This window comes from Serratia sp. PL7, from assembly GCF_945957435.1.
Map to the genome: position 1 here is coordinate 1 of NZ_CAMFLB010000004.1, position 457,622 is coordinate 457,622.

Here is a 457,622-nt window from a genome sequence, read left to right on the forward strand (position 1 = left end):
CATCAGCATCGAAGCTGAATAATTTTTCGAGCCTTACGAAATAGATGTAAGCCCCGCAATTCGTTGCGGGGCTTTTTACATTTATGGGTTGCCTGAGGGCAGGCCCGTCAGCGTTGACGAAGGTGATATGGATACGAAGCAGCAGGTCGGCGTTGGCATTTCTCTGGCGTTAACCACGGCGGTTTGCTGGGGCGCGTTGCCGATCGCGATGAAAGAAGTGTTGGTCGTGATGGAGCCGTTTACCGTTGTCTGGTATCGCTTTACCATGGCCGCCATCGGTTTGGGCGTGATCCTCGCGGTACGCGGCAAGCTGCCGCGGCTGACGATGTTCCGCCAGCCGCGTTGGCTGCTGCTGTTGGCGATCGCGACGGCGGGGCTGCTAGGCAACTTTGTGTTCTTCAGCTCCTCGCTGCAATACCTGAGCCCGACGGCGTCGCAGGTGATTGGCCAGCTGTCGCCGGTGGGCATGATGTTCGCCAGCGTGCTGATTTTAAAAGAACGTATGCGCATCACCCAGGTTATTGGCGCCCTGATGCTGATTTGCGGACTGATGCTGTTTTTCAACGTCAGTTTGATAGAGATCTTCACCCGGCTGACGGACTACACGCTGGGCGTTATGCTGGGCGTGTGCGCGGCGATGGTTTGGGTGAGCTACGGCGTGGCGCAGAAGGTGTTGCTGCGCCGACTGGCTTCGCCGCAGATCCTGGTTATGTTGTACACTTTATGTGCGATAGCGTTGTTCCCTCTGGCCAAACCCGAGGTGATTTTCCAGCTGAGCGGCTGGCAATTGGCGTGTCTGCTATTTTGTGGCGCCAACACGCTGATCGGCTACGGCGCGTTGGCAGAGGCGATGGCACGCTGGCAGGCGGCGCAGGTGAGCGCGTTGGTGACGCTGACCCCGCTGTTTACCCTGCTGTTTTCAGATTTATTGGCGCTGGCCTGGCCCCAGGCATTCGCTGCGCCGACGCTGAACGTCGTCGGCTATGTCGGTGCGTTTGTGGTTGTGGCGGGCGCCATGTTTTCCGCAATTGGTCACCGGTGGTGGCCGCGACGGGCAGAACCCCCCCTGGTTGCTCCTTTGAAGCAGCCCGGTGAATGATTTACGGAGACGGTAAATGAAGTTTGTAGATGAAGCAGCGATTCTGGTCGTTGCAGGCGACGGCGGCAACGGGTGCGTCAGCTTCCGCCGCGAAAAATATATCCCGAACGGTGGGCCTGACGGCGGTGACGGCGGTGACGGCGGCGACGTTTACCTGCTGGCGGATGAGAACCTCAACACCCTGATCGACTACCGCTTTGAGAAGTCTTTCCGCGCCGAGCGCGGCCAGAATGGCCAGAGCCGCGACTGTACCGGCAAACGCGGTAAAGACGTCATCATCAAGGTGCCGGTCGGCACGCGCGTGAAGGATCAGGGCACCGGCGAGATCCTCGGCGACATGACGCGTCACGAGCAGAAGCTGATGGTCGCCAAAGGCGGCTGGCACGGTCTGGGCAACACCCGTTTCAAATCTTCGGTCAACCGCGCGCCGCGTCAGAAGACGCTGGGTACCGCGGGCGAAGCGCGTGACCTGTTGCTGGAGCTGTTGCTGCTGGCCGATGTGGGCATGCTGGGGCTGCCGAACGCCGGTAAATCGACCTTCATCCGCGCGGTGTCTGCTGCCAAACCTAAGGTGGCCGATTATCCGTTTACCACGCTGGTACCGAGCCTGGGCGTGGTGCGCATGGACCACGAGCAGAGCTTTGTGGTTGCCGACATTCCGGGGTTGATCGAGGGGGCCTCCGAAGGGGCGGGCCTGGGTATTCGCTTCCTGAAACACCTGGAGCGTTGCCGCGTGCTGCTGCACCTGGTGGACATCGCGCCGATCGACGAAACCGATCCGGTGGAAAACGCCAAAGTGATCATCAACGAGTTGAACCAATACAGCGAAAATCTGGCGCAGAAGCCACGGTGGCTGGTGTTCAACAAAATTGATGTGATTGGTGAGGAAGAAGCCGCCGAACGCGCCAAAGCGATTGTGGAAGGCATGGGTTGGGAAGGGAAGTACTACATGATCTCCGCCGCCAACCGCGAAGGCGTCAACGCGCTGTGCTGGGACGTGATGAACTTCATCAACACTCAGCCGAAAGCGATGGCGATTGAAGAAAGCGCGCCGGAAAAAGTCGAATTCATGTGGGATGACTACCACCGCGAGCAAATCGCGGAGGTGGAAGCCGAAGCGGAAGATGACTGGGATGACGACTGGGACGAAGACGACGACGAAGGCGTCGAAATCATTTACCAGAAGTAATTCGGTGATAAAGGGCTCAGCAACACTGGGCCCTTGTTATTTGAGCGCCTTTTCCGGCAACCAGCACTGGGCGTTCAGGCCGCGCGCATCGCGGCGGTTTTCCAGCGTCAATCGCCCCTGGTGCAGTTGCGCGATGCGGATCACGATATTCAGGCCCAGTCCGCTGCCGCCGTAGCGTTGATCCATGCGGCGAAACGCCTGCGTCAGCTCCCCAACCATCTCTTCCTTGATACCCGGGCCATCGTCGATGACCTGCAGCAGATAGCCGCTGTCTTGCGGCGTTAATCGCACCTGTATCGCGCCGCCTTCCGGGCCGTAACGGTGGGCATTTTCGACCAGGTTGCGCAGCAGCAACCGCAGCAGCACCGGATCGCCGTTCACCGCGGCGACGGCCGGCAATTGCCAATCCAGCGTCTGTCCGCGTTGGGCGGTCATTTCGTCGAGTTCTTCGCGCAGCGGTTGGATCACATCGGCCACCCAATCGAAATGCTGATAATGGCCGCTGGCGAAGTCTTGCCCGGCGCGCGACAGCATCAGCAACTGCTCGACGGTGTGCATCAGTTGATCGATGCGGGCGATCAGCGCCTGGCTGCCCTGGACGCCCTGCTTTTCCATCAGTTCCAGGTGCAGGCGGATGCCGGCCAGCGGCGTGCGCAGCTCGTGGGCGGCGTCGGCAGTGAACAGGCGTTCCTGTTGAATGGTGTTATCCAGCCGTGAGAACAGCTGATTGAGTGCATTGGTGACCGCTACCATTTCCTGGCTGTCGCTGGTGATTGGCAGCGGCGTCAGGTTATCGGCAGAGCGCTTTTCCAGCCGCTGCTGCAATTGGTTTAGCGGGCGGATGATCCAGCTGATGGCCCAAAACGACGCCAGCAGCGTGACGACCATCATGATCAGCGAAGGCGCCAGCAGCGACGCGATGGCCTCGGCGATCTCGGTATCGACGCGCTCGGTACGCACTTTGGCGGACAGGGTTTCATCCACCAGGAAACTGATCTGCTCCTGGCTTTCGTGCCACAGCCAGAAGGCGCTGATGAGTTGCGTGACCAGCAGGATCAGCGCCAGCATCAGCAGCAGGCGGCGGCGCATGCTGATCATGACGAGGGTTCCAGGCGATAGCCGATGCCGCGCACGGTGCGGATGCGATCCTTGCCCAGTTTGCGGCGCAGGTTGTGGATGTGCACTTCCAGCGTGTTGGAACCCAGGTCGTCCTGCCAGGTGTAGAGATCCTGCTGCAGGAGTTCACGATTGACCGTCTGCCCGGCACGCATAATCAGGCGCGCCAGAATGGCAAACTCTTTCGGCGTAACCTCCACCGGCTGTTGCTGCAGGTAGACCTGCTGGCTGGAGAGGTTCAACTGCAGGTCATCCACCTGCATCAGATTGTCGCTGTGGCCCTGGTAGCGCCGCAGAAGGGCGCGCACGCGCGCCTGCAGCTCAACCAGCGCGAAGGGTTTGACCAGGTAGTCATCGGCGCCGGCATCCAGCCCGTCGACGCGATCCTCTAGGGCATCGCGGGCGGTCAGGATCAGCACCGGCAGATCGATCTGCTGGCGGCGCCATTGCCGCAGCAGTGTGGCGCCGTCCATGTCCGGCAGACCGAGATCCAGGATCACCATGCTGTATTGGCTGGTGATGAGCAGGCTGTTGGCCTCTGCCGCCGTGGTGGCGCAGTCGCAGACGTAACCTTCGCCGGTCAGCGCCAGTGCCAGCCCCTGTTGCAACAGTTCATCATCCTCAACGACCAGCAGCTTCATGACGATCCTCAGTTGTTTTGGTAAATGTCCCGATACAGGCGGCTTTCGAAGCGCACCAGCGGCGCGCGGCGCTGTTTCTGATCTTCTGGCGGCACGGCGTAGCCGGAGAGATACTGCACGAAGGCCATGCGCTGGCCGCTGGCGGTCGTGATGAAGCCCGCCAGGTTGTAGACGCCCTGCAGTGCACCGGTCTTGGCCGACACCTTGCCGTCGACGCCGGCTTCGTGCAGGCCGCCGCGGTAGCGCAGGGTGCCATCATAGCCGGACAGCGGCAGCATCGAGATGAAGTTCAGCTCGTTGTCGTGCTGAGCGATGTACTGCAGCGCCTGCATCATAGTCGCCGGCGCCAGCAGGTTGTGGCGCGACAGGCCGGAACCGTCGGCGATAATGGTATTGCCCAGATCGATGCCGGCCTTCTGGCGCAGCACCTGCCGCACGGCATCGGAGCCCGCTCGCCAGGTACCCGGTACGCCGAAGCGCTCGTGGCCGATGGTGCGGAAGACGGTATCGGCGATCATGTTGTCCGATTTCTTCAGCATGATCTTCAACAGATCGTGCAGCGGCGCCGACTGAGTTTGCGCGATCACCGTGCCGGTGATGCCGGGACGCGTCTGGCGTTTCAAGTACCCGTCGATCTGGATACCGGCCTGGGTCAGTTCGTCTTTCAGGATTGCGCCCGCATAGCTGGCGCCGTCCTGGATGGCGAAGGCCAGCGGCAGCGGTTCGCTGCGTTGCGTCAGGCAGCCGGTCAGGGTAAAGCGGTTCAGTTCGCCCGGCACCACGTCCAGCTCGCAGTACTGCGCGTCTGCTGAGCCGCGCGCCAGGGTGCGCACCTGGCTAAACATATTGACTGGATAATAGGAGGCGACGCGGATAAACGCCATGTCGCCCGGATTCGGCGCGCTGTACAGCGAGACCGAGAAACAATTGCGATCGACGATGGCGGCGGCCGGCGGCGCGCTGAAGCACTGCGTCAGATCGTTCCACGGCCAGCCGGGCGCCTTGTCATGGCTGGCGAAGACCGAGGTATCGACCAGCACGTCGCCGCTGATTTGGCGCACGCCCTGTTTCTTCAGGACGGCCACCATATTGCGCAGGCTCTGGCGCTTGAAGGTCGGATCGCCGCTGAAGCGGGCGATCAGGTTGCCGCGCAGCACGCCATCGCGGATATCGCCCTGGCTCTCCAGCGTGGTGGTGAAACGGTAATCGGGCCCGAGTTGCAGCAAGGCCGCCAGCGCGGTCAGCACTTTTTGGGTACTGGCCGGCAGCGCCATCTGCTGAGAGTGATAATCGATCGTCGGCGCGCCGGCACCGATTTTCTGAACGACCAGGGCAAGGTTGGCCCCATCAGGCAGATATTGTGTGTACTCTTCAACCGGGGCCGCATTCGCATTCAGAACAAATGCGCAAGCCAATGCACTGACAATTCGTGAAAAACGCATAATCTCGGGATAACAGCTGGATAACGTGCCGTCATACTACGGTGCAATCAGGGAAAAAGTAAACGATGACCCTCAAGGAACTCTAGGCTAAAATGCGTATCAAAATGCAAAACCAATCTTGGCTTGGGCCTCGTTCCGAGTCAGGTTTCTTTTGTTTGTCGCCTGGAGGCGGGTGGCGGTATGCCAACCGTGTTTTCATACGAATACGTCAGGATGACGGTTATTTGAACAGGAAAGATTTAGAGGTATTTATACGATGAACCAAATTCCGATGACCTTGTTTGGCGCTGAAAAACTGCGCGAAGAGCTCGAATATCTGAAAAGCGTGCGCCGCCCGAAAATCATTGCGGATATCGCTGACGCCCGTGAGCACGGCGATTTGAAAGAGAATGCCGAGTACCATGCCGCCCGTGAACAGCAGGGTTTCTGCGAAGGCCGCATTCAGGAAATCGAAGCCAAGCTGTCCAATGCTCAGGTGATCGATATCACCAAGATGCCGAACACCGGCCGGGTGATCTTCGGTGCCACCGTATCGGTGATGAATCTGGACAGTGAAGAAGAAGTGACTTACCGCATCGTTGGCGACGATGAGGCCGATTTCAAGAAAAATCTGATTTCGGTAAACTCGCCGATGGCGCGCGGCCTGATCGGCAAAGAGCAAGACGACGTGGTGGTGATCAAAACCCCCGGCGGCGACGTGGAATACGAGATCCTGAAGGTCGAGTATCTCTGATCGAGGCCGTTGGTCATTAATGCGCCAACGTTTTGTAAAGATAGGAAAAAGGCCGCAAGCGGCCTTTTATCTTCGTCAGGCGCATGGCACCTTTTCGTTAACCTGATGGTTATTAACGCGGTAGACTGATCTTGCGCTCTTTCGACGGGCGGTAAAGAATAAGCGTACTGCCGATAACTTGCACATTGCAGGCGCCCGTTTCACGCACGATAGCGTCGGCGATCAGGGTTTTGGTTTCGCGATCTTCAGCGGCGATTTTTACCTTGATCAGCTCATGATGCTCCAGAGCCTGTTCAATTTCAGCCAGCACCCCTTCGGTAAGACCGTTATTGCCCAGCATTACCACCGGTTTTAACGGATGCGCCAGGCCTTTCAGGTGCTGTTTTTGTTTATTATTCAGATTCATTGTCTTTTTTGCTTAAGTTGGGATTGAAAACGGTACATTCTACCGCCATCTCATGTATATCACCAAATCGGTCTTCACCGGTGTGAGTCTACGTGAGCAGCGACCCTGACATAAGACTCTTTTTATGATAGTTGGAAAACGAGATGGCTAATAAAAAGCGTTCGGCTAGCTCCAGTCGCTGGTTACAAGAACACTTTAGCGATAAATATGTGCAGCAGGCGCAGAAAAAGGGACTGCGTTCCCGTGCCTGGTTTAAACTTGATGAAATACAGCAGAGCGACAAACTGTTCAAACCGGGAATGACCGTGGTTGATCTGGGCGCCGCACCGGGCGGCTGGTCGCAGTATGTGGTCACCCAAATCGGCGGTACCGGGCGCATCATCGCCTGTGATATTTTGCCAATGGATCCTATCGTTGGCGTCGATTTCCTTCAGGGCGATTTTCGTGATGAACTGGTGCTGAAGGCGCTGTTGGAACGAGTAGGCGAGAGTAAGGTTCAGGTGGTCATGTCCGATATGGCCCCGAATATGAGTGGCACCCCGGCGGTCGATATTCCAAGGTCGATGTATCTGGTGGAGTTGGCGCTGGATATGTGTCGTGATGTCCTCGCACCAGGCGGAAGTTTCCTGGTGAAGGTGTTCCAGGGAGATGGCTTTGACGAGTACCTACGGGAAATTCGCTCCCTGTTTACGAAGGTTAAGATTCGTAAGCCAGACGCTTCCCGCGCCCGTTCGCGCGAAGTGTACATTGTAGCGACAGGGCGCAAACTGTAGTACCCTAACGCTGTTTGTTAACACAGTTGTAAGATGAGGTTAATCCCTTGAGTGACATGGCGAAAAACCTAATTCTCTGGTTAGTCATCGCGGTAGTGTTGATGTCTGTATTCCAGAGCTTTGGGCCCAGCGAGTCGAATGGCCGTAGGGTGGATTACTCTACCTTCATGTCCGAACTGACCCAGGACCAGGTTCGCGAAGCGCGAATCAACGGACGTGAAATTAACGTTACCAAGAAAGACAGTAACAAATACACGACCTACATCCCTGTCAACGATCCTAAGTTGCTGGATACGTTGTTAACGAAGAATGTGAAAGTTGTCGGCGAGCCGCCTGAAGAGCCGAGCCTGCTGGCTTCTATCTTTATCTCTTGGTTCCCGATGCTGTTGCTGATCGGGGTCTGGATCTTCTTTATGCGGCAAATGCAGGGCGGCGGCGGCAAGGGCGCGATGTCCTTCGGCAAGAGCAAGGCCCGCATGCTGACGGAAGACCAGATCAAGACCACTTTCGCCGATGTCGCCGGTTGTGACGAAGCGAAAGAAGAGGTGAGCGAACTGGTGGAATACCTGCGCGAACCGAGCCGTTTCCAGAAGCTGGGCGGCAAGATCCCGAAAGGCGTGCTGATGGTTGGCCCGCCGGGGACCGGTAAAACGTTGTTGGCGAAAGCGATCGCCGGCGAAGCGAAGGTACCGTTCTTCACCATTTCCGGTTCCGACTTCGTCGAAATGTTCGTCGGCGTGGGTGCATCCCGCGTGCGCGACATGTTCGAACAAGCGAAGAAAGCCGCGCCGTGCATCATCTTCATCGATGAAATCGACGCCGTCGGTCGCCAGCGTGGCGCCGGCCTGGGTGGCGGTCACGATGAGCGTGAGCAGACCCTGAACCAGATGCTGGTTGAGATGGACGGTTTCGAAGGCAACGAGGGCATCATCGTCATCGCGGCGACCAACCGTCCAGACGTGCTTGACCCTGCGCTGCTGCGCCCGGGCCGTTTCGACCGTCAGGTCGTGGTCGGGCTGCCGGATGTGCGTGGCCGTGAGCAGATCCTGAAGGTGCACATGCGCCGCGTGCCGTTGGCTGCCGACATCGACGCCTCCGTCATTGCGCGTGGTACGCCGGGCTTCTCCGGTGCCGACCTGGCCAACCTGGTCAACGAAGCGGCGCTGTTCGCCGCCCGCGGCAACAAGCGCGTGGTGTCGATGGTGGAGTTCGAAAAAGCCAAAGACAAGATCATGATGGGTGCGGAACGTCGCTCCATGGTGATGACCGAAGCGCAGAAAGAGTCGACCGCGTATCACGAAGCGGGCCACGCCATCATTGGCCGCCTGGTTCCTGAACACGATCCGGTACACAAGGTCACCATCATTCCTCGTGGTCGGGCGCTCGGTGTGACCTTCTTCCTGCCGGAAGGGGATGCGATCAGCGCCAGCCGTCAGAAGCTGGAGAGCCAAATCTCCACCCTGTACGGCGGTCGTCTGGCGGAAGAGATCATCTACGGGCCGGAAAAAGTCTCTACCGGTGCGTCGAACGACATTAAAGTGGCGACCTCCATTGCCCGCAACATGGTGACCCAATGGGGCTTCTCCGAGAAGCTGGGGCCGCTGCTGTATGCGGAAGAAGAGGGTGAAGTGTTCCTGGGCCGTTCCGTGGCCAAGGCGAAGCACATGTCGGATGAAACCGCGCGTATCATCGACCAGGAAGTGAAGTCGCTGATCGAACGTAACTACACGCGTGCTCGTTCGCTGTTGATGGAAAATATGGACATCCTGCATTCGATGAAGGATGCGCTGATGAAGTATGAAACTATCGATGCGCCGCAGATCGACGATCTGATGAACCGCAAAGACGTGCGTCCGCCGGCGGGCTGGGACGATGCGAACAAAGGCAACAGCTCCGACAACGGTGGCACTCCGAAAGCCCCGACGCCGGTAGATGAGCCGCGCACCCCAACGCCGGGCAACACCATGTCCGAACAGCTCGACAAGTAACAGCGGCTGTGTAATAACATCAAACCCCGGTACGCCGGGGTTTTTTTTTGCCCGGCGGGCAGTGAACCAGGCAACAGTAAGGTGGACCAACCATGCAGTTAACCGTGCGCGACATGACGCTCAACCTCTCCTATCCGCAGGTGATGGGTATCCTCAATGTGACGCCGGATTCGTTTTCCGACGGCGGCCGTCACAACACCCTGAACCAGGCGCTGCTCCACGCGCATGCGCTGATTTCGGCCGGTGCCACGATGATCGATATCGGCGGCGAATCGACAAGGCCGGGGGCAGCTGAGGTGAGTGAAGAGGAAGAATTGGAACGGGTCGTGCCGGTGGTGGAAGCGCTGGCGCAGCGCTTCGAAGTCTTCATCTCGGTCGATACCTCGAAAGCGGGCGTGATCCGCGAATCGGCGCATGCAGGCGCACATCTGATTAACGACATTCGTTCGCTGCAGGAGCCGGGTGCCCTGGCGGCGGCGGCGGAAAGCGGTCTGCCGGTCTGTCTGATGCATATGCAAGGGCAGCCGCGCACCATGCAGCAGGCGCCGCATTACGATGACCTGATTACCGATGTTCAGGCGTTTTTCGAGCATCATATTCAGCGCTGTAACGAGGCGGGGATAACAAATCAGAAATTGCTGCTCGACCCAGGCTTCGGTTTCGGTAAAAATTTGGCGCACAACTATCAGCTTCTGGCACGGTTGTCGGAGTTTCATCGTTTCGGTTTGCCGCTATTGGTCGGCATGTCGCGTAAATCGATGATTGGGCAACTGCTGAACGTGCCGCCGGATCAACGGGTTATCGGCAGCGTGGCCTGCGCGGTGATCGCGGCGATGCAGGGTGCGCAGATTGTCAGAGTGCATGACGTTAAAGAAACCGTCGAGGCGATGCGTGTCGTCGAGGCAACACTTTCAGCTAAGGGACAGTAGAGACATGAGCGAGCGCAAATATTTTGGCACCGACGGCATCCGTGGCAAGGTCGGGGACAGCCCCATCACGCCGGACTTCGTGCTGAAGCTGGGCTGGGCGGCCGGTAAAGTGCTGGCGCGTCACGGTTCCCGCAAGATCATCATCGGTAAGGATACGCGCATCTCCGGCTATATGCTGGAGTCCGCTCTGGAAGCTGGTCTGGCGGCCGCTGGATTGTCCGCCTCCTTCACCGGGCCGATGCCCACGCCGGCGGTGGCCTACCTGACGCGTACCTTCCGTGCCGAAGCGGGCATTGTCATTTCCGCTTCGCATAACCCGTTCTATGACAACGGTATCAAGTTCTTCTCAATCGACGGCGCCAAACTGCCGGACAACGTCGAAGAGGCAATTGAAGCCGAGATGGAAAAACCGCTGACCTGCGTGGAGTCCGCCGAGCTGGGTAAAGCCAGCCGTATCATCGACGCCGCTGGCCGTTACATCGAATTCTGCAAAGGTACCTTCCCGAGCGAGCTGAGCCTGAAGGGGCTGAAAATCGTGGTCGACTGCGCCAACGGGGCGACTTACCACATTGCGCCGAGCGTGCTGCGCGAGCTGGGCGCCACGGTGATCGCCATCGGTGTTGAGCCGGACGGTATGAATATCAACGAAAAATGCGGTGCTACCGACGTGCGTCAGCTGCAAGAGCGCGTGCTGCAGGAAAAAGCGCACGTTGGCCTGGCGTTTGACGGCGACGGCGACCGCGTGATGATGGTGGATCACCTCGGCAACAAGGTGGATGGCGATCAGATCCTGTACATCATCGCCCGCGAAGGCCTGCGTCAGGGGCAGCTGCGCGGCGGCGCGGTCGGGACCCTGATGAGTAATATGGGGCTGGAGCTGGCGCTGAAACAGCTGGGTATTCCGTTCGCTCGCGCCAAAGTGGGCGACCGTTACGTGCTGGAGAAACTGCAGGAACTGGGCTGGCGCATCGGTGCGGAAAACTCCGGCCATGTGATCCTGCTGGACAAAACCACCACCGGCGACGGCATCGTGGCCGGGCTGCAGGTGCTGACTGCCATGGTGCGCAACCACATGAGCCTGCATGACCTGTGCAGCGGCATGAAGCTGCTGCCGCAGATCCTGGTCAACGTCCGCTTCGCCGGCGAGCATAATCCGCTGGAATCTGAAGCGGTGCGTAAGGTCACCGAGCAGGTGGAAACCGAGTTGGCCGGCCGTGGCCGGGTGCTGCTGCGTAAATCGGGCACCGAGCCGCTGATCCGCGTGATGGTGGAAGGCGAGGACGAGCAGCAGGTGACCGCGCTGGCGCATCGCATCGCCGATGCGGTGAAATCAGCAGGTTAAAACAGACAGTTAGCCATCGGGCTTGGCATCGCTGAGCCCGAATAGATGATTGTTGGCGTTTTTTTCCGCAAACGCGCCGGCGGCAGCAAATTGCCCTTGCGTGGGTTGGCGGCTTTGGTTAGTATTCACACCCGCTTCAGTAGGCAGTTTGTAAAAACGCCTGCTTGATGAGTGTGAAGCATTTGGCATGCGGTGAGGCCGCAAGGATACGGGTACTACTATGTACGAAGCTCTTCTGGTAATTTTCCTGCTGATCTCAATCGGGCTGGTTGCTCTGATTATGCTACAGCAAGGTAAAGGCGCTGATATGGGAGCCTCTTTCGGAGCAGGTGCATCAGGCACATTGTTCGGTTCGAGTGGTTCCGGTAACTTTATGACCCGCATGACTGCTGTGCTGGCGACGCTGTTCTTCGTCATCAGCCTGATTCTGGGCAACCTCAGCAGCAACCAAAGCAAGAAAGGCAGCGAGTGGGAAAACCTGGGTCAGCCAGTGAAAACTGAGCAGACGACCGCGCCGGCAGCACCAGCTAAGCCGAGCAGCGACATCCCGCAGTAAGCCGCAAAAAGTTTGTAAACGGTGGTTGTGAACTCGAAGGAACAACGGCCGTTAGCAGTAAGAATCAGTACCGAGGTGGTGGAATTGGTAGACACGCTACCTTGAGGTGGTAGTGCCCTAACGGGCTTGTGGGTTCGAGTCCCATCCTCGGTACCAAATCCCAGAGATAACTTGCAATTTTGCGATTATCGGCGTAGTATTTGCCACGTTTTCGGACGCGGGGTGGAGCAGCCTGGTAGCTCGTCGGGCTCATAACCCGAAGGTCGTCGGTTCAAATCCGGCCCCCGCAACCACTTTCCTTTAAGTGTTTATTTTCAAATACACTTTTCGATTGAAACCCGCTTTTCTCGATCAACATTTGAAAATGACACTTGCTCGAAAGTTGTACCGAGGCCGCCTAGCGGCAAACAGGGTCCAGTTGCATAAAGCCCCGATTTTTCGGGGTTTTTTGTTATTTGGCAACAGAATCACTGGGCTATTTAGCCCTTTTTTTATGTCTTGGGGGTGGGCTTGTCCACATTAGAGCAACAGTTAACAGAGATGCTTTCGGCACCCGTAGAAGCGTTGGGCTTTGAGCTTGTAGGCATCGAATTCATTCGTGCGCGCCAATCGACGCTCCGCATCTATATTGATAGTGATAACGGCATCAATGTTGATGATTGCGCTGATGTCAGCCACCAGGTCAGCGCTGTATTGGACGTCGAAGATCCAATCACGGTCGCTTACAACTTGGAAGTCTCCTCTCCTGGCCTTGATCGCCCGATGTTCACCGCAGAACACTATACGCGTTACCTCGGTGAAGAAGTCAGCCTGGTCCTGCGCATGGCGGTACAGAACCGTCGCAAGTGGCAGGGTATTATCAAGTCTGTCGAAGGCGAGATGATCACGGTTACTGTGGAAGGGAAAGATGAAGTGTTCGCGCTGAGCAACATCCAGAAAGCGAACCTGGTACCCCACTTTTAAAGTTTGGAAGAGGCAACTAGGATGAACAAAGAGATTCTGGCTGTTGTTGAAGCAGTTTCCAATGAAAAATCCCTTCCGCGCGAGAAGATTTTCGAAGCGCTGGAAACTGCATTAGCCACCGCAACCAAGAAAAAATACGAGCAGGAAATCGACGTGCGCGTCAGCATTGACCGTAGAACCGGCGATTTCGACACCTTCCGCCGTTGGGTCGCCGTAGACGAAGTGACTCAGCCGACGCGTGAAATCACGCTGGAAGCCGCTCAGTTTGAAGATCCGAGCATCGAGCTCGGCGGCTACGTCGAAGATCAGATCGAATCCGTGACCTTTGACCGTATCACCACCCAAACCGCCAAGCAGGTTATCGTGCAGAAAGTACGTGAAGCCGAGCGTGCGATGGTGGTCGACGCTTTCCGTGAACACGAAGGTGAGATCGTCACCGGCGTGGTGAAGAAAGTGAACCGTGACAGCATCGCGCTGGATCTGGGCAACAACGCCGAAGCGGTGATTGGCCGTGAAGACATGCTGCCGCGCGAAAACTTCCGTCCGGGCGATCGCATTCGCGGCGTACTGTACGCCGTGCGTCCTGAAGCTCGCGGCGCGCAGCTGTTCGTCAGCCGTTCCAGCTCGGAAATGCTGAAAGAACTGTTCCGCATCGAAGTGCCGGAAATCGGTGAAGAAGTGATCGAAATTAAAGCGGCAGCCCGCGATCCAGGCTCTCGCGCGAAAATTGCAGTGAAAACCAACGACAAGCGCATCGACCCGGTCGGCGCCTGCGTAGGTATGCGCGGTGCGCGCGTTCAGGCCGTGTCGAGCGAGCTCGGCGGCGAACGCATCGACATCATCCTGTGGGATGATAACCCCGCGCAATTCGTCATCAACGCCATGGCGCCGGCCGACGTCGCGTCGATCGTGGTAGACGAAGATAACTGCACCATGGATATCGCCGTTGAAGCCAGCAACCTGGCACAGGCGATCGGCCGTAACGGCCAAAACGTGCGTTTGGCTTCCCAGCTGCTGAAACAACACCGCGGCGACGATCGTTGGGAACTGAACGTGATGACGGCGGACGACCTGCAGGCCAAGCACCAGGCCGAGGCTCATGCCGCTATTGATACCTTCACCAAGTATCTTGATATCGACGAAGATTTCGCCACCGTACTGGTTGAAGAAGGCTTCTCCACGCTGGAAGAGCTGGCCTACGTGCCGATCAAAGAGCTGTTGGAAATCGACGGTCTGGATGAAGATACGGTTGAAGCATTGCGCGAACGCGCCAAAGCTGCATTGACCACGCTGGCCCTGGCACAAGAAGAAAGCCTGGGCGACAACAAACCGGCCGACGATTTGCTCAACCTGCCGGGTCTTGAGCGCAGCATGGCCTTTAAACTGGCCGCGCGTGGGGTTTGTACGCTGGAAGATCTTGCCGAGCAGGGTGTTGACGATCTGGCTGATATTGAAGGGCTTAGCGATGAGCAAGCCGGTGAGCTGATCATGGCTGCACGCAATATCTGTTGGTTTGGCGACAACGCGTAATAACTGTAGCAGGAAGGAACAGCATGACGACAGATGTAACCGTAAAATCGCTGGCAGCAGAGATTCAGACTCCGGTTGATCGCCTGGTACAGCAGTTTGCTGATGCAGGGATCAACAAGTCCGAGTCGGACTCTGTTACCCAGCAAGAAAAAGAAACATTGCTGGCGCACCTGAACCGTGAACACGGCAGCGCGCCAGGTAAACTCACTTTGCAGCGCAAAACGCGCAGCACCTTGAATATCCCGAGCACCGGCGGTAAAAGTAAATCGGTGCAAATTGAGGTCCGCAAGAAACGCACTTATGTAAATCGCGATACGCAGGAAGCCCAGTTGGCTGAAGCGGCAGAGCAGGCACAGCGTGAAGCGGAAGAGCAGGCACGGCGCGAAGCGGAAGAGCTCGCAAAACGCGAAGCGGAAGCGAAGCGCGCAGCCGAAGAGCAAGCCAAACGTGAGGCCGCGGAGATTGCTAAGCGTAATTCAGCGGAAAAAGAAAAAGTGACCAATCAACATACCGACGAAATGACCAAGCCAGCTCAGGCGGAAAAAGCACGCCGTGAAGCCGAAGCCGCTGAACTGAAACGTAAAGCGGAAGAGGAAGTGCGCCGCAAGGTTGAAGAGGAAGCCAAGCGCGTGGCGGAAGAAGCCCGTCGCATGGCCGAAGAGAACGGCGAGAAGTGGGCCCAGGCCGACGCGGCAAGCGCTGCGGTTGAAAGTGCCGACTATCACGTGACCACCTCTCAGCATGCGCGTGCCGCAGAAGACGAAAACGACGCCAAAGTTGAAGGCGATCGTCGTAGCCGCACCCGCGGCGGCAAAGCGACCAAGCAGAAGAAAGGCAACAAGCTGTCCGAATCCAAAGCGGATCGCGAAGAAGCGCGTGCCGTTACCCGTGGCGGTAAAGGCAAACGCAAGCCTAGCGCTCTGCAGCAGGGCTTCAACAAGCCGGCGCAGGTGGTTAACCGTGACGTGGTGATCGGTGAAACCATCACCGTGGCCGAGCTGGCCAACAAGATGGCGGTAAAAGGTTCTCAGGTCATCAAAGTGATGATGAAGCTGGGCGCGATGGCCACCATCAACCAGGTTATCGACCAGGAAACCGCACAGCTGGTTGCCGAAGAGATGGGCCACAAAGTTATTCTGCGTCGTGAAAACGAGCTGGAAGAAGCGCTGATGAGCGACCGTGATACGGGCGCTGCGGCTGAGCCGCGCGCGCCGGTCGTGACCATCATGGGCCACGTTGACCACGGTAAAACCTCTCTGCTGGACTACATCCGCTCCACCAAAGTGGCGGCGGGCGAAGCCGGCGGCATTACCCAGCACATCGGTGCCTACCACGTAGAAACCGAGAACGGCATGATCACCTTCCTGGATACCCCGGGCCACGCCGCGTTTACCTCGATGCGTGCTCGTGGTGCTCAGGCGACTGACATCGTGGTTCTGGTGGTGGCGGCCGACGACGGCGTGATGCCACAGACCATCGAAGCTATCCAGCACGCGAAAGCGGCGCAGGTGCCGTTGGTGGTTGCGGTGAACAAAATCGACAAGCCGGAAGCCGATCCGGACCGCGTTAAGCAGGAACTGTCTCAGTACGGCGTTATGCCGGAAGAGTGGGGCGGCGAAGCGCAGTTCGTTCACGTGTCCGCGAAAGCCGGTACCGGTATCGACGAGCTGCTGCAGGCTATCCTGCTGCAGGCCGAAGTTCTGGAACTGAAAGCGGTACGCAGCGGCATGGCGAGCGGCGTAGTGATCGAGTCCTTCCTGGATAAAGGTCGTGGCCCAGTGGCTACCGTACTGGTTCAGGAAGGTACGCTGAACAAGGGCGACATCGTCCTGTGCGGCTTCGAATACGGCCGTGTGCGTGCGATGCGTGACGAGCTGGGCCGTGAAGTGACCTCTGCCGGTCCGTCTATCCCTGTGGAAATCCTGGGTCTGTCCAGCGTGCCTGCAGCGGGTGACGAAGCGACCGTGGTGCGCGACGAGAAGAAAGCGCGTGAAGTGGCGCTGTATCGTCAGGGCAAGTTCCGCGAAGTCAAACTGGCGCGTCAGCAGAAGTCCAAGCTGGAAAACATGTTCGCTAACATGACCGACGGCGAAGTGTCTGAGCTGAACATCGTACTGAAGTCCGATGTGCAGGGTTCTTGCGAAGCGATCAGCGACTCGCTGCTGAAACTCTCTACCGACGAAGTGAAGGTGAAGATTGTCGGCTCCGGCGTAGGTGGGATCACCGAAACCGACGCGACGCTGGCTGCGGCTTCCAACGCCATCATCCTGGGCTTCAACGTGCGTGCCGACGCTTCTGCGCGCCGCGTGATCGAAGCGGAAAGCCTGGATCTGCGTTACTACTCCGTGATCTATAACCTGATCGACGAAGTGAAGCAGGCGATGAGCGGTATGCTGGCGCCGGAATACAAGCAGCAGATCATCGGCCTGGCCGAAGTGCGCGACGTGTTCAAATCGCCTAAGTTCGGCGCTATCGCCGGCTGTATGGTTACCGAAGGGACCATCAAGCGTCACAACCCAATCCGCGTACTGCGCGACAACGTGGTTATCTATGAAGGCGAGCTGGAATCCCTGCGCCGCTTCAAAGATGACGTTAACGAAGTCCGTAACGGCATGGAATGTGGTATCGGCGTTAAGAACTATAACGACGTGCGCGTCGGCGACATGATCGAAGTGTTCGAAATCATTGAGATCCAACGCACCATCGCTTAACGATTGCACATCTGCTTATATCTGTTTACGGGGGGCCTTTGTGCCCCCCGATTTGTCTGGAGAATCCAAAATGGCAAAAGAATTCAGCCGCGGTCAACGCGTGGCGCAAGAGATGCAGAAAGAGATTGCGATCATTCTGCAGCGTGAAGTTAAAGATCCGCGCGTCGGCATGGCGACCGTTTCCGGCGTGGAAGTGTCCCGCGACCTGGCGTATGCCAAGGTTTACGTCACCTTCCTGAACGTATTGACCGAGAACCACGATCCGGATCTGGTCACCAACGGCATCAAAGCGTTGCAGGACGCTTCCGGCTATATCCGTACCCTGCTGGGCAAAGCGATGCGCCTGCGCGTGGTGCCGGAGCTGACCTTCGCTTACGACAACTCCCTGGTGGAAGGCATGCGCATGTCCAACCTGGTGACCAACGTGGTGAAGAACGACGCCGAGCGCCGTTCCGCCTCAGGCGATGACAAGGAGGATTAATGAGTCGCCCTCGTCGCCGCGGCCGTGACATCCACGGCGTGCTGTTGCTGGACAAGCCGCAGGGGTTGTCGTCCAACGATGCGCTGCAAAAAGTAAAACGCCTGTACAACGCCAACCGAGCGGGCCATACCGGCGCGCTCGATCCGTTGGCGACCGGCATGCTGCCTATTTGCCTGGGCGAAGCGACCAAGTTTTCGCAATACCTGCTCGATTCCGACAAGCGCTATCGGGTGATCGCCAAGCTGGGGCAGCGTACCGATACCTCCGACGCCGACGGCCAGATCGTGCAGGAGCGCCCGGTGAATTTCACCCAGGCGCAGCTCGACGCGGCGCTGGACACCTTCCGCGGCGACATCCAGCAGGTGCCGTCGATGTATTCGGCGTTGAAATACCAGGGCAAGAAACTCTACGAGTATGCGCGCCAGGGGATTGAAGTGCCGCGCGAAGCGCGCAGCATCACGGTGTACGAGCTGCAGTTTATCCGCTGGGAAGGGGATGAGCTGGAGCTGGAGATCCACTGCTCGAAAGGCACCTACATCCGCACCATCACCGACGATCTCGGCGAGCTGCTGGGCTGCGGCGCGCACGTGATCTATCTGCGCCGCCTGCAGGTGGCGACTTATCCGATTGCGCGCATGGTGACGCTGGAACAGCTGAACGCTTTGCTGGCGCAGGCGCAGGAACAAGAAATCGCGCCCGGCGAGCTGCTCGATCCGCTGCTGATGCCGATGGACAGCCCGGTTGAGAACTATCCGGAAGTGAATTTGCTGCCGGTGGTTGCGGGTTACGTCAAGCAGGGGCAACCGGTGCAAGTGGCCGGCGCGCCGGCTTCCGGCCTGGTGCGTATCACCGAGGGTGAAGAGCGAAAATTCATCGGCGTTGGCGACATCGCCGAAGATGGTCGCGTGGCGCCGCGCCGCCTGGTGGTCGAGCATTTCGACTGACGGCGGGGCACTGCGTCACCTTGCGATCGCACTGCGCTAAGAGTAGAATGGCGCAGCTTATGCATTGGGTTGCTGAATTAGAGATCGGCGCCTGTTTTTATTATCTATAATCTGGAGTATTACAATGTCTCTAAGTGTTGAAGCTAAAGCTCAAATCGTAGCTGATTTCGGTCGTGGTACTAACGACAGCGGTTCTACCGAAGTTCAGGTTGCCCTGCTGACTGCGCAGATCAACCATCTGCAAGGCCACTTCTCCGAGCACAAAAAAGATCACCACAGCCGTCGTGGTCTGCTGCGTATGGTTTCTCAGCGTCGTAAGCTGCTGGACTACCTGAAGCGTAAAGATGTAGCACGTTACACCAGCCTGATCGAGCGTCTGGGTCTGCGTCGCTAATCTAGCAAGTTTCAGTGGAAAGGGGCCTATTTTGGCCCCTTTCTTCTAGGAAGCATAAGCAAATCAGGTTAATGTATTACTGATGTTTCCAAACAGGTTCTTCCGTTACAGAGGTTCGCGCGGCTAATGAGAGGCTTTATCTCCTGCCTGAGATAAGGATTGTCATTAGTCGCGAGGATGTAGTGAGAAGGCAAATCGAGTCACAGGCGTGTCGAGTCGTCAATGCGATTGCGCGCCGCTAATCAAGGATATAATTTTGCTGACACCGATCATTCGCAAATTCCAGTATGGCCAGCATACCGTCACCATCGAAACCGGTATGATGGCTCGTCAGGCCACCGCCGCCGTTATGGTGAGCATGGATGACACCGCCGTATTCGTTACCGTCGTTGGCCAGAAAAAAGCCAAGCCGGGCCAGAGCTTCTTCCCGCTGACCGTTAACTACCAAGAGCGTACTTACGCCGCCGGCCGCATCCCGGGCAGCTTCTTCCGTCGCGAAGGCCGTCCGAGCGAAGGCGAGACCCTGACTTCCCGTCTGATCGACCGTCCGATCCGTCCACTGTTCCCGGACAGCTTCCTGAACGAAGTTCAGGTGATCGCGACCGTGGTTTCCGTTAACCCGCAGGTGAACCCGGACATCGTCGCGATGATCGGCGCCTCTGCCGCCCTGAGCCTGTCCGGTATTCCGTTCAACGGCCCAATCGGCGCAGCGCGCGTAGGTTACATCAACGATCAGTATGTGCTGAACCCGACAACTGACGAGCTGAAAGAAAGCCGTCTGGATTTGGTGGTTGCCGGTACTGCAGGCGCGGTGCTGATGGTTGAATCCGAAGCGGAAGTGCTGAGCGAAGATCAGATGCTGGGCGCCGTGGTGTTCGGCCACGACCAGCAGCAAGTGGTTATCGAAAACATCAACTCCCTGGTTGCCGAAGCCGGCAAGCCGAAGTGGGATTGGCAGGCCCCTGCGGTCAACGAAGCGCTGCACGCGCGCGTGGCTGAACTGGCCGAAGCTCGCCTGGGCGACGCTTACCACATCACCGAAAAACAAGAGCGTTACGCTCAGGTTGACGCGATCAAAGACAGCGTGGTTGAAACCCTGCTGGCGCAGGACGAAACGCTGGACGCCGGCGAAATCCAGGACATCCTGGGCAACGTCGAGAAGAACGTGGTGCGTAGCCGCGTACTGCGTGGCGAGCCGCGTATCGACGGCCGTGAAAAAGACATGATCCGTGGCCTGGACGTGCGCACCGGCGTACTGCCGCGCACCCACGGTTCCGCGCTGTTCACCCGTGGCGAAACTCAGGCGCTGGTTACCGCGACCCTGGGTACCGCGCGCGACGCACAGAACCTGGACGAGCTGATGGGCGAGAAGACCGACAGCTTCCTGTTCCACTACAACTTCCCTCCGTACTCCGTAGGCGAAACCGGCATGGTCGGTTCTCCTAAGCGTCGTGAAATCGGTCACGGTCGCCTGGCGAAACGCGGCGTATTGGCTATGATGCCTAAACCGGAAGATTTCCCGTACACGGTTCGCGTCGTGTCTGAAATCACCGAATCCAACGGTTCTTCTTCCATGGCTTCCGTGTGCGGCGCATCTCTGGCGCTGATGGACGCCGGTGTGCCAATCAAGGCTGCCGTTGCGGGTATCGCGATGGGCCTGGTGAAAGAAGCCGATAACTTTGTGGTTCTGTCCGACATTCTGGGTGACGAAGATCACCTGGGCGACATGGACTTCAAAGTGGCCGGTAGCCGCGACGGTATCACCGCGCTGCAGATGGACATCAAAATCGAAGGCATCACCCGCGAGATCATGCAGGTGGCTCTGAACCAGGCCAAGGGCGCGCGTCTGCACATCCTGGGCGTGATGGAACAGGCTATCAGCTCTCCACGCGGCGATATCTCCGAATTCGCACCGCGTATTCATACTATCCGCATCAACCCGGATAAAATCAAAGACGTGATCGGTAAGGGCGGTTCCGTTATTCGCGCACTGACCGAAGAGACTGGCACTACCATCGAAATTGAAGATGATGGTACAGTTAAAATCGCTGCGACCGACGGTGAGAAGGCGAAATTCGCTATCCGTCGTATCGAAGAGATCACGGCAGAGATCGAAGTGGGCCGTATCTACCAGGGTAAAGTGACCCGTATCGTTGATTTCGGCGCATTCGTCGCTATCGGCGGTGGTAAAGAAGGTCTGGTGCACATTTCTCAGATCGCCGACAAGCGCGTTGAGAAAGTGACCGACTATCTGCAGATGGGTCAGGAAGTGCCGGTTAAGGTACTGGAAGTTGACCGTCAGGGCCGCGTGCGTCTGAGCATCAAAGAAGCGATGGCGCCGGAAGCAGGTTCACCTGCGCCTGAAGCAGAATAACTGTATAGATAGTTTTACAGCTCCCCGCCATGGGGTTGGGAGCTGTTCGTATCGCGCGGGTAGGATACCCGCGTTTTAGCAAACGGAGGACAGGACGTTCATCCAATGTTTGTCTTCGGGAGTGGGAAATGAAGCCTTTCTTGCGCTGGTGTTACGTTGCGACAGCACTCATGCTGGCAGGATGCAGCAACCATGATTGGCGTAAAGACGAAGTTTTGGCAATCCCGTTGCAGCCTACGTTGCAGCAGGAAGTGATCCTGGCGCGCATGGAACAAATTCTTGCCAGCCGGGCACTGACGGATGACGAACGCGCACAGCTTTTATATGAGCGCGGTGTGCTGTATGATAGCCTCGGGTTACGTGCATTAGCGCGCAATGATTTCTCGCAGGCGCTGGCGATACGTCCCGACATGCCGGAAGTTTTCAACTACCTGGGCATTTACTTAACGCAGGCAGGCAATTTTGATGCTGCCTATGAAGCGTTTGATTCTGTACTAGAGCTTGATCCAACTTACAATTACGCGCGTTTAAACCGGGGCATCGCACTGTATTATGGCGGCCGCTTCCCGTTGGCGCAGGATGATCTGCAGGCGTTTTATCAAGACGACCCAAACGATCCCTTCCGTTCGTTATGGCTGTATCTGGTGGAGCGAGAAATCGATCCCAAGAAGGCCGAAGTAGCGCTTCAGCAGCGCTATGACAAATCGGACAGAGGGCAATGGGGATGGAATATTGTCGAATTCTACCTGGGCAAGATCAGCGAAAAAACGCTGATGGAACGCCTCAAGGCAGATGCAACGGATAACACTTCGCTCGCTGAGCATCTCAGTGAAACTGACTTCTATTTGGGTAAACACTACCTGAGTCTGGGGGACAAGGACACCGCTTCGGCGCTGTTCAAACTGACGGTGTCTAACAACGTTCACAACTTCGTTGAGCACCGCTATGCATTGTTGGAATTGGCGCTTTTGGGCCAAGAGCAAGACGACCTATCGGAATCGGACCAGCAATAGCTGACGAACACTTATCAGCCTGATGAACATTGGTTTTTAACCAAAGTTATCGCCTTAACGGGCGAGGGCTTTTTTGTTCGTTTTATAATCTAATTTGAGCCGGTTCACACTTTTCAATGAAAATGACTGAAAATTTTCTCGACGAGTTATGTAGACTGGCTGCCATTATTAATGAGGCACGTGTACATGACTACTGAGTTTGAAACCTCTTTTGCTGATCTGGGGCTGTCTGCTCCAATCATTTCCGCCCTGAACGATCTGGGCTATGAAAAACCATCTCCGATCCAGGCTGAGTGTATTCCTCACCTGTTGAACGGCCGCGACGTGCTGGGCATGGCACAGACCGGTAGTGGTAAAACCGCAGCGTTCTCGCTGCCGCTGCTGCACAACCTGCAGGCAGACCTGAAAGCACCTCAGATCCTGGTGCTGGCACCGACCCGCGAACTGGCGGTTCAGGTTGCCGAAGCGATGACCGATTTCTCCAAACACATGAACGGCGTCAACGTGGTAGCCCTGTACGGCGGCCAGCGTTACGACGTACAGCTGCGCGCTCTGCGCCAGGGCCCGCAAATCGTTGTGGGTACCCCAGGTCGTCTACTGGACCACCTGAAGCGCGGCACCCTGAACCTCTCTAACCTGAGCGGTCTGGTGCTGGATGAAGCCGACGAAATGCTGCGCATGGGCTTTATCGAAGACGTAGAAACCATCATGGCTGAGATCCCGGCTGAACATCAGACCGCGCTGTTCTCCGCCACCATGCCGGAAGCGATCCGTCGCATTACCCGCCGCTTCATGAAAGAGCCGCAGGAAGTGCGCATTCAGTCCAGCGTGACTACCCGTCCGGATATCAGCCAGAGCTACTGGTCGGTCTACGGCATGCGTAAAAACGAAGCGCTGGTGCGTTTCCTGGAAGCCGAAGACTTTGACGCGGCGATCATCTTCGTTCGTACCAAGAACGCGACCCTGGAAGTGGCCGAAGCGCTGGAGCGCAGCGGTTACAGCAGCGCCGCGCTGAACGGCGACATGAACCAGGCGCTGCGTGAGCAGACCCTGGAGCGCCTGAAAGACGGTCGTCTGGATATCCTGATCGCCACCGACGTTGCGGCCCGTGGCCTGGACGTTGAGCGCATCAGCCTGGTTGTCAACTATGACATCCCGATGGACTCCGAGTCTTACGTTCACCGTATCGGCCGTACCGGCCGTGCGGGTCGCGCCGGCCGTGCGCTGCTGTTCGTGGAAAACCGCGAACGCCGCCTGCTGCGCAACATCGAACGCACCATGAAGCTGACCATCCCTGAAGTGGAGCTGCCAAACGCAGAACTGCTGGGCGAGCGTCGTCTGGCCAAGTTCGCCGCGAAAGTTCAGCAGCAGCTGGAAAGCAGCGATCTGGATCTGTACCGCGCACTGTTGACCAAACTGCAGCCGGAAGAAGAGCTGGATATGGAAACCCTGGCCGCAGCGCTGCTGAAAATGGCTCAGGGCGAACGTCCGCTGATCCTGCCGCCGGATCCGGTCTTCAAGCCGCGTCAGCGCCGTGAGTTCAACGACCGTGACGATCGTCGCGGTGATCGTGGCGACCGTCGCGACAGCCGCGATAGCCGTGACGGCGACCGTCCGCGTCGCGAACGTCGTGACGTTGGCGAAATGCAGCTGTACCGTATCGAAGTGGGCCGTGACGATGGCGTTGAAGTCCGTCATATCGTTGGCGCTATCGCTAACGAAGGCGACATCAGCAGCCGTTACATCGGTAACATCAAGCTGTTCGCTTCCCACTCCACCATCGAGCTGCCAAAAGGCATGCCGGGCGAGATCCTGAATCACTTCACTCGCACTCGCATCCTGAACAAGCCGATGAACATGCAGCTGTTGGGCGATGCACAGCCGTTCGAACGTCGCGAGCGTCGTGACGGTGGCGAGCGTCGTGGCAACGGTAACGGCCGTCCGTTCAACGGTGAACGTCGCGAAGGCGGCCCACGTCGTTCCTTCGGAGAACGTCGCGAAGGCGGTAACGGCGGCGAGCGTCGTGGCGGTAACTACAACCGTGACGGCAAGCCGGCGCCACGCCGTGATGACAGCGCACCGGCAGCACCACGTCGTCGTTTCGGCGACGCGTAATCGCTGATTCACCGTTCGCGGTGAAGCACTCTGAAAAACCAGCCTGCGGGCTGGTTTTTTTATGCCTGAAAATTGCCGTCAAACGCCCCCGAATGGCGTATCATTCATAAGGTTTTTTCTTACGGATGATATGCACGGGAGATGCCATGAGTTGGCAGCAGTTCAAATCTCAATACCTGGTGCGCTTTTGGGCGCCGCTGCCGGCGGTGATCGCCGCCGGGATCCTTTCTACCTACTACTTCGGCATGACCGGCACTTTCTGGGCGGTGACCGGCGAATTCACGCGCTGGGGCGGCCATGTGCTGCAGTGGTTCGGCCTGCACCCTGAGCAGTGGGGCTATTTCAAGGTTATCGGCCTGCAGGGCACGCCGCTGGAGCGCATCGACGGGCGCATGATCATCGGCATGTTCGCCGGCTGCATCGCTGCTGCGCTGTGGGCCAACAACATCAAGCTGCGCCAGCCGCAGCACCGCATTCGCATCGTGCAGGCGCTGCTGGGCGGCATCATCGCTGGTTTCGGCGCGCGCCTGGCAATGGGCTGTAACCTGGCGGCCTTCTTCACCGGTATTCCGCAGTTCTCGCTGCACGCCTGGTTCTTCGCGCTGGCGACCGCCGCCGGCTCCTACTTCGGCGCCAAATTCACGCTGCTGCCGATGTTCCGCATCCCGGTCAAATTGCAAAAGGTTAAGGCTGCCGCGCCGCTGACGCAGAAACCTGAGCAGGCGCGCCGCCGCTTCCGGCTGGGCATGGCGGTCTTCGGCCTGGCGGTGGCCTGGTCGCTGTGGACGCTGTTCGATGCGCCGAAGCTCGGCATCGCCATGCTGTTCGGTATCGGCTTCGGTCTGCTGATCGAACGCGCGCAGATCTGCTTTACCTCGGCGTTCCGCGATCTGTGGATCACCGGCCGCACCCACATGGCGAAAGCCATTATCATCGGCATGGCGGTGAGCGCCATCGGCATCTTCAGCTACGTGCAGCTTGGCGTGGCGCCGAAGATCATGTGGGCCGGCCCGAATGCGGTGCTGGGCGGCTTGCTGTTCGGCTTCGGCATCGTGCTGGCCGGCGGTTGCGAGACCGGCTGGATGTACCGCGCGGTGGAAGGGCAGGTACACTACTGGTGGGTGGGGCTGGGCAACATCATCGGCGCTACGCTGCTGGCCTATTACTGGGACGATCTGGCACCGGCGCTGGCGACCGACTACGACAAGATCAACCTGCTCGACACCTTCGGCCCGGTCGGTGGCCTGCTGGTGACCTATCTGCTGCTGGCGCTGGCCTTCGCCGCCATGCTGTGGTGGGAGAAACGCTTTTTCCGCGCCCGGCCTGAGGCGCACGTGGTGAATTTGAGGAGCATGTCATGAAAGAGACGACGATAGTGCCGGACTACCGGCTGGACATGCTGGGCGAGCCTTGCCCGTACCCGGCAGTGGCGACGCTGGAGGCGATGCCGCAGCTGAAACCGGGGGAGATCCTGGAAGTGATCAGCGATTGCCCGCAGTCGATCAACAACATCCCGCTCGATGCGCGCAACCATGGCTATAAGGTGCTGGATATCCAGCAGGACGGGCCGACCATCCGCTACCTGATCCAGCGTTAACGCCGAGGCGGTGGGGTTCCCCACCGCCTTTTCGCTTTTTATCCCTTCACGATGTCGCCCTTCACGCCGGCAACAATCTCGAACGAACGCAGCCGTGCCTGGTGATCGAAAATCTGGCCGTTGACCATGATCTCGTCGGCATCGGTTTCACGCAGCAGCGTTTGCAGCCCGTGGCGCACCGTTTTTTCATCGCCGACGATCGACATCCGCAGCGCCTGTTCGACGCCGTATTGTTCACCGGCGGTCCACAGCGCGTGGATGTTATCCACTGGCGGCGGCAGCGGACCGGGAGAACCGCGGCGCAGATTGATGAACTGCTGCTGCATCGAGCTGAACAGGAAGCGTGCATCGCTGTCGCTCTCGGCGGCGATCACGTTGACGCATACCATGGCGTGCGGCTGCGCCAGCTGTTTGGACGGTTTGAAGTTCTCGCGGTACAGCTGCAGCGCCTGGAACAGCATATCCGGGGCGAAGTGCGAGGCGAAGGCGAACGGCAGGCCGAGCTGTGCCGCCAGCTGCGCGCTGTAGAGGCTGGAACCGAGCAGCCAGAGCGGCACGTGCAGTCCCTGGCCCGGCACCGCCTGCACCGGCTGGCCGGGCTGCGCATCGCAGAAATAGTTTTGCAGTTCCTGCACGTCGCGCGGGAAGGTATCCACGTCGCCGGACAGGTGGCGGCGCAGCGCCATCATGGTGCGCTGATCGGTGCCGGGCGCTCGGCCCAACCCCAAATCGATGCGCCCTGGGTAGAGCGACTCCAGCGTGCCGAACTGCTCGGCAATCACCAGCGGCGCATGGTTCGGCAGCATCACACCGCCGGAGCCGAGGCGAATGCTTTGGGTGCCGGCGGCCAGATAGCCCAGCAGCACTGAGGTGGCGGCGCTACCGATGCCGGTCATGTTGTGGTGCTCGGCCAGCCAGTAGCGCTGGTAGCCCCAGCGTTCGGCGTGCTGCGCCAAATCCAGCGAACAGTGGAAAGCGTCGCGTGCCTTGGCCCCTTGCGGGATTGGCGATAAATCCAGTACCGACAGCGGTACCGCAGTGTGTTCAGTCATGACATCGTCCATCAGAGAGTGGATCGCTTAAAGGGCGATTGCAGGAGTCTGCATACCAAAAAGCCGAAAAAAGATGCTTTTTAGTGTTAAAAGCATAATCCAATTTATAGTTATAAAAGAGGAGATATGTGCTTGTGATATCCTCATGAGAGCAATGGTGTTTTTTGGAGCAATTTGAGACATGGAAATGATGATCCCCGCCCGCCGCTTACCGTTCCGGGAGCTGACATAATGAAAAAAAAGACGCTGTTTACCCTGTTGCTGATGTTGGCGGCGATCGCATTGGCGATCCTGTTCCGCGCGCACAATCAGGATCTGTTGCTGCAGGGTGAAGTGGATGCCCCCGAAGTGATCGTCGCATCCAAGGCGAAAGGCCGGGTCGTTGAACGCCTGATCGAACGCGGCGACGACGTGAAAAGCGGCCAACTGATCATTCAACTCGATAGCCCCGAACTGATGGCGCAGCTGCGTTCCGCACAGGCGACGCGCGACGAGGCCAAGGCGCAGCTTGAGCTGTCGCTGCACGGCACCCGTGAAGAGAGCATCCGCAACCTGCGCGCCAACCTGGCGCAGGCCGAGGCGCAGTACCGCAATGCGCAAAACGACTACAACCGCAACCTGAGCGTGGCCGGCAAGGGCTATATCTCGAAGTCCGAGCTGGACGCTTCGCGCCGGTCGCGCGACACCGCCTTCCAGCAGGTACAGGCCGCCAAGGCCAATCTGGATGAAGGCATTAACGGCGACCGCGTCGAGCAGCGGCAGCAATATGCGGCGGCGCTGCGGGCGGCGGAAGAGAATCTGCTGCAGATCCAGGCGCAGAGCGACGATCTGCAGGTGAAAGCGCCGGTGGACGGCGAAGTGGGGCCGATCCCGGCCGAAGTGGGCGAATTGCTGAACGCCGGCAGCCCGCTGGTGACGTTGATCCGGGTGCCGGACGCCTACTTCGTGTTTAACCTGCGTGAAGACATCCTGGCCCACGTGCGCAAAGGCGACAAGGTCACGCTGCGGGTGCCGGCGCTGAAGGACAAAATGATCGACACCGAGGTGCGCTACATCGCGCCGCTGGGGGATTACGCCACCAAACGCGCCACCCGCGCCACCGGCGACTTCGACCTGAAAACCTTCGAAGTGCGCCTGTATCCGTCACAGCCGGTGGACGGCCTGCGTCCGGGGATGAGCACCTTATGGCAATGGAAAGAGTAAGGGCCGGCTGGCGCTGCTTCAGTCACGCGTTCGACAAAGAGTGTCGCGTCGCCTTTCGCAGCCCGGTGGTGCACTGGCTGAGCTGGATCTTTCCGCTGATCCTGTTTGCGCTGATCAGCAGCAACTTCTCCGAAGGCACGCTGCTCGATCTGCCGGTCTCGGTGGTGGACAGCGATCACAGCCCGCTGTCCAAATCGCTGACGCGGCGGCTGGACGCCGGTTCGCATGCCCACGTCGAGGCATATGGCGGCGGGCTGCCGGAGTCGCTGAGCCGCCTGCGCAGCGCGCAGGATTACGCGTTGCTGTATATCCCGCCGGACTTTGAGGCCAACGCGCTGTCAGGCAAACAGCCTAGCGTAGTGATGTACTACAATGCGTTGTTCTACGGCGCCGGGCTGTACTCCACCCAGGACTTTGGCGGCCTGATGAACGAAATCAACGCCAGCACCCGCAGCATCATCGCCACCGAGATGGGTAAAACGCTGCCGCCGTTGGCGGACGTGACGCTCTCCTACGGCAGCCTGTTCAACGCCAGCGGCAGCTATATCTATTACCAGCAGTTCGCCGCCACCATCCACCTGCTGCAGCTGTTCGCGGTGACCTGCATGATCTACGTGCTGGCGCGCAGCAAGTCGCTGCTGCAGGCCAAGCCGTTCAGCCTGGCGCTGCTCGGCAAGCTGGCACCGTACACGCTGTGTTTCACCACCCTGCTGATGGTGGAGATCGCGGCGCTGGTGGGTATCTTTGACGCCCGCGTCAGCGGCAATCCGCTGTTTATGCTGATGATCGGCCTGTTCTACGTGATGGCGGCGCAGAGCATCGGCCTGCTGCTGTACACCTTTACCGGCAGCACCATCACCGCCTACAGCCTGATTGGTATTTTGGTCAGTATCGCGATGACCTTCTCCGGCATGGCGGTGCCTGAGCTGTCGATGCCGCTGCCGGCGCGCATCATTTCCAACATCGAACCGCTGACCCACGCGCTGTACGCGATGTTCGACGTGTTCCTGCGGCAGGTGCACGCCAGCGCCATCTTCAGCGTGTGCGCGCTGCTGGCGGTCTATCCGCTGGTGGCCGCGCTGCTGGTGCGCAATCGCCTGCCGGCGCGGCTGGCAAAAGAGGGGAACGCCGGATGAAGCTCTATTGGCAAACCTTCGTTAAGGTGCTGCTCGGCATGCTGGAGCGGCCGGTGTGGCTGATGCTGATCCTGTCGCTGTGCATCATGAGCCTGGTGTACGCCAACCGCACGGTGTGGGATCTGCCGGTGGGGGTGGTCGATCAGGACCACAGCACCGCCAGCCGCCAGCTGATCCGCCAACTGGACGCCACCTCCAAGATCGCGATTGAAACCTACGACAGCCTGGAACAGGCACAGCGCGATCTCAGCTGGCGCAAGCTGTTTGCGGTGATCATCATGCCGGTGGATCTGGAGAAGAAGATCCTCAGCGGGCAGAACATCGTGGTGCCGGTGTACGGCGACGCCACCAACCGCCTGGCCAACGGCCAGATCCAACAGGACGTGGTGGCGGCCTATCAGCAGTTGCTGACGGAGTACAACAACGGGCTGCTGCTGCGCAGCGGTTTCAGCGAACGGCAGGCGCAGATACTGCTGACGCCGATACTGGGGCAAACGCTGGACGTGTTTAACCCCGGCATCAGCTTCGCGGCGATCATCTTCCCCGGCCTGTTGGTGATGCTGTTGCAGCACTCGCTGCTGATCGCCTGTATCCGCGTCAATATCGCCATGAAGAGCATGCCCGGCGGCAAAGCGCCGCTGGCGGCGCACCTCGGCGGGCTGACGGCGCTGCTGCCGATCTGGCTGTTCCTGTCGATCGTGCTGTTCGTGCTGTGGCCGTGGGTATTGGGCTATCGGCAGACGGCGAACATCGCCGAACTGCTGCTGCTGACCTTCCCGTTCCTGCTGGCGGTACTGGGGCTGGGCAAGCTGGTGACCGAGTGCCTGCGCAGCGTCGAGATGATCTACCTGACGCTGGCGTTCATCACGACGCCGGTCTTCTACCTGTCCGGCACCATCTGGCCGCTGCAGTCGATGCCGGCCTGGGTGCGCGCCATCTCGTACAGCATTCCCTCCACCTGGGGCACCAAGGCGATCGCCGGCGTCAACCAGATGGGGCTGTCGCTGAATGAAGTGTGGGGCGACGTGATGATGATGCTGGTGCTCGGCGTGGTCTACACCCTGCTGGGCTTCGGTGTCGGCTTCTTGCGCAACAGCGTGGCGCTGCGCGGGATGTTCAGGAAACGGCGGGCGAGTTGATTGAAAACTCCCCTCGGTGAGGAGGGGAGCGAGGATCACCCCACCAACTCCAACCCCGCCACGCGGCGCCAGTAGCCGTTGCAGTCGGCGTGGTTGGTCAAGGCCAGCGGCTGCTCGCCGCGCTCGTTGGCGCGGAAGGCATCGATCTGTGCCAGCGTCTCGGCGCCCTGCGGCGACAGTCGCACGATGTCCACCAGCCCCTGCATGCTTGGCAGCTCGTTGCCGAGGTTGTAGCAGTAACCGCTCATGGTCTGGATGCCGTTGAGTACGAACACCTGCTGCTGTTCCTGGGAGCGCATCATGCGGCCCTGCGGATACTTGATGCAGCAGGTTTCGCACTCGTCCTTGCCGCGGTTTTCCGAGCGGGCGGTGAAGCAGCGCGCCGAATAGGCCAGCGGCAGATGGCCGTAGCTCAGCACCTCCACCTCGAAGTCGTGGCGGAAGCCCAGCTCGTCGCACTGCGTCAGCAGATTGGCCAGCCAATCGCGTGACAGCTCGACCGGCATGCACCAGCGCATCATGCCCTGGCGGCGCAGCAGGCGCAGAGTATAGGCGTTGTAGCAGTTCAGCGCATGGCCGGCGACGAACGGCAGACCGCGTTCCGCCGCCATGTTCACTGCGCCCAGATCGTTAGCTTCAAACAGGAACTCGCCGTTCTCCACATAGCGTTTCAGCTCATTCAGTTCGGACGGCGCCTGCAGCAGCGCCAGCGTGGAGATCACCACCTGCTTGCCGCTGCGGGCGATGTCGCGCGCCAGCGCCAGCCAATCGCCGACCTTCATCTCGCGCCGCTTGGTGCAGACGCTCTCGCCGAGATAAATGATGTCGGCGTTACTCTCCGCCGCCTGCTGATAGAACGCCGCGATGTCGTTTTTTGGCCAGTAGTAGAGTACCGGCCCCAGTGCGTATTTCATGTTTCCTCCGGCTACTGCCATTTGCGGTGATAGGCGCCCAGCGTGGTCTGGGTGCCCTCGGACATCGCGCCCAGCGTCTCCATCCAGGCGGCGTCGGCGCGGTAGGCGGCCGGATCGGCCTGGCAACGGTCGATCGCCTGGCGCCAGACGCGCGCCACCTGGCTGACGTAAGCCGGGCTGCGCTGGCGGCCTTCGATCTTCACCGAGGCAATGTTGGCGGCCAGCAGCTCCGGCAGCAGCTCCAGCGTATTGAGGCTGGTGGGCTCTTCCAGCGCGTGGTAGCGCACGTCGTCCACCAGATAGCGGCCCTTGCACAGCGTCGGGTAACCGGCGTTTTCATGGTCCTGGTAGCGGTCGATCAGCACGTCGTTCAGGCGCGACTCCATGCCCTGCGGGGTTTGCTGCCAGCGCACGAAACGCGCCGGCGAACAGGCGCCGACGGTGTTCGGCGACTCGCCGGTCAGGTAGGAAGAGAGATAGCAGCGCCCCTCGGCCATGATGCACAGGCTGCCGAAGGCGAACACTTCCAGCGGCACCGGGCTGGTGCGCGCCAGCTGTTTCACCTGATGCATCGACAGCACGCGCGGCAGCACCACCCGGCCGACCTCGAAGTTGCGCTGGTAAAAACGGATCGCTTCCTCGTTGGTGGCGGAAGCCTGCACCGAAACGTGGCGTTCCAACAGCGGATAGCGCTGGGCGGCGTATTCCAGCATCGCCAGATCCGCCAGAATCAGGGCGTCGGCGCCCAATTGGGCCGCCATATCCACCGCGCGCTGCCAGCGGGCGTAGCCGTCGGGATGGGCGAAGGTGTTGATGGCGATATGCAGTTTGCGGCCGTGGCGATGCACGTAATCGACCGCTTCCTGCAGCTTTTTCTCGGTGAAGTTGAGGCCGGCGAAGTGGCGCGCGTTGGTATCGTCTTTCAGACCGATGTAAACGGCATCGGCGCCGTTATCCACCGCGGCCTTCAGGGCCGGCAGGTTGCCGGCGGGACAAAGCAGCTCCATAGATTTATCCTGGCTTAGCCGTGCGCCCGGCCGGGCGCACGCTGTCTTTAAAGGTTGCCGGTGGCGGTGTTCCGCCGGCAAATGCGAATCGGGGAGGTCATTTTAGGCAATGGGGCACACACAGGTTTTGATTTGAGGCAGCTTATGGCGTATTGATAAACATGGCGGTGAAATGCGCTATTTGTTGATATAGACCGCTGAAGCCGCGCGTCAGTGTGGCAAAATAGCGGTAGTCCGTATTGAAAGGAGTGGATGACCGTGTTGGAACAACTACGAGCACGCCTTGTGCGCCAGGGGCCGTCGCTGCTGCGCATCCCGCTGAAATTCACGCCGTTCGCTCTGCAGCGTCAGCTGCTGCAACAGGTGCTGAGCTGGCAATTCCGCCAGGCGTTGGCGGATGGGGATCTGGAGTTTCTCGAATCGCGTTGGTTGAAGATCGAAGTTCGCGATCTGGCGCTACAATGGTTTATGACGGTAGAAAACGACAAACTGGTGGTCAGCCAGCACGCCGAAGCGGACGTCAGCTTCAGCGGCGACGCCAACGATCTGATCCTGATCGCGGCGCGCAAGCAAGATCCGGATACGCTGTTCTTTCAGCGTCGGCTGCAGATTGAAGGGGATACCGAATTGGGCCTGTATGTGAAAAATTTGATGGACGCCATCGAGCTGGAAAGCATGCCTGCGCCGCTGCGCATGGGGCTGTTGCAGTTGGCTGATTTTGTCGAAAAAGGGTTGCAGGAGGGCACGGCGTCGGCTTCCCGTGTGGCGGTATCATGCTGATCCGCGTAGAGATCCCGGTAGACGCGGCGGGCATCGACACCTTGCTGCGCCGCGCCTTTGGCCGCGACGACGAAGCCGATCTGGTGCAGCAGCTGCGCGAAGACGGCCTGCTGACGCTGGGCGTGGTCGCCACTGACGACGAAGGCGGGGTAGTGGGTTACGCCGCGTTCAGCCCGGTAGACGTGGCCGGCGAAGACCGCCAATGGGTGGCGCTGGCGCCGCTGGCGGTAGACGAAAGCCTGCGCCGCCAGGGGCTGGCTGAAAAGCTGGTGTACGAAGGCCTGGATTCGCTGAACGAATTCAGCTACGCCGCGGTGGTGGTGCTGGGCGATCCGGCCTACTACGGCCGCTTCGGCTTTAAACCGGCCGCCACCTATGGCCTGAACTGCCGCTGGCCGGACACGGAAAGCGCGTTCCAGGTGTATCCGCTGGCGGAAGACGCCCTGAATGGCGTCAGCGGCGAAGTGGCTTTTTCGGCGCCGTTTAATCGCTTTTAACGACCGGCAATAGATACGCCAACGACAGCGGCGGGTGATTCACCAGCCGCTCTTTTTGTATTTTGCTCAGCTGTTTGACGCGGTATTCCAGCTTCAGCGCCGTTGAGCGATCCCCCACCTGGCAGTGAAACGCCAATGTCAGTTCCCCTTTACCGCGCAGCGCCTTGGCGCCTTTGCCGGCTTGGTGCTGTGCCAGTCGGCGCGCCACGTCGGTGGTGATGCCGGTATACAGCATGCCGCTCGGTAAACGCAGCATGTAGAGGTGCCAGGGAGTGGGGGTAGTGTCGGTCATCGTACGCCGTTTCGGTGGCCAGGGTCGGCGTATGATGGCATGTTCGCCATCACAATCCCATCCCCGGCCGCCGGAGCCTTACCGCTTTACCCCTTTTTTCCCGCCAGCTCGAAGCGCGGCGAGACGATACCGTACAGCGTCCAGCCGAGGAAGGTGGCGATAGCGCCCCACATCATCGCTTCTTCACCGGAGCTGTAGAGCGCGTAGAAGCTGTACAGCGCGCCGATGCCGGCGATGATATTGGCGATGCGCGCCTTGTTGTCCGGCACCTTCGCCACTTTCTGAATAATGACCAACGCCGCCATCGACAGGATGTACGGGATGATGTTGGTCACCACCGCCAGGTTCACCAGCACGTTGAACTGTTTGTTCAAGGACGGGCTGATGGTCATCAGGGACAAACCACTCTGGATGACGACGATGGTCAGCATGCCTTTAACCGGCGCGTCGGCCTTGCTCAGCTTGGAGAAAATTTTCGGGAAGAAGCCGCTGTCGGCGGAGGATTTGAACACCTGAGCGATGGTGAACTGCCAGCCGAGCAGCGAGCCGACGCAGGACATGACCATCAACGCCATGATGATCTTGCCGACCGTCGGGTTGAACATGTGGGAGAACGCCAGCCCGAACGGGGCGGTGGAGTTGGCCAGATCCATGTTCGGCACGATGCCGGCGATCACGTTGGTCGAAATGATATAGATCACCGCCGCGCTGAGGGTGCCGCCCAGTACGGCGATCGGCACGTTGCGCTCCGGGTTTTCCACCACGTCGGTGTTGGCGCAGGCGGATTCCAGCCCCAGGAACGCCCACAGGGTCATTGAGATCGAGGCGCCGATGGCTTCGAAGGTCGGCACCTGATGCGGGTTCCAGGCGGCGACGTAGGCGCTGCCGCTGAACCAGTACCAGCCGATGACCGAGATGCCCACCACCGGAATGATCACGCCCCAGACGGTGATGCCGCTGATTTTGCCGGTGATGCGCGCGCCGCCGAAGTTAGCGACGGTCGCCAGCCACAGCACGCCGATGGTGGCGATACAGATCCCGAGCGGGCTGAGCGTGGTGTCGAACAGCTCGGTGCCGTAGCCGACGGCGGAAATGGCGATGGCGATATTGGCGATCAGCAGCGAAACGCCGTAGGTGTAGTTCGCCATAAAGTTGCCTGATTTACCGAAGGCGTATTCGGCGTAGCCGCCCATGCCGCCGGATTTACGGCTGAACATGCCGCATTTGGCGAAGGCGTAGGCCAGCGCCATCGAGCCGACGGCGGTCACCAGCCAGGAAACGATCGAAATCGTGCCCACTTCGGCCAGCTTGGTCGGCAGCATAATTATGCCGGAACCCATCATATTCACGGCGGTCAGGATCGTTAATTGCACGACCCCCATTTTATTATTGGACTTACTCATGATCATTTTCTCTTTTAGGATGCGATCCGGGCGGCGGGAATCATCGCCGCCCCGTAAGGTGATTAATTTTTCATGACGTAGCCGTAAGCACGGTTCCAGCCGTCCTCATCCTGTTGGATATAAACGCCCTGTAATTCCGGCGCGAATCCTGGCAATAAATTGATGCCTTCTTCCAGTGCCAGGAAATAACGCTGCGCGGCGCCGCCCCAAATTTCACCGGGCACCACGCACAGCACGCCTGGTGGGTAAGGCAGGGCGCCTTCGGCGGCGATGCGGCCCTCGGCCTTGGCCAGCGACACCAATTCCACATTGCCGCGCACAAACTCGGTATTGGCGTCCTGCGGATTCATTACCACGCGCGGGAAATAACTTTTGCGGAACATCTCTTTTTGCAGTTCTTTAACGTCATAGCTGACGTAAAGATCGTGCATTTCCTGGCACAGCTGGCGGATGGTGTAGTTTTTGTAGCGCTGCTGGTGGTTTTTATAGACCGCAGGCAGCACCTCGCTGAGCAGGGAGTTTTGCTCGATGTGCTTCTCGAAGCGGGCGATCAGGGCCACCAGGTGCTGCATCTTGGCGATGTCTTCCGCCGGCGTCAGCAGGAACAGGATCGAGTTGAGATCGCATTTTTCCGGCACGATGCCGTTTTCGCGCAGGTAGTTGGCCAGAATGGTCGCCGGGATGCCGAACTCGCTGTAGCTGCCGGTCGCGGTATCGATACCCGGCGTAGTGAGCAGCAGTTTGCACGGATCGACGAAGTACTGCGACTCGGCATAGCCCTCAAAGGCGTGCCACTTCTCGCCGGGCACGAAGTTGAAGAAGCGCAGATCGTTGGCCATCGCCGCGGTGTCATAGGCCTGCCACGGCTTGCCGTCGATCTGATCCGGCACGAACGGTTTGATCATCGTGCAGGTATCTAGCAGCATTTTGCGCGCTTCGATGCCCACGCGCACACATTCTTGCCACAGGCGCTGGCCGCTCTTGCCCTCGTGCATCTTGGCGTTGACGTCCAGCGCGGCGAACAGCGGATAGAACGGGCTGGTGGAGGCGTGCAGCATAAAGGCGTTGTTGAAGCGCTTGTGGTTGCAGTAGCGGCTCTGCCCCTTGATATGCTTGTCTTTTTTGTGGATCTGCGAGGTTTGCGAGAAGCCGGCCTGCTGTTTGTGCACCGACTGGGTGACGATGATGCCGGGATCGTTCTCGTTCAGCTCCAGCAGCAGCGGCGAGCAGTCTTTCATCATCGGAATGAACTGCTCATAACCCACCCAAGCGGAGTCGAACAGGATGTAATCGCACAGGTGGCCAATCTTGTCGACCACCTGACGGGCGTTGTAGATGGTGCCGTCGTAGGTGCCGAGCTGGATGATCGCGAGGCGGAACGGGCGGGCTTCTTTGGCGCGTTCCGGCGCCACTTCGCGGATCTGCTGGCGCAGGTAGCGTTCGTCGAAGCAGTGCGCGTCGATGCCGCCGATAAAGCCGAACGGGTTGCGCGCGGTTTCCAGATAAACCGGCGTGGCGCCGGCCTGGATCAACGCGCCGTGGTGGTTGGATTTATGGTTGTTGCGGTCAAACAGCACCAGATCGCCGCGCGTCAGCAGGGCATTGGTCGCCACCTTGTTCGAGGCCGAGGTGCCGTTGAGCACGAAGTAGGTCTTGTCGGCGTTGAACACCTTGGCGGCGTGCTGCTGCGCGGCGCAAGGCGCGCCTTCGTGGATCAACAGATCGCCCAGTTTGACGTCGGCGTTGCACATGTCGGAGCGGAAAAGCGTTTCGCCGTAGAAGTCGAAGAACTGGCGGCCCGCTGGGTGTTTGCGGAAGAACTCGCCGCCCTGGTGGCCGGGGCAGGCGAAGGTGGCGTTGCCCATTTCCACATACTGCGTCAGCGTGTTGAAGAACGGCGGCAGCAGCTCGCTCTCATATTTGGCGGCGGCGGCCTCCAGCTGTTTGCCGTAGAACTGGGTATTCTTGCCGCACAGTTCAAACACACCGTGCAGCGCCGGCAAGACGGCGTTATCCAGCTCTTCTTCGCAGCAGACGGCGACGAACAGCGGAATGTTCAGGCCGTGTTCTTCGATGCGCGCCACCATGCCTTGCGTGACGTCGTCTACCGACAGCACAATGGCGGCGACGTCATTGAAATCACTGTGGTGCACATCGACGATGTCGCGTTCAGTTTCAAAGCAGCCGAGGGTGTGGGTGTTGGCGGCAATTTTTAATTTTTTCATTTTTCTCATTCTTCAGGCAAAGGCATTCCGCCAGCAAATAATTCCATTTGCCGTTAACGCCTTCACGAAAATAAAGGTGTGCGAGAACCCAGTGATGCCGAAAGGCATTAACTGTGTTCGCTGTTTTATTTAGCTTGGATGCGCTTGGCCGAAATTAAAAATGAATTGCGTGTCCTTCCCAGTTAGCGAGAAAGAGATATTATCACCGGCGTGCGGAGAATAAATAAAACGCAATGACACTCTTATCAACGGCGTAAGAGCGAGGGGGAGGGTTATCTGTAGTTGAAGAATGCGAAACTAAAGCAGCTGCGATGAGCCATCATCATAATATGGGTTGTGCGCCTGATGTGCGCCATTTTTCGGTTATTGTTTTCCATTTTCTAATCCACCTTGCTGAGTGAAAAGATGGCGCTATTTTAACGCAAGGCGGGCTAAAAATCGTGATGAAAGTCACATAAATGCCGGTGTTTATAAATAACTATTCATTGATTATGCAGTGAGTTGCATAAACTGCGGCCAGGCAGACAAATGAGCATGTAAATAAATTGCTAATCGGCGCCGGGCAGACGCGCTAAATTTGCGTGCCGTCAGGCTGGTAATAAAAGAACCGGTCAATTAACCGGTTGCCTAATGATCAAATAAATCCGGTTTGTTTTTTTTATGTTATAAATCTGCGCTAAGCTTAATTTAATAAAAATGCATTTATTGTGTTTTTATATTCAATTTTGTTTTTTGATGTTTATCGTTATTTGTGACTCGCTTCAACAACGCAGGGTAAGATGAAGTGAGTGAACCGGGAGGCGAGTAACCTTGAATACCCCAGAACAACGGCAGCAGATTGCGGATTTCATCGGCAAGCAACACGTCTTAACGCTGTGCGCCGGCGACGGCCTCGACATGTGGTGCGCCAACTGTTTTTACGTGTTCGACGCCGCGACGATGGCGCTGTGGCTGATGACCGAACCGCACACCCGCCACGGCGGGCTGATGCTGAACAACGGCCGGGTGGTCGGCACCATCGCGCCGAAACCGAAAAGCATCGCGCTGATCCGCGGCGTGCAGTACCGCGCCGAGGCGGTGCTGCTGAGCGGCGAAGAGGCCGAGGCGGCGCACGCGCGTTACTGCAAGCGCTTCCCGATCGCCAGGGCGATGAAGGCTTCGGTTTGGCGGCTGGACCTGCACGAGGTGAAGATGGCCGACAACACCCTCGGCTTCGGCAAGAAGCTGCATTGGGCGCGGTCTATACTTTAAGTCGACGTATTGATTACAACGGGAGATTGCATGGCGCGAGCACTGTTAGTCGGCGCAACCGGGCTGGTGGGGCGCGAGTTGCTGCAGTTGTTGCAAAGCGATCCGCAGATAACGGCCATCGTGGCGCCGACGCGCACGCCGCTGCCGCCGCACGGCAAGCTGACCAATCCGGTCGGCGACGCGCTGTTCGAGCTGCTGAGTAGCCTGCAGCAGCCGGTCGATCTGGTGTTCTGCTGCTTGGGCACTACCCGCCGGGCGGCGGGCAGCGCCGATGCCTTCCGCTACGTCGATTACCAACTGGTGGTGGAGAGCGCGCTGACCGGCCGCCGGTTGGGGGCGCAGCACTGTCTGGTGGTAAGCGCGCTGGGCGCCAACGCGGATTCCACCTTCCTGTATAACCGCACCAAAGGCGAGATGGAGCAGGCGCTGCGCGAACAGCACTGGCCGCGCCTGACGTTGGTGCGGCCTTCCATGCTGGTGGGGGATCGCCCCGCGCCGCGCCTGATGGAGCGCCTCACGCTGCCGCTGTTCAGGCTGCTGCCCGGCAAATGGCGCGCCGTCTCCGCCAAAGACGTGGCGCAAACGCTGCTGCAGCAGGCGTTCACGCCGGGCGAAGGGATCAGGGTGCTGGAGTCGGATCGGCTGCACTGCTACCGAGGCTGACGCTGAGGTGATCGAACGCCAGCTCCAGCCCGGCGGGCAGTTCGTTGTCCAGCAGCCATCGATCGAGATGATGGCTGATGTGCGTCAGCAGCGTGCGCTTGGGCTGCAGCAACTGCTGCGTCTCCTGCGCGCGGGTCAGGTCGTTGTGGTTGCGCGGCGCCTGCGGCTGAGGCGGCAGGCTGCAATCGAGCACCAGCAGATCCAGCGCCACGTTCTGCAGATAGTCGGCGGTGGCCGGCGGCAGGCCGACGGTGTCGGTCAGGTAGGCCAGCGCAGCGCCCGCCGCCTGGATCAGATAGCCGTGGGTCAGTTTGGAGTGCTGCAGCGGCAGCGGGGTGATGCGCATGCCGCCTAGCTCGACGGTGGCGAAGGGCGCTAACGGCGGCTGAAACGCCAGAATGCCGGGGTGTTTGAACAGGTCGTCGCAGCCCTGTTCATCCGGCGGGCCATACACCGGAATGAAATTTCCGCACCCCCAACGCAAAGGAAATAACCCCTGAACGTGATCCATGTGGTAATGTGTCAGTAAAAAACGTTGAATTTGCCCCGCCGAAAATCGCCGCTCCAAAGCCGGCAATCCCGCATCCAATAAGGTCGTTTCTCCCTGATAGTTAAGCATGGCGCTGCACGCGCGCCGCCGAAATGCCGGCTCGCGCCGCGCCCGTTGGCAGCTCAGGCAGTCGCAGCCGAACACCGGCACCTGCTGCGCGCCGCCGGTGCCGAGAAAGGTCAGTTGCATCGCTCCCCCCTCCGTTAAAGGTACTTCTGCGCAAAGCGGTTGATGTCGCGAAAATCCGCCAGCCGCGCCTGCAGCGTGGCGTGATCCCAGTGCCACCACTGGCTGCGTTCGATACGCTCGATCAGTGCATCGTCGAAGCGCATGCCGATCTTTTTGGCCGCCACGCCGGCGACGATGCTGTAAGGTTCCACGTCCTTGGTGACCACCGCCGCGCTGCCGATCACAGCGCCGTTGCCGACGCTGACGCCCGGCATCAGAATGGCGTTATGGCCGATCCACACGTCGTGGCCGACGGTGACGTGGTGCTCGCGCCGCCAGTCGAAGAACGCCGCGTCGTCTTCCCCCAGCCCGTATTCGGAAGCGCGGTAGGTGAAGTGATGCTGCGCGATGCGCTGGTAGGTCGGGTGGTTGCCGGGATTGATGCGCGCATAGGAGGCGATGGAGACGAACTTGCCGATAGTGGCGTAAAAGATCTGGTTGTGCCCGGCGGTGTAGGAGTAATCCCCCATCTCCACCTCTTCCAGGATCGCATCGTCGGCCAGGTGCACATACTGGCCGAGCCGGGTGCGGTTAAGGGTCACGTTGTCGCCGATTTTCGGCTGGGCAAAGTCGTTCATGGCGTCGCATCCTGAGCTTGTCGGGTAGGGGTGGGCAGCAGCGCCAGCAGCGCCGCCAGAGTGTCGTCGAGTGGACCGTCGTTGTGCAGCACCCGGCAGCCGGCGGGCAGACTCTGCTGATATTCCGCCGCCCGCGCCAGCCGCTGCTCGATCTGTTCGGCGCTTTCTCGCCCCCGATCCTGCAGGCGCCGGCGCAGGACCGCGGCGTTGACCTGCAGGCATACCGGCAGCAGCTGCGTACCATAGCGCTGCTGCGCCTGCGGCAGGTGGGCGCGCGAACCGTTGACCGCCACGTCGATCCCCTGCAGCAGCCAAAGATCCACTTCGATCCCGAACGCGTAGTGCTGCTGGTGGGCCTGCCAGTCGAGCGCGAACAGCCCCTTGGCGCGGCGGCGCAGAAATTCGGGTTCGCTCAGCGCGATGTGATTCTCGCAGCCGGCGTCCGCCGGCCGGGTGATGTAACGGTGCGCCACCAGCGGCGCGCGGTCGGCGTCGGCCCGCAGTGCAGCCAGTAGGCTGTCCTTGCCTGCGCCGGAAGGCCCCATCAGATAGATGAGCCGCGCCATCAGAACACCTGCCTGCCCTGGCGCCACACGTTCTGCACATAAACGTGCTCGCCGTGCGGCCGCGCCAGCACCAGATCCGCCCGCAGCCCTTCGGCGAGGGAGCCGCGATCCTGCAGATCCAGCGCCCGCGCCGGGTTGCGGGTGATCATGCGCACCGCCTGGGGCAGATCGTAGGCGTTGCGTTCGTCCGCTGCGAGGCGAAACGCCGCATCCAGCAGGCTGGCCGGGTAATAATCGGAAGAGAGAATGTCCAGCACCCCCAGCGCCGCCAGGTGGTGCGCCGCCACGTTGCCGGAGTGGGAACCGCCGCGCACGATGTTCGGCGCGCCCATCAGCACCTGCAGGCCCTGCTGGTGCGAGGCGCGGGCGGCCGCCTCGGTGGTGGGGAACTCGGCAATGGCGCTGCCCAGCGCGCAGGATTCGGCCACGTGCGCGGCGGTGGCGTCGTCATGGCTGGCCAGCGAGATGCGGCGTGCGCGGCAGTGGGCGGCGATCGCCTCGCGGTTCGGCGCGGCCCAGCGGGCGGACAGGGCGACCTGCTGCTCCTCGTACTCGCTCATCTGCTGGTCGTTGAGGTGGTATTTGCCCTGATAATATTCGCGGTATTTTTCGCGCGAGGCGAACTGGCGCTGGCCCGGCGAATGGTCCATCAGCGACACCAGCGACACACCCGGCTTGTCCATCAGCTGTTCGAACAGCGGCAGCGTGCTCTCGTGCGGCAGCTCGCAGCGCAGGTGCAGCCGGTGCTCGGCGCGGTTCACCCCGGCGCGCTGGCTGTGGATCACCGCGTCGATCATCTTCTGCAGGTTTTCCAGCCGGTGGCCGCCGTCGCGCACGTCGCCGATCGCCACCGCGTCCAGCACCGTGGTGATGCCGTTGGCCACCATCAGCGCGTCGTGGCTGCTCATCGCCGAATGGGCCGGCCAGTCGACGTTCGGGCGCGGGGTAAAGAACTTGTCCAGGTTGTCGGTATGCAGCTCGATCAGCCCCGGCAGCAGCCAGCCGCCGTCGCCGTCCAGCGCCTGCGGCAGCCGGCTCGGGCCGTCGGCGAAGCTGCGGATCACGCCGTCCTGCATCTCCAGCGAGCCTTGCACCACCTGGTCATCCAGCACCAGCTTAACGTTATTGACGATCATCAGAGGGCCTCCAGCGCCTGCGGCGCCTGCATGTCATAAAGCCGGTCGGCGACCTGTTGGCGGACGCCTTCATCGTGAAAAATGCCGACGATCGCCGCGCCGCGCGCCTTGGCGCGTTCGATAAGCTGCACCACCGCCGCGCTGTTGCGGCTGTCGAGCGAGGCGGTCGGTTCATCCAGCAACAGAATGGGGTAATCGATGATAAAGCCGCGCGCGATGTTTACCCGCTGCTGCTCGCCGCCGGAGAAGGTGGACGGCGCCAGCGGCCACAGGCGCTGCGGCACGTTGAGCGCGGCGAGCAGCGCTTCGGCGCGGTCGCGGCACTCGGCGCGCTCGACGCCCTGTTCCAGCAGCGGCTGCATCACCACCTCCAGCGCGCTGATGCGCGGGATCACCCGCAGGAACTGGCTGACCCAGCCCAGCGTATGGCGGCGCACCGCCAGAATTTGGCGCGCGTCGGCGCTGACCATGTCCAGCCAGTCGCCCTGGTGGTTGATCCAGATATGGCCGCTGTCCGGCAGGTAGTTGGCGTACAGCGAGCGCAGCAGGGTGGACTTGCCGCTGCCGGAGTGGCCGTGCAGCACCACGCATTCGCCGCCGTGGACCGTCAGGTTGGCGTCGTGCAGCACCGGCAGGCGGGTGCCGTACTGCTGGTGCAGCACAAAGGTTTTACTGAGATGTTCAACTCGGATTTGCATAGTCATCTGTTATCGCCTTGGGTTACGACAGCACCGAAGAAACCAGCAGCTGGGTGTAAGGATGGTGCGGATCGTCCAGTACTCGGTCGGTCAGGCCGCTCTCCACCACTTCGCCCTGTTTCATCACCAGCAGGCGGTGGGCCAGCAGCCGCGCCACGCCGAGATCGTGAGTGACGATCACCGCCGCCAGCTGCATCTCCACCACCAGATTGCGCAGCAGATCGAGCAGGCGCGCCTGCACCGACACGTCCAGCCCGCCGGTCGGCTCGTCCATAAACACCAGCTTGGGGTGGGTGACCAGGTTGCGGGCGATCTGCAGCCGCTGCTGCATGCCGCCGGAAAAGGTGGTCGGCAGATCGTCAAGGCGCGACAGCGGGATTTCGACGTCTTCCAGCCACTGGCCGGCCTGGCGGCGAATGTCGCCATAGTGGCGCTGGCCGATGGCCATCAGCCGCTCGCCGATGTTGCCGCCGGCGGATACCTGCGGCCGCAGCCCGTCGAGCGGGTGCTGGTGCACCACGCCCCAGTCGGTGCGCAGCAAGCGGCGGCGATCGCTCTCCGCCATGGCGTACAGATCGTGTTCCTGGCCCGCCTGCGGGCGGTAAAGGATCTGCCCGCGCTGCGGCGCCAGCCGCGCGGAGATCGACTTCAGCAGCGTGGTTTTGCCGGAGCCGGATTCGCCGACGATGCCCAGCACTTCACCGGGGTAGATGTCGAACGACACGTCGCTGAAGCCCTTGCCGGGGGCGTACAGGTGGGTGAGCCGGTTCACCGACAGCAGCGGGGTGGTGCTCAAAGGGGTGGAAGTCATCAGTGCTGCGCCTCTTGCGAAGATTGCGCCAGCTGCTGCCGGCAGTAGTCGGTGTCCGAACAGACGAACATGCGGTTGCCTTGATCGTCGAGCACCACCTCGTCCAGATAGCTGTGGCGCGAGCCGCACAGCGCGCAGGGTTCGTCCCACTGCTGCACGCTGAACGGATGGTCGTCGAAGTCCAGGCTCTCCACCTTGGTGAACGGCGGCAGGGCGTAGATGCGTTTCTCGCGCCCGGCGCCGAACAGCTGCAGCGCCGGCATCATGTGCATTTTCGGGTTGTCGAATTTCGGGATCGGTGACGGATCCATCACGTAGCGATCGTTGACCTTCACCGGGTAGGCGTAGGTGGTGGCGATATGGCCGTAGCGCGCGATGTCTTCATACAGCTTCACCTGCATCACGCCGTACTCCTCCAGCGCGTGCATCTTGCGGGTCTCGGTTTCGCGCGGTTCGATAAAGCGCAGCGGCTCCGGGATCGGCACCTGATAGATCAGGATCTGGTCTTCGCGCAGCGCCGTTTCCGGAATGCGGTGACGGGTTTGGATCAGCGTAGCCTCCGGCGTGCGTTCGGTGGTTTCCACCCCGGCGACGCGCTGGAAGAAGCGGCGGATCGACACCGCGTTGGTGGTGTCGTCGGCGCCCTGGTCGATCACCTTCAGCACGTCGGCGCGGCCGATAACGCTGGCGGTGAGCTGGATGCCGCCGGTGCCCCAGCCGTAGGGCATCGGCATCTCGCGGCCGCCGAACGGCACCTGATAGCCGGGGATCGCCACCGCCTTCAGGATGGCGCGGCGGATCATGCGCTTGGTCTGCTCGTCCAGATAGCCGAGGTTATAGCCGGTCAATACTTCACTCATCGCGGGCCTCCTGACGCTCGCTGTATTCCTGCCGCAGCCGCTTGAGCAGTTCCAATTCGGCCTGGAAGTCGACGTAGTGCGGCAGCTTGAGATGGGAGACGAAGCCGGCGGCCTCGACGTTGTCGGCGTGGGCCAGCACGAACTCTTCGTCCTGCGCCGGGCCGGCGACGCCTTCGCCGTAGTCGGGGCTTTGCAATGCGCGGTCCACCAACGCCATCGCCATCGCCTTACGTTCGGCGCGGCCGAATACCAGCCCGTAACCGCGGGTGAAGTGCGGCGGATGGTCCTTTGGATCGACGAAGCCGTTGACCATTTCGCACTCGGTCAGCAGGATTTCGCCGATATCGATGGCGAAACCGAGCTCTTCAGGCACGATCTCCACCGAAACGTGGCCGGTGCGGATCTCGCCGGCGAACGGGTGGTTGCGGCCGTAGCCGCGCTGGGTGGCGTAGCCGAGCGCCAGCAGAAAACCTTCGTCGCCGCGCACCAGCTGCTGCAGGCGCGCCGAGCGCGAACAGGGGTAAACCGGCGGGTTGCGGGTGATGTCGTCCGGCGCGCTGCCGTCGTCCTGTTCCTCCCGCGCCAGCTGCTGGCGACACAATAGATCGAACACGTGGCTGCAGTTGTCCGGCAGCGGTTCGTCGGCCTGCGGCGCGCGCGGCGCCTCGCCTTCCGCCAGCAGCGCGAAATCCAGCAGCCGGTGGGTGTAGTCGTAGGTCGGCCCCAGCACCTGGCCGCCGGGCAAGTCCTTGTAAACCGCCGAGATGCGCCGCTCCAGCCGCATATTTTCGCTGGCCAGCGGCTCGCTGACCGCCAGGCGCGGCAGGGTGGTGCGGTAGGCGCGCAGCAGGAAGATTGCCTCCACCAGATCGCCGCTGGCCTGTTTGATGGCCAGCGCCGCCAGCTCGCGATCGTAGATGCCGCCTTCGGTCATCACCCGATCCACCGCCAGCCCCAGCTGTTGTTCGATTTGTTCCGCGCCGATCGCCGGCAGCGCCTCGTCGCCGCGCCGCAGCTGTTCCTGCAGCTGATGGGCGGCCTCAATGGCTTTTTCGCCCCCTTTTACCGCTACGTACATCAGCACACCTCCACGCGGGTGGTCCGCGGGATCGCCAGCAGGCGATCGCCACAGGTCAGCAAGACATCCAGCCCCAGCGGGAAGCGCTGCGGGCGGTTGACCAGATAATCCAGCAGCGCCGGCGGCAGGCGCGGCGCAATCAGGCGTTGGCTCTCTATGCCGGGGCCGGTCAGGCGCAGCGCGGCGCCGTTCTCCAGCTCAGCAAGCTGCACCACCACCGTGGCGCCGCATTCCGGCGAGATTTCAGTGCCGTGCGGTAAGGCCTGCAGATCGGCGGCCTGCAGTTGTTCATCGAACAGGGCAAAACAGACCTCCTGCGCCGTGGCGGCCAGCGGCGCGCCGCTGTGAAAACGAATGTTTGTTAGCACTCGCTCACTTTTAAGCGCAGCACACAGCAGCAGCGGCGTTTCCTGATCGGCCAGCGTCAGCAGCGCGGCGGTGCTGGCGGCGTTCAGCGGCGCCCAGGCTGGGCCGTTTGGCAGCGTCACCCGGTGGCCCGGTTCGCTCAAGGCTTTAAGAATCAAACGGAAAGCGTGCTGCGATTGGTCTATCGGTTGCTCAAAACCGGTCAATAAACTCATGGCTTAATCCCCTCGCACCAGCGTGAAGAAGTCCACCCGGCTGGCGGCGATGGCCCGGGCGCGCAGCTGGCGCTGCTCGTGCTGCAGCGCGGCCAGCGGCGCGATCAGCTGTTGTTGCAGGCGTTCGCCGTGTTCCGGCTGTTGCAGCAGCGCATCGGCCAGCGCGCACAGCTCGGCGTGCGCCTTGTCGCGCCCGGCGATATAGCTGTAGCCGTAGCCGCCGTTGTCCAGCTGCACCACCGCGCGGGTGACCGTCATGTCTCCCAACACGAAGCGGCGGCCGGTGGCGCCCATGCGCCCCTGCAGCTGGGCCAGGCCGATCTCCGGCGCGCGGATGCTGCGGTAACCCGGGCTGAGGTTCAGCGCCTGCCAGTGGCTGCGCAGCTGCTCGGGCCGGCTGTGCGCCAGCACCGACATCCAGCGTTGTCTCGACTCTAAGGCTTGCATTCAGTGCTCCATCGTCAGTTCAATCATGTCGGCGCGGGCCAGGCTGACGGAGTATTCCGCCACGTCTTCGCCGCCGCTGCGGACGTTAAGGGTGCGCACGCACAGCAGCGGCGCGTGGGTGGCGATCTCTAGCAGCCGGCTCTCTTTGGCCTGCGCGCGGCGCGCGCTGATGCGCGTCTGGCGGCGGGTCAGCGGCTGCTGGAGGTGCTGTTCGATAAACTGGTGCAGCGAACCGCTGTGGAACTGCTGCAGCGCCGGCCACCAGTCCAGATCGGGCAGATAGTGGTCGATCACGCTCATCGGCACACCGTTGACCCGGCGCAGGGTGCGCAGGTGGATCACCATTTCGCCTTCTTCACGCGAGAGCGCGCTGGCGACATGCCCATTGCACGGGCGCAAGACAGCGAGTAAGCGCTCACTGGTGGGATGGCTGCCCTGCTCGAACAGGTTCTGGCTGAAGCGGGTATTGGCGTGCAGCGGGTAGTCGTAAGGCCGCATCAGCACCAGAATGCCGACGCCGTGGCGGCGCTGCAGCCAGCCGCGCTCTACCAGCTGATCCACCGCGCGGCGTAGGGTGTGGCGATTGACCTGATAACGCTCGGCCAGCTGCTGTTCCGAAGGCAGGTAGTCGCCGCAGCGGTATTGCGTGCGCAGCTCCTGTTCCAGCTGCGCGGCGATCTGCTGATAGCGCGTGGGGTAAGTGGTCGGATGTCTAGATAACTCCATCATAATAAAAACCTCGTCATACCGATGGCTGTGCGATGAAGGCGGAAGCGGTGCGTTTCATCGTGCGTCTACCCTGTGGTTTTCAAGTTGGCATCATGGTGCCGGGTGCAGATGACAATCGCGTTACGCGTCGGTGGCGAACAGATGAACTATTTAGGACAGCCCGGGCGTGCACGGGCGGCGACGGCGCGCTATGCTGGCGCCTCTGTTGACTGACTCTGGCCGCTACCATGCCGCAACCTCTGAACGCCCCTGAACCCGCCCCACGCGCCTGGCCGCTGTGGAAACCGATCCTGTTTCTGCTGGTGGTGGCCGTCGGCCTCTACTACGTCAAATGGCAGCCTTACTATGGCAAGGCCTTCGTGGCGGCGGACAGCCACTCGATCGGCAAATCGATCCTGGCCGACGGCGCCGCGAGCCCCTGGCTGGCGGCCTGGCAGTACGCGCTGGTCTACTTCACCGCGGTGTGGAAGGCGGCGCTGCTCGGGGTGTTGTTAGGTTCGCTGGTGCAGGTGCTGATCCCGCGCGACTGGCTGGCGCGCACGCTCGGCCACCGGCGTTTTTCCGGCACCGTGCTGGGGGCGCTGATCGCGCTGCCGGGCATGATGTGCACCTGCTGCGCCGCACCGGTTGCCGCCGGCATGCGCCGCCAGTCGGTATCCAGCGGCGCCGCGCTGGCCTTTTGGCTCGCCAACCCGGTATTGAACCCGGCGACGTTGGTGTTCATGGGGTTTGTGCTCGGTTGGCCATTCGCCGCCATCCGTCTGGTGGCGGGCGTGGTGATGGTGCTGGGCATCGCCTGGCTGGTGCAGCGCGTAACCGCCCAGGACCCGCAGCCCGCCGCGCCGCAGCCGCCGGTGATGACGGCGCAGAGCGACGAACGGCCGTTTCTCGCCCGCTGGGGCAAAGCGCTGTGGGCGCTGTTTTGGTCGACCATCCCGATCTACGTACTGGCGGTGCTGGCGCTGGGCGCTGCGCGGGTCTGGCTGTTCCCGCACGCCGACGGCGCCGTCGACAATAGCCTGCTGTGGATCATCGGCCTGGCGATCGTCGGCTGCCTGTTCGTTATCCCCACCGCGGCGGAGATCCCGATCGTGCAGACCATGATGCTAGCGGGCATGGGCGCAGGCCCGGCGCTGGCGCTGCTGATGACCCTGCCGGCGGTCAGCCTGCCTTCGCTGTTGATGCTCAACAAGGCCTTCTCCGCCCGGGCGCTGTGCCTGACGGCGGCGCTGGTGGTGCTGTGCGGCGTACTGACCGGCGTGGTGGGGATGGGGTTGGTGTAACGGATTTGTGACTCGGTGCTGTCTCAACGGAGGAGATGGAAATGGAACAGCGAAATAAACCTGAAATGGACGTAGAGGCGATGTTGTTGGAGCAAGCGCTGCGTGAAAGGGTGGATGCCGCCCTTGAACGCTTAAGAAACGGCACCGCGGTTTATCTCAGCCATTCGGAGGTAGAAAAACGAATGGCTTTATTCAAGAAGAAAATCCGGGGGCGTTATTGGCGAGAGTTTTGAGGAGGATTCGTTCAGGGTTGGGCTGGCAGCGTCTATAGATAGAACTGCCAGGCGGCTTTTAGCAGGGAGAATACGTGAGTTTTTCATTGGCGCACAAGTCACACTAGAGGTATCTTCTTAATAAGAAGAGGTGATAATTGACGGTTTATTTAGTGATATTCAGTTAGGTTTAAAAAGGAGTTTTTGTGGCATTATATAATATTTCCAACAAAATATTGACACCTTTAGAGAGAACCTCATTTTCTATTGAGGGATTGCAAGAACGTTATGATTTGCAAGCGGCAATTAAAAATAACATCACCATATTGGCACCCGATTGTCTTGTCATAGCCGAAGAATTTTCTGACTGGGAAGATAGTCGGAGAAGGATTGACATATTAGCTATTGATAAACAGGCAAACCTTGTAGTAATAGAATTAAAACGTGATGAGTTTGGTGCTCATATGGAACTCCAAGCATTAAGATATGCGGCGATGATATCTACTATGAGTTTTTCTAAAGCATGTGAGTATTATCAGGACTACCTTTCTAAAAATAATATTGATATTGATGCTAAAGAAAAAATACTAGACTTTGTTGAGCTTCCAGATACGGAGCTTGTCGACTTTGGTAAAGATATAAGAGTTATATTAGCATCGGCTGGATTTAGTAAGGAACTTACTACTACGGCGATTTGGTTAAGAGATAAAGGTGTTGATATTAGCTGCGTGAAAATTACACCTTATAATTTTAAAGGTGAGGTTCTAATTAATGCTGAACAGATAATACCGGTCCCCGAGCTGAACGAATACCAAGTTAGATTTAGAGAGAAGCGTATAGAGCAGATTGCCAACTCTAAAAAATCAGAAAAGGATTACTCAAGTTATAGATACAAAGGACTTGTCCTAAATAAAAGGAATCTTGCTTTGGAGATCTTTACTGATTGGATAGAGAAGAATAATCCTGCTAATTTCGATGAACTGAGGGAAAAATTATTTGGAGTCATAAAAAATCGTACGATAGCTTTAGCTGAATGTATTAGTGATGAGAGAAAGAATAGATACCATATGAATGACGATGATCTTATTGAGCTCGAGTCAGGTGAAATAATAGTCATATCCAATCAATGGGGTATAGGTAACATTGAACGAGTTTTGGATTTTTTCCGCAAAGATGGCTTTGTTGTCGAAAAAGTTGAGGTTGAACAGAAATAATAACTCTTTTATTTTTGTATAAAGCTCTGGGAGCTGTTCTACCCTACATTATTAACGCACCACAGTGTTAATAACGTCTGCTTTTGGCACAGATCCGCCTGTCAGATTGGCTCTGTGCCCTAGCTGCGCGAAGTCAAGCTAGAGCTAACACATGTTGAAATATGCACTATCAGCTCATCGCAACCTATGCACCAACTGGTTGCTGCTGCCGCGCCAGATCAGCGCCGGGTCTTTTAAATCCTGCACGAACTTGCCGTCGACCAGCACGTTGATCCTGTCCACCACCTGCATTTGCTGCGCGTCCAGCTCCGCCAGCCGGTAGCCGGTCCACAGCCAGATATCCTTGCCGGGGCACTCGGCGCGCACCCGTTTCACCAGCGTTAAGATGCTTGGCACGTTGGCCGGATGCAGCGGATCGCCGCCGGAGAGCGACAGCCCCTGGCGCGGCACGCGGGTATCGTTCAGATCGGCGATGATGCGGTCTTCCAGCGCTGGGGTAAACGGCTGGCCGGAGTTGAGCCGCCAGGTGCTTTTGTTGTAGCAGCCGGGGCACTGGTGCACGCAGCCGGCGACAAACAGCGTGCAGCGGGTGCCGGGGCCGTTGACGACGTCGATCGGGTAATACTGGTGATAATTCATGTGAGGCCTGCCCATCAGGCTATTTTACTGGCCATTTTGCCTCCGGGCAGTGCTCCCAATCCTCACGTACTGCGTGTACGCTGCGGTTGGTGCGCGCTGGCCGAAGGCAAACCGGCTGCGACAATCACGCCTGATGAACAGGCTTCTGCCTAGGTTGCACGGCGTTTCTCAGCCGAGCTGCCCGTTGCCGAGGTGTTTCACCCGGCGTTTTACCTCTTCCTGCTTGCCGGCGTTGAACGGCCGGGCATCGGGGCTGCCGAGATAGCCGCACACCCGGCGGGTGACCGAGACCTTGGCCGAGTCGTGATTGCCGCATTTCGGGCAGGTGAAGCCTTTGCTGGTGCAGGAGAATTCACCGGTGAAGCCGCATTCGTAGCACTCGTCGATCGGCGTGTTGGTGCCGTAGTAAGGCACCCGGGTGTAGCTGTAGTCCCACACGTCTTCCAGCGCCTTCAGGTTGTGCTGCAGGTTCGGGTATTCGCCGTAGCAGATGAAGCCGCCGCTGGCCAACGGCGGGTAGGGCGCTTCGAAGTCCAGCTTGTCGTACGGATTGACCTTCTTCTCCACGTCGAGGTGGAAGCTGTTGGTGTAATAGCCCTTGTCGGTGACGCCCGGCACTACGCCGAAATCGGCGGTGTCCAGCCGGCAGAAGCGATCGCACAGGTTCTCGCTCGGCGTGCTGTAGAGGCTGAAGCCGTAGCCGGTCTCGTCTTTCCAGGCGTCGACGGCGGCGCGCAGCCGCGTGACGATCGCCACCGCTTTGGCGCGCAGCGCCTCGTCGTCATACACGTGGTTTTTGCCGCCGAACAGCGCGTTGATGGTCTCGTGCAGGCCGATGTAGCCCAGCGAAATCGAGGCGCGGCCATTCTTGAAGATATCCGCGATGTTGTCGTCGGCCTTGAGCCGCACGCCGCAGGCGCCTTCCATGTACAAGATTGGTGCCACCCGCGCCTTGATGCCTTCCAGCCGGGCGATGCGCGTCATCAGGGCCTTTTTCGCCAGCTGCAGGCGCTGTTCCAGCAGCGCCCAGAAGCGCGACTCATCGCCCATCGCCTCCAGCGCGATGCGCGGCAGGTTGAGGCTGATGACGCCGATGTTGTTGCGGCCGTCGTGCACCAGTTCGCCGTCCTGCTCGTAGGTGCCGAGGAAGCTGCGGCAGCCCATCGGCGTTTTGAACGAGCCGGTGACTTTAACCACTTGATCGTAGTTGAGGATGTCCGGGTACATGCGCTTGCTGGCGCACTCCAGCGCCAGCTGCTTGATGTCGTAGTTCGGATCGCCGTACTGGTGGTTGAGGCCGTCGCGGATGGCGAACACCAGTTTGGGGAACACGGCGGTCTTGCGGTTTTTGCCCAGCCCGGCAATGCGGTTTTTCAGGATCGAGCGCTGGATCAGGCGCGACTCCCAGCTGGTGCCAAGGCCGAAGCCGAAGGTGACGAACGGCGTCTGGCCGTTGGCGGTGTGCAGGGTGTTGACCTCGTACTCCAGCGACTGGAAGGCGTCGTAACACTCTTTCTCGGTACGCGCCATGGCATAGCCTTTGGCGTCCGGGATCTGCCATTCTTCCGCCACCTGCAGGTGTTTGCGGAAGCTCTCGTCGACGAACGGCGCCAGAATTTCATCGATGCGGTTGATGGTGGTGCCGCCATAGATATGGCTGGCGACCTGGGCGATGATCTGCGCGGTCACGGCGGTGGCGGTGGAGATCGACTTCGGCGGCTCAATCTCGGCGTTGCCCATCTTGAAGCCGTTGGTCAGCATGCCTTTCAGATCGATCAGCATGCAGTTGAACATCGGGAAGAACGGCGAGTAGTCGAGATCGTGGTAGTGAATTTCGCCGCGTTCATGGGCCAGCACCACGTCGCGCGGCAGGATGTGCTGCTTGGCGTAGTGTTTGGCGACGATGCCCGCCAGCAGGTCGCGCTGGGTGGGGATCACCTTGCTGTCCTTGTTGGCGTTTTCGTTCAGCAGCGCGCGGTTGCTTTGTTCGACCAGGCCGCGAATTTCCTGATTCAGGCGGCCGCGCAGCTCGCGCGCCACGTCGCGATCGTGGCGGTATTCGATATAGGCGCGCGCCAGCTGTTTGTATTCACCGGCCATCAGCTGGTTTTCCACCGCCTGCTGGATCTCGTGGATATCGACGCGCGGCTGCAGCTCCATGCGCTGAGCGACCACGCGGGCGACGGTAGCGCAGTAGTCGGCATCGACCACGCCCACCGCCAGCGCGGCGCGCTCGATGGCCTGCGCGATGCGCGCTTCGTCAAAAGGTACCTGGCAACCGTCCCGCTTAATCACTACTGGTTTCACGTTGTACTCCTTGTTCCCCGAGGGAGCGTTCATACCCGCCTGGCATGGCGAGCAACCGTCAAATTTCGCTTATCCACAGGGCAAAGCCGCAGCGCGCAAGGGCTGTGGCGGCGTGTGGATGATTTTGTGGATAACTACTATATATAGGTGTTCGCAATTCTTAATGCACTATATATAGATATTGGCGCGATTCTTTTGATGTAGAACAAGGAAAACGGAAGAGCGTGTGCAAGCTGAACAGACGTCAATCGCCGGTTGGCCGATCGCGAAAATGTTCCAGCAGAAAATCGACCCAGACGCGCACCCGCGGCGGCAGATCCGCCGAAGCGTAATAGAGCCACAGCTGCACCGGGCGCGGCCAGCATTCCGCCAGCACCGGCCGCAGCGTGCCCTGCACGAAGTGTTTCTCGACGTACCAGTGCGCCAGGTTGACGATGCCGAGCCCGGCCAGCGCCGCATCCAGCAACATCTCCGGGCGGCTGACCACCAGCCGGCCGTTCAGATCCAGCGCCAGCGTTTCGCCCTGATGGCGCAGCTGCCATTTGACGTGGCGGCCGTTGGCCGGGTTGCGGTGCAGCAGGCAGTCGTGCCGCAGCAGATCGTGCGGCGTTTGCGGTTCACCGCGCCGCGCCAGATAGTCCGGCGACGCCGCCAGCACCATGTGCATCGGGTGGAGCGGGCGGGCCACCAGCCGGCTGTCGGGATCGACCCGGCTGCCGATGCCGACGTCGAAACCTTCGCCCACCAGATTCACCACCCGGGCATCCAGCGACAGATCGAGATCGATCTGCGGGTAGCGTGCCAGAAATTGCGGGATCAACGGCATCAGCATCTGGCGGCCGAAGCCGGGGATCATCGTGACGCGCACCACGCCGGCAGGCGCCTGCCGTTCGCCGCCGGCGCTTTCCAGCGTCGCCGCCAACGCCTGCCACAGCGGCGCTACCTGTGCCAGCAGCGCTTTGCCCTCGTCGGTCAGCAACACGTTGTGGGTGTTGCGCTGAAACAGCCGCAGCGCCAGCTTCTCTTCCAGCGCGCGGATGTTTTTGCTGACCGCCGCCGGCGTCACGCCCAGCTGGCGGGCGGCGGCGGAGAAATTTTGCGCCTGCGCGGCGGCGAGGAAGGCCGGCAACAGGCGATGCACGTCAAAGGGCAGCGACATAGTGGTTGATACTTTCGGTTGAAATTGAAGTGACCTCTAACAGCCTACACCCGAAGCGGCGGAAATGGAAAAATGCCCTCATCTTCTTATGACCGAGGAATCGTTATGCCACGCATTTTAGTGTTAACCGCCCACCGCACCCCCGACGAGTCGCGCATCAACAAAGCGCTGATCGAGGCCGTACGCACGCTGCCTAACGTGACCGTACATGAGCTGATCCGCGCGTACCCGGATTACCGCATCGACGTGGCGCGTGAACAGGAGTTGCTGCAGAGCCACGATGCGGTAGTGATGCTGTTCCCGTTTTACTGGTACAGCTCGCCGGCGATCCTCAGCGAATGGCAGGATGCGGTATTAACCTACGGTTTCGCCTACGGCAGCGAGGGCACTAAACTGCACGGCAAGCCGTTGCAGCTGGTGGTGAGCACCGGCGGCGACGCGCAGGCTTATACGGCGGAAGGGTACAACCGTTATCCGGTGCAGGATCTGCTGCTGCCGTTCCACGCCATGGCCAACCTGACCGGCATGGATTACCTGCCGCCGCATTTGGTGCAGGGCGTATTCGACATGAGCGACGAACGCCTGGCGCAAGAGGCCGCCGGCGTGGTGGCGCTGCTGGGGAAATGGTAGGGCGCAGCGCTCGCCGCGCCCTGCGGGGTTAGTCTTCGAGTAGCCACCACACCGCTTCGAACGGCCGCAGCGTCAGCGCCTGCGGCTGATCCGCCGAGTCGCTGTAGTTGCTCATCAGCGGGCGCCACTGCGCGGAGGCTTCCACGCCCTCCGCCGCCCAGGCCAGCGGTTCGCGGCTCAGGTTGGCCGCGACCAGCAGGCGCTGGCCGTTCCAGCTGCGCTGATAGCACCACAGCGCCGGGTGTTCCGGCGCCAGATCCTGATAGTCGCCGTGGGTCAGCAGCGGATACTGCTTGCGCAGGGTGATCAGCTGGCGATAGGCGTAAAACACCGAGTCGAGATCGGCCAGCGCCGCGTCGGCGTTGATCTGCGGGTAGTTCTCGGCGCAGCCGATCCATGGCGTGCCGGTGGTGAAACCGGCGTGCGGTGCGGCGCTCCACTGCATCGGCGTGCGGCCGTTGTCGCGCGATTTGTCGGCCAGGATCGCCAGCAGCTCGGCGTCGCTGCGGCCCTGGGCGCGCAGTTCGGCGTACATGTTCAGGCTTTCCACGTCGCGATACTGCTCGATGGCGCGGAAGCCGGGGTTGGTCATGCCGAGTTCTTCGCCCTGATAGATATAAGGCGTGCCCTGCATGCCGTGCAGCACCATCGCCAGCATTTTGGCGGCCGGCACCCGCAGTGCGCCTTCATCGCCGAAGCGCGACACGATGCGCGGCTGATCGTGGTTGCACCAGAACAGCGCGTTCCAGGCGCGGTTATGCATCCCTTGCTGCCAGTGGCGGAAGATCTGCTTCAGTTCCACGTAATCCGGCGCCGCCCGCGTCCATTTTTCACCGCCGGCGTAGTCCACCTTCAGGTGGTGGAAGTTGAAGGTCATCGACAGCTCTTCGCCGCTCTGCGCCGCGTAGCGCTGGCAATGCTCAAGCGTGGTGGAGGACATCTCGCCCACCGTCATCAGGCCGCGCGGCTGAAACACGTCGCGGCTCATCTCCTGCAGGAACTCGTGGATGCGCGGGCCGTCGGTGTAGAAGCGGCGGCCGTCGCCCTGGCTGTCGGACGGGAAGTCCTGCTGTTTGGACACCAGGTTGATCACGTCGAGGCGCAGGCCGTCGACGCCTTTGTCCGCCCAGAACTGACACACTTTCTTCAGCTCTTCGCGCACCGGCGGGTGTTCCCAGTTGAGATCCGCCTGCTCGGCGGCGAACAGGTGCAGGTAGTACTGGCCGCTGTCGGCGTGCCACTGCCAGGCGTTGCCGCCGAACTTGGAGCGCCAGTTGTTCGGCGGCGTTTCACCGTCGCCGTCGCGCCAGACGTAGAACTGACGATACGGGCTGTGGCGATCCTGCGCGGCCTTGAACCACGGGTGCTCGGTCGAGGTGTGGTTGAACACCATGTCCATCACGATGCGGATACCGCGCTGGTGGGCGGCGGCGATCAACTGCTCGAAGTCGGCCATCGTGCCGTAAGCCGGATCGATGGCGCAGTAGTCCGCCACGTCATAGCCGTTGTCCACCTGCGGCGATACGTAGACCGGCGTCAGCCAGATGGCGTCGACGCCCAGTTCCTGCAGATAGTCCAGCCGCCGGGTCACCCCGGCCAAATCGCCGTAGCCGTTGCCGGTGCTGTCCTGAAAACTCTTCGGATAAATTTGGTAGATGACGCCGTTCTGCCACCAGGGGGTTGGGTTGCTCATAGTTCAATACCTTTGAATCGTGACAACGAGCCCGCGTGAGCGGGCCCCTACATTCATCTTGCGTCAATCAAACCGGCAGCTCGCCGCGGGCGGCCTTGCGTTTGTAGACCATGATGGTCAGCACCAGCGGGATGACGATCGCCACCAGAATCGCCAGCGAGTAAATCAGCCAGAACTGCGGCTTGATAGACAGAATGCCCGGCAGGCCGCCGACGCCGATGCCGTTGGCCATCACGCCGTCCAGGCCGCAGATAAGGCCGGCGAAGGCGGAGCCGATCATCGCGCACAGCATCGGGAAGCGGTATTTGAGGTTGATGCCGTACATCGCCGGTTCGGTCACGCCGAGGTAGGCGGAGATCGCCGCCGGCACCGAGATTTCACGCTCGTTGGCCTTGCGGCTGATGATGATGATGCCGAGCACCGCCGAGGCCTGCGCGATGTTGGACAGCGCAATCAGCGGCCACACCGGGGTGCCGCCCATGCTCTGGATCATCTGCATGTCGATAGCCAGCGTGGTCTGGTGCACGCCGGTGATCACCAGCGGCGCATACAGGAAGCCGAACAGCGCGGCGCCCACCGGCGCGAAGCTGCCGGTCATCACCGCTTTCACCGCCCAGGCGACGCCGTCGCCGATCATGCGGCCGAATGGCCCGATCAGCGCGTGTGCCAGGAACACCGCCAGCAGCAGCGAGACCACCGGCACCACCACCAGATAGAGATAGTCGGGAACGATCTTTTTCAGCCGGGTTTCGATCCAGCCCAGCGCCATGCCCGCCAGGATCGACGGGATCACCTGCGCCTGATAGCCCACTTTCTGGATCACGAACCAGCCGAAGTTCCACACTTCCGGCGTTTGCTGGCCGAGCAGGTAGGAGTTCATCAGCTGCGGCGACACCAGGGTGACGCCCAGCACGATGCCGAGCACCGGGGTGCCGCCCATCTTTTTCACCGTCGACCAGCAGATGGCCACCGGCAGGAACATGAAGATCGCTTCACCGAGCAGCCACAGGAAGTCGTAAACGGTTTTCCACGCCGGGTGCATCTGCGCCAGCGTTTGGCCGTCGGACATCGGGATGTCGCCGATCACGTTGCGGAAGCCGAGGATCAGACCGCCGCTGATCAGCGCCGGCAGCAGTGGGAAGAAGATCTCGGCGAAGTGGGAGATGGTGCGCTCAGTCCAGGTCATGTTCTGGCGCGCGGCCACCTTGGCCTGCTCCTTGTCGGCCTCGTTGACGCCGGTGCTGGCGATCAGCGCCTGATAGTAGTCGCCGACGTCGGTGCCGATCACCACCTGGAACTGCCCGGCGTTGGTGAAGCAACCCTTGACCATCGGCAGCGCTTCGATCTCTTTCGGTTTCGCCTTGTTGGGATCGTTGAGGACGAAACGCAGCCGGGTAATGCAATGGCTGACGGTGGCGATGTTCTCGCGGCCGCCGACCAAAACAATCAGGCGATCAATATCCTGCTGTTTTACTTTGCTCATTATGGGATACCTGCAGAGGTGTTGACTGAGTAATGATCAAAGCTTAGCCACTCGGCTTTTTGAATGAAATGGGAACGTTCCCGGATTGGGGCGAGGATCACAAAATGACAAAAAATGGTCAACTTCTCATCAGGTCGTCAGGAAAGTTTGCTGGGCACCACCAGGCGGCGGATCCCCTGTTCGCCACTGAGCTGTGCCAACAGCTGCTGCGCCGCCAGCAGGCCGGCGCTGCCGTAGCCGAACTCCACCGACAGGGTGTCGGGGAACAGGAAGCTGAGCAGCGGGGTGTTGCCGATGGCGCATACCTGGATGGCGCGCGTCGGCTGTTGTTGCAGGTATTTGATTGCCCCCAGGGCGATGCTGTCGGAGGCGCAAATCAGCGCGCTGGTGTGCGCGTCAATCACTTCGGCGGCGTGCTGGAAACCGCTCTGGTAACTCAGCTCGCCCAGCGTGGCGCGCGGCGTGAGCGTGAGGCGTTCACAGGCGTCGAGATAGGCCTGATAGCGGCGCTGGCCGGTGGTGGCGTCGCTGAGCTGCACCCCCAGATAGCCGATATGCCGATGCCCTTGCTGATACAGGCGATCCATCAACAGGTTCACCGCGCCGGCATCGTCGTAGCAGACGGACGAGAAGCCGTCGTATTCGCGCACCATCACCACCATTTTTTCCTGCCACGGCTTGAGCATCGCCGCGGTCAGGCCGGTGAAGCCGAACAGGATCACGCCGTCGACGTTGCGCTGATGCAGTACGTGCAGATGCTCCTGCACCAGGCGGGTTTCGAACTGGCTCTCCATCACGATCGGATCGAAGCCTTGCTGATACAGCAGCGGCAGCATGGTGCGCACCGCCTGGTTTTCCGACGGCGAGTCGAGACGGGAAACGATGATGCCCACCACTTTGTCGCTTTGGCCGCGCATGGCGCGCGCCGACTTGGAGGGCGTAAACCCTTGCTGACGGATCACCGCTTCCACCCGTTCACGGGTTTGCGGGCTCACGCTGCCTTCATTGTTCAGCACGCGTGAGACGGTGGATTTACCTACGCCGCTCAGGCGTGCGATGTCCTTGATGGTCAGCCGGTTTTGCATGGTTTACTTTTCGTTGAAGTGGACAGGCGTAACATAACGGCCTGTAAAACAATGCCCGTCAGCATAGCTCATTTTCCGACGCGGATCTTGATGCAAAACGGGATTGTTGCACTGCGCTGAACGGCCGCTCCTGCCGCTCTGTTTTTCCCTTTACCGGAGGTGATCCCCCATATGGACCCCGACCCGACTGCTTTAGACACTCACTCGGTTCTCCGGTAAAACCTCTCCGCCTGGCGCTGCTGTTTTACCGGTGAAGTACATCACGGTAACCGGTAGCGCGCGCTTCGTCGTTCGCTCCTGCTGCTGAAAAAAAGAATAAGGATCTGCGTTGGCAGAGGCTTTTTGGCGCACCCGCCATCCGCCCGGCCGATGACGATCCCCGTTTACCCGCTGCCGTGAGGCACCGGGCGACGAGGTGCGAACCATGAAACTGAAAAAACTCCCCCGTCAGCTGCTGGGCCTGTTCGCCCGCGGCCTCCCGCGCCGTTTGGTGCGTCGCGACAGTCTGCTGGACGGCGTCGGCGGCGCTGCGCGCGACATGCCGGCCGGCCTGGCGCAGCAGCGGCTGGAATGCGCCGCCGCAGAAACGATGCAGCTCTTTGAGCGTTTTCACAGCCACCCGGAAGGCATCACCGCCCATGAGGCGGAACAGGTGCGCCAGCGCTGCGGTGAGAACGTCATCGACGATCAGCAGAAAGAGGCCTGGTGGCAACACCTCTGGCACTGCTACCGCAACCCGTTCAACCTGCTGCTGACCGCGCTCGGCATGATCTCTTACGCCACCGAGGATCTGACCGGCGCCTTGGTGATCGCGCTGATGGTGCTGATCTCCACACTGCTGAATTTCATCCAGGAGGCGCGATCCAACCGGGCGGCCGACGCGCTGAAGGCCATGGTGAGCAACACCGCCACGGTGATCCGCAGCGATGCGCTCACCGGCAGGAGCGAGCACGTGGAGCTGCCGATCGCGCAGCTGGTGCCGGGCGATATCATCAAACTGGCGGCCGGCGACATGATCCCGGCGGATCTGCGCGTGCTGTCGGCCAAGGATCTGTTCATCAGCCAGGCGGCGCTGACCGGCGAATCGCTGCCGGTGGAAAAATCCGCCGCACCGCAGTTGCCGGCGGCCGATCCACTCGACTGCCGAAATCTGTGCTTCATGGGCACCAACGTGGTCAGCGGCACCGCGCTGGCGATGGTGATCGGCACCGGCGGCGGCACCTATTTCGGCCAGCTGGCGCAGCGCGTCACCAGCCAGGATGAGCAGCCGAACGCCTTCCAGAGCGGCATTAGCAAGGTCAGCTGGCTGCTGATCCGTTTTATGCTGGTGATGACGCCGATCGTGCTGCTGATCAACGGCTACACCAAGGGCGACTGGTGGGAGGCGGCGCTGTTCGCGCTGTCGGTGGCGGTCGGGCTGACGCCGGAGATGCTGCCGATGATCGTCACCTCGACGCTGGCCAAAGGGGCGGTGAAGCTGTCGCGCCAGAAGGTGATCGTCAAACGTCTGGACGCCATCCAGAACTTCGGCGCGATGGACATTCTGTGCACCGACAAGACCGGCACCCTGACCCAGGACAAGATCGTGCTGGAGCGCCATACCGACGTGTTCGGCGCCAGCAGCGAGCGGGTGCTGCGCTACGCCTGGCTGAACAGCTTCTACCAGACCGGGCTGAAAAACCTACTCGACGTGGCGGTGCTGAGCTGCGCGGAGCAAAATCAGCAGCCGCAGGCGCTGCAAAACTACCGCAAGGTGGATGAGATCCCGTTCGACTTCGTGCGCCGCCGCATGTCGGTGGTGGTGGCCAAAGACAACGAGTATCACGAGTTGGTGTGCAAGGGCGCGCTGGAAGAGATGCTGGCGATTTGCAGCCACGTGCGCCACGAAGATGAGGTGATCCCGCTCAGCGAGGCGCTGCTGGCGAGGATCCGCCGCATCACCGACGATCTCAACCAGCAGGGGCTGCGGGTGGTGGCGGTGGCCAACAAGATCCTGCCGGCGCAAACCCATGAATACGGCGTGGCGGACGAGTCGGATCTGATCCTCGAAGGCTACGTCGCCTTCCTCGATCCGCCGAAGGAAAGCACCGCGCCGGCGCTGGCGGCGCTGAAACAGAACGGCGTCACGGTGAAGATCCTCACCGGCGACAACGAGCTGGTGGCCGCCAAAGTGTGCCGGGACGTCGGGCTCGAGGCCGATCATCTGCTGCGCGGCAGCGAGATCGAGCAGATGGACGACGAGCAGCTGGCGCAGGCGGCGGCGCGCACCACGGTGTTCGCCAAGCTGACGCCGCTGCACAAGGAGCGCATCGTCAAACTGCTGCGCCGCCAGGGGCACGTGGTGGGCTTTATGGGCGACGGCATCAATGACGCGCCGGCGCTGCGCGCGGCCGATATCGGCATCTCCGTTGATTCGGCGGTGGACATCGCCAAGGAAGCGGCGGACATCATCCTGCTGGAAAAAAGCCTGATGGTGCTGGAGCAGGGGGTGATCGAAGGGCGCCGCACCTTCGCCAACATGCTGAAATACATCAAGATGACCGCCAGCTCCAACTTCGGCAACGTGTTCAGCGTGCTGATCGCCAGCGCCTTCCTGCCGTTTCTGCCGATGCTGCCGCTGCACCTGTTGATTCAGAACCTGATGTACGACATCTCGCAGATCGCCATCCCGTTCGATAACGTCGACGACGATCAGATCACCCAGCCGCAGCGCTGGAACTCCGCCGATTTGGGGCGGTTTATGGTGTTCTTTGGGCCGATCAGTTCGATCTTCGACGTGCTGACCTTCAGCCTGATGTGGTGGGTATTCAAGGCCAACACGCCGGAAATGCAGACGCTGTTCCAGTCCGGCTGGTTCGTGGAAGGCCTGCTGTCACAGACGCTGATCGTGCACATGATCCGCACGCGCAAAATTCCGTTTATCCAGAGCCGCCCGTCCTGGCCGCTGTGCATCATGACGCTGGCGGTGATCGCCACCGGCATCGGCCTGGTGTTCTCGCCGCTGGCCGGCTTCCTGCAGCTGCAGGCGCTGCCGCTCGGTTACTTCCCGTGGCTGGTGCTGATCCTCGCCGGTTACATGGTGCTGACCCAATGCGTGAAAGGCTGGTTCGTGCGCCGCTACGGCTGGCAATAACCCGTTCGCCCCCTCCGGCCGGGAGGGGGCAACTGTGATCCCGTCCGCTTTTTCACCGCAACGGTTGGACATCTGTTCTGTGCTGAGTCTTTATCTACAGCGTTGGCTGTTTTTATTGATTTTTTTCCTCTGAGGAATTTCCGATGCACAGACCTTTCCGTTATACGCTACTGGCTTCATCGTTATGGTTTTCTTGCGGCGCGCTGGCGCAGCCGGCGGGTGATTTGCCGCTGATGCCCTGGCCGCAGCAGGTGGAAGTGACGCAACCGGCGGGCAAGCTGGTGCTGGATCGCCGCTTGTCTCTGACGCTGCAGGGCGATGATTTGGGCGACGCGCTGCCGCGCTGGCGCCAGCGCATCGAGTTACAGACCGGCTGGACGCTGGCGCCGAGGGAAGAAGCAAACGGCGCGGCGATCAAGGTGGTGATCAAGGACCGGGTGGCGGCGCAGCCGCTGCCGGGCAGCGATGAGAGCTACCGGCTGGCGGTCACGCCGCAGGGCGCCACGCTGACCGCCAACACTCGCTTTGGCGCGCTGCGCGGCATGGAGACCCTGCTGCAGCTGCTGCAGACCGACGGGCAAAACACCTTCCTGCCGCTGGTGGATATTCGCGATGTGCCGCGCTTCCCGTGGCGCGGCGTTTTGTTGGATTCGGCGCGCCATTTCCTGCCGCTGCCGGACATTTTGCGCCAGCTCGACGGCATGGCGGCGGCCAAGCTCAACGTATTCCACTGGCACCTGACCGACGATCAGGGCTGGCGCTTCGCCTCCGAGCATTACCCCAAATTGCAGCAGCAGGCCAGCGACGGCCTGTTTTACACCCGTGAGCAAATGCGGCAGGTGGTGGCTTACGCCACGGCGCGCGGCATTCGCGTGGTGCCGGAGATCGACATGCCGGGGCACGCCTCCAGCATCGCGGTGGCCTATCCCGATCTGATGAGCGCGCCGGGGCCGTATCGCATGGAGCGCGAGTGGGGCGTGCATAAGCCGACGCTCGATCCAACCCGCGACGAGGTGTATCAGTTTGTCGATGCGATCGTCGGCGAGCTGGCGGCGATCTTCCCCGATCCTTATCTGCACATCGGCGGCGACGAAGTGGACGCCAGCCAGTGGCGGGCATCGCCGTCGATTCAGGCGTTTATGCAGAAGAACGGGCTGGCGGATACCCATGCGCTGCAGGCCTACTTCAACCAGAAGCTGGAAAAGATCCTCGAGAAACACCAGCGGCAGATGGTCGGCTGGGATGAGATCTACCATCCGTCGCTGCCGCGCTCGATCGTCATTCAGTCCTGGCAGGGGCAAGACTCGCTGGGCGCCAGTGCGCAGGACGGCTATCAGGGCATCCTCTCCACCGGTTTCTACCTCGATCAGCCGCAAAGCACTGCCTATCACTACCGCAATGAAATTCTGCCGCAGCCGCTGGGGGTTGAGACGGCGGTGCAACCCGGCGAGCAGGCGCAAAGCTGGCGTTTCAGCATGCCGCGTCTGAAGGGTAGCGCGGTGGAGGGCAGCTTCACGCTGATCGAGGGCAAGCAGGGCTGGCGCGGCTTTATCGATTTCAACGGCAAGTCGCGCCGCGCGGTGCACGACATCGTCTGGCGCACGCCGCAGCAGGTGACGTTCCGCGTCGATACCTGGATGGGCGACACGCGGCCGGTGTTCACGCTGCAGCAGGACAAGCTCAGCGGCTATACGCTGGTCGGCAACGTGCGTTACCCCACCCAGGGCGAGAAACTGGCGGCGGCGCCGGCGGGCAAGATGCCGGTGGTGCCGGACGAGAAAGGGCAGGCCAATATTCTCGGCGGTGAAGCGGCGCTGTGGGCGGAAAACGTGCGCGCGCCGCTGATCGATCTCAAGCTGTGGCCGCGCGCCTTCGCGGTGGCGGAGCGGCTGTGGTCGGCGCAGGACGTTACCGACGAAAGCAACATGTACCGGCGGCTGGCGGCGATCGACGCCTGGTCGGTGGTGTCGGTCGGCCTGCAGCAGCATGCGGAAACGGCGCGCGAATTCACCCGGCTGAGCAACAGCGTGCAGATCGCGCCGCTACAGATCCTGGCCGAGGCGGTGGAACCGGCGCAGTATTACACCCGCCAGCACCTGAAGTTCCAGGCCGGCAACTATCACCAGTTCGAACCGCTGAACCGCTTTGCCGATGCGCTGCCGCCGGAGAGCGGCGCGGTGCGTGACATGCATGCCCAGGTCGCGGCTTTGCTGAAGGATAAGCGCGATAAGGCGGCGGCGCAGGCGCTGCGCGAACGGCTGCAGCGCTGGCAGGCGAACGGCGCGGCGCTGCAAACGGCGATCGCGGGCAACCGCACGCTGCGGGAGCTGGCGCCGGTGGCGCAGGACGTCGATGCCCTGGCCGCATTGGGGTTAACGCTGCTGGATCGCCATCAGCAGGACAAACCGCTGAGCCGGGCCGAGGCCGAACAAGCGCAGCGCCGGCTGGATGCGGCGGCGCAGACGCGCGACGAAGTGGTGATTGCCGCGGTGTACCCGCTGGAGGCGCTGCTGCGGGGGCTTAAAACGGAGTGAGGGTGACGGGGCTCGGCCAGTTGAGCCCCGGTTTTGTTACGCCTGTAGCGACAGCGGCGCATACCCGATGGCGTGCTGCAGGTAATTCAGCAGCAGCTGGCGGGTGAAGCGCGGCTCATCGATACCGCTGCCCTGCAGGAAGCGTTGCAGGTTGCTGCAGTCCCACCGATAGGTGTCTTGATAGAGCTCCACCGTCGATAGCTCGTCCACCATAGGATCCTTGAACAGGCTGAGCAGCGGGTACAGCGGCGCGTCGCTGTCGTTTTCCCATTGGGCCCGCCACTGTGCGAAGGGCAAGGGACGAAAACGATAACCGAACTCGCGCTCCAGCAGGCTGAAAAACTCACGCAGCGTCAGATTATTGTCACCTTGATGGATCAGGTTGAATTTCTGCCCCAGCGCCTGCGGATTGCGAGAGACGTGGGCGATGGCCCGGGTCATGTAATCCACCGTGGTCAACCCTTCGCGCATATCCCGTAAATCCGGCACCGTGCCGCTGCTGATGCAGGTTTTCACCAGCCGTCCCCACCATTGATAATCGGCGTTGACGCCGGTACGGCTGTGGCAGGTGGCGTAGCCCAGGCGGAAGGTCATCAGCGGCAGGCCTTGCGCCGCCGCCAAATCGGCAATTTTCTCCATCACCCATTTGCTGCGCACGTAGCCGATATCGCGGCTGACCGCCGGCAGGTTTTGGTCGATATCGTCGCTTTCCCGCATCACCCGCTTGCCGGTGTGCAGATGCCCCCAGCTGTATACGGAGATGGTCGACAGCAGCATCAGCGGCTTGGTGCGGCTATGCGCCGCGAAGCGAATGATTTCCCGCAGGCCCTGCACGTTGTCGCGCTTCATGTAGGCGTAAGGCTGGATAAAATTCACCGCGCTGGCCGAATGGTAAATCAGATCGATATCTCGGCTTAACGCCCTGTAGGCCGCCGGCGTCAGCGAAAAGTCGTGTTCCGCTACGTTGCCAGGCACGATATGAATGCGCGCGTGCTGGCTGGCGTTCAGCGCGATCCGGTAGCGCTGCAGCACCGCCTCCAGCCGCTGTCTCGGCGGCAGTTTGGCGCCGTCGCGCACCAGACAGTACAGCTCGGCGTCGGTGGTGCGCAGCAGATCGGCCAACAGATGCGCGCCGACGAAGCCGGTGGCGCCGGTCAGCAAAATGGCGCGCGGCGCGCTGATTTGCCGCGGATCGAACGTCGGATCGATGACGAGATCCGACGGCAAATAAACATCATCCTGCAAGGCACGCGCTTCGCCTTGCCGCTGTGTCGGTTGCCGGTCTCTGCGTTGTGCCAGTGCCAGTGCCTGCGCCAGGGCGCCCAGAGTGGGATATTCATAGATGTCGTGCACCGAAGTCTCGACGGCAAATGCCTCGGCCAGCGCCGCCATCAGTTTGGCCGCCAACAGCGAATGGCCGCCCAGCGAGAAAAAATCATCGTCGGCTGCGGGCTGTTCCACTTTCAGCAGCGAGCGCCAGAGATCGGCGACGACGCGCTGGTCGGCGGTCAGCGGCTGCGCAACGCCGACACTGACGCTGACCGGTTGGTAATGCGCCAACAGAGCCGCTTTGTCGATCTTGCCGTTGTTGTTCAGCGGCATGTGTTCCAGTAAACGATAATCGGCGGGCAGAAATGCGGTGGGCAGCGTTTCTTTCAGTTTCTGTCGGACGCGTGCGGTCACGTTTTCGCTGTCACTCTCCGCGATCAGAAACGCCACGATTTTCTTGCCCAGCGGATCGTCAGCCATTGCCACGGCGGCCACCGCTTTACGGACGCCCGCAACCTGCAGCATGGCGTTTTCGATTTCGCCCAGTTCAATGCGATTGCCGCGGATTTTGACCTGATCGTCGATACGGCCCAGATATTGAATGCGGCCATCCGCCAGCCAACGAGCCCGATCGCCGCTGCGGTACAGGCGCAATCCGGCGAAGTGAGGCGGGGTGATGAAGCGCTCGGCGGTCAACGCCGGATTGTTCAGGTAGCCACGGGCCAGACAGCGACCGCTGATATACAGCTCGCCGGGGCGATCGCCGATCACGGGCTGCAGTCGGTCATCGAGGATGAAGATTTCGGTATCGCCGATGGGCTGCCCAATGCTGGCGGGCGGGTTTTGCGTGGCGCAAGCCACCCGGTTGCAGGTGGCGAATATGGTGGCTTCCGTCGGGCCGTAGTAATCGATCAATGAATAATCGATGCCGCGCAGATCGACCGGATGAAGTTTCTCCCCTGAGCTGAACAAATACCGCAGCGCCAGATTGGCCGGTTGCGGCGCGCCGACCACTTCGGCAACCAGTACGGCGGGCAGGCTGGCGTGGGTAATGCCCTGTTCGGCAAAGTAGGCCAGCAGGACTTCCGGCTGCAGGCGAGCGTCTTCCGGGGGCAGATACAATGTGCCGCCGCTGGTCAGAGGCGACCAGATCTCCCATTGCGCGACGTCAAAACTCAAGCCGGCGATCAGCGTAGAACGACTTTCGGCATCCATGGCGAATTGCTTGTTATGCCAGAGAATTAAATTCAGCAGTGACTGATGTTCTATCAGCACACCTTTCGGTTTGCCGGTGGTGCCTGAAGTGAAAATGAGATAAACGATGGCATCGGGGGACGGAGAAATTAACGTTATATTCTCCTGCGAAGAAGTTGATATATTATCAATATAAATAATATCCCCGCTGAAGTTATTTTCCGAAAGCGCTATCGTCGCGTTGCTGGCGAGTATTAAAGGGGAACCGCTTTGCGTGACGATATCCTGTATTCTTTTTTCCGGGTAACGGGCGTCGATGGGAATATAGCCTGCGCCGGCTTTGACGATCGCCAACATACCGATCAGCATTTCCGGCGTGCGCAGCGTGACGAGCGGCACATAGCTGCCGGGCGCCACGCCCCGCCGTAGCAACAGCGCGCACAGTGCGCTGCTGGCTTCATCCAATTGACGGTAGGTCAGGTGTTTATTATCGCCGACGACGGCGGTTTTTTCCGGATAACGGGAAACTTGTTGGATAAAATAATCCAATACGCTAGGTGCCATGGTTATCTCCTGTCATTATTCACGAAGTGAACGAAATGAAACAGCAATGACCCGGCCGGGTGAAAAACAATTATAGGCGTATTTTTATTGAGGAATTGTAAATGTGAACGATATTACGCTATCGCTATAAATTAATTGGGTTAATAAAATGATTATCAATAAAAACGGCCAGTCTGCACTGGCCGTGATTCGCATGCGTGTCGATTAACGACGCACGGCGATGGCTTCGATTTCGATCTTCACGTCTTTCGGCAGACGCGCCACTTCTACGCAAGAGCGGGCCGGGAACGGCGCGCTGTGCTCGGTGAAGAAGGCTTCGTACGCGGCGTTGACGGTGGCGAAGTCGTTCAGGTCTTTCACGAATACGGTGGTTTTCACGATGTCGGCAACGATCAGGCCGGCGGCTTCGACGATCGCTTTAACGTTTTCCAGCGACTGGCGCGCCTGAGCGGCGACGTCGTCGGCGACGGCGCCGGTTTTCGGATCGACCGGGATCTGGCCGGAAGTGATGATCATGCTGCCCAGATCAACGCCCTGCACGTAAGGACCAATGGCTGCCGGGGCGAGTTCAGTGCTGATATTACGTGGCATGTTTTCTCCTGATAGACCCGTTGTCTTTCACGCCGCCGCGCGGTCGGCCGCAGCGTAAAATTCGGTGGGTAGCAACGTGGGTAGAGTAATTTTCAGAGGACCCATTATAGGGCGTCACCGGGAGAATGACAGCGCCATCTCCCGGCGCCCATGCCGGGCTTAGTCCGCCTGCAGTACCACCTGATGCTCGAACTCTTTTTCGCAGTAGCGGCATTTCAGGTGCACTTCGCCGCCGCGCGATTTGACGCTGAAGCTCGACGCCACCGGCTCGCTGCGGCTGATGCAGTTGCCGTTCGGGCAGGTCAGCACGCCGTCGATGTGGTCCGGCAGGCTGAGGGTCAGTTTGCGCACCACTTCATAGTTATCGATGCGGTTTACCGTGGCCTTCGGCGCGTACATCGCCAGCTGGTTGGCCTGCTGCTCGGTCAGGAAAGTGTTCTCGATCTTGATCAGATCCTTGCGGCCCAGTTCGTTGGAGGGCAGGTTCAGGCCGATGGTGATGCGCTGGTCGGTGGCGGTCAGCTTGAACAGCGTCAGCAGCTTGAAACCGATCTGCGCCGGAATGTGGTCGATCACCGTGCCGCATTTGATCGCTTCGACCTGCAGTTTGTTGTCGTGAGTCATGGCGGTTCCCCCTTAAAGAGCCAAATCTGCGTTGAGCACCAGCGCCAGCAGCGCCTGACGGGCGAAGATGCCGTTGCCCGCCTGCTGGAAGTAGTAAGCGTGCGGCGTTTTATCCACGTCGGTGGCGATCTCGTCGATGCGCGGCAGCGGGTGCAGCACCTTGAGGTTGGCGCGCGCGCCGGCCAGATCTGCGGCGCGCAGCACGAACTGCGCCTTCACGTTGGCGTACTCGGACGGATCGAGGCGCTCTTTCTGCACCCGGGTCATGTAGAGAATATCCAGCTCTGGCACCACTTCTTCAATGCTGCCGTGCAGGCTGTACTCGATGCCTTTCTCTTCCAGCATTTTCAGGATGTAGGCCGGCATTGCCAGCGCGTCCGGGGCGATGAAGTAGAAGCGGTTGCCTTCGAATTTGGCCAGCGCCTGGGTGAGCGAGTGCACGGTGCGGCCGTATTTCAGGTCGCCGACCATGGCGATGCTGAGATTGCTCAGGCGCCCCTGGGTTTCCTGGATGGTGAACAGATCCAGCAGGGTCTGGGTCGGGTGTTGGTTGGCGCCGTCGCCGGCGTTGAGCACCGGCACGTTGCCGGAGAACTCCGAGGCCATGCGCGCCGCGCCTTCCTGCGGATGGCGCATCACGATGGCGTCCACGTAGGTGCTGATCACCGAGATGGTGTCAGCCAGGGTTTCGCCTTTTTTGCCGAGCGAGGTGTTGCTGCCGTCGGCAAAACCGACCACCGAGGCGCCGAGGCGGTGCATCGAGGTTTCGAACGACAGGCGGGTACGGGTCGAGGCTTCAAAGAAGCAGCTGGCGATCACCTTGTGTTTCAACAGCTCCGGCTGCGGGTTGGCTTTCAGACCGGCGGCGGTGCGCAGCACCAGCTCCAGATCCTCGCGGCTGAGATCGTTAATAGAGATGATGTGTTTGTGATACAGCGGGTTGGCCATTTTTCACTCCTCCTCGACGCGTGCCCGTGGCGCGGGACTTTTTAAGGCAAAAAAAAGCCCCTCAATGAGGGGCTTGAAACGATCGGTTTAGCAACAGGAGAAACAACGGCAGCTGGCCGCCGATAGGCAGTCGGTTTTGTCGATTGTGGCTAACAAAACAAACGTCGTTTTTCATGCTTTCTCCTGGCAAATTGTGGCGCATTATACTCGCGCTTTTCGCCACTGCAAGCGCTAAAACGCCGTTTTTTGCCGCCCCGCAATCGATTGGCCGGCGATGGCTGCCCGCCGGCTATTTGCTGACGCGATCGTAGTAGACCATGTCGGCGTTCAGCCCCTGCTGGTAGCCTTTGACGTTGTCGCGCAGCACCACTTCGGTTTTGGCCTGATCGATAAACACGTACGGTGAACTGCGCTGCAGCTCCTGCTGCATGGCGGTGTACAACGCGCGCCGTTTGGCCGGATCGGCTTCGGCTAGCGCCGCCAGCGTCTGCTGGTTCAACTGCGGGATCTGCCAGCCGTTCAGCCCGGCCACCGTGCTGCTCTTGCCGTCGTTGTAGGCGAAGGCGCTGGCGTTGGAGTGGGCGTCGAAGTAATCCGGGATCCATAGGCGGATCGCCGCCTGATGCTGCCTGGCGCGCACGCGGGAGTAAACCTGGCTGCCCGCGGCCGGCAGCAGTTCGATCTTCACGCCGGCGGCGGCGAAGCTGCCCTGCAGCGCCTGCGCGATGGTGATGAACGGCGGCTTGTTCTCTACGTCCAGCGTAAAGGCGGCGTGGGTGATGCCCGCCTTGGCCAGGATCGCTTTCGCCTTGGCGGGATCGTAGCTGAACGGGTTGGTCTCCAGCGCGCCCGGCAGCCCGACCGGCAGGAAGCTCTGGTGCACGAAGTATTGGCCCTTCAGCAGATCCTGGGTGATGCCCTGATAATCCACCAGGTAGCGCGCCGCTTCCCAGAAGGCCGGGTTGTTCAGCAGCGGATTGGCGCCGTTGCCGGTGTTGAACACCAGGTAGTTTTGCTCGGCGGACGGGATCTCCAGCACCTTGACGCCCGGCTGGTTCTTCAGCGTGTCGGTCTGATCGGCGCCCAGTTCGCGGGCGATATCGGCGTCGCCCTGCTGGATCAGCAGGCGGCGGGTGGCCGGATCCGGCACGTTTTTAATAATGATGTTTTTCAGCTGCGGTTTGTCGCCCGGCGAGGTGGGGTTGGCATCCAGCACGATCGCCTGATGCGGCTGATAGACGCGCATCTTGAACGGGCCGCTGCCAGCGGAGTGCATTTTCAGCCAGGCGTTGCCGAAGTCGCCGTCTTTGACGTTGGCCAGCGCCGCCTTGCTGTCGACGATCGAGGCGATCGGCGTCGAGAGGATATTCAGCGCCACCGCCGGGCTGACGTCCGCCGTCCAGCGCAGCTGCACGGTATGGTCGTCGATCTTCTTCAGCTGCGCGTCGATGTTGTCCGGCTGCCAGCCGAGCACGTTGAGGATGAACGCCGGCGACTTGTTCATTTTCACCGCGCGGCTGTAAGAGAAGATCACGTCGTCAGCGGTCAGCGGATTGCCGGAGGCAAACGCCGCCTGCGGCCGCAGTTTCACCGTCAGCGTTTTAGCCGCCGCATCGCCCTGCCAGCTTTCCGCCAGCACCGGCGCCACCTTGGCTGGATCGTCGCGATCCGCCTGCACCAGCCGCTGATACAGGCTGGGCACCGTCTGGATGCTGGAGAGTTCGTTGGCTTCCGCCGGATCGAGGCTGACGATGTCATCCAGCGATTGCACCACTACCAGCGTATTCGGCGGCGTGGCGGCTAACGCGGCGGCGGGCAGGGCGGCGAGCAGGAACAGCGGCAAGAGTTTGGTTTTCATCGGTGTGTATCCCCTGAAGGCGCCGCAAGGCGGCGCTGAGAACGGTTTGTTATCGTTGGTTTTTATGGCGCGGGCGCCGTCGGCCTGTCACGGTAGAACCTTTGCCGGCGGCGGGCAAAGGTCAATCCGCTATTTGATATTCCAGGAATATATTAGCCGCCCTGGCCGGGGGTGCCAGGGCGGAGGGGGGGGCAATCAGAGGGTTTCGCTCAGCGTGGCGACCAGCACCGCCTTGATGGTATGCAGCCGGTTTTCCGCCTGATCGAACACCACGCTGTGCGCCGATTCGAACACCTCGTCGGTCACTTCCATGCCGCCGTGCAGGTCGTACTGCTGCGCCATCTGCTTGCCGAGCGTGGTTTGGTCGTCGTGGAAAGCCGGCAGGCAGTGCAGGAACTTCACGTTCGGGTTGCCGGTCAGCTTCAGCATCGCCATGTTGACCTGATACGGCCGCAGCAGCGCGATACGTTCCTGCCAGGTCTCTTTCGGTTCGCCCATCGACACCCACACGTCGGTGTAGAGGAAATCGGCGTCTTGCACCCCTTCGGCGATGTCTTCGGTCAGGGTGAGTTTCGCGCCGGTTTGCTGCGCCAGCGCCTGGCATTCGGCCACCAGCTCCGGCTGTGGCCAGCAGGCCTTCGGCGCCACCAGCCGCAGATCCATACCCGCCAGCGCGGCGGCTTCCAGCAGCGTGTTGCCCATGTTGTTGCGCGCGTCGCCGACGTACGCCAGCTTCACCTCGCTCAGCGCCTTGCCCGGTAGGTGTTCCTGCACGGTGAGCAGATCCGCCAGCAGCTGAGTGGGGTGGAACTCGTCGGTCAGGCCGTTCCACACCGGCACGCCGGCATGTTCCGCCAGGGTTTCCACCAGCGCCTGGCCGTAGCCGCGGTATTGAATACCGTCGTACAGGCGGCCCAGCACCCGGGCGGTGTCTTTCATCGACTCTTTATGGCCGATCTGGCTGCCGCTTGGGCCGAGATAGGTCACCTGCGCACCCTGATCGAATGCGGCAACTTCGAAAGAGCATCGCGTGCGGGTCGAGTCTTTTTCGAAGATGAGCGCAATGTTTTTGCCCTGCAGCCGGCGCTGTTCCTGCCCCTGCTTCTTGGCCTGTTTCAGATCGGCCGAAAGCCGCAGCAGCGCCTGCAGCTCGGCGGGGGTGAAATCCATTAACCTCAGAAAGTGACGTTGGTAGAACGCATTGCCGGTGCTCATAGTCCGATTCCTTGATCGCTCAATTGAATTAAAATTCACTTTATATGTATGAATATTCAATTTCAACCCCGACGAGCAAATCTTTCACGTTTATCGTGGAAGCAATGTCGGCGGTGTGTGAAAATAGAAGGAATGAAGGCCATTTGACTTGAGGATATAGGCATGGCAAACCGCGAATTGCTGGAAGAACAACGTGAAGAGACCCGCCTGATCATCGAAGAACTGCTGGAAGACGGCAGCGATCCGGACGCGCTCTACACCATCGAGCACCATCTGTCCGCCGAGAAATTTGAGGTTCTGGAGCAGGCCGCCGTTGAAGCCTTCAAGCTGGGCTACGAAGTGACCGACGCCGAAGAGCTGGAAGTGGAAGACGGTTCGATGGTGATGTGCTGCGACGTGATCAGCGAAGTCGGCCTGAACGCCGAGCTGATCGACGCTCAGGTAGAACAGCTGGTGGCGCTGGCGGAGCGCTGCGGCGTCAACTACGACGGCTGGGGCACCTACTTCGAAGATCCGAACGGTGAAGACGGTGAGGATGACGAAGACGGCGACTACATCGACGAAGACGACGACGGCAAACGCCACTGATTAACCCCGCTTATTCACATGGGCCGGTTCTCGCCGGCCCCTGATATCCCCGTCGTCTTTCAAGCTGCAGCGTTGTTGGCTGCACTCTCTCACCCCAGTCACTTACCTGAGTAAGCTCCTGGGGATGAGTGAGCTGGCCGCCTAGCTGCAACTTGAAATACATAGGGCAATGAAGCCGATGACATACCAATCCCTGTTAGCCCCGATTTTAAGCTTCCTGCACTGTGAAACTCCCGACGCCTGGATCGACGCCGCGCGCCGTCCGGAAAACCTGCAGCTGTTGCTGACCGACCACCTGGTGTGCGAGCTGAAGGCCGCGCAGACCGGCATGTGGCTGATCCGCCGCTATGTGGCGGACAAAGAGAGCGGCGACGCGCTGTTGGCGCTGCTGCGGCCCTACGAGGCGTTTCTGCACGAGGCGCAGGGCGCGCCGGACACGCTGTTCCGCCAGGGCCAGTTCACCCGCAAGATCCTGCCGAAAAACGGCTCGGCCTACGGCCAGGATCTGGCGGATCGCATGGTGCTGTTGATCAAGGAAGAGCTGCATCACTTCTCGCAGGTGCTGGAGATCATGCAGACGCGCGGGATCCCGTATCGCAAGATCACCGCCAGCCGCTACGCCAAGGGCATGATCCGCGAGATCCGCACTCACGATCCGGCGACGCTGATCGATAAACTGATCTGCGGCGCCTACATCGAAGCGCGATCCTGCGAACGCTTCGCCAAGCTGGCGCCACACCTGGATGACGAGCTGAACCGCTTTTACGTTTCGCTGCTGCGATCCGAAGCGCGGCATTACCAGGACTACCTGACATTGGCCGAGCAGATCGCCGGCGGCGACATCAGCGAACGGGTGGCGCATTTCGGCCGCCTCGAAGCTGAGCTGATCCTGTCGCCGGACAGCGAGCTGCGCTTCCACAGCGGCGTGCCCGCCGCCGCATGACGTTGAGGGGCGCCCCTACTGCGGCGCGCCCAGCAACAGATCCACCGCCTTTTCCGCCAGCATGATGGTCGGCGCATTGGTGTTGCCGCTGGTGAGCTGCGGCATCACCGAGCAGTCGATCACCCGCAGCTGTTCAAAACCGTGCACCCGCAGCTGCGGATCGGTCACCGCGTCCTGCGGCGACGGCCCCATGCGGCAGCTGCCCACCGGGTGATACACCGTCTTGCAGAAGTTGCGCACGAACTCTTCCAGCTGCGCTTCATCGCGCGTCCACTCCGGCTGCGGCATCAGCAGATCTTTGATCAGCGGCTTCAGCGCCGCGGTTTGCAGGAAGCCCAGGCCGAACTTCACCGCGCGCACGCTGCCGGCCAGATCGTCCGGGTGACCGAGGTAGTTGGCGTGCAGCCTGACCGGATCGCGCGGGTTGCTGCTGCGCAGCTGCACTTCGCCGCGCGCCTTCGGCTGCAGGTAGCCGACCTTGTGCGTGAAGCCGTGAATGTTCGGCAGCGGCTCGCCGGGCACGTCGTCCCAGCTGTCCAGCAGCGGCAGGAAGTGGATCTGCACGTCCGGCCGGCCGTCGCCCTGGCTGTCGGTGAAGGCGGCGCCTTCCAGCACGTTGGATGAGAGCACCCCGCTGCGAAACGCCAGCCACTGCGCGCCGTGGCTCAGCGCCTGCAGGCCGCGATCGGCGCCGAACAGGCTGATCGGCTCGCGGGTGCTGACGTTGATCGACATGTGCAGATGGTCGTGGAAGTTTTTGCCCACCGGCAGATCCGCCCGCACCTCGATGCCCAGCTGCTGCAGGTGGTCGCGCGGGCCGATGCCGGACAGCATCAGCAGCTTCGGCGAACCGACCGCGCCGGCGCTGACGATCACCTCTTTGGTGGCGAGTGCCGTCACTTCCGCGCCGCCGTTCTGGCTGTAAACCACGCCGGTGGCGACGTTGCCCTCGAAGGTCAGCCGGTGCGCCAGGGCGTTCAGTTTCACCACCAGCCGCCGTTCGTCGCGCACTGCCTTCAGGTAGGTGCGGGCGGTGCTGGCGCGCTCGCCGTTGCGGGTGGTGGTTTGGTAGAAACCGACGCCGTGCTGGCTGTCGCCGTTGAAGTCGTTGCGATAGGGCAGGTTCAACTCCTGGCCGGCGCGGATAAACGCCATGCTCAGCGGGTGGCGGTAGCGGTTCTCGCTGACCGGCAGCAGCCCGTCGGCGCCGTGGTAGTCGTCGGACAGGCTTTCATTGGCCTCGGCGCGTTTGAAGTAGGGCAGCACATCCCGGTAGCTCCAGCCGGCGCAGCCATAGCGTTCGGCCCAGTCGTCGTAGTCCTGCGGCTGGCCGCGCAGGTAGATCATGCCGTTGACCGAACTGCTGCCGCCCAGCACCTTGCCCTGCGCGATCTGCATGCGGCGGTTGTTGGCGTGCGGTTCCGGCTCCGTCTCGTAGGGCCAGCTTTTTTTGGCGATGATCTTGGCCACCCCGGCCGGCATCTTGATAAACAGGTTATTGTCGTCGCCGCCGGCTTCCAGCAGCAGCACCCGCGCCTGGGTGCGGCGGATCAGCTGCGCCGCCAGCACGCAGCCGGCGGAACCGGCGCCGACGATGATGTAATCAAAGGTATTTTCCGACATGACAGCTCTCCGTGCGCGATTGGGATACTGGCAGAGTAGCGCGGGGGGAAAAACGGTCAATTTGCGATCGTTAATTTATTAACGAACTTCACATTAAATTTACATCATGGTTTTTAACGTCAGTTTATCTGCTTGAAAAACGGCGTTATAGCGAGTTTTACTGATTGATTGCGATATTAATAAAATGGCGCAGCACGCTGCGCCATGATAGAGAGGCGGGGGACGATTACAGCGTTTTCAGCATGGTGACTTCGCAATCGACGTGGCCGGTGGCGCCCATCGCGTGGTCGATGTGTTCGAAGCCCAGGTGTTCGTACAGTGCGACGGCCTGCGTCAGGCTGGCGGTGGTCTCGAGGTAACAACAGCGGAAGCCGTGCTGGCGGGCGAAATCCAGCGCCTGCAGCGCCAGGCGTTTCGCCAACCCCTTGCCGCGCAACACCGGCAGGAAATACATCTTCTGCAATTCGCAAATATCGTCTGCGCCGCCCTGCAGCGGCGCGATGCCGCCGCCGCCGGCGACCTGGCCGTCCACCTCGATCACCCAGTAAGCGCTGCGCGGCAGGCTGTAGAGCTGATACAGGGCGTCCAGATTGGGATCGGAGACGGTATAGCCTTTATCCGCCGTCAGGCCGTGCTCGGCGGAGACTTCGCGAATGACGTGAGCAATGGCGGGATTGTCTTCCGCCGTGATGGGGCGCACCAGCAGGCGCGCCGGGGTTGCTGTTGTCATGTTTACACTCGCCATTGAAAGAGACCACGTTCGTTTTTCGTTTTTATCGCAGCACGAAACGCGCCGGGGATTATTTCCCGGCGGCGTCCCTGCAGCAGTAATATCTTGTAATAACATCTAACCCGGCTCGGATGCAACGGCGATAAAAAAACAGCGGGGAAGACCCCGCTGTTTTTCAGGCGTTGGCGTGAGCCGGTGGATTACAGCGCGGCGATGGTCGCCTGCTGTTCCTGCAGCTTCACTTTGCCTTCTTTGCAGGCCGCCAGACGATCGCGTTCTTTGGCAACCACCGCCTCCGGCGCGCGCGCCACGAAGCCTTCGTTCGCCAGCTTGCCTTCGATCGAAGCGATTTCCGCATCCAGTTTACCCATCTCTTTCGCCAGACGCGCGATCTCGGCGTCCTTGTCGATGAAGCCGGCCATCGGGATCAGCAGCTCGGCGCCGTCCACCAGCTTGGTGACGGAGACCGGGCCTTTCTCACCGGCTGGCAGCAGCGCGATGGATTCCAGGCGCGCCAGACGGGCGATAAAGCTTTGGTTCTCCTGCACGCGGCGCTGGGCGTCGGCGCTGCAGTTGCGCAGCAGCACGTCGAGCGCTTTGCTTGGCGCGATGTTCATCTCGGCGCGGATGTTGCGCACGGCGATGATGGTTTGCTTGATCCACTCCAGATCGTTCAGCGCCTGCTCGTCTTCCAGCGTGGCGTCGTAGGCCGGGAACGGCTGCAGCATGATGGTGTCTGCGGTCGTGCCGGTCAGCGGCTTCACGCGCTGCCAGATGGTTTCGGTGATGAACGGAATGATCGGGTGCGCCAGGCGCAGCAGCGCTTCCAGCACGGTGATCAGCGTGTGGCGGGTGCCGCGCTGTTCCGCTTCGCTGCCGTTGCTCACCACCGGCTTGGTCAGCTCCAGATACCAGTCGCAGAACTGGTTCCAGGTGAATTCGTACAGGATGTTGGCCGCCAGATCGAAGCGGTAGGTGTCCAGCGCTTCGCGGTAGGCTTTCACCGTGCGGTTGAATTCGGCCAGGATCCAGCGATCCGCCAGCGACAGTAACTTTTCGCCGCCGTTGAAGCCGCAGTCGTGCGCTTCGGTGTTCATCAGCACGAAGCGGCTGGCGTTCCACAGCTTGTTACAGAAGTTGCGGTAGCCTTCCAGGCGCTTCATGTCCCAGTTGATGTCGCGGCCGGTCGAGGCCAGCGCCGCCAGGGTGAAGCGCAGGGCGTCGGTGCCGTGCGGCTCGATGCCGTTCGGGAACTGCTTCTCGGTGCGCTTGCGGATTTTCTCCGCCAGCTGCGGCTGCATCATGTTGCCGGTGCGTTTTTCCAGCAGATCTTCCAGCGAGATGCCGTCGACCATGTCCAGCGGGTCGATCACGTTGCCTTTGGACTTGGACATCTTCTGGCCTTCGTCGTCACGGATCAGGCCGGTCATGTAGACGGTCTTGAACGGCACCTGCGGCTTGCCGTTTTCATCCTTGATGAAGTGCATGGTCAGCATGATCATGCGCGCGATCCAGAAGAAGATGATGTCGAAGCCGCTGACCATCACGCTGGTCGGGTGGAAGGTTTTCAGCGCCTCGGTCTGCTCCGGCCAGCCCAGGGTAGAGAAGGTCCACAGGCCGGACGAGAACCAGGTGTCCAGCACGTCTTCGTCCTGGGTCAGCACCACGTCGGCGCCCAGGTTGTTCTCGCTGCGCACTTCTTCTTCGCTGCGGCCCACGTAGACTTTGCCGTTCACGTCGTACCAGGCCGGGATGCGGTGGCCCCACCACAGCTGACGCGAGATGCACCAGTCTTGAATGTCGCGCATCCAGCTGAAGTACATGTTTTCGTACTGCTTCGGCACGAACTGAATGTCGCCCTGTTCGACCGCTTCCACCGCCACTTTGGCCAGCGGCGCGGTGCGCACGTACCATTGGTCGGTCAGCATCGGCTCGATCACCACGCCGCCGCGGTCGCCGTAAGGCACCGTCAGGTCGTGCGGCTTAACCTCGTCCAGCAGGCCCAACTGATCGAAGGCGGCCACCACCGCTTTACGCGCCGCGAAGCGCTCCAGGCCGCGGAACTCGGCCGGGATTTCGTTGCAGTAGTCGGTGCAGACTTCGCCCAGGGTGTTGAACACTTCCGCTTCCTGGCGGATGTCGCCGTCGAAGGTCAGAATGTTGATCATCGGCAGGCCGTGGCGTTTGCCGACTTCGTAGTCGTTGAAATCGTGCGCCGGGGTGATCTTCACGCAGCCGGTGCCTTTTTCCATATCGGCGTGTTCGTCGCCGACGATGCGGATGCGGCGGCCGACCAGCGGCAGAATGATCTCTTTGCCGATCAGGTCTTTATAGCGTGGATCTTCCGGGTTGACGGCCACGCCGGTATCGCCCAGCACGGTTTCCGGACGGGTGGTGGCGACCACCAGGTAGTCTTTGCCCTCGGCGGTTTTCGCGCCGTCGGCCAGCGGGTAGCGCAGGTGCCACATGGAACCTTTGGACTCGCGGTTTTCCACTTCCAGATCGGAGATGGCGGTGCGCAGCTTCGGATCCCAGTTCACCAGGCGCTTGCCGCGGTAGATCAGGTCTTCTTTGTGCAGACGGACAAACACTTCGCGCACCGCGTTCGACAGGCCTTCGTCCATGGTGAAGCGCTCGCGCTCCCAGTCCACGGAGTTGCCCAGACGGCGCATCTGGCGGGTGATGGTGCCGCCGGATTCCGCCTTCCACTGCCAGATTTTGTCGATGAACGCGTCACGGCCGTAGTCGTGGCGGGTTTTGCCTTCTTCCGCGGCGATCTTGCGCTCCACCACCATCTGGGTGGCGATGCCGGCGTGGTCGGTGCCCGCCTGCCACAGGGTGTTTTTACCCTGCATGCGCTGATAGCGAATCATGGTATCCATGATGGTCTGCTGGAACGCGTGGCCCATGTGCAGGCTGCCAGTGACGTTCGGCGGCGGGATCATGATGCAGAAGCTTTCCTGGCTGGTGTCGCCGTTCGGCTTGAAGTAACCCTGATTCTCCCAGTGATCGTACAGCTTCTGTTCGATCTGTTTTGGGTCGTATGCGGTGTCGAGCTGACTGTTTGTCTTTTCCATTCTTTATCGTATTCAGTGAGTTGGCGGCGTAGCCGTGGTCAAATGGAAGCCGACGCTGCGATAGGCCTTGTAACGGTCGCGCGCCAACTGTTTCAGAGTGTCTTCGTAAGGAACGAAGTCTACCACTTCATGGAAAGCGGTAGCAAAATCGGCAAACTGCGGCAGCAGGGCGATCAGCAGATCGCGCGGGGCATTGCCGCGCTTGCCGGGCCAGCACAGTTCCACCGGCGCGCCGTAGTGCGGCCCTTCGCCGGCCAGATTGTGCGGCACGAATTCATGCGGCTCGCGCTGCCACAGCGCTTCGTCCAGCCGCTGGGCCTGCTCCTGGCTCTCGCAGGCGATCAGCACCCGCTTGCCGGAACGGAAGCCGCTGGCGGCAACGGCGCAGGCCACGGCCTCATGGGCGCTGAGCGCGCCTGACGGTTCCGCGTTGTCGAGCAAATAAAACGTCGCCTGTTTCATTAAGGATCCACCGCTGCCGATAAAAAAATGTAGGGGCACAGCATGCTGTGCCCCTTGGGATTATACCTGAATTACCGCTCAGATTTAATCGTCGCCGTTCAGACCTGCACGGTTGAGCAGGAACTGCGACAGCAGCGCCACCGGGCGGCCGGTCGCGCCCTTGGCTTTACCGGAGCGCCAGGCGGTGCCGGCGATATCCAGGTGTGCCCAGGTGTACTTGCGGGTGAAGCGCGACAGGAAGCAGGCGGCGGTGATGGCGCCACCAGGGCGGCCACCGATGTTCGCCATGTCGGCGAAGTTGGAGTCCAACTGCTCGTAGTACTCGTCGGCCATCGGCAGGCGCCAGGCGCGGTCGCCGGCCTGCTCGGAAGCGCCCAGCAGCTCGTGCGCCAGCGGGTTGTGGTTCGACATCAGGCCGGTGATGTGGTGGCCCAAGGCGATCACGCAGGCGCCGGTCAGGGTGGCGATGTCGATCACCAGCTCCGGTTCGAAGCGCTCGACGTAGGTCAGGGTGTCGCACAGCACCAGGCGGCCTTCGGCGTCGGTGTTGAGCACCTCGACGGTCTGGCCGGACATGGTGGTCAGCACGTCGCCCGGACGATACGCCCGGCCGCCCGGCATGTTTTCACAGCCGGCCAGCACGCCGATCACGTTCAGCGGCAGGTTCAGCTCCGCCACCACGCGCATCACGCCGTACACGGTCGCCGCGCCGCACATGTCGTATTTCATCTCGTCCATGCCGTCGGCCGGTTTGATCGAGATGCCGCCGGAGTCGAAGGTCAGCCCTTTGCCTACCAGCACGATCGGCTTAGCGTCCGGATTTGGGTTGCCCTTATATTCCATCACCGACATCAATGATTCGTTCTGCGAACCAGCGCCGACCGCCAGATAGGCGTTCATGCCCAGCTCTTTCATCTGCTGTTCGCCGATGACGCGGGTGGTGATGTTGGTGCTGAAGGCGTCCGCCAACTGACGGGCCTGCGAGGCCAGGTAGCCGGCGTTACAGATGTTCGGCGGCATGTTGCCGAGATCTTTGGCCGCCTTGATGCCGGAAGCCACCGCCAGGCCGTGCTGGATAGCGCGCTCGCCGCTGGTGAGCTCACGGCGGGTCGGCACGTTGAACACCATTTTGCGCAGCGGACGACGCGGCTCCACCTTGTTGCTTTTCAGCTGATCGAAGGTGTAGAGCGTCTCTTTGGCGGTTTCCACCGCCTGACGCACTTTCCAGTAGGTGTTGCGGCCTTTCACGTGCAGTTCGGTCAGGAAGCAGACCGCTTCCATCGAGCCGGTGTCGTTGAGGGTATTGATGGTTTTCTGGATCACCTGCTTGTATTGGCGCTCATCGAGCTCGCGCTCTTTGCCGCAGCCGATCAGCAGGATGCGCTCGGAGAGAATGTTGGGCACATGGTGCAGTAGCAGCGTCTGCCCGACCTTGCCTTCCAGTTCGCCACGGCGCAGCAATGCGCTGATATAACCATCACTGATTTTGTCGAGTTGTTCTGCGATAGGGGACAGGCGGCGCGGTTCGAAAACGCCGACTACAATACAGGCACTGCGCTGTTTTTCCGGGCTACCGCTTTTTACACTGAACTCCATGCACTCTCCTGAATCTTAAAGACAAAGGCGGACGCTACGGCTAGAATAACCGACTCCGTAACGATCTCCTGCCATTTGAGTTAACGGATTATGTTAACCTGAACGGCATAAATTGCTCTGTTTTGGCGACTATAAGCAAGTTCCTATAGGACACCCAAACGGCTTGATGTTGTAATACTATTTTAGCTGTGAAGGTTGCCATATGATGAGAATAAATGGCGGATTAACGATGAAATTATCGATTTTCCTGCAAAAAGACAAGTTTTCACAGGCGTAATAAGCGTGATCATCATAAGATATCTGGTACGGGAAACGCTCAAGAGCCAAATCGCCATCCTGTTCATCCTGCTTCTGATCTTCTTTTGTCAGAACCTGGTCAGGGTGTTGGGCGACGCGGTGGACGGCAATATCCCGACAAACTTAGTACTCTCCCTGCTCGCGTTGGGCGTGCCGAAAATGGCGCAGCTCATCCTGCCTTTGAGCCTGTTTCTCGGCTTGCTGATGACGCTTGGGCGGTTGTATACCGAGAGCGAAATCACCGTTATGCACGCCTGCGGGCTGGGTAAACGCACCCTGATTATCGCCGCCATGATCCTGGCGCTGCTCACCTCTGCGATCGCGGCGGTGAACGTGTTTTGGGCCGGCCCCTGGGCCTCGCGCTATCAGGACGTGGTGGTGAACGAAGCCAAGGCCAACCCGAGCATCGCCGGGCTGGCGGAAGGGCAGTTCAAACCCTCGCAGGACGGCAACGCAGTGCTGTTTATCGGCAACGTGAAGGGCAGCACCTTCAACGACGTGTTCCTGGCGCAGCTGCGGCCGAACGGCAACCAACGCCCGTCGGTGGTGGTGGCCGAGCACGGCAACATCGTGCAGCAGAAAGACGGCTCGCAGGTGGTGACGCTCGACAAGGGTACCCGCTTTGAAGGCACCGCGCTGCTGCGCGACTTCCGCATTACCGACTTCACCGACTACAAGGCGGTGATTGGCCACCGCACCGTGGCGGCCGATAACACCGAATCCGAACAGATGTCGATGCAGACGCTGTGGGAATCCGACGATCCGGACGCGCGCGCCGAGCTGCACTGGCGCCTGACGCTGGTGGTCTCGGTGGCGCTGATGGCGCTGCTGGTGGTGCCGCTCAGCGTGGTGAACCCGCGCCAGGGCCGCGTGCTGAGCATGCTGCCGGCCATCCTGCTGTATCTGATCTTCTTCCTGCTGCAGACCTCGCTGCGCTCCAACGCCGGCAAGGGCAAGCTGGATCCGATGCTGTGGCTGTGGCTGGTTAACGGCGTTTACTTGGCGATCGCGCTGGCGCTGAACCTGTGGGATACCGTGCCGATGCGCAAGCTGCGCGCACGCCTGAGAGGAGCGGCCTGATGTTTGGCGTATTAGACCGGTATATCGGCAAAACGATTTTCAACACCATCATCATGACGCTGTTCATGCTGGTGTCGCTGTCCGGCATCATCAAGTTCGTCGATCAGCTGCGCAAGGTCGGCCAGGGCGAATACACCGCGCTGAGCGCCGGCATGTACACCCTGCTGAGCGTGCCGAAAGACATCGAGATCTTCTTCCCGATGGCGGCGCTGCTTGGCGCGCTGCTCGGCCTGGGCCAGCTGGCGACGCGCAGCGAACTGGTGGTGATGCAGGCTTCCGGCTTCACCCGCCTGCAGATCGCCGGCTCGGTGATGAAAACCGCCATTCCGCTGGTGCTGCTGACCATGGCGATCGGCGAGTGGGTGGCGCCGCAGGGCGAGCAGATGGCGCGCAACTACCGCGCCCAGCAGATGTACGGCGGCTCGCTGCTCTCCACCAAGAGCGGGCTGTGGGCGAAGGACGGCAACGACTTCATCTACATCGAGCGCGTCTCCGGCGACAAAGAACTCTCCGGCGTGAACATCTACCACTTCAACGATCAGCGTCGCCTGGAGACGGTGCGTTATGCCGCCACCGCCAGCTTCGAGAACGGCCTGTGGCAGCTTTCGCAGGTGGACACCTCGGATCTGACCAACCCGAAACAGGTGACCGGCACCCAGACGCTGACCGGCGAATGGAAAACCAATCTGACCCCGGACAAGCTGGGCGTGGTGGCGCTGGATCCGGATTCGCTCTCCATCAGCGGGCTGCACAACTACGTGAAGTACCTGAAGCAGAGCGGCCAGGAATCCAACCGTTATCAGCTCAACATGTGGAGCAAAATCTTCTCGCCGCTGTCGGTGGCGGTGATGATGCTGATGGCGCTGTCGTTCATCTTCGGCCCGCTGCGCAGCGTGCCGATGGGCATCCGCGTGGTGACCGGCATCAGCTTCGGCTTCCTGTTCTACGTGCTGGATCAGATCTTCGGCCCGCTGAGCATGGTCTACAGCATGCCGCCGGTGCTGGGTGCGCTGTTGCCGAGCATGCTGTTCCTGCTGATCAGCGTGTATATGCTGCTCAAACGCAAGTAGCGGGGCGATCGGTAGTGAAGAAAGGCGTGGCCGCGGGGCCACGCCTTTTTTGTTGTAAGCCTTAAACCACCTCCTAAGGAGGTGGTGATTGAACCTGTGAGGCTCTAGCCTGAAGGAAACCCATGCCGGAATATTCCAGCTTACTCACCACAAGTAAGAAGGAAATCACCAACATGGGTTTATACAGGAGTTCATCACATGTGTTCTGGCGTTGCAAATACCACCTGATTTGGACGCCGAAGTATCGATTTAAAATCCTCCGCGACAAGGTGGGCAAAGAGCTCTACCGAACAATTTATATCCTCTGCAACATGAAGGACTGTGAAGTTCTTGAGCTAAATATTCAGCCAGATCATGTGCATCTGGTCGTGATAGTCCCCCCGAAGCTATCGATTTCGACGTTGATGGGCGTCCTGAAAGGACGCAGTGCAATCCGGCTTTACAATCGTTTCCCACATATACGAAAGAAGTTGTGGGGCAATCATTTTTGGGCAAGGGGATACTTTGTCGATACGGTAGGAGTAAACGAAGAAATTATCAGGCGATACGTGAAGTATCAGGATAAGAAGGACCAAGAGATCGAACAGCAGATGGAGTTGTTGCAGGATTAACTCGAAAATTGCCCCCTTTTAGGGGGCGTCATGTAAAGCCACCTCCTCCGGAGGTGGTCTTTTACTGGGAGGATTAGCTGACGCTCAGCAGCGCGATGCCGGCATCCTGATAGGCCTGCGCATCTTCCGGCAGGCGATCCAGCACCAGGGTATCGATCTGTGCAGGGGAGGCGAACTGCGCCAGCGAGGTGTTGCTCAGCTTGGAGTGATCGCACACTACGATCACTTGATTGGCATGCTCCACCATCGCGCGCTTGGTTTCGGCCAGCATGATGTCGGCCACACAGGCGCCTTGTTTCAGCGACAATGCGTTGGCACCCATAAACGCCTTGTCGATGTTCAGCGTATCAAGCAGCGAACGGCCGTTGATGGCGACCGCGCAGTGATAACCCTTTTTGACGATGCCACCCAGCAGGATGATCTGGATCGATTCGACGTCTTCCAGACTCTTGGCGATCATGAAATCGTTGGTGACCACGGTCAGGTTGCGGCGCTGGCGCAGATGGCGGGCGATCTGCAGGGTGGTGGTGCCGGTATCCAATACGATGATGTCGCCGTCTTCCACCAGGCCGGCGGCCAATTGACCGATTTGCTCCTTGGCGCTGAGGTTCACCTCTTCACGCTGATCAGAGCCGACCTCGAAGCTGGCGCGGGTGCGCAGAATGGCGCCGCCGTGGGTGCGTGTCAGCATACCGGCGTCTTCCAGAATGCGCAGATCGGTGCGGATGGTGGCGCCGGAGACGTTAAAGCGCGAGCTCATTTCCCCCACGGAGAGCTTGCGCTTCTCCTTGAGAATGGCGAGGAGTTTTTCCTGGCGCTCTTCTGCGAACATGCTCACTCATTCACTCCTGACAGGCACAATGGACGTGCGGCTAATATACCCCGCGTATCGGCGGCAGGCAAAGCGCTTGCCGGCCACCGAGGGCAATATTCCACCGGGCATTATCCGTGCGAGATGTGAAGGTTACGGCGCGTCGATCCTTTTTGGTATAGTCTACCCAGCAGCGTATTGGGTAGCGGGGCAGGCAGTTAATGGAATATGAAGAGAATATCAGTCACATTATCAGCAAGCATCTGGAAGCGGCATTAGGCGATTTCGGCGAGCTTATCTGGGCCTACGTGGTGTTATCCAAGAAAGATATGTCATGTATCTTTGGCGTTACCAATTATCCCGGTGAATGGGTAAAGCAATATAAAGAACAAGGGCTACAATATACCGATCCGGTAGTCATTACGGCGCTCAATCGCCTGACGCCTTTTGCCTGGGATGAAAATCTGATGGCCGGTGCCGGCTTCCGCTTTTCTGAGTTGTTCGAGCAAGCACGCGAATTCGGCGTAGCCGACGGCTATACCTTCGTGTTGCATGATTTTAATAATAATCTGGTGACCCTTTCCTTTACCCTCGCTGCCGAGCGCAAGGCGGAAACCATGCAGATGCTGAATCAGCATAAAGGCGATATTTCGTTGCTGCTGGCATCGACCCATGAGATGTATTTGACGCTGACTTCACTGTCCGAAAAAAACACCGCGCGCCAAGAAAAAAACGCCCGTTTTACCGAGAGAGAAAACGAGATCCTCTATTGGGCCAGCGTAGGGAAAACCTACCAGGAAATGGGTATGATCCTGGGGATCAAAACCTGCACCATCAAGTTTCATATGGGGAACATTGTCAAAAAGCTGGGGGTGGCGAATGCCCGGCATGCTATCCGTTTAGGGATGGAACTTCAGCTGATTAAACCGGTGGGGTGATTAGAATGCAGGTTCGTCGCTCAACGGCCAGGCGTTTAGCATGTGCTCGTCTTGCGTATTCAACTTTTTGAATATTTTGTTTTTTAATGCCTCCTGGCTCTGACGATCAACGTGGCCCAACAGCAAATGAACGGGCTCGTTCTTTTCCGATATGCCTGTCTTCAGCAGCGTGACGTTCCAGCCGGAGCTTTTGATGATATGCAACATCGGATGGCTGGAGACGGCCAGTATGCCGTCATAGCCGTGTTGCCGCGCATAGTTGATCAGCGATAAGAACAGCGCCAGAGTCACAGGGAACCGGCGACCCAGCAGTGACTGGGTTCTTTCTTTATCGACGAAAAAGCGTGTGGATTCGATGAAATTCCCTTCTGGAATGACGATGTCATGAAAGAAAGAGGAAAATGCGCTGTTCAGCATATTCTTGTGTTTCATATCAATCATCCTGGTACCACAAACTATCATGTTGTCCTTTACGCCAAATATATAGTTTGTCTTATCATTATCAAACTCATCCAGCTCCTTGCCGTCTGAACAGTTCACGGCCCATTGCAGCCTGTCTTTAAAGACATTTTTCCTTAAAACATAAAGTTCTGCTGATTTTTCGGTGCTCATTGATGCGTAGTTGGTGCTGTAAATATTAAACATAATGTTACCTTTGAATAAATTAAGAGAAATAACTTTATCCAGTAACATCAGCGAAGTTTCACTACGAGCATGCCGGTGCGTGAGAATGATAAGGCTTTTTAAGCGATCGGCGCTAACCTTATTATGCCGTGCCGCGAGGCAGTTTCAGGGCAATGGCACAGTGAACACAGCAGGCCGGCGAAATTGAACGGCCTGGCCGATTAAAGACAGGAGAGGATTCCAGAATTGCTATCATGGGCTGCCCGGCCTTGTCTGCCATGGCGAAATATTAACTGGTGATTTTATAATGAATGGTGTCTTAATTATTTTAATAGTGAATTGGTGATATTTTCCTACTGAAGATTTGCCTATAAGGCATGACTTCGTCGTCCCGCAGAGGAATAAGCGTGAAAATGGCGGCCAGTGTGATTTTTACAGTATGTCCTCGGACCTGTACTCCTGCGTGACCAAGTCCGCTCTTAAAAAATATCTGATAGAGATCACATTATTGTAATGACAGGAACGGTGCTATTTCGTGATGGTTCTGCGGGTATGTTGGGCTGCTGGGTGAAATGAGCAATGTGTGGTGGTCTTGATAGAACGCCGTGGCGGCTGAGATACAGAGCGAAAAATAGTGCTAGCACCCGATTTCCGCTATGTGAAATAATAACCCAACTGAACTGATGAAGGTCTAGTAGGGTACTATACTTTAGTCTAACTAGCTTCTAACTCCCTAAGGCGATACACTTTTCTAGTCAATTTTTGATGAAAAAAACATAAAAAAAACCTGACCTCGTAGGGTCAGGCTGCCAAGATCGGCCAACACCAGGGAAAATTTTCTTACACCATCTTAAAGCTATCAACTCAGCAGAGGCAAGTGTTCTCTGCTGGTTTTTAGCTTTGGGTTGCTGTTTTGTTACGTATGCACGCTATTTTCTGTTGGTTCTAGATAAAATCCCATATCAAGAAATAACATCTCTCCCCTGACAACCCCGTTCCCATTGACTTATTCCAGTTATGACTGCCGTAGATGAAAAAATAGTGTTGTCGAAATGTTGTGCAAACATATTTTTTATTGGCTGAATTATTGTGATGCAATTATTTTCAGCATTGTTATCCCGGTTCGGGATTATTTGGCATCGTTTACATAGATCGGGGGAGTAACAAGCATAACCCGACAAGCGGCGAGCCAAGGTTATAAAGACGCGTGAGCTGACAAAAAAGCGAATGAGGCCCGATGGCTTATAACAGCCATCGGGCCTTGTGCTATGTGGGAAGAAACATTACAACGGTTGGCTGAACTCCACCCGCTCACCGTCCGGCCCGGCGATCATCAGATAGCGCACGCCGTTGGCGCCGCTGGGCTGCAGCGTCGGCCCTTCAATCACCGGATAGCCCAGATCCGCCAGCCAGCGTTGCGTGGCCGCCAGATCGGTGACCCGCAAAGCGATGTGGTCGATACCATAGGCGCTGGCGGGGCGAGTCAGCCCTTCGGCGGGTAGCTGGTATAACTCCAGCGTTAACTCACCCAACTGCAAAAACTGTACGGTGACGGGGCCGCTGAGCGCCAGCGTTTGCCGGGGTTCGAAACCGAGTGAACGATAGAAGCCGGCGGCTCGTTCGATATCGGCGCAGCGCAAACCGACGTGCATCAGCCCGTTAATTCGGTGTGCCATATCAAATCCCCTTGCGCGCGCAGTAGAAGCCATAGAAGGCGACGTAGGCGAAGCAGACCAGCGGCACCGCGAAGGCGATCTGCATATCGCCGCCGTTGAGATCGGAGATGATGCCCATGATTAACGGCACCACCGCACCGCCGATGATCGACATCACTACGATCGAACCGGCCACCTGAGTTTCTTCGCCCAGCCCTTTGATCGTCAGGCCAAAGTTGGTTGGCCAGCACAGCGCCATGCAAAAGTTGACGCCCATGATCGCCACCACCGCCAGCAGGCTTTGGATGTTGACGGCCAGCAGCAACAGCAGCACGCATACCGAACAAAACACGCCGAGCAGCCGCGCCGGGCTGAACTTTTTCATCAGCGCGGTGGTGACCACCTTGCCGGCCGAGTAACAGACCAGCGTGGCCAGCAGCCAGTAGGTGGCTGAATGCTCGGTTGCCCCCTGTTCAATCATCTGCACAAAACGAATGGTGAAACTCCACAGCCCTACCTGCGCGCCGACATACAGGAACTGCGACAGCACTCCCAACCGGAAGCGCGGCAGCGCCAGCAGGATCTTCAGCGATTGCATCAGCGGCTTGCCTGCTCCCTGGTGCGAGCGTTGGGTTTTACAGGCGGGGAATTTCACCGCCACGAAGATCAGTGCCAACACGATCAGCACGCTGCCGATGATCAGATAAGGTGTGACCACCTGCGACACCATCTGGGTGCGTGCCGCTTCGGCCGCCGCCGGTGGCATCTGCAGCAGCTCGGCATGGCTGGGATCGTTTTTGCCGAACACCAGCTGCTGGCCGATCAATACGCCAAAAATGATCCCCAGCGAGTTGAAGATCTGCGAGAAGTTGATGCGCTGGGTGGAGGTTTCCAGCGGCCCCAGCAGGCTGGAGTAAGTATTGGCGGAGGTTTCCAGGAACGACAGCCCGGTGGCGATCACCCCCAGGCAGGCCAGGAAGGCGCCGTAGGTCATGATCTGCGCTGCCGGGATAAACAGGAAACAGCCGAGCGCGTACAGGCACAGGCCGATCACGATCGCCACCTTGTACGAGTAGCGTTTGATCACCGCTGCGGCGGGCAGCGCCATCACGAAGTAGCCGAGGAAGAAGATCGACTGCACCAGTGCGGTTTGGGTATCCGACAGATCGAAGCCTTTTTTGAACTGGGCGATCAGAATATCGTTCAGGTTGCCGGCCATGCCCCACAGGGCGAACAGGCAGCAGACCAGCATCAGCTGCAGCCAGGGCGTGGCGGGCAGATAGGCGCTGCGGTCGATGCTTTCGGCCGCGGCGTGTTGCGCCACGTCGCCCTTATTAATCAGAGAGTCGCTCATTACGGTGTTCCTTCATCCGGAGAAAAAGAGAACGAGCTAATAACGTCAAGCTGCTCGTAGAGGGGCTGCGCCTGGCGGTAGAGCTGTTCGAACAGCTCGAAGCAGCGCAGGTAGTGCTCGTGCTGGCGTGGATCGGGAGTAAATTCGCGCTCGATGCTGACAGTGCGGCTCACCCCTTGGGCGAAACTGCTGAATAGCCCGACGCCGACCCCGGCGACGATCGCGCAGCCGGTGGTGCCGTTCTCCTGATTGCGCGTCTGCAGCAGCGGCAGGTTATAGACCGAGGCTTTGATCTGCAGCCACAGCGGGCTGCGCGCGCCGCCGCCGGAGGCGATCATTGCCTCCGGCTCCTGTGCGTGGCGCCTGAGCTGCTGCAGATTACGCAGGGAGGCCAGCGCTACGCCTTCCAGCACCGCGCGGTAGAGATGCGGCTGCCCATGCTTGCGCTGCAGGCCGAAGAACTGCGCGCGCGAGTTGGTGTGTTCCGCCAGCCGCTCGCCGGTCAGGTAGGGCAGGAACAGCAGCCCCTCGGCACCCGGCGGCACCTCGGCCGCCATATCGAGCATCTGTTGGTGGCTGAGTTGGCCGGCGCTTAGCGCCGAACGCGCCCAGCGCATGGCGTCGCCACCGGCATCGAGCAGGGTAAAGCCGCCCCAGGCCGAGTTGGCCAGGTGCAGGTTGTTGACGCTGGCAGAGAGCAGCGGGTGTTCCGAGACCACGGTGAGCAGCGTGGAGGTGCCGGTGCTGTCGGAGGCGATGCCAGCCTGATAGACGCCGGAACCGAGCAGGGTAGCGGCCATATCCGCCGTGCCCGCTACTACCGGCACGCCCGGCGGCAGACTGGTAACGCTTGCCGCTGCGGGCGTAATGTGGCCAATCACCTCGCTGGAGAGGTGGATGGCGGGCAGCTGATCGGCGCGCAGCCCGAACTGCCATAGCGCCTCTGGCGACCACTGCAGCGTGGCGCTGTCCATCAGGTAATAGCAGGAGGCTTCACTGTAGTCGGTGGCGCGTACGCCGCAGAGCCGGAAATTGACGTAATCCTTAGGCATCAACACCGTGGCGATGCGCTCCCACTGCGATGGGTGATGCTCACGCAGCCAGGCCAGCTTGAACGCCGGCCAGGCGGCGGTGGGGGGATTGTTCAACAGTTCGAGCCAGGGCTGCGGCGGCTGTTGGTGGCTAAAGCGCGCCACCTGCGGCTGCGCGCGTTTGTCGTTCCACAGCATGGCGCGATCGACGACCAGCTCGCCGTCGGCATCGAGCAAGACCGTGCCGTGCATCTGCCCGCAGGCGCCGACGGCGGCGATACGCGGCCAGTATTCGGCGTAGCGCGCGTACAGCTCCTGCGTACACTGGCAGACACTCTGCCACCACAGTGAAGGCGGTTGTTCCGACCAACCGGCCTGCTGCGTGATCTGTTCGTACTCACGCTGGGCGAAGCCAAGGATTTCCCCGGTGTTGGTGACCAGCCCGGCGCGGGTGCTGCCGGTGCCGATATCAAGGGTAAGAAGTAAATCTTTCATTGTTATCACTCCCGTGGCGGATGGTGCGGGCCACCCGCAGAAGCGTGCGCTGGGATCGCGCAAGATTAGTTATCGTTCAGCTCTGGGAACAGGCCTGGCTCCTGTTCGAGCTGCTCCAGCACGCGCTGGGTGGCCGCCGCGCTCATGCCAAAGCGGCGTACGCCCAGCCGATACAACGCGCGCACCGTGTCCAAATCGCGAATGCCGCCGGCCCCTTTGATCTGGATGCGGCCACGCAACTGATCGGCGATGATCGCCACTTTCTCTACCGTGGCGCCGGTCGGTGCCCAGCCGGTGGAGGTTTTCACCCAGACCATGCCGACTTCGACGGCGATATCGCACACCCGACGGATCTGCTGCTCGTTCAGATAGTGCGTCTCCAGAATGACTTTGGCCGGCACCGGTGCGGCGGCCTCGACTACTCGGCGCAGATCTTCACGCACGTAGCCGTAATCCCCCGACAGCACCTTACCGATGTTCACCACCATATCGACCTCGCGCGCGCCCTCGGCGATCAGCTGGCGCACCTCCTGCACCTTGAGATCGGTGGTCTGCCCACCGCCGGGAAAGCCGACCGGCCCGCCAATCATCACGTCCGCCTGGCCGTGCTCCGGCAGCAGGGTACTGAGGAAACGCGTCCAGCACGGCAGCACGTGCACCGAGATGATGCGATAGCGGCTGGCCAGCGCGGCGCAGTGGCGCACGTCTTCCTCGGTATTGGTGGCCTGCACCGCGCTCAGATCGATCAACCTGGCCATGCGTCTGGTTGTTTCATTCATTGCGTTTATCCTTCTTTTGTTTTCATTTGATTTTATTTATTCACCTTATTCTCTTTCATATGGCTTTAAAATCATCATTTGGTGAAATTGTGATCGGATCTGCGGTTTTGTGGTGAGGGGCGTGAAAGTGCGGGAGGAAGATGCGGTAAACGCCGCAATAAGAGGGTAAATGGGGATTGTGACGCTTTTTTCGACATTTAACTCATTGAATGCCTGATAACTCTTGCGCACCGATCGCGGGAAGGTATAATGCACCCGTTTTCCGCATACTACTTCAGTGCCGAAGTGGCGAAATCGGTAGACGCAGTTGATTCAAAATCAACCGTAGAGATACGTGCCGGTTCGAGTCCGGCCTTCGGCACCATTCCCCCTTCCGTAGTCGTCCGACGAAGTCCAAAAAATCCTTTAAAATCAATAATGGTAGCCTTTCTGGCGTCCGCCATTGTCCGAGACCGTCCGTTGAAATCCAGGGGGCACTGGGGGCATAATTGGGGGCATCTCCACTTCGATAGAAAATGTGCCCCCAAAATGAAGCTAAACGCCCGCCAGGTCGAGACTGCAAAGCCCAAAGAGAAAACCTACAAAATGGCCGATGGTGGCGGTTTGTATCTCGAGGTTACGACGAAAGGTTCTAAGTATTGGCGAATGAAGTACCGCCGCCCTAACGATAAGAAAGAGGATCGGCTTGCTTTCGGCGTTTGGCCGACAGTCAGTCTTGCTGAGGCTCGTAGTAAAAGAGACGAAGCCAAAAAGCTATTGGTACAAGGATTAGATCCAAAAGCAGAGGAAAGGGAAGCTCAGGCTGAAACAGAGGGCGCATATACGTTTGAGACCATTGCCCGAGAATGGCATGCCAACAACAAGCGCTGGAGTGAGGATCACCGAGCGAGAGTGCTTCGTTATTTGGAGCTGTATATTTTTCCTCGCATGGGGGCTGCTGATATTCGTGGACTCAAAACCAGCCATCTCTTAGCTCCGATTAAAGTTGTTGATGCTAGCGGCAAACATGATGTCGCACAGCGCTTACAGCAACGTGTGACGGCCATCATGCGTTACGCAGTTCAGAACGATTACATTGATTCTAATCCTGCCAGCGACATGGCAGGGGCATTAGCAACGACTAAAACCCGGCATTATCCTGCATTACCCCCGCATCGTTTCCCTGAGTTTCTCTCACGGCTTTCAGCCTATCGTGGCCGACGTATGACGCGTATCGCTGTAGAATTGTCCCTTCTAACCTTCGTCCGTTCTAGTGAGTTGCGTTTTGCTCGGTGGGATGAATTTGATTTTGGTAACGCTTGCTGGCGTATACCGGCACAGCGAGAAAAAATCAAAGGTGTGCGTTATTCACATCGTGGCATGAAAATGAAAGAGGAACATATTGTGCCTCTAAGTCGCCAAGTATTGGTCCTGCTAGATACTCTGAAGCAGTTAAGTGGTGATAATGAAAGACTTTTCCCCGGTGATCATGACCCGCAAAAAGTCATGAGCGAAAATACGGTGAATAATGCATTGCGTGCGATGGGATACGACACAAAAACGGAAGTTTGTGGTCATGGTTTTAGAACAATGGCGCGCGGTGCTTTAGGGGAGTCTGGTTTATGGAGCGACGATGCGATAGAACGTCAGCTAAGTCATTCTGAACGAAATAACGTGCGGGCTGCTTACATTCATACTTCTGTGCACTTAGATGAGCGTAGGCTGATGGTCCAATGGTGGGCTGATTATCTGGATGCAAATAAAGAAGCAGGTATAGCTCCATATGACTTTGCCCGTTTAAAAAATAAGGTTGCGTGATGACATTCGATCACCAAACTCAAATATTCCGCCAATAAATCGTTAAAACCCCCTGGCGCGCAATGCTACCCCCGCCTCGCCTGCGCGCTTTGTGTGTCGCTTTTCATGCACCTGCATGAGAGGCCGCAGGCCGCGCCACTGCTGGGGCGGCGGGGGATAAAACCTGCATTTATCCGCATGCAAAATCATGCACCCTATGCATGCACGCGCAATTTGACACCCGCTAGCCAGAAAAAAAGCCCATTTTTGATGACGGGGCGAGAGGGTATTGCGCCTGGCGTTACCGTGCGTCACTCAATGAGATGGCCGAGGGTGGTTTCTGATGCGGGGGGATGTACCGCGCGTTGACGATAATCACATCAGAACGTTTTTAGTTTTATTCATAACTCTTCATACTGTTCACCAAAATAAAAAAGTATAGATAAATCAGTAGGTAGTAGGATGAAGAGTGGCGACTGTATCCGTTCACCCGGTGTTCACGCCTGTTCACCGGCTCTCGCGCGGCCTTTTCCCTGGCGAGCCTCCGTTTGGCGGTTTTTCCCGATTAATCAACCGCCCATTCATCGCTCAGGCTTTTCGGCCGGTTTGCCAACAAAGGTCAATAAAGGCCAATATCGGCCAGCGTTGTCCACTTGATTGAAAAGTAAGCATAAAATCTGTTCCACCACACAACAACACCTTGTTGCCACCCCGGTAAAACTTCACATAATAGGGCGCTACCAAAGTTCACACCGTCCCGGCCAGCGTTGGCCGGACACAAAGAGGTAGCGTTTTATGTTGACCGTTTCCACCCCCATCCCATCCACCCCGTCGCCGGTGTTTCAAAATGGCTACACCCCGCGCGAGCGCTTTATTCGCTTGCCGGAAGTGCTCTACACCACCGGCCTGTCCCGCTCCACCGTGTACGAGATGATGAGCCGTAAGCAGTTCCCGGCCCAGGTCTCCCTCGGCGGTAAAAACGTCGCCTGGCTGGCCTCCGAGGTCGAGCAGTGGATGGATGAACGTATCGCCAACCGTCACCAGGGGGCCGTCGTATGATGCAGCTAACCTTTGGTCGCCAGCATTTCACCCTCGATGAGCGCGACGCGCTGTTTGTGGCGGAAGCTATCCTGTTGCAGCGTAAAGAGCCTGGCGTCGTCTTGCCGGAGCACCGCAGCGAAAAACACGGCGTTATTCGTCTGGCGAGTCGCCAGGCTGAGCCGCGCCTGTTCCGTGCCGGGCCGGTGCCGCTGACCTGCGCGGCGGCCGATACCCGCAACGACCAACTGACCGACTGTTGATCACTATGCGATCGATTGAACGTCCGGGGGCGTCTTACGGCTTGCCCCCACGTCCGGCCCTGCGCTATAGTCCTCCCGCTGTCGCAAAATCGGCAGCCGGGCGTAGGAACCCGTGTTTAATCTTGGCGACAAATGAACACGCGCCACGCGTGTTTTTTTATGTCACAGCCTTAGTGCGCTCATTTTTTGCGCGGTGGATGTTATGCTACCGCAGCAGTCAATCAATGGTGGCTCAGGCGGGGCAGCCTTCGGGCTGGCCGGTTTCCAAGGTTGCCGGTATTCCTACCCCCGTCTGGGCTACCACCATTGAGTGTAGGAACTCCGGTGGTAGCGGTAATTCGCTAACCTTGGAGGCTGCCGTTATGGCTACGACCCTCACCCCGACTCACCCTACATTCTGCTTTTTGTTTGCGGCCGTGCGCCGTTCTGCGCTGACCGCTTCACCGCGTATCATGCGCACAGTGGCGGATAGCGAACGCAACGCCCGCCGTCTGCTGGCCCGTGATTATGTGTTGTCCTTTGCCGGTCGTCTGCCGGTTAAGGCGGTGGCATGAACACCCTGGCCGACCGCTATTACCGCGACACCCATTACCCTATCCCGCATGCCGATTTTCTGCGTCTCCAGCATGCGCACGCCACCGGCGTGCTGTTCCTCGACCTGCTGGATACCCTCGACCTCGGCGGGCAGCGCCCCGATGCCGTGCAACAGGCGTCGTTTGCCTCGGTCATTGCCCTGCTGACCGACCAGCTCGGCCACGTCGTCAACACCTGTGAATCCCAAATCCTTGCCCGCATGGAGGCCAGCGCCGTATGAACACTGCATCCTGTTTACCGATTGACGTCCGCACCGCCGTTTTCCGCCGCGCCGTGGCGCAAGCCTATCTGGACACCTGCGCCTTTTACCGGGTGAGCCTCGGGTACACGCTGGACGAGCTGCAGATGACGATTGCCCTGCGTCTGGAAGGGCATTTTGTTCGTCAGTACGGCGCAGAGGATGGCATGGACATGGCGTGCACCCTGCTGAGTGACATGGTGCAGCCGGACATTCTGGTGGCCGCGCCGCGCCTGACCGCGCTGGGGCAAAAGATGATGGACGAGCTGTGCTGTGAGCGCCTGTCGGCATCGCAGAACGCCACCGTACACTGAGGAGAAGAGCATGAGCGCCCAGTTCGTTTCCCAGACCGTACGCACCGCCACCGGCTACTGGCCGGTGATACTCCCGGCCCTCGGCATCGCCTTGCAGCCGAACGGCAAGCCGCAGCCGTGCCCGACCTGCGGCGGCAAAGACCGCTTCCGCTTCGACAACCAGGACGGGCGCGGCACCTGGTTCTGCAATCAGTGCGGGGCCGGTGACGGCCTCAACCTGGTGGAGAAGGCCCTGTCACTGTCTGCCAGGGCCGCCGCTGAACAGGTGGCTGCCGTGATGGGGGATAATGCCAGCACTTTACCACCGGCCGCTAAGGCCGGTCATTCACCACAAGACAAGGCCGAGGCTCAGCGCAAGGCCGCGCGACAGGCACAGGCTCTGGTGGCTGCCGCTCAGTGCAAAAGCGGCAATGCCTACCTGAGCGCCAAAGGCTGGCCGGAGGCAGAAACCCTGACCCTGCACGGCCAGCCGCTGCGCGTCGGCGGTATCACCTTCCAGCCCGGCGACCTCTTGCTGCCACTGCATAACGCCGGAGGCGAGGTGGTCAACGTGCAGTTGATTAACGCCAGCGGTGATAAACGCATGTTGGCAGGCGGGCAGGTGAAAGCCGCCTGCCACACCCTCTGCGGCCCGGACAACGCGGTTATCTGGCTCACCGAAGGCTACGCCACCGGCCTTACCGTGCATCGCCTGACCGGTGAGACGGTGTGCGTGGCGCTCAGCGCCAACAACCTGACGGCCGTGGCGGAGCAGCTGCGCAGCCACTACCCGGATGTACGGCTGCTGCTGGCGGCCGATAATGACCGCAGCGGCACCGGGCAGACCCGCGCCGCCGAGGCGGCCGCACTCACCGGCGGCACTCCGGCGCTGCCGACAGACATCGGCGACTGGAACGATGTCTACTGTCAGCAGGGCGCTGAGTCCACGCGCGCCCAGCTCCAGGCGCTCAGCCAGCCGCCGCAGCCGAGCCCGTTCGACACGCTGAGCGATGCTGACCTCAAAGCCATGAGCGCCAGCGAGAAAGCCGAACTGCTGGCCGAGCATTACGGCAACACCCTGGCGGTGCCGCCGGTGGGGGAAGAGCTGTGCCGCTATACGCGCGGCGCCTGGCAGGTGCTGCCGCACCGACAGCTGAGCCGGGAGATTGCCGCGCTGTTCCAGAAGGTGCGCGCGCCGTTCTCCGCCGCCGGTATCAACAGCATTTTGGACACCCTCAAGCTGATGGTGCCGCAGATGGGCGACCCGGCCCGCCGGTTGATTGGTTTTCGTAACGGGGTATTCGATACCGTGAGCGGGCAGTTCAGCGCCCACCGGCAAGAACACTGGCTGCGCACCGTTAACAGCGTGGACTATACCCCGCCGCGTGCCGGGGAGAACCTGGCCGACCATGCGCCGCACTTCTGGCAGTGGCTGACACGGGCCGCCGGGGGCAATCACGACAAGCAGCAGCGCATCCTCGCGGCGCTCTTTATGGTACTGGCCAACCGCTACGACTGGCAGTTGTTCCTTGAAGTGACCGGCCCCGGCGGCAGCGGCAAGAGCGTGATGGCGGCCATCGCCCGGTTGCTCGCCGGGGCAGACAACACCACCTCCGCTACCATCGACAACCTGGAGTCGGCGCGCGAGCGAGCCAGCGTGGTCGGCTATTCACTGATACTCCTGCCCGACCAGGAGAAATGGAGCGGTGACGGGGCGGGTATCAAGGCCATCACCGGCGGCGATGCGGTCGCCATCGACCCGAAATACCGCGACGCCTACGCGGCGCACATCCCGGCGGTGATTTTGGCGGTCAACAACAACCCGATGCAGTTCAGCGACCGCAGCGGCGGCGTCTCCCGGCGGCGGGTGATTATTACCTTTCCGGAGACGATACCGCTCGCCGAGCGCGACCCGCAGCTGCTGGACAAAATCACCCGGGAGCTGGCGGTGATTGTGCGTCACCTGATGCAGCGCTTCGCCAACCCGAACGAGGCCCGCGCACTGCTTCAGGCGCAGCAGAGTTCGGACGAGGCGCTGACCATCAAGCGCCAGGCCGACCCGCTGGTTGATTTTTGCGGTTACCTGACGGTGCTGGGCACCCCGGAAGGGATGATGATAGGCAATGCCAACATCACCCCGCCGAACCCGCGCCGCTATCTGTATCACGCCTACCTGTCGTTTATGGCGGCACGGGGCTATCAGCACGTGATGAACCTGACGGCGTTTGGGCTGGCGGTGCCGCAGACGCTGAAGGAGTATGAGCATACGCTGCTCAAGCGCCGCACCAAGCTGGGGATCCAGACCAACCTGCGGCTGAATGATGACTGTGACGTCGACTGGCTGCCAAAATGCGAGGCGTAACAGGCACAAGGCAAGGCGACGATCGGCCGCGCCGATCAATGGCTGCGTATTGATCTGCCGAACCCATTGGACGGTCAATCATCGCGCCGCCTATAGTGGTGGCGAACAAGACAGTCCGCCACACAAGGGCATTCCTCCGGGCAGCGTCTGGCAGCCCCCCCTATAACGACAAGCGCTCACCCAACCGGCTTCGGCCGGTTTTTTCGTTTTGGCTTGAGGCTGGATATCTCACGGCGGGCGAAGGGGAAGGGGGCGTGCCGATATCGCCTCTGTGACACAGGGGTTTTCACGGATTTTTTTTGAAACAAAGGCACGTTTGGCAACTGACGGTCCCGTGATTCAGACTTATCCTTTCACGTTTGCTTTTTTTATAGTGGAAAATGTCGGTATTTTCTGAGGTTTATTATTTTTGTTTTATAATGAGGTGGTATGGGCCAGCGGAGGTATTTGACGCAGTCCGAAGTGGAGCGGCTGTTGCAACAGGCAAGGGAGGGTGAGAACGCCGAGCGGGATTATTGCCTGATTTACATGAGTTTTATCCACGGCTTTCGCGTCAGCGAGGCCTGCGGCGTGCGTCTGTCTGATTTGGACTTGCGGGGGCGCTGTCTGTATATCCGACGAATAAAAAACGGGTTTTCCACCAACCATCCGCTACTGAAGGACGAACTGCGGGTCATCAGGGCCTGGCTGGCGGTGCGGGCGTCTTTGCGCGGGGCAGACAGCGACTGGTTGTTCCTGTCGCGGCAGGGGAACCCGCTGACGCGACAGCGGGTGTACCAAATCATCAGTCAGTTGGGCAAGGCCGCCGGTATTTCCGTGGAGTCACACCCGCACATGTTGCGCCATGCCTGTGGATTTGCGTTGGCTGACCGGGGTATTGATACGCGGTTGATACAGGACTACCTGGGGCATAAGAACATTCGGCATACGGTACGGTATACGGCGAGCAATGCAGAACGGTTCGAAGGGGTATGGCATCGCGCAAAAAACAAGCGAAAGAGTGGTCAGTTAGGACCAAAGTGTAAAGTAGTATATGTAAATCGTTGAAAAAAACCACACCGCCCACCTAAAAAAGTTCAATATTTTTTACCTCCTCTTACTTTTCAATGACATCCATCCATCGCATTGGCTGGCGCCCGGTCCGTTAACGGGCCTGTTGACGCGCGCTGACGGTGACGCCCCCGAGGACGGAATGGCGGGTGCGCCGTGCGTTTTGCTGCCATTTTAGTCCCTTGTGTCAATAAAGTTATTCATTTCGATATTTTTCTCTATCAAACCCAATTCCCACCATCCCTTCTGTTGACTAGTCAAAATGGTCCTAATTGTAAAGTTCTTTGCGTGTTTTTCCAGCAAAGGGCGGGGCTGTCCATCGCTGTGCAATACGACCCCGCCTCGCGCCGGGTCGTGCGGTAGCCATGACGGCCCGCGGTAATGTGCTTGCCCGCCCTGCACCCGACAGGCGGTCAGGCGACGGAGTGGTGAATAAAAGGGAGGGGCACGCGCCGTCCTGAGCCAGGGGTTGGCCGCCGGGCGGTGCGCAAAACAGGGTTTTTCGCAAGCAGCGACAAAAAACGAGAGGGCTTGACCACAGGGAAGTCCTTTGAACAACACTTACATTCCATTGGTGAAAATAATGAAAAGCAAACCTACGGACGTCTCTTTGCGTCGGTGGCGAGCGCTGACCTGGATAAACATCGGTATCCAGGCCTGCTTCCCGCTGGCAGTGAGCTTTACCCCGACGATAGCGGCTGCGAGCAGCCTCCTGCAGAAGTCTGCGCCTGCGCAGACGCAGGCCTATACGCTGACGACGGGCGAAACGGTGGCGACGGTCGCCAAAAAATACAACATCAGTCAGGCGGAACTGCGCAAGCTCAATCAGTTCCGCAGTTTTGCGCACGGGTTTGACCACCTGAAGGCCGGCGACGAACTGGATGTGCCGGCGGCACCCCTCCAGGTCGGGAATGGCGCGGCGCCCGTTCGGCCGAACGGTGACGCACAGGCGGCGCGGGTGGCCGGTGTGGCATCGCAGGCCGGGAATTTCCTGGCCAACAACCCCAATGGGGAGGCGGTTGCGTCGATGGCGCGCGGCATGGCCATGGGCGAGGCCACGAAGGAGGTGCAGGCATGGATGAGTCAGTTCGGCACCGCGCGCGTGCAACTGGATGTCGACCAGCATTTCTCGATGAAAAACTCGCAGTTCGACCTGCTTATTCCGCTCTATGAACAGCAGGACTGGCTGGCCTTCACTCAGGGGAGTTTTCATCGCACGGACAGTCGCACGCAGGCCAACGTGGGCCTTGGGGTGCGCTGGTATAATGACGGCTGGATGCTGGGCGGCAACACCTTCCTTGATCATGACCTGTCTCGCGCGCATTCGCGGATGGGGGTGGGGGTGGAGTACTGGCGTGACTACCTGAAGTTGGGGGCCAACAGCTACATGCGCCTGACCAACTGGAAGGACTCACCTGACCTGGATGAAGGTACGTACGAAGAGCGACCGGCCAATGGCTGGGATATCCGCGCGCAGGCGTGGCTGCCGGCGCTGCCGCAGCTAGGCGGCAAGCTGGTGTACGAGCAGTATTACGGCGACGAAGTGGGGCTGTTCGGCAAAGACAAGCGCCAGAAAGACCCGCACGCCTTTACGCTGGGCCTTGAGTATACGCCTGTGCCACTGGTGTCGCTCAGCGCCGAGCAGCGCCAGGGCAAGGGGAGCGAGAACGATACCCGCTTTGGCGTGGAAATGCGCTATCAACTGGGCGTGCCGTGGCAGCAGCAGGTCAACCCGGATGCGGTGCAGGCGATGCGCAGCCTGGCAGGCAGCCGGCATGACCTGGTTGAGCGTAACAACAACATCATCCTGGAGTACCGCAAGAAAGAGGTTATCAGCCTGCGTACGGCACCGCTGGTCACCGGCTACGCCGGGGAGAAAAAATCTCTGGGCGTGACCGTCAACAGCAGCAACGGCGTGGACCGCATTGACTGGTCGGCGCCAGCATTGCTGGCCGCCGGCGGTAAAATCGTACAGGACGGCCCGCTGGCATACAGCGTGGTGTTGCCGGACTACCAGTTCACTCAGGGGGTGAACAACTACACCGTCAGCGGTGTGGCGGTAGACAAAAAGGGCAATCGCTCCGGTGCGAGCGAGACGCAGGTCAGCGTGCACACCCCGGATATCGATGAGAAGACCAGTACCTTTACGCCGCTCAACAGTACGCTGTCGGCGGACGGAAAGAGTACGCAGGTACTGACACTGAGCGTCAAGGATGCGAAAGGTAATGCGGTGGACCTGCCGCAGGCGGACATTCACATGACCGTCGGCACGCTGAAATCTGCCACGGTCTCGGCGGTGGACAAGACGGCTGCCGGCGTCTACACGGTGACAGTGACCGCCGGGACGGACAAAGAGACGGTTGTCCTGACGCCAACGGTGGGTGATGTGAAACTTGACCCGGCCCGGGTGGTTATCAGCGGCGTGGCACCGAGCTCGACCAACTCGACCATTGACATCAACAAGGGCAGCATCACGGCGAATGGCGTGGACAGCGCGACCATTACGTTCGAGGCGAAGGACAGCAACAACAACCCAATCACGGGCATTGCTGACGACATCACCTTCCAGGTGGTGGACAAGGATGGCAATCTGGCGCCGGCGGGGACCATTACCGTCTCGAAGGCAACGGAAATCACCCCGCCGGGCACGTACACGGCGACACTGACCGGTGAAAAGGCCGGGGAGTACACGGTGATACCGCAGTACGACGGCAGCGCAGTGGGCAACATGAACGATAAGATTGAGCTGAAGGCGGATGAGACGCCGGATGCCGGTCAGGGCAACTCGACGATAGCGGCGGCGCCGAAGAGCATTGCGGCGGACAACGCTGCGACGTCGACGCTGACGTTCACGGCGAAGGACAAAAAGGGCAACGTCATCACCGACCTGACTGCGGTAACGTTCGTGGTCAAGGACGCGAGCGGCAACGTGCCGACCAGCGGTATCACGGTGAGCACGACCACCAATGCGGGCAACGGCACCTACACGGCAACCCTGAGCGGGACGCTGGCGGGGACCTACACCGTCACGCCGTTCAACAACAGTGTCGCGGTGGGGACATTGTCTGACACGGTGACGCTGACGGCAGGGACCACCCCGAGTGGCACCAACTCGACCATCGGCATCAACAAGGACAGTATCACGGCGAATGGCGTGGACAGCGCGACCATTACGTTCGAGGCGAAGGACAGCAACAACAACCCAATCCCGGGCATTGCTGACGACATCACCTTCCAGGTGGTGGACAAGGATGGCAATCCGGCGCCGGCGGGGACCATTACCGTCTCGAAGGCAACGGAAATCACCCCGCCGGGCACGTACACGGCGACACTGACCGGTGAAAAGGCCGGGGAGTACACGGTGATACCGCAGTACAACAACAGTGCAGTGGGCGACATGAACGATAAGATTGAGCTGAAGGCGGACGAGACGCCGGACGCCGGTCAGGGCAACTCGACGATAGCGGCGGCGCCGAAGAGCATTGCGGCGGACAACGCTGCGACGTCGACGCTGACGTTCACGGCGAAGGACAAAAAGGGCAACGTCATCACCGACCTGACTGCGGTAACGTTCGTGGTCAAGGACGCGAGCGGCAACGTGCCGACCAGCGGTATCACGGTGAGCACGACCACCAATGCGGGCAACGGCACCTACACGGCAACCCTGAGCGGGACGCTGGCGGGGACCTACACCGTCACGCCGTTCAACAACAGTGTCGCGGTGGGGACATTGTCTGACACGGTGACGCTGACGGCAGGGACCACCCCGAGTGGCACCAACTCGACCATCGGCATCAACAAGGACAGTATCACGGCGAATGGCGTGGACAGCGCGACCATTACGTTCGAGGCGAAGGACAGCAACAACAACCCAATCCCGGGCATTGCTGACGACATCACCTTCCAGGTGGTGGACAAGGATGGCAATCCGGCGCCGGCGGGGACCATTACCGTCTCGAAGGCAACGGAAATCACCCCGCCGGGCACGTACACGGCGACACTGACCGGTGAAAAGGCCGGGGAGTACACGGTGATACCGCAGTACAACAACAGTGCAGTGGGCGACATGAACGATAAGATTGAGCTGAAGGCGGACGAGACGCCGGACGCCGGTCAGGGCAACTCGACGATAGCGGCGGCGCCGAAGAGCATTGCGGCGGACAACGCTGCGACGTCGACGCTGACGTTCACGGCGAAGGACAAAAAGGGCAACGTCATCACCGACCTGACTGCGGTAACGTTCGTGGTCAAGGACGCGAGCGGCAACGTGCCGACCAGCGGTATCACGGTGAGCACGACCACCAATGCGGGCAACGGCACCTACACGGCAACCCTGAGCGGGACGCTGGCGGGGGTCTACACCGTCACGCCGTTCAACAACAGTGTCGCGGTGGGGACATTGTCCGACACGGTGACGCTGACGGCAGGGACCACCCCGGACGCCACCAAGTCGACGTTCAGTGCCGACCCGAGCGCCATCATCCCGGACGGCCAGGACAGCACCACGCTGACCCTGCACCTCCAGGACAGTTACGGCAACGCCATCACCGGCCTGACCAACGTGACGTTCGCAGTCACGCCGGCAGGGACGGCCTCGCTGAGCACGACGACGGATGCGGGTAACGGCAACTACACGGCCACGATGACCAGTACGTCCGCGGGCAGCTATACGGTGGTGCCGCGTATCAACGGGACGCCGATAAGCGGCCTGAGTGATACCGTGACCGTGGCCACGGTGGCGACCGACGTCCAGGACATCCTGGTGAACAACTACACCTTCGCGAAGGACGCGGGGTTCCCGAAAACCGGGTTCACCGGCGCGAAGTTCACGGTGCAATTGAACGGTGGTCAGCCGGACGATTACACCTGGACCTCCAGCGCAGCCTGGGCAGAGGTTGGTCCCACTGGCGAGGTGACTTTCAAAACGAAAGGGAACAGCACCCCGGTCACCATCACGGCCACGTCGAAGGCGGATGCGAGCAAGGCATTTGCGTACACCTTCACATTGAACGACTGGTACATCAACAATGGGTCAACAACGATGAACTGGTCAGCAGCTAACACGTATTGCTCCAACCAGGGCGCCGCGTTGCCGGGCATCGCGCAACTTGGCGGCTCGCAAGGGATTAGTGGTCTGTACAACAGCCGCGGCGAGGTAGGCTCTCTGTGGAGTGAGTGGGGCAGTCTGAGCACGTACACAGGCTCGGGCTTCCCGAGCTACAACATCTCCCTCTGGGCGTCCGAGGCCTACAGTAGCGGTTACCACTACAGCGTCTTCCTGGGCACGGGCTACGTCGACCACGGCAGCGACAGCGGCAGCACCTACGTGGCGTGTCGGCAGGGTCTTTAATTTTTAGCTTTTAGATTTTAACCTTGGTTTTTTGGTTTTCCCTCGACCGACCCTTTGGGGTCGGTCGATCACGACAAAGGAGTCAGCATGAATATCGGAGAAAAATTGGCGCTCAGCGCGAGACAAGGTAAAATAACCTTATTAAGGGAGGGAATATCCTGCGCTGCTATGAAGAGTCACTCTATACGTTGGTTCATAGTGCATACCCCACATTGAATATCCTCAGTAGAACGTTTAAAAATTTAAATGGCCGTCGCGTATTGTACGGGGGATTTCCCGAATAACAGTTAAATAAAATGTTTCCCGATGCTGTTGAAGTAGCGTGGGGGCATGAATGCGACTGCCATGATATTGATAGGGATAAATATCGTGTTTGGTGGAATGAGGTTGCACATAAAATAACGGAACGGGATAGGGAACAGGGCAATGAAGGTGTGCAGATTTTACTTGATGGTGAATGCTGTCGTTTTTTGGCCTCTTGGCAGCCCGAGGCTTTCCCTGCTGCGGTTGATGCGGGATTTATTGCCGCAATAAAGAAAAAGGTGGGTGCGTAATTTATTAATGAATGAGTCATAGAGACGGGATTGAGCAGTGGTGCAGAGGGTGCATTAGGGTCTGTATCGCCAAGGCCTAACAGAAATATACCATGAAAGAAGACCGACCTACCCCACGGCCTCCCATCGGTGAGGGCGTTACAATGGGGCGAACTTCGAAAGAGGGTAAGCTGATATCAAGAGGGTGGGTAAGTGAGCGCCGGGAGTGAGTTAGGCTCGGGCTTCCCGAGCAACAACAACACCTGGACGTCCGAGGTCAACAGTAGCGGTAACCACTACAACGTCAACCTGACCACGGGCAACGTCAACAACAACAGCGACAGTAACAGCAACAACGTGGCGTGTCGGCAGGGTGTTCTTACCTTCCACACTGCTGCACAATCCAGTCTTGTTTACAGTATTTTTTTATGCGCACGGCACCATAGTTGGCATCAGCCGGAATAAGCCATGTTTTTAGCAAACCGGCATGTCGATGCCATATTTGCTTGCGAAGGCGCCAATGTTGCGTGTGTTGCATCATGCCAAGATAGCTATTAATGACGGACTGGATTTGAGTGAGCAGTGCATATGGCGGTGTGATGGGGACACCTTCATGATAAACCGCCCAATTTCGCGTGAAGGTTTCAGAATCTGTACGCGAATGCTTAGGGAGGCCCCCCGACAGTAACTGATTAAAGAAATCGAGTCGATAAATGAATCGGTGAACGTTACGATTTCTCATGTGGAGATGGTGGGGATAAACGCGATACCCTAAATAATCTGCGCCTTGACTGCACTTTTGAATGCTTTGTTTTGTAGGATGTAAAGTGAGATTCAATTCGTTTGTGCAGTATGACGCAATAAGCGTTCGCCATTGGGACATTGTTTTTGATGAGTGGCCGAGTAAAAACAAATCGTCCATATAACGAACATAGCCTTTAGCTTTAAGTGAGTGCTTGATGACATGGTCCAGGGGACTCAGCCATAAGTTGGCGAACATTTGACTTGCTGCAGACCCCAACGGGAGGCCTCTGTCACACCCTGCGCCGAGCAAGGTTTTGTGCGGGGGAATCGTACTGAGTAATTTCCTGTCGCCAGAAAGGGTCCACGTGCATTGCGCCACGGGGTGAAGAATACACCGTTCTAAAATAAAATTCAGTGTTTCATAGAGGGGGCTTTCTGATAGGTAGCGCTGCGTGATGGATTTACATTGGGCAAGTAATGGATTACGCGGTATCGAGTTAAAAAAATTCTGAATATCTAACTGAAGGTAATACTCGTGGTCAGGTTGACGCATGAATCGTTGAACTCTTTGCACGGCAGCCAGCGTACCTTTGCCTTTCCTGTTTGCGAATGTGTCATCAATGAGTATGCGCTCGACATAGGGATTGATGTGGTGCACAAGCCAGCATTGCACAAGTCTGTCACGAAATGAAGGGGCATAGATTTCTCTCAGTTTTGGATCTGTTACAGCGAAACGTGAATAAATGGAAGGTTCGTAACAGTGGGTGCTGATTTCTTGCGCCAACGCTCGGCATGTTTGGGATATTTTTTCTGTGTTTAGCGATTTATGTATGCTCTTTCCCATTTTTACGACGCACAGTAAAAGCTCATAGTTGATTTTTTGTGAGAGTGAGGACGTGAAAGCCATATTTAAGCATCCTAAGGTCTATGATGATTTATTGAGGTTTTATAAAGCATATTGGATTGTGCATAAGCATCTTCCTCGCTCGTTTAAAATAACGACGGGAGATGTCATATTGCAAACTATAACGACCTGTATAAAAGGCGTCATTACGGCTAACTATTTAGATAAGAACAATGCAGAGCAGCGGCTCTTGTCGGGCGATTCCCTGGGGCAAGTTCGAACGCAATTGGTTATTGCTCGTGGTTTGTTGACGGTAGGCTGGGATATGCGTTTCATTTCACACGGTTCATTTATGCAATTAACAAGTCAGTTGGATGGGATTGAAAAACAAGTCACACGATGGCAAGCCTGGTTTTTGCAGGTGTCATCCGTGGAATAGTAGCCCAATTATATTTAAGACAGGGGCCGCAATCCTCTAATTGGCCGCCCACTAATCGGTTGCTTTATTGCCGTTCGCAAGCATTTTACTTCTCATGTCAATAGGTTGCACACGTGTTTTTATTATTTTATTCACTGAAGGAAGTCAGTCCGCCATCGCGGGCGGTTATCAAGCAATATAAAGGAGTAAAACATGACGCAACAAGATAATACACGCCAAACTACGCCCCCCCTTCCCTCTTCCGACGATACGGCCAGCGCCGGCCGGCGTGTTGCGCCACGCCAATCCAATCACGAGAGCTACGTGCTGCCGGCGTGTCTCGACCACCTCCCGCCCATGCCGCTCTATCTGGCGGTGGCACACTTTGGGTTGGTGATGGGAAAACCCCTGTCACGGGAGATGATTTGCCAGGCTTTCCAGCTCGATACGCGCCGGGCATTGGAGATTATGCGTTATTTGCTCAACGGTGCGCCCCGGGTGACCTGCAAATGCCTGTCCCTGATGAAGGGTCAGGGCTATTGCCTGCGTATTTTGGCGATAGCCACACCGGAACAGTCTGTTGCTGAAACAACGTCCTCGCAAACGACAGTGCGGCTACGCGGGAGTACCGCAGAACGTGAACAGGCGCAGCAACGGTTGCGCCAGTGGTTTTTACGACGCCCCTTATCTTGAAAGAGGGGCCCGCGCAGGATAAAGGCGGACAGAGAAATGATGGAGGATGACGATGGGGATGTGGTCGTGGTTACTGTGGCTGAGCCTGAGCGTGCTGTTGCTGGGTGGCATGTTATTGCTGTCACCGAATGCGGTTGTTAAGCCGTGCCCGGCGAGGTTTATCCCTGGGATTTGGCGCTTTATACGCGGCGATATGGCCGTGGAGGGCACGGTACGCATAGGGTTAGGCCTGGGGGGCGCAGGGGGCTGGCTCTGTGCTGCTGGTCTACTGGCCTCTGACTGGACGCGCAGTTTGCTGGTTGTGGGGGCCGGGGCGCTGGTGCTGATTGCGTTGTTTAATGCCGGACGTAAGGGGGCACAGACCCTGATGGAGTTGGCCGTCTTGTCGGCGTTCCAGGGGGCTGGCTGGGTGGTGCTGGTGCTGATTGTGCTGCAGTTGTATGGGCTGTCGCCGCGGTAATAAGCATCAAGGCGCATCTGAAAAGGCCAAGGGGAGGGAAGGTTGTGAGGCTTGATAAGAACGGGTTGTACTGTCAAGGGACGATAACGGGCATTCGCGGGCCTCTTTCGCCCAATGGGCTGATTACCGTCGTCGATCCCTGTCCTTACGGGCGACTGGGACTGCAATCCCTTCTGACCCCGCCAACGACGGCCCGGGGAGCGGCTCCCGTTGACGCCTATGAACGGGTCGAAAGGGCGTTGGCGGCGATGAAAGAAAACAGGGGTAACCCGCGTGGCGCACCCGGCCCAAAACGTTGCCTGATTGTGCGGTTGTCGATATATCCGGCGCAGGCGTTACAACAACTGCTGCAATTGGATGACGAAGCACTGGCTCTCGCCGGGGTGGAACGCCTGATTGTGCTTTCCCCATTCGAAGTCAATAACGTAGTGCGCCAGGCCCTGATATGTTGCGGCATCCACTTACCGCTTCGGATCATCAGTGTGCGCAGCCCACTGGCGTTGTTACAGCGGATCGTGTGGTCAGAGGGGACATTGTTGCAGGCGGGGAAGGACGAAGGGTTGCCGCAGATGCCGGCGCTGTTGTTGTCGCCCTGTGAGCGCAGAGTGATGTCCAACACGTTGTTGGAAATACCCATCCCTCAGCAGGCATGGCAGCAACGCCGTAAGTCGAAAACGCTGTACGCGCAGCGGCATAGTGCGTTGTTAAAGTTCCGGGCCTCAGGGCTGGCGGCCTTGTTGCGCCGGTTCCGGCCGATATGTAGAGATAAATGTACACAAATAGGGGAAAAGGGATGAGAGAAAAACCACCGGTACGATATGCGCTGACCACGCCCCACCGAGACCCAATGTTATCGCCCGGGCTGAGCGTGGTGTTATTGCCGACGTGGGAGGGCAGTGATGATGTGCCGAAGGGAGAGCAGGGATGAGGAACGGTTCAGGGAAAGGCGCTTGCGACATGGACACGCCATTGCCGGTCATGCATGCCATGTCAACACCACGAGAACGTTCACGTGCGCTGCAGGAGCAGGCCGCAATTCTGGAGCGGGAAGGGGGGTTCGATGAGGCGGTACGCTACTGGCAGGCCAGCGGGGAGCTGGCGGTGACGGACGGTGAGCGTGACTGGTGCGAGGCGAGGGCGCTGTTTTGCCAAAAGCGCTGTCAGCAGGCGTAAGAGCGATAACGCATTATTTTCGGGGGAAAATGGCACGTATTCTGAGCGGCAATTTGGCGAGTGGCGCTTCGGTTGGGGCATATGCGACCGATGTGATGATGCAGCTGGAGAGGGGAGTGGGAGAATGCAAAGTGTGTGGAGCGGCAGGGCGTGGCGACGTCGATGCCGAAAATTGGGCGTGTTGAGTTGTCGATTCGTGTGGTTGAGCGTGGTCATCGTGAGCCTTGCGATATGGGCGCTGTTGCTGGGGTTCCTGGTATGGGTGATGTGAAGCCCCTTGTTATCTCTTCGACGCTGTTGATATTGGTTGTGTGACAACGGGGGGCTCGTTATTTGCAACTAAGGGGAATTTGCTGTTTTCCACGAGGTGGCTATTTTTGCGTTGAGACCCTCTTTATTAATGCAGGTTTATCTTGGATAGAACGCATATTTGAGCGTTGGATGGGGCAATGCTGGCCTTTATTAAAATAAGAAGGGTGCTTCGTTTTTTATGGGAAATATCTTGTTTGCATAACTGAGCGTCTTGGCTGAGGGCTGTTTGATATCTTGGTGTTGAGGCTTCTGCTTGCTATTTTTAATGTGATTGGTTGCTTTCTGCTATTTTCTTTTCTCATTTCATGGCGGACATTTATTGGTTTATTTCGGCTCGTCTGAATGGTTCAGGTCGGAATGGCCGGTCGACGTTGTACGGTGTGCGATGGGAAATAAACGTCGCGGGAGCGATTCTTATCGGTAATAGCCCGTGTGGTGTATTTGTTTTGCTCATGGCGCCTTGGTTGCTATCAAGGGAAGCACAATCGAAAGCGAGTCACTATTCGCCGCTCTTGGTGTGGCGCGTTCTTTCAGGGAAATAGTGATGTTAATACAACAAAACAAGTCAACCGTCACGGCGAACAGGGCAGGCTTGTTGAGCGTGCCTGGCGACTCGTCGTCGCCAGGCACCATCACCTGACAGTGGAAAGACAGCATCAGCGCCATGTGTTGTGGTGCGCTGTTACAACAGAAAGTTGAGCGTGGCTCAGGCTATATTCCGGCGTCATGAATGGCGACGCGTTTGAATAAAAAGGGAGGTCGCTCATGAGCAACGTCAGTATCGGCTTGGTCTGTGTCGCCTTGTGTGGACAGGCTTGCGTGGGCGCAGATCAATCCGTCCCATATCGGCGCGCAGAAAACGGGGAAGCCGTCTTCTGCGCTTAATAATGTCGCCGTTCGGCCAGTGACGCCGGTGGGAGTGGTGGGCTATGTCTTCGGCGTCGGGAATAACCCGGCGGCTTGCAGGAGGAAGATGGGGTATGGCAGCAGGGGTTAGCAAGGGGCATCACGGTACGGCCGGGCCTGAGCGTCAATCCACCTACGGCGAATATCATCTGCCAGCCGGGTTGCAGCTGGCCGCGACGGTCCCGCTGTATCAGGCGGTGGCGGTTTGGGGATGGCGATTGCGGCGGCCTTTTTGTCGCGAAGAGCTGGCGAAGGCATTTCATCTCGAGTTACGCCGCGCGGGGGATGTGATGTCTTACATCCGGCGTGCGCGCCCGGACCGTATCGCGAGTCGCCAGTTTTATTCCCGTGCATCCAGCGGCGGGCGCCTGCGTTATCTGCACATTATCGCAAAACCGCGGATAGAGGGGCTCCCGGTGTCGGAGACGCCGGTGCATCTGACACCTCAGGCTCCCCCCGACGGTGCAGATACGGCGCCGTTACCGGCATTGCGGCGTTGGTTTATCGGTGGCGCGAGAGGGAACTTGCCGTGATATCCGCAGTGATGTCCGCCTTGCCGGTTGCCTTGCGTTGTCCGCATTCCCCTTCAGGGCGAGCGGGCGGGCGGGCGCACTGGTGTCGGTTGCGCCGCCTCCCGCCAGGCGGGGGGCGGTGGTTGATGGGGGGCGGGGTGATGGCGCTGTGCCTGGTGGTCTGGTATCGGGCTGGCGGCCCGGATGCGTTGGGGGAGTGGATCTCCCGCATTGCGCATGCGGCGCTGGTGCTGGCACCCGCTATTCGGTGATGGCGTCTCATCAGGGGTATTGAGGCGGTGATACGGCGTGCTGGTACGGCCATTTGGCCGCCACGACAAAGGGGGGACATGATGGCACGGAAGGTGGAGGAAGAGGGCAAGAGGGGGCGGCGATGGCGGCCTGGCGTTCGCTGCACCTGGTGGGGCGTCGCGCTTGGGTGCCTCGCGGCATGGGGTCTGGTCGCGATGGTTATCCTGGCGGCCTTTTGGCGCCCCCGAGCCGCGGCCCGGCCACCGCCTCCCCGGGCCAACGGCGGTGCGGCGGCAGGTCATGAAACAACACACAACTAATGATGATGGAGAAACACTCGATGAAACACTGTGCACGTTACACCATGCTGGCAGCCCTGGTGTTGGGGGGGGCCCTGTCGCCGCTGAGTCAGGCGGCGATGGCCGATGGGGATACCTCGGTGAGCGTGGGGGCCGGCCTTGCCGTGGCACCGGCCTATCAGGGGGCCTCTCACTATGTGGCCTTGCCGTTGTATGACCTGGAAGGGCACGTAAAAACGGACAACTGGGGCGCGTTCACGCTGGGGGTTATCCGTGGCGCGCGCTGGGACCTGCCGGTCCCGTCGCCGTTTGGGGTGGCATTGCTGATGGATTATGACTATGGCCGCAAGGAGCGTATCCGCGGGCTCGGCAGTCACGATGACCATCTGCGCGGGATGAGCGACCTGGGCGGTTCGCCGGAGGTCGGTCTGGAGTTGAGCTACCTGATGAACCCGGTACGCGTTTACGTGAAGGGCATGAGCGCGACCCGCGAGCGCCATTACGGCGGTGAGGACCTGGGACGTACGGCGCACGTGGACTTTGGCGTGATGCGGGATTACGCGATAAATGACCAGGTGACGCTGGAGGGCAATGTGTTCGCGACCTGGGCCAACGGCGGGTACCAGCGGGGTTACTTCGGGGTGTCGCCGCAGCAGGCGGCTCGGACCCACTTTGCGGCCTACCGGCCGAAGGCGGGGATGAAGCAGTTCACCGCGAGACTGGCCCTGAATTACCAGTGGTCGCCGTCGTGGTCCTTCCAGGCCGGCGGCGAAGCGTACCGCTTGGCGGGGGATGCGGCCGACAGCCCGTTGGTGGACAAGGCGCTGGCGGGGATAGCCTTCATGAGCGCCAGCTATCGCTTTTAATGCCTGCGGCGGCGCCGTTTGTGTTCTCACGCCGCCGTGACGGCACCTTTTGCGGGCATCTGTCGAGGTAAAGGAGGGCTACAGAGTGCAATCTTCGCGTCAAGGGTACCAATATGCTTTTATGGCCGTTAACGGCTTTGCCTGCCTGCTTCATGGGGATATTTTCTTCACGGGGGGCATTGATATCGCGCACATCGGATCCTCATTGGCCTTGTTGGCGTTGTCAATGACACCGTATTTAATCACCCTGGCGTGTTTTGTGTCCATGCGCCACAACGCAGGGGCGATGATAGGGGCCTGGGGGGCACTGGCATTGGATGGTAAGACTTATTACGACGTGTTTATTGCTCCATCGACCTCGACAGCGGCCATTGGTTTGCTCATCACGCCGACAGTGAATATTCTTTTTGTGAGCGTCTGTTGCGTATTGAGCCGTCATTTGACCCGTGTGTTTCGAACCTGATATTGCCGTGGCCGCACGAGGGAAAAACGCCTGGAGTAAATAGCGGTATATTTGAAAAACAGTTGACAATAATCCTCTCCCGTTAGGAATGTTAATCTATCCTTCGTGGATGATGTGAAATGTGTATTCCTTTGTATCCCCCTTACTGCCTGGCTTTTTAGCTGGTCGCTCCTTTTGGGGCGACATTTTTTTATGACATCCTCGACGGTGAATGTTGTTTCTGACAAGAATACCAAACGGAGCGGGTGAGTGATTAAGGTAATGATAATCGGGTTGTTGTTATTTTTTGCTTTTTTTGTCGGTATTCATGCTTTTCCTTGGGAGGAGAATGCGGCCATGGGCGATAAATTGATTCAGCAGCGCCAATCCGTCGGCAGTGATGTATTTACTGCGGGTGACTATAAGCCTGGGCTTTTAAAACATATCGTGCTGTTTAAATATAAAAAAACCGTCACGCAAGCACAGCGAGATGCGGTGACGGGTCGGTTTTTATCGCTCAAGCGCTCAATACGGCCGGGGGCCGATACACCTTATATTCTCTCTATTGTTGAGGGTGTGCAAAACAGTGGGGAAGGGGTGGATGGCGGATTTGAACAGGGATTTATTGTGACGTTCAAGTCGGAAGGTGACCGCAATTATTACGTGGGCAAACCTCTGGTAGATACAGAGGGGGACTACGATGAGGCCCATGACGCGTTCAAGCAATTTGTGGCGCCCCTGCTCAGTGACGATAACGGCGTCCTGGTGTTTGATTTTTCACTGAGGTGATGACGTCGGTGATGTGAGAGCTTCATGGAGAAAACACGATGAACAGAATGATAACGGTCCATACTTCGCTTGATGATACTCCCTTTCTTTTTCAATCATTGACCGGCAAGGAAGCCCTGTCATCGCTGTACACCTTCCATGTCGACGTGCTTTGCGAAACCCAACCTGTCGACCCTAAGAAACTGCTGGGGCAAACCCTGACGGTGGAATGTCGCCAAACCCCTCAGTGCCCACCACGCTATTTGTCGGGCATCATGACGCGGGTTGAGGTCAAGGGGCGGGGCAGGAACGACCGCTATGACCGCTATACCCTTACCGTTAAACCCGCCTTGTGGTCTCTGGGGCAGGGACGGGATTATCGGATATGGCAAGAGAAAAGCGTGCCGGGCATCGTTACCACCCTCTTGCGTGAGCAGGATATTGCGTTTGAAAACCGCCTGAGCTGGGATTACCGGTGCTGGGAATACTGCGTGCAATATCAGGAAAGCGACCTCGATTTTATCAGCCGCCTGATGGAGCATGAGGGTATCTATTACTATTTCAGGCACGATAACGGGAAACACACGCTGGTGCTGGCTGATGCGCCCGAGCAGCACGAGGCGCTCAGGGGGTTTACCACCTTCCCGTGTGTTGACGAGACGGTGACGGATGCCTCCGAGTTGGGGATTGCACACTGGCGGGTGTCCGAGACGATGTCCGCGTCGCTGTATCTGACTGACGACTATGATTTTCGCCGGCCGCGTGCCAGCCTGCTGCAGGCGAGACAAAATCCTGCCTCTGGCGGCCAGCAGGATGCGGTCGTGTTTGACTGGCCGGGGCGGTATACCCGGCATGACGACGGGGCATTTTACAGCCGAATTCGCCAGCAGGAACTCGCCTGCATGCAAGCGCAGATGTCGGGGGAAACCCCGTCGCTGGGCATGGCGCCAGGACATGCCTTTACCCTGACGCGGGCGGCGCGCCCGGAAGATAACCGGACCTATATCGTCAGCGGCGCGGAGTACTTTTTCAGTGAGGCCGGTTATTACAGTCAGGATGACGAAGCGGCGACACCGGTGCATCGCACGGCCTTTACCGCTCACCCGGCGGCCCTGCACTGGCGCCCTGCCCGGCAAACGGCCTGGCCCCGGACATACGGGCCGCAGACGGCGGAGGTGGTGGGGCCGCAGGGGCAGACCATCTGGACCGATGAATACGGGCGCGTCAAGCTCAGGTTCCGCTGGGACCGCCATCACGCCCCCGGCAATGACGAGGCTGCCTGCTGGGTGCGCGTGTCCAGCGCCTGGGCCGGATGGGGCTATGGCAGTCTCCAGGTACCCCGTGTCGGGGAAGAGGTTATCGTCGACTTTATCAACGGTGACCCGGACCGTCCCATCGTCACCGGCCGCGTGTATAACCAGGACAGCATGCCGCCGTGGGATTTGCCGGCGGATGCGACCAAAATGGGCTTCATGACGCGTTCTGCGGGCGGAACACCCGAGAACGGCAGCTTTTTGGTGTTTGACGATGCACCGGGGCGCGAGACGTTTGACATGCACGCCGAACGTGACATGAGCATGAGCACTGAACGTGACCTGACAGTGAATATCGAGGGGGCACGGACCACGCGGGTGAAGGGTGAAGACAGTTACACGTTCGATGAGCGCCAGCGCGTGCGTATCGCCAGGGGGCGGCAGGTTGATATCGCGGCGGGCGGTGATAACCGCGAGGTCACGGGGGACAGTACGACCACGGTGCACGGCAAGCAGACCGTTATCATTGACGGTGAGCTGGTTGAGGAATACCGGGACGGGCAAACAACCACCGTCACCACCGGTGGCCAGACGCTGAAGATACACGCCGGTGGCCAAACGATAATCATCAGCGAGGGGGGCCGGTCCATTGACATCGTCGGGGATGCAAAAAAAAAGATAACCGGCAACGAGCGCGAGGACACGACGGGGGAATGGACGAAGTCGGTGGCAGGTACCATTAACATCCTGTCCGATGCGGATGTGAACATCAAAAGCGCCACGAAAATCACCCTGGATGCGCCCAATCAAAAGGCCACTACCGGCAAAGGGCACAGCGAAAGCTTTACCGGTCACTCTTTCAGCATGACGGGTGCCTCGGAAAGCGTTACCGGCAGCTCGGTCAGTTTTACCGGCTCATCTGTAAGCTTTACGGCGTCGAGTGTTTCGATGGGCATGTTCTCCATCAGTAACACGCCGTTTAAATTATCAAAACATGATAACCATCTTGAATTTGTCAGCGGTAATAAAACGCTTACCAGCACTCTTCTCTCTCTCAAGAGCGATTACAGTGCGTTTGTGAGCGCCCTGACGACGATTGCGTGAAGGGGAATGGTGTGGGTATGGTCAATGTCGCGCTTTGGTCAAATGTGGTCCTTACCCTGGTGTTAATGTTGCTGGTCATGATGGGAATATGGAATACCTGCCGTGCGGGCCGAGAAAATCAGGCCATTATGAAACATGGCAAGGAGGCCCGGGCGCTGATTGTGAATGCTACGCCGCATAAGAGACAGGTTATTGTGGGAAAGGTGTCGATGCAATTACAGCTTGCTTTTTCGGTCAAGGGTGAAGGGTATCACGTATTAAAGGATGTTATCGTTTCACCCTATTATATGGATGCGCTCAGGATTGGAAATCGAGTAGTTATTCGGTATCGGGAAGGGTATCCGAGAAGCATTGTTATTATGCAATATGTTGATAACTGAGCGTGATGGGCGCGTCTTTTTCGTGCTGAGTTTACCGTGTTTTAGCCTTGTTAACTGCAAGGTTTTATAAGATAAGTTTATGATATGCAATGTATTGTTTGCATGGGGTTTGTGATGCCTGTCTGGATTATGTGATATTTTGTAAAAAAGTATTTAAAATAAAATCATCCCTGTTACCTTCACTGGTCGGACCGCTATAAGACTAATCCTAAACGGCGAGGCAGTGATGAAACGCAAATATTTAACCGGGGATGAAATAAACAGTTTACTGAAAACCATTACCAGAGATATGGTTTCTGTTCGTGATTATTGTATGGTCAGCATGGCATTTCTGCACGGTCTCAGGGTCAGTGAGCTGACGGCATTGCGACTCACGGATTACGACCCCCTATCCAGGAAGATTTACATCGCCCGACTCAAGGGCGGGATGAGTACCAGTCATCCCTTGTTGCCGGAGGAGAATGCGGCGCTGCAGGTCTGGCTTGCCGAACGGCAGGGGCTTGCGGGACAACATCAGCCCTGGTTATTTTTGTCCCAGCGCGGGACGCGATTGTCACGACAACGGTTTTACCAGCTACTGCGGCGTTATGGCGAACGCGCGGGTTTGCCGCTGTCGCTGCATCCGCATATGTTGCGCCATGCCTGTGGATATAACCTTGCGGAGCGGGGGAACGATACGCGGTTGATACAGGATTATCTTGGGCACCGCAATATTCGTCATACCGTGCTTTATACGGCGGCGAATGCCATGCGGTTTAATCATGTTTGGCTCAAAGACGCAAATTTGCCGCTGATGTCGCCGTTGCAGGACGTGTTGCCTGTCGGCCTGTTGTGCAACGGTATTTGACGGTGACCTGGACACTGCGGCAACGAACCCGTCTGCCGAGGATTTGGTGGTTTTGTGACCGGCATGCAGTGATGTCTGGCCTGGACAGCACGCCTGTCGCCCGCAGAGCGACAGGCGTGTTCAGGGAGGCCGGCGCCATGAATTTCTCTTGCCTGCGACGGGCGCGTCGACACGTCACGCACTTTGTCGCAGACATCTTTTCTGCTGTTCTGTGTCGGCACTGACGCTGCGGTCAGGGGTGACGTTCATTTGTTGTTTCATGTCGGGAAGTAGACGCTCGGCCCTCTGTCCCCGGCGCGACGCGTGGGTGAGTCTCATGCTCGCTGGCGGTGTTGTGGCTTACCGGCTGACCAGCGTGATGACGCTTGAAGACACGGGTTATCCGCTGACGGTCATGAACGACCCGGCAAGCACGCTTGCCAGCCTGGCACCGACGGAACGTCGGCAAGACACGACCACAGAGGCAGTAGGGCGGGATGCTGCGCCGTCTGCCTTGCCATTACACCGACGTCGATAACGCCCCTGCTGATGAGAGCCTTGTATGAGACGACATGTTACCCTTTTTCCTCCCATCCTGGTCTGGATACTGACAAGCCTGGTGGCCAGGCCAGTGCTTGCCGCCTGGCCGGACGGGGCGTGTACCGCCCATCAACTGGAGGCGCAGTTTGTGGACCGGCAGGGTGGGCCCGCGGAGGTGTTGTTGGTACTGCGTAATCTGGGGGCGCAAGCCTGCCAGATGAACGTGTTGCCGCCCCTGACGTTCTATGGCGGGGACGGCGAGCAGCGTCTTGTCGGGGCGCAATACCCCGACCATCCGTCCGTGGCGTGGGTCACGCTGGCGCCGGGCGAGGCGGTCGCTGCGCCATTGGCCTGGGAAGAGAGAGACATTGAGCATGCGCACAACTGCATCACACCGTTGATGGCGGCGTTGAATTTACCCGGCGGGGCATTGCGATTGCTGTTTGGCCGTCAGATGTGTGCGACAGGGGGCTCACTTGTCGAGCTGACCCAGTGGCCATTGACGTCGTGGCCTGCGCAGGGGGTGTCGGAGACGCCTTGAGAGACCGCATTGCGCTGACAACGCGACAAGGTTGATTTTTTTTGACACGGAAGAGAGACGAAACGATGAACGTTTACGTGCAACGGGGTTTGATGGCCGGGGCGCTGATGCTGGTTGCTCTGGGGACGCATGCCGCGACGAAGTCGTTGCACTCACCCGCGAAGGGCGTGGTATGCGATGCGTATTTTTGTGCGAATGCGCAGGGGGTATCAACAGCGCTGACGGCCCGCTATCTGGGCAAGAAGAAAGGTGCGCAACTGGACGCGCAGGGGGCGTTTGACCGCACGGCGTTTACGTTTGCGAACGGGATATACTGTGACACGAAAGAAAAGGTGTGTCGCAAGGACCGCTACTTTGGTGCTGACGGCAAGCCATCGGGGGCCATTGATGTGGTGACGACCGGGCAACTCTTTGACGGATGAAGATTGAGCCGCCGCGGGCCGTTTTTACCGACGCTTGCGGCGGCCCCGAACGGGGTGAGGCTCACGGATGGGCCGAATAACTGCTTGCAGCCAACACAGAGGCAGTGTCGGGGATGGGGGCGGATGTCAAAACGTGTCATGCTGCGCTCTGCACTGCGCGGTGAAGGGCTGTGTAGGGTCGGGTGGAGAGTGTTAATTGGTTAAGTTATTGAATATGAATAATAAATTAAGAGGGTGAAGAGGGTGCACAGTTTTACGGTAAATCTTTTTTGGTGGGAAGTCGGAGGCAGCTGAGAATGAGGGAGGCCACTGTATTGAGTGTCATTGTCTGATATCGCATAGTTTTAATTGGGGGCACAAATGGGGGCATTTAATTATGATGTATTTGTTATTCTTTTATATTTCAATGTGTTGGGTCGTAATGAGAGTCCGGCCTTCGCACCATTAAGTACCGCGTGAACAAGAAGCCACCGAAAGGTGGTTTTTTTGTGCCTGGAATCTGCCTGCCGCAATTACCTACCCACTTTACACTGTATTGACGTATTTCCATTTCAGTAAAAACCGGATCTTCCTGATGTTTTACTAATATCTATCTATTTGATATTAATAATTAAAATTTCGTTTTGTTGGGATCTTTTGGATCAAGGCGTTCCCGAATAGAGGAAGGGATCACGCGGGCGTTAACGCGACCTGCACTGATGGGTATCAGAGAAGATTGTTAATGCCCCGGAGTAAATTTTGCCAGAGGCTATTGAACGTCACCACTCCGTTTCGCAGCTAGCTTACTCTTCAGATTAACAGCTTATAAGCTGTATTGATAATAAAACACCCTATGAGCTGTATTTTGCATTTACAGCCTGTAAGGTGTAACGTGGGTAAAACAGCCTATAATCTGTACACAGCGATAAGCCAGCGAGCCGCTATCTATGAATACCGTCTATCCGTTAAAAACACTGAGCCAGTTACGCCCCTTGCTGGTGGGGTTTCGTAAAGCAAAAGGTCTGACGCAAAAAGACGTCTCGGAGAGGCTGGGCGTCACCCAACAGACCTATGCGCGCCTGGAGTCAAACCCTGCATCAGCCAGTCTGGAGCGACTTTTTAGAGTGTTCAATGTGCTGGGGATTGAAATGGTGCTTTCTTCAGAGCTTGCCTCCCCAGGGGGTGAAACGGAAGAAATCTCTACAATTCATATAGACTCGCCGGCAAGACGGGAACAGTGGTGACGAAATGCGTCGTTCGCAACAACGGTTAGCTATCTGGATGAACGGTATTCCGGTGGGATACTGGGAAAAGCGTAAAGGCGAAGATCGGCTGGAGTATCTGCCTGAGTGGATTGCAGATAGTCAGGGGAGGCCTTTGTCGCTTTCTTTGCCTTTCACGCCAGGGAATCAGCCTTATCGCGGTAGCGTGGTACGCGATTATTTCGATAACCTGCTGCCGGATAGTGAGGGGATCCGCCGACGTTTGGCTATGCGCTATCATGCCGACAGTCTGGACCCTTTCGATTTATTGGCCGAACTGGGTCGCGACTGTGTTGGTGCCATACAGCTTCTCGATATCGGTGAGCAACCTGCTGATATCTTTTCCATCAGGCAGCGTCCGCTTGCAGAGGCGCAAATCGCCGAAATGCTCCGCAATACTGCCACGACGTTACCGGGGCTGCAGGGACAGGATGACGATCTGCGTTTATCCATCGCCGGCGCTCAGGAAAAAACGGCGCTGCTGTGGCATGACAACCAGTGGTGTTTACCTGAGGGAAATACGCCGACCACGCATATTTTCAAATTAGCGCTAGGCCTGGTGGGAAACATGCGGGCCGATATGCGCACGTCCATCGAGAATGAATGGCTCTGCTCCATGATTGTTGAACACTATGGTGTGCCGGTAGCAAGTACCCATATTGCGCAGTTTGAAGATCAAAAGGCACTGATCGTTGAGCGTTTTGACAGAAAATTATCAAGCGACAAACAGTGGTGGATCCGCCTGCCGCAAGAGGATATGTGCCAGGCTCTGGGCGTTTCGCCGCTGAGGAAGTATCAATCAGATGGTGGCCCCGGTATTACCGATATTATGGAAATTCTGAGTCGCTCGGAACAGGCTGAAACAGATCGCAGGCACTTCTTTAAAGCGCAGATTATTTTTTGGCTGCTGGCCGCGACAGATGGCCACGCAAAGAATTTCAGTCTTGCGCATTTACCGCAAAATCGTTACCACCTGACGCCACTGTACGATGTGCTATCGGCCTGGCCGCTGATTGGCCCGGGCAATAACCAGATAGCCTGGCAGAAGTGCAAACTGGCGATGGCCGTTCGCGGGAGCAGTAACCATTACCTGCTTAACCAGATCCGACGCCGCCACTGGATAAAACACGGTGAAATAACCGGGTTAGGCCAACAGGAAGTTGAATCCATTATTGAAGAGCTGCTGGCAGCAACTCCGGGAGTGATTGAACGTGTCATTGGACTACTACCGGATTCGTTCCCAGCTGAATTAGCGGCATGCATTTTTGATGGTATCAGGCAGCAGTGCGCGCGGTTGGCAGGGCGATAGTGCGCGGTGCGGGCAGGAATGCCGGTCACGTTGCCGAGGCAGAGCTGTTAGGTTCTGATTATTGGGGAAACATCTTTTATTCCACTTAAGTCAACTTTATTCAATCCGCACCAACCTACTGAAGTAGGTAAAATTGCAGGGATATCCCGGTTCGATAATGTTTGTAACCACAGCGAACCCTTGAAAGGTTAGTCATCATGGTTCTGAGTGATGTGAAAGTTCATACCGCCAAGCCGGAAGCGTAAGCGGAGATATAGTCTTGCCGGATCACCTTAGCGACAAAGAGAAGATGTTGGTATTGGGGAAATCCCCTGAAGTTTTCTAGTGGTTGCCAGAGTGGGGCAGCCCTATGCCAGTAGTCAATTGCTGTGACGTTGGTCATTGCTCGGAAAGATACGGAAAGTTAAGATAAATAGTTATGAGCCTTAATTATATGGATAGGCTTGCACAGCGATGGATTAAAACTTAATGATGACTAAATCTAATTTTGAGTTCCTAAAGGGCGTCAACGATTTCACTTATGCCATCGCCTGTGCGGCGGAAAATAACTACCCGGATGATCCCAACACTACGCTGATTAAAATGCGTATGTTTGGTGAAGCGACGGCTAAACATCTTGGCCTGCTGCTGGATATGCCTCTCTGTGAGAATCAACACGATCTTCTGCGTGAATTAGGCAAAATTGCCTTTATTGATGACAACATCCTTTCTGTATTCCACAAATTGCGCCGAGTTGGTAACCAGGCGGTACACGAATACCATAATGACCTGGATGATGCCCAGATGTGCTTGCGTCTCGGATTCCGCCTTGCCGTTTGGTACTACCGGTTGGTGACCAAAGATTACGATTTCCCGGTGCCGGTTTTTGTGCTGCCTGAGCACGGTGAGGCTCGCTACCACGCCGAAGTCCTCACGCTCAAACAGCAGTTGGAACAGCAGTCACAGGAAAAAGTACAGAGCCAGGCAGAGCTGGAAGCTCAGCAGCAACGTTTAATTGCACTCAATGGTTACATTGCCGTTCTCGAAGGTAAACAGCAGGAAACCGAAGCACAAACCAAAGCCCGTGTGGCCGCGCTGGAAGCACAGCTCGCTGCCAAAAATGCCGAGTTAGCAAAACAGACCGAACAGGAACGTAAGGCCTATCACAAAGAGATCACCGACCAGGCTATCAAGCGCACGCTGAATCTCAGCGAAGAAGAGAGCCGCTTCCTGATAGACGCACAGCTGCGTAAAGCGGGCTGGCAGGCCGATAGCAAAACGTTACGTTTTGCCAAAGGCGCTCGCCCGGAACCCGGTGTCAACAAAGCGATAGCCGAATGGCCGACGGGTACAGATGAAACGGGTAAAACAGGCTTTGCCGATTATGTGTTGTTCGTTGGCCTTAAGCCCATTGCCGTCGTTGAAGCAAAACGCAAAAATACCGATGTACCCAGCAAGCTCAACGAATCTTACCGCTACAGCAAATACTTCGATAACGCCTTCTTACGCGACACGCTGCTGGAGCACTACGCTCCTGATGAAGTACACGAAGCCGTACCGAACTATGAAATCAGCTGGCAGGACACCAGCGGTGAACAGCGTTTTAAAATTCCCTTCTGTTACTCTACCAACGGGCGCGAATACCGCGCGGCGATGAAGACCAAAAGCGGCATCTGGTATCGCGACGTCCGCCACACTACCAACATGTCGAAAGCGCTGCCGGAGTGGCATCGCCCGGAAGAGCTGCTGGATATGCTGGGCAGCGACCCACAGAAACAAAACCAGTGGTTTGCTGAAAACCCCGGGATGAACGAGCTGGGTCTGCGCTATTACCAGGAAGACGCCGTTCGCGCGGTAGAGAAGGCGATAGTTAACGGTCAGCAAGAAATCCTGCTGGCGATGGCGACCGGAACTGGTAAAACCCGTACCGCCATTGCCCTGATGTTCCGCTTGATCCAGTCGCAGCGTTTCAAACGCGTCCTGTTCCTGGTCGATCGCCGTTCGCTTGGTGAGCAGGCACTGGGATCGTTTGAAGACACACGGATTAACGGCGACACCTTTAACAGCATTTTCGATATCAAAGGCCTGACCGATAAATTCCCGGAAGACAGCACCAAAATCCACGTTGCCACGGTGCAGTCGCTGGTCAAACGCACGCTGCAGTCCGATGAACCGATGCCGGTCGGCCGCTACGACTGTATCGTCGTCGATGAAGCGCACCGCGGCTACATTCTCGATAAAGAGCAGACCGAAGGCGAGCTGCAGTTCCGCAGCCAGCTGGATTACGTTTCCGCCTACCGTCGCATTCTCGACCACTTCGATGCGGTAAAAATTGCCCTGACCGCCACGCCAGCACTGCATACGGTAGATATTTTCGGTGAACCGGTTTACCGCTACACCTACCGTACGGCGGTGATCGATGGCTACCTGATCGACCAGGATCCACCCATTCAGATCGTGACCCGCAACGCGCAGGATGGGGTCTATCTGTCCGAGGGTGAACAGGTGGAACGTCTGGACCCGCAAGGTGAGCTGATCAACGACACGCTGGCCGACGATCAGGACTTTGAGGTCGCCGATTTTAACCGCGGCCTAGTGATCCCGGCGTTTAACCGCGCGGTATGCGGTGAGCTCACCAAATATCTTGATCCCACCGGGCAGCAAAAAACGCTGGTGTTCTGCGTGACTAACGCCCATGCCGATATGGTGGTGGATGAGCTGCGCACCGCATTTAAGAAAAAGTACCCGCAGCTTGAGCACGACGCCATTATTAAGATCACCGGTGATGCCGATAAAGACGCGAAGAAAGTGCAAAGCATGATCGTTCGCTTCAACAAAGAGCGGCTGCCTAATATCGTGGTCACCGTCGACCTGCTGACCACCGGCGTCGATATCCCATCTATCTGTAATATCGTGTTCCTGCGCAAAGTTAAAAGCCGCATTCTCTACGAGCAGATGAAGGGCCGCGCCACGCGTCTGTGCCCGTCGGTAGGGAAAACCAGCTTTAAGATTTTCGACTGCGTGGATATCTACAGCTCACTGGAAAGCGTCGACACCATGCGCCCGGTGGTTGTGCGTCCACTGGTGGAGCTGCAAACGCTGGTCAACGAAATTACCGACTCGGAAACCTACAAAACCCTCGAAGCGGATGGCCGTAGCTTCGCCGAACACAGCCATGAACAGCTGGTCGCTAAACTGCAGCGGATCATCGGCCTCGCGGCCTATAACCGCGACCGCAGCGAAGCGGTGGATAAACAGGTCCGCCGCCTGGACGAATTGTGCCTGGATGCCGCGGGCGTCAACTTCGGCGGCCTGGCCTCGCGCCTGCGTGAGAAAGGGCCGCACTGGAGCGCTGAGATTTTCAATAAGCTTCCCGGCTTTATCGCCCGCTTGGAAAGGCTGAAAACCGATATCAATGCCCTGCGTGACGCGCCGATCTTCCTCGATATTGACGATGAGGTGGTGAGCGTCAAATCGCTGTACGGCGATTACGACACGCCGCAGGATTTTCTCGAAGCATTTGATGATTTGGTCAACCACGCCCCTAATGCCCAGACTGCGCTGCAGGCGGTGATCAATCGCCCGCGCGACCTCACCCGCAAAGGCCTGGTGGAGCTGCAGGAGTGGTTTGACCGCCAGCATTTTGAAGAGTCCTCCCTGCGCAGTGCCTGGAAAGAGACGCGCAACGAGGATATCGCTGCCCGACTTATCGGCCATATCCGCCGTGCGGCGGTGGGGAATGCGCTCAAACCATTTGAGGAACGTGTCGAGCACGCGTTGGCGCGTATTAAAGGCGAGAACGACTGGAGTTCTGAGCAGTTAAGCTGGCTTGACCGTTTAGCCCAGGCGCTAAAAGAGAAAGTGGTGCTCGACGACGATGTCTTCAAAACCGGTAATTTCCACCGCCGCGGCGGTAAGCCAATGTTACAGCGCACCTTTGACGACAACCTCGACAGCGTGCTGAATAAGTTCAGCGATTACATCTGGGATGAGCTCGCCTGACGCGTTATCATCCTCGGCAATTTCTTCTTCTGCGGCCCCGATAAGGGCCGTTGTTTTACATGGGATCTTCAATGAACAATAACGATCTGGTCGCCAAACTGTGGAAACTGTGCGACAACCTGCGTGACGGTGGCGTCTCCTATCAAAACTACGTCAATGAACTCGCCTCGTTGCTGTTTTTGAAAATGTGTAAAGAGACCGGCCAGGAAGCGGACTACCTGCCGGAAGGCTACCGCTGGGATGATCTGAAGTCGCGCATTGGCCAGGATCAGATGCAGTTCTACCGTAACCTGCTGGTCCAGTTAGGCGCTGATGAGAAAAAGCTGGTGCAGGCGGTGTTTCATAATGTCAGCACCACCATTGAGCAACCCAAACAGCTGACTGAGCTGGTCAGCTATATGGACGCGCTGGACTGGTACAATGGCGACCACGGGAAGTCCCGCGACGACTTCGGCGATATGTACGAAGGGTTGTTGCAGAAGAACGCCAACGAAACCAAATCCGGCGCGGGCCAGTACTTCACCCCGCGTCCGCTGATTAAAACCATTATCCATCTGCTGAAGCCGCAGCCGCGTGAAGTGGTACAGGATCCGGCGGCTGGGACCGCGGGCTTCCTGATTGAAGCCGACCGTTACGTAAAATCACAGACTAACGATCTGGATGACCTTGATGGCGATACGCAGGATTTCCAGATTCACCGCGCGTTTATCGGCCTCGAACTGGTGCCCGGCACCCGCCGTCTGGCGCTGATGAATTGCCTGCTGCATGACATTGAAGGCAACCTCGACCACGGTGGTGCCATTCGTCTGGGCAACACGCTGGGCAGCGATGGTGAAAACCTGCCGAAGGCGCATATTGTCGCCACTAACCCACCGTTTGGCAGCGCCGCGGGCACCAATATCACCCGCACCTTCGTGCACCCGAGCAGCAACAAACAGCTGTGCTTTATGCAGCATATTATTGAAACCCTGCACCCCGGCGGCCGTGCAGCGGTAGTCGTGCCAGATAACGTGCTGTTTGAAGGCGGCAAGGGTACCGATATTCGTCGCGACCTGATGGATAAATGCCATCTGCACACCATCCTGCGCCTGCCGACCGGTATCTTTTACGCCCAGGGCGTTAAAACCAACGTGCTGTTCTTTACCAAAGGCACGGTCGCCAATCCGCATAAGGATAAAAACTGCACCGACGACGTGTGGGTGTATGACCTGCGGACCAATATGCCGAGCTTCGGCAAGCGTACGCCGTTTACCGAACAGCACCTGCAGCCGTTCGAAACCGTCTACGGTGAAGACCCGCACGGCCTAAGCCCGCGCGCCGAGGGCGAGTGGAGCTTTAACGCCGAAGAGAGCGAAGTCGCCGACAGCGAGGAGAACAAAAACACCGACCAGCACCAGGCCACCAGCCGCTGGCGGAAGTTCAGCCGCGAGTGGATCCGCACCGCCAAATCCGATTCGCTGGATATCTCCTGGCTGAAGGATAAGGACAGCATCGACGCCGACAGCCTACCGGAGCCCGATGTGCTGGCCGCAGAAGCGATGGGCGAGCTGGTGCAGGCACTGGGCGAGCTGGACGCGCTGATGCGCGAGCTGGGTGCGGGGGATGAGGCGGATGCGCAGCACCAGTTGTTGAATGAAGCGTTTGGTGAGGTGAAGGCATGAGTGGGGGGAAATTGCCGGAGGGGTGGGTAACAGAAAAACTCAATGAGTTGGCAAAGGTTATTACAAAGGGAACAACACCAACTACCCTTGGGTTTGAATATTTAAGCCAAGGAATCCCCTTTATTAAAGTTGAGAACATTGATGATTTTGGCCTAAATTTCAGCTCAGTGTATCAATATATTAGCGAAGAGGGGCATCTTGCGCTAAAAAGGTCTCAGTTTGAAGAAAATGATGTTTTGTTTAGCATTGCTGGTACGATAGGTAAAACCGCGATCGTCAAAAACCAACATATTCCTGCAAACACTAACCAGGCTGTAGCAATTATAAGGGGGGCGGATGATATAATCGCCCCTGCATACTTGTGTCAACAATTAAAATTAAACGCTTATAAAATTTTCAAAGAAAATGCTCGTGGCGGAGCGATGAATAATGTTTCACTTGGAGATTTAAAATCGGTAGAAATTAAATTCCCAAACTTACTCGAACAATCCATTATTATCAAAAAACTCGATACGCTGCTGGCGCAGGTAGACAGCACCAAAGCACGTCTTGAGCAAATCCCACAAATCCTGAAACGTTTTCGTCAGGCAGTGCTCACTGTTGCAATGAGTGGCGAGCTAACAGAGGAATGGCGAAAAAATAACTCTATACTATTCTCCTCATGGGTGAATAGTAATATAGGAGAGTTAGCTCAAGTAGCTACAGGTAAAACCCCTAAGAGAACTGAAGTAAAGTATTGGGAGAATGGCTCAATTCCTTGGTTAACAAGTTCAAGTACCGGCGAAAACTATACGGAAGTCGCAGAGCAATTTATTACACCTATTGCGCTAAAAGAATGCACGCTTAAAATATTTTCTCCGGGCACACTACTTTTAGCAATGTATGGCGAAGGGAAAACTCGTGGTCAAGTTACAGAGTTAAAAATAAATGCAGCATGCAATCAAGCCTGCGCGGCAATTATATGCGACAAGGAAAGAATTGACCTGCAATTTTTAAAAATGCGTTTAATAGAAAACTATCAGGAAACAAGGAAAGCCGCTGCCGGTGGTAACCAACCAAATTTGAATTTGAATAAAGTTCGTGAAATACCGGTTATAGTTCCCCAGCTTCCAGAACAAGCTGAAATCGTCCGCCGCGTCGAACAACTCTTCGCCTACGCCGACACCATAGAAAAACAGGTCAACAATGCCTTAGCCCGCGTCAACAGCCTCACCCAGTCGATCCTGGCGAAGGCCTTCCGCGGCGAGCTTACCGCCCAGTGGCGAGCTGAAAACCCGGATCTTATCAGCGGTGAAAACAGCGCTGCCGCCCTGCTGGAAAAAATTAAAGCTGAACGCGCCGCCAGCGGCGGTAAAAAAGCCTCGCGTAAAAAAGCATAATACTTATAAAAGCGCACCGGCAGCGTGCGCTTTTATTGTAAGCCTTAAACCACCTCCTAAGGAGGTGGTGATTGAACCTGTGAGGCTCTAGCCTGAAGGAAACCCATGCCGGAATATTCCAGCTTACTCACCACAAGTAAGAAGGAAATCACCAACATGGGCTTATACAGGAGTTCATCACATGTGTTCTGGCGTTGCAAATACCACCTGGTTTGGACGCCGAAGTATCGATTTAAAATCCTCCGCGACAAGGTGGGTAAAGAGCTCTACCGAACAATTTATATCCTCTGCAACATGAAGGACTGTGAAGTTCTTGAGCTAAATATTCAGCCAGATCATGTGCATCTGGTCGTGATAGTCTCCCCGAAGCTATCGATTTCGACGTTGATGGGCGTCCTGAAAGGACGCAGTGCAATCCGGCTTTACAATCGTTTCCCACATATACGAAAGAAGTTGTGGGGCAATCATTTTTGGGCAAGGGGATACTTTGTCGATACGGTAGGGGTAAACGAAGAAATTATCAGGCGATACGTGAAGCATCAGGATAAGAAGGACCAAGAGATCGAACAGCAGATGGGGCTGTTGCAGGATTAACTCGAAAATGGCCCCCTTTTAGGGGGCGTCGTGTAAAGCCACCTCCTCAGGAGGTGGTCTTTTACATATTCACACCCTTTTATAACCCGCAAAAATATATCTTATTTATTCCGAATCGCGCTTATTACGTTCTGTTTTTAGCTGGACTTTTCTTTTATTTACTGATGGTATACACAGGTATTTAGCGCGATGCGGTCGTGCGCCAACACAACCGCATCGCTCATCACAATCACTATTATTGGAGAATAGCAGTCATGACTGATACCCATTCTATTGCAGATCCGTGCGATCCAGAAGTCTCCCCGGCAAATAACCGTCACTTTACCGTGAGTTATGCGAGTCGTTATCCGGATTATACCCGCATTCCCGCGCTCATCATGAAAGGCCAGTGGCTGGAAGCCGCCAGTTTTGCCACCGGTACCGAAGTGGATGTGAAGGTCATGAACGGCTGTATCGTGCTGACCGCAAAGCCGCCGCAGCCGGAAGACTCTACGCTGCTTCAGTCTTTTCATCGGGTGGGCAAGCTGTCCGCCCGTAAGCAGCGGCAGGTACAGGACTTTATCGACGTGATTTCAGGTAAACGTTCCGCCTGACGCTAACCGCTCCCGACCGTGAGTCGGGAGCGGCCCCTGATTAAGGTGCGATAACCTGCACCAGCACATCGGTTGCCCAGCTCTCCTCGCTGTTCACTACCAGGCCTTCTGCGCAGGCTTGCGCCATATTCCCCAGCTGGAAAGAGACGTCGTCATTAAAGTTAAAATCACGCCAGGCTCGCGCAAAGTTAATACGCCAGTATCCCACCCCCTGATCAAAGCGGATTTTCAGCGCCTGGCCATTATCAAAACTCACCATCAGCTTACGGTGGTGCGGAATGTCGCGGCCAGAGTTGAACGCCTGAATCTCCACGGCTCGTCCCATGGATGCCGCAAACCACTGGTCGGCGAAATCCTGGAAGTCTGCTTCACTCATCCAGTCATGGAACGGTTTGTTCCCCGGTCGCTCTTTACTCCTGAACAGCGTATCAATCGTTACTTCCGCCTCTTGCGTCAGCATCGGTTTCAACGTCTTCAACAACCCGCCTAACAACGCCAGCGCTACGGGGTTTTGCAGATAGCGATCGCTATAGTGGATACGCGTCACCCGGCATTCCGTCAGCAGGCGCTGAATATCATCCTGAGACTCGGTCAGCAGGTTCCAGAAGCGCTGGCCAAACTGAGAAACCGGGCCGTTAAGCTGCTTATGGATTTCAATATCGTTAACCAGGCCTTTGCTGCCCGTATCCTCGGATGGCAACTCGGTTTTATAAAGCGCTATCGGCCCCTGCAAATGGCTGCGAATAACCATCTGGCTATTCAGATGCCAGTTCGGCCCGGGGATGGTAGCGTCATGGCTGCGAGAAATTAACGTCATCAGGCGATCGTCAAACGTCACCTGCGCAACGAGCGGCGTATCCGTATCCAGCTCAGACTGGCACAGCTGCACGCCTATCGCCGTAAACTGCGCGAGTTCCTGAAGGATCTCCGGATCGTCAATGTTTCGCGGGATAACCAGCACCACCTCAACATCATCTTTTAGCCGGTAGTTCTGGATCGCGGTGCGGAACTGACGGGCATACAGATCCCACTCATTCAACGGCCCACTCATCCACAGCGTGAGCTTTCGACCACCATCGTTGATGGCCCGTCGCAGAGTATCTTCAATGCTCCCTGGGCAATATTGCGCATCAGCCAGAGAGAATTTCTCCTCATCCGGCAAACCAATATAGTGGCTGAAATCCACCCCCAGCCAGGCCAGTGCCGCTTTACGATCCAGCAGATCGTGATCGTGGCGGGTCTGTGAGTCGAGTAGGCACTCGCTACAGGCAGTATCGCAGTGGTGGCAGCCCAGCTGCTTCATCATTCCCTTCAGCACGGCCTCAATGTGCAATGGCGCGCTGGAAGCAAAACCCGCGCCGCCGCTGATAATATCGTACAGCTGAACCGCCAGAACGGATTGCTCGTTCTCCAGCCTGACCGGACGCACCGCGTAGCCCAGCTCCGCTGCGGAAACACCCAGTACGCTTGCCAGCGAGCGCCGCAGCGCCACGGCCAGCGTCATTGCAACAATACGACCTTCTTCCGTGTTATCAGCGATATACTCTCCGTCCTGCGGGCGGCGGACAATCAGCTCGAAGACATCCGTTCTGGCCAGCGCTCCCAGCGTGACATTTTTATTCAGCGCCGTTGAACCTGGGCAGATAATCCGCTGATTCTGGCTATCCCGGTCGGCCTTTCCTGGACGTGGCGGATAGTGTGTTTCCATGGATTTAGGCGCATCCGTGAGGTTGAGCATCGACTCCGCACGGCCGCAGCTCAGGCACAGCGCATAGCCGTGACCGCCTTCCCCCATACTTTGCTGGAACACATTACCGTCCGCCCCGGAAGCCATAAAGCCCATCAACGGGTTCGGCAGCGGTACACGCTCGGCCTTAACAAATACCCAGGCCGGTACAACCGGAATGAATTTCATGGTCTCAATGTTATTGGTCACCGGAGCATGCGCATCCGTCACAAAACCCGCAGGCTGTAAAACCTGACGTCGGTTTTCCGGCGTGATGCGCTCACCGCACGCATCATTGGTACAGAACAAATCTCCCGAGCCGCCAATACCTTCCTCATAGCCTAACGTACCGCATTTGTGACAACGCCAGGCACTATCCAGACGCTGAGCTTCATTGGTATCAGCATTAAGATTATGCCAGTGCAGAGACACCCCAGCGGAGCGGAAGACCCGGCCATCAAGGATAATCTCCGCGCCCGGCGCATACTCACGGATCGCCACGGAAAGGTTACGTGAAGGCAAGCCTTTATAACGCGAGACGTTATCTTCGCGATCGCTCTTATCCCGGACTTTGTACGTTTTCTCGCGGATATAATCTTCCATAGTGAAGTTATCAAAAGTGACAACATCCGTTGGGAAGCCATATCCGGGCAGGAAGGTTCTGGCCGCCAAATCGCGCAGCAGATACTCGCCGCAGTGCCGTTTTTTCTCCAGCTCCAGACGTTTGCGATACGGCGTATTGGGCTGCGATTCACTTTCCTGCTTAACAAGGTCGCGATAAATTCCCAGCCAGCGCTTCTGCAGTGCCGCAATCGCGTTGCACGTTTTATCCCGCAGCTTTTCTGCCGCAACGCCATGAAGCGCGGTGCCTTTAACCAATCGAACCAAAGCCGCGTCAATGCTCAGCGTCTGACGCTCCAACCAGGCTTTGAAACGGTTACACACCGACTGTTCAAGCTCTTCACCAAAGAACCACTGACTATTAAGGCTGGTACGTTCTTTTTCGGTTTCACCGATGACATGGCACAAATAGTCTGACAGCAGCAGAGAATTGACGTGGCGCTGTACCAGACGCTCAGAATTCATTGCCACCATCGGCGCAGGGATCACCGTTTCAAACGGCCAGAGAGGGTTAGCAAAAACCTGCCGATCGTGCGGGTTGCCTTTGCACAACGTGTAAGAAATAGCACGGGACTCTTTGCTACGCCCGGCACGCCCGGCACGCTGTAAATAGTTAGCGGGGTGCGGTGGAACGTTATTCATCACCACAGCAGAAATCCCGCCAATATCTACGCCCATTTCCATAGTGGTTGAACAGTTAAGAACGTTAAGCTGTCCGTTTTTAAACATACGTTCATAACTTTGCAGACGCTCGGATGATTGCTGGGCGGAATGCTCTGCCGTACGATAGTAAAATCCACCTTCAACGACGCGATCGTTAATGTCCGTCCAGAGGTTTTGCGAACGTAATTGCGCCACCAGAGGGTCCTGACCCAGCCAGTCACGAACTTTTCTTAACCCATCGACATAATCATCCTGAGAACGGTCGTGCTGCCAAATCTCAGGCAGCGTCACCGCCTGGGCGACAAAGGCGTCATATTGTGCACTGGTCAGCCGTTCAAACTGAATATGCATTGGCAGATAAGGCGTCAGGCCTCTGAAAGCCGTCGCCAGTAATTTATTGGTTACCGGGCAAATGTAGGCTTTTTGTACCAGAGAGAATGTCAGATGCTCTTTAGGTAAATAAAAACGGTTGCCGTCAGATTTCAATACCGCTAATGACCCCGTCAACTGAAGCCATGCCTCTTTTAGCCACGCATTAACGATATCGATTGTGACCGTATTTACGCTGCTGAATTTAGCGCCGAGGATCAAAAGTTTGACCAGACGCTGCGTGACGTTACCGTGACGAATTTGCGGCCAGCGTTTAACCTGGTTGTCATCAGGCTCTTTCGAATCGGGGTTACGGACAAATTTTGAAGAGAAACGGCTACCGATCCAGTTTTTCAGATCTTCGTCCAGCTGGGTGAAGTTGCTTTCCCTGACATAGAAATCCAGCGTAACCTTAAGAAAATCACGCCAGTCATCCAGGGTTAACCCTTTATCTTGCCAATGAGCAGGGAGGCTATGCGCCTTCTCCAGCCCCTGATAACCCACCTGAACCAATCCTTGCGTTTCCAGGCTATTCGTACGTTTCGGGCGCCGCATAAATTCACGGAAAAGCAGCATTTCAGCGAGTTTTAAAGGGCCACCATTTTCAGTGAAGATTTCAGGCTTGAGATAGTGGTTATACTGTAGGATAGGACCTTTGATATCCGCCTTATCTTTCAATTCCTTGACCATTTCAGGCCAGGAGAGAGACATCAAAACCGTATCGACTTTTCCGCCAGTGGCTTGTTGTATAGCCTGTTCAATAAGGGCTAATTCTGCTTCCGCTTGTTTCGCCGCATCAGGCATTCCCCACTGTAGTAAGTTTTTAATCCTGATTTTTCCCTGCTCGGCCATATCAATCATTTCTTTGACATTGGCCTGCTCGTTAGGTTTGTTGACTACTTTTTGTCGTTGATGCCAAGAGAGAATATCCACAACGCTACCACGCAAACGGCTGCGCTCCGCTTCCTGCTGCATCCGCACCGCCATCCGCGCCGTTCCCTGACGGCTATCAGTGAAGGTGATCAGTCGGCGCCCTCGGCCAGGCAAAGAAAGTGGGCCAACCCCCTCTTTACCTTCATCACTGATAAAGTCCTGACAATATTCCAGCACGGTAGGCACGATATTCGTCACATAGAAAGGCCCGCCTAACAGTGCCCGCCGGAAAGGTTGTTTACCTTTACCCCCTCTATAACCGCAGTTGCTGGCGCTACAGACCTGCTCAATATCATTCATCGCCAGCGGAATACTATCCGGGTTGACTACGCCAATACTTCGAGTTTGACGATCGAGGCGCTGCACGAGATAACCCATTTCGGTATTACATTCCGCGGCAATAATATGGGGTGGCTGGAATACCTGTTCTTTTTGAACTTTTTCACTCGAAGAGTCAAAATCATCAGGTGCTTCATCCTGCAGTGAAAACTCATCCCCGCCTTTATTATCCCACTGTACAAGCTTTCCTTTTTTGTCACGGGCAAGTAAATGCGGTTCATTACACTCATTACAGAACGCGAGTTCATAAACAGGGCTGCCACACTCGCAGTTTTGCCGCTGACTCACATACACATTGCCAAAAGGCCACCCCTTCTCCAGCGCAGTATTGTGTTTAGCGGAGCAATGTTTATCTACGCAGGCCCATATCCCCTGGGTATTACGCTGAAAAATATGCGCTCTGACTTTCAGAAATGCCGGTTCTTGCGCATTGGGAAGCGTGCCGGTACAGAGATCGAGCCAGCGCAAAATATCTTGCTGAGTGTACTGATGTTTTGTTAGCTCATTCAAACGCCGGGTCAGCGTATTAAGCTTCATCGGTTTGGGTTGACTCACAAGCATCTCACGGAGATGACGCGCTTGCGGAGAGTGGGTCAGCGCGGTGTAGCGCTCAAGGCTAATATCCGCTCCATCAGAATCAGGGATATGCTCAAGCTCATCCAGGGATAGAGAAAGATGCTGGCACGGCGCCAGGTCAGGAATGACACGGCTACCTCCCAGAACATCAATACGTTCCTGTGGCACACCGGACAACTCAGATAAGAATTTTTTCAGCTGCTTTTCTGCATCACTTCCGGCAATAGTTGCAGATGTTGCAACAAAGCGAACATCATCAGGTGTAACGCCAAATGCAGTCATGACACGACGGAGCTGTAAAGCCAGTTCAGCGGCCTGGGAACCTACGTAGGTATGGGCTTCATCCAGAACTATCCAGCGTAATGATTTTTCCGCTTTTGATTTCTGAATGATAGGTGCATCAACCTGACGCACCATCATGTATTCCAGCATGGTACCGTTTGTGACCAGAACAGGCGCAGGTTCCTCACGCATTTTCTCACGAGAAAGCACTTCGTTTGGCCGGTTTGCCTGCTCACTTTTTACTGAGGCATGCAGCTCTTCAGTATTACCGTTATACAGACAGTACCGAATCCCGGTTCCAAAACCTCGGGTCCAGGCATCTAAACGTTCACGCTGTGAATTGATCAGGGCATTCAGGGGATAAAGGAAAAGGGCTCTAACGCCTATTAGCGGTTTTTTCCCGTTGTCCCGTAGTTCACGATAAAGATCCTCAAGTACCGGAACCATAAAACACTCTGTTTTACCCGAGCCCGTGCCACTGGTCACAACCACCGAATGTTTTTTATCAAGTAATGCTTGCCAGCTGGCTAACTGATGTGTGAACGGTTTCCAGGTTGAGCCAAAACGATAACGTCCGTTTTCTTTGTTATCGAGAGAATCAACAACCTCCTTGCTCAGTAACGTTTGCTTTGTGGCAAGATCCCTCATCGTGAAATTTGACTCTTTCCAGCCAAATGTTTGTTCAAATACGGGAGAAGCCAGAAATGTCCCTTCCTTTCCACATTCAGCCGCCATCTGCTGCGCAAGGTGCTCGCGAAGATGCGGGTTGGTTACGCCCATAATGCTCAGCGTAGCTTCCGTCGAACGAGATAACGACTGTTCAATCAGCGAAGAAAAATAGCGTGTAGTCATCCTTATTCCTTTTATTTTTCAGCCACATTACGCAATAAACAATACTGGAAAATGGCATTAAACCATCGCGAGTCAAAATCTCTGACTTGTCTTAAGAAAAATACGGCACCAGGTTTATTTTCAAAAACGCTGTCAAATGTTGTTTTACCGCAGGCAACAGCGGCAGCAAATATGGGGAGCAAAGTAACAGAATATCGGTAGCTGGTATCGGGTGAAATCTCTATAACATGATCTTGTTGCGACGTGTACCAACGGAAAAGACCCGGTCCGCCAAACTCTGGCCAACGAGATTCACCATGTTCACGTAAGAGTTCCTGATACCACTCATGAATGATGCCTTTTATCATTTGTGTCGGAAAAGCTGGTGGTAATCTTCCCTGCTCGAACCATGTTTGCACCTCGCTGGCATAAGTTGGAAATGCAGTCCCTAATTGCTGGAACATTCGACCCAGCAACTTTATCTGCATTTCCTCCGGAGCACCTTTATGAGTCAGAAACGCTCGAAAACGCATCGCGGCATGTTTAACCTCAGTGATAGGCAAAAACTCCCAGAAAACAGGAAACTCGCTTTCAATACGGCTGAGATAATCAATGGACATCTCAAATTTAAACAGTGACATTGCCAATGCCTGTGGATGCTGGACCAAGGCACGCCATACCTCAAAAGTAGCCAGTGGTAAATATCCAAACTGATCGTATAAGTTACGTAAGAACTGCCAACCTGAATGTGCAGGGTCGCTTGCCATTTGTTCCAGAACTAACGTAATGGTATTTACATCCGACCGAGGATTAAAAAGCTGCGTCGCTTTTTGCAGGGACTGTATTGCCGTAGTCTCGCTTTGGATTACCGGCTCACCTGCAATGTAACAAGGCCGGAATGAAGCTTCTTCACCTTGTTTGGGAACAACTAGCCATGGGCCATTATTTTGTATTGTCGAACTTAATTCGAATTCACCAACCGGTACACCTTCGCTCATTCTCGATACAAGTGGTATTGCTTTTCTTTCGGGCTCACTGAGTAACATAATAACGGGGGAAGGGATCTGCCCCGTACGATTGCTCGCTGAATTAGCAAGAAGAAGCTGCATTTCCCGGTCATACTCAAGGCTATATTTATAGCGCCTGATTTGCCAGGTAAAGGAACTACCTCCGCCCTCAATACGCATATCCACCGTTTGATCAATCCCTTTCTCCAGGGAAAGTAAATTGTCAATATGCTCTCTTAAGCTGTATAAAGTAAGCTCTACCGGGCTTTCTCCCGCACTATAGCGCCACTCATACCATGCCTGCATTCCACTACGGGAGCGTAAACGCAGTTCAAGTTGGTATCGCGTAGGCTCACCATTTTTTCCGAAAAGGTATGCTCTGGCTCCCAGAAGATCGTTAATCGTTAAATTTTTTGATAGAGGTTTGTCGTCTTTATCGAAGACAAGGCAACCTCGGGCAGGGAAAGGGAGAGAAATAACAATAGGATTTGCAGCAAGGTTTGGTGTTATTTGTAATAGAATCGATGCTGGAGGAATTCCCTCAGTTTTCATCATTATTTCTGTACTACCTGGTAATCGTTTCCTACCAACCTCCAATATTTTCTCTTTCAAACTATACAAGCAAGGATGCTTGGTCGTAATAATAATAGAGCCCTCGTTTGCTTGCTCTCCATTTTTTACTTCTAGGCTAAAATCATTGGGTAGAATACCTATTCTTTTACGCAATAACGTTTCGTTATTATCATTGCGTACGGAAAGAAACTGAACTCCCATTTTCTCTTGCGCATCACAATTATCTATAAATGCACCGTTGAAAAAACGTTTATAATGATGCGCTAATAGATTATCAGGATTTTTACTAATTCCGGGAATACCAAGGAAAACCTCATCTGGATAGCTTGTCCAATTTAATCGTTTCCCCTGGAAAGAGAACCCAGCCTGGGTAACTTGATCTCTCCCTGTCTTTATTCGGTATGTTTCGTCGCCTTTAATGGTGATATCCTGTCGACCGCTGATAATCAGAGATCGACATCCCAAAGCCGAAAAATCGGTTTCACAATCCTCGAGCTCTGAGGCCAAACAACCATCCTTTGGCAATACAATGAGCACATGACTGCCACGTACACTGCAAGATGCTTGCCCTTGTAGCAACCATTCACTTTTATCAAAAACAAAAACTAATGGCACATCGCCAACGGCAACCTCACTTCCCTCCAACAGTCTGGTTCCGACAAGCATCCCTCCTGCTCTCGCCACAATAAACAAGTTGGCAGCGGGATTTTTTCGAAAAAACTTAATTTCACGCTTACGAACTCTCATTTTCGCCTGTGAATTACTCAGTGTTGCATAGGCAGGTCCCAGGCTCGCAATTTCGTTACCATCTTCATAGATGGCAAGCTCGAAACGTGTTGTAGAAGGTTCACTATCAATCGAAAAACTCAGCTCTTCTGGAAGAGAAATAACTGACTGTAAAGCTTCAGGATGATTCTCTGACCATAAGAACTGACATAGGGTTGTTCTATTTTTTTGAAGGCGAGGTTTGGATTCAGTAGAAGCTGCTCGTAAAAGTCCATTAAGGAAACTGGTCCCCGTATCATCATCAAGCGGAACGGGGAAGCTGTCCCGCCACTTAGGATGAACACGATCAAGCTCTTTTACGGGTTCGGTGTGGTTACTCAGGTCATAAATTTGCACAAGAGACACTAACTGTTCAGCCATCCGACTAATAAGCTCAACTGAAGTATCCTCTTTGAAAACGACTGGCAGGGATGATTTTTCTACCGCCGCATGAACTAAAGCAAACGTTGAAATGTTAGAAGATTGGGCCTGATCGTATTGATTGAGAATGAGAGAGAACATCGACTGAAAGCGGCTATTAGATTCCTTTAGCAACCTGAAAGGTAGACCGCCTTCACTAAATAAGGATCCTAAGAAATTACGTCTTTCTGTATCGTAAAACCGCACTGGACGTCCCCAATATCCATCCAGACCTTTAGGAATTATTTTCCCCATTTCCGAAGAAGATGCTGATATGCCGATAGTCTTATAAATAGGCTCCCATGCCCATCCACACTCCCTTTCATAATCTCTTCTATACCACTCTGAGCAGAATAACGTGAAGCTGGCTGCATATCCTTTATCACTCCTGTAGCCATCGGGTAGCCCTATAGCTCTCAACAACCGCTTCAACTCATCATACTCATCACTCGTTGCGTGGTATTCATATAATGGGCGGCGGTCTGGTTGCTTCAATCCTCTGCGGGAGAGGAATTTAGCTAGCCAAGAAGTACACTTAATTAGATAAATGTATTCTGATCGACTCACAATAAACCTCTCCATTAATTATATTTTTGTTAAAAGTTTAGAAATGAAATTATATATAATGCATGATAAAACAGTAATACTACATTAACATAGTACGTAAATGGTGCGATGCTATAAATCAGTTTTTTCACATTATCAAGGGCGGATCACCATGTTTATGGTGAAAGGTTGCTTTTGCTGAGATTGTCCACTGATCTCCTCCCTGAAAAAAGTACCAGTCTAAACTGAAGAATTCGGTCGTTCTTCCCTCTCACTGCGAGGCACATCGCCATGAAAAAGACCCGTTATATCGAAGAACAGATTGCGTTTGCGCTGAAACAGGCCGAAACCGGAACTCACGTTGGGGAATTCTGCAGAAAGATGGGGATTTCTTAGGCCACTTTTTATAACTGGAAGAAGAAATTTGCTGGTCTGGGTGTGACGGAACTGCGACGGCTGCGGCAACTGGAGGATGAAAATCAACGGCTGAAGAAACTGGTGGCCGACCTGAGTCTTGACAAGGAGATGCTGAGGAGGTGCTGAAACAATAGTTCTGAGGCCGGCTCAGAAGCGCTAGGCGGTGCATTTTCTGCAGGAAGCATACCGCATCAGCGTCCGCCGGTGATACGGGTTACTGATGCATAGCAGAACGGTTTACCACTGGCAGAGCCGGCGCGATGATCGGGCGATAACCCTGCGTATCCGAGAAATCGCGGAAAACCGGATACGGTATGGTTGCTCGCGTATTCATATTCAGTTGCGGCGGGAAGGCTGGCTTGTTAACCACAAGAAAACCCATCGGATTTGTTGCCTGGAAGGACTGAACCTGCGCAGAAAGCGTCCCCGCAGACATGTCAGTGCAGCACGCCGTCAGCAGCGCCCGATTCTGACGCATGTCGATCAGTGCTGGAGTATGGATTTTGTGTCGGATAATCTGTTTAACGGGCGGCGTTTTCGGGCACTGACTGTAGTGGATAATTTTAGCCGGGAATGTCTGGCGATCCATGCCGGAAAATCGCTGAAAGGCGAAGATGTGGTCAGAGTAATGGAAGCACTTCGGGTGCTGGATAGGCGTTTACCGGTACGTATTCAGACGGATAACGGCAGTGAGTTTATTTCGAAAAGTCTGGATAAATGGGCGTATGAGCACGGTGTTACGATGGACTTCTCTCGCCCTGGAAAACCAACAGATAACCCGTTTATTGAGTCATTTAACGGGAGTCTGCGGGGCGAATGCCTGAATATTCACGGGCTCCTGTCACTGGAAGATGCTCAGAACAAACTCGACAGCTGGCGCAGGTAATACAATAACGAAAGGACGCATTCATCATTAAATGACATGACTCCGGCTGAATTCATCCGAATTCTCCGTAAAGACGAAGATCTCTGATTTAGCACTGCACTGATTTTGGGCCAAGGTCACCGGCATACGAACCGGCGCTTCTTGCGAAGCCCCCGCCTGAGCCACCATTATTTGGAGTGAACTAAAGCTGCTGCATTATTACATAATACAGCGGTAGTATGTCAGATTCGGAACGCTAACTCCGGCTGCGGATTTTGCCGCAGCGGGAAAACTATAGCGTTATCAGTAAAAGGAAAAAATAAGCTGTATGGAATTACAGGCTATTTCATCTCTAATATGGAATGAGTATCGCAGTTAATGAGTTGTATAATTTAACTATTGATTCTATGAATGCTCATCTTCTTTATATGCTCTTATTCTTAATGTCTTTATTTGAATTGTTGTTTTAAGGAGGTTAAATCAATAAATTCACAAGGTGAATTTGTCATGAGGTTTTTTCTTTATTTTATAAATGAGTAAATATAATCTAGACCGGCTGAGAAGTAGTCGCTAAGATTTCACTTTCAAATGGTCATAGGGAATTTGACTTATGCTTACGAAAGAACAGAAAATCCAACAAGTGAAAGAGGGAGCATTACGACTCATGACGTTGGGTGAAATAGTCATGGCCCGACGTGTTTTCGGTAAGTCGATCGTCTACAACCGCGTATGGATTCATTGCGATAGTTACTTACCCTTTGGTTTACAAGGCAAGCATGTTGGTATGTCCCCCAACGGCGAGATATATTTCCGAGAGGAGGAATATCTGGCTGATTTCTCTAAGGTAAATAATTACGCAAAACAACATTTCTTTATTCATGAGCTTGCCCATGTTTGGCAGCATCAGCATGGGCAGTGGGTCCGCCTCAGAGGTGCCTTTAGTTGGGCAGCTAATTACACTTATAAGTTGGAAGCTAATAAGACGCTCACAAAGTACTCTTTGGAACAACAAGCTTGTATCGTTGCCGATTATTGGTTGTTAATACAATATGGCTATGATGCTTGGGCATATGGTATTGGGCGTTTTGTGAATTACACGGGTCCCCAAAACAATAAAATTCGTCTACAGTACGAGCAGGTTTTAGCCGAGTTTTCACGTCAGAGGTAGTGATGAAACGGATCTTCCCCCTCACATTCCCCTTCCTGCTCGCCGGTTGTCCGTCGATAGGTGATCGTATCCCCGTAGACTACCCCGCAACCGCCAGCCTGCGTGAGGGCAAAGTATGCATCACCGTTCAGCCGCAGGGAGACGAAAAGCTCGCGGGTATTTCGATATACCGATTGGATGAGGCGCAGAACCGCACATTCAAATTCTTCGATCCGCTGCGGGATGTTGCCCCCAATCAGTGCGTCCCTGATGAAGGCTACGTATTTACGCCGGGGCAGCAGTACCATTTCTCCGTGAAGCTGGTCTCCCAGAAGAAACAACAGGCAGGTGAGTTTCCCTCTGCACGTGAGTTCGTCGCTGAATTTGCCCTACAGCAAGCAGCAACAGAGCTGCGTCTAGTGTCCCTCCCTCCATCCCATTAGCACCATATGCCCATAAAGGAGCCCACCCACAGGCTCCCATATCCTAACCTCGCTTACCCCAACCCACCAATCCTTCCCCGAATCTCCTCCTCCGGCAGAGCCACGCCGATAAACACCAGCGTACTCTTGCGCTCTTCCTCCGGCAGCCACTCCCGATCCCAGTCGGCGTTATACAGCCGCTGTACGCCCTGGAACAGCAGGCGGCGCGGCTCGTCTTCGATGGACAGTATGCCTTTGTAGCGCAGCAGGTTGTCGGCGTATTCCAGCAGCAGGCCTTCCATCACGTCGGAGATTTGCATCAGCGGCAGCGGGCGCTCCAGCGTCACGACAATTGAGCGGATGCCGCTCTGCGGCTGCGGGATGCGGCGGAACAGCGGGGTGGGCGGCGTCAGGTTAAGCTTGTCGTTCAGCGTAAAGCCTTCGATGTCGAACAGCACGCTCAGATCGATGTCGCCGTGCGTCACCTTGTAGACCGGCGCGCGGGCGTTCATCCGCTGCAGCCGCTGGATCAGCGCCTCGCAGTCCGGCGCCACGTCGGTTTTGGTCAGCAGGAGGCGGTCGGCGTAGCCCACCTGCGCCTGGGCGATGCTGAACTGGCTCAGCTGCTGCTCGGCGTGCGCCGCGTCCACCAGGGTGATGATGCCGTCCAGCAGGAAGCGCTCGCACAGGATCTCGTGCGAGAAAAAGGTCTGGGTAATCGGGCCGGGATCGGCCATGCCGGTGCATTCGATGATCAGCCGGTCGAACGCCAGCTGGCCGCTGTCGACGCCGTCCAGCAGATCCAGCAGTGCGTCCGCCAGTTCGTTGGACTTGCTGCAGCAGATGCAGCCGTTACTCAACGTGGTGATGCGGCTGGCGCGATCGCCGATCAGCGCATCGTCGATCGGCACTTCGCCGAACTCGTTCTCGATGACCGCGATTTTATAGCCGTGTTCGGCGTTCAGGATGTGGCGCAGCAGGGTGGTTTTGCCGGCGCCCAAAAAGCCGGTCAGGATGGTGACTGCAATGGGTTTCATACGGATCCTTGTGACTGCGGGTTAACAGCAGCGCATGCCGCCTTTGCCGTCGCCGCCGTAGCGCGCTTGCTGGCGCTCGCGGAAAAATTCTTTATAGGTCATCACCGGCTTTTCCGGGTGGTTGTCTTTCATGTGCTGGACGTAGGTATCGTAGTCAGGCACGCCCACCAACATGCGCGCTGCCTGCCCGAGGTACTTCCCCGCCTGGCCGAGATTTCCGAACATAAGCCTTCTCCAACTTTACCCTGCATCACTACAGCGCTTGCTTAAGCCTGATATTAGGGGAAGCCGGGGGATGGGGTTCCCGCAGGGATGCCCCACCTCCGGGTCGCCCCGGGTATCTCGATTGCATCGCGCCGCACGCCTGGCATCTTGCGATACGTAGGCCGTGCGGCTTTGGGTACTACTTAACGTTTATTATGCAGGGTATCCGTTAAATCACATCAATGCTGGGTCGAAACTTTGACCTCCCCCTCAGTTACGCCGTCGGTGGGCGCGGCCTGCGGCACCGGCACGTAAGGCGTTTCCTGGTCGGTGCGTTTCGGGTTTTTGTGCGCCGCCATCGCGGTTTTCACCCCGTAGAAGATGATGCTGTACACCACCAGCAGGAACAGAATGCTCAGCCCGGCGTTGGTGTAGTTGTTTATCACGATGTGGTTCATGTTGGCGATCTGCTGGGCGCTCAGCTCGGCGCCGCCCTCGGCTATTTTGCGTTTGTACTCGCCGGCCAGGAAGAAGAAGCCTTCCAACTGCGGGTTGTCGCTGAACAGCTTCAGCCCCAGCGCGTAGGTGGTGCAGATCAGCAGCCACACCGCCGGTAGCACGGTCACCCAGATGTATTGGGTGCGCTTCATCTTAATCAGCACCACGGTGCCCAGCACCAGCGCCACGGCGGCCAGCATCTGGTTGGAGATGCCGAACAGCGGCCACAGGCTCTTCACGCCGCCGAGCGGATCCACCACGCCCTGATACAGCAGGTAGCCCCACAGCCCGACGCAGCCGGCGGTGCCGATGATGCCGGCCACCAGCGAGTCGGTTTTCTTCAGGAACGGCACGAAGTTGCCGAGCAGATCCTGCAGCATAAAGCGGCCGGAACGGGTGCCGGCGTCCAGCGCGGTCAGGATGAACAGCGCCTCGAACAGAATGCCGAAGTGATACCAGAAGCCCATGTTGGCGCCCGGAATGATCTGGTGGAACACGTGGGCGATGCCCACCGCCAGCGTTGGCGCGCCGCCGGCGCGGTTCAGCACCGAAGGTTCGCCGATGTCGGTGGCGGTCTGCAGGATCTGTTCCGGGCTGATGACGAAGCCCCAGGAGCTGACCGCCGCCGCCGCATGCACGGTCACGTCCTTCAGCGAAGCCATGATCATCGGCGCGTCTTCGGTGCCCAGGCGGTGCAGATCCGGCATGGTGATGCCCAGCGCCGCCGGCGGGGTGTTCATGGCGAAGTACAGGCCCGGCTCGATGATGGAAGCCGCCACTAGCGCCATGATGGCGACGAAGGACTCCATCAGCATCGCGCCGTAGCCGATAAAGCGCGCGTCGGTCTCATTGGCCAGCAGTTTCGGCGTGGTGCCGGAGGCGATCAGCGCGTGGAAGCCGGAGACCGCGCCGCAGGCGATGGTGATGAACAGGAACGGGAACAGGGTGCCTTTCCACACCGGGCCGGTGCCGTCGACGAACTGGGTCACCGCCGGCATTTTCAGCTCAGGGTTGAGGATCACGATGCCGATCGCCAGCCCGACGATCACGCCGATTTTCAGGAAGGTGGCCAGGTAGTCGCGCGGCGCCAGGATCAGCCACACCGGCAGCAGGGCGGAGACAAAGGCGTAGCCGATCAGCGTGAAGGTGATGGTGGTGTCTTTAAAGGTCAGCGCCGGGCCCCAGTACGGATCGTGCGCTACCACGCCGCCGAACCAGATGGCGGCCACCAGCAGCACGATGCCGATGATTGACACTTCACCCACGCGGCCGGGGCGCAAGTAGCGCATGTAGATGCCCATAAACAGCGCGATCGGCACGGTGGAGCAGACGGTGAACACGCCCCACGGGCTTTCCGCCAGCGCTTTCACCACGATCAGCGCCAGCACCGCCAGGATGATGATCATGATCAGGAAGCAGCCGAACAGCGCGATGGTGCCCGGTATCGGCCCCATCTCTTTTTTAATGATCTCACCGAGCGAGGCGCCGTTGCGGCGCGAGGAGATGAACAGCACCATAAAGTCCTGCACCGCCCCCGCCAGCACCACGCCGCCCAGCAGCCACAGCGTGCCGGGCAGGTAGCCGACCTGCGCGGCCAGCACCGGCCCCACCAGCGGCCCGGCGCCGGCGATGGCGGCGAAGTGGTGGCCGAACAGCACGTTCTTGTTGGTCGGCACATAGTTCAGGCCGTCGTTGTTGACCACCGCCGGGGTGGCGCGGCCGGCGTCCAGCTTCATCACCTTAGTGGCGATGTACAGGCTGTAGTAGCGGTAGGCCACCAGATACACCGCCACCGAAGCGACGACGATCCACAGCGCGCTGATGTGTTCGCCGCGGCGCAGCGCCACCACGCCGAGGCAGGCTGCGCCGAGTATCCCCAGCAGCATCCACGGAATGTGCTTTAAAATCCCCTCTCGTTTCATGAGGTATCCTTAATTCCAGTCTGCAAGATATGAATGAACTCATCCGCTTGTAAGAGATGTCAGAGTGGCGCGGTGAGCCGTAGCGTCTTTCCCGAGGTAAGGCGGGTTTAGGAACAGCTCATCATCGCCGGGGGTAAGGGGGGAAGACAGGCGTATTTCGGTCAGCGGTCAGATCCGCCGGGTGAACGGTTGGATTGGCGGGGTAAGCGGTTTGTTGCATAACCAACAGCCGCCCGTCAGCCGCTGTTGCCAATGCAGCACCCGCCCGAACTCGCTGGCTTTAAACTCCCGGTTTTTCAGCCAGATGCCTTAATACGGCGGTTGGCACGCATCCTGCTATCGGTTTTATAACCAAAACAATGTTTTCAATATTTGGAAGTCAATAATGGTTATATGCGCGCCGCATAACGGCGCCGACGGTCAGAGGGAGAGAAGCATGTCAGCAGCAAACCACTCGCAGCAGCCGATTCAGTTCGCCTACTGGGTGCCGAACGTTTCCGGCGGCCTGGTGATCAGCAATATCCCGCAGCGCACCGGTTGGGACATCGGTTATAACCGCAAGCTGGCGCAGATCGCCGAGCGCGCCGGTTTCGACTACGCGCTTACCCAGATCCGCTTCACCGCCGGTTACGGCGCGGAAAACCAGCACGAATCGGTGTCGTTCTCACAGGCCCTGTTGGACGCCACCGAGAAACTGAAAGTGATCGCCGCGCTGCTGCCGGGGCCGTGGAACCCCACGCTGGCGGCCAAACAGATCGCCACCATCAGCCATCTTTCCAACGCGCGCATTGCGGTGAACATTGTCAGCGGCTGGTTCCGCGGCGAGTTCAAGGCCATCGGCGAGCCGTGGCTGGATCATGAGGAGCGCTACCTGCGTTCGGAAGAGTTTATCCGCTGCCTGCGCGGCATCTGGACTGAGCCCAGCTTCACCTTCGCCGGCGATTTCTACCGTTTCCGCGACTACTCGCTGAAGCCGAAGCCGCTGGCGCCGTTGCCGGAAATTTTCCAGGGCGGCAGCTCACGCGCGGCGCGCGACATGGCGGCGCGGGTCTCGGACTGGTATTTCACCAATGGCAACAGCGTCGAGGGCATTCGCCGGCAGGTGGAGGACATCCAGAGCAAGGCGCAGGCCAATCACCATCGGGTGAAGGTGGGGGTGAACGGTTTCGTCATCGCCCGCGAGAGCGAACAGGCGGCGCAAGCGGTGCTGCAGGAGATCATCGATCACGCCAACCCGGAGGCGGTGCAGGGCTTCGGGCACGAGGTGAAAAACGCCGGGGCGGCCTCGCCCGAGGGCGAGGGCAACTGGGCCAAGTCCACCTTCGAAGATTTGGTGCAGTATAACGACGGGTTTAAAACCAACCTGATCGGCACGCCGCAGCAGATCGCCGAGCGCATCATCGCGTTGAAAGACGCCGGGGTGGATCTGCTGTTGCTGGCGTTTCTGCACTTCCAGGAAGAGGTGGAGTACTTCGGCCGCGAAGTGATCCCGCTGGTGCGCGAACTGGAGCGCCAGCGGGTAGCGGCCTGAGCGTTCAACCCGTTTGCAGGGTTTGCAGCAGGTGGATAAAGGCGGCGCTGAGCGGCGGCGTGGCCGGCTCATGGCGGGTAAAGACGTAAAAGCGCGCGCTGATGTCGATCTCGTGCGTCGGGATTTTCTGCAGGTGCAGCTGCGGGGCGTAGTGCGCGACCACCCGATCGCTCAGCAGCGCGATATAGCCCTGCTGCCTGACCAGGCACCAGGTCGCCAGAAAGGAGTCGGTCTCGACGATCTGGCCGTGCGGCGTGTAACGCTCGGCGATCTCGCGGATGGCGGCGTGCCCCACCGAGCAGGAGCGCGGCACCACCCATTTGGCTTCGGCCGGCGGCTGCCCGGCGGCGGTCAGGTCGCCCCCTTGATAGAGCGAGAAGCGCTCGCTCTTCAGCGCCTGCATGGCCAGATCGGCGCCGCCCGCCGCGCCGTTCAGGCTGCTGACCGCCAAATCCAGCTCGCAGTTTCGCAGCCGGGCCAGCAGGCCTTCCGGGCCGTCTTCCACCACCGTCACCCGGGTATGCGGGTAGCGGCGGTTGAAGCCTTCGAGCACCTGGGGCAGGTAGCACAGCAGCGGATCGACGCTCATCCCCACCCGCAGGCGCTTCTCGCCGCCGGCGCTCAGGCCGCGCAGCTCGTCAAACGCGCTGAGCAACTGATTGGTGGCGGCGTCTATCCGCCGGTAAAACAGCTCGCCGACCGCCGTCAGGCGCACGCCGCGGTTGCTGCGCTCCAGCAGCCGCGCGCCGATGGACATTTCCAGCTCTTTGAGCACCCGGCTTAGCGTCGGTTGCGAGACGGCCAGTTTTTTCGCGGCATCGTGCAAACTTCCGCAGTGAACGATGTCTTTGAACATCGTCAGATGAGCCAGTTTTGGCATGGTTTTCATGGTGGATCTCCCTGGAAGTGAACGGCATTAGCCGGAGCCGGCGATGCGGCTGTAATAGGCCTGTTTCATCATGCTGTCGTTCAGCAGTTTATTGATGGTCTGGTCGAGCACCGGCGTGGTGACAGAGGCCGGCATCAGCGTGGCGGTGATCTCCACGTCGTCGTCGCCAAAGGGTTCGATATCCAGATGCGAGATAAAGCAGTTTTCTCCTTGCAGCACCTGTTTGAATTTGGCCAGCGCTTCACGCTGCTCATGCTCGAAGGCAATGACGCAAATCTGGTAGGTGGATTCGCCGTTAACGTCATTGAAGGGCTGTTTGTTGACCATATTGACCAGCGGGCGCAGCAGGGTGTTGGCGGCGAGCACGAACAGCGTGGCGGCCAGCGCATCGCCGTACAGGCCGCAGCCGGCGCAGGCGCCGACCGCCGCGGAGCCCCAGAGCGTGGCGGCGGTGTTCAGGCCGCGGATGTTCATCCCTTCTTTCATGATGGCCCCGGCGCCGAGAAAGCCGACGCCGGAGACCACGTAGGAGATGACCCGCACCGCGCCGCCGCTGCCGTCGATGGTCATGGCCAGGTGGACGAAGATCGCCGCGCTGGTGGCCACCAGCGTATTGGTGCGCAGCCCGGCGGTGCGCTGGCGGAATTGTCTTTCGTAGCCGATGGCGGCGCCCAGGACGGACGCGGTCAGCAGCGTCAGCAGTATATGAATGAAATGCATGATAATAACTCGATGTATTATCCGCTTATCATGAGCCACCCGTGGCGGGGTAACTCTTGATAAACAGGTAGTTAAGTTGGCGGGGCTCCGTCCCGCCAGTCCAGGGCGGCGCTCAGTGCGCGGCGGCGATCTGCCGGCTGAGCGCCTCGCTGATTTTGTCCGTCAGCGGCTGCATCCCCTCGCGGGTGCGCGCCTCGCGGCGCTGCGTGATGTGATAGCAGCCGTCGAGGGTGCCGGCGCCCAGCAGGAGGATGCGGTCAGACATCATCACTGCCTCCTCTACGCTGTGGGTGACCAGCACGATGGAGCGGGTTTTGATCTGGCGCGTGCTCCAGATCCGCAGCAGATCGCTGCGCAGGTGTTCGCCGGTATAGACGTCCAGCGCGGAAAAGGGCTCGTCCAGCAACAGCAGCATCGGTTCTACCGCCAGCGCGCGCGCAAAGCCGACCCGCTGGCGCATGCCGCCGGAAAGCTCGCGCGGGTAGGCGTCGCGGTAGGGCGCGAGACCGACCAGATCGAGCATTTTCAGCGTCTGGGTTTCGACCACCTGCGGCGGCAGATCCTGCGCCTGCAGCCCGAAGGCGATATTTTGATAGACGTTCAGCCACGGGAAAATGGCGAAGGTCTGGAACACCATGTTGATCTGCGGATTCGGCCCCGAGACTTTTTTATCCCTCAGCATCACGGTGCCCAGATCCGGCGCGATCAGGCCGGAAAGTATGCGCAGCAGGGTGGATTTGCCCGAGCCGGACTGCCCCAAAATGCTGACGACCTCGTTATCGTAGAGGCGCAGGTTGATTTCATTCAGCACCAGGCGTTTTTCTTTACCGGTAGGCTGAACGCTTTTGCTGACGTTATTAACCGTCAGCAACGTGGTTTTTTTTACCATCATGATGTTTCTCCACTCAATTAAAAATATGAGCATGGAAAAATGACCGATAGTTATCGCCGCGCAGGGGTAAAATAAATGCGGGTGCAAATAATCCTGAGCGTTATCGGACTGTTAATAAGCGTATGCTGGAAGGATTAGCCTGTCAGGCGCGCCGGAGCGGCGTACGCGGAGGCCATGTGCTGAAGGGGTAAAGCGAAGGGATGTGGTAACTGACGCATATCCTGACACTTTCAGGATGCAATGGGATGACTATTGCTCCTGTTACCTCAGCGATTCCAACAATAAAATAAACAACCAACTGTCGCCGTCCATATCATTCCCCCGTTATTTTTCGTGTGGCCATAATACGCGTGCCATAGCCTGTGATTCAATGTGGTTACGCCGAATTATGGCGGCAAAATGTAATTTAATATGAATGCGGGAAAGATTTTCTTTATTCATTAAACGGGGCGTAAACAGAAAGCGCGATAATGAATATAGGCGTTATTTTATGGAAATATAAACCTGAATTAAACGAGAGAATAACAGGGCGGGCGCAAGACAAATAATGAACCGGCCGCAGCGCGCGCTGCGGCCGGTATCGGGTCAGAACTGATACATGATGCCGGTTTCGACAATGTCGTCGGCGCCGGCGCCGACGGCGTTCTGCCGTTGCAGCAGGTTGAGCTTGTACTCCACGTAGGTCGACATATTGGCGTTGAAGCTGTAGTTCAGCGCCAGATCCAGGTATTTGACCAGATCGGCGTCGCCGATGCCGGGCAGGTTACGGCCGCGCGTTTGCAGGTAGGCTACCGAGGGCGTGACGCCGGAATCGAAGTGATACTGCGCGACCGCCTCGACGGCGTCCGCGCGGGGGGCGAAGCCGGCGTAGCGATCGCCGTCGACGTAGGTCATGTTCTCAGTGCGCGCGTAGCTGGCCGCCAGGTAGAGGTTGTCCTGGTCGTATTTCAGCCCCAGGGTCCAGGCCCGGGCGCGATCGCCGTCAGCCAGGCCGAAGCGCTGTTGCGCCAGCGTGCGCGCAGAGTTGGCGTAGGCGCCGCCAACGTTGAGCCCCACGCCGGTGTCGTAGGTGGCGGAAAAGGCGTAGCCATCGCCGTTTTGCGTCTGGATATCCTTCGCCCTTTGAGCGTCGTCCCCCCGATTCTTCCCCTGATATTGCAGGCCGAGATCCAGGCCGCCCAGGCTGCGGTTGTGGTAGGTCAGCAGGCCGTTGGCGCGGCCGGTCATAAAGTTGTCGGCCGCTTCGTAGCTGTCGTTGCCGAATTCAGGCAGCACGTCCGTCCAGCCGGCCACGTCATACAGCAGGCCGTAGTTGCGGCCGTAGTCCAGGCTGCCCCAGCGGCCGAACGTCAGCCCGGCGAAGCCCAGCCGGGTATAGCTATTGCCCGGCCCGGCGCTTTCCGGCTGATCGAGCCCCGCCTGATATTCCCATTGGCCATACCCTGTCAGCCCGTCGGCGATCTGCGTCTCGCCTTTGAAACCGAAGCGGGTATAGGAGCGGTCGCCGTTATTGTCGGCGTCGCTGCTGAAGTAATGCACGCCGTTCAGCTGGCCGTACAGATCCAGTTTATTGCCGTCTTTATTGATGATTTCCGCGCCGGCGGCGGCGGCCGGCAGCAGGATGATCAGCGTCATCAGCACGCTTTTATGGTTCATTTCAGTTCCCCAAGTGGATGAAAACAGGGCCGTTAACCGGCCGATTGCGCTTGCGCGATTTTTTTGTATAGGCAGCTGCGGATCCGATCGGTGAGGTGCCGCAGGCTTTCCCGGTTGCGCGCCGCACGCGGGATATTGACGCTGAATTCGTCATCGATCCGTTTGCTGGTCGCGTCCAGGATCAGCACCCGATCGGACATCAGCACCGCCTCTTCGACGTCGTGGGTCACCATCACCATGGCGCGCGTGCGCAGCCGGTTGTCTCCCCACAGCGCCAGCAGATCGCTGCGTAGTTTTTGCGCGGTAAAGATATCGAGGGCGGAGAAGGGCTCGTCCAGCAGCAAGACATCGGGCTCTACCGCCAACGCCCGGGCGAAGCCCACGCGCTGGCGCATGCCGCCCGAGAGCTCGCGCGGCCAGGCGTGCTCATAGCCGGTCAGGCCCACCAGGCGCAGCAGCGCCCCCAGCCGCTCGGCGATCGTCTGCGGCGGCAGCCGTTGCGCCAGCAGCCCGAAGGCGATGTTGTCGTACACCGTTAGCCAGGGATAGAGCGCGTAGGACTGAAACACCATGCCGGCGTTCGCGCTCGGGCCATTGATCGGTTTGCCCGCCAGGGTGAGCGTGCCGCTGTCCGGCGGGATCAGCCCGGCCAGCATGCGCAGCAGCGTGGACTTACCCGAACCGGATTGCCCCAGAATGGTGACGAACTCGCCGGCGTGCACGGTCAGCGACACGTCGCGCAGCACGGGGGTGGGGCGCTTGTTTTCGCCGATAAACGTCTTGTTCAGCCGGCGGGCGCTGATAATTACCTCTTGAGTCAGCATGTTGTTCCCCCTTGATCAGTCATATTTGAATTTGGTTTCCGCGATGCGATACAGCGGTTGCCAGACGAAGATGATGCACAGCGCCACCAGCGCACACATGGCGGCGCAGCCCAGCGCAGACTCCGGGTTCTTACCGGCGTCGGTGACGACGGAAATGAACGCACCCAGCCCGGTGGCGCTGAGGGTGGTGCTGCCCCACTGGATCACTTCGGCGGCGATGGCGCTGTTCCAGGCGCCGCCGGCGGCGGAGATGATGCCGGTCACGATGTAGGGGAAAATTGCCGGCAGCATGTAGTAGCGCCACCAGCGGAAACGGCGCAGCCCGAAGGTTTCGCTGACCTCGGTGATCTGCGTCGGAATGGCGGAAACGCCGGCGATCACGTTGAACAACACGTACCACTGGGTGCCCAGCATGATCATCGGGATGGCCCACCAGCCGAGATCCTGATGATAAATGGCGATAAAGGCGGCGATCAGCGGGTAGAAAATGTTGGGCGGAATGGCCGCCAGGATCTGGATGATCGGCTGGAAGATCTTCACCAGCCGTGGATTCATGCCGATCCACACCCCCAGCGGCGTGAAGATAGCCACGCTAAGTAGCATGGCCGCGGCCACGCGCGCGGTGGTGAGCAGCATCCATTCCGGCAGCATGGCGAAGTACTGTTTGGGGAAGTATTCCCACAGCCGGTAACCGAACCAGACGCAGGCCAGCACCACGCCGAGATACCACAGGCTGCGCCACAGCCAATTGCCTTTGGCGGCGAGGCGAAACAGGCGGTGCAGGCCGAGGGCGTACCACAGCCGCGGCAGCTTGAACAGCCACAGGTCAGCCAGCGCGCGCAGCGTGCGGCCGAGCGCCGCGCCGACGTGCGAGAAGGCCAGGCTGTTGTAAAACCACGGATTGCCGAGTGGGCGATTGGCGGTGACGTCTTCGTATTTGAAGCGGGCGGTGTAACGCACCAGCGGGCGGAAAACCAGCTGATCGAGCAGCACGATGTTGGCGGCCAGCGCGACGATCGCATACAGGATCGCCGGCACGTTCTGCTGCGCCAGCGCTTCGGCGATATAGGAGCCGACGCCGGGCAGTTCGACCGAGCGATCGCCGACCGGAATGGCTTCGGAGGCCACCAGGGCGAACCAGGCGGCGGATTGCGACACCATGGCGTTCCACAGCAGGCCCGGCACCGAATAGATGAATTCCAGCCGCCAGAAGCGTTGCCACGGGTTGTAATTGAAGCTGCGGGCGGCTTCATCCAGCTCCTTGGGCACGATGCGCAGCGTCTGATACAGCGTCAGCATCATGTTCCAGGCCTGGCCGGTAAACACCGCGAAGATGGCGGTGCACTCCAGCCCCATCACGCTGTGCGGGTAGAGATTGAGAAAGTACACGGTCGTGAAGGTCAGGAACCCCACCAGCGGCACCGACTCCATAAAGTTGACGAAGGGCAGGATCACCCGGCGCAGCGGCGCATAGCGCGCGGCCAGCACGGCGAATACCACAGAAAACAGCAGCGACCAGGCCATGCCGAGGAGAAAACGCATGCTGGTTCTGAGCGAATAATAAAGCAGGTTCCAGGCATCGAGACTAATGGCAGAGACGTTTTGTTCATTGAAGTCGCCGTGCATGTCGCCCCACGCGCGAATAAAAAAGGCAATGAAGAAAACGCCGATGGCGATAACGATAAAGTCATTTAAATAAGACTTTCTGAAAATAGATGTACCCCGGTTATTTTGCATAACGCAATACCTTATTTTTCCCATAAGAAATCCGTCGCCGCTCGGGTAATAGGCCCGGCGACACCAGATAAATACCGCTGTAGCGGTTGAGACAGACGTTGTTTTCGCAGCGGGGCGATGGGCGGGCAGGCAGAGCGGGAAAGGCCGTCAGAAGGGGAGCGGTTGCCGCATTCCGTATCTTTCAGAATGCAACGTGGATGGCATTACTGAAAGGTGCCCAATAGCATTAGCATAAAACTAAAACTTTCATCGCCCATAAGGCCCTCCTCGGTTTAAATATGGCCCGGAGAGGGTAATGTGTTTTGCTGATAAAAAGCAATTGGCGGCGTAGGGTTTTTACGGTTGATATGTAACAGGATGAATATTTATTTTTTAATCGCTATATTCAGAAAGTGAAATAACCTATTTTGATGGCGGTAAATACGGTGAAAATAAATCACGGCGAAATAAAACGGCGCGCCTGAATACCGCGCGCCGTAACATTAATAAACCTGCCTGCCGTTGATGCCGGCGGGGAAAATGCCGGTGGCGAACAGATGCCCGTTGGCCTGGATCTGATCGTCGGGCAGCATCTCCAGCGGGAATTCGCCCGCCAGGCAGCTGAGAAAGGCGTTGCGATCGTCGGTGGTGGTAAAACCGATCAAATCGTAGAACAGCAGCGACGCGATCAGCTGGCGATGTTCCGGGATGCGCCGCAGCAGCGCCGCCGACGGAAACGGCAGGTGGAAGAAGAACGCGCAGGCGTTCAGCAGCCCCTGTTCCTTCAGCGCCTGCGCGCAGGGCAGCAGCTGGTAGTCGTCGATGCAGACGATGTCGCCCGGGCACAGGTGTTCGCAGGCGATATCGGCGAAACGGCGGTTCAGCTGCCGGTAGGCGCGGTAGTTTTCCGGCGTGAAGTGCGCCTTCTCCGGCTGGTTGTGGAACACCGGCCACAGGCCGTCGTGGTAGTAGCCCTGATAGTGGCGGCGGAACTCTTCGATCGACAACGGGAAGGTCACCTGATCATAACCGGCACGTTGGCGGCAACTGATCGGGCGCTGCGCGAAATTCTGCACGTCGCCGTTCCAGCCGAGCCACAGCCCCGGTTCGGCGTCGGCCGCCAGCGTCTGGCCGGCGCAGGCCAGATCCTTGCCGTCGCACTGCTTGTTGGAAATCAGCACCAAACGAGACATGAGGGGCTCCTTATCAGTGAAGGGCACGCAGGGCGTGCGCCGAACCATCGGCGCGCCAGGGCGCTTGCAGAGCGGGCAGCGTGACGCGCAGGCCGCGCAAAGCCGGGTGCGCAAGGCAGCAGCGCGTCAGCCAGCTTCCCAGCCCGACGCCGCGGTACTCGGCGCTGACGAACAGTTCGCTCACCGAGGCGAAGGTGGCGTAGTCGGTCACCATGCGGGCGAAACCGAGCAGGTGGCGCTTGCGGTATAGCCCGAAGCACAGGCCGTGGTGTACCAGGCGCTCCGCCGTCGCCCGATCCTGCAGGCTGAGGAAACGCTGGATCGCGTCGATATCCAACAACTGCCGATCGGTGCTGATATGAAAAACGCCTTTGCGCCAGCAGAGCAGCGGCTGCACGGACGCCCGTTGCGGTTGCATGTTCATGATTATCCTTCGGTTAACGAATCGGAGGTCGGTTACAGCATCCAGCCGAGTTCGGCGGCGGTGACCTGTTCCTCGAAGCGGCGCAGCTCGGCGCTTTTGCAGGTGTGCCACAGGGTACAGAACGCCGGGCCGAGCAGCTCACGCAGCGGATCGCTGTGGCGGAACAGCGCCAGCGCCTCCTGCTGGCCGAGCGGCAAGGGCGCGGCGTTATCGCTCTCGCAGCCGTTGGCGGCGGGCGGCAGCGGCAGCGGGTGTTCCAGCCCGTGCAACAGGCCGCCGAGCATCACCGCCAGCGCCAGATAAGGGTTGGCGTCGGCGCCGGCCAGGCGGTATTCGATACGCTGGTTGGCGCTGTCGGCGCAGGGCAGGCGCAGCGCCACCGTGCGGTTGTTGTGGCCCCAGGAGGCGCGCAGCGGCACGTGCATGCCGGGGCGGAAGCGGCGGAACGCGTTGATGTTGGGCGCCAGGATCGCCATCGATGCCGGCATCAGCGCCAGCATGCCCGCCATCGCCTGCTGCATGTTATCGCTCAGTTCGCCCGGCGCGCCGGTCAGCAGGTTCTCGCCGTGCTCGTCCTGCAAGCTGATATGGAAATGTAGCCCGCTGCCGGCGGCGTGGGCGCAGGGCTTGGCCATAAAGCAGGCGTGCTGGTGATGCTGCTCGGCAATCTGCCGCGTCAGGCGCTTTAGCGCCATGATCTGGTCGCAGGCTTCCAGCACGCGCCGGCTGTGATGCAGATTCAGCTCGTATTGGCCGGAGGCGGCTTCGGCCACCACGCCGGTCAGCGGCAGGCTCTGCAGCCGCGCGTGCCGTTCAATGTCGCTCAGCAGCGCATGGTGGCGCTTGGGCGCATCCACCGCGAAGCTCTGCGTCGGGCAGGCTTCCGCCTCGGCGGGGCGCTGCGGATCCTGCAGGTAGAACTCCAGTTCGGCCGCCACCACCGGGAAGCAGTTGCGCTCGTGCAGGCGCTTCAGCACCCGTTGCAGCACCACGCGCGGCTCCAGCTCGCAGGCGCCGCCGTCGGCGTTTTGCATCGTCAGCAGCAGCTGGGCGTGGCGTTCGGGATCGCGCGCGCAGGGGCGCAGCGTGCCGGGCACCGGCAGGCATAGCCGATCCGGCTCGCCCGCCCGTTGCCCCAGCCCGCTTTCTTCAATCACCCGGCCGTGCAGATCCAGGGCGTAGATCGACAGCGGGAAGTAGCAGCCTTTTTCCAGGCCAAAGGCTTCGGCGATCGGCAGGCGCTTGCCGCGCAGCTGGCCGTTCAGATCGTGCAGATAAATATCCAACTGTTCGGTATCCGGATAGCGCTGCAGGTAGTGTTCCAGCTCTTTGCGGAAGGTGCGCGTCGGCGATGCGGGCAGCTCCGCCAGCAGAGGATTGAAGCCGATGATATTAGCATGCATGGCGCGCTCCAGAACGAAGACCGGTCACGGCCAGAGGCAGGGATAAACGCATGAGACAACTCTCTTGTGAGGCCATAGCGGCGATGTGAAAAGGGTATCTGCGGCGGCAAAAACTGTCTGTAAAAACGCCGTAACGTTAACGGGGCGCGGAATAAAAATGCCGTAAAGAGCGCGGCGGGCTGGCCGGGTCGGCACGGTCTATACTGGCGAGATGGGCCGTAGAAGGAGAGATAACGATGAAGAGAATAGGGCTGCTTATCGCCGCGCTGGCCGCGTTCCACGCCACCGCGTCTTCCCCACAGGCGTGGGCCGAGAGCGAGCGGGCGATGCGCGCCGCCTGCCTGAAAGCCAGCGGGCTAAAAAACGCCAGGGTGGAAGGGGCGATCGTTCACTACGGTGATGACGTCGGCTATTCGGCGCTGTTTATCGGTGGGCGCTACCCGCAGCCGTTTATGAAAAACCAGCCGGGCAGGGAGCTGTGCTTATATCAGCGCGCCACGCAGAAGGCGGCGGTGCAGGCGGTGGAGGGGGATTAGACCGACTTCAGGAGATAGTTCAGGAGACACATGATGATTAAGAGTGCTCCTTGTAACATTAATAATCTGAAATCATTACGGATCCAATTTTTTAACCTTGGTGATGAAGCTGCTCGAACGAAATCGTAGGTTTTGGGACTTAGCCAAACGTTGCGAGTCAGTTTTAATTTCCGGTTGTTCAAAATCCAACGAAACCACTGGGCTTTTAGTGAAACACCGATGAAGTTAAGGTTGTCCGCTATCACGACAAAAAGTGGAACAGGGTGTTTACTCACCACATAGTGTTGATAAAAGAGATCAAACTCTTTTTTATGAAGTCGATAGTAAATAAATTGGATAATAGCGATAAGAAGGAAAAGAAAGAATAGTAATACCACTAAGAGTTTTATCTCTTTTATGTAAGACTCAATATAATTGATCATTTTTATACGCTGATTTTGATGAGATAAATAAAAATACAGCCCACGGTGGTAATAATGGCTTCTACGAGCAAAAGTATAAAGTCCATCGCCAGCCACTTCTGTAGCTCAGGAGAGGCGGTTTTTTGCACGAAATCGTAGGTTTTCGCATCGAGCCAAACTTGATCCCTTATTTTTATTTTTTTCCTTTTCAGAATCCAAAGAAACCACTGTGCTTTCAATGAGGTTCCAAGCATGCCGAGGCTATCGGCAAAGGCGACGTAGGGCGGAATAAAATGTCCGCTGCCAGCGTAACGTTGATAGAAAGCATCAAACTCTTTTTTATGGCGACGGTAACCAATGAACTGGATGAAGGCGCTTAAAACCAGCAATATCAAACACGATATGACGATAAATTTCATCATTCACCTACCACTAACGTCGTCAAATAATCGGAACCCATGCCACCCAGTGTGGATCCTGCTGCGCCGCCTATAGCGGCTCCAGCGATACCACAAACGATCGCACCTGTTCCTGCTGTTGCTGCACCTAACACAATTGAACAGGCTGCAATCGCAAGACCTGCACCTGCATTCCCTACCCAAATCCCCGCCGCAGTACTTGCCGCAAAATGACTGTATCCCTTCACCGCGATCTTGGCGCACTCCTGTTCGCGACCGGTGGTGCAGGCCAGGTTCTGGCTCACGCTCTCGATCGGAGAATCATCTGAAAATACAACGATGGGTAGCTTAATGATCGCTACGTAATAGTGTCTTTCCATTACGCTCGATGCTCAAAGTAAAGGTTCTCATGTATTTACGCCTTTCCGTATCGTTATTCATCGAGACGCCGAGCAAGACCGAGTATTCTCCCGCAGCCCAGTTTACCTGCGGATAAGTGACGCATTGCCCTGGTTTCAGGTCAGGCAACGGAGTGACTTCTGGTGAGGTCCAGACGATATGCCATTGCCGTTGTTCCTGTCGTGAGACGATCACTCCCCGGTTTTGCAGGCTGTCGCCGCTGCGAACACTGTTGATAGGCACTGCAAAGCAAGGTTGGTTGTCTTTTAGTGAGACATCCAACGGATGGTACCAGGGTTGAGTGGATTGACAGCCGTTCAGTAGCAGTGCGCACAGTAACGAGAGATAAAGTCTTATCATGACAAGGTGTTCCGGTTCTTTGGATTGTTCAGGAAAGCTCGCAATACCCATTCATAGCGTTTTTTGATGTCTGGCCCAATAATGCCGCTGTAGTTGGTGATTACTTGAAAGCCATTGCGTCCGAATTTAGTTAGGTAGAAATAGTCAGCAATGATACTTGCCTGTGCCTCCATTCCATAATCGGATAGAAGATGATAATTGGGCAAGGAATACTGATAGGAAACCGCCCAACTAGCCAACCCGCGCAGGCGTACGTTCATGCCTAATTGATATTGCCAGACATGCGCCATTTCATGGATAAACCAATGCTGATCGTAGGCGTTTGCCGTGGCAAAGTCTTCTTGAAAGTGTTTGGGCATAAAATAGAGCGTGCCATTTGGTGTTACGGCCGTATCTTCATGCTGTAAGCCGAAGGGGAAATAGCTGCCGTTATGGACGCGAACGCGGGAGTAATCGACAGCATTTTTGTAGAGCAGCCTAGCCAATGTGATTTCACCGGCCGTAAGTTTTCTGGCGTTTCCTTGAGTTGTGGCCATGGTTTTAATCCGTTAAAACATGAAAAAAACACCATAGCGAAAGTTCAGACATGATTAACCCACTTTGTCACAATCTTTTGCGTTCGCTCACAAGATGGAAAGGCAAATGGATGTTGGGTGCAATCTATTGATTGATATGAAAAATGATTTTATTTCTTTTATATATATTCAAAAATAAAAACGCCGGGTTGCGTGCTTTATTACCTCGCCAAATCCGCATGTTTTCTTCTCTGGCCGATACTGATGCCGCTGTTCCCGTCTCTCGTCGCATCCCCTGTTCAAGCTGCAAGGCAATCACTACTTTTTTTTCGAGTTGCCAGGCAAAACGCCAATGGCGGTCTGGAGAAAATTATATATTCCGGTCTATCGTCTTGTCATAGATTGTAATCTATAATCAGGCGATGCCATGTGGACGGTAATGACAACGAAAGAGTTTACAAGGAGTAACCCATGAGCACCTTAAAGCAACTGCTGGCCTCCCGCACCGCGGAGAGCCGCCGGTGCATCGAGGAAATGGCCGAAGAGATGCTGTTTGAAGCACACCTGCACCAGCTGCGGGAAGCGCTGAATATTTCCCAACAGGAATTGGCGAAAACGCTGGGCATTTCCCAGCCTTCGGTCGCGGCCATCGAAGGGCGCGGCAATGAACTGAAGATTTCGACCCTGAAACGCTACGTGGAAGCGATGGGCGGCACGTTGCGCCTGGACGTTGAGCTGCCGGGCGGCAAGCACGTCGGGTTTACGGTTTAAGCGCAGGCTGCCCGCCACTCCCCGCCATTTCTCGTTCGATCACCGTCGCCAGCGCCTGCGCGGCGGAAGAGAGTTGGTGCTGCGCCAGGCGGATCAGGCCCACGCGCCGTTCGATGATCGGGCCGATCAGCGGCACGCAGACCGCCCCCAGCTCATCCATCTGTTTCTCGCACAGCGCCGGCACCGCGCTGGCACCGAGGCCATTGGCCACCATGCGCCCGACCGTCACCAACTGGTGGCTTTCAAACGCCACCTCCAGCGTTCGCCCGCTGCGGGCCAGCTCCTGCTCCAGCAGCAGCCGCACCGCCGATGGCCGCTGCAGGGTGATGAAATCCAGCGTCAGCAGCTCCTTCCAGCTCACCTGCGCCTTGCGCGCCAGCGCCGAATCCTTCGGCACCACCGCCAGAAAGCGATCGCGGCACAGCGGGGTGAAGTGCAGGGTGTCGCTCGGCTCCGGCTCGAAGGCGATGCCCATCTCTACCCGCCCTTCGCGGATCATTTCAAACACCTGTTCGTTGATGACGTCATGCACCGCCACGTTGATGCCGGCATAGCGATCGCGAAACGCCTTGAGGATCGGCGGCAGCGGGTTGCCGGCGAACGACGGCATGGCGGCGATCGCCACCTTGCCCATCTGCAGGGTGAAGCGCTGACGCATCGCCTCTTCCGCGTTGTCCCAATCCGCCAGCAGCTGGCGCGCCATCGGGAAGAAGGTTTCCCCCTCCGGCGTCAGCGTCACCCGGCGGGTGGTGCGCAGCAGCAGCGGCCCGCCCAGCGCGTCTTCCAGCCCACGGATCGCCAGGCTGAGCGCCGGCTGAGAAATATTCAGCCGCTCGCTGGCCTGGGCGAAATTCAGAGTGTGAGCTACCGCTAAAAACGCACGTAACTGTTTGATGCTCATTTTCATTTTGGTTGGCGTTAACTCTTTGTTAATTGTCGGTTAACGGGTGATTAATAAAAATTCTAAATGAATGCGGCATAAAAACAAAATTAACAAATCATTTTTGTGACCTGAAGATGCCCTCACGTAAGCCAGGGCATTTCGCCCTGCGCCGCAACATGCAGGGGCAACGATATGGCAGGGCTCGACAAACGCGTCGGCAGCTACCAGGAAGCGCTGGCAGGCCTGACGGACAACATGACGGTGCTGGCGGGCGGCTTTGGCCTGTGCGGCATCCCGGAGAATCTGATCGAAGAGATCCGCCGGCGCGGCGTGCGCGGGTTGACGGTGGTTTCCAACAACTGCGGCGTCGACGGGTTCGGCCTCGGGCGGCTGCTGGAAACCCATCAGATCCGCAAGGTGGTGGGATCTTACGTCGGTGAAAACGCGCTGTTCGAGCAGCAGGCGCTCAGCGGCGAGCTGGAGGTGGATCTCACGCCGCAGGGCACGCTGGCGGAGAAGATCCGCGCCGGCGGCGCCGGTATCCCGGCATTCTTCACCGCCACCGGTTACGGCACGCCGATCGCCGAAGGCAAAGAGGTGCGCGAGTTCAACGGCCGCCCCTACATCATGGAAACCGCTATCACCGGCGATTTCGCCATCGTGAAAGGCTGGAAGGCCGATCACTTCGGCAACGTCATCTACCGCCACACCGCACAGAACTTCAATCCGCTGATGGCGACCGCCGGGCGTATCACGGTGGTGGAAGTGGAAGAGATCGTCGCGCCGGGCGAGCTGGATCCGGCGGCGATCCACACCCCAGGCATTTACGTCGATCGGCTGATCCAGGGCACCTTCGAGAAGCGTATCGAACAACGCACCCTGCGGGCATAAGGAGAATTCGCATGCTTACCCGTGAACAAATGGCGCAGCGCGTGGCGCAAGAGCTGAGGGACGGTTACTACGTCAACCTGGGCATCGGCATTCCGACGCTGGTGGCCAACTACGTGCCGGCGGGCATGGACGTGATGCTGCAGTCGGAAAACGGCCTGCTGGGGATGGGCGAGTTCCCGACCGAGCAGCAGCTGGACGCCGACATGATCAACGCCGGCAAGCAGACGGTCACCGCGCGCCTCGGCGCGTCGATCTTCGATTCGGCGCAGTCGTTCGCCATGATCCGCGGCGGCCACGTCGATCTGACCGTGCTGGGGGCGTTTGAAGTGGACGTCGAGGGCAACATCGCCTCGTGGATGATCCCCGGCAAGATGGTCAAGGGCATGGGCGGCGCGATGGATCTGGTGGCGGGGGCGGAGAACATCATCGTGGTGATGACCCACGCCTCGAAGGGCGGCGAGTCCAAGCTGCTGCCGCGCTGCACGCTGCCGCTGACCGGGGCCAACTGCATCCGCAAAGTATTGACCGATCTGGCCTATCTGGAAATAGAAGACGGCGCCTTCGTGCTGCGCGAACGCGCGCCCGGCGTCAGCGTGGCGGAGATTGTCGCCAAAACCGCCGGCCGGCTGATCGTGCCGGAGCAAGTGCCGGAAATGCGTTTCTGAAACGGGAGGTGAATGTGCAACAACGTGAAGTGGTGATCGTGGCGGCGACGCGCACGCCGGTCGGCAGTTTTCACGGCGCGCTGGCGCCGCTGACGGCGGTGGAACTGGGCACGGCGGCGGTGCAGGGGCTGCTGGCGCAAAGCGGCGTGGCGCCGCAGCAGATCGATGAAGTGATCCTCGGCCAGGTGCTGACCGCCGGCTGCGGGCAGAATCCGGCGCGCCAGACCGCGCTGAACGCCGGACTGCCGTTTACGACGCCGGCGCTGACCATCAACAAAGTGTGCGGCTCCGGTTTGAAGGCGGTGCATCTGGCGGTGCAGGCGATCCGCAGCGGTGACGCCGATGCGGTGATCGCCGGTGGCCAGGAGAGCATGAGCCGGTCGCCTTACCTGATGGCCGGTGCGCGCGCCGGCCTGCGCCTCGGTCACGCGCAGATGATGGACAGCGTGATCCACGATGGCCTGTGGGACGCGTTCAACGACTACCACATGGGCATCACCGCCGAGAACCTGGCGGAGAAATACGCCATCAGCAGAGAAGAACAAGACAGGTTCGCGCTGCGCTCGCAGCAGAAGGCGCAGGCGGCGCAGCAGGCCGGGCGTTTCGCGCAGGAGATCACGCCGGTGACGGTGCCGCAGCCGAAGGGCGAAGCGCTGCGGGTAGAGCGCGACGAACAGCCGCGCGACACCAGCCTGGAGGCGCTGGCGCGGCTGCGCCCGGCGTTTCGCAAAGAGGGGACGGTGACCGCCGGCAATGCCTCATCGCTCAACGACGGCGCCGCCGTGGTGTTGCTGATGAGCGCGGAAAAAGCCGCAGCGCTGCGTTTGCCGGTGCTGGCGCGCATCGCCGGTTACGCCTCGTCGGGCGTCGATCCGGCGATCATGGGCATCGGCCCGGCGCCGGCCGCGCGCCGCTGCCTGGAAAAAGCCGGTTGGCGGCTGGAGGAGGTCGATCTGATCGAAGCCAACGAAGCCTTCGCCGCGCAGGCGCTGGCGGTGGGCAAAGAACTGGGCTGGGAGGCGGAGCGGGTGAACGTCAACGGCGGAGCGATCGCGCTGGGGCATCCGATCGGCGCGTCCGGCTGCCGCATTTTGGTGTCGCTGCTGTACGAAATGCAGCGCCGCGAGGTGAACAAGGGGCTGGCGATGCTGTGCATCGGCGGCGGGCAGGGCGTGGCGCTGGCGGTAGAGCGCCCGTAAACAACCGAGGAGGGCACGATGCAGTCATCTGACTATGCGGTACTGGGCGCCGGACTGATGGGGGTGGGCATCGCCACCCACTTTATTCGCCACGGCCATGAGGTGCTGCTGTATGAACCGGATCCGCAGCGCCGGGAGGAAGCGCCGGCGGTAGCGAGCGGCATTCTGGCCGAGCTGAGCGACGTCGGGCAGTTTGATCGCGGCGAACGCGAAGCGGCGCTGGCGCGGCTGCGCGTGACCGGCGATCTGAACGCGGTAGCGCACGCCCGGCTGCTTATCGAGGCGATCCCGGAACGGCTCGAGCTGAAGCACGCGCTGTATGAGCAGTTGGAAGGGCTGATCGCCGACGACGCGGTGATTGCCAGCAATACCAGCGGCCTGCCGCCGGACGAGCTGGCGGCGCGCATGACCCATCCGCAGCGGCTGCTGATCGCCCACTTCTGGCACCCGCCGCACCTGATCCCGCTGGTGGAGATCGTGCCCGGCCGCGCCACCGAGCCGCGCCATCTGGCGGCGGTGCAGGCGCTGCTCGGCGGGATGGCGCTGGAGGCGGTGCTGCTGGAACGCGCCGCGCCGGGGTTTGTCGGCAACCGGCTGCAGTTTGCGGTGCTGCGCGAGGCGCTGCACATCGTCCACAGCGGCATCGCCAGCGCTGAAGTGGTGGATCAGGTGATGCGCGCCTCGCTGGGGCGGCGCTACGCCATGGTCGGCCCGCTGGAGGCCGCCGACATGACCGGGCTGGGGACGGTGGCGGACATCGCCCGCCACCTGTTCCCGGAACTGGCGACCGGCGACGAGATGATGGCGCTGGTGGAACAGCGGCTGCAGCGCGGCGATATCGGCCAGCGCAGCGGCCAGGGATTTTATCTTTGGGATGAAGCGCGCAGGGAACGCATCCAACGGCGACGGGCGCATCAGCTGCGCTTTGCGCTGAAACCGTAATTTCGCACGCTGTACCTGACAATAACAACGATAGCGAGGTGCCTGATGAGCGTTTTGATTGCCCTGGCAGCACTGGGATTACTGATGCTGGCCGCCTACCGCGGCTACAGCGTGATTTTGTTCGCCCCGATCGCCGCGCTGGGCGCGGTGCTGTTGACCGATCCCGGCGCGGTGGCGCCGACCTTCACCGGGCTGTTTATGGAAAAGATGGTCGGCTTCGTGAAGCTCTACTTCCCGGTGTTCTTGCTGGGGGCGGTGTTCGGCAAGCTGATCGAGCTGTCCGGCTTCTCCCGTTCGATCGTCGCGGCGGCGATCCGTATTCTCGGCCGACGCCACGCCATTCCGGTGATCGTGCTGGTGTGCGCGCTGTTGACCTACGGCGGGGTGTCGCTGTTCGTGGTGGCGTTCGCGGTCTATCCGTTCGCCGCCGAGCTGTTCCGCCAGAGCGGCATCCCCAAGCGGCTGATCCCGGCCACCGTAGCGCTCGGCGCCTTCTCCTTCACCATGGACGCCTTGCCCGGCACGCCGCAGATCCAAAACATCATCCCGACCAGTTTCTTCGGCACCAATGCCTGGGCTGCGCCCTGGCTGGGGCTGATCGGCTCGCTGTTCATCATCGCGGTCGGTTTGCTGTATCTTGAACGCCAGCGGCGCAAGGCGCAGCTGAAGGGGGAGGGTTACGGTACCGATCTGCTGAACGAGCCGGAAACCCCGGACGACATCAACCTGCCGAACCCGCTGATCGCCATCCTGCCGCTGATTTTGGTCGGGGTATTCAACCTTGGCTTCACCCATTGGATCCCGCAGTGGTACGGCGCCAGCCATGAGCTGACGCTGCCGGGGCTGGCCAAGCCCATCACCACCGATGTGGCGAAGATCACCGCCATCTGGGCGGTGGAAGCGGCGCTGGTGTCGGGTATTCTGCTGGTGGTGGTGTTCGGCTTTCGCAATATTCGCGGCCGGCTGGCGGAAGGCAGCAAGACGGCGGTCGGCGGCGCAATTCTGGCGGCGATGAACACCGCCTCCGAATACGGCTTCGGCGCGGTGATCGCCGCGCTGCCGGGCTTTTTGGTGCTGTCGCAGGCGCTGTCGGCAATCCCCAACCCGCTGCTGAACGAAGCGATCAGCGTCACCCTGCTGGCCGGCATCACCGGTTCGGCCTCCGGCGGCATGAGCATCGCGCTGGCGGCGATGTCCGACAGCTTTATCGCCGCCGCCCATGCGGCACACATTCCGCTGGAGGTGCTGCACCGGGTGGCCTCGATGGCCAGCGGCGGCATGGACACCTTGCCGCACAACGGCGCGGTGATCACCCTGCTGGCGATCACCGGCCTCAGCCACCGGCAGGCCTATGGCGGCATCTTCGCCATCACCCTGATCAAGAGCGCCGCGGTGCTGTTCGTGATCGGCGTGTTCTACCTGACCGGCATTGTTTAAAGGAGCGATACCATGAGTGTACAAGGCAAAACCGCGCTGGTGACCGGCTCGACCAGCGGCATCGGCCTCGGGATAGCATCCGTGCTGGCCGCCGCCGGCGCACGCGTAATCCTCAACGGCTTCGGCGACGTGGAGCAGGCGCAAGCGCAGGTCGCGCAGCTGGGCGCCGTGCCGGGGTATCACGGCGCCGATCTCGGCGATGCGGGCCAGATAGCGGACATGATGCACTATGCCGAACGCGAGTTCGGCGGCGTGGATATTCTGGTGAACAACGCCGGCATTCAGCACGTGGCGCCGCTGGATCAGTTCCCGGTGGAGAAATGGAACGCCATTCTCGCCATCAACCTGTCGGCGGTGTTCCACACCTGCCGATTGGCGCTGCCGGGGATGCGCGAGCGCAACTGGGGGCGCATCATCAACGTGGCGTCGGTGCACGGGCTGGTGGCGTCGAAAGACAAGTCGGCCTATGTGGCGGCCAAGCACGGCGTGGTGGGGCTGACCAAGACGCTGGCGCTGGAGACCGCGCGCACGCCCGTCACCTGCAACGCCATCTGCCCCGGCTGGGTGCTGACGCCGCTGGTGCAGCAGCAGATCGACAAACGCATTGCCGCCGGGACCGATCCGCAGCAGGCATGCGATGAGCTGTTGGCGGAGAAGCAGCCTTCGCAAGCGTTCGTCACGCCTGAGCAGCTCGGCGAGCTGGCGCTGTTCCTGTGCAGCGATGCGGCGGCGCAGGTGCGCGGCGCTGCCTGGAACATGGACGGCGGCTGGCTGGCGCAGTAGTGAATTCTCTCTCCCGGAGCGCGCAACGCGCTCCGTCGTTATTTCCCGCCTTTAGTTAATTCCCCTGCGTGACGGTTTACCTGCGGCAATAATATTTATTTGTTATTTGCTATCTTTATTCCCGGATAATCACGCCGGGTTATTTTGGATAAAAGATGCGGATTGGTTTATTTCGTGCTGCGGTTATTACATTGTTTTTCTTCGCGTTACAGATGAACACGTTTATGCTGAAAATAAAGCCAACCTGGAATAATGGCAGATTATGACGTGAATTTTTATATCTTGCGTGCGCTGTTTACATCGGGTAATTATTTCCGCGTGGCTTAAGACCACCGTGTTTATAACAATAATTTTTTCGGGCAGGGGTAATAATGAGAAAAAATACAACGCCAATATTCATTGGCGGCGTCTTGCTGTCGGCGTTATCCGCCGGCGCACAGGCCGAGATCACCATTCTGGATAAAAACCCGCAGAGTAATGTGTTGCTGGCGCCGCTCAGTTTAAAGGTGGGCGGCAGCATTCGCCCCGAGTGGATCTTCAATAACGGCCCGGAGCCGGGCTATGACAAAAACGGCCACGACGGCGGCACGCGTTTTCGCTTCAGCGGCGACTATGCGCTGACGCAGGACACCTCGATCATCGGCTATTACGAGTGGGGCGTGGATCTTGCGCACGCGCTCAGCTGGGACGGGCACTATAACGAAGACGGCAAGCGCGACTATCAGCGCCAGCTGTACGCCGGTTTCAAGGACGATCGTTACGGCACCCTCACCTACGGCCATCAATACGGCATCTATTATTCGGTGGTCGGCATCAAAAGCGACGTCTGGGATAACGATGGCCATGCGGGCGGCACCGGTATCGGTATTTCCGGCGACTACGACGGCGGCAATAAACCGAAAAACAGCATCAAGTACACCAATGATTTCGGGCCGGTGACGCTGTATGCCAACTATTTATTGCCGGAAGACGATCTGCACACTGCGGATAACCTGATTTACCGCCGCAAGGGCGGAGGTGGGTTGGGCTTCGATTACAAGGTGACGAAAGACTTCACCTTCAGCGCGGCCTACAGTTATACCGATGCGAAGATCAAAGACAATCTGTACAGCGAAAAGGATTATCACCAGCAGCTGTCCGGCACCGCGTTGACCTGGCAGCCGAACAACTGGTACATCGTCGGCACCGCCAGCTATTACAAAGACTATGTGCCGAGCACCCGCCAGCGCACACTGTCGCACTTCTTCGCCGGTGACGGCTACGGGCTGGAAGGTTTTGTTGGTTACACCTTCAATATCGACAAGCCGTTCCTCAAATCGATCCAGCCTTACGTGGCGGCGGACTCGCTGCGGCTGAAGGGTGACGAGGCGTATCACGCCAACCACGTTTACCTTGGCGCGGGCACCACCATTGGTTACGGTCTGTCGGTGTATGTGGAGCGCACGCTGGCCAACAGCAGCGACAACGAGCCGGACTCCACCTGGATTACGGTGTTCTACGACTTCTGATCCACCTCTTGCCAGGCCGGCATACGCCGGCCGTTCACATGCTGATCGCGCCGCCCAGGGGTTGCCCGGAGGCGTTGCGCTCCGCCAGATAACGCGCCGGCGGTTTGCCCACCGCCTTTCTGAACATGGTGACGAAGCCGCTGGCGCTTTCATAGCCCAGATCCAACGCTACCGTCTGTACGCTCTCGCCCTGCGTCAAGCGCTGCAGCGCCAGCATCACGTGCAGCTGGCGCCGCCAGTGGCCGAAGCTCATGCCCATCTGCTGTTGCAAGGTGCGGCTGAGGGAGCGCTCGCTCATGCCGATGCGCTGCGCCCACTGCCCGAGGGTGGATTTGTCCGCCGGGCAGCTCAGCATGCCTTCGGTCAACTGCCGGATGCGCGCGTCGTCTGATACTGGCAGGTGCAGATTCTCGATCGGCGCGGCCACCAGTTGATCCAGCAGTACCGCCGTCAGGCGCCCTTCGGCGCCCTGTTCGTCATAGAGCGGCTCGAAGGTGGTGGCCTGCAGCAGCAGCTCGCGCAGCAGCGGCGAGACCGACAGCGTGCAGCAGCTTTGCGGCAAGCCTGGGACGACGTGTTGATCGACGAACAGGCAGTAAGCTTCCGTTGAGCCGGCGCCTTGGGCGTTGTGCAACACGTTGCCCGGCATCCACAGCGCGCACTGCGGTGGCACCAGCCACAGGCCGTTTTCCACTTCGCAGCGGATCATGCCGCGCACGGTATAGATCAGCTGCGCCTTTTGATGACGGTGCGGCTCGACTTCCCAGTCCTGTTCGATAGTGGAACTCTGTACGGCGAACAGCGGGCGCGGCACCTGATCGATATCGAGATTGCGGCGAGGGATCTGTACTTTCATGAGAACAATTCTCAATTTGGCGGAATTGAAAAGTATTATGTCCTGATTGCGCAATGTGGTCTAGCGTCGGTGCCGATAAAGTAAACGCCAGTCCTAAAACCCTTTCGCGAGGAAACTGATTATGTCACTCGATACCGCCACTTTTCCGCTGGTGTGGATGCGCCGAAACGGGCGCGATACCCAGGCCGAGCTGGCTGAATTCAGCGCGCTGTTGGCGCGCGCCGAACCCTTTGTCTTGATGACCGACCGCAGCGTCGGCGATGAAGGTGAAGAGCACGATCGCGATGCCCGCACCCTGGTGGCGCTGTGGAAACGCGATAACCGCGAGGCGCTGAAGCAGTGGGTGAAAGGCATGATCATGCTGGAGCCGGACGACGCCAAACGCGCGGCGGCGGAAGAATTCGCCGAATACGGCGCCAAATTCTGGGGTTATCCGATACTGGTGGCCACCGATGAAGCCACAGGCCAGATGCTGGCGCAGACATTACTGAGCAAATAAGGGGAATACCATGCACCAGCAACAGGTGATTGAACAGCTGCTGGCCTGGATCGAGCAGAGCCTGGATCAGCCGCTGACGCTGAACGACATTGCCGCCAAGTCCGGCTACTCCAAGTGGCATTTGCAGCGGATATTCAAGCAGCATACCGGCCATATTCTCGGCACTTACGCGCGCCGCAGAAGGCTGACCGCCGCCGCGCGCGAACTGCGCCTGACCGGCACCAGCGTGGCCTGCATCGCCGATACTTACCAGTTCGATTCACAGCAGACCTTCACCCGCTGCTTCCGCAAGCAATTCGGTTTGCCGCCGGCCAGCTATCGCCGCAGCCAGGATTGGTCGAGCTATGGCCTGCAGCCGCCGCTGCGGCTGACCGAAGCGCCGTTGCCGCAGGCCGACATCGTGACGCTGCCCGCCATGCAGCTGGTGGGCAACACCCAGCGCCGCAGCTTCACGCTGGGGCAGTTGGCGGACTCCAAGTGCGAGCTGCGCCGCCATGCCTGGCGGCAACTGCTGCGGCCGCAGGCGCTGCCGGAGGTGGTGTACGGCCTCACCAGCCTGGAGGTCGACAGGCAACGCCGGGGCTATCCGCGTATGGCGTATACCGCCGCTTTGCCGGACGAAGGGGCGATGGGGGAGCGGGTGACTATCGAACAGGGAGAGTATGCCCGTTTCACCTATCAGGGGCAGGCGGAAGGGTTACAAAACTTTATTGTCCGATTGTATGACACTGCCATGCCGCAGATGAGCGCCATCCGCCGGCCGGGGCAGGATATCGAGCGTTTCTACCCGGCGCAGGAGGGCTGTTGCCCGCTCGGCGGCGCGGCGATCCGCTGTGAATATCTGATCCCCATTCGGCGGGGGGAAGCGTTGGCCGCCGCCAGTTAGGCGGCGGTTCTCGCAAAAAATCGCCTTCGTGGCGCGTCAGGTTACAAAAAATTGCGATATTACATCGGTAATGGTTCACACTTTGATTGATGTGCACATATAATGCGCATCCGGTCAAACCCCCCTGGCTTTTCAGGCCGCAGCGCCGTTGGCTGTCGGCTGAAATTCAACGGGGTAAAGTGGCCGTAGAAACCGATATCCCTAATCGCCAGTGGCCTTGACCAACACGAAGATGAAAATGAGCATTCGCGCGTTATTAACCCTGTTTACGGCACTGGTTGCTTTCAGCCAGGCTGCCTTCGCCGTCGTTTACCCGTTGCCGCCAAAAGACAGCCGTTTGGTGGGCGAGAATATCCAAATCACCGTACCGGAAGACAGCAAACTGCCGCTGGAGAGCTTCGCCGCCCAGTATCAGATGGGGCTGAGCAACATGCTGGAGGCCAACCCGGGCGTGGATCCGTTCCTGCCGAAGGCCGGCAGCACCCTGACCATCCCGCAACAGCTGATCCTGCCGGACGCGCCGCGTGAAGGCATCATCATCAACAGCGCCGAAATGCGTCTGTACTACTACCCGAAAGGTTCCAACACCGTCGTGGTGCTGCCGATCGGCATCGGCCAGCTGGGTAAAGACACCCCGCTGAACTGGACCACCACCGTGCAGCGCAAGAAAGACGGCCCAACCTGGACGCCGACCGCCAAAATGCGCGCCGAATACGCGGCTGACGGCGAAATCCTGCCTGCGGTGTTCCCGGCCGGCCCGGACAACCCGATGGGGCTGTATGCGCTGTATGTTGGCCGCCTGTATGCCATCCACGGCACCAACGCCAACTTCGGCATCGGCCTGCGCGTGAGCCACGGCTGCGTGCGTCTGCGCGCCGACGACATCAAGTACCTGTTCGAGAAAGTGCCGGTCGGCACCCGCGTGCAGTTCATCAACGAACCGATGAAAGCCACCGTCGAACCGGACGGTTCGCGCTACGTGGAAGTGCACAACCCACTGTCGGCCAACGAAGAGCAGCTGCAATCCAAGGATCCGGTGCCGCTGACCATCTCCGCGCCGGTCGGCAAAGTGTTGATGGACGCCGGTGTTAACCAGAGCGAAGTGGACGCGGCGATCAAGGCCCGTTCCGGTATGCCGGTGAAAGTGAACTGAAAGCCTTCCGGTCTCAGTGAAAATACCAAGAAGGCGCCTGCGGGCGTCTTTTTTTATGCAGTTTTGATAGGGACTCAATTGAGCGTAGGCGCAGTTTGTAGAACGCTCTACGCTTGCTCTAAACGCCATCATGGAACTTCATGGCTATATAATAGATGAAGTAGGCCAGAACAAACCCAATGCAAGAAAAAATCGCATAAACAATATGATATGAAGAGTCGGAGAGCAGCGTGAAATAGGCGATGCATAGCAAGGTCATGGTGATGACGGCATAGCTAATCCCTATGATGACTCTTGATATGAGCACTGAAAAAACCTTCATTTCGACACCTTTTCAAAAAATAGCTCGGTAATGCGGTCAAACTCGCCTCTGTTTTTTCGCCAAATCTCTATCGCTTGTTCAAATGGCTTTGTTTTGGGTTCTACCAGAAAATATAAGAGATCCAAATTTCCCGCACGCCTTAAGTTATCGTAAATTTCAGGGTTTCGCTGTCGTAACTGGCGTGAGGTATGGATTGCTCTTGAGTTCATAGCTCCGAGGGTCAGCAGTGACGTTAGGGCATAACCTGTTGCGAGGCGAATAACCACCCGTTCGGAAAGCACCGCCCCTAAGTTAACCATCAGAACCTGATTGCTTACAAACCTGCCTGCAATTTTCCCGGATCCTTTTTCAACCCATCTTTTGACTTTATCTACATCGACTTTTTTCAGATATTCGTCAACGACAAGTTTAACGATTTTGGTCAGTGAGTGTTGGTTAGCAAGTCCAGCTTTAATGAGGCGAAGCATTCTTTCTGTGTCATATCGATTTATAGAGCGGTTATCTGTATTGATAAAATCATATGCCAGGTATCCTATATCGACGGGAAAGGAGATAGCCCCTTCGATGAAACCGCCAAAGAAATTACTTTTTGAATTTACAGCGTTCGCCATCTCTTGGGCGATTTCCTTCGCACCTTTTGCCATGACTCAATTCCCTTTTGCTTATCGTCCGGTGACAGTCTACTCAACAGAACTGCCTTTCTCTATACGGAAACTACTTATTCGATTTGCTGAATTGTATCGTAATCGTAGGGGGCGTTGGATTGCAGCCCCAGGAGATCAAAGCGTTGCGCGAGCAGCTATGTTTAAGCCAACCGGTTTTTGCCCGTTATCTGAATACCAGCGTGTCGACCATACAGAAATGGGAGACGGGGGTGAAGCGGCCGGGCGGCGTGTCGCTTAAGCTGCTTTCGATCGTACGCAAGCACGGGCTTGAGGTCTTGTTGTAGTGACCGTTTGGGCTGTCACTATTCTCACATTATCCTCTCTGGCTTTGGCTCTCTGAAATGCCCGAATCGCAATTATTCCAATAAAAACTATCGCTAATTAATAAGTTATATCTTCTCCGTTATCGCCTGCCATTGAAAAAATTCTCGCAAAAAAAACCACACTGTGAAAATAAGATCACACAAGCGTAACAAAAGGTAAACATACCCCTCCTATATTGGCTGCTTCGCTTTTGGGAGGGAGTGTCATGCGTAACTGGAACGAACCGAAAAAGAACAAAGCGCACATCGAACTGATCCCGATGATCGACGTGATGATGTTTTTATTGGTGTTTTTCGTCTTGATTAGCCTGAACGTCATTCCGGCGCTCGGGCTGAAAACGCAACTGCCGTCCGCCGGCAGTGCGCAGCAGCTGAAACCGCAGAAGAAAGCGATTATCACGCTGGGGGCCGACGAACAGCTGCAGCTGGATGGCCAGCCGATCGCGCTCGGCGCGTTGGTCACTACGCTCAAGCAACAGCAGCAGGCCAACCAGACCACCACCATCATCGTCAACAGCGACAAGGGCGTGGCGGTCGAGCGGCTGGTGGCGGTCATGGACAACCTGCGCCAGGGCGGTTTCTTCTCCGTCTCCATCGCGACACGGAAGCTGTGACATGTATCTGCTCTATCGCTCACGTCATCTTTTCAGCTGGCTGCCGGCGCTGATTGTCGCCGGTTGCCTGCTGTTCGCCAGCCAGCAGGCGGCGCTGAAGATCCAGCCGCGCTACGACGAAACTGCCATCGAACTGGCGCTGGTGGAGCCTGAACCGGCGCCTGAACCTCAACCGGAAACGCCGCCGGAACCTCAGCCCGAACCGCCGCCGCCCGAGCCGGAGCCGATCCCCGAACCGGTGGTGCCGGCGCCGGAACCGATCGTGGAAGCCAAGCCGGTGCCGAAACCGCAGCCGAAGCCGAAGCCCAAGCCGGTAAAAGAGAAAGCCAAACCGGTAGAGAAACCTAAACCGACGCCGGCGCCCGCCGCGCCGCGCGCGCTGGTCAGCAAACCGGCGGCGCAGCCCGCACCGGCCGCCCCCGCGGCGCCGAAGGTGAACGCTCAGGCGATTGAAAACGGCTATCTGCTGGCCTTGCGCCGCGAGCTGGAACAGCGCAAGCGCTACCCAAGCGGGCGTCAGGCCTCACTCGAGCGCCCGCAGGGCAACGTCGAAGTGTGGCTGGAGGTCGATCGCAGCGGGCGGGTGCTCTCTTCCGGCATCGCCAACAAAGCCGCCAGCATGCTGCTGAACCGCGCGGCGATGAGCAGCCTGCAAAGCATCAGTTCAGTGAAGCCGTTCCCGAGCGAGGCGTTCGCCGGGCAAACAACCAAAAGATTTACCGCGACGTTCAATTATCAGGCGCCTTAGCGCAAGGGTTAATCGTTTGATTTTTATGGGATGCACACAATGAAATCGTTTAATCGTTCTGGGATCTATCTGGCGGTGATGTCGGCGATGCTGCCGGGCGCCGCGCTGGCGGCCGACGCCACCGATGTCGGCACCATCAGCGTCAAGGGGCAGTCGCTCGGCGGCGGCATGATGGTGCAGGATGACAGCGCCAAGGCGCGTTCTACCGTCACCAAAGAGGCGATGGATAAAATGCCGTCGGCGGCCAACGCCATCGACAAGCTGAAATACACGCCGGGCCTGAACGTCAACAGCAACGACGCCAGCGGCCTGAGCGGCGTGGACTACACCATGCGCGGCATGAACTCGGATCAGATCGGCCTGTCGATGGACGGCATTCCGATCAACGACTCCGGCAACTACGCGGTATACCCGAACCTGCTCGGCGATGCGGAAAACCTGGAGGAGGTGTTCGTCACCCAAGGGTCTTCCGAAGCGGACGGCCCGCACATCGGCTCCAGCGGCGGCAACATCGGCCTGGTGACGCGCCGCCCGGCGAAAGACTTCGGCGGTTTCGTCAAGCAAACGCTGGGCAGCAACAGCCTGAGCAAAACCTTTGCCCGCCTGGAGACCGGCGAGTACAACGGCTTCAGCAACTGGTTCTCCTATTCGCACACCGAGGCGAAGAAGTGGCGCGGCGAGGGGCGACTGTATTCCGACAAGTTCGAGATGAACTCGCTGTACGAAGACGGCAACGGCAACAGCAGCAACCTGGTGATGAAGTACAACCGCCAGAACAACACCAACTACAACACTCTGAGCAAGGCGCAGTTCCAAAACGACGGCCGTGACACCGACTACGTCACCACACCGGAGTACAACAGCAAAGGGCAGTTGAACAAGTACTACAAGATTGAACGCAACCCGTTCGAAACCTTCACGCTGTCGTTCACCCAGAAGCTGCAGCTGCGCGATAACCTGTCGCTGACTCTGCAACCGTATTACTACTGGGGCAACGGCGGCAGCTTCAACGGCCAGACGGCCTCGGTGCTGTCCAGCACGTCGGACAAGGCCGGGCAGTATGACCTCAGCAACCTGCAGTCCAACACCTATTACCGCCCGTCGTGGACCCAAACCTGGCGGCCGGGCATCACCACCAAGCTGAAGTGGGACATCAACGATCAGCACAGCCTGGACATCGGTTACTGGTACGAGCGCGCGCGCCAGCTGCAGACCCAACCGTTCATCAGCATCAAAGATGATGGAAATCCGGCGCAAATCTCGGGCAAACCGGGCGGATCCGATCAGGTGAAGGACGCCAACGGCAATACGGTGCAGGGGCGCAACCAGTACACCATCACCCCGGCGCAGAAGGTGTGGCTGCAGGACACCTGGTTCGCCACGCCGGACTGGACCTTCGTCGGCGGCCTGGCCTATCAGTACGTGGAGCGCAAAGGGGACAACCGCGGCAGCCTGTACAACGTGCCGGAGAAGCGCAAAGCCACCTATCACGAATTCCTGCCGAACTTCAGCGCCAGCTATAAGGTGAACCAGGAAAACCAGGTGTTCTACAACCTGACGCGCAACATGCGCACGCCGCCAAACTACGTGCTGTACAACGTCGGCGACTCGCTCAGCACCAAGCCGGAACTCAGCTGGAACCACGAACTGGGCTGGCGTTTCCAGCAAGAGGACATGCTGCTGAGCGCCACGCTGTTCTACATGCGCTACAGCGATCGCCAGATCTCCACCACCAACTCGGCCGGCGATTACGAGATGATGAACATCGGCAATGTGGAGAACAAAGGGCTGGAGCTGGAGTGGAGCGGCCAACTGCCGCATAACTTCAACTACTACACCTCATATACCTATACCCAATCGAAGCAGAAGAGCGACATCGTCAGCAACGGCGGGCAGCCGCTGCCGACCTCCGGCAAAGAAGTGCCGAACGTGCCGAAAAACCTGCTGAACATGACGTTGGGTTATGACGACGGGCTGTATTACGGCAGCGTCAGCGGCAAGTACGTCAGTGCGTTCTACGGCGATCTGACCAACGACGAGAAGATCGGCGGCCGCACGGTGTTCGATCTGGCGGCGGGGGTGCATCTGCCCGTGGACAAGAAAATCGTCAAAAGCGCCGCGCTGCGCTTTGGCATCAGCAACCTGTTTGACAAGGAATACCTGACCTCGGTGCGCACCACCACCTTCAACGCGGCGCCGTACGGCGGCGTGAAGGCCAGCACGCCGTATTACAACGTCGGCGAAGAACGCACCTTCAGCGTCTCGCTGGAAGCCACCTTTTAACTGAATACCCCGCCGCCTGCCCGGCGGCGGGGAAGAGGAGCCCTGTATGGACGCCAATCTGTTGCACGACATTATTTTCTACGTGATGTACGCCGCGCTGGCGATCGCGCTGGTGATCATCATCGAACGCACGCTGTACTTCGCCTATACCCAACGCCAGGCGCGCCGGCTGGAGCAGGCGCTGACGCCGGACGTGCGCCGCGCCGCCGATCTACCGGACGAGCTGACCCAGCGCAACAGCTTGCCGATGGCGGTGATCGCGCCGGTATTGGCGCAGAAGCACCGCGCCGGCGATCGTGAAACGATCGGCGATCTGATCGACGCCCAGTACCTGCTGAGCAAGCCGCCGATGGCGCGCGGCCTGTGGCTGCTGGAAACCGTGGTCACCGCCGCGCCGCTGCTGGGGTTGCTCGGCACGGTGATGGGGATCATCGAAACCTTCAAGGCGCTGGCCGCCTCGGGGGTGTCCGAGCCGAGCCTGGTGTCGGCCGGGATGGGCACCGCGCTGTACGCCACTGGCCTCGGCATCGCCATCGCGCTGCTGTGCCTGGTGGCCAACAACTTCCTGCAGAGCCGCATGGAGCGCATCAACGAGCTGCTGAAGGTGCTGCTGATCCGCGCCGGTCAGCCGACCAGCCGCCCGGAGAACGGCAGCGGCGAACAATGGGTTGACAGCGGAGCGCCGCGCTATGCCTAATGGCCATCCAGTACGGCGGCCGCTCGGCCGCCTTTATGCGGCATTGTGGAGCGGTTGTTTGTTGATGTTGAGCCAGAGCGCTGCGGCGCGTTTTGCGATTCCCGGCTATGAGCTGGTGTACACCGCGCCGGTGGAAACCGCGCTGCAGGCCGACGACCTGCGCAACACCGCCGAGGTGTGGCGCGAGATGTTCGACGCGGCGAAAACCCGCATCGACCTGGGGCAGTTTTACGTGGCGAATCAGGACGGTTCGCTGCTGGACGGCGTGCTGCAGCACCTGAAGGCGGCCGGTGAGCGCGGGGTGAAAATCCGCTTTTTGGTGGAAGAGAAGGGCATTCGCATTTCTACCGCCGAAACGCTGGAACAGCTGAAGGCGATCCCCAATCTGGAGCTGCGCATCATTCCTTACCAGAAGCTGAGCGGCGGCATCCTGCACGCCAAATATCTGCTGGTGGACGGCGAGCAGGCGTTTGTCGGCAGCCAGAATTTCGACTGGCGCGCGTTGGAGCATATTCACGAAACCGGGCTGCGCATCAGCGATGCTAAAGTGGTGGGGCAGATCCAGGCGATCTTCGAACAGGACTGGCGGGCGCAGGCGCTGTTGGCGCAGGATAAGCCGGTGCCGGCGTTGCCCGATTCGCCGCCGACGGCGCAGCCGCAGGGCAACTATCTGGTGGCCAGCCCGCGCGCCTACAACCCGGCGGGCGTGCTCGATTCGCAGGCCGAGCTGCCGCGTCTGCTGGCCGGCGCCAAACGGCGGGTGCGGGTGCAGGTAATGGACTACGCGCCGCTGTCGTTTGGCCTGGAGCGCAGCCGTCCCTTCTATGCGGTGATCGACAACGCGCTGCGCAGCGCGGCGGCGCGCGGCGTGCAGATCGAGCTGATGGTGGCCAACTGGAACACCAAAAAGCCGGATATCGCCTGGCTGAAGAGCCTGGCGCTGGTGCCGAACGTGCAGATCAAGGTGGTGACCATTCCGCCGGCCAGCAGCGGCTTCATTCCGTTTGCCCGCGTGATCCACAGCAAGCTGATGACCATCGACGATGAGATTGCCTGGGTGGGCACCAGCAACTGGACCGGCGGCTATCTGGACAACTCGCGCAATCTGGAGCTGGTGATGCACAGCGCGGCGATGAGCGGGCGGTTGGACCAGCTGTACCAACAGCTGTGGAACAGCGTCTACGCCGTACCGTTGCGGCTGGATTACGACTATCCGACGCCCAAACCGGGCGGCGAATCCTGACGGTCAGGGCGCGTTAACCCGCGCCCCGCGTTGTTTACCGCCGCCAGCCGGCCTTCTCCAGCGCCGTCACCAACTGTTCGGCGCTTAACCCTTCCGCCCGGTGGCCGTTGCCGCTGACGGTATTGGCCGCCAGCAGCGCATTGACGATCGCCTCTTCCACCGCTTCCGCCGCCGCGGCGAACAGCGCCGAAATGTAGTCGTTGTTCACCATGCGCAGCGGTGTGGTGAAATCGCCTTTATTGGCGTAGTCGGCGGGCGGCAGGCCGTCGTTGCCGGTGGCGAAGGCGATAAAGATATCGCCGCTCGAATCCTCGGTGCCGCCGCCGGTGCGGGCGATGCCGATGCTGGCGCGCTGCGCCAGCCGCGCGCACTGGTGCGGCAGCAGCGGCGCGTCGGTCGCCAGCGCCACCACGATGGAGCCCATGCCGGGATGCGGCAACTGCGGCGTGAACGGCGAGGGGATATGCCCCAGATGCCGGCCCACCGGGTAACCGCCGACCAGCAGCGACTCGCGCTTGCCGTGGTTGGCCTGCACGATAGCGCCCACCGTCCAGCCGCCTTGAGCGGCAGGCAAGCGGCGCGAGGCGGTGCCGCTGCCGCCTTTGAATTCATGGCAGATCATGCCGCTGCCGCCGCCGACCGCGCCTTCCTGCGGCAAGCCGTCCTGGGCCGCCTGCTGCGCCTCGCGCACGTGCTCGGCCTTGACGTGAAAGCCGTTGATGTCGTTGAGCAGGCCATCGAAGGTTTCCATCACCACCGGCATATTCCAATACACCGCGTTGTCGCCTGCGGGCAGCGCTTCACGCTCCAGCGCGATCAGCGCATCGCGCACCACGCCCACGCTGTGGGTGTTGGTGAAGGCGATCGGGCTGGTCAGCAGGCCCGCTTCGCGCACCCATTCCAGGCCGGTGGCGTCGCCGTTGCCGTTCAGCACGTGCACGCCGGCGAAGCAGGGCGCGTGGCGGGCGGAGCCGGGGCGCGGTTCGATCACCGTCACGCCGGTGCGCACGCTGCGCCCGTCCGCCAAGTCGGCATGAATGCTGGCATGGCCGACGCGCACGCCGGGCACGTCGGTGATGGCGTTCAGCGGGCCGGGCGTGCCCTGGCCGATGATGATGCCCAGATCCTGAGCGCGCTGCGTCATGGTTATTCTCCTTCTATTGAGGGGGCGGCGAGGGGCGCCGTCTGGCGGCCGCGCAGATGGTTCAGCGCCAACCCGAAGCCGATGATGCCGGCAATGATAATAAAGTCTTTCAGGCTGCTGGCGATCAAAATCGTCCACAGCACGTACAGGCAGCACAGCAGCGCCACCACCACCGGCAGCGGCCACAGCGGCATCAGGTACGGGTGGTGGAAGTGGCGGCGACGGCGACTGATCAGCGCCGCCACCGCCATAATGATGTACACCAGCAGCAGCAGGATCACGGTGAACGAGGTCAGCGATTCGAGATCGGAGCAAAACGCCAGCAGCGCCGACGGCACGCCGAACAGCAGGGTGGCGATCCAGGGGGTGCCGAAACGCGGGTGGATGATTTTCAGCGCCCGGTTGAACGCCGGCAGCCAGAAGCCGTCACGTCCGCTGGCGAACATCATGCGGCTGAACTGCGCCACGATGGCGATAATGGCGTTGAACACCGACAGATAGATTGCGCCACTCACCACCCGCGCCAGCGTCGGGCCGCCGAGCTGGGTGACCACATAGCCGACCGGATCGGCCTGTTTGGCCATCTCCGTCAGCGACGGCGAGCCGATCAGCAGGGCGGTGAACGGCACCAGTTCCACCAGCACCACGATGACCAGCGTCAGCATGATCGCGATCGCCATCGGCCTGCCCTGTTCGCGCATGTCTTCCGCCATGTACACCGCCGCGCCGTAGCCGTTGTAGGAGAACAGCGCGACCCCGACCATGGCGACGATCAGCGGCAGCGACACCGGCGCCAGGCTGCCCTGCGCGTCCAGCATCACCGGCGCGGTGAGGATCTCCGTACTCTGATGCGGGTGGCTGAAGCCGAGCCAGGCGATCAGCGCCAGCACCGCCACTTCCACCACCAGGAAGGCGCCGGTCAGCAGGGCGTTGGCTTTGATGTTGAAAATGGCGCAGATACCGCCGACCAGCACGGTGAGCATGCCGGCGGTCGAGGCGTCGAATTGGGTGCCCAGCGCGGTGTTCAGGTAAGGCACTGCGCCGGTGGCCAGCACCGCCGGCACGAACAGCGAGGCGCTGAGGATAAACAGGTAGGTCTGCAACCCGCACAGGGTGCCGAACAGGCGCTTGATGATGCTGTATTCGCCGCCGGCGCTGGGGTGTGCGGCGCCGAGCTCGGCATAGCACAACGCGATGGCGGCGGCGACGCAGGCGGCGATCAGAAACGACAGAAAGGCGCCGCTGCCGGCGTTGGCGATCGCCAGCGGCGCGATAACGAAGATCGAACTGGCCGGCGTCACGCCGGACGCGGTGATCATCACCACGTCGAGGACGCTGAGATTGCCTTTGAAGGTGTGTTCAGGGGCGGACTCTTTCATGGGATAACGACTCCATTAACGTGTGAGTGAGTTATTGTTTTGCTGCACAGGCTGTACGCAGGAATCAAATGGAGCGCGCTAAATGCCGGGGAGCGTTGCTCCCCGGAAGTTTATTGTTCTTATGTGTTACCCCTGCCCCGACGGAAAGCTGAAGCTGGCGCGGCGGGCATCGCCGGAGGCCGGCCAGCGCTGGGTCACGGTCTTGCGTTTGGTGTAGAACCTGACGGCGTCCGGGCCGTAGGCGTGCAGATCGCCAAACAGCGAGCGCTTCCAGCCGCCGAACGAGTGGTAGGCCACCGGCACCGGCAGCGCCACGTTGATCCCCACCATGCCGACCTGAATGCGGCTGGAAAAGTGGCGCGCCGCTTCGCCGTCGCGGGTGAACAGGCAGGTGCCGTTGCCGTATTCGTGGGCGTCGATCATGGCCATCGCCTCCGGCAGCGAGGCCGCGCGCACCACGCCGAGCACCGGGCCGAAGATCTCCTCCTGATAGATGCGCATGCCGGGCGTCACGCGATCGAACAGCGTCGGGCCGAGGAAATACCCCTGGCTGGGGCGGCCGTCGGCGCCGATCACGCTCAGTTCGCGGCCGTCCACCAGCAGCTCGGCGCCTTCGGCCACACCCTGATCGATATAGCCTTTTACCTTCTGATAATGCTGTTGGGTCACCAGCGGCCCCATGTCGTTGCGGTTGTCGCTGCCGGGGCCGACGCGCATGGCGGCCATCTGTTGCCGCAGCCCTGCGATCAGCGCGTCGGCGGTGCCGTCGCCCACCGCCACCACCAGCGGGATGGCCATACAACGCTGGCCGCAGGAGCCGAAGGCGGCACCCATCAGCGCGCCGACCGCGCCGGGGATATCGGCGTCCGGCAGCACCACCGCGTGGTTTTTGGCGCCGCCCAGCGCCTGCACCCGTTTGTTCTGGCCGCAGCCGGTGTGATAGATGTGCTCCGCCACCGGCGTCGAACCGACGAAGCTGATCGCTTTGACGCGCCCGTCATGCAGCAGCGTCTCCACCGCTTCACGATCGCCGTTGACCACGTTGAGCACCCCCGCTGGCAGCCCGGCTTCCGCCGCCAGCCGGGCGATATACAGCGCGGCGGAAGGCACGCGCTCGGAAGGTTTCAGCACGAAGGTGTTGCCGCAGGCGACCGCCATTGGCCACATCCACAGCGGCACCATCGCCGGGAAGTTGAACGGGGTGATGCCCGCCACCACCCCCAGCGGCTGAAACTCACTCCAGCTGTCGATGCCCGGGCCTGCCTCTTTGCTGTGTTCACCCTTCAGCAGTTCCGGCACATAGCTGGCGTATTCGATATTCTCAATGCCGCGCTGCAGTTCGCCCAGGGCGTCGCTGAGCACCTTGCCGTGCTCGGCGGTGATTAACTGGCAGATGGCGTCGGCGTGTTGCTCCAGCAGATCCTTGAGCTTCATCATGATGCGCGCGCGCTTCAGCGGAGGGGTATCGCGCCAGGCGGGATAAGCCTGTTCGGCGGCGGCGATGGCGCGCTCCACCGTGGCGCGGTCGGCCAACTGCACCTCCTGCGCCGATTGGCCGGTGGCCGGGTCGTAAACCGGCTGGCTGCGTTCGCCGCCGGCGGCGGGCTCGCCGTTGATCCAATGGGTGATGGTCATGGTTCTCTCCTTATTCGGTGGCGTTGAGGGCGTCGCCCACGGCGTTGATCAGCGCATCGATCTGCGCTTCGCTGCTGATGAACGGCGGTGCCAGCTGCAGGGTGTCGCCGCCGTAGCGCACGTAAAATCCGCTTTCCCAGCAGCGCATCGCCGCCTCGAAGGGGCGCCGCGCCGGCTCGCCGGGCCGCGCCGCCAGCGTGATGCCGGCCGCCAGGCCGATATTGCGAATGTCGGCGACGTGTTTGGCTCCTTGCAGGCTGTGCACCGCGCGCTCGAAGTAGGGCGCCAGCGCCTGTACGCGCTCCACCATCTGTTCGCGCTGCAGGATGTCCAGCGTCGCCAGCGCGACCGCGCAGCTGACCGGATGGGCGGAGTAGGTGTAGCCGTGCGGGAATTCGAGCTGGTAGTCCGGCTCGCCGCCGTTCATGAAGGTGTGGTAAATCTCCGGCCGTACCACCACCGCGCCCATCGGCTGCGCGCCGTTGGTCACCTGTTTGGCGATGTTCATGATGTCCGGCGTGACGCCGAACGCCTCGGCGCCGGTCATCGCGCCGCAGCGGCCGAAGGCGGTGATCACTTCGTCGAAGATCAGCAGGATGTCATGCTGGGTACAGATTTCGCGCAGGCGCTGCAAGTAGCCGACCGGCGGCACGATCACCCCGGCGGAGCCGGAGAACGGTTCGACGATCACCGCGGCGATCGTCGAGGCGTCGCGCAGCGCGATGATGCGGTTGAGCTCTTCCGCCAGCTCCGCCCCCTGTTGCGGCATGCCGCGCGAAAAGGCGTTGCCGGCCAGCAGGGTGTGCGGCAGGTGGTCCGCCTCGGCGCCGGCGCCGAACGTCTTGCGGTTGCCGGCGATGCCGCCGACCGAGATGCCGCCGAAGTTAACGCCGTGATAGCCCTTTTCCCGGCCGATAAAGCAGGTTTTGCCCGCCTGGCCTTTGGCGCGCCAGTAAGCGCGCGCCATTTTCAGCGAGGTGTCCGCCGCTTCCGAGCCGGAGCCGGTGAAGAACACGTAATCCAGCCCCGCCGGCGTCAGCGCCTTGATTTTGTTGGCCAGCTCGAACGACAGCGGGTGGCCGAACTGAAACGCCGGCGAGTAATCCAGCGTCGCCAGCTGGCGCTGGGCGGCGTCGGTGATTTCCTGCCGGCCGTGCCCCAATCCGCAGCACCACAATCCGGACAGGCCGTCGAAAATCTTTCTGCCGTCGTGGCTGGTGTAATACGCCCCTGCGGCCTGAGTAATGATGCGCGGCTGCGCTTTAAAATTACGGTTGCCGGTAAAAGGCATCCAATGGGCCTCTAACCCTTCGGCATCGAGACGATTAAGCGAATAATTTTCAGCGGCCATGTTTTCCTCCGGGCAGGAAAATAAGTGCGATTAATTAAATAAAATGAGTTGTTAACGAATTGTTGTGCGAAATTGACTATGTACCGCTTGTTCTCTACTGTGAATAATCATATGTCGAAACTTACTTAAGGTTTTATGCAAGTAAAAAAGCGCGCGCTGTTAGGGCAATTGTCGGATATGGATCTGCGTTTGCTGCGGGTATTCAAGGCCGTGGTCGACTGCGGCGGCATGAGCGCCGCCGAACTGGAGCTGAATATCAGCCTGTCGACCATTAGCAAGCACATCAAGGATCTGGAGCAGCGGCTGGGCCTGACGCTGTGCCAGCGCGGGCGCGAGGGTTTTGCGGTTACCGACGAGGGGCTGTTGATCTACCAGGAAACGGTCAACCTGCTGGCGGCCACCGAGGCGTTCCGGCGCGGGGTGGACGAGGTGCATCAGCGCATGGGCGGGCAGCTGCACGTGGCGATATTCGACCATACGGTCAGCAATCCGCAGGCGCAGATCGGCCGGGCCATCGCGTTATTCAGCGAGCGTGCGCCGGAGGTTTCTTTGCAAATGTACGTGGAGCCGATTAATACCATTGAACGCGGCGTCATTGACGGGCAATTTCAGGTTGGCGTTATTCCCATGCACCGCAGCGCGGAAAGTTTATCTTATCATTCGTTATTCAGTGAGAGGATGTTCTTATATTGCGGCGCGCAGCATGAATTATTTTCCGGCCCCCATGAAACATTAAATTGGGATCTGCTGCACAATTATGCCTTCGCCGGATTAGGCTATCATTCGCCGAATATGGAACTGAGCCTGCAGCAACATTTGCATCGCAAGGCGACGGGGTTTGCGCAGGAGTCGATCGCCACGCTGATCCTGTCCGGCAAATACGTCGGCTTTTTGCCTGATCACTACGCGGCGTTTTTCGTGGCGCAGAATATGATGCGGGCGATCAAACCGGCGCTGTTCCGCTATCACTGTGAATACTCCAGCGTGCTGCGCCGCTCGCCGGTGCCGCAGCGGGTGGTGAAGCTGTTCCATGAGTGCCTGCTGGCGGCCCACGGAACAGCGTGACGCTTACTGCTCTTTCTTCTTGCCGAAGATCCTGATCAGCGCGCCGACCAGGATGCCGACCGCGATGCCGGCGAAGATCCAGCCGATGATGCCCATTTTCTTAACTCCTGCTAGTGCGTTGATCTGATTATATAATCATTCGACGCGAAACGCCTCTTCGATCATCCGTTGCCGCTGCGCCGGCGCATAGTCGATCCAGGAATTCTTGCTGTTGGATTTCTCCAGCGCCACCGCCAATTCCTGGCCGGAAATCGGCAAATCGTCCTGCCAGAACGGCGCAATGGCGTGGCGGGTGATGAAATCGGTCAGGTAGCTCTCCGGGCTGCCCTGCCAGTGCGGGTACAGGCGCGCGGCCAGCTCGGCCATCAGCGCGCGTTGCTGCGGCTGTTCGCTGGTTTCCAGCAGGGCGAGGAACGGCAGCAGCAGGCGGCCACAGACTTGGCCGTGGTGGTAGTCGCGCAGCGCGCCGATCTCGCCGGCGATGCCGTGAATGACCCCCAGCCCGGCGGCGCTCAGCGTCAGCCCGCCGAGGTAGGAAGCCTGCATGATCGCCTCGCGCGCCGCATCGCTGCGGTTGAGCGCCGGCCAGGCGGCGAGGAAGTGGCGTATGCCGTTCAGCGACATGTCGCGCGTCATGGCGCCGGCGGTTTTCGACAGATAGGCCTCGAACAGGTGGGTGAAGGCGTCGATAGCGCAGTAGGCCAACACTTTGTCCGGCGCGCCCGCCAGCAGCTGCGGATCGAGAATGGCGGTGTGCGGCACGAAGTTATTGTGGCGCAGCGAGGCCTTCACTTTGCTGACCTGGGTATCGGTGATCACCGCGTTCTGCGTCACCTCGCTGCCGGTGCCGGCGGTGGTGGGAATGGCGATCAGCGGCAGGGTGGCGCCGCTGATTTTGCTATCGCCCACCTTTTCCATATAGCGCAGCGTCGGCAGCGGATGCACCACCAGCGCGGAGAACGCTTTGGCGGCGTCGAGCACGCTGCCGCCGCCGATGGCCACTACGCGCTGCACCTGTCCGCGCCAGCGCGCCACCCAGGCGTCTATTTCCTGCGGCGACGCCTCGTGGCTGACGATTTCGGTGCCGATGAACAGCGGCGCCAGCGCTTCGCGCAGGCCGGCGTACACCGGGCCGTTGAGAAAAGATCGGCAGCTGAACAGCAGCGTCGGCTGCGGATCGGCAAGCAGCAGCGGCGGCAGTTGCTGGATGCTGCCGTGGCCGAACCAGGTCTGGCGGTTGGCGATGATGTGGCTGACGGACATGAGGTCTCCTTGACGACGTTGCAGAGCGCGATGCCACAGCATAAGCCAGCGGGCGCGGAGCGGCCACCGCTTTCCCCGCCGCGGCAACCTGTGAGTTGTTTAACATGTAAACGATCGCGCTCTTGCATTTCGGCGTTTTGGGTGCTTTTTTTAACAGTACCGGCCGTCGTGCGGCCAACCCCATCCGAAATCGGTAGATTGTTAATGTGTTAATAATGGCGAGGCGGGTATGGAAATTCAGGTTGAACGCTTGTCTGCGGTGATCGATGCGGTGGCTAGCCCGCGTTTTTATCCCAGCCTGTTGAATTGGCTGGAGGGATTTTTCGCCTTCGACAACGCCATCGTCTATGCCTTCGAACGCGGCCGGCCGCCGCGCTGCCTGATCAAAACCGAGCGGGAAAACAGCGATGCGGTCAATCAGATCTACCAACAGGGCGCCTACCTGCAGGATCCGTTTTACCGCGCGCTGAGCGACGGCGGCGAAGGCGAGGTGCTCACGCTGCGCCAGCTGGCACCCTGCGGGTTTTATCACAGCGATTATTACCGTAATTTTTATCGCAAGACCGGCTGGCACGACGAGGCCGGCGTGCTGCTGCAGCTGACGCCGGAGCGCGGGCTGGGGGTATTCTTCGGCTCGGTGCGCCGCACGGTGGCGGTACGCTATCCGCAGCGGGCGGATCTGCGCAGTGCGCTGACGCTGGTGAAAAGCGTGGCGCGGCTGCACGGCGAAGTGGTGGCGGCACCGGCCGAGGCCGCGACGGTGAACGATGACGGCGCCCAGGCGCGCTATCTGCTGACGCCGCGCGAGCGCGAGATCGTCGATCTGATCCTCGCCGGCTGCGTTTCGCAGCAGATTGCCGACCGGCTGTTCATCAGCCTCGGCACGGTAAAAAATCACCGCAAGAACATCTACGGCAAGCTGAACATCGGCTCTCAGGCCGAGTTGTTTAGCCTGCTGCTGACCGCCCCGCAGCGGCGCAGCGCGTGAATGTTAATTTTTTGTAGCGAATGTCCCTAAGGGGACATAGCGAACGATCCCACTGCTCCCGATAATCCGATGTCATGGCATAGGCAATCGGGAGTGCGGCAGTGAACAACGAAATCGAGTCCTTAACCTACTACGCGGCGACCAAAAAATACGATCTGCGCTTCCCGACGCTGGAAGAGGATCTGGACGTCGACGTGGTGATCATCGGCGGCGGCTTCTCCGGCATCAACACCGCGCTGGAGCTGGCGGAGAAGGGCATCACCAACATCGCCATTCTCGAAGGCCGCTATCTGGGTTACGGCGGCACCGGGCGCAACGGCGGCCAGGTGATGGCCGGCATCGGCCACGATCTGGAGAAGATCAAGCGCCACGTTGGCCCGGCCGGGCTGGAAACCATCTTCAAAATCAGTAACCTCGGCGCCGGCATTATCCGCGAGCGCATCAAGAAATATGACATCGACGCCGACTTCTGCTTCGGCTACGGCTATCTCGGCAGCAACGCGCGCCAGGAGAAGACCCTGCGCGGCTGGCTGAAGGAGTTCAAGGCGGTAGCGCCGCAGGAGGAAATTGAGCTCTACACCGGGGCGGAGGTCAAGCAGGTGGTGGGCTCAGACGCCTACACCTGCGCGCTGAAGCACATGGGCGGCGGCCACGTGCATTCGCTCAACCTGCTGCTGGGCGAGGCCAAGGCGCTGAGCGGCTACGGGGTGAAAATCTTTGAGAACAGTAGCGTGCTCAACGTGGAGTATGGCCCGCGCATTACGGTGCGCACCGCCATGGGCTCGGTGCGCGCCAACAAGATGCTGTGGGCCTGCAACGGCTTTCTCAACGGCATGGAGCCGCAGATCTACCGCAAGACCATCAATACCTACGCCTTCCAGCTGGCCACCGAGCCGCTGTCTGACGATCTGATCCGCCAGATCAGCCCGATCCGCGGCGCCTACAGCGACATCCGCCCGGTGATCGACTATTACCGGGTGACCAACGAGAACCGGCTGCTGTTCGGCAGCGCCACCCGCCTGATCGAATATTTCCCGTCGGATCTCAAGGCCTGGAACCGCAACCTGATGCTGAAGGTGTTCCCGTACCTGAAAGACGTGAAGATCGATCTGGCCTGGGGCGGTCCGCTGTGCTGCAGCGCCAACTTGTTCCCGCAGATCGGCACGCTGCCGGATCGCGACAACGTGTTTTACGTGCAGGGCTACTCCGGCTTCGGCGTGACGCCGAGCCACATCGTGTGCAAGGTGCTGGCGGAGGGCATGAGCGAAGGATCCGATCGGTACGATCTGATGAGCTCGATCCCGCACGTCAACATCTTCGGCAAGGACAAGCTGCGGCGGGTGATGACCACCGCCGGTAAGGTTTGGCACCAGACATCCGGCTACTGGAAAGGCCGCCGTTAACCCTCAGAGGAGAATCACATGAAACCGTTACTGCTTAAACAACCGCTGCCAGAACTGCTGGAGATCGGCAGCGTCAGCAACCTGGGCGCCACGGTGATCGCCGGTACGCCAAACGTCGGCGTGGCCAGCATCTTCGGCGAACCGACCGACAACCTGAACTGCGGCGTGTTCAGCTGCACCCGCGGCAGCTTCGTGATGGAGTATCCGTTCGCCGAGCACGCCACGGTGTGGGAAGGCAGTGCGACCCTGACCAACGAACGCACCGGCGAATCGGTGCAGTATCAGGCCGGCGATTCCTGGTTCGTCGAGAAAGGCACCCCGGTGCGCTGGGACATCACCTCGGATCGCTTCGTCAAACACTACCTCGCCATCGTCGAAGGCTGACGCCGTCATGCCCCCCTCAGCAGGCTGAATGCCGAGGGGGAGCGCCTTAGCCTAACGTCCGCGTAATAAAATCAGTCACCCGCTTGAGGATCTGATCCTTATTGGTTTCGTTAAAGCTCTCGTGCCGCCCGCCCGCATTGATCATCCGTTCGAAATCGTCGCCGCGCAGACGATCGAGCGCGGTTTGCGTTTCGCTCATCAGCACCAGCCGATCGTCGTCGCCATGGATCCACAGCGTGGGCAGCGCGCCGAAGCCCGGCCCGGCGTTGATGGCGGCGAGGATCCGCTGCATGGCGCGCAGGGTGGGACGCTTGAACGGCCCGTGCCACACCAGCAGATCTTCCTGATACGCCGCGCCAACCGCCGGATCGCGCGCCAGGGTCGCGGTATCCAGCGGCGCGTCGGGGATCGTCGGCAGTTCAGCCAGATCGGAAATCGCCGTTCTGTCGCCGAGCAGCGGGCCGGACAGCACCAGCGCGCGTACCTCCTCGCCATGGCGCTGCACGTAGCGGGTGGCGATCATGCCGCCCATCGAGTGGCCGATCACCACCAGCGGCAAGGTGGGGTATTGCTGCCGGAAATGGCTGACCACGCGCTGCACGTCGTCGACCACGGCGTCATAATCTTCGATCAGCACGCGCTCGCCCTGCGACAGGCCGTGGCCGAGATGGTCGGGGCCGAACACCCGCGCGCCCTGCGCCTGCAGCGTGCGCGCCACGTATTGATAGCGGCCGAGGTGCTCGCCGTAGCCGTGCACCAGCAGCGCCAGATAGCGCGGCTTGTCGTTTCCCCAGTCGTGCACGGCGATGTCGCCGTGACGGCCTTTGATAAAGCTGACGGTTTGTTCGGACATGTTATTGTTCTCATGGTGGTAGGGTTGCCTTTCAGCGTAGCGGCTGGCGGCGAGGTTGTCAGGGGCGCCGGGTGCGGCGCCCGCAGAGAGGGGATTACAGGCCGAACTGACGCGCCAGCTCGTCGAGCGCTTCGCGCTGGAAGCGGTTGAAGGCGTCGCGCGGCTGCTGCTGTTGGATGAACGTCAGCAGCGGATCCTGCACTTCAGTGCGCACGCCGCTTAGCTGTTCCATCACCGCCAGCCCGCAGAACGGCACGTAGGATTCGGCGTAGCCGCCTTCATGCACCATCACCAGTTTGCCGCCGCACAGGCGGTCGGCGGCCTCCTGCACCAGCGCGGTCATGGCGCGGAAGCTGTCGCTGTGCAGCTGCATGCGCGCCAGCGGATCGAGGGCGTTGGCGTCGTAACCGCAGGCGACGATGATCAGCTCCGGCTCGAATTTTTCCAGTACCGGGATGATGATGCGCCGCATGGCGTGCAGGTAGCCGTCGTCGCCGGCGCCGGCCAGCATCGGCACGTTAACGTTGCAGCCCGCCCCGTCGCCTTCGCCGCGATCCTGCTCGCCGGAATAGCCCGCCGGGAAGCAGCCGTCCTGATGCAGCGACAGCGTCAGCACGTCGCCGCGCTGCCAATAGATGTGCTGGGTGCCGTTGCCGTGGTGCACGTCCCAGTCGAGCACCGCGACTTTGCCGAGGCCGTAGCGGGCCTTGGCGCGCTCGATGGCGATGGGAATATTGGCCAGGAAGCAGAAGCCCATCGATTGATCCGGCAGGCAGTGGTGGCCCGGCGGGCGCGACAGCGCATAGGCATTATCCAGCTCGCCCTGCAGCACCGCCTCCACCGCCGCGCAGGCCAGCCCGGCGGAGAGTTTGGCGATTTCATAGCTGCCCGGCCCCAGCGGCGCTTCCTCCCCCAGCAGGCCGCCGCCGCTGTCGCTCACCTGTTTGAAGCGCTGCAGGTAGTGGGAGGGGTGGATGCGCAGCAGGTCTTCTTCCGTCGCCGGTTCGGCGCTCAGCAGGGTGAGCTGGCGCGACAGGCCGGATACGTCCATCAGGTTCTTCATACGCCGTTTGGTTTCCGGCGATTCGGCATGGCCGGCGCCCGAGGGCGGTTGCACCCAGCCGCCGACCGGCAGGGTGGTGGCGTGCAGGCCGGTGCTGTGCCAGAAACAGCGTTCATCAAACAAGAAACCGGTTGTTCTTTTCACCTTTCTCCTCCTGTTATACGGCGCGGTGCGCGCGGTGAAGCCAGCGAAATCAACAGCAGCGACAGCAGCGCGCAGCCCAGCGCGCCGAACAGCAAGGCGTTGAAACCGCCGGAAGATTCGATCAGAGAGCCGGCCAGCGTCGGGCCGATGGCCATGCCGCCGCCGATCACCAGGTTGATGCCGTTCATCAGCTTGCCGTCGTTATCCAGCCCGGCGACCCGCGCCAGAATGAACGGCAGCACGAAGGTCCAGGTGAATTTGAACAGCAGGGCGGCCAGGGCGAAGCGCAGGAGCAGGGGCTGGCCCGTCAGCAGCGCCACGCTGGCCAGCAGCAGGGCGTACCCCAGCACGATCAGGCGTCCGCCGCCGAAGCGCGCGCCGATCAGCGCCGCGGCCCCCGCGCCGACGATGCCGAGCAAGGTGGCGACGGCCAGCACCTGGCCGCTGTGGGCCGGCGACAGCCCGGCGCCGGCGGCGATGCCGCCGATAAAGGTCCAGACCGCGCTCAGGCTGATGTAAAAGGTCAGCACCGCCAGCACGGCGCACAGCTTGCGCGCCAGCGAGGCGGCGGGGCCGCTGCGGGCGGTGCGGGCGGCGGTGAAACCGTTGGGGAACGCCGGGATGAGCGGCAGGCAGCACAGCATGATGGCGGCCAAAATCAGGTAGACCGCCATCAGGCCGAAGTGCGCAAACAGCGGTGGCAGCACCAGCAGCCCGACCGCGCCCAGCACCAGCTGGCCGAGCACCCAGAAGGCATAGACGCGGCTGGGATTGGCGGTGCCGGCAGCGCAGGTGATGCACAGGATCATCAGGGTGCCGCCCGCCAGCGAGGCGATAAAGCGCAGCGGTAGCAGCAAGGTAAAATCTTGTACCAGCGCCGAAGCCAGGTTGCCGGCGATAAACACCAGCGCCGACAGCGTAGCGACCCGCCGCCAGTTGATGCGCCCGATCCACCACCACGCCGGCAGCGTGGCCAGGCTCATGGCGCCGAGTTCGGTGGAGAACAGGTGGCCGATCTGCGCCGGGCCGAGCTGCCACTGAGTAGCGAGCTGGGCGGCCACGGCGGGGGCGGTCATCAGAATGCCCGGCGCGATGGCGGCGAAGACGATAATGGCGGTCAACAGCCGCGGCGGGCAGGGGAGCGCCGCGCCGACGGCGGGCGCGGAAACCGAATCACTGGACATAAACCTTTTCCCCAAGCGTTGAGTGACGATGAAATATCCCTCCCGGCCCGATTGCGGGCAGGGGGAGGCCGCGCCATAAATGGCGAATACGTTTTGGCGTTATTTTCCGGCCGTCGGCAGCGGCGGCCGTTATCGGGCGTTAACCGTGGGCGAGAAAGCCGCCGGCGACCAGTTCGGTGCGGTTCACCACGTCGGTTTTGGCGAAAATATTGCGCATATGGGTTTTCACCGTGGACAGCGAAATGCCCAGCTTCAGGGCGATGCGCTTATTGCTGGCGCCTTCGCGAACCAGGTTGACGATCTCTTGCTCTTTGGCGGTCAACAGCTGCGCCTCGCCGTCGGGCAGCAGATCGCGCGTCGCTAGCTCGATCAGCGGCAGCACCGCGCGCAGGCGGCCGCGCTCCACTTCGGTAAACGGCGTATCGCGGATCAGCGATACCCCGGCGACGATGCGCTTGCGTTGGCGGATGAAGATCTCCGTCATGTCGCGCATGTCGTTCGGCAACATAAAGTCGTGGTAATAGCGGCGGTTGCCGGCGATCGCCGCCGGGCTCATGCCGACCATGGTGATGTCCTGGCGATGGAAATTGGCCGGCTGCAGCGGATCTATCTGCTGGAAGTGGTTCAGGTACTGCTGGTGCGTTTTATCGGGCATGCCGTGCAGGATGTAGTGATCCGGCCGCAGGTCGCGATCGACCAGATAAAACACCCCGGCGGACACCGGGATCAGGTGCGTAATGGTCGCCAAACAACTGTTGATAAAGGCATCGGATGCGGTGCTGTGCATGATTCGTGTTCCTCCCTTTATCGTTCAATCTGGAGAATGTTGGCGGTCAATATATGAACGATACAAGCATAGTTGTAGCAATTTGGCAACACAATAAAAACATATTAACAACGTGAGGCCGATTGCAATAAAACACATAAATAACAAGATGACACTGCGTTAATCAGGGCTTTTCAGAGCGGATTTTCCGCGATTTTCATTAATAGGTTAATGAAATAATTCGCCGCTTTTCCCGCTGAATTTACAGCGCTTTTCACTGCTTGCCTGGGCGAGGCTCTCGCCGCTCTGCGCGTGCTACAACCGGCGCGACCGTCGCCGTCCCTCGTTCTTAAGAACGATAGCCAGGCTTTTCCACCGCTTCCTACACTGCGAATTGAAGATAGCGCCAGGCGGCGCCAAACGTATAAGACGAAAAAATGATGACCTTTCTCGGGCTGAGGCGTCGGGTTGTTCAGTCCGCATGACCATACGGGGAACGAACGATGCAGAAAAAAACGTTGGCGGTGGCGTTGAGCGGCGCCTTATCGGGCCTGGCACAGGGGGCGGACGCCGATCGCCCCAATGTGCTGATCATTCTGGTGGACGATATGGGCTACTCCGACATCAGCCCGTTCGGCGGCGAGATACCGACCCCCAACCTGCAGGCGCTGGCCGAGCGGGGCGTGCGCATGAGCCAGTACTACACCTCGCCGATGTCGGCGCCGGCGCGGTCGATGTTGATGACCGGCAACACCAACCAGCAGGCCGGCATGGGCGGCATGTGGTGGTATGAGAGCACCGCGGCGCAGCCGGGCTATGAAATGCGGCTGACCGACCGCGTGACCACATTGCCGGAGCGCTTTCGCGACGCGGGGTACGCCACCATGATGGCGGGCAAATGGCACCTGGGCTATGTCGACGGCGCCAAACCGACCGATCGCGGCTTCGAGCGCGCCTTCGCCTTCATGGGCGGCGGCACCAGCCATTTCGACGATGCGAAACCGCTGGGCACCGTGGAGGCGTTCCACACCTTCTACACCCTGAACGGCAAACGCGTGTCGTTGCCCAAAGATTTCTACTCCAGCAAGGCCTATGCCGATCAGCTGGAACAGTGGATCCGCGATACACCGCAGAATCAGCCCGTCTTCGCCTATCTGGCGTTCACCGCGCCGCACGATCCATTGCAGGCGCCGGATGACTGGATCGCTAAATTCGACGGCAAATACGACGCCGGCTATCAGCAGGCCTATCAGCAGCGCATTCAGCGCCTGAAGGCGCTGGGGTTGATTTCCGATCGCACGCCGATGCCGACGCTGGCGTTGGATAAGGCCTGGAACGCGCTGACGCCCGAGCAGCAAAAATATGAAGCCAAGACCATGCAGGTATACGCGGCGATGATTGCCTATATGGACGATCAGGTCGGCGCGGTGCTGAACACCCTGAAGCAGACCGGCCGTGACCAAAATACGGTGATCGTGTTCGCCACCGACAACGGCGCTAACCCGGCCAGCGGCTTCTACTACGGCTCGAAGCCGGAGTATTGGCGGCAGTTCGACAACAGTTACGCCAACCTCGGCCGCAAGGGATCGTTCATCTCTTACGGGCCGCACTGGGCCAACGTCAGCAATGCGCCGTACGCCAACTACCACAAAACCACCAGCGCACAGGGCGGCATCAATACCGATTTCATCATCTCCGCGCCGCGGCTGAAGGGGCGCGGCGGCATCGACCGCACGCCGATGGCGGTGTATGACATCGCCCCGACGCTGTATGACTATGCCGGCATCGACGCCAACAAACCGCTGAAGGCCAAACCGACGCTGCCGATGGTCGGCGTCAGCTTCAAGCGCTATTTCAGCGGCGAGGCCGACGGCGTGCCGCGCGCGACCTACGGCGTGGAGTTGCATAACCAGGCCGCCTATGTAGACGGCATCTGGAAGCTGCGGCGGTTGGTGAAGGCCGGGCCGACGGCGCAGATGGCACCGTGGGGGCTGTTCAACCTGCATGACGATCCGCTGGAAACGCGCGATCTGGCCGCCGCCAACCCGGAACGGGTCAAACGGCTGAGCGAAGCGTATCGCCGCTTTGCGCAGCAGAGCATGATTATTGAAGCCAAAGGCGCAGCGATCGACTACCTCGGCGTTGACGCCAGCACCGGTGACTACATCGGCCTGGATCCGCAGACCCACAAACCGTTGCCGCAGGCGGCACCATGAACCTGGCCCAACTGCGTGCGCAGCAGATCCCGGTGGAGAGCGAACCGCGCGCGGCGGCGCCTTTTCATTTGCTGGTGAAGCCGATCGGCGCCGGCTGCAACCTGGGTTGCCGCTACTGCTACTATCCGCAGCGCCAGGAAGAACGGACGCGCAAGATGGACGACGACCTGCTGGCGGAATTTATCCGCAGCTACATCGCCGCCCAGCCGCGTTACAGCCGCGAGATCAACTTCGTCTGGCAGGGCGGTGAGCCGCTGCTGGCGGGGATCGGTTTTTACAAGCGGGCGCTGGCGTTGCAGCGCCGCTATGCGCCGCCGGGCGTGCGGATCAGCAACAGCCTGCAGACCAACGGCACTCTGCTGAACGACGCCTGGTGCCGGCTGTTCCGGCAACATCACTTTATCCTCGGCGTCAGCCTGGACGGCGATCGCGAGGTGCAGGACGCCCATCGGCCGGACAAGCGCGGCGGCGCCAGCTATGACGCCGCGCTGCGCGGCATTGCGTTGTTGCAGCGCCATCAGATCGACTTCAACCTGCTGATGGTGGTGCACGAGGGCGTCGCGGATCGCGCCGAGGCGATCTACGATCATGCGGTGGCGATCGGGGCGCGTTATCTGCAGTTTCAGCCGCTGATGCTGGAAGGGGATGCGCCCACCGCCGGTTACGGACTGAGCGCCGCCAACTGGGGGCGCTTTATGCTGGCGGTATACCGCCGCTGGCGCAGCCGCGGGCATATCGGCCAGGTCTTCGTGATGAACATCGAACAGGTCTACGCGCAGTATTTCACCCACGTCAGCCCCAGCTGCGTGCACGCCGAACGCTGCGGCGGCAATCTGGTGATGGAGCCGGACGGGCGGCTTTACGCCTGCGATCATCTGATCAATGCGCAGCATCTGCTCGGCCATGCCGATCGCCACACGCCGCTCGCCACCCTGGCGGCAAGGGCGGCGGAGATGCCGTTCGGTAAAAACAAGAGCCTGCGCCGCGAGTGCCAACGCTGCAGCGTGAAAAGCGTCTGCCAGGGCGGCTGCCCGGCGCATGTGGGCGAAGATCGCTATAACCGGCTGTGTGCCGGTTATTACGCCTTCTTTTCCGCGCTGCTGGCGCCGCTGCGCGCCTACCCGCGCAGCCCGCAGGGGGCGATGCAATGGCGCGCCGCCGTGAGCGCCGCCGCAGGTTGAAACCGTCTCGTCCTTAAGGACGATAGTCAGCATTTTCCTTTCCTCTCTATAGTGAGATTACCGCCGCTGGCGGTGAAAAACCTGCAAGCACCTGCATGCATCAGGCCAAAACTATAAGAGGAAATAACCATGAACCTGTCGTCGCGGTTGCACGCCCACCTGGCTAGAGGCAAGGTCGGCTTTCCCACCACCCTGGCCAGTTCGGTCGGGGTGATCATGGCCAGCCCGGTGATCCTGACGGTCACCAGCGGCTTCGGCATCGGCGGCGACACCTTCGCGCTGGCGATGCTGATCGCCTTCATCATGATGCAGGCGCAGCTCACCACCTTCTCCGAAGCGGCGTCGCTGCTGCCGACCTCCGGTTCGGTTTACGACTACATCTCCTGCGGCATGGGGCGCTTTTTCGCCATCACCGGCGCGCTGTCGGCCTACCTGATCGTGCATATCTTCGCCGGCACCGCCGAGACCATTCTTTCCGGCATCATGGCGCTGGTGAACTTCGAGCACCTCAACACCCTGATGGAAAGCCACAATGCCTCCTGGATGGTCGGCGTCGGGCTGGTTGTCGTGTTCGGCCTGCTCAACGCGTTTGGCATCGAGGCCTTCGGCAAGGCGGAGATCGTGCTGACCTTCGCCATGTGGAGCACGCTGGTGATTTTCGGCATCGTCGGGCTGCTGTCGCCGCATGCGGTGCCGCTCGAGGGCTGGTTCGGCAGCACGCTGAGCCTGAACGATCCGTTCGCGGTGTTCAGCCTGATCGGCATGGCGATGTTCATGTTCGTCGGCTGTGAGCTGGTGACACCGATGGCGCCGGAGATCAAACGCTGCGATTGGGTGATCCCGCGCGCGATGGCGCTCGGGCTGTGCGGCGTGGCGGTGTGCATGGCGCTGTATGGCGCGGCGCTCAGCCACCAGGTGGAAAACGTGGTGATCGACGCCGCCAGCGGCACGCGCCTGCTGGAAACGCCGATGGCCATCCCGGCGTTCGCCGGCCAGGTGATGGGCCAGTTCGGCAAATACTGGCTGGGCGTCGGCCTGCTGTTGGCGGGCGCGGCGACCATCAACACGCTGATGGCGGCGGTGCCGCGCATTCTGTACGGCATGGCGCTGGACGGCGCGCTGCCGCGCATGTTCGCTTATCTGCACCCGCGCTTTAAAACGCCGGTGGTCGGCATTTTGGTGGCGGTCCTGATCCCCTGCGTACACGCCTTCGCCATTCAGGGCAACCTCGACAGGATCATTCCGCTGGTGCTGGCGGCGGTGTGCGCCTGGGGCGTGGCCTACCTGCTGGTGACCTGTTCGGTGGTGATCCTGCGCGTGCGCCGCCCCGACCTGCCGCGCGCCTATAAATCGCCGTGGTTCCCACTGCCGCAAATCGTTTCCAGCGTCGGCATCGTGCTGGCCATCGTCTACATCACGCCGCCGGGGATGAACCCGAGCGACATCTACATTCCCTTCGGCTGGATGATCGGCCTGACCGCCGCCTATGCGCTGTTCTGGACGCTGTGCGTGCAGAAAGTGAACCCGTTCAAGCCGGTGCCGGTCGAGCAGGTGCTGGAGAACGCATTTGCCAAGGGTGAAAACGAGGAGGCGCAGTTTGATCGGCTTACTTCCCTCACTTAATCGCGCCTGGCGGCGCGCGCCGTCGGGCTATCGGCCGGGCGCCGCGCTGGATCGTCTGGCGCGCAATCTGGAACCCTACGCGTGCGAACGCCTGGCGCCGGGCCTGCTGCGGCTGACGCTGCCGCAGGGGCCGCAGATCGAGATCGGCGAACAGGTGCAGGGGCTGTTTATGGCGCATATCGTCAGCCACCGTTTTCGGTTGCAGGGCGCATGCGCAGCGCAGCCTCCGCTGACGCTGGACGTGGTGACCGGCGGCTGGCTGCGGCGGCGCGGGGTGCGCTATCTGTTGCGCCAACGCCATGCAGCCGCGCAGCGAGTGCTGGAAGGGCTGCAGCGCTACCCGCAGATCGGCGAGACGCTGGCGCAGCTGGATTTTCGCCGCGTGCGGCTGACGGTGAACGACGGGCGCTGGCAGGTGGATATCGAGCATTTCGCCGCGTCGGAGGTGGTCAGCCGTTTGCCGGCCGGCCGCCGCTATCTGCGGCTGGATGCCGAACAGCGGCGGCTGCTGTTGAGCAGCCTGCTGATGATCGGCCAACTGATGGAGAAGCTGAATCATGAATAGAGTGGTTGTGATTACCGGCGGCGGCACCGGCGTCGGCGCCGCCTGCGCCCGTCTGCTGGCGGCGCAGGGCGATCGGGTGTTCATCATCGGCCGCCGCCCGGAACCGCTGGCGGCGCTGGCGCAAGAGATCGGCGCGCAGGCGCTGGTGGGCGATGCCGCCAGCGGCGAGAGCTGGAACCACACGCTGCTGCCGGCGATTCTGCGCGACGCCGGGCGCATCGACTGCCTGATCGGCAGCGCCGGCGGCATGGGCTTCAAGCGCATCACCGAGATGACCGACGCGCAGTGGCAAGGGGCGATGGACAGCAACCTCAACAGCGCTTTCGCCAGTGCGCGCGCCTGCCTGCCGGAGCTGATTAAAAGCGGCGGCAACCTGCTGTTCGTGGCCTCGATCGCTTCGCTGGCCGCCGGGCCGGAGGTCTGCGGCTACGTTACCGCCAAACATGCGCTGATCGGGCTGATGCGCTCCATCGCCCGCGACTATGGCCCGCTGGGCGTGCGCGCCAACGCGGTGTGCCCGGGCTGGGTGACCACGCCGATGGCGGACGAAGAGATGCAGCTGCTGATGGACGCCCATCAGATTTCGCTGGAGCAGGCTTACCAGATGGTCTGCCGCGACGTGCCGCTGCGCCGGCCGGCCAGCGCCGAGGAGATCGCCCGCGTCTGCCGTTTCCTCTGTTCCAGCGAGGCTTCAATCATTACCGGCGCGGCGCTGGTGGCCGACGGCGGCTCCACCATCGTCGATGTGCCGACATTGGCTTTCACTTCCCTGTAAGGAGCATTTCCATGAGTTCAGAAGCGGTATTCATTCAGGTTGGCGCGCTGGCGGAAGGCTTTGCGCCGCACAGTAATACGCTGGAACGCCAGCACGGCCTGGCGGGCACCACGCTGACGCTGCGCTTTCGCGACGGCGCGACGCAGCGCTGTCGGTTTACCGACGAGCAGACGCTGGAGTGGGGAGAGCGGCGCGGCGTCGCCTATCGCGCTACCAGCATTCGCCCTGGCGTGTTGTTCATCGATTTTCTCGATCCTACCCGCGCCAACGCCAGCATTACGCTGGTGTGTGACCGCAATCAGGGCAACTTCACTGCGGTGTTCGGCCAACTGCCGGACGAAGCGCAGACGCGGCTCGATGCCTTCAGCCGAGTGGAGCAGGGGCTACCGCTGACCGCGGTCAAGGCCGAATTCCGCTTCGGCACGCTGGACGACGCCGACGCGGCACCGCCGGGCTTTACCGATGAGCTGATCGGCATGCGCAATATGTACACCTACAGCCCGACCGAGCGGTACGAGCACATCTACCTGAACGACAACTTCTACGCCTGGCAGTGTCTGGACGGGGTGGAGAAAGGGCTGGCGGACGTCGATCGCTGCCACTACGTGAAGGTGGCGGAGCAGCTTTATCTGTTCGTCTGGCGCGAGAAGATCATTCCGACGCTGGGCGTGGTGATGATCGATCTGCAGGGCATGCGCACCGACGGCAAGATCCTCGGCTATCAGGGCAGCGATTTCAGCGCGCTGAGCAACTTTGCGGTCGGCGCCCACGCTCAGGTGCTGAACACCACGCACCACCCGCGAGGATAGGCCGATGAGCGCAACCTATGCGGCTGATGCCTTCGCGGGGCAGACGGTGCTGGTGACTGGCGGCGCTCAGGGCATTGGGCTGGCGATCGTCAGCGCCTTTGCCCGGCTGGGCGCCGAGGTGACGATCGCGGACGTACAGCTGCCGCAGGCACAGGCGGCGGCGCAAGCACTGCGGGACGAAGGGCTGAGCGTACAGGCGCTGGCCTGCGATCTGGCCGAGCCGGGGCAGATTGCCGAGTTGGTGGCGGCGGTGGGCGAGCGGCACCAACGGCTGGACGTGGTGATCCACAACGCCGCCTATTTTCCGCTGACGCCGTTCGCCGCCATCGACGTGGCCCTGTTGCAACGCACGCTGAGCGTCAATCTGATGGCGCCGTTCTTTCTGGCGCAGGCGGCGCTGCCGTGGATGTGCCACCGGGGCGGGGGCTGCATTCTGGTGACCTCGTCGGTGACCGGCCCGCGGGTAGCCTACCCGGGGCTGGCGCACTATGCCGCCTCCAAGGCCGGGGTGAACGGGTTTATTCGCGCGGCGGCGCTGGAGCTGGCGGCGGAGAACATTCGCGTCAACGGCGTGGAGCCGGGGATGATCCGCACGCCGGCGATGGCCAACCTGGGCGACGCGCAGGTGAATCAGGCGATCGCCGCCTCAGTGCCGCTCGGGCGGCTGGGGGAACCGGCAGACATCGCCGCGGCGATGGTGTTTCTCGCCTCGCCGGCGGCGGCCTACATCACCGGCCAGACGCTGGTGGTGGACGGCGGCGCGCTGTTGCCGGAAACGAATTCTCTGCTTACTTGACGCTGCAGCGTTGTTGGCTGCAACGCCAATTAATTTGAGCATTCCGGTTGGTTAAATCACTGCTTGGCGGGATGCGCGGCGACGTTGGCAGGCAGGCTGTCACCCAGGGTGATCAGCTCGTCCAGCAACGTCATCAGCTGGTCCATTTTCTGCCGCGAGAAAGCGGCTTCAATCTCGGCGTAGCCCTGTTCCACCTGGTGGCGCGCCACTTCATACAGATCCTGGCCCTGCTGGGTCAGCGACACGTACAGCTTGCGCTGATCGTTAACCGGCTTGAGGCGGAAGATCAGCTTATCACGCTCCATGCGCGACAGAATGCCGGTCAGGCTGGGACGCAGGATGCAGGTTTCCGCCGCCAGTTCGTGGAATTCGATCGAACGGCTGTTGGCCAGCACGCGGATGATGCGCCACTGCTGCTCGGTCAGGTTGTGGCTTTTCAGGATCGGGCGAAAGAACCCCATGGCGGTTTCGCGCGCCTGCAGCAGGGCGATGGTTAACGATTCATGCATAAGTTTGGCCTTAGCTATCAAGGTGTTCGTTGTCACGGCGCTTACCGCAGGGCTGTTACCCCGCCAGGCCCGATTTTGTTAATAACTTAATAGTAGCCAAAGTTACCCGCAGGGATAAAGCAAAAATGCGCGGGGCAGCGAAAAATGGCGATAAAAATGATTAATACGCTGAATAATCACGCTAATGTTCGTTGTTTGTGAATATTTTGTTATCACGATCACAAATCACTCCAAGCGCGTTGCGTAAAAGCTGCACAGCGTATAAAAGTAATCATTAATATATTAATGAATGCCGGTTGTCATGTTTTGCCATTGGAGGAGTTCGCATGAAAGGCACCGTATTTTCCGTTGCGCTGAACCACCGCAGCCAACTGGACGCCTGGGATCAGGCGTTTCACCAGCCACCGTATCAAACCCCGCCCAAAACCCCGGTGTGGTTTATCAAACCGCGCAACACCCACCTCGCCAACGGCGGGGCGATCCCGTTTCCGGCCGGTGAAACCGTGCAAAGCGGCGGCACGCTGGCGGTGATCATCGGCGATACCGTGCGCAAGGTGCCGGCGGCGCAGGTGAGCCGTTATCTGGCCGGGTATGCGTTGGCCAACGACGTCAGCCTGCCGGAAAGCAGCTTCTACCGCCCGGCGATCAAGGCCAAATGCCGCGACGGGTTCTGCCCGCTGGGGGAGATTGGCCTGCTGGAGAATGCCGATCGGCTGGAGATCGTCACCGAGATCAACGGCGTGGAGCAGGACCGCTGGTCCACCGCCGATCTGGTGCGCTCGGTGCCGGAACTGATCGCCGCCATCAGCGATTTCATCACCCTGCAGCCGGGCGATGCGGTGTTGATCGGCACCCCGCACCAGCGGGTGGAGATCAAACCGGGGGATGAGGTGACGGTGCGCGCCGCCGGCCTGCCCACTCTGACCAACCGCGTCACCCAGGCAGGAGCCGCATCATGAAACATGCCCGTATTCGCCATCATGGCCAGATCGTCAACGTTCAGGTGGACGACCAGCTGCGCGTCACGCTGCCGAACGGCGAGGTGCTGCAGGAGCGCGAAGTGGAATGGCTGCCGCCGGCGCAGGGCACGGTGTTCGCCCTGGGGCTGAACTATGCCGACCACGCCAGCGAGCTGGAATTCAAGGCGCCGGAAGAGCCGCTGGTGTTCCTCAAGGCGCCGAACACCCTGACCGGCCACCGTCAGGTGTCGGTACGCCCGGCCGGCGTGGAGTATATGCATTACGAAGCCGAGCTGGTGGCGGTGATCGGCAAGACCGCGCGCAACATCAGCCGTGAGCATGCCATGGAGTACGTGGCGGGTTACACCTTGTGCAACGACTACGCCATCCGCGATTACCTGGAGAACTACTACCGGCCGAATCTGCGGGTGAAGAGCCGCGATACCCTGACGCCGATCGGGCCGTACATCGTCGATCGCGACGACGTCGCCGATCCGCACCGGCTGGCGCTCAGCACCTATGTCAACGGTGAGCTGCGTCAGCGCGGCAGCACCGCCGACATGATTTTCGACATTCCGTTCCTGATCGCCTACCTGAGCGAATTCATGACGCTGCAGCCGGGCGACATGATCGCCACCGGCACGCCGAAAGGGCTGGCCGACGTGCAGCCGGGCGATGAAGTGGTGGTGGAGATCGAGGGCATCGGCCGTCTGGTTAACCACATTATCAGTGAAAAAGATTACGAGGAGAGCCTGCGATGAAAACCATCAACCACTGGATCAACGGCAAGAACGTCGCCAGCAAAGAGTACTTCACCACCACCAACCCGGCGAACGGCGAGGTGCTGGCGGAGGTGGCTTCCGGCGGTCAGTTGGAGATCGACCAGGCGGTGGCGGCAGCGAAAGAGGCATTCCCCAAGTGGGCGAATACGCCGATGAAAGAGCGCGCACGCCTGATGCGCCGTCTGGGAGAGCTGATTGACCAGAACGTGCCGCAGATCGCCGAACTGGAAACCGCCGACACCGGCCTGCCGATCCACCAGACCAAAAACGTGCTGATCCCGCGCGCTTCGCACAACTTCGAGTTCTTCGCCGAGGTGTGCCAGCAGATGAACGGCAAGACCTACCCGGTGGACGACAAGATGCTCAACTACACGCTGGTGCAGCCGGTAGGGGTATGCGCGCTGGTATCGCCGTGGAACGTGCCGTTCATGACCGCCACCTGGAAAACCGCGCCTTGCCTGGCGCTGGGCAACACCGCGGTGCTGAAGATGTCCGAACTGTCGCCGCTGACCGCCGACCGCCTGGGCGAGCTGGCGCTGGAGGCCGGCATCCCGGCCGGGGTGCTGAATGTGGTGCAGGGCTACGGCGCCACCGCCGGTGACGCATTGGTGCGCCATAAAGACGTGCGTGCGGTCTCCTTCACCGGCGGCACCGCCACCGGCCGCCGCATCATCGAAAGCGCTGGGTTGAAGAAATTCTCCATGGAACTGGGCGGCAAGTCGCCGGTGCTGATCTTTGAAGACGCCGACATCGAGCGGGCGCTCGACGCCGCGCTGTTCACCATCTTCTCGATCAACGGTGAACGCTGCACTGCCGGTTCGCGCATCTTCATTCAGGAGAGCATCTACCCGGAATTCGTCAAACGCTTTGCCGAGCGCGCCAACCGTCTGCGCGTGGGCGATCCGCAAGATCCCAACACCCAGGTGGGGGCGCTGATCAGCCCGCAGCACTGGGAAAAAGTCTCCGGCTATATCCGCCTCGGGGTGGAAGAAGGGGCAACCCTGCTGGCCGGCGGCCCGGACAAACCGGCCGGTTTGAGCCACGGCAACTTCCTGCGCCCGACGGTGCTGGCGGATGTCGATAACCGGATGCGCGTGGCGCAGGAGGAGATTTTCGGGCCGGTGGCCTGCCTGCTGCCGTTCAAGTCGGAAGAAGACGGCCTGCGCATGGCCAACGACGTGGAGTACGGCCTGGCGTCGTACATCTGGACGCAGGATGTGAGCAAGGTTCTGCGCCTGGCCCGCGGCATTGAAGCGGGCATGGTTTTCGTCAACACCCAAAACGTACGCGATCTGCGCCAACCGTTCGGCGGCGTGAAAGCCTCCGGCACCGGCCGCGAAGGCGGCGAATACAGCTTCGAAGTGTTCGCCGAAATGAAGAACGTGTGCATTTCCATGGGCGACCACCCGATCCCGAAATGGGGCGTTTGAGCCTCAGGCCACAATAATAACGAAAGAGATGAGAACAATGACGACAAAACTTACCACTGATGCTGTCCCTGCTCCCGACGTCGTGCGCTGTGCCTACATGGAAATTCAGGTCACGAACCTTAAAGCCGCACGCGAATTTTACGTCGATATCCTCGGCCTGGTCGTGACCGCCGAAGAGGATAAAACCCTCTATCTGCGTTCGATGGAGGAGTTTATTCACCATAACCTGGTGCTGCGCGAAGGCCCGGTCGCCGCCGTGGCGGCGTTTGCTTTCCGCGTGCGCACGCCGGAAGACGTCGATCGCGCCGAAGCGTATTTCAAGGCGCTTGGCTGCCGTACCGAGCGTCGGGTGAACGGGTTCGCCAAAGGCATCGGCGATGCGGTGCGGGTAGAGGATCCGCTCGGTTTCCCGTATGAGTTTTTCTACGATGTGCAGCACGTCGAGCGTCTGGCCTGGCGCTACGATCTGTATACGCCGGGCGCGCTGGTGCGCCTCGACCACTTTAACCAAATCACCCCTGACGTGCCGCGCGCCGTGGAATACATCCAGGGGCTGGGCTTCCGCGTGACGGAAGACATCCGCGATGAAGACGGCGTGGTTTACGCGGCCTGGATGCGCCGCAAGGCGACGGTGCACGATACCGCGATGACCGGCGGCGCCGGGCCGCGCATGCACCACATCGCCTTCGCCACCCATGAAAAGCACAATATTTTGGCCATCTGCGACAAGCTCGGCGCGCTGCGCAAATCCGATTTGATCGAACGCGGCCCCGGCCGCCACGGCGTCTCCAACGCGTTCTATCTCTACCTGCGCGATCCCGATGGCCACCGGGTGGAAATCTACACGCAGGATTACTACACCGGCGATCCGGACAACCCGACCGTGACCTGGGACGTGCATGACAACCAGCGCCGCGACTGGTGGGGCAATCCGGTGGTGCCGAGCTGGTACACCGAAGGATCGCTGGTGCTGGATCTCGATGGGCAGCCGCAGCCGGTCATCGAGCGCAGTGCGCCCAGCGAAATGGCCGTCACCATCGGCGCAGACGGTTTTTCCTATACCCGCGAGGGCGATACGGAAAAAGGTTTCAAACTTGGCAATACGCTGTAAATGCCGCTGCGCGGGCCGCGCCCGCGCCTATGCGCCGTCTGGAGAACGCTATGCCCCATTTTTACGCTGAATGTACCGACAACATCCGCCGCGAGGCGGATTTGCCCACCCTGTTCGCCAAGGTCAACGAGGCGCTGGCGGCGACCGGCATCTTTCCGCTGGCCGGCGTGCGCAGCCGCGCCATCTGGCTCGACACCTGGCAGATGGCCGACGGCAAGCAGGATTACGCCTTCGTGCACATGACGCTGAAGATCGGCCACGGCCGCAGTCTGGAAAGCCGGCAGCAGGTGGGCGAGATGCTGTTTGCGCTGATCAAGGAACACTTTGCCGCGCTGATGGCGCAGCGTTACCTGGCGCTCTCTTTCACCATGGAAGAGCTGGATCCGGTGCTGAATTACAAACAGAACAATGTCCACGCGCTGTTCAACAAGGCGTGAATAAGGGGTCGTACATGCTGGATAAAGAGCAGATTAACCGCGCCGTGCAGCGCCTGCATCAGGCGGAAAAGAGTCGTGAGCAGATCCGCGCGCTGTCGCTCGATCATCCCGAGATCACCATTGAAGACGCCTATGCCATTCAGCGGCAGTGGGTGGCGCTGAAGATCGCCGAGGGGCGCACGCTCAAAGGCCACAAGATCGGCCTGACGTCGCGCGCCATGCAGGTGAGCTCGCAGATCACCGAGCCGGACTACGGCGCGTTGCTGGACGACATGTTCTTCAACGACGGCAGCGACATTCCGATCGACCGCTTTATCGTGCCGCGGGTGGAGGTGGAACTGGCGTTCGTGCTGGCCAAGCCGCTGCGCGGGCCGAACTGCACGCTGTTCGACGTCTACAACGCCACCGACTACGTCATTCCGGCGCTGGAGATCATCGATGCGCGCAGCCACAACGTCGATCCCGAGACGCAGCGGCCGCGCAAGGTGTTCGACACCATTTCCGACAACGCCGCCAATGCCGGGGTGGTGATGGGCGGGCGGCCGATCAAACCGGATGCGCTGGATCTGCGCTGGATCTCCGCGCTGCTGTACCGCAACGGCGTGATTGAAGAGTCCGGTGTAGCGGCCGCGGTGCTCAACCACCCGGCCAACGGCGTGGCCTGGCTGGCCAACAAGCTGGCGCCGTATGAGGTGGAGCTGGAAGCGGGACAGGTGATCCTCGGCGGCTCCTTCACCCGGCCGGTGCCGGCGCGGCGCGGTGATACCTTCCACGTCGACTACGGCCCGATGGGCTGCATCAGCTGCCGCTTCGTCTAATAAGCAGGTCCGGCGAACCGGGCCGCAATAACCGGGCGGGGGCCACGCGCCGCGCCCGCTTGTCAGGGAGAATGCGATGTTAACCAACCACTTCAAGCGTGCGCTGCAGGAAAAACGCCCGCAGATCGGGCTGTGGCTCGGGCTGTGCAGCAGCTACAGCGCCGAGCTGCTGGCCGGCGCCGGTTTCGACTGGCTGCTGATCGACGGCGAACATGCGCCCAACAACGTGCAAACGGTGCTGGGGCAGCTGCAGGCGGTCGCGCCTTACCCGAGCCAGCCGGTGGTGCGGCCGCCGTGGAACGACGCGGTGATCATCAAGCAACTGCTGGACGTCGGCGCGCAAACCTTGCTTATCCCGATGATTCAAAACGCCGAACAGGCGCGCGACGCGGTGCGCGCCACGCGCTATCCGCCGCACGGCGTGCGCGGCGTCGGCAGCGCCCTGGCGCGCGCTTCACGCTGGAACCGGGTGCCCGATTACCTGCAGCAGGCCGATGAGCAGATGTGCGTGCTGGTGCAGATTGAAACCCGCGAAGCGGTGAAAAACCTCGACGCCATTTTGCAGGTGGAAGGGGTGGACGGCGTGTTTATCGGCCCGGCGGATCTCAGCGCCGACATGGGCTTTGCCGGCAATCCGCAGCACCCGGAGGTGCAGCGCACTATCGACGACGCCATCGCGCGCATCCGCGCCGCCGGCAAGGCGCCGGGCATTTTGATGGCCAACAAGGTACTGGCGCAGCGCTATCTGGAGGCCGGCGCGCTGTTCGTTGCGGTGGGGGTGGATACCACCCTGCTGGCGCGGGCGGCGGAAGCCCTGGCGGACGAGTTCAAACAGGGCGGGGCGCAAGCGCCTTCATCGGGAGTCTACTGAACCATGAACCACGTCGATTCGCTGCCGCCGGCCAACCCGGCGCAGCAACATAAAGCGTTAACCGCCGCCGAGCAATCGGTGATTAAAAAGTTGTTTCGGCGCCTGATCATTTTCCTGTTCGTGTTGTTTGTTTTCTCTTTCCTCGATCGTATCAACATCGGCTTCGCCGGGCTGACGATGGGCAAAGATCTCGGCCTCAGCTCGACCATGTTCGGGCTGGCGGCGACGTTGTTCTATGTCACCTACGTGATCTTCGGCATTCCGAGCAACATGATGCTGAGCCGGGTCGGCGCGCGGCGCTGGATCGCCACCATCATGGTGCTGTGGGGCATCGCCTCCACCTGCACCATGTTCGCCACCGGGCCGACCAGTCTGTACGTGCTGCGCATGATCGTCGGCATCACCGAGGCCGGCTTCCTGCCGGGCATTCTGGTGTACCTCACCTACTGGTTCCCGGCGTTTTACCGTGCCCGCGCCAACGCGCTGTTCATGATCGCCATGCCGGTGACCATGGCGATCGGCTCGCTGGTCTCCGGCTATATCCTGGCGCTGGACGGGGTGATGAACCTGAAGGGCTGGCAGTGGCTGTTCCTGCTGGAAGGCATTCCGTCGGTGCTGCTGGGCGTGGTGGTGTGGTTCTATCTCGACGATACGCCGGCCAAGGCCAAGTGGCTGACCGACGAGGAAAAAGCCAGCCTGCAGGCGATGATGGCGGCCGACAAGCTGCAGCTGGTGCAACCCAATGGGCCGAGCAGCCAGCGTGCGCTGCAACAGCGCAGCCTGTGGCGCGAGATCTGCACGCCGATCGTGCTGATGTACACGCTGGCCTATTTCTGTCTGACCAACACCCTGAGCGCGATCAACATCTGGACGCCGCAGATCCTGCAGAGCTTTAACCAGGGCAGCAGCAACGTGACGATCGGCATTCTGGCGGCGATCCCGCAGATCTGCACCATCGCCGGCATGGTGTGGTGGAGCAAACGATCAGACAGGCTGCAGGAGCGCAAGCATCACACCGCGCTGCCGTACCTGTTCGCCGCCGCCGGCTGGCTGTTGGCGTCCGCCACCGATCACAGCCTGATCCAGCTGCTCGGGATCGTGATGGCCTCGGTCGGCTCCTTTACCGCCATGGCGATCTTCTGGACCACGCCGGATCAGTCGATCAGTCTGGAAGCGCGGGCGGTAGGGATCGCGGTGATCAACGCCACCGGCAACATCGGATCGGCGCTCAGCCCGCTGCTGATCGGCTGGTTCAAGGACATGACCGGCAGCTTCAACTCCGGGCTGTATTTCGTTTCGGCGCTGTTGATCGTCGGCGCCGTGCTGGTGTGGCGCATTCCGATGAAGGATTCGCGCCCGAGAGCCACGCCTTGATGCGCAAGTGGGCATGATTGCAGGAGGTCATGAGGTGCGGAAAAGTACCGGCTTTATCGCCAACATCGATATTTGCAAAGAGTATGACGCGCGCTACGCCGCCGACGAGGTGCACTACGAAACCTTCGCCGGGCTGGCGGCATTCTTCGGCCGCGACATGCAGGTGCACTGGCACGACTGCTTCTTCCAGGTGCATTTCCTGGAGACCGGCAAGATAGAGCTGCAGCTCGACGATCAGCACTATTCGGTGCAGGCGCCGCTGTTCATCCTCACGCCGCCGTCGGTGCCGCATGCGTTCTTCACCGAACCGGACAGCGACGGCCACGTGTTGACGGTGCGCCAGGAGCTGATTTGGCCGCTGCTGGAGCGCCTGTATCCCGGCAGCAACCTGGCGCTGGACATGCCGGGCATCTGCCTGTCGCTGGCCGACGCGCCGCAGGAGCTGACGGCGCTCAGCCACTACTGGGCGCTGATCCGCCGCGAGTTCGGGCAGAACCTGGCCGGGCGCGAACAGACGCTGGCGCTGCTGGCGCAGGCGGTGTTCACGCTGCTGCTGCGCAACACCGCGCTGGAAGACAGCGCCAACAGCGGCGTGCGCGGCGAACTGCAGCTGTTTCAGCGGTTCAACAAGATGGTGGACGAGCGTTTTCGCGAGCACCTGCCGGTACCGGAGTATGCGCAGGCGCTGGGGGTGACCGAATCGCGGCTCAACGACCTGTGCCGGCGCTTCGCCAACCGGCCGCCCAAGCGGCTGATCTTCGATCGGCTGCTGCGCGAGGCCAAACGGATGCTGCTGTTCAGCGCCTGTACGGTGCATGAAACCGCCTACAGCCTCGGCTTCAAGGATCCGGCCTATTTCGCCCGTTTTTTCAATCGGCTGGAAGGCTGTTCCCCCTCGACCTACCGCGCGGCGCAGCACGCCCTTTCGTAACCGCGATCACAGTTTGCCGCGAAAGCGGCAAACTGACCTGAAAAGTACCGGCGATTGCCGCAAAAGTCTCTTCTCGAAACCGGCTTTGGCAGCTTCAATTAAGCAACCAAAAGAAAACATTATTTTAACAAATGGCCGGCTCCACGGCCTGAAAAATGCCGATGACGAGGAAGACCCGATGAAACCAGAAGACTTTCGTGCCGACAGCAAACGCCCGTTCACCGGCGCCGAATACCTGAAAAGTTTGCAGGACAGCCGCGAAATCTACATTTACGGCGAGCGCGTGAAAGACGTGACTACGCACCCGGCGTTCCGCAACGCGGCGGCATCAGTCGGCCAGCTGTACGACGCGCTGCACGATCCGGCCAGCCAGGATCGCCTGTGCTGGAACACCGACACCGGCAACGGCGGCTATACCCACAAATTCTTCCGCTACGCCCGCAGCCCGGAAGAGATGCGCCAGCAGCGCGACGCCATCGCCGACTGGTCACGCCAAAGCTACGGTTGGATGGGGCGCACGCCGGACTACAAGGCGGCCTTCGGCTGCGCGCTGGGCGCTTACCCGGAGTTCTACGGCCAGTTCGCCGACAACGCGCGCCACTGGTACAAACGCATTCAGGAAACCGGGCTCTATTTCAACCACGCCATCGTCAACCCGCCGATCGACCGCCACAAGCCGGTCAATGAGGTGAAGGACGTCTACATTCAGGTGGAGAAAGAGACTGACGCCGGTATCGTGGTCAGCGGTGCCAAAGTAGTGGCCACCAACTCGGCGTTGACCCACTACAACTTCATTGGCTTCGGTTCGGCGCAGGTGATGGGCGATAACCCGGACTTCGCGCTGATGTTCGTGGCGCCGATGGACGCCGAAGGGGTGAAGCTGATTTCACGCGCCTCCTATGAGCTGGTGGCCGGCGCCACCGGATCGCCGTTCGACTACCCGCTCACCAGTCGCTTCGACGAGAACGACGCGATCCTGATCATGGATCATGTACTGATCCCGTGGGAAAACGTGCTGATCTACCGCGATTTCGACCGCTGCCGCCGCTGGAGCACCCAGGGCGGTTTCGCCCGGCTGTTCCCGCTGCAGGCCTGCGTGCGCCTGGCGGTGAAGATGGACTTCATTACCGCGCTGTTGCAAAAAAGCCTCTCGTGCACCGGCGTGTTGGAGTTCCGTGGCGTGCAGGCGGATCTGGGCGAAGTGGTGGCCTGGCGCAACCTGTTCTGGTCGCTGAGCGACGCGATGTGCGCCGAAGCCACTCAATGGGAAAACGGCGCCTACCTGCCGGATTCCGCCGCGCTGCAAACCTACCGCGTGATGGCGCCGATGGCCTACACCAAGGTGAAACACATCATCGAGAAGAACGTCACCAGCGGCCTGATCTACCTGCCGTCCAGCGTGCGCGACATGAACAACCCGGAGATCGACAAGTACCTGGCGCGCTACGTGCGCGGATCGGACGGCATGGATCACGTCGAACGCATTAAGATCCTCAAGCTGATGTGGGATGCGATCGGCAGCGAATTCGGCGGCCGTCACGAGCTGTATGAGATCAACTACGCCGGCAGCCAGGATGAGATCCGCCTGCAGTGCCTGCGCCACGCGCAGGGATCCGGCAACATGGATCGCATGATGCAGATGGTCGACAAGTGCCTGGCCGATTACGATCAGCACGGCTGGAAGGTGCCGCACCTGCGGAACAATGACGATATTAATCAGTTGGATAATCTGCTGAAGTAATTCAGGAGGAGGTTGTATGTCTCAGGAAAATGAACAGCGCCTGCGCTTTCGCGACGCCATGGCCAGCCTGTCGGCGGCGGTGAATATCGTCACCACCGACGGCCCGGCGGGGCGCTGCGGCATCACCGCCACGGCGGTGTGCTCGGTAACCGATACGCCGCCGACGCTGCTGGTGTGCATCAACCGCAACAGCGCGATGAACCCGGTGTTTCAGGAAAACCGCAGGCTGTGCGTCAATGTGCTCAACCACGAGCAGGAGCTGATGGCGCGCCACTTCGCCGGCATGACCGGCGTCAGCATGGAAGATCGTTTCCGGCTGGAAGAGTGGCAGCTCGGCGCGCTGGGGCAGCCGGTGCTGCGCAATACTCTGGCCAGCCTGGAAGGGGAGATCGAGCAGATCCAGAGCATCGGCACCCACCAGATGTACCTGGTGCAGATCAAGCAGATCGCGCTGAGCGAAGCCGGTAATGGCCTGATCTACTTCAAGCGCAACTTCCATTCGGTGATCCATCAGATGGCGGTGCCGGCCTGAGGCGTTGGGGCGCAGCAGGCTGCGCCCCGCATATCAACTCTTGTTGGCCGCCAGATCGCTCACCAGGCGGTTGACCGGATCGCTCATGTTGGTGAACTTGCTCAGCTCCGAGCGGGTCACCACCACGAACACCCCGACGTTTTTCGCCGGGATCATCGCCATGTAGGTAATGAATCCGCCGCCGCCGCCGGTCTTCTGAATGATGCCCGGCAGCCCATCCTTCGGCGCCATATACACCCAGCCCAACCCCAGCGCATCCGCTTGCCCCGGCACGTCCATACCCTTCAGCGACACCAGATCGTGGCGCTGGAAGTACATGGTTTGCTCGCTGGCGGCGGTGGCTTTGCGCGGGCCGCTGGCGCTGGAGGAGAGGAACTGCTGCATCCAGCGCTGCATGTCGCGCGGGGTGGAGTAGACGCCGCCGCTGCCGGCCGCGGCGGTGGTGTCGCGGCAGGCGCTCGGGCCGGCCGCCGCCACCATCAGGCGCGAACATTGTTCAGGGCTCGGCGTCAGCGTGGTATCCACCATGCCGAGCGGCGCGGTGATGTTCTCTTTCAGCAGCGCGTTGTAGGGTTTGCCTGCGGCGCGCGACAGCGCATCGGCCAGCAGATCGTACGCCAGGTTGGAATAAGCGGCGTGTACGCCCGGCGGCACCGTGACGTTGGCATGCGCCAGCCATTGCCAGCGCTGGGCCTTGGTTGGCCAGGTGAAGACCGGCGTTTTAGGCGGCTTCTTGCCCGGCTGCTCGCGCGGCAGCGCGCTGGTGTGGGTGGCCAGGTTCAATAACGTGATCGGCTGGCCAGCGTTGTAAGCCGGCACATAGGCGCCTTTGGGGGCGTACTTGCGCAGCGGATCGGTCAGTTTGACCTGGCCTGCCGCCGCCATTTTCACCATCACTTCGCTGGTCATCAGCTTGGTGATCGAGGCGATGCGGATCAGCGAATCCGGGCGCGGGCGCAGGTTGTTGCCGGGCTTGGTGTCGCCAAAGCTGCGGTTAACCACCTGATTGCCGTCGATGACCACCAGCGCCATACCGGTGGCGCCGCTGTTGTAGAAAATATGTTCGGCATACTGGTCGACGATTTGCGAAGCCAGCAGCGGGGGCGCGGCCTGCACGGCCAGCGGCGCGGCGCACAGGCCTAGCGCCAGCAATAAAGCGGAGACAGAGTTCTTCAACGGTCGTTATCCATTTAACAATGCAGCGGGGAAAGGGCTTATTCGTCGCCCAGTGTAATGCCCCCAGGCCCCGGCTGCATGTAGAAAAAAGAGCGGTGGCGATAAAATTTTTTCACCGCCGGTGGCGCTACTGCGCGCGGGCGAAAATGGCGATCACTTCGTCCAGATGCGCCTTCATCGCCTTGCGGGCGCCGCGCACGTCGCGCGCTTCGATCGCCGCCAGGATCGCCCGGTGTTCCAGCTCGGAGCGGTGCGGCATGTCGTCCGGCGTATAGTGGCGCTGCAGCACGCGGAACATGCTGCCGTAACGGTGGCCGAGCAGGTGGCCGATGATGAACGCATAGGCCGGGTTGCCGCTGGCCTGGGCGATGCGGATGTGGAACAGCCGATCGCCGGGGTGGGTGGCGGAACCGGCGCGGTTATCGCGGCAGTTCTGTTCATAGGCGGCGCGGATACCCGCCAGCTCTTCGTCGGTGGCGTGGCGCGCGGCCAGCGCGGCGGTCTCCGGTTCGATCAGCAGGCGGGTTTGCAGCAGAGAAAACGGCGGCAACTCGGCGTTGAAATCCAGCTCGATGTTCAGTTCGTCGTCGATCTCCGCCCACTGGTTGCGGCCGGCTTGGGCCATCACCGGCTCCTGCGACGGCGCCAGCGGCGTTGGCGAGCGCACGATCACCCCGTTGCCGACCTTGACGTCTACCAGGCCGATCACTTCCAGCGCGATCAGCGCCTCGCGCACTGACGCGCGGCTGACCTGCAATTGCTGGGCGAGATCGCGCTCCGAGGGCAGACGGCTGCCCGGCGGAAATTCGTTATTTTCGATAAGACGTTTGAGTTGGTCAGCTATCTGTCTGTAAATTCTTGGGTTTTCCAGTCGGGTAATCGGCATTTTTGACCTTTGACGATTCGGCGTTCAGTGATTTGGCGCACAATTATGCGATAAGGCGCTTGAGTAATCGTTATTCAAGTGTAAAAAAATGGTTAATTGAAATGCGGTTTCAAGGCTGTTTTTATTAACTTCTTCCCCCAACGATAACGCGTAAAGCGTCTTTTGTCATGTTAGAGGCCTGACCTTTAACCGCCTTTAATGGCCTGATCATTAGACCTTTAGGCCGAGGAGTCAAGATGGATTTAACCAGGAAACGCGTACTGATCACCGCCGCCGGGCAAGGGATCGGTTTTACCACCGCCAGGCTGTTCGCCGCCGCCGGCGCTGAAGTGATCGCCAGCGACATCAACATCGAGCGCCTGCAGGGCTCCGCCGGGATCCGCGCGCTGACGCTGAACGTCACCGATCCGGCCGCCATCGCGGCGGCGGCGGAAGCGATCGGCCCGATCGACGTGCTGTTCAACTGCGCTGGCGTGGTGCACAGCGGATCGATCCTCGACTGCAGCGAAGATCAGTGGGCGTTCGCGCTCGATCTCAACGTCACCGCGATGTTCCGCATGATCCGCGCCTTCCTGCCGGGCATGTTGGCGCGCGGCAAAGGCTCGATCATCAACATGTCTTCGGTGGCCTCGAGCGTGAAAGGGGTGCCGAACCGCTTCGCCTACAGCGCCAGCAAGGCGGCGGTGATCGGCCTAACGCGCTCGGTGGCGGCGGATTACGTCACCCAGGGCATCCGCTGCAACGCCATTTGCCCCGGCACGGTGGAATCGCCGTCGCTGCGCCAGCGCATCGCCGAGCAGGCGCGCGAACAGGGGCGCAGCGAGCAAGAGGTGTATCAGGCGTTCGTCGCCCGTCAGCCGATCGGGCGCATCGGCACCACCGAGGAAATCGCCCAATTGGCGCTGTATCTGGCCTCCGACGCCAGCTCGTACACCACCGGCACGGTGCAGATCATCGACGGTGGCTGGAGCAACTGAGCCGCCATTTTTGAGAGAGGAACGCATGAAACTTTTACGTTATGGGGAACCCGGGCAAGAGCGCCCCGGCATGTTGGATGAGCAGGGCCGCCTGCGCGATCTGTCGCAGCATATCGCCGACGTGGGCGGCGCCGCGTTATCGCCGGCGTCGCTCGCCAAACTGCGCGCGCTGGACAGCGCCGCGTTGCCGCTGGTCGAGGGGCAGCCGCGTCTCGGCGCCTGCGTCGGCGGCATCGGCAAGTTCATCTGCATCGGCCTGAATTACGCCGATCACGCGGCGGAGACCGGTGCGGCCATTCCTGAGGAACCGGTGGTGTTCAACAAATGGACCAGCGCGGTGGTCGGCCCCTACGACCGGGTGGAGATCCCGCGCGGCTCGCAGAAAACCGACTGGGAAGTGGAGCTGGGCGTGGTGATCGGCCTGGGCGGGCGCTACATCAGCGAAGCGGATGCGATGCGCCACGTCGCCGGTTATTGCGTGATCAACGACGTCTCAGAACGCGAATATCAAATTGAGCGCGGCGGCACCTGGGACAAGGGCAAAGGCTGCGACACCTTTGGGCCGATCGGCCCCTGGCTGGTGACCGCCGACGAAATCGCCGATCCGCACAGCCTGAACCTGTGGCTGGAGGTGGACGGCAAGCGCTATCAGGACGGCAACACCAGCACCATGATCTTCCGCATTCCGCAGATCGTCAGCTACCTCAGCCGCTTTATGAGCCTGCAGCCGGGCGACGTGATCTCCACCGGCACGCCGCCGGGCGTCGGCATGGGGCAGAAACCGCAGCCCATCTACCTGCGGGCGGGCCAGACGATGCGTCTGGGCATTGAAGGGCTGGGCGAACAGCGCCAGCAAACCGTACAGGCTTAACCGGGAGCGCCGCCATGACCACCATTACCGCACTGCGGGTTGAAGACATTCGTTTCCCCACGTCGCTGGGGCTGGACGGATCCGACGCCATGAATCCGGATCCCGACTATTCCGCCGCCTACGTGATCCTGGAGACCGATCGCGCGGATCTCAGCGGCCACGGACTGACGTTCACCATCGGCCGCGGCAACGAGATCTGCTGCGCGGCGATCCGCGCGCTGGAGCATCAGATCGTCGGTGAGCGGCTGGAGACGATCGCCGCCGATATGGGCGCCTTCTGGCGGCGCTTCACCAGCGACAGCCAGCTGCGCTGGATCGGGCCGGACAAAGGTGCCATTCACCTGGCGACCGGCGCGGTGGTCAACGCGGTGTGGGATCTGTGGGCCAAATCGGTCGGCAAACCGGTGTGGCGGCTGGTGGCAGAGATGACGCCGGAGGAGCTGGTACGCTGCATCGACTTCCGTTACATCACCGACTGCATCACGCCGCAGGAAGCGCTGGCGCTGCTGAAACAGCGGGCCGAGGGCAAAGAACGGCGCCTGGAGCGGCTGCTGCAGGAGGGGTATCCCTGTTACACCACCTCCGCCGGCTGGCTGGGCTACCCGGACGACAAGCTGCGCCGCCTGTGCCAGGAAGCGGTCGACGCCGGTTTCTCCTACCTGAAGCTGAAGGTCGGGCGCGATCTGGAAGACGACATCCGCCGGGTGCGCATCGCCCGCGAGGTGATCGGCCCAGATCGCCGGCTGATGATCGACGCCAACCAGGTGTGGGAAGTGGACGAAGCCATTCCGTGGGTGAAGCATCTGGCGTTCGCCAAACCCTGGTTTATCGAAGAGCCGACCAGCCCGGACGACGTGGAAGGGCATCGCCGCATCCGCGAAGGGGTGGCGCCGGTCAAGGTGGCCACCGGTGAGATGTGTCAGAACCGCATCATGTTCAAGCAGTTCATCATGCGTGGCGCGGTAGACGTGGTGCAGATCGACGCCTGCCGTCTCGGCGGCGTCAACGAAGTGCTGGCGGTGATGCTGATGGCGGCCAAATACCAGCTGCCGGTCTGCCCGCACGCTGGTGGCGTCGGGCTGTGCGAGTACGTGCAGCACCTGTCGATGATCGACTACCTGTGCATCGCCGGCACCCACGAAGGCCGGGTGATCGAGTACGTCGATCATTTGCATGAACACTTTGTCGATCCCTGCGTGATCAACGGCGCGGCCTACATGCCGCCGAGCCGTCCCGGCTATTCGATCGAGATGCATCCGTCGTCGATCGAGCAGTATCGGTTCCGCGGGTGAGGCGGGAGGATCGCATGCCGCGCATCGACGCGCATCAGCACTACTGGCGCTATCACCCACGGCACTACCCGTGGATCGACGAGCGGATGCGCGTGCTGCGGCAGGATTTCGATCCGCCCCGGCTGCGGCCGCTGTTGCAGGAACACGGTTTCGACGGCGCGCTGGCGGTGCAGGCGCGCCCCAGCGAGGACGAGACGCTGGCCCTGCTGGCGCTAGCTGAGCAGAGCGAGGGCGTATGCGGCGTGGTGGGCTGGCTGGATATCGCCGCGCCGCAGCTGGCGCAGCGCCTGGAGGCCTTGCGGCCTTACAGCGCGCTGCGCGGGGTGCGCCATCAGGTGCAGGACGAAGCGGATCCGGCGGCCTGGCTGGCGCGGCCGGAGGTGGAACGCGGCATGCAAACGCTGCAGCGCGCCGGGTATGTGTACGAGATCCTGGTGACGCACCGGCATCTGGCGGCAGCGGCGGCGTTCGCCGCCCGCCATGACGAACACTGGCTGGTGCTGGATCACCTCGGCAAGCCGGACATCGCGCGCGGCGTGCGGCACTGGACGCAGCAAATCCGGCCGCTGGCGGCGCTGCCGCACGTGGCCTGCAAGCTCTCGGGGCTGATCACCGAGGCGCCGGGCGGCCGGTGGCGGGCGGAAGAACTGCTGCCGTTCTTCGACGCCGCGCTGGAGGCGTTCGGCCCGGAGCGGCTGATGTTCGGCTCCGACTGGCCGGTGTGCCTGCTGGCCGGCGACTACCGCCAGGTGGTGCAACTGTGCGAACGGGCGCTGTCGACGCTGGGGGCCGCCGAGCAGGCGGCGATTTGGGGCGGCACCGCCTGGCGAATTTACGGTTTAACGGAGTCTGGTTATGGATCTGTATCTGCAAGATAAGGTGGTGCTGGTCACCGGCGGCGGTGCCGGCATCGGCGCGGCGATTGCTCATGTGCTGGCCGAGGAGGGGGCGATCCCGGTGCTGGTCACCAACGCCGCGCCGGAGGCGGCGCTGCTGGCCGATTTGCAGCGGCTGCAGCCGCGCACCGAGGTGATCCTCACCGAGTTGTGCGACGAGGCGGCCTGCCGCCGGGCGGTCAGCCAGACGCTGGCGACCTTCGGTCGCATTGACGGACTGGTGAACAACGCCGGGGTCAATGACGGCGTCGGGCTGGAGGCGGGGCGTGAAGCGTTCGTCGGCTCGCTGGAGAAGAACCTGGTGCACTACTACCTGATGGCGCACCTGTGCCAGGCGGCGCTGCAGGAGAGCCGGGGCGCCATCGTCAACATCGCCTCCAAGACCGCGCTCAGCGGGCAGGGGGGCACCAGCGGCTACACCGCCGCCAAGGGCGCAGTGCTGGCGCTGACGCGCGAATGGGCGGTGTCGCTGCGCCATGACGGGGTGCGGGTGAACGCGGTAGTGCCGGCGGAGGTGATCACCCCGCAGTACCAGCGCTGGCTCAACACCTTCGCCGAGCCGCAGCGGCAGATGGAGAAAATCACCGCACGCATTCCGCTCGGGCAGCGCATGACCACGCCGCAGGAGATTGCCGATACCGTGGCGTTTTTGCTGTCGTCGCGGTCATCGCACACCACCGGGCAGTGGCTGTCGGTGGACGGCGGCTATCTGCATCTCGATCGGGCGCTGACGTGAGCAGCGCGGCCGCAGCGCGGCGCCGTTTCTGTCAGGCGCTCGATCTGATTGACTCATCGGCGCTGATTGCGGAGTACCAGCAGCATCATCAGCGCATCTGGCCGGGCATCGCCGCGCATTTGCGCGAGCACGGCATTCTGGACATGGAGATTTACCGGTTGGGCACCCGGCTGTTCATGATCGTGGAGGTCAGCGCCGATTTCGACGCCGCGCGTTTTGACGCCGCCAGCCTGAACAACCCCGAAGTACAGCGATGGGAAGCGCTGATGTGGCACTACCAGGCCGCCACCCCCTGGACGCCGCAGGGCGAAAAATGGGTGGAAATGGCGCGGATTTTCTCTCTGCAACAGCAATAACGCCAACATCATCATCGCCAGACGATACGAGGGTATCACCATGCTTGCTGAAAAAAGTGCGGCCTCCGCGCAGCCGGGCGTCCCCGTGACCGCCAATCTGCGCTGGGCCTTTATCCTGGTCACCAGCCTGTTCTTCATGTGGGGGCTGTCCTATGGCCTGCTGGACGTATTAAACAAACATTTTCAGGAGACGTTGCACGTCACCAAGGCGCAGTCGGGGCTGCTGCAGGCGGCCTATTTCGGCGCCTATTTCCTGGTGGCGCTGCCCGCCGGGTACTTTATGGATCGCAAGGGCTATAAGGCGGGCATTCTGGTCGGGCTGTGCCTGTATGCGCTGGGGGCGCTGCTGTTCGTGCCGGCGGCGTCGGCCAACAGCTTCGGCGTATTCCTGTTCGCGCTGTTCGTTATCGCCAGCGGCCTGGGCTGCCTGGAAACGGCGGCCAACCCGTACGCCACGGTGCTGGGCGATGCGCAGGGCGCCGAACGGCGGCTCAACCTGGCCCAGTCGTTCAACGGCCTCGGGCAGTTTATCGGCCCGCTGATCGGCGGCACGCTGTTCTTCTCCGCCAGCCAGTCCACCGGCGGCGGCGATCAGAGCGCGGTGAAGATGACCTATGTGGCGATCGCCGCGCTGGTGCTGCTGATCGCGCTGTTGTTCAGCCGCACACGGCTGCCGGCGATCCGCGAAGAGGAAAAACCGGTGCACGGCGTGATAGCGCAGGGATTGTGGCAGCATCCGCATTTCGTCGGCGGGGTTATCACACAGTTCTTCTACGTGGCGGCGCAGGTGGGCGTCGGGGCGTTCTTCATCAACTACGCCACCGAGCACTGGCGCGAGGTGTCTAACCAGAGCGCCTCTTACCTGCTGTCGATCGCCATGATCTGCTTTATGGTCGGGCGCTTCTTCAGCACCTGGCTGATGGGGCGAGTCAAACCGGCGACGCTGCTGGCGGCCTATGCGCTGATCAACATCGCGCTGTGCGGCGTGGTGATGCTGAGCGTCGACGGCGTATCGGTGGTGGCGCTGATCGCGGTGTTCTTCTTTATGTCGATCATGTTCCCGACCATTTTCGCCCTGGGGGTGAAAAATTTGGGTAAACACACCAAGCGCGCCAGCTCCTTTATGATCATGGCGATCGTCGGCGGCGCCATCATGCCGTACTTTATGGGGGCGCTGGCCGATCGTTACAGCACCGCGATCTCTTATCTGCTGCCGCTGCTGTGCTTCGCGGTGGTGCTGGTTTACGGCCTGCGGCAGCGCCGCGCCTGATTCAACCCGGCGGCGAATCGGCCTTCGCCGCCGTTGCCAGCGCCTGCGGGCGGGTTCGTATCAGGATCGCCAACACCAATAGCAGCACCATGCCGGACAGCACGCCGTTTATCGTCAGGCCTCCGGTGTCCACCACCAGCCCACCCGCCAGCGAACCGCAGGAAATCGCCAGATTAAACAGCGCGATATACAGAGAAGAGGCGACCTCTACCGCGTCGGGGGCCGCCTTGAGCATCCATGCCATCAGTGAAACGGAAACGCCGCCGTAGGCGATGCCCCACAGCAGGAGGAAGGCACTGCCGCTCAGCGGCGCGTGGCCCAGCAGCGGCAGCAGCAGGACGGCGAGCGCCAGCCCGAGGGCGATCAGCGCCAGAGTGCGGCGCAGCCGTTTGGCGGCGGCCTGGCCGGCGATGAAATTCCCGGCGATACCGGCGACGCCGTAGGCGAACAACAGCGGCCCCACCCAGCGGCCCTCGATGCCGGCGACCGTCTGCAACAGCGGGCGAACAAAGGTGTAAGCCATAAAGTGGCCGGCGACCAGCAGAAACGTCAGCAGCAGCCCAAGGAGCAGTCGGCGATTCGCGCGCTGCGCGGTGAACGACCGCCAGCATATCGCCTGCGTGACCGGCAGCGACGGCAGCACGCACAGCAGCAACAGCAGGGTCAGCGCCGCCAGGACGGTGACGGCCAGAAACGCCATGCGCCAACCCAGCGCTTCGCCGAGGAGCACCCCGAGTGGCACGCCGAACACCGAGGCCGCCGCTACGCCACCGAAGATGACGGACAGCGCCAATCCGACGGAGGCCGGCGGCACCAGGCGTTCCGCCAACCCGCCGGCGATGGCCCAGATACCGCCGATGCAAAAGCCCAGCAGGATGCGCGCGGCGAACAGCAGGGCCAGGGAGGTGGCAGCGGCGGCCAGCAGGTTAGCGGCGATCAGCAGCAGCAGAAAGCCCACCAACAGGCTGCGGCGATCCGTGCGCCGGGCGCCCAGCACCACCAGCGGGGCGAACAGCGCGGCGAACAGGGCCGGCAGGGAAATCAGCAGCCCGGCACGGCCTATCGATGCGTTCAAGGTGCTGACGATCGGAGTCAGCAGCCCGACGGGCAGCATTTCTGCGGTGACGACGGTAAAGGTGGACAGGCCGACCGCGAAGGTCGCCAGCCAGGGTTTTGCGCCGCCGTCGGCGTGTAAGGCATTCATAAGGATCCTCCCAACAGATGAATAACCTCAGTGTATCCGCGCCAAAATGGCTGATAAACTGGCCTGATTGCGCAACATTGGGGACAAATCGTGGCTAATTTACCGTCTATGCCGTTGGATAACCTGACTGACCTGCTGGTGTTCATCCGCGTCGCCGACGCTTGCAGCTTCACGCTGGCGGCCGAGAGGCTGGGCATCTCCCGATCGGCGGCGGGCAAATGCGTGAACCGATTGGAGGAGCGATTGGCGACCCGGCTGCTGCAGCGCACCACGCGCAGCGTCAGCCTGACCGAAGACGGCGCGGTGTTTTACGAGTATGCGCAGCGCATCCTGTCGCAGGCCGAAGAGGCGGAAACGGCGCTCAATACGCGGCGGCAAACCCCGCGCGGGCGGCTGCGGTTGGATCTGCCGGTCTCGCTGGGGCGGTTGCATATCCTGCCGATTTTACGGGAGTTTTTGGCACAGTGGCCGGAGGTGGACGCCGACGTCAGCTTCTCCGATGAGTACAGCGATCTGGTGCGCGACGGCATCGACGTAGCTATCCGGGTCGGCGGCAGTGACGACAGCCGGCTGGTGCGGCGAGTGCTCGCGCCGCATCGCCTAATCACTTGCGCGGCGCCGGACTATCTGGCGCGCTACGGCACGCCTGCAACGCCGGAGGCGTTGGGCGATCACGAGACGCTGGTCTTCAGCCACCAGGGATTGCCGGCGCCCTGGCGCTATCGAGTTAACGGCCAACTGCACGAACAGCCGGTGCGCGGCCGGATGCGCTTCAACAACGTCGAGGCCTTGCGGGATGCCGCCGTTGCCGGGGCGGGTCTGTGCCAGGTGGGGGCGTTTCTGGTCGGCGAGCAGATTGCGGCCGGCACGCTGGTGCCGGTGCTGGAGCGCTATTGTCGCCCGGGGCCGCCGATCTGCGCCGTCTATCCCAGCCGGCGCCATCTCTCCCCCAAGGTGAAACTGTTTCTGACGGCGATCGAACGGCGCTGGCAGGGCAAGGCGATTTGGGAAACCGCTTAGCGCGGGCGATTCACGCCGCTTTCAAGGCCAGCGTTCGCTGCATTAAGCGGTAGCCGCCGGCCGCCACCAGCAGTACGACCAGGCCGGCCGTGAGCGTGACGCCAAAGCCGGCCGTTATCCCCGCAGCGTCGATCGCCAGGCCCGCCAATGCGGCGCCGAGTGCCACGCCTATCCCCAGGCCGGTGACCATCCAGGTCAACCCCTCCGTCAGCCGGGAGGGCGGCACGATGTTTTCAACCAGCCCCATGGCAACGATCATGGTCGGCGCAAAAAACAGTCCGGCGACAAACATCGCCGCCGCCAGCGTTAAGACATTGTGCACCCACAGCAGCGGCAAGGTGGTGAAAGCGGTGGCGAACGCCGCGTATAAGAACAGACGAGGCAAGGGGACGGGGATCTTCATTGCGCCGAAAATCAGCCCGGCCAGGCAGGAGCCGAACGCGTAAACCGACAGTACGATGCTGGCGGCGGCCGGCTGCCCTTGCTGCTCGGCGAAGGCCACGCTGATGACGTCCACGGTGCCGACGATGGTGCCGAGGGCGATCAGCGCCAGCACCAGGATCTGCATCGACGGCATGGTCAGGATGGCGCGCTGCCGCTGGTTATTGTGGGCGTAAACCGGGGGCTGGGTGCTTTTTTGCGCGGCGAATGCCGCAACGCCCGCCACCAGAAGCAGCGCGGCCACCAGAGGGCCGGCCTCTGGGAAGAGTGAAACGCTAAGCCCCACGGCGATCGGTGGGCCGACGATAAAGGCCACCTCGTCCAATACGGACTCGAATGAAAATGCCGTGTGCAGCTGTGGCGTGCCGCGATAAATTTCGCTCCAGCGGGCCCTGACCATCGCGGAGATGCTGGGCATGCCGCCCGCGAGCGCGGCGAAGACAAACAGAGTCCAGTCCGGTGCCCGATAGTGGGTGCAGAACAACAGCAGCAGCAGGGCGATCGCGCTGATCCCGGTGGCATACGGCAACACGCGGCTTTGGCCGTGACGATCCGCCGCGCGCGCGATTTGCGGCGCAAGCAGCGCCATGGAAAAGGCGAACGTCGCTGCCACCGCGCCCGCCAACCAATAGGAACCGCGTACCTGCGAGAGCATGGTGATGATGCCGATACCGGTCATCGAGACCGGCAGGCGCGCGATTAGCCCGGCAGAGGAAAACGCCTTGCTGCCCGGGGCGTTGAACAGTTTGAAATAAGGATTTGCCATGGAAAGGGCTCCGGAATGTTGGCGGCTCGGTATTCGCTCAATGTCCATCATTGACATACGCCACGTATGTTACGTTAATTGACATACATGGCGTATGTCAATTATAACGTCATCAATAATGAGGCGGAGTGGACCCATGGCACGTAAAGCGCGCACCGAAATGATTGAAGAAACCCGACAAAAGCTGGTGGCGGCGGCCCGCCGGCAGTTTGGCAGCGTGGGGTATGCCGAGACGGTGATGGATGATCTCACCGCCCAGGCCGGCCTGACGCGCGGCGCGCTCTATCACCATTTTGGCGATAAAAAGGGGCTGTTCCTGGCGGTGGTGCAGGCGATAGACTCGGAGATGGATGCGCATCTGGCTGACATAACCGCGAGTACTGCGGATGACTGGGAGGCTTTTGCGGCGCGTTGCCGCGGTTATCTGATCATGATGACGGAGCCGCAAGCGCAACGCATTCTGTTGCGTGATTCACCTTCGGTGCTGGGAGCTGAATATCTGCGGGCCAGCAAGCTGGCGTGCATCAGCTGGATGACGGGCGCATTGCAGGCCTTGATGGCGCAGCGGCGCATCGCCGTCGCCGAGCCGGAATCGCTGGCGCATTTAATCAACGGCGGCCTGATGGATGCCGCGCTGTGGGTCGCCCATCATCCGGAAAAAGACGTGGGGCTGGAACAAGCCTTGGTCAGTTTGAATCTGTTGCTGAACGGGCTGCGTTCCACCGCCGTATAGCCGTATAAGTGTTGATGTCAGCCGCCGCGCCGTTACGGCGGCGGCTTAAGGGTGAACGGCGGCGGGCTCGACGTTTTGCGCCAGCTGAATATTGTTGCGGCCGCTGTGCTTCGCCAGATAGAGCGCGGCGTCGGCTGCGCCTATCGCCGATTCGATGTCCAGTTTTTCCAGCGCGGAGATGCCGGCGCTGAGCGTCAGCGTGCCGCTGTGCTGCGGACTGGCGCCGTGCGGGATGTTCAGCTCCGCCACCCGCTGGCGCACCCGTTCGGCCAGTTGCGCCGCGTAGCCTTCGTGCACGTTGGTCAGCAGCACCAAAAACTCTTCCCCGCCGTAACGCACCACGATGTCGCGCGAACGCACCGCATCGCGAATGGCGACCGCTACCTGCACCAGCGCCCGGTCGCCCATGGCGTGGCCGTAGCTGTCGTTGTAGACCTTGAAGTGGTCGATATCCAGCAGCAGCACGTAGTGGCGGCCGGTTTGCGGTTCCAGCAGCATAGTGATCTTATTTTCCAGGCCACGCCGGTTATAAAGGCCGGTCAGGGGATCGAGCATGCTCAAATTATTGAATTTGTCCCGCTCGTTATACAGGTTGGCCACCAGCGCGTGGGTAAAGATTTCACTGCGTTTCAACATCAGGTGATGAATGGAGAAAGCGATAATAGGTAATAGCGTGGTGAATAATATCCGCAGGGTATTATGCATGCCGTCTAAAGCCAGGATCACCATTGCGGAAGGCACGGCGTGTAAACAAAAGGCGGTAAAGTTATCCGTCAGAGAAATAGCGCTGATAAAAAAGATGCTGAACAAACTAATTAATAAAAAATCTTGGTTATTCGGCAAGCAATATTGACTTTTAACGTAAATATGTGCGGCCCACAGCAGGCCAAGCACGCTGGAGAACAGGTTGAGTTTGCACAAATATTTACGTGGCGTTTGCAGAGAAAATAGCGCTGCTACCAGACAAAATAGCGGTATACATAATAAAGGTAGGGTAAATGCGGGCGTATCCCTAAAAGGGAACAATAATGTAAATACGGAAGAGGCGGCATTCATTATCAGAAAAAGAAATAATGCCAGGCGCTGCTTGCTGTTCAGTAATTCCTGATAAGAACGGGCGTTCATACGGAGGTCACTCTTTGCAAAGTCGTTCTGTCGAATAATTAAGGTTGAGAAGCATTCCCTTGGCGCGAATATCCACTTGAATTGCATGGTTGAGGATTGTGATTATTATCATGCAAACAGGACTAGGAATTTTCTTATGTCAAATTATCATTTTTTCCTGCTGGTGTCATCTGAGTTTGGTCAGCGCAGTGAAAATGATGCGGCGGCCAAAAAAGTGTTATATGATATTGGTTATCATTATCACTTGAGGGGGGGTTGTCATGCTCACTGCCATGATTGCCGCGTGCGGGCTGTGGGGCGTCAGTTGGTGCCTCGGCGATCGCCTGGCCAGCGCCTGGGGCGTTTTGCTGCCTTGTGCGTTGATGCCGCTGTTGGCCCTGATCAACCTGGATATGCTGCAGTTGCGCACCCTGATCGTGATAGCGATGTTGGCCACGCTGGTGATGCTGTTCAACAGCCGGCTGCGCCACTATCTGCTGCTGCCTTCCTGTATGGCGCTGGCGGGCGGCCTGGCGGCGGTCAGCCTAAACTTCAGCTTCGGGTGAAACGCCCGAAACGGAAAAACCACGCTTAAGCGTGTGATTCATCAATGCGTTGGGATTTTTTCGGGGAGACTACCGGAGAGATCATCAATTGGTGCGAAGAGAGGGACTTGAACCCTCACGTCCGTAAGGACACTAACACCTGAAGCTAGCGCGTCTACCAATTCCGCCACCTTCGCACAGTCGATGTTGTTGCTTTGATTTATATTACGTCGCCAGCGTGGTGCGAAGAGAGGGACTTGAACCCTCACGTCCGTAAGAACACTAACACCTGAAGCTAGCGCGTCTACCAATTCCGCCACCTTCGCATCGATGCTGAGTGCAATATAAATCATGTGGTTATTTGGTGCGAAGAGAGGGACTTGAACCCTCACGTCCGTAAGGACACTAACACCTGAAGCTAGCGCGTCTACCAATTCCGCCACCTTCGCGTACCAGAAACATTACCGGAGTAACGTTACCACGGAGGCGAATTCTAGAGATTTTGGCGGGCACGTCAACAGTTATTTCCCCGCTTTGCGGGCGTTTGCTGGAAAAACAGCCATATCGCCGCTTTTCTGCTGGTCAAACAGCCAAATCAGCCAATCAATCAACACTCTGACCCGCGGCGCCAGGAAACGGCCGGGCGGATACATGATGTAAATCGGCATCGGCGGGGGCGGCGTGTCCGTCAATACTTCCACCAGTTCGCCCTGTTCCAGCCAAGGGGCAAGCGAATAGCGCGCCGCCTGTATCAATCCCATGCCGGCGCGCGCGCCGGCGATATAGGCGTCGGCGCCGCTGACGCTCAGCCGGGCGGGCAGTTCGCGCAGTTCCAGCTTGCCGCCGCGGCAGAACTCCAGCGGGTAATCGCGGTTGCTGGCCAGCGAAAAATACCCCACCGCGCGGTGCGGCGCCAGGCTATCGATGTCGAGCGGCGTGCCGCAGGCCTGCAGGTAAGCGGGGGAAGCGCAGGTGATCTGTGGCAACTGGGCGATGCGCCGCGCCACCAGGCTGTCGTCTTCGGTTTCCCAGGCGCGCAGCACGCAGTCAACGCCTTCGCGCAACAGATCGACGTGGGTGTCGTTGGCACCCAGCGCCAGGGTGATGTCGGGATAACGCTGGTAAAAGTCGTCCAACGCCGGAATGACGATCTGGCGCGCCAGCGAATGGGGCATATCGATGCGCACCTTGCCGGACGGCTGCAGCTTATGGTGACTGAACAGCGTGTCCGCCTCCTCCAGTGCCCCCAGCAACTGCACGCAGCGTTGATAGTAGAGGCTGCCTTCGCTGGTCACCTGTACCTGGCGGGTGGTGCGGATCAGCAGGCGAACGCCCAGCCGCTGCTCCAGCCGTTTTAACGCGTTGCTGACCGTGGCGCGCGGCAGCTGCAGGCGTTCGGCCGCCCGGCTGAAGCTGCCCAGTTCGACGATGCGGGTAAAAATGCGCATGGCTTGAACCTGATCCATGTCCACTCCGGATTGTTGGTGATTTTTGAACAGTGATGTGCAATCTGCATTATTTATCTTTGTAGTGTAAACAACCAGACTTTGCTGCGTTATCCATTCACCGCATGAGGGCAGCACAATGCAACAACGTAAACTGGGTTCCCACGGTCCCGTCGTCTCCGCCCTGGGGCTGGGATGCATGGGCATGAGCGACTTCTACTCCACCGGCGCCGATCGGCAAGAAGCCATCGCCACGCTGCACCGGGCGCTGGAGCTGGGCGTCACGCTGCTCGACACCGCCGACATGTATGGCCCGCACACCAACGAAGCGCTGGTGGGGGAAGCGATCAAAGGCAAACGGCAACAGGTGTTCCTGGCCACCAAGTTCGGCATTCTGCGCGATCCGGCGGATCCTTCGGCGCGCGGCGTCAGCAGCCGCCCCGAGTATATCCGGCGCTCTGTCGAGGGCAGCCTGCGGCGCTTGGGCGTGGAGGAGATCGATCTTTATTATCAGCACCGGGTCGATCCGCAGGTGCCGATCGAAGACGTCGTCGGCACGATGGCGGATCTGATCCGCGAAGGCAAGATCCGCCATATCGGCCTGAGCGAGGCGTCGGTGGCCACGCTGGAGCGGGCGCACAAGGTACATCCGATCACGGCGCTGCAGACCGAGTATTCGCTGTGGACGCGCGACGCCGAGCAGGGCGTGCTGGCGGCCTGTGAGCGACTGGGGATCGGCTTTGTGCCTTACAGCCCGTTAGGGCGCGGTTTCCTCACCGGCGCTATCCGGCGGCCGGGGGATCTGGCCAAGGACGATTTCCGCCGCGGCAACCCGCGTTTCCAGGGGGAAAACTTCGCCCGCAACCTGGCGCTGGTGGAGAAGGTGGGCGAGCTGGCGGCGCAGAAGGGCGTCAAACCTTCGCAGCTGGCGCTGGCCTGGGTGTTGGCGCAGGGCGAGCACATCGTGCCGATCCCCGGCACCAAACGCCGTCGCTACCTGGAAGAGAACGTCGCGGCGGCGGAGATAACGCTGAGCGCGGCTGAGCTGGCGGCGATTGAAGCTGTGTTCCCGCTGAGCGCGGCGGCCGGCGATCGCTACGGCGCGGAGTCGATGACCTACATCAACGGTTAAAAAAAAGCGCGGCCTGCTGGCCGCGCTCTGTCGTTTTCCGCCAACGGCGAATTATTTCTTCTTCGGCGCGCGCGGCGGGCGGCCGACGGTGGCCTGATACACCTTGAAGCGGCCGTTCTGCGCCAGCACTTCGTGGCTGCCGAAGGTGGCGTCCAGAATGTCCGGGTACGGCAGGAAGGCGTTGGCGACGATGCGCAGCCTGCCGCCGATCGGCAGGTGCTTCACCGCGCCGCGGATCAGGGTTTCAGCAGCGGTCAGGCTGGTCTGCAGCCCGTCGTGGAACGGCGGGTTGGAGATGATCATGTCGAAACGGCCGGTGATGTCGGAGTAAACGTTGCTGACGATCACTTCGCCTTCGATGCCGTTGGCGGCCAGCGTTGCGCGGCTGGATTCCACCGCGGCGGCGTTGACGTCGCTGAGGGTCAGTTTCACCTTCGGCGACAGCTTGGCCATCACCGAGGCCATGACGCCGGCGCCGCAGCCGATGTCCAGCACCTTGCCTTTCATGTGTTTTTCCAGCGTCGACAGCAGCAGCGAGCTGCCGACGTCCAGACCGTCGCGGCTGAACACGCCCGGCAGCGTTTTCACTTCCAGATCGTGCAGCTGATAGCTGTCCCACCAGTCGTTCAGGTCGAACTCGGTCTGCGCGTCCAGGCGGCCATGATACAGGCCGCAGCGGCGCGCACTGTCGATTTTCACCAGCGTGACGTGGCCTTCCAGCGTTGGCTCGGCGCTGCGCACGCCGCTGCGGTTTTCACCGACCACGAACACGTCCGCGCCCACCGGCAGCAGCGCCAGGAGGTTGCACAGCTGGAATTGCGCTTCCTGCTTGCTCTTCGGCCAGTAGTAAACCAGCGTGTCGCAGTCGGCGACGAAAGCGGGATCGACGGTCAAACCGAACTGCACGTTATCGCCCATCGTCCGGTTCAGTAACTGCCAGTGATGGTATTGCTGAGTGTGGACGCGCACGTCCGCGGCCTCGAATTGGGCCGGCAGGCTGTCCTGCAGGTCGCCGGCAAACAGCACGCGGCGTTCGATAAATTCATCACTGTGGCGCAGCATGACTTCACTGGCGGGGGTTAATGCAGACATCAGATATTGGCTCCTGGAAATGAGACCGGGGATTATAGAGCTTTGTGGCGATATGTTCGACGGGTTTGTTGGCGCGGGCTGCGCGGGTTTGTTAGCATAGCGCGGCGCATGGCAGGCATGGCGCACCACAACGGGTAGGAATCGGCATGGCATCAAAACGCGACTGGCTGTTACAACAACTGGGTATTACGCAGTGGACATTGCGCCGCCCGAGCGTGTTGCAGGGCGAAGTGGCAGTCAGTCTGCCGCCCGAGGCGCGCCTGCTGGTGGTGGCGCAGACGCTGCCCGCACCCGACGATCCGCTGTTTTGCGACGTGCTGCACAGCCTGGGGCTGACGCCGGCGCAAACCTACAGCCTGACGCCGGAACAGGCGGCGATGCTGCCTGAAGAGACCGCATGCAACAGTTGGCGGCTGGGCGTGGCGGAACCGCTCGCGGTCGCCGGCGCGCAGCTACACAGCCCGGCGCTGGCCGAGCTTTCCCAAGACGCGGGGGCCAAACGCGCCCTCTGGCAGCAGATTTGTCATCATGAACACGATTTCTACCCTGACGGCGGCCGATCTGGCCACGGCCTTCACCATTGAGCAAGCCAGCCACGCTTTTCCCTGGACGGAAACCACCTTCGCCAGCAATCAGGGCGATCGCTACCTTAACCTGAAGCTGAGCGCCGACGGGGCGATGGCGGGGTTCGCCATCACGCAGATCGTGCTGGACGAAGCCACGCTGTTCAACATCGCCATCCATCCGCAGTACCAGCGCCGGGGCTTTGGCCGCCTGCTGCTCAACGCGGTGATCGAACAGCTGGAGAGCCGCGGCGTGGTTACGCTGTGGCTGGAGGTGCGTGCTTCCAACCAGGCGGCGATCGCGCTGTATGAAGATCTCGGTTTCAACGAGGTCACCGTGCGCCGCAATTATTACCCGAGCGCCCACGGCCGCGAAGACGCGATCGTGATGGCGCTGCCGCTGGGGTAATCCGCCCGGCCGGTAAAAGCATTGATTGTCACCGGTTGGCAAATCGGCGAAAATGCCCGGCTGTTATCTTTTATTCACCGCTTTGCCCGGCGCCGCGATCGGCGCGTTCTGATGATGTCGCAGGGCGGACTAACCGTAGAACCTGAAAACCATGTCTCCTAGTGAATTTGCCCGCGAAGTCTCCAAAAGAAGAACTTTCGCCATCATCTCGCACCCCGATGCCGGTAAAACCACCATTACCGAAAAAGTGCTGCTGTTCGGACAGGCGATCCAGACCGCCGGTACGGTAAAAGGCCGCGGCTCCAGCCAGCACGCCAAATCCGACTGGATGGAAATGGAAAAGCAGCGTGGGATCTCGATCACCACCTCGGTGATGCAGTTCCCGTATCGCGACAGCCTGGTCAACCTGCTGGATACCCCGGGGCACGAAGACTTCTCCGAAGATACGTATCGCACCCTGACCGCCGTCGACTGCTGTCTGATGGTGATCGACGCCGCCAAGGGCGTTGAGGATCGCACCCGCAAGCTGATGGAAGTCACCCGTCTGCGCGACACGCCGATCCTGACCTTCATGAACAAGTTGGACCGCGACATCCGCGATCCGATGGAAGTGATGGACGAAGTCGAGCGCGAACTGAAAATCGCCTGTTCGCCTATCACCTGGCCGATCGGCTGCGGCAAGCTGTTCAAAGGCGTTTACCACCTGTACAAGGATGAAACCTACCTGTACCAGACCGGTAAAGGCCACACCATTCAGGAAGTGCGCATCGTCAAAGGCCTGAACAACCCGGAACTGGATATCGCCGTGGGCGAAGATCTGGCGGCGCAGCTGCGCGATGAGTTGGAACTGGTGCAGGGCGCTTCCCACGAGTTCGATCAGGAGGCCTTCCTGAGCGGCGAGCTGACGCCGGTGTTCTTCGGTACCGCACTCGGCAACTTCGGCGTGGATCATATGCTGGACGGCCTGGTGGCCTGGGCGCCGGCGCCGATGCCGCGTAAAACCGACACCCGTGAAGTAACGGCGGCCGAAGAGAAATTCACCGGTTTCGTGTTCAAGATCCAGGCCAACATGGATCCGAAGCACCGCGACCGCGTGGCCTTTATGCGCGTGGTGTCCGGCCGTTACGAGAAAGGCATGAAGCTGCGCCAGGTGCGCACCGGCAAAGACGTGGTGATCTCCGACGCGCTGACCTTTATGGCCGGTGACCGTTCGCACGTGGAAGAAGCCTACCCGGGCGACATCATCGGTCTGCACAACCACGGTACCATTCAGATCGGCGATACCTTCACCCAGGGCGAAGACATGAAGTTCACCGGCATCCCGAACTTCGCGCCGGAACTGTTCCGCCGCATTCGCCTGCGCGATCCGCTGAAGCAGAAACAGCTGTTGAAGGGGTTGGTGCAGCTGTCCGAAGAGGGCGCGGTGCAGGTGTTCCGCCCGATCGCCAACAACGATCTGATCGTCGGTGCGGTCGGCGTGCTGCAGTTCGACGTGGTCGTGGCGCGTTTGAAGAGCGAGTACAACGTGGAAGCGCTTTATGAGTCGGTCAACGTGTCGACGGCACGCTGGGTCGAGTGCGACGACGTGAAGAAGTTCGAAGAGTTCAAGCGCAAGAACGAGATCAACCTGGCGCTGGACGGTGGGGACAACCTGTCCTACATCGCGCCGACCATGGTGAACCTCAACCTGACGCAGGAACGCTATCCTGACGTGACCTTCCGCAAAACCCGCGAACACTGATAACTCTGCAGGGCGCCCGGTGCGCCCTGCCAGCTCCCCGTATTCTCACTCCGCTAATTAATAAAACTTCCTCATATTTTATCCTGCGAATCGACATCGCCAAGGCGAGATGCGATTGGCCTGCGTTTTCCGCCGCATGGTCTATCTTTAACGAGATGTCCGCACATTGCTTGAGAGTAAATCACTGCAATACGCTGATTGTTTGGTGAGTTATTCTGATGTGTTGCCGATAGGAGACAGTCTGTTTCCTTAAATATCAATGAGATGACTATTTTACCGTTTCGTGTCACTTAGTCTGTCGTCAATAGGCGACAGTTTTTTGATTAAAAATCCGACTCAACGCTTTTTTTGCTTGATTTTAAAGGTGTTTATTGAGTTGGCACGGCTGTTGCAATATTCCTATCGTGAACGCTTAATCGTATAGCGATGATGAAGTATTTACCGAGAGGCCGCGTGAAGGTGGCTGAAGGGTTCCGGCACTCTGGCGCTGCGGGCCCCCAACAAAAGGAAGAGATCGATGAAAAAGACCAAATTTGCACACTCGCTGATGGCTGTTGTTTTGGGTTCTGCTTTGGTGAGCGGCACTGCGCTAGCCGAAGACAGTCTGCTCAACAAGGCGTCTAACGCCGCGGACAGTGCCGGTGCCAAAATCGATAGCTCCATGAAAAAAGTTGACGGTTACATGGATGACAGCGCGATAACGGCTAAAGTTAAAAGTGCGTTGGTGGACGATAAGACCATCAAAAGCACTGACATTTCGGTGAAAACCGAAAAAGGCACCGTGATCCTGAGCGGGTTTGTCGGCAGCCAGGCGCAGGCGGAGCATGCAGTTGCGGTTGCCGGCAAGGTGGAAGGCGTCAAAACCGTTAGCGACAAGCTGCACGTGAAAGATGAAGCCAATCAATCGATCAAATCGTATGCCGGCGACACCGCCACCACCAGTGAGCTGAAAGCCAAGCTGCTGGCCGATGACATCGTGCCGTCGCGCAATGTGAAAGTGGAAACCACCGATGGCGTGGTGCAGCTTTCCGGTGAAGTGAAAACGCAGGCGCAGTCTGAGCGTGCCGAAAGCATCGCCAAGGCTATCGATGGCGTGAAAAGCGTGAAAAACGACCTGGTGGTTAAGCAGTAATCCCGCCAGGCGCCCGTAACAAGTAACAACAAGCCGCATCTGTCGGGCCGTCAAGGCGGCCCGACGTGTACCACCAAAAAAAGAAACTGATTTGCCGTCGATGTCCCGTTGTCGGGGCGGTAGACGGCAGCGAATTTTTTCACAATGGTAAGGAGAAGCTTATGTTTCGTTGGGGCATTATCTTTTTAGTTATCGCGCTTATCGCTGCGGCACTGGGGTTCGGTTCGCTGGCGGGCACCGCCGCCTGGGCGGCTAAAATCGTGTTCGTCGTCGGCATCATCCTGTTCCTGGTCAGCCTGTTCACCGGCCGCCGGCGCCCTTAGCCGGCCGGCATTTTCCCGTAAACTGTAACAAAGCTTAACTCCTTTTCTCACGTCGGGGAGGGCCGGACATGAACAGCGACATCATCGTCGGGCGCTGGAAACAGCTGAAAGGCCAGGTATGGCAGGCGTGGGCCGAATGGTCCGGCAGCGATTGCGCCTGGCTGGCCGGCAGCAACGATTTCCTCGCCGGCGTACTGCAAGAGGATTACGGAAGAGAGCGAGACGCGGTATCCTCGGAGAAAACGTCTCACTGAGGATGCCAAGTTGGGATACAGAATACCCATCACGCTCGGCAATATAGAACCGCTGGCGTCTAAACCCTTTCGGCCAGGCAAAATGGCGCTGGTCTGCGAAGGCGGCGGCCAGCGCGGCATTTTCACCGCCGGCGTGCTGGACGAGTTTCAGCGCGCGGGCTTTAACCCTTTCGATCTGTTGATCGGCACGTCGGCCGGCGCCCAGAATCTGTCTGCCTATATCTGCGGGCAGATGGGCTACGCGCGCCGGGTGATCACCCGTTACACCACTTCGGCACAGTTCTTCAATCCGCTGCGCTTCGTGCGTGGCGGGCATCTGATCGATCTCGATTGGCTGGTTGATACGGCGGCGGCGCAGATGCCGCTGGCGATGGACGTGGCGGAACAGCATTTTACCGACGGGCGCGAATTCCTGCTGTGCGCCTGCCGCAGCGACGATTTCGAGCCGACCTATCTGCCGGCGCAGCGCGAACGCTGGCTGCCGGCCATCAAGGCGTCCAGCGCCATTCCCGGCTTCTACCGTCAGGGCGTGGAGTTGGACGGCGTCAGCTATCAGGACGGCGGCATCAGCGATGCGATCCCGGTGGAAGAGGCCTATCGCCGTGGCGCCGACACCATCGTGGTGATCCGCACCGTGCCTTCGCAAATGTACTACACCCCGCAGTGGATGAAGCGCATGGAGCATTGGCTGAGCGACAGCAGCCTGCAGCAGATGGTGCGCATCCTGCAGCATCACGAGCAAAGCTATCACCGCATCCAGCGCTTTATCGAAAAGCCGCCGGGCAAGCTGCGCATCTTCGAGATCTTCCCGCCGAAGCCGCTGGCCAGCAATGCGCTGGGCAGCCGATTGGGGGCGCTCAATCAGGATTATCACCTGGGGCGCCGCTGCGGCCGCTACTTCCTGGCCACCGTCGGCCAGTGGATGGCGCAGCAGGAGCCCGACGGCATGAAGGTGCGAAAAGCGTTGTCGCGCCGCCTGATCCAGCCGGAGAACGTCAGAATGCCTTCGCCGATCGTGACCGACATCGCCATGCCCACCGAGCGGGCGGCGCAGCCGGAGGCCGCGGTGGCGGCGCCGAAAATCATCCTGCCGGGCGATCTGCCGCCGGGTGAAGGGGGCGCGCTGTGAGTTACGCCTTTACTGACACCCACTGCCATTTCGATTTCCCGCCCTTTACCGGGCATGAGGCCGAGAGCCTGGCGCGGGCGGCAAGCGCCGGCGTAAAGCGCATCATCGTCCCGACGGTCACCGCCGATCGCTTCGCGCGGGTGTTGCGGCTGGCGCAGGAGCATGCGCCGCTGTTCGCCGCACTGGGGCTGCACCCGCTGTATATCGCGCAGCATCATGAGCCGCAGTTGGAACAGTTGGCGGCGCTGCTGGCCGAACGGCCGCACAAGCTGGTGGCGGTGGGGGAGATCGGGCTCGATCTGTATATGGATAACCCACAGTTCGAGCGGCAGCAAAGCGTGCTGCTGGCCCAACTGAAGCTGGCGAAACAGCATGACCTGCCGGTGATCCTGCATTCGCGCCGCACCCACGACCAGCTGGCCGCCGCGCTGCGGCGCATGCAGCTGCCGCGCCGCGGCGTGGTGCACGGCTTTGCCGGCAGCCTGTCGCAGGCGCAGGCGTTTATCCGCCTCGGCTATTACATTGGCGTGGGCGGCACCATCACCTATGAGCGGGCGCAGAAAACGCGCGCCGTGATGGCGCAGCTGCCGCTTGAGGCGCTTCTGCTGGAGACCGATGCGCCGGACATGCCGCTGGCCGGCTATCAGGGGCAGCCGAACCGCCCCGAGCGCGCCGCCGAGGTGTTTCACGCGCTGTGCGAACTGCGGCCGGAGCCGGCCGACGAGATAGCCGCCCACCTGCAACGCAATACCCAAGCGCTGTTCGCCATGCCGAATTGAGGTCTGTATAACGTGACTTGCGTCACGTTATAAGATTTTCATTTGCGTCTCGTTGTATACATTTGTGACATAAATCGGTGCGAGGGTGACCTCGCTCAGTATAATCCCCCCCGAAACACTCCAATAGCAGACCTCTCTTCATGAGCAGGGATGTATTTTATTTTTTGCAACAGGGAAACTTTGCATGCAACTCATCATGAGTCTGGTCGGGATGGCGGTGCTGATCGCCATTGCGGTGCTGCTCTCCAGCAACCGTCGGGCCATCAAACTGCGCACCGTGGTGTGGGCGTTCATCATTCAGGTCGGTATCGGCGCGCTGGTGCTGTACGTGCCGCTGGGCCGCAGCATCCTCGGCAGTATGTCTAACGGCGTGGCAAACGTTATCGCTTACGGCAATCAGGGCATTTCGTTCATCTTCGGCGGGCTGGTGTCCGACAAGATGTTCGAAGTGTTCGGCGGCGGCGGCTTCGTGTTCGCGCTGCGCGTCCTGCCGGTGATCGTGTTCTTCTCCTCGCTGATTGCGGTGCTGTACTACCTCGGCATCATGCAGTTGGTGATCCGCGTGCTGGGCGGCGGCCTGCACAAGCTGCTGGGCACCTCGCGCACCGAATCGCTGTCGGCGACCGCCAACATTTTCGTCGGCCAGACCGAAGCGCCGCTGGTGGTGCGTCCGTATATCGCCACCATGAGCCAGTCAGAACTGTTCGCCGTGATGTGCGGCGGCCTGGCTTCGGTGGCCGGTTCGGTGCTGGCGGGATACGCGCAGATGGGCGTGCCGCTGGAATACCTGATCGCCGCGTCCTTCATGGCCGCGCCGGGCGGGCTGCTGTTTGCCAAGCTGATGGTGCCGGAAACCGAGCAGACCCACGATAAAGACGATGCGATGAAGCTGATCGCCGAAGAGGATCGTCCTGCCAACGTGATCGACGCGGCGGCTTCCGGCGCGGCTTCCGGCATGCAGCTGGCGCTGAACGTCGGCGCGATGCTGCTGGCGTTTATCGCGCTGATCGCCTTGCTCAACGGCATTCTCGGCGGCATCGGCGGTTGGTTCGATTACCCGCAGCTGTCGCTCGAGCTGATCCTCGGCTGGGTGTTCTCACCGATCGCCTTCCTGATTGGCGTGCCGTGGAGTGAAGCGATGACCGCCGGTTCGTTTATCGGCCAGAAGATCATCGTCAACGAGTTTGTCGCCTATATGAACTTCGGCGCCTATCTGCGCCCGGACGATGTGGTGGCGGCGGAAGGCCTGCAGGTGCTGTCAACGCACACCAAGGCGATCATCTCCTTTGCGCTGTGCGGTTTCGCCAACCTCTCCTCGGTGGCGATCCTGCTGGGCGGTTTGGGCAGCATGGCACCCAACCGTCGCCATGACATCGCGCGTTTCGGTCTGAAGGCCGTGGCGGCGGGCACGCTGTCCAACCTGATGAGCGCCACCATCGCCGGCTTCTTCCTGGCGCTGTAAGCCCTCGCTGAGCCCGCGCCGGCGCGACCGATCGCGGGACTCCGCCTATACTCTAAGCAACGCGGGTGTTCGCCGCACCCGCGATCTTCAGCCGCTTCTTTAGCGAATTTGTGAACGATATCGCGTTATTTTGTGATGTTCTTCACATATAATTCCGGTCTGTTACAGTGCTATTTCATATAGTGTGACGATGAACGCGAATCGCCCTCGGCATTCGTGTTCAAATAGCTATTACTGGCCGGCCGCAAGGCGGGTGGCCATGTGCGGTGAGAAGGATCTCAGTTGCCGCCGCGGGAACGCCGTTCCCCTGCGCTATCTTCATGGAACCAAGTCCGCTCGCCAACACCCAGGTACTCAGTTGGAGAGTTTTATGACCGAATTAACCGCAGCAGCGCAACGTGCGCTGAACTTGATGGATTTAACCACGCTGAATGATGATGACACCGACGAGAAAGTGATCGCCCTCTGTCGTCAGGCCAACAGCCCGGCCGGCCACACGGCGGCCATCTGCATCTACCCGCGTTTTATCCCGGTGGCGCGTAAGGCGCTGCGCGAGCAAGGCACGCCGGACATCCGTATCGCCACCGTGACCAACTTCCCGCATGGCAACGACGATATCGACATCGCGCTGGCGGAAACCCGCGCGGCCATCGCCTATGGCGCGGATGAAGTGGACGTGGTGTTCCCTTACCGCGCGCTGATCGCCGGCAACGAACAGGTCGGCTTCGAGCTGGTGAAACAGTGCAAGCAGGCATGCCAGGCGGCCAACGTGCTGCTGAAAGTGATCGTCGAAACCGGTGAGCTGAAGCAGGCCGATCTGATCCGCAAAGCGTCCGAGATCGCCATCAAGGCCGGGGCGGACTTTATCAAGACCTCCACCGGCAAGGTGCCGGTCAACGCCACCCTGGAGAGCGCCGAGCTGATGATGTCGGTGATCCGAGATATGGGCGTGGCGAAGACCGTGGGCTTCAAGCCGGCCGGCGGCGTGCGCACCGCGGAAGACGCGCTGCATTATCTGCAACTTGCCGATCGTATTCTGGGCGAGGGGTGGGCCGACGCGCGGCATTTCCGCTTTGGCGCTTCCAGCCTGCTGGCCAGCTTGCTGACCGCGCTGGGCCACCAGACCCAGACCGCCGGCGGCGGTTACTGATCGATTTCGTTGGCGGGCGCCAGGCGCGCCCGTCTGCACCGACTCTCGGCGACACAGGGGGATGCCTTGTTCCTGGCTCAAGAAATTATTCGTAAGAAACGCGACGGCCAGCCGTTAAGCGAAGCGGAAATCCGCTTCTTCATCAACGGCATTCGCGACAACGTGGTGTCGGAAGGGCAGATCGCCGCGCTGGCGATGACCATTTATTTCCATGACATGAGCATGCCGGAGCGCGTGGCGCTCACCATGGCGATGCGCGATTCCGGCACCGTGCTGGACTGGAAGAGCCTGGCGCTGAACGGCCCTATTGTCGACAAGCATTCGACCGGCGGCGTGGGCGACGTGACCTCGCTGATGCTCGGTCCGATGGTGGCGGCCTGCGGCGGCTATGTGCCGATGATCTCCGGCCGCGGCCTGGGGCATACCGGCGGCACGCTGGACAAGCTGGAAGCCATTCCGGGCTTCAATATTTTCCCGGACGATAACGCCTTTCGCAAAATTATTCAGGACGTCGGCGTGGCGATCATCGGCCAGACTAGCTCGCTGGCGCCGGCGGACAAACGTTTCTACGCCACCCGCGATATCACCGCCACCGTGGATTCGATCCCGCTGATCACCGCCTCAATTCTGGCCAAGAAGCTGGCGGAAGGGCTGGATGCGCTGGTGATGGACGTGAAGGTGGGCTCGGGCGCCTTTATGCCGACCTATGCCCTGTCGCAAGATTTGGCGCAGGCGATCGTCGGCGTGGCCAACGGCGCGGGCTGCAAGACCACCGCGCTGCTGACCGACATGAATCAGGTGCTGGCTTCCAGCGCCGGTAACGCGGTGGAAGTGCGCGAAGCGGTGCGCTTCCTGACCGGCGAATACCGCAACCCGCGCCTGCTGGAAGTGACGCTGGCGCTGTGCGTGGAGATGCTGCTGTCCGGCGGCCTGGCGCAAGACGAGGCCGATGCGCGCGCCAAACTGCAGGCGGTGCTGGACAACGGCAAAGCGGCTGAGGTGTTTGGCCGCATGGTGGCGGCGCAGCAAGGGCCGATAGACTTCGTCGAACGTTATGATAGCTATCTGTCGGCGGCAACGCTGAGCAAGCCGGTGTATGCTGAAAAGCCGGGCATCATCAGCGCCATGGATACCCGTGCGCTGGGTATGGCGGTGGTGTCGCTGGGCGGCGGCCGTCGCCGGGCAAGCGACGCCATCGACTACAGCGTTGGCCTGACCGAGGTGGCGCGCCTGGGCGATAAGGTGGATACCCAGCAACCGCTGGCGATGATCCACGCCAACGATGAAGAGAGCTGGCAGCTGGCGGCCGATGCGGTGCGCAGCGCAATGACGCTGAGCGACAAGGCGCCGGAAGCGACGCCGGTGGTGTATAAGCGCATCACGGAATAACCCAAGAATCAGGAACGACCGCGGCTTTTTCGCGGCCGTCCAAAGCGTGAGAACACGCAGGAGAGCACAGATGAAACGTACATTTATTATGGTATTGGACTCCTTCGGTATCGGTGCCAGCGAAGACGCCGAACGTTTTGGCGATCGGGGTTCTGACACCCTGGGCCATATTGCCGAAGTTTGCGCGCGTGGTGAGGCCAACGTGGGCCGCCAGGGCCCTCTGACGCTGCCTAACCTGAGCCGTCTGGGCCTTGGCAAAGCGGCGGAAGAGTCCACCGGCAACTTCCCGCAGGGGCTGGATCGCAACGCCGATATCATCGGTGCTTACGCTTACGCCAGCGAACTCTCTTCCGGTAAAGACACGCCGTCGGGCCACTGGGAAATCGCCGGCGTGCCGGTGCTGTTCGACTGGGGTTACTTCAAGGACGAGCACAACAGCTTCCCGCAGGCGCTGCTGGACAAACTGGTCGAACGCGCCAAGCTGCCGGGCTACCTGGGCAACTGCCACTCATCCGGCACCGTGATCCTCGATCAGCTGGGCGAAGAGCACATGAAAACCGGCAAGCCGATTTTCTACACCTCCGCTGACTCGGTGTTCCAGATCGCCTGCCATGAAGAAACCTTCGGCCTGGATCGTCTGTATGAGCTGTGCGAAATTGCGCGTGAAGAGCTGACCGAAGGCGGTTACAACATCGGTCGCGTGATCGCGCGTCCGTTCGTCGGCGATAAGCCGGGCCACTTCCAGCGCACCGGCAACCGTCACGATCTGGCGGTAGAGCCGCCGGCGCCGACCGTGCTGAAAAAGCTGGTGGACGAGAAGGGCGGCGAAGTGGTGTCGATCGGTAAAATCGCCGACATCTACGCCAACGTTGGTATCACCAAGAAGGTGAAGGCGACCGGCATCGATGCGCTGTTTGACGCGACCCTGATTGAAATGGAAAAGGCCGGCGATAACACCATTGTGTTCACCAACTTCGTGGACTTCGACTCCTCTTACGGCCACCGCCGCGACGTGGCGGGCTACGCCGCCGCGCTGGAGCTGTTCGACCGCCGCCTGCCGGAGCTGCTGAAGCTGGTGAAAGACGAAGACATCATCATCTTCACCGCCGACCACGGCTGCGACCCAACCTGGCCGGGCACCGACCACACCCGCGAGCACATCCCGGTGCTGGTTTACGGCCCGAAAGTGAAACCGGGCTCGCTGGGCCACCGCGAGACCTTCGCCGACATCGGCCAGACCGTCGCCAATTACTTTGGCCTGTCGCCGATGGATTACGGTAAGACCCTGTTCTAAGCTCTGTCTTTCAAGCCGTAGCGTTGTTAGCTTCACGCGTGAACCCCAGTCGCTTACTCAAGTAAGCTCCTGGGGATTCACCCGCTAGCTGCCTGGCTGCAACTCGACATTCAAGGCTTAGATGTTTGACGTTTTTATTAAATAAGATTTCTAAAGGAAGAAAATTATGGCTACGCCGCACATTAATGCTGAGATGGGTGATTTCGCTGACGTAGTACTGATGCCGGGCGACCCGCTGCGCGCAAAATACATCGCCGAAACCTTCCTGGAAGGCGCGGTGGAAGTGAACAACGTGCGCGGCATGTTGGGCTTCACCGGCACCTACAAAGGCCGCCGCATCTCCGTGATGGGCCACGGTATGGGCATCCCGTCCTGCTCCATCTATGCGCGCGAGCTGATCGCCGAATTCGGCGTGAAGAAGATCATTCGCGTCGGTTCCTGCGGCGCGGTGCGTGACGATATCAAACTGCGCGACGTGGTGATCGGCATGGGCGCGTGCACCGACTCCAAGGTGAACCGTCTGCGCTTCAAGGACAACGACTACGCGGCGATCGCCGACTTCGACATGGTGCGCAACGCGGTCGACGCGGCGGCGGCGCAGGGCATCCCGGCGCGCGTGGGCAACATCTTCTCCGCCGACCTGTTCTACACCCCGGATCCGGACATGTTCCAGGTGATGAAGAAGTACGGCATCCTAGGCGTGGAAATGGAAGCGGCCGGCATCTACGGCGTGGCGGCGGAGCTGTACGAAGAGTTCGGCTGTAAGGCACTGACCATTTGCACCGTGTCCGACCACATCCTGCGTCACGAAGCGACCACTGCGGCGGAACGCCAGACCACCTTTAACGAAATGATCGTTATCGCGCTGGAATCCGTGCTGCTGGGCGACAAAGCGTAATACCGCGGCGGGCGTCGTCATGGCGCCCGCCTGTCAATCTATTCATTCCGCACGGCCATTTTTGGCTAACGCTTTACCTTTCAATTGGTTGTGGATCCCGTTGTTACGGACAATCTATTCACCGAAAGGACAAGAAAACGGCACGAGCGCATTCAACGCCTGGCCTGAGTTATTCCTTCTTCGGCGCTTCCTGCTTTGTCTCCGGCGCATCCTCTTCGTCGTCTTCCACCGTATTGCCTTCTGCCAACGGCGTGTTGGCGGTCAACAGGTACGGCGACTGCTGCCAGCGGCTGCGGCGGTGTTGCAGCAGGGTGCGCGCCAGAATGATGCCGATCGCCAGCGCCAGCAGGATCATCAGGCGCAGCAGGTTGGTGGTGTTGTCCACCTGCTTGGATTCGGTCGCCAGCACGTGGGTGTCGAGGGTGATGCGGATAAAGCCGATCGGGCCGTCTTTGCCCTGAATGGATTCGACCAACTGGTGGTTGAAATAGCTGCCGGCGCGCTTGCCGTCGAGCGACAGGCGATCGCGTATACTTATCTGTTCCCCGGCGTGGGAGACCAGCGTGCCATCCTGCTGATACACGCTGACGTCGAGAATGCGGCTGTGATCGGTGAGCTGCTTGAGGATGGCGTCGATGCGCGGGGTGTTGCCGTCGTCGTCCAGCAGCGGCGCCAGGCTGTAGGCGACCTGTTTGGTCAGCGTCTGCGCCAGCTCTTCCACCTGCTCGGATCGCGCCATTTGGTGACTCAGGCTAAAATAAGAGGCGCCCTGCATCAGCAGCACCAGCAAAGCCAGGCAAATCAGGATAATAGCGGTGCGGTGCAGGCGAAATTTCAGTTTAGCGCGAGCCATGCAGGTTCCTTGGGCATCGGGGACACTTTATGTTGCCAGAACCGCTGGCGATAGGATAGCTTGATGCGTCGTTTTATCATGCAGCGTTTTTGTCCATTCAGGAGTCAATGATGTCAAACAGTCTGACCTATTGCGATCTTCCGGCGGAGATCTCTCAATGGCCGGGTCTTCCCCTTTCGCTCAGCGGCGACGAAGTGATGCCGCTGGACTACCGGGCGGGTAATACCGGGTGGCTGTTATATGGCAGAAAGCTGGACAAGGCGCGCATTACCCAATTCCAACGCAAGCTGGGCGCGGCGATGGTGATCGTCACCGCCTGGGGCGTGGACGATTATCAGGTGGTGCGGCTGGCGGGAACCTTGACGCCGCGCGCCAAGCTGCTGGCGGCGGAGAGCGGGCTGGATGTGGCGCCGCTCGGCAAAATCCCGCACCTGCGCACGCCGGGGCTGCTGGTGATGGATATGGATTCGACGGCGATCGAGATCGAGTGCATCGATGAGATCGCCAAGCTGGCGGGCGTCGGCGAGCAGGTGGCGGAAGTCACCGAACGCGCGATGCGCGGCGAACTGGATTTTACCGCCAGCCTGCGCCAGCGCGTCGGCACGCTGAAAGGGGCTGACGCCAATATCCTCAAGCAGGTGCGCGACGAACTGCCGTTGATGCCGGGGCTGACCAGCCTGGTGGGCAAGCTGCAGGCGATGGGCTGGCATGTGGCGATCGCCTCCGGCGGTTTCACCTACTACGCCGAATACCTGCGCAACCGGCTGCGGCTGGTGGCGGCGGCGGCCAACGAGCTGGAGATCCGCGACGGCAAGCTGACCGGCGAAGTGCTGGGGCCGGTGGTGGACGCACAGTTCAAAGCCGATACGCTGCTGCGGCTGGCGGAGAAGCTGGAGATCCCGCTGGCGCAAACCGTGGCCATCGGCGACGGCGCCAACGATTTGAAAATGATGCAGGCGGCGGGGTTGGGCATCGCCTACCACGCCAAGCCGAAAGTGTATGAAAAAGCGCAGGTGGCGATCCGGCATGCGGATCTGATGGGCGTGCTGTGTATTCTCACCGGCAGCCTGAAACACGAAGTGCGATAACGAAAGATTGAGGTAAGACGTGGCAAAAGCGGCAAAACGGGCATTTGTGTGCAATGAGTGCGGGGCGGACTATCCGCGTTGGCAGGGGCAGTGCAGCGCCTGCCATGCCTGGAACACCATCACGGAAGTGCGTTTGGCCGCGTCGCCCGCAGCGGCGCGCAACGATCGCCTCAGCGGCTATGCCGGCGACGCCGGCGTCAGCAAGGTGCAGAAGCTGTCGGAAATCAGCCTGGAGGCGCTGCCTCGCTTCACCACCGGCTTTCTCGAGTTCGACCGCGTGCTGGGCGGCGGCGTGGTGCCCGGCAGCGCCATTCTGATCGGTGGCAACCCCGGCGCCGGCAAAAGTACCCTGTTGCTGCAGGTGTTGTGCAAACTGTCCGAACAGATGAAAACCCTGTACGTCACCGGCGAGGAATCGCTGCAGCAGGTGGCGATGCGTGCTCACCGTCTGGGGCTGCCGACCGGCGGCCTGAACATGCTGTCGGAAACCAGCATCGAGCAGATCTGCCTGATCGCTGAGCAGGAGCAGCCGAAGCTGATGGTGATCGACTCGATTCAGGTGATGCACATGGCGGACATTCAGTCTTCGCCGGGCAGCGTGGCGCAGGTGCGGGAAACCGCCGCCTATCTGACGCGCTTCGCCAAGACGCGCGGCGTGGCGATCGTGATGGTCGGGCACGTCACCAAAGATGGCTCGCTGGCCGGGCCAAAAGTGCTGGAACACTGCATTGACTGTTCGGTGCTGCTGGACGGCGACGCCGATTCCCGCTTCCGTACCCTGCGCAGCCACAAGAACCGCTTCGGCGCGGTCAACGAGCTGGGCGTGTTCGCCATGACCGAACAGGGGCTGCGCGAAGTCAGCAACCCTTCGGCGATCTTCCTTAGCCGCGGCGATGAAGTCACTTCCGGCAGCTCGGTGATGGTGGTGTGGGAAGGCACCCGGCCGCTGCTGGTGGAGATCCAGGCGCTGGTGGATCACTCGATGATGTCCAACCCGCGCCGCGTGGCGGTGGGCCTGGAGCAGAACCGGTTGGCGATCCTGCTGGCGGTGCTGCACCGGCACGGCGGGCTGCAGATGTCGGATCAGGACGTGTTCGTCAACGTGGTCGGCGGGGTGAAGGTCAGCGAGACCAGCGCCGATCTGGCGCTGCTGATGTCGCTGGTCTCGAGCCTGCGCGATCGGCCGCTGCCGAACGATCTGGTGGTGTTCGGCGAAGTGGGGTTGGCGGGGGAGATTCGCCCGGTGCCGAGCGGCCAGGAGCGCATCTCCGAAGCGGCCAAGCACGGCTTCAAGCGCGCCATCGTGCCGCACGGCAATATGCCGAAGAAGCCGCCGGCCAACATGCAGGTGTTCGGGGTCAAGAAGCTGGCGGACGCGCTGGACGTGCTGGAAGAGTTTTATTAATGTCGCCGACGGCGAGCAAGATATGCTATTTTGTTTAGCATATTAAACGGAGGTGGCCATGCCGCAATTTGATTACCTGAAGACGTCCATCAAGCAAAAGGGTTGTACTCTGCAGCAGGTGGCGGATGCCAGCGGCATGACCAAGGGCTATCTGAGCCAGCTGTTGAACGACAAAATCAAAAGCCCGAGCGCGCAAAAGCTCGAGGCGCTGCACCGTTTTCTCGGGCTGGAGTTCCCGCGCAAAGAGGTTAAAGTCGGCGTAGTGTTTGGTAAATTTTACCCGCTGCACACCGGCCACATCTATCTGATCCAGCGCGCCTGCAGCCAGGTGGACGAGTTGCACGTTATTTTGTGCCACGACGAACCGCGCGACCGCGAGCTGTTCGAGAACAGTTCGATGTCGCAACAGCCGACGGTCAGCGATCGCCTGCGCTGGCTGCTGCAGACCTTCAAGTACCAGAAAAACATCCATATCCACTCGTTCGACGAGCAGGGTATCGAACCCTATCCGCACGGCTGGAACGTGTGGAGCGACGGCATGAGGGCCTTTATGGAACAGAAGGGCATCGTGCCGAGCTTTATCTATTCCAGCGAAGCGCAGGATGCGCCGCGCTACCGCGAGCATCTGGGCATCGAAACCATTTTGGTCGATCCCGAACGGTCGTTCATGAACATCAGCGGCAATCAGATCCGCCAGGATCCGTTCCGCTATTGGGATTACATCCCGACCGAGGTGAAGCCGTTCTTCGTGCGCACCGTGGCGATCCTCGGCGGTGAGTCGAGCGGCAAGTCGACGCTGGTCAACAAGCTGGCCAACATCTTCAACACCACCAGCGCCTGGGAATATGGCCGCGATTACGTGTTTTCGCACCTGGGCGGCGACGAGATGGCGCTGCAGTACTCCGACTACGACAAAATTGCCCTCGGGCAGGCGCAATACGTGGACTTCGCAGTCAAATATGCCAACAAGGTGGCGTTTATCGATACCGATTTCGTGACTACGCAGGCGTTTTGCAAAAAGTACGAAGGGCGTGAACACCCCTTCGTGCAGGCGCTGATCGACGAATACCGTTTCGATCTGGTGATCCTGCTGGAAAACAACACGCCGTGGGTGGCGGACGGCCTGCGCAGCCTCGGCAGCAGCGCCGATCGCCTGGCGTTCCAGCGCCTGCTGGAGGAGATGCTGCGCGCCAACAACATCGAGTACGTGCACGTTGAGTCCAGCGATTACGAAGAGCGCTTCCTGCGCTGCGTCGAGCTGGTGCAACAACTGCTGGCGGCGGACGCCGGCCGGCTGGCGAATGCGCCCGCCCATCGCCACGCCGCAGGCTGAGGGAAATTAGCGTAATGTGCGATCGCGGCGGCAGAAACGGCCGCCCGGGCGCACATTTAACGGCTTGTTTAAACATGGTTCATTCGACAGCGACTAAGTTAAGATTTTCTTTACAATAACGCTCAGAAGAAGTCATGTCTTATCGCTTACTCGCTCTCTGGTTGGTCTGCTATGCCGCAGCCTGGACGCTGCTGACCGTTCATCTCGATCCTACCCTGCCTTACGACGCCGTTGAGGCGCTCAACTGGGGCCTCAACGGCGAGTGGGGCTCACCGAAAAATCCTTGGTTGGTCGGTGCGGCGATGCAGCCTGCGATCTGGCTCTCGTGGCTGCCGCTGAACGTTTACTGGTACGGCGGCCACTTCATCGCCATCGCCATCGGCATGTTGGGCGTCTGGCTATTGGCGCGCCGCCTGAGCGGCAGCACCTCGCTGGCCTGGATGGCGCTGCTGACGCTCAACCTGTCCGGCATCATCAATTTCGACATCATTCCCTACAACGACAACTACCTGTTGGTGATGCTGTGGCCGTGGATGGCGCTGTTCTTCCACCTGGCGATCTCGCGTTCGGCCAACTGGTGGCCGGCCTTCGCATTGGCCGCCGGGCTGGCGATGATGGCGAAGTACTCGACCTTCGCCTTCGTCTATTTCGCGGCGCTGTCGACGCTGTTCGTACCGCAGATCCGCCGCTGCTACCGCCAGCCGCAGTTCTATCTGGCGGTGGCGATCTGGTTGGCGCTGGTGCTGCCGAACGTGTTCTGGTTGTGGAACCACGACTTTGCCGCCTTTAAGTGGGTGGATTCGCAGATCAAGATGCAGCTCAATCTCGACATGCTGCAGTCGCTGCTGCTGGTGTTTTATCCGTCGCTGGTGCTGTGGGGGATCCTGCGGCGCAGCGGGGCGGTGCTGGCCTGGCCATCGGCCTTGCCGATGCGGGTGTTGCTGTGGGTCTACCTGTTGCCGCTCGGCATCATTACCTTCTGGTTCTCTTTCAACGTCGGCGGCCGGCTGACCGAATGGCTGCAGCCGTTCTTCATGCTGGCGCCCGCGCTGCTGGTCGGTTGCGTGCGTCAGCCGCCGGTGCGTTCGCTGCGCGCGGCGACCATTGGGCTGATGTGTGCGGCGCTGGCGGTCTATCTGGGTTACGCCGCGGTGATGCTGGGCAACGTGCGCAACGCCGGCCAGAAAATGGTGGGTATCAAGGCGTTCAGCGCCGGGGTGGAGCGGCTGTGGCAGGAGCGGTATGGCGTCGACCTACGCTACGTCGGCGGCGAATACCTGTCGCAGTGGATGACGGTGTACGCCGGTTCCCGGCCGCAGACCATTACGCGCTGGTCCAATCATACGCGGCCGAATATCTACAACGTCAACATCAGCTATCCGCAGATTGCGCAGCACGGCGTCGCCCTGTTCGGGCGGTTGGGTGAAGACTGCGCGCATAGCGATTTCGGCGGGGAGCTGGCCCACTGGCCGAAACTGCGCCTCGACTGGCAGCAGACGCTGACCTTCCGCGCCGATCCGCAGGCCGATGAGCAAACGCTGTGCGTCGGTTTCGTTCGTCCGCAATAACGGCGGCGCAGAACGCCGCCGCGATGCGAACTTAGTAAGCGATAACCAGCTTGCCTTGCATGTGGCCGCCGAGTAGCTGTTGATGTGCGGCGGTCAGCGTGTCTACCGACAGCCCGTGCAGGGTTTCGCTCAGCGTGGTGCTCAGCTTGCCCTCGTCCAGCAGCTGCGCCACTTGCTGCAGGATCTTGCCCTGTTGCGCGATGTCCGGGGTGGTGAACATGCTGCGGGTGAACATGAACTCCCAGTGCAGCGCGGCGCTTTTCAGCTTCAGCGCGTTTTGATCCAACGGCTGCGCGTTCTCGACGATGGTGCAGATATGGCCGAGCGGCGCGACCAGCTCGGCCATCGCCGGCCAGTGGCCGTCGGTGTCGTTCAGACACAGGATGTAATCCACCTGCTCGATGCCCTGCTGCGCCAGGTTGCCCTTCAGATCGCGGTAATCCACCACCAGATCGGCGCCGCGCTCACGGCACCAGGCGGCGGATTCCGGTCTTGATGCGGTAGCGATTACTTTCACCTTGCTGCGCAATGCGGCCAGCGGAATGGCCAGCGAGCCGACACCGCCGGCGCCGCCGATGATCAGCAGCGTCTTGTGCTCCGGCGCGTCCTGAATGTTCAGGTGTTCGAACAGCGCTTCCCAGGCGGTGAGGGCGGTGAGCGGCATGGCGGCGGACTCGGCCCAGTTCAGGCTGCGCGGTTTGTGAGCGGCGATGCGTGAGTCGATCAGCTGGTGGCTGCTGTTGCTGCCGGGCCGGGTGATGTCGCCGGCGTACCACACTTCATCGCCGGGCTTGAAGCCGCTGACGCTGCTGCCCACGCCCACCACGATGCCGCTGGCGTCCCAGCCAAGGACGCGTGGCTGCTGCAGGCCGCTTTTCTGCAGACCGGCGTGCACTTTGGTGTCCACCGGATTGACCGACGCCGCTTTCACTTCCACCAACAGATCGTACTGACCGGGTACCGGCATCTCCGGTGAGATTTCGATGAAACCGGCGGGGTTCTGCGGGTCTACGGCAATGGCTTTTATCGACATGATTGTACTCCTTTCAAATGATGCCTCCAGTGTAGACCCGCAGCAGTGGGGTGATAAGATGGACAATATCTAACGCAGTGTTCGTTTAAGGTGAACAATGGAATTCAAACAGCTGCAGGACATGGCGCTGTTCGCGCTGGTGGCGGAGTGCGGCAGTTTTACCGCCGCCGCGCAGCGCGTCGGGCTGCCGAAGTCCAGCGTCAGCCAGCGTATCAGCCAGCTCGAACAAACGCTGGGGCTGCGATTGCTCAATCGCACCACGCGCCAGCTGAACCTGACCTTCGCCGGTGAGCGTTATCTGGAGCATTGTCAGGCGATGATGTCCGCCGCCGAACGCGCCGATCTGGCGCTGCAGCGGCTGCGCGATAACCCGAGCGGCCGCCTGCGCATCTCGACGCCTGCCGGGCTAGGGGCAACCCTGGTGGCGCGGCTGGCGGCGGATTTTCAGCGCCAGTACCCGGACGTTTCGCTGGGGGTGTCGGTGTCCGACGCCATGGTGGATCTGGTGCAGGAAGGTTACGACGCCGCACTGCGTACCGGCAAGCCGCAGGATTCTTCACTGATCGGCCGCCGCCTCGGGTACGCGCCGCGCTATCTGTTGGCTGCGCCGTCCTATCTGGCGCAGCATCCGCCGATCGAACACCCGCAGCAACTGCAGCAGCATCGTTGCATCGCCCATCGGGCTTGGACGGCCTGGAACCTGCGCTGCGGCGACGATTATTACCGCTGGCAGCTGCCGCTGGCGCACACCACCGACAACCTGCTGTATGCACGCGAATGTGCCATTGCCGGTGCCGGCATCACGCTGCTGCCGGCGTTTCTCAGCCGCGAGGTGGTGGCGCAGAAGCTGTTGGTGGAGGTGTTGCCGGCGTGGCGTGCGGAAGGGAACGAGCTGTATCTGGTCTACCCGAGCCGCAAGCTGAATTCCCCGGCGCTGGCCTGTTTCATCGATGTGGTGCTGCAGCATCCGGCGTTCGACGACTACGCGCGCGAGTTGGCGCGGGAGTAAAAAAAAGGCGCCGCATGCGGCGCCTTGGGTATTACTTGGCGATCTTCTTGTACTTGATGCGGTGCGGCTCGAGCGCGTCGGCGCCCAGCGTACGCTTCTTGTACTCTTCGTACTCGGTGAAGTTGCCTTCGAAGAATTCCACCTTGCCCTCGTCCTGGTAGTCCAGGATGTGGGTAGCGATACGGTCGAGGAACCAACGGTCGTGCGAGATCACCATGGCGCAGCCAGGGAATTCCAGCAGGGCGTTTTCCAGTGCGCGCAAGGTTTCGATATCCAGGTCGTTGGTCGGTTCATCGAGCAGCAGCACGTTGCCGCCAACCTGCAGCAGCTTGGCCAGGTGCAGACGGCCACGCTCACCGCCGGACAGCTCGCCCACGCGTTTGCCCTGATCGACGCCCTTGAAGTTGAAGCGGCCGACATAGGCACGGCTCGGCATCTCGGTGTTGCCGATGCGCATGATGTCCTGCCCGCCGGAGACTTCTTCCCACACGGTTTTCGAACCGTCCATGCTGTCGCGGAACTGATCGACGGACGCCAGCTTGACGGTATCGCCCAACACGATGCTGCCGGAGTCAGGTTGTTCCTGACCGGACATCATGCGGAACAGCGTGGATTTACCCGCGCCGTTCGGGCCGATGATGCCGACGATTGCCCCTTTCGGCACCGAGAACGACAGGTCATCGATCAGCAGGCGGTCGCCGTAGGACTTGCGCAGGTTGCTGACTTCGACCACTTTATCGCCCAGGCGTGCGCCAGGTGGGATGAACAGTTCGTTGGTTTCGTTACGTTTCTGGTATTCGGTGTTGTTCAGCTCTTCGAAGCGGGCCAAACGGGCCTTGCCTTTGGACTGACGGCCTTTGGCACCCTGACGCACCCACTCCAGCTCTTTCTCGATCGACTTGCGACGAGCGGCTTCGGCGGACGCTTCCTGCGCCAGACGCGCGTCTTTCTGCTCCAGCCAGGACGAGTAGTTGCCTTCCCACGGAATGCCTTCGCCGCGGTCGAGTTCGAGGATCCAGCCGGCCACGTTATCCAGGAAGTAACGGTCGTGGGTGATCGCCACCACGGTGCCTTCGAAGTCGTGCAGGAAGCGTTCCAGCCAGGCCACGGACTCGGCGTCCAGGTGGTTGGTCGGTTCGTCCAGCAGCAGCATGTCCGGTTTTTCCAGCAGCAGGCGGCACAGCGCGACGCGGCGGCGTTCACCCCCGGACAGGTGGGCGATTTTGGCGTCCCAGTCCGGCAGGCGCAGCGCATCGGCGGCGCGTTCCAGTTGGGCGTTGAGGTTGTGACCGTCGTGCGCCTGAATGATCTCTTCCAGGCGGCCCTGTTCGGCGGCCAGCTTGTCGAAGTCTGCGCCTTCTTCCGCGTACAGCGCGTACACTTCGTCCAGGCGTTTCAGCGCGCCGACCACTTCCGCCAGCGCTTCTTCCACCGATTCACGCACGGTGTGTTCGAGGTTAAGCTGCGGCTCCTGCGGCAGATAACCGATCTTGATGCCCGGTTGCGGGCGCGCTTCCCCTTCGATATCGGTATCGATGCCGGCCATGATGCGCAGCAGGGTGGACTTACCGGCGCCGTTCAGGCCCAGTACGCCGATTTTTGCCCCAGGGAAGAAGCTCAGGGAGATGTTTTTCAAAATATGACGCTTCGGCGGTACTACCTTGCCGACGCGGTGCATGGTATAGACGTATTGAGCCACTTTGCTCTAAGCCTCTCTATATCAGTATTTATAGGATGTCTGGCGGCATGAGTGTAGCCCGTTTCGATCTCGGATCCCAGACATCGCTCAGCGATCGCTAAGTATAACCGTTTATGCGCCGATAAAGGCGCATATTGGTGGCTTATGGCGTGACGACGATCGCGACGCGGCGGTTTTCCGCGCGGCCGCTGGAGGTGCGGTTATCGGCAACGGGGTCGCGTTTGCCCATGCCGCGAGTTTCGATATTGGCGCGCGGAATGCCGACGCTGGCCAGCAGATCGGCCACCGCATCGGCGCGGCGCAGGGATAGCTGGTCGTTGTAGCTGTCTTCACCGTAGTTGTCGGTATGGCCGTCCAGGCGGAACTTGGTGATGCCGACGCTCAGCAGCGCACGGCCCATCTTCTGCACCGTCTCGGTGCTTTCCGGGTTCAGCTTGCCGATATTGTTGCCGAACAGCACTTTATCCGACAGGCCGAACTCCCAGCCGTTATCGGTCAGTTTGAAGCCCTGCGATTGCAGCAGTGCAACCTGCTCGGGCGTCAGGCCCTGCGGTTTGCTCTGGCAGCCGGCGAGCGCCAGCAGGGCGACGAACGCCATCGCCAGCAGTGAAAAACGACCTTTAAACAGTTGCTGTATCATAGTCAAAATCCCTAGTTCAAGTGTTATAGCCGGGGCTCTTATTTATGTATAGCCAGCCGCCAGCCTCCGTTATAACGATGCTTTGCCTGATACATCGCATCGTCAGCTTCGTGCAAAAGACCCTGAGGCGTTGACGCGTGATCAGGGTACAGCGCAATACCGATACTCAGAGAGGTAATGACCGTCTCGTCGTTCGGCAAAATGACCGGTTGCGTCATGCAGTCGATGATGTTGTCAGCGATCTGCAAGACATCTTCCGTGCCGTGTACCGGCGCCAGCAGCACGGCGAATTCATCCCCTCCCAGGCGTGCGACCAGATCGGTTTCGCGCAGCTGCGCGCGAATGCGCCCGGCAATGGTGGTCAGCACCGCATCGCCTGCGGCGTGGCCGTAACTGTCGTTCACCTCCTTGAAACGATCGCCGTCGATAAACAGCACCGCCAATTTCGCCGGCGATTCGATATCGCCCAGCGCCCGGCTCAGTCGCCCTTCGAAGAAGGCGCGGTTCGGCAAACCGGTCAGGCTGTCGTGCGTTGCCCGGTGCGCCAGCGAGTCGTTCTCCTGCTTCAGATGGGCCTGCCAGGCCTCCAGCTCGTCGAGCAAGCCGTTGAAATCGTTGCTGAGCTCATGCAACTCGGCGATAGGCGCCGACGGCACCCGCAGGCCGAAGGTGCGATCGCGGCGCACCGCATGCGCCACATTGGCGATGTCGTCCAGCGAACTGACGATGCCGACCAGCATACGGCGCGACAACACCAGGGCGCACAGGGTGCTGAGCACCAGGCAGGCGATCATACCGACCATGCCGCGCAACAGGAAACGCAGCAGGCTGCCGCCGTTACCGCTCAGCCAGACCTGACCGACCTGCTTGCCCTCGTGGGTGATAGGCAGAATGACCGGCTCGGGCAGCGCCCAGTGCGCGACGATCTGCTCAAGGCCATGCAGCGGCCCATCGGTGGGATGGCGCCAGTTGGCTAGCATCTTGCCGTTGTTGTCGAGGATCCGCACGTCCGATACCTCTTCGTTGGAGGCGATCAGCATCAGCGCCTCGCGCGCGGCAGTGCGATCTTCAAACACTACGGCGGCTTCGACGGTATAGCTGATGGAGCGCGCGATCAGGTGCAGGTTGTGATTGGCATAGGCGCGCAGCGCAAACAGCGCCACCAGCGTCAAAAAGATGCCGGCGGTGCCGACGGCGATCAGCGCCAGCCCAAGATGCACCCGCTGCAGCACTCGGCCCAGCGTCGGGCGCGCATTGCCGGAGCGGTTTCTACGCAACAGCCTCATAGCGGCGGCGCCTGTTTGCGTGCCAGCTGCAGCACGTTGGGGTGAACGCGCACGCCGCTGCGCGCCAGAGCGTCCAGGTTGACCTTGAAACTGGCCTGGTCCCCATCGATCTGCAGGCAAAAAGCGCTGCCGGCGGAGCATTCGCTATCGTTTTCGCTGATGCTGAGAATGGAGTTGCCGGAAATGCGCTGCATGAAATTTTGTCTCTGCGCGGCGGTGATGTTCCCTAAGTAGATGACATCGCAGCCGGTACTCAGCGTTGGGCTGTCGAACGGCACGCGCTCGGCTTTAATCGGGCGCGGCGCGCTCAGCAGGATCGGATCGAACAGCCCTTCGGCATACTGGGTGGGCGCGGTCACGCACAAGCGGATCGGATTGGGTTCACGCGACCAGCGGGCGTAGCTGATGATGCCTACCACCACGGTCGTCACGGCGTGCGTGCGCTTTTGATAGGGATCATCGGCGGCGTGCGCAGGCCCGGACAACGTCAGCAGCGCTAACAAAACGATCAGCAGCAGGCGACCGATATTCAGGCGTGCGCCAAGGAAGCCCGGCTCGGGGCTTTTTGCGCAACGCATTGCTATCGCGGTCTTATTCGCCATCTTCACCCGCCATTCCGGCCTGATCCACCGCCCGCAGGCCGTGGCCTGACAAGGAAAAATCCGGCCCGCTTGAAGGGACTATCGTTTTGCTGAAAGCTGTCAGTCGCACTGCCTAATGAACACTATCTAACCCATAATTGGCGCGGATTGTATTATAAGATGTCTTCGTTGGGCGCTTTATGTGCTGTTTTCTCGGAATTATCCTACTTATTTTTGATAGTATAAAAATGCCTACCCGGGTTTGCCACCGCTTTTCTGCAAAGTTGGCGCGTTTGGCCAGCTGTCAGGCGATTTGCGCAACGGCGGGCTCATATCTCAAATGAAATAATGTGATAGCTAATAATTAAAAAGCATTTTACTTCTTTCATAAACACCGGGCCGGTTAATAAAAATCCGGTGACTGGAAATATCCCTGCGACCTGATTTGTCAGTCAAAGTAAACGTTTTTTACCTGGCTCCCGTCATGGCGATACACTTCTTCTTCTACAGTATTGAATGGATAAGCGATTGCGCTGTCTATGGTAGATATCTGCGTCCGGGCCGTGCGCCCGGCTTTATTTTGTCCCGCGGCGCCGTGCGCGGCGGTCACCGGGGGGGCTGGGCGGCTCCCTCGGTACAACCAGTGAGGAAAGAGCGAGGATGGTCAAGGTGGACAAGCGACGGCTGTTGGCAATGGGGCTGTGCCTGACGGCGTTTTCAGGCGCGGCGCTGGCGGATTCTCTGGATGCGCAACGTCAGCGCTACCAGCAGATCAAACAGGCGTGGGACGGCAATCAGATGGACGTGGTGGCGCAGCTGATGCCGACGCTGCGTGATTATCCGCTTTATCCTTACCTGGAATACCGCGAGCTGACACAGGATCTTAGCCAGGCGGGGTTCTCCGAGGTGAACGACTTTATCAAGCGCAACCCGACGCTGCCGCCGGCGAAATCGCTGGCGCCGCGCTTCGTCAATGAGCTGGCGCGGCGCGAAGACTGGCGCACCCTGCTGGCCTTCAGCCCACAGCCGCCCAAACCGGTGGCGGCGCGCTGCAACTATTACTATGCCAAATGGGCTACCGGCGACCAGCAGGCGGCCTGGAGCGGCGCCGATGAACTGTGGTTGAACGGCAAAACGTTGCCGAGCGCCTGCGATCGGCTGTTCAGCGTCTGGCGCGGCGCAGGCAAGCAAACGCCGCTGGATATTCTGGCGCGTATGAAGCTGGCGCTGAAAGAGGGCAACAGCTCGCTGGTCAGCAACCTTTACAGCCAACTGCCGGCCGACTATCAAACCATGGGCAACGCCCTGGTGCGCTTGCAAAACGATCCGACCACCGTGGAAGCCTTCGCCCGCAGCGTAGGGCCGACCGACTTTACCCGTGCCGCCACCGGCATCGCCTTTGAACGCCTGGCGCGGCAGGATGTGGAAAACGCGCGGGCGATGATCCCGACGCTCGCGCGGCTGCAGAAAATGAGCGACGACGAGCGGCTGGGGCTGGAAGAGTCGGTGGCCTGGCGCCTGATGGGCAGCGACGCTACCTATGAACAGGCGCAGTGGCGCGATCAGGTGATTCTGCGCAGCCGTTCGCCTTCGCTGCTGGAGCGCCGGGTGCGCATGGCGCTGGGTAACGGCGATCGGCAGGGCGTCGCGACCTGGCTGGCCCGTTTGCCGGAAGCGTCGCGCAACAAGGATGAGTGGCGCTACTGGCGCGCCAGTCAGCTGATGGACGAAGGCAAACGCGCCGAAGGCGAGGAGATGTTGCGCAACCTGATGACCGAACGCGGTTTCTATCCGATGGTGGCGGCGCAGAAGCTGAACGCCACTTATCCGGTGATGGTGGCGGTGGCGGCCAAGCCGCGCACGTCGCTGGTCGACGGGCCGGAGGTCGCCCGGGTACGCGAGCTGATGTACTGGAATATGGACAACCTGGCCCGCAGCGAATGGGGCTCCTACGTCGCCAGCCGCAGCCGGCCGGAACAAGAGGCACTGGCGCGCTACGCCTTTGAGCAAAAATGGGCCGATCTGAGCGTGCAGGCGACCATCGTCGGCAAGCTGTGGGATCATCTGGAGGAACGCTTCCCGGTCGCTTGGCCACAGGAGTTCCGCCGCGCCACCGATGACAAGGGGATCACCAGCAGCTATGCGATGGCGATCGCGCGCCAGGAGAGCGCCTGGAATCCGAAGGCGCAGTCGCCGGTCGGTGCCGCCGGCCTGATGCAGGTGATGCCGCGCACCGCGCAGCATACGGTGCAGATGTTCAATATTCCCGGCTATGTCGGCCCGAGCCAACTGTTCGATCCGCAGACCAATATCACCATCGGCACCAGCTATCTGGAGTCGGTCTATCAGCAGTTCGGCCGCAACCGCATTCTGTCGAGCGCCGCCTATAATGCCGGCCCGTCGCGGGTGAATACCTGGCTGGGCAACAGCGCGGGGCGGATCGATCCGGTGGCGTTCATCGAAAGCATTCCGTTCTCTGAAACCCGCGGCTACGTCAAGAACGTGCTGGCTTATGATGCGTTTTACCGTTATCTGACGCACCGGCCGGCCAAGGTGCTGACCGACGCCGAGTGGCAGAGACGTTATTGATTTTGACGGCCCTATGGTATGCTGCTGTACTAGTTAAATAGTATGGTGGCTGCCATGACGCAATTATCGTTAAACGACCCCGCTCTTTCAGAACAAGGCAATGAGGATTGGCTGCGCTTCGTCGCGCTGCTGCAGAATTCGTTTGCGCAAGAACTTCATCAACCGCTGTTGCAGCTGATGTTGACGCCGGACGAGCGCACTGCGCTGGGCACCCGGGTGCGGATCATTCAGGAATTGATGCGCGGCGAGATGAGCCAGCGCGAGCTGAAAAATGAACTGGGCGCGGGGATCGCCACCATCACCCGCGGTTCTAACAGCTTGAAAGCGGCTTCACCCGCGCTGAAACAGTGGCTTGAGCAGCAGTTGCTGCACGACGCGCCCTAGCAGACTCAGCGTTATTGCTGATAGATTGCGTTGTGGAACGGCACCAGCGCCAGCAGCAGCGCCTGGTGGTAAACGCTGGTGCGGCTCAGCCGGCCGTCAGTGAAGACGCCGATGGCGCCGCCCTGACGTTTCACCTCGGCGTTGCCGGTGATCGCCGCCATTTCGCTGCCCAATTCGCGACCGGCGCGAATACCTTGTAAGATGACTTCCGGCAGCATCAGGCTCGCCGAGCGGGATTCGCCACGGATGTGCGGGTTCTCGATGGTCATCCAGGCGAAGGTCATATTCTCTTCAATCCCGGCTTCCACGCCGACCCAAAAATCGGCCTCGGGCCTGACCTGGCGCGCTTCCATGACGCGTTGACGCGAACCGGTGCGGGTTTCGTGGTTGCCTATCGGCTGCAGCGAGACGCCGCTGGCGACGTCAACGGATTCAATGCGGTATTGGCCCGCGCCAAAGACGTCATCGAAGGCGAGTTGAATAGCCTTGATCTTTGCCGGGTTGGTAGTTGCAGCGACAACATGGTACATAACGGGTTTGATATCCTTCTGGCCGATACGCCGGGCAGCGGCAAAAGCGCCGCCGGGCCGGGGATAAACGCAAATTTCACGCAGTATAACGGAAAACAAACATGTTACAGGTATACCTCGTTCGCCATGGCGAAACGGAATGGAACGCGGCTCGCCGCATCCAGGGTCAGTCCGACAGCCCGTTAACCGCCATGGGTGAACACCAGGCCCGTCTGGTCGCCAGGCGGGTCAGCAAAGAAGGCATTACGCACATCATTACCAGCGATCTGGGGCGCACGCGCCGCACCGCGCAAATCATCGCCGAAGCCTGTGGCTGCGAAGTGATTGGCGATCCGCGTTTGCGTGAGCTGCACATGGGGGTTCTAGAAGAACGCCTGATCGACAGTTTGACGCCGCAGGAAGAGCAGTGGCGCAAACAGATGGTCGATGGTACTCCTGACGGCCGTATCCCTCAAGGCGAATCCATGGAGGAACTCGGCGAGCGCATGCGCGCCGCGCTGGAGAGCTGCCTGATGCTGCCGGAAGGCAGCAAGCCGCTGCTCGTCAGTCATGGCATCGCTTTGGGGTGTTTGATCAGTACGGTGCTGGGGCTGCCGGCCTATGCGGAACGCCGCTTGCGCTTGCGCAACTGCTCACTGTCGCGCGTCGATCATCAGCAGAGCCCGTGGCTGGCTTCCGGCTGGATCGTGGAAACGGCGGGCGATGTCACGCACCTGGACATGCCCGCGTTGGACGAACTGCAGCGTTAACGCCGAATCGGGATCAGGTAATCGCACTTGATCTCGATAGGCGCCTGATGCGGACGGCGCTCGCCTTTCGGGTAGAAGCGTTCGATGTCGTGCCCTTTGCGGCGCGTCAGCTGGAGCGCCGGTAGGCAGGTGCCGTACACCGTCAGAATAAAGTCTTGCAGGTTCTCGGTTGGCCCTTCGTAGCTGAACATCGCAAACTCACCGCCCGGCAACACCAGCGGCTGGCCTTCCTGTACCTTGTCAGGCACCTGATCCGGCTCCAGCGCCGTGGTATACAGCACTTCCTGTTCGTCGTCCTTCTCCTGGCTTGGGCGCGAGTGGTGCAGCCCGTACAGCACTGGCGGCAGGGTTTCGACGTCACCGAGGAACTGACGCCAGAACTGCGAGCGCAGTTCAGTGCGCACGGTGGTGATCTGTTCCAGCGTACAGGAGTAGCTTTGGGTCAGGCCGACCAGGTGTTTGTCTGGCAGCGAGACGAATTCCGGCTGCGGCAGAGTGAAGGCCCCCAGACGGATCGGCGGACAGATGCCGAACGCATTCCAGTCCTCGGCGCGGCGGTACAGCGCCGGCGTTTGCGCAAACTGTTTTTTGAAGGCGCGGGTGAAGGTCTGCTGCGAGTCGAAACGATATTGCAGGGCGATATCCAAAATCGGCCGGCTGGTCAGACGCAGCGCGACGGCGGCTTTGGACAGTCTCCTTGCCCGGATGTAAGCACCGATGGCATTACCGGTAATATCTTTGAACATCCGTTGCAGATGCCATTTGGAGTAGCCGGCCTTGGCCGCCACGTTATCCAGCGACAAGGGTTGGTCCAAATGGCTTTCCAGCCAGCTAAGCAGATCACGAATGATACCGGCTTGATCCATAGATCTTCCTCGTAAAGCTTGGGGGTAGGAACCCGAACTGTTGATTCGTCACGCTGGTGCTGCGCTATCAGACCGATCCATGAGCCATTATGCGTTGCACTCTTTGCCTCTGCTGCGCATGCCGCGCCAGAGTTGGATTGGGGTACACCGTAGTGGGCGCAAAGAAATAACGACGCCGCATCATAGCAACTTTTTTACTCCGCGACTCTCAAAGATTTTTGTCACGCTCTGTGCTAAAACGGACGGTGCGGACCCGTATAAAACCGATTCCGTGAGCTTAGACATAAATAATGGCGATCGCCGAACCTATTTTTGCGGCAAGGTTATATCGGAGTTAAGTAAATGAAAAAAAGCTGGATATTTTTATTCGGTTTGGTTTGCGCAACCGTGGGAAGCGCACAGGCGGAGCAAGTGGGTTCCGTTGATACGGTGTTTAAATTGTTGGGACCGGACCACAAAATCGTGGTCGAAGCGTTCGACGATCCGGATGTTAAAAATGTAACTTGTTATATCAGCCGCGCCAAAACCGGCGGCATCAAAGGCGGCCTGGGGTTGGCGGAAGACACCGCCGACGCGGCCATTTCCTGCCAGCAGGTCGGGCCTATAGAGCTGAGCGACAAGATCAAAAACGGCAAGGCGGAAGGCGATGTGGTGTTCCAGAAACGCACTTCGCTGGTGTTCAAGAAACTGCAGGTGGTGCGCTTCTACGACGCCAAGCGCAATTCACTGATCTACCTGAGCTATTCCGACAAGGTGATCGATGGCTCGCCGAAAAATGCGCTGAGCGCGGTGCCGATCATGCCGTGGGCTGAGACGAAATAAAAAAAACGGGGTTCAGCATGCTGAACCCCGTTTTCATGACGGCAGGCGGGAGTTACTCTTCCAGCTCACCGCAGAAGCGGTAGCCTTCGCCGTGAATGGTGGCGATGATTTCCGGCGTGTCCGGCGTCGATTCGAAGTGCTTGCGAATGCGACGGATGGTGACGTCCACGGTGCGGTCATGTGGCTTCAGTTCGCGACCGGTCATCTTCTTCAGCAGTTCGCCACGGGATTGGATCTTGCCCGGGTTTTCGCAGAAGTGCAGCATGGCGCGGAATTCACTGCGCGGCAGTTTGTACTGTTCGCCGGCCGGGCTGATCAGCGAGCGGCTGTTGATGTCCAGTTCCCACCCGTTGAACTTGTAGCTCTCGACCAGGCGGCGCTCTTCGCCCAGGCTGCCCAGATTCATGGTGCGCGACAGCAGGTTACGTGCGCGGATAGTCAGCTCACGCGGGTTGAACGGCTTGGTGATGTAATCGTCGGCGCCGATTTCCAGGCCGAGGATCTTATCCACTTCGTTATCGCGGCCGGTCAGGAACATCAAGGCGACGCTGGCCTGTTCACGCAGTTCGCGCGCCAACAGCAGGCCGTTTTTGCCTGGCAGGTTGATGTCCATGATGACCAGATTGATATCATTTTCAGACAGGATATTGTGCATCTCTGCACCATCATTGGCTTCATGAACAATGTAGCCTTCCGCCTCGAAAATGCTCTTCAGGGTGTTACGAGTGACTAACTCGTCTTCGACAATCAGAATGTGCGGGGTCTGCATATTTGCTACCTAAAATTGCCAACAAAATAGAAAATAGGAAGTACAGAAGCCTCTGTTTTCTTAGAGGAGGGCAGAGATAGCGCCACGTTCCCTCTCAGCAAATGACTAAAGTACGTAAACTCGTTCTTGATGCACTTTCCATCTCATGTCAACAAGATCGCTAGCCTGGTGGGGATGCTGTTCCCTACAACCCCTGGGGTGCCAAATCGGCGCATATCCTAACCCCATTAACAGCAATATAACAGCGCGTGCCGAATTCATCACCCAACAAAACTACGCTTTGTTGACATATATCAAATTCAATTGTAGCACGTTAACAGATTTGTGAAAAACACTTACAGAAATGCCAGTTTAAGTCACAGAACCTCAAATTCTGTGAACGATTCAGCATTATCGGGCCCGATAGGATACAATTATTCGCTTATTGATCATCGTCTTGTTTTAACTCATTGATAAATAAATACAGTAAAACATAAGCATGAATAATGACTGTTACGGCGGATTTATTAGCTCAACGAGCCGTTTAATCTTGTTTGTTGCTATTAACGCGTTTATTGTTACGCAATTGTAAATATAAGCGGGCGCTGCGATACCGTCAAAAGCGCAGGCCCGCCTTCGGTGGAAGAGTGATGCAGCTTCATATTGTTTTAGTGGCTCCGGCGCGGCCGGAAAACGTCGGCGCGGCGGCGCGCGCGATGAAAACCATGGGCTTCGCTTCGTTGCGCATCGTCGACAGCGAGGCGCACCTGCAGCCGGCTGCACGCTGGGTGGCACACGGGGCCGGCGAGATCCTCGACGGCGTGCAAACGTTCGCCACGTTGGAACAGGCGCTGGCGGATGTAGACTTCACGGTCGCCACCACCGCCCGCAGCCGCGCGCGTTTTCACTACTACTGCACGCCGCCTGAGCTGCTGGAACAGCTGAGTGAGCGTAAGCAGTGGGTCGGCCAGGCCGCGCTGGTGTTCGGCCGCGAAGATTCCGGCCTGACCAACGAAGAGCTGGCGCTGGCAGATTTGCTGACCGGCGTGCCGATGCAGGCGGACTACCCGTCGCTTAACCTGGGCCAGGCGGTGATGGTGTACTGCTACCAGTTGGCGAGCCTGATGGGCGTCAGCACGCCGCAGGAAAAGGTGGCGTCGGAAGGGCAACTCAAAGCGCTGCGCCACCGCGCCGATGCCTTGTTGAACGCTTTGGATGTCGGCGATGACCAAAAATTGCGCGATTGGCTGCATCAGCGCCTCGGGGCGTTGCAACAGCGAGACACGGCGATGTTGCATACGCTGCTGCACGACATCGAAAAAAAACTCGCCAAGTGATAGCGGCTCCATCAGACGGTTACCCAGCGTGATCCACTAGTAAATCGGCTTTAAGTTGTTTTTTTGTTCTGTCGTTTTGCTTTTCACCTCCGATATCGCGCAATGTCGCCGCTGAACGGAAAATAAGCAAAAAAAAGAAATAGTTTGACTTGGGATAGCGATTGCTTTAACCAATAGAGGGGACAGAGTATTTCATGAGACAGACAGACAACATGCGCAACATCAGCCTGAAAACCACAATTATTACCACCACCGATACCACAGGTAACGGGGCGGGCTGACGCGCACAGGAAACACAGAAAAAAGCCCGCACCTAATCAGTGCGGGCTTTTTTTTCGGCTTAAATTCGGAGAGATGACACATGCGAGTGCTGAAATTTGGCGGAACCTCGGTAGCGAATGCGGAACGTTTTCTGCGCGTCGCCGACATCATGGAAAGTAACGCGCGTCAGGGACAGGTAGCCACGGTCTTGTCCGCCCCCGCAAAGATCACCAACCATCTGGTGGCGATGATCGACAAGACGGTGGCGGGTCAGGACATTCTGCCGAATATCAGCGACGCCGAGCGGATCTTTGCCGATCTGCTGAGCGGCCTGGCGCAGGCGCTGCCGGGCTTTGAATACGATCGCCTGAAAGGCGTGGTCGATCAGGAGTTCGCGCAACTCAAGCAGGTGCTGCACGGCGTCTCGTTGCTGGGGCAGTGCCCGGACAGCGTGAACGCGGCGATCATCTGCCGCGGCGAAAAACTCTCCATCGCCATCATGGAAGGGGTGTTCCGCGCCAAGGGTTATCCGGTCACGGTGATCAACCCGGTGGAGAAGCTGCTGGCGCAGGGCCACTACCTGGAGTCTACCGTGGACATCGCCGAGTCCACGCTGCGCATCGCCGCAGCGGCGATCCCGGCCGACCACATCGTGCTGATGGCTGGTTTCACCGCCGGTAACGACAAGGGCGAGCTGGTGGTGTTGGGCCGCAACGGCTCCGACTATTCCGCCGCGGTGCTGGCCGCCTGCCTACGCGCCGACTGTTGCGAAATCTGGACCGACGTCGACGGTGTGTATACCTGCGATCCGCGCACCGTACCGGACGCCAGGCTGCTGAAATCGATGTCGTACCAGGAGGCGATGGAGCTCTCCTACTTCGGCGCCAAAGTGCTGCACCCTCGCACCATCACACCGATTGCCCAGTTCCAAATCCCTTGCCTGATTAAAAACACCTCTAACCCGCAAGCCCCCGGCACGCTGATCGGCAAAGACAGCACCGATGACGCGATGCCGGTCAAAGGCATTACCAACCTGAACAACATGGCGATGATCAACGTCTCCGGCCCGGGCATGAAAGGCATGGTCGGCATGGCCGCGCGGGTGTTCGCCGTGATGTCGCGCGCCGGCATTTCGGTGGTGTTGATCACCCAATCCTCTTCCGAATACAGCATCAGCTTCTGCGTGCCGCAGGGTGAACTGCAGCGCGCCCGCCGGGCGCTGGAGGAGGAGTTCTACCTGGAGCTGAAAGACGGCGTGCTGGATCCGCTGGACGTCATGGAACGCCTGGCGATCATCTCGGTGGTCGGTGACGGCATGCGCACCCTGCGTGGCATCTCCGCGCGCTTCTTCTCCGCGCTGGCGCGCGCCAACATCAATATCGTCGCTATCGCCCAGGGCTCTTCCGAGCGTTCAATTTCGGTGGTGGTCAGCAATGATTCCGCCACCACCGGCGTGCGCGTCAGCCATCAGATGCTGTTCAACACCGATCAGGTGATCGAAGTGTTCGTCATCGGCGTCGGCGGCGTCGGCGGGGCGCTGATCGAGCAAGTCTACCGCCAGCAGCCGTGGCTGAAGCAAAAACATATCGACCTGCGGGTGTGCGGCATCGCCAACTCGCGCGTGATGCTGACCAACGTGCACGGCATCGCGCTGGACAGCTGGCGCGACGAGCTGGCCGGCGCGCAGGAGCCGTTCAATCTCGGCCGCCTGATCCGGCTGGTGAAGGAGTATCACCTGCTGAACCCGGTGATCGTCGACTGTACCTCCAGCCAGGCGGTGGCCGATCAATACGTGGACTTCCTGGCGGACGGTTTCCACGTGGTGACGCCGAACAAAAAGGCCAACACCTCGTCGATGAACTATTATCAGCAACTGCGCGCGGCCGCTGCCGGTTCGCACCGCAAGTTCCTCTATGACACCAACGTCGGCGCCGGTCTGCCGGTGATTGAGAACCTGCAAAACCTGCTGAACGCCGGCGATGAGCTGGTGCGCTTCTCCGGCATTCTGTCCGGGTCGCTGTCCTTTATCTTCGGCAAGCTGGACGAAGGGATGTCGCTGTCGGCCGCGACCCTGCAGGCCAGGGCCAACGGCTACACCGAACCGGATCCGCGCGACGACCTGTCCGGTATGGACGTGGCGCGCAAGCTGCTGATCCTGGCGCGCGAGGCCGGTTACAAACTGGAACTGAGCGATATCGAGGTTGAGGCGGTGCTGCCGCCGTCCTTCGACGCGTCGGGCGATGTGGATCAGTTCCTGGCGCGGCTGCCGGAGCTGGATAAAGAATTCGCGCGCAACGTGGCCAACGCCGCCGAGCAAGGCAAGGTGCTGCGCTATGTCGGCCTGATCGACGAAGGGCGCTGCAAGGTGTGCATCGAGGCGGTGGACGGCAACGATCCGTTGTATAAAGTGAAGAACGGCGAGAACGCGCTGGCCTTCTACAGCCGCTATTATCAGCCGCTGCCGCTGGTGCTGCGCGGCTACGGCGCCGGTAACGATGTGACCGCAGCGGGCGTGTTTGCCGATCTGCTGCGCACACTGTCATGGAAGTTGGGAGTTTAATATGGTTAAGGTGTATGCACCGGCCTCGATCGGTAACGTCAGCGTCGGTTTCGATGTGCTGGGCGCGGCGGTTTCGCCGATCGACGGCACGCTGCTGGGCGACTGCGTCAGCGTCGAAGCCGCCGAAACGTTCAGTTTGCAGAATGCCGGGCGCTTCGTCAGCAAGCTGCCGGCCGAGCCGAAAGAGAACATCGTTTATCAATGCTGGGAGCGTTTCTGCCAGGAGATCGGCCGCGAAGTGCCGGTGGCGATGCGGTTGGAAAAGAACATGCCGATCGGATCGGGGCTGGGTTCCAGCGCCTGTTCGGTGGTGGCTGGGCTGATGGCGATGAACGAATTCTGCGATCGGCCGCTGGATAAAATGACGCTGCTCGGCCTGATGGGCGAGCTGGAAGGGCGCATTTCCGGCAGCGTGCATTACGACAACGTGGCGCCATGCTATTTGGGCGGCCTGCAGCTGATGCTGGAAGAAGAAGGCATCATCAGCCAGGAGGTGCCGTGCTTCGACGATTGGCTGTGGGTCATGGCCTATCCCGGCATCAAGGTGTCCACCGCCGAAGCGCGCGCCATTTTACCCGCACAATACCGTCGTCAGGATTGTATCAGCCACGGCCGCTATCTGGCCGGCTTTATTCATGCCTGCCACACCCGGCAGCCTCAGCTGGCCGCCAAATTAATGCAGGACGTGATCGCTGAACCGTACCGCACCCGGCTGTTGCCGGGCTTCGCCGAAGCGCGCAAGGCGGCGCAGGACATCGGCGCGCTGGCCTGCGGCATCTCCGGCTCCGGCCCGACGCTGTTCGCCGTCTGCAACGACGGCGCCACCGCGCAACGCATGGCCGCCTGGCTGCAACAACACTATCTGCAAAACGACGAAGGTTTTGTTCATATTTGCCGTCTGGATACTGCAGGCGCTCGACTACTGGGATAACGCATGAAACTGTACAACCTTAAGGATCACAACGAGCAGGTCAGCTTCGCGCAGGCGATCAAACAAGGCCTGGGCAAGCAGCAGGGGCTGTTTTTCCCGCTGGAGTTGCCGGCGTTCGAACTGACCGAGATCGACCAGCTGCTGGAGCAGGATTTTGTCACCCGCAGCAGCCGCATTCTGTCGGCCTTTATCGGCGAAGAGGTGCCGGAAGCGGCGCTGAAGAAACGCGTACAGGCCGCCTTTGAGTTCCCGGCGCCGGTGGCGAAAGTGACGGAAGACGTCTCCTGCCTGGAGCTGTTCCACGGCCCGACGCTGGCGTTCAAAGACTTTGGAGGCCGCTTTATGGCGCAGATGCTGGCGGAAGTGGCCGGCGATCAGCCGGTGACCATTTTGACCGCCACCTCCGGCGACACCGGCGCCGCCGTGGCACACGCCTTCTACGGCCTGAAAAACGTCCGGGTGGTGATCCTCTATCCGCAGGGCAAAATCAGCCCGCTGCAGGAAAAGCTGTTCTGCACCCTGGGCGGCAACATTCATACCGTGGCGATCGACGGCGACTTCGACGCCTGTCAGGCGCTGGTGAAGCAGGCGTTCGACGATCAGGAGTTGAAAGATGCGCTACACCTGAACTCGGCCAACTCGATCAACATCAGCCGCTTGCTGGCGCAGATCTGTTATTACTTCGAAGCGGTGGCGCAGCTGCCGCAGGAAGCGCGCAATCAGCTGGTCATTTCGGTGCCGAGCGGCAACTTCGGCGATCTGACCGCCGGGCTGCTGGCCAAGTCGCTGGGTCTGCCGGTGAAGCGCTTCATCGCCGCCACCAACGCCAACGACACCGTGCCGCGCTTCCTGACCAGCGGCCAGTGGCAGCCGCACGCTACGGTCGCGACGCTGTCCAACGCCATGGACGTCAGCCAGCCAAACAACTGGCCGCGCGTGGAAGAGCTGTTCCGTCGTAAGGTCTGGCAGCTGAAAGAGCTGGGTCACGCGGCGGTCAGCGATGAGACCACCAGGGAAACGATGCGTGAACTGGCCGAGCTGGGCTATATCTCCGAACCGCACGCGGCCATTGCCTATCGCGCGCTGCGTGACCAGCTGCAGGAAGGAGAGTTTGGCCTGTTCCTCGGTACCGCGCATCCGGCCAAGTTTAAAGAGAGCGTAGAAGCGATCCTCGGCCAGGAACTGCCGTTGCCGAAAGCGCTGGCGCTGCGGGCCGATCTGCCGCTGCTGTCGCACTCGCTGCCGGCCAATTTCGGCGAGCTGCGCAAGTTCCTGATGGGACTGCCGGCCTGAAGTTCAGCAGGCTAAAATGCGAAAAGCCGTCTTGCGACGGCTTTTTTTATGCCTGCTCCGGGCGTTTGAACACCAGTTCATTACCCTGCGAGGCGGCTTCGTCGAAGGCGTAGCCTTCCAGGTTGAAGTCCACCAGCTGTTCGCTACGCGTCAGGCGATTTTTGATGATAAAGCGGCTCATCAACCCGCGCGCTTTCTTGGCGTAGAAACTGATGACCTTGTACTTGCCGTTCTTCTCGTCGAGGAACACCGGTTTGATCAGCGCGCCGTGCAGTTTGGCCGGCTTCACCGCCTTGAAATACTCGTCGGACGCCAGATTGACCACCACGTCATCGCCCTGCTGCTCCAGCGCTTCGTTGAGTTTCTGGGTGATTTTATCGCCCCAGAAACTGTACAGGTCTTTGCCTTTCGGGTTTTCCAGCTTGATGCCCATCTCCAGCCGGTACGGCATCATCAGATCGAGCGGGCGCAGCACGCCATACAGGCCGGACAGCATGCGCAGATGCTGCTGGGCGAAGTCGAAATCGGCTTCGTTGAAATCCTGCGCCTGCAGGCCGGTGTAAACGTCTCCCTTGAACGCCAGCAGCGCCTGACGGGCATTGTCCGGGGTAAATGTCGGCTGCCACTCGCTAAAGCGCGCGGCGTTCAGCCCGGCCAGCTTGTCGCTGATGCTCATCAGGCTGGCGATTTGCGCCGGCGTCAGCTCGCGGCAAATTTTGATCAGCTGTTTCGACTTGTCCAGCAGTTCGGGCTGCGTGAAGCGTTCTGTCGCCAGCGGGCTTTCGTAATCGAGCGTTTTTGCAGGGGAAATAATAACGAGCATGGCCAGATCCTGTTTATCCAAGTGCGGATACTGTAGCAAAAAGCGCGGGAAAAAGGGGCAATCGGTCCAATAGGCCGGGGCGCGTATCGCAGGCGCCCCGGAAAACTCAGCGCGGCGGCTTTTGGTCGTCCCACACGCCCGGCTCCAACTGCGACTTCAGCTCCGGATAACGGGTGGCGTCGAAGGTTGGCAGCTTGCCCAGGCGGCGTTGGCGATGGTAGTCGTCGGCCAGTTTCAGCGCCACCCGCGACAGCAGCAGGATCGCCGTCAGGTTGGTGATCGCCATCAGGGCCATGGAGGTATCTGCCATTTTCCACACCAGCGGCAGCTCCGCCAGCGCGCCGAACATCACCATGCCCAGCGCCACGCAGCGGAAAATCAGCAGGCCGCCCGGGTGGTTGTGCTCGAGGAACACCAGGTTGCTCTCGGCATAGGCATAGTTGGCGATGATCGAGGTGAAGGCGAAGAAGAAGATGGCGATGGCGACGAACGGTGCCCCCCAACTGCCGACGGCGGTTGACAGCGCGCGCTGGGTCAGATCGATGCCGCTGATGCTGTCGGTCGGCTGATCGAGTATGCCGGAAGAGAGGATGATCGCCGCGGTGGCGCTGCAGATGACGATGGTATCGATAAACACCCCGAGCATTTGCACATAGCCTTGCGAAGCCGGATGCGGCGGATAAGGCGAGGCGGACGCCGCCGCGTTGGGCGCCGAGCCCATGCCGGCTTCGTTGGAGAACAGGCCACGCTGCACGCCCTGAGTCATCGCCTGGGAAATACCGTAACCGACGGCGCCGGCCGCGGCTTCCTGCAGGCCGAAGGCGCTTTTGAAGATCAGCGCCAGGATCGCCGGCATGTGTTCGATGTTATGGCCAATCACCCAGAGAGCCAACAGCAGGTAGGCGCCGGCCATCAGCGGCACCACCAGTTCGGCCACTTTGGCGATGGAACGGATGCCGCCGAAGATCACCACGCCGCTCAGCAACACCAGGCCGATGCCGACGTGCAGCGGCTGCAAATGGAAGGCGACGGCGGAGGCCTGGGCGATGGAGTTGGCCTGCACGGCGTTGAATACCAGGCCGAACGCGATGATCAGGAAGATGGAGAACAGCACGCCCATCCAGCGCATGCCGAGGCCCTTTTCCATGTAATAGGCCGGGCCACCGCGGTAGTTGCCGTTATCGTCTTTGGTTTTGTAGAGCTGAGCCAGCGAGCTTTCCACAAAGGAGGTGGCCATGCCGATAAACGCCACCACCCACATCCAGAAGATGGCGCCGGGGCCGCCGGCGGTGAGGGCAATGGCGACGCCGGTCAGGTTACCGGTGCCGACGCGCGCCGCCAGCGTGGTACAGAGCGCCTGAAAAGAGGAGATGCCGGCGCTGTCGCTTTTATTGCTGTTTTTCAACACCGAGAACATGTGGCTGAAGTGGCGAAGCTGGATAAAGCGGGTACGCAACGTGAAGTAGATGCCGGTGCCGAGCAACAGATAAATCAGCACTGACCCCCACAAAATGTTGTTTATAAAATTCATCAGGTCCGTCAAGGGATCCCTCCTCTTATCGAAATGTCATGCGCACCTGGCAGCATCCACCGCAGGTGAAAAACATTGGCCTATTTTTTACAAGAGCTTAGCTGGAATCGGTCCGGCGTCAGTCGATTAAGATTTTTCGCAGATTAGCGGACGAATTGCATCAATTTTTTCGAATTTAACATAATTTATTCGGACGATAGCACGTTATTGCCTTTCCATCCGCTCGGTTATGGCGAAAGATATCGGCGTAAACGGTTGCTCGCCCAAGGATAAAACAGATGCTTGCGCGCCGCGGTTTTCCAGCCTTGCGCCGGGCTTGGCGCATGTTATTATCAGGGCAGGGCATGGTTGAACAATGCCAAAAGTTCATGCACAAACGATGAGATAATGCCAACATGACCGACAAATTAACTTCCCTGCGCCAGCTGACTACAGTGGTTGCAGATACGGGTGATATCGCGGCAATGAAGCTGTATCAACCGCAGGACGCCACAACCAACCCTTCGCTGATCCTCAATGCAGCCCAAATTCCTGAATACCGCAAACTGATTGACGAAGCCATCGCCTGGGCGCGCGGCCAGAGCAGCGATCGCGAGCAGCAGATCGCCGACGCCGCCGACAAGCTGGCAGTCAACATCGGTCTGGAGATCCTCAAACTGGTTCCGGGCCGCATCTCCACCGAGGTTGACGCGCGTCTGTCTTACGACACCGTTGCCAGCGTGGCCAAGGCCAAGCGCCTGATCAAGCTGTACAACGAAGCCGGCATCAGCAACGATCGCATTCTGATCAAACTGGCCTCGACCTGGCAGGGCATCCGCGCGGCGGAGCAGCTGGAGAAAGAAGGCATCAACTGTAACCTGACGCTGCTGTTCTCCTTCGCTCAGGCTCGCGCCTGTGCCGAAGCCGGCGTTTACCTGATCTCGCCGTTCGTTGGCCGTATCCTCGACTGGTACAAAGCCAACGGCGACAAGAAAGAGTTCGCCCCGCACGAAGATCCGGGCGTGATCTCCGTGACCGAAATTTACCAGTACTACAAACAGCACGGTTACAACACCGTGGTGATGGGCGCCAGCTTCCGTAACGTCGGCGAAATCATCGAACTGGCCGGCTGCGACCGCCTGACCATCGCGCCTGCGCTGCTGAAAGAGCTGGCGGAGAGCGAAGGCGCGCTGGAGCGCAAACTGTCTTACACCGGTGAAGTGAAGGCGCGTCCTGCCGCACTGACCGAACCTGAGTTCTACTGGCAGCACAACCAGGATCCGATGGCGGTTGAGAAACTGACCGACGGCATCCGCAAGTTCGCCGTAGACCAGGGTAAACTGGAAAAAATGATCGCCGACCTGCTGTAATTCCTGCAGATCGCGCAGTAAAAAGGTGGCTCAGGCCACCTTTTTTTATGCCCGACGCTCCCGCCGGCGGGGGAAGCCCTTATACTCTCGGCAATGACAACAGAACGGGAGACGAACCCGTTCGGACCCCATCAGGCTGTAGAGGTTACGCATGGATATTTTACGTATTGGTTTGGTTTCCGTTTCTGACCGCGCTTCCGGCGGCGTTTACCAGGATAAAGGCATTCCGGCGCTGGAGGAGTGGCTGGCCGGCGCGCTGGCGACGCCGTTCAAACTGGAAACCCGGCTGATCCCCGATGAGCAGACGCAAATTGAACAAACGCTGTGTGAGCTGGTGGACGAAATGGGCTGCCATCTGGTGCTGACCACCGGCGGCACCGGGCCGGCGCGTCGCGACGTCACCCCCGACGCCACGCTGGCGATCGCCGATCGCGTGATGCCCGGCTTCGGCGAGCAAATGCGTCAGATCAGCCTACACTATGTGCCAACGGCAATTCTTTCTCGCCAGGTGGGAGCGATCCGCAAGCAGGCGCTGATCATCAACTTGCCCGGCCAACCGAAGTCGATCAAGGAAACGCTGGAAGGGGTAAAGGATGAGCAGGGCAATGCGGTGGTGCACGGCATCTTCGCCAGCGTGCCTTATTGCATTCAACTGCTCGACGGGCCTTACGTCGAAACGCACGCCGCGGTGGTAGCAGCATTTCGGCCAAAGAGCGCGCGTCGCGAGATAAACCTCTAAATTTCAGCGTTCTGCGAGATCGGCTTCAGTCCGTCTGGTGTGAAAATAATTTGCCGTTATAGTAAGGATTCTTTTACAGAAAGCCTGCGGCTTTTATTTTTACAGCCTTTACCGACGGTGCCCTATGCCTCACGACAATAATCGCCGGCTGAACCGGCAAGACTACAAAACGCTGACGTTGGCCGCGTTGGGCGGCGCGCTGGAGTTTTACGACTTCATCATCTTCGTGTTCTTCGCCGCCGTGGTCGGCGATCTGTTCTTCCCGGCGGACATGCCGGAGTGGCTGCGGCTGGTGCAAACCTTCGGCATCTTCGCCGCCGGCTATCTTGCCCGCCCGCTGGGCGGCATCGTGATGGCGCACTTCGGCGATCTGGTCGGCCGCAAAAAGATGTTTACCCTGAGCATTCTGCTGATGGCGTTGCCGACGCTGGCGATGGGTCTGCTGCCGACCTACGCCAGCATCGGCATCGCCGCGCCGCTGCTGCTGCTGTTGATGCGCGTGCTGCAAGGCGCGGCGATCGGCGGTGAGGTGCCGGGCGCCTGGGTCTTCGTCGCCGAACACGTGCCGCGCCGGCGCATCGGCTTCGCCTGCGGCACGCTGACCGCCGGGTTGACGGTAGGCATCTTGCTGGGTTCGGTGGTGGCGACGGTGATCAACACCATGCTCAGCCCGCAGAGCATCGCCGGCGGCGGCTGGCGTATTCCTTTCCTGTTGGGTGGCATGTTCGGCTTGGTGGCGATGTACCTGCGCCGCTGGCTGCAGGAAACGCCAATCTTTATCGAGATGCAGGCGCGTAAAGCGCTGGCCGAAGAGCTGCCGCTGAAATCGGTGGTGCTCAATCACAAACGGGAAGTGGTGGTGTCGATGCTGCTGACCTGGCTGCTCTCTGCGGGTATCGTGGTGGTGATCCTGATGACCCCAACCTATCTGCAAAAACAGTTCGCCATTGCGCCGGCTTTGACGCTGCAGGCCAACAGTATCGCCACCATCATGCTGATCGCCGGCTGCATTGTCGCCGGTTTGTCGGCCGATCGCTTCGGCGCCAGCAAAACGCTGGTGGTCGGCAGTGTGCTGCTGGCCGGCTGCAGCTGGCTGTTCTATCAAACGGTGGGCGTGCGCCCGGAAATGTTGTTCGCCTGCTATGCGCTGGTGGGCTTCAGCGTAGGCGTGGTGGGGGCCGTGCCGTATGTGATGGTGCGGGCCTTCCCGGCGGAAGTGCGGTTTACCGGCATCTCGTTCTCATATAACGTCTCGTACGCTATTTTTGGCGGTTTAACCCCTATTTTTGTGACGCTGATCATGAAATTGACCCCGTTAGCGCCCGCTTACTATGTGCTGGCGCTGTCGCTCATCGGGCTGCTGCTCGGCGTCTACCTGCATCGCGACCTGAACAGCGAAGCCGGCGAGCGGCGAGCCGGTTCCTACAGCTAAAAAAAAGCCCTGCACTGCAGGGCTTTTTCGTCAGGGGAGGGCGATTACACCGTGACCGGCGAGGCCGCGACGCGGGCCGGGGCCGGTTCGCCAATCGGCAGCACGGTGCGGTCGTATTGCTCGTTGAGCACTTCGGCCATCGCCAGGTAAATGGCGCTGGCGCCGCAGATGATGCCCTCATAACCGGCGAAGGTCAGCAGTGCGTGGTTGCCGGTGATATTGCCGACGGCCAGCAAGGCGAACAGCAGCGTGAGGCTGGCGAACACGAACTGCAGCACGCGGTTGGCGGCCAGGGTGCCGAAGAACATGAACAGGGTGAAGACGCCCCACAGCGCCAGGTAGATGCCCAGCACGTGCGCCTCGGTGGCTTCAGCCAGGCCCAGACGCGGCAGCAGCAGCAGGCCGACCAGGCTCAGCCAGAAGCTGCCGTAGGCGGTGAATGCGGTCATGCCGAAGGTGTTGCCCTTCTTGTACTCCAGCAGGCCGGCCAGGATCTGGGCCAGGCCACCGAAGAAAATCCCCATGCTGATGATGGCGGAGTTCAGTGGGAAAAAGCCCGCGTTGTGCAGGTTCAGCAAGACGGTGGTCATCCCGAAGCCCATCAGGCCGAGAGGGCCGGGATTCGCCAACTTGTTGGTGTGCATAAGTCCTCTGCGATAACAGAAAATTAACGGAAACAGCGAAGTAAAATCATAAATGGTCTGAATGGCCAAAAAATCGAAGTTTTCCATCAGAGCGCGCGCATCATAATGATCCCCGCAGCCGGAAACAATGATCTGAATGACGATAAAAAAAGAAATTTTTTTTGCCTTGCCCCTTGATGCCGAGCTGGATGGCCCCATCTTATTTGCAACCGCAGCTGCTAACCGCGGGTCGCACTGAGATATCGGGCAGTTGAAAAGCAAAAAATCGCCCGCATATAGGTTAGCAACCTGACTGATTATGAATTTTTTAGTGGAGACGTTTAGATGGGCAAAATTATTGGTATCGACCTGGGTACTACCAACTCTTGCGTAGCAATTATGGATGGTGCCAAGGCACGCGTGCTGGAAAACGCCGAGGGCGACCGCACCACTCCTTCTATTATCGCATATACCCAGGACGGTGAAACTCTGGTTGGCCAGCCGGCTAAGCGTCAGGCAGTGACCAACCCTGAAAACACCCTGTTCGCCATCAAGCGCCTGATCGGTCGCCGCTTCCAGGATGAAGAAGCGCAGCGCGACAAAGCGATCATGCCGTACAAAATCGTCGAAGCCGACAATGGCGACGCCTGGCTGGAAGTGAAAGGCCAGAAAATGGCTCCGCCGCAGATCTCTGCGGAAGTGCTGAAAAAAATGAAGAAAACGGCGGAAGATTACCTGGGCGAACCGGTAACTGAAGCGGTTATCACCGTGCCGGCTTACTTCAACGACGCCCAGCGTCAGGCGACCAAAGACGCCGGCCGCATCGCGGGTCTGGAAGTCAAACGTATCATCAACGAACCGACCGCTGCGGCCCTGGCCTACGGCCTGGACAAAGAAGTCGGCAACCGCACCATCGCGGTTTATGACCTGGGCGGCGGTACTTTCGATATCTCTATCATCGAAATCGACGACGTTGACGGCGAAAAAACCTTTGAAGTGCTGGCGACCAACGGTGACACCCACCTGGGTGGCGAAGACTTCGACAGCCGTCTGATCAACTACCTGGTGGAAGAGTTCAAGAAAGATCAGGGTATCGATCTGCGCAACGATCCGCTGGCGATGCAGCGCCTGAAAGAAGCCGCTGAGAAAGCGAAGATTGAACTGTCTTCCGCTCAGCAGACCGACGTTAACCTGCCGTACATCACTGCAGACGCGACCGGTCCAAAACACATGAACATCAAAGTGACTCGCGCCAAACTCGAGTCTCTGGTTGAAGATCTGGTTGCGCGTTCTATCGAGCCGCTGAAAGTGGCGCTGAAAGACGCAGGCCTGTCGGTTTCCGACATCCAGGACGTGATCCTGGTGGGCGGCCAGACCCGTATGCCAATGGTGCAGAAGAAAGTCGCAGACTTCTTCGGCAAAGAACCGCGTAAAGACGTGAACCCGGACGAAGCGGTTGCCGTAGGCGCTGCGGTACAGGGCGGCGTGTTGGCCGGTGATGTGAAGGACGTTCTGCTGCTGGACGTGACCCCGCTGTCGCTGGGTATCGAAACCATGGGCAGCGTGATGACGCCGCTGATCACCAAAAACACCACGATCCCGACCAAGCACAGCCAGGTGTTCTCTACTGCGGAAGACAACCAGTCTGCAGTAACCATCCACGTGCTGCAGGGTGAGCGTAAGCGCGCCAGCGATAACAAATCTCTGGGCCAGTTCAACCTGGACGGCATCCAGGCGGCACCGCGCGGCATGGCGCAGATCGAAGTGACCTTCGATATCGATGCCGACGGCATCCTGCACGTGTCTGCCAAAGACAAGAACACCGGTCGTGAGCAGAAGATCACCATCAAGGCATCTTCTGGCCTGAACGAAGACGAAATCCAGAAAATGGTGCGCGATGCCGAGCTGAACGCTGAAGCTGACCGCAAGTTCGAAGAGCTGGTACAGACGCGTAACCAGGCGGATCACCTGATCCACGGTACTCGCAAGCAGCTGGAAGAAGCGGGTGACAAACTGCCGGCGGAAGATAAAACGGCGATCGAAGCGGCGCTGAAAGATCTGGAAGCGGCGGTGAAAGGCGAAGATAAAGCCGAGATCGAAGCGAAGACTCAGGCGCTGGTGCAGGTTTCCGGCAAGCTGCTGGAAATGGCTCAGGCGCAGCAGGCTCAGCAGGGTGCTGACGCCGGCGCGGACAACGCGGCGCAGAAAGACGACGACGTGGTTGACGCTGAGTTCGAAGAAGTTAAAGACAAAAAATAATCGCCCTTAAGCGGGCACGGGGCGGCCGAGATGCCGCTACCGGAAACCAGCACGGGCGTCGAGGCAACTCTGCGCCCGTGCACGCATGTTAAGGGTAAGCGAAAGAATGGCGAAGAAAGACTATTACGAGATTCTCGGCGTCAGCAAGACGGCGGATGAACGTGAGATCAAAAAGGCGTATAAACGCCTGGCGATGAAATACCATCCTGACCGCAACCAGGAACAAGACGCCGAAACCAAGTTTAAAGAAGTTAAAGAAGCTTACGAAGTCCTGACCGACGACCAGAAACGCGCGGCCTACGACCAGTATGGCCACGCGGCCTTTGAACAGGGCGGCATGGGCGGCGGCGGCTTTGGCGGCGGTGCCGACTTCAGCGATATCTTTGGCGACGTGTTTGGCGATATCTTCGGCGGAGGCCGCCGTCAGCGCGCCAGCCGCGGTTCTGATCTGCGCTATAACATGGAGCTGACCCTCGAGGAAGCGGTACGTGGCGTCACCAAAGAGATCCGCATCCCGACGCTGGAAGAGTGCGACGTCTGCCACGGCAGCGGCGCCAAGCCGGGCAGTTCACCGGTCACCTGCCCAACCTGTCACGGTCAAGGCCAGGTGCAAATGCGTCAGGGCTTCTTCACCGTGCAGCAGGCGTGTCCACACTGCCATGGCCGCGGCCAGATCATCAAAGATCCGTGCAACAAGTGCCACGGCCACGGCCGGGTTGAGAAATCCAAAACGCTGTCGGTGAAAATTCCGGCCGGCGTCGATACTGGCGACCGCATCCGCCTGGCGGGTGAAGGCGAAGCCGGCGAGCACGGCGCACCGGCGGGCGATCTGTACGTTCAGGTGCAGGTGAAGGCGCACCCGATCTTCGAGCGTGAAGGCAACAACCTGTACTGTGAAGTGCCGATCAACTTCGCCATGGCGGCGCTGGGCGGCGAGATTGAAGTGCCGACGCTGGATGGCCGGGTGAAACTGAAGGTGCCTTCGGAGACCCAAACCGGCAAGCTGTTCCGCATGCGCGGCAAGGGTGTGAAATCGGTGCGTGGCGGCAGCCAGGGCGACCTGCTGTGCCGCGTAGTGGTGGAAACACCGGTCAATCTGAACGACAAGCAGAAGCAACTGCTGCGTGAGCTGGAAGAGAGCCTGGGCGGCCCATCCGGCGACAAGAACAGCCCGCGCTCGAAGAGCTTCTTCGACGGGGTGAAAAAGTTCTTTGACGATCTGACTCGCTAACCTTCTGTTTCTGTTGGTTTATGTTAGAACCCCGGGCATTTGCCCGGGGTTTTTATTTGCGTGCTACAACGCTCATTCCCTAAGAATAATGTGATTTACTCGTGCTTCTGATCGGTTTTTTCGAGTTATTTAGCATTTATAAACTTATTTTTTCGAACTAAAACGCCCTCTATACTCACTTCATGACTGTGGTTCGCAGGGCGCTACGTCCTGCACAGATTTGGAGAGACGTACTGTGACCAACATCATTCGTCAATTTTTACGTCAGGAAGCCGCGGGCGGCATCATTCTGATCGCGGCGGCGATCGTCGCCCTGATCATGGCCAACAGCCCGGCGCAGGGGATCTATCAGGCATTTCTTAACCTGCCGGTGATGGTGAAAATTGCTTCGCTGGAGATCGCCAAGCCGCTGCTGCTGTGGATCAACGACGGCCTGATGGCCATCTTCTTCCTGGTGGTGGGGCTCGAGGTCAAGCGCGAGCTGATGCAAGGCTCGCTGTCCGGGCGTGACAAGGCGGTGTTTCCGGCGATCGCCGCACTGGGCGGCATGCTGGCGCCGGCGCTGATTTACCTGCTTTTCAACGGCGCGGATGAAGTCACTCGCCAGGGTTGGGCAATCCCGGCGGCGACCGATATCGCCTTCGCGCTGGGCGTAATGGCGCTGCTGGGCAACCGCGTGCCGACTAGCCTGAAAGTATTCCTGCTGGCGTTGGCGATCATCGATGACCTGGGCGTGATTATCATCATCGCGCTGTTCTACACCCACGAAGTGTCGATGGTGGCGCTGGGCGTGGCAGCGGCGGCGACGGTGCTGCTGGCGGTGATGAACTGGCGTGGCGTGGGAAAAACCTCGCTGTATATGATGGTTGGCCTGGTGTTGTGGGTGGCGATCCTCAAGTCCGGGGTGCACGCGACGTTGGCCGGGGTGATCGTCGGCTTTATGATCCCGCTGAACGTCAAGAAGGGGCCATCGCCATCGGAAACGCTGGAGCATGAGCTGCACCCGTGGGTCGCGTTTATGATCCTGCCGCTGTTCGCTTTCGCTAACGCCGGGGTCTCTTTGCAGGGCGTATCGCTGGAAGGATTGACGTCGCTGCTGCCGGTCGGGATTGCGGCTGGCTTGTTTATCGGTAAGCCGCTGGGGATTTTCCTCTTCAGCCTGCTGGCGGTGAAAATGGGCATCGCCCGTTTGCCTGAAGGCATCGGCTTCAAACAGGTATTTGCCGTTTCGGTGCTTTGCGGTATTGGTTTCACCATGTCGATTTTTATCGCCTCGCTGGCGTTCGGCGAGGCGGATATGGCGCTCAGCACCTATTCCCGTCTGGGGATCCTGTTGGGCTCGACGGCTGCGGCGGTGGTAGGGTATGGATTGCTGCGTCTGGCGTTGCCGCGCGTACGTTAATCCTGAATGTGCCCGGTAAGGGCACATAATAAAATGGCTGGTCGGAGCTGTACGGTATAAAATATGTGCAGCTTCGGCCGTTCTTCGTTGGGACTAATGGGGCTATACGTTGTCTGAAGCAGGGAAAGGAAGTTTGTCGCTCGTCACGGCACACCGTTTGCCGCTGCGAAACGTTGTTAAGGAGAGCCGCTCGTGAGGATGTCGCATATCAACTTTAATCACCTTTACTATTTCTGGCAGGTCTGCAAGGCCGGTTCCGTGGTCGGCGCCGCTGAAGCGTTGTTTCTGACGCCGCAGACCATCACCGGCCAGATCAAGGCGCTGGAAGAGCGGTTGGACGGCAAGCTGTTCAAACGCCAGGGGCGCGGGTTGGTGCCTTCGGAGCTGGGGCAGTTGGTGTTCCGCTATGCTGACAAGATGTTTATGCTCAGCCAGGAAATGCTGGATATCGTCAACTATCGCAAAGAGTCGAATCTGCTGTTCGACGTCGGCGTGGCGGACGCGCTGTCGAAGCGCCTGGTCAGCCAGGTGTTGGAAACGGCGGTGGTGGTGGACAACGAACAGATCCACCTGCGTTGTTTTGAATCGACGCACGAGATGCTGCTGGAGCAGCTCAGCCAGCACAAGCTGGATATGATCCTGTCGGATTGCCCGGTGGACTCCAGCCAGCAGGAAGGGCTGTTCTCGCTGAAGCTGGGCGAGTGCGGCATCAGCTTCTTCTGTCGTCAGCCGGCGCCGGAGTTGCCGTTCCCGGCCTGCCTGGAGCAGCGCAAGTTGCTGATCCCCGGCCGCCGTTCGATGCTGGGGCGCAAACTGCTCAACTGGTTCAATACGCAGGGCATCCAGGTGGAGATTCTGGGCGAGTTCGACGATGCGGCGCTGATGAAGGCTTTCGGCATGTACCACAACGCGATCTTCGTGGCGCCGACGCTGTATGCGCAGGATACCTACAACGATGATAACGTGGTGGAGATTGGACGTATAGACAGCGTGCAGGAGGAGTATTACATCATCTTCGCCGAGCGCATGATCCAGCATCCGGCGGTGCAGCGCGTCTGCAACAAAGACTTCTCGGCGCTGTTTTCCTGCTAGCGGTTCACTGAACGCAGGGCGTAAAAAAACCGGCCTGAGCCGGTTTTTTTATCAAGCAGATAACGAAATGCTTACTGCATTGCGTTGATGCGTGCAGTCAGGTTTGACTTATGACGCGCTGCTTTGTTTTTGTGGATCAGGCCTTTAGCTGCCTGACGGTCCACCAGTGGCTGCATTACCAGGAATGCATTTTGTGCTGCTTCTTTGTCGCCAGCTGCGATAGCTGCGTCTACCTTCTTGATGAAGGTACGCACCATTGAGCGACGGCTTGCGTTATGCTTGCGGCGTTTCTCAGACTGTACGGCGCGTTTCTTAGCTGATTTGATATTAGCCAAGGTCCAACTCCCAAATATATTCTATTGAGGACAATTCAAAGGCCGAGGAATATGCCCTTTTAGCCTTCGTTTGTCAATGGATTTGTGCAAATAAGCGCCGTTTGTACAGGCGGCACTCGCTACGTTGTGATGGCGCAGGATTTTACCAGCTTCGCTCTTGGGAATACAGTGTTTCGCGAGAAAATTCGCCAATGTTTTGCCGCGGCGGACGCAAGCCGTTGGCCGCGGTCGAGAATCGGCCCGGTGGCGCCGGATAAACTGCGGCGAAGCCGTTTCACGCGCAGATTATCTCCGGTATGGTATGTCTATTACATAAAGGCACCAATCGCGGGTTAACCTTACCGGCTGTACAAGGTATAATCCGCCGATTTCCACTGTTTTGAGCCAGCTATGGAGCTAATTCGCGGCATTCACAATATCCGGGCGCGCCACCATGGTTGCGTGCTCACCATCGGCAACTTTGACGGCGTACACCGCGGTCATCAGGCGCTGCTGGAGCAGTTGAAGCAACAAGGGCAACGCCTCGGGCTGCCGGTGATGGTCATGATCTTTGAGCCGCAGCCGCTGGAGATGTTCGCCGCAGACAAGGCGCCGGCCCGTTTGACGCGCCTGCGCGACAAGGCCAACTATCTGGCGCAGGCGGGCGTTGATTACCTGCTGTGCGTCAAGTTCGATCCGCGTTTCGCCGCCAACACCGCGCAGGCGTTCGTCGCCGAGCTGCTGGTGGAAAAACTGGGCGTCAAATTCCTGATGGTGGGGGATGATTTTCGCTTTGGCGCCGGGCGTCAGGGCGATTTTCCGCTATTGCAGCAGGCCGGAAAAGAGTACGGCTTCGATGTGGTCAGTACCCCGACCTTCCGCGAAGGCGAGCGGCGCATCAGCAGCACCGCGATCCGCACCGCGCTGAGCGAGGACGATCTGCCGCTGGCAGAGACCCTGCTGGGCCACCCGTACAGCATCTCCGGGCGCGTGGTGCACGGCGATGAGCTGGGCCGCACCATCGGCTTCCCGACCGCCAACCTGCCGCTCAAGCGCCTGGTGGCGCCGGTGAAAGGGGTGTATGCGGTGGAGGTGTACGGCCTGGGGCCGCAGTCGCTGCCGGGCGTGGCCAACATCGGCACGCGTCCGACCGTCGCCGGCGTGCGCCAGCAGCTGGAAGTGCATCTGCTGGATGTCACAATGGATCTTTACGGGCGCCATATTGAGGTGGTGCTCCGCGCAAAATTGCGCAATGAACAACGGTTTGCTTCGCTCGATGCCCTGAAGCAGCAAATCGCCAATGATGTGGTGACGGCCCGGAAGTTCTTCGGGCTACAGACACCGGTTTAATCTCTATAGCCGAAAACGGAACCGAGAATCTAATGAGTGACTACAAGAATACCCTGAACTTGCCGGAAACAGGGTTCCCGATGCGCGGCGATCTCGCCAAGCGCGAACCTGGCATGCTGCAACGTTGGTATGAACAGGATCTGTACGGGATTATTCGTACTGCCAAAAAGGGCAAAAAAACCTTCATTTTGCATGACGGCCCTCCGTATGCGAACGGCAGCATTCACATTGGTCACTCGGTTAACAAGATTCTCAAAGACATTATCATCAAGTCGAAAGGGATGGCCGGCTTCGACTCGCCTTATGTGCCGGGTTGGGATTGCCACGGCCTGCCGATCGAACTGAAGGTGGAACAGCTGTACGGCAAACCGGGCGAGAAGCTGACGGCGGCCGAGTTCCGCCAGAAGTGCCGCGAGTACGCGGCCGAGCAGGTTGAAGGTCAGAAGAAGGACTTCATCCGCCTGGGCGTGCTGGGCGACTGGGATCGTCCCTACCTGACCATGGATTTCAAAACCGAAGCCAACATTATCCGCGCGCTGGGCAAGATCATCAGCAACGGCCACCTGCTGAAAGGCGCCAAGCCGGTTCACTGGTGCACCGACTGCGGCTCATCGCTGGCGGAAGCGGAAGTGGAGTACTACGACAAGACTTCGCCGTCTATCGACGTGACCTTCCACGCGGCCGACGCGGCTGCCGTGGCGGCCAAGTTTGGCGTGAGCCACTTCAACGGCGCCATCTCGCTGGTTATCTGGACCACCACCCCGTGGACCCTGCCAGCCAACCGCGCGATCTCGCTGCATCCGGACTTCACCTATCAACTGGTGCAGGTTGACGGCCAGTGCCTGATCCTGGCGGCCGAACTGGTGGAAAGCGTGATGAAACGCGCCGGCATCACCGAGTGGACGGTGCTGGGCAGCTGCAAAGGCGCCGATCTGGAGCTGCTGCGCTTCAAACACCCGTTCATGGACTTCGACGTGCCGGCGATCCTCGGCGAGCACGTGACGCTGGACGCCGGTACCGGTGCGGTGCACACCGCGCCAGGCCACGGCCCGGACGACTTCGTGATCGGCCAGAAATACGGCCTGGAAGTGGCCAACCCGGTAGGGCCGAACGGCTGCTACCTGACCGGCACCTACCCGCTACTGGACGGCAAGTTTGTTTTCAAGGCTAACGATCTGATCGTCGATCTGCTGCGTGACAAAGGCGCGTTGCTGCACGTCGAGAAGTTCCTGCACAGCTATCCGTGCTGTTGGCGCCACAAGACGCCAATCATCTTCCGCGCCACGCCGCAATGGTTCATCAGCATGGATCAGAAAGGCCTGCGTCAGCAGTCGCTGGAAGAGATCAAGGGCGTGCAGTGGATCCCGGATTGGGGCCAGGCGCGCATCGAAATGATGGTCGCCAACCGCCCGGACTGGTGCATCTCGCGTCAGCGCACCTGGGGCGTACCGATGTCGCTGTTCGTGCACAAAGAGACCGAGCAACTGCACCCACGCACCGTTGAGCTGATGGAAGAAGTGGCCAAGCGCGTCGCGCAAGACGGCATTCAGGCCTGGTGGGATCTGGACGCGGCCGACATCCTCGGCGCGGAAGCCGCCGACTACGTGAAAGTGCCGGATACGCTGGACGTGTGGTTCGATTCCGGTTCTACCCACGCCTCTGTTGTCGATGTGCGCCCTGAATTCAACGGCCACGGCGCCGACATGTATCTGGAAGGCTCCGACCAACACCGCGGCTGGTTCATGTCATCGCTGATGATCTCCACCGCGATGAAGGGCAAGGCGCCTTACAAGGAAGTGCTGACTCACGGCTTCACCGTCGACGGCCAGGGCCGCAAGATGTCCAAGTCGATCGGCAACACCGTCAGCCCGCAGGACGTGATGAACAAGCTCGGCGGCGACATTCTGCGTCTGTGGGTGGCGTCGACCGATTACACCGGCGAGATCGCGGTATCCGACGAGATCCTCAAGCGTTCCGCCGACTCTTACCGCCGCATCCGCAACACCGCGCGCTTCCTGCTGGCCAACCTGAACGGGTTCGAGCCGAGCACCGACTGCGTGGCGCCTGAAGACATGGTGGTGCTGGATCGCTGGGCGGTCGGCCGCGCGCTGGCGGCGCAGCAGGATATCGAACAGGCTTACGCCAACTACGATTTCCATGAAGTGGTGCAGCGTCTGATGCAGTTCTGTTCGGTCGAGATGGGCTCCTTCTACCTGGATATCATCAAGGATCGCCAGTACACCGCCAAGAGCGACAGCGTCGCCCGCCGCAGCTGCCAGACCGCGCTGTATCACATCGTGGAAGCGCTGGTGCGCTGGATGGCGCCGATCATGTCGTTCACCGCAGACGAGATCTGGGGCTTCATGCCGGGCAAACGCGCGCAGTACGTGTTCACCGAAGAGTGGTACGACGGCCTGTTCGGGCTGGCGGAAGGCGAGCCGATGAACGACGCTTTCTGGGCTGAGCTGCTGAAAGTGCGCGGCGAAGTGAACAAGGTGCTGGAGCAGGCGCGTGCCGACAAACGCCTCGGCGGTTCGCTGGAAGCGGCGGTGACGCTGTATGCCGACAGCGAGCTAGCGGCTCGCCTGAACAGCCTGCAGGATGAGCTGCGCTTCGTGCTGCTGACCTCTGCGGCAAGCGTTGCGCCATTGGCGGATGCGCCGGCCGACGTGCAGGCCTCCGAGCTGTTGAAAGGGCTGAAGATCGCCTTCAGCACGGCGCCAGGTGAGAAGTGCCCGCGCTGCTGGCATTACACCACCGATATCGGTCTGGTGGCGGAGCACGCAGACATCTGCGGCCGCTGTGTGAGCAACGTCGCCGGTGACGGCGAGAAGCGTAACTTTGCCTGAGAACTCGCGCCTGATGAGTAAACCAATTTGTTCGACCGGCCTGCGTTGGCTGTGGGTTGTAGTGGCGGTGCTGGCGCTGGATTTCGGCAGCAAGCAGTGGATCCTCGCTAACTTTACGCTGGGCCAGTCCCAGCCGTTGATCCCGTCGTTCAACCTGTTTTACGCGCGCAACTACGGCGCTGCGTTCAGCTTCCTGGCCGATCACGGCGGTTGGCAGCGCTGGTTCTTCGCCGGCATCGCCATCGCCATCGTCGCGGTGCTGCTGGTGATGATGTACCGCAGCGCGGCGCAGCAGAAGCTGAACAACATTGCCTACGCCTTCATCATCGGTGGGGCGTTGGGCAACCTGTTCGATCGCCTGTGGCACGGTTTTGTGGTCGATTTCATCGACTTCTACGTCGGTGACTGGCACTACCCGACCTTCAATCTGGCGGACAGCTTTATCTGCGTGGGTGCGGCGATGATCGTGCTGGAAGGTTTCCTGTCGCCGGCGAACAAAGGCGCAAAGAGTAAAGGTGAGTAACATGACGGCTCAGATTATCAGTGACAGCGCGGTGCTGGTTCACTTTACGCTGAAACTGGAAGACGGTTCGACCGCCGAATCTACCCGCAGCAGCGGCAAACCTGCGCTGTTCCGTCTGGGTGACGGCAGCCTGTCGGCGCCGCTGGAAGCGCAGCTGCTCGGCCTGCGAGCGGGCGACAAGTGTGCCTTTACCCTGCAGCCGGAAGCGGCGTTCGGCGCGGAGAACCCGGATCTGGTCCAGTTCTTCTCGCGCCGCGACTTCGCGGAAACCGGCGTGCCGGACGTGGGCACCATCATGCTGTTTACCGCCATCGACGGCAGCGAAATGCCGGGCGTGGTGCGCGCGGTGGCGGAGGATTCAATCACCGTCGATTTCAACCATCCGCTGGCGGGCCATCCGGTGACCTTTGACATTGAAGTGCTGGAGATCGATCCGCAGCAGGAGGAGACGCATGCAAATATTGCTGGCTAACCCGCGTGGCTTCTGCGCCGGGGTTGATCGTGCGATCAGCATCGTGGAACGTGCGCTGGAGCTGTATGGCGCGCCGATCTACGTACGGCATGAAGTGGTGCACAACCGCTACGTGGTTGACAGCCTGCGTGAGCGGGGCGCCGTGTTTATCGAAGAGATCGCCGAAGTGCCGGACGGTTCTATCCTGATCTTCTCGGCGCACGGCGTGTCTCAGGCGGTACGCGCCGAAGCCAAGGCGCGCGATCTGACCATGTTGTTCGACGCCACTTGCCCATTGGTGACCAAGGTGCATATGGAAGTGGCGCGCGCCAGCCGCCGCGGCACCGAAGCGATTCTGATTGGCCATGCCGGTCATCCGGAGGTGGAAGGCACCATGGGCCAGTACAGCAACCCGAAGGGCGGCATGTACCTGGTCGAATCGCCGGAAGACGTGTGGAAGCTGCAGGTGAAAGACGAAAGCAATCTGTGCTTCATGACGCAGACCACGCTGTCGGTTGATGATACCTCGGACGTGATTGACGCGCTGCGTCAGCGCTTCCCGAGTATTATCGGTCCGCGTAAGGATGACATTTGCTACGCCACCACCAACCGTCAGGAAGCGGTGCGTAACCTGGCCGGCGATGCGGATGTGGTGCTGGTGGTGGGGTCAAAGAACTCTTCCAACTCTAACCGTCTGGCTGAACTGGCGCAGCGCGTGGGCAAACCGGCTTATCTGATCGATTCGGCGGCGGATATTCAGGAGAGCTGGCTGAGCGAAGCGCGCAATATCGGCGTTACCGCCGGCGCCTCGGCACCGGACGTGCTGGTGCAGGAGGTGATCTCTCGCCTGAAAGCGCTGGGCGGCCTGGACGTGCATGAAATCAGCGGGCGTGAAGAGAACATCGTGTTTGAAGTGCCTAAAGAGCTGCGGGTGGACGTTCGTCAGATTGACTGACATGCGCCGGCGGATGACAGCGGGGAGCTTAGGCTTCCCGTTTTTTTTGGAATCGTGCCGCGTTAAAAATAACATGCCATGCATATTCAAATTTTCTGCTAACTAAAGTCAAATTTATTCTGAGTATTTGAAATAACGTCGGTGTAATTAATTATATAGGCTGGCGAAAAGTCATTAATCAGAATATCATTAGGCTGCAATCTAAATGAGGCCCGGTGTTGGCAAAGTGATTACAATAATTACAATAATGGACGTTGCAGATGTTTCTTATTTTATTCCTGTCGAATATGTTCTACGGCCGTTAATCCCTTCTCCTGCAAATAGAGTTTCATATGTTCCAGCAACCGTCTGACTTTTAATGGCTGGATCTCCCTGCGCGGCATAATGGCATAGCAATTAATTTCCGGTAACCGCCAATCAGGCAATATTTCAATCAGCTCACCGCTGCGCAATTCACGTTCAACGTTGGCGAAGAAATTGCGAATGATCCCCTTGCCGGTCAGCGCCAACTCTTTCATCGCCATACCGCTGTTGGTGAACAAACGCCCCGTCATACGCATGCGGTGTTCGCCGCCGTCGCGATGGATAAGACGGACAAACTGCGGGTTGCCGAGCGGTGTAAAGGTGACCCAGTGGTGATGGCTCAGCGCCTGCGGTGAATCCGGCACGCCGTGGTGTGCCAGGTAGGCCGGTGAGGCGCATAACACTTCACGGCAGCGCGCCAGCCGCGTGGAAACGTAGCTGGAGTCGGCCAGCACACCGCCACGTATCGCCAGATCGATGCGTTGCGTGATGAGGTCTATCTTCTCATCGTGGATTTCCAGTCGCAGCGTAAGCTGCGGGTGTTCATCGAGGAAGCTTTGCAGCGCCGGCACCAGATAGTGGGTGGCGAATTCAGTGGAGGTGGCGACACGCAGTTCGCCGACCAGCTCGCCGCGCAGCGCGGCGATCCGTTGTTGGCCACGTTCGGCTGCGTGGATCATCAGCAGGCAATCTTCATAAAAACACAATCCTGCTTCGGTCAGACTCAATGAACGCGTCGATCGCAACAGTAATTGAATGCCCAGATGTTCCTCCAGCTGGCGAATATGTTGGCTGACGGCGGAGGTCGTCATGCCCAATTCTTTTGCCGCCATGCTGAATGCGCCGCAATCGACCACTTTTGAGAAAATGGCCATGCGTTTTAAAATATTGCTCATAGTTTGTTAAGCACAACTTAACCAAGATTGTGAATTATACGGGCTAATAATATAGCACCATCTCTTCTATATTGCCTGAAGCATATAAACGCCGGGCTGATTATTATTTTGCAGAGATTTTTTCTCTTTTTGATAAATCTTATTGCGCTTATCAATAATACACCCGCGCCACATCGCAACAGGAGCTCATTGTGGACAGCGCTCAGAAAGAAGAAATATCGTTAAAGATCCTACGTGAATTATTGCAATACCGCCGCCGTTTCCCCGGCGACGACACCTCGATCGCCGAAGAAGAACGGCGGGTCACTCAGGTGCAATTGCCGCGCATTCGGGCATTCATCGAAAACGAGCAACGTATCGAATTCGTGCTACCGGCCTTCCCGACCAAGTCGCCCAACACCAACAAGGTGATCGGTGCGGTGCCGGACATGGCGGAGCGGCTGTCGTTGATCTTCCTCAACTCGCTGTGCCAGCGCATTCAGCTCTATTACCCGCCGGGGGCGCATATCGTTATCTGCTCCGACGGTCACGTGTTCGGCGATCTGATCCGCGTCAGCGACGACGCGATCAACCACTATCAGCGCGAGATTGAAAGCCTGCTGCATGAAGTGGGCGCGACATACCTGAGCGTGTTCAACCTCGGCGATGTCAAAGGCCTGGCGGAGCATACCGATGATTATGATCTGCTGCGCCGATTGTTGGTGGAGGGCTATGCCGAATCGGAAGAGGCGATCAAACAGCAACTGATGCAGGACGAACAGGGCCTCTTGCTGTACCGCGCCATCACGCGCTTCCTGTATGAAGACAGCCAACTGCCGGGCTACAGCGGTTCCAACGCCGCGCTGCAGAAAGACGCCAAACAGCGCGCTTGCGGCGTGATCCAGCGCAGCTGGGCCTGGGGCAATCTGCTGGCGCAGCACTTCCCGGCGGCGATCCGTCTGTCGATTCACCCGCAGCCGGTCGACAGTCTGAAAATGGGTATCCACATGATGCCGACCAAAGACGACTGGCTGACGCCGTGGCACGGCGTGGCAGCCAACGTGAACGGCCAGTTCGTGCTGATGAAACGTAAAGACGCGCAGAGCCTGGACGGCGAGCTGGTAGAGATCCGCGGCACGCCGAGCCATTACCTGATCGAACAACCGCAGATGGCCTGAGGCCGCTGCATGCTTTTGCGCCCGAAATCCTGACGGGCGCGTTTTTGACGGCACGTTGCCGTGTGAGCAGCACATTCGATGCAAGGAGAATACTGATGAACAACCAACCGCTTAATTGCCATATCCAACCGAATACCCCGTTCGGCGCGATCCTGACGCCGCAGCATCCGGGGCAAAAGATCGGCGAGCTACCGGTGGCGGCGCTGCGAGCGCTGGCGCAGGAGCACCACTTGCTGGTGCTGCGCGGATTCGACTCCGGTTTCAGCGATGGGGAGGTTCTGACGCGCTACGCCGAGCAGTGGGGCGAGATCATGATGTGGCCGTTCGGCGCGGTGCTGGACGTGAAGGAACATCCTGACGCCAAGGATCATATTTTCGACAGCAGCTACGTCCCGCTGCATTGGGATGGCATGTATAAGCCGACCATCCCCGAGTTCCAGCTGTTCCACTGCGTGGCGGCGCCGTCGCAGGACGAAGGCGGGTGCACTACCTTCGTCGATACCACGCGGTTGCTGGCCAATGCGGACGAAACGTTGCTGGATCAGTGGCTGTCGGTGTCGATCACCTACCGCATCAAGCAGGTGGTGCATTACGGCGGAGAAGTCTGTTCGCCGTTGGTGGTGCAGCACCCGAACGGCAGGGGCTTGATCATGCGCTACAATGAACCGCCGACGGAGGGGAAAAAATTCCTCAACCAGCATGCGCTGGAATATCACGGCGTGCCGGAACAACAGCAGGAACAGTTCCATCACACTCTGCAGCAGCACCTGTACGATCCGCGTCACTATTATGCCCATCAGTGGCAACAGGGCGACGTGGTGGTGGCGGACAATTTCTCGCTGCTGCACGGCCGTGAGGGCTTTACCGCCCGTTCCGCGCGTCATTTGCAGCGCGTGCATATTCAGAGCAACCCGGTGTGCGCCAATCTGGCGCTGAAGCCGGCAAACGCAGAAGCGTAAAGGAGCATTATGGCAAGGATACTGATGGCGGCGGTCGCCACTCCGGGGCACGTCTACCCGATGTTGGCCATCGCTCGCCACCTGATTGCCCAAGGGCATCAGGTGCGGGTGATGACCGGCGCGCTGTTCCGCGAACGCGCCGAAGCGGCTGGGGCGAGCTTCGTGCCGTTCGACGCGCAGGTGGATTTCGACTATCGCCACCTGGAGGAGCATTTCCCCGAGCGCGCCGCGCTGCCGCCGGGCAATGCGCAGATGGCGCTGGCGCTGAAAGATTTCTTCGCCGCGCCGATCCCGCTGTTGGATCGTCAGCTGCGTGCGGCCATCGCCGCCGAAAAGACCGATCTGCTGATGGTGGAGAACTGCTTCTACGGCGTGCTGCCGCTGCTGCAGTCCGCCGAACGGCCGCCGGTCTTCGGGATCGGCGTCACGCCGCTGTCGTATTCTTCGCGCGACGCCATTTTCTATGGCCCGCGCATCCCGCCGGCGCTGCTGCCGCGGGCGCTGACCCGCGAGCAATTGGTGGATGAAGCGACGCGGGTGTTGCTTGATGAGGTGCAGCAAAGCTTTGATGCCGCGCTGGTGCAAGCGGGCGGGCGGCCGCTGAATCGCCCGTTTACCGATGCGCTGATCGGCGGCTGCGAGCGTTTCCTGCAGTTGGCCACCACGGCGCTGGAATATGAGCGCGACGACCTGCCGAGCGGTGTGCGCTTCGTCGGGCCGCTGCGCAGCGGTGGTCAACCGGCCGCGGAAGAGGCGCTGTGGGAGGAGGACGATCGTCGGCCGCTGGTGATCGTGTCTCAGGGCACGCTGGCCAATGTCGATCTGCATCAGCTGATCGTGCCGACGCTGCAGGCGCTGGCGCATCTGCCGGTGCGGGTGTTGGCCACCACCGGCGGGCGAGCGACCGAAGGGCTGATGGACGCGTTGCCGGACAACGCCCGAGTGCGGGCGTTCATCTCCTTCGAACACTGGTTACCGCAGGCGGCGTTGCTGATCACCAACGGCGGTTACGGCTCGATCAACTATGCGCTGGACAGCGGCGTGCCGCTGATTGTCGCCGGCACCGGCGAGGACAAGCTGGAGGCGGCCGCGCGCGTGGTGGCCGCCGGCTGCGGCATCAGTCTGCACACCAGCACGCCGAGCGCAGAACAGATCCTGGCGGCGGCGTCGCGTATTCTGCAGCAGCCGATCTATCGGCAACGCGCAGCGCTGGTGCGTGAGGACTATGCCCGCCACGATGCGCTCACGGCGATCGCCAACGAAGTGGCCGCCATTACCGCCTGACCTCGCAGTGTTCCTTTCCCCAGGCGCCGTTTTCGGCGCCTTTTTTCTGCATTTTCTTGCCATGGAAACTGCATGATTATGTACAATCGTCGCAGGCCGCCAAATCGGTTGAATGTTAATCTCACGACAGCGCCGCTGATGAAAGCGGGGGAATATCATAATTTTCTAATTATGAAATGAATCCTCTGGCGACGCTGAAGTGGGACGGTTACCCTGAATCGATAGCCTAATGGGATAGGCGTCAAAACAAGAAGAGAGCAAGCATGAGTGATTCACAAATCCGCATTGCGATTGCGGGCGCCGGCGGCCGGATGGGCCGTCAGTTGATCCAGGCGGTGCAGCAGGCGGAAGGCGTGGTGTTGGGAGCGGCGCTGTCGCGCCCGGGTTCAAGCCTGATCGGCGTCGACGCCGGCGAGCTGGCGGGCATCGGCGCGCTGGGCGTCAAGGTGAGCGACAGTCTGGATAACGTGGCGAGCGAGTTCGACATTCTGATCGACTTCACCTGCCCTGAAAGCACCCTGGGCTACCTGGAATTTTGCGTGGCGCACCATAAGGCGATGGTGATTGGTACCACCGGCTTTGATGACGCCGGCAAGCAGGCGATCCGCGATGCGGCGCAGCATATCGGCATCGTGTTCGCCGCCAACTTCAGCGTCGGCGTCAACCTGGTGCTGAAACTGCTTGAGAAGGCCGCGCAGGTGATGGGCGACTATACCGATATCGAAATCGTTGAGGCACACCATCGCCACAAAGTGGATGCGCCGTCGGGCACGGCGTTGGCCATGGGCGAAGCGATCGCCGGCGCGCTGGGGCGCGATCTGAAAAGCTGTGCGGTCTATGCGCGCGAAGGCCATACCGGCGAACGCGATCCGAAAAGCATCGGCTTTGCCACCATTCGCGCCGGCGACATCGTCGGCGAGCACACCGCGATGTTCGCCGACATCGGTGAACGGGTGGAAATCACCCATAAGGCCTCCAGCCGTATGACTTTTGCCAGCGGCGCGGTGCGCGCGGCTTCCTGGTTGCATAACCGGGATAAAGGCCTGTTTGATATGCGCGATGTGCTAAGTTTGGACCAGATATAACTAAATTGAATACCATCGTGATGTGGTTGTGTTGATCATAATGCTATGATAATAGGGCAATAATTTTATTGTCCTTTTTTTTAACATGATAAATATTATGTTTTGTTGACTTTGTCATTGAAGTGGTTGTTTTTGTGTGTTTATCCTGCTGATTACCTCCGTTTTTTCCGCTGACAGATTTTTTAGCGTCTTTTTCGTCCCATTCTGGCCGCGTTTTCCGTCATTCTTCCCCGCAACCGTTTCCTAGCCCCGGTTTTCTGTGTTTTTATCGCCGCTCACGCCGCATGAGCGCCGAGAACTGCAAAAATAAAACAAAAAATGGCAGTTTGGGTAGACAAGCCAGGCACTCATCATTAAAATGCGCCCAATTTGCCAAAAATTGGCCTCGCGGACGGTTTTTGCATTGATTTAGATCGCGATATCTGAATTAATATGCAAATATTGTGATTGATTATTCCTCGGAGGATGTTTTGATAAAGTCAGCGCTATTGGTTCTGGAAGACGGAACCCAATTCCACGGTCGGGCCATCGGGGCAGAGGGAACGGCAGTGGGGGAAGTGGTCTTCAATACGTCGATGACCGGTTATCAAGAAATCCTCACTGATCCTTCCTATTCCCGCCAGATCGTTACTCTTACTTATCCTCATATCGGCAATGTCGGCACCAATGCTTCCGACGAAGAATCCTCCGCAGTACACGCCCAAGGCCTCGTCATTCGTGACCTCCCGCTGATCGCCAGCAACTACCGCAGTGAAGAAAGCCTGTCCGACTACCTCAAGCGTCACAACATCGTGGCGATCGCCGATATCGATACCCGTAAATTGACCCGCCTGCTGCGCGAAAAAGGCGCCCAGAACGGCTGCATCGTCGCCGCCGATTCGCCGGACGCCGCGCTGGCCCTGGCCAAGGCGCAAGGCTTCCCGGGGTTGAAGGGCATGGATTTGGCGAAAGAGGTCACCACTCAAGAGGCCTACAGCTGGCAGCAAGGCAGCTGGACGCTTGAAGGCGATCTGCCGGAAGCCAAAACCGCCGCGGAACTGCCGTTCCACGTGGTGGCTTACGACTACGGCGCCAAACGCAACATCTTGCGCATGCTGGTGGATCGCGGCTGCCGCCTGACCGTGGTGCCGGCGCAGACCCCAGCCGACGAAGTGCTGAAAATGAATCCGGACGGCATCTTCCTGTCCAACGGCCCGGGCGACCCGGAGCCGTGCGACTACGCCATTGCCGCCATCAAACAGTTCCTGGAAACCGACATTCCGGTGTTCGGCATCTGCCTGGGCCATCAGCTGCTGGCGCTGGCCAGCGGGGCGAAAACCATGAAGATGAAGCTCGGCCACCACGGCGGCAACCACCCGGTGAAGGATCTGGACAACAACACCGTGATGATCACCGCGCAGAACCACGGCTTTGCGGTAGATGAAAACAACCTGCCGGCGAATCTGCGCGTGACGCACAAATCGCTGTTCGACCACACGGTGCAGGGCATTCACCGCACCGACAAGGCGGCGTTCAGCTTCCAGGGCCACCCGGAAGCCAGCCCAGGCCCGCACGACGCCGCGCCGCTGTTCGATCACTTTATCGAACTGATTGAGACTTACCGTTCTAACGCCAAATAATCAGGAGCAGTAAAAAATGCCAAAACGTACAGACATAAAAAGCATCCTGATCCTCGGCGCGGGTCCGATCGTTATCGGCCAGGCGTGTGAGTTCGACTACTCGGGCGCCCAGGCGTGTAAAGCGCTGCGCGAAGAGGGCTACCGCGTCATTCTGGTCAACTCCAACCCGGCGACCATCATGACCGACCCGGAGATGGCCGACGCGACCTACATTGAGCCGATCCACTGGGAAGTGGTGCGCAAGATCATCGAAAAAGAGCGCCCGGATGCGGTGCTGCCGACCATGGGCGGCCAGACGGCGCTGAACTGCGCGCTGGAGCTGGAGCGTCAGGGCGTGCTGGCCGAGTTCGGCGTCACCATGATCGGCGCGACCGCCGATGCCATCGACAAGGCCGAAGACCGCCGCCGTTTCGACGTGGCGATGAAGAAAATCGGTTTGGATACCGCGCGTTCCGGCATCGCACACACCATGGAAGAAGCGCTGGCGGTAGCCGCTGACGTCGGCTTCCCGTGCATTATCCGTCCTTCCTTTACCATGGGCGGCACCGGCGGCGGCATCGCTTACAACCGCGAAGAGTTCGAAGAGATCTGCGAACGCGGTCTGGACCTGTCGCCGACCAACGAGCTGCTGATCGACGAATCGCTGATCGGTTGGAAAGAGTACGAGATGGAAGTGGTGCGTGATAAGAACGACAACTGCATCATCGTTTGCTCCATCGAAAACTTCGACGCCATGGGCATCCACACCGGCGACTCGATCACCGTTGCGCCGGCCCAGACCCTGACCGACAAGGAATACCAAATCATGCGCAACGCCTCGATGGCGGTGCTGCGTGAGATCGGCGTTGAAACCGGCGGCTCCAACGTGCAGTTCTCGGTTAACCCGAAAACCGGCCGCCTGATCGTCATCGAGATGAACCCGCGCGTGTCGCGCTCTTCGGCGCTGGCGTCGAAAGCCACTGGCTTCCCGATCGCCAAGATCGCCGCCAAACTGGCGGTGGGCTATACCCTCGATGAGCTGATGAACGACATCACCGGCGGCCGCACTCCGGCGTCGTTCGAGCCGTCCATCGACTACGTCGTGACCAAGATCCCGCGCTTCAACTTCGAGAAGTTCGCCGGCGCCAACGATCGCCTGACTACCCAGATGAAGTCGGTCGGCGAAGTGATGGCCATCGGCCGCACTCAGCAGGAGTCGCTGCAGAAAGCGCTGCGCGGTCTGGAAGTGGGCGCCACCGGCTTCGATCCGAAAGTGAGCCTGGACGATCCGGAAGCGCTGACCAAAATCCGCCGCGAGCTGAAAGACGCCGGTTCCGACCGCATCTGGTACATCGCCGACGCCTTCCGCGCCGGTCTGTCGGTCGACGGCGTCTTCAACCTGACCAACGTCGATCGCTGGTTCCTGGTGCAGATTGAAGAGCTGGTGCGCCTGGAAGAGCAGGTAGCCGAAGCGGGCATCAATGGCCTGGACAAAGACTTCCTGCGCACGTTGAAGCGCAAGGGCTTCGCCGATGCGCGTCTGGCCAAGCTAGCCGGTGTCGCCGAGAGCGAAATTCGCAAGCTGCGTCACAGCCACGGTCTGCATCCGGTGTACAAGCGCGTGGATACCTGCGCGGCGGAATTCGCCACCGACACCGCCTACATGTACTCCACCTATGAAGAAGAGTGCGAGTCCAACCCGACCAACGACCGGCCGAAAGTGATGGTGCTGGGCGGCGGGCCGAACCGTATCGGCCAGGGCATCGAGTTCGACTACTGCTGCGTGCACGCCTCGCTGGCGCTGCGCGAAGACGGTTACGAGACCATCATGGTCAACTGCAACCCGGAAACCGTCTCCACCGACTACGACACCTCCGACCGCCTGTACTTTGAGCCGGTAACGCTGGAAGACGTGCTGGAAATCGTGCGTATCGAGAAGCCGAAAGGCGTTATCGTGCAGTACGGCGGCCAGACCCCGCTGAAGCTGGCGCGCGAGCTGGAAGCTGCAGGCGTGCCGATCATCGGTACCAGCCCGGATGCCATCGACCGTGCCGAAGACCGCGAGCGCTTCCAGCAGGCGGTCAACCGCCTGGGCCTGAAGCAGCCGGCCAACGCCACCGTCACCGCCATCGAGCAGGCGGTAGAGAAGGCGGCGGGCATCGGCTATCCGCTGGTGGTGCGTCCTTCCTACGTGCTGGGCGGTCGGGCGATGGAAATCGTCTATGACGAAATCGACCTGCGCCGCTACTTCCAGACCGCGGTCAGCGTGTCCAACGATGCACCGGTGTTGCTGGACCGCTTCCTGGACGACGCGGTGGAAGTGGACGTCGATGCTATCTGCGACGGCGAGCGCGTGCTGATTGGCGGCATCATGGAGCACATCGAGCAGGCGGGCGTGCACTCCGGCGACTCCGCGTGTTCGCTGCCGGCGTACACCCTGAGCCAGGAAATTCAGGACGTGATGCGTCGTCAGGTGGAAAAACTGGCGTTCGAGCTGCAGGTGCGCGGCCTGATGAACGTGCAGTTCGCGGTGAAAGACAACGAAGTCTACCTGATTGAAGTCAACCCGCGCGCCGCGCGTACCGTGCCGTTCGTGTCCAAAGCGACCGGCGTGCCGCTGGCCAAAGTGGCCGCGCGCGTGATGGCGGGCAAAACGCTGGTTGAGCAGGGCGTGACCGAAGAAATTATCCCGCCGTACTACTCGGTGAAAGAAGTGGTGCTGCCGTTCAACAAATTCCCGGGCGTCGACCCGATTCTGGGGCCGGAAATGCGCTCTACCGGGGAAGTGATGGGCGTAGGCCGCACCTTCGCGGAAGCCTTCTCCAAAGCGATGCTGGGCAGCAACTCGGGCATGAAGAAGCAGGGCCGCGCGCTGCTGTCGGTGCGCGAAGGCGATAAAGCCCGCGTGGTCGATTTGGCCGCCAGCCTGCTGAAGCAGGGCTTCGAGTTGGATGCCACCCACGGCACCGCGGTGGTGCTGGGCGAAGCGGGCATCAACCCGCGCCTGGTCAACAAGGTGCACGAAGGGCGTCCGCACATTCAAGACCGTATCAAGAACGGCGAGTACACCTACATCGTCAACACCACGGCAGGCCGCCAGGCGATTGAGGACTCCAAGCTGATTCGCCGCAGCGCCCTGCAGTACAAGGTGCACTACGACACCACGCTGAACGGCGGCTTTGCCACCGCGATGGCGCTGAAAGCGGATCCGACCGAGCAGGTGACTTCGGTGCAGGAAATGCACGCGCGTATCGGCAAGTAACCGCGCGAGAACGTTATGCCAGGGCGCTGCAGATGCAGCGCCTTTTTTTATTCAGCGAATTTGTCGGCTGGCGTTAAAAATTTCCGCTATCAATCAGTGGGCAAACTGTCACTCTGTGTGATTGGTATATGCTTGGTGTATTGGCAAGAAACGAAGGAACGACGATAACAATGATTCTGATAATTTATGCTCACCCGTATCCCCGGCATTCGCATGCCAATCAGCGCCTGCTGCAGGCGGTGAGGAATCTCCCCGAGGTAGAGGTGCGCTCGCTGTATGAGCTGTACCCCGATTTCAATATCGATATCAACGCCGAGCAACAGGCGCTGGAGCGCGCCGACCTGGTGGTGCTGCAGCATCCGATGCAGTGGTACAGCTTCCCGCCGCTGTTGAAGCTGTGGATCGACAAAGTGCTGGAGCACGGCTGGGCCTACGGCCACGACGGCAATGCGCTGGTGGGTAAAGGCTGCCTGTGGGCAGTGACCAGCGGCGGCGACGAGCACCACTTCGAGCTGGGCGACTTTCCTAACTTCGCTACGCTGGCGCAGCCGCTGCAGGCTACGGCGATCTATTGCGGCATGAACTGGCAACCTTATTTCGCCGTGCACAACACCTTTACCTGCAACGAGCCGGCGCTGCTCGCCGCCGGCGAAGCCTACCGCCAGCGGTTGGTTGACTACCTGATGGAACATGCCGAAGCGGAAACCCGGGAGGCCAGCCATGGATAACCATCACATGATGATCGAGGGACTGATCTACCTCGGCTCCGCGGCGCTGTTCGTGCCGATCGCGGTGCGACTGGGGCTGGGCTCGGTGCTTGGCTACCTGATCGCCGGCTGTATTATCGGCCCCTGGGGGCTGAAGCTGGTGTCGGATGCCGAGTCGATCCTGACCTTCGCCGAGATCGGCGTGGTGCTGATGCTGTTTATCATCGGCCTGGAGCTGGATCCCAAGCGGCTGTGGACGCTGCGCGCCTCGGTGTTCGGCGGCGGCAGCATCCAAATGGTGGGCTGTGGCCTGGCGCTGAGCGCCTTCTGTTACTTCCTCGGCCTCAACTGGAAGGTGGCGCTGCTGATCGGTTTGACGCTGGCGCTTTCATCTACCGCCATCGCCATGCAGGCGATGAGCGAACGTAATTTGACGCCGTCGCCAATCGGCCGCAGCGCGTTTGCGGTGCTGCTGTTCCAGGATATCGCGGCGATCCCGCTAGTGGCGATGATCCCGCTGCTCGCCAGCAGCGGCGCCACCACCACGCTGGGCGCTTTCGTACTGTCGGCGGCCAAGGTGGTGGGCGCGTTGACGATGGTGGTGCTGCTCGGCCGCTACGTCACCCGCCCGCTGCTGCACTTCGTCGCCCGTTCGGGCATGCGCGAGGTGTTCAGCGCCGTGGCGCTGTTCCTGGTGTTCGGTTTTGGCATCCTGCTGGAGATGGCCGGACTGTCGATGGCGATGGGGGCGTTCCTCGCCGGGGTACTGCTGGCGAGCTCGGAATACCGTCACGCACTGGAGAGCGATATTCAGCCGTTCAAGGGGTTGCTGCTGGGGCTGTTCTTTATCGGCGTTGGCATGTCGATTGACTTCGGCACCCTGTTCCATCACCCGCTGCTGATCGCCTCGCTGCTGCTGGGCTTTATGTTGATCAAGGCGGCGCTGCTGTGGCTGATTGGGCCGCTGCTCGGGGTGCCGAAGCGCCAGCGCGGCCTGTTCGCCATTCTGCTGGGCCAGGGCAGTGAGTTTGCCTTTGTGATTTTCAGCGCCGCGCAGCTGGCCGGCGTATTGCCGGTCGAATGGGCCAAATCGCTGACGCTGGCGGTAGCGCTGTCGATGGCGGCCACGCCGCTGTTGTTGGTGATCGCCGCGCAGCTGGAAAAAAATGCGCCGAAAGAGGAGCGCCCGGCTGACGTCATCGACGACGAGAATGCCAGCGTGATCATTGCCGGCTTCGGCCGTTTCGGCCAGATCGCCGGCCGTTTGCTGTTGGCCAACGGCGTGCACACCGTGGTACTGGATCACGATCCGGACCATATTGAAACGCTGCGCAAATTCGACACCAAGGTGTTTTACGGCGACGCCACGCGGGCCGATCTGCTGGAGGCCGCCGGCGCCGCTCACGCCAAGGTGCTGATCAACGCCATCGACGATGTGGAAGACAGCCTGGCGTTAACCGAGCTGGCCAGGCAGCACTTCCCGCATCTGAAGGTGGTGGCGCGGGCGCGCGACGTCGATCATTGGTATCAGCTGCGGCAGCTAGGGGTGGAAAAACCGGAGCGCGAAACTTTCGAAAGCTCGCTGCGCATCGGCCGTGAAACGCTGGAACTGCTGGGGCTGGACGCCTATGAGGCGCGCGAGAAGGCGGACACGTTCCGCCGCTATAACCTGAAGATGCTGGAAGACACGCTGGAGAATTATCAGGATACTGAATTCCGTATCGCCAGCCTGCAGCGAGCCAAGGAGATGCTCAGTGCGGCCATCGAGCAGGATCAGAATCGGCTGTCGCGGGTGCAGCAGACCGGCTGGCGCGGCAGTATCGACGGCAAGGCGCCGGAAGATGAGGTGGTGGAAGCCAAAGGATAACAGCAGGGGCGCCGTAATGGCGCCCCGTTTTTTTGCTTAGCTCAACGCGACCTTGATCCCTAAGGCGATCAGCATGCCACCCAGCAATTTGTCGACGACCTTCTGCGTCTTTTCCAGCCCGCGGCGCACCGGCCCGCTTTGGATCAGGAACACCAGCAGCGGCCACCAGATGACCGACAGGCCGAGAATAATCCCCGCGTACCACAGCTTGTCGCCCAGGCCGGAATCGATCTGCAGCACCTGGGTAAATACCGCCAGGAAGAACAGGGTGGCTTTCGGGTTCAGCAGGTTGCACAGGTAGCCTTGCGCAAAGGCGCTCTTCAGGCTGACCTGCTGCTGCGGCAGATTGCTGACGTTCATTTTGCCGCCGCCGCGCGACAGCAGCGCCTGGATGCCGATCCACACCAGATAGACCGCCCCGGCGTATTTCAGCAGGTTAAACAGCCACGGCGTGGTGGTGATCACCACCGCCAGCCCGGCGACGCAGTAGGACATGTGGGTGGCGACACCGCATATCACGCCGAATGCGGTCATCATGGCGGCTAGCCGAGGATAGCGGGCGGCGTTTTTGATCACCAGGAAAAAATCCGGGCCGGGGGAGAGCATGCCGAGGGCGGCAATGCCGGCGACGAACAGCGAAGTTTCAAGCATGGGAGCGTCTCGCGCAAAAGACAGAGTTCTGGCGATAATAACGCCGCTTCCTCTGATGCGCATCAACCCAATGAGGTATTGTTAGGCTCTATGATAATAATTCATCTACCGCCAGCGACGGAGCACCATGCAGCAGACTACCGCCACAGAGAGGCCGGAGCCGCACCGGCAACAGCGTGAAATTACCCGCTTGTGCATTCAATGCGCGCTGCTGCTGTTGCAGCACGGCGCCGAGAGCACGGTGGTGGAACAGCTGTCGACCCGCCTGGGGTTGGCGCTGGGGATGGACAGCGTGGAAAGTTCAATCTCCGCCAATGCGGTGGTGTTGACCACCCTCAGCCACGGCGCCTGCCTGACCACCACCCGCAAGAATGTCGATCGCGGCATCAATATGCAGGTGGTGACCGAAGTGCAGCATATCGTGATCCTCGCCGAGCATCGCCTGGCGGATGCGCACGACGTGGCGCGTCGCTTTGAAAGGATCCGGCCGCTGCGCTACCCGCGCTGGCTGGTGGTGCTGATGGTGGGCCTGTCCTGTGGATGTTTCAGCATGCTTAACGGCGGCGGCGGCGACGCCTTTTTGGTGACCTTTATCGCCAGCGGCGCGGCGATGCTGGTGCGCCAGATCCTCACCGCCCGCCAGATGAATCCGCTGATCAATTTTTGCCTGACGGCGTTTGTCGCTACGTCGATATCTGGGCTGCTGCTGCGCCTACCGGTGTTTAAAGAGACCTCGAGCGTGGCGATGGCCGCCAGCGTGCTGTTGCTGGTGCCGGGCTTCCCGCTGATCAACGCAGTGGCCGATATGTTTAAGGGGCACGTCAACACCGGGCTGGCGCGCTGGGCGATGGCCAGCCTGCTGACGCTGGCCACCTGCATCGGGGTGGTGATGGCGATGTCGCTGTGGGATCTGCGGGGGTGGTCATGACTCTGCTGTGGGCATTGTTGCAGGAGATGCTGTTGGCGGCGGTACCGGCGCTGGGCTTCGCCATGGTGTTCAACGTACCGCTGCGTGCGCTGCGCTATTGCGCGTTGCTCGGGGCAATCGGGCGCGGCTCGCGCATGTTGATGATGCACGCTGGCATGAATATCGAGTGGGCGTCGCTGCTGGCGGCGATCCTGATCGGTATCATCGGCATCTACTGGTCGCGCTGGCTGTTGGCGCATCCGAAGGTGTTCACCGTGGCGGCGGTGATCCCGATGTTCCCCGACATTTCCGCCTATACCGCGATGATAACTGTGGTAGAGATCTCGCATCTTGGCTACAGCGAAGCCTTGATGGAGACCATGATCACCAATTTCCTCAAGGCCAGTTTCATTGTAGGCGCGTTGTCGATCGGCCTGTCGTTACCGGGCCTGTGGCTGTATCGCAAACGCCCCGGCGTGTGAAATTTCCCGGCGGGCGATCGTTGGTTATTAGATATGCTGATAAGAGCTATCTTATATATTCATCTTGCTTGATTAGCCTATCGACGGCACTCAGGCCTTTACGTATAGTGTCACCAATTTTGCTGCCTACACAGGGTTAAACAATGATTATCAGCCTGATCGCTGCCTTGGCGGCGGATCGCGTTATTGGCATGGAAAACGCCATGCCGTGGCACCTGCCGGCGGACCTGGCGTGGTTTAAACGCAACACGTTGAATAAGCCGGTTATTATGGGCCGCAAGACCTTCGAGTCCATCGGCCGCCCGCTGCCGGGCCGCCACAATATCGTTTTGAGCAGCCGCCCAGGTAATGCCGCCGGGGTGACCTGGGTGACCTCGCTGGATGAGGCGCTGGCCGCCGCGGGTGAGGTGGAAGAAGTGATGGTGATCGGCGGTGGGCGCATCTATACCCAGCTGCTGCCGCGCGCCGATCGCCTGTACCTGACGCACATCGACGCCGAAGTCGGCGGCGATACTCACTTCCCGGATTACGAGCCGGACGAGTGGGAAACCACGTTCAGCGAATTCCACGACGCCGACGAGCTGAATTCGCACAGCTACTGCTTCGAAATCCTGCAGCGCCGCTGATTTCAGCGCGTTAGCCAGCTATCCCCGGGGGCGCAAGCAATTGCGCCCCCGGTCTTTTTGCGCCGGTCATTCGTAACCTTTCCGTCACATTACCTGATTAGTATGAAGCCCAACTCCGAGCGCCACGGCAACTCTGGTGAATCTTGACCGCGGCGCCATAACTAAAAAGGTAACCACGTTATGACCAAGCAAATTGAGCAATTAGACGCCGACCGCCTGATCGATCCCACTCGCCGCAAGCTGCTGCTCGGCAGCGCCGGCGCCGTCGGCCTGGCCGGTTTTCTCGGCGGCGGCATCTGGTCGGTCTCCGCCGAGGCGTTAGCCGAGGATCTGCCGCCGAACACGCTGCTGGGTTTCCGGGGCATCGCCGCGTCTACCGCCGATGAAGTGACGATAGCGCCAGGCTACCGCGCCGAGGTGCTGATCTCCTGGGGCGAGCCGCTGGTGGACGGCGCGCCGGCCTTCGATCCGCAGGGCAACAACAGCGCCGCCGATCAGGAAAAACAGTTTGGCGACAACAACGATGGCATGAGCTTCTTCCCTATCGATGACAATCACGGCGTGATGGCCATCAATAACGAATACGTTAACGAGCAGTACCTGTTCGCCCACGGCGGCGCCAAGGCCACCAGCCTGGAAGAGGTGCGCAAATCGCAGGCGGCGCACGGCGTCTCCATTGTCGCGGTCAAGCGGGTCGGCGACGGCCAGCGCTGGGCGGTGGAGCGCCCGTCGCGCTATAACCGCCGCATCACCGCCAACAGCGAGATGCAATTCAGCGGCCCGGCCGCCGGACATCCGCTGTTGCAGACCGCCGCCGATCCGAGCGGCCGCAAGGTGCTGGGCACGTTCGGCAATTGCGCCAACGGCAAGACGCCGTGGGGCACCTACCTGACCTGCGAGGAAAACTTCGACACCTATTTCGGCACCCGTCAGGCCGATTATCGAACCACGCCGGAACAGAAGCGCTACACGCTGAAGGTCAACGAACCGGAGCGCAACTGGCCGGACTATGACGAGCGCTTCGATGTGGCGAAGAACCCCAACGAATTCAACCGCCACGGCTGGATCGTCGAGATCGATCCGTTGAATCCGACCTCGACGCCCATCAAGCACACCGCGCTCGGCCGCTTCAAACATGAAAACGCGGCGGTGACCGTGGCCAAAGACGGCCGTCTGGTGGTGTATATGGGCGACGACGAGCGCGGTGAACATATCTATAAGTACGTTTCCAAAGGCGTGGTCGACGCCGCCAATCCGGCCAACAATCGCACGCTGCTGGACGAGGGAACGCTGTACGTGGCGCAGTTCGACGGCGACGAAGCCGGCACGCCGCTGAAGGGCAAAGGGCGCTGGATTGCGCTCGAGTTCGGCAAGAACGGCCTGACGCCGGAGAACGGCTTCCGCGACGAGGCCGAAGTGCTGATCTTCGCCCGCAAGGCGGCGCAGCAGGTCGGCGCCACCAAGATGGATCGCCCTGAGTGGATCGCGGTCAACCCGCATGACGGACGCGCGTACTGCACGCTGACCAACAACAGCAAGCGCGGCGAGGAAGGGATGCCGTTGAACGCCGCCAACCCGCGACCGAACAATATCTACGGCCAAATCATTCGCTGGGACGAGGGCGGCGACGCCACCGCCGACGTCTTCGCCTGGGACATCTATGCGTTGTGCGGCAACCCGATCGCCCACCCCGAAGGCGTCAACCGCGGCACGCCGAATATCACGGCGGAAAATACCTTCAACAGCCCGGACGGGCTGGGCTTCGATCGCGCCGGCCGCCTGTGGATCCTCACCGACGGCAAGTACAGCAACAAGGGCGATTACGTCGGGCAGGGCAACAACCAGATGCTGGTGGGCGATCCGGTCAGCGGCGAGATCCGCCGTTTCATGGTGGGGCCAAAGTCCTGCGAACTGACCGGCATCACCTTCACCCCGGACTACAAGACGATGTTCGTCAACGTACAGCATCCGGGAGAAGAGGGCGATTCGCACTTCCCGAACAACAGCCCGTGCCCGCGTTCATCGGTGTTGATGATCACGCGTGAAGATGGCGGAGTGATTGGAGCGTAAGGCGGCAATCAATACAGAACAAAGGCGGCCACCGGGCCGCCTTTATCGTTTCAGGATGCGGCTAATCTGCCGGCGTGGTCAGGCGCTTCGCCGCGATTGGCGGGTTGCGTGAAGTAACGGCGGTCTTCCCAGCGCAGCATCGTCAGATCGCCGCCCCAGCAGCAGCCGGTATCCAGCCCGATCACGCCCTCCGGCGTACCCTTGCCTTCCAGCGAGGCCCAGTGGCCGAAGATGATGGTGTATTCCGGATCCACCAGGCGCGGCAGCTCGAACCACGGTTTCAGCGGCGCCGGCGCGCTGCCCGGCGCATCTTTGCAGATCATGTCGAGCTGGCCGTTGGGGAAGCAGTAGCGCATGCGCGTCAGCGCATTGGTGCTGAAACGCAGGCGCGCCAGGCCGCTCAGCTCCGGCGCCCAGTTGTTCGGCATGTCGCCGTACATGGCGTCGAGGAACAGCGGATAGCTGTCGCTGCTCAATACCGCCTCCACTTCGCGTGCGCACATTTTCGCGGTGTCGATGTCCCACTGCGGGGTGATGCCGGCGTGGGCCATCACCAGCTTTTGCTCATCATCCACCTGCAGCACCGGTTGGCGGCGCAGCCAATTGATCAGTTCGTCGGCGTCCGGCGCTTCCAGCAGCGGCGTGATGCGATCTTTGGGTTTGTTGCGGCTAATGCCGGCGTAAACCGCCAGCAGGTGCAGATCGTGGTTGCCCAGCACCATGCGCACCGCCGGGCCGAGCGAGCGCACATAGCGCAGCACGTCCAGCGAGGCGGGGCCGCGCGCCACCAGATCGCCGGTCAGCCACAGTTGATCGCGCTCGGGATCGAAAGCAGCCTGAGCCAGCAGCGACTTCAGTTCATCGAAACAGCCGTGAACGTCGCCGATAAGGTATGTCGACATAGTTAATGGATCAGCGTTGGAATGGCTAAGCGGAACACGGGAATAGCGGTGCGGAACGGCTGACCCTGATGGTCCACCATTTCGTAATGGCCTTCCATGGTGCCCAGCGGCGTTTCCAGAATGGCGCCGCTAGTGTACTGAAACTCGCCACCGGGCGGAATGACGGGCTGTTCGCCGATCACGCCTTCGCCCTGGACTTCGGTCTGACGGCCGTTGCTGTTGGTGATCAGCCAGTAACGGCCCAACAGTTGCACGTCGGTCCGCCCCAGATTGCGGATGGTGATGGTATAGGCGAAGACGTAACGCTCTTCTTCAGGGATCGACTGTGATTCCACATAGATGCTCTGAACCTGAATACACACGCGGGGCGAATCAATCATGACAACAACTCCTTATTGCTGCGGCGCCGGATTGGCTGACAGCCAGTTCGCCAGCTTGCAGTACTGCGCCACAGAAATATTTTCTGCTCTGAGCGAAGGATCGACGCCCAGCTCCGTCAGCTGCTCCGGCGTGAACAGGTCGCCCAGGCTATTGCGGATGGTTTTCCGCCGCTGGTTGAATGCCTGCGTGGTGATGCGGCTCAGCATGCGCACGTCGCCCACCGGGTTCGGCAGCTCGGTGTGCGGCACCAGACGCACCACGGCGGAATCGACCTTCGGCGGCGGCGCGAACGCGGTCGGCGGCACTTCCAGCACCGGAATGACGTTGCAGTAGTACTGCGCCATCACGGTCAAACGCCCGTAGGCCTTGCTGTTCGGGCCGGCCACCAGACGGTTGACCACCTCTTTTTGCAACATAAAGTGCATGTCGCGGATTGCCTGAGTATAGCTGAAAAGGTGGAACATCAGCGGCGTCGAAATATTGTACGGCAGGTTACCAAATACGCGCAGCGGTTGGCCAGCTTCCTCGGCCAGTTCGGCGAAATTCACCGTCATGGCGTCCTGCTGGTGGATGGTCAGCTTGTCTTTCAGGCGCGGGTGGTTCTCCAGCCGGGTGGCCAGATCGCGGTCCAGTTCGATCACCGTCATGCGGTCCATGCGTGCGCCGACCGGCTCGGTCAACGCGCCGAGGCCGGGGCCGATCTCAACCACCGCTTCGCCCGGCTGTGGGTGAATGGCGGAGACAATGCTATCGATGACAAACTGATCGGTTAAAAAGTTTTGTCCAAAGCGTTTGCGGGCAAAGTGCCCTTGGTGGACTCTGTTATTCATTACAATTAATTATCATTTTAATGGCGAGATTCAGGGCCGTTTGGAAACTGCCGACATCGGCGGTGCCGGTGCCGGCCAGTTCCAGAGCGGTACCGTGGTCGACCGAGGTGCGTATGAAAGGCAAACCGAGGGTGATATTCACCGCGCGGCCGAACCCTTGGTATTTTAGCACCGGCAGCCCCTGATCGTGATACATCGCCAGCACCGCATCGGCATCTTGCAGATATTTGGGCTGGAACAGGGTGTCCGCCGGCAGCGGGCCGACAAGATGGATGCCGTCAGCGCGCAGCGCGTCGAGCGCCGGGATGATGGTATCTATCTCTTCGTGCCCCATATGGCCGCCTTCCCCGGCGTGGGGATTCAGACCGCAAACGTAAATGTGCGGCTGGGCGATGCCAAATTTGGTTTTCAGATCGTGGTCGAGGATGCGGATGACTTCGAACAGGCTCTGCTGCGTGATGGCGCCCGGCACCGCCAGCAGCGGCAGGTGGGTGGTCGCCAGCGCCACGCGCAGCTCTTCGGTCGCGAGCATCATCACCACGCGATCGCAGCGGCTGCGATCGGCAAAGAATTCGGTATGGCCGATAAACGGCACGCCGGCGTCGTTGATCACGCCCTTGTTCACCGGGCCGGTGATCAGCGCCGCGAACTCGCCGTTCAGGCAGCCGTCGCAGGCGCGCGCCAGGGTTTCCACCACGTAGGCGCTGTTGCCGACGTTCAACTCACCGGCGGTAACCGGGTGAGCGAGCGGGACCGGTAGCACGGTCAGCGTGCCGGCGCGTTGCGCTTCGGCCGGTTGCTGCGGCTGGTAGTCGCGCAGCGTCAGCGGCAGGCCCATACGCTTGGCGCGTTCAAGCAGCAGGGCCGGATCGGCGCACACCACCAGCTCAACAGGCCAATCCTGTTGCGCCAGCGCGGCTACCAAATCCGGCCCCACCCCGGCGGGTTCGCCGGGGGTAATGACGACGCGTTTATTGCTGTGCATCGCTGCCATCGAGGATCTTCACGTAAGCCTGGGCGCGCTGTTCCTGCATCCAGGTCTGCGCTTCTTCAGCGAACTTACGGTTGAACAGCATACGGTAAGCACGGTCTTTTTGCGCAGCGTCGGTCTTATCCACCTGACGGGTATCCAGCAGCTGGATCAGGTGCCAACCGAAGGAGGAGTGGACCGGCGCGCTGATTTCACCCTTGCTCAGCTTTAGCAACGCATCGCGGAAGGCCGGATCGTAGATGTCCGGGGAAGCCCAGCCCAGATCGCCGCCTTGCATCGCAGAACCCGGATCTTGCGACAGCTGTTTGGCTTCGTCGGCAAACTTGGCGCGGCCGCTCTTGATCGCTTCCGCCACGGATTGCAGTTTGGCGCGAGCCTGGTCGTCGGTCAGCACCACTGAAGGTTTCAGCAGGATGTGACGGGCGTGCACTTCGGTGACCGACACCGACTGGCTGGCGCCGCGAATGTCGTTCACTTTCAGGATGTGGAAGCCGACGCCGGAACGGATTGGGCCGACGACGTCGCCTTTCTTGGCGCTCACCAGACGTTCCGCGAACAGGGTCGGGATTTCTTGCAGTTTGCCCCAGCCCATGTTGCCACCTTTCAGCGCCTGAGAGTCGGCGGAGTAGGTGATCGCCAGCTTGCCGAAGTCGGCGCCGCTGTTGATCTCACCCACCAGACGTTTGGCCAGCTCTTCGGCTTTGTCGACCTGCTGCTGCGACGGGTTTTCCGGCAGCGGGATCAGGATGTGGCTGATGTTCATTTCGGTGTCGCTGCCGTTCTGTGCGCCCACCTGTTTGGCCAGTGCGTCCACTTCCTGTGGCAGGATGGTGACGCGGCGGCGCACTTCGTTGTTACGCACTTCGGAGATCAGCATCTCTTTGCGGATCTGCGCGCGGTAGGTGTTGTAGTTCAACCCTTCGTACGACAGGCGGCTGCGCAGCTGATCGACGCTCATCTTGTTTTGCGCGGCGATGTTGGCGATCGCCTTGTCCAGATCGGCATCGGACACGGTGATGCCCATTTTCTTGGCCATCTGCAGCTGGATGTTATCCATGATCAGGCGTTCGATGATCTGATGGCGCAGCGTCTTGTCGTCCGGCAGTTGCTGGCCGGCCTGCTGGGCGTTGAGCTTGACTGACTGCAACAGACCGTTGACGTCGCTTTCGAGTACCACGCCGTTATCCACGACGGCGGCGACTTTATCCACTTCTTGGGGTGCTGCGAACGCGGCATTGGCGCAAACCACCAATCCGAGAATAAGCGTTCTCCAGTTCTTCATACATTTCCCATTATGTAATCCGCAAATGCGGGTGAAAGTTCTCGTTTTCAAAGTGTTGCAAAGCGTCAGAATGCGCGCTGATACGGCAGAATGCCGGAGCGCAGCATTTCTGCGGAGCCGAGACTATGATCGCTGCTCAGGCCGCGCAGTTCGACGTTGAACGAAACTCTGTTGTCGTAAACGCTGGTATTGTTGCTGTTGTTCCAGTCGGTGATCTTGCGCTCATAGCCCAGCGTCACCGCCCAGCAGCAGGTGTTGTACTTCAGCCCCACCAACTGATCGGCGGATTGTTTGGCGCGGGTGTCGTAGTAGTACGCCCCGACCACCGCCCAACGATCGGCGATCGGCCAACTGCCGGTGATGCCCACCTGCGAGATGCCGTCCTGGAAGGCCGGAACCGTTTTGGTGTTCAACGCCGTCTGGATATATTCCGGCGTGGCGTAACGGTAGTTCAACTGCACCACGCGCTCGGCGTCCTGGCGGTATTCCACCACGCCGTTGCCCAGCGAGACGCTGTTCAGGCGGGTGTCGTACTGCAGGCCGCCGCGCAGGCCCCAACGATCGTCGATTTTCCAATAGGTATCGCCGGCCCAGGCTACGCTGCCGGTATCGTCGTTGTTGTCGTAACCGGTCATCTGGTCACCGGTACGCGAACGGCTGAAGTAGTAGATTTGACCCACGGAAGCGTTAAAACGTTCAACCAGGGCGTCATCATAAATGCGGGTGGTCAAACCGGTAGAGACGCGGTTCTGCGAAGCGATGCGATCCAGGCCGCTGTAGGTGCGATCGCGGAACAGGCCGGAGTAGTCGGTCTGCAGCAGCGTGGTGTCGTAGGTGTAGATGTTGCTCTGGTCGCGGTACGGCACATACAGGTACTGCACGCGCGGCTCCAGCGTCTGGGTAGCGCCCTCGGCCCAGATCATCGGCCTCTCGAACACCAGCTTGCCGTCGACTTTGAACTGCGGCAGTACGCGGTTGACCGAATCATCGAGCTCCGGCGCGGCAGCGTTTTTGCGGCTCTGGTAGTTGGCCGCGAAACCGTCAGGAATATCCTGCTGGTAGTGGGTCGCCATCACCTTGGCTTCGGTGTTCAGGCTGGCCCAGCCGTTGGTGAGCGGCAGACTCAGCGTCGGCTCCATATGCAGACGGGTGGCGTCAGGGCTATATGGGTTGACGCTGGTGAACTTGGCCGCCTGGCCGTAAATATGGAAGTCGAACGGGCCGAGGTCGTTCTTGTAGTAGTTCAGGTCCAGCTGCGGCTGAACTTTATACGAGTCCGACTGTGAACGATCGGTGTCGTCGTAGATCTGGAACTGCTTGGAGCTCAGCGTGGCGTTCCAGTTTTCGTTGGCGTAGCCGAGGCTGAATTTCTGCGTGGCGTAGCCGTCGGTGGTGGAACCGTATTTGGAGTCCAGATCGGTGAAGTATTTGGAATCGCTGACCTTGGTGTAGTCGACGTTGAAGCGCCATACCTGATCCATGACGCCGTTATGGTTCCAGTAGAACAGCCAGCGTTTGTTGTCGTCATGATCTTTGCCGTATTCTTTGTCGTCCGGCAGCCAGTCGAACTCCATCAGGCCGAGGCCCGGCTGCACCAGATAACGGAACTCGGTCTGCCACTGCAGGCCGCGCTTGGACATATAGTGCGGTGTGATGGTGGCGTCGTAGTTCGGCGCGATGTTCCAATAGTACGGCAACATGAACTCGAAGCCATTGTTGCTGCCGTACTTGGCGTTCGGGATCAGGAAGCCGGAACGGCGCTTGTCGCCGACCGGCAATTGCAGGTACGGGCTGTAGAACACCGGCACGCCGCCGATGCGGAAGCGGGCGTTCCAGATTTCCGCCACCTGCTCTTCGCGATCGTGGATCACTTCGGAACCGACCACGCTCCAGCTGTCGTCGCCCGGCAGGCAGGAGGTAAAGGTGCCGTTTTCCAGGATGGTGTAACGGTTGGCGCCGCGCATTTTCATCTTGTCGGCGTCGCCGCGACCCTGACGGCCTACCATCTGGTAGTCGCCTTCATAGACGTCGGTATCTTTGGTATTCAGGTTCGACCAGGCCTTCGGGCCTTTCAGTTTGATCTGATTGTCGCTGTAGTGCACGTCGCCGGTAGCGGTGACGGTGCGCACCGGATCCGTCTGGCCGGGGTTTTCCGTCTGGTTCAGCTCAACTTCTTTGGCGGTCAGGGTGCTGTTACCCTGCTCGATATGCACGTTGCCGCTGAACAGGGCGCTTTTCGGGTAGTCGGCGCGCGAGTCATCGGCATTGATGGTCACCGGCTGGCTGTTCGGATCGCCGCTGACCAAAGGCTTGTCGTAAACGGGAACGCCAAGCATGCATTGCTCGGCCAGATCAGCCAGCGCATGCTGACTGTAGAGTGCCGTCCAAATCATCGTGGCCAGCAGTGTTGGGAAACTTTTTTTCATACGCGGTTTTGGTGTTCCGTCATCAGAGGCGTCGTGTCCGGCAAACGGTCAGAGACTATATTACTCATCTGCGTTGCGCTAGTGCTAAATCCAGCCGTTTACTTGCGTCGTCGTTAGGCGCAAAGATAAATGACAGGTATGATAATCCAAATTCTAGGAAAAATCGCCTGCGCCCTTTCCTGAAACGGAGGAGAGCGGGCGGCTTTCGGCATGATAATTGAGGAGTATATGCAGTATTGGGGAAAACTGCTCGGCGTCATCGTCGCCATCTGGTCTGGCGCGGGATTCTGGGGTGTAGTTCTGGGGCTGATTATCGGTCATATGATCGATACGGCGCGCAGCAACAAGCGCAGTCGGGGGTTTTTCACCGACCAGCAAACGCGGCAAACGCTGTTTTTCCGCACCACTTTTCAGGTGATGGGCCACCTGACCAAATCCAAAGGACGCGTCACCGAGGCGGATATTCAGATCGCCAGCCTGTTTATGGATCGCCTTCAACTGCACGGCGAAGCGCGCACCGCGGCGCAGCAGGCGTTCCGCGAGGGCAAACAGAGCCAGTTCCCGCTGCGTGAGACGCTGCAGCAGTTCCGCAGTATCTGTTTCGGCCGCTTCGATCTGATTCGGATGTTTCTGGAAATTCAGATTCAGGCGGCGTTCGCCGACGGCTCGCTGCACCCGAACGAACGTCAGGTGCTGTATGTCATCGCCGAAGAGCTGGGCATTTCGCGCGCGCAGTTCGATCAGTTCCTCAGCATGATGGAGGGCGGGCGTCAGTTCGGCGGCGGTCAGCAGGGCGGGTATTCGCAGGGCGGCTATCAGCAGGCTCAGCGCGGCCCGACGCTCGACGATGCGTGCAAGGTGCTTGGCGTGCGCAGCAGCGACGATGCCGCCACCATCAAACGCGCCTACCGCAAGCTGATGAGCGAACACCATCCGGATAAGCTGGTGGCGAAAGGCTTGCCGCCGGAGATGATGGAAATGGCCAAGCAGAAAGCGCAGGAGATCCAGGCGGCGTACGACCTGATCAAACGCGAGAAAGGTTTTAAATAACGATACCCGTCATACTTCGAGCTGCAGGAGTGTTGGCTGCCCGCGCTTACCCCGGTCACGTACTTTTTGTACGCTCCCGGGGCTGCGCTTAGTTGCCGCCTTCCTGCAACTCGAATTATTTAGGGTATCTCAGGGTGATGAGCTCAGAAATCCGGCTCGGCGCGAAAGTGCATCGGCGTCTGGAAGGCGGGGTGGGTGATGCGCAACTCCTGCGCGTGCAGCTGCAGCCGCGGCGCCATCGCTTTGGCTTCCGGCGGGGCATAGAAACCGTCGCCGAGGATCGGGTGTCCCAGCGCCAGCATGTGCACCCGCAGCTGGTGCGAGCGGCCGGTGATCGGCGTCAGCTTCACGCGGGTGCTGCCGTCGGCGTCGCGCGACAGCACCCGATATTCCGTCTGCGCCGCTTTGCCGGTGTCAAAACACACTTTTTGCAGCGGCCGGTTCGGCCAGTCGCAGATCAGCGGCAAATCCACTAACCCTTCATCATGCGCCATATGTCCCCAAACGCGGGCGATATAGGATTTCTTCGGTTCGCGTTCGCGAAATTGACGCTTTAGCTCACGCTCGGCGGCCTTGTTGAGCGCCACCACGATCACCCCGCTCGTGGCCATATCCAGCCGGTGCACCGATTCGGCGGCCGGATGATCGGCCTGAATGCGGGTCATCAGGCTGTCTTTGTTTTCCGGGGCGCGGCCGGGTACCGACAGCAAGCCGCTGGGCTTGTTGACCACCATGATGTGTTCATCCTGATACAGGATGTGCAGCGGGTCCTGCGGGGGATTGTAGGGTTCCATCTTGGCTCCGCGAAAAGGGCCGAACGGGGAGACGGTGGCCTCCCCGCATCGCGCCGGTTATTGGTGGGTGACCACCACCAGTCGAATGGCGTCGAGACGCCAGCCGGCTTCATTGAGGTTGGCCAGCACCTGACGGCGGTTGAACTCCAGCGTCTCGACTTCGTCGTCGCGGATGTTCGGGTTGACCGCCTTCAGCGCTTCCAGACGCGCCAGCTCTGCGCTCAGCTTGTCGTCCGCCTCTTGCTTCGCCTGTTCGATAAGCTGGCGCGCCTGCGCTTCCACCAGGCTTTCCGCCTGCTGCAGCATGGCGTGCACGTCTTGTTGCACGGCATTGACCAGCTTGCTGGAGGTGTGGCGGTTGACCGCGTTCAACTGGCGGTTGAAGCTTTCGAACTCGACCTGCGCCGCCAGGTTGGTGCCCTTGCGATCCATCAGCATGCGGATCGGCGTCGGTGGCAGGAAGCGGGTCAGCTGCAGGTGTTTCGGCGCCTGGGCCTCCACCACATAGACCAGTTCCACCAGCAGGGTGCCAACCGGCAGTGCTTTGTTTTTCAACAGGGACACCGCGCAGCTGCCGGTATCGCCGGACAGGATCAGATCCAGGCCATTGCGGATGATCGGGTGCTCCCAACTGACGAACTGCGCGTCTTCGCGCGACAGCGCCTGATCGCGGTCGAAGGTCACGGTGCAGCCGTCCTGCGGCAGGCCCGGGAAGTCCGGCACCAGCATATGGTCTGACGGCGTCAGCACGATCAGGCTGTCGCTGCGGTCTTCCTGATTGATGCCGACAATGTCGAACAGGTTGAGCGCGAAGCCTACCAGGTTGACGTCGTTATCCTGCTCGGCGATGGCGGCGGCCAGCGCTTGGGCTTTGTCGCCGCCGTTGGAGTGCATCTCCAGCAGGCGGTCGCGGCCCTGTTCCAGCTGCGCTTTCAACTGATCGTGCTGCTGGCGGCAGGCGTGGATGAATTCGTCCAGGCCTTCCTGCTCGGTCGGCGCGGCCAGATAGCCGATCAACTGCTCGTAGCAGCTGTCGTAGATGGTGCGGCCGGTTGGGCAGGTGTGTTCGAAGGCGTCCAGCCCCTCGTGGAACCAACGGCCCAGCACCGCCTGCGCGGTGTGCTCCAGGTAAGGCACCATGATCTGGATATCGTGCATTTGGCCGATACGGTCCAGACGGCCGATACGCTGTTCCAGCAGATCCGGGTTGAACGGCAGATCGAACATCACCAGCTGGCTGGCGAACTGGAAGTTGCGGCCTTCGGAGCCGATCTCGGAACACAGCAGCACCTGCGCGCCCTCCTCTTCGGAGGCGAAGTAGGCGGCGGCGCGGTCGCGCTCGATGATCGACAGCCCTTCGTGGAACACCGCGGCGCGGATCGCTTCACGCTCGCGCAGCACCTGCTCCAGCTGCAGCGCGGTGTCGGCTTTGGCGCAGATCACCAGCACTTTTTCGTTACGGTTGGCCAGCAGGTAGTCCAGCAACCACTCGACGCGCGGGTCGAAGTTCCACCAGGTGGCGTTTTCGCCCTCGAATTCCTGGTAGATCTGCTCCGGGTACAGCATGTCGCGCGCGCGCGCTTCGACGGATTTCTTGGCGCCCATGATGCCGGACACTTTGATCGCGGTCTGATACTGGGTTGGCAACGGGAGCTTGATCTGGTGCAGGTTGCGGTGCGGGAAGCCCTTCACGCCGTTGCGGGTGTTGCGGAACAGCACGCGGCTGGTGCCGTGGCGATCCATCAGCATGGCCACCAGCTCCTGGCGCGCCTGCTCGGCGTTGTCGCCTTCGCTGTTGGCCGCTTTGAGCAGCGGTTCGATGTCCTGCTCGTCGATCAGCTCGCCCAGCAGGTTCAGCTTGTCGTCGGCCAGGCGTTCACCGCTCAGCAGCAGGGTGACGGCGTCGGCCACCGGACGGTATTTCTGCTGTTCGGCGACGAACTCGCCGTAGTCGTGGAAACGGTTCGGATCGAGCAGGCGCAGGCGCGCAAAGTGGCTCTGTTGGCCCAGCTGCTCCGGGGTGGCGGTCAGCAGCAGCACGCCGGGGATATGCTCGGCCAGCTGTTCGATCACCTGATATTCGCGGCTCGGCGCTTCTTCACTCCAGGCCAGGTGGTGCGCTTCATCGACCACCAGCAGATCCCACTGGGCGTCCGCCAGCTCTTCCAGGCGCTGCTTGTTGCGGCGCACGAAGTCCAGCGAGCAGATCACCAGCTGTTCGGTCTCGAACGGGTTGCTGCTGTCGAGCTTGGCTTCGGCGTAGCGGCTGTCGTCGAACAGCGAGAAGTAGAGGTTGAAGCGGCGCATCATCTCCACCAGCCACTGGTGCTGCAGCGTTTCCGGCACCACGATCAGCACGCGTTCGGCGCGGCCCGCCAGCAGTTGCTGGTGGATGATCATGCCGGCTTCGATGGTTTTGCCGAGGCCGACTTCGTCCGCCAGCAGAACGCGCGGCGCATGGCGCTGGCCGACTTCATGAGCGATGTGCAGCTGGTGCGGGATCAGGCTGGCGCGCATGCCGCGCAGGCCGGCGAACGGCAGGCGATACTGCTCGCTCTGGTATTTGCGGGCGCGAAAACGCAGCGCGAAACGATCCATGCGGTCGATTTGGCCGGCGAACAGGCGATCCTGCGGCTTGCTGAAGGTCAGTTTGCTGTCCAGCAGCACTTCGCGCATCGCCACGCCGCTTTCCTGGGTGTCCAGGCGGGTGCCGATATAGGTCAACAGACCGTTTTCCTCTTTCACCTCTTCCACCTGCAGCTGCCATCCCTCGTGGCTGCTGACGGTATCGCCCGGGTTGAACATCACGCGGGTGATCGGCGAATCATTTCTGGCATAGAGGCGGTTTTCACCGGTGGCGGGGAAAAGCAGGGTAACCATGCGCGCGTCCAGCGCCACGACGGTGCCCAGTCCTAATTCGCTTTCCGTGTCGCTGATCCAGCGTTGACCAAGAGTAAAAGGCATATATTGTCGGCTCGATTCTTTGTAAGTAAGTCTTGTTACCGGGCGGGAAGGGCCGCGGCACCTGTACTGAACATCGGTTAATCCCGGTTTGTTTTAAATTTGACGGGCAATAGCCGTTCACGCCATGCAGACGTCGCGAAACGGCAGGGCTAAGCGTGGTTCAGTTTTGGGAAGGGCGCTATGGTAATGGAAGGCGGCGCGTTCGTCACCTGCAAAACCGGATGATTTTTCTTAACCTGGCGCAATCTCAAAACAGCCCCATCTGCCCGGTGACCAGCGTAGTGAAATCGTCGTGCAAGAAAGGGAGTATAGCGTCTGCCACCGGTTGCAGCTGGCGTTCGAGGTAATGCTGATAGTCGATGGGCGAATGACGGGTTTCCAGCGGTTCCGGCCCGGCGACGGTCATCACGTAGCTGATCCAGCCGCCGTTTTGATACTGCAGCGGCCGCCCCTGGCTGCGGTTGTAGTCGTCGGCGATGCGCGCGGCGCGGGCGTGCGGCGGCACGTTGCGCTGATAGTCCTCGAGCTTTCTGCGCAGCCGTTTGCGGTACACCAATTGATCGTCGAAGTCGCCGTTCAGGGTTTTGCCGACGTAGTCGCGCACATAGTCCTGGTAGGGCTGTTGTTTGAAGATGCGCTGATAGAGCTGCTGCTGGAACTGCTGCGCCAGCGGCGTCCAGTCGGTGCGCACCGTTTCCAGGCCTTTGTACACCATTTCTTCCTGGCCGTCGGCACGCGCGATCAGGCCGGCGTAGCGTTTCTTGCTGCCCTGCTCGGCGCCGCGAATGGTCGGCATCAGGAAGCGGGAATAGTGGGTTTCGAACTCCAGCTCCAGCGCATTCTCCAGCCCGAACTGCTGCTGCAGATGCTGCTGCCACCAGGTGTTGACCCGTTGCACCAGCGCCCGGCCGATCTGCGCCGCCTGTTGCTCGTCATGCGGCTGTTTCAGCCAGACGAAGGTGGAGTCGGTGTCGCCGTAGATCACCTGATAGCCTTCGGCTTCGATCAGCTCGCGGGTTTGGCGCATGATCTCGTGGCCGCGCAGGGTGATCGACGACGCCAGCCGCGGATCGAAGAAGCGGCAGCCGCTCGATCCCAGCACGCCGTACAGCGCGTTCATGATGATCTTCAACGCCTGCGACAGGGGCTTGTTGTGTTGGCGCTTGGCGGCCTCGCGCCCCTGCCAGATCTGTTCGACGATCGCCGGCAGGCAGTGTTTGCTGCGGGAGAAGCGGGCGTTGCGAAAGCCGGGCACCGAATCGGCGTCGCTGGGGTGGCGCATGCCTTCCACCAATCCGACCGGATCGATCAGGAAGGTGCGGATGATCGACGGGTACAGGCTTTTATAGTCCAGTACCAGCACCGAATCGTACAGGCCGGGCTGGGAGTCCATCACAAAGCCGCCGGGGCTGTGCTCCTCCGGCTGTTCGCCGAGGTTGGGGGCAACAAAGCCCAGGCGATGCATGCGCGGCATATAGAGGTGGCTGAAGGCCGCCACCGATCCGCCGCTGCGATCGGCCGCCAACCCGGTGACGGTGGCGCGCTCCAGCAGGAAGTTGAGCAGATCGGCCTTGGCGAAGATGCGCGTCACCAGCTCGCAGTCCTTCAGGTTGTAACGGGCCAGCGCCGGCTTGTCTTCGGCGAAGCGTCGGTCGATCTCCGCCATGCGCTGATAAGGGTTGTCGATAGCCTTGCCTTCGCCCAGCAGTTCCTGCGAAACGTATTCCAGGCTGAAGGAGGGAAAATTCCAGGTGGCGGATTTCAGCGCCTCGATGCCGTCGATGATCAGGCGGCCGGCGGCGGCGGCGAAAAAGTGATTCTGCTTGAAGCCATGCTCGCGCCATTCCAGCAGGTTGCCGCCGCGCCCTAGCCGCAGCGGGATTTGGTAGCGCTCGGCGTGCTTTTGCAGCACCCGCAGATCGAACTGCACCAGGTTCCAGCCGATGATGGCGTCGGGATCGTGACGCTCCAGCCACGCGTTTAGCCGTTCCAGCAGTTGAGGGCGGCTGGCGCAGTATTCCAGATCGAAATCCAGCGGCTCATCGCCGCCGTTGGCCGGCCCCAGCATGTAGACCTGCCGCTGGCCACAGCCTTCCAGCGCGATGGAGTAAAGCTCGCCGTGGGCGGTGGTTTCGATATCCAGCGACACCAGCCTGAGCGCCGGGCGGTAGTCCGGCGCCGGCTTCATCTGGCCGCTGAGCAACGGTCCATCGCCGTTGCCCTGGCCGTTGAACCACACCGGCGCGGTAATGAAGCGTTCCATCAGGTAGCGCTCGGGCGGGCGAATGTCGGCTTCATAGACCGCAACGCCGCCTTCCCGCAGCAGCTTTTCCAGCTTGATGAGCTGACGGTGCTGGCGGCAGTACAGCCCCAGCATCGGGCGGTGATGAAAATCCGTCAGTGCCAGCGGTTTCAGTTCCACCTGCCGCTCTTCACGCAGCAGCAGTTCCGCGCGCTGCCTTTGTTCGGCGGGGATAAACGCCACCGAGGTCTGCGGCGGCAAGCGCAGTTGGCGCGGGCCTGCGTCGGTCGCCAGCCAAAATTCGACCTCGGTGCCGGCGGGCGTGTCGCGCCAGTGGCGAGTGAGCAGGAACCCCTGTTGCAGTGCTGTCATAACCCCTTCGTTTTCCACCGGGCGGCGTGCGCGACGTTCAGCGTGATGTCGGTTTTGGCGCTAATATAGATATATTATAGTATGGGTTTTTATACAGTGATTGTCCATCGCCGCGCGCGTTGCCAAATACGCATACAATTCATCGATTGACTCGCCAGCGGCGGCGCTGGAAAATCCTCCGCCCCGTTTGGTCCGAATAATCCGCAGAGGTGTAATGGAAGCCTATTTACAAGATTTGATCACCCAGTCACTGGCTTTCACCCTGATGGTCGTTCTGCTGGTCGCTTTTCTCGAGTCGCTAGCGCTGGTGGGGCTGCTGCTGCCCGGCACGGTGATGATGGCCAGCATCGGTGCGCTGATCGGCAGCGGCAAGGTGGATTTTTACTACGCCTGGGCGGCGGGCATCGTCGGCTGCCTGCTCGGCGACTGGATCTCCTATTTCGTCGGCCGCGCTTTTAAGGGGCCCTTGCACCGCTGGTCGTTCCTGAAAAAGAACAAAGCATTGCTCGACAAAACCGAACATGCCTTGCACCAGCACAGCATGGCGACCATTTTGATCGGTCGCTTCGTTGGCCCGACGCGCCCGCTGGTGCCGATGGTGGCCGGCATGCTCGATTTGCCGCCGTACAAGTTTGCGTTGCCGAACATCATCGGTTGCCTGACCTGGCCGCCGGTCTATTTCTTCCCCGGCATTCTGGCGGGGGTGGCGATCGATATCCCCGCCGGCGCCAACAGCGCGATGTTCAAGTGGTTGCTGCTCGCTGTGGCGCTTACCCTCTGGCTGGCGGTGTGGCTGAGCTGGCGCTGGTGGCGTGAGGGCAAGCGCAACGCCGATCGGCTGAGCCGTTGGCTGACGCCGCTGCGGCTGCGCGTGGTGTGCGGATTGAGTTGGCTGGCGGCGTTGGCGGTCGGCTATCTGCTGAGCCAACAGCCGCTGATGCCGGTGTACCGGCACCTGCTGTGGAAAGTGCTGGCCGGGCAATGATTGCGGGGGCGTAAGCCCCCTTCGTATCACTGGAAGAAGGCTTCCAGCTGTTCAAATACCCGCACGTCTTCGCTGTGGCGCTTCACCTGCAGCACGTCTTCCAGCTTTTCTACCTGGCTTATCATTTGCTCCAGCCGCTGATCGTCGGCGACCAATAGCCAAATGCGGCTCTGCTGGCCGTCCTTCAGCGGCAGACACAGAATGCCTTCGACGTTGAACGCGCGGCGGGCGAACAACCCACAAACGTGCGACATGACGCCGGGATGGTTGCGCACGGCCAGCTCCAGGATCACCTGGGGTTTATCTTGTGGTTGCAGCATGGCTTATTCTCCAATCATGTCGATGTTGGCGGCGCCCGGCGGCACCATCGGGAATACTTTTTCGTTGATATCGATCAGCGCGTGGATCAGGCAAGGGCCTGGGCGCTGGATCGCCTCGGCCAGCGCCGCCTGCGGATCTTCCGCAGCATTCAGATCGCAGGTATCCAGCCCGAATCCGGCGGCGATTTTCAGGAAGTCGGTACGCTTCGGATAGGCGGCGGCGAAGATGCGCTGTTGGTAGAACAGGGTTTGCTGCTGGTGCACCAGCCCCAATGCCTGGTTGTTCATCAAAATGATTTTCACGTCCAAATCGTGCTCGACCGCGGTGGCCATTTCCTGAATGTTCATCATCAGGCTGCCGTCGCCGGAGAAGCACAGTACTTTGCGCTCGGGCTCTGCCAACGCCGCGCCGATCGCCGCCGGCAGACCGAAGCCCATGGTGCCCAGGCCGCCCGACGTCAGCCACTGGCGCGGCCGGCTCAGCGGATAGGCCTGCGCTACCCACATCTGATGCTGGCCCACGTCGGTGGTGATGATGGCGCTGTCGTCCACGCAGCGCGAGGCGGCCAGCACCAGGCCGTAATGGCTCAGCGGATCGTCGGCGTTCGGCATGTTGAACGGGAATTCGCGTTTCAGGTCGTTGACGGTGTTCAGCCATGCGCTGCGTGGCTGCGTGTCGATCTGCGGCAGCAGCTGTTCCAGCACCTGGCCGACGTCGGCATGGATTGCCACGTTGGCCTGTTTGACCTTGCCCAGCTCGGCGCGGTCGATATCCACGTGAATGATGGCGGCGTTAGGGCAGAACTGCTCGGTTTTGCCGATTGCCCGATCGTCGAAGCGTGCGCCCAGCACGATCAGCAGATCGGCCTCCTGCAGAATGAAGTTGGTGCTGCGCGCCGCGTGCATGCCCAGCATGCCCAGCGACAGCGGGTGTTCCACCGGCATCGCGCCCAGCGCCATCAGCGTCATGGTGGTAGGCAGACCGGCGCGCTCGGCCAGTTCCACCGCCTGGCGGTGAGCGTCGGCGCAGATGATGCCGCCGCCCAGGTAGAGGATCGGGCGTTTCGCCTGATTGATCATCGTGGCGGCCTGAGAAACCTGCGCCGGATCGAAGCTCGGAGCGGCGTCCGGCACGGCGATCGGCGGCAGCTCTTCCAGGGTAATGGTGGCGGTTTGCACGTCTTTCGGCACATCGATCCAGACCGGGCCGGGGCGGCCGGACTCGGCGATGCGGAACGCGTCGCCAATCACCTGCGGCAGCTCGCGGATATCGCGTACCAGATGGTTGTGCTTGGTGATCGGAATGGAAATGCCGTAGGTATCCACTTCCTGAAAGGCGTCAGTGCCGATCATCGAGGAGGGCACCTGACCGGTGATGCACACCAGCGGAATGGAGTCGAGCTTGGCGTCGGCGATAGCGGTGACCAGGTTGGTGGCGCCCGGCCCGCTGGAGGCGATGCACACCGCCGCCTTGCCGTTGGCGCGCGCCATGCCTTGCGCCATAAAGCCCGCGCCCTGTTCGTGGCGCGCCAGCACGTGGTGAATGCGGGTGCTTTGGCTCAGCGCGTCATACAGCGGCAGCGCCGCACCGCCGGGGATGCCGGCGACGGTGGTGATGCCCTGACGCTCCAGCAAATGAACGATCAATTGTGCGCCGGTGAAGCGGGTACTCGGTTGAGGCGTGCCCGAAGTTGCCATGTTCCTGTCCTTTCTCAAGGCCGGTGAGCTTTGCTGGGCAGGGTGCTAAAACAAGAAACCCCGCCCGGTTTGCGCCGGCGGGGTTTGGGAATCGATGCGTTGATTCGGACCCTACGGCGCATTGCCGACGACCACCACCACACGCACGACGACCACCGCGGCTGGTAGCGCGGTAACTAGTAGGGTCGAAGTCAGCGAGGATGCGATCACAGGGAACCTTATCATCAGTAAAAAAAGTCAGGTTTTTATAAAAACACAGGCGCAAAATTCGCACAACAGGTTTATTGGCGCAGCATAAAAAACGCGCGTCAGATCACGCTTTACCCGAAATGCCCAGCACGCGCGCTTCCGGTGCGCTGCCGTCCAGCAGGGCCTGCGTCGGGCCGTCGTAGTAGATGCGGCCGTCGACCACCAGCAGCGTGCGCGGTGCGATGCGTGCGGCGTCGTCGAGATTGTGCGACACCATCAGCAGCGTCAGATTACGCTGTTCGCACACCGTCTGCAGCAGCTGCAACATCTCGTTGCGCAGCGCCGGATCGAGCGCCGAGAAGGGCTCGTCGAGCAGCAGGATCGGCCGTTGGCGAATCAAACAGCGCGCCAGCGCGGCGCGCTGACGCTGGCCGCCGGAAAGCTGCGACGGCAGGCGCTCCAGGTGCTCCTCCAGGCCGACCTGACGGGCGATATGCGCCCGCTGTTGGCGCTGTTGTTCAGTCAGGCGCAGGCCGGGATCCAATCCCAGCCCGATGTTCTGCGCCACCGTCAGGTGCGCGAACAGGTTGTTCTCCTGAAACAGCATCGACACCGGCCGTTTGGCCGGCGGCGTGGCGGTATGATCTTCGCCGTTCAGCAGCAGCCGGCCGCTGGCCGCCGGCAGAAAACCGGCGATCAGGCTCAGCAGGGTGCTTTTACCGGCGCCGCTGGGGCCGAGCACCGCGACGCGCTCGCCCGGCTGGATGCGCAGATCAAAGCGCATCGGCAGGTGTTCATACAGGTAGGTCAGTTTTTCAAGCGTCAGCATGGCGCCCCGGTAAGCGTTCGATCAGGGTAAACAGCAGGAAGCACAGCAGCAGCAGCAGCAGCGCGGTCACCGCCCCGTCGTTGCTGCGGTAGGCGCCAATCTGCTGATACAGGTAAAAAGGCAGGGTACGGAAATGCTCATTGCCAAACAAGGCGACCACGCCGAAATCGCCGATCGACAGCACGCAGGCGAAGGCCAGCGCCTGCGCCAGCGGGCGGCGCAGCGCGCGCAGTTCGATCAGCCGCAGCCGCTGCCAGCCGCGGATATCCAGCGACAGGCACAGCGGGTTGTAACGTTCGGCGAGGTCGCGCATCGGGTTCTCCAACACCTTCAGCGCATAGGGTACCGCCATCAGCGCATTGGTGAGGATCACCAGCGCATAGGGCGACTGCGGCAGCCCAATCGTATCGCTCAGCAGCAGGAAGAAGCCGGTGGCCAGCACGATGCCCGGCATCGCCAGGATCACCATGCCGCTCAGCTCCAGCGCCTGGCCGCCGCGCAGTTGCTGTCGCAGCTTCAGCTCGCGGCTGCTCCACAGCAGCATCATCGTGAGCGCCACGCACAGCGCTCCGGCACCAAGGGCGATGCGCAGCGACGTGAACAGCGCCTGCCACAGCACCGGCTGGCGCAGTACGCTGATGATAGCCTGATTGGCGCCGTCGGCGATCACCGCCAGCAGAGGCGGCAGCAGCAGCAACAGCGCGGCGGCGATCAGCAGAAAATCGCTGATGCGCCGCCACCGGCTGTCTTCCGGGTTGCGCCAGCGCTGGGCGTGGGTATGGCCCACCGGCAGCGCCTGGCTCAGGCGCTGGCTGATCAACACCAGCCCCAGACAACAGCTTAACTGGATCAGCGCCAGCATGGCGGCGCGGCCCAGATCGTAGTCGTAACTCAGCGCCTGGTAGATCGCCAGTTCGATGGTGGTGGCCTGCGGTCCGCCGCCCAGCGACAGCACGGTGGCGAAGCTGGCGAAACACAGCATGAAGATCAACGCGCCGCTCGGCAGGATCTGGCGGCGCAGCGCCGGCCATTCGACGAAGCGGAACTGCTGCCAGCCGCTCATACCCAGTTGGGCGGCCAGTTGGCGCTGCTCCACCGGAATGTTCTCCAGCGCCTGCAGCAACAGGCGGGCGGCCAGTGGCAGGTTAAAGAACAGGTGCGCCAGCAGAATGCCCTGCAGCCCGTAGGGCGAGAAGCCATATTCGACGCCCAGCCAGCCGCACAGCGTCGCCAGCCAGCCCTGGCGCCCATAGACGCTGAGCAGGCCGAACACCGCCACCAACACCGGCAGTACCAGCGTCATGGCGCACAGCCGCAGCAACAGCTGCCGGCCGGGGAAACGGCGGCGATAGAGCGCGCGCGCCAGCAGAACGGCGGGCAGCACCGAAATCAGCGCTGACAGCAGCGCCTGCCAGAAGGTGAAGCGCACCACGTGCCACAGGTAGCTTTCCTGCCACAGGCCGCGCCAGTCGCTGTCCGGCGCATGGCGCCACAGCGAGCCCATCGCCAGTGCGGCGACCAGCAGGATCAGCCCGGCGGCCAGCAGCCCCGGCCAGAGCCAGCGGGGGATCAGCGGCTGACGGCGGTTTGCCATGCCCGGATCCAGCCGCCGCGTTGTGTGGCCACCTCTTCGGCGCTGTATTGCAGCGCGGTATGCGGCACGTTCATCTGCTCAAAACCGACGGGCAGCGGGGTGTTGATCACCGGGTACATCCAGTTGCCGGTCGGGATGGTGTTCTGGAATGCCGGCGTCACCATGAACCGCATGAAACGCTCGGCCAGCTCAGGCTGTTTGGCGGCTTTCAGCTTGCCGGCCACTTCCACCTGCAGGTAGTGGCCTTCGCTGAACGTGGCGGCGGCGTAAAGGTCTTTTTTCTCTTCGATCAGGTGGTAGGCGGGAGAGGTGGTGTAGCTGAGCACCAGATCGCCTTCTCCTTTCAGGAACAGGCCGTAGGCCTCGCTCCAGCCTTTGGTGACGGTGACGGTCTTCTTCGCCAACTGCTGCCAGGCGGCCGGCGCCTTGTCGCCATACACTTTTTGCATCCACAGCAGCAGGCCGAGCCCCGGCGTGCTGGTGCGCGGATCTTCGTAAATCACCTTCCAGTCGCGGTCGCCGCTGACCAGCTCCTGCAGGCTTTTCGGCGGGTTCTTCAGTTTTTCTTTGTTGTAGACGAAGGCGAAGTACCCGTAGTCGTAAGGCACGAAGGTCGTATCCTGCCAGCCGCCCGGCACCGTCAGTTTGGCGGTGTCGACGCCGCTCGGCGCGAACAGGCCGGTTTGCTGCGCCGCCTGCAACAGGTTGTTGTCCAGCCCCAGCACCACGTCGGCGGCGCTGTTCTTGCCTTCCATGCGAAGGCGGTTGAGCAGTGAGACGCCGTCTTCCAGCGCCACGAACTTCAGCTCACAGTCGCACTCGGCTTCGAAGGCTTTTTTTACCGCCGGGCCAGGGCCCCAGTCGGCGGCAAAGGAATCGTAGGTGTAAACCGTCAGCGTCGGCTTGGCGAACACCGGCGCGGCGCACAGCAGCAATAAGCAGGGCAGATATTTTTTGACCACGTTGCACTCCTGAAAAATAAGGGGGCAAGGGTATCTGAGGGGGCGAGGCGGCGTCGCCGGTTCGCTGGGCTCAAATCCCTCCGCCGGTATTGACCGGATCAGGTTCGACGGGTGTGCTCTCAGCGGAAAATCGGGCTTATGCACACGGCCCGACTCACCGCACCCCGTTGAGACGGCGCTATTGTAAAGATTAACCGACCCGGGCGAAAGGCGCTTATGCCTCCGGCGGGGCAAACCAGGCTGACTTGAAGTCGAACCAGCCGAGGGTGTTCATTCGCACGCCGCGCATGCTGCGCTGGCCGTGCAGCTGCAGCCAGTGGTGGAACAGAGGATGTAGCTGGTGGTTGCTGACTAGCCGCTGGCAAAACTCCGCCAGCGGCAAGCGGTTGGCGCGCCATAACTCCGCGTCCTGCGCCAGATCCTCGTTCATGCAGTGCTGCATCAGCGGCAGTTCGTACAGCGTGGCGAACAGCGAAAACTCCAGCGGCAGATAGAAGTTGGCGCTGCCGAGCCACAGATCGCTGCGCGCGTCGCCCTGGTGCCAGGTGGCGTAATCCACGCTTTGTACGATCAGGCGGATGCCGTGCTGCGCCAACAGCGGTTCGATCGCCTGGCGAATGGCGTGAAACTCCGAATGCTCATTGAAGTGGGTCATCGTCAGTTCAGTCAGCCCCGCCGGTTTGGGTTGCTGCGCCAGCGTGCGGTTGTGGTGCCAGCGCGGCAGCAGGCCGTATGCCGGCGACCAATAGCGCTGGTAGAGCGGCCCGGCGTGGCTCAGCAATGAAATGGGGTTGATCAATTCGCACAGCCAGCTGCGAATGGCGGGGTCGGCGGCCAGCGGGGAACGCTGATCGAACAGCAAGAAATAACAGCCCTCTTCCAGTCGGCTTTCCAGTTCGTTTTTGCCGGTTTCATCGCCCTGCAGCTGCACGCCGGAGTGCACCAGCTCTTCGGAGAACTCCGGCAGCACCCAGATGTTCACCTCGTCGATCAGCGCCCGGTAGCCGAAATAGTCGTCGAAGGCGTGGATCTTCATCTGGCTGGGAAGATTGCGCACCACGCGGTAGGGGCCGGTGCCGACCGGATGGCGGGCAAAGTCCGGCAGTTCGCGCCATTCGCGCGGCAGGATCATGGCCTGCACGCTGCCCAGCAGCCAGGGTAGCCAGTGGTCGGGGCTGCGCAAATGCACGTCGATAACGAACGGCGTCGGCGAGGTGACGCTTTCGATATGTGAGAACAGCGGTTGCGAGGTCAGACGCGAGAGGGAAGTGATGACGTCTGCCATCTCCAGCTCGCGGCCGTGATGAAAATGGATCGCCGGGCGCAGGTAAAACCGCCAGTGCAAGGGCGTCAGCGCCTGCCAATGGTGGGACAGATCGGACTCCAGTTCCCCGTTTTCCTCATTTATGCGCGTCAGGCCGTTGAAGATCTGGCGCGCCAAATGGGTTTCCGAACGCCGCAGCGCCGAGCCGGGCAGCAGGTTGTACAACTGCCGGTAGTAGAGCACCCGCAGGATGTGTTTACCCTGGCGGAAGCTGCGCCCCAGCTGCGACAGCAGCATTTGGCGCACCACGTTTTTGTCGCCCACCAGCTGCACCAACTGATCGATGCGATCCTGTTCCAACAGCTCCTCGGCCCGCTGTTGCTGCAGCGCCAGGCCGGTGTAGTGGAAGGTTAACCGTGAACGCTTGCCGCGCCCCGACTCCGCCTGCCAGGTGAGCCAGCCTTCCCGCTGCATGGCGCTCAGCAGGGAGCGCACGTGGCGCCGCGAGCAGCTGAGCACCTCCGCCAGATCCTGCAGGGTGGTGTCGGTGGTTTCACCGTGGCAGCGCTGCCACAGGCGGATGAACTGTTGCTGCAATCTGGACGTGGACATAAAAGAGGAACGCTCCCGCCTCAACTCGTCAATTTTTCTTTCCCTATATTACGCCGATAATTTTCATCAATGAAAGGGGAGGGCGTAATCATGAAAGCTTTCTTATCCAAACAGTTCTATCAGCGCTATTTCAGCGCGGTGCGCCGTCAACGCGCCGACTGGCTGAGCGTGGTGCCCGAACAGGCGCGGCTGGCGATGCTGGCACACCTGACGCAATGGGACATCAAAGAGATGACCGATAAGCAATATCGCGAGCACCTGTAGGGGCTGCGGCAACAAGTTTCTGAGTAATGGTGCTGTTTCACCAGCCAGTGGGGCAACCCACTGGTTTTTTTATGCATGGACATGGCGATGCGCTTGCATTTTTCTTGCCGTGGCCTAAGGTTCTTTCTTCTGCTTTGAGGTCAGGGAAGACGATATGCAACGCCTGAGCCGGTTGTCACTGCGCATTAACCCCATCTTTGCCGCATTCCTACTGATCGCTTTTCTCTCCGGCATCGCCGGCGCATTGCTGACGCCGACGCTCAGCCTGTTTCTGACCACCGAAGTTAAGGTGCGGCCGCTGTGGGTCGGGCTGTTTTACACCGCCAACGCGGTGGCCGGCATCGTCGTCAGCTTCCTGCTGGCCAAACGTTCCGACACCCGCGGCGATCGCCGCAGGCTGATCCTGCTGTGCTGCCTGATGGCGGTCGGTAACTGCCTGTTGTTCGCCTTTAACCGCGACTACCTGACGCTGATCACCGCCGGGGTGCTGATGTCCGCCGTTGCCAACACCGCCATGCCGCAGATCTTCGCGCTGGCGCGGGAATATGCCGATAGCGAGGCGCGTGAAGTGGTGATGTTCAGCTCGGTGATGCGCGCCCAGCTTTCGCTGGCGTGGGTGATCGGCCCGCCGCTGTCGTTTGCGTTGGCGCTGAACTACGGATTCACCGTGATGTTCCTGATCGCCGCCGCCACCTTCGCGGTTTGCGTGCTGCTGGTGGGGTTTATGCTGCCTTCGGTGCCGCGCGCGGCGGAAAATGAGGGGCTGCAGGGTGGGGTGTCTGCGCCGATCGCGCCCGCCAGTGCCTGGCGCAATCGCGACGTGCGGCTGCTGTTCATCGCCTCAATGCTGATGTGGACCTGCAACACCTTGTATATCATCGATATGCCGCTGTATATCACCGCCGATCTCGGCCTGCCGGAAGGGTTGGCCGGGGTGTTGATGGGCACCGCCGCCGGGCTGGAGATCCCGGCGATGCTGCTGGCCGGTTACTACGTCAAACGTTTCGGCAAGCGCAACATGATGCTGCTGGCGGTGGTGGCAGGCGTGCTGTTTTACCTCGGGCTGACGGTACTGGAGAGCAAGCCGGCCCTGATCGCGCTGCAGCTGCTCAACGCGGTGTTTATCGGTATCGTCGCCGGTATCGGCATGCTCTATTTTCAGGATTTGATGCCGGGCCGACCGGGCGCCGCCACCACGCTGTTCACCAACAGCATCTCGACCGGGGTGATCCTGGCCGGGGTGCTGCAGGGCGCGCTGGTGGAGAACCTCGGTCATGGCTCGGTGTATTGGATGGCGGCGCTGTTGGCGCTGGCGGCGCTCGGGATGAGCGCCAAAGTGCGTGAAGTGTGAGGTTAAACGACGGCATTCTTGATGCAAGTCATTGAGAAGGCTGAAGCGGACGCCCAAGCTGAAGGCATATGGAGCGCGATCGTTGCGCCCACGCCCGTCTCGCTATTGAGATGCCGCCTTGTTGTTTAGAACAGTGGGAACGTTATGGATAAACTCACACCGCTCAAACCGCTTCCTTCCCTGTGCGCCCTCGCCGCCACGCTGATTATCTGGTTCCTCATTCCCGTGCCGGAGGGCGTTGCGCCCAACGCCTGGCAGCTGCTGGCGCTGTTTATCGGCACCATCATCGCCATTATCGGCAAAGCGATGCCGATTGGCGCGGTCTCGGTGATCGCCATCGCCCTGGTGGCGGTGACCGGCGTCACTAATCCCGGCAAGCCGGGGGCCGCGCTGGACGATGCGCTCAGCGGTTTTTCCAACCAGCTGATCTGGCTGATCGGCTTTTCGATCATGATCTCCCTCAGCCTGAACAAAACCGGGCTGGGCGCGCGCATCGGCTACTATTTTATTTCGCTGTTCGGCAAAAAAACGCTGGGCATCGCCTATGCGCTGACGCTGGCGGAAACCACGCTGGCGCCGGTGACGCCGAGCAACACCGCGCGCGGCGGCGGCATCATTCACCCGATCATGAAATCGATCGCCGACAGTTTCGGTTCAAAACCGGAGCTCAATACCTCCGGCAAGATCGGCCGCTACCTGTCGCTGGTGAACTACAACATCAACCCGGTCACCTCGGCGATGTTTATCACCGCCACTGCGCCTAACCCGTTGATCGTCAGCCTGATCGCCAAAGGCACCCATGGCAGCTTCGAGCTGTCCTGGTCGATGTGGGCGATTGCCGCCCTGGTACCTGGGCTGTGTTCGCTGCTCGTGATGCCGCTGGTCATCTACCTGCTGTATCCGCCGGAGGTGAAAAGCACCCCGGACGCGCCGCGCTTCGCGCGCGAAAAACTGCAGGCGTTGGGGCCGGTGACGCTGCCGGAAAAAATTACCCTCGGGGTGTTCGCGCTGTTGCTGATACTGTGGGCCGGCATTCCGGCGATGATCTTCGGCCCGGCGCTGGCGGTCAATCCCACCACCGCGGCGCTGATCGGCCTGGCGGTGTTGCTGGCCACTGGCGTGCTGAGCTGGGAGGATGTGCTGAAGCATAAAGGGGCCTGGGACACCGTGGTGTGGTTCTCGGCGCTGGTGATGATGGCCAGTTTCCTCGGCAAGCTGGGGCTGATCGGCTGGCTGTCGCAGACCGTGGGCAACGGCATTGACCATATGGGTATGAGCTGGGTGGGCGGTACGATCTTGCTGACTCTCATCTACTTGTATTCGCACTATTTCTTCGCCAGCACCACCGCACACGTGACGGCGATGTTCGCCGCCTTCTTCGCCGCCGGCATCGCGCTTGGCGCGCCACCGGCGCTGCTGGGCCTGATCCTGGCGTTTTCTTCTTCGCTGATGATGTCGCTGACGCATTACGGCACCGGCACCGCGCCGATCATCTTTGGCTCCGGCTATGTGACGCTGGGAGAATGGTGGAAAGCGGGATGGGTGATGAGTGTGGTTAACCTGCTGATCTGGATGCTGATCGGCGGGGCGTGGTGGAAGCTGCTGGGCTACTGGTGAGGAAAAAATTCACCCGCCGGGCGGCGGGTGAAGGGGATTAATTCAGAAACGCCGGCTGCTGCGCTTCGTAGCGGGAGATGTCCGCTTCGTGCTGCAGCGTCAGGCCGATGCTGTCCAGCCCGTTGATCATGCAGTGGCGGCGGAAGCTGTCGATTTCGAACGGATAGCTTTTGCCGCCGGCGTTGACCGTCTGGTTCTCCAGATCCACCACGAACTCCGTCCCTTCGTTGGCGTCTACCAGTTTGAACAGCTCATCCACCTGCTGCTCGCTCAGCGTTACCGGCAACAGCTGGTTGTTAAATGAGTTGCCGTAGAAGATATCGGCGAAGCTCGGCGCGATCACCACTTTGAACCCGTAGTCGGTCAGCGCCCAAGGGGCGTGTTCGCGCGAGGAGCCGCAGCCGAAGTTCTCCCGCGCCAACAGGATGCTGGCACCTTTATAGCGCGGTTTGTTCAGCACGAACGCCGGGTTCGGTTGCTGGCCGGCATCGTCGAGGAAGCGCCAGTCGTTGAACAGATGCTGGCCGAAACCGGTGCGGGTGACCTTCTGTAAGAACTGCTTGGGAATAATGGCGTCGGTGTCGACGTTGGCCGCATCCAAAGGCACCACTAAGCCGGTATGTTGAGTAAATTTAGCCACGTTAGCCCCTTAGTGAATATCACGGATGTCGGCGAAGTGACCGGCGACGGCGGCCGCGGCGGCCATCGCCGGGCTGACCAGGTGGGTGCGCCCACCGCGGCCCTGACGCCCTTCGAAATTACGGTTGCTGGTGGATGCGCAGCGCTCGCCCGGATTCAGACGGTCGTTGTTCATTGCCAGACACATTGAGCAACCCGGCAAACGCCATTCGAAACCGGCTTCGATAAAGATTTTGTCCAACCCTTCGGCTTCCGCCTGGGCCTTCACCGGGCCGGATCCCGGCACCACGATGGCCTGCACGCCGCTGGCGACCTTGCGCCCCTTGGCGATCGCCGCCGCCGCGCGCAGATCTTCGATGCGTGAGTTGGTGCAGGAGCCGATGAACACTTTGTCGATCGGCACGTCGGTCAATTTGATGCCCGGTTTCAAATCCATGTAGGCCAGCGCTTTCTCGGCGGAGGCGCGCTCGACCGGATCGTTGAACGATTCCGGCGCCGGGATCGCCTGATTGACGGCGATCACCTGGCCGGGGTTGGTGCCCCAGGTGACCTGCGGTGCGATCTCTTCGGCGCGCAGCGTCACCACGGTATCGAACTGGGCGTCGGCGTCGGACTTCAACGTGCGCCAGTAAGCGACCGCCTGCTCCCAGTTTTCGCCGGTTGGCGCGAACTGGCGCCCTTTCAGGTAGGCGAAGGTGGTGTCGTCCGGCGCCACTAAGCCGGCTTTGGCGCCCATTTCGATCGCCATGTTGCACAGGGTCATGCGGCCTTCCATGCTCAACGCTTCGATCGCTTTGCCGCAGAACTCCACCACGTGGCCGGTGCCGCCGGCGCTGCCGGTTTTGCCGATCACCGCCAGCACGATGTCTTTGGCGGTGATGCCCTCGGCGGCGTCGCCGGTGACTTCAATCTTCATGGTTTTGGCCCGGCCCTGCTTCAGGGTTTGGGTCGCCAGCACATGTTCCACTTCGGAGGTGCCGATGCCGAACGCCAGCGAGCCGAAAGCGCCGTGGGTGGCGGTGTGCGAGTCGCCGCAGACGATGGTCATGCCCGGCAGCGTCATGCCTTGCTCAGGCCCGATCACGTGCACGATGCCCTGGAAGGGGTGATTCAGGTCATACAACGAAACGCCGAATTCCGCGCAGTTCTTGATCAACTCCTGCATCTGGATACGTGCCATCTCGCCGCTGGCGTTGATGTCTTTGGTCTGGGTCGACACGTTGTGATCCATGGTGGCGAAGGTTTTGCCGGGCTGGCGTACCTTGCGGCCCATGGCGCGCAGGCCGTCGAACGCCTGCGGCGAGGTGACTTCGTGCACCAGGTGACGGTCGATATACAGCAACGGCGTTTCGTTCGGCGCTTCGTATACCACGTGGGCGTCGTACAGCTTCTGATATAAGGTCTTGGCCATGTTATGCCCCCTGAGCTACAAAGCGAGCGATGATGTCGCCCATTTCATCGGTGCTGACGGCTTTGCCGTCACCGGCCAGATCGGCGGTGCGGTAGCCCTGTTCCAACGCCTGGTTGATGGCGCGCTCCACGGCGTCGGCCGCTTCATCGGCGCCCAGGCTGTAACGCAGCAGCAGGGTGGCGGACAGGATCTGCGCAATTGGGTTGGCGATGCCTTTGCCTGCAATATCCGGCGCGGAACCGCCCGCCGGCTCGTACAGGCCGAAGCCTTGCTCGTTCAGGCTGGCGGATGGCAACATGCCCATCGAGCCGGTGATCATCGCGCATTCGTCGGACAGGATGTCGCCGAACAGGTTGGAGCACAGCAGCACGTCGAATTGGGACGGATCCTTGATCAGCTGCATGGTGGCGTTGTCGATATACATGTGCGACAGCGACACGTCCGGGTAATCCTTGGCAACCTGATTGACCACTTCACGCCACAGGATGGAGCTTTGCAGTACGTTGGCCTTGTCGATCGACGTCACCTTGTGGCGGCGCTTGCGGGCGGATTCGAAGGCGATGCGTGCGATGCGTTCAATCTCGAAACGGTGATACACCTCGGTATCGAAAGCGCGCTCCTGCATGCCCTGGCCTTCGCGGCCCTTCGGTTGGCCGAAGTAGATGCCACCGGTCAGTTCGCGCACGCACAGAATGTCGAAGCCGCGGGCGGCGATGTCGGCGCGCAGCGGGCAGAATGCCTCCAGCCCTTGATACAGGCGGGCCGGGCGCAGGTTGCTGAACAGTTTGAAGTGCTTGCGCAGCGGCAACAGCGCGCCGCGTTCCGGCTGCTCGGCCGGCGGTAGGTGTTCCCATTTCGGGCCGCCCACCGAGCCGAACAGGATGGCGTCGGCCTGCTCGCAGCCGGCGACGGTCGCCGCCGGCAACGGGCTGCCGTGGCGATCGATGGCGATGCCGCCGACGTCGTACTCGGCGGTGGTGATGCGAATATCAAAGCGTTGACGCACCGCGTCCAATACTTTGCGCGCCTGAGCCATTACTTCCGGGCCGATGCCGTCTCCGGGCAAGACGGCAATGTGATAAGTCTTCGTCATGTTCACACCGTTTCCTGATTATTTTGATGTTTGTTTTGCTGCAGGCGCTGCTTTTCTTTTTCTACCTGCTGTGAGCGCCAAATATTGTTCAACACGTGCACCATTGCCTTGGCAGAGGATTCGACGATGTCGGTCGCCAGGCCTACGCCGTGGAAGCGGCGGCCGTTGTAAGAGACGACGATATCCACCTGGCCCAGCGCGTCGCGGCCATGGCCCTTGGCGGTCAACTGGTACTTCACCAGCTCGATCGGGTAATCGGTGATGCGATTGATCGCCTGATAGACCGCATCGACCGGGCCGTTGCCGGTGGCGGCTTCGGCTTTCTCTTCGCCGCCGCAGATCAGTTTCACCGAGGCGGTGGCCATGATGCTGCTGCCGGACTGCACGCTGAAGTAGCCCAGGCTGAAGTGCTCCGGCTCTTCCTGCTGTTTATTGATGAAGGCCAGCGCCTCCAGGTCATAGTCGAACACCTGGCCTTTTTTGTCGGCCAGCTTCAGGAAGGCGGCATACAGGGTATCCAGGTTGTAGTCCTGCTCCTGGTAGCCCATCTCTTCCATGCGGTGTTTCACCGCCGCGCGGCCGGAGCGGGAGGTCAGGTTCAACTGCACGTCCTTCAGGCCGATCGACTGCGGGGTCATGATTTCGTAGTTTTCGCGGTTCTTCAGCACGCCGTCCTGGTGAATGCCGGAGGAATGGGCGAAGGCGTTGGCGCCGACGATCGCCTTGTTGGCCGGAATCGGCATGTTGCACAGCTGGCTGACGATCTGGCTGGTGCGGAAGATTTCCTGATGATTGATGTTGGTGTGCACGTTCATGATGTCCTGACGCACTTTAATCGCCATGATCACCTCTTCCAGTGAACAGTTGCCGGCGCGCTCACCGATGCCGTTCAGGGTGCCTTCCACCTGACGGGCGCCGGCCTGGACCGCGGCAATGGAGTTGCCGACCGCCATGCCCAAATCGTCGTGGCAGTGTACGGAAATGATGGCTTTGTCGATGTTCGGCACGCGGTCATACAAGGTGGTGATGATGCCGCCGAACTGGTTCGGCGTGGTGTAGCCGACGGTGTCCGGAATATTGATGGTGGTGGCGCCGGCGTTGATGGCGGCTTCGACCACGCGGCACAGATTGTCGATCGGCGTGCGGCCGGCGTCTTCACAGGAGAACTCTACGTCGTCGGTGTAGTTGCGGGCGCGTTTGACCGAGCGCACCGCCATCTCCAACACTTCGTCGAACGAGCGCTTCAGCTTCGATTCGATATGCAGGGTGGAGGTGGCCAGGAACACGTGGATGCGGAACGCTTCGGCGACGCGCAGCGCTTCGGCGGCCACGTCGATGTCTTTGTCCACGCAGCGGGCCAGGCCGCAGACGCGACTGTTCTTGATCTGGCGCGCGATGGTTTGCACCGATTCGAAGTCGCCCGGCGAAGAGACCGGGAAGCCGACTTCCATCACGTCAACGCCCATTCTTTCCAGCGCCAGCGCAATCTGAATCTTCTCTTTTACGCTCAGGCTGGCCTGCAATGCCTGTTCGCCGTCACGCAGCGTGGTATCGAAAATAATGACTTGTTGGCTCATCGGTGCATTCCTTATCGTGTTGATTTCACGCTAAGCGGGCAAAAAAAAACCCGCGCAGTAGCGCGGGTTTCTTATGGGTGATCGGCTGAATCAGCTCCGAACTTCATCCACAGGCATACCGCGCAAACAAGATGCGTTGAGTAGTAGGCCTAGTAGACGGTGGGTACGGATCATAAGGGTTCAGCTTCTCTTAAATTGGGTGTCTGCCTAATTTGATACGTGATTGGCCTGGCGATGTCAACACCTGATTGAATGCGGGGACAATGCACCGGCTAAGTGGCCAAACAGAGGAACATTCGGTAAAAATGCGGTGCTCTAGAGAAAAAGTGGGGCGCAGTTTGCGCGTTGCTTAGCATAAACGAATCGAATAGAGACTGCGCTAATTGCTTCTGGATTTTGTTGGGTTAAGATTTGTGATGAAAATTAAGAGAGATTAATCACGGGAGGCAACAAAATAACATTTTTAATTCAAATGATTGAAATTGGATTCATATGATTAATTGATTGTTTTAGTCATAATATAACAAAATAATGCGATTTTACACAAAGTGAGCGGTGTTTTTAGATGGTTTGATTGCTTATGATGTGTTTTTATAGTTTGTCTCATACAGTGCGGTTACGTTGTTTAATTGTATTAATCATTGTTAATACCTAATTGTTGGTACCACCCAGGTAGCATTCTTCCTGCTGACGGGATAAGTGACTGACATGCATTCCATATACGACTTATATCGTGTCGATAACACGAGGTTTTTTATCGGCTCATGACGGTAATAGCAGGATTTGTCGTGCAAAGATAAGACAATGCGGCGTTTCATTGTTTTTCGAGCATAAGGATTAGATTATCTACACAGGATTTAGTGGAGTGAAATATGGCTGAATATGATTCAGAAATCGCCATGGTCAAAGAGCCGGCGGACATCCATTTGCGCAGCGTCGATCTTAATTTGCTGACGGTGTTTGACGCCGTGATGCAAATGCAAAATATTACGCGAGCCGCTAATTCGTTGGGGATGTCGCAGCCGGCGGTGAGTAACGCGGTGGCGCGCCTGAAGGTGATGTTCAACGATGAACTGTTTGTGCGCTGCGGGCGCGGGATCCAGCCCACTATGCGCGCCAGGCAGCTGTTCGGGCCGGTGCGGCAAGCGCTGCAGCTGGTGCAAAATGAGTTGCCGGGATCTGAGTTTGAGCCGCTGACCAGCACGCGAGCGTTCTCCTTGTCGCTGTGCAGCCCGCTCGATTTACGTCTGGGCGCCGGAATAATCAATCACGTCAAACAGATCGCGCCGCAGCTTAACCTGCAAATAAAGTCATACATTAACAATAATATCGAACATCAATTGCGTTATCAGGACGTCGAGTTTGTCATCGGCTACAGCCGTTTCGAGTCGGCGGAGTTTCGCAGCCTGGCAATGTTCGACGACGAATTAGTGCTGGCGGTCGCGCAGGCGCACCCGCGAATAGGGGAGGAGGTGACGCCGGAGAAAATGTTGGCCGAACAGCACGCGGCAGTTTCTCTGGAAAGTTTTGGTTCTTTCAGTAAACCTTTTTATTTAGAGGAACCGATGCTGCGCACCGTGACACAACAGTGCACGGATCTCTACAGCGTGTTGAATATGGTGTCGCAAACGGACATGGTGGCGATTGCGCCCGCCTGGCTGGTGCGGCAACAGACGGAAGCGTTGAAAATAAAGTCGGTTCCTTTATGTGGCAACGATAATAAAGCCACTTGCTATCTCTCCTGGCATGAATCCTCCGAGCGGGATAAAGGCCACCAGTGGATGAAATCCGTTCTGATTGAGGCCGGTAACCCAAAGTAACGCGATAAAAAATGGGGTCATACAAAAATAATATTCAACTGAGCGTTTTTTTCTCATGATAAAAGCTAAGAACTATCTGGGTTTTTATTAAGATGTTTCTTGGTTTTGCGGCGATAAAATAACTTATTTTCAGGGTGGGTTGGTTCGTTTACCAAAAATAATTAATATAAATTAATATTCTGATTTTTACTTTTCGGCTGGTATTTTAAACTAATTCGATGCGGCGGCCCGGATGGGCCGCGTTTTATTGCTGCCACCCAACCTTTTCCTTCCCGTTCTGTCCAACCCATGAAAGCACAAAAGCCGGCCTGAGTTTTGGCTCACACTTCTACGCTGAAATCACTTTTCCCTCTGCCTGAGAGTAGGTAGACTGCGCGGAAAAAAGTAAACACGTGTAAGCTGAGATGAGGGCCGCAAGGCGTCGTTCAGGCTTAACTGTATGATTCATTTCAGGCTTAGAGCACTATGATCACTAATCTGCTGCAATACCATCTTATCCATCGTATACAGCATCAAATCACCCATCGAGCCGATCGCACAGCTTTTCGCCAATGGTCGCCCAACGGCGAGTTTCAACTGACCTGGGGAGAGGCTGCCACCCGCATCGATCGCATTGCCGCCGGGCTGTTGGCCCTTGGGGCCGAAGTGCAAGAGCGCATAGGTATATTCGCCAATAACGGCATAGCCTGGTCGTTGGCCGATCTCGCTATCCTGCATCTGCGCGGCGTCAGCGTGCCGCTGTATTCCACCAATACGCCGGCGCAGGCGGCATTTGTCATCAACGACGCCGACATCCGTATACTGTTCGTCGGCGAGCAGGCGCAGCTTGACGCCGCCATCGCGCTGCGCGGCGTTTGCCCACAGCTGCGCCATATTATCGTGTTTGACGAGGATGCCGATCTGCGCGGCTGCGAGATCGCACAGCATCTGAGCGCCTTCGAGCGTGCCGCCGATCCGGCGGCTTTTATCGTTCAACGTCGGCAGCGCATTGAAGAGTGCGACCTTCAGGATCTCTTCACCCTGATCTATACCTCGGGCACCACCGGTGAGCCTAAGGGGGTGATGCTGGACTACCGCAATCTGGCGGCGCAGCTCTACCTGCATGATGAAAGGCTGACGGTCGGCGAAGAAGATGTGTCGCTCAGTTTCCTGCCGCTGTCGCACGTGTTCGAGCGTGCCTGGAGCTTCTTTGTGATGCATTCCGGCGCGCAGAACGTCTTCCTGCCGAACACCGACTGGGTGCGGGAAGCGATGGGGCAGGTCCGCCCGACGCTGATGTGCGCGGTACCGCGTTTCTACGAGAAGATTTTCAGCGCGGTGCATGAAAAAGTGGCGCGGGCCCCTTGGCTGCGCCGCGCGCTGTTCCACTGGGCGATCGTCTGCGGGGAGCGCAAGTTCCTGCAGGAGCGGGCCGGCAAACCGTTGGGCAAACTGTTCGAACTCTCCCATCGCTGGGCCGACAAGCTGGTATTGAGCAAGCTGCGCGGTATCCTCGGCGGCCGGGTGCGCTTTCTACCGGCGGCGGGTGCCAAGCTGGATGACAATGTGATCCTGTTCTTCCAGGCGATGGGCGTCAACATCAAGTACGGCTACGGCATGACCGAAACCTGTGCGACCGTCTCCTGTTGGGAAGAGGGGCATTTCCGTTTCGGCTCCATCGGCAAACCGCTGCCGGAGGTCGAGGTGCGCATCGGTGAAGAAAATGAAATCCAGGTGCGAGGGCCGATCGTGATGCGCGGCTATTTCAACAAGCCATTGGAAACCGCCGCGACCTTTACCGCAGACGGCTGGCTGAAAACCGGCGATGCCGGGGCGATCGATGAAGAGGGCAATCTGTTCATCACCGAGCGCCTGAAGGATTTGATGAAAACCTCCGGCGGCAAATACATCGCGCCGCAGATGCTGGAAGGTACGCTGGCGCAGGACCGTTTTATCGAACAGGTGGCGATCATCGCCGATGCGCGCAAGTTCGTTTCCGCGCTGATCGTGCCGTGCTTTGAGTCGCTGGAAGAGTACGCGAAGTCAGTCAACCTGAAGTACCAAGATCGTCTGGAACTGCTGCGCAACGGTGAAATTCTCGAGATGTTCGAAAAGCGTCTGCGCGAGATGCAAAAGGAGCTGGCGCGCTTCGAACAGGTGAAGAAGTTCACTCTGCTGCCGGCGGCCTTTTCCATGGAGCTGGGAGAGCTGACGCCAACGCTGAAGCTGCGCCGCAAAGTGATCCTGCAGCGCTATCAGCGTGAAATCGACTCAATGTACCAGGAACAGGCTTGACGCTGCCGCCGGATCGCGCGTCCGGCGAAAAAAACGGCATATACCTCGCCTGATTTAGTTCTGTAATTTTCCCTCTGTTCGAAACAATGCCTAGCCTGACGCCTCTGGGGCTAGCGCATTGTTTTTATAAAGCCGCGATCTCCAGCCGCTTGGCAATAACCCCGCCGCCGTTAAGCCATTTTGCCGTTTGCCTGCCCCATCTTCTGACGTTATGTTAATTCGATAGCGACAACCCATAAAAATTTAGGGGCATTGCCCCGCAGCAGGCGCTACGTTCCGGCGCCAGAGAAGAATAAGCAAGCCTGGAGGCAAACCCATGGAGATGTTGTCAGGAGCCGAGATGGTCGTCCGATCGTTGATCGATCAGGGCGTTAAGCATGTATTCGGCTATCCCGGCGGGGCGGTGCTCGATATCTACGACGCCCTGCATACGGTCGGAGGGATCGATCATATTCTGGTGCGCCACGAGCAAGGTGCGGTGCACATGGCCGACGGTTACGCGCGCGCCACCGGTGAAGTGGGCGTGGTGTTGGTGACCTCCGGCCCCGGCGCCACCAATGCCATTACCGGTATTGCCACCGCCTATATGGATTCGATCCCGATGGTGGTGCTGTCGGGACAAGTGCCCAGCTCGCTGATCGGCTACGACGCCTTCCAGGAGTGCGATATGGTGGGGATTTCGCGTCCGGTGGTGAAGCACAGCTTCCTGGTAAAACGCACCGAAGACATCCCGGCGGTGTTGAAGAAGGCCTTTTACCTGGCCTCCAGCGGCCGCCCCGGCCCGGTAGTGATCGATCTGCCGAAAGATATTGTCGGTCCGGCGGTGCGGATGCCTTATGCCTACCCGCAGGACGTGAGCATGCGTTCTTATAACCCGACGGTGCAGGGCCACCGCGGGCAGATCAAACGCGCGTTACAAACCATTCTGGCGGCCAAAAAGCCGGTGATGTACGTCGGCGGCGGCGCGATCAACGCCGGTTGTGAAGCTGAATTACTGTCGTTGGCGGAGCAGCTGAACCTGCCGGTAACCAGCAGCCTGATGGGATTGGGCGCTTTCCCCGGCACCCATCGTCAGAGCGTCGGTATGCTCGGCATGCACGGAACCTATGAAGCCAACAAAACCATGCACCATGCCGACGTGATCTTCGCCGTAGGCGTGCGCTTCGACGATCGCACCACCAACAATCTGGCTAAATACTGCCCGGACGCCACCGTGCTGCACATTGATATCGATCCGACTTCGATCTCCAAAACGGTGGACGCCGATATTCCGATCGTCGGCGATGCCAAGCAGGTGTTGGTTCAAATGCTGGAGCTGCTGGCGCAGGATGAGAAAGCGCAGGATCACGATGCGCTGCGCGACTGGTGGCAGTCTATCGAGCAGTGGCGTGCCCGCGACTGCCTGGGTTACGACAAGCACAGCGGCACCATCAAGCCGCAGGCGGTGATCGAAACCCTGCACCGCCTGACCAAAGGCGACGCCTACGTCACCTCGGACGTGGGCCAGCACCAGATGTTCGCCGCGCTCTATTATCCGTTCGACAAACCGCGCCGCTGGATCAACTCCGGCGGCCTCGGCACCATGGGCTTCGGCCTGCCGGCGGCATTGGGCGTCAAGCTGGCGCTGCCGGAAGAAACCGTGGTGTGCGTGACCGGCGACGGCAGCATTCAGATGAATATTCAGGAGCTGTCCACTGCGCTGCAATATAACCTGCCGGTGGTGGTGGTGAACCTCAATAACCGTTATCTGGGCATGGTGAAGCAGTGGCAGGACATGATTTATTCCGGCCGCCATTCGCAGTCTTACATGGATTCGCTGCCGGACTTCGTCAAGCTGGCCGAGGCTTACGGCCATGTCGGCATCGCCATCCGCACGCCGGATGAGCTGGAAAGTAAGCTGGCGCAGGCGCTGGCGGAAAAAGAGCGGCTGGTGTTCGTCGACGTGACCGTCGATGAAACCGAACATGTTTACCCGATGCAGATCCGCGGCGGAAGCATGGACGAAATGTGGCTTAGCAAAACGGAGAGGACCTGATCATGCGCCGTATTTTATCTGTCTTGCTGGAAAACGAATCCGGCGCCTTGTCGCGCGTGGTCGGGCTGTTCTCCCAGCGCGGTTATAACATTGAAAGCCTGACGGTGGCGCCGACCGACGATCCGACGCTGTCGCGCATGACTATCCAGACCGTCGGCGACGAGAAAGTGCTGGAGCAGATTGAGAAACAGCTGCACAAGCTGGTGGACGTGCTGCGCGTCAGCGAGCTGGTGCAAGGCGCTCACGTCGAGCGCGAGATCATGCTGGTGAAGCTGCAGGCCAGCGGTTATGGCCGTGAAGAGGTGAAACGCTGCGCCGACATTTTCCGCGGCCAGATCGTCGATGTGACGGCGACGCTGTACACGGTACAGCTGGCCGGCACCAGCGACAAGCTCGACGCCTTCCTGAGCGCGGTGCGTGAAGTGGCGGAGATTGTGGAAGTGGCGCGTTCCGGCGTGGTCGGCGTGTCGCGCGGCGACAAAATCATGCGCTGAGCGCGGTTTAGTGGCGAATAATCGGGGCGCGGCATGGCTGCGCCCTTTGTTTTTCGGCATTTTTTTGCCCAATTGCTGGCACCTTTCGGCAAAAGCGGTTGCTAGGTAGTGTTTTCTGCTGTTAGATCGCAGAGGCTGGATTGAATAACCGCACGGGATGTCATGGTTAATCCGAGCACAGCCTTCACTTCTATTTTCAGCGTCATTAAGGGGTTAATGTGAAACTGGATGAAATCGCGCGTCTCGCGGGCGTTTCGCGCACGACGGCCAGTTATGTCATCAACGGCAAGGCGAAGCAGTATCGTGTCAGCGATAAAACCGTCGAGAAAGTGATGGCCGTGGTCAGGGAGCATAACTACCACCCGAATGCCGTCGCGGCAGGGCTGCGCGCTGGGCGCACCCGTTCTATCGGTCTGGTGATCCCGGATCTGGAAAATACCAGCTATACCCGTATCGCCAACTACCTGGAGCGTCAGGCGCGCCAGCGTGGTTATCAATTGCTGATCGCCTGCTCCGAAGATCAGCCGGACAACGAAATGCGCTGTATCGAGCACTTGCTGCAGCGTCAGGTGGACGCCATCATCGTTTCCACCGCCTTGCCGCCGGAGCACCCCTTCTATCAACGCTGGGCCAACGATCCGCTGCCGATCATCGCACTGGACCGCGCGTTGGATCGCGAGCATTTCATCAGCGTCGTCGGGGCCGACGAGGAAGATGCCTTTGCGCTGGCGCAGGAGCTGCGCACCTTCCCGGCGGAGTCGGTACTGTACCTGGGCGCCTTGCCGGAGCTTTCGGTCAGCTTCCTGCGTGAGCAGGGCTTCCGTCAGGCCTGGCAAGAGGATCCTCGCCATGTCGATTATCTGTACGCCAACAGCTATGAGCGTGAGGCCGCCGGCGCGCTGTTTGCCGAATGGCTGAAAACGCACCCGATGCCGCAGGCGCTGTTCACCACGTCGTTCTCTTTATTGCAGGGCGTGATGGACGTGACGCTGAAGCAACGCGGCCGTTTGCCGACCGATCTGGCGATTGCCACCTTCGGCGACCATGAGCTGTTGGATTTTCTGGAGTGCCCGGTGCTCGCGGTAGCGCAGCGCCATCGCGACGTGGCCGAACGCGTGCTGGAGCTGGTGTTGGCCAGCCTGGACGAACCGCGTAAACCCAAACCGGGACTGACGCGGATCCGCCGTAATCTGTTCCGCCGCGGTAGCCTGAGCCGCAAATAGGCCGCTCTACAGGAGCCCGCGTTGTCGGGCTCCTGGTTTAGACGTAACCCGCGACCCGAAACAGCCGTCGGCAATATTCCAGGAAATAGCCATACACCACGCCCATCGCCATGGAGACCAGCGCATTGCTGGTCACCGCCGCCAGCATTTGTTGGCCGTCGGCGCCCACGCTCCACAGAATGGCGGCATAAACCGGCGACTGGAAACTGACGTAAGCCAGCAGATCGGCGAGGTTGCGCAGTAGGAATTGGCCGCGTGGGCAGCGGCGTGCCGTGCGGATAAACAGATCGCGATAGCGGCCGTAAGGCCAGGCGATCAGGATGTTGACCGGGATCGACAGCAGGCGCGAAGAGAGGGATTGCTGGAAGCTCATGCCGGAGATCAACACTTCTATCGCCATGCCGGCGATAAAGCAGTACACCACCAGTGCGAACGTATCGGCAGCGGCGCTACGCCAGTGAGGGGCGGGCGAAAGCATGCACTCTCTCCTTTTTTTGGTTAATGTTCTGTTAAATTATTTATTTGCAGTTGTTAGTTCTGGTTTTTTGCGCTTCATATAGTGTACTAATCTGTATTGTGTTTTTTAACTGGATTTAAATTTTTATTTTTAACATTTGTTCGGTTTTTGTCCCGCAGAACAGGGGCACTGGATGGGACAGGGAGATTAAAATCGGTGAATTTAAATAAATTCATTAAAAACATGCAGTTGCGATTTTTGGTGTTTGAAGAGGTTTTTTTCCGGCAAAAATTGTGGAAATAAAGGTGTAAGAAAATGAAACCATAATTGTAAACAGGTATTTTGGGAATAATCTTACCAAATTGATTTAAATCGAAATTACTTCTGCTCGTAATATCCGAGCCATTTATTTTTATCGTGCTCTCATCATGGCGGGACAAATTGAAGTAAAATAGCGCGCAGTTTCACGGTGAATAACGATTGAGCGTTATTAACTCAAGGGGTTATGGCCTTATTCTTCGGTCGATTCGCCAGGCGCTGAGCCTTGGCGGGCGCGGGGCGGCAGCGGTTACAGCCCTGAGATTGCCGAGCTGAAAAATGAGACATGGCTTGCAGAAGGAAGTAATGAGTTAATTAATCGCCAGTTCGTCAGGTTTTTAATCAGATTCTTTCCGCTTAGAAAATTCTCTCCGTTTATCATGGTGTTAATTTTTAATCGTCGAATAATCAGAGTTTCTTTCGCGAGTCAGCTCCCAAAATGACCAGAGAAATATTGCCAAAGCGCTGGCGCTCTGGCTTGACAAGGTTTTCATACCCTCCGTAAACTCCATTGTGTGGGAATTTGTGGGGTAAAGTGGTGAAAACGGTCACTAAGGGGTAGCTCAGGAATGTTCCGTGGAGCGACGATGGTCAACCTCGACAGCAAAGGGCGGCTCGCCGTACCTACCCGATATCGGGAATTGCTCAACGAGGAATCGCAAGGCCAAATGGTCTGTACCATTGACCTCCATCAGCCCTGCCTGCTGCTTTATCCTTTGCCCGAATGGGAAATTATTGAACAAAAATTATCACGTCTGTCGAGCATGAATCCCGCCGAGCGCCGCGTTCAGCGCCTGCTGTTGGGGCATGCCAGTGAGTGTCAGATGGATAGTGCCGGTCGTTTGCTGCTTGCCAATACGCTGCGGCAACACGCCGGGCTCACAAAAGAAGTGATGCTGGTCGGTCAGTTCAACAAGTTTGAACTGTGGGATGAACAGACCTGGTATCAACAAGTCAAGGATGATATTGACGCTGAACAGTCGACTCAGGAACCGTTGTCTGAGCGGCTACAGGACTTGTCGCTATAAGCATGTTGGAAAACTATAAACACACCACCGTCCTGCTGGACGAAGCCGTCAACGGCCTCAACATCCGCAGCAACGGCATATATATCGACGGTACTTTTGGTCGCGGTGGCCATTCTCGTCTGATTCTGTCCCAGCTGGGGCCGGAAGGGCGCTTGCTGGCAATTGACCGTGACCCTCAGGCGATTGCAGCCGCCAAATCTATTGAAGATCCTCGTTTTACCATCGTACACGGCCCATTTTCCGAGTTGTCGCACTATGTGCGGGAGCGCGAACTGGTCGGCAAGATCGACGGCGTTCTGCTCGATCTGGGCGTTTCCTCGCCGCAGCTTGACGACGCAGAGCGCGGGTTCTCCTTTATGCGCGACGGTCCGCTGGACATGCGCATGGATCCGTCCACCGGCCTGTCCGCCGCGGATTGGCTGATGAAGGCCGAGGCGGACGATATCGCCTGGGTGCTGAAAACCTTTGGCGAAGAGCGTTTCGCCAAGCGCATCGCACGCGCCATCGTCGAAAGAAACCGCGTGGAGCCGATGACGCGCACCAAAGAGTTGGCGGATCTGATTGCCGATGCCAGCCCGTTCCGTGAAAAGCACAAGCATCCGGCGACGCGCAGCTTCCAGGCGATCCGCATCTATATCAACAGCGAGCTGGAAGAGATCGAGCGTGCGCTCGACGGCGCGCTGGAAGTGCTGGCCCCACAGGGCCGTTTGTCGATCATAAGTTTCCATTCGCTGGAAGACCGCATCGTCAAACGCTTTATGCGTCACCACAGCCGCGGCGCTCAGGTGCCGGCGGGCATTCCGTTGACCGAAGAGCAACTGCGCAGCATGGGCGGACGAACGCTGAAAGCGCTGGGCAAAATGATGCCGTCGGAAGCGGAAGTGGCGGACAACCCGCGTGCGCGCAGCTCGGTGCTGCGTATTGCTGAGAGGATGCCCGCGTGATCGGCAACGAACGTCACGGCCTGGTCGGGGTGATTGGCGGCGATCTGCTGCGCAACGCCAAGATCCCCATGATTTTACTGATTGCGTCACTGGTCTCCGCGGTTTTCGTGGTGACCACCGCGCACCGCACCCGCCTGCTGACCGCCGAGCGCGAACAGCTGGTTCTGGAGCGTGATGCGCTGGATATCGAGTGGCGCAACCTGATTTTAGAAGAGAACGCCCTCGGCGATCACAGCCGGGTTGAACGTATCGCGACAGAAAAACTGCAGATGCAACATGTTGATCCATCGCAGGAAAATATCATCGTTAAACAATGAATGGTTTAACCGGAATAATGACACGGAGTAGAAAGGAAACGCATGAAAGCAGCGCGCCCCGGTAAGTTGAGACGCCAGGAAGATCAGGCCAGCTTTGTCAGCTGGCGTTTTGCGTTGCTGTGCGGCTGCATTTTGCTGGCGATGGTTGGCCTGATGCTGCGCGTCGCGTACCTGCAGGTCATCAACCCCGATCGTCTGGTGAAAGAAGGCGACATGCGTTCGCTGCGCGTGCAGGAAGTGCCGACCGCGCGGGGCATGATCAGCGATCGCGCCGGCCGTCCGTTGGCGGTCAGCGTGCCGGTCAATGCGGTGTGGGCGGATCCGAAAGAGCTGAACGAGCGCGGCGGCATCACGCTGGACAGCCGTTGGAAAGCGCTTTCCGATGCGCTCAACATCCCGCTGGACCAGCTTTCCAACCGCATCAACGCCAACCCGAAAGGGCGCTTCGTTTATCTGGCTCGCCAGGTGAACCCGGCGATTGGCGACTACATCCACAAACTCAAGCTGCCGGGGATCTACCTGCGGCAGGAGTCGCGCCGGTACTACCCGGCGGGGCAGGTGACGTCGCACATCATCGGTGTGACCAACATCGACGGGCAAGGCATCGAAGGCGTCGAGAAGAGCTTCGACCGCTGGCTGACCGGGCAACCGGGCGAGAGAACGGTGCGTAAGGACCGCTTCGGCCGGGTGATCGAAGATATCTCCTCCGTCGACAGCCAGGCTGCGCACAACCTGGTGCTGAGCGTCGATGAGCGCCTGCAGGCGCTGGTGTATCGCGAGCTGAACAACGCGGTGGCGTTCAACAAGGCCGAATCGGGCACTGCGGTGCTGATCGACGTGAACACCGGCGAAGTGCTGGCGATGGCCAACAGCCCGTCTTACAACCCGAACAACATGGCCGGTACGCCGAAAGAGACCATGCGTAACCGTGCTATCACCGATATTTTTGAACCCGGTTCAACCGTGAAGCCGATGGTGGTGATGACCGCGCTGCAAAACGGCGTGGTGAGAGAAAACAGCGTGCTGAACACCATCCCGTATCGCATTCAGGGCCACGAGATCAAAGACGTGGCGCGGTACTCGGAGCTGTCATTGACCGGGATCTTGCAGAAGTCGAGTAACGTCGGTGTTTCAAAGCTGGCGTTAGCGATGCCGTCCTCAGCGTTAGTAGATACTTACTCTCGTTTTGGGCTGGGAAAAGCGACCAATTTGGGGCTGGTCGGAGAAAGCAGTGGCATATACCCAAAAAAACAACGGTGGTCTGACATAGAGAGGGCCACCTTCTCTTTCGGCTACGGGCTGATGGTAACTCCGTTACAGTTGGCGCGAGTCTATGCAACGATCGGCAGTCTGGGCGTGTATCGCCCATTGTCGATCACCAAGGTTGACCCTCCGGTCGCCGGCGAACGCGTTTTCCCTGAACCTCTGGTGCGCACCGTGGTGCACATGATGGAAAGCGTGGCCTTGCCGGGCGGCGGCGGCGTGAAAGCCGCCATCAAGGGATACCGTATCGCCATCAAAACCGGTACCGCGAAAAAAGTGGGCCCGGACGGCAAATACGTCAACCGATACATCGCTTATACCGCCGGCGTCGCGCCGGCAAGTAACCCCCGTTTTGCCCTGGTGGTCGTCATCAACGACCCGCAGGGTGGGAAATACTATGGTGGCGCAATCTCCGCGCCGGTGTTCGGCGCCATCATGGGCGGCGTATTGCGCACCATGAACGTCGAGCCTGACGCGTTGCCCACCGGTGACAAAAGCGAATTAGTGATTAACAAGAAAGAGGGTTCAGGTGGCAGATCGTAATTTGCGCGACTTACTCGCCCCGTGGGTGCCGACGGCGCCCGGGCGCGCGCTGCGGGAAATGACATTAGACAGCCGTGTGGCGGCTGCCGGGGATCTGTTTGTCGCCGTGGTTGGCCATCAAACGGATGGACGCCGCTATATTCCGCAGGCCATTGCGCAGGGCGTCGCCGCCGTGATCGCCGAAGCTGACGGTCAGGCCGAAGACGGCGCCATCGTTGAGATGCACGGCGTGCCGGTGATCTACCTGAGCCAACTGAACCAGCGCCTTTCCGCGCTGGCCGGGCGTTTTTACCACCAGCCGGGCGAGCGTCTGCGTCTGGTCGGCGTGACCGGCACCAACGGCAAAACCACCACTACGCAGCTGTTGGCGCAGTGGAGCCAACTGCTGGGCGAAACCAGCGCGGTGATGGGCACCGTCGGCAACGGCCTGCTGGGCCAGGTGTGTCCGACCGAGAATACCACCGGTTCTGCGGTGGATGTTCAACACGTATTAAACGAGTTGGCGGAACAGGGCGCGACCTTCGCCGCGATGGAAGTTTCTTCCCACGGTCTGGTGCAACACCGGGTGGCGGCGCTGCCGTTCGCCGCGGCGGTCTTCACCAACCTGAGCCGCGATCACCTGGATTACCACGGTGACATGGCCAATTACGAGGCGGCCAAATGGTCGCTGTTCGCCGCCCACAGCGTGGGGCAGGCGATCATCAACGCCGACGATGAAGTCGGTCAGCGCTGGCTCGGCAAGCTGCCGGATGCGGTGGCGGTGACGATGCAGGGCAACCTGCAGCCGGGCGGCCACGGCCGCTGGCTGAAAACCACGGCGGTCGATTATCACGACAACGGCGCCACCGTTCGTTTCAGCTCCAGCTGGGGCGACGGCGAGATCGAAAGCCGCCTGATGGGCGCTTTCAACGTCAGCAACCTGCTGTTGGCCTTGGCCACGCTGCTGTCGCTGGGCTATCCGCTGGAGGCGCTGGTGGAAACCGGCAGCCGTCTGCAGCCGGTCTGCGGCCGCATGGAAGTGTTTAACGCGCCGGGCAAACCGACGGTGGTGGTGGATTACGCCCACACGCCGGATGCGCTGGAGAAAGCGCTGGAAGCCGCGCGCTTGCACTGCCAGGGGCAGCTGTGGTGCGTCTTCGGCTGCGGCGGCGATCGCGACAAGGGCAAGCGTCCGCTGATGGGCGGTATTGCCGAGCAGTTCGCCGATCGCGTGGTGATCACCGATGACAACCCGCGTACCGAAGAGCCGCGCGCAATTATCAACGACATCCTGACCGGATTGCTGGACGCCGGGCAGGCGCTGGTGATCCACGGCCGCGCCGAAGCGGTAACCAGCGCCATCATGCAAGCGCAGGCGCAGGATGTGGTGTTGGTGGCGGGCAAGGGCCATGAAGATTATCAGCTGGTGGGCAACCGCCGCCTGGATTACTCCGACCGCACGACGGTCGCCCGACTGCTGGGGGTGCTGGCATGATCCCTGTCTCTCTTCAGACACTGGCTGAGGTATTGAGCGCTGAACCGATCGGCGCCGATTGCCAAATTGTCGAGGTGACGACAGACACCCGCAAGGTGACCGCCGGTTGCCTGTTTGTGGCGCTGAAAGGTGAGCGTTTCGACGCTCACGACTTCGCGGCGGATGCCGTAGCCGCAGGCGCCGGGGCATTGCTGGTCAGTAAGCGCTTATTGGTGGACGTGCCGCAGCTGGTGGTGGAAGACACCCGTTTGGCGCTGGGGCAGCTTGGCGCCTGGGTGCGTCAGCAGGTGCCGGCGCGCGTGGTGGCGCTGACCGGCTCCTCGGGCAAGACATCGGTGAAAGAAATGACCGCCGCCATTCTGCGTGAATGCGGCGAAGTGCTGTATACCGCCGGTAACTTCAATAACGACATCGGCGTGCCGCTGACGCTGTTGCGTCTGGAGCCGCAGCATGATTTTGCCGTGATAGAGCTGGGCGCTAACCACATTGGCGAAATCGCTTACACCACCGCATTGACGCGTCCGCAGACCGCTTTGGTGAATAACCTGGCGGCGGCGCACCTGGAAGGCTTCGGCTCGCTGGCCGGCGTCGCTCAGGCGAAAGGTGAAATCTTTACCGGCCTGCCGGCCGACGGCGTGGCGATCATCAACGCCGATAACAACGATTGGCCGCACTGGCAGAGCATGCTGGTCGGCAAAACCGTCTGGCGCTTCTCGCCGCAGGCCGCCGAAGGTGTGGACTTCTTCGCGGACAACGTGCGGGTGAATGGCGCAGGTACGCAGTTCACGCTGCACAGCCCGTTCGGCACCGCCGAGATCGCACTGCCGCTGCCGGGGCGCCACAACGTGGCCAACGCGCTGGCGGCCACGGCGCTGGCGATGTCGGTGGGCGCGACGCTCGAAGCGGTGCGTCAGGGGTTGAAACAATTGCAGGCGGTGCCGGGGCGCTTGTTCCCGGTGGCGCTGGCCGAAGGCAAGCTGCTGCTGGACGACAGCTATAACGCCAACGTCGGGTCGATGACCGCGGCGGCGCAGGTGCTGGCGGAAATGCCGGGCTACCGCGTGATGGTGGTCGGCGATATGGCCGAGCTGGGCGCAGAAGCGGAAGAGTGCCACCGTCAGGTGGGTGAAGCCGCCCGCCTGGCCGGGGTCGATAAAGTGATCAGCGTCGGCGGGTTGAGCCGCGTGCTGAGCGAAGCCTCCGGCAACGGCGAACATTATCAGGACAAGACAGCAGTGATCGCGCGCGTGGCGGAATTACTGTCGGAACATGCGGTCATCACCGTGTTAATCAAAGGTTCACGTAGTGCCGCAATGGAGCAGGTAGTACGCGCGTTACAGGAGAAAGCACCATGTTAGTTTGGCTGGCCGAACATTTGGTCAAGTATTACTCAGGCTTCAACGTCTTTTCTTATCTGACGTTCCGAGCCATTGTCAGCCTGCTGACCGCGCTGTTCCTGTCGCTGTGGATGGGCCCGCGGGTGATCAAGCGTCTGCAAGAAATGTCCTTCGGTCAGGTGGTGCGCAACGACGGCCCCGAGTCGCACTTCAGCAAGCGCGGCACGCCGACCATGGGCGGCATCATGATCCTGACCTCCATCACCATTTCGGTGCTGATGTGGGCCTACCCGTCCAACCCGTATGTCTGGTGCGTGCTGTTTGTGCTGGTGGGTTACGGCATCGTCGGCTTCGTTGACGACTACCGCAAGGTGGTGCGTAAGGACACCAAAGGGCTGATCGCCCGCTGGAAGTATTTCTGGCAATCGGTGATTGCGCTGATTGTCGCATTCGCCATGTACGCCGTAGGAAAAGACACGCCAGCCACCGAGCTGGTTGTGCCGTTCTTTAAGGACGTGATGCCGCAGCTGGGCCTGCTGTACATCCTGCTGGCCTATTTCGTCATCGTCGGCACCAGCAACGCGGTTAACCTGACCGACGGCCTGGACGGCCTGGCGATCATGCCGACGGTATTCGTGGCGGCCGGCTTCGCGCTGGTGGCCTGGGCGACCGGTAATATGAACTTCGCCAACTACCTGCACATTCCGTATCTGCGTCATGCCGGTGAGTTGGTGATCGTGTGTACCGCCATCGTCGGTGCCGGCCTCGGCTTCCTGTGGTTCAACACCTACCCGGCTCAGGTGTTTATGGGCGACGTCGGTTCGCTGGCGCTGGGCGGCGCGCTGGGCACCATCGCGGTGCTGCTGCGCCAGGAGTTTTTGTTGGTGATCATGGGCGGCGTGTTTGTGGTAGAGACGCTGTCGGTGATCCTGCAGGTGGGATCGTTCAAGCTGCGCGGACAACGCATTTTCCGCATGGCGCCGATTCACCACCACTATGAATTGAAAGGCTGGCCGGAGCCGCGCGTGATCGTGCGCTTCTGGATCATTTCGCTGATGCTAGTGCTGATTGGCCTGGCAACGCTGAAGGTGCGTTAATCATGGCAGACTATCAGGGTAGAAAAGTCGTCATCATCGGGTTGGGCCTCACCGGCCTGTCCTGTGTCGATTTCTTCATGGCGCGCGGCGTGACGCCGCGCGTGATGGATACCCGTATCGCGCCGCCAGGGTTGGACAAACTGCCTGAAAGCGTGGAGCGCCATCTGGGCGATCTGAATCAAGACTGGCTGCTGGCGGCGGATCTGATCGTCGCCAGCCCGGGCGTCGCGCTGGCGACCCCGGCATTGAGCGCCGCGGCTGACGCCGGCGTCGAAATCGTCGGCGACGTCGAACTGTTCTGCCGCGAGGCGCAGGCGCCGATCGTGGCGATTACCGGCTCCAACGGCAAGAGCACCGTCACCACCCTGGTGGGCGAGATGGCGAAAGCCGCCGGTTGGGCGGTGGGCGTGGGCGGCAATATCGGCCTGCCGGCGCTGAGCCTGTTGCGTCAGGAATGTCAGCTTTACGTGCTGGAGCTGTCCAGCTTCCAGCTGGAAACGACGTATAGCCTGCGGGCGGCGGCGGCGACCATCCTGAACGTGACCGAAGATCATATGGATCGCTATCCGTTCGGTCTGCAGCAGTATCGCGGTGCCAAGCTGCGCGTGTATGAAAACGCCGCGGTGTGCGTGGTGAACGCGGACGACGCGCTGACCATGCCGGTGCGCGGCGCCGACGAACGCTGTGTCAGCTTCGGCGCGGACGTAGGCGACTATCACTTGAACCGCCAGCAGGGGGAAACCTGGCTGCGGGTGCGCGGTGAGAAGGTGCTGAATACGCGCGAAATGAAGCTGACCGGCCGCCACAATTACACCAACGCCCTGGCGGCGCTGGCGTTGGCGGATGCGGTCAATATCCCGCGTGCGTCCAGCCTGAAGGCGCTGACCACCTTCACCGGCCTGGCACACCGCTTCCAGCTGGCCTGGGAGCACAACGGCGTGCGTTGGATCAACGATTCCAAAGCCACCAACGTCGGCAGCACCGAAGCGGCGCTGAACGGCCTGCAGGTGGACGGCACGCTGCATCTGCTGCTGGGCGGCGACGGCAAGTCCGCCGATTTCTCGCCGCTGGCGCGCTATCTGCAGGGCGACAACGTGCGTCTGTATTGTTTTGGCCGTGACGGCGCTCAGCTGGCACAGCTGCGGCCGGAAGTGGCGACGTTGACCGAGACCATGGAGCAGGCGATGCGCACCATCGCCGGCCGCGTAATGCCCGGCGATATGGTGCTGTTGTCGCCGGCTTGCGCCAGCCTCGATCAGTTCCGTAATTTTGAAGTGCGCGGCGATGAGTTCGCCCGCCTGGCGCAGGAGCTTGGCGGATGAAACTACGCTTGCCGAACTTCGGGCTGACAGAACGGCTGAAAGACTGGGTGACCGGCGCGCGCGACAACGACGCGGTCAACATGGTGCTGTACGATCGCACCCTGCTGTGGTTGACCTTCGGCTTGGCGATCATCGGCTTCGTGATGGTGACCTCGGCCTCGATGCCGATCGGCCAACGCCTGGCGGACGATCCGTTCCTGTTCGCCAAACGTGACGCGCTGTACCTCGGCCTGGCGTTCGGCCTGTCGCTGGTGACGCTGCGCATCCCGATGGAAATTTGGCAGCGCTACAGCAACGTGATGCTGCTGATGTCGATCGTGATGCTGCTGATCGTCCTGGTGGTGGGGAGCTCGGTAAACGGGGCCTCGCGTTGGATCGCACTCGGCCCGTTGCGTATTCAGCCCGCGGAGCTGTCCAAGCTGTCGCTGTTCTGCTACCTGGCGAGCTATCTGGTGCGCAAGGTGGAAGAGGTGCGCAGCAACTTCTGGGGCTTCTGCAAGCCGATGGGCGTGATGGTGGTGCTGGCGGTGCTGCTGCTGGCGCAGCCGGACCTCGGTACCGTGGTGGTGCTGTTCATCACCACGCTAGCAATGCTGTTCCTGGCCGGTGCGAAAATGTGGCAGTTCCTGGCGATCATCGGCTCCGGCGTGTTCGCCGTGGTGCTGCTGATCATCGCGGAACCGTACCGTATGCGCCGCGTGACGTCGTTCTGGAACCCGTGGGCCGACCCGTTCGGCAGCGGCTACCAGCTGACCCAGTCGCTGATGGCGTTCGGCCGCGGCGAGTTCTGGGGGCAGGGGCTCGGCAACTCGGTGCAGAAACTGGAGTATTTGCCAGAGGCACACACCGACTTCATCTTCTCCATTTTGGGGGAAGAACTGGGCTATATCGGTGTGGTTTTAGCCCTGTTAATGGTATTCTTCGTCGCTTTTCGCGCGATGTCCATCGGGCGCCGCGCGCTGGAGATCGACCAACGCTTCTCCGGCTTCCTGGCCTGCGCGATCGGCGTGTGGTTCAGCTTCCAGGCGCTGGTTAACGTCGGCGCCGCCGCGGGCATGCTGCCGACCAAAGGTCTGACGCTGCCGCTGATCAGTTACGGCGGTTCGAGCTTGCTGATTATGTCGACGGCGATCGTGCTGTTGCTGCGAATTGATTATGAAACGCGCCTGACCAAGGCTCAGGCGTTTGTGAAGAGGTAAGGGATGAGCGGGAAACCTAAGCGTTTAATGGTGATGGCAGGCGGTACCGGTGGGCACGTGTTCCCGGGGCTGGCGGTCGCGCATCATCTGATGGCGCAGGGCTGGCAGGTGCGCTGGCTCGGAACCGCAGACCGAATGGAAGCCGATCTGGTGCCGAAGCACGGGATCGAGATCGATTTTATCCGCATCTCCGGCCTGCGCGGCAAGGGCCTGAAGGCTCAATTGACCGCACCGCTGCGGATCTGGCAGGCGGTGCGTCAGGCAAAAGCCATTATGCGCAGCTATCAGCCGGATGTGGTGCTGGGAATGGGCGGCTACGTCTCCGGTCCCGGCGGCCTGGCAGCCTGGCAGTGCGGCATCCCGGTGGTGCTGCACGAGCAGAACGGCATCGCCGGTTTGACCAACCGCTGGCTGGCGCGCATCGCCGCCAAAGTGATGCAGGCCTTCCCCGGCGCGTTCCCGAACGCCGAGGTGGTGGGCAACCCGGTGCGTACCGACGTGTTGGCGCTGCCACTGCCGGCAGAGCGGTTGCAAGGGCGCGAAGGCCCGATCCGCGTGCTGGTGATTGGCGGAAGTCAGGGCGCCCGCGTGCTGAATCAGACAGTTCCTGAAGTCGCGGCGCGTTTGGGCGATAGAATTACGCTCTGGCATCAGGTTGGCAAGGGCGCGCTGGAAACGGTGCTGCGCGACTACGAAAGGGTAGGGCAGACGCAGCACAAAGTGACCGAGTTCATCGACGACATGGCCGCCGCCTATGCCTGGGCCGACGTGGTGGTCTGCCGCTCCGGCGCGTTGACCGTCAGTGAAATCGCGGCGGCAGGGCTGCCGGCGATCTTCGTGCCGTTTATGCACAAGGATCGTCAGCAGTACTGGAACGCGCGTCCGCTGGAAGAAGCCGGCGCGGCGAAGATTATCGAACAGCCGCAGTTTAACGCCGATGTGGTGGCCGAACTGCTGGCGAGTTGGGATCGCAAGACGCTGCTGGCCATGGCCGAGAAAGCGCGTGCGGTCGCCATTCCGGATGCCACCGAGCGCGTGGCGGCGGAGCTGGTGCGGCTCGCCAAGTAACGAGTGCAGGGGTTCGGCGCGCCGAACCTGAATAAAAGCAATGTGATGTAGGGCCGGGGTACCGGATCCGGATTAGAGAGAGTGATGAATACACAACAACTGGCGAAACTACGTACTATCGTGCCCGAGATGCGTCGCGTCCGGCACATTCACTTTGTCGGCATCGGTGGTGCCGGCATGGGTGGTATCGCCGAAGTGTTGGCAAACGAAGGGTATCAGATCAGCGGCTCCGACCTGGCGCCGAATCCGGTCACCCAACAGTTGAGCGCGCTCGGGGCGACGATTTATTTCAATCACCGTCCGGAAAACGTGCTGGATGCGAGCGTGGTGGTGGTGTCTACCGCCATCTCCGCCGACAACCCGGAGATCGTCGCCGCTCGTGAAGCGCGCATCCCGGTGATCCGCCGCGCTGAAATGCTGGCGGAGCTGATGCGTTTTCGCCACGGTATCGCTATCGCCGGCACGCACGGCAAAACCACCACCACGGCGATGGTCTCGAGCATTTACGCCGAAGCCCGCCTGGACCCGACCTTCGTCAATGGCGGGCTGGTGAAGGCGGCGGGGACCCACGCACGACTGGGGTCCAGCCGTTATCTGATCGCGGAAGCGGATGAGAGCGATGCGTCGTTCCTGCATCTGCAGCCGATGGTGGCCGTAGTCACCAACATCGAAGCCGACCACATGGACACCTACCAGGGCGACTTCGAGAACCTGAAGCAGACGTTTATCAATTTCTTGCACAACCTGCCGTTCTATGGCCGCGCAGTGATGTGCATCGACGATCCGGTGGTGCGCGAGCTGTTGCCGCGCGTGGGTCGCCATATCACCACCTACGGCTTCAGTGAAGATGCCGACGTGCGCATCGAAGACTACCGGCAGATTGGGCCGCAGGGGCACTTTACCCTGAGCCGTCAGGACAAACCGTTACTGACGGTGACGCTGAACGCGCCGGGCCGCCACAATGCGTTGAACGCAGCGGCGGCGGTGGCGGTAGCGACCGAAGAAGGCATCGACGACGAAGATATCCTGCGCGCGCTGGCGGGCTTCCAGGGCACTGGGCGCCGCTTCGATTTCCTCGGTGAGTTCCCGCTGGAGCCGGTCAACGGCAAAGCGGGCAGTGCGATGCTGGTGGACGATTACGGCCACCATCCGACCGAAGTGGACGCCACGCTGAAAGCGGCGCGCGCCGGCTGGCCGGACAAGCGTCTGGTGATGATCTTCCAGCCGCACCGCTACACGCGTACTCGCGATCTGTACGACGATTTCGCCAACGTGCTGTCGCAGGTGGATGTGCTGCTGATGCTCGACGTGTACGCCGCCGGCGAAGCGCCGATCCCGGGCGCGGACAGCCGCTCGCTGTGCCGCACCATCCGCAGCCGCGGCAAGCTGGATCCGATCCTGGTTTCCGATGCCGATACCGTGCCGGAAACGCTGGCGCAGCTGCTGCAGGATGAAGACTTGGTGCTGGTGCAAGGCGCCGGCAACGTGGGCAAAATCGCCCGTAAACTGGCCGAGCTGAAGCTGCAGCCGCCGAAGAAAGAGGAGGAGCACCATGGCTGATAAAGTTGCAGTTCTGCTGGGCGGCACCTCCGCTGAACGTGACGTTTCTCTGCAGTCCGGCGCCGCGGTGCTGGCCGGGTTGCGCGAAGCCGGCATCGATGCGCACGGCGTCGATACCCGCGATTTCCCGGTGACCCAGCTGAAAGATCAAGGGTTCACCAAAGTGTTTATCGCGCTGCACGGCCGCGGCGGCGAGGACGGCACCCTGCAGGGGCTGCTGGAGTTCCTCGAGCTGCCTTATACCGGCAGCGGCGTGATGGCCTCGGCGCTGACCATGGACAAATGGCGCACCAAGATGGTGTGGCAGTCGATGGGCTTGCCGGTGGCGCCTTACGTGGCGCTGAATCGCCAGCTGTATCTCGGCGCCGAAAAAGCGGCGCTGCTGGCGCGCGTGGCGGATCTCGGCCTGCCGCTGATCGTCAAGCCGAGCCGTGAAGGCTCCAGCGTCGGCATGAGCAAGGTCACCGAGAGCGCTGCGTTGGAAGCCGCGCTGGAAGAAGCCTTCCGCCATGACGACGATGTGCTGGTGGAGAAGTGGCTGAGCGGCCCGGAATACACGGTGGCAATGCTGGGCGACCAGGTGCTGCCGTCGATCCGCATCCAGCCGGCCGGTGTGTTTTACGACTACCAGGCCAAGTACATTTCGGACGACACGCAGTACTTCTGCCCGAGCGGTTTGAGCGCCGAGCAGGAAGCCGAGATGGCGGCATTGGCGCTGCGCGCCTACCGCGGTCTGGACTGCAGCGGCTGGGGCCGCGTCGACGTGATGCAAGACAGCGATGGCAGCTTCTATCTGCTTGAGGTGAACACCTCTCCGGGCATGACCAGTCATAGCCTGGTGCCGATGGCAGCGCGCCAGTTTGGATTAAGCTTCTCGCAGCTAGTGGCGAGAATTTTGGAGTTGGCCGACTGATATGTCGCAAGCTGCCCTGAATGCGCGCGATCGCGAGGTGGATAACGGCCCGCGCCGCAGCAATGGAACCCAGTTGGCGGGAATGATTTTCCTGCTGATGGTGTTGGGAACGGTCGTGTGGAGCGGTTGGGCGGTGCTTGGCTGGATGAAAGATGCCAGTCGCCTGCCGCTCTCAAGGCTGGTGGTGACCGGCGAACGCCACTACACCACCAACGATGATATTCGTCAGGCGATCCTGGCGCTGGGCGCGCCCGGCACCTTTATGACGCAGGATGTGGACGTTATCCAGCAGCAGATCGAACGTCTGCCGTGGATCAAGCAGGCCAGCGTGCGCAAACAATGGCCGGATGAGCTGAAGATCCATCTGGTGGAGTACGTCCCGGTGGCGCGCTGGAACGATTTGCACATGGTGGACGCCGAGGGCAAAGCGTTCAGCGTGCCGGCGGAGCGGGCGGGCAAGCAGAAGTTGCCGCTGCTCTACGGGCCGGAAGGGAGCGAGCAGGATGTGCTGGAGGGCTATCGGGCGATGAGCGCCACGTTGGCGGCCAGCAAGTATACGCTGAAAATGGCGGCGATGACCGCGCGCCATTCCTGGCAGCTGGCGCTGGACAACGATGTTCGGCTTGAGCTGGGGCGCGATGACCGCAACGGGCGTTTGCAGCGGTTTATTGAGCTTTACCCGGTATTGCAGCAGCAGGGCCAGGCGGAGAGCAAGCGTGTCAGCTATGTCGATCTGCGCTACGAGTCCGGCGCTTCGGTAGGGTGGGCTCCGGTGTTGGTCGATCCGCAGGCGCTTGGCGGTCAGCAAAACAGTAATCAGCAACAGAATCAGGCACAGGCAAAACAACAATGATCAAGTCGACGGACAGAAAACTGGTAGTTGGACTGGAGATCGGTACTGCAAAAGTCTCCGCATTGGTAGGGGAAGTTCTGCCCGATGGCATGGTCAACATTATCGGGGTGGGCAGCTGCCCGTCTCGCGGCATGGATAAGGGCGGCGTAAACGACCTGGAGTCGGTGGTGAAGTGCGTACAGCGCGCCATCGATCAGGCCGAGCTGATGGCGGACTGCCAGATCTCGTCGGTGTACCTGGCGCTGTCGGGCAAACACATCAGCTGCCAGAACGAAATCGGCATGGTGCCGATCTCGGAAGAGGAAGTGACGCAGGACGACGTGGAGAATGTGGTGCACACCGCCAAATCGGTGCGCGTGCGCGACGAACACCGCATCCTGCACGTGATTCCTCAGGAATACGCCATCGATTATCAGGAAGGCATCAAAAACCCGGTTGGGCTGTCCGGCGTGCGCATGCAGGCCAAGGTGCATCTGATTACCTGCCATAACGATATGGCGAAGAACATCGTCAAGGCCGTGGAACGTTGCGGCTTGAAAGTTGACCAACTTATTTTCGCCGGTCTGGCCGCGAGCTACGCGGTGCTGACCGAAGATGAACGCGAACTCGGCGTTTGCGTGGTGGATATCGGCGGCGGCACCATGGATATGGCGGTGTACACCGGCGGTGCGCTGCGCCACACCAAAGTGATCCCTTACGCCGGGAACGTGGTCACCAGCGATATCGCCTACGCCTTCGGCACGCCGCCGACCGACGCGGAAGCGATTAAAGTTCGACACGGCTGTGCGCTTGGGTCGATTGTTAGCAAGGATGAGAATGTAGAGGTGCCTAGCGTCGGGGGACGTCCTCCGCGCAGTCTGCAAAGACAGACGCTGGCTGAAGTCATTGAGCCACGCTACACCGAACTGTTGAATCTGGTTAACGATGAAATTTTGCAATTGCAGGAGCAACTGCGTCAGCAAGGGGTGAAGCATCATCTGGCGGCAGGTATCGTGCTGACCGGTGGCGCCGCCCAGATTGATGGCCTGGCAGCCTGTGCGCAACGGGTGTTCCATACCCAGGTACGCATCGGCCAACCCTTGAACATCACGGGTCTGACGGATTATGCGCAGGAGCCTTACTACTCGACGGCGGTAGGTCTGCTGCACTATGGAAAAGAGTCTCACCTGAGCGGTGAGACAGAAGTAGAAAAACGCGCCTCGGTGGGCAATTGGTTTAAACGCATCAATAGCTGGCTGAGAAAAGAGTTTTAATGTTTCAACAAAGAGATCATGCTGAGTAATCTTTTTATGATCTCGCAGCGACAGGCACAAAACGGAGAGAAACTATGTTTGAACCAATGGAACTAACCAATGACGCGGTGATTAAAGTCATCGGCGTCGGCGGCGGCGGTGGCAACGCCGTTGAACACATGGTGCGCGAGCGCATCGAAGGTGTTGAATTCTTCGCTGTGAACACGGACGCCCAGGCGCTCCGTAAAACGGCGGTTGGCCAAACCATCCAGATTGGTAGCGGTATTACCAAAGGTCTGGGTGCGGGCGCGAACCCTGAAGTGGGTCGCAATTCAGCGGAAGAAGACCGCGAAGCCCTGCGCGCAGCGCTGGACGGCGCAGACATGGTCTTCATCGCAGCCGGCATGGGCGGCGGTACCGGTACCGGTGCGGCGCCAGTGGTGGCTGAAGTGGCTAAAGATTTGGGTATTCTGACCGTGGCCGTGGTGACCAAGCCTTTCAACTTCGAAGGCAAGAAGCGCATGGCATTCGCGGAGCAGGGTATCGCTGAACTGTCCAAACACGTGGACTCGCTGATCACCATCCCGAACGACAAATTGCTGAAAGTTCTGGGTCGCGGCATCTCTCTGCTGGACGCGTTCGGCGCGGCCAACGACGTGCTGAAAGGCGCGGTGCAGGGTATTGCCGAGCTGATCACCCGTCCGGGCCTGATGAACGTCGACTTCGCCGACGTGCGCACCGTGATGTCCGAAATGGGCTACGCGATGATGGGTTCCGGCGTGGCTTGCGGTGAAGACCGCGCCGAAGAAGCGGCCGAAATGGCGATCTCCAGCCCACTGCTGGAAGACATCGACCTGTCCGGCGCGCGCGGCGTGTTGGTCAACATTACCGCTGGCTTCGACCTGCGTCTGGATGAGTTCGAAACCGTGGGTAACACCATCCGCGCGTTCGCTTCCGACAACGCTACCGTGGTTATCGGTACCTCGCTGGATCCAGAAATGAACGACGAACTGCGCGTAACCGTGGTTGCAACCGGTATCGGTATGGACAAGCGTCCTGAAATCACCCTGGTGACCAATAAGCAGGCCAGCCAGCCGGTGATGGATCACCGTTATCAGCAGCACGGCATGTCGCCTCTGCCGCAGGAAGTGAAACCTGCCGCGAAGGTGGTCAACGACCAAGCTGCGCAGCCGAATAAAGAGCCCGACTATCTTGATATTCCAGCCTTCCTGCGTAAGCAGGCAGACTAAGAATATCCTGAGAATTTGGAATCTCCGCTCTTTGTGCTAAACTGTCCCGCCAGCCATGCTGTATGCTTGGCTGGTAGGATGGATAACATTGCGAGATAAAACGATGATCAAACAAAGGACATTAAAACGTATTGTTCAGGCGACTGGCGTCGGTTTGCATACCGGCAAGAAAGTCACGCTGACAATGCGCCCAGCGCCGGCTAATACCGGGGTCATCTATCGTCGCACTGACTTGAATCCACCGGTTGATTTTCCGGCTGATGCAAAATCCGTGCGTGATACCATGCTCTGTACTTGCCTGGTGAATGAGCATGACGTGCGTATTTCGACCGTTGAGCACCTCAACGCCGCGCTGGCTGGGCTGGGCATCGACAACATCGTCATTGAAGTCGACGCCGCTGAAATCCCAATCATGGACGGCAGCGCCAGTCCGTTCGTGTTCTTGCTGCTGGATGCCGGCATCGAAGAACTGAACTCGGCGAAGAAATTCCTGCGTCTGAAAGAGACTGTGCGTGTTGAAGATGGCGATAAATGGGCCGAGCTGTCCCCGCATAACGGGTTCCGCTTGGACTTCACCATCGATTTCAACCACCCGGCTATCGACGCCAGCTCTCAGCGCTATCGCCTTGATTTCTCGGCTGAGTCGTTCGTGCGTCAAATCAGCCGCGCGCGCACCTTCGGGTTTATGCGAGACATCGAATACCTGCAGTCCCGTGGCCTGGCCTTGGGCGGCAGTTTCGATTGCGCCATCGTGGTAGATGATTACCGCGTGCTGAACGAAGACGGTCTGCGTTTCGAAGACGAATTCGTACGTCACAAAATGCTGGACGCCATCGGCGACCTGTTCATGTGCGGCCACAACATTATTGGCGCGTTCACCGCGTTCAAGTCTGGCCACGCGCTGAACAACAAACTGCTGCAGGCCGTGCTGGCCAAGCAGGAAGCGTGGGAATACGTGACCTTCCAGGACGAAGCCGAAATGCCATTGGCATTCAAGGCACCGTCTACCGTATTGGCGTAAGGTCTGAATTCCTCGCCTGCGAATAACGGCAGGCGCATCCCCTAAGAGCCTGAGAATTCAGGCTCGCGATGGTGTGATGCCGGCTGTCGGGTGTTTTGCAGTTCGTGTCGCTGATTACTTATCACGACTGGTTGTGTTGGTACCCTCTCCGGCCAATGCAGCCAGCCGTTCCAATATTTTGCGCAGCTTCTCCGGGCTACGGCTTGCCAATCCTCTCAGTTCCTTCGCACTTTCCAGACTCAAATGCCGCATTGGCACGGGTTTTTCCGGCGCTTTTTCGGCGTTTTGCACCTGGTTGCTGCCTTTCGCCATCAAGGCCGGATTAATCCTGATGTCGATCGACGACAATGATGGTAGAATTTGCGCTCGTAGTGCAGACAGCAAAGCGGGTTGTTCGTAGCGCAAGCGCATCATCCAACTGGCATTTGCCGTTTCGAGCACTAAAATACCCTGTCGGAAATTCGCGACGCGGCACCAGGGATGCAGGGGAGCGGGCAACAGGCCCTTCACTGCACGGTTAAGCTTGAGCAGCGCCACCGCGCGTTGCTGGACGTTTTGCAGCGTCCCTTTGCTGCCGGCAGACGCGTCGTCGAACAGGACATCTAATAATTGTGGACGGCTATCGCGCATAATGGGCTCCGGCGGATTATAAACTCGTGATCGGTATTCTAAATCGTTGGCGACAATTTGGCAGACGTTATTTCTGGCCCCATCTCCTGTTAGGGATGGTTGCGGCCACGCTTGGCGCACCTTCCAATTTGTCCGGCGCCCCCGATCAGGCCGCACTGCCGAGCACATCGTCCAGCCTTAACCGGCAAAATTCGGCCAACGGCACCTTCAACAGCCTGGCCCTGCTGCAGGACGCACATCGCCGTCCTACCTTCAGCGTAGATTATTGGCAGCAACATGCGCTGCGCACCGTCATTCGTCACCTCTCTTTCGCGCTGGCGCCGCAGGCGGTTTATGCGCGGGTGCAGGAAAGCGAAGCCGAAGCGGAACCCCCTTTGCAGGTAGCGCAACTGGCGCTGCTTTCTACTCTCAACGCGCTGCTGACGCACGAGCCGAAGCCGCCGACCATCATTCGCCACACCCACCTTGAGGTGCTGCCCACGCTGGCGCGCCACCAGACCGGCCTGTGGGTGGCGCAGGTGCAAGGCATTCGCGCCGGGCCAGCCGCTCTCGTCTGACTTCGCCCTTCGGGCACAAAAACCATAAATAATAGCAAGTTGACTGCCGTGCTCGGCCGTCATGACAGAGATATCAAACATCATGTTAGTGAAATTATTAACCAAAGTTTTTGGCAGCCGTAACGATCGTACCCTGCGCCGCATGCGCAAAGTGGTTGAGCAGATCAACCGCATGGAACCGGACATGGAAAAACTGTCCGATGACGAGCTGAAAGCGAAAACCAACGAGTTCCGCGCGCGCCTGGAGAAAGGCGAGTCGTTGGACAGCCTGATCCCGGAAGCCTTCGCCGTGGTGCGTGAGGCGAGCAAGCGCGTGTTCGGCATGCGTCACTTCGACGTGCAGCTGCTGGGCGGCATGGTGCTGAACGATCGCTGCATCGCCGAGATGCGCACCGGTGAAGGTAAAACCCTGACCGCGACGCTGCCGGCTTATCTGAACGCCCTGAGCGGCCGCGGCGTGCACGTCGTGACCGTCAACGACTATCTGGCGCAGCGTGACGCCGAAAACAACCGTCCGTTGTTCGAGTTCCTCGGCCTGAGCATCGGTATCAACCTGCCGGGCATGCCGGCGCCGGCCAAGCGTGAAGCTTACGCCGCCGACATCACCTACGGCACCAACAACGAATACGGCTTCGACTACCTGCGCGACAACATGGCGTTCAGCCCGGAAGAGCGCGTGCAGCGCAAACTGCACTATGCGCTGGTGGATGAGGTGGACTCCATCCTGATCGATGAAGCGCGTACGCCGCTGATCATCTCCGGCCCGGCAGAAGACAGCTCCGAGATGTACATCAAGGTCAACAAGCTGATCCCTAAACTGATCCGCCAGGAAAAAGAAGACTCCGACACCTTCAAGGGTGAAGGGCACTTCTCGGTGGATGAGAAGGCGCGTCAGGTCCACCTGACCGAACGCGGTCTGATCCTGATCGAAGAGATGCTGGTGGAAGCTGGCATCATGGATGAAGGCGAATCGCTGTACTCGCCGACCAACATCATGCTGATGCACCACGTTACCGCCGCGCTGCGTGCCCACGTGCTGTTTACCCGCGACGTGGACTACATCGTGAAAGACGGCGAAGTGATCATCGTCGATGAGCACACCGGCCGTACCATGCAGGGCCGCCGCTGGTCCGACGGTCTGCACCAGGCGGTGGAAGCCAAAGAAGGCGTGGAGATCCAGAACGAGAACCAGACGCTGGCTTCGATCACCTTCCAGAACTACTTCCGTCTGTACGAGAAGCTGGCCGGGATGACCGGTACCGCCGATACCGAAGCCTTCGAATTCAGCTCGATCTACAAGCTGGACACCATCGTGGTGCCAACCAACCGTCCGATGATCCGTAAGGATATGCCGGATCTGGTGTACATGACCGAGAAAGAGAAGATCGGTGCCATCATCGAAGACATCCGCGAGCGTACCGCCAAAGGCCAGCCGGTGCTGGTGGGTACCATCTCAATCGAGAAATCCGAAGTGGTTTCCCATGAGCTGACCAAAGCGGGTATCGAGCACAAGGTGCTGAACGCCAAATTCCACGCCATGGAGGCGGACATCGTCGCCCAGGCGGGTCAGAGCGGTGCGGTGACCATCGCCACCAACATGGCGGGCCGTGGTACCGATATCGTGCTGGGCGGCAGCTGGCAGGCCGAAGTGGCGCTGCTGGAAGAACCGACAGAAGAGCAAATTGAAGCCATCAAAGCCGCCTGGAAAGTGCGCCACGACGCGGTGCTGGCGGCGGGCGGTCTGCATATTATCGGCACCGAGCGCCATGAATCGCGCCGTATCGATAACCAGCTGCGCGGCCGTTCCGGTCGTCAGGGCGACGCCGGTTCATCTCGCTTCTACCTGTCGATGGAAGATGCCCTGATGCGTATCTTCGCCTCGGATCGCGTGTCTGGCATGATGCGTAAACTGGGCATGAAAGAAGGCGAAGCGATTGAGCACCCGTGGGTGACCAAGGCGATCGCCAACGCCCAGCGCAAGGTGGAGAGCCGCAACTTCGATATCCGTAAGCAGCTGCTGGAATACGACGATGTCGCCAACGATCAGCGCCGCGCTATCTACAGCCAGCGTAACGAATTGCTGGACGTGTCCGACGTGAGCGAAACCATCGCCAGCATCCGCGAGGACGTGTTCAAGAGCACCATCGACAACTACATCACGCCGCAGTCGCTGGAAGAAGAGTGGGACATTCAGGGGCTGGAAGAGCGCCTGAAGAACGACTTCGATCTGGAGATGCCAATTGCCCAGTGGCTGGACAAAGAGCCGGAGCTGCACGAAGAGACGCTGCGCGAACGTATTCTGGAGAACGCCAAAGAGCAGTACCTGCGTAAGGAAGACGTGGTCGGCAGCGAAATGATGCGCAACTTCGAGAAGGGCGTGATGCTGCAGACGCTGGATTCCCTGTGGAAAGAGCACCTGGCGGCGATGGACTACCTGCGTCAGGGCATCCACCTGCGCGGCTATGCGCAGAAGGATCCGAAGCAGGAGTACAAGCGCGAATCCTTCAACATGTTCGCCACCATGCTGGAATCGCTGAAATATGAAGTGATCAGCGTGCTGAGCAAGGTACAGGTGCGGATGCCGGAAGAAGTGGAAGCGCTGGAACAGCAGCGTCGTGAAGAGGCTGAGCGCCTGGCGCAGCAGCAACAGCTGAGCCACCACGACGAGAACGCGCTGGTGACCGAAGATCCGAACGCGCCGGCGACCGCCGAGCGCAAAGTGGGCCGCAACGATCCTTGCCCATGCGGTTCCGGCAAGAAATACAAGCAGTGCCACGGCCGCCTGCAGTAATGCCGGCTGCGGTTAACCGATAACACCCAGGGGTTCAGCTTGCTGAGCCCCTGTTTTTTGGCACCCATCAGGAGGGTGAGATGAAACATCTGAATATCGCCGTGGGCATCATCCGCAATGCTCAACGGGAAATCTTTATTACCCGCCGCGCCGCTGACACGCACATGGCCGGATTTTGGGAGTTTCCCGGCGGCAAGATCGAACCGGGTGAGACGCCGGAACAGGCCCTGAGCCGCGAGTTGCGTGAAGAGACCGGTATCGAAGCCGAGCGGGCCGAACTGTTGGAGGTGGTGGAACATCGTTTCAGCGATCGCATCGTGACACTGAATTTTTATCTGGTGGAGCGTTGGGCGGGCGAGCCGTTTGGCCGTGAAGGGCAGCCGATGCGCTGGGTAAAACAGGCCGATCTGCGTGAAGACGAGTTCCCGGAAGCCAACGTCGGCATTATTCAACTGCTGGTGGCGCAGGCTAACGCCGCGCAATAACAAGATTGGCCTGGCGTCCGCCAGGCCTTCAACCGGCGACTAGCGGTCGTCGAGTTCGCTCCAGTCTTCGCTTTCTGACAGATCGCTGTTGCTCGGAATGCGCTTCTCTTCATCGGCCCACTCGCCAAGATCAATCAGCTGGCAGCGCTTGCTGCAAAACGGCCGGAACGGGCTGACTTCACCCCAAACCACGCCGGTGCCACAGGTTGGGCATTTCACTACGGTCGTCATAACGGTTCCTTACGCCTTCTGTCAGTGCTGAGAAGGCTTGCTTTCATGAGTTCAACAACAGGCCAATTCGAACGTCAGGCGTTCAGGCACCACGCCATTTTCGCTGTCCAGCGGCAGGAAACGAATGGCATAACGCGTCTTGTGGCCAGAAATCTGCGGATAAAGCTGCGGCGCCAGATGGAGGCGCAGGCGTAGCAGATCCGCCCCTTCGGCGTTGTCCTGGAAAAAGCCGTTCAGGCTGATTTGATTGCGGAACGGCCCCGACTGACGGATCAGATCCAGCACCATGATCAGCGCCTGGTTCAGCGGATCCAACGACTGCAGCCAGGCGGCGACGTCGGCGTCGCGATCCTGCTGCGGCGCGTGCATCCACATGTGCAGGGTTGGCAGATCGAAGCTGCAGCAGCCGCCGGGAATGTTCAGCCGCTGGCGCACCAGGCCGATCAGCCGGTCTTCACGCAGCGCCTGACCGAGGCGCGGCGCCGCCATCAGCGCCGATGAGCGCGACTTCAACTGGCCTCGCAACTGATCGATCAGCGCCATATCCACGCCCGGCACATCGGCCCAGGCCAACAGTTTTTGCTGCTGTCGCTCCAGCTCTTTGAGCAGTTCGGTGCGCACTTCGCCGCGCTCCAGCACGTCCAGCAAATCGGAGACGGTGCGGAAAAAGGTAAGGGCGATGGCGGTTTCGCTCAGGGCGCGCTGGCCGTGCAGCTGTTGCAGTAAAAACTCGATGCGCAGCCAGGTGCGCATTTTTTCGTTCAGCGGGTGTTCAAAGAGAACGGTTGGGGAAACATCACTCATGCAGTTTAATCCTGTTGGGGCGCTGTTGCCGCCAGTTCAAGGTAGCGACGATGCAGTGCGGCGACCCGTGGCTCTATCCCCTGAGCGGCGCCGCTGTTGTCAATAATGTCATCCGCCACGGCGAGGCGCTGCTGGCGCGTGGCCTGGGCGGCGAGAATGCTCTGCGCTTGCTCGCGGCTGATGCCGTCGCGCGCGATGGTGCGAGCCAACTGGGTTTCGGTGTCGACGTCGATCACCAGCACCCGATCGGCGCGATCCTGCAGGCCGTTTTCCACCAGCAGCGGCACGACCCACAGCGCGTACGGGCTGGCCGCCTGCGCCAGTTGGCGTTGGGTCTCGCGGTGTATCAGCGGATGCAGTAGTTGGTTCAGCCAGGTTTTATCATCGGGGTGGCTGAAGATGCGCTGACGCAGAGCAGCGCGGTTGAGCGCGCCGTCCGGCAGCAACATTTCATTACCAAATCGCTCGGCGATCGCGGCCAGAGCAGGGGTGCCCGGCTCAACGACCTGACGGGCGATCACGTCGGCATCGACAATGGCTGCGCCGTGGCGCGCAAAGGCGTTCGCAACGGTCGTTTTGCCGCTGCCTATGCCCCCGGTCAACGCAACAATGTAGGCCATGGTGTTAGGTGCATCCGATGTTCATAAAAAAATAATAGACGAATCATAAAGCGATCGCGCAGAAGTGCAAGTCGGCAGGCGGCGCTTGCGCCTCGGCCCCGTTCGGGCGGCGAGAAAAAGCGCAGCGGCACGGCAGAAATGAGCGGGCAATCACACTGCGATTATGCAGGTAAATTTGTCGGATTGTAGCGTAAATAAAGGCGAATTCGCAGTCTTGTTCGGCGATTATTAGCGCGTATTATAACGTCACTGGAACTGGCATTAATCTCGCCGTCATCTTTCCGCGCCACGGGAAAGCCGTCGGGCAGAGGTTCGAATATCCTCCTTGCGATCCGTCGCCATTAACCAGGAAATCATAAGTCATGCGTATTGAAGAAGATTTGAAGTTAGGCTTTAAAGACGTGTTGATCCGCCCTAAGCGTTCCACGCTGAAAAGCCGTTCCGAGGTTGAACTGGAACGTCAGTTTACCTTCAAGCATTCAGGTTGCAGCTGGTCCGGCGTGCCGATTATCGCCGCCAACATGGACACGGTGGGCACCTTCCGCATGGCCGAGGCCCTGGCTTCTTTCGACGTTCTCACCGCCGTACACAAACATTACAGCGTCGAGCAATGGGCTGACTTCGTGCAGCGCATGCCGGAATCGGTGCTGCGCCACGTGATGGTGTCCACCGGCACCTCCGAAGCCGACTTCGCCAAAATGCAGCAGATCCTGGCCCTGTCTCCGGCGCTGAAATTCATCTGTATCGACGTGGCCAACGGCTACTCTGAACACTTCGTCGCCTTCCTGCAGAAAGCGCGCGAAGCCTGCCCTAATCACGTCATCTGCGCCGGCAACGTAGTGACCGGCGAGATGGTGGAAGAGTTGATCCTCTCCGGCGCCGACATCGTTAAAGTCGGCATCGGGCCGGGATCGGTATGCACCACCCGTGTGAAAACCGGCGTGGGCTACCCGCAGCTGTCGGCGGTGATCGAATGCGCCGATGCGGCCCATGGGCTGGGCGGCCAAATTGTCAGCGACGGCGGCTGCTCGGTGCCGGGCGATGTCGCCAAAGCCTTCGGTGGCGGCGCGGACTTCGTGATGCTGGGTGGCATGCTGGCCGGCCACGACGAGTGCGAAGGCACCGTGGTGGAAGAGAACGGCGAGAAGTTCATGCTGTTCTACGGCATGAGCTCCGAGTCAGCGATGAAGCGCCATGTCGGCGGCGTAGCGGAGTATCGCGCGGCCGAAGGGAAAACCGTCAAGCTGCCGCTGAGGGGCGAGGTGGAGTTTACCGTGCGCGATATCCTCGGCGGCCTGCGTTCCGCCTGCACCTACGTCGGCGCCGAGCGTTTGAAAGAGCTGACCAAGCGCACCACCTTTATCCGCGTGGCAGAGCAGGAAAACCGCGTCTTCGGCAGCAAATAAGCCACAGCTTGCATTCGGGCGCAGCACACCGCGGCGCCCGCTATCCTCTTCCCCTTATCCCAACACGCTGCCCAGTTGAAAGATAGGCAGGTACATGGCGATCACCAAAGCGCCGACAATCCCGCCCACCACCAGCATCAGCAGCGGCTCCAGCGTTTGCGCCAGCGTATCGGCCAGCTCGTGCGTCTGCCGTTCATACCACTGTGCCAATTTATCCAGCAAGGCGTCCAGCGAACCGGACTCTTCGCCCACCCGCACCAACTGCCGGCACAGCGGCGGAAACAGCGGTTGCAGGCCCATGGCTTGATGAAAGGCTTCGCCTTCGGCGATCTGCCGTCGCACCTGCTCCAGCGCCTGTCGGTACAGCAGATGGTCAGCCGCCAGCGCCGCCGCGCTCAAGCCTTCCACCAGCGTCAGCCCGGCGCGTTGGGTCATGGTCAGGATGCGAAATGTTTGGCTCAGCGCGCCGCCGCTCACCAGCCGGGCGATCAGCGGCAGGCGAAGCAAGAGTGCCTGTTCACGTCTGCGCCACGGCGGGCGCGGATGCAGCCAGCGGCAGTAGCCGAACAGCGATGCGCCGAGCAGCAGCGCCAAATAGGGGCCAACGGCGATCAGCAGCGCGGACAACTTCAATAGCCCTTGGGTAAACCAGGGCAGTGGCGCATCGAACGATTGATAAACCTTGGCGAATTCCGGCAGCACCATCACCAGCATCAGCACGCTGACCAGCAGCGCCACCGCACAGATGAAGAGGGGATACCGCAGCGCCTTGGTCACCTTGCGGCGCAGCAGCAGTTGGGCTTCTTGCTGTTGTGCCAGCTGCAGGCAGCAGCGATCGAGGTTACCGGTCAGTTCGCCGATGGCGATCAGCTGGCGGTAGATCAGGGGAAAAATCCCCGGTTGTTCGGCGAGGGTTTCGGAAAGCGGTTGCCCTTCGCGCACCTGGTCGGCCAACTGGCGCAGCAGGCAGCGCCAGGCTGCCGAAGGATGCTCTGCTGCCAGCAACTGCAGCGCATCGACCAGCGGCAACCCCGCCTGCAGCAGAGTGGCGAGCTGGCGGGTGAAGTGGATTAAGGGTTCTCCACGCCATTGGCCGGGCGTAACGCGTTTGCCGTGCCCGATTCGGCACGGTTGCATGCCTTGCTCAATCAGTAATCGGCTCACCTGCCGTTTTTCTTCGCTCATCAGTTCGCCGCGGCGTAAGGCGCCCTGAGCGTCGAAAGCCTGCCACAGAAACAGGCGGCGTGCTTTCATGACGTGGTTGCGCCGAGCTGGACGACGTCGATCACGCGATACAGTTCTTCCAGCGAGGTCGTGCCTTCGGCGGCCAGAGTCAGCCCGGCCTGCAGCAGCGAAAGCTGCCCCTGCTCACGGGCGATATTCGCCAGCAGGCTAGGAGCAGCGTTCGCCAGCAGCGCCGCCTGTATTTCCGGCGTAATGGCCAACAGCTCATACACGCCGATGCGCCCATAGTAGCCGCCGAAGCAGTGCTCGCAGCCGTCGGCGCGCCAGGCGGTCAGCGGTTCTGGCCAGATAGCGGTGGGAAAATGCGTCGGCTGGCTTTGCGGATAGCGGCAGTGGCGGCACAGCCTGCGCACCAACCGCTGCGCGACGATCAGCTTCAGGCAGCCGGCGAGCAGGTAGCCGGGGATCCCCATATGCATCAGCCGCGTCAGGGTTTCGCCAGTGGAGTTGGTATGCAGCGTTGACAGCACCAGGTGGCCAGTTTGCGCGGCCTTGACCGCGATCTCGGCGGTTTCCGTATCGCGGATCTCGCCGATCATGATGACGTCCGGATCCTGGCGCAGCAGGGCGCGCAGCACCCGGGCGAAGCTCAGCTCGGTTTTGGCGTTGATCTGGGTCTGATTAATGCCGAACAGCGGGATCTCGACCGGATCCTCGACGCTGCATAGGTTGCTTTGCGCATCGTTCAACTGGCGCAGACCGCTGTACAGCGTCACCGTCTTGCCGCTGCCGGTCGGGCCGGTCACCAGGATTAACCCTTGCGGGCAGGCCAGCGCCGTCGCGTAGCGCGCCAGATCCGCCCGGCTCATGCCCAGTTTATCCAGCGGCAGCTCCTGCTGCTCACCCTGCTGGACGCGCAGTACCACCTTTTCGCCGTGCAGCGTCGGCAGGGTGGCGATACGCATGGCATAGCGCGCGCTGTCCAGCGTCAGGCTGAGCTGCCCGTCCTGAGGCTGACGGCGCTCGGCGATATCCAACTGGCCGAGGATCTTCAGCCGGGCGATGAGGCGCGCGGTCAGCTGCGGCGGCGGTGAGGCGAGGGTTTGCAGCACGCCGTCGATGCGCAGACGAATGCGAAAATGCTGCCGAAAGGGCTCGAAGTGGATGTCCGAGGCGCGGCGCTGAATGGCCAGGCGCAGCGTCTGGTTGATGAACTGTACCACCGGCGCATCGCCGTCGTCGGGGTAGGCGATATCGGTTGTGTCCTCTTCGGCCGCCAGCGGTGCCGAGAGCGGCTCGTGGTGCTGATTCAGCGCCAGCTCCAACCTGGCCGCCGGCCATTGTTCCAGATGGATGCGTTTGCCGGTGGCGAAACGCAGCGCCGCCAGCAGCCCCTGCGGCGCTTCTTCGCTGAGCGCGACCGTCAGGGTGGTCGGGTCTTCGCTCAGCGCCAGCGCCTGATAGCGCCGACACAGGGTGTGAACCTCTTCGCTGATTTGCGCGTTCATCGCTGCTACTCCGCTGCGTCGTCGAAGCGGAAGACTTCCCGGCACACCTCAACCAGCGTCGCGTTTTCGCTGCTGCACAGCCGGGTCCAGTGGGTCAGCCCATCGGCGTTCGACTTGGGGGTTAACGCCACCGCCAGCCCCTGCAGCGTTTGGGCGCCGGTCAGCGTGATGACGCCTTTAACGACTTTCACCCCGCTGACGTAACGCGACGCGCCGCCGGTGGGAATGCCTTTGCTGCCGGCTTCACAGCCGGCGGGCGCGCCTTCATCCAGCACGCACAGTTCGACCGCCAGTTTATACGGCGCCATGGTTTGCAGCATGTCGGTCATCGCCGCTTTCTGGATGTAGCGCTGGTAGGCGGGAATGCCGATGGCGCTGAGGATGGCGATGATGGCGATCACCACCATCAGTTCGATCAGGCTAAAGCCGCGTTGCGTTTCCATGCGTTGTTTCCTCCATAAGGGTGTGGAAAACAACGGTAGCGGTTTGCGCGGGGGAACGGCGAGCGGGTTTTACGCGTTTCTCGGCGTGCTTCCATCAGTAATGATGCCGTTTGCAGCGGAGGGAAAAACGGTGCGAGGGGCTTCGCAAATCTGCGGTAACGCCCCCGGCGGCGGCCGGGGGCGAGGGGATCATTTGAAGCGCATCGACAGATCGAGCGCGGTCACATGTTTGGTCAGCGCGCCGACCGAAATGTAATCCACGCCGGTCTCGGCGAAGGTGCGCAGCGTCTCGCTGGTGACGTTGCCGGATACCTCCAACTGGGCGCGGCCCTGGGTTTGGGCGACCGCCTGACGCATCATCTCGACGCTGAAGTTGTCCAGCATGATGATGTCGGCGCCGGCGTCCAGCGCCTGCTGCAGTTCATCAAGCGATTCGACTTCCACTTCCACCGGCACGTCGGCGTGCAGCCAGAAGGCTTTTTCCACCGCGTTTTTGATCGAGCCGGAGGCGATGATGTGGTTTTCCTTGATCAGGAAGGCATCGGACAGCCCCAGCCGGTGGTTGCTGCCGCCCCCGCACAGTACGGCATATTTCAACGCGGTGCGCAGGCCGGGCAAGGTCTTGCGGGTATCGAGCAGGCGAGTCTGGGTGCCTTCCAGCAGAGCCACATAGCGGCTGACCTCGGTCGCCACGCCGGAGAGCATCTGCACGAAGTTCAGCGCGGTGCGCTCGCCGGTCAACAGCACCCGTGCAGGGCCGCGCAGCCGGCAAAGCGGTTGGTTCGGTATCAGACGGTCGCCGTCTGCCACCAGCCACTCCACCTGCACCTGGTTGCCCAACTGAATAAAGACTTCGTTCAGCCAGCGGCGGCCACAGAACACGCCGGCTTCGCGGGTAATGACGGTGGCTTCGGCCTGCTTGTCCGCCGGTAACAATTGCGCGGTAATATCGCGCCCGGCGTCAACTTCACCTCCCAGGTCTTCGCGCAGCGCCTGGGCGACGGAATAGGGAATATCACTTTCAATACGTTCAAGAAGCTCGGTACGGCGACGGTCGGCACTGTAGCGGCGTGTCGGCATGGAAAACTCCGAAATGGACGGTTAGATCGTAGGGGAACATGCTACTCTGTTGCAGGAATAAGTACCACCGCAGAGAGGTGTCTGATGCAGTTGGAAAATGGCTGGATTGTCGGGGTGACGCGAGTGGTTTCGCCGCACTGCGATCGTCGCCCGGATGACGAGCCGCCCTCGCTGCTGGTCATCCATAACATCAGCCTGCCGCCCGGCGAATTCGGTGGCCCCTATATCGACCAGCTGTTCACCGGCACGCTCGATCCCGCGCAGCACCCTTATTTCGCCGAGATCCATCAGCTGCGAGTGTCTGCGCACTGCCTGATCCGCCGCGATGGGGAGATCGTGCAGTATGTGCCCTTCGACCAGCGCGCGTGGCACGCGGGCGTTTCTCTGTATCAGGGGCGCGAACGGTGCAACGATTTCTCCATCGGCATCGAGCTGGAAGGCACCGACCAGTTAGCCTACACCGAGGCGCAATACCGCACGCTGCAGGCGGTCACCGCGCTGCTGGCCGAACATTATCCGCCGTTGGCGGCGCATATCGCCGGGCATTGCGATATCGCCCCCGGCCGCAAAACCGATCCCGGGCCGGCGTTCGATTGGGATCGCTATCTGGCATCTCTGGAACAACGCGGCGCGCCTGCCGACGCTATGCTTGAGACAAGAAAAAGGGAGAGGAATCGCTAATGACGCTGTTTACGCTGTTGCTGGTTTTGGCCTGGGAGCGCCTGTTCAAGCTGGGGGAACACTGGCAGCTGGATCATCGCCTCGAAGTGGTATTTCAGCGGCTGCATCGGGTTTCGCTGGCGCAGACGCTGGCGATGACCGCCGCCTGGATGGTTGTCGTCTGGGGCGTTCTGTGGTTGTCGCACGGGTTATTCTTTGGCGTGGTGACGCTGCTGCTGTGGATCGTCATCGATCTGCTGTGCGTCGGCGCCGGCATCAAGCGCAAACACTACCGCGCCTACCTGAAAGCGGCGCGACAGGGCGATACCCACGCCAGCGACCAGATGGCGGAAGAGCTGGCGTTGATCCACGGCTTGCCGGTGGACTGCAGTGAGGAGCTGCGCCTGCGCGAGCTGCAAAACGCGCTGCTGTGGATCAACTTCCGCTATTACCTGGCGCCGCTGTTCTGGTTCGTGGTCTTTGGGCCGTACGGGCCGATCGCGCTGGCGGGATATGCCTTCCTGCGCGCCTATCAAACCTGGCTGGCGCGCCACAATACGCCGCTGGAGCGTTCGCAGTCGGGCATCGATCATCTGCTGAACTGGCTGGACTGGATCCCGGTGCGTTTGGCCGGGGTGGCCTATGCGCTGTTTGGCCACGGCGAGCGGGCGCTGCCGGCTTGGTTCGCTTCGCTGGGGGATCGGCATTCGTCGTCGTATCAGGTGTTGACGCGGCTGGCGCAGTTCTCGCTGGCGCGCGATCCGCATATGGATCCGGTGCAAACGCCGCGCGCGGCGGTGACGCTGGCGCGCAAGGTGACGATGATCATCGTGGTGGTGGTGGCGCTGTTGACCATTTACGGCACGCTGCTTTAAGCCGCAGCGAAAAACAAAACGGGCGCCGAGGCGCCCATTTTTTTGGCCATCCGGCCGGGATTACAGCTTGGCGAAGCAGCGACGCGCGGCGTCGATGGTGCGCTGGATGTCTTCCTTGCTGTGCGCCACGGACATGAAGCCCGCTTCGAAGGCGGACGGTGCCAGATACACCCCTTCTTCCAACATCAGGTGGAAGAAGCGCTTGAAGCGTTCCACGTCGCACTGCATCACGTCCTGGTAGCAGGTGACCGCCGGCGCGTCGGTGAAGAACAGGCCGAACATGCCGCCGACGTTGTTGACCACCAACGGGATATTCTCTTCCTGCGCCGCATGCAGCAGGCCTGCGGCCAGCATCTCGGTCAGTTCGGTCAGCGTCTGGTGCACGCCAACCTGCGACACTTCGGTCAGGCAAGCGTAGCCCGCCGCCATGGCGATCGGGTTGCCGGACAGGGTGCCCGCCTGGTAGACCGGACCGGTCGGCGCCAGCGCCTCCATCACATCGCGACGGCCGCCGAAGGCGCCCACCGGCATACCCCCGCCGATGATTTTGCCGAGGCAGGTCAGATCCGGCTCAACGCCGTAATAGGACTGCGCGCCGGCCAGCGCCACGCGGAAGCCGGTCATCACTTCATCGATGATCAAGAGCGCGCCGTACTTGTCGCACAGGGCGCGCAGGCCCGGCAGGAATTCCGGCAGCGGCGGCACGCAGTTCATGTTGCCGGCGACCGGCTCGACGATGATACAGGCGATCTCTGACGGGTACTGTTCGAAGGCGGCGCGCACCGAATCCAGATCGTTATAGGTGCAGGTCAGAGTGTGTTTGGCGAAGTCGGCTGGCACGCCCGGTGAGTTCGGCTGGCCGAGGGTCAGCGCGCCGGAGCCGGCTTTCACCAGCAGGCAGTCGGCGTGGCCGTGGTAGCAGCCTTCGAACTTGATGATTTTATCGCGGTTGGTGTAGCCGCGCGCCAGGCGGATGGCGCTCATGGTGGCTTCGGTGCCCGAGTTCACCATGCGCACCATATCCATCGTCGGCACCAGCTCGGTGACCAGCTGCGCCATTTTGACTTCCATCTCGGTCGGCGCGCCGAAGCTCAGGCCGCGCTGCGCCGCTTCGATCACCGCGTCGCGGATCGCCGGGTGGTTATGCCCCAGCACCATCGGCCCCCAGGAACCGACATAGTCGATATAGGCCTTGCCGTCGGCATCGAACAGGTAAGCCCCGTCTGCGCGCTCGATAAACAGCGGCACACCGCCTACGCCGGTGAATGCACGCACCGGAGAGTTTACCCCGCCGGGGATCAACTGTTGCGCCTGGGCGTACAGACTTTCGGACTTGCTGTGTAGGCTCATAAATCGGCTCCTGGATTCTCTTTTGAATGATTTGACCGCGCTATTCTAGAGGAGAGCGCCGCGTTATGAAACGATCACAGTCAGATACCATTAACGGCAGCGCCCGCCGCCGGGTTGGGGTAGAATTATCGCCCTGCCTATTTGTATTACAAATTACCTGACGAATTATTCGCGATGACAGAATCACACTCACAGCCCGTCGGGACGTTGAGCCCGCGCCTTAGCCGCAGCGATGCGGTGCGCCAGTTTATCCGCCGCGATAAAACGCCGGTGGCGATCTTGTTGATGGCCGCGCTGGTGGGGACGCTGGCTGGTTTGCTTGGCGTGGCCTTCGATAAAGCGGTGGAGTGGGTGCAGCAGCAGCGGCTGGCTTCGCTGGCGCAGGTCGCCGACTCCTGGATCCTGGTGTGGCCGCTGGCGTTTATCCTGTCCGCCGCGCTGGCGGCGCTGGGCTATTACCTGGTGCGGCGCTTTGCGCCTGAGGCGGGCGGCTCGGGCATTCCGGAGATCGAAGGCGCGCTGGAGGAGCTGCGGCCGGTGCGCTGGTGGCGCGTGATACCGGTGAAATTCATCGGCGGCATGGGCACGCTGGGGGCGGGCATGGTGCTGGGGCGCGAAGGGCCCACGGTGCAAATGGGCGGCAACGTCGGGCGCATGGTATTGGACGTGCTGCGCATTCGCGGCGCCGAGGCGCGTCATTCGCTGCTGGCGACCGGGGCCGCCGCCGGGCTGTCCGCCGCGTTCAACGCGCCGCTGGCCGGCATTCTGTTTATCATCGAAGAGATGCGGCCGCAGTTTCGCTACAACCTGATCTCGATTAAAGCGGTGTTTATCGGCGTTATCATGTCGAGCGTGGTGTACCAGCTGTTTAACGGCCAGGGCTCGGTGATCGCGGTCGACAAACTTTCTTCGGCGCCCATCAACACCCTGTGGCTCTATCTGGTGCTGGGGGCGATATTCGGCGCGGTGGGCGTGGGGTTCAACGCGCTGATCTTCCGCACCCAAGACATGTTCGCGCGCCTGCACGGCGGCAGAATGCGCAATATCTTGTTGATGGGTGGGTTGCTCGGCGGCGTGTGTGGCATTCTGGGGTTGATTCAGCCAGAGGCGGCGGGCGGCGGCTTTGGGCTGATCCCGATCGCCGCGGCGGGCAATTACAGCGTCGGCATGTTGATGTTTATCTTCATTACCCGCATCTTCACCACGCTGCTGTGCTTCGGTTCCGGCGCGCCGGGTGGCATCTTTGCGCCGATGCTGGCGCTGGGCACGCTGTTCGGCACCGCCTTCGGGCTGGCGGGGGCGCATCTGTTCCCGCAATACGGCATCGAAGCGGGCACCTTCGCCATCGCCGGTATGGGGGCGCTGTTCGCCGCCACGGTGCGGGCCCCGTTGACCGGCATCGTGCTGGTGCTGGAAATGACCGACAACTATCAGCTGATTTTACCGATGATCATCACCTGCCTCGGCGCCACGGTGGTGGCGCAGCTGCTCGGCGGCAAGCCGCTGTATTCGTCGATCTTGGCTCGCACCCTGCAAAGGCAGGAGGTGCAGCTGGCACGGGAAGCGGCGGAGAAAACAGGTAAGGAAAATACAACAAATGCGGTGAATACTTGAACGCAACACTCAGGTATCGGATAATCGTTAATATTAATCAGGCAGCCATAGTCGCGATCTGATGCTGAACAATGTTGGGAGTAAAGAGTATGAGTGATCAAACGGCACTGCCCCTGCAATTTACCGAGGCAGCAGCAAACAAGGTTAAGTTCCTGATTGCTGACGAAGAAAACCCGAACCTGAAGTTGCGGGTTTACATTACCGGCGGCGGCTGCAGCGGATTCCAGTACGGCTTCACTTTTGACGACAAGGTCAACGATGGCGACATGACCATCGAGAAGCAGGGCGTGGCGCTGGTGGTCGATCCGATGAGCCTGCAGTATCTGGTCGGCGGTTCGGTGGATTACACCGAAGGGCTGGAAGGGTCGCGCTTCGTGGTGACCAACCCGAATGCCAAAACCACCTGCGGTTGCGGTTCGTCGTTCAGCATCTGAGTTTGTCTGTCAGAACATCAACCCGCTCGCCTTACGGCCGGCGGGTTTTTTTATGTCTACCATTCCACGAGGATCACTTCCGCATTGCTTTCCTGCGCCGGTGGGGTGCGGATGATCTTCGGCTGCGCCGTCGCGTGGCTGCATTCGGCCTGGGGGACGGCGGCTTCGAGGCGCACGGCGCATTGCGGTTCAATGGTCAGGGTAACGCCGATCTGGCCGCTGACGGCATCGGCATACGCGGCGCCACTCAGCAGGGCGCCACAGCAGGCAAGCAGAATTTTTTTCATCATTGCGGGAATAGTCATCCGTAAGCCATCTTGTGATGACTTATCGGCAAAAAGTTAAAAAGTTTTAACAGCGTGGGGAAGGGATTAACCTGCGGGTAACAGAATTTCACATCGATACTACGCTATTTTTTGGACGAAAATAATACCACTAGACCCATTTTTAGTCTAATAAATCACCCGGTGCGGCGTTGCCACGCGTCGCCCCGCAGGGCGACGGCTCAGCGTTCGAGAATAAAGGCGGGCAGCTTGAGGTGCCAGCGGATGGCCGCCAGCCGAATGGCCAGCGTGATGACCATGCCCAGCATCATGGCCTGTTGCAGCGGCATGTGGAAGGTGTAAAACGCCGTAGCGTGCACGATGCCGCCGATGATGCAGGCGGTGGCGTAAATTTCGGTGCGCAGGATCATCGGGATCTCGCGCGCCAGCACGTCGCGGATAATGCCGCCGCCGACGCCGGTGATCACTCCCATGCAGATCGCCACCAGCGGGCCGGTGCCGGCCGCGAAAGCCTTGTTGACGCCGATGCCGACGAACACCGCCAGCCCGACGGCGTCGAGCACCGGCAGCACCCATTTCGGCAGGCGGCGCGGCTGGCGCACCAGCAGCAGCGTCAAGACGCAGGTGATCATCGCCACCACCAGATCGGTGGGATCCTTGACCCAGAACACTGGGCCGTTGGCCAGCGCCATATCGCGGATGGTGCCGCCGCCGACCGCGGTGACCACGCCCAATACCAGTACGCCGAACGGATCCATGCGCAGCTTGCCGGCTAACAGTACGCCGGAGACGGCGAACACCGCCGTGCCGAGAATATCCAACCAGAACACCAGCATTAGCGGATCTCCGCCAGCTGGCGGCACAGCTGCTGCGCCGCCAACAGCAGGCGCGGCCCGCCGCGATTGAACCAGTCTTCGTTCAGCGCGATCACCGGCACCTGCAGCTGCGGCGCCCAGAAGGCTTTCACATTGGCGGCCTCTTTCGCGCCGCCGGTGATGATGATGGCCTGGGGTTGACGCGCCAGCACCTGCTCGCGGCTGATCTGCGGCCAAGGGGTGCGGCTATCGGCGAAGACGTTCTGCCCGCCGCACAGCGCCAGCACCTGGCTTTGCAATGTGGCGCCGGAGCTGGTGAACAGCGGCTGGGTGCCGAACTGCAGCAGCACGCGCCGTGGTGAGTTAGCGGCGTATTGTTGCTTGAGAGCGGCGAACTGGCGGCGAAGGTCGTCTGCCGCCTGATGCGCCTGATCCGGGTGCGGGCTGTATTGCGCCAGCTTATCCAGCAAGCCGGCGATCCCCCCGAGGTTGTCGGCGTCCGCATAGAAGATCGGGATGCCGAACGCGGCGAGCTGATCCAGCACGCGCTGCGGATTGCCGCCGCGCCAGGCGAGGATCAGGTCCGGCTTGAGCGCCAGCACCCGCTCCAGGTTGATGCCCTGCCAGGAGGCCACCTGCTCCAGCTTGGCGGCCTGCGGCGGGTAATCGGAATAGGCGCTCGCCGCCACCAGTACCTCGCCCATGCCGGCGGCATAGGCGAGCTCGGTGGCGTTGGGCGCCAGGCTAATCACCCGCTGGGCGGCGCCGACCGGCAGGGCCAGCCAGAGCGCCAACAGACAGAGCATCGAGGTGAAGCGCAGCCTCACATCAACCGCGCTTGGCCAGGGTTTGCAGCATGGCATTGACCATCAGCGTAGACTGCTTGGCCGCTACCACCAGGAACTCGTCAAAGCTCATGTGCGACTCGCTGTCGGCGACGTCGGAAATGGCGCGCACCACCACGAACGGCGTGCCGAACAGATGGCAGACGTGGGCGATCGCCGCGGCTTCCATTTCCACGGCGGCGACGCGCGGGAAAGTGGCGCGGATGCGCGCCAGCGGCTCGGCGCCGTTGATGAAGGCGTCACCGCTGCAGATCAGGCCGCGCACCGCGTGCAGATCCAGCTGTTTGATGCAGCTTTCCGCCAGCGCGATCAGCGCGTCGTCGGCGACGAACGCCGCCGGGCAGCCGGCCATCTGGCCCGGCTCGTAGCCGAAGGCGGTGACGTCGGCGTCGTGGTAGCGCACTTCTTCCGACACCACGATATCGCCCACGCGCAGCGTGCTGGCCAAGCCGCCGGCGGAACCGGTGTTGATCACCAGATCCGGGCTGCAGTGTTCCAGTAGCAGGGTGGTGCCCATGGCCGCAGAGACTTTGCCGATGCCGGATTTCAGCAAGGCCACGTCAACGCCGCCGATCTGGCCGGTGTAGATTTCGCAGCCCGCGCGCTGGATGGTTTGACGGTTTTCGATTTGATCGCGCAGCAGGGTGACTTCCTGCTCCATTGCGCCGATGATGCCTACTTTCATAAATAACACTCGCTGATTGGCCGTGAGAATTGCGGCATAGTCTATCATGGCTGTGTATCAGAGATAATGCGTTGCATCCGCTGCCGGGAATTGTTATCACGGGGGCAGGGCGCAACGGCGGAGAAACAGATGTCCGGGATCGACTTCAAGCAAAAAATCAGCTTCCAACGGCCTTTCAGCAAACCGATCGAGGCCGAGGAAGAGTACGACATCGTGCGGCAGTTCGAGAGCGATCGCGGGCGCATCGTCAACTCGGCCGCCATTCGCCGTCTGCAGCAAAAAACCCAGGTGTTTCCGCTGGAACGCAACGCGGCGGTGCGCAGCCGCCTGACGCACTCGATGGAGGTGCAGCAGGTTGGGCGCCACATCGCCAAAGAGATCCTCAATCGCTTCAAACAGGCGGGGAGAATTGATGAGCTCGGCTTGACCCGGCTGCTCGATCCGTTTGAAAGCATCGTGGAAATGGCCTGCCTGATGCACGACATCGGTAATCCGCCGTTCGGACACTTCGGCGAGTCGGCGATCAACGACTGGTTCGCCCAGCGGCTCGATCCCGCCAGCTGCGGCAGCGAGCCGGGCAGCCACGATCGCTGCCAGGTGGCGACGCTGCGCCTGCATGAAGGGGAGGGCGATCTGAACCGGCTGCGCAGCCGGATCCGTCAGGATCTCAGCCACTTCGAGGGCAACGCTCAGGCGATCCGCATGGTGTACAGCCTGCTCAAGCTCAACCTGACCTACGCGCAGGTCGGCTGCATTTTGAAATACACCCGCCCGGCCTACTGGGCGAGCGACATCCCTGCCAGCCACAGTTACCTGATGAAAAAGCCCGGCTACTATCTGGCGGAAGAGGCCTTCGTCGATCGGTTGCGGCGCGAGCTGCACATGGGCGAGTTCGATCGTTTCCCGCTGACCTATATTATGGAGGCCGCCGACGATATCTCGTACTGCGTGGCCGATCTGGAAGACGCGGTGGAGAAGAGCATTTTCACCGTCGAGCAGCTGTATCAGCACCTGATTCAGGAGTGGGGCGAGGTGGTGCCGGGCGATCTGTTCGACAAGACCGTCGCCAGCGCGTTTCGCAAGATCGATCGCGGCGGCGCGCGGCGCAGCGCGGAAGATCAGTTCTTCATGTATCTGCGGGTGTTTACCGTGGCGCGGCTGGTGCCGCATGCGGCGCAGCGCTTTATCGACAATCTGGACGCGGTCTATCAGGGCAGTTTCAATCAGGCGCTGCTGGAGGATTCCAGCCCGGCCTATCGGCTACTGAAGATATTTAAAAATGTGGCGTTCAAGCACGTGTTCAACCACCCTGAGGTCGAGCAGCTCGAGCTGCAAGGCTATCGGGTGATCAGCGGCCTGCTGGACATTTACAGCCCGCTGTTGGCGATGTCGCTGGCGGACTTCAGCCAGCTGGTGCGCGAGGACAGCCATCGCGCTTATCCGATTGAAACACGCCTGTTCCACAAGCTGTCCACCAAGCATCGGCTAGCGTATGCGGAGGCGGTAGAAGGGCTGCAGCATTTATCGCCGGAGCAGCAAGGCATTCGGGAATATTATTTCCGCGCGCGTTTATTGCAGGACTATATCAGCGGAATGACCGACCTGTACGCCTATGATGAATATCGTCGATTGATGGCGGCGGAATAATTGAGCTGAAGAATAATTGCCAGCAATTCCAACCGGTTGGCTGTCTCGAGTTTTGTAAAGACGGACAATATTTGTTTACTATTGCCAATCATCTGTGCCGGAACTTCGGGCTATTAATTAACTCTGAATAAGCACGCAAGACGGCCATTCTTTTTGAACGACTTTATAAGAGACACACAGATGAAAAAAACCGCATTAGTTCTGAGCGCACTGGCATTCAGTATCGGTATGGCGATGGGCCCGGCGACGGCCAGCGCCGCTGAAACCGCCTCTTCCAGCACCCAACAGCTGCCGAGCCTGGCACCGATGCTGGAGAAGGTGATGCCTTCCGTCGTGAGCATTAACGTTGAGGGCAGCACCACGGTCAATACGCCGCGCATGCCGCAGCAGTTCCAACAGTTCTTCGGTGAGGATTCGCCGTTCTGCCAGGACGGTTCGCCATTCCAGGGCTCGCCGATGTGTCAGGGCGGTGAACAGCCAGGGCCGGATGGCCAGCCGCAGGGCACGCAGCAGAAATTCCAGGCGCTGGGCGCCGGGGTGGTCATCGATGCCACCAAGGGCTATGTGGTGACCAATAACCACGTGGTGGACAACGCCAACAAGATCCAGGTGCAGCTGAGCGACGGACGCCGCTTCGACGCCAAAGTGATCGGCAAGGATCCGCGTTCCGATATCGCGTTGATCCAGCTGAAAGACTTCAAGAACCTGACGGCGATCAAGATGGCGGACTCCGATCAGCTGCGCGTCGGTGATTACACCGTGGCGATCGGCAACCCGTACGGGCTGGGTGAAACCGCCACCTCGGGCATCGTGTCCGCCCTGGGGCGCAGCGGCCTGAACATCGAAAACTACGAAAACTTTATCCAGACCGATGCGGCGATCAACCGCGGCAACTCCGGCGGCGCGCTGGTTAACCTGAACGGCGAGCTGATCGGCATCAACACCGCGATCCTGGCGCCGGACGGCGGCAATATCGGTATCGGCTTCGCTATTCCGAGCAACATGGTGAAAAACCTGACGGCGCAAATGGTCGAGTATGGCCAGGTGAAACGCGGCGAGCTGGGCATCATGGGCACCGAGCTGAACTCTGAGCTGGCCAAGGCAATGAAAGTCGATGCGCAGCGCGGGGCCTTCGTCAGCCAGGTAATGCCGAAATCTTCCGCCGCGAAGGCGGGCATCAAGGCCGGCGACGTGATCGTCACCATGAACGGCAAGGCCATCTCCAGCTTCGCCTCGTTCCGGGCGGAGATCGGCACGCTGCCGGTCGGCAGCAAGATGTCGCTGGGCATTATTCGCGACGGCAAGCCGGTAACGATTGACGTCACGCTGGAGCAAAGCGCGCAGACCCAGGTGGCCTCGGGCAATATCTACACCGGCATTGAAGGCGCCGAGCTGAGCAATACCCAGGTCGGCAACGTGAAAGGCGTCAAGGTCGACAGCGTGAAAGCCGGCAGCGCCGCCGCGCGCATCGGCCTGAAAAAGGGCGACGTGATCCTGGGCGTGAACCAACAGCCGATCCAGAACCTGGGCGAGCTGCGTAAAATCCTCGACAGCAAACCGTCGGTGCTGGCGTTGAATATTCAGCGTGGCGATAGCCAACTGTACCTGCTGGCGCAGTGATAAACATCAGGCGCTAAAAGCAACAAAGGCACGCTACGGCGTGCCTTTTTGCATTATGGCCTGAGGATTCAGGCCGGTTGCGCCAGATGCGCGCGCGCCGCGTGGATCACCAGTTCAATCTCATCCAACAGCTCCAGCCACTCCGGCTCCAGTTCGTCGTTGGTGATGCCCTGGCGCAGCTGCCGCTCGAGGTAGAAACACAGCTGCTTGAGGCGCGGCACGCCGCTGTAGCTGCAGCTGCCGTGCAGCTTATGGACCAGGTCGAGGATCTCGTCGTCGTGTTGCCCCTCGAGCAGCGCCTGCACCCGTTCGCGCACCTGCGGCAGGAAATCGAGCAGCATTTGCAGCAGATCGCGCGCCAGATCCGGTTTATTGGCCGCCTGGCGCAGCGCCAGCGGCCAGTCGAGCGACAGCGGGGCATCGTCGGCGACGGCGCTTTCCACGTCGCCGCTGTGGTAGCGCGACAGCACGCGGGTCAGCATTTTCTCGTCGATCGGCTTGGCCAGGTAGTCGTCCATCCCGGCCTGCAGCAGATGCTCGCGTTCGCCGCTGGCGGCATGGGCAGTGACGGCGACGATCGGCGTAGAGTTGTGGTGCGGCAGTTGGCGGATCAGTTCGCTGGCGTGAATGCCGTCCATCTTCGGCATTTGAATGTCCATCAGGATCAGATCCAGCACGTTGTTGCGCGCCAGCGCCAGCGCTTCCTCACCGCTCTCGCACAGCAGCGTTTTTTCCACCTGTTCGCCCAGCAGCGTGCCGATCAGCTTCAGGTTGGCCGGGTTGTCGTCCACCGCCATCACCGTCAGCGGCAGACGTTTACGCTCAGGTGGGGCGGCGAGCCGATCGGGCGTCTCCATTCTCAGCAGCGGGAACAGACGCGTGCTGGTGATAGGCTTGATCAGGCAGCCGAGCGCGCCTTGTTGCTTAAGCAGCTCGGCGTCGATCTGCGCCTGGCACGGCAGCGCCAGAATGACCCGATCGGCCAGCTTCAGCGAGGCCAACAATTTGTCCTGATGCTGCGCCATGTTGTCGCGGAACGGGATCGGCACGCCGGCCAGCAGGAAATCGTAATGGCCTGACGGCAGCTGGCCCAGCGTCGGCGAGTGGGTGATCACCAGCTGCGTGACGCTGAGCATGTTGAGCGTCGCCTGTGCCGCCGTCGGGTTGGACTCGATATAGGCCAGCGTTTTGCCGTTCAGATCCGGCAGGCTCGGCGCCAGCGACAGCATGCCCTCGTTCAGATCCAGCGTGATGTGGAACCAGAAGGTCGAGCCGCGATTCAGCTGGCTGTGGAAGCAGATGTCGCCGCCCATCTCCTTCACCAGTTTTTGCGTGATCACCAACCCTAGCCCGGTGCCGCCGTGGCGGCGGGAGATGCTGGCGTCTGCCTGACGGAATGCCTGGAACAGCTGCGACTGCTGGCGTTCGGAAATGCCGATGCCGGTGTCGTGGATCTGCACTTCCACTTCCACCCGGCGATCCAGCTGTTTGCGCAGCTCGACGCGGATATCGATATTGCCGGTTTCGGTGAACTTGATGGCGTTCCCCAGCAGGTTGGTGATGATTTGCTGCAGGCGCAGCGAGTCGCCGATCACCTGCTCCGGCACGTCGTTGTGCACATCCAGCGTCAGCTCCAGCCCTTTGTCGTGGGCGCTGGGGGCCAGCAGCACCACCACTTCGTCCAGCGTTTCGCGCAGGGCGAACGGAATATGCTCCAGCACCAGCTTGCCGGCCTCCAGCTTGGAGAAGTCCAGCACGTCATTGATGATGGTCAGCAGGTTGTTGGCCGAGCGCTCGATGGTCTGCAAATAGTCGGTTTGGGTCGCGCTCAGATCGGTTTTCAGCATCTGGCGGGTAAAACCGATCACGCCGTTGAGCGGGGTACGCAGCTCGTGCGACATGTTGGCCAGGAATTCGGACTTGATGCGCGCTGCCTCCTGCGCGCGTTTTTTCGCCAAATCCAGCTCGACGTTCTGGATCTCCATTTGCTCCAGCGTTTCACGCAGGTCGGAGGTGGCCTGATCGATGTTCTGCTGCATCTCTTCGTGATAGGCGGTAAGCGACATCGCCATCGAGTTGATGCCGTTCTTCAGCATGTGCAGCTCGCCGAGCATGTAGCCCTCCACGCGGCTGTCGAGCTGGCCGCGGCGGATGCGGTCGACGGTGTTCACCATGTTGCGGATCGGGCCGGTCACGTCGCGCATCAGCCGGTAAGCAAACAGGATGGCGATACACATGCACAGCAACAGCAGCAGGGTGGAGACGAACACCTCTTTATATTGCTGCAACCGCACCGACTGCAGATCCAGCTCGATCGCCACATAGCCCAGGTTGTTGTCGGGGTGGCTGCCGCCGTCAGCGGTTTCATCCGGATATTGGTTTTCCGACAGGATCGGCGTGCGGAGGATCAGCGAATCGCCGCGTCGGGTGAGCATCAGCTCGGTGGGCAACGGCACGCCTTTCGGCAGCTGCAGCTGAGCGAAGTTGTGATGATAATTGGAGGTGACGAACAAATTGTTCTGCGCATCGAACACGGTGATCGAACGCACGATGTCCGAATGGCGGCGGTGCAACAGGCTGACCAACTGCCTGACCGATTCGCGGCTGCGGAACGTCATGCCGTACTCGCTGGCCACCGCCAGCGGCTCGATGATGCTGGCGCCGGCGTCGACCAATTGCTCCTGCAGCTCGTTATAGCGGTGCACCACGAAGAAGGTGCTGAGCAGCAAACCAATCAGCAAGGTCGGGGCCAGAATCAGGATCATCATGCGCGCACGCAGGCTGTATTTGGTCATGGGATTCCAATGTGGGAGAATTGACAGCTGACACTAGCTTAATGAACCAGCACACAATCGACAAATATGGCGCAATTCTACTCTCCCAAACGCCGCGTGACGACCCGGCAGAGCTCACAAATCTTCACCGTGACGGTGAGCGATCTCGATCCTTTCGGCCAGGGCGTGGCGCGCCACGACGGCAAAGCGGTGTTCGTGCCGGGCGTATTGCCGGGCGAGCAGGCGGAAATCCAGCTGACCGAAGACAAGCGCCAGTTCGCCAAAGGCAAGCTCAAGCGCCTGCTGAGCCGCAGCCCGCAGCGGGTGGCACCGCGCTGTCCGCATTTCGGCGTGTGCGGCGGCTGCCAGCAGCAGCATGCGGATGAGGCACTGCAGCAGCAGAGCAAGGCGGCGGCGCTGGTGCGCATGATCGCCCGCGAAACCGGGGTGACCCCGCAGCAGGAACCGGTGATCGCCGGCCCGGAATACGGCTATCGCCGCCGCGCCCGCCTGAGCCTGGCGTGGCAGCCGAAGTTGCAGCGCCTGATGATGGGGTTTCGACAGGCGGCCTCCAGCGAGCTGGTAGCGGTGGAGCACTGCCCGGTGCTGCGCCCGGAGCTGGAACAGCTGCTGGCGCCGGTGCGCGCCTGCCTGAGCGGGCTGCAGGCGGTGCGGCGGCTGGGGCATGTGGAGCTGGTGCTGGCGGATAACGGCCCGCTGCTGGTGCTGCGCCATCTCGATGCCCTGAAAGAGGCGGATCGCCAGGCGCTGTTGGCGTTTGGCGAGCGGGAAAACGTCGCTGTTTATCTGGCGCCGGACAGCGACCGCGTGGAAAAACTGTGCGGTGAAACGCCGTATTATCAGGTTGACGGGCTACGCTTAGACTTCAGTCCGCGCGACTTTATTCAGGTCAATGACGCCGTAAACCAACAAATGGTGGCGCAGGCCCTTGAATGGCTCGACATTCAACCCAATGATCGGGTGCTGGACCTGTTCTGCGGCATGGGGAATTTTACCCTGCCGCTGGCGCGCCGCGCCGCTGCGGTGGTGGGCATCGAAGGTGTTGCCACGCTGGTAGCGAATGGGCAATATAATGCACATAAGAATAAGCTGAATAATGCGTCGTTCTTCCATGAGAATCTGGAGGACGACGTTGAGCGGCAACCTTGGGCAGCACAAGGGTTTGATAAGGTGATGCTGGATCCCGCCCGCGCCGGTGCGGCCGGGGTGATGTCACACATTGTAAAACTGGCGCCGGCGCGGGTGGTGTATGTTTCCTGTAACCCCACCACGCTGGCTCGCGACAGCAAAGTGCTGTTGAACGCCGGTTATCGTCTTGCGCGCGTGCGGATGTTGGATATGTTTCCGCACACGGGGCATCTTGAATCAATGGCGCTGTTTATCAACGAGCGCGCGCCAGAGGTCGCTGCAAAGTAGGGAGAAGTTATGGTTGCGGTAAGAAGTGCACATCTGAATACGGCGGGTGAGTTCGCTCTCGATGAGTGGATCGCCGGCTTGGGGCTACCTAACCCGCAGTCATGTGAGCGATTGGCCGCAACCTGGCGTTATTGTGAGCAGCAGACCCAAAACCATCCCGACGCCTCGCTGCTGCTGTGGCGCGGCCTGGAGATGGTGGAAATCCTCTCGACGCTGAGCATGGACAACGACAGTATGCGCGCCGCGCTGCTGTTCCCGCTGGTGGACGCCGGCATCGTGCAGGAAGAGACCCTGACCGAAGCGTTCGGCAATGGCATCGTCGCGCTGGTGCACGGCGTGCGCGACATGGACGCCATTCGTCAACTGAAAGCCACCCAAAACGACTCGATGGCCTCCGAACAGGTCGACAACGTGCGCCGCATGCTGTTGGCGATGGTGGAGGATTTCCGCTGCGTGGTCATCAAGCTGGCGGAACGTATCGCCCACCTGCGCGAGGTGAAAGACGCGCCGGAAGACGAACGCGTGTTGGCGGCGAAAGAGTGTTCCAACATCTACGCCCCGCTGGCTAACCGGCTCGGCATCGGCCAACTGAAGTGGGAGCTGGAAGATTTCTGCTTCCGCTACCTGCACCCGGAAGAATACAAGCGCATCGCCAAGCTGTTGCATGAGCGCCGCATCGATCGCGAACAGTTCATCGACGACTTCGTCGCCGGGCTGCGCGCCGAGATGGCCAAAGAAGGCATTCGGGTGGAGATTTACGGCCGGCCGAAACACATCTACAGCATCTGGCGCAAGATGCAGAAAAAGCACCTGGCGTTTGACGAACTGTTCGACGTGCGCGCGGTGCGCATCGTGGCGGAGCGTCTACAGGATTGCTACGCGGCGTTGGGCATCGTGCATACCCACTTCCGCCACCTGCCGGACGAGTTCGACGACTACGTCGCCAACCCGAAACCCAACGGCTACCAGTCGATCCACACCGTGGTGCTGGGGCCGCGCGGCAAAACCGTCGAGATTCAGATCCGCACCCGGCAAATGCATGAAGACGCCGAGCTGGGCGTGGCCGCACACTGGAAGTACAAAGAGGGCGCGGGGGTGACCGTGCGCTCCGGCTACGAAGAGCGCATCGCCTGGCTGCGTAAGCTCATCGCCTGGCAGGAAGAGATGGCGGACTCCGGCGAAATGCTCGACGAAGTGCGCAGCCAGGTGTTCGACGATCGGGTCTATGTCTTTACCCCGAAAGGCGACGTGGTGGATCTGCCGGCCGGCTCCACGCCGCTCGATTTCGCTTACCACATTCACAGCGACGTCGGTCACCGCTGCATCGGCGCCAAGATCGGCGGCCGCATCGTGCCGTTTACCTATCAGCTGAAGATGGGCGATCAGATTGAGATCATCACCCAGAAACAGCCAAACCCGAGCCGCGACTGGCTGAACCCGAACCTGGGCTACGTGACCACCAGCCGCGGGCGCTCGAAGATCCACAACTGGTTCCGCAAGCAGGATCGCGACAAGAACATTCTCGCCGGCCGCCAGATGCTGGACAACGAACTGGAGCATCTCGGCATCAGCCTGAAAGAGGCTGAGAAGCTGTTGATCCCGCGCTACAACATGAACTCGCTGGACGAGGTGTTGGCGGCGATCGGCGGCGGGGACATTCGCCTGAACCAGATGGTGAATTACCTGCAGGGCAAGTTCAACAAGCCGAGCGCCGAAGAGCAGGATCGCGAGGCGCTGCGCCAGCTGGTGCAGCAGAAAGCGCCGCCGCCGACCCGCAACAAGGATAACGGCCGCGTGGTGGTGGAGGGCGTGGGCAACCTGATGCACCACATCGCCCGCTGCTGCCAGCCGATCCCGGGCGACGACATCGTCGGTTTTATTACCCAGGGGCGCGGTATTTCGATCCACCGTGCGGACTGCGATCAGCTGGTCGATCTGCAATCGCATGCGCCGGAGCGCATCGTCGATGCGGTGTGGGGCGAAAGCTACTCCAGCGGTTATTCGCTGGTGGTGCGCGTGATGGCCAACGATCGCAGCGGGCTGCTGCGCGATATCACCACCATTCTGGCCAACGAAAAGGTCAACGTGCTGGGCGTCGCCAGCCGCAGCGATACCAAGAAGCAGTTGGCCACTATCGACATGGATATCGAAATCTACAACCAGCAGGTGTTGAGCCGGGTACTGGCGAAATTGAATCAGCTGCCGGACGTGATAGACGCCAAGCGTTTGCACGGCAACTAAGCCCATATCGCCTTTCGGGCCGTATCGATAGCGGATGCGGCCCGAAATCCATGAACTCTGCGGGCGCTCCCCTGCGCCCCCATTCTTTCTCAGAGATTTTTTATGACCCAATCCACTCCGCTGCAGCGTCTGCTGAACATCATGAAAACGCTGCGCGACCCGCAGCTCGGCTGCTCGTGGGACCGCAAGCAAACCTTCGCCACCATTGCGCCTTATACGTTGGAAGAGACTTACGAAGTGCTGGACGCCATCGAACGGCAGGACTACGCCGATCTGCGCGACGAGCTGGGCGACTTGCTGTTTCAGGTGGTGTTCTACGCCCAGATGGGGCAGGAGCAGGGGCTGTTCGATTTTGATGAGGTGTGCACCGCCATCAGCGACAAGCTGGAGCGCCGACATCCGCACATCTTCGGCGACGCCGAGGGCGGAGACAGCGAAGCCGTGGCGGCGCGCTGGGAGCAGCTGAAGGCCGGCGAGCGCGCCGAAAAAGCGCTGCACTCGGTGCTGGACGACATTCCACAGGCGCTGCCGGCGTTGATGAAGGCGCACAAGATCCAAAAACGCTGCGCCTCGGTCGGCTTCGACTGGAACACGCTGGGGCCGGTGCTGGACAAAGTGTATGAAGAGATCGACGAAGTGATGCACGAAGCCCGCCAGGCGGTGGTCGATGAGAGCAAGCTGGAAGAGGAGATCGGCGATCTGCTGTTCGCCACCGTGAACCTGTCGCGCCATTTGGGCCACAAGGCCGAGAACGCGCTGCAGGCGGCGAACCGCAAGTTCGAACGCCGCTTCCGGGAGGTGGAGGCGATCGTCCAGCAACGCGGGCTGCGGCTTGAAGACGCCACGCTGGAGCAGATGGAAGACGCCTGGCAGCAGGTGAAGCGCAAGGAAAGTTGAATCGCTGCAACGACAATGTTGATCGCAAACAAGGTTCACTCAGGCTGAAACGGTTAAGCTTACGGTCAGGTCACAGGCGCAGGGCTGCCGTCGGCAGCAAAAGGCCAACAAACTGAAATCTAAGGCGTTTTATCGCTCGATAGGGGCGGTAAAAAGAAATTTTCTCCGCTAACTCTTTGTATTTCCTAGAGGGTTTAGGCGGCGCCGGCGGAGTAAACCCTGATGAACACGGGAGGGCGGCCGAGATGATGGACAGCAAAACGATCGTTTGTAGGTCAGGAGAGGTTCGGGTATACTACTTTCCCGTCCTGGTTCTTCCATCGTCTTTAAACCTAAACTCTCAGGTTCAGCATGACAACTAATTATATTTTTGTGACCGGCGGGGTCGTATCCTCTCTGGGTAAAGGCATTGCCGCAGCCTCTCTGGCGGCTATTCTTGAAGCCCGTGGCCTCAACGTTACCATCATGAAACTGGACCCGTACATCAACGTGGATCCGGGCACCATGAGCCCGATTCAGCATGGGGAAGTTTTCGTCACCGAAGACGGCGCAGAAACCGATCTGGATTTGGGTCACTACGAGCGCTTCATCCGCACCAAAATGTCGCGTCGCAACAACTTCACCACCGGCCGCATCTACTCCGACGTGCTGCGTAAAGAACGCCGCGGCGACTATCTGGGCGCGACCGTGCAGGTCATTCCGCACATCACCAACGCGATCAAAGAACGCATCATCGAAGGCGGCGAAGGCCACGATGTGGTGCTGGTGGAAATCGGCGGCACCGTCGGCGATATCGAATCGCTGCCGTTCCTCGAAGCCATCCGTCAGATGGCGGTGGAAGTGGGCCGCGAGCACACCCTGTACATGCACCTGACGCTGGTGCCTTACATGGCGGCGGCGGGCGAAGTGAAAACCAAGCCGACCCAGCATTCCGTAAAAGAGCTGCTTTCCATCGGTATTCAGCCTGATGTGCTGATTTGCCGTTCCGATCGCGCGGTTCCTGCTAACGAACGCGCGAAAATCGCGCTTTTCTGTAACGTGCCGGAAAAAGCGGTTATCTCTCTGAAAGACGTTGATTCTATTTATAAAATCCCAGGCCTATTGAAATCTCAGGGGCTGGACGATTATATTTGTAAACGATTCAGCTTGAACGCACCGGAAGCCAACCTGGCCGAATGGGAACAGGTGATCTACGAAGAAGCCAATCCGGGCGGCGAAGTGACCATCGGAATGGTCGGCAAATACGTTGAGCTGCCGGATGCCTACAAGTCGGTGATCGAAGCGCTGAAACACGGCGGGCTGAAAAACCGTCTGACCGTGAACATCAAGCTGATCGACTCGCAGGACGTAGAAACCCGCGGCGTGGAAGTGCTGAAAGGGCTGGATGCGATCCTGATCCCGGGCGGCTTCGGCTACCGCGGCGTGGAAGGCAAAGTGATGACCGCACGCTATGCGCGCGAGAACAACATTCCTTACCTGGGCATTTGCCTGGGCATGCAGGTGGCGTTGATGGAGTTCGCTCGCAACGTGGCCGGCATGGAAAACGCCAACTCCACCGAGTTTATGCCAGACTGTAAGTACCCGGTGGTGGCGTTGATCACCGAATGGCGCGACGAAGACGGCAACGTCGAAGTGCGCAGCGAAGAAAGCGATTTGGGCGGCACGATGCGCGTAGGTGGCCAACAGTGCAACCTGAGCGACAACAGCCTGGTGCGTCAGCTGTACGGCGAACCGACCATTGTCGAGCGTCATCGTCACCGTTACGAAGTTAACAACATGCTGTTGAAGCAGATCGAAGCCGCAGGGCTGCGTGTCGCCGGTCGTTCCGCCGACAACAAGCTGGTCGAGATCATTGAACTGCCGAATCACCCGTGGTTTGTAGCCTGTCAGTTCCACCCGGAATTTACGTCTACGCCGCGTGATGGGCATCCGCTGTTCGCCGGCTTCGTGAAAGCCGCAGGCGAGCATCAGAAGCGCCAGGTGAAATAAAATATTTGGTGGGCGGCGCGCGGTGAGAACCGCGCGCTGTTTGTCTGGAGTTTTAGTTTAACTTGTACTGAGGAAAACCTAATGTCCAAAATCGTTAAAGTCATCGGTCGTGAAATCATCGACTCCCGCGGTAACCCGACTGTTGAAGCCGAAGTTCATCTGGAAGGCGGTTTCGTCGGCTTGGCTGCTGCGCCGTCAGGTGCTTCTACCGGTTCCCGCGAAGCGCTGGAACTGCGTGACGGTGACAAGTCTCGTTTCCTGGGTAAAGGCGTACTGAAAGCCGTTGCTGCAGTAAACGGTCCGATTGCTCAGGCAGTACTGGGTAAAGATGCCAAAGACCAGGCGAACATCGACAAGATCATGATCGATCTGGACGGCACCGAAAACAAATCCAACTTCGGCGCCAACGCCATTCTGGCGGTTTCCCTGGCAGCAGCGAAAGCGGCCGCAGCCTCTAAAGGCATGCCGCTGTATGAGCACATCGCTGAACTGAACGGCACCCCAGGCAAATTCTCCATGCCACTGCCGATGATGAACATCATCAACGGCGGCGAGCACGCTGACAACAACGTCGACATTCAGGAATTCATGATTCAGCCGGTTGGCGCGAAGACCCTGAAAGAAGCGGTGCGCATCGGTTCTGAAGTGTTCCACCACCTGGCGAAAGTTCTGAAAGCCAAAGGCATGAACACCGCCGTGGGCGACGAAGGCGGCTACGCGCCAAACCTGGGCTCCAACGCCGAAGCGCTGGCCGTTATCGCTGAAGCGGTAAAAGCGGCGGGCTACGAGCTGGGCAAAGACGTTACTCTGGCGATGGACTGCGCGGCTTCCGAATTCTACAAAGACGGTAAATACGTGCTGGCCGGCGAAGGCAATAAAGCCTTCACTTCCGAAGAGTTCACTCACTTCCTGGAAGAGCTGACCAAACAGTACCCAATCGTGTCTATCGAAGACGGCCTGGATGAATCTGACTGGGCGGGCTTCGCTTACCAGACCAAAGTGCTGGGCGACAAAATTCAGCTGGTGGGCGACGACCTGTTCGTGACCAACACCAAGATCCTGAAAGAAGGCATCGAGAAAGGCATCGCTAACTCCATCCTGATCAAATTCAACCAGATCGGTTCTCTGACCGAAACGCTGGCTGCAATCAAGATGGCGAAAGACGCTGGTTACACCGCGGTGATCTCTCACCGTTCCGGTGAAACCGAAGACGCGACCATCGCCGACCTGGCGGTAGGGACTGCGGCTGGCCAGATCAAAACCGGCTCCATGAGCCGTTCTGACCGCGTTGCTAAATACAACCAACTGATCCGTATCGAAGAAGCGCTGGGTGACCGTGCGCCATTCAACGGCCTGAAAGAAGTTAAAGGCCAGTAAGTTCGACCGATTCGGTTGTTAAATAAAAACCCGCTGCGGCGGGTTTTTTTATAGCTATAACCGATATATTAACCAGTAGTTATTTATTAAAAACGGTAGTTTTTAACGGGGTAAATTTATTCCGATATCTCTCTTTCCCGTTTTTATATTCCCATTTTATTTGCTTTATAACTATTCGTTACTAGACTGCCAATAAGGCAGTTTATTTCTCGCCGTTCTGCCGTAGAACTTCATCATCACCATACCTTAATACTGCCGGCTTGCTGGCCGGTTGAGCGGGGGCTTGATGCGACAGCGAATCATCATTATCGGCGGTGGAACCGGCGGCACCATCCTGGCCAATTTATTGGCCGCAAAATTACACCAAGAGATTATTAATAATAAAGTCGAGTTATTAATGATATCGGATTCGCCGCTGCATTATTACAAGCCGGCGTTTATGTATGTGGCGTTCAATGCTTTTTTCAAGCAAGAGCTCACGCGTTCACAGCGGAGTTTATTGCGGCCTGAAATACAGTTTATTGTTGATAAAGCGCAATCTTTCGATTTAAAACAGCGAAGTATAGCTACGCAAAGCGGTAAAATTTATTCCTATGACTTTCTGGTCTTTGCTACCGGCTGTGTTCCTTGGCCAGAACGCATCGAAGGATTGGCGCAGGCGGGCGATCATTTTTATCAGTATCAGGCCGCCAGGCGGCTGGCGCATAAGCTGGCGACGATCGAAAAAGGCCGAATTTTCATCACCGTGTCCTTCCCCGAAACGCCCAATGTGCCCCATCAGTGCGGCATTGCGCCGATCGAAACCACCTTGATGCTGGACGACTACCTGCGGCGGCGCGGCGTGCGCAAGGCGGTAGAGATTGTGTACACCTACCCGACCATTTCCCAACTGCTGCGCAACTGCCTGTTTTTGCAGCGGCCGACCGGCGAAGCGCTGCCCGCCATTTTTGCCGCGCGCGACATTCGCCACCAGCGTGGGTTTACCCTCAGCCGGGTAGACGCCCAGCGTAACATCGCCTATTCCGCCGAAGGGGAAGAACAGCCGTTCGACATTCTGATGGCAACGCCGCCGATTCGCGCAGTCGAGGCGGTGCGCAATACCGGGTTGAGCGAGAGTCAAAACGGCGAAGGCTGGCTGCCAACCGATCATCAAACGCTGCAGGTCTACGGCCAGCAGGGCGTATATGTGATCGGCGATACCGTGGATTTGCCGGTCAGCAAGGCCGGCGGCTCTTGCCATAATCAGGCGCCGGTCATTGCCGACAACATCGTGGCGGAAATGCGGCTGGGCCAGCCCGTGAGCCATTACGATGGCAAGGTGCAGGCGGTCGCGCAAATGGGGCTGAATGCCGGCATGCCGCTGGTCTACGACTACCGGCATGACGTACTGCCGACGCCCGCCACCAAGGTAGGCGGCATGCTGCGCAATGGGTTTAACCGTGGCCTTTACTGGGCCACGGTAAGGGGGCTGATATGACGGAAAGCACGGTGCATGCGGCGGACCTGCAATCATTGGCGGCGTTGCTCGAGAAATTGCAGCCGCTGCTGGCGGGCGGGCGGTTGGATAACGTGGTCGATCTGTTGTCGCTGTTGTCGGACGTGGTGGATATCGCCGACAACGCGCTGGTGGAGAAACTGGCCGGCGTGTTTGAAGGGCTGGTTACGGTCGGTTGGGAGGGGGGGACTGCGTTGCAGATGGCGCACAGCGAGCTGCAATTGAATCCTCCGCCGGCCAGTTTTCGCGCGCTGTACGCCTTGCTGAAGCAGCCGGATACCCTGCTGGGGTTGACGCTGCTGCTGCGTACTTTACAAATCATCGGCCAGCGCACGCGAGACAGCGCATTGCCGCCGGCCCTTTCGGATGAATCAACGAATTAAGCTTCACCCACTCAGGTAAGGAGTTGTGTTATGTCCGCTACAGCAGTTGGCCACGACTTTGCCACCCGGGCTATTCATTACGGCTACGATCCGCAGCGGTATCAGGGGGCACTGTCTCCGCCGGTGTTTATGAGCTCTACGTTTGCTTTTCCCACCGCGGAATACGGCGGTGCCTGCTTTGCCGGCACCGAGCCGGGGTACTTTTATTCGCGCATCGCCAATCCGACGTTAACCCTGCTCGAGCAACGCATCGCCAACCTGGAGGAGGGGGAGGCGGCGGTGGCGTTCGCTTCCGGTATGGGGGCGATCACCGCGTGTTGCTGGACGCTGCTCAGACCGGGCGATGAGCTGATTGTCGATGAAACCGTCTATGGCTGTACCTTCAGCTACTTTCATCATGGCTTGGCACGCTTCGGCGTCAAGATAACCCACGTTGACCTGACCCGGCCGGAGCGGCTAGCGTCGGCCATGGGTCCGCATACCCGACTGGTGTATTGCGAAACCCCGGCCAATCCCAATATGCGCTTGGTCGATATCGCCGCCGTAGCGGAGATCGCCCATCGGCATCAGGCGCTGCTGCTGGTGGACAATACCTACTGCACGCCCTATCTACAGCGGCCCTTGGCGTTAGGTGCCGATATCGTGGTGCACTCGGCGACCAAGTACCTCGGCGGGCACGGCGATCTCTTGGCCGGGATAGCGGTGACGCGCCAGGCGTTGGCCGAGGCGATCCGTCTGGAGGGGCTAAAGGACATGAACGGGGCGGTACTGTCGGCGCAGGATGCCGCGCTGGTGCTGCGTGGGATGAAAACCTTGCCGCTGCGCATGGATCGTCATTGCGATAACGCGCAGCGCCTGGCAGAGATGTTGGCGGAGCATCCGGCGGTCGAGCGGGTGTATTACCCCGGCCTGGCGAACTTCCCGCAGCATGCGTTGGCGCAGCGGCAAATGGCGCGCCCCGGCGGCATGCTGGCGTTTGAACTGCGGGGCGGCATGCGTGCAGGCATTCGCTTCCTCAATGCGCTGCAGCTCATTTTGCGCGCGGTCAGCCTGGGCGATTGCGAAAGCCTGGCGCAACACCCGGCCAGCATGACGCACTCGGCCTACACGCCGGAAGAGCGGAAACGGCACCACATCAGCGAGGGGCTGGTGCGGCTGTCCGCCGGGCTGGAGGCGTTTGACGATCTGCAGGCCGATATCCTGCAGGCGCTGGCGCAAGCGCAATAAAAAAACCCGCCGCAGCGGGTTTTATCAACAGCGGGCGTTACATCTGTTGCGTCGCCGCGGTCACCGGCGAGCCGCCGCCTTTTTTGCGCACCCACAGCCAGTAAGCCACGGTGAGTAAAGCGATCCACACCAGCCCGACGTACAGCGCGATGCGGCTCTCTTCGAAGTAGCCGAGCAGGCCGATGACGAACGCCATAAAGGCGGTCGCCAATGCCGGCGCCACCGGCCACCACGGCACCGGGAAGCTCAACTGACGAGTTTCTTCCGGCGACAGCGTGCGGCGCATGACGATCTGCGACAGCAGGATCATCAGCCACACCCAGACGGTGGCGAAGGTGGCGATCGAGGCGATGATCATGAAGACCTTCTCCGGGATCAGGTAGTTGAGCACCACCGCCAGCAGCAGGGCGACTGACATCACCAGCACCGTCATCCACGGCACGCCGCTGGCGGTCAGTTTGGTGAAGCTGCGCGGCGCCTGGCCGTCCTGCGCCATGCCGTACATCATGCGGCCGGCGCCGAAGATGTCGCTGTTGATGGCCGAAATGGCCGCGGTGATCACCACCACGTTCAGCACGTTGGCGGCGGAACTGATGCCAAGGTTGCTGAAAATCTCGACGAACGGGCTGCCGTTCTGGCCGATACTGTTCCACGGATAGATCGCCATCAGCACCGTCAGCGTCAGCACGTAAAACAGCAGGATGCGCACCGGTACGGCGTTGATCGCCTTCGGCAGCACTTTGGCGGGGTCTTTCGCCTCGCTGGCGGTAATGCCGATGATCTCGATGCCGCCGAAGGCGAACATCACCACCGCTAATGACGCGACCACGCCGCCGAAGCCGTTAGGCATAAAGCCGCCGTGTTGCCACAGGTTGCTGATACCGGTGGCGTGTTGGGTTTGCCCGAAACCGAACAGCATCACCGCCGCACCGCCGACGATCATCGCCACGATGGCGGCGACCTTGACCAGCGACAGCCAGAACTCCAGCTCGCCGAAGACCTTGACGCTGCACAGGTTGAGCGCGCCAATAAACAGGATGATGCTGAGCACCCAAACCCACTGAGCGACGTCCGGGAACCACAGCCCCATATAGATGCCGAAGGCGGTGACGTCCGCCAGGGCGACGATCACCATTTCAAAGGTGTAGGTCCAGCCGGTGAGGAACCCGGCCAGCGGGCCGAGGTAGTGGCTGGCGTAGTGGCCGAACGAGCCGGAAACCGGCTGGTGTACCGCCATTTCACCCAGCGCGCGCATCACCATGAACACCGCCGCGCCGCCCACCAGGTAGGCCAGCAGCACGGCCGGGCCGGCCAGTTGGATGGCGCCGGCGGAGCCATAGAACAGGCCGGTGCCGATCGCCGAGCCGAGAGCCATGAAACGGATATGCCGCGCGTTTAGTCCGCGTCTGAGTTGTGTCGTTTCGTTACGCATGTTGTTTCCCGTTAAGTGTTTGCCGAACAGGCACGCGCTGCCCGCGCCGGGTGGAATGCACCCGGCGGGGCAGAACAAACTGCGTGATTCAGTGTGTGATGATTATGCCTGGCTAGGCAGCAGCGCCGCAGGCAGCAGCGATGTCAGGTGACCGGCCGCCAAAAGTTGGCTGGCGGCTTCAATGTCGGGGGCGAAGAAACGATCCTTGTCGTAGAAACTGACATGCTCGCGCAGCAGACGGCGCGCCTGCTCCAGACCTTCCGAGGTCTTCAGGCCGTTGCGGAAATCCAGGCCCTGGCAGGCGGCCAGCCATTCGACCGCCAGAATGCCGCGCACGTTGTCCGCCATGCTCCACAGGCGGCGACCGGCGGCCGGCGCCATGGAGACGTGGTCTTCCTGGTTGGCGGAGGTCGGGATGCTGTCGACGCTCGACGGATGCGCCAGCGCTTTGTTTTCGCTGGCCAGCGCCGCGGCGGTGACCTGGGCGATCATGAAGCCGGAGTTCACGCCGCCGTTTTCCACCAGGAACGGCGGCAGTTGCGACATGTGTTTGTCCATCATCAGCGAGATGCGGCGTTCGGACAGCGAACCGATTTCGGCAAACGCCAGCGCCAGGTTATCGGCGGCCATCGCTACCGGTTCGGCGTGGAAGTTGCCGCCGGACAGCACGTCGCCCTGTTCGGCGAACACCAGCGGGTTATCGGAGACGGCGTTGGCTTCGATTTCCAGCACCTCGGCGGCCTGGCGGATCTGCGTCAGGCAGGCGCCCATCACCTGTGGCTGGCAGCGCAGGGAGTAAGGATCCTGCACTTTTTCGCAGTTGCGGTGCGAGTCGGAGACTTCGCTGCGCGCGCCGAGCAGGTGGCGGTAGGCGAGGGCGGCGTCGATCTGGCCGCGCTGGCCGCGCACCTCATGGATACGCGCATCGAACGGGCTGCGGGAGCCCAGCGCCGCTTCCACCGTCAGGCTGCCCGCCACGGTCGCGGCGGCGAACAGGTCTTCCGCGTCGAACAGGCCGCGCAGCGCGAAGGCGGCGGAGACCTGGGTGCCGTTCAGCAGCGCCAGGCCCTCTTTCGCCGCCAGCGTCAGCGGTTTCAGACCGGCCTTGGCCAGCGCTTCGGTCGCCGGCAGCCATTGGCCCTGATGGCGCGCCTGGCCTTCGCCCAGCAGCACCAGGCTCATGTGCGCCAGCGGCGCCAGGTCGCCGGAGGCGCCGACCGAGCCCTTCAGCGGGATATGCGGATAAACTTCGGCGTTGACCAGCGCGATCAGCGCCTGGATGACTTCCAGACGAATGCCGGAGAAGCCGCGCGACAGGCTGTTGATTTTCAGCACCATGATCAGGCGCACCAGGTTGTCATCGGTGGGCTCGCCCACGCCGGCGGCGTGTGACAGCACGATCGAACGCTGCAGGTTTTCCAGATCGTCGCGGGCGATGCGCGTCGAAGCCAGCAGGCCAAACCCGGTGTTGATGCCGTAAGTGGTGCGGTTTTCTTCAACGATGCGTTCCACGCAGGCCACGCTCTGCTGGATAGGGCCGTAGGCGTTGTCGTCCAGCGTCAGCGTCACCGGGTGTTGATACACGTCGCGTAGCTGGGCCAGCGTCAGTTTGCCTGGGCGAATAGTCAGCGCTTTCATGCTTTTTCTCCTTGGGTCGCGGCAACCATCGGCAGGTTCAGGCCTTGCTCGCGGGCGCAGTCGATAGCGATATCGTAACCGGCGTCGGCGTGACGCATGACCCCGGTAGCCGGGTCATTGTGCAAGACGCGGGCGATGCGCTCGGCGGCCTCGTCGGTGCCGTCGCAGACGATCACCATGCCGGAGTGTTGGGAGAAGCCCATGCCGACGCCGCCGCCGTGGTGCAGGGAAACCCAGGTGGCGCCGCTGGCGGTGTTCAGCAGGGCGTTCAGCAGCGGCCAGTCGGAAACCGCATCGGAACCGTCTTTCATCGCTTCGGTTTCACGGTTCGGGCTGGAAACGGAGCCGGAATCCAGGTGGTCGCGGCCGATGACGATCGGGGCGGACAGTTCGCCGCGGCGTACCATCTCGTTGAACGCCAGGCCCAGCTTGGCGCGCTGGCCGAGGCCAACCCAGCAGATGCGCGCCGGCAGGCCCTGGAAGCTGATGCGCTCGCGCGCCATGTCCAGCCAGCGGTGCAGGTGTTCGTCATCCGGGATCAGCTCTTTCACCATGGCGTCGGTTTTGTAGATGTCCTGCGGATCGCCGGACAGCGCCGCCCAGCGGAACGGCCCGATACCGCGGCAGAACAGCGGACGGATGTAGGCCGGCACGAAGCCCGGGAAGTCGAAGGCGTTGTCGACGCCGGTTTCTTTCGCCATCTGGCGAATGTTGTTGCCGTAGTCGAAGGTTGGCACGCCCATCTGCTGGAACGCCAGCATGGCTTTGACGTGATCGGCCATCGACTGCTTGGCGGCGGCGACCACTTTGGCCGGCTCGGTTTGCGCGCGCTGGCGATACTCTTCCCAGCTCCAGCCCTTCGGCAGGTAGCCGTTCAGCGGATCGTGGGCGCTGGTCTGGTCGGTGACCATGTCCGGGCGCACGCCGCGGCGCACCAGCTCAGGCAGGATTTCCGCCGCGTTGCCGCACAGAGCGATGGAGATGGCTTTGCCTTCTGAGGTGTATTTCTTGATGCGGGCCAGCGCGTCGTCCAGATCTTTGGCCTGCTCATCGACGTAGCGGGTTTTCAGACGGAAATCGATGCGGCTCTGCTGACATTCGATGTTCAGCGAGCAGGCGCCCGCCAGCGTCGCGGCCAGCGGCTGCGCGCCGCCCATGCCGCCCAGACCGGCGGTCAGCACCCAGCGCCCCTGCAGGCTGCCGTCGTAGTGCTGGCGGCCCGCTTCAACGAAGGTTTCATAGGTGCCCTGAACGATGCCCTGGCTGCCGATGTAGATCCAGCTGCCGGCGGTCATCTGGCCGTACATCGCCAGGCCTTTGGCGTCCAGCTCGTTGAAGTGTTCCCAGGTTGCCCAGTGCGGCACCAGGTTGGAGTTGGCGATCAGCACGCGCGGCGCGTTGCTGTGGGTTTTGAAGACGCCGACCGGTTTGCCGGACTGCACCAGCAGGGTTTCGTCTTCTTCCAGCGTTTTCAGGGTTTCGACGATCTTGTCGTAGCAATCCCAGTCGCGCGCGGCGCGGCCGATGCCGCCGTACACCACCAGCTCGTGTGGGTTCTCCGCAACTTCAGGATCGAGGTTGTTCATCAGCATGCGTAACGGCGCTTCGGTCAGCCAGCTTTTTGCGTTTAATTGTGTGCCGCGTGGCGCGCGTACATCGACATTGCGAACTTTGTTATTTGTAGTCACAGCAGTTTCCTCAAACAGTATCGGTGCAGATTCCATGCCGCGGTGGGGATGAGTACCACGGCATAACAATGCATAGGGCTTATTAACATATACTTGTATGTACAAGCATATGCAACACTGACCAGTTGCCGCTGAAAAGTGGCATAAGAAAAAGTTATTTTCTTTTTATATCAGGTTGATATGCGATTTTTTATCGCCGGTCTCAGGTACGGAAAGCCGGAGAAAAGTGAGCTGTTCGGCAAAAATGAATTAAAATTGACTCATTTTTGGGCGGCTAGTCACAATATTTTTACAGTCTGATTACAGTTGACGGCGGAGAATAAAAAAGCCCTATCACCGCAGGAAGAAAGCCCGCCGTGGGCGGGCTTGCAAGGGTCAGGCGGCCGGCTGCAGCGTCGGTTTGCGGCTCATCTTGCACACCGTGGCGATGGCGGCGATCAGCGCCGGCACGCACAGGAACATCAGGATGCTCTGCACTTCCCACTGCATGGCCAGCAGTTGGGCGCCCATCATGGTGCCGGCGACGCCGCCGAAGCGGCCGATGCCCTGCATCCAGGCGATGCCGGTGGCGCGGCTGTGGGTCGGGTAGAATGTCGCCGCCAGCGTTTGCAGCCCGGACTGCGCGCCGTTCATGGTGACGCCCATCAGGAAGATGAAGGCGCCTAGCAGCACGATCTGTTTATCCTCGGTGGCCATCGCCACGATCAGCAGGGCGGTGACGACAAAGCCGCTCGAGACCACTTTGTGCGCATTCCAGCGGTCCATCAACCAGCCGGCCACCAGGATGCCCAGCGTGCCGCCGAAGGTGAACAGCGAGGTGAGCATCGCCGATTGCTCCAACTGATAGCCCAATCCCTGCATCAGGATTGGCATCCAGCTCAGCAACACGTAGTAGATCACCAGCCCCATAAAGTAGGTCAGCCACAGCATCAGCGTGCCGAGCAGGTAAGGGCGGCTGAACAGCAGGCCGACGCTGGTCTTGGTCTGCGCCAGCTTCTCTTCGTACAGATAAAAACGCGTCACGCCGTCGAGGCTCCGGCTAACGAAGCGCTGCGCGATGCGCTTGATCTTCGCCGCATCCTGGCCGCGGTTAACCATATATTTAACCGACTCCGGCAGCAGCAGGATCAGCAGAACCGTCAATACCAGCGGCGCAATGGCGCCGAGCAGCAGCACACTGTGCCAGCCGTAGCTCGGGATCAGCCACGATGAAATGGCGCCGCCGCCGGCCGCGCCCAGCGGAAAGCCGCAGTACATGGTGTTGATCGCCAGCGAACGGCAGCGCTGCGGCGCGTATTCGGAGATCAAGGTAATGGCGTTGGGCATCGCCGCCCCCAGCCCGAGGCCGGTGAGGAAGCGCCACAGCGTCAGGCTGTTGAGCGAACCGGCGTAGGCGGTGGCCAAACTCGACAGGCCGAAGAACAGGCAGGAAAACACCAGCACGCGCTTGCGGCCGATGCGGTCGGAGATCGGCCCGGCGATCAGCGCGCCGAGCGACAGCCCCAGCAGCGCGGCGCTCAGCACCGGCCCCAGATCCTGTTTGACGATGCCCCAGTCTTTGGCGACCGAGGGGGCGATATAGCCCATGGCGGCGGTATCGAAACCGTCGATGGCGAGGATCAGGAATCCGAGAATGATCAGGGTCCAGTGAAACAGCGAAAACTTGCTGTCGTCGATGGCCTGTTGAATGTTTAACTCGCTGGTGGAATGAGTCATGGCACCCTCTAAACGCAGATGTAGTCGTGATGGAACGTGGCCGAAACTGGCGCTCGGCTTGTGTTTGCTTGTATATACATCTGCGCGCCAGCGCTTTATGTCAAATATAATTATCTTATTTGTTAACTGCGTGTTGTTTTCTGTGGAGCAGGTTGCACCGCCGATGAAAGGCCAAAGACCGGTTAACAAATTAAATGAACGCCATTGGCGGTGAGATATGCTGATGGCGGCGCGGAGGATAAAATTTAATACAATTTTGGCCGTTTGGTCGCCGGGCCGGAATCTGCGATAATCGCTTTTTACTTTTCCAGATTGAGAAACCGATGCAGTACCCGATCAACGAGATGTTCCAAACCTTGCAGGGCGAAGGCTTTTTCACCGGCGTGCCGGCCATTTTCATCCGCCTGCAGGGCTGCCCGGTAGGGTGCAGTTGGTGCGATACCAAACATACCTGGGAAAAGGAAGCCCATCGGGAAGTCGACCTGCAACGGATCCTGGTCAAAACAGAAGAGAGCGACGCCTGGGGCAATGCCAGCGCCGAGCAGCTGTTGGCGGTGATGCGCCAACAAGGCTACACCGCGCGTCATGTGGTGATCACCGGCGGCGAACCCTGCATTTACGATCTGGCGCCGCTGACCGAGCTGTTCGAACAGCACGGCTACCGTTGCCAGATTGAGACCAGCGGCACCCACGAAATTCGCTGCTCCGCCAACACCTGGGTGACGGTTTCGCCCAAGGTGAATATGCGCGGCGGCATGAAGGTGCTGGATCAGGCGCTGCGGCGCGCTGACGAGGTGAAGCATCCGGTGGCGCGCGAGCGCGACATCGAGGCGCTGGATGCGCTGCTGGCGACGTTGCAGGATGACAAGGCGCGGATTATCGCGCTGCAACCGATCAGCCAGAAAGAAGAGGCGACCCGCCTGTGCATCGAAACCTGCATTGCGCGCAATTGGCGGCTGTCGATGCAGACCCACAAATATCTGAATATCGCCTGAGTTTTTTATTGGCCGCAGGCCTTCGAACGGGACGGGAGTTACGGTGAAAATTGTATCGCGTGCATTCGAGGCGGTGACGGAAGCGGAATTGCGGTCGATTCGCTCGCTGTTGTCCGACGCTTTCCCCGAGATAACCGACGGATTTTATCGGCGGCAGGTGCCGGTTTGCCTGGTGACCGCCGCGGAAGGCGAGGTGATCGTCGGCCAATTGGCGGTGCATAAGCGGCCGGTGTTGATTGACGGTGAGGCCGAGGTGATCGGCATCATCGGGCTGGTGGCCGTGGCACAAACGCATCGGCGCCGCGGCGTGGCCGCAAACATGCTGGTGAAGGCGCATGACTATTTGCGCAGTAAAGGGATCGCGTATTCCATACTGTTTGCGGTAAGCGAAAAGTACTATACCGGCGCCGGCTATCGGGCGATGGAAAACGAGACGGCGTTCATTGAGGATGGCGAGAGCAAAACGTTTGTCTATCGCGGGGGAATGGTGCTGAGCCTGTCGGAAAGGCCCTGGGTGGCGCGGCGCCTGGATCTGCAAGGCGAGGTAGTGTGAGGGTATCTGCACATACCCTCACGGCATCAACCTTTATATACGCATCCCGCCGTACAGGTCTCTTTCACCATCACCGCAGTCAGTTCCGGTAACTGGGGCTTGAGCTGCTGCCAAATCCAGGCGGCGAGCACTTCGCTGGTGGGATTTTCCAATCCTGGAATATCGTTCAGATAATGGTGATCCAGCCGCTCCCAGATCGGGGAAAACACAGCCTTGAGCTCGGCGAAATCCATCACCCAACCGGTGTGGGGATCCACGTCACCGGTCACTTCCAGACGCACCATAAACGAATGCCCATGCAGACGGCCGCATTTGTGGCCCTCCGGTACATGCGGCAAACGGTGTGCGGCTTCAAACTGAAAATCTTTAAACAGCGTGGTTGCCATTATTACGGCCTCATTGACTCAAAAACCGCCGCATAGTACCGGAAAGCGCGCCTGCTTGCCATTTATACCGGTATGGTCTACCGCCACGGCAAACGCACCCGGTTAACACTTTTTTTGTTTGGTGTCTGCGGCACCTATCGGCTGGGGTTATGAGCCGAAATGTTGAACGGTGAAAAAATGATGAAAAAAAGTGCTTTATTTTCATCTGGATAAAAAACTTTGTTTAACGGTTTAAGCGTTATCCCTTACCAGAAAAACAGCTTAGTCATTTTGGTTATGATTTATTGCTATCCCTTATTTAATCGTTGCTATTCTGCTCGGTAACCTTACAAACTCTCCTGATCTTTTCCGCACACCCGACGCAGCGAAGAGACAGCGACTGGCACTGGCGCGCGCCTGGCAGGAAAGGCGCTAAGTATAGGAAATAAGTACAGCAATGACGACTCAGGCTCCTCCAACATCTTTGCTCCCGCTGACGCCCGAACAGCTGGCGCGCTTACAGGCGACGATCGGCGACTATTCGCCGACGCAGCTGGCGTGGCTGTCCGGTTATTTTTGGGGCATGGTCAATCAACAGCCCGGAGCCGTGGCCATTGCGCCTGTCGCCCCTGCGGCTGCGGCCGCCATCACCATCATTTCCGCTTCACAGACCGGCAATGCGCGCCGCCTGGCGGAGCAGCTGCGCGACGATCTGTTGGCCGCCAATCTGAGCGCCACGTTGGTCAGCGCCGGCGACTACAAATTCAAACAGATAGCGCAAGAGCGCCTGCTGGTGATCGTCGCCTCCACGCAGGGGGAAGGCGAACCGGCGGAAGAAGCGGTGGCGCTGCATAAATTCCTGTTCTCGAAGAAGGCGCCGAAGCTGAATGATACCGCTTTTGCGGTGTTCGGGCTGGGCGACACCTCTTATGAGAATTTCTGTCAGTCTGGTAAAGATTTCGACGGCAAGCTGGCCGAACTGGGCGCCGAGCGCCTGGTGGAGCGTGTGGACGCCGACGTGGAGTACCAGGAGCTGGCGGCCGCCTGGCGCAAACAGGTGGTATCGGTGCTGAAGGCGCGCGCGCCGGCGGAAAGCGCCGCGCCGGGCGTGTTGGCCAGCGGTGCGGTCGATCTGATCGACAGCAGCCCGTACAGCAAGGAACAGCCGCTCACCGCCCAACTGGCGGTTAAGCAGAAGATTACCGGCCGCGCGTCGGATAAAGACGTGCGCCATATCGAGATCGATCTGGGCGATTCCGGCCTGCGTTATCAACCGGGCGATGCGCTCGGCGTATGGTTCGACAACGATCCCGCGCTGGTGGATGAGCTGGTGCAACTGTTGTGGCTGAAAGGCGACGAGCCGGTCGAGGTGGAAGGGCAGACCCTGCCGCTGGCGCAGGCGCTGCGCAGCCATTTCGAACTGACGCAGAACACCACGCCGATCGTCGATAAATACGCCGCGCTGTCGCGCGACGAAACGCTGATCGGCCTGTTGGCGGATAAGGCTGCGCTGCAGCAGTATGCGCACAATACGCCGATCGTCGATATGGTGCGGCAGGCGCCGGCGGATCTGAGCGCCGAACAGCTGGTTGGCCTGCTGCGCCCGCTGACGCCGCGCCTGTATTCCATCGCCTCTTCGCAGGCGGAGAACGAAAGCGAAGTGCACATCACCGTGGGCGTGGTGCGTTACGACATCGACGGGCGCGCCCGCAGCGGCGGCGCCTCCGGCTTCCTGGCGGATCGCCTGGAGGAGGACGGCGAGGTGCGGGTGTTTATCGAACACAACGACAACTTCCGCCTGCCGGCCAATCCGGAAGCGCCGGTGATCATGATTGGCCCGGGCACCGGCATCGCGCCGTTCCGCGCCTTTATGCAGCAGCGCGACGCCGACGGCGCCGGCGGCAAGAACTGGCTGTTCTTCGGCAACCCGCACTTCACCGAAGATTTCCTGTATCAGGTCGAATGGCAGCGCTACGTGAAAGACGGCCTGCTGACCCGCATCGATCTGGCCTGGTCCCGCGACCAGCAACATAAAATATACGTACAAGACAAACTGCGTGAACAGGGCGCGGAAGTGTGGCGCTGGATTCAGGAAGGCGCGCACATTTACGTCTGCGGCGATGCCAATCGCATGGCGAAAGACGTGGAAAACACATTACTGGAACTGGTGGCCGAGCACGGTGGCATGGATACCGAGCAGGCGGATGAATTTTTAAGTGAGCTGCGCCTTGAGCGCCGTTATCAGCGAGATGTTTACTGATGAGTGATAAACACCCCGGGCCTTTGGTAGTCGAAGGCAAACTGGCCGATGCGGAGCGCATGAAGAAGGAGAGCCACTTCCTGCGCGGCACCATCGCCGAAGATTTAAATGACGGCCTGACCGGCGGCTTCAACGGCGACAACTTCCTGCTGATCCGTTTCCACGGCATGTACCAGCAGGATGACCGCGACATTCGCGCCGAACGCGCCGAGCAGAAGCTGGAGCCGCGCCATGCCATGATGCTGCGCTGCCGCCTGCCGGGCGGCGTCATCAGCCCGCAGCAGTGGCTGGGCATCGACAAGTTCGCGCAGGAGAGCACGCTGTATGGCAGCATTCGCATCACCAACCGCCAGACGTTCCAGTTTCACGGCATTCTGAAAAGCAACGTCAAACCGGTGCACCAGCTGCTGAACCGTCTGGGGTTGGACGCGCTGGCGACCGCCAACGACGTGAACCGCAACGTGCTGTGTACCTCCAACCCGGTGGAGTCCGAGCTGCATCAGGAAGCCTACGAGTGGGCGAAGAAGATCTCCGAACACCTGCTGCCGCGCACCCGCGCCTACGCCGAGGTGTGGCTGGATCAGGAGAAGGTGGCCACCACCGACGAAGAGCCGATTTTGGGGTCGACTTACCTGCCGCGCAAGTTCAAAACCACGGTGGTGATCCCGCCGCAGAACGACGTCGATCTGCACGCCAACGACATGAACTTTGTGGCGATCGCCGAAAACGGCAAGCTGGTAGGCTTCAACCTGCTGGTGGGCGGCGGGTTGTCCATCGAGCACGGCAACAAGAAAACCTACGCGCGCCAGGCCAGCGAGTTCGGCTACATTCCGCTCGAGCATACGCTGGCGGTCGCGGAAGCGGTGGTGACCACGCAGCGCGACTGGGGCAACCGCACCGATCGCAAGAACGCCAAAACCAAATACACGCTGGAGCGCGTCGGGGTGGAGGTTTTCCGCGCCGAAGTGGAAAAGCGTGCCGGCATTACCTTCGCGCCGATCCGGCCGTATGAATTCACCGGCCGCGGCGATCGCATCGGTTGGGTGAAGGGCATCGACGATCAATGGCACCTGACGCTGTTTATCGAGAACGGTCGCCTGCTGGACTATCCGGGGCGCCCGCTGAAGACCGGCATGGCGGAGATCGCCAAGATCCATAAAGGCGACTTCCGTCTGACGGCGAACCAAAACGTGATCATCGCCGGCGTGCCGGAAAGCGAGAAGGCGAAGATCGAAGCCCTGGCGCGCGATCATGGCCTGATCGACGACGAGATCAGCGAGCAACGCAAGAACTCGATGGCCTGCGTATCGTTCCCGACCTGCCCGCTGGCGATGGCGGAGGCCGAGCGCTTCCTGCCGCAGTTCGTCACCAAGGTGGAAGGGATCATGCATCGGCACGGGGTGGGCGACGAGCATATCGTGCTGCGCATCACCGGTTGCCCGAACGGCTGCGGCCGCGCGCTGCTGGCGGAGCTGGGGCTGGTGGGCAAGGCGGTCGGCCGCTATAACCTGCATTTGGGTGGCAACCGCGAAGGCACGCGCATTCCGCGCATGTACCGCGAAAACATCAACGAAGACGAGATCCTGAACGAGATCGACCTGTTGGTGGGGCGCTGGGCGAAGGAGCGCAACGCCGGCGAAGGCTTCGGCGACTTCACCGTGCGCGCGGGCATCGTCAAACCGGTGCTGGATCCGGCGCGAGATTTCTGGGAGTGAGGCCGGGCGGCCTCTGGGCAGAGGGGCCGCACAGGTAATTTCAAGCATCAGGAGAGACAACATGGCTGAATTCGATCTGGCGGCGCTGAACGCGTTGCCCAAATCCGGGCAGGCGCTGGCATTGGCGGTGGTCAACGGCCAACTGGAGACCCTCAGCGCCGAACAGCGCGTTGCGTGGGCGCTGGAGCATCTGCCCGGCGAGTTCGTACTCTCGTCCAGTTTCGGCATTCAGGCGGCGGTATGTCTGCACCTGGTGACGCGCATCCGGCCGGATATCCCGGTGATCCTGACCGACACCGGTTACCTGTTCCCGGAAACCTACCGCTTTATCGATCAACTGACCGACCAGCTGAAGCTGAATCTGCAGGTGTTCCGCGCCGAACAGTCTCCCGCCTGGCAAGAGGCGCGCTATGGTAAGCTGTGGGAACAGGGCGTGGAAGGGATTGAAAAGTACAACCAGCTCAACAAGGTTGAGCCGATGAACCGTGCGCTGGAGACGCTGGGAGCGCAGAGCTGGTTCGCCGGCCTGCGGCGCGAGCAGTCCGGCAGCCGCGCCAATCTGCCGGTGCTGGCGGTGCAGCGCGGGGTGTTCAAGATCCTGCCGATCATCGACTGGGACAACCGCAAGATTTACCAGTATCTGACCGAGCACGGGCTGAGCTATCACCCGCTGTGGGAGCAGGGCTACCTGTCGGTAGGCGATACCCACACCACCCAGAAGTGGGAGCCGGGCATGAGCGAGGAAGAGACGCGTTTCTTCGGGCTGAAGCGCGAGTGCGGCCTGCACGAAGGCTAAACGAGGCGAATCACACGACAGGGCTCAGCAATGCTGGGCCCTGTTTTTTTGCGGGCTACTTTTTCTTCTGTGCTTTCGGCGGGTGCGCCTGCGCCAGCTCTTTGATCAGCGGCAGCAGGATCTGCACGCTGTCGCGGCTGCGTTTGTCGATCCGCCCCGGCAGGTAGCGATCCAGGTACTGCAGGTTGTCATACTGCGGGCGGTGCCAGGTGACGCCCTGCGGGAAGTGCGGGCTGACGGCGCGCTGCTGGTAGCCGTCCTTGTCGCCCAGCGACCAGTTGGTGGCCTCCACCGACAGCACCGGGATGCCCGCCGCGTCGAACACCTCTTGATCGGAGCAGCAGCCGGTGCCCTTCGGATGCTGCGCGCTGCCCGGATTGCTGGCGGCGGCGATGCCGTAACGGTGGGCGATATCCAGCGCGCGATCGCGGGAGCGTTTCGCCATCTGCGGCGGCGTGTTGCGCCCGGCGTTGAAGTACAGACGATCGCCGGTGATCAGGCTGTCGAGGTTGATCACCAGCACGGTGTTGTTTTTCTCTTCCGCGCTCATACGCTGCAGGTAGTTCTGCGCCCCCAGCGAACCGATCTCTTCGGCGCTGGTGGCGACGAAGCGCAGGCCGTAGGCGGTGGGGATGCTCTTCAGGCGCTCCGCCAGTTCCAGCATCACGCCGATGCCGGAGGCGTTGTCGTCGACGCCCTGCAGCGTCAGGCCGCCGAGGTTGTTATCCAAATCCTCGTCGCTCTGCGGCGTGTAGGTGTCGAAGTGGGCGACGATCACGATCTGTTTCGGGCTGTCGCCGTTGCGGGCGGCGATCACTGAACTGGCGGTAACGTTATTCCAGTTCTTCTTGCCGTCTTTGCTGGTGTAGAGATAGCGCGTGTTGACGCTGCGAATATCGCTTTGGTAACCCATCTTGCTGAACTGCTGTTTCAGGTAGTCAGCGGTGAGCAATTCTGCCGGGCTGCCCGCCATGCGACCGGGGAAGTAAGTGGCGATGTGGCGAGTCTGTTCGGCGGCGAAACGGCCCATTGGCGCGTCTTTTGCGGGCTGTGCGGCACATACGCTGAAGACGCCGCCGAGTGCGAGGGCCAGCAGGCTGCTCTTCAGGTAAAAACGGGAAAACATACCGAAAAATCCTTCTTTGCTATCGGCGCTGCCGATCATTTTTCTGCGGCACCCAGTATGAGACGCCGGGCGGCATTACACAATTTCCCTGTCTCTTAATTTTCGCGCGAATGCGCAAACCGCTGCTGCAGTTATCACCGTTTGCCTTTGGCGTTGCGGCCTATATTCCATAAAGGAACTAATCATTCCTTTTCGTCATTTCAGAGGCTAAATCTCAGCCCGTATAGTCACACTATCTTTCTGTTATATGAAAAGGCTGTTGTGGACTATCTACCAATATTCGCCGACCTGAAACAACGTCCGGTGCTGGTCGTTGGCGGCGGTGACGTGGCTGCGCGCAAAGTCGATCTGCTTCAGCGCGCCGGGGCTGAAATACGGATAGTTGCGCAGTCGCTCTCACCGGAACTGGAACAACAACGTCAGCAAGGGCAGGTGCTCTGGCTGGGGAAAACCTTTGATCCGCAGCAGTTGGACGATGTGTTTCTGGCTATCGCCGCCACGGACGACAACGCGTTGAACGCCGCGGTGTTCGCCGAGGCGGATAAGCGCCGGGTGCTGGCCAACGTGGTGGACGATCAGCCGCGCTGTTCGTTCATCTTCCCATCGATCATCGATCGCTCGCCGCTGGTGGTGGCCGTATCGTCCAGCGGCCAGGCGCCGGTGCTGGCGCGGTTGCTGCGCGAAAAGCTGGAGGCGTTGCTGCCCGCCAGTTTGGGGCAGATGGCGCAGGTGGCGGGCCGCTGGCGCGGCCAGGTCAAACAGCGGCTGGCCTCGATTGGCGAGCGTCGCCGTTTCTGGGAGAAAACCTTTGGCGGCCGTTTCGCCACGCTGGTGGCCAACGGCCAGACGGCGCAGGCGGAACGCCAGCTGGAGCAGGATTTGCACCGCTTCGCCGCAGGCGATGAAGGCGCCCAGGGCGAGATCGCTCTGGTGGGCGCCGGGCCGGGCGACGTGGGGCTGTTGACCCTACGTGGGCTGCAGGTGATGCAGCAGGCGGACGTGGTGCTGTATGACCATCTGGTCAGTGGCGAAATCCTCGATCTGGTGCGCCGCGACGCCGAACGCATCTGCGTGGGCAAGCGCGCCGGCGCACACTCGGTGATCCAGGAAGAAACCAATCGGCTGTTGGTGGAACTGGCGCAGCAGGGCAAACGCGTGGTGCGCCTCAAGGGCGGCGATCCGTTCATCTTTGGCCGAGGTGGCGAAGAGCTGCAGGTGGCCGCCGCCGCCGGCATCCCGTTCCAGGTGGTGCCGGGCGTCACGGCCGCCGCGGGGGCGACCGCCTACGCCGGCATTCCGCTGACGCACCGCGATCATGCGCAGAGCGTGACCTTTATCACCGGCCATTGCCGCCCCGACGGCGATGGCTTGGACTGGGCCGATCTGGCTCGGGCGCGGCAGACGTTGGCTATCTACATGGGCACCATGAAGGCGGCGGACATCAGCCAGCGCCTGATCGCCCACGGTCGCGCTGCCGCGACGCCGGTGGCGGTGATCAGCCGCGGCACGCGCGCCGATCAGCAGGTGCAGATCGGCACGCTGGAACAACTGGAACATCTGGCCCAACGGGCGCCGCTGCCGGCGCTGTTGGTGATCGGCGAGGTGGTGGAACTGCACCATCAAATCGCCTGGTTCGGGCATCAATCGCAGACGGAAGGGGCAGCGCGCCCGGCCGTCGTGAATTTGGCATAGGCAAGGCTTTTAAGGACCTGTTATGGACGAAAAACGACTCACTCATTTGCGGCAATTGGAGGCGGAGAGTATCCATATCATCCGTGAAGTCGCCGCTGAATTCGCCAACCCGGTGATGCTGTATTCCATCGGCAAAGACTCTTCCGTGATGCTGCATCTGGCGCGCAAGGCGTTCTTCCCCGGCACGCTGCCGTTCCCGCTGCTGCACGTCGATACCGGCTGGAAGTTCCGCGAAATGTACGAATTCCGCGATCGCACTGCGAAGGAGTACGGCTTCGAGCTGCTGGTGCATAAAAACCCGGAAGGGGTGGCGATGGGCATCAACCCGTTCGTGCACGGCAGCGCCAAGCATACCGACATCATGAAGACCGAGGGCCTGAAGCAGGCATTGAACAAGTACGGTTTCGACGCTGCCTTCGGCGGTGCGCGGCGCGACGAGGAGAAATCGCGCGCCAAAGAGCGCATCTATTCGTTCCGCGATCGCTTCCATCGCTGGGATCCGAAAAACCAGCGGCCGGAGCTGTGGCACAACTACAACGGTCAGATCAACAAAGGGGAGAGCATCCGCGTGTTCCCGCTGTCGAACTGGACCGAGCTGGATATCTGGCAGTACATCTTCCTGGAAAAGATCGACATCGTGCCGCTGTACCTGGCGAAACCGCGCCCGGTGGTGGAGCGCGACGGCATGCTGATGATGGTGGACGACGATCGCATCGATCTGCAGCCGGGCGAAGTGATCAGCCAGCGCATGGTGCGTTTCCGCACCCTGGGGTGCTGGCCGCTGACCGGCGCGGTGGACTCGCAGGCGCAAACCCTGCCGGAGATCATCGAAGAGATGCTGGTCTCCACCACCAGTGAGCGCCAGGGGCGGATGATCGATCGCGATCAGTCCGGTTCGATGGAGCTGAAAAAGCGTCAAGGGTATTTCTAAGGAGCCGCCGGATGAACAACGCAATTGCACAACAAATCGCTGACCAGGGCGGCGTCGAATCTTACCTGCACGCGCAGCAGCACAAGAGCCTGCTGCGTTTTCTGACCTGCGGCAGCGTCGATGACGGCAAAAGCACCCTGATCGGCCGCCTGCTGCACGATACGCGCCAGATCTACGAGGATCAGCTGTCGACGCTGCACAGCGACAGCAAACGCATCGGCACCCAGGGCGAGAAGCTCGATCTGGCGCTGCTGGTGGACGGCCTGCAGGCCGAGCGCGAGCAGGGCATCACCATCGACGTGGCCTATCGCTATTTCTCGACCGAAAAACGCAAATTTATCATCGCCGATACCCCTGGGCATGAGCAGTACACCCGCAACATGGCCACCGGCGCCTCCACCTGCGATCTGGCGATCCTGTTGATCGACGCGCGCAAAGGGGTGCTGGATCAGACTCGCCGCCACAGTTTTATCGCGACCCTGCTGGGCATTCGCCATCTGGTGGTGGCGGTGAACAAAATGGATCTGGTGGGCTACCAGGAAGCGGTGTTCGAGCAGTTCAAACAGGATTACCTGACCTTCGCCCAGCAGTTGCCAGGCGATCTGGATATCAAGTTCGTACCGCTGTCGGCGCTGGACGGTGACAACGTGGCGAGCGAAAGCGCCCATATGCCGTGGTACAGCGGCCCGACGCTGTTGGAAGTGCTGGAGAGCGTGGACGTGGTCAGCGAGCGAGAAAATCAGCCGCTGCGCTTCCCGGTGCAGTACGTCAACCGCCCGAACCTCGATTTTCGCGGCTATGCCGGCACGCTGTCCGCTGGTGTGGTGCGGGTGGGGCAACGGGTTAAAGTGCTGCCTTCCGGCGTGGAGTCCAGCGTGGCGCGCATCGTGACCTTCGACGGCGATCTGCAAGAAGCGGTGCCGGGCGAGGCGATTACGCTGGTGCTGAAGGATGAAGTGGACATCAGCCGCGGCGATTTGCTGGTCGACGCCGGCGAAAGCCTGCAGGCGGCGCAGAGCGCGCGGGTGGACGTGGTATGGATGGCCGAGCAGCCGCTGGTGCCGGGCCAGAGCTACGACATCAAAATCGCTGGTAAAAAGACCCGCGCACGCGTGGAGAGCATCCGCCATCAGGTGGAGATCAACACGCTGGCGCAACACCCGGCCGACACGTTGCCGCTCAACGGTATCGGCCTGGTGGAGCTGACCTTCGACGAGCCGCTGATGCTGGACAGCTATCAGAGCAATCACGACACCGGCGGGCTGATCTTCATCGATCGTATGAGCAACGTCACGGTGGGCGCCGGGCTGGTGCGTGAAACGCTGCAGGCCGCATCGGCGGCACGCGGCGAATTTAGCGCCTTCGAGTTGGAGCTGAATGCGCTGGTGCGCAAGCACTTCCCGCACTGGGGCGCACGCGATCTGCTCGGTGGCCGATAAGGTGGCCGCTGAACTGAGGGCGACCGGGCCGGATGATGAGAACGTGGTTTGGCATCCGCACGCGGTGACGCGCGCGGATCGCGAAGCGCGCAACGGTCACCGTGGCACGGTGCTGTGGTTTACCGGGCTGTCCGGCTCGGGCAAATCCACCGTCGCCGGCGCGTTGGAGCAGGCGCTGCATGGGCTCGGCGTCAGCACCTATCTGCTGGACGGCGATAACGTGCGCCACGGTCTGTGCCGCGATCTCGGTTTCTCTGACGAGGATCGGCGCGAGAATATTCGCCGGGTGGGGGAAGTGGCCAAACTGATGGTGGATGCCGGGTTGGTGGTGTTGACCGCGTTCATTTCGCCGCACCGCGCCGAGCGGCAAATGGTGCGCGAGATGCTCGGCGACGAGCGCTTTATCGAGGTGTTCGTCGACACGCCGTTGGCGATCTGCGAGGCGCGCGATCCGAAGGGATTGTATAAAAAAGCGCGTGCCGGCGAGCTGCGCAATTTCACCGGCATCGACGCGGTTTACGAGGCGCCGCAGCAGCCGGAAATCCACCTCGATGGCCAACAATTGGTAACAAATTTGATTGCGCAATTGTTAGACGTGTTGCGTGGTCAGGCTATTATCAAACCCTGAATTCAAAAAAAGCGTGTGGCGTTTTTCGCCATGCGCTTTTTACTCTAAGCCGCCGCAGAGCGAGCCGAATAACCAGGGATCACTATGCAAAATGTCACGCCTATCTTGATCGACGCCAAGCAGTCAAAACAGGAGAGAGAGGAGCCTTCTTATTCTTTCCTGGGCGGCGTTAGCGGCTTTGTTTTCTACTGGCTGGCGTTCGCGTTGCCGTTTCTGGTTTACGGTTCCAACACGCTGTTTTTCCTGCTCTATACCTGGCCATTCTTCCTGGCGCTGATGCCGCTGTCGGTGCTGATCGGCATCACCCTCAGCATGCTGTTGCGGGGTCGTCTGATTTTGACGCTGCTGCTGACCGGCACCATTGTGCTGTGCCTGTTCTGGCTGGTGTTCAGCTTCCTGACCGGGTGGTAAGAGAACGGGCGCCGATGCCGGCGCCCGAAGGATTGCAAAGCGGTGCCGAAGGTTACAAAACTTTGCTTAGAAATGCCTGAGTGCGCGGATTGGTCGGATGGCTGAAGATCTGCTGCGGCACCCCTTCTTCCTGAATGATCCCCTGATCGATAAACAGCACCCGGTCGGCCACCTCGCGGGCAAAGCCCATCTCATGCGTTACCACCACCATGGTCATGCCCTCGTGGGCCAGCGATTTCATCACTGCCAATACTTCGCCCACCAGCTCCGGATCGAGCGCGGAGGTCGGTTCGTCGAACAGCATGATCTTCGGCTCCATCGCCAGCGCGCGGGCGATCGCCACCCGCTGCTGCTGGCCGCCGGACAGGCTGTTGGGGTAGGCGTCAATCTTGTCGAGCAGGCCGACCTTGCGCAGCAGCTGTTCAGCTTGCGTAATGGCTTCGGCGCGCGGCAGTTTCTTCACGCTTACCGGCGCCATGATGATGTTTTCTAACACCGTCATGTGCGGGAACAGGTTGAAGCGCTGAAATACCATGCCCACGCTTTCACGCATTTTGTTCAGATCGGTTTTCTGATCGTGGACGGCGAAGCCATTCACCTCGATCTCGCCGCCGGAGAGCGTTTCCAGCGCGTTGATGCAGCGCAGGAAGGTGCTCTTCCCCGAGCCGGAAGGGCCGATGACGCACACCACTTCGTTGGCGGCGATCTGGCAGGAAATACCGCGCAGCACGTGGCTCTCGCCGAACTGTTTTTGCAGGTTATGTACGCGAATCACTTTTACCGAACCTCTTTTCCATGTGTTGCACCAGCAGCGAAAGCAGGAAGGTGATGACCCAATAGACCAGCGAAATGGTCAGGTAGGGCTCCCAATAGGTGGCGTAGGCGCCGGAGACGGTACGGGCGGCATAGGCCAGATCCGCCAGGCCGATGGCGGAGGCCAGCGACGAATCCTTGACGATAGCGATGGCGTTGTTGCCCAGCGGCGGCAGCATGCGGCGGAAGGCCTGCGGCAAGATAACCTGTCGCATGGTCTTGCCGTAGCTCATACCCAGCGAACGCGAAGCCTCCATCTGGCCGCGATCGATCGATTGGATCCCGGCGCGGAAGATCTCCGACACATAGGCTCCGGCGTTGAGCGTGATTGCCACCACGCAGGAAAGAAAGGCACCGTAGTCGGCGCGCAGCGCACGGGCGAAATCGACGCTCATCAGGCCGCTGGTGACCAGCAGGCCGTCGCGCGGATTGATGAACAGCGGCACCAGAGCGAAATGCACGACCATGATTTGTACGAACAGCGGCGTGCCGCGAAAGGCACTGATGTAAATGCGCACCGGCCACTGAACGCCGTAATGCAGGATGGGTTTCCAGATGCCGTGCGGCGCCTGCGCCAAACGGCCCAGCCCGAGGATCAATCCCCAGGTGGTGCCCAGCAGCACGCAGATAATGGTGCATTTGATGGTCATCCAGGCGCCTTCCATAAACAGCGGCGCGTATTCCTGGATGATCTCCCAGCGGAAGTTCAAAGGGTGTTCCTTCTTGGTAGGCTGAAACGGTGGTGCGCCGGCGGCCTGGTGGGCGCCGGCGACAGGGCATTATTCCGCCGGCAGCGTCGGTACGTTGCTGTCGAACCAGGTTTGGTAGATCTTGGCGTAGGTGCCGTCGGCGACGATTTTCTTCAGGCCGGCGTTGATCTTGTTGCGCAGTTCGTCGTTGCCTTTGGCGACGGCGATGCCGAAATACTGGCGCTCGAACTTGGCGTCGGGTACCAGCTTGAAGGCTTTCTCAGGGTGGGTTTTGATGTAGAACTTGGCCACGCCGACGTCGCCGACCGCCGCGCCGATGCCGTCTTCATACAGTTCCTGCAGCATCAGCGGGGTATTGTCGAAGCGCTTGATGGCGGTGCTGTTTTTGCCCAGCACATCGGACACCACGATGTCGCCGGTGCTGGAGTTCACCACGCCGACCTTCAGTGCTTTCAGCGCGGCGATGGAGTCTACCGTCGAGTCTTGCGGCACCACGATAGCCTGCTCGGCCGGGAAGTATGGCGCCGAGAAATCAACCATTTGCTTGCGTTTGTCGGTGATGGTGATGCCGGAAATGATGATATCGCGATCGCCGGAATTCAACGTGGCGAAGATCCCTTCCCACGGTGTATTGATCAGTTTGATCTGGAAACCTTCGGCCTTGGCTACCGCTTTGATGATGTCGATGTCGAAACCTTCCAGCTGCTTTTGGCTGTTTTCAAACTCAAACGGCCGATAGGTGCCGCCGGAGCCGACGACGTAGGTAGGTTCAGCCGCCAATACGGCGGTGGAGAAGGTGGCGGCCAGGCAGGCGCCGATCAGAACTAAACGTTTTAACATCGCGATCCCCGATAATGAATGGTTATATATTGGAATTATTTATGCACTATGAGTGCATAAAAATAAGCTTCAATGAATGAAAGTGCAACCACTGCATGAGAATTATTCTTTCTATGGTGTTAAATATTCACTTTTGACGTTGCTTTGGCGTAAGCGATGGGTCAGCAAGCGGCGATGCAGTGGTTCTTGCTGCATAATGAGGGAGGGGCAGTGTGTGTCTCATCGGAAAATGCGCCGCGCGTGCCGGGCAAAAGCGGCTTTTTTTGCCGCTTTCACCGCGGAATTAGGCAATAAACTCGGGAACCCTTCATCCGTATTCTGAATTTGGCGTTGAAATGCCGCTCTCAGTGTGGAGTCCAACGAGAAGTTGTGGGATGATTGGTCGGTTTTTCAGGGGGCGGAGATGGGAAAACTTACGCTGCTATTGCTGGCATTGCTCGGTTGGTTACAGTATTCACTGTGGCTGGGCAAAAATGGTATTCACGATTACGTGCGAGTCAATGAAGATGTTGCGGTCCAACAGGGTAGCAACGCCAAGTTGAAAGCGCGTAACGATCAGCTGTTTGCCGAAATCGATGATTTGAACGGCGGTCAGGAAGCGATCGAAGAGCGAGCACGTAATGAGCTGGGCATGATCAAGCCCGGTGAGACTTTCTATCGTCTGGTTCCTGACCAATCCAGACGCAACGCGGCGTCTTCCTCGCAAAATAACGCACAAAAATAACGCATGAATCACTCCGCAGGCACCTTTCCCTCGGTGATTGCCGTCCTGCCCGCTGCCGGTATCGGCAGCCGCATGCAGGCGGAATGCCCGAAGCAATATTTAACCATTGGCCGACACAGTATCGTCGAGCACGCTATCCATGCCCTGTTGCGTCATCCGCGCATCGAGCGGGTGATCGTGGCGATCGGCCCGGAAGATCGCCAGTTCGAACAGTTGCCGATCGCCCAGGATCCGCGGGTGACCGTCACTGAGGGCGGCAAACAGCGCGCCGATTCGGTGATGGCCGGGCTTAAACTGGCGGACGATGCGGACTGGGTACTGGTGCACGACGCTGCACGCCCCTGCCTGCACGCCGACGATCTCGAGCGCCTGCTGGCGATCACCGCACACAGCAAGGTCGGCGGCATTCTCGCCGCGCCGGTGCGTGACACCATGAAACGCGCTGAACCCGGCCGCGAAACCATCGCCCACACCGTCGAACGGCAGGATCTGTGGCACGCGCTGACGCCGCAGCTGTTTCCGCTGCCGCTGCTCAAGCAGTGCCTGCAGCGCGCGCTGGATGAAGGTGCGAACGTCACCGACGAAGCCTCGGCGCTGGAACATTGCGGTTATCATCCGCAGCTGATCGCCGGCCGGGCGGATAACATTAAAGTAACGCGGCCGGAGGATTTGGCGCTGGCGGCGTTCTATTTGACTCAGTTAGACAATTAAGGAGCGCATCATGCGTATCGGTCACGGTTTTGACGTACATAAATTCGGCGGCGAAGGCCCGTTGGTGATCGGTGGCGTTCGCATCCCTTACGACAAAGGTTTGCTGGCCCACTCGGACGGTGACGTTGCGCTGCACGCCACGACCGACGCCCTGCTGGGCGCGGCGGCGCTGGGCGATATCGGCAAACTGTTCCCCGATACCGATCCGGCGTTCAAAGGCGCCGACAGCCGCGAGCTGCTGCGCGAAGCCTGGAAACGCATTCGCGCCAAAGGATACCGCCTCGGTAACCTCGATATCACCATTATCGCTCAGGCGCCGAAAATGGCGCCGCACATCCCGCAGATGCGCGTCTTCCTGGCGGAAGACCTGCAGTGTCATATGGATGACGTCAACGTGAAGGCCACGACCACCGAGCAGCTCGGTTTCACCGGGCGCGGCGAGGGCATCGCCTGCGAAGCGGTCGCCTTGCTGATTAAGGAATAACCGCATGGATATGGCGAATCTGACCTGGCTGCATGGCCGGCCGCAGAGCACCGGGGTGTTGAAAGCCAATCCGGAAGATTTCGTGGTGGTGGAAGACCTGGGCTTTGCGCCGGACGGCGAAGGCGAGCATGTGCTGGTGAACATCCGTAAAAACGGCTGCAATACCCAGTTCGTGGCCGACTATCTGGCGCGCTTCGCCGGTATTCACGCTCGTTCGGTCAGCTATGCGGGGTTGAAAGACCGCCACGCGGTGACCGAACAGTGGTTCTGCCTGCACATGCCGGGCAAGGACACGCCGGATTTCTCCCAGTTTGCGCTGGAAGGCTGCGAGGTGCTCTCGTTCGCCCGCCACCTGCGTAAAATGCGCATCGGCAACCTGAAGGGCAACCACTTTACGCTGGTGCTGCGCCACATTTCCGATCGTCAGGACGTAGAGCACCGTTTGCAGGCCATCGCTGCGCAGGGCGTGCCGAACTACTTCGGCAGCCAGCGTTTCGGCCGTGGCGGCAACAATCTGGTGATGGCGCGCCGCTGGGCGAACGACGAAATCCGCGTCAAAGAGCGCAGCAAGCGCAGTTTCTACCTGTCCGCCAGCCGCAGCGCGCTGTTTAATCAGGTCGCGAGCAGGCGCCTGGCCGATGGCCTGCAGCGCACGGTACTGGAAGGGGACGCCCTGCAGCTGAGCGGCCGCGGCAGTTGGTTCGTCGCCAAGGCCGATGAGCTGGAGACGCTGCAACAGCGGTTGGATGCCGGTGAGCTGGTTGTCACCGCGACGTTGCCGGGCGACGGCGAGCCGGGCACCGCCGGCAGCGCGTTGGCATTTGAACAACAATGCTTGGCGGAGCAGCAGGAATTGCTTACGCTTTTAAAGCGCGAGCGTGTCGAACCCGCTCGCCGGGCCCTGCTGTTGCAGCCGCAAAATATGCTGTGGAACTGGTGGGATGAGGTTACCGTGGAACTGCGCTTCTGGCTGCCGGCGGGCAGCTTTGCCACCAGCGTAGTTCGCGAGATCATGCAGCAGGATGACAGTGATGCGGATATTGCTGAGTAACGATGACGGCGTCAGCGCCCCGGGCATTCAGGTGCTGGCGGCGGCGCTGCGGGAGTTCGCCGAGGTGCAGGTCGTGGCGCCGGATCGTAACCGCAGCGGCTCTTCCAATGCCCTGACGCTGGAATCGCCGCTGCGCACGCAGACGCTGGCCAACGGCGATATTGCGGTACTGCAGGGGACGCCGACCGATTGTGTCTATCTTGGCGTCAACGCACTGATGCACCCGGCACCGGATATCGTGGTCTCCGGCATTAACGCCGGACCGAATTTGGGCGACGACGTCATCTATTCCGGCACCGTCGCGGCGGCGATGGAGGGCCGGCATCTGGGGCTGCCCGCGTTGGCGGTGTCGTTGAACGGCCACCAGCACTATGCGACCGCCGCCGTCATTACCTGCCGTATCCTGCGCGCGTTGCAGCGTGAGCCGTTGCGTACCGGAAAAATACTGAATATCAACGTACCGGATCTGCCGCTGGCGGAGATTAAAGGCCTGCGCGTTACCCGCTGTGGCAGCCGTCATCCTGCCGATAAGGTCTTCTGCCAGCAGGATCCGCGTGGACAAAATCTCTACTGGATCGGGCCGCCTGGTGATAAATTTGATGTCGGGCCGGATACCGACTTTGCGGCGGTGGAACAAGGCTATGTGGCGATCACGCCGCTACAGGTGGATTTGACCGCCTACGCGGCGCAGGAAGTCGTGACAACATGGTTAACCAAGGCAGAGGTTAGCGGGGAATGGTGAACAAGCGTATGCAAACATTGCTGACGCAGCTGCGTCAGCAAGGGATCCGGGACGAAAAGCTGCTGCGGGCGATCGAGGCGGTGCCGCGCGAGCGTTTTGTCGACGAAGCGCTGGATCACAAAGCCTACGAAAACACTGCATTACCGATCGGCTCTGGCCAGACCATTTCTCAGCCTTATATGGTGGCGCGGATGACCGAGCTGCTGAATCTGAAGCCCACCTCAAGAGTGCTGGAGATCGGCACCGGTTCCGGTTATCAGACCGCCATCCTGGCGCATCTGGTGCAACACGTTTGTTCCGTCGAGCGCATCAAGGGGCTGCAGTGGCAGGCCAAGCGCCGCCTGAAGCAGCTCGATCTTCATAATGTTTCCACTCGCCACGGCGACGGCTGGCAGGGCTGGGCGTCGCGCGGTCCATTCGATGCGATCATCGTCACTGCCGCGCCGCCGGAGATCCCGCAGGCGCTGGTGGAGCAGCTGGACGACGGCGGCATTTTGGTGTTGCCGGTGGGCGAGCAGGCCCAAACCCTCAAACGCATTCAGCGTCATGGCAACGATTTCGTGGTCGATGCGGTAGAAGCGGTGCGCTTTGTGCCGCTGGTGAAAGGCGAATTGGCCTAGCGATTGTCTGATTTTTCGACCGTCTGCAAAATCTGTTGCACTTTCATCACGTGCGGATAAGGTTTTCTCGTTCCAATCAGGCTAATTTTCACTAGAATTGGCCTTTCTACGTAGTTGTCTTATGGTGCGGCGACGCCAATGTGGTTAGCATTGGCGCGCGTTTTGATGCTCCGGCGGGAGATGACCTGGCGTTCAGGGATCGGCCGGCGGCGCCTTTACATCGCAGAAACTGGGAAGTGGCAAAAGCTCGGCTACGATGTAAAGGGTATTTTGGATATATCACTGATATTGCTGTCATGGGGGAAGCATGAGCACGGGAAGCCCAATGATTACGTTACGCCGGGTAGCGGTGTGTACGATGGTAAGTTTGTGGTTGGCGGGTTGTACGAATACGGCCTCGACGTCGGCCCCTATCAGCAGTGTGGGCGGCGGCGCCGTTCCATCCGGCAATAATAATGGCGGAGTGCAGCAGGCCAGCCCAGAGGGCCGCATTGTCTATAATCGTAGTTATAACGCCATCCCAAAAGGGAGCTACAGCGGCGGCGAAACTTATACGGTCAAGCGCGGCGACACGCTGTTTTACATCGCCTGGATCACCGGCAATGATTTCCGCGACCTGGCTCAGCGCAACAATATTCCCGAGCCATACAGCCTGAATGTTGGTCAAACCATTCAGCTTGGTAATGGTTCTGCCAACGGCGGCGGCGGCATGTTGGCGACGACAGACGCGACCAAAGGCGGCGTTCCGAAGCCACCTTCCAGCTCCCAGATCCAGACGGCAACGGTTGATTCTCAATCAACTAACGCGTATTCTGAAAACTCGGGTAAACAGAATGTAGGTAAGATGTTACCTGCAGCAGGTGCCGCAGCGGTTGGGACCGCGACTGCGCCTGTTACCGCGCCGGAAGCCGCTCCACCCGTGAGCAGCACCGTCAGCAACAGCGCTCCGGTCAGTACCTGGAGATGGCCGACTGACGGTAAGGTTATTGATAACTTTTCCTCATCAGAAGGTGGGAATAAAGGTGTCGATATCGCCGGTTCTCGTGGACAGCCTATCTTCGCTACCGCCGATGGTCGCGTAGTGTATGCAGGCAACGCTTTACGGGGTTACGGTAATCTAATCATCATCAAACATAATGATGATTACCTGAGCGCCTACGCTCATAACGACACAATGCTGGTCCGGGAACAACAAGAAGTGAAGGCGGGTCAAAAAATAGCCACCATGGGTAGCACCGGTACCAGTTCAGTACGTTTGCATTTTGAAATTCGTTACAAGGGGAAATCCGTAAACCCGCTGCGTTATCTTCCGCAGCGATAGATTGGGCAGAATACGCTGAGATTCTGCTCGCGGTATCACGGGTAGGAGCAGCATATGAGCCAAAATACGCTGAAAGTTAACGAGTTACATGATGATGCGGATTTCGACGAGAATGGAGCTGAGGCCGAGTCGTTTGATGAAAAAGCGCTGGTAGAAGAAGAGACCAGCGAGAACGATTTAGCGGAAGAAGAGCTGTTGTCTCAAGGCGTTACGCAACGCGTATTGGATGCGACGCAGCTCTATCTGGGTGAGATCGGTTATTCACCTCTGCTGACCGCAGAGGAAGAAGTCTATTTTGCGCGGCGTGCTCTGCGCGGTGACGTGCCGTCCCGCCGTCGCATGATTGAAAGCAACCTGCGGCTGGTGGTGAAAATCGCCCGCCGCTACAGCAACCGTGGTCTGGCGCTGCTGGATCTGATCGAAGAAGGTAACCTCGGTTTGATTCGCGCAGTGGAAAAATTCGACCCGGAACGCGGTTTCCGCTTCTCCACTTATGCAACCTGGTGGATCCGTCAGACGATTGAACGGGCGATCATGAACCAAACCCGTACTATTCGTTTGCCTATCCATATCGTCAAAGAACTGAATGTCTATCTGCGCACCGCGCGTGAGCTTTCCCATAAACTGGATCATGAACCGAGCGCTGAAGAGATTGCCGAGCAACTCGACAAGCCGGTGGATGACGTCAGCCGCATGCTGCGCTTGAATGAGCGCATCACTTCGGTGGATACGCCGCTGGGCGGGGATTCGGAGAAAGCGCTGCTGGACATTCTGGCCGACGAGAAGGACAACGGGCCTGAAGACACCACGCAAGATGACGATATGAAACAAAGCATCGTCAAATGGTTGTTCGAACTGAACGCCAAACAACGTGAAGTGTTGGCGCGTCGTTTCGGCCTGCTGGGCTATGAAGCGGCGACGCTGGAAGACGTAGGCCGGGAGATTGGCCTGACGCGCGAGCGCGTCCGTCAGATTCAGGTTGAAGGTCTGCGCCGTCTGCGTGAGATTCTGCAGATGCAGGGCCTGAGCATTGAGGCGCTGTTCCGCGAATAACGCCGGTTGTTGAACCGCATCAAATAAAAACGGTGAGCATTATGCTCACCGTTTTTTTATGCCTGCGTCTGGCGCCTGACTACACCATATTTTTCAGCCGGTAGATCCATTCCAGCGCCTGGCGCGGCGACAGGGAATCCGGATCCAGCGCTTCCAGGGCTTCAACCGCCGGCGAGGCCTCTTCCTGCAGCAGCGTCATCTGGGTGGCATCGACGCTGCCCGACGCGGTGTGGCTGGAGATAGACTCCAGCTCGCGCAGCTTCTGGCGGGCGCGCTTGATGACGTCGCGCGGCACGCCGGCAAGCGCGGCGACCGCCAGGCCATAGCTTTTGCTGGCAGCCCCGTCCTGTACGCTGTGCATAAAAGCGATGGTGTCGCCATGTTCGAGCGCGTCCAGATGCACGTTGACCACGCCCTCCATTTTCTCCGGTAGGGTCGTCAGTTCGAAGTAGTGGGTGGCGAACAGTGTCATCGCCTTGATGCGGTTAGCCAGGTTCTCGGCGCAGGCCCAGGCCAGCGACAGGCCGTCGTAGGTGGAGGTACCGCGGCCGATTTCATCCATCAACACCAGGCTGTGTTCGGTGGCGTTGTGCAGGATGTTGGCGGTTTCGGTCATCTCCACCATGAAGGTGGAGCGGCCGGAAGCCAGATCGTCCGCCGCGCCGACGCGGGTGAAGATGCGATCCACCGGGCCGATGGTGGCCTTGGTGGCCGGCACGTAACTGCCGATGTGCGCCATCAGCACGATCAGCGCCGTTTGCCGCATATAGGTGCTTTTACCGCCCATGTTCGGGCCGGTAATGATCAGCATGCGGCGCTGCGGCGACAGGGTGAGCGGGTTGGAGATAAACGGTTCGCTCAGCACCTGCTCCACCACCGGGTGGCGGCCTTCGGTAATGCGGATCCCCGGCTGCTCACTCATGGTCGGGCAAGCGTAGTTCAGGGTATCGGCGCGCTCGGCCAGGTTGGCCAGCACGTCCAGCTCGGCCAGTGCGGCGGCGCTCTGCTGCAGCTCCGCCAGGTGCGGCAGCAGCAGATCGAACAGTTCGTCGTACAGGCTTTTCTCGATCGCCAACGCCTTGCCCTTGGAGGTGAGCACTTTGTCTTCGTACTCTTTCAATTCCGGGATGATGTAGCGCTCGGCGTTTTTCAACGTCTGGCGGCGCACATAGTGGATCGGCACCAGATGGCTTTGGCCGCGGCTCACCTGAATGTAGTAGCCGTGTACGCCGTTAAAACCGACCTTGAGCGTGTCCAGCCCCAGCTTTTCACGCTCGCGGATCTCCAGCCGGTCGAGGTAGTCGCTGGCGCCATCGGCCAGCGCGCGCCACTCGTCCAGCTCGCTGTTGTAACCGGGGGCGATCACGCCGCCGTCGCGCACCAATACCGGCGGCGATTCAATCACCGCGCGTTCAAGCAGCTCGCGCAGCTCGTCGAACTGGCCCACCTGCGCCAGCAGCTGCTGCACGTGCGGGGTGTCCACGTCTTGCAGCAGCGCGCGGATGTCCGGCAATTGCTGGAAAGCATGACGCATGCGCGCCAGATCGCGCGGACGCGCGGTACGCAGCGCCAGGCGCGCCAAAATTCGCTCCTGATCGCCCACCTGACGCAGCGAAGGCTGCAGATCGGCGAACAGTTCCTGCAATACGCCGATCGCCTGCTGGCGGGCGGTCAGCACCTTGATGTCTCGGGTCGGCATGTGCAGCCAGCGTTTCAGCATGCGGCTGCCCATCGGCGTGACTGTGCGATCGAGGATCGCCGCCAGCGTGTTGTCGCTGCCGCCGGACAGGCTCTGCGTCAGCTCCAGGTTGCGGCGGGTCGCGGCGTCCATGATGATGCCGTCCTGCTGGCGCTCCATAGTGATGCCGCGAATGTGCGGCAGCGAAGTACGCTGAGTATCTTTGACGTACTGCAGCAGACAGCCGGCGGCGCGCAGCGCCTGGTGCGCCTGCTCGATGCCGAAGCCGGTCAGATCGCGGGTGCCGAACTGCAGGTTGAGCTGTTGGCGTGCGGTCTCCAGTTCGAATTCCCACAGCGGACGGCGGCGCAGGCCGTGGCGCTGTTCGATCAGCGCCATGTGTTCGAAGGTTTCCGGGTAGAGCAGCTCGGCCGGATTGGTGCGCTGCAGCTCGGCGGCCATGGTTTCCAGATCTTGCGGCTCGGCGACGCGGAAGCGGCCGGAGCTGACGTCCAGCGTGGCATAACCGAAGCCGCGCGCATCCTGCCAGATCGCCGCCAGCAGGTTGTCCTGGCGTTCTTGCAGCAGCGCTTCGTCGGTGATGGTACCGGGGGTGACGATACGCACCACTTTGCGCTCGACCGGCCCTTTGCTGGTGGCCGGATCGCCGATCTGTTCGCAGATGGCGACGGACTCGCCGAGCTGCACCAGCTTGGCCAGGTAGTTCTCCACCGCGTGGTGCGGCACGCCGGCCATCGGGATCGGTTCACCCGCCGAAGCGCCGCGTTTGGTCAGCGAGATATCCAGCAGTTGGGAAGCGCGCTTGGCGTCATCGTAAAACAGCTCGTAGAAGTCGCCCATGCGGTAGAACAGCAGGATTTCAGGATGCTGGGCCTTGAGGCGCAGGTACTGCTGCATCATCGGCGTGTGCGAATCGAGTTTATCGGTGCTATTCATGCGATTATTTTTCCAATCCATTGAATGTAAAGGGAACTGTGATTTTCATTGTCGTCATTCGCTATCACATTGTTTCAGCAGACGCCGCCCCTTTTAGCGCTTGCCGGGCGGCGCAAATCAAATCATCAAAACGCCAAACGGCGCGCTCAAACCCAAGGTTTGCACAGACGCTTATACTAGCCCAGCGGGCAATCGGCTGTCACAGGTAAAAATGGGAAGCGCTGCGCAAGGCCGGTTTGTAACGCAGCGAGATTGTCGTTCGCCTGCGGGCAACAACGCAAGTCGCCGCCCGCAGTGGGGGGGCGACTTTATTGCGCGGCGGTGAGAGGCAGGGGCAGTTGATAGAGGCGGAAACTGTCGGGCACTTCGGTTTCATGGCCGGGCAGCAGACGGTGGCGGATGCGCGACTCGCTGACGAAGGCGCAGCCTTGTGGGGTGATAGTCAGGTTAACCGGCGACTCCATGCCTTCGCGCAAGACCTCAAGTTGGTGCATCCCTGCCGCCTTGGGTGACGGGATCCGCCCTTGGCCGCTCTGGATCCCGTTTTCCAGCACGATCAGCGCGCCGTCCGGCGCCAATCCCATTCCGTCCGGGTTTTCAATCAGGCGCGGCAGCTGCATTTCCGTCAGCTGCGGCTGCGGATCGTTATAGCTGAGGGTATAAAGCTTACCGGTGCCGAAATTGGCGACAGCCATCAGCCGATCGTCGAGCAGCACGATCCCGGCGGCGCCCAGCCCGCTGGGGGCCGCCAATCGCGCATCCTGAAACGGCGTACTGAATGCCGCTTCGCCCGGCCGCAGGCGCAGGATGCCGCCGCCTCGGGTTTCTGTCACGTATACCGTACCGTCTGCGCCGAGCACGATATCGTTGCCCATTTCCCCCGTCGGCAGCGCCAGGCTGCGGTTGAGCGTGCCATCGGCGACATTCAGCGCATAGATGCGGTTGGCGCGCGATTTGCCGCCGGAAAGGAAGTCCGGCGAATTGCCCCACAGCAACCCGCGCCGTTCGTCCAGCCGCAGCGCGTTTGAGGCGAACACCGTGTCAGCGCCAGGGAAAAAGGTTTCCCACGCTTTACCCGGCCGCTTGCGCAGCACGTTGCCGCTGGTGATCAGGCCGACATACAGCGAGCCGTCCGCCGCGCGGGCGATGCCGTTGGGATAAAGCGCGCCGGGCGGCAGCGTCATGCTGCTTTCGGCGCAGTGGGCATTGGCGGCGGCCTGCGCCGGAGTGGTCAGGGGGAGTGCGGCGGCGAGGGTGAACAACGCTGCTCGCGCGGTAAGCGCATATGACATGTCTTCTCTCCTGGAATGACGGAAAAGGGGCTACCAGCGATCGGGACGGGCAGCGTGCGCCATCGGCGCCTCCAGCGCGGCCACGTCTTGCGGCGATAAGCTGAGATTGAGCGCCGCCAGCGCATCCTGCAGATGGTGCGGCTTGGACATGCCCACCAGTGGCGACGCCACGCCGGGTTTGGCCAGCAGCCAGGCCAGCGCGATCTGCGCCGGTGGAACGCCGCGCGTGGCCGCCACCTCCGCGACCGCCGCGACGGTGCGTTCCACTTCGTTTCTGCCGCCGTACCAACGGGGCGCCTGTTCGTCGGTGGCGGCGCGCAGCGTGCCGGCGTTGCCGGAACCGGCCAGCACGCCGCGGGCCAGTGGCGACCAGGGCGTCAGGCTGAGCCCCTCCTCCAGACACAGCGGGATCAGCTCCTCTTCGTCTTCACGCGTCACCAGGTTGTATTGGCTCTGCAGCGAAATAAACGGCGCCAGGCGGTGCTGACGTTGAAAGGCCAGCATTTTCATCAGGCGCCAGGCGTGCAGCGAGGAGGCGCCGAGATAGCGGATCTTGCCCGCCCGCACCAGGCCATCGAGGGTGTCGGCGGTTTCTTCGATCGGCGTTTCGGTGTCGAAGCGGTGCAGTACAAACAGATCGAGGTAATCCGTCCCCAACCGCTGCAAAGAGGCGTCGACGCTGTGCAGCAGGTGCTTGCGCGACAGCCCTCGGCTGTTCGGCTGCGCGTCCATCGGAAAGTAGGCTTTGGTGGCGATCACCACGTCTTCGCGGCGGGCGAACGCCTTCAGGGCGCGGCGGAGAATGCGCTCGCTTTCTCCGCCGGAGTAAATGTTGGCGGTATCGAAAAAATTGATGCCCGCTTCCAGCGCTTCGCGGATAAAGGGGCGCGCTTCATCTTCCTTCAGCACCCAGGGGCGCCAGGCCGGATCGCCATAGGTCATGCAGCCCAGGCAGAGACGAGACACTTTCAGGCCGCTGTCGCCAAGCCGAACGTAGTTCATGGCATCGTCTCCTCAGCGCATGCCGGCGATGGTGTAACCGCCGTCCACCAGCAGGCTTTGGCCGGTGATGAAGCGGGCCTCGTCCGTCGCCAACCACAGCGCCACATCGCCGATGTCTTCTGATTCGCCCAAGCGGCCGGCGGGCGTATAGGCGATAAAGGGCGCGAACGCCGCGCTGTCGGCCACGCTGCCGCGCGCCATCGGCGTGTCGATGATGCCGGGGTTGATGTTGTTGACGCGGATGCCCTGGCCGCTGTATTCGAGCGCCACCGCGCGGATCATCGCATCGAGCGCGCCTTTGCTGGCGGAGTAGCTGGATGAGCCGGCCAGCGCGCCGTGGGTCAGCCAGGAGGAGGTGTTGATGATCACGCCGCCTGAATGCTGTGCCAGGAAGGTTTCAATCTCGTATTTCATCGCCAGCCAGACGCCTCTGAGGTTAATGGCGATCACGCGGTCAAAATCCTCGCTGCTCTGTTCGGTGATGGGGGCGAAGTTGCCGATGATGCCGGCGTTGTTGAAAGCGACGTCGAGCCGGCCGTAGTGGGCGGTCACTGCGGCGAGCAGCCTACGGATATCGTCTTCCAGGGAGACGTCGGCCACGATGGGCAGGGCGTCACCGCCGGCCAGCGCGATATCGCGCGCCGTGGCTTCGATCTCCGCCGCGCGCCGGCCGACCAGTGCGACTTTGGCGCCCTCGCGGGCATAGGCCAGCGCCGCAGCGCGGCCGATACCGGTACCGCCGCCGCTCACCAGTACGACTTTGTCTGCCAGACGGCGCGGCGTTTCATGGGTTGGAGCTGTAGCATTAATCATCGCATCGATACCTGGTAATGGGTTCGATCGCAATGCTATGTTGTTAGATGACGGATAACTATCCGCTAAAAATTCATCTCACTATTAGATAATTTATATCAATAGCATGAAGAAACCCGAACTGTCCGGCCTGGCGGCCTTCGTGGCTATCGCCAGTGAACGCAGCTTCCGCCGCGCCGCCGCCCGATTGGGCGTGACGCCGCCGACGCTGACCCACACCCTGCGCGAACTGGAGGCGCAGGTGGGCATTCGCCTGCTGAACCGCACCACCCGCAACGTCTCGCCGACGGAGGCCGGAGAGCATCTGCTGGCGCAGCTGGTGCCGGCTTTTACCGACATCGACGCCGCGCTCGAGAGCCTGAATGCGTTTCGCGAAGGGCCGCGCGGCCTGGTGCGCATCAACGCGCCGCGTTCGGCGATCGATCTCGCCATCGTGCCGCATCTGGGGCGGTTGGCCAGCGAATACCCCGGCATTACGCTGGAAGTGGTGGCGGACGAGGGGTTCGCCAATATCGTCGAGCAAGGTTTTGACGCCGGCATCCGGCTCGGTGAGGACCTGCATAACGATATGCGCGCGGTGCGCCTGACACCGGATCTGCGTTTCGCCATCGTCGCCACGCCGGACTATTTTCAGCGGCACGGCGAGCCGACGCATCCGCGGGATTTACTGCAGCACCGTTGCATCGGTTGGCGCAAAGCCTCTTCAGGCGAGCGCTACAAATGGGCTTTTCAGCAGGGGGAGCAGCGATTTTCTGTGGCGGTTAACAGCCCGTTGATACTCGATGACGGCAGGATGATGGTGCAGGCGGCGCTGGCGAACGTCGGCATCGCTTTTGCCATCGAGCAGGAGGTGGAAGAATACCTGGCGAGCGGGCGGCTGCGGCGGGTGCTGGCCGACTGGTGCGCGCCGTTTCCCGGTTTTTACCTCTATTACCCCAACCGCAGGAACCATTCCGTGGCGCTGGCCACGGTGATCGAGTTGCTGCGTCTGCCCATGTAATCCTCTTCGCCTGCTGCCGTCGCGTTCGGATGGCAGCAGCCGAATCAAGCTTGAACTATTTTTACTCCCTCGCCGTTTGTTCAGACGCAAATAACCTCTTAAATTCTCAGCGAGTTCATAACTTGCTGTTTATAATTGTCATTTGATTATTTATTAAGAATATTCTGAGTTTTTAGCGGTTATTTGAGAGCCCGGTCACACTATTTTTTTGTGCAAAATGTGAAGAGGGTCAATCCATCAGGTCAATGAGAGACGGTTCTCTATCCTCTTGGCTTACCGATCCGTTTTTCATGCTCCGTATACTGTCTGTAACCAGGGCAACGTGACGGAAATTTTCATAAGGAATGTGCGTGAAGCAATCGTGATTGCATCTGGCATACAAATAACACCGGGTTTTTTTGATTATCTGAGGTGCTTGGTATGGAAAAGAAAAAAATCTATCTGTTTTGTTCTGCCGGTATGTCCACTTCCCTGTTGGTATCAAAAATGAAGGCGCAGGCCGAAAAATATGAAGTGCCGGTGATCATCGCCGCCTATCCGGAAGCGCTGGCCGCGGAGAAAGGCGTTGAAGCGGATCTGATCCTGCTGGGGCCGCAGATCGCCTACACCCTGCCGGAAGTGCAGAAACAGCTGCCCAATAAACCTGTTGAAGTCATCGATCCGCTGTTGTACGGCAAGGTCGATGGGCTGGGCGTACTGAAGGCCGCGGTGGCCGCCATCAAGAAAGCCAATCAATAACAGGAGGCCGCCGTGAATACCCTCATTGCCTCGCTCGAGAAGGTTATCCTGCCTTTCGCCGTAAAAATCGGTAAGCAGCCCCACGTCAACGCCATCAAGAACGGCTTTATCCGCCTGATGCCGCTGACCTTGACCGGGGCGATGTTCGTGTTGATCAATAACGTGTTCCTGAGCTTCGGCGAGGGATCGTTTTTCTATTCGTTGGGTGTAAGGTTGGACGCCTCCACCATCGAGACGCTCAATAGCCTGAAGAGTATTGGTGGCAGCGTTTATAACGGTACGCTAGGGATCATGTCCCTGATGACGCCGTTCTTTATCAGCATGGCGTTGGCCGAAGAGCGCAAGGTCGATCCACTGGCCTCGGCGCTGCTGGCGGTGGCGGCCTTCATGACCGTCACGCCGTTCAACGTCGGCGAGGCCTATGCGGTGGGCGCCAATTGGCTGGGCGGCGCCAACATCATTTCCGGTATGGTGATCGGGCTGGCGGTGGCTGAGATGTTTGCTTTCATCGTACGGCGCAACTGGGTGATCAGCTTGCCGGACAGCGTGCCGGCTTCGGTGTCGCGCTCTTTCTCGGCGCTGATCCCCGGTTTCATCATCCTCTCCATCATGGGGCTGGTGGCGTTCGCGCTGGCGCACTGGGGCACCAACTTCCACCAGATCATCATGGACGGCATTTCGGCGCCGCTGGCCAAGATGGGCAGCGTGGTGGGCTGGGTTTACGTGCTGTTCTCCTCGCTGCTGTGGTTCTTCGGGGTGCACGGCTCCATGGCGCTGGCGGCGCTGGACAGCGGCATCATGACGCCGTTCGCGCTGGAAAACGTGGAGCTGTACAACAAATACGGTTCGGTCGAAGCGGCGGTGGCCGCCGGCAAAGAGTTCCATATGTGGGCGAAACCGTTCGTCGACTCCTACATCTACCTTGGCGGCACCGGCTCGACGCTGGGCCTGATCATCGCCATCTTCATCGCCTCGCGCCGCGAAGATTACCGCCAGGTCGCCAAGCTGGCGACGCCGTCCGGCATCTTCCAGATCAACGAACCGATTCTGTTCGGCCTGCCGGTGATCATGAACCCGGTGATGTTCATTCCGTTCATCCTGGTGCAGCCGGTACTGACCATTATCACCTCGCTGGCTTATTACTCCGGGCTGATCCCGCCGATCACCAACATTGCGCCCTGGACCATGCCGGTCGGCCTGGGGGCATTCTTCAACACCAACGGCAGCATCATGGCCATGTTGCTGAGCCTGTTCAACCTGGCGGTCGCCACCGTGATTTATCTGCCGTTCGTGGCGATCTCCAACAAGGCGCAGAGCCAGATCGACGCGGCGACGGAAAGCGAAGAAGACATCGCCAAGGCGCTGAAATTCTAACTGTGGAACGGGGCGGCGCGGCCGCCCCGCGAGGGACACGAGTATGGAATATCAATTTGCCGACGGGTTCTGGTGGGGCAGCGCCACCTCCGCGCCGCAGTCTGAAGGTGCGGCAGCGCGGGACGGCAAGAGCCGCAATATCTTCGATTATTGGTACGAGATCGCGCCCGAGCGCTTTCACGATCGGGTGGGGCCGGCCGAGGCCTCGACCTTTTACGACCATTTCCGTACCGATATCGGGCTGCTCAAAACGCTGGGCCACAATACCTTCAGAACCTCGATTTCGTGGTCGCGGCTGATCCCGGACGGCGACGGCGAGGTGAACCCGCAGGCGGTGGCCTTCTATAACGCGATGATCGACGAGCTGCTGGCGCAGGGCATCACCCCGTTTATCAATCTCTATCACTTCGATATGCCGCTGTGCATGCAGCAGCGCGGCGGCTGGGAAAATCGGGCGGTGGTCGAAGCCTATGCGCGTTATGCCGACATCTGCTTCGGTCTGTTTGGCGATCGGGTTACCCACTGGTTCACCTTCAACGAGCCGATCGTGCCGGTGGAGGCCGGTTACCTGAATGACCTGCATTACCCTTGCGTGGTGGATTTCAAACGGGCGATCACCGTGGCGTATCACAGCGTACTGGCGCACGCCATGGCGGTGCAGCGTTTCAGAGCGCGCGGGCTGCCGGGGAGCATCGGCATTATTCTGAATCTGAGCCCGACCTATCCGCGCTCCGACGCGCCGGAGGATCGGCAGGCCGCACACGACGCCGATCTGCTGCTCAACCGCAGTTTCCTCGATCCGGTCGCCAAAGGGCGTTATCCGGCGGCGTTGCTGCACTTGCTGGAGCGCCATGGGCTGATGCCCTACTGCGAGCCGCAGGATGCGCCGCTGATCGAAGGCGGCGTAGTGGATATCCTCGGCGTCAATTACTACCAGCCGCGCAGGGTACAGGCGAAAGCGGGGCGTCGTGCCGAGGGGCCGATCGCATCGCCGGAGGATTTGTTCAGTTACTATGCAATGCCGGGCCGCAAAATCAATCCGCACCGCGGCTGGGAGATCTACGAGAAGGGGCTGTACGACATCCTGATGGATCTGAAAGAGAACTACGGCAATCTGCCTTGTTATATTTCCGAAAACGGCATGGGCGTCGAGGGCGAAGAGGCGTTTATCGGCGCCGATGGGCGGGTGGAGGACGATTACCGCATCGACTTTATTCGCGAGCATCTGAAGTGGCTGCACCGCGCGCTGGCGGAAGGCTCGCAGTGCAAGGGCTATCATCTGTGGACCTTTATCGACTGCTGGTCCTGGCTGAATGCCTACAAGAATCGTTATGGGCTGGTGCGCTTGGATCGGGCAGATCAGCGCCGCACCATCAAGAAAAGCGGCTACTGGTTTGCCGAGGCGGCCAGACGCAACGGGTTTGACTAACGGGAGGCCGGTGCCGTGTCCGATAACCGAATTTCGCTGAGTGCCAACGACGTGAAGCTGATTCGCGAGCAGGATTTCTTTAACTGCAAAGATTTTCACCTGTTTATCTACAACAAGGTGGAAAGCGCCACCGGGCTGCATCAGCACGATTATTACGAGTTCACCATCGTGCTGAGCGGCAAATGTTATCAGGAGATCAACGGCAAGCGGGTGCTGCTGGAACGCGGGGATTTCGTCTTTATCCCTATCGGCTCCTACCACCAGAGCTTTTACGAGTTCGGCGCGACGAAAATCTTCAACGTGGCGGTCAGCAAAGCGTTCTTTGAAGAGCACTATTTGCAGCAGCTGCCGCGTTGCTTTGTCGCCTCGCAAGCCTACAGCCTGAGAAGCGAGTTCTTGGCCTACATCGAGTCGGTGGTGAGTTCGCCACAGTTTCGCGAGGATGACTTCGCCGAATTTCTCGAAACGCTGACTTTCTATGTGATCAGCCGTATTCGTCACTATAAAGAAGACAATGACGGCGGCGATGATATCCCGCAGTGGCTGAAGAACACCCTCGCCGGCATGCATGACAAGGCGATGTTCGGCGAAAGGGCGTTGGCGAACATGGTGGCGCTGTCGGGGAAAACCCAGGAATATCTGACCCGGGCGATGCGGCGCTACTACCAGAAGACGCCGATGCAGGTGATCAACGAGATCCGCATCAACTTCGCCAAGACGCAGCTGGAGGTCACCAACTATTCAGTTTCCGATATCGCCTTTGATTCTGGCTATGGCGACGTCAGTCTGTTCATTAAAAACTTCAAGCGGCTCACCGACGTGACCCCAGGCAACTACCGAAAAAAGTGTTACGGCCCTCTTTAGGGCCGCTCCCGATCAGTATTAACGCCGATATGCCGATGAGCTTTAGGTCGCCGGCCGGTTAATCATTCGATTTTTACCTTCGAGAAGGGGAATGCCGCGCCGGTCGGTCGGCTTTTCCTTGCCGAAAATTCATCCTGCGGGAGCCATTATGGAAAAACTACTGATCGTGAATGCCGACGACTTCGGCCTGAGCAAAGGACAGAACTACGGCGTCGTCGAGGCGTATCAGCATGGCGTCGTTTCCTCCACCACGGCGATGGTGAACGGCGGCGGCGCCCAGCACGCGGCGGCGCTCAGCCGGCAATATCCGGGGTTGCCGATCGGGCTGCATTTCGTTTTGACCCATGGCAGGCCGCTGGGCGCCATGCCTTCGCTGGTCAATGAGCATGGCGAGCTGGGCAAATGGCTGTGGGGCCGCGCCGAGGCCGGCGAGCTGCAGCTGGACGAGATTCAGGAGGAGCTGCAGCGCCAGTTCACGCGGTTTGTGACGCTGTTCGGCAGGGCGCCAACGCATATCGACAGCCACCACCATGTGCATATGCAGCCGCAGATTTACCCGCTGGTGGAGGCGTTTGCACAGGCACAGGGTCTGCCGCTGCGCCTCGATCGCGAAGAGGCGAAACGGCGCGGTATTGCGTTGCAGACGCCCTACAGCACCGACGCGTTTGACGCGGGATTCTACGGTGAAACGATTTCCGAAGCCTTGTTCCTGCAGAGGTTGGCACGCGCCGACGCGCAGGGCGCCGAGTCATTGGAAATGATGTGCCACCCGGCGTTCCTCGATGCGACGATCCTGCAGAGCAAATACTGCCACCCGCGGCTCGTCGAGCTGGATGTGTTGACCGCGCCGACGCTGAAAGCGGCGATCGCCGAACGCGGTTTTATGCTGGGCTCCTTCCAGGATCTGTAGCACCACCGTTTACAGCATGGCGTGCGCCTTTTTCAGGCCGGTGTCCTCGTGCGGATCGGCTCCCTGAGGCAAGGGTTCCTCCTCCTGTTCTTCGGGCTGTGGCTCCTCGACATCGGGCGCCGCTTCCGGCGGCGGCATGGTGTCGTGAATGATCTGCTCATCGAAGGTCGGATTGAGCGCCGGCGACAGCGGTGAACTGGCGAGGCTGTCTGGCAGCGCAATGTGCGGCACCGGCGCGTCCTGTGCCAGCTGCGGTTCCTCCGCTTTCGCCGTACGGCCGAGGGCCGCCAGCAGTACGCCGCACAGAGCGAAGAAGGCGTACAGGATGTTGCCGCCAAGCGGCTCGATCAGTGCGCCGACCGCCAACGGCCCGATGCTGGCGCCGACGCCGAACGCCATCAGCAGACAGGCGGCCAGCGAGACGCGGCGCTCCGGCTCGATCAGATCGTTGGCCAATGCCACCACCAGCGGATAGAGCGTAAACTGCAGCATGCTGACGACGAACCCCACCGCCAGCAGCAGCGGGAAATCGATGTGCGGCAGCAGCGCCAGCGGCAGCGCCGCCACGATCAGCAAAATGGCGTTGAAGCGCATCAGCAACGGGCGGTTATAGCGATCCGACAGCCAACTGAGCGGGAACTGCGCCACCAACCCGGCGAAGATGGCCAGCGCCATGAACAGGCCGGTTTGCTGAGTGGTTAAGGATTGCAGGCTGGCGTAGACCGGCGCCAGGCCGTAAAACGAGCCCACCACCATGCCGATCACCAACGTGGTGGCCAGCACCTTGGGAATGGCGCCGACAAAGTAACGCAGCTCCATCGGGGCCGGCGACATGTGGCGCGCATTGGTGCGGGTGGTGAGAGCGATCGGCACCAGACAGAGCGCGAAACACAGTGCGATCACCAGCAGCGTGGTGATGCCCAGATTGCTTTGCAGCATCAGCACGATCTGGCCCAGCGACATGCCGAGATAGGTCGCCGCCATATAGAAGCCGAACACCATGCCGCGCTGGTTGGATTCCGCCTGGTCGTTCAGCCAGCTTTCCAGCACCATATACTGGCACATCATGCACAGCCCGATCACCAGACGCAGCGCGACCCAGGCGGGAATGAACTCCGTCAGGCCGTGCCCCAGCACCGCGGCGGTGATGATGCCGGCGCAGGCCACGTAGGCGCGGATATGCCCGACGCGGGCGATGAGAAAGTGGCCGACCTTGCCGCCGATCACCAACCCGATGTAGTTGGCGGCGATGATAGCGCCGATCAACGCGCTGCTGACGTGGATGGAGGTCAGCCGCAGCGAGACGTAGGTGGTGAGCAGGCCCGAGCCCAACAGCAGCAGCAGGGTGGTGGTGTACAACGGCAAAAATACGCCCAACGTTTTTTTCACGCTATCATCCTAATCTCTTCTGGTGCGCCCTGAGGCCGCCGCCGCAGCGTGCCGCCTCCGTGATGTTCCTTGTGCTGGTGCGCCGCCGCTCGATGGGGCGCTTCTTTTGATACTAGCAGCTTGGCTGGGCGCTTAAAACCGCACCTCCTGCGAGGCGCTGCGCATTTCTGCGCGCCAGCCGCTGCAGCGCCTTGATAAATGCTACTATCGGGCGCATATACCTGAATTCGCGAGGGAGGGATTATGAGTGAAAACCAACTGCGTCAGCTCAGCGTGCTGGCAGGGGAGAAACTGAAGGCTCAGGGCCGCTGGATCACCTGTGCGGAATCCTGCACCGGGGGGGGGATCGCCAAGGCCATTACCGATATCGCCGGCAGCTCCGCCTATTTCGATCGCGGTTTCGTCACCTACAGCAATGCGGCAAAGCATGACCTGCTCGGGGTGAACGAAGCGACGTTGGCGGCGCACGGCGCGGTCAGCGAAGAGGTGGTGCGCGAGATGGCGATAGGGGCGCTGCGTGCGGCGCAGGCCGATCTGGCGCTGTCGGTGAGCGGCATCGCCGGCCCGGACGGCGGCAGCGCGGAAAAGCCGGTCGGCACCGTGTGGTTCGGTTTCGCCGGCAGCGATGGCCGGGGGCTGTCGCGCAAGATGCAATTCGAGGGCGACCGCGATGCGGTGCGGCTGCAGGCGACGATTTTCGCGCTGCAAACCGCCATCGACGAATTTTTGTAAATTAGGCTTGATACTGTATGACCATACAGTATAATTAGTGACATTTCCTGCACAACATACATTCAGTGGCAGTGTGGGGTAACACCGGCATTGCGAAACGAAGGAGCAAAAATGGCTATTGATGAGAACAAGCAAAAGGCGTTAGCTGCGGCACTGGGCCAGATTGAGAAACAGTTCGGCAAAGGCTCCATCATGCGCCTGGGTGAAGACCGCTCCATGGACGTGGAAACGATCTCCACCGGCTCACTGTCACTCGATATCGCTCTGGGCGCCGGCGGCCTGCCGATGGGCCGCATCGTCGAAATCTACGGCCCGGAATCGTCCGGTAAAACTACCCTGACGCTGCAGGTGATCGCCGCTGCGCAGCGCGAAGGCAAAACCTGTGCGTTCATTGATGCTGAGCATGCGCTGGATCCTATCTATGCGAAAAAGCTGGGCGTTGATATCGACAACCTGCTGTGCTCCCAGCCGGACACCGGCGAGCAGGCGCTGGAAATCTGTGATGCGCTGACCCGCTCCGGCGCGGTTGACGTCATCATCGTCGACTCCGTGGCGGCGCTGACGCCGAAGGCGGAAATCGAGGGTGAAATCGGCGATTCGCACATGGGTCTGGCGGCGCGCATGATGAGCCAGGCGATGCGTAAGCTGGCCGGCAACCTGAAAAACGCCAATACCCTGCTGATCTTCATCAACCAGATCCGTATGAAGATCGGCGTGATGTTCGGCAACCCGGAAACCACCACCGGTGGTAACGCCCTGAAGTTCTACGCTTCGGTACGCCTGGATATCCGTCGTATCGGCGCCATCAAAGAGGGCGACGAAGTGGTGGGCAGCGAAACCCGCGTGAAAGTGGTGAAGAACAAAATCGCTGCGCCGTTCAAACAGGCTGAATTCCAAATCATGTACGGCGAAGGCATCAACAGCCGTGGTGAGCTGGTCGATCTGGGCGTGAAGCACAAGATGATCGAAAAAGCCGGCGCCTGGTACAGCTATAACGGCGAGAAGATCGGTCAGGGCAAGGCGAACGCCTGTAACTTCCTGAAAGAAAACCCGGCTATCGCCGCCGAGCTGGATAAGAAACTGCGCGACCTGCTGCTGCACAGCGGCGGTGAGCTGGTGGCTGCCTCCGGTGACGACTTCGAAGATGACGAAGCGGAAACCAGCGAGCAGTTTTAATCGCTGAAGATGTGCGCCGCCGTTTATGTGGCGCACATCCCCTGAATTCAGGCTCAAATGATGAATGACTTGCTAAGCCGCGCCATGCGCCTGCTGTCGCAACGCGATCATAGTGAAGCTGAACTGCGCCGCAAACTTGCGGCGCAGCCGTTTGTGGCGAAAGCCCGTTTTGGCGGCAAGGGGCCACATGCGTCGACATCACCGCCGGTGGCTGAAGAGCCGGTAGATCCTGCGCTGATCGAGCAGGTTATCGCCTACTGTTATCAGCATAATTGGCTGGACGATAAGCGTTTCGCCCACAGCTACATTGGCAGCCGCAGCCGCAAAGGTTACGGCGCGCAGCGCATCCGCAGCGAACTGATGCAAAAGGGCGTCGACAAAGCGCTGGTACAGGACGCGCTGGCGGAATGCGACATCGACTGGTGTGAACAGGCGAAACAGGTGGCGCAGCGAAAATTTGGCGATGCGTTGCCAACTGACTGGAAAGAGAAAGCCAAAGTGCAGCGTTATCTGCTCTATCGCGGCTTTTTCCAGGAAGAAATTCAGTCAATTTACCGTGATTTTGCGCAATGAGCGCACACGGGGTTTTACTTCCCTCTGAAGAAAATTTATCTTATCCCCACTTTTTGTTCGTGAGCTGGTTGTCATCGTCGGGATGACGCGCCACCGGCTCACGTGTCGTTATTCTAGCCTTTCCAGGAAAATTATGAGCAAGAGCACCGCTGAGATCCGTCAAGCGTTTCTCGATTTCTTTCATAGTAAGGGTCATCAGGTTGTAGCAAGCAGCTCCCTGGTGCCTAACAATGATCCGACATTGCTGTTTACCAATGCCGGCATGAACCAATTTAAGGATGTTTTCCTGGGGCTCGACAAACGCGCCTATTCCCGCGCCACTACCTCGCAGCGCTGCGTGCGCGCAGGCGGCAAGCATAACGACCTGGAAAACGTCGGGTATACCGCTCGTCACCACACCTTCTTTGAAATGCTGGGCAACTTCAGCTTCGGCGATTACTTCAAGCACGATGCGATCAGCTACGCGTGGGAACTGCTGACCGGTGAAAACTGGTTCAACCTGCCGAAAGAGCGACTGTGGGTCACCGTGTATGAAACCGATGACGAAGCATTCGACATCTGGCAGAAGCAAATCGGCGTACCGGCCGAGCGCATTATCCGCATCGGCGACAACAAGGGCGCGCCTTTCGCTTCCGATAACTTCTGGCAGATGGGCGATACCGGCCCATGCGGCCCGTGCACCGAGATTTTCTACGATCACGGCGATCACATTTGGGGTGGTCCTCCGGGCAGCCCGGAAGAAGACGGCGATCGCTACATCGAGATCTGGAACATCGTTTTCATGCAGTTCAACCGTCAGTCCGACGGCACCATGTTGCCGCTGCCGAAACCTTCGGTGGATACCGGTATGGGCCTGGAACGCATCGCGGCGGTGTTGCAGCATGTGAACTCCAACTATGAGATCGACCTGTTCCGCACCCTGATTGCCGCCGTGGCGAAAGTGACCGGTGCGACCGATCTGGACAATAAATCTCTGCGCGTTATCGCCGACCACATCCGTTCCTGCGCCTTCCTGGTGTCTGACGGCGTGATCCCGTCTAACGAAAACCGCGGCTACGTGCTGCGTCGCATCATTCGTCGTGCGATCCGCCATGGCAACATGCTGGGCGCGAAAGACACCTTCTTCTACAAGCTGGTGGCGCCGCTGATCGAAGTGATGGGCCCGGCGGCCGATGAACTGAAACGCCAGCAGTCGCTGGTGGAGCAGGTGCTGAAAACCGAAGAAGAGCAGTTTGCCCGTACGCTGGAGCGTGGTCTGGCGCTGCTGGATGAAGAGCTGGCCAAGCTGCAGGGCGATACCCTGGACGGCGAAACCGCTTTCCGTCTGTACGATACCTACGGCTTCCCGGTGGACCTGACCGCTGACGTCTGCCGCGAGCGCGGTCTGAAAGTCGACGAAGCGGGCTTTGAAGAGGCGATGGAAGCACAGCGCCGCCGCGCGCGCGAATCCAGCGGCTTCGGCGCCGACTACAACAGCCTGATCCGTGTGGACGGCAGAAGTCAGTTCAGCGGCTACGATCACGACGAGCAGCAGGCGATGGTCATTGCGCTGTTCCGCGACGGCCAGCCGGTCGATCAGATCAACGCTGGCGAAGAGGCGGTGGTGGTGCTGGACGAGACGCCGTTCTACGGTGAATCCGGCGGCCAGGTCGGCGATAAAGGCGTGCTGAAAGCCGCAGGCGCCGAGTTTGTGGTCAACGACACCCAGAAATACGGTCAGGCTATCGGCCATCAAGGCAAGCTGGCGCAAGGTTCGCTGAAGCTGAACGATCGCGTGGACGCGCAGATCGACACTGAACGCCGCAACAGCATCCGCCTGAACCACTCCGCGACCCACCTGCTGCACGCTGCGCTGCGCCAAACGTTGGGCGAGCACGTTGCGCAGAAAGGCTCTCTGGTTAACGACAAATACCTGCGCTTCGACTTCTCGCATTTCGAAGCGATGAAGCCGGAACAAATTCGCGCGGTGGAAGATCTGGTTAACCAGCAGGTGCGTCGTAACCTGCCGGTGCAGACCGAGCTGATGGCGTTGGAAGATGCCAAAGAGAAGGGTGCGATGGCGCTGTTCGGTGAGAAGTACGACGACAACGTTCGCGTGCTGACCATGGGCGACTTCTCCACCGAGCTGTGCGGCGGCACCCACGCCAGCCGCACCGGCGATATCGGCCTGTTCCGCATTCTGAGCGAATCGGGCACCGCGGCGGGCATCCGCCGTATTGAAGCGGTGACCGGCGCTGGCGCTATCGCTACGCTGCATCAGCAAAGCGATTTGTTGCAAGACGTTGCTCAGTTGGTGAAGGGCGACAGCAACAACCTGACCGATAAAGTGCGCTCGGTGCTCGATCGCACGCGTGTGCTGGAAAAAGAACTGCAGCAACTGAAAGATCAGCAGGCGGCGCAGGAAAGCGCGTCGCTGTCCAGCCAGGCGAAAGTGGTTAACGGCGTGAAGCTGTTGGTCAGCCAGTTGGACAATGTCGAAGCCAAAATGCTGCGCACCATGGTGGATGACCTGAAAAATCAATTGGGTTCGGCCATTATCGTGTTGGCGACGACGGCTGATGACAAAGTCAGCCTGGTCGCAGGCGTGACCAAGGATCTGACTGACCGCGTGAAAGCCGGCGAGTTGATCGGCAACGTGGCGCAGCAGGTCGGCGGCAAGGGCGGTGGTCGCCCTGATATGGCGATGGCGGGGGGGACGGATATCAACGCCCTGCCAGCGGCGTTAAACAGCGTAGAAGCCTGGGTGGCCTCGAAGCTGTGAACATAAATAAATAGCACGCACAAACGCCATAATACTTTGTTGATTATGGCGTTTTCATACTGTGCTAACACAATTTAGTTACAATTGCGGGAACAAAGTTTTTCAGGTCGGCTAAACTTACCATTATCTGAGGTGGGACCAAGTCTGCTTACACTTATTGTGGATTGCGCGGCTTACGTTTTCACCACATATGATGGATAATGACGGGGAAACTGAGAGACCCGACTCTTTTAATCTTTCAAGGAGCAAAGAATGTTAATTCTGACTCGTCGAGTTGGTGAAACCCTCATGATTGGCGATGAGGTTACGGTCACTGTGCTAGGGGTAAAAGGCAACCAGGTGCGTATTGGTGTGAATGCCCCCAAAGAGGTTTCGGTTCACCGTGAAGAAATCTATCAGCGCATTCAGGCAGAGAAGTCTCAGCAGACGACTTACTGATTCCGAAGCAGCGTCTCGTTGCCAGACGAGACGCTACTGCATCGTTTTACCCACTTCTTTCGTTCTCCCCTCTCTTTTTCGTGATTATTTTCCCGGTGAGTTTCCTGCTTTGTTGCCACAGACGCTGCGGTTGCCTGTTGATAAAACGCCCTTTTTGCCGTGAAATCGCCCATGTTGGGTGTGAATTGTGCAAACGCGCATGAGTTGGGAAAAATTGTTTGACTTAAAAGTCGGAGAAAGTAATATGTGCGCCACGCAGTGCCGATGAGCTTCTCCAAAGCAAGTTAGGCACAATTCGAAAGAAGCGTATGGTGAGGTGGCCGAGAGGCTGAAGGCGCTCCCCTGCTAAGGGAGTATGCGGTCAAAAGCTGCATCCGGGGTTCGAATCCCCGCCTCACCGCCATTTGCATCCATAGCTCAGCTGGATAGAGTACTCGGCTACGAACCGAGCGGTCGGAGGTTCGAATCCTCCTGGATGCACCATATTTTGCAGTATGGTGGGGTAGTAACAACGTACCATACGGTATCAAAAAAGAATTCCTGTGCATCCATAGCTCAGCTGGATAGAGTACTCGGCTACGAACCGAGCGGTCGGAGGTTCGAATCCTCCTGGATGCACCATTCTTTCTGTCGTGTTTCGTTAGCGAAGCAGGCAAGCAGTAAAAAAATAGACATGCATCCATAGCTCAGCTGGATAGAGTACTCGGCTACGAACCGAGCGGTCGGAGGTTCGAATCCTCCTGGATGCACCATCTAAGAGAAACCCGCCTCGGCGGGTTTTTCGCTTTTCAGCCTTTATCTATCTCCCCCTCTTTCCCCTTTGTGTACGATTAGGCACAGCACATTCCGCTATGACGCAGTCAGCGACAACCCATCGGCTTTACGCTAAAGTAGTTTTCTTTCCTCAACGATCATGGAGTAACGATGTACGACCGCTATCAGGGTCTTATTTTCGACATGGACGGCACGATTCTGGACACCGAGCCAACGCACCGTAAAGCGTGGCATGAAGTGTTGTCCCGTTATGGCATGACGTTTGATGAAACGGCCATGGTGGCGCTGAGCGGTTCGCCGACCTGGCGCATCGCTCAGGCGATTATCGCCAGCCATCAGGCCGACCTCGATCCCCATCACCTGGCGGCGGAGAAAACCCGCGCGGTGGAAGCGATGCTGCTGGATAGCGTGCGTCCCTTGCCGCTGATCGAGGTGGTGAAGTCCTATCACGGTCGCCGTCCGATGGCGGTCGGTACCGGCAGCGAGCACCGCATGGCGGAAATGCTGCTGCGTCATCTCGGCCTGTTCGACTGCTTCGACGCGATCGTCGGCGCGGACGACGTACAGCGCCATAAACCGGAGCCGGATACCTTCTTACGCTGTGCTGAACTGATCGGCGTGCCGCCGGAAAAATGCGTGGTGTTTGAAGATGCCGAATTTGGCATTCAGGCGGCGAAAAGTGCCGGTATGGCTGTGGTAGACGTCCGCACGCTGTGAGTAGTACGCTAGCCGTAATATCGTTATTTGGCAGTAGCTTCCTCAGTGCGACGCTGCTGCCGGGAAATTCAGAAATCGTTCTGGTCGCCTTGCTGACCCAGAGTCGCGTCTCGCCGGAATTGCTGGTGCTGGCCGCGACCCTGGGCAACACGCTGGGCGGCTTGACCAATGTCATTATCGGGCGCCTGTTACCGGCGTTGAAACCACAGCGGGGGCTGGCAACGGCGCTCGGGTGGCTGCAACGCTTCGGCCCGGCTGCGCTGTTGCTCAGTTGGGTGCCGGTGGTGGGCGATTTGTTGTGCGTGTTGGCAGGTTGGCTGCGCATGCCCTGGGGCTCTGTCGCGCTGTTTCTGTGTATCGGAAAGGCGCTGCGTTACATCGTTTTGACTATGATAACGGTACAGGGCATCGCCTGGTGGCAGTAACCAAGTGAATATAACTCAATATTCTCTCGGGTGCGGATTCAGTATGCTTACGAGTTATTGTTTTTAGAAGCGGGAGGTCAATTTGATCCCGGACGTATCACAGGCGCTTTCTTGGTTGGAAGCCCATCCTCAGGCATTAAAAGGCATTCGTCGCGGCATCGAGCGTGAAACGCTGCGAGTCACGCCGAACGGCACCTTGGCGACCACCGGGCATCCGGAAAAGCTGGGGGCGGCATTGACGCACCACTGGATCACCACGGACTTCGCCGAGGCGCTGTTAGAGTTTATTACGCCGGTTGATGACAATATCGATCACCTGCTGACGTTCCTGCGCGATATTCATCGCTACGTGGCGCGCAATATTGGCGATGAGCGCATGTGGCCGCTCAGCATGCCGTGCTTTATCGAAGCCGAGCAGGATATTGAGCTGGCGCAGTTCGGTTCGTCGAACATCGGCCGCATGAAGACGCTGTACCGCGAAGGGTTGAAGAATCGCTATGGCGCGTTGATGCAGACCATTTCCGGCGTGCACTACAACTTCTCGCTGCCGCTGGAGTTTTGGCAGGCCTGGGCTGGCGTGCAGGACGCAGAAAGCGGTAAAGAGCAGATCTCGGCGGGGTATTTCCGCCTGATCCGCAACTATTACCGTTTCGGTTGGGTGATCCCGTATCTGTTCGGCGCATCGCCGGCCATTTGTTCTTCGTTCCTCAAAGGGCGCGAGACCACTCTGCCGTTCGAACGCACCGAGCAGGGGATGTGCTATCTGCCGTACGCCACCTCGCTGCGTCTGAGCGACCTGGGTTACACCAACAAGTCGCAGAGTAATCTGGGCATCACCTTCAACGATCTGCACAGCTATGTGGCCGGTCTGAAGCGGGCGATCGTTACGCCTTCCGAAGAGTTCGCCAAGCTGGGCGTGAAAGAGGGTGACCGCTACCTGCAGTTGAACAGTAACGTGCTGCAAATCGAAAACGAGCTGTATGCGCCGATCCGGCCGAAGCGCGTGACCAAAAGCGGCGAGACGCCGTCAGACGCGCTGCTGCGCGGCGGTATCGAATATATCGAAGTGCGTTCGCTGGATATCAACCCGTTCTCGCCGATCGGCGTGGATGCGGTGCAGGCGCGTTTCCTGGATCTGTTCCTGGTGTGGTGCGCGCTGGCCGATGCGCCGGAGATGAGCAGCGATGAACTGCTGTGCACGCGCAAGAACTGGAACCGGGTGATTCTGGAAGGGCGCAAGCCGGGCCAGACCATCGGCATCGGCTGTGGTGCCAGCCATGAGCCGCTGGAAAAAGTGGGTAAGGCGCTGTTCGCCGATCTGCGTCGGGTCGCGGAAGTGTTGGACGGCGAAGCCGGCAACCGTCAATACCAGCAGGTGTGCGATGAGCTGGTCGCCGCATTTGACGATCCTGAGCTGACCTTCTCCGCGCGCATTCTGAAGGCGATGAAGGCGGAAGGCACTGGGCGCGTCGGTCTGCAGCTGGCGGAGCAGTATCGCCAGACGTTGCTGGAAGAACCGTTGGAAATCCTGAATGAGGCCGAGCTGGATAAAGAGCGGGAAGCCTCGTGGCAGCGCCAACGCGACATAGAAGCCAATGATACGCTAAGCTTTGAAGCGTTCCTGAAGCAAAACGGCGGAAGCTGAAAAAGAAAAAGGCCACATCAATGTGGCCAAATATGCATCTCTGATGACAGGGATGATGATAACAAATGCGCGTCTTTCACATACTCAGACTCGCAGGGTTGGAAAAGGTTTCCCGGTTAGGAAAAAAAGTTTCGAAATAAATGCTCTTTTACGAGGAGGTAGCGAAATGCCATTGCTGGATAGCTTTACCGTCGATCATACCCGTATGGCAGCCCCGGCTGTCCGCGTTGCGAAAACCATGAAAACGCCTCATGGTGATACCATCACGGTATTTGATCTGCGCTTTTGCCGCCCGAACCTGGAAGTGATGCCCGAACGCGGCATTCACACGCTGGAACACCTGTTCGCCGGCTTTATGCGCGACCACCTGAACGGCCAGGGCGTGGAGATTATCGACATCTCCCCAATGGGCTGCCGCACCGGTTTCTACATGAGCCTGATCGGCGTGCCGGAAGAGCAGCGCGTTGCCGATGCCTGGAAAGCGGCGATGGCCGACGTGCTGAAAGTGACCGACCAGCGCAAGATCCCTGAGCTGAACGAGTACCAGTGTGGTACCTACCACATGCACTCGCTGGAAGAAGCGCAGGAAATCGCCAAGCACATTCTGGATAACGGCGTGGTGGTGAACCACAACGACGAGCTGGCGCTGCCGAAAGAGAAGCTGCAGGAGCTGCATATCTGACCGTACGTTTCCCGCAGAAACAAAAAAGACGCGATTTCGCGTCTTTTTTACGTTCTGGCCGGCGGTCAGTGATGGCCGACGCTGGACTGCAGCGAGGTGATCGGCGTGACTCGCACCTGTTTGATCATGTTGCCCTGTACGTCGAGAATGTCGATATCGTAATGGCCGATACGCACCCGGGTGCCGATTTCGGGGATCTCTTCCAGTTCTTCCAGCAGCATACCGTTGACGGTACGGGCTTCATTGGCCGGCAAGGTCCAGTTGAAGGCTTTGTTCAGCTCCCGTACGTTGGCGGTGCCGTCGATCAAGACCGAACCGTCGCTCTGCGGCGTGACTTCTTCCGCCAGCGTCGGTGACATCGAGGTGGTGAAGTCGCCGACGATCTCCTCGAGGATGTCTTCCACCGTGACCAGGCCCTGAATGTCGCCGTACTCGTCGACCACGATGCCGACCTTCTCTTTATTGCGCTGGAACTTCACCAACTGCACGTTGAGCGGCGTGCCTTCCGGCACGAAATAAATCTCGTCGGCGGCGCGCAGCAGGTTCTCTTTGTTGAACTCTTTTTTCTCGGTCATCAGGCGATAGGCTTCGCGCACGCGCAGCATGCCGATCGCATCGTCCAACGAGCTGCGATACAGCACGATGCGGCCGTGTGGCGAGTGGGTCAGCTGGCGCATGATCGACTTCCAGTCGTCGTTGACGTCGATGCCGACGATCTCGGTGCGTGGCACCATGATGTCGTTGACCGTCACCTTTTCCAGATCCAGCACCGAGATCAGCATGTCCTGATTGCGGCGGGAGATCTGCGACTGGGATTCGCGCACGATGGTGCGCAGCTCATCCTTGCTGACGGCGTCGCTGATGCGCACGTTGGTGCGAATGCCGAACAGGCGCAAGGTCAGGCTGGTGATGCCGTTAAGCAACCAGACCAGCGGGAACATCACCTTTTGCAACGGGGCCAGCAGGACGCTGCTGGGGAAGGCAATACGTTCCGGATAGAGGGCGGCGAAGGTCTTCGGCAGCACTTCGGCGAACAGCAGCACGGCGAAGGTCAGTATGCCGGTCGCGATCGCCACGCCGAGATCGCCATACAGCCGCATGCCGACGATGGTCGCCAGCGCCGAGGCGAGGATGTTGACCAGGTTGTTGCCGATCAGCACCAGGCCGATCAGCCGATCCGGTTTTTGCAGCAGCTTCTCCACCCGACGCGCCGAGCGGTTGCCCTGTTTGGACAGATGACGCAGGCGATAACGGTTGAGCGTCATCATGCCGGTTTCGGAGGCGGAGAAGTAAGCGGAGACCACGATCATGATCACCAGGATAATGATGAGGGTCCCCGTCGACACATGCTCCAATGCAGTATTCCTTATAGAGAGGGAGAATTGAGCCAGGCTGGCCTAGCGCACCATCACCTGCTGAATCAGACGGCTGCCGAAATAGGCGAGCGTCAGCAGGAAGGCGCCGGCGAAGCTGAACCAGACGACGCGGCGGCCGCGCCAGCCTTCATGGTAATGGCCCCACAACAGCACGATATACACGAACCAGGCCATGATCGACAGCACGGCTTTATGCACGTTCTCTTTGCTGAACAGGTTATCCATGTACAGCAGGCCGGTACACAGGGTGAGCGTCAGCAGCACCACGCCGATCTGGGTGATATGGAACATCTTGCGCTCGATGCTCATCAGCGGCGGCATGTCGGCGCTGAAGGTCAGCTTCTTGTTTTTCAACAGGTAGTCGAGCCAGGCGAGCTGCAAGGCGTAGAGTGCAGCGATGATCAGGGTGGCGTAAGAGAACAGCGCCAGACCGATATGCACCATCAATTCCGGGCTGGCCTCCAGGTGAGTGATAAACTCGCCGGGCATAAAGCTGGCGAAGGCCAGGTTGATCATCGCGAAGCTGTAGACGATCGGCAGCAGGAACCAGCCGCGGTCGCGCGAAGCGACGAAGGTCATCACCGAGCAGATGATCAGGCTGACGATAGAACCAATGTTCAGCAGGCTGAGATTCTGCCCGGCGCTGACGTCAAAGATGCGCTGCTGCAGCGCGATGGCGTGGCAAATCAGCGCCACCACCGCCGAGACGAGGGCCAGTCGACGGTATGCGCTGTTCTTCCGCAACAAGCTGGGAATGATCAGTCCAAGGCTGAGCAGGTAGGCCATCAAAGCCACAATGGAGAAAACTGGCATAGCGTTTAATTTTGCTTCGGCGTGGTTAATTGGAGTGTCAGTATAACGTTGCGCGCGTTTCACTCCAACCTATCTCCAACGCTGAGGCAGAGATCCTGCTCGCTTCGTGTTATCATCGGCGCAATTGTGTCGCCGGAGCGGCCTGTCATTACACGTTGAGCATGAGACGATGTTTGAAAATTTAACCGATCGATTGTCGCGCACGTTGCGCAATATCAGCGGCCGCGGGCGGCTGACCGAAGAAAATATCAAGGAAACCCTGCGTGAAGTGCGTATGGCATTGCTGGAAGCGGACGTTGCGCTGCCGGTGGTGCGCGACTTCATCAACCGCGTCAAAGAGAGCGCGGTTGGCCATGAAGTCAACAAGAGCCTGACGCCGGGGCAGGAGTTCGTCAAGATCGTCAAGGGCGAGCTGATCGCCGCGATGGGCGAAGTCAACACCGAGCTGAATCTGGCGGCTCAGCCGCCGGCCGTGGTGCTGATGGCGGGCCTGCAGGGCGCCGGTAAAACCACCAGCGTCGGTAAGCTCGGCAAGTTCCTGAAAGAAAAACAGAAGAAGAAAGTGTTGGTGGTTTCCGCGGACGTTTATCGCCCAGCGGCGATCAAACAGCTGGAAACGCTGGCGGAAGGTGTCGGCATCGATTTCTTCCCGTCTGACGTCAAAGAAAAACCGATCGACATCGTCAATCGCGCGCTGCAACAGGCCAAGCTGAAATTCTACGACGTACTGATCGTCGATACCGCCGGCCGTCTGCACGTTGACGAAGCGATGATGGACGAGATCAAACAGGTGCATGCGGCGATCAAGCCGGTGGAAACCCTGTTCGTGGTTGACGCCATGACCGGCCAGGACGCCGCCAATACCGCCAAGGCGTTTAATGAAGCGCTGCCGCTGACCGGCGTGGTGCTGACCAAGGTCGACGGCGACGCGCGCGGCGGTGCCGCATTGTCCATCCGCCACATCACCGGCAAGCCGATCAAATTCCTCGGCGTGGGCGAGAAGACCGAAGCGCTGGAGCCGTTCTACCCGGATCGCGTGGCATCACGCATCCTGGGCATGGGCGACGTGCTGTCACTGATCGAAGATATCGAAAGCAAGGTCGACCGCGAGCAGGCGGAGAAACTGGCCAACAAGCTGAAGAAGGGCGACGGTTTCGATCTGACCGACTTCCTGGAGCAGCTCAAGCAAATGCGCAACATGGGCGGTATGGCCAACATGTTGAGCAAGCTGCCGGGCGCGGGCCAACTGCCGGACAACGTCAAATCGCAGATGGACGACAAAGTGCTGGTGCGCATGGAGGCGATCATCAACTCGATGACGCTGAAAGAGCGCGCCAAACCTGAAATCATCAAGGGCTCGCGCAAGCGCCGCATCGCGATGGGGGCCGGCATGCAGGTGCAGGACGTCAACCGCTTGCTGAAGCAGTTCGACGAAATGCAGCGTATGATGAAGAAGATGAAGAAAGGCGGTATGGCGAAGATGATGCGCGGCATGAAAGGTATGATGCCACCGGGCTTCCCAGGCCGCTGATGGGCCTCCGCACGCTGAGTGCGGGCGCTTTCAGCATTCGCCGTTCGCGGTGAAAACCGCCCGAAATTTGACAGGCTGCAAAAGTTGTCCCCTGCGATCGACGCTTTAGATTGCTTTTTGCGCCAAAATGAGTAAAATTTTCGGGCTTTTTATATTGCAACCG

Annotated in this window: 403 protein-coding genes, 10 tRNA genes, 4 pseudogenes, 1 riboswitch and 1 other annotated feature; of the genes and pseudogenes, 262 read left to right on the forward strand and 155 right to left on the reverse strand. The window is 59.9% G+C overall.

From position 1 onward, the window contains the following. Positions 1 to 127: 127 nt before the first annotated feature. Both N6G83_RS20260 and cgtA read left to right on the forward strand, forming a co-directional pair. Complete coding sequence (locus N6G83_RS20260; protein WP_049208595.1) at positions 128 to 1,099, forward strand: DMT family transporter; 972 nt, start codon at positions 128 to 130, stop codon at positions 1,097 to 1,099. Positions 1,100 to 1,115: 16 nt separating this feature from the next. After that, a complete protein-coding gene (gene cgtA / locus N6G83_RS20265; protein WP_025305047.1) occupies positions 1,116 to 2,288 on the forward strand; it encodes an Obg family GTPase CgtA in 1,173 nt (390 codons plus the stop codon). A 36-nt stretch (positions 2,289 to 2,324) separates the two neighbouring features. Here the strand turns inward: cgtA and pmrB are convergent, their stop codons facing one another. From pmrB to dacB, 3 genes are read right to left on the reverse strand one after another with little or no spacing between them, the layout of a single operon-like run. Further along, entirely contained in the window at positions 2,325 to 3,386 is a 1,062-nt protein-coding gene (gene pmrB, locus N6G83_RS20270; protein WP_141997090.1) for a two-component system sensor histidine kinase PmrB, read from the reverse strand. After that, positions 3,383 to 4,045 carry a two-component system response regulator PmrA gene (gene pmrA, locus N6G83_RS20275; protein WP_025305049.1) on the reverse strand — a complete coding sequence of 221 codons (663 nt, stop codon included), beginning with the start codon at positions 4,043 to 4,045 and terminating at the stop codon, positions 3,383 to 3,385. Before pmrA ends, pmrB begins: the two co-directional genes overlap by 4 nt. An 8-nt stretch (positions 4,046 to 4,053) precedes the next feature. Continuing rightward, positions 4,054 to 5,487: a serine-type D-Ala-D-Ala carboxypeptidase gene (gene dacB / locus N6G83_RS20280; RefSeq protein ID WP_260516182.1), complete on the reverse strand. Its 1,434-nt coding sequence runs from the start codon at positions 5,485 to 5,487 to the stop codon at positions 4,054 to 4,056. 256 nt (positions 5,488 to 5,743) lie between these two features. On the opposite strand from dacB, the gene greA reads away from it, so the two are divergent. Further along, positions 5,744 to 6,220: a transcription elongation factor GreA gene (gene greA, locus N6G83_RS20285; protein WP_025305051.1), complete on the forward strand. Its 477-nt coding sequence runs from the start codon at positions 5,744 to 5,746 to the stop codon at positions 6,218 to 6,220. A gap of 112 nt (positions 6,221 to 6,332) precedes the next feature. On the opposite strand, the gene yhbY is transcribed toward greA, so the two are convergent. Beyond that, positions 6,333 to 6,626, reverse strand: a complete 294-nt coding sequence (yhbY, locus tag N6G83_RS20290) for a ribosome assembly RNA-binding protein YhbY (RefSeq protein WP_004933536.1) — start codon at positions 6,624 to 6,626, stop codon at positions 6,333 to 6,335. A gap of 143 nt (positions 6,627 to 6,769) precedes the next feature. Between yhbY and rlmE the strand changes: the two genes are divergently transcribed. The 19 genes from rlmE to yedF all read left to right on the forward strand — a co-directional run bounded on the left by rlmE (position 6,770) and on the right by yedF (position 26,336). Continuing rightward, entirely contained in the window at positions 6,770 to 7,399 is a 630-nt protein-coding gene (gene rlmE / locus N6G83_RS20295; RefSeq protein WP_004933533.1) for a 23S rRNA (uridine(2552)-2'-O)-methyltransferase RlmE, read from the forward strand. 56 nt (positions 7,400 to 7,455) lie between these two features. Further along, positions 7,456 to 9,387 carry an ATP-dependent zinc metalloprotease FtsH gene (ftsH, locus tag N6G83_RS20300; RefSeq protein WP_004933529.1) on the forward strand — a complete coding sequence of 644 codons (1,932 nt, stop codon included), beginning with the start codon at positions 7,456 to 7,458 and terminating at the stop codon, positions 9,385 to 9,387. A 92-nt stretch (positions 9,388 to 9,479) separates the two neighbouring features. Then, positions 9,480 to 10,316, forward strand: coding sequence for a dihydropteroate synthase (folP, locus tag N6G83_RS20305; RefSeq protein WP_025305052.1), 837 nt, complete (start codon positions 9,480 to 9,482; stop codon positions 10,314 to 10,316). 4 nt (positions 10,317 to 10,320) lie between these two features. Next, positions 10,321 to 11,658, forward strand: coding sequence for a phosphoglucosamine mutase (gene glmM / locus N6G83_RS20310; RefSeq protein ID WP_025305053.1), 1,338 nt, complete (start codon positions 10,321 to 10,323; stop codon positions 11,656 to 11,658). Positions 11,659 to 11,878: 220 nt separating this feature from the next. Further along, entirely contained in the window at positions 11,879 to 12,214 is a 336-nt protein-coding gene (gene secG, locus N6G83_RS20315) for a preprotein translocase subunit SecG (RefSeq protein ID WP_004933519.1), read from the forward strand. Between the two features lie 69 nt (positions 12,215 to 12,283). Next, positions 12,284 to 12,370 (forward strand) — tRNA-Leu (locus tag N6G83_RS20320). A 60-nt stretch (positions 12,371 to 12,430) separates the two neighbouring features. Continuing rightward, positions 12,431 to 12,507: transfer RNA gene (locus N6G83_RS20325), tRNA-Met, on the forward strand. Between the two features lie 217 nt (positions 12,508 to 12,724). After that, positions 12,725 to 13,177 carry a ribosome maturation factor RimP gene (gene rimP / locus N6G83_RS20330; RefSeq protein ID WP_004933515.1) on the forward strand — a complete coding sequence of 151 codons (453 nt, stop codon included), beginning with the start codon at positions 12,725 to 12,727 and terminating at the stop codon, positions 13,175 to 13,177. 21 nt (positions 13,178 to 13,198) lie between these two features. Then, positions 13,199 to 14,707 carry a transcription termination factor NusA gene (gene nusA, locus N6G83_RS20335; RefSeq protein ID WP_019453340.1) on the forward strand — a complete coding sequence of 503 codons (1,509 nt, stop codon included), beginning with the start codon at positions 13,199 to 13,201 and terminating at the stop codon, positions 14,705 to 14,707. 23 nt (positions 14,708 to 14,730) lie between these two features. Continuing rightward, complete coding sequence (gene infB, locus N6G83_RS20340; protein ID WP_004933511.1) at positions 14,731 to 17,418, forward strand: translation initiation factor IF-2; 2,688 nt, start codon at positions 14,731 to 14,733, stop codon at positions 17,416 to 17,418. A gap of 70 nt (positions 17,419 to 17,488) precedes the next feature. Then, positions 17,489 to 17,899 carry a 30S ribosome-binding factor RbfA gene (gene rbfA / locus N6G83_RS20345; protein WP_004933508.1) on the forward strand — a complete coding sequence of 137 codons (411 nt, stop codon included), beginning with the start codon at positions 17,489 to 17,491 and terminating at the stop codon, positions 17,897 to 17,899. Beyond that, a complete protein-coding gene (truB, locus tag N6G83_RS20350; protein ID WP_025305054.1) occupies positions 17,899 to 18,843 on the forward strand; it encodes a tRNA pseudouridine(55) synthase TruB in 945 nt (314 codons plus the stop codon). The genes rbfA and truB overlap by 1 nt, the downstream gene beginning before the upstream one ends. A gap of 124 nt (positions 18,844 to 18,967) precedes the next feature. Next, entirely contained in the window at positions 18,968 to 19,237 is a 270-nt protein-coding gene (rpsO, locus tag N6G83_RS20355) for a 30S ribosomal protein S15 (protein ID WP_004933502.1), read from the forward strand. 256 nt (positions 19,238 to 19,493) lie between these two features. Then, positions 19,494 to 21,611, forward strand: a complete 2,118-nt coding sequence (gene pnp, locus N6G83_RS20360) for a polyribonucleotide nucleotidyltransferase (protein WP_025305055.1) — start codon at positions 19,494 to 19,496, stop codon at positions 21,609 to 21,611. Positions 21,612 to 21,739: 128 nt separating this feature from the next. Further along, positions 21,740 to 22,624, forward strand: a complete 885-nt coding sequence (gene nlpI, locus N6G83_RS20365) for a lipoprotein NlpI (RefSeq protein WP_025305056.1) — start codon at positions 21,740 to 21,742, stop codon at positions 22,622 to 22,624. 122 nt (positions 22,625 to 22,746) lie between these two features. Beyond that, on the forward strand, positions 22,747 to 22,821 hold the full coding sequence (gene yrbN / locus N6G83_RS54940) for a protein YrbN (RefSeq protein ID WP_223499600.1): 75 nt from the start codon (positions 22,747 to 22,749) through the stop codon (positions 22,819 to 22,821). Continuing rightward, complete coding sequence (locus tag N6G83_RS20370; RefSeq protein WP_049294716.1) at positions 22,811 to 24,739, forward strand: DEAD/DEAH family ATP-dependent RNA helicase; 1,929 nt, start codon at positions 22,811 to 22,813, stop codon at positions 24,737 to 24,739. Before yrbN ends, N6G83_RS20370 begins: the two co-directional genes overlap by 11 nt. Positions 24,740 to 24,885: 146 nt before the next feature. Continuing rightward, positions 24,886 to 26,100: a selenium metabolism membrane protein YedE/FdhT gene (gene yedE / locus N6G83_RS20375; protein WP_099817054.1), complete on the forward strand. Its 1,215-nt coding sequence runs from the start codon at positions 24,886 to 24,888 to the stop codon at positions 26,098 to 26,100. Further along, positions 26,097 to 26,336, forward strand: coding sequence for a sulfurtransferase-like selenium metabolism protein YedF (gene yedF, locus N6G83_RS20380; RefSeq protein WP_004933486.1), 240 nt, complete (start codon positions 26,097 to 26,099; stop codon positions 26,334 to 26,336). Before yedE ends, yedF begins: the two co-directional genes overlap by 4 nt. A gap of 38 nt (positions 26,337 to 26,374) precedes the next feature. Here yedF and N6G83_RS20385 read toward each other — a convergent pair whose 3' ends face one another. Next, on the reverse strand, positions 26,375 to 27,388 hold the full coding sequence (locus N6G83_RS20385; protein WP_025305059.1) for an LLM class flavin-dependent oxidoreductase: 1,014 nt from the start codon (positions 27,386 to 27,388) through the stop codon (positions 26,375 to 26,377). A 231-nt stretch (positions 27,389 to 27,619) separates the two neighbouring features. On the opposite strand from N6G83_RS20385, the gene N6G83_RS20390 reads away from it, so the two are divergent. From N6G83_RS20390 to N6G83_RS20400, 3 genes are read left to right on the forward strand one after another with little or no spacing between them, the layout of a single operon-like run. Further along, on the forward strand, positions 27,620 to 28,591 hold the full coding sequence (locus N6G83_RS20390; protein ID WP_025305060.1) for an HlyD family secretion protein: 972 nt from the start codon (positions 27,620 to 27,622) through the stop codon (positions 28,589 to 28,591). Beyond that, a complete protein-coding gene (locus N6G83_RS20395) occupies positions 28,573 to 29,727 on the forward strand; it encodes an ABC transporter permease (protein WP_044029869.1) in 1,155 nt (384 codons plus the stop codon). The genes N6G83_RS20390 and N6G83_RS20395 overlap by 19 nt, the downstream gene beginning before the upstream one ends. After that, positions 29,724 to 30,866: an ABC transporter permease gene (locus N6G83_RS20400; protein WP_049203336.1), complete on the forward strand. Its 1,143-nt coding sequence runs from the start codon at positions 29,724 to 29,726 to the stop codon at positions 30,864 to 30,866. The genes N6G83_RS20395 and N6G83_RS20400 overlap by 4 nt, the downstream gene beginning before the upstream one ends. Positions 30,867 to 30,901: 35 nt before the next feature. Here N6G83_RS20400 and N6G83_RS20405 read toward each other — a convergent pair whose 3' ends face one another. Both N6G83_RS20405 and N6G83_RS20410 read right to left on the reverse strand, forming a co-directional pair. After that, complete coding sequence (locus N6G83_RS20405) at positions 30,902 to 31,780, reverse strand: U32 family peptidase (protein WP_148123068.1); 879 nt, start codon at positions 31,778 to 31,780, stop codon at positions 30,902 to 30,904. Between the two features lie 11 nt (positions 31,781 to 31,791). Next, on the reverse strand, positions 31,792 to 32,787 hold the full coding sequence (locus N6G83_RS20410) for a peptidase U32 family protein (RefSeq protein WP_025305081.1): 996 nt from the start codon (positions 32,785 to 32,787) through the stop codon (positions 31,792 to 31,794). Between the two features lie 252 nt (positions 32,788 to 33,039). On the opposite strand from N6G83_RS20410, the gene N6G83_RS20415 reads away from it, so the two are divergent. Together N6G83_RS20415 and N6G83_RS20420 are read left to right on the forward strand one after the other, a co-directional pair. After that, a complete protein-coding gene (locus N6G83_RS20415) occupies positions 33,040 to 33,567 on the forward strand; it encodes an SCP2 domain-containing protein (RefSeq protein WP_173888091.1) in 528 nt (175 codons plus the stop codon). Continuing rightward, the gene (locus N6G83_RS20420) at positions 33,561 to 34,064 is read left to right on the forward strand and encodes a GNAT family N-acetyltransferase (protein ID WP_043139248.1); all 504 of its coding nucleotides are present in this window, start codon (positions 33,561 to 33,563) and stop codon (positions 34,062 to 34,064) included. The genes N6G83_RS20415 and N6G83_RS20420 overlap by 7 nt, the downstream gene beginning before the upstream one ends. On the opposite strand, the gene N6G83_RS20425 is transcribed toward N6G83_RS20420, so the two are convergent. The 4 genes from N6G83_RS20425 to speFL all read right to left on the reverse strand — a co-directional run bounded on the left by N6G83_RS20425 (position 34,051) and on the right by speFL (position 38,361). Next, a complete protein-coding gene (locus N6G83_RS20425; protein ID WP_025305084.1) occupies positions 34,051 to 34,356 on the reverse strand; it encodes a GIY-YIG nuclease family protein in 306 nt (101 codons plus the stop codon). The two genes, N6G83_RS20420 and N6G83_RS20425, sit on opposite strands and share 14 nt — an antisense overlap. An 86-nt stretch (positions 34,357 to 34,442) precedes the next feature. Continuing rightward, complete coding sequence (gene potE, locus N6G83_RS20430) at positions 34,443 to 35,759, reverse strand: putrescine-ornithine antiporter (RefSeq protein WP_025305085.1); 1,317 nt, start codon at positions 35,757 to 35,759, stop codon at positions 34,443 to 34,445. Between the two features lie 62 nt (positions 35,760 to 35,821). Beyond that, entirely contained in the window at positions 35,822 to 37,984 is a 2,163-nt protein-coding gene (speF, locus tag N6G83_RS20435; protein WP_260516181.1) for an ornithine decarboxylase SpeF, read from the reverse strand. A gap of 272 nt (positions 37,985 to 38,256) precedes the next feature. Further along, positions 38,257 to 38,361: a leader peptide SpeFL gene (gene speFL, locus N6G83_RS20440; protein WP_004933443.1), complete on the reverse strand. Its 105-nt coding sequence runs from the start codon at positions 38,359 to 38,361 to the stop codon at positions 38,257 to 38,259. A 433-nt stretch (positions 38,362 to 38,794) separates the two neighbouring features. On the opposite strand from speFL, the gene N6G83_RS20445 reads away from it, so the two are divergent. Then, positions 38,795 to 39,235: a YhbP family protein gene (locus N6G83_RS20445; protein WP_197824969.1), complete on the forward strand. Its 441-nt coding sequence runs from the start codon at positions 38,795 to 38,797 to the stop codon at positions 39,233 to 39,235. A gap of 30 nt (positions 39,236 to 39,265) precedes the next feature. Continuing rightward, a complete protein-coding gene (locus N6G83_RS20450) occupies positions 39,266 to 39,898 on the forward strand; it encodes an NAD(P)H-binding protein (RefSeq protein ID WP_043139239.1) in 633 nt (210 codons plus the stop codon). On the opposite strand, the gene phnP is transcribed toward N6G83_RS20450, so the two are convergent. The 11 genes from phnP to phnF are packed head-to-tail and all read right to left on the reverse strand — an operon-like array spanning position 39,855 to position 48,160. After that, positions 39,855 to 40,637, reverse strand: a complete 783-nt coding sequence (phnP, locus tag N6G83_RS20455; RefSeq protein ID WP_169540565.1) for a phosphonate metabolism protein PhnP — start codon at positions 40,635 to 40,637, stop codon at positions 39,855 to 39,857. The two genes, N6G83_RS20450 and phnP, sit on opposite strands and share 44 nt — an antisense overlap. A 14-nt stretch (positions 40,638 to 40,651) precedes the next feature. Further along, the gene (locus N6G83_RS20460) at positions 40,652 to 41,254 is read right to left on the reverse strand and encodes a DapH/DapD/GlmU-related protein (RefSeq protein WP_015376431.1); all 603 of its coding nucleotides are present in this window, start codon (positions 41,252 to 41,254) and stop codon (positions 40,652 to 40,654) included. Further along, positions 41,251 to 41,820: a ribose 1,5-bisphosphokinase gene (phnN, locus tag N6G83_RS20465; protein WP_025305090.1), complete on the reverse strand. Its 570-nt coding sequence runs from the start codon at positions 41,818 to 41,820 to the stop codon at positions 41,251 to 41,253. The genes N6G83_RS20460 and phnN overlap by 4 nt, the downstream gene beginning before the upstream one ends. Beyond that, positions 41,820 to 42,956 carry an alpha-D-ribose 1-methylphosphonate 5-triphosphate diphosphatase gene (gene phnM, locus N6G83_RS20470; RefSeq protein WP_025305091.1) on the reverse strand — a complete coding sequence of 379 codons (1,137 nt, stop codon included), beginning with the start codon at positions 42,954 to 42,956 and terminating at the stop codon, positions 41,820 to 41,822. The genes phnN and phnM overlap by 1 nt, the downstream gene beginning before the upstream one ends. Next, on the reverse strand, positions 42,956 to 43,660 hold the full coding sequence (gene phnL, locus N6G83_RS20475) for a phosphonate C-P lyase system protein PhnL (RefSeq protein WP_197771010.1): 705 nt from the start codon (positions 43,658 to 43,660) through the stop codon (positions 42,956 to 42,958). The genes phnM and phnL overlap by 1 nt, the downstream gene beginning before the upstream one ends. A gap of 16 nt (positions 43,661 to 43,676) precedes the next feature. Next, on the reverse strand, positions 43,677 to 44,465 hold the full coding sequence (gene phnK / locus N6G83_RS20480; RefSeq protein WP_033636845.1) for a phosphonate C-P lyase system protein PhnK: 789 nt from the start codon (positions 44,463 to 44,465) through the stop codon (positions 43,677 to 43,679). After that, positions 44,465 to 45,325 (reverse strand): alpha-D-ribose 1-methylphosphonate 5-phosphate C-P-lyase PhnJ, encoded by an 861-nt coding sequence (locus N6G83_RS20485; RefSeq protein ID WP_019453317.1) that lies wholly within the window; start codon positions 45,323 to 45,325, stop codon positions 44,465 to 44,467. Before N6G83_RS20485 ends, phnK begins: the two co-directional genes overlap by 1 nt. Then, positions 45,318 to 46,403 (reverse strand): carbon-phosphorus lyase complex subunit PhnI, encoded by a 1,086-nt coding sequence (locus N6G83_RS20490; protein ID WP_021504231.1) that lies wholly within the window; start codon positions 46,401 to 46,403, stop codon positions 45,318 to 45,320. Before N6G83_RS20490 ends, N6G83_RS20485 begins: the two co-directional genes overlap by 8 nt. After that, on the reverse strand, positions 46,403 to 46,984 hold the full coding sequence (gene phnH, locus N6G83_RS20495) for a phosphonate C-P lyase system protein PhnH (RefSeq protein WP_260516180.1): 582 nt from the start codon (positions 46,982 to 46,984) through the stop codon (positions 46,403 to 46,405). The genes N6G83_RS20490 and phnH overlap by 1 nt, the downstream gene beginning before the upstream one ends. 3 nt (positions 46,985 to 46,987) lie before the next feature. Further along, positions 46,988 to 47,431 carry a phosphonate C-P lyase system protein PhnG gene (gene phnG, locus N6G83_RS20500; RefSeq protein WP_019453314.1) on the reverse strand — a complete coding sequence of 148 codons (444 nt, stop codon included), beginning with the start codon at positions 47,429 to 47,431 and terminating at the stop codon, positions 46,988 to 46,990. Next, positions 47,432 to 48,160 carry a phosphonate metabolism transcriptional regulator PhnF gene (phnF, locus tag N6G83_RS20505; protein WP_015376439.1) on the reverse strand — a complete coding sequence of 243 codons (729 nt, stop codon included), beginning with the start codon at positions 48,158 to 48,160 and terminating at the stop codon, positions 47,432 to 47,434. A gap of 227 nt (positions 48,161 to 48,387) precedes the next feature. Between phnF and N6G83_RS20510 the strand changes: the two genes are divergently transcribed. The 3 genes from N6G83_RS20510 (at position 48,388) to N6G83_RS20520 (ending at position 50,869) form a co-directional block, all read left to right on the forward strand. After that, positions 48,388 to 49,443 carry a permease gene (locus N6G83_RS20510; protein WP_148123074.1) on the forward strand — a complete coding sequence of 352 codons (1,056 nt, stop codon included), beginning with the start codon at positions 48,388 to 48,390 and terminating at the stop codon, positions 49,441 to 49,443. 41 nt (positions 49,444 to 49,484) lie between these two features. Beyond that, positions 49,485 to 49,676, forward strand: coding sequence for a hypothetical protein (locus N6G83_RS20515; protein ID WP_148123075.1), 192 nt, complete (start codon positions 49,485 to 49,487; stop codon positions 49,674 to 49,676). Positions 49,677 to 49,861: 185 nt separating this feature from the next. Further along, positions 49,862 to 50,869: a hypothetical protein gene (locus N6G83_RS20520; protein ID WP_148123076.1), complete on the forward strand. Its 1,008-nt coding sequence runs from the start codon at positions 49,862 to 49,864 to the stop codon at positions 50,867 to 50,869. Positions 50,870 to 51,043: 174 nt separating this feature from the next. Here N6G83_RS20520 and nrdG read toward each other — a convergent pair whose 3' ends face one another. From nrdG to N6G83_RS20535, 3 genes are all read right to left on the reverse strand, one after another. Continuing rightward, positions 51,044 to 51,508: an anaerobic ribonucleoside-triphosphate reductase-activating protein gene (nrdG, locus tag N6G83_RS20525; protein WP_148123077.1), complete on the reverse strand. Its 465-nt coding sequence runs from the start codon at positions 51,506 to 51,508 to the stop codon at positions 51,044 to 51,046. Positions 51,509 to 51,676: 168 nt separating this feature from the next. Next, positions 51,677 to 53,815, reverse strand: a complete 2,139-nt coding sequence (nrdD, locus tag N6G83_RS20530; RefSeq protein ID WP_260516179.1) for an anaerobic ribonucleoside-triphosphate reductase — start codon at positions 53,813 to 53,815, stop codon at positions 51,677 to 51,679. A gap of 244 nt (positions 53,816 to 54,059) precedes the next feature. Then, positions 54,060 to 54,974, reverse strand: a complete 915-nt coding sequence (locus N6G83_RS20535; RefSeq protein ID WP_260516178.1) for a LysR family transcriptional regulator — start codon at positions 54,972 to 54,974, stop codon at positions 54,060 to 54,062. 105 nt (positions 54,975 to 55,079) lie between these two features. On the opposite strand from N6G83_RS20535, the gene N6G83_RS20540 reads away from it, so the two are divergent. Continuing rightward, positions 55,080 to 55,604, forward strand: a complete 525-nt coding sequence (locus N6G83_RS20540) for an NAD(P)H-dependent oxidoreductase (protein ID WP_141997124.1) — start codon at positions 55,080 to 55,082, stop codon at positions 55,602 to 55,604. 28 nt (positions 55,605 to 55,632) lie between these two features. On the opposite strand, the gene treC is transcribed toward N6G83_RS20540, so the two are convergent. The 3 genes from treC to treR all read right to left on the reverse strand — a co-directional run bounded on the left by treC (position 55,633) and on the right by treR (position 59,865). Next, complete coding sequence (gene treC, locus N6G83_RS20545) at positions 55,633 to 57,297, reverse strand: alpha,alpha-phosphotrehalase (RefSeq protein ID WP_089181588.1); 1,665 nt, start codon at positions 57,295 to 57,297, stop codon at positions 55,633 to 55,635. A gap of 67 nt (positions 57,298 to 57,364) precedes the next feature. Continuing rightward, positions 57,365 to 58,780, reverse strand: a complete 1,416-nt coding sequence (treB, locus tag N6G83_RS20550; RefSeq protein WP_260516177.1) for a PTS trehalose transporter subunit IIBC — start codon at positions 58,778 to 58,780, stop codon at positions 57,365 to 57,367. A 137-nt stretch (positions 58,781 to 58,917) separates the two neighbouring features. After that, complete coding sequence (treR, locus tag N6G83_RS20555) at positions 58,918 to 59,865, reverse strand: trehalose operon repressor TreR (protein ID WP_042783558.1); 948 nt, start codon at positions 59,863 to 59,865, stop codon at positions 58,918 to 58,920. A gap of 424 nt (positions 59,866 to 60,289) precedes the next feature. Here treR and mgtA point away from each other — a divergent pair, with 424 nt between their 5' ends. After that, entirely contained in the window at positions 60,290 to 62,998 is a 2,709-nt protein-coding gene (gene mgtA, locus N6G83_RS20560) for a magnesium-translocating P-type ATPase (protein ID WP_167324773.1), read from the forward strand. Positions 62,999 to 63,141: 143 nt separating this feature from the next. Then, complete coding sequence (locus N6G83_RS20565; protein ID WP_260516176.1) at positions 63,142 to 65,532, forward strand: beta-N-acetylhexosaminidase; 2,391 nt, start codon at positions 63,142 to 63,144, stop codon at positions 65,530 to 65,532. Between the two features lie 36 nt (positions 65,533 to 65,568). On the opposite strand, the gene N6G83_RS20570 is transcribed toward N6G83_RS20565, so the two are convergent. The 6 genes from N6G83_RS20570 to argF form a co-directional block, all read right to left on the reverse strand. Then, a complete protein-coding gene (locus tag N6G83_RS20570) occupies positions 65,569 to 68,559 on the reverse strand; it encodes an amino acid adenylation domain-containing protein (RefSeq protein WP_260516175.1) in 2,991 nt (996 codons plus the stop codon). 204 nt (positions 68,560 to 68,763) lie between these two features. Continuing rightward, positions 68,764 to 69,150, reverse strand: coding sequence for a 2-iminobutanoate/2-iminopropanoate deaminase (gene ridA, locus N6G83_RS20575; RefSeq protein WP_260516174.1), 387 nt, complete (start codon positions 69,148 to 69,150; stop codon positions 68,764 to 68,766). A 159-nt stretch (positions 69,151 to 69,309) separates the two neighbouring features. Then, the gene (pyrI, locus tag N6G83_RS20580) at positions 69,310 to 69,774 is read right to left on the reverse strand and encodes an aspartate carbamoyltransferase regulatory subunit (RefSeq protein WP_004933377.1); all 465 of its coding nucleotides are present in this window, start codon (positions 69,772 to 69,774) and stop codon (positions 69,310 to 69,312) included. 12 nt (positions 69,775 to 69,786) lie between these two features. After that, a complete protein-coding gene (gene pyrB, locus N6G83_RS20585; RefSeq protein ID WP_004933375.1) occupies positions 69,787 to 70,722 on the reverse strand; it encodes an aspartate carbamoyltransferase in 936 nt (311 codons plus the stop codon). A 289-nt stretch (positions 70,723 to 71,011) separates the two neighbouring features. Then, positions 71,012 to 72,580 carry an ABC transporter substrate-binding protein gene (locus N6G83_RS20590; protein ID WP_260516173.1) on the reverse strand — a complete coding sequence of 523 codons (1,569 nt, stop codon included), beginning with the start codon at positions 72,578 to 72,580 and terminating at the stop codon, positions 71,012 to 71,014. Positions 72,581 to 72,775: 195 nt separating this feature from the next. Beyond that, the gene (gene argF / locus N6G83_RS20595; RefSeq protein WP_049294756.1) at positions 72,776 to 73,795 is read right to left on the reverse strand and encodes an ornithine carbamoyltransferase; all 1,020 of its coding nucleotides are present in this window, start codon (positions 73,793 to 73,795) and stop codon (positions 72,776 to 72,778) included. Positions 73,796 to 73,957: 162 nt separating this feature from the next. On the opposite strand from argF, the gene rraB reads away from it, so the two are divergent. Together rraB and miaE are read left to right on the forward strand one after the other, a co-directional pair. After that, on the forward strand, positions 73,958 to 74,383 hold the full coding sequence (gene rraB / locus N6G83_RS20600) for a ribonuclease E inhibitor RraB (protein ID WP_025305115.1): 426 nt from the start codon (positions 73,958 to 73,960) through the stop codon (positions 74,381 to 74,383). 178 nt (positions 74,384 to 74,561) lie between these two features. Next, the gene (miaE, locus tag N6G83_RS20605; RefSeq protein WP_049294757.1) at positions 74,562 to 75,326 is read left to right on the forward strand and encodes a tRNA isopentenyl-2-thiomethyl-A-37 hydroxylase MiaE; all 765 of its coding nucleotides are present in this window, start codon (positions 74,562 to 74,564) and stop codon (positions 75,324 to 75,326) included. Positions 75,327 to 75,341: 15 nt separating this feature from the next. Here miaE and N6G83_RS20610 read toward each other — a convergent pair whose 3' ends face one another. From N6G83_RS20610 to pepA, 5 genes are all read right to left on the reverse strand, one after another. Next, entirely contained in the window at positions 75,342 to 76,949 is a 1,608-nt protein-coding gene (locus N6G83_RS20610; protein ID WP_260516172.1) for a GMC family oxidoreductase, read from the reverse strand. Positions 76,950 to 77,175: 226 nt separating this feature from the next. Further along, positions 77,176 to 77,679 carry a GNAT family N-acetyltransferase gene (locus N6G83_RS20615; RefSeq protein ID WP_004933360.1) on the reverse strand — a complete coding sequence of 168 codons (504 nt, stop codon included), beginning with the start codon at positions 77,677 to 77,679 and terminating at the stop codon, positions 77,176 to 77,178. 200 nt (positions 77,680 to 77,879) lie between these two features. After that, positions 77,880 to 80,756: a valine--tRNA ligase gene (locus N6G83_RS20620; RefSeq protein ID WP_260516171.1), complete on the reverse strand. Its 2,877-nt coding sequence runs from the start codon at positions 80,754 to 80,756 to the stop codon at positions 77,880 to 77,882. Between the two features lie 12 nt (positions 80,757 to 80,768). Further along, the gene (locus tag N6G83_RS20625) at positions 80,769 to 81,218 is read right to left on the reverse strand and encodes a DNA polymerase III subunit chi (RefSeq protein ID WP_025305119.1); all 450 of its coding nucleotides are present in this window, start codon (positions 81,216 to 81,218) and stop codon (positions 80,769 to 80,771) included. An 84-nt stretch (positions 81,219 to 81,302) separates the two neighbouring features. Next, positions 81,303 to 82,814: a leucyl aminopeptidase gene (gene pepA / locus N6G83_RS20630; RefSeq protein ID WP_004933352.1), complete on the reverse strand. Its 1,512-nt coding sequence runs from the start codon at positions 82,812 to 82,814 to the stop codon at positions 81,303 to 81,305. Between the two features lie 282 nt (positions 82,815 to 83,096). Between pepA and lptF the strand changes: the two genes are divergently transcribed. From lptF to tnpA (N6G83_RS20645), 3 genes are all read left to right on the forward strand, one after another. Next, positions 83,097 to 84,191: an LPS export ABC transporter permease LptF gene (gene lptF / locus N6G83_RS20635; protein WP_025305120.1), complete on the forward strand. Its 1,095-nt coding sequence runs from the start codon at positions 83,097 to 83,099 to the stop codon at positions 84,189 to 84,191. Continuing rightward, a complete protein-coding gene (gene lptG / locus N6G83_RS20640) occupies positions 84,191 to 85,261 on the forward strand; it encodes an LPS export ABC transporter permease LptG (RefSeq protein WP_019453290.1) in 1,071 nt (356 codons plus the stop codon). The genes lptF and lptG overlap by 1 nt, the downstream gene beginning before the upstream one ends. Positions 85,262 to 85,434: 173 nt before the next feature. Next, on the forward strand, positions 85,435 to 85,872 hold the full coding sequence (tnpA, locus tag N6G83_RS20645; protein ID WP_260516202.1) for an IS200/IS605 family transposase: 438 nt from the start codon (positions 85,435 to 85,437) through the stop codon (positions 85,870 to 85,872). A gap of 73 nt (positions 85,873 to 85,945) precedes the next feature. Here tnpA (N6G83_RS20645) and N6G83_RS20650 read toward each other — a convergent pair whose 3' ends face one another. After that, positions 85,946 to 86,704, reverse strand: a complete 759-nt coding sequence (locus N6G83_RS20650; protein ID WP_033636877.1) for a DeoR/GlpR family DNA-binding transcription regulator — start codon at positions 86,702 to 86,704, stop codon at positions 85,946 to 85,948. A 200-nt stretch (positions 86,705 to 86,904) separates the two neighbouring features. Here N6G83_RS20650 and N6G83_RS20655 point away from each other — a divergent pair, with 200 nt between their 5' ends. Continuing rightward, positions 86,905 to 87,621 (forward strand): helix-turn-helix transcriptional regulator, encoded by a 717-nt coding sequence (locus N6G83_RS20655; protein ID WP_033636878.1) that lies wholly within the window; start codon positions 86,905 to 86,907, stop codon positions 87,619 to 87,621. Here N6G83_RS20655 and N6G83_RS20660 read toward each other — a convergent pair whose 3' ends face one another. The 5 genes from N6G83_RS20660 to deoC (N6G83_RS20680) form a co-directional block, all read right to left on the reverse strand. Next, entirely contained in the window at positions 87,622 to 88,266 is a 645-nt protein-coding gene (locus tag N6G83_RS20660) for an acyl-homoserine-lactone synthase (RefSeq protein ID WP_049208832.1), read from the reverse strand. Between the two features lie 1,262 nt (positions 88,267 to 89,528). Continuing rightward, positions 89,529 to 89,921 carry a VOC family protein gene (locus N6G83_RS20665; RefSeq protein WP_049208826.1) on the reverse strand — a complete coding sequence of 131 codons (393 nt, stop codon included), beginning with the start codon at positions 89,919 to 89,921 and terminating at the stop codon, positions 89,529 to 89,531. Position 89,922: 1 nt separating this feature from the next. Then, positions 89,923 to 91,254, reverse strand: a complete 1,332-nt coding sequence (fucP, locus tag N6G83_RS20670) for an L-fucose:H+ symporter permease (protein WP_043136287.1) — start codon at positions 91,252 to 91,254, stop codon at positions 89,923 to 89,925. Then, the gene (locus N6G83_RS20675; protein WP_127146754.1) at positions 91,254 to 92,780 is read right to left on the reverse strand and encodes a xylulokinase; all 1,527 of its coding nucleotides are present in this window, start codon (positions 92,778 to 92,780) and stop codon (positions 91,254 to 91,256) included. Before N6G83_RS20675 ends, fucP (N6G83_RS20670) begins: the two co-directional genes overlap by 1 nt. A 65-nt stretch (positions 92,781 to 92,845) precedes the next feature. Beyond that, positions 92,846 to 93,559: a deoxyribose-phosphate aldolase gene (deoC, locus tag N6G83_RS20680; RefSeq protein WP_212637134.1), complete on the reverse strand. Its 714-nt coding sequence runs from the start codon at positions 93,557 to 93,559 to the stop codon at positions 92,846 to 92,848. A gap of 279 nt (positions 93,560 to 93,838) precedes the next feature. Here deoC (N6G83_RS20680) and N6G83_RS20685 point away from each other — a divergent pair. The 11 genes from N6G83_RS20685 to N6G83_RS20735 all read left to right on the forward strand — a co-directional run bounded on the left by N6G83_RS20685 (position 93,839) and on the right by N6G83_RS20735 (position 107,077). Next, positions 93,839 to 93,923 (forward strand) — tRNA-Leu (locus N6G83_RS20685). Between the two features lie 164 nt (positions 93,924 to 94,087). Continuing rightward, positions 94,088 to 95,356, forward strand: coding sequence for a tyrosine-type recombinase/integrase (locus N6G83_RS20690; RefSeq protein ID WP_260516170.1), 1,269 nt, complete (start codon positions 94,088 to 94,090; stop codon positions 95,354 to 95,356). 774 nt (positions 95,357 to 96,130) lie between these two features. Further along, on the forward strand, positions 96,131 to 96,394 hold the full coding sequence (locus N6G83_RS20695) for a helix-turn-helix transcriptional regulator (protein WP_260516169.1): 264 nt from the start codon (positions 96,131 to 96,133) through the stop codon (positions 96,392 to 96,394). Further along, positions 96,391 to 96,636 carry a hypothetical protein gene (locus N6G83_RS20700; protein ID WP_033638862.1) on the forward strand — a complete coding sequence of 82 codons (246 nt, stop codon included), beginning with the start codon at positions 96,391 to 96,393 and terminating at the stop codon, positions 96,634 to 96,636. The genes N6G83_RS20695 and N6G83_RS20700 overlap by 4 nt, the downstream gene beginning before the upstream one ends. A gap of 5 nt (positions 96,637 to 96,641) precedes the next feature. After that, positions 96,642 to 97,190 (forward strand): host cell division inhibitor Icd-like protein, encoded by a 549-nt coding sequence (locus tag N6G83_RS20705; RefSeq protein WP_260516168.1) that lies wholly within the window; start codon positions 96,642 to 96,644, stop codon positions 97,188 to 97,190. Beyond that, positions 97,187 to 97,450 (forward strand): hypothetical protein, encoded by a 264-nt coding sequence (locus tag N6G83_RS20710; RefSeq protein WP_260516167.1) that lies wholly within the window; start codon positions 97,187 to 97,189, stop codon positions 97,448 to 97,450. Before N6G83_RS20705 ends, N6G83_RS20710 begins: the two co-directional genes overlap by 4 nt. After that, positions 97,447 to 97,782 carry a DUF5375 domain-containing protein gene (locus N6G83_RS20715; protein ID WP_260516166.1) on the forward strand — a complete coding sequence of 112 codons (336 nt, stop codon included), beginning with the start codon at positions 97,447 to 97,449 and terminating at the stop codon, positions 97,780 to 97,782. The genes N6G83_RS20710 and N6G83_RS20715 overlap by 4 nt, the downstream gene beginning before the upstream one ends. Before the next feature lie 10 nt (positions 97,783 to 97,792). Then, positions 97,793 to 100,123, forward strand: coding sequence for a primase-helicase zinc-binding domain-containing protein (locus tag N6G83_RS20720; RefSeq protein WP_260516165.1), 2,331 nt, complete (start codon positions 97,793 to 97,795; stop codon positions 100,121 to 100,123). Between the two features lie 429 nt (positions 100,124 to 100,552). Then, entirely contained in the window at positions 100,553 to 101,170 is a 618-nt protein-coding gene (locus tag N6G83_RS20725; RefSeq protein WP_260516164.1) for a tyrosine-type DNA invertase, read from the forward strand. Between the two features lie 586 nt (positions 101,171 to 101,756). Beyond that, positions 101,757 to 106,523 carry an invasin domain 3-containing protein gene (locus N6G83_RS20730; protein ID WP_260524022.1) on the forward strand — a complete coding sequence of 1,589 codons (4,767 nt, stop codon included), beginning with the start codon at positions 101,757 to 101,759 and terminating at the stop codon, positions 106,521 to 106,523. Between the two features lie 296 nt (positions 106,524 to 106,819). Next, a complete protein-coding gene (locus N6G83_RS20735) occupies positions 106,820 to 107,077 on the forward strand; it encodes a hypothetical protein (RefSeq protein ID WP_260515949.1) in 258 nt (85 codons plus the stop codon). 358 nt (positions 107,078 to 107,435) lie between these two features. On the opposite strand, the gene N6G83_RS20740 is transcribed toward N6G83_RS20735, so the two are convergent. Then, the gene (locus N6G83_RS20740; RefSeq protein ID WP_260515948.1) at positions 107,436 to 108,707 is read right to left on the reverse strand and encodes an RNA-directed DNA polymerase; all 1,272 of its coding nucleotides are present in this window, start codon (positions 108,705 to 108,707) and stop codon (positions 107,436 to 107,438) included. On the opposite strand from N6G83_RS20740, the gene N6G83_RS20745 reads away from it, so the two are divergent. The 5 genes from N6G83_RS20745 to N6G83_RS20765 all read left to right on the forward strand — a co-directional run bounded on the left by N6G83_RS20745 (position 108,697) and on the right by N6G83_RS20765 (position 111,388). Next, positions 108,697 to 109,083: a four helix bundle protein gene (locus tag N6G83_RS20745; protein WP_260515947.1), complete on the forward strand. Its 387-nt coding sequence runs from the start codon at positions 108,697 to 108,699 to the stop codon at positions 109,081 to 109,083. The genes N6G83_RS20740 and N6G83_RS20745 overlap by 11 nt on opposite strands. A 192-nt stretch (positions 109,084 to 109,275) precedes the next feature. Beyond that, positions 109,276 to 109,755, forward strand: a complete 480-nt coding sequence (locus tag N6G83_RS20750) for a CaiF/GrlA family transcriptional regulator (RefSeq protein WP_260515946.1) — start codon at positions 109,276 to 109,278, stop codon at positions 109,753 to 109,755. 58 nt (positions 109,756 to 109,813) lie between these two features. After that, entirely contained in the window at positions 109,814 to 110,215 is a 402-nt protein-coding gene (locus N6G83_RS20755) for a hypothetical protein (protein WP_260515945.1), read from the forward strand. Positions 110,216 to 110,463: 248 nt separating this feature from the next. Then, positions 110,464 to 111,012, forward strand: a complete 549-nt coding sequence (locus N6G83_RS20760) for a hypothetical protein (protein ID WP_260515944.1) — start codon at positions 110,464 to 110,466, stop codon at positions 111,010 to 111,012. A 127-nt stretch (positions 111,013 to 111,139) separates the two neighbouring features. Continuing rightward, positions 111,140 to 111,388, forward strand: a complete 249-nt coding sequence (locus N6G83_RS20765) for an ANR family transcriptional regulator (RefSeq protein ID WP_260524023.1) — start codon at positions 111,140 to 111,142, stop codon at positions 111,386 to 111,388. Between the two features lie 762 nt (positions 111,389 to 112,150). Here N6G83_RS20765 and N6G83_RS20770 read toward each other — a convergent pair. Continuing rightward, positions 112,151 to 112,366, reverse strand: coding sequence for a hypothetical protein (locus N6G83_RS20770; RefSeq protein WP_260515942.1), 216 nt, complete (start codon positions 112,364 to 112,366; stop codon positions 112,151 to 112,153). Between the two features lie 314 nt (positions 112,367 to 112,680). On the opposite strand from N6G83_RS20770, the gene N6G83_RS20775 reads away from it, so the two are divergent. The 17 genes from N6G83_RS20775 (at position 112,681) to symE (ending at position 131,569) form a co-directional block, all read left to right on the forward strand. Continuing rightward, on the forward strand, positions 112,681 to 113,139 hold the full coding sequence (locus N6G83_RS20775) for a CaiF/GrlA family transcriptional regulator (protein WP_260515940.1): 459 nt from the start codon (positions 112,681 to 112,683) through the stop codon (positions 113,137 to 113,139). After that, positions 113,136 to 113,390: a hypothetical protein gene (locus N6G83_RS20780; protein WP_260524024.1), complete on the forward strand. Its 255-nt coding sequence runs from the start codon at positions 113,136 to 113,138 to the stop codon at positions 113,388 to 113,390. The genes N6G83_RS20775 and N6G83_RS20780 overlap by 4 nt, the downstream gene beginning before the upstream one ends. Before the next feature lie 320 nt (positions 113,391 to 113,710). Further along, positions 113,711 to 114,535, forward strand: a complete 825-nt coding sequence (locus N6G83_RS20785) for a MipA/OmpV family protein (RefSeq protein ID WP_260515936.1) — start codon at positions 113,711 to 113,713, stop codon at positions 114,533 to 114,535. Positions 114,536 to 114,620: 85 nt separating this feature from the next. Beyond that, on the forward strand, positions 114,621 to 114,998 hold the full coding sequence (locus N6G83_RS20790; RefSeq protein ID WP_260515935.1) for a hypothetical protein: 378 nt from the start codon (positions 114,621 to 114,623) through the stop codon (positions 114,996 to 114,998). Positions 114,999 to 115,247: 249 nt separating this feature from the next. Then, positions 115,248 to 115,766 (forward strand): Dabb family protein, encoded by a 519-nt coding sequence (locus N6G83_RS20795; protein WP_260515933.1) that lies wholly within the window; start codon positions 115,248 to 115,250, stop codon positions 115,764 to 115,766. A 38-nt stretch (positions 115,767 to 115,804) separates the two neighbouring features. Next, positions 115,805 to 118,102: a type VI secretion system Vgr family protein gene (locus N6G83_RS20800; RefSeq protein WP_260515931.1), complete on the forward strand. Its 2,298-nt coding sequence runs from the start codon at positions 115,805 to 115,807 to the stop codon at positions 118,100 to 118,102. Between the two features lie 11 nt (positions 118,103 to 118,113). Continuing rightward, a complete protein-coding gene (locus tag N6G83_RS20805) occupies positions 118,114 to 118,482 on the forward strand; it encodes a hypothetical protein (RefSeq protein ID WP_260515929.1) in 369 nt (122 codons plus the stop codon). Between the two features lie 226 nt (positions 118,483 to 118,708). Beyond that, a complete protein-coding gene (locus N6G83_RS20810) occupies positions 118,709 to 119,329 on the forward strand; it encodes a tyrosine-type DNA invertase (protein WP_312847108.1) in 621 nt (206 codons plus the stop codon). Positions 119,330 to 119,927: 598 nt separating this feature from the next. Continuing rightward, the gene (locus tag N6G83_RS20815; RefSeq protein WP_260524025.1) at positions 119,928 to 120,389 is read left to right on the forward strand and encodes a DUF4232 domain-containing protein; all 462 of its coding nucleotides are present in this window, start codon (positions 119,928 to 119,930) and stop codon (positions 120,387 to 120,389) included. Positions 120,390 to 120,454: 65 nt separating this feature from the next. Then, positions 120,455 to 120,811 (forward strand): YcgJ family protein, encoded by a 357-nt coding sequence (locus N6G83_RS20820; protein ID WP_260515924.1) that lies wholly within the window; start codon positions 120,455 to 120,457, stop codon positions 120,809 to 120,811. Between the two features lie 926 nt (positions 120,812 to 121,737). Beyond that, positions 121,738 to 122,034: a helix-turn-helix domain-containing protein gene (locus N6G83_RS20825; protein ID WP_127146764.1), complete on the forward strand. Its 297-nt coding sequence runs from the start codon at positions 121,738 to 121,740 to the stop codon at positions 122,032 to 122,034. Between the two features lie 4 nt (positions 122,035 to 122,038). Beyond that, the gene (locus tag N6G83_RS20830; RefSeq protein WP_127146765.1) at positions 122,039 to 123,361 is read left to right on the forward strand and encodes a type II toxin-antitoxin system HipA family toxin; all 1,323 of its coding nucleotides are present in this window, start codon (positions 122,039 to 122,041) and stop codon (positions 123,359 to 123,361) included. A gap of 468 nt (positions 123,362 to 123,829) precedes the next feature. Then, positions 123,830 to 127,342 (forward strand): type I restriction-modification system endonuclease, encoded by a 3,513-nt coding sequence (gene hsdR, locus N6G83_RS20835; RefSeq protein WP_260515922.1) that lies wholly within the window; start codon positions 123,830 to 123,832, stop codon positions 127,340 to 127,342. Between the two features lie 71 nt (positions 127,343 to 127,413). After that, positions 127,414 to 129,003: a type I restriction-modification system methyltransferase gene (hsdM, locus tag N6G83_RS20840; RefSeq protein WP_260515920.1), complete on the forward strand. Its 1,590-nt coding sequence runs from the start codon at positions 127,414 to 127,416 to the stop codon at positions 129,001 to 129,003. After that, positions 129,000 to 130,382: a restriction endonuclease subunit S gene (locus N6G83_RS20845; RefSeq protein WP_260515918.1), complete on the forward strand. Its 1,383-nt coding sequence runs from the start codon at positions 129,000 to 129,002 to the stop codon at positions 130,380 to 130,382. Before hsdM ends, N6G83_RS20845 begins: the two co-directional genes overlap by 4 nt. Before the next feature lie 156 nt (positions 130,383 to 130,538). After that, positions 130,539 to 130,976 (forward strand): IS200/IS605 family transposase, encoded by a 438-nt coding sequence (gene tnpA / locus N6G83_RS20850; RefSeq protein ID WP_080491434.1) that lies wholly within the window; start codon positions 130,539 to 130,541, stop codon positions 130,974 to 130,976. Positions 130,977 to 131,230: 254 nt separating this feature from the next. Further along, positions 131,231 to 131,569 (forward strand): endoribonuclease SymE, encoded by a 339-nt coding sequence (gene symE / locus N6G83_RS20855; protein WP_080491431.1) that lies wholly within the window; start codon positions 131,231 to 131,233, stop codon positions 131,567 to 131,569. A gap of 40 nt (positions 131,570 to 131,609) precedes the next feature. On the opposite strand, the pseudogene N6G83_RS54945 reads toward symE, so the two are convergent. The 3 genes and pseudogenes from N6G83_RS54945 to N6G83_RS20865 form a co-directional block, all read right to left on the reverse strand. Then, positions 131,610 to 132,236 (reverse strand): annotated as a pseudogene (locus N6G83_RS54945) (hypothetical protein); the annotation flags it as partial. Positions 132,237 to 132,457: 221 nt separating this feature from the next. Continuing rightward, positions 132,458 to 137,930 (reverse strand): annotated as a pseudogene (locus N6G83_RS20860) (DEAD/DEAH box helicase); the annotation flags it as partial. Between the two features lie 11 nt (positions 137,931 to 137,941). Beyond that, positions 137,942 to 141,241 (reverse strand): STY4851/ECs_5259 family protein, encoded by a 3,300-nt coding sequence (locus N6G83_RS20865; RefSeq protein WP_260515915.1) that lies wholly within the window; start codon positions 141,239 to 141,241, stop codon positions 137,942 to 137,944. Between the two features lie 270 nt (positions 141,242 to 141,511). Here N6G83_RS20865 and N6G83_RS20870 point away from each other — a divergent pair. The 3 genes and pseudogenes from N6G83_RS20870 (at position 141,512) to N6G83_RS20880 (ending at position 144,092) form a co-directional block, all read left to right on the forward strand. Beyond that, positions 141,512 to 142,610, forward strand: a pseudogene (locus tag N6G83_RS20870) (IS3 family transposase). A 502-nt stretch (positions 142,611 to 143,112) separates the two neighbouring features. Beyond that, positions 143,113 to 143,670: a type IV secretion protein Rhs gene (locus N6G83_RS20875; protein WP_197769261.1), complete on the forward strand. Its 558-nt coding sequence runs from the start codon at positions 143,113 to 143,115 to the stop codon at positions 143,668 to 143,670. 2 nt (positions 143,671 to 143,672) lie between these two features. After that, complete coding sequence (locus tag N6G83_RS20880) at positions 143,673 to 144,092, forward strand: putative T6SS immunity periplasmic lipoprotein (protein WP_260515912.1); 420 nt, start codon at positions 143,673 to 143,675, stop codon at positions 144,090 to 144,092. A gap of 53 nt (positions 144,093 to 144,145) precedes the next feature. Here the strand turns inward: N6G83_RS20880 and yjiA are convergent, their stop codons facing one another. The 3 genes from yjiA to N6G83_RS20895 form a co-directional block, all read right to left on the reverse strand. Continuing rightward, positions 144,146 to 145,108 (reverse strand): GTPase, encoded by a 963-nt coding sequence (yjiA, locus tag N6G83_RS20885; RefSeq protein ID WP_260515911.1) that lies wholly within the window; start codon positions 145,106 to 145,108, stop codon positions 144,146 to 144,148. Positions 145,109 to 145,129: 21 nt separating this feature from the next. Further along, entirely contained in the window at positions 145,130 to 145,333 is a 204-nt protein-coding gene (locus N6G83_RS20890) for a YbdD/YjiX family protein (protein WP_197837262.1), read from the reverse strand. Positions 145,334 to 145,551: 218 nt separating this feature from the next. Beyond that, entirely contained in the window at positions 145,552 to 147,732 is a 2,181-nt protein-coding gene (locus tag N6G83_RS20895; RefSeq protein ID WP_164063640.1) for a carbon starvation CstA family protein, read from the reverse strand. A gap of 436 nt (positions 147,733 to 148,168) precedes the next feature. Here N6G83_RS20895 and sfnG point away from each other — a divergent pair, with 436 nt between their 5' ends. Next, on the forward strand, positions 148,169 to 149,263 hold the full coding sequence (gene sfnG / locus N6G83_RS20900) for a dimethylsulfone monooxygenase SfnG (RefSeq protein ID WP_260515910.1): 1,095 nt from the start codon (positions 148,169 to 148,171) through the stop codon (positions 149,261 to 149,263). Positions 149,264 to 149,267: 4 nt separating this feature from the next. Here the strand turns inward: sfnG and N6G83_RS20905 are convergent, their stop codons facing one another. The 9 genes from N6G83_RS20905 to N6G83_RS20945 form a co-directional block, all read right to left on the reverse strand. Continuing rightward, complete coding sequence (locus N6G83_RS20905; protein WP_197770861.1) at positions 149,268 to 150,152, reverse strand: LysR family transcriptional regulator; 885 nt, start codon at positions 150,150 to 150,152, stop codon at positions 149,268 to 149,270. A gap of 27 nt (positions 150,153 to 150,179) precedes the next feature. Continuing rightward, entirely contained in the window at positions 150,180 to 150,872 is a 693-nt protein-coding gene (locus N6G83_RS20910) for an MgtC/SapB family protein (protein ID WP_260515909.1), read from the reverse strand. 112 nt (positions 150,873 to 150,984) lie between these two features. Next, on the reverse strand, positions 150,985 to 151,764 hold the full coding sequence (locus N6G83_RS20915) for an ABC transporter ATP-binding protein (protein ID WP_197837261.1): 780 nt from the start codon (positions 151,762 to 151,764) through the stop codon (positions 150,985 to 150,987). A 585-nt stretch (positions 151,765 to 152,349) separates the two neighbouring features. Continuing rightward, positions 152,350 to 153,420, reverse strand: coding sequence for a porin (locus tag N6G83_RS20920; protein WP_060448211.1), 1,071 nt, complete (start codon positions 153,418 to 153,420; stop codon positions 152,350 to 152,352). A gap of 32 nt (positions 153,421 to 153,452) precedes the next feature. Further along, complete coding sequence (locus N6G83_RS20925; RefSeq protein WP_025305140.1) at positions 153,453 to 154,244, reverse strand: ABC transporter ATP-binding protein; 792 nt, start codon at positions 154,242 to 154,244, stop codon at positions 153,453 to 153,455. A gap of 15 nt (positions 154,245 to 154,259) precedes the next feature. Then, positions 154,260 to 155,981: an ABC transporter permease gene (locus tag N6G83_RS20930; RefSeq protein ID WP_049294776.1), complete on the reverse strand. Its 1,722-nt coding sequence runs from the start codon at positions 155,979 to 155,981 to the stop codon at positions 154,260 to 154,262. 482 nt (positions 155,982 to 156,463) lie between these two features. Then, a complete protein-coding gene (locus N6G83_RS20935) occupies positions 156,464 to 157,153 on the reverse strand; it encodes a trehalose-6-phosphate synthase (RefSeq protein WP_049207774.1) in 690 nt (229 codons plus the stop codon). A gap of 13 nt (positions 157,154 to 157,166) precedes the next feature. Then, the gene (locus N6G83_RS20940) at positions 157,167 to 157,577 is read right to left on the reverse strand and encodes a GNAT family N-acetyltransferase (protein WP_049204561.1); all 411 of its coding nucleotides are present in this window, start codon (positions 157,575 to 157,577) and stop codon (positions 157,167 to 157,169) included. A gap of 32 nt (positions 157,578 to 157,609) precedes the next feature. After that, complete coding sequence (locus N6G83_RS20945) at positions 157,610 to 158,980, reverse strand: glutamine synthetase family protein (protein WP_197837259.1); 1,371 nt, start codon at positions 158,978 to 158,980, stop codon at positions 157,610 to 157,612. Positions 158,981 to 159,216: 236 nt separating this feature from the next. Here N6G83_RS20945 and N6G83_RS20950 point away from each other — a divergent pair, with 236 nt between their 5' ends. Further along, the gene (locus N6G83_RS20950; RefSeq protein ID WP_163966142.1) at positions 159,217 to 159,516 is read left to right on the forward strand and encodes a hypothetical protein; all 300 of its coding nucleotides are present in this window, start codon (positions 159,217 to 159,219) and stop codon (positions 159,514 to 159,516) included. Between the two features lie 424 nt (positions 159,517 to 159,940). Here N6G83_RS20950 and N6G83_RS20955 read toward each other — a convergent pair whose 3' ends face one another. Genes N6G83_RS20955 through N6G83_RS20970 form a run of 4 tightly spaced genes read right to left on the reverse strand, consistent with a single transcriptional unit; the run spans position 159,941 to position 161,610 of the window. Then, positions 159,941 to 160,336, reverse strand: a complete 396-nt coding sequence (locus N6G83_RS20955) for a hypothetical protein (protein WP_025305147.1) — start codon at positions 160,334 to 160,336, stop codon at positions 159,941 to 159,943. Next, a complete protein-coding gene (locus N6G83_RS20960; protein WP_226905940.1) occupies positions 160,336 to 160,695 on the reverse strand; it encodes a hypothetical protein in 360 nt (119 codons plus the stop codon). The genes N6G83_RS20955 and N6G83_RS20960 overlap by 1 nt, the downstream gene beginning before the upstream one ends. Beyond that, a complete protein-coding gene (locus N6G83_RS20965) occupies positions 160,664 to 161,074 on the reverse strand; it encodes a putative T6SS immunity periplasmic lipoprotein (protein ID WP_127146464.1) in 411 nt (136 codons plus the stop codon). Before N6G83_RS20965 ends, N6G83_RS20960 begins: the two co-directional genes overlap by 32 nt. Next, positions 161,071 to 161,610, reverse strand: a complete 540-nt coding sequence (locus N6G83_RS20970; protein ID WP_025305148.1) for a hypothetical protein — start codon at positions 161,608 to 161,610, stop codon at positions 161,071 to 161,073. Before N6G83_RS20970 ends, N6G83_RS20965 begins: the two co-directional genes overlap by 4 nt. A 450-nt stretch (positions 161,611 to 162,060) precedes the next feature. Here N6G83_RS20970 and N6G83_RS20975 point away from each other — a divergent pair, with 450 nt between their 5' ends. Next, positions 162,061 to 162,360, forward strand: a complete 300-nt coding sequence (locus tag N6G83_RS20975; protein ID WP_025305149.1) for a helix-turn-helix domain-containing protein — start codon at positions 162,061 to 162,063, stop codon at positions 162,358 to 162,360. Here N6G83_RS20975 and N6G83_RS20980 read toward each other — a convergent pair. Further along, the gene (locus tag N6G83_RS20980; RefSeq protein ID WP_049272489.1) at positions 162,350 to 163,267 is read right to left on the reverse strand and encodes a LysR family transcriptional regulator; all 918 of its coding nucleotides are present in this window, start codon (positions 163,265 to 163,267) and stop codon (positions 162,350 to 162,352) included. The two genes, N6G83_RS20975 and N6G83_RS20980, sit on opposite strands and share 11 nt — an antisense overlap. Positions 163,268 to 163,435: 168 nt before the next feature. Between N6G83_RS20980 and N6G83_RS20985 the strand changes: the two genes are divergently transcribed. The 7 genes from N6G83_RS20985 to N6G83_RS21015 all read left to right on the forward strand — a co-directional run bounded on the left by N6G83_RS20985 (position 163,436) and on the right by N6G83_RS21015 (position 170,668). Next, positions 163,436 to 164,134: a CoA transferase subunit A gene (locus N6G83_RS20985; protein ID WP_004933280.1), complete on the forward strand. Its 699-nt coding sequence runs from the start codon at positions 163,436 to 163,438 to the stop codon at positions 164,132 to 164,134. Positions 164,135 to 164,145: 11 nt separating this feature from the next. Then, a complete protein-coding gene (locus N6G83_RS20990) occupies positions 164,146 to 164,799 on the forward strand; it encodes a CoA transferase subunit B (RefSeq protein ID WP_019453268.1) in 654 nt (217 codons plus the stop codon). 14 nt (positions 164,800 to 164,813) lie between these two features. Next, positions 164,814 to 165,998, forward strand: coding sequence for an acetyl-CoA C-acetyltransferase (locus N6G83_RS20995; protein ID WP_197837258.1), 1,185 nt, complete (start codon positions 164,814 to 164,816; stop codon positions 165,996 to 165,998). 18 nt (positions 165,999 to 166,016) lie between these two features. Further along, entirely contained in the window at positions 166,017 to 166,940 is a 924-nt protein-coding gene (locus N6G83_RS21000) for a 3-hydroxyacyl-CoA dehydrogenase family protein (protein ID WP_260515906.1), read from the forward strand. A gap of 42 nt (positions 166,941 to 166,982) precedes the next feature. Then, a complete protein-coding gene (locus N6G83_RS21005; RefSeq protein ID WP_197759250.1) occupies positions 166,983 to 168,377 on the forward strand; it encodes a GntP family permease in 1,395 nt (464 codons plus the stop codon). A gap of 12 nt (positions 168,378 to 168,389) precedes the next feature. Continuing rightward, positions 168,390 to 169,160, forward strand: a complete 771-nt coding sequence (locus tag N6G83_RS21010) for a 3-hydroxybutyrate dehydrogenase (protein ID WP_049294783.1) — start codon at positions 168,390 to 168,392, stop codon at positions 169,158 to 169,160. Positions 169,161 to 169,531: 371 nt separating this feature from the next. After that, positions 169,532 to 170,668: a porin gene (locus N6G83_RS21015; RefSeq protein ID WP_025305156.1), complete on the forward strand. Its 1,137-nt coding sequence runs from the start codon at positions 169,532 to 169,534 to the stop codon at positions 170,666 to 170,668. 34 nt (positions 170,669 to 170,702) lie between these two features. On the opposite strand, the gene N6G83_RS21020 is transcribed toward N6G83_RS21015, so the two are convergent. Continuing rightward, positions 170,703 to 171,524 carry an AraC family transcriptional regulator gene (locus tag N6G83_RS21020; protein WP_025305157.1) on the reverse strand — a complete coding sequence of 274 codons (822 nt, stop codon included), beginning with the start codon at positions 171,522 to 171,524 and terminating at the stop codon, positions 170,703 to 170,705. A gap of 121 nt (positions 171,525 to 171,645) precedes the next feature. On the opposite strand from N6G83_RS21020, the gene N6G83_RS21025 reads away from it, so the two are divergent. The 3 genes from N6G83_RS21025 (at position 171,646) to N6G83_RS21035 (ending at position 174,062) form a co-directional block, all read left to right on the forward strand. Beyond that, complete coding sequence (locus tag N6G83_RS21025; protein WP_260515904.1) at positions 171,646 to 172,023, forward strand: hypothetical protein; 378 nt, start codon at positions 171,646 to 171,648, stop codon at positions 172,021 to 172,023. Between the two features lie 10 nt (positions 172,024 to 172,033). Further along, positions 172,034 to 172,909 (forward strand): helix-turn-helix domain-containing protein, encoded by an 876-nt coding sequence (locus tag N6G83_RS21030; protein WP_127146467.1) that lies wholly within the window; start codon positions 172,034 to 172,036, stop codon positions 172,907 to 172,909. 232 nt (positions 172,910 to 173,141) lie between these two features. Next, positions 173,142 to 174,062 carry a L,D-transpeptidase family protein gene (locus N6G83_RS21035; RefSeq protein ID WP_038878352.1) on the forward strand — a complete coding sequence of 307 codons (921 nt, stop codon included), beginning with the start codon at positions 173,142 to 173,144 and terminating at the stop codon, positions 174,060 to 174,062. A gap of 318 nt (positions 174,063 to 174,380) precedes the next feature. On the opposite strand, the gene N6G83_RS21040 is transcribed toward N6G83_RS21035, so the two are convergent. After that, positions 174,381 to 175,028, reverse strand: a complete 648-nt coding sequence (locus N6G83_RS21040; RefSeq protein WP_038630178.1) for a hypothetical protein — start codon at positions 175,026 to 175,028, stop codon at positions 174,381 to 174,383. A 119-nt stretch (positions 175,029 to 175,147) separates the two neighbouring features. On the opposite strand from N6G83_RS21040, the pseudogene N6G83_RS21045 reads away from it, so the two are divergent. The 6 genes and pseudogenes from N6G83_RS21045 to N6G83_RS21070 form a co-directional block, all read left to right on the forward strand. Continuing rightward, positions 175,148 to 175,333 (forward strand): annotated as a pseudogene (locus tag N6G83_RS21045) (helix-turn-helix domain-containing protein); the annotation flags it as partial. 245 nt (positions 175,334 to 175,578) lie between these two features. Next, complete coding sequence (locus N6G83_RS21050) at positions 175,579 to 175,986, forward strand: ExbD/TolR family protein (RefSeq protein ID WP_049207797.1); 408 nt, start codon at positions 175,579 to 175,581, stop codon at positions 175,984 to 175,986. A 1-nt stretch (position 175,987) separates the two neighbouring features. After that, complete coding sequence (locus N6G83_RS21055; protein WP_033636946.1) at positions 175,988 to 176,734, forward strand: energy transducer TonB; 747 nt, start codon at positions 175,988 to 175,990, stop codon at positions 176,732 to 176,734. 39 nt (positions 176,735 to 176,773) lie between these two features. After that, positions 176,774 to 179,017: a TonB-dependent receptor family protein gene (locus N6G83_RS21060; RefSeq protein WP_025305166.1), complete on the forward strand. Its 2,244-nt coding sequence runs from the start codon at positions 176,774 to 176,776 to the stop codon at positions 179,015 to 179,017. Between the two features lie 46 nt (positions 179,018 to 179,063). After that, positions 179,064 to 179,714 carry a MotA/TolQ/ExbB proton channel family protein gene (locus N6G83_RS21065; RefSeq protein WP_025305167.1) on the forward strand — a complete coding sequence of 217 codons (651 nt, stop codon included), beginning with the start codon at positions 179,064 to 179,066 and terminating at the stop codon, positions 179,712 to 179,714. Beyond that, positions 179,707 to 180,957, forward strand: coding sequence for a phospholipase D-like domain-containing protein (locus N6G83_RS21070; protein ID WP_260515903.1), 1,251 nt, complete (start codon positions 179,707 to 179,709; stop codon positions 180,955 to 180,957). The genes N6G83_RS21065 and N6G83_RS21070 overlap by 8 nt, the downstream gene beginning before the upstream one ends. Positions 180,958 to 180,991: 34 nt before the next feature. On the opposite strand, the gene N6G83_RS21075 is transcribed toward N6G83_RS21070, so the two are convergent. The 4 genes from N6G83_RS21075 to N6G83_RS21090 form a co-directional block, all read right to left on the reverse strand. After that, complete coding sequence (locus N6G83_RS21075; protein WP_197837255.1) at positions 180,992 to 182,101, reverse strand: P1 family peptidase; 1,110 nt, start codon at positions 182,099 to 182,101, stop codon at positions 180,992 to 180,994. A 2-nt stretch (positions 182,102 to 182,103) separates the two neighbouring features. Continuing rightward, the gene (locus tag N6G83_RS21080; protein WP_025305170.1) at positions 182,104 to 183,480 is read right to left on the reverse strand and encodes an APC family permease; all 1,377 of its coding nucleotides are present in this window, start codon (positions 183,478 to 183,480) and stop codon (positions 182,104 to 182,106) included. A gap of 126 nt (positions 183,481 to 183,606) precedes the next feature. Further along, positions 183,607 to 185,115 carry a CoA-acylating methylmalonate-semialdehyde dehydrogenase gene (locus N6G83_RS21085; RefSeq protein ID WP_260515902.1) on the reverse strand — a complete coding sequence of 503 codons (1,509 nt, stop codon included), beginning with the start codon at positions 185,113 to 185,115 and terminating at the stop codon, positions 183,607 to 183,609. Positions 185,116 to 185,125: 10 nt separating this feature from the next. Beyond that, complete coding sequence (locus N6G83_RS21090; RefSeq protein WP_025305172.1) at positions 185,126 to 186,466, reverse strand: aspartate aminotransferase family protein; 1,341 nt, start codon at positions 186,464 to 186,466, stop codon at positions 185,126 to 185,128. Positions 186,467 to 186,601: 135 nt separating this feature from the next. On the opposite strand from N6G83_RS21090, the gene N6G83_RS21095 reads away from it, so the two are divergent. Then, entirely contained in the window at positions 186,602 to 187,531 is a 930-nt protein-coding gene (locus N6G83_RS21095; protein WP_025305173.1) for a LysR family transcriptional regulator, read from the forward strand. A gap of 135 nt (positions 187,532 to 187,666) precedes the next feature. Here the strand turns inward: N6G83_RS21095 and N6G83_RS21100 are convergent, their stop codons facing one another. Continuing rightward, positions 187,667 to 188,794: an iron-containing alcohol dehydrogenase gene (locus N6G83_RS21100; RefSeq protein WP_025305174.1), complete on the reverse strand. Its 1,128-nt coding sequence runs from the start codon at positions 188,792 to 188,794 to the stop codon at positions 187,667 to 187,669. 229 nt (positions 188,795 to 189,023) lie between these two features. On the opposite strand from N6G83_RS21100, the gene N6G83_RS21105 reads away from it, so the two are divergent. The 3 genes from N6G83_RS21105 to N6G83_RS21115 all read left to right on the forward strand — a co-directional run bounded on the left by N6G83_RS21105 (position 189,024) and on the right by N6G83_RS21115 (position 191,569). Then, the gene (locus tag N6G83_RS21105; protein ID WP_164068589.1) at positions 189,024 to 189,782 is read left to right on the forward strand and encodes a helix-turn-helix transcriptional regulator; all 759 of its coding nucleotides are present in this window, start codon (positions 189,024 to 189,026) and stop codon (positions 189,780 to 189,782) included. A 101-nt stretch (positions 189,783 to 189,883) separates the two neighbouring features. Then, on the forward strand, positions 189,884 to 191,185 hold the full coding sequence (locus N6G83_RS21110) for an NAD(P)/FAD-dependent oxidoreductase (RefSeq protein WP_033636959.1): 1,302 nt from the start codon (positions 189,884 to 189,886) through the stop codon (positions 191,183 to 191,185). An 18-nt stretch (positions 191,186 to 191,203) separates the two neighbouring features. Then, the gene (locus tag N6G83_RS21115; protein ID WP_015376517.1) at positions 191,204 to 191,569 is read left to right on the forward strand and encodes a cupin domain-containing protein; all 366 of its coding nucleotides are present in this window, start codon (positions 191,204 to 191,206) and stop codon (positions 191,567 to 191,569) included. A gap of 46 nt (positions 191,570 to 191,615) precedes the next feature. Here the strand turns inward: N6G83_RS21115 and N6G83_RS21120 are convergent, their stop codons facing one another. The 4 genes from N6G83_RS21120 to N6G83_RS21135 all read right to left on the reverse strand — a co-directional run bounded on the left by N6G83_RS21120 (position 191,616) and on the right by N6G83_RS21135 (position 195,600). Then, the gene (locus N6G83_RS21120) at positions 191,616 to 192,422 is read right to left on the reverse strand and encodes an alpha/beta hydrolase (RefSeq protein ID WP_260515900.1); all 807 of its coding nucleotides are present in this window, start codon (positions 192,420 to 192,422) and stop codon (positions 191,616 to 191,618) included. Positions 192,423 to 192,516: 94 nt separating this feature from the next. Beyond that, positions 192,517 to 193,629 carry a class II histone deacetylase gene (locus N6G83_RS21125; RefSeq protein ID WP_260515898.1) on the reverse strand — a complete coding sequence of 371 codons (1,113 nt, stop codon included), beginning with the start codon at positions 193,627 to 193,629 and terminating at the stop codon, positions 192,517 to 192,519. Beyond that, the gene (locus N6G83_RS21130; protein ID WP_043136167.1) at positions 193,626 to 194,813 is read right to left on the reverse strand and encodes an MFS transporter; all 1,188 of its coding nucleotides are present in this window, start codon (positions 194,811 to 194,813) and stop codon (positions 193,626 to 193,628) included. Before N6G83_RS21130 ends, N6G83_RS21125 begins: the two co-directional genes overlap by 4 nt. Before the next feature lie 139 nt (positions 194,814 to 194,952). Next, on the reverse strand, positions 194,953 to 195,600 hold the full coding sequence (locus N6G83_RS21135) for a response regulator transcription factor (protein ID WP_049204607.1): 648 nt from the start codon (positions 195,598 to 195,600) through the stop codon (positions 194,953 to 194,955). A gap of 482 nt (positions 195,601 to 196,082) precedes the next feature. Between N6G83_RS21135 and N6G83_RS21140 the strand changes: the two genes are divergently transcribed. The 7 genes from N6G83_RS21140 to N6G83_RS21170 all read left to right on the forward strand — a co-directional run bounded on the left by N6G83_RS21140 (position 196,083) and on the right by N6G83_RS21170 (position 203,544). Then, on the forward strand, positions 196,083 to 197,795 hold the full coding sequence (locus N6G83_RS21140; RefSeq protein ID WP_049204609.1) for an arylsulfatase: 1,713 nt from the start codon (positions 196,083 to 196,085) through the stop codon (positions 197,793 to 197,795). Then, positions 197,792 to 198,976, forward strand: a complete 1,185-nt coding sequence (locus N6G83_RS21145) for an anaerobic sulfatase maturase (protein ID WP_089181645.1) — start codon at positions 197,792 to 197,794, stop codon at positions 198,974 to 198,976. The genes N6G83_RS21140 and N6G83_RS21145 overlap by 4 nt, the downstream gene beginning before the upstream one ends. Before the next feature lie 129 nt (positions 198,977 to 199,105). After that, the gene (locus N6G83_RS21150; RefSeq protein WP_049204613.1) at positions 199,106 to 200,599 is read left to right on the forward strand and encodes an APC family permease; all 1,494 of its coding nucleotides are present in this window, start codon (positions 199,106 to 199,108) and stop codon (positions 200,597 to 200,599) included. Next, positions 200,574 to 201,164 carry a DUF3156 family protein gene (locus N6G83_RS21155; protein WP_043136151.1) on the forward strand — a complete coding sequence of 197 codons (591 nt, stop codon included), beginning with the start codon at positions 200,574 to 200,576 and terminating at the stop codon, positions 201,162 to 201,164. The genes N6G83_RS21150 and N6G83_RS21155 overlap by 26 nt, the downstream gene beginning before the upstream one ends. Further along, positions 201,157 to 201,939, forward strand: a complete 783-nt coding sequence (locus tag N6G83_RS21160) for an SDR family NAD(P)-dependent oxidoreductase (RefSeq protein ID WP_043136148.1) — start codon at positions 201,157 to 201,159, stop codon at positions 201,937 to 201,939. Before N6G83_RS21155 ends, N6G83_RS21160 begins: the two co-directional genes overlap by 8 nt. Before the next feature lie 11 nt (positions 201,940 to 201,950). Continuing rightward, positions 201,951 to 202,748, forward strand: a complete 798-nt coding sequence (locus N6G83_RS21165; RefSeq protein WP_260515896.1) for a molybdenum cofactor biosynthesis F family protein — start codon at positions 201,951 to 201,953, stop codon at positions 202,746 to 202,748. 4 nt (positions 202,749 to 202,752) lie between these two features. Then, entirely contained in the window at positions 202,753 to 203,544 is a 792-nt protein-coding gene (locus N6G83_RS21170; protein WP_260515894.1) for an SDR family oxidoreductase, read from the forward strand. Positions 203,545 to 203,600: 56 nt separating this feature from the next. On the opposite strand, the gene hpaR is transcribed toward N6G83_RS21170, so the two are convergent. Next, positions 203,601 to 204,053, reverse strand: a complete 453-nt coding sequence (gene hpaR / locus N6G83_RS21175; protein WP_049204618.1) for a homoprotocatechuate degradation operon regulator HpaR — start codon at positions 204,051 to 204,053, stop codon at positions 203,601 to 203,603. 326 nt (positions 204,054 to 204,379) lie between these two features. On the opposite strand from hpaR, the gene N6G83_RS21180 reads away from it, so the two are divergent. The 11 genes from N6G83_RS21180 (at position 204,380) to hpaC (ending at position 215,039) form a co-directional block, all read left to right on the forward strand. Further along, on the forward strand, positions 204,380 to 205,012 hold the full coding sequence (locus N6G83_RS21180) for a fumarylacetoacetate hydrolase family protein (protein WP_049207851.1): 633 nt from the start codon (positions 204,380 to 204,382) through the stop codon (positions 205,010 to 205,012). Continuing rightward, positions 205,009 to 205,773, forward strand: a complete 765-nt coding sequence (locus tag N6G83_RS21185) for a fumarylacetoacetate hydrolase family protein (protein WP_089181648.1) — start codon at positions 205,009 to 205,011, stop codon at positions 205,771 to 205,773. The genes N6G83_RS21180 and N6G83_RS21185 overlap by 4 nt, the downstream gene beginning before the upstream one ends. Next, positions 205,770 to 207,224 carry a 5-carboxymethyl-2-hydroxymuconate semialdehyde dehydrogenase gene (gene hpaE / locus N6G83_RS21190; protein WP_033636981.1) on the forward strand — a complete coding sequence of 485 codons (1,455 nt, stop codon included), beginning with the start codon at positions 205,770 to 205,772 and terminating at the stop codon, positions 207,222 to 207,224. Before N6G83_RS21185 ends, hpaE begins: the two co-directional genes overlap by 4 nt. A gap of 37 nt (positions 207,225 to 207,261) precedes the next feature. Beyond that, a complete protein-coding gene (gene hpaD, locus N6G83_RS21195; RefSeq protein ID WP_089180517.1) occupies positions 207,262 to 208,335 on the forward strand; it encodes a 3,4-dihydroxyphenylacetate 2,3-dioxygenase in 1,074 nt (357 codons plus the stop codon). Between the two features lie 50 nt (positions 208,336 to 208,385). After that, positions 208,386 to 208,772 carry a 5-carboxymethyl-2-hydroxymuconate Delta-isomerase gene (locus N6G83_RS21200; protein WP_004933172.1) on the forward strand — a complete coding sequence of 129 codons (387 nt, stop codon included), beginning with the start codon at positions 208,386 to 208,388 and terminating at the stop codon, positions 208,770 to 208,772. A gap of 14 nt (positions 208,773 to 208,786) precedes the next feature. Further along, positions 208,787 to 209,590: a 2-oxo-hept-4-ene-1,7-dioate hydratase gene (gene hpaH / locus N6G83_RS21205; protein ID WP_060434149.1), complete on the forward strand. Its 804-nt coding sequence runs from the start codon at positions 208,787 to 208,789 to the stop codon at positions 209,588 to 209,590. Positions 209,591 to 209,666: 76 nt separating this feature from the next. Beyond that, positions 209,667 to 210,461 (forward strand): 4-hydroxy-2-oxoheptanedioate aldolase, encoded by a 795-nt coding sequence (gene hpaI, locus N6G83_RS21210; protein ID WP_099816600.1) that lies wholly within the window; start codon positions 209,667 to 209,669, stop codon positions 210,459 to 210,461. A 3-nt stretch (positions 210,462 to 210,464) separates the two neighbouring features. Further along, positions 210,465 to 211,835, forward strand: a complete 1,371-nt coding sequence (gene hpaX / locus N6G83_RS21215) for a 4-hydroxyphenylacetate permease (RefSeq protein WP_260515890.1) — start codon at positions 210,465 to 210,467, stop codon at positions 211,833 to 211,835. 34 nt (positions 211,836 to 211,869) lie between these two features. After that, complete coding sequence (gene hpaA / locus N6G83_RS21220) at positions 211,870 to 212,766, forward strand: 4-hydroxyphenylacetate catabolism regulatory protein HpaA (protein WP_038878427.1); 897 nt, start codon at positions 211,870 to 211,872, stop codon at positions 212,764 to 212,766. Positions 212,767 to 212,944: 178 nt separating this feature from the next. Next, positions 212,945 to 214,507, forward strand: coding sequence for a 4-hydroxyphenylacetate 3-monooxygenase, oxygenase component (gene hpaB / locus N6G83_RS21225; protein ID WP_043136111.1), 1,563 nt, complete (start codon positions 212,945 to 212,947; stop codon positions 214,505 to 214,507). Positions 214,508 to 214,523: 16 nt separating this feature from the next. Continuing rightward, positions 214,524 to 215,039: a 4-hydroxyphenylacetate 3-monooxygenase, reductase component gene (gene hpaC, locus N6G83_RS21230; protein ID WP_004933156.1), complete on the forward strand. Its 516-nt coding sequence runs from the start codon at positions 214,524 to 214,526 to the stop codon at positions 215,037 to 215,039. Between the two features lie 33 nt (positions 215,040 to 215,072). Here the strand turns inward: hpaC and ampH are convergent, their stop codons facing one another. After that, positions 215,073 to 216,215: a D-alanyl-D-alanine-carboxypeptidase/endopeptidase AmpH gene (gene ampH, locus N6G83_RS21235; protein WP_141971108.1), complete on the reverse strand. Its 1,143-nt coding sequence runs from the start codon at positions 216,213 to 216,215 to the stop codon at positions 215,073 to 215,075. A 127-nt stretch (positions 216,216 to 216,342) separates the two neighbouring features. Continuing rightward, positions 216,343 to 217,101: a FadR/GntR family transcriptional regulator gene (locus N6G83_RS21240; RefSeq protein ID WP_025305190.1), complete on the reverse strand. Its 759-nt coding sequence runs from the start codon at positions 217,099 to 217,101 to the stop codon at positions 216,343 to 216,345. 236 nt (positions 217,102 to 217,337) lie between these two features. On the opposite strand from N6G83_RS21240, the gene N6G83_RS21245 reads away from it, so the two are divergent. From N6G83_RS21245 to fucP (N6G83_RS21275), 7 genes are read left to right on the forward strand one after another with little or no spacing between them, the layout of a single operon-like run. Beyond that, the gene (locus tag N6G83_RS21245) at positions 217,338 to 218,078 is read left to right on the forward strand and encodes an SDR family oxidoreductase (protein ID WP_260515889.1); all 741 of its coding nucleotides are present in this window, start codon (positions 217,338 to 217,340) and stop codon (positions 218,076 to 218,078) included. Between the two features lie 25 nt (positions 218,079 to 218,103). Beyond that, the gene (locus N6G83_RS21250; protein WP_025305192.1) at positions 218,104 to 218,949 is read left to right on the forward strand and encodes a fumarylacetoacetate hydrolase family protein; all 846 of its coding nucleotides are present in this window, start codon (positions 218,104 to 218,106) and stop codon (positions 218,947 to 218,949) included. A gap of 14 nt (positions 218,950 to 218,963) precedes the next feature. Then, positions 218,964 to 220,241, forward strand: a complete 1,278-nt coding sequence (locus N6G83_RS21255) for an L-fuconate dehydratase (RefSeq protein ID WP_025305193.1) — start codon at positions 218,964 to 218,966, stop codon at positions 220,239 to 220,241. 14 nt (positions 220,242 to 220,255) lie between these two features. After that, complete coding sequence (locus tag N6G83_RS21260; RefSeq protein WP_127146479.1) at positions 220,256 to 221,119, forward strand: amidohydrolase family protein; 864 nt, start codon at positions 220,256 to 220,258, stop codon at positions 221,117 to 221,119. Beyond that, positions 221,097 to 221,873: an SDR family oxidoreductase gene (locus N6G83_RS21265; RefSeq protein WP_043136096.1), complete on the forward strand. Its 777-nt coding sequence runs from the start codon at positions 221,097 to 221,099 to the stop codon at positions 221,871 to 221,873. Before N6G83_RS21260 ends, N6G83_RS21265 begins: the two co-directional genes overlap by 23 nt. Continuing rightward, positions 221,870 to 222,229: an L-rhamnose mutarotase gene (locus tag N6G83_RS21270; RefSeq protein ID WP_260515887.1), complete on the forward strand. Its 360-nt coding sequence runs from the start codon at positions 221,870 to 221,872 to the stop codon at positions 222,227 to 222,229. Before N6G83_RS21265 ends, N6G83_RS21270 begins: the two co-directional genes overlap by 4 nt. 40 nt (positions 222,230 to 222,269) lie before the next feature. After that, positions 222,270 to 223,499, forward strand: a complete 1,230-nt coding sequence (gene fucP / locus N6G83_RS21275; protein ID WP_025305197.1) for an L-fucose:H+ symporter permease — start codon at positions 222,270 to 222,272, stop codon at positions 223,497 to 223,499. 1 nt (position 223,500) lies between these two features. Here the strand turns inward: fucP (N6G83_RS21275) and N6G83_RS21280 are convergent, their stop codons facing one another. Continuing rightward, complete coding sequence (locus N6G83_RS21280; protein ID WP_127146481.1) at positions 223,501 to 224,703, reverse strand: MFS transporter; 1,203 nt, start codon at positions 224,701 to 224,703, stop codon at positions 223,501 to 223,503. 108 nt (positions 224,704 to 224,811) lie between these two features. On the opposite strand from N6G83_RS21280, the gene N6G83_RS21285 reads away from it, so the two are divergent. Further along, positions 224,812 to 225,723, forward strand: a complete 912-nt coding sequence (locus tag N6G83_RS21285) for a LysR family transcriptional regulator (RefSeq protein WP_127146523.1) — start codon at positions 224,812 to 224,814, stop codon at positions 225,721 to 225,723. 10 nt (positions 225,724 to 225,733) lie between these two features. Here the strand turns inward: N6G83_RS21285 and N6G83_RS21290 are convergent, their stop codons facing one another. Further along, on the reverse strand, positions 225,734 to 226,930 hold the full coding sequence (locus N6G83_RS21290) for an MFS transporter (RefSeq protein ID WP_060448187.1): 1,197 nt from the start codon (positions 226,928 to 226,930) through the stop codon (positions 225,734 to 225,736). 136 nt (positions 226,931 to 227,066) lie between these two features. Here N6G83_RS21290 and N6G83_RS21295 point away from each other — a divergent pair, with 136 nt between their 5' ends. Continuing rightward, entirely contained in the window at positions 227,067 to 227,663 is a 597-nt protein-coding gene (locus N6G83_RS21295; RefSeq protein ID WP_025305201.1) for a TetR/AcrR family transcriptional regulator, read from the forward strand. 45 nt (positions 227,664 to 227,708) lie between these two features. Here N6G83_RS21295 and N6G83_RS21300 read toward each other — a convergent pair whose 3' ends face one another. After that, positions 227,709 to 228,788 carry a GGDEF domain-containing protein gene (locus N6G83_RS21300; RefSeq protein ID WP_025305202.1) on the reverse strand — a complete coding sequence of 360 codons (1,080 nt, stop codon included), beginning with the start codon at positions 228,786 to 228,788 and terminating at the stop codon, positions 227,709 to 227,711. Between the two features lie 260 nt (positions 228,789 to 229,048). Between N6G83_RS21300 and N6G83_RS21305 the strand changes: the two genes are divergently transcribed. Next, positions 229,049 to 229,333: a DUF1435 domain-containing protein gene (locus N6G83_RS21305; protein ID WP_004933115.1), complete on the forward strand. Its 285-nt coding sequence runs from the start codon at positions 229,049 to 229,051 to the stop codon at positions 229,331 to 229,333. Positions 229,334 to 229,422: 89 nt separating this feature from the next. Here the strand turns inward: N6G83_RS21305 and N6G83_RS21310 are convergent. The 4 genes from N6G83_RS21310 to N6G83_RS21325 form a co-directional block, all read right to left on the reverse strand. After that, positions 229,423 to 229,509 (reverse strand) — tRNA-Leu (locus N6G83_RS21310). 42 nt (positions 229,510 to 229,551) lie between these two features. Beyond that, positions 229,552 to 229,638, reverse strand: a tRNA-Leu gene (locus tag N6G83_RS21315). Positions 229,639 to 229,674: 36 nt separating this feature from the next. Next, a tRNA-Leu gene (locus N6G83_RS21320) sits at positions 229,675 to 229,761 on the reverse strand. Between the two features lie 72 nt (positions 229,762 to 229,833). Further along, complete coding sequence (locus tag N6G83_RS21325) at positions 229,834 to 230,778, reverse strand: LysR family transcriptional regulator (protein WP_043136071.1); 945 nt, start codon at positions 230,776 to 230,778, stop codon at positions 229,834 to 229,836. A 118-nt stretch (positions 230,779 to 230,896) separates the two neighbouring features. On the opposite strand from N6G83_RS21325, the gene N6G83_RS21330 reads away from it, so the two are divergent. After that, complete coding sequence (locus tag N6G83_RS21330) at positions 230,897 to 231,889, forward strand: aldo/keto reductase (protein WP_260515885.1); 993 nt, start codon at positions 230,897 to 230,899, stop codon at positions 231,887 to 231,889. A 51-nt stretch (positions 231,890 to 231,940) separates the two neighbouring features. Here the strand turns inward: N6G83_RS21330 and rsmC are convergent, their stop codons facing one another. After that, positions 231,941 to 232,981 carry a 16S rRNA (guanine(1207)-N(2))-methyltransferase RsmC gene (gene rsmC / locus N6G83_RS21335; protein ID WP_127146483.1) on the reverse strand — a complete coding sequence of 347 codons (1,041 nt, stop codon included), beginning with the start codon at positions 232,979 to 232,981 and terminating at the stop codon, positions 231,941 to 231,943. Between the two features lie 146 nt (positions 232,982 to 233,127). Here rsmC and N6G83_RS21340 point away from each other — a divergent pair, with 146 nt between their 5' ends. The 13 genes from N6G83_RS21340 (at position 233,128) to deoD (ending at position 245,504) form a co-directional block, all read left to right on the forward strand. Beyond that, positions 233,128 to 233,565 (forward strand): DNA polymerase III subunit psi, encoded by a 438-nt coding sequence (locus tag N6G83_RS21340; RefSeq protein ID WP_060434175.1) that lies wholly within the window; start codon positions 233,128 to 233,130, stop codon positions 233,563 to 233,565. Continuing rightward, entirely contained in the window at positions 233,510 to 233,953 is a 444-nt protein-coding gene (gene rimI / locus N6G83_RS21345) for a ribosomal protein S18-alanine N-acetyltransferase (RefSeq protein WP_049294806.1), read from the forward strand. The genes N6G83_RS21340 and rimI overlap by 56 nt, the downstream gene beginning before the upstream one ends. Before the next feature lie 151 nt (positions 233,954 to 234,104). Beyond that, positions 234,105 to 235,694 (forward strand): peptide chain release factor 3, encoded by a 1,590-nt coding sequence (prfC, locus tag N6G83_RS21350; RefSeq protein ID WP_025305208.1) that lies wholly within the window; start codon positions 234,105 to 234,107, stop codon positions 235,692 to 235,694. Positions 235,695 to 236,211: 517 nt separating this feature from the next. Next, positions 236,212 to 236,826 (forward strand): molecular chaperone OsmY, encoded by a 615-nt coding sequence (osmY, locus tag N6G83_RS21355; RefSeq protein ID WP_025305209.1) that lies wholly within the window; start codon positions 236,212 to 236,214, stop codon positions 236,824 to 236,826. 161 nt (positions 236,827 to 236,987) lie between these two features. Further along, positions 236,988 to 237,149 (forward strand): DUF1328 domain-containing protein, encoded by a 162-nt coding sequence (locus N6G83_RS21360; protein WP_004857650.1) that lies wholly within the window; start codon positions 236,988 to 236,990, stop codon positions 237,147 to 237,149. 68 nt (positions 237,150 to 237,217) lie between these two features. Next, positions 237,218 to 237,403 (forward strand): CsbD family protein, encoded by a 186-nt coding sequence (locus tag N6G83_RS21365; protein ID WP_025305210.1) that lies wholly within the window; start codon positions 237,218 to 237,220, stop codon positions 237,401 to 237,403. A gap of 10 nt (positions 237,404 to 237,413) precedes the next feature. Beyond that, positions 237,414 to 238,532, forward strand: a complete 1,119-nt coding sequence (locus N6G83_RS21370; protein WP_033651706.1) for a patatin family protein — start codon at positions 237,414 to 237,416, stop codon at positions 238,530 to 238,532. Further along, positions 238,529 to 239,311, forward strand: a complete 783-nt coding sequence (locus N6G83_RS21375) for a TatD family hydrolase (RefSeq protein ID WP_072626698.1) — start codon at positions 238,529 to 238,531, stop codon at positions 239,309 to 239,311. Before N6G83_RS21370 ends, N6G83_RS21375 begins: the two co-directional genes overlap by 4 nt. A gap of 184 nt (positions 239,312 to 239,495) precedes the next feature. Further along, on the forward strand, positions 239,496 to 240,773 hold the full coding sequence (locus tag N6G83_RS21380; RefSeq protein ID WP_004933076.1) for a NupC/NupG family nucleoside CNT transporter: 1,278 nt from the start codon (positions 239,496 to 239,498) through the stop codon (positions 240,771 to 240,773). A gap of 370 nt (positions 240,774 to 241,143) precedes the next feature. After that, complete coding sequence (gene deoC, locus N6G83_RS21385; protein WP_025305214.1) at positions 241,144 to 241,923, forward strand: deoxyribose-phosphate aldolase; 780 nt, start codon at positions 241,144 to 241,146, stop codon at positions 241,921 to 241,923. 66 nt (positions 241,924 to 241,989) lie between these two features. Continuing rightward, complete coding sequence (gene deoA, locus N6G83_RS21390; protein ID WP_127146484.1) at positions 241,990 to 243,312, forward strand: thymidine phosphorylase; 1,323 nt, start codon at positions 241,990 to 241,992, stop codon at positions 243,310 to 243,312. A 70-nt stretch (positions 243,313 to 243,382) separates the two neighbouring features. Beyond that, entirely contained in the window at positions 243,383 to 244,606 is a 1,224-nt protein-coding gene (gene deoB, locus N6G83_RS21395; RefSeq protein WP_043136044.1) for a phosphopentomutase, read from the forward strand. 166 nt (positions 244,607 to 244,772) lie between these two features. Then, complete coding sequence (deoD, locus tag N6G83_RS21400; protein WP_004933059.1) at positions 244,773 to 245,504, forward strand: purine-nucleoside phosphorylase; 732 nt, start codon at positions 244,773 to 244,775, stop codon at positions 245,502 to 245,504. 169 nt (positions 245,505 to 245,673) lie between these two features. Here deoD and N6G83_RS21405 read toward each other — a convergent pair whose 3' ends face one another. Next, positions 245,674 to 246,357: a YtjB family periplasmic protein gene (locus N6G83_RS21405; protein WP_025305217.1), complete on the reverse strand. Its 684-nt coding sequence runs from the start codon at positions 246,355 to 246,357 to the stop codon at positions 245,674 to 245,676. Positions 246,358 to 246,467: 110 nt separating this feature from the next. Here N6G83_RS21405 and serB point away from each other — a divergent pair, with 110 nt between their 5' ends. The 4 genes from serB (at position 246,468) to N6G83_RS21425 (ending at position 251,751) form a co-directional block, all read left to right on the forward strand. Then, entirely contained in the window at positions 246,468 to 247,445 is a 978-nt protein-coding gene (gene serB / locus N6G83_RS21410; protein WP_016929162.1) for a phosphoserine phosphatase, read from the forward strand. A 19-nt stretch (positions 247,446 to 247,464) separates the two neighbouring features. Then, a complete protein-coding gene (gene radA, locus N6G83_RS21415; RefSeq protein ID WP_025159617.1) occupies positions 247,465 to 248,850 on the forward strand; it encodes a DNA repair protein RadA in 1,386 nt (461 codons plus the stop codon). Positions 248,851 to 248,908: 58 nt separating this feature from the next. Beyond that, positions 248,909 to 250,183 (forward strand): multifunctional transcriptional regulator/nicotinamide-nucleotide adenylyltransferase/ribosylnicotinamide kinase NadR, encoded by a 1,275-nt coding sequence (gene nadR / locus N6G83_RS21420; protein ID WP_260515881.1) that lies wholly within the window; start codon positions 248,909 to 248,911, stop codon positions 250,181 to 250,183. A gap of 134 nt (positions 250,184 to 250,317) precedes the next feature. Then, a complete protein-coding gene (locus N6G83_RS21425) occupies positions 250,318 to 251,751 on the forward strand; it encodes a glycosyltransferase family 39 protein (protein WP_049205436.1) in 1,434 nt (477 codons plus the stop codon). Positions 251,752 to 251,782: 31 nt separating this feature from the next. On the opposite strand, the gene N6G83_RS21430 is transcribed toward N6G83_RS21425, so the two are convergent. Continuing rightward, on the reverse strand, positions 251,783 to 252,784 hold the full coding sequence (locus N6G83_RS21430; RefSeq protein WP_049205434.1) for a zinc-binding alcohol dehydrogenase family protein: 1,002 nt from the start codon (positions 252,782 to 252,784) through the stop codon (positions 251,783 to 251,785). A gap of 97 nt (positions 252,785 to 252,881) precedes the next feature. Between N6G83_RS21430 and N6G83_RS21435 the strand changes: the two genes are divergently transcribed. Further along, the gene (locus N6G83_RS21435) at positions 252,882 to 253,793 is read left to right on the forward strand and encodes a LysR family transcriptional regulator (protein WP_260515879.1); all 912 of its coding nucleotides are present in this window, start codon (positions 252,882 to 252,884) and stop codon (positions 253,791 to 253,793) included. A gap of 31 nt (positions 253,794 to 253,824) precedes the next feature. Here the strand turns inward: N6G83_RS21435 and ettA are convergent, their stop codons facing one another. The 4 genes from ettA to N6G83_RS21455 all read right to left on the reverse strand — a co-directional run bounded on the left by ettA (position 253,825) and on the right by N6G83_RS21455 (position 258,026). Beyond that, a complete protein-coding gene (gene ettA / locus N6G83_RS21440; RefSeq protein ID WP_025159620.1) occupies positions 253,825 to 255,492 on the reverse strand; it encodes an energy-dependent translational throttle protein EttA in 1,668 nt (555 codons plus the stop codon). 142 nt (positions 255,493 to 255,634) lie between these two features. Beyond that, positions 255,635 to 256,132 carry an OmpA family protein gene (locus N6G83_RS21445; RefSeq protein ID WP_016929155.1) on the reverse strand — a complete coding sequence of 166 codons (498 nt, stop codon included), beginning with the start codon at positions 256,130 to 256,132 and terminating at the stop codon, positions 255,635 to 255,637. Positions 256,133 to 256,170: 38 nt separating this feature from the next. Then, positions 256,171 to 257,418, reverse strand: coding sequence for a diguanylate cyclase domain-containing protein (locus tag N6G83_RS21450; protein ID WP_025305223.1), 1,248 nt, complete (start codon positions 257,416 to 257,418; stop codon positions 256,171 to 256,173). Continuing rightward, the gene (locus N6G83_RS21455; protein WP_025305224.1) at positions 257,415 to 258,026 is read right to left on the reverse strand and encodes a YfiR family protein; all 612 of its coding nucleotides are present in this window, start codon (positions 258,024 to 258,026) and stop codon (positions 257,415 to 257,417) included. Before N6G83_RS21455 ends, N6G83_RS21450 begins: the two co-directional genes overlap by 4 nt. Before the next feature lie 633 nt (positions 258,027 to 258,659). Here N6G83_RS21455 and sltY point away from each other — a divergent pair. Next, positions 258,660 to 260,588 carry a murein transglycosylase gene (gene sltY, locus N6G83_RS21460; protein WP_038630194.1) on the forward strand — a complete coding sequence of 643 codons (1,929 nt, stop codon included), beginning with the start codon at positions 258,660 to 258,662 and terminating at the stop codon, positions 260,586 to 260,588. 54 nt (positions 260,589 to 260,642) lie between these two features. Continuing rightward, the gene (gene trpR / locus N6G83_RS21465) at positions 260,643 to 260,972 is read left to right on the forward strand and encodes a trp operon repressor (RefSeq protein ID WP_016929152.1); all 330 of its coding nucleotides are present in this window, start codon (positions 260,643 to 260,645) and stop codon (positions 260,970 to 260,972) included. Between the two features lie 11 nt (positions 260,973 to 260,983). Here trpR and yjjX read toward each other — a convergent pair whose 3' ends face one another. After that, on the reverse strand, positions 260,984 to 261,502 hold the full coding sequence (gene yjjX, locus N6G83_RS21470) for an inosine/xanthosine triphosphatase (RefSeq protein ID WP_004933015.1): 519 nt from the start codon (positions 261,500 to 261,502) through the stop codon (positions 260,984 to 260,986). A gap of 101 nt (positions 261,503 to 261,603) precedes the next feature. On the opposite strand from yjjX, the gene gpmB reads away from it, so the two are divergent. After that, positions 261,604 to 262,251 carry a 2,3-diphosphoglycerate-dependent phosphoglycerate mutase GpmB gene (gene gpmB, locus N6G83_RS21475; protein WP_025305227.1) on the forward strand — a complete coding sequence of 216 codons (648 nt, stop codon included), beginning with the start codon at positions 261,604 to 261,606 and terminating at the stop codon, positions 262,249 to 262,251. Here gpmB and robA read toward each other — a convergent pair. Continuing rightward, on the reverse strand, positions 262,248 to 263,117 hold the full coding sequence (gene robA / locus N6G83_RS21480; RefSeq protein ID WP_025305228.1) for an MDR efflux pump AcrAB transcriptional activator RobA: 870 nt from the start codon (positions 263,115 to 263,117) through the stop codon (positions 262,248 to 262,250). The genes gpmB and robA overlap by 4 nt on opposite strands. A gap of 342 nt (positions 263,118 to 263,459) precedes the next feature. On the opposite strand from robA, the gene creA reads away from it, so the two are divergent. Then, positions 263,460 to 263,939, forward strand: coding sequence for a protein CreA (gene creA / locus N6G83_RS21485; RefSeq protein ID WP_004933005.1), 480 nt, complete (start codon positions 263,460 to 263,462; stop codon positions 263,937 to 263,939). A gap of 52 nt (positions 263,940 to 263,991) precedes the next feature. On the opposite strand, the gene arcA is transcribed toward creA, so the two are convergent. Further along, entirely contained in the window at positions 263,992 to 264,708 is a 717-nt protein-coding gene (arcA, locus tag N6G83_RS21490; protein WP_025305229.1) for a two-component system response regulator ArcA, read from the reverse strand. Positions 264,709 to 265,337: 629 nt separating this feature from the next. Between arcA and N6G83_RS21495 the strand changes: the two genes are divergently transcribed. The 5 genes from N6G83_RS21495 to thrC all read left to right on the forward strand — a co-directional run bounded on the left by N6G83_RS21495 (position 265,338) and on the right by thrC (position 271,069). Further along, positions 265,338 to 266,024, forward strand: a complete 687-nt coding sequence (locus N6G83_RS21495) for a tRNA/rRNA methyltransferase (RefSeq protein ID WP_025305230.1) — start codon at positions 265,338 to 265,340, stop codon at positions 266,022 to 266,024. A gap of 212 nt (positions 266,025 to 266,236) precedes the next feature. Further along, a complete protein-coding gene (thrL, locus tag N6G83_RS21500) occupies positions 266,237 to 266,305 on the forward strand; it encodes a thr operon leader peptide (protein WP_086581142.1) in 69 nt (22 codons plus the stop codon). After that, positions 266,244 to 266,361: a sequence feature (Thr leader region), on the forward strand. Its footprint overlaps the gene before it by 62 nt. Before the next feature lie 24 nt (positions 266,362 to 266,385). Continuing rightward, positions 266,386 to 268,845, forward strand: coding sequence for a bifunctional aspartate kinase/homoserine dehydrogenase I (gene thrA, locus N6G83_RS21505; protein ID WP_049205431.1), 2,460 nt, complete (start codon positions 266,386 to 266,388; stop codon positions 268,843 to 268,845). A gap of 1 nt (position 268,846) precedes the next feature. Beyond that, positions 268,847 to 269,776: a homoserine kinase gene (gene thrB / locus N6G83_RS21510; RefSeq protein WP_049205430.1), complete on the forward strand. Its 930-nt coding sequence runs from the start codon at positions 268,847 to 268,849 to the stop codon at positions 269,774 to 269,776. 3 nt (positions 269,777 to 269,779) lie between these two features. Further along, positions 269,780 to 271,069 carry a threonine synthase gene (thrC, locus tag N6G83_RS21515; protein WP_043136010.1) on the forward strand — a complete coding sequence of 430 codons (1,290 nt, stop codon included), beginning with the start codon at positions 269,780 to 269,782 and terminating at the stop codon, positions 271,067 to 271,069. A gap of 46 nt (positions 271,070 to 271,115) precedes the next feature. On the opposite strand, the gene yaaA is transcribed toward thrC, so the two are convergent. Beyond that, complete coding sequence (gene yaaA, locus N6G83_RS21520) at positions 271,116 to 271,892, reverse strand: peroxide stress protein YaaA (RefSeq protein WP_025301517.1); 777 nt, start codon at positions 271,890 to 271,892, stop codon at positions 271,116 to 271,118. A gap of 106 nt (positions 271,893 to 271,998) precedes the next feature. Then, positions 271,999 to 273,435 carry an alanine/glycine:cation symporter family protein gene (locus N6G83_RS21525; protein WP_025301518.1) on the reverse strand — a complete coding sequence of 479 codons (1,437 nt, stop codon included), beginning with the start codon at positions 273,433 to 273,435 and terminating at the stop codon, positions 271,999 to 272,001. 383 nt (positions 273,436 to 273,818) lie between these two features. Between N6G83_RS21525 and tal the strand changes: the two genes are divergently transcribed. The 3 genes from tal to N6G83_RS21540 all read left to right on the forward strand — a co-directional run bounded on the left by tal (position 273,819) and on the right by N6G83_RS21540 (position 276,943). Next, complete coding sequence (gene tal, locus N6G83_RS21530) at positions 273,819 to 274,772, forward strand: transaldolase (protein ID WP_004932982.1); 954 nt, start codon at positions 273,819 to 273,821, stop codon at positions 274,770 to 274,772. Between the two features lie 151 nt (positions 274,773 to 274,923). Beyond that, positions 274,924 to 275,511 (forward strand): molybdopterin adenylyltransferase, encoded by a 588-nt coding sequence (gene mog / locus N6G83_RS21535; protein ID WP_015376607.1) that lies wholly within the window; start codon positions 274,924 to 274,926, stop codon positions 275,509 to 275,511. Between the two features lie 124 nt (positions 275,512 to 275,635). Next, positions 275,636 to 276,943 (forward strand): MFS transporter, encoded by a 1,308-nt coding sequence (locus N6G83_RS21540; protein ID WP_043136005.1) that lies wholly within the window; start codon positions 275,636 to 275,638, stop codon positions 276,941 to 276,943. A gap of 44 nt (positions 276,944 to 276,987) precedes the next feature. On the opposite strand, the gene satP is transcribed toward N6G83_RS21540, so the two are convergent. Further along, positions 276,988 to 277,587, reverse strand: coding sequence for an acetate uptake transporter (satP, locus tag N6G83_RS21545; protein WP_043136308.1), 600 nt, complete (start codon positions 277,585 to 277,587; stop codon positions 276,988 to 276,990). A 324-nt stretch (positions 277,588 to 277,911) separates the two neighbouring features. On the opposite strand from satP, the gene dnaK reads away from it, so the two are divergent. The 4 genes from dnaK to nhaR all read left to right on the forward strand — a co-directional run bounded on the left by dnaK (position 277,912) and on the right by nhaR (position 283,550). Continuing rightward, entirely contained in the window at positions 277,912 to 279,825 is a 1,914-nt protein-coding gene (gene dnaK / locus N6G83_RS21550; RefSeq protein ID WP_004932972.1) for a molecular chaperone DnaK, read from the forward strand. Positions 279,826 to 279,931: 106 nt separating this feature from the next. Beyond that, on the forward strand, positions 279,932 to 281,056 hold the full coding sequence (gene dnaJ, locus N6G83_RS21555; protein ID WP_004932969.1) for a molecular chaperone DnaJ: 1,125 nt from the start codon (positions 279,932 to 279,934) through the stop codon (positions 281,054 to 281,056). A gap of 235 nt (positions 281,057 to 281,291) precedes the next feature. Continuing rightward, positions 281,292 to 282,458 carry a Na+/H+ antiporter NhaA gene (gene nhaA / locus N6G83_RS21560; protein ID WP_025301521.1) on the forward strand — a complete coding sequence of 389 codons (1,167 nt, stop codon included), beginning with the start codon at positions 281,292 to 281,294 and terminating at the stop codon, positions 282,456 to 282,458. A 192-nt stretch (positions 282,459 to 282,650) separates the two neighbouring features. Then, positions 282,651 to 283,550, forward strand: a complete 900-nt coding sequence (gene nhaR / locus N6G83_RS21565) for a transcriptional activator NhaR (RefSeq protein ID WP_004932962.1) — start codon at positions 282,651 to 282,653, stop codon at positions 283,548 to 283,550. 71 nt (positions 283,551 to 283,621) lie between these two features. Here nhaR and rpsT read toward each other — a convergent pair whose 3' ends face one another. Continuing rightward, on the reverse strand, positions 283,622 to 283,885 hold the full coding sequence (gene rpsT / locus N6G83_RS21570) for a 30S ribosomal protein S20 (RefSeq protein ID WP_004932960.1): 264 nt from the start codon (positions 283,883 to 283,885) through the stop codon (positions 283,622 to 283,624). Positions 283,886 to 284,275: 390 nt separating this feature from the next. Here rpsT and ribF point away from each other — a divergent pair, with 390 nt between their 5' ends. Genes ribF through ispH form a run of 5 tightly spaced genes read left to right on the forward strand, consistent with a single transcriptional unit; the run spans position 284,276 to position 289,992 of the window. Beyond that, positions 284,276 to 285,214 (forward strand): bifunctional riboflavin kinase/FAD synthetase, encoded by a 939-nt coding sequence (ribF, locus tag N6G83_RS21575; protein ID WP_260515870.1) that lies wholly within the window; start codon positions 284,276 to 284,278, stop codon positions 285,212 to 285,214. A gap of 32 nt (positions 285,215 to 285,246) precedes the next feature. Continuing rightward, positions 285,247 to 288,063, forward strand: a complete 2,817-nt coding sequence (ileS, locus tag N6G83_RS21580; RefSeq protein ID WP_260515868.1) for an isoleucine--tRNA ligase — start codon at positions 285,247 to 285,249, stop codon at positions 288,061 to 288,063. Positions 288,064 to 288,076: 13 nt separating this feature from the next. Then, on the forward strand, positions 288,077 to 288,586 hold the full coding sequence (gene lspA / locus N6G83_RS21585) for a signal peptidase II (RefSeq protein ID WP_025301524.1): 510 nt from the start codon (positions 288,077 to 288,079) through the stop codon (positions 288,584 to 288,586). 1 nt (position 288,587) lies between these two features. Next, complete coding sequence (gene fkpB / locus N6G83_RS21590) at positions 288,588 to 289,058, forward strand: FKBP-type peptidyl-prolyl cis-trans isomerase (RefSeq protein WP_038628869.1); 471 nt, start codon at positions 288,588 to 288,590, stop codon at positions 289,056 to 289,058. After that, positions 289,039 to 289,992, forward strand: a complete 954-nt coding sequence (gene ispH / locus N6G83_RS21595) for a 4-hydroxy-3-methylbut-2-enyl diphosphate reductase (RefSeq protein ID WP_025301526.1) — start codon at positions 289,039 to 289,041, stop codon at positions 289,990 to 289,992. The genes fkpB and ispH overlap by 20 nt, the downstream gene beginning before the upstream one ends. 272 nt (positions 289,993 to 290,264) lie before the next feature. On the opposite strand, the gene N6G83_RS21600 is transcribed toward ispH, so the two are convergent. Further along, entirely contained in the window at positions 290,265 to 291,191 is a 927-nt protein-coding gene (locus N6G83_RS21600) for a LysR family transcriptional regulator (RefSeq protein ID WP_025301527.1), read from the reverse strand. Between the two features lie 191 nt (positions 291,192 to 291,382). Here N6G83_RS21600 and pvcA point away from each other — a divergent pair, with 191 nt between their 5' ends. The 8 genes from pvcA (at position 291,383) to kefC (ending at position 303,110) form a co-directional block, all read left to right on the forward strand. Beyond that, positions 291,383 to 292,348: an L-tyrosine isonitrile synthase gene (gene pvcA / locus N6G83_RS21605; RefSeq protein WP_025301528.1), complete on the forward strand. Its 966-nt coding sequence runs from the start codon at positions 291,383 to 291,385 to the stop codon at positions 292,346 to 292,348. Positions 292,349 to 292,443: 95 nt separating this feature from the next. Then, on the forward strand, positions 292,444 to 293,307 hold the full coding sequence (locus N6G83_RS21610) for a TauD/TfdA dioxygenase family protein (protein ID WP_025301529.1): 864 nt from the start codon (positions 292,444 to 292,446) through the stop codon (positions 293,305 to 293,307). A gap of 24 nt (positions 293,308 to 293,331) precedes the next feature. After that, entirely contained in the window at positions 293,332 to 294,591 is a 1,260-nt protein-coding gene (locus tag N6G83_RS21615) for a glycosyltransferase (protein WP_049294815.1), read from the forward strand. Positions 294,592 to 294,854: 263 nt separating this feature from the next. Continuing rightward, a complete protein-coding gene (dapB, locus tag N6G83_RS21620) occupies positions 294,855 to 295,676 on the forward strand; it encodes a 4-hydroxy-tetrahydrodipicolinate reductase (RefSeq protein ID WP_260515866.1) in 822 nt (273 codons plus the stop codon). Positions 295,677 to 296,146: 470 nt separating this feature from the next. Beyond that, on the forward strand, positions 296,147 to 297,295 hold the full coding sequence (gene carA / locus N6G83_RS21625) for a glutamine-hydrolyzing carbamoyl-phosphate synthase small subunit (RefSeq protein ID WP_071826157.1): 1,149 nt from the start codon (positions 296,147 to 296,149) through the stop codon (positions 297,293 to 297,295). A gap of 16 nt (positions 297,296 to 297,311) precedes the next feature. Beyond that, a complete protein-coding gene (gene carB, locus N6G83_RS21630) occupies positions 297,312 to 300,536 on the forward strand; it encodes a carbamoyl-phosphate synthase large subunit (RefSeq protein WP_142590890.1) in 3,225 nt (1,074 codons plus the stop codon). Between the two features lie 170 nt (positions 300,537 to 300,706). Further along, on the forward strand, positions 300,707 to 301,264 hold the full coding sequence (gene kefF / locus N6G83_RS21635) for a glutathione-regulated potassium-efflux system oxidoreductase KefF (protein WP_260515863.1): 558 nt from the start codon (positions 300,707 to 300,709) through the stop codon (positions 301,262 to 301,264). Then, complete coding sequence (gene kefC / locus N6G83_RS21640; RefSeq protein WP_025301535.1) at positions 301,257 to 303,110, forward strand: glutathione-regulated potassium-efflux system protein KefC; 1,854 nt, start codon at positions 301,257 to 301,259, stop codon at positions 303,108 to 303,110. Before kefF ends, kefC begins: the two co-directional genes overlap by 8 nt. A gap of 36 nt (positions 303,111 to 303,146) precedes the next feature. On the opposite strand, the gene N6G83_RS21645 is transcribed toward kefC, so the two are convergent. Next, the gene (locus N6G83_RS21645) at positions 303,147 to 303,761 is read right to left on the reverse strand and encodes a LysE family translocator (RefSeq protein ID WP_025301536.1); all 615 of its coding nucleotides are present in this window, start codon (positions 303,759 to 303,761) and stop codon (positions 303,147 to 303,149) included. A gap of 127 nt (positions 303,762 to 303,888) precedes the next feature. On the opposite strand from N6G83_RS21645, the gene N6G83_RS21650 reads away from it, so the two are divergent. From N6G83_RS21650 to N6G83_RS21665, 4 genes are all read left to right on the forward strand, one after another. Beyond that, a complete protein-coding gene (locus N6G83_RS21650) occupies positions 303,889 to 304,689 on the forward strand; it encodes a threonine/serine exporter ThrE family protein (protein ID WP_043135990.1) in 801 nt (266 codons plus the stop codon). Continuing rightward, positions 304,686 to 305,150 carry a threonine/serine exporter gene (locus N6G83_RS21655; protein ID WP_260515860.1) on the forward strand — a complete coding sequence of 155 codons (465 nt, stop codon included), beginning with the start codon at positions 304,686 to 304,688 and terminating at the stop codon, positions 305,148 to 305,150. The genes N6G83_RS21650 and N6G83_RS21655 overlap by 4 nt, the downstream gene beginning before the upstream one ends. A 143-nt stretch (positions 305,151 to 305,293) precedes the next feature. Continuing rightward, on the forward strand, positions 305,294 to 305,776 hold the full coding sequence (folA, locus tag N6G83_RS21660) for a type 3 dihydrofolate reductase (RefSeq protein WP_025301539.1): 483 nt from the start codon (positions 305,294 to 305,296) through the stop codon (positions 305,774 to 305,776). 180 nt (positions 305,777 to 305,956) lie between these two features. Next, on the forward strand, positions 305,957 to 307,846 hold the full coding sequence (locus tag N6G83_RS21665) for a PhoX family phosphatase (RefSeq protein ID WP_142590888.1): 1,890 nt from the start codon (positions 305,957 to 305,959) through the stop codon (positions 307,844 to 307,846). 50 nt (positions 307,847 to 307,896) lie between these two features. On the opposite strand, the gene apaH is transcribed toward N6G83_RS21665, so the two are convergent. The 6 genes from apaH to lptD all read right to left on the reverse strand — a co-directional run bounded on the left by apaH (position 307,897) and on the right by lptD (position 314,658). Continuing rightward, entirely contained in the window at positions 307,897 to 308,748 is an 852-nt protein-coding gene (apaH, locus tag N6G83_RS21670) for a bis(5'-nucleosyl)-tetraphosphatase (symmetrical) ApaH (protein ID WP_043135986.1), read from the reverse strand. Between the two features lie 2 nt (positions 308,749 to 308,750). Then, positions 308,751 to 309,128: a Co2+/Mg2+ efflux protein ApaG gene (apaG, locus tag N6G83_RS21675; RefSeq protein ID WP_016929119.1), complete on the reverse strand. Its 378-nt coding sequence runs from the start codon at positions 309,126 to 309,128 to the stop codon at positions 308,751 to 308,753. Positions 309,129 to 309,140: 12 nt separating this feature from the next. Further along, entirely contained in the window at positions 309,141 to 309,959 is an 819-nt protein-coding gene (gene rsmA, locus N6G83_RS21680) for a 16S rRNA (adenine(1518)-N(6)/adenine(1519)-N(6))-dimethyltransferase RsmA (protein WP_025301542.1), read from the reverse strand. Next, entirely contained in the window at positions 309,952 to 310,944 is a 993-nt protein-coding gene (gene pdxA / locus N6G83_RS21685; protein WP_060448277.1) for a 4-hydroxythreonine-4-phosphate dehydrogenase PdxA, read from the reverse strand. The genes rsmA and pdxA overlap by 8 nt, the downstream gene beginning before the upstream one ends. Continuing rightward, the gene (surA, locus tag N6G83_RS21690) at positions 310,931 to 312,232 is read right to left on the reverse strand and encodes a peptidylprolyl isomerase SurA (RefSeq protein ID WP_025301544.1); all 1,302 of its coding nucleotides are present in this window, start codon (positions 312,230 to 312,232) and stop codon (positions 310,931 to 310,933) included. Before surA ends, pdxA begins: the two co-directional genes overlap by 14 nt. Before the next feature lie 65 nt (positions 312,233 to 312,297). Further along, complete coding sequence (lptD, locus tag N6G83_RS21695; protein ID WP_043135981.1) at positions 312,298 to 314,658, reverse strand: LPS assembly protein LptD; 2,361 nt, start codon at positions 314,656 to 314,658, stop codon at positions 312,298 to 312,300. 228 nt (positions 314,659 to 314,886) lie between these two features. Between lptD and djlA the strand changes: the two genes are divergently transcribed. After that, the gene (gene djlA, locus N6G83_RS21700) at positions 314,887 to 315,708 is read left to right on the forward strand and encodes a co-chaperone DjlA (RefSeq protein WP_025301546.1); all 822 of its coding nucleotides are present in this window, start codon (positions 314,887 to 314,889) and stop codon (positions 315,706 to 315,708) included. 143 nt (positions 315,709 to 315,851) lie between these two features. Here djlA and rluA read toward each other — a convergent pair whose 3' ends face one another. From rluA to N6G83_RS21715, 3 genes are all read right to left on the reverse strand, one after another. Continuing rightward, on the reverse strand, positions 315,852 to 316,502 hold the full coding sequence (rluA, locus tag N6G83_RS21705; protein ID WP_043135978.1) for a bifunctional tRNA pseudouridine(32) synthase/23S rRNA pseudouridine(746) synthase RluA: 651 nt from the start codon (positions 316,500 to 316,502) through the stop codon (positions 315,852 to 315,854). Between the two features lie 57 nt (positions 316,503 to 316,559). Continuing rightward, on the reverse strand, positions 316,560 to 319,466 hold the full coding sequence (rapA, locus tag N6G83_RS21710) for an RNA polymerase-associated protein RapA (protein WP_060448173.1): 2,907 nt from the start codon (positions 319,464 to 319,466) through the stop codon (positions 316,560 to 316,562). A 247-nt stretch (positions 319,467 to 319,713) separates the two neighbouring features. Then, positions 319,714 to 322,080, reverse strand: coding sequence for a DNA polymerase II (locus N6G83_RS21715; RefSeq protein WP_260515856.1), 2,367 nt, complete (start codon positions 322,078 to 322,080; stop codon positions 319,714 to 319,716). 214 nt (positions 322,081 to 322,294) lie between these two features. Here N6G83_RS21715 and N6G83_RS21720 point away from each other — a divergent pair, with 214 nt between their 5' ends. Then, positions 322,295 to 323,065, forward strand: a complete 771-nt coding sequence (locus N6G83_RS21720; protein WP_049294821.1) for a DedA family protein — start codon at positions 322,295 to 322,297, stop codon at positions 323,063 to 323,065. Positions 323,066 to 323,091: 26 nt separating this feature from the next. On the opposite strand, the gene ilvN (N6G83_RS21725) is transcribed toward N6G83_RS21720, so the two are convergent. The 7 genes from ilvN (N6G83_RS21725) to sgrR all read right to left on the reverse strand — a co-directional run bounded on the left by ilvN (N6G83_RS21725) (position 323,092) and on the right by sgrR (position 330,533). Then, the gene (gene ilvN / locus N6G83_RS21725) at positions 323,092 to 323,385 is read right to left on the reverse strand and encodes an acetolactate synthase small subunit (RefSeq protein ID WP_016929110.1); all 294 of its coding nucleotides are present in this window, start codon (positions 323,383 to 323,385) and stop codon (positions 323,092 to 323,094) included. A 3-nt stretch (positions 323,386 to 323,388) separates the two neighbouring features. Then, the gene (gene ilvB, locus N6G83_RS21730) at positions 323,389 to 325,083 is read right to left on the reverse strand and encodes an acetolactate synthase large subunit (protein WP_260515855.1); all 1,695 of its coding nucleotides are present in this window, start codon (positions 325,081 to 325,083) and stop codon (positions 323,389 to 323,391) included. 111 nt (positions 325,084 to 325,194) lie between these two features. Continuing rightward, a complete protein-coding gene (ivbL, locus tag N6G83_RS21735) occupies positions 325,195 to 325,308 on the reverse strand; it encodes an ilvB operon leader peptide IvbL (protein WP_154747116.1) in 114 nt (37 codons plus the stop codon). Between the two features lie 88 nt (positions 325,309 to 325,396). Beyond that, positions 325,397 to 326,101 (reverse strand): thiamine ABC transporter ATP-binding protein ThiQ, encoded by a 705-nt coding sequence (gene thiQ, locus N6G83_RS21740; protein ID WP_025301552.1) that lies wholly within the window; start codon positions 326,099 to 326,101, stop codon positions 325,397 to 325,399. Beyond that, positions 326,088 to 327,695, reverse strand: coding sequence for a thiamine/thiamine pyrophosphate ABC transporter permease ThiP (thiP, locus tag N6G83_RS21745; RefSeq protein ID WP_260515852.1), 1,608 nt, complete (start codon positions 327,693 to 327,695; stop codon positions 326,088 to 326,090). The genes thiQ and thiP overlap by 14 nt, the downstream gene beginning before the upstream one ends. Next, positions 327,671 to 328,657: a thiamine ABC transporter substrate binding subunit gene (thiB, locus tag N6G83_RS21750; RefSeq protein WP_197821730.1), complete on the reverse strand. Its 987-nt coding sequence runs from the start codon at positions 328,655 to 328,657 to the stop codon at positions 327,671 to 327,673. Before thiB ends, thiP begins: the two co-directional genes overlap by 25 nt. 57 nt (positions 328,658 to 328,714) lie before the next feature. Beyond that, positions 328,715 to 328,834: riboswitch (TPP riboswitch) on the reverse strand. 37 nt (positions 328,835 to 328,871) lie between these two features. Further along, on the reverse strand, positions 328,872 to 330,533 hold the full coding sequence (sgrR, locus tag N6G83_RS21755; protein ID WP_043135953.1) for an HTH-type transcriptional regulator SgrR: 1,662 nt from the start codon (positions 330,531 to 330,533) through the stop codon (positions 328,872 to 328,874). A 90-nt stretch (positions 330,534 to 330,623) separates the two neighbouring features. On the opposite strand from sgrR, the gene sgrT reads away from it, so the two are divergent. From sgrT to N6G83_RS21770, 3 genes are all read left to right on the forward strand, one after another. Next, on the forward strand, positions 330,624 to 330,797 hold the full coding sequence (sgrT, locus tag N6G83_RS21760; RefSeq protein WP_071826098.1) for a glucose uptake inhibitor SgrT: 174 nt from the start codon (positions 330,624 to 330,626) through the stop codon (positions 330,795 to 330,797). A 154-nt stretch (positions 330,798 to 330,951) separates the two neighbouring features. Then, positions 330,952 to 332,148: a sugar efflux transporter gene (locus tag N6G83_RS21765; protein ID WP_060434222.1), complete on the forward strand. Its 1,197-nt coding sequence runs from the start codon at positions 330,952 to 330,954 to the stop codon at positions 332,146 to 332,148. A gap of 144 nt (positions 332,149 to 332,292) precedes the next feature. Beyond that, the gene (locus tag N6G83_RS21770; RefSeq protein WP_025301557.1) at positions 332,293 to 333,765 is read left to right on the forward strand and encodes a DASS family sodium-coupled anion symporter; all 1,473 of its coding nucleotides are present in this window, start codon (positions 332,293 to 332,295) and stop codon (positions 333,763 to 333,765) included. A gap of 37 nt (positions 333,766 to 333,802) precedes the next feature. Here N6G83_RS21770 and leuD read toward each other — a convergent pair whose 3' ends face one another. From leuD to leuA, 4 genes are read right to left on the reverse strand one after another with little or no spacing between them, the layout of a single operon-like run. Beyond that, positions 333,803 to 334,405: a 3-isopropylmalate dehydratase small subunit gene (gene leuD / locus N6G83_RS21775; protein WP_004932829.1), complete on the reverse strand. Its 603-nt coding sequence runs from the start codon at positions 334,403 to 334,405 to the stop codon at positions 333,803 to 333,805. A gap of 9 nt (positions 334,406 to 334,414) precedes the next feature. Beyond that, a complete protein-coding gene (gene leuC / locus N6G83_RS21780) occupies positions 334,415 to 335,815 on the reverse strand; it encodes a 3-isopropylmalate dehydratase large subunit (RefSeq protein ID WP_025301558.1) in 1,401 nt (466 codons plus the stop codon). 1 nt (position 335,816) lies between these two features. Beyond that, positions 335,817 to 336,908: a 3-isopropylmalate dehydrogenase gene (leuB, locus tag N6G83_RS21785; protein WP_025159635.1), complete on the reverse strand. Its 1,092-nt coding sequence runs from the start codon at positions 336,906 to 336,908 to the stop codon at positions 335,817 to 335,819. Between the two features lie 2 nt (positions 336,909 to 336,910). Continuing rightward, a complete protein-coding gene (gene leuA / locus N6G83_RS21790) occupies positions 336,911 to 338,485 on the reverse strand; it encodes a 2-isopropylmalate synthase (protein WP_033641848.1) in 1,575 nt (524 codons plus the stop codon). 872 nt (positions 338,486 to 339,357) lie between these two features. On the opposite strand from leuA, the gene leuO reads away from it, so the two are divergent. The 5 genes from leuO to cra all read left to right on the forward strand — a co-directional run bounded on the left by leuO (position 339,358) and on the right by cra (position 346,331). Continuing rightward, positions 339,358 to 340,305 carry a transcriptional regulator LeuO gene (gene leuO, locus N6G83_RS21795; protein ID WP_025301560.1) on the forward strand — a complete coding sequence of 316 codons (948 nt, stop codon included), beginning with the start codon at positions 339,358 to 339,360 and terminating at the stop codon, positions 340,303 to 340,305. Between the two features lie 465 nt (positions 340,306 to 340,770). Next, positions 340,771 to 342,579 (forward strand): AMP-dependent synthetase/ligase, encoded by a 1,809-nt coding sequence (locus N6G83_RS21800; RefSeq protein ID WP_025301561.1) that lies wholly within the window; start codon positions 340,771 to 340,773, stop codon positions 342,577 to 342,579. Between the two features lie 316 nt (positions 342,580 to 342,895). Continuing rightward, a complete protein-coding gene (gene ilvI, locus N6G83_RS21805; protein WP_043135936.1) occupies positions 342,896 to 344,614 on the forward strand; it encodes an acetolactate synthase 3 large subunit in 1,719 nt (572 codons plus the stop codon). 2 nt (positions 344,615 to 344,616) lie between these two features. Further along, a complete protein-coding gene (gene ilvN / locus N6G83_RS21810; protein WP_004932806.1) occupies positions 344,617 to 345,108 on the forward strand; it encodes an acetolactate synthase small subunit in 492 nt (163 codons plus the stop codon). Between the two features lie 218 nt (positions 345,109 to 345,326). Further along, on the forward strand, positions 345,327 to 346,331 hold the full coding sequence (gene cra, locus N6G83_RS21815) for a catabolite repressor/activator (protein ID WP_025301563.1): 1,005 nt from the start codon (positions 345,327 to 345,329) through the stop codon (positions 346,329 to 346,331). Between the two features lie 37 nt (positions 346,332 to 346,368). On the opposite strand, the gene N6G83_RS21820 is transcribed toward cra, so the two are convergent. Continuing rightward, positions 346,369 to 346,809, reverse strand: a complete 441-nt coding sequence (locus N6G83_RS21820; RefSeq protein WP_025301564.1) for an L-alanine exporter AlaE — start codon at positions 346,807 to 346,809, stop codon at positions 346,369 to 346,371. A gap of 866 nt (positions 346,810 to 347,675) precedes the next feature. Here N6G83_RS21820 and mraZ point away from each other — a divergent pair. The 16 genes from mraZ to lpxC all read left to right on the forward strand — a co-directional run bounded on the left by mraZ (position 347,676) and on the right by lpxC (position 365,527). Further along, the gene (gene mraZ / locus N6G83_RS21825) at positions 347,676 to 348,134 is read left to right on the forward strand and encodes a division/cell wall cluster transcriptional repressor MraZ (RefSeq protein ID WP_025159638.1); all 459 of its coding nucleotides are present in this window, start codon (positions 347,676 to 347,678) and stop codon (positions 348,132 to 348,134) included. 2 nt (positions 348,135 to 348,136) lie between these two features. Further along, a complete protein-coding gene (gene rsmH, locus N6G83_RS21830) occupies positions 348,137 to 349,078 on the forward strand; it encodes a 16S rRNA (cytosine(1402)-N(4))-methyltransferase RsmH (RefSeq protein WP_025301565.1) in 942 nt (313 codons plus the stop codon). After that, positions 349,075 to 349,395 (forward strand): cell division protein FtsL, encoded by a 321-nt coding sequence (gene ftsL / locus N6G83_RS21835; RefSeq protein WP_025301566.1) that lies wholly within the window; start codon positions 349,075 to 349,077, stop codon positions 349,393 to 349,395. Before rsmH ends, ftsL begins: the two co-directional genes overlap by 4 nt. A 42-nt stretch (positions 349,396 to 349,437) precedes the next feature. Beyond that, on the forward strand, positions 349,438 to 351,201 hold the full coding sequence (locus N6G83_RS21840) for a peptidoglycan glycosyltransferase FtsI (protein ID WP_004932790.1): 1,764 nt from the start codon (positions 349,438 to 349,440) through the stop codon (positions 351,199 to 351,201). After that, the gene (murE, locus tag N6G83_RS21845; RefSeq protein WP_049204795.1) at positions 351,188 to 352,675 is read left to right on the forward strand and encodes a UDP-N-acetylmuramoyl-L-alanyl-D-glutamate--2,6-diaminopimelate ligase; all 1,488 of its coding nucleotides are present in this window, start codon (positions 351,188 to 351,190) and stop codon (positions 352,673 to 352,675) included. Before N6G83_RS21840 ends, murE begins: the two co-directional genes overlap by 14 nt. Next, positions 352,672 to 354,033, forward strand: coding sequence for a UDP-N-acetylmuramoyl-tripeptide--D-alanyl-D-alanine ligase (murF, locus tag N6G83_RS21850; RefSeq protein WP_025301568.1), 1,362 nt, complete (start codon positions 352,672 to 352,674; stop codon positions 354,031 to 354,033). The genes murE and murF overlap by 4 nt, the downstream gene beginning before the upstream one ends. Beyond that, the gene (gene mraY, locus N6G83_RS21855; RefSeq protein ID WP_004932782.1) at positions 354,027 to 355,109 is read left to right on the forward strand and encodes a phospho-N-acetylmuramoyl-pentapeptide-transferase; all 1,083 of its coding nucleotides are present in this window, start codon (positions 354,027 to 354,029) and stop codon (positions 355,107 to 355,109) included. The genes murF and mraY overlap by 7 nt, the downstream gene beginning before the upstream one ends. A 2-nt stretch (positions 355,110 to 355,111) precedes the next feature. Further along, positions 355,112 to 356,431, forward strand: a complete 1,320-nt coding sequence (murD, locus tag N6G83_RS21860) for a UDP-N-acetylmuramoyl-L-alanine--D-glutamate ligase (protein ID WP_049204793.1) — start codon at positions 355,112 to 355,114, stop codon at positions 356,429 to 356,431. Beyond that, entirely contained in the window at positions 356,428 to 357,630 is a 1,203-nt protein-coding gene (gene ftsW, locus N6G83_RS21865; protein WP_025301570.1) for a cell division protein FtsW, read from the forward strand. Before murD ends, ftsW begins: the two co-directional genes overlap by 4 nt. Before the next feature lie 3 nt (positions 357,631 to 357,633). Beyond that, on the forward strand, positions 357,634 to 358,698 hold the full coding sequence (murG, locus tag N6G83_RS21870) for an undecaprenyldiphospho-muramoylpentapeptide beta-N-acetylglucosaminyltransferase (protein ID WP_004932773.1): 1,065 nt from the start codon (positions 357,634 to 357,636) through the stop codon (positions 358,696 to 358,698). Between the two features lie 84 nt (positions 358,699 to 358,782). Then, positions 358,783 to 360,258, forward strand: a complete 1,476-nt coding sequence (gene murC, locus N6G83_RS21875; protein ID WP_025301571.1) for a UDP-N-acetylmuramate--L-alanine ligase — start codon at positions 358,783 to 358,785, stop codon at positions 360,256 to 360,258. Beyond that, positions 360,251 to 361,171, forward strand: coding sequence for a D-alanine--D-alanine ligase (locus N6G83_RS21880; protein WP_127146503.1), 921 nt, complete (start codon positions 360,251 to 360,253; stop codon positions 361,169 to 361,171). The genes murC and N6G83_RS21880 overlap by 8 nt, the downstream gene beginning before the upstream one ends. 1 nt (position 361,172) lies before the next feature. Continuing rightward, positions 361,173 to 362,024 (forward strand): cell division protein FtsQ, encoded by an 852-nt coding sequence (gene ftsQ, locus N6G83_RS21885; RefSeq protein WP_004932761.1) that lies wholly within the window; start codon positions 361,173 to 361,175, stop codon positions 362,022 to 362,024. After that, positions 362,021 to 363,277: a cell division protein FtsA gene (gene ftsA, locus N6G83_RS21890; RefSeq protein WP_004932758.1), complete on the forward strand. Its 1,257-nt coding sequence runs from the start codon at positions 362,021 to 362,023 to the stop codon at positions 363,275 to 363,277. Before ftsQ ends, ftsA begins: the two co-directional genes overlap by 4 nt. A gap of 74 nt (positions 363,278 to 363,351) precedes the next feature. Continuing rightward, complete coding sequence (gene ftsZ / locus N6G83_RS21895; protein ID WP_004932757.1) at positions 363,352 to 364,506, forward strand: cell division protein FtsZ; 1,155 nt, start codon at positions 363,352 to 363,354, stop codon at positions 364,504 to 364,506. 103 nt (positions 364,507 to 364,609) lie between these two features. Beyond that, a complete protein-coding gene (gene lpxC / locus N6G83_RS21900; RefSeq protein WP_004932754.1) occupies positions 364,610 to 365,527 on the forward strand; it encodes a UDP-3-O-acyl-N-acetylglucosamine deacetylase in 918 nt (305 codons plus the stop codon). A 114-nt stretch (positions 365,528 to 365,641) separates the two neighbouring features. Here lpxC and N6G83_RS21905 read toward each other — a convergent pair whose 3' ends face one another. Beyond that, on the reverse strand, positions 365,642 to 366,157 hold the full coding sequence (locus N6G83_RS21905; RefSeq protein ID WP_164064006.1) for a DUF721 domain-containing protein: 516 nt from the start codon (positions 366,155 to 366,157) through the stop codon (positions 365,642 to 365,644). 26 nt (positions 366,158 to 366,183) lie between these two features. Here N6G83_RS21905 and secM point away from each other — a divergent pair, with 26 nt between their 5' ends. From secM to mutT, 3 genes are all read left to right on the forward strand, one after another. Continuing rightward, entirely contained in the window at positions 366,184 to 366,714 is a 531-nt protein-coding gene (gene secM, locus N6G83_RS21910; RefSeq protein ID WP_049204789.1) for a secA translation cis-regulator SecM, read from the forward strand. Between the two features lie 82 nt (positions 366,715 to 366,796). Next, a complete protein-coding gene (secA, locus tag N6G83_RS21915; RefSeq protein ID WP_025301576.1) occupies positions 366,797 to 369,505 on the forward strand; it encodes a preprotein translocase subunit SecA in 2,709 nt (902 codons plus the stop codon). A gap of 80 nt (positions 369,506 to 369,585) precedes the next feature. Next, positions 369,586 to 369,990, forward strand: a complete 405-nt coding sequence (gene mutT / locus N6G83_RS21920) for an 8-oxo-dGTP diphosphatase MutT (protein ID WP_025301577.1) — start codon at positions 369,586 to 369,588, stop codon at positions 369,988 to 369,990. 39 nt (positions 369,991 to 370,029) lie between these two features. Here the strand turns inward: mutT and yacG are convergent, their stop codons facing one another. From yacG to coaE, 3 genes are read right to left on the reverse strand one after another with little or no spacing between them, the layout of a single operon-like run. Continuing rightward, positions 370,030 to 370,221 (reverse strand): DNA gyrase inhibitor YacG, encoded by a 192-nt coding sequence (gene yacG / locus N6G83_RS21925; protein ID WP_025301578.1) that lies wholly within the window; start codon positions 370,219 to 370,221, stop codon positions 370,030 to 370,032. Positions 370,222 to 370,272: 51 nt separating this feature from the next. Then, positions 370,273 to 371,025, reverse strand: a complete 753-nt coding sequence (gene zapD, locus N6G83_RS21930; protein WP_025301579.1) for a cell division protein ZapD — start codon at positions 371,023 to 371,025, stop codon at positions 370,273 to 370,275. Positions 371,026 to 371,030: 5 nt separating this feature from the next. Then, positions 371,031 to 371,645, reverse strand: coding sequence for a dephospho-CoA kinase (gene coaE, locus N6G83_RS21935; protein WP_025301580.1), 615 nt, complete (start codon positions 371,643 to 371,645; stop codon positions 371,031 to 371,033). Positions 371,646 to 372,007: 362 nt separating this feature from the next. Between coaE and N6G83_RS21940 the strand changes: the two genes are divergently transcribed. Continuing rightward, the gene (locus N6G83_RS21940; RefSeq protein ID WP_015376656.1) at positions 372,008 to 373,051 is read left to right on the forward strand and encodes a GMP reductase; all 1,044 of its coding nucleotides are present in this window, start codon (positions 372,008 to 372,010) and stop codon (positions 373,049 to 373,051) included. Between the two features lie 54 nt (positions 373,052 to 373,105). On the opposite strand, the gene hofC is transcribed toward N6G83_RS21940, so the two are convergent. The 4 genes from hofC to nadC form a co-directional block, all read right to left on the reverse strand. Further along, positions 373,106 to 374,305 carry a protein transport protein HofC gene (hofC, locus tag N6G83_RS21945; protein WP_025301581.1) on the reverse strand — a complete coding sequence of 400 codons (1,200 nt, stop codon included), beginning with the start codon at positions 374,303 to 374,305 and terminating at the stop codon, positions 373,106 to 373,108. Continuing rightward, a complete protein-coding gene (gene gspE / locus N6G83_RS21950; protein WP_025301582.1) occupies positions 374,302 to 375,744 on the reverse strand; it encodes a type II secretion system protein GspE in 1,443 nt (480 codons plus the stop codon). The genes hofC and gspE overlap by 4 nt, the downstream gene beginning before the upstream one ends. A gap of 5 nt (positions 375,745 to 375,749) precedes the next feature. Continuing rightward, a complete protein-coding gene (ppdD, locus tag N6G83_RS21955) occupies positions 375,750 to 376,187 on the reverse strand; it encodes a prepilin peptidase-dependent pilin (RefSeq protein WP_025301583.1) in 438 nt (145 codons plus the stop codon). A gap of 189 nt (positions 376,188 to 376,376) precedes the next feature. Further along, the gene (gene nadC, locus N6G83_RS21960) at positions 376,377 to 377,267 is read right to left on the reverse strand and encodes a carboxylating nicotinate-nucleotide diphosphorylase (RefSeq protein ID WP_025301584.1); all 891 of its coding nucleotides are present in this window, start codon (positions 377,265 to 377,267) and stop codon (positions 376,377 to 376,379) included. Between the two features lie 84 nt (positions 377,268 to 377,351). On the opposite strand from nadC, the gene ampD reads away from it, so the two are divergent. Beyond that, entirely contained in the window at positions 377,352 to 377,948 is a 597-nt protein-coding gene (gene ampD, locus N6G83_RS21965; protein WP_025301585.1) for a 1,6-anhydro-N-acetylmuramyl-L-alanine amidase AmpD, read from the forward strand. Then, on the forward strand, positions 377,948 to 378,802 hold the full coding sequence (gene ampE / locus N6G83_RS21970; RefSeq protein WP_025301586.1) for a beta-lactamase regulator AmpE: 855 nt from the start codon (positions 377,948 to 377,950) through the stop codon (positions 378,800 to 378,802). Before ampD ends, ampE begins: the two co-directional genes overlap by 1 nt. 60 nt (positions 378,803 to 378,862) lie before the next feature. Here the strand turns inward: ampE and hemL are convergent, their stop codons facing one another. Beyond that, positions 378,863 to 380,152, reverse strand: a complete 1,290-nt coding sequence (hemL, locus tag N6G83_RS21975; RefSeq protein WP_025301587.1) for a glutamate-1-semialdehyde 2,1-aminomutase — start codon at positions 380,150 to 380,152, stop codon at positions 378,863 to 378,865. 174 nt (positions 380,153 to 380,326) lie between these two features. On the opposite strand from hemL, the gene clcA reads away from it, so the two are divergent. Both clcA and erpA read left to right on the forward strand, forming a co-directional pair. Further along, positions 380,327 to 381,766 (forward strand): H(+)/Cl(-) exchange transporter ClcA, encoded by a 1,440-nt coding sequence (clcA, locus tag N6G83_RS21980; RefSeq protein WP_169541261.1) that lies wholly within the window; start codon positions 380,327 to 380,329, stop codon positions 381,764 to 381,766. 89 nt (positions 381,767 to 381,855) lie between these two features. After that, positions 381,856 to 382,200 carry an iron-sulfur cluster insertion protein ErpA gene (gene erpA, locus N6G83_RS21985; RefSeq protein ID WP_004932708.1) on the forward strand — a complete coding sequence of 115 codons (345 nt, stop codon included), beginning with the start codon at positions 381,856 to 381,858 and terminating at the stop codon, positions 382,198 to 382,200. 56 nt (positions 382,201 to 382,256) lie between these two features. Here erpA and N6G83_RS21990 read toward each other — a convergent pair whose 3' ends face one another. The 4 genes from N6G83_RS21990 to mtnN all read right to left on the reverse strand — a co-directional run bounded on the left by N6G83_RS21990 (position 382,257) and on the right by mtnN (position 384,829). Beyond that, on the reverse strand, positions 382,257 to 382,505 hold the full coding sequence (locus N6G83_RS21990) for a hypothetical protein (RefSeq protein WP_025301589.1): 249 nt from the start codon (positions 382,503 to 382,505) through the stop codon (positions 382,257 to 382,259). A gap of 200 nt (positions 382,506 to 382,705) precedes the next feature. Next, positions 382,706 to 383,320 (reverse strand): TRIC cation channel family protein, encoded by a 615-nt coding sequence (locus N6G83_RS21995; protein WP_025301590.1) that lies wholly within the window; start codon positions 383,318 to 383,320, stop codon positions 382,706 to 382,708. Beyond that, a complete protein-coding gene (btuF, locus tag N6G83_RS22000) occupies positions 383,320 to 384,105 on the reverse strand; it encodes a vitamin B12 ABC transporter substrate-binding protein BtuF (protein ID WP_260515951.1) in 786 nt (261 codons plus the stop codon). Before btuF ends, N6G83_RS21995 begins: the two co-directional genes overlap by 1 nt. A gap of 22 nt (positions 384,106 to 384,127) precedes the next feature. Beyond that, positions 384,128 to 384,829 (reverse strand): 5'-methylthioadenosine/S-adenosylhomocysteine nucleosidase, encoded by a 702-nt coding sequence (mtnN, locus tag N6G83_RS22005; protein WP_049200308.1) that lies wholly within the window; start codon positions 384,827 to 384,829, stop codon positions 384,128 to 384,130. A 129-nt stretch (positions 384,830 to 384,958) separates the two neighbouring features. On the opposite strand from mtnN, the gene dgt reads away from it, so the two are divergent. Next, positions 384,959 to 386,476, forward strand: coding sequence for a dGTPase (gene dgt / locus N6G83_RS22010; protein ID WP_049207270.1), 1,518 nt, complete (start codon positions 384,959 to 384,961; stop codon positions 386,474 to 386,476). A gap of 180 nt (positions 386,477 to 386,656) precedes the next feature. Continuing rightward, positions 386,657 to 388,096: a serine endoprotease DegP gene (degP, locus tag N6G83_RS22015; RefSeq protein ID WP_049294833.1), complete on the forward strand. Its 1,440-nt coding sequence runs from the start codon at positions 386,657 to 386,659 to the stop codon at positions 388,094 to 388,096. 68 nt (positions 388,097 to 388,164) lie between these two features. Here the strand turns inward: degP and barA are convergent, their stop codons facing one another. Next, complete coding sequence (gene barA / locus N6G83_RS22020; protein ID WP_049204768.1) at positions 388,165 to 390,891, reverse strand: two-component sensor histidine kinase BarA; 2,727 nt, start codon at positions 390,889 to 390,891, stop codon at positions 388,165 to 388,167. Positions 390,892 to 390,957: 66 nt separating this feature from the next. On the opposite strand from barA, the gene rlmD reads away from it, so the two are divergent. From rlmD to N6G83_RS22060, 8 genes are all read left to right on the forward strand, one after another. After that, a complete protein-coding gene (rlmD, locus tag N6G83_RS22025) occupies positions 390,958 to 392,307 on the forward strand; it encodes a 23S rRNA (uracil(1939)-C(5))-methyltransferase RlmD (RefSeq protein ID WP_025301596.1) in 1,350 nt (449 codons plus the stop codon). A 9-nt stretch (positions 392,308 to 392,316) separates the two neighbouring features. Next, the gene (gene relA / locus N6G83_RS22030; protein WP_025301597.1) at positions 392,317 to 394,548 is read left to right on the forward strand and encodes a GTP diphosphokinase; all 2,232 of its coding nucleotides are present in this window, start codon (positions 392,317 to 392,319) and stop codon (positions 394,546 to 394,548) included. Positions 394,549 to 394,650: 102 nt separating this feature from the next. Then, complete coding sequence (mazG, locus tag N6G83_RS22035) at positions 394,651 to 395,445, forward strand: nucleoside triphosphate pyrophosphohydrolase (protein WP_089180568.1); 795 nt, start codon at positions 394,651 to 394,653, stop codon at positions 395,443 to 395,445. Positions 395,446 to 395,796: 351 nt separating this feature from the next. Continuing rightward, positions 395,797 to 397,434: a glutamine hydrolyzing CTP synthase gene (pyrG, locus tag N6G83_RS22040; protein ID WP_004932674.1), complete on the forward strand. Its 1,638-nt coding sequence runs from the start codon at positions 395,797 to 395,799 to the stop codon at positions 397,432 to 397,434. Between the two features lie 81 nt (positions 397,435 to 397,515). Further along, the gene (gene eno / locus N6G83_RS22045; RefSeq protein ID WP_025301599.1) at positions 397,516 to 398,811 is read left to right on the forward strand and encodes a phosphopyruvate hydratase; all 1,296 of its coding nucleotides are present in this window, start codon (positions 397,516 to 397,518) and stop codon (positions 398,809 to 398,811) included. A 286-nt stretch (positions 398,812 to 399,097) separates the two neighbouring features. Next, positions 399,098 to 400,288, forward strand: a complete 1,191-nt coding sequence (locus N6G83_RS22050; protein ID WP_025301600.1) for an FAD/NAD(P)-binding oxidoreductase — start codon at positions 399,098 to 399,100, stop codon at positions 400,286 to 400,288. Beyond that, entirely contained in the window at positions 400,285 to 400,689 is a 405-nt protein-coding gene (locus N6G83_RS22055) for a hypothetical protein (RefSeq protein ID WP_080271238.1), read from the forward strand. The genes N6G83_RS22050 and N6G83_RS22055 overlap by 4 nt, the downstream gene beginning before the upstream one ends. Positions 400,690 to 400,719: 30 nt before the next feature. After that, complete coding sequence (locus N6G83_RS22060; RefSeq protein WP_043135867.1) at positions 400,720 to 401,916, forward strand: methionine gamma-lyase; 1,197 nt, start codon at positions 400,720 to 400,722, stop codon at positions 401,914 to 401,916. A 37-nt stretch (positions 401,917 to 401,953) separates the two neighbouring features. Here the strand turns inward: N6G83_RS22060 and N6G83_RS22065 are convergent, their stop codons facing one another. The 4 genes from N6G83_RS22065 to N6G83_RS22080 form a co-directional block, all read right to left on the reverse strand. Further along, positions 401,954 to 403,348 (reverse strand): amino acid permease, encoded by a 1,395-nt coding sequence (locus N6G83_RS22065; RefSeq protein ID WP_025301603.1) that lies wholly within the window; start codon positions 403,346 to 403,348, stop codon positions 401,954 to 401,956. A gap of 102 nt (positions 403,349 to 403,450) precedes the next feature. After that, positions 403,451 to 404,986 (reverse strand): histidine ammonia-lyase, encoded by a 1,536-nt coding sequence (gene hutH / locus N6G83_RS22070; protein ID WP_025301604.1) that lies wholly within the window; start codon positions 404,984 to 404,986, stop codon positions 403,451 to 403,453. Further along, entirely contained in the window at positions 404,983 to 406,674 is a 1,692-nt protein-coding gene (hutU, locus tag N6G83_RS22075) for a urocanate hydratase (RefSeq protein ID WP_025159649.1), read from the reverse strand. Before hutU ends, hutH begins: the two co-directional genes overlap by 4 nt. 375 nt (positions 406,675 to 407,049) lie before the next feature. Beyond that, the gene (locus tag N6G83_RS22080; protein ID WP_025301605.1) at positions 407,050 to 408,390 is read right to left on the reverse strand and encodes an MFS transporter; all 1,341 of its coding nucleotides are present in this window, start codon (positions 408,388 to 408,390) and stop codon (positions 407,050 to 407,052) included. Positions 408,391 to 408,713: 323 nt separating this feature from the next. Between N6G83_RS22080 and queE the strand changes: the two genes are divergently transcribed. Both queE and N6G83_RS22090 read left to right on the forward strand, forming a co-directional pair. After that, positions 408,714 to 409,385, forward strand: coding sequence for a 7-carboxy-7-deazaguanine synthase QueE (gene queE / locus N6G83_RS22085; protein WP_004932641.1), 672 nt, complete (start codon positions 408,714 to 408,716; stop codon positions 409,383 to 409,385). Positions 409,386 to 409,428: 43 nt separating this feature from the next. Then, positions 409,429 to 409,938, forward strand: coding sequence for a GNAT family N-acetyltransferase (locus N6G83_RS22090; RefSeq protein ID WP_260515842.1), 510 nt, complete (start codon positions 409,429 to 409,431; stop codon positions 409,936 to 409,938). A 26-nt stretch (positions 409,939 to 409,964) separates the two neighbouring features. On the opposite strand, the gene queD is transcribed toward N6G83_RS22090, so the two are convergent. Next, the gene (gene queD, locus N6G83_RS22095) at positions 409,965 to 410,324 is read right to left on the reverse strand and encodes a 6-carboxytetrahydropterin synthase QueD (RefSeq protein WP_025301608.1); all 360 of its coding nucleotides are present in this window, start codon (positions 410,322 to 410,324) and stop codon (positions 409,965 to 409,967) included. 436 nt (positions 410,325 to 410,760) lie between these two features. On the opposite strand from queD, the gene cysJ reads away from it, so the two are divergent. From cysJ to N6G83_RS22110, 3 genes are all read left to right on the forward strand, one after another. After that, positions 410,761 to 412,563 carry an NADPH-dependent assimilatory sulfite reductase flavoprotein subunit gene (cysJ, locus tag N6G83_RS22100; RefSeq protein WP_260515841.1) on the forward strand — a complete coding sequence of 601 codons (1,803 nt, stop codon included), beginning with the start codon at positions 410,761 to 410,763 and terminating at the stop codon, positions 412,561 to 412,563. Next, complete coding sequence (gene cysI / locus N6G83_RS22105) at positions 412,563 to 414,278, forward strand: assimilatory sulfite reductase (NADPH) hemoprotein subunit (protein ID WP_260515839.1); 1,716 nt, start codon at positions 412,563 to 412,565, stop codon at positions 414,276 to 414,278. Before cysJ ends, cysI begins: the two co-directional genes overlap by 1 nt. Positions 414,279 to 414,339: 61 nt before the next feature. Beyond that, positions 414,340 to 415,074 (forward strand): phosphoadenylyl-sulfate reductase, encoded by a 735-nt coding sequence (locus tag N6G83_RS22110; protein WP_260515837.1) that lies wholly within the window; start codon positions 414,340 to 414,342, stop codon positions 415,072 to 415,074. A 55-nt stretch (positions 415,075 to 415,129) separates the two neighbouring features. Here N6G83_RS22110 and N6G83_RS22115 read toward each other — a convergent pair whose 3' ends face one another. Next, complete coding sequence (locus N6G83_RS22115) at positions 415,130 to 416,200, reverse strand: aminopeptidase (RefSeq protein WP_141970914.1); 1,071 nt, start codon at positions 416,198 to 416,200, stop codon at positions 415,130 to 415,132. Positions 416,201 to 416,461: 261 nt separating this feature from the next. On the opposite strand from N6G83_RS22115, the gene cysG reads away from it, so the two are divergent. The 5 genes from cysG (at position 416,462) to N6G83_RS22140 (ending at position 421,301) form a co-directional block, all read left to right on the forward strand. Further along, on the forward strand, positions 416,462 to 417,892 hold the full coding sequence (cysG, locus tag N6G83_RS22120; protein ID WP_197833335.1) for a siroheme synthase CysG: 1,431 nt from the start codon (positions 416,462 to 416,464) through the stop codon (positions 417,890 to 417,892). A 22-nt stretch (positions 417,893 to 417,914) separates the two neighbouring features. After that, on the forward strand, positions 417,915 to 418,823 hold the full coding sequence (gene cysD, locus N6G83_RS22125; protein ID WP_004932620.1) for a sulfate adenylyltransferase subunit CysD: 909 nt from the start codon (positions 417,915 to 417,917) through the stop codon (positions 418,821 to 418,823). An 11-nt stretch (positions 418,824 to 418,834) separates the two neighbouring features. After that, positions 418,835 to 420,262, forward strand: coding sequence for a sulfate adenylyltransferase subunit CysN (gene cysN / locus N6G83_RS22130; protein WP_141970910.1), 1,428 nt, complete (start codon positions 418,835 to 418,837; stop codon positions 420,260 to 420,262). After that, entirely contained in the window at positions 420,201 to 420,890 is a 690-nt protein-coding gene (cysC, locus tag N6G83_RS22135; protein WP_260515834.1) for an adenylyl-sulfate kinase, read from the forward strand. Before cysN ends, cysC begins: the two co-directional genes overlap by 62 nt. Before the next feature lie 84 nt (positions 420,891 to 420,974). Continuing rightward, entirely contained in the window at positions 420,975 to 421,301 is a 327-nt protein-coding gene (locus N6G83_RS22140; protein ID WP_025301616.1) for a DUF3561 family protein, read from the forward strand. Positions 421,302 to 421,353: 52 nt separating this feature from the next. Here N6G83_RS22140 and N6G83_RS22145 read toward each other — a convergent pair whose 3' ends face one another. From N6G83_RS22145 to N6G83_RS22155, 3 genes are all read right to left on the reverse strand, one after another. Continuing rightward, on the reverse strand, positions 421,354 to 422,076 hold the full coding sequence (locus N6G83_RS22145) for an amino acid ABC transporter ATP-binding protein (RefSeq protein WP_230489618.1): 723 nt from the start codon (positions 422,074 to 422,076) through the stop codon (positions 421,354 to 421,356). Then, on the reverse strand, positions 422,060 to 422,779 hold the full coding sequence (locus N6G83_RS22150; RefSeq protein WP_042706788.1) for an amino acid ABC transporter permease: 720 nt from the start codon (positions 422,777 to 422,779) through the stop codon (positions 422,060 to 422,062). Before N6G83_RS22150 ends, N6G83_RS22145 begins: the two co-directional genes overlap by 17 nt. A gap of 114 nt (positions 422,780 to 422,893) precedes the next feature. After that, entirely contained in the window at positions 422,894 to 423,664 is a 771-nt protein-coding gene (locus tag N6G83_RS22155) for a basic amino acid ABC transporter substrate-binding protein (RefSeq protein ID WP_197833336.1), read from the reverse strand. Positions 423,665 to 424,067: 403 nt separating this feature from the next. Between N6G83_RS22155 and ftsB the strand changes: the two genes are divergently transcribed. The 8 genes from ftsB (at position 424,068) to rpoS (ending at position 430,370) form a co-directional block, all read left to right on the forward strand. Then, entirely contained in the window at positions 424,068 to 424,388 is a 321-nt protein-coding gene (ftsB, locus tag N6G83_RS22160; protein WP_021505314.1) for a cell division protein FtsB, read from the forward strand. A 3-nt stretch (positions 424,389 to 424,391) separates the two neighbouring features. Next, complete coding sequence (ispD, locus tag N6G83_RS22165) at positions 424,392 to 425,099, forward strand: 2-C-methyl-D-erythritol 4-phosphate cytidylyltransferase (RefSeq protein ID WP_260515830.1); 708 nt, start codon at positions 424,392 to 424,394, stop codon at positions 425,097 to 425,099. Positions 425,100 to 425,109: 10 nt separating this feature from the next. Beyond that, positions 425,110 to 425,583: a 2-C-methyl-D-erythritol 2,4-cyclodiphosphate synthase gene (ispF, locus tag N6G83_RS22170; RefSeq protein ID WP_260515828.1), complete on the forward strand. Its 474-nt coding sequence runs from the start codon at positions 425,110 to 425,112 to the stop codon at positions 425,581 to 425,583. Positions 425,584 to 425,587: 4 nt separating this feature from the next. Then, positions 425,588 to 426,634 (forward strand): tRNA pseudouridine(13) synthase TruD, encoded by a 1,047-nt coding sequence (gene truD / locus N6G83_RS22175; protein WP_260515826.1) that lies wholly within the window; start codon positions 425,588 to 425,590, stop codon positions 426,632 to 426,634. Next, positions 426,615 to 427,376: a 5'/3'-nucleotidase SurE gene (gene surE / locus N6G83_RS22180; RefSeq protein ID WP_260515825.1), complete on the forward strand. Its 762-nt coding sequence runs from the start codon at positions 426,615 to 426,617 to the stop codon at positions 427,374 to 427,376. Before truD ends, surE begins: the two co-directional genes overlap by 20 nt. After that, the gene (locus tag N6G83_RS22185) at positions 427,370 to 427,996 is read left to right on the forward strand and encodes a protein-L-isoaspartate(D-aspartate) O-methyltransferase (RefSeq protein WP_004932585.1); all 627 of its coding nucleotides are present in this window, start codon (positions 427,370 to 427,372) and stop codon (positions 427,994 to 427,996) included. Before surE ends, N6G83_RS22185 begins: the two co-directional genes overlap by 7 nt. A gap of 325 nt (positions 427,997 to 428,321) precedes the next feature. Then, positions 428,322 to 429,317, forward strand: coding sequence for a murein hydrolase activator NlpD (nlpD, locus tag N6G83_RS22190; protein ID WP_049204752.1), 996 nt, complete (start codon positions 428,322 to 428,324; stop codon positions 429,315 to 429,317). A gap of 54 nt (positions 429,318 to 429,371) precedes the next feature. Next, positions 429,372 to 430,370 (forward strand): RNA polymerase sigma factor RpoS, encoded by a 999-nt coding sequence (rpoS, locus tag N6G83_RS22195; protein WP_004932578.1) that lies wholly within the window; start codon positions 429,372 to 429,374, stop codon positions 430,368 to 430,370. 79 nt (positions 430,371 to 430,449) lie between these two features. On the opposite strand, the gene mutS is transcribed toward rpoS, so the two are convergent. The 4 genes from mutS to N6G83_RS22215 all read right to left on the reverse strand — a co-directional run bounded on the left by mutS (position 430,450) and on the right by N6G83_RS22215 (position 436,112). Beyond that, positions 430,450 to 433,005: a DNA mismatch repair protein MutS gene (gene mutS, locus N6G83_RS22200; protein WP_049294853.1), complete on the reverse strand. Its 2,556-nt coding sequence runs from the start codon at positions 433,003 to 433,005 to the stop codon at positions 430,450 to 430,452. Between the two features lie 308 nt (positions 433,006 to 433,313). Next, the gene (locus N6G83_RS22205) at positions 433,314 to 434,297 is read right to left on the reverse strand and encodes a hypothetical protein (RefSeq protein WP_260515823.1); all 984 of its coding nucleotides are present in this window, start codon (positions 434,295 to 434,297) and stop codon (positions 433,314 to 433,316) included. Between the two features lie 30 nt (positions 434,298 to 434,327). Then, positions 434,328 to 435,299 (reverse strand): aldo/keto reductase, encoded by a 972-nt coding sequence (locus N6G83_RS22210; protein ID WP_197821718.1) that lies wholly within the window; start codon positions 435,297 to 435,299, stop codon positions 434,328 to 434,330. Between the two features lie 12 nt (positions 435,300 to 435,311). Continuing rightward, a complete protein-coding gene (locus N6G83_RS22215) occupies positions 435,312 to 436,112 on the reverse strand; it encodes an SDR family NAD(P)-dependent oxidoreductase (protein WP_049204750.1) in 801 nt (266 codons plus the stop codon). 106 nt (positions 436,113 to 436,218) lie between these two features. Between N6G83_RS22215 and N6G83_RS22220 the strand changes: the two genes are divergently transcribed. The 6 genes from N6G83_RS22220 to chbG all read left to right on the forward strand — a co-directional run bounded on the left by N6G83_RS22220 (position 436,219) and on the right by chbG (position 442,427). Beyond that, on the forward strand, positions 436,219 to 437,112 hold the full coding sequence (locus N6G83_RS22220; RefSeq protein ID WP_043135815.1) for a LysR family transcriptional regulator: 894 nt from the start codon (positions 436,219 to 436,221) through the stop codon (positions 437,110 to 437,112). A 420-nt stretch (positions 437,113 to 437,532) separates the two neighbouring features. Beyond that, complete coding sequence (locus N6G83_RS22225) at positions 437,533 to 437,850, forward strand: PTS sugar transporter subunit IIB (protein WP_004932561.1); 318 nt, start codon at positions 437,533 to 437,535, stop codon at positions 437,848 to 437,850. Positions 437,851 to 437,862: 12 nt separating this feature from the next. Further along, positions 437,863 to 439,224: a PTS N,N'-diacetylchitobiose transporter subunit IIC gene (gene chbC / locus N6G83_RS22230; RefSeq protein WP_016929034.1), complete on the forward strand. Its 1,362-nt coding sequence runs from the start codon at positions 437,863 to 437,865 to the stop codon at positions 439,222 to 439,224. A gap of 43 nt (positions 439,225 to 439,267) precedes the next feature. Next, entirely contained in the window at positions 439,268 to 440,653 is a 1,386-nt protein-coding gene (locus N6G83_RS22235; protein WP_049294840.1) for a glycoside hydrolase family 1 protein, read from the forward strand. A gap of 15 nt (positions 440,654 to 440,668) precedes the next feature. After that, positions 440,669 to 441,517, forward strand: coding sequence for a transcriptional regulator ChbR (gene chbR / locus N6G83_RS22240; RefSeq protein WP_043135810.1), 849 nt, complete (start codon positions 440,669 to 440,671; stop codon positions 441,515 to 441,517). Between the two features lie 148 nt (positions 441,518 to 441,665). Next, entirely contained in the window at positions 441,666 to 442,427 is a 762-nt protein-coding gene (gene chbG / locus N6G83_RS22245) for a chitin disaccharide deacetylase (RefSeq protein ID WP_049294841.1), read from the forward strand. A gap of 9 nt (positions 442,428 to 442,436) precedes the next feature. On the opposite strand, the gene N6G83_RS22250 is transcribed toward chbG, so the two are convergent. Further along, positions 442,437 to 443,816: an MFS transporter gene (locus N6G83_RS22250; protein WP_060448146.1), complete on the reverse strand. Its 1,380-nt coding sequence runs from the start codon at positions 443,814 to 443,816 to the stop codon at positions 442,437 to 442,439. A 243-nt stretch (positions 443,817 to 444,059) separates the two neighbouring features. Here N6G83_RS22250 and pncC point away from each other — a divergent pair, with 243 nt between their 5' ends. The 13 genes from pncC to luxS all read left to right on the forward strand — a co-directional run bounded on the left by pncC (position 444,060) and on the right by luxS (position 453,739). Then, positions 444,060 to 444,548, forward strand: coding sequence for a nicotinamide-nucleotide amidase (gene pncC / locus N6G83_RS22255; RefSeq protein WP_025301633.1), 489 nt, complete (start codon positions 444,060 to 444,062; stop codon positions 444,546 to 444,548). A 111-nt stretch (positions 444,549 to 444,659) separates the two neighbouring features. Further along, positions 444,660 to 445,724, forward strand: a complete 1,065-nt coding sequence (recA, locus tag N6G83_RS22260; RefSeq protein ID WP_004932541.1) for a recombinase RecA — start codon at positions 444,660 to 444,662, stop codon at positions 445,722 to 445,724. Positions 445,725 to 445,784: 60 nt separating this feature from the next. Beyond that, complete coding sequence (recX, locus tag N6G83_RS22265) at positions 445,785 to 446,297, forward strand: recombination regulator RecX (RefSeq protein WP_025301634.1); 513 nt, start codon at positions 445,785 to 445,787, stop codon at positions 446,295 to 446,297. Positions 446,298 to 446,430: 133 nt separating this feature from the next. After that, positions 446,431 to 449,058, forward strand: coding sequence for an alanine--tRNA ligase (alaS, locus tag N6G83_RS22270; RefSeq protein ID WP_148123143.1), 2,628 nt, complete (start codon positions 446,431 to 446,433; stop codon positions 449,056 to 449,058). A gap of 252 nt (positions 449,059 to 449,310) precedes the next feature. Continuing rightward, positions 449,311 to 449,496 carry a carbon storage regulator CsrA gene (gene csrA / locus N6G83_RS22275; RefSeq protein ID WP_004091602.1) on the forward strand — a complete coding sequence of 62 codons (186 nt, stop codon included), beginning with the start codon at positions 449,311 to 449,313 and terminating at the stop codon, positions 449,494 to 449,496. A 310-nt stretch (positions 449,497 to 449,806) separates the two neighbouring features. Beyond that, positions 449,807 to 449,899 (forward strand) — tRNA-Ser (locus N6G83_RS22280). 3 nt (positions 449,900 to 449,902) lie between these two features. After that, positions 449,903 to 449,979, forward strand: a tRNA-Arg gene (locus N6G83_RS22285). 61 nt (positions 449,980 to 450,040) lie between these two features. Next, positions 450,041 to 450,117, forward strand: a tRNA-Arg gene (locus N6G83_RS22290). A gap of 54 nt (positions 450,118 to 450,171) precedes the next feature. Continuing rightward, positions 450,172 to 450,248, forward strand: a tRNA-Arg gene (locus N6G83_RS22295). Between the two features lie 172 nt (positions 450,249 to 450,420). Further along, positions 450,421 to 450,987: a fructose-1-phosphate/6-phosphogluconate phosphatase gene (gene yqaB, locus N6G83_RS22300; RefSeq protein ID WP_025301636.1), complete on the forward strand. Its 567-nt coding sequence runs from the start codon at positions 450,421 to 450,423 to the stop codon at positions 450,985 to 450,987. After that, entirely contained in the window at positions 450,984 to 451,412 is a 429-nt protein-coding gene (locus N6G83_RS22305) for a YqaA family protein (protein ID WP_025159656.1), read from the forward strand. Before yqaB ends, N6G83_RS22305 begins: the two co-directional genes overlap by 4 nt. A gap of 82 nt (positions 451,413 to 451,494) precedes the next feature. Continuing rightward, entirely contained in the window at positions 451,495 to 453,057 is a 1,563-nt protein-coding gene (gene gshA / locus N6G83_RS22310; RefSeq protein WP_015376703.1) for a glutamate--cysteine ligase, read from the forward strand. A gap of 166 nt (positions 453,058 to 453,223) precedes the next feature. After that, entirely contained in the window at positions 453,224 to 453,739 is a 516-nt protein-coding gene (gene luxS / locus N6G83_RS22315) for an S-ribosylhomocysteine lyase (RefSeq protein ID WP_004932513.1), read from the forward strand. A gap of 65 nt (positions 453,740 to 453,804) precedes the next feature. Here the strand turns inward: luxS and N6G83_RS22320 are convergent, their stop codons facing one another. Next, the gene (locus N6G83_RS22320) at positions 453,805 to 455,094 is read right to left on the reverse strand and encodes an HlyC/CorC family transporter (protein ID WP_016929024.1); all 1,290 of its coding nucleotides are present in this window, start codon (positions 455,092 to 455,094) and stop codon (positions 453,805 to 453,807) included. 42 nt (positions 455,095 to 455,136) lie between these two features. Next, complete coding sequence (locus N6G83_RS22325) at positions 455,137 to 455,928, reverse strand: inner membrane protein YpjD (RefSeq protein WP_004932506.1); 792 nt, start codon at positions 455,926 to 455,928, stop codon at positions 455,137 to 455,139. Positions 455,929 to 456,097: 169 nt separating this feature from the next. Here N6G83_RS22325 and ffh point away from each other — a divergent pair, with 169 nt between their 5' ends. Next, positions 456,098 to 457,459 (forward strand): signal recognition particle protein, encoded by a 1,362-nt coding sequence (ffh, locus tag N6G83_RS22330; RefSeq protein WP_004932504.1) that lies wholly within the window; start codon positions 456,098 to 456,100, stop codon positions 457,457 to 457,459. Positions 457,460 to 457,622 lie beyond the last annotated feature (163 nt).

Excerpts from the sequence above, each read along its gene's own strand:
- N6G83_RS20260 (WP_049208595.1), top strand. The coding sequence starts at position 128 with ATGGATACGAAGCAGCAGGTCGGCGTTGGCATTTCTCTGGCGTTAACC.
- cgtA (WP_025305047.1), top strand. The coding sequence starts at position 1,116 with ATGAAGTTTGTAGATGAAGCAGCGATTCTGGTCGTTGCAGGCGACGGC.
- pmrB (WP_141997090.1), bottom strand. The coding sequence starts at position 3,386 with ATGATCAGCATGCGCCGCCGCCTGCTGCTGATGCTGGCGCTGATCCTG.
- pmrA (WP_025305049.1), bottom strand. The coding sequence starts at position 4,045 with ATGAAGCTGCTGGTCGTTGAGGATGATGAACTGTTGCAACAGGGGCTG.
- dacB (WP_260516182.1), bottom strand. The coding sequence starts at position 5,487 with ATGCGTTTTTCACGAATTGTCAGTGCATTGGCTTGCGCATTTGTTCTG.
- greA (WP_025305051.1), top strand. The coding sequence starts at position 5,744 with ATGAACCAAATTCCGATGACCTTGTTTGGCGCTGAAAAACTGCGCGAA.
- yhbY (WP_004933536.1), bottom strand. The coding sequence starts at position 6,626 with ATGAATCTGAATAATAAACAAAAACAGCACCTGAAAGGCCTGGCGCAT.
- rlmE (WP_004933533.1), top strand. The coding sequence starts at position 6,770 with ATGGCTAATAAAAAGCGTTCGGCTAGCTCCAGTCGCTGGTTACAAGAA.
- ftsH (WP_004933529.1), top strand. The coding sequence starts at position 7,456 with ATGGCGAAAAACCTAATTCTCTGGTTAGTCATCGCGGTAGTGTTGATG.
- folP (WP_025305052.1), top strand. The coding sequence starts at position 9,480 with ATGCAGTTAACCGTGCGCGACATGACGCTCAACCTCTCCTATCCGCAG.
- glmM (WP_025305053.1), top strand. The coding sequence starts at position 10,321 with ATGAGCGAGCGCAAATATTTTGGCACCGACGGCATCCGTGGCAAGGTC.
- secG (WP_004933519.1), top strand. The coding sequence starts at position 11,879 with ATGTACGAAGCTCTTCTGGTAATTTTCCTGCTGATCTCAATCGGGCTG.
- nusA (WP_019453340.1), top strand. The coding sequence starts at position 13,199 with ATGAACAAAGAGATTCTGGCTGTTGTTGAAGCAGTTTCCAATGAAAAA.
- infB (WP_004933511.1), top strand. The coding sequence starts at position 14,731 with ATGACGACAGATGTAACCGTAAAATCGCTGGCAGCAGAGATTCAGACT.
- rbfA (WP_004933508.1), top strand. The coding sequence starts at position 17,489 with ATGGCAAAAGAATTCAGCCGCGGTCAACGCGTGGCGCAAGAGATGCAG.
- truB (WP_025305054.1), top strand. The coding sequence starts at position 17,899 with ATGAGTCGCCCTCGTCGCCGCGGCCGTGACATCCACGGCGTGCTGTTG.
- rpsO (WP_004933502.1), top strand. The coding sequence starts at position 18,968 with ATGTCTCTAAGTGTTGAAGCTAAAGCTCAAATCGTAGCTGATTTCGGT.
- nlpI (WP_025305056.1), top strand. The coding sequence starts at position 21,740 with ATGAAGCCTTTCTTGCGCTGGTGTTACGTTGCGACAGCACTCATGCTG.
- N6G83_RS20370 (WP_049294716.1), top strand. The coding sequence starts at position 22,811 with ATGACTACTGAGTTTGAAACCTCTTTTGCTGATCTGGGGCTGTCTGCT.
- yedE (WP_099817054.1), top strand. The coding sequence starts at position 24,886 with ATGAGTTGGCAGCAGTTCAAATCTCAATACCTGGTGCGCTTTTGGGCG.
- yedF (WP_004933486.1), top strand. The coding sequence starts at position 26,097 with ATGAAAGAGACGACGATAGTGCCGGACTACCGGCTGGACATGCTGGGC.
- N6G83_RS20385 (WP_025305059.1), bottom strand. The coding sequence starts at position 27,388 with ATGACTGAACACACTGCGGTACCGCTGTCGGTACTGGATTTATCGCCA.
- N6G83_RS20390 (WP_025305060.1), top strand. The coding sequence starts at position 27,620 with ATGAAAAAAAAGACGCTGTTTACCCTGTTGCTGATGTTGGCGGCGATC.
- N6G83_RS20395 (WP_044029869.1), top strand. The coding sequence starts at position 28,573 with ATGGCAATGGAAAGAGTAAGGGCCGGCTGGCGCTGCTTCAGTCACGCG.
- N6G83_RS20400 (WP_049203336.1), top strand. The coding sequence starts at position 29,724 with ATGAAGCTCTATTGGCAAACCTTCGTTAAGGTGCTGCTCGGCATGCTG.
- N6G83_RS20405 (WP_148123068.1), bottom strand. The coding sequence starts at position 31,780 with ATGAAATACGCACTGGGGCCGGTACTCTACTACTGGCCAAAAAACGAC.
- N6G83_RS20410 (WP_025305081.1), bottom strand. The coding sequence starts at position 32,787 with ATGGAGCTGCTTTGTCCCGCCGGCAACCTGCCGGCCCTGAAGGCCGCG.
- N6G83_RS20415 (WP_173888091.1), top strand. The coding sequence starts at position 33,040 with ATGACCGTGTTGGAACAACTACGAGCACGCCTTGTGCGCCAGGGGCCG.
- N6G83_RS20420 (WP_043139248.1), top strand. The coding sequence starts at position 33,561 with ATGCTGATCCGCGTAGAGATCCCGGTAGACGCGGCGGGCATCGACACC.
- N6G83_RS20425 (WP_025305084.1), bottom strand. The coding sequence starts at position 34,356 with ATGACCGACACTACCCCCACTCCCTGGCACCTCTACATGCTGCGTTTA.
- potE (WP_025305085.1), bottom strand. The coding sequence starts at position 35,759 with ATGAGTAAGTCCAATAATAAAATGGGGGTCGTGCAATTAACGATCCTG.
- speF (WP_260516181.1), bottom strand. The coding sequence starts at position 37,984 with ATGAAAAAATTAAAAATTGCCGCCAACACCCACACCCTCGGCTGCTTT.
- speFL (WP_004933443.1), bottom strand. The coding sequence starts at position 38,361 with ATGGAAAACAATAACCGAAAAATGGCGCACATCAGGCGCACAACCCAT.
- N6G83_RS20450 (WP_043139239.1), top strand. The coding sequence starts at position 39,266 with ATGGCGCGAGCACTGTTAGTCGGCGCAACCGGGCTGGTGGGGCGCGAG.
- phnP (WP_169540565.1), bottom strand. The coding sequence starts at position 40,637 with ATGCAACTGACCTTTCTCGGCACCGGCGGCGCGCAGCAGGTGCCGGTG.
- N6G83_RS20460 (WP_015376431.1), bottom strand. The coding sequence starts at position 41,254 with ATGAACGACTTTGCCCAGCCGAAAATCGGCGACAACGTGACCCTTAAC.
- phnN (WP_025305090.1), bottom strand. The coding sequence starts at position 41,820 with ATGGCGCGGCTCATCTATCTGATGGGGCCTTCCGGCGCAGGCAAGGAC.
- phnM (WP_025305091.1), bottom strand. The coding sequence starts at position 42,956 with ATGATCGTCAATAACGTTAAGCTGGTGCTGGATGACCAGGTGGTGCAA.
- phnL (WP_197771010.1), bottom strand. The coding sequence starts at position 43,660 with ATGACTATGCAAATCCGAGTTGAACATCTCAGTAAAACCTTTGTGCTG.
- phnK (WP_033636845.1), bottom strand. The coding sequence starts at position 44,465 with ATGACTTCCACCCCTTTGAGCACCACCCCGCTGCTGTCGGTGAACCGG.
- N6G83_RS20485 (WP_019453317.1), bottom strand. The coding sequence starts at position 45,325 with ATGAGTGAAGTATTGACCGGCTATAACCTCGGCTATCTGGACGAGCAG.
- N6G83_RS20490 (WP_021504231.1), bottom strand. The coding sequence starts at position 46,403 with ATGTACGTAGCGGTAAAAGGGGGCGAAAAAGCCATTGAGGCCGCCCAT.
- phnH (WP_260516180.1), bottom strand. The coding sequence starts at position 46,984 with ATGAGTTTATTGACCGGTTTTGAGCAACCGATAGACCAATCGCAGCAC.
- phnG (WP_019453314.1), bottom strand. The coding sequence starts at position 47,431 with ATGCAAGCCTTAGAGTCGAGACAACGCTGGATGTCGGTGCTGGCGCAC.
- phnF (WP_015376439.1), bottom strand. The coding sequence starts at position 48,160 with ATGATGGAGTTATCTAGACATCCGACCACTTACCCCACGCGCTATCAG.
- N6G83_RS20510 (WP_148123074.1), top strand. The coding sequence starts at position 48,388 with ATGCCGCAACCTCTGAACGCCCCTGAACCCGCCCCACGCGCCTGGCCG.
- N6G83_RS20515 (WP_148123075.1), top strand. The coding sequence starts at position 49,485 with ATGGAACAGCGAAATAAACCTGAAATGGACGTAGAGGCGATGTTGTTG.
- nrdG (WP_148123077.1), bottom strand. The coding sequence starts at position 51,508 with ATGAATTATCACCAGTATTACCCGATCGACGTCGTCAACGGCCCCGGC.
- N6G83_RS20535 (WP_260516178.1), bottom strand. The coding sequence starts at position 54,974 with ATGTCGCTGCCCTTTGACGTGCATCGCCTGTTGCCGGCCTTCCTCGCC.
- N6G83_RS20540 (WP_141997124.1), top strand. The coding sequence starts at position 55,080 with ATGCCACGCATTTTAGTGTTAACCGCCCACCGCACCCCCGACGAGTCG.
- treC (WP_089181588.1), bottom strand. The coding sequence starts at position 57,297 with ATGAGCAACCCAACCCCCTGGTGGCAGAACGGCGTCATCTACCAAATT.
- treB (WP_260516177.1), bottom strand. The coding sequence starts at position 58,780 with ATGAGCAAAGTAAAACAGCAGGATATTGATCGCCTGATTGTTTTGGTC.
- treR (WP_042783558.1), bottom strand. The coding sequence starts at position 59,865 with ATGCAAAACCGGCTGACCATCAAGGACATCGCACGCCTGAGCGGCGTA.
- mgtA (WP_167324773.1), top strand. The coding sequence starts at position 60,290 with ATGAAACTGAAAAAACTCCCCCGTCAGCTGCTGGGCCTGTTCGCCCGC.
- N6G83_RS20565 (WP_260516176.1), top strand. The coding sequence starts at position 63,142 with ATGCACAGACCTTTCCGTTATACGCTACTGGCTTCATCGTTATGGTTT.
- N6G83_RS20570 (WP_260516175.1), bottom strand. The coding sequence starts at position 68,559 with ATGGCACCTAGCGTATTGGATTATTTTATCCAACAAGTTTCCCGTTAT.
- ridA (WP_260516174.1), bottom strand. The coding sequence starts at position 69,150 with ATGCCACGTAATATCAGCACTGAACTCGCCCCGGCAGCCATTGGTCCT.
- pyrI (WP_004933377.1), bottom strand. The coding sequence starts at position 69,774 with ATGACTCACGACAACAAACTGCAGGTCGAAGCGATCAAATGCGGCACG.
- pyrB (WP_004933375.1), bottom strand. The coding sequence starts at position 70,722 with ATGGCCAACCCGCTGTATCACAAACACATCATCTCTATTAACGATCTC.
- N6G83_RS20590 (WP_260516173.1), bottom strand. The coding sequence starts at position 72,580 with ATGAAAACCAAACTCTTGCCGCTGTTCCTGCTCGCCGCCCTGCCCGCC.
- argF (WP_049294756.1), bottom strand. The coding sequence starts at position 73,795 with ATGAGCACCGGCAATGCGTTCTACCAACGTCACTTTCTGAGGTTAATG.
- rraB (WP_025305115.1), top strand. The coding sequence starts at position 73,958 with ATGGCAAACCGCGAATTGCTGGAAGAACAACGTGAAGAGACCCGCCTG.
- miaE (WP_049294757.1), top strand. The coding sequence starts at position 74,562 with ATGACATACCAATCCCTGTTAGCCCCGATTTTAAGCTTCCTGCACTGT.
- N6G83_RS20610 (WP_260516172.1), bottom strand. The coding sequence starts at position 76,949 with ATGTCGGAAAATACCTTTGATTACATCATCGTCGGCGCCGGTTCCGCC.
- N6G83_RS20615 (WP_004933360.1), bottom strand. The coding sequence starts at position 77,679 with ATGACAACAGCAACCCCGGCGCGCCTGCTGGTGCGCCCCATCACGGCG.
- N6G83_RS20620 (WP_260516171.1), bottom strand. The coding sequence starts at position 80,756 with ATGGAAAAGACAAACAGTCAGCTCGACACCGCATACGACCCAAAACAG.
- N6G83_RS20625 (WP_025305119.1), bottom strand. The coding sequence starts at position 81,218 with ATGAAACAGGCGACGTTTTATTTGCTCGACAACGCGGAACCGTCAGGC.
- pepA (WP_004933352.1), bottom strand. The coding sequence starts at position 82,814 with ATGGAGTTCAGTGTAAAAAGCGGTAGCCCGGAAAAACAGCGCAGTGCC.
- lptG (WP_019453290.1), top strand. The coding sequence starts at position 84,191 with ATGTTTGGCGTATTAGACCGGTATATCGGCAAAACGATTTTCAACACC.
- tnpA (WP_260516202.1), top strand. The coding sequence starts at position 85,435 with ATGGGTTTATACAGGAGTTCATCACATGTGTTCTGGCGTTGCAAATAC.
- N6G83_RS20650 (WP_033636877.1), bottom strand. The coding sequence starts at position 86,704 with ATGTTCGCAGAAGAGCGCCAGGAAAAACTCCTCGCCATTCTCAAGGAG.
- N6G83_RS20655 (WP_033636878.1), top strand. The coding sequence starts at position 86,905 with ATGGAATATGAAGAGAATATCAGTCACATTATCAGCAAGCATCTGGAA.
- N6G83_RS20660 (WP_049208832.1), bottom strand. The coding sequence starts at position 88,266 with ATGTTTAATATTTACAGCACCAACTACGCATCAATGAGCACCGAAAAA.
- N6G83_RS20665 (WP_049208826.1), bottom strand. The coding sequence starts at position 89,921 with ATGGCACACCGAATTAACGGGCTGATGCACGTCGGTTTGCGCTGCGCC.
- fucP (WP_043136287.1), bottom strand. The coding sequence starts at position 91,254 with ATGAGCGACTCTCTGATTAATAAGGGCGACGTGGCGCAACACGCCGCG.
- N6G83_RS20675 (WP_127146754.1), bottom strand. The coding sequence starts at position 92,780 with ATGAAAGATTTACTTCTTACCCTTGATATCGGCACCGGCAGCACCCGC.
- deoC (WP_212637134.1), bottom strand. The coding sequence starts at position 93,559 with ATGAATGAAACAACCAGACGCATGGCCAGGTTGATCGATCTGAGCGCG.
- N6G83_RS20690 (WP_260516170.1), top strand. The coding sequence starts at position 94,088 with ATGAAGCTAAACGCCCGCCAGGTCGAGACTGCAAAGCCCAAAGAGAAA.
- N6G83_RS20695 (WP_260516169.1), top strand. The coding sequence starts at position 96,131 with ATGTTGACCGTTTCCACCCCCATCCCATCCACCCCGTCGCCGGTGTTT.
- N6G83_RS20700 (WP_033638862.1), top strand. The coding sequence starts at position 96,391 with ATGATGCAGCTAACCTTTGGTCGCCAGCATTTCACCCTCGATGAGCGC.
- N6G83_RS20705 (WP_260516168.1), top strand. The coding sequence starts at position 96,642 with ATGCGATCGATTGAACGTCCGGGGGCGTCTTACGGCTTGCCCCCACGT.
- N6G83_RS20710 (WP_260516167.1), top strand. The coding sequence starts at position 97,187 with ATGAACACCCTGGCCGACCGCTATTACCGCGACACCCATTACCCTATC.
- N6G83_RS20715 (WP_260516166.1), top strand. The coding sequence starts at position 97,447 with ATGAACACTGCATCCTGTTTACCGATTGACGTCCGCACCGCCGTTTTC.
- N6G83_RS20720 (WP_260516165.1), top strand. The coding sequence starts at position 97,793 with ATGAGCGCCCAGTTCGTTTCCCAGACCGTACGCACCGCCACCGGCTAC.
- N6G83_RS20725 (WP_260516164.1), top strand. The coding sequence starts at position 100,553 with ATGGGCCAGCGGAGGTATTTGACGCAGTCCGAAGTGGAGCGGCTGTTG.
- N6G83_RS20730 (WP_260524022.1), top strand. The coding sequence starts at position 101,757 with ATGAAAAGCAAACCTACGGACGTCTCTTTGCGTCGGTGGCGAGCGCTG.
- N6G83_RS20735 (WP_260515949.1), top strand. The coding sequence starts at position 106,820 with ATGTTTCCCGATGCTGTTGAAGTAGCGTGGGGGCATGAATGCGACTGC.
- N6G83_RS20740 (WP_260515948.1), bottom strand. The coding sequence starts at position 108,707 with ATGGCTTTCACGTCCTCACTCTCACAAAAAATCAACTATGAGCTTTTA.
- N6G83_RS20750 (WP_260515946.1), top strand. The coding sequence starts at position 109,276 with ATGACGCAACAAGATAATACACGCCAAACTACGCCCCCCCTTCCCTCT.
- N6G83_RS20755 (WP_260515945.1), top strand. The coding sequence starts at position 109,814 with ATGTGGTCGTGGTTACTGTGGCTGAGCCTGAGCGTGCTGTTGCTGGGT.
- N6G83_RS20760 (WP_260515944.1), top strand. The coding sequence starts at position 110,464 with ATGAAAGAAAACAGGGGTAACCCGCGTGGCGCACCCGGCCCAAAACGT.
- N6G83_RS20765 (WP_260524023.1), top strand. The coding sequence starts at position 111,140 with ATGAGGAACGGTTCAGGGAAAGGCGCTTGCGACATGGACACGCCATTG.
- N6G83_RS20770 (WP_260515942.1), bottom strand. The coding sequence starts at position 112,366 with ATGGCGCTGATGCTGTCTTTCCACTGTCAGGTGATGGTGCCTGGCGAC.
- N6G83_RS20775 (WP_260515940.1), top strand. The coding sequence starts at position 112,681 with ATGGCAGCAGGGGTTAGCAAGGGGCATCACGGTACGGCCGGGCCTGAG.
- N6G83_RS20785 (WP_260515936.1), top strand. The coding sequence starts at position 113,711 with ATGAAACACTGTGCACGTTACACCATGCTGGCAGCCCTGGTGTTGGGG.
- N6G83_RS20800 (WP_260515931.1), top strand. The coding sequence starts at position 115,805 with ATGAACAGAATGATAACGGTCCATACTTCGCTTGATGATACTCCCTTT.
- N6G83_RS20810 (WP_312847108.1), top strand. The coding sequence starts at position 118,709 with ATGAAACGCAAATATTTAACCGGGGATGAAATAAACAGTTTACTGAAA.
- N6G83_RS20820 (WP_260515924.1), top strand. The coding sequence starts at position 120,455 with ATGAACGTTTACGTGCAACGGGGTTTGATGGCCGGGGCGCTGATGCTG.
- N6G83_RS20825 (WP_127146764.1), top strand. The coding sequence starts at position 121,738 with ATGAATACCGTCTATCCGTTAAAAACACTGAGCCAGTTACGCCCCTTG.
- N6G83_RS20830 (WP_127146765.1), top strand. The coding sequence starts at position 122,039 with ATGCGTCGTTCGCAACAACGGTTAGCTATCTGGATGAACGGTATTCCG.
- hsdR (WP_260515922.1), top strand. The coding sequence starts at position 123,830 with ATGATGACTAAATCTAATTTTGAGTTCCTAAAGGGCGTCAACGATTTC.
- hsdM (WP_260515920.1), top strand. The coding sequence starts at position 127,414 with ATGAACAATAACGATCTGGTCGCCAAACTGTGGAAACTGTGCGACAAC.
- N6G83_RS20845 (WP_260515918.1), top strand. The coding sequence starts at position 129,000 with ATGAGTGGGGGGAAATTGCCGGAGGGGTGGGTAACAGAAAAACTCAAT.
- tnpA (WP_080491434.1), top strand. The coding sequence starts at position 130,539 with ATGGGCTTATACAGGAGTTCATCACATGTGTTCTGGCGTTGCAAATAC.
- symE (WP_080491431.1), top strand. The coding sequence starts at position 131,231 with ATGACTGATACCCATTCTATTGCAGATCCGTGCGATCCAGAAGTCTCC.
- N6G83_RS20875 (WP_197769261.1), top strand. The coding sequence starts at position 143,113 with ATGCTTACGAAAGAACAGAAAATCCAACAAGTGAAAGAGGGAGCATTA.
- N6G83_RS20880 (WP_260515912.1), top strand. The coding sequence starts at position 143,673 with ATGAAACGGATCTTCCCCCTCACATTCCCCTTCCTGCTCGCCGGTTGT.
- yjiA (WP_260515911.1), bottom strand. The coding sequence starts at position 145,108 with ATGAAACCCATTGCAGTCACCATCCTGACCGGCTTTTTGGGCGCCGGC.
- N6G83_RS20890 (WP_197837262.1), bottom strand. The coding sequence starts at position 145,333 with ATGTTCGGAAATCTCGGCCAGGCGGGGAAGTACCTCGGGCAGGCAGCG.
- N6G83_RS20895 (WP_164063640.1), bottom strand. The coding sequence starts at position 147,732 with ATGAAACGAGAGGGGATTTTAAAGCACATTCCGTGGATGCTGCTGGGG.
- sfnG (WP_260515910.1), top strand. The coding sequence starts at position 148,169 with ATGTCAGCAGCAAACCACTCGCAGCAGCCGATTCAGTTCGCCTACTGG.
- N6G83_RS20905 (WP_197770861.1), bottom strand. The coding sequence starts at position 150,152 with ATGAAAACCATGCCAAAACTGGCTCATCTGACGATGTTCAAAGACATC.
- N6G83_RS20910 (WP_260515909.1), bottom strand. The coding sequence starts at position 150,872 with ATGCATTTCATTCATATACTGCTGACGCTGCTGACCGCGTCCGTCCTG.
- N6G83_RS20915 (WP_197837261.1), bottom strand. The coding sequence starts at position 151,764 with ATGATGGTAAAAAAAACCACGTTGCTGACGGTTAATAACGTCAGCAAA.
- N6G83_RS20920 (WP_060448211.1), bottom strand. The coding sequence starts at position 153,420 with ATGAACCATAAAAGCGTGCTGATGACGCTGATCATCCTGCTGCCGGCC.
- N6G83_RS20925 (WP_025305140.1), bottom strand. The coding sequence starts at position 154,244 with ATGCTGACTCAAGAGGTAATTATCAGCGCCCGCCGGCTGAACAAGACG.
- N6G83_RS20930 (WP_049294776.1), bottom strand. The coding sequence starts at position 155,981 with ATGCAAAATAACCGGGGTACATCTATTTTCAGAAAGTCTTATTTAAAT.
- N6G83_RS20935 (WP_049207774.1), bottom strand. The coding sequence starts at position 157,153 with ATGTCTCGTTTGGTGCTGATTTCCAACAAGCAGTGCGACGGCAAGGAT.
- N6G83_RS20940 (WP_049204561.1), bottom strand. The coding sequence starts at position 157,577 with ATGAACATGCAACCGCAACGGGCGTCCGTGCAGCCGCTGCTCTGCTGG.
- N6G83_RS20945 (WP_197837259.1), bottom strand. The coding sequence starts at position 158,980 with ATGCATGCTAATATCATCGGCTTCAATCCTCTGCTGGCGGAGCTGCCC.
- N6G83_RS20950 (WP_163966142.1), top strand. The coding sequence starts at position 159,217 with ATGAAGAGAATAGGGCTGCTTATCGCCGCGCTGGCCGCGTTCCACGCC.
- N6G83_RS20955 (WP_025305147.1), bottom strand. The coding sequence starts at position 160,336 with ATGAAATTTATCGTCATATCGTGTTTGATATTGCTGGTTTTAAGCGCC.
- N6G83_RS20960 (WP_226905940.1), bottom strand. The coding sequence starts at position 160,695 with ATGGAAAGACACTATTACGTAGCGATCATTAAGCTACCCATCGTTGTA.
- N6G83_RS20965 (WP_127146464.1), bottom strand. The coding sequence starts at position 161,074 with ATGATAAGACTTTATCTCTCGTTACTGTGCGCACTGCTACTGAACGGC.
- N6G83_RS20970 (WP_025305148.1), bottom strand. The coding sequence starts at position 161,610 with ATGGCCACAACTCAAGGAAACGCCAGAAAACTTACGGCCGGTGAAATC.
- N6G83_RS20975 (WP_025305149.1), top strand. The coding sequence starts at position 162,061 with ATGAGCACCTTAAAGCAACTGCTGGCCTCCCGCACCGCGGAGAGCCGC.
- N6G83_RS20980 (WP_049272489.1), bottom strand. The coding sequence starts at position 163,267 with ATGAAAATGAGCATCAAACAGTTACGTGCGTTTTTAGCGGTAGCTCAC.
- N6G83_RS20985 (WP_004933280.1), top strand. The coding sequence starts at position 163,436 with ATGGCAGGGCTCGACAAACGCGTCGGCAGCTACCAGGAAGCGCTGGCA.
- N6G83_RS20990 (WP_019453268.1), top strand. The coding sequence starts at position 164,146 with ATGCTTACCCGTGAACAAATGGCGCAGCGCGTGGCGCAAGAGCTGAGG.
- N6G83_RS21000 (WP_260515906.1), top strand. The coding sequence starts at position 166,017 with ATGCAGTCATCTGACTATGCGGTACTGGGCGCCGGACTGATGGGGGTG.
- N6G83_RS21010 (WP_049294783.1), top strand. The coding sequence starts at position 168,390 with ATGAGTGTACAAGGCAAAACCGCGCTGGTGACCGGCTCGACCAGCGGC.
- N6G83_RS21015 (WP_025305156.1), top strand. The coding sequence starts at position 169,532 with ATGAGAAAAAATACAACGCCAATATTCATTGGCGGCGTCTTGCTGTCG.
- N6G83_RS21020 (WP_025305157.1), bottom strand. The coding sequence starts at position 171,524 with ATGAAAGTACAGATCCCTCGCCGCAATCTCGATATCGATCAGGTGCCG.
- N6G83_RS21025 (WP_260515904.1), top strand. The coding sequence starts at position 171,646 with ATGTCACTCGATACCGCCACTTTTCCGCTGGTGTGGATGCGCCGAAAC.
- N6G83_RS21030 (WP_127146467.1), top strand. The coding sequence starts at position 172,034 with ATGCACCAGCAACAGGTGATTGAACAGCTGCTGGCCTGGATCGAGCAG.
- N6G83_RS21035 (WP_038878352.1), top strand. The coding sequence starts at position 173,142 with ATGAAAATGAGCATTCGCGCGTTATTAACCCTGTTTACGGCACTGGTT.
- N6G83_RS21040 (WP_038630178.1), bottom strand. The coding sequence starts at position 175,028 with ATGGCAAAAGGTGCGAAGGAAATCGCCCAAGAGATGGCGAACGCTGTA.
- N6G83_RS21050 (WP_049207797.1), top strand. The coding sequence starts at position 175,579 with ATGCGTAACTGGAACGAACCGAAAAAGAACAAAGCGCACATCGAACTG.
- N6G83_RS21055 (WP_033636946.1), top strand. The coding sequence starts at position 175,988 with ATGTATCTGCTCTATCGCTCACGTCATCTTTTCAGCTGGCTGCCGGCG.
- N6G83_RS21060 (WP_025305166.1), top strand. The coding sequence starts at position 176,774 with ATGAAATCGTTTAATCGTTCTGGGATCTATCTGGCGGTGATGTCGGCG.
- N6G83_RS21065 (WP_025305167.1), top strand. The coding sequence starts at position 179,064 with ATGGACGCCAATCTGTTGCACGACATTATTTTCTACGTGATGTACGCC.
- N6G83_RS21070 (WP_260515903.1), top strand. The coding sequence starts at position 179,707 with ATGCCTAATGGCCATCCAGTACGGCGGCCGCTCGGCCGCCTTTATGCG.
- N6G83_RS21075 (WP_197837255.1), bottom strand. The coding sequence starts at position 182,101 with ATGACGCAGCGCGCTCAGGATCTGGGCATCATCATCGGCCAGGGCACG.
- N6G83_RS21080 (WP_025305170.1), bottom strand. The coding sequence starts at position 183,480 with ATGAAAGAGTCCGCCCCTGAACACACCTTCAAAGGCAATCTCAGCGTC.
- N6G83_RS21085 (WP_260515902.1), bottom strand. The coding sequence starts at position 185,115 with ATGACCATCACCCATTGGATCAACGGCGAGCCCGCCGCCGGCGGCGAA.
- N6G83_RS21090 (WP_025305172.1), bottom strand. The coding sequence starts at position 186,466 with ATGGCCGCTGAAAATTATTCGCTTAATCGTCTCGATGCCGAAGGGTTA.
- N6G83_RS21095 (WP_025305173.1), top strand. The coding sequence starts at position 186,602 with ATGCAAGTAAAAAAGCGCGCGCTGTTAGGGCAATTGTCGGATATGGAT.
- N6G83_RS21100 (WP_025305174.1), bottom strand. The coding sequence starts at position 188,794 with ATGTCCGTCAGCCACATCATCGCCAACCGCCAGACCTGGTTCGGCCAC.
- N6G83_RS21105 (WP_164068589.1), top strand. The coding sequence starts at position 189,024 with ATGGAAATTCAGGTTGAACGCTTGTCTGCGGTGATCGATGCGGTGGCT.
- N6G83_RS21115 (WP_015376517.1), top strand. The coding sequence starts at position 191,204 with ATGAAACCGTTACTGCTTAAACAACCGCTGCCAGAACTGCTGGAGATC.
- N6G83_RS21120 (WP_260515900.1), bottom strand. The coding sequence starts at position 192,422 with ATGTCCGAACAAACCGTCAGCTTTATCAAAGGCCGTCACGGCGACATC.
- N6G83_RS21130 (WP_043136167.1), bottom strand. The coding sequence starts at position 194,813 with ATGTCCAGTGATTCGGTTTCCGCGCCCGCCGTCGGCGCGGCGCTCCCC.
- N6G83_RS21135 (WP_049204607.1), bottom strand. The coding sequence starts at position 195,600 with ATGCACAGCACCGCATCCGATGCCTTTATCAACAGTTGTTTGGCGACC.
- N6G83_RS21140 (WP_049204609.1), top strand. The coding sequence starts at position 196,083 with ATGCAGAAAAAAACGTTGGCGGTGGCGTTGAGCGGCGCCTTATCGGGC.
- N6G83_RS21145 (WP_089181645.1), top strand. The coding sequence starts at position 197,792 with ATGAACCTGGCCCAACTGCGTGCGCAGCAGATCCCGGTGGAGAGCGAA.
- N6G83_RS21150 (WP_049204613.1), top strand. The coding sequence starts at position 199,106 with ATGAACCTGTCGTCGCGGTTGCACGCCCACCTGGCTAGAGGCAAGGTC.
- N6G83_RS21160 (WP_043136148.1), top strand. The coding sequence starts at position 201,157 with ATGAATAGAGTGGTTGTGATTACCGGCGGCGGCACCGGCGTCGGCGCC.
- N6G83_RS21165 (WP_260515896.1), top strand. The coding sequence starts at position 201,951 with ATGAGTTCAGAAGCGGTATTCATTCAGGTTGGCGCGCTGGCGGAAGGC.
- N6G83_RS21170 (WP_260515894.1), top strand. The coding sequence starts at position 202,753 with ATGAGCGCAACCTATGCGGCTGATGCCTTCGCGGGGCAGACGGTGCTG.
- hpaR (WP_049204618.1), bottom strand. The coding sequence starts at position 204,053 with ATGCATGAATCGTTAACCATCGCCCTGCTGCAGGCGCGCGAAACCGCC.
- N6G83_RS21180 (WP_049207851.1), top strand. The coding sequence starts at position 204,380 with ATGAAAGGCACCGTATTTTCCGTTGCGCTGAACCACCGCAGCCAACTG.
- N6G83_RS21185 (WP_089181648.1), top strand. The coding sequence starts at position 205,009 with ATGAAACATGCCCGTATTCGCCATCATGGCCAGATCGTCAACGTTCAG.
- hpaE (WP_033636981.1), top strand. The coding sequence starts at position 205,770 with ATGAAAACCATCAACCACTGGATCAACGGCAAGAACGTCGCCAGCAAA.
- hpaD (WP_089180517.1), top strand. The coding sequence starts at position 207,262 with ATGACGACAAAACTTACCACTGATGCTGTCCCTGCTCCCGACGTCGTG.
- N6G83_RS21200 (WP_004933172.1), top strand. The coding sequence starts at position 208,386 with ATGCCCCATTTTTACGCTGAATGTACCGACAACATCCGCCGCGAGGCG.
- hpaH (WP_060434149.1), top strand. The coding sequence starts at position 208,787 with ATGCTGGATAAAGAGCAGATTAACCGCGCCGTGCAGCGCCTGCATCAG.
- hpaI (WP_099816600.1), top strand. The coding sequence starts at position 209,667 with ATGTTAACCAACCACTTCAAGCGTGCGCTGCAGGAAAAACGCCCGCAG.
- hpaX (WP_260515890.1), top strand. The coding sequence starts at position 210,465 with ATGAACCACGTCGATTCGCTGCCGCCGGCCAACCCGGCGCAGCAACAT.
- hpaB (WP_043136111.1), top strand. The coding sequence starts at position 212,945 with ATGAAACCAGAAGACTTTCGTGCCGACAGCAAACGCCCGTTCACCGGC.
- hpaC (WP_004933156.1), top strand. The coding sequence starts at position 214,524 with ATGTCTCAGGAAAATGAACAGCGCCTGCGCTTTCGCGACGCCATGGCC.
- N6G83_RS21240 (WP_025305190.1), bottom strand. The coding sequence starts at position 217,101 with ATGCCGATTACCCGACTGGAAAACCCAAGAATTTACAGACAGATAGCT.
- N6G83_RS21245 (WP_260515889.1), top strand. The coding sequence starts at position 217,338 with ATGGATTTAACCAGGAAACGCGTACTGATCACCGCCGCCGGGCAAGGG.
- N6G83_RS21250 (WP_025305192.1), top strand. The coding sequence starts at position 218,104 with ATGAAACTTTTACGTTATGGGGAACCCGGGCAAGAGCGCCCCGGCATG.
- N6G83_RS21255 (WP_025305193.1), top strand. The coding sequence starts at position 218,964 with ATGACCACCATTACCGCACTGCGGGTTGAAGACATTCGTTTCCCCACG.
- N6G83_RS21260 (WP_127146479.1), top strand. The coding sequence starts at position 220,256 with ATGCCGCGCATCGACGCGCATCAGCACTACTGGCGCTATCACCCACGG.
- N6G83_RS21265 (WP_043136096.1), top strand. The coding sequence starts at position 221,097 with ATGGATCTGTATCTGCAAGATAAGGTGGTGCTGGTCACCGGCGGCGGT.
- fucP (WP_025305197.1), top strand. The coding sequence starts at position 222,270 with ATGCTTGCTGAAAAAAGTGCGGCCTCCGCGCAGCCGGGCGTCCCCGTG.
- N6G83_RS21280 (WP_127146481.1), bottom strand. The coding sequence starts at position 224,703 with ATGAATGCCTTACACGCCGACGGCGGCGCAAAACCCTGGCTGGCGACC.
- N6G83_RS21285 (WP_127146523.1), top strand. The coding sequence starts at position 224,812 with ATGCCGTTGGATAACCTGACTGACCTGCTGGTGTTCATCCGCGTCGCC.
- N6G83_RS21290 (WP_060448187.1), bottom strand. The coding sequence starts at position 226,930 with ATGGCAAATCCTTATTTCAAACTGTTCAACGCCCCGGGCAGCAAGGCG.
- N6G83_RS21295 (WP_025305201.1), top strand. The coding sequence starts at position 227,067 with ATGGCACGTAAAGCGCGCACCGAAATGATTGAAGAAACCCGACAAAAG.
- N6G83_RS21300 (WP_025305202.1), bottom strand. The coding sequence starts at position 228,788 with ATGAACGCCCGTTCTTATCAGGAATTACTGAACAGCAAGCAGCGCCTG.
- N6G83_RS21305 (WP_004933115.1), top strand. The coding sequence starts at position 229,049 with ATGCTCACTGCCATGATTGCCGCGTGCGGGCTGTGGGGCGTCAGTTGG.
- N6G83_RS21325 (WP_043136071.1), bottom strand. The coding sequence starts at position 230,778 with ATGGATCAGGTTCAAGCCATGCGCATTTTTACCCGCATCGTCGAACTG.
- N6G83_RS21330 (WP_260515885.1), top strand. The coding sequence starts at position 230,897 with ATGCAACAACGTAAACTGGGTTCCCACGGTCCCGTCGTCTCCGCCCTG.
- rsmC (WP_127146483.1), bottom strand. The coding sequence starts at position 232,981 with ATGTCTGCATTAACCCCCGCCAGTGAAGTCATGCTGCGCCACAGTGAT.
- N6G83_RS21340 (WP_060434175.1), top strand. The coding sequence starts at position 233,128 with ATGGCATCAAAACGCGACTGGCTGTTACAACAACTGGGTATTACGCAG.
- rimI (WP_049294806.1), top strand. The coding sequence starts at position 233,510 with ATGAACACGATTTCTACCCTGACGGCGGCCGATCTGGCCACGGCCTTC.
- prfC (WP_025305208.1), top strand. The coding sequence starts at position 234,105 with ATGTCTCCTAGTGAATTTGCCCGCGAAGTCTCCAAAAGAAGAACTTTC.
- osmY (WP_025305209.1), top strand. The coding sequence starts at position 236,212 with ATGAAAAAGACCAAATTTGCACACTCGCTGATGGCTGTTGTTTTGGGT.
- N6G83_RS21360 (WP_004857650.1), top strand. The coding sequence starts at position 236,988 with ATGTTTCGTTGGGGCATTATCTTTTTAGTTATCGCGCTTATCGCTGCG.
- N6G83_RS21365 (WP_025305210.1), top strand. The coding sequence starts at position 237,218 with ATGAACAGCGACATCATCGTCGGGCGCTGGAAACAGCTGAAAGGCCAG.
- N6G83_RS21380 (WP_004933076.1), top strand. The coding sequence starts at position 239,496 with ATGCAACTCATCATGAGTCTGGTCGGGATGGCGGTGCTGATCGCCATT.
- deoC (WP_025305214.1), top strand. The coding sequence starts at position 241,144 with ATGACCGAATTAACCGCAGCAGCGCAACGTGCGCTGAACTTGATGGAT.
- deoB (WP_043136044.1), top strand. The coding sequence starts at position 243,383 with ATGAAACGTACATTTATTATGGTATTGGACTCCTTCGGTATCGGTGCC.
- deoD (WP_004933059.1), top strand. The coding sequence starts at position 244,773 with ATGGCTACGCCGCACATTAATGCTGAGATGGGTGATTTCGCTGACGTA.
- N6G83_RS21405 (WP_025305217.1), bottom strand. The coding sequence starts at position 246,357 with ATGGCTCGCGCTAAACTGAAATTTCGCCTGCACCGCACCGCTATTATC.
- serB (WP_016929162.1), top strand. The coding sequence starts at position 246,468 with ATGTCAAACAGTCTGACCTATTGCGATCTTCCGGCGGAGATCTCTCAA.
- nadR (WP_260515881.1), top strand. The coding sequence starts at position 248,909 with ATGCCGCAATTTGATTACCTGAAGACGTCCATCAAGCAAAAGGGTTGT.
- N6G83_RS21425 (WP_049205436.1), top strand. The coding sequence starts at position 250,318 with ATGTCTTATCGCTTACTCGCTCTCTGGTTGGTCTGCTATGCCGCAGCC.
- N6G83_RS21430 (WP_049205434.1), bottom strand. The coding sequence starts at position 252,784 with ATGTCGATAAAAGCCATTGCCGTAGACCCGCAGAACCCCGCCGGTTTC.
- N6G83_RS21435 (WP_260515879.1), top strand. The coding sequence starts at position 252,882 with ATGGAATTCAAACAGCTGCAGGACATGGCGCTGTTCGCGCTGGTGGCG.
- N6G83_RS21445 (WP_016929155.1), bottom strand. The coding sequence starts at position 256,132 with ATGATACAGCAACTGTTTAAAGGTCGTTTTTCACTGCTGGCGATGGCG.
- N6G83_RS21450 (WP_025305223.1), bottom strand. The coding sequence starts at position 257,418 with ATGAGGCTGTTGCGTAGAAACCGCTCCGGCAATGCGCGCCCGACGCTG.
- sltY (WP_038630194.1), top strand. The coding sequence starts at position 258,660 with ATGGTCAAGGTGGACAAGCGACGGCTGTTGGCAATGGGGCTGTGCCTG.
- trpR (WP_016929152.1), top strand. The coding sequence starts at position 260,643 with ATGACGCAATTATCGTTAAACGACCCCGCTCTTTCAGAACAAGGCAAT.
- yjjX (WP_004933015.1), bottom strand. The coding sequence starts at position 261,502 with ATGTACCATGTTGTCGCTGCAACTACCAACCCGGCAAAGATCAAGGCT.
- gpmB (WP_025305227.1), top strand. The coding sequence starts at position 261,604 with ATGTTACAGGTATACCTCGTTCGCCATGGCGAAACGGAATGGAACGCG.
- robA (WP_025305228.1), bottom strand. The coding sequence starts at position 263,117 with ATGGATCAAGCCGGTATCATTCGTGATCTGCTTAGCTGGCTGGAAAGC.
- creA (WP_004933005.1), top strand. The coding sequence starts at position 263,460 with ATGAAAAAAAGCTGGATATTTTTATTCGGTTTGGTTTGCGCAACCGTG.
- arcA (WP_025305229.1), bottom strand. The coding sequence starts at position 264,708 with ATGCAGACCCCGCACATTCTGATTGTCGAAGACGAGTTAGTCACTCGT.
- N6G83_RS21495 (WP_025305230.1), top strand. The coding sequence starts at position 265,338 with ATGCAGCTTCATATTGTTTTAGTGGCTCCGGCGCGGCCGGAAAACGTC.
- thrA (WP_049205431.1), top strand. The coding sequence starts at position 266,386 with ATGCGAGTGCTGAAATTTGGCGGAACCTCGGTAGCGAATGCGGAACGT.
- thrB (WP_049205430.1), top strand. The coding sequence starts at position 268,847 with ATGGTTAAGGTGTATGCACCGGCCTCGATCGGTAACGTCAGCGTCGGT.
- thrC (WP_043136010.1), top strand. The coding sequence starts at position 269,780 with ATGAAACTGTACAACCTTAAGGATCACAACGAGCAGGTCAGCTTCGCG.
- yaaA (WP_025301517.1), bottom strand. The coding sequence starts at position 271,892 with ATGCTCGTTATTATTTCCCCTGCAAAAACGCTCGATTACGAAAGCCCG.
- tal (WP_004932982.1), top strand. The coding sequence starts at position 273,819 with ATGACCGACAAATTAACTTCCCTGCGCCAGCTGACTACAGTGGTTGCA.
- mog (WP_015376607.1), top strand. The coding sequence starts at position 274,924 with ATGGATATTTTACGTATTGGTTTGGTTTCCGTTTCTGACCGCGCTTCC.
- N6G83_RS21540 (WP_043136005.1), top strand. The coding sequence starts at position 275,636 with ATGCCTCACGACAATAATCGCCGGCTGAACCGGCAAGACTACAAAACG.
- satP (WP_043136308.1), bottom strand. The coding sequence starts at position 277,587 with ATGCACACCAACAAGTTGGCGAATCCCGGCCCTCTCGGCCTGATGGGC.
- dnaK (WP_004932972.1), top strand. The coding sequence starts at position 277,912 with ATGGGCAAAATTATTGGTATCGACCTGGGTACTACCAACTCTTGCGTA.
- dnaJ (WP_004932969.1), top strand. The coding sequence starts at position 279,932 with ATGGCGAAGAAAGACTATTACGAGATTCTCGGCGTCAGCAAGACGGCG.
- ribF (WP_260515870.1), top strand. The coding sequence starts at position 284,276 with ATGGAGCTAATTCGCGGCATTCACAATATCCGGGCGCGCCACCATGGT.
- ileS (WP_260515868.1), top strand. The coding sequence starts at position 285,247 with ATGAGTGACTACAAGAATACCCTGAACTTGCCGGAAACAGGGTTCCCG.
- lspA (WP_025301524.1), top strand. The coding sequence starts at position 288,077 with ATGAGTAAACCAATTTGTTCGACCGGCCTGCGTTGGCTGTGGGTTGTA.
- fkpB (WP_038628869.1), top strand. The coding sequence starts at position 288,588 with ATGACGGCTCAGATTATCAGTGACAGCGCGGTGCTGGTTCACTTTACG.
- ispH (WP_025301526.1), top strand. The coding sequence starts at position 289,039 with ATGCAAATATTGCTGGCTAACCCGCGTGGCTTCTGCGCCGGGGTTGAT.
- N6G83_RS21600 (WP_025301527.1), bottom strand. The coding sequence starts at position 291,191 with ATGAGCAATATTTTAAAACGCATGGCCATTTTCTCAAAAGTGGTCGAT.
- N6G83_RS21610 (WP_025301529.1), top strand. The coding sequence starts at position 292,444 with ATGAACAACCAACCGCTTAATTGCCATATCCAACCGAATACCCCGTTC.
- N6G83_RS21615 (WP_049294815.1), top strand. The coding sequence starts at position 293,332 with ATGGCGGCGGTCGCCACTCCGGGGCACGTCTACCCGATGTTGGCCATC.
- dapB (WP_260515866.1), top strand. The coding sequence starts at position 294,855 with ATGAGTGATTCACAAATCCGCATTGCGATTGCGGGCGCCGGCGGCCGG.
- carB (WP_142590890.1), top strand. The coding sequence starts at position 297,312 with ATGCCAAAACGTACAGACATAAAAAGCATCCTGATCCTCGGCGCGGGT.
- kefF (WP_260515863.1), top strand. The coding sequence starts at position 300,707 with ATGATTCTGATAATTTATGCTCACCCGTATCCCCGGCATTCGCATGCC.
- kefC (WP_025301535.1), top strand. The coding sequence starts at position 301,257 with ATGGATAACCATCACATGATGATCGAGGGACTGATCTACCTCGGCTCC.
- N6G83_RS21645 (WP_025301536.1), bottom strand. The coding sequence starts at position 303,761 with ATGCTTGAAACTTCGCTGTTCGTCGCCGGCATTGCCGCCCTCGGCATG.
- N6G83_RS21650 (WP_043135990.1), top strand. The coding sequence starts at position 303,889 with ATGCAGCAGACTACCGCCACAGAGAGGCCGGAGCCGCACCGGCAACAG.
- N6G83_RS21655 (WP_260515860.1), top strand. The coding sequence starts at position 304,686 with ATGACTCTGCTGTGGGCATTGTTGCAGGAGATGCTGTTGGCGGCGGTA.
- folA (WP_025301539.1), top strand. The coding sequence starts at position 305,294 with ATGATTATCAGCCTGATCGCTGCCTTGGCGGCGGATCGCGTTATTGGC.
- N6G83_RS21665 (WP_142590888.1), top strand. The coding sequence starts at position 305,957 with ATGACCAAGCAAATTGAGCAATTAGACGCCGACCGCCTGATCGATCCC.
- apaH (WP_043135986.1), bottom strand. The coding sequence starts at position 308,748 with ATGTCGACATACCTTATCGGCGACGTTCACGGCTGTTTCGATGAACTG.
- apaG (WP_016929119.1), bottom strand. The coding sequence starts at position 309,128 with ATGATTGATTCGCCCCGCGTGTGTATTCAGGTTCAGAGCATCTATGTG.
- rsmA (WP_025301542.1), bottom strand. The coding sequence starts at position 309,959 with ATGAATAACAGAGTCCACCAAGGGCACTTTGCCCGCAAACGCTTTGGA.
- pdxA (WP_060448277.1), bottom strand. The coding sequence starts at position 310,944 with ATGCACAGCAATAAACGCGTCGTCATTACCCCCGGCGAACCCGCCGGG.
- surA (WP_025301544.1), bottom strand. The coding sequence starts at position 312,232 with ATGAAGAACTGGAGAACGCTTATTCTCGGATTGGTGGTTTGCGCCAAT.
- lptD (WP_043135981.1), bottom strand. The coding sequence starts at position 314,658 with ATGAAAAAAAGTTTCCCAACACTGCTGGCCACGATGATTTGGACGGCA.
- djlA (WP_025301546.1), top strand. The coding sequence starts at position 314,887 with ATGCAGTATTGGGGAAAACTGCTCGGCGTCATCGTCGCCATCTGGTCT.
- rluA (WP_043135978.1), bottom strand. The coding sequence starts at position 316,502 with ATGGAACCCTACAATCCCCCGCAGGACCCGCTGCACATCCTGTATCAG.
- rapA (WP_060448173.1), bottom strand. The coding sequence starts at position 319,466 with ATGCCTTTTACTCTTGGTCAACGCTGGATCAGCGACACGGAAAGCGAA.
- N6G83_RS21715 (WP_260515856.1), bottom strand. The coding sequence starts at position 322,080 with ATGACAGCACTGCAACAGGGGTTCCTGCTCACTCGCCACTGGCGCGAC.
- N6G83_RS21720 (WP_049294821.1), top strand. The coding sequence starts at position 322,295 with ATGGAAGCCTATTTACAAGATTTGATCACCCAGTCACTGGCTTTCACC.
- ilvN (WP_016929110.1), bottom strand. The coding sequence starts at position 323,385 with ATGCTGCAACCACAAGATAAACCCCAGGTGATCCTGGAGCTGGCCGTG.
- ilvB (WP_260515855.1), bottom strand. The coding sequence starts at position 325,083 with ATGGCAACTTCGGGCACGCCTCAACCGAGTACCCGCTTCACCGGCGCA.
- ivbL (WP_154747116.1), bottom strand. The coding sequence starts at position 325,308 with ATGATAAGGTTCCCTGTGATCGCATCCTCGCTGACTTCGACCCTACTA.
- thiQ (WP_025301552.1), bottom strand. The coding sequence starts at position 326,101 with ATGCTGACGCTTGAAAAACTGACCTACCTGTATGAACACCTGCCGATG.
- thiP (WP_260515852.1), bottom strand. The coding sequence starts at position 327,695 with ATGGCAAACCGCCGTCAGCCGCTGATCCCCCGCTGGCTCTGGCCGGGG.
- sgrR (WP_043135953.1), bottom strand. The coding sequence starts at position 330,533 with ATGTCCACGTCCAGATTGCAGCAACAGTTCATCCGCCTGTGGCAGCGC.
- sgrT (WP_071826098.1), top strand. The coding sequence starts at position 330,624 with ATGAAAGCTTTCTTATCCAAACAGTTCTATCAGCGCTATTTCAGCGCG.
- N6G83_RS21765 (WP_060434222.1), top strand. The coding sequence starts at position 330,952 with ATGCAACGCCTGAGCCGGTTGTCACTGCGCATTAACCCCATCTTTGCC.
- N6G83_RS21770 (WP_025301557.1), top strand. The coding sequence starts at position 332,293 with ATGGATAAACTCACACCGCTCAAACCGCTTCCTTCCCTGTGCGCCCTC.
- leuC (WP_025301558.1), bottom strand. The coding sequence starts at position 335,815 with ATGGCCAAGACCTTATATCAGAAGCTGTACGACGCCCACGTGGTATAC.
- leuB (WP_025159635.1), bottom strand. The coding sequence starts at position 336,908 with ATGACGAAGACTTATCACATTGCCGTCTTGCCCGGAGACGGCATCGGC.
- leuA (WP_033641848.1), bottom strand. The coding sequence starts at position 338,485 with ATGAGCCAACAAGTCATTATTTTCGATACCACGCTGCGTGACGGCGAA.
- leuO (WP_025301560.1), top strand. The coding sequence starts at position 339,358 with ATGGCTGAATATGATTCAGAAATCGCCATGGTCAAAGAGCCGGCGGAC.
- N6G83_RS21800 (WP_025301561.1), top strand. The coding sequence starts at position 340,771 with ATGATCACTAATCTGCTGCAATACCATCTTATCCATCGTATACAGCAT.
- ilvI (WP_043135936.1), top strand. The coding sequence starts at position 342,896 with ATGGAGATGTTGTCAGGAGCCGAGATGGTCGTCCGATCGTTGATCGAT.
- ilvN (WP_004932806.1), top strand. The coding sequence starts at position 344,617 with ATGCGCCGTATTTTATCTGTCTTGCTGGAAAACGAATCCGGCGCCTTG.
- N6G83_RS21820 (WP_025301564.1), bottom strand. The coding sequence starts at position 346,809 with ATGCTTTCGCCCGCCCCTCACTGGCGTAGCGCCGCTGCCGATACGTTC.
- mraZ (WP_025159638.1), top strand. The coding sequence starts at position 347,676 with ATGTTCCGTGGAGCGACGATGGTCAACCTCGACAGCAAAGGGCGGCTC.
- rsmH (WP_025301565.1), top strand. The coding sequence starts at position 348,137 with ATGTTGGAAAACTATAAACACACCACCGTCCTGCTGGACGAAGCCGTC.
- N6G83_RS21840 (WP_004932790.1), top strand. The coding sequence starts at position 349,438 with ATGAAAGCAGCGCGCCCCGGTAAGTTGAGACGCCAGGAAGATCAGGCC.
- murF (WP_025301568.1), top strand. The coding sequence starts at position 352,672 with ATGATCCCTGTCTCTCTTCAGACACTGGCTGAGGTATTGAGCGCTGAA.
- mraY (WP_004932782.1), top strand. The coding sequence starts at position 354,027 with ATGTTAGTTTGGCTGGCCGAACATTTGGTCAAGTATTACTCAGGCTTC.
- murD (WP_049204793.1), top strand. The coding sequence starts at position 355,112 with ATGGCAGACTATCAGGGTAGAAAAGTCGTCATCATCGGGTTGGGCCTC.
- ftsW (WP_025301570.1), top strand. The coding sequence starts at position 356,428 with ATGAAACTACGCTTGCCGAACTTCGGGCTGACAGAACGGCTGAAAGAC.
- murG (WP_004932773.1), top strand. The coding sequence starts at position 357,634 with ATGAGCGGGAAACCTAAGCGTTTAATGGTGATGGCAGGCGGTACCGGT.
- murC (WP_025301571.1), top strand. The coding sequence starts at position 358,783 with ATGAATACACAACAACTGGCGAAACTACGTACTATCGTGCCCGAGATG.
- N6G83_RS21880 (WP_127146503.1), top strand. The coding sequence starts at position 360,251 with ATGGCTGATAAAGTTGCAGTTCTGCTGGGCGGCACCTCCGCTGAACGT.
- ftsQ (WP_004932761.1), top strand. The coding sequence starts at position 361,173 with ATGTCGCAAGCTGCCCTGAATGCGCGCGATCGCGAGGTGGATAACGGC.
- ftsA (WP_004932758.1), top strand. The coding sequence starts at position 362,021 with ATGATCAAGTCGACGGACAGAAAACTGGTAGTTGGACTGGAGATCGGT.
- ftsZ (WP_004932757.1), top strand. The coding sequence starts at position 363,352 with ATGTTTGAACCAATGGAACTAACCAATGACGCGGTGATTAAAGTCATC.
- lpxC (WP_004932754.1), top strand. The coding sequence starts at position 364,610 with ATGATCAAACAAAGGACATTAAAACGTATTGTTCAGGCGACTGGCGTC.
- N6G83_RS21905 (WP_164064006.1), bottom strand. The coding sequence starts at position 366,157 with ATGCGCGATAGCCGTCCACAATTATTAGATGTCCTGTTCGACGACGCG.
- secA (WP_025301576.1), top strand. The coding sequence starts at position 366,797 with ATGTTAGTGAAATTATTAACCAAAGTTTTTGGCAGCCGTAACGATCGT.
- mutT (WP_025301577.1), top strand. The coding sequence starts at position 369,586 with ATGAAACATCTGAATATCGCCGTGGGCATCATCCGCAATGCTCAACGG.
- yacG (WP_025301578.1), bottom strand. The coding sequence starts at position 370,221 with ATGACGACCGTAGTGAAATGCCCAACCTGTGGCACCGGCGTGGTTTGG.
- zapD (WP_025301579.1), bottom strand. The coding sequence starts at position 371,025 with ATGAGTGATGTTTCCCCAACCGTTCTCTTTGAACACCCGCTGAACGAA.
- coaE (WP_025301580.1), bottom strand. The coding sequence starts at position 371,645 with ATGGCCTACATTGTTGCGTTGACCGGGGGCATAGGCAGCGGCAAAACG.
- N6G83_RS21940 (WP_015376656.1), top strand. The coding sequence starts at position 372,008 with ATGCGTATTGAAGAAGATTTGAAGTTAGGCTTTAAAGACGTGTTGATC.
- hofC (WP_025301581.1), bottom strand. The coding sequence starts at position 374,305 with ATGAAAGCACGCCGCCTGTTTCTGTGGCAGGCTTTCGACGCTCAGGGC.
- gspE (WP_025301582.1), bottom strand. The coding sequence starts at position 375,744 with ATGAACGCGCAAATCAGCGAAGAGGTTCACACCCTGTGTCGGCGCTAT.
- ppdD (WP_025301583.1), bottom strand. The coding sequence starts at position 376,187 with ATGGAAACGCAACGCGGCTTTAGCCTGATCGAACTGATGGTGGTGATC.
- nadC (WP_025301584.1), bottom strand. The coding sequence starts at position 377,267 with ATGCCGACACGCCGCTACAGTGCCGACCGTCGCCGTACCGAGCTTCTT.
- ampD (WP_025301585.1), top strand. The coding sequence starts at position 377,352 with ATGCAGTTGGAAAATGGCTGGATTGTCGGGGTGACGCGAGTGGTTTCG.
- ampE (WP_025301586.1), top strand. The coding sequence starts at position 377,948 with ATGACGCTGTTTACGCTGTTGCTGGTTTTGGCCTGGGAGCGCCTGTTC.
- hemL (WP_025301587.1), bottom strand. The coding sequence starts at position 380,152 with ATGAGCCTACACAGCAAGTCCGAAAGTCTGTACGCCCAGGCGCAACAG.
- clcA (WP_169541261.1), top strand. The coding sequence starts at position 380,327 with ATGACAGAATCACACTCACAGCCCGTCGGGACGTTGAGCCCGCGCCTT.
- erpA (WP_004932708.1), top strand. The coding sequence starts at position 381,856 with ATGAGTGATCAAACGGCACTGCCCCTGCAATTTACCGAGGCAGCAGCA.
- N6G83_RS21990 (WP_025301589.1), bottom strand. The coding sequence starts at position 382,505 with ATGACTATTCCCGCAATGATGAAAAAAATTCTGCTTGCCTGCTGTGGC.
- N6G83_RS21995 (WP_025301590.1), bottom strand. The coding sequence starts at position 383,320 with ATGCTGGTGTTCTGGTTGGATATTCTCGGCACGGCGGTGTTCGCCGTC.
- btuF (WP_260515951.1), bottom strand. The coding sequence starts at position 384,105 with ATGCTCTGTCTGTTGGCGCTCTGGCTGGCCCTGCCGGTCGGCGCCGCC.
- mtnN (WP_049200308.1), bottom strand. The coding sequence starts at position 384,829 with ATGAAAGTAGGCATCATCGGCGCAATGGAGCAGGAAGTCACCCTGCTG.
- dgt (WP_049207270.1), top strand. The coding sequence starts at position 384,959 with ATGTCCGGGATCGACTTCAAGCAAAAAATCAGCTTCCAACGGCCTTTC.
- degP (WP_049294833.1), top strand. The coding sequence starts at position 386,657 with ATGAAAAAAACCGCATTAGTTCTGAGCGCACTGGCATTCAGTATCGGT.
- barA (WP_049204768.1), bottom strand. The coding sequence starts at position 390,891 with ATGACCAAATACAGCCTGCGTGCGCGCATGATGATCCTGATTCTGGCC.
- rlmD (WP_025301596.1), top strand. The coding sequence starts at position 390,958 with ATGGCGCAATTCTACTCTCCCAAACGCCGCGTGACGACCCGGCAGAGC.
- relA (WP_025301597.1), top strand. The coding sequence starts at position 392,317 with ATGGTTGCGGTAAGAAGTGCACATCTGAATACGGCGGGTGAGTTCGCT.
- mazG (WP_089180568.1), top strand. The coding sequence starts at position 394,651 with ATGACCCAATCCACTCCGCTGCAGCGTCTGCTGAACATCATGAAAACG.
- pyrG (WP_004932674.1), top strand. The coding sequence starts at position 395,797 with ATGACAACTAATTATATTTTTGTGACCGGCGGGGTCGTATCCTCTCTG.
- eno (WP_025301599.1), top strand. The coding sequence starts at position 397,516 with ATGTCCAAAATCGTTAAAGTCATCGGTCGTGAAATCATCGACTCCCGC.
- N6G83_RS22050 (WP_025301600.1), top strand. The coding sequence starts at position 399,098 with ATGCGACAGCGAATCATCATTATCGGCGGTGGAACCGGCGGCACCATC.
- N6G83_RS22055 (WP_080271238.1), top strand. The coding sequence starts at position 400,285 with ATGACGGAAAGCACGGTGCATGCGGCGGACCTGCAATCATTGGCGGCG.
- N6G83_RS22060 (WP_043135867.1), top strand. The coding sequence starts at position 400,720 with ATGTCCGCTACAGCAGTTGGCCACGACTTTGCCACCCGGGCTATTCAT.
- N6G83_RS22065 (WP_025301603.1), bottom strand. The coding sequence starts at position 403,348 with ATGCGTAACGAAACGACACAACTCAGACGCGGACTAAACGCGCGGCAT.
- hutH (WP_025301604.1), bottom strand. The coding sequence starts at position 404,986 with ATGAAAGCGCTGACTATTCGCCCAGGCAAACTGACGCTGGCCCAGCTA.
- N6G83_RS22080 (WP_025301605.1), bottom strand. The coding sequence starts at position 408,390 with ATGACTCATTCCACCAGCGAGTTAAACATTCAACAGGCCATCGACGAC.
- queE (WP_004932641.1), top strand. The coding sequence starts at position 408,714 with ATGCAGTACCCGATCAACGAGATGTTCCAAACCTTGCAGGGCGAAGGC.
- queD (WP_025301608.1), bottom strand. The coding sequence starts at position 410,324 with ATGGCAACCACGCTGTTTAAAGATTTTCAGTTTGAAGCCGCACACCGT.
- cysJ (WP_260515841.1), top strand. The coding sequence starts at position 410,761 with ATGACGACTCAGGCTCCTCCAACATCTTTGCTCCCGCTGACGCCCGAA.
- cysI (WP_260515839.1), top strand. The coding sequence starts at position 412,563 with ATGAGTGATAAACACCCCGGGCCTTTGGTAGTCGAAGGCAAACTGGCC.
- N6G83_RS22110 (WP_260515837.1), top strand. The coding sequence starts at position 414,340 with ATGGCTGAATTCGATCTGGCGGCGCTGAACGCGTTGCCCAAATCCGGG.
- N6G83_RS22115 (WP_141970914.1), bottom strand. The coding sequence starts at position 416,200 with ATGTTTTCCCGTTTTTACCTGAAGAGCAGCCTGCTGGCCCTCGCACTC.
- cysD (WP_004932620.1), top strand. The coding sequence starts at position 417,915 with ATGGACGAAAAACGACTCACTCATTTGCGGCAATTGGAGGCGGAGAGT.
- cysN (WP_141970910.1), top strand. The coding sequence starts at position 418,835 with ATGAACAACGCAATTGCACAACAAATCGCTGACCAGGGCGGCGTCGAA.
- cysC (WP_260515834.1), top strand. The coding sequence starts at position 420,201 with ATGCGCTGGTGCGCAAGCACTTCCCGCACTGGGGCGCACGCGATCTGC.
- N6G83_RS22140 (WP_025301616.1), top strand. The coding sequence starts at position 420,975 with ATGCAAAATGTCACGCCTATCTTGATCGACGCCAAGCAGTCAAAACAG.
- N6G83_RS22150 (WP_042706788.1), bottom strand. The coding sequence starts at position 422,779 with ATGGAAGGCGCCTGGATGACCATCAAATGCACCATTATCTGCGTGCTG.
- N6G83_RS22155 (WP_197833336.1), bottom strand. The coding sequence starts at position 423,664 with ATGTTAAAACGTTTAGTTCTGATCGGCGCCTGCCTGGCCGCCACCTTC.
- ftsB (WP_021505314.1), top strand. The coding sequence starts at position 424,068 with ATGGGAAAACTTACGCTGCTATTGCTGGCATTGCTCGGTTGGTTACAG.
- ispD (WP_260515830.1), top strand. The coding sequence starts at position 424,392 with ATGAATCACTCCGCAGGCACCTTTCCCTCGGTGATTGCCGTCCTGCCC.
- ispF (WP_260515828.1), top strand. The coding sequence starts at position 425,110 with ATGCGTATCGGTCACGGTTTTGACGTACATAAATTCGGCGGCGAAGGC.
- truD (WP_260515826.1), top strand. The coding sequence starts at position 425,588 with ATGGATATGGCGAATCTGACCTGGCTGCATGGCCGGCCGCAGAGCACC.
- surE (WP_260515825.1), top strand. The coding sequence starts at position 426,615 with ATGCGGATATTGCTGAGTAACGATGACGGCGTCAGCGCCCCGGGCATT.
- N6G83_RS22185 (WP_004932585.1), top strand. The coding sequence starts at position 427,370 with ATGGTGAACAAGCGTATGCAAACATTGCTGACGCAGCTGCGTCAGCAA.
- nlpD (WP_049204752.1), top strand. The coding sequence starts at position 428,322 with ATGATTACGTTACGCCGGGTAGCGGTGTGTACGATGGTAAGTTTGTGG.
- rpoS (WP_004932578.1), top strand. The coding sequence starts at position 429,372 with ATGAGCCAAAATACGCTGAAAGTTAACGAGTTACATGATGATGCGGAT.
- mutS (WP_049294853.1), bottom strand. The coding sequence starts at position 433,005 with ATGAATAGCACCGATAAACTCGATTCGCACACGCCGATGATGCAGCAG.
- N6G83_RS22205 (WP_260515823.1), bottom strand. The coding sequence starts at position 434,297 with ATGTCATATGCGCTTACCGCGCGAGCAGCGTTGTTCACCCTCGCCGCC.
- N6G83_RS22210 (WP_197821718.1), bottom strand. The coding sequence starts at position 435,299 with ATGAACTACGTTCGGCTTGGCGACAGCGGCCTGAAAGTGTCTCGTCTC.
- N6G83_RS22215 (WP_049204750.1), bottom strand. The coding sequence starts at position 436,112 with ATGATTAATGCTACAGCTCCAACCCATGAAACGCCGCGCCGTCTGGCA.
- N6G83_RS22220 (WP_043135815.1), top strand. The coding sequence starts at position 436,219 with ATGAAGAAACCCGAACTGTCCGGCCTGGCGGCCTTCGTGGCTATCGCC.
- N6G83_RS22225 (WP_004932561.1), top strand. The coding sequence starts at position 437,533 with ATGGAAAAGAAAAAAATCTATCTGTTTTGTTCTGCCGGTATGTCCACT.
- N6G83_RS22235 (WP_049294840.1), top strand. The coding sequence starts at position 439,268 with ATGGAATATCAATTTGCCGACGGGTTCTGGTGGGGCAGCGCCACCTCC.
- chbG (WP_049294841.1), top strand. The coding sequence starts at position 441,666 with ATGGAAAAACTACTGATCGTGAATGCCGACGACTTCGGCCTGAGCAAA.
- pncC (WP_025301633.1), top strand. The coding sequence starts at position 444,060 with ATGAGTGAAAACCAACTGCGTCAGCTCAGCGTGCTGGCAGGGGAGAAA.
- recA (WP_004932541.1), top strand. The coding sequence starts at position 444,660 with ATGGCTATTGATGAGAACAAGCAAAAGGCGTTAGCTGCGGCACTGGGC.
- recX (WP_025301634.1), top strand. The coding sequence starts at position 445,785 with ATGAATGACTTGCTAAGCCGCGCCATGCGCCTGCTGTCGCAACGCGAT.
- alaS (WP_148123143.1), top strand. The coding sequence starts at position 446,431 with ATGAGCAAGAGCACCGCTGAGATCCGTCAAGCGTTTCTCGATTTCTTT.
- csrA (WP_004091602.1), top strand. The coding sequence starts at position 449,311 with ATGTTAATTCTGACTCGTCGAGTTGGTGAAACCCTCATGATTGGCGAT.
- yqaB (WP_025301636.1), top strand. The coding sequence starts at position 450,421 with ATGTACGACCGCTATCAGGGTCTTATTTTCGACATGGACGGCACGATT.
- luxS (WP_004932513.1), top strand. The coding sequence starts at position 453,224 with ATGCCATTGCTGGATAGCTTTACCGTCGATCATACCCGTATGGCAGCC.
- N6G83_RS22325 (WP_004932506.1), bottom strand. The coding sequence starts at position 455,928 with ATGCCAGTTTTCTCCATTGTGGCTTTGATGGCCTACCTGCTCAGCCTT.
- ffh (WP_004932504.1), top strand. The coding sequence starts at position 456,098 with ATGTTTGAAAATTTAACCGATCGATTGTCGCGCACGTTGCGCAATATC.